We start from the raw sequence: 461,373 nt of genomic DNA, 5'->3' as shown, positions 1-461,373 counted from the left end.
TGGTGGTACGAGAACAGATGACAGAAAAAAGGTGATATCAGTTTGGTTTTTCTGTCACGTGCAAATGGTAACCTTCGCCCGTTCGTCCGTCCTTCTGCGACTTAACGTCGCGCCTTCAAGGAGCTTCACTCAAAAAAACGGTCATGCCTGCGTGCATAAAGGCCGGGGGTGAACAGTGGCTGGCGAACCATACTAATAATTGGGGGATACACAATGAGCACGAGCATCACGGCGGACGGCCTTCGCGCCGACCAGCCTGCGTTCCTGTCCAAGGAACGCATCATCGCCAAGCCCGGTTTCAACCGCTGGCTAGTTCCACCGGCCGCTCTGGCCATCCACCTGTGCATCGGCATGGCCTACGGCTTCTCGGTGTTCTGGTTGCCGCTGTCCAAGGCGCTGGGCGTTACTGCTCCAGTGGCTTGCGCGCCGGACATGAGCTTCATCGCACAGGTATTTTCGTCGAACTGCGACTGGCCGATCTCCATGCTCGGCTGGATCTACACGCTGTTCTTCATCTTCCTCGGCTGCTCGGCAGCGATCTGGGGTGGCTGGCTGGAACACGCCGGGCCACGCAAGGCCGGCGTTGTATCGGCCTTGTGCTGGTGCGGCGGTCTGCTGATCTCGGCGCTGGGTATTTATACCCACCAGATCTGGCTGATGTGGATCGGCTCAGGTGTGATCGGCGGTATCGGTCTCGGTCTGGGCTATATCTCGCCGGTTTCGACCCTGATCAAGTGGTTCCCGGACAAGCGCGGCATGGCCACCGGCATGGCGATCATGGGTTTCGGTGGCGGCGCGATGGTTGGTGCACCGCTGGCGACTGCGCTGATGAGCCACTTCGGCTCGGCTGAAGGTGTTGGCGTCTGGCAGAGTTTCGTGGCCATGGCCGCGATCTACTTCGTGTTCATGATCGGTGGCGCTCTGGCTTACCGCGTGCCGCCAACCGGCTGGAAACCTGAAGGCTGGACCGCTCCGGCGAAGAAAGCTGCGAACGCAATGATCACCAACCGTCACGTGCACGTGAATGTGGCGTGGAAAACCCCGCAATTCCGTCTGGTCTGGCTGGTGCTGTGCCTGAACGTGTCTGCCGGCATCGGTATCCTCGGCATGGCTTCGCCACTGCTGCAGGAAGTGTTCGGCGGCAAGCTGCTGGGTGTTGATGTGCCGTTTGGTCAGCTCGATGCTGGGCAACTGGCTTCGATCGCGGCGATTGCTGCCGGTTTCACCGGTCTGCTGAGCTTGTTCAACATTGGTGGCCGCTTCTTCTGGGCTTCGTTCTCGGACTATCTGGGCCGCAAAAACACCTACTTCGTGTTCTTCGCCCTGGGTTTTGCTCTGTACGCGCTGATTCCGAACATGGGCCATCTGGGCAACGTTGCGCTGTTCGTGGCGGCGTTCTGCATCATTCTGTCGATGTACGGCGGCGGTTTCGCCACTGTTCCGGCGTACCTGGCCGACTTGTTCGGTACGCAGATGGTTGGTGCGATCCACGGTCGTCTGCTGACGGCTTGGGCTGCGGCTGGCGTGCTGGGTCCGGTATTGGTGAACTACCTGCGTGAGTATCAGCTGAGCATCGGCGTTGAACGCGCTGCGGCTTACGACATCACCTTGTACATCCTCGCCGGCCTGCTGGTGCTGGGCTTCCTGTGCAACCTGATGGTTCGTCCGGTGGCTGACAAGTACTTCATGACCGACGCTGAGCTGGCGGCCGAACAGGCGCTGGGCCACGATAAAGGTGCTGATGCCAGCACGGTTCTGGAGTGGAAAGCCGCACCGGGCAGCAAGCCGCTGGCAATCGCTGCCTGGCTGGTTGTAGGTATTCCGTTGGCGTGGGGTGTGTGGGTGACCCTGCAGAAGACGGCGGTACTGTTTCACTAAGGTGTTAGCTGAATAAACACCGAACCTGTGGGAGCGAGCCTGCTCGCGAAGACGGAATATCAGTCAACTTAATTGTTGGCTGACCCACCGCATTCGCGAGCAGGCTCGCTCCCACATTTGTTTTTGCGCTGCCTGTAATGGCTTGTATGGACATGTCTACCCGCGACAGCCGGGCGTTCTATCCGTCAGCCATCTCACCTCTCGTGTTTCTGTTTGCTTCCTGCGTGCCTATAATGGCTGCCTTTTTCGCCCAATGATTTTGCGGAGCTGGTGATGGCCGAACGTAAGGCGTCTGTCGAGCGCGACACTCTGGAAACCCAGATCAAAGCCTCGATCAACCTTGATGGCACCGGAAAGGCCCGATTCGATATCGGTGTTCCTTTTCTTGAGCACATGCTGGATCAGATTGCCCGTCACGGGTTGATCGACCTGGATATCGAATGCAAGGGCGATCTGCATATCGACGACCACCATACGGTGGAAGACGTCGGTATCACCCTCGGCCAGGCATTTGCCAAAGCCATTGGCGACAAAAAAGGCATCCGTCGTTACGGTCATGCCTACGTGCCGCTCGATGAAGCGCTGTCGCGCGTCGTCATCGATTTCTCCGGTCGTCCAGGCCTGCAGATGCACGTGCCGTACACCCGCGCTACCGTCGGCGGCTTCGACGTTGACCTGTTCCAGGAGTTCTTCCAGGGTTTCGTCAACCACGCGCTGGTCAGCCTGCACATCGACAACCTGCGTGGCACCAACACCCACCACCAGATCGAAACCGTGTTCAAGGCTTTCGGCCGCGCGCTGCGCATGGCCGTCGAGCTGGATGAGCGCATGGCCGGGCAAATGCCATCGACCAAAGGCGTTCTGTAATGCAGACGGTTGCAGTTATCGATTACGGCATGGGTAACCTGCATTCGGTGGCCAAGGCCCTTGAGCACGTCGGTGCCGGCAAGGTGTTGATCACCAGCGATGCGGCGGTGATTCGCGAAGCTGACCGCGTGGTGTTCCCCGGTGTTGGCGCGATTCGCGATTGCATGGCGGAGATCCGTCGCCTCGGCTTCGATTCGCTGGTGCGCGAAGTCAGTCAGGATCGTCCGTTCCTCGGCATCTGTGTCGGCATGCAAGCCTTGCTCGACACCAGTGAAGAGAACGACGGCGTCGACTGCATCGGCCTGTTCCCGGGCGCGGTGAAGTTCTTCGGCAAAGACCTGCATGAAGACGGCGAACACTTGAAAGTCCCGCACATGGGATGGAACGAAGTTAAGCAGAAGGTCAGCCACCCGCTGTGGCATGACATTCCAGACATGGCGCGTTTCTACTTCGTGCACAGCTACTACATCGCCGCCGCCAATGCGCGGCAAGTGGTGGGTGGTGGCCATTACGGCGTCGATTTCGCCGCGGCGCTGGCCGATGGCTCGCGTTTCGCCGTGCAGTTCCACCCGGAGAAGAGCCATACCCATGGCCTGCAATTGCTGCAGAACTTCGCCGCGTGGGACGGTCGCTGGTAAATGGCTGCCAAGAAGTCCAAACCGCCGATTCTGACCCTCACTCCCGAACAGGAGAACGAGGCCAATCGCAAGATTCAGCGGTTCATGGAAGACCGTTTCGAACTCGACCTGGGTTCGTTCGAAGCGGCGGAAATTCTTGAGCTGTTTACCCGCGAAATTGCTCCGCACTATTACAACAGGGCGATTTTCGATGTGCAGACCCACCTCAAAGAGCGGTTTGAAAGCATCGAAAGCGACCTGTGGGCGCTCGAGAAAAACTGATTTCCGAGCCAAGCTGAACATTCAAATTTGAAGGTTTGCCAGATGCTGATTATTCCCGCTATCGATCTTAAAGACGGTGCCTGCGTACGTCTGCGCCAGGGCCGCATGGAAGATTCCACAGTGTTCTCCGATGACCCGGTGAGCATGGCTGCCAAGTGGGTGGAGGGTGGTTGCCGCCGTCTGCATCTGGTCGATCTGAACGGCGCGTTCGAAGGCCAGCCAGTCAATGGCGAAGTGGTCACCGCGATCGCCAAGCGCTACCCGACCCTGCCGATCCAGATCGGTGGCGGTATCCGTTCGCTGGAAACCATCGAATACTACGTCAAGGCTGGCGTCAGCTACGTGATCATCGGCACCAAAGCGGTTAAAGATCCTGCATTCGTCGCTGAAGCGTGCCGTGCGTTCCCGGGCAAGATCATCGTCGGTCTGGATGCCAAAGACGGTTTCGTCGCCACCGATGGCTGGGCTGAAATCAGCACCGTGCAGGTTATCGATCTGGCCAAGCAGTTTGAAGCCGACGGCGTGTCCTCGATCGTTTATACCGACATCGCCAAAGACGGCATGATGCAGGGCTGCAACGTGCCGTTCACCGCTGCGCTGGCCGCTGCCACCAAGATCCCGGTGATCGCTTCCGGCGGTATCCACAATCTGGGTGACATCAAGTCGCTGCTCGACGCCAAGGCGCCGGGCATCATCGGCGCCATCACCGGCCGGGCGATTTACGAAGGCACCCTCGACGTCGCCGAAGCGCAAGCTTTCTGCGATTCGTATCAAGGCTGAGGACTGACCATGGCGCTGGCCAAACGCATCATCCCTTGCCTGGACGTGGACAACGGCCGGGTCGTCAAAGGTGTGAAGTTCGAAAACATCCGCGACGCCGGTGACCCGGTGGAAATCGCCCGTCGTTACGACGAGCAGGGTGCCGACGAGATTACTTTCCTCGACATCACCGCCAGCGTCGATGGCCGCGACACCACGTTGCATACCGTCGAGCGCATGGCCAGCCAGGTGTTCATCCCGCTGACTGTCGGCGGTGGCGTGCGTACCGTGCAGGACATTCGCAATCTGCTCAATGCCGGTGCAGACAAGGTGTCGATCAACACCGCGGCCGTGTTCAACCCGGAGTTCGTCGGTGAAGCCGCACAGCATTTCGGCTCGCAGTGCATCGTTGTCGCCATCGACGCCAAAAAAGTTTCCGGCCCGGGCGAAACCCCGCGCTGGGAAATCTTCACCCACGGCGGGCGCAAGCCAACCGGCCTCGACGCGGTCGAGTGGGCGAAGAAAATGGAAGGTCTCGGTGCTGGTGAAATCCTGCTGACCAGCATGGATCAGGACGGTATGAAAAACGGTTTTGATCTCGGCGTGACCCGTGCGATCAGCGATGCGCTGGGCATTCCGGTAATTGCTTCCGGTGGCGTCGGCAACTTGCAGCATTTGGCCGACGGCATCCTCGAAGGTCACGCCAGTGCAGTATTGGCGGCGAGTATTTTCCACTTCGGCGAATACACTGTGCAGGAAGCCAAGGCCTACATGGCCAAACGCGGCATCGTGATGCGTTAAGCGTCAAAATCCATACAGGCAAGTGGACACCATGGCGCACCCAAGGCACTCTTGGGCACGCCATGGATTTCGGTAGCCCGACATGATCAAACGCCTGCTTCTTGTTCTCGCCAGCGCCTCGATGTTGCTTATCAACACGGCCCGCGCCGAAACCAGTCCCGACACCGATCTGGTGCTCCTCACCGAAAACTTCCCGCCGTACAACATGGCGAAGAACGGCAAGAATTTCGCCCAGGGCGAGAACATCAACGGTATTGCCACCGATATCGTGCGTGAGATGTTCCGGCGCTCCGGCCTCACTTACAGTCTGACTCTGCGCTTTCCCTGGGAGCGGGTGTACAAACTGGCGCTGGAAAATCCCGGCTACGGTGCTTTCGTGATGGCACGCCTGCCTGATCGCGAGAAACTCTTCAAATGGGTCGGACCGATCGGCCCCGACGACTGGATCCTGTTGGCCAAGGCCGACAGCAAGATCACCCTCGAAACCCTGAATGACGCGCGCAAGTACAAGATCGGCGCCTACAAGGGCGATGCCATTGCCGAGACGCTGACCAAGCAAGGCTTGAAGCCAGTGGTTGTGCTGCGCGATCAGGACAATGCGAAAAAGTTGGTCAATGGTCAGATCGACCTGTGGGCCACGGGGGATCCTGCCGGGCGCTATCTGGCGCGGCAGGATGGTGTGACGGGTCTCAAGACCGTGCTGCGCTTCAATAGCGCCGAGCTGTATCTGGCTCTCAACAAAGACATTTCTGACGAAGTCGTCGCCAGGTTGCAGGCGGCATTGGATCAGATGCGCAAGGACGGCGTTGTCGACGAGATCATGGGGCGTTATCTGTAGCCGTTGGCAATTCTGTCGGCGCTGGCGTTTGCGTGATGGCGTTATCCGCTACAGAAGTGTCTATCGCGTCCGCGGCTTGCGGCTCTTCCTCAGGCAGGATCGGCTCATCCGGTACCGGCAATGTGTAGGCGCTGAAGTGCAAACTGTTGGCGTCGGTGTAACTGACAGCATCGGTAACGTGCGTACCGTCTGCGCGTAGCAGCGTGTATTGACTTTGCATCAGGTAGACCGCCATCGAGCTGTTTTTGGCGATGACCGCGGCGATTTCAATCGGCGCTGAGTTGAGCCAGTCGTTTGAGTGGACTTCGCATTGGGTGAACTCATTGTTCAAGCGCGCCGAAAACAGGAAAGGCCGGGACACATTACTCTTCCATTGCGCGCCGAACTCGATCGAGGTGCGGTTGGTGAATGCACGCAGACCTTCGCTGCTCTGTGCCCGGGGTGCGGTCCAGCGCATCGTCCTGTTTTGGTTTTCCCCGTTGTAGCGATGGCATATGAGCTGATACTGATCCGTGCGCTGCAGAAGATAGAAAGGTGACTGGCGCAGTTGTTCGCGTCTGGAAAACTGCGGGTCTTTTACCGCGAACCAGGGAAGTCTGGCGGTGTGCGTGGATATCTCGGGTATTTGCGAAGACGGCGAAACTGCACTGTCAAGAATCGGCGCGCCGGGACGGGGATTGATCTGCAGCGGGATCTCAAGGCGCAGTGAGTAAAGGAGGAAGGCAGCGGGCCTGGAATGACTGTTCCAGCCGACAAAGGTGCCGGGTGCCAGATGAATCACATTCGACGGGGCTGAGGGTGGAACGACACTCCAGGTGCTGACGCTTTGTCGGGCACCGCTGCCCTTGTCGTTCCATACCGGTTCACTGACGCCTGATGCGATGACGAGATCGGCGCGGACACAGCGAACCGCGTTGAGTGATGGTTTTTCGTAGCCGTCGGAGCATACAGAGCCCAGTGCCACGTAACCTTCGGGTGGAACGGGTCGCCAGATTGCACCGTCCTTCCTGGATCCCGCCCCGGTATCCTTCCAGATCAGCTCGTAGTCATTTGGGCGACTCAGCGCTTTGCCTTTGCCAGGATCGGCACTGGGTGTTCCAGTCTCGCAAACCACAGCCACCACATGTCGGTCGGTAATGTTGTTGTGATGATCAATGGCCACGTCGCCCAATGGAAAATAGCCGGGAAGCACATCGGCGGCAGGAGTGGGGCGCCAGAAGGCGGCCGGTTTTGCCCGCGAACCGCTGGTGTCCCAGACGCGGAGAAACTCCGTGGTGAAGTTGATCAGCAGATTGTCGTGTCGAATGGCATCCGCTTGCCCGATCGGCGAAACGGTATCGTCATGAGTAGTCATGGTAGCTCCTGATAGTTGAAAGGCGACTCAGGGGAGTCGCGACCTGTTGCAGGTCTTACTATCCGGGGCTGGACCCGATGGCTGGCGGTAACTATGTATCTACAGTCGTGACAACCTGTTACCGGTACACGCCATCTTTGCCATGGCCAGCCATGGCGCGATTGCTGCGCACGCTGATCATCTGTTTGATATCGATCCACTCGATACCCTGGGCCTTCAGTCTGGGCAGTTCTCGCTCCAGCACCGCCAGCGTCTGTGGATACGGATGGCCGATCATGACGGCCGAGCCCTGTTTACGGGCCAGGCTGATCGCCGTCTGCAACTGAGTGAAGATTGCGGCCTCAGTGCGCTCGTCATCGAGAAATACATCCCGCGAAACGCTCGCCAGATCGATTTTCTGTGCCTGCTGTGCCGCCACGGTTTGAGCGCTGGTGCGGCTGTCGACGAAAAACTTGTGGCGGCGCTGCAACTCGCTCATCAACCACGCCATCGCCACCGGCTGCGCCGTCATGCGGCTGCCCATGTGGTTATTGATGCCAGCAGTGTACGGGACCATTTTGAATGCGGCGTCGAGGCGTTTTTGCAGTTCTTCGATCGGCAAATCCGGGTGCCAGGCATAAGGCCCGGTGGCCGGGTCCATCGGCATGTGCAGGATGACGATCTTGCCGGCGCGATGGGCTTCGCGGGCGAACTCGGTGGCGTGCGGGGTATCAGGCATGATCGCGGTGGTCACCGGGCCGGGCAGAGCCAGCACGCGGCGATCGCGGGGCAGGTTCTGCCCCAGATCGTCGATGATCAGTGTCAGGTAGGCTTTGTGCGGCGTTGAGCTGGCGGGCTCTGCATGAGCAGCACCCGCCAGACAGCACAATAAAACAAAGAGAAAACGCAGAGACATCCTCAACGGCCGGACGTAATGCTCAGCCCTTTGAGCAGGCTCAGGGCCTGGGCCAGTTGGTAGTCGTCATCCTGCGGCATGGCCTTGGCCTTGCTACCGGAACCGCTCGGTTTGTCCGCGCCGCCGTTGCCGTTGCCCAAGTGACCTTGCAGGTCGGCTTCCTTGAAGTATTCGCCGTCGGCCTCGCTGGTGATCTTGGCCTTGCGCACTTCGATGTCCGGCACGATGCCCTGTGCCTGAATCGAACGGCCATTCGGTGTGAAGTACAGCGCGGTGGTGATCTTCAATGCACGGTCGTTGTTCAGCGGCAGCACGGTTTGCACCGAGCCTTTACCGAAACTGGTGGTGCCCATGACCACCGCGCGTTTCTGGTCCTGCAGGGCGCCGGCGACGATTTCCGAAGCCGAGGCGCTGCCACCGTTGATCAACACCACCATCGGCACCGCTTCGCTTTCGTCCTTGCCGGTGGCGGAGAAGCGCAGTTCGGAGTTGGCGATACGGCCTTTGGTGTAAACGATCAGGCCTTTGGTGATGAAGTGGTCGACCACTTCCACCGCCGCCTGCAACACGCCGCCCGGGTTGTTGCGCAGGTCGAGGATGATGCCGTTGAGCTTCTTGCCGTTGTCCTTGCGCAACTTGGCCAGGGCCTTGGAGACCTCTTCGCCGGTCTTGACCTGGAACTGAGTGATGCGGATGTACGCGTAGCCGGTTTCCAGCAGTTGCGCCTTGACGCTCTTCACCTGAATCACTGCGCGGGCCAGGGTCACGTCGAACGGCGTGCCGCCATCGCGGACCAGGGTCAGGGTGATTTTCTGGCCGATCTTGCCGCGCATCTTGTCGACGGCTTCGGTCATGGTCTGGCCGCGCGTTGGCGCGCCGTTGATCTTGACGATGAAGTCGCCGGCCTGAATGCCGGCCTTCGACGCCGGGGTGTCATCGATTGGCGAGACCACTTTGATGAAACCGTCTTCGGCACCGACTTCAATACCCAGACCGCCGAATTCACCGCTGGTGCTTTCCTGTAGCTCGGTGAAATCTTCAGGGCCCAGATAGGCGGAATGCGGATCGAGGTTGCTGAGCATGCCCTTGATCGCGTTTTCCAGCAGGGTCTTGTCGTCTACCGGCTCGACGTAAGCGGCTTTGATCCGGTCCATGACCTCGGCAAAGGTGCGCAACTCTTCCAGTGGCAACGGTGCCTTGGAGGTCGCGGCAGTGCCTGCCGGAGCGACGGTCGGGGCCGGTTGCGCGGCGAACGCCAGAGGCGCGCCGATCACCAGGGCGATCGTCAGGGCCAGCGAGGTAAGGCGGGACAAATGCAGCATGTCGAACGAACTCCTGAATTAGATGGCGCGCTTATCCTTGCGCGCGACACCATTGCGCCGGATCACTCGGGTGACCCTGCTGACGAATTGCGAAATACAGCGCTGATGTGTCCTGGCCGCCACTGTTACCGACAGTGGAGATGGACTCACCGGCTTTAACCACATCACCGGCCGACTTGAGCAGCGTCTGGTTGTGACCGTAAAGACTCAGAAAACCGTTGCCGTGATCGAGGATCACCAGCAACCCGGCGCCACGCAGCCAGTCGGCGAACACCACGCGACCACCGTGTACGGCATGCACCTGGCTGCCGGCGGAAGCGCTGATCATCACGCCGTCCCACTTGGTCCGGGCATCGTCGCCACGGCTTTCGCCGAAGCGTGCCAGCAGTCGACCATCAACCGGCCACGGAAGTTTTCCCCGGGTTGCAGCAAAAGGGCCACCGAAGGTCTCGCCGCTGCTGGAGACCAGCGCGCCGGGAGTGGATCTGGCCGGTTTTCGTGGGGCGTCGCTGTTTTCAGCCTGCGCCTCACGCAAACGCTTTTTTTCCGCTTCCTGCTGGGCGATCAGCGCTTTCTGCCGCGCTTCTTCTGCCTCACGTGCCTGGCGGGCGAGGGTTTCTTCAATGGTTTTAAGGACTTTAGACAGGTCTGCCTGATCCTGCTCGCGGGCGGCGAGTTTCTGGTCGCGGGCCTTCACATCGTCATTCAGCTTGGCGAGCACCTGTTGGCGTTCCTTGCGGACTTTCTCGAGTGCTTCGCGCTGAGTGTCGAGGTCGCTTTTCTGTACCAGCAATTGCGCTTGCTGCAAACCGATGTCTTTTTCGACATTGGCCAGTTGGCGCAGGGTTTCATTGAAGCTCTTCAACTGCTCCAGACGCGCCTGGCTCAGGTAATCGTAATAGGTCAGGGTGCGGGCGAATTTCTCGGGGTTCTGCTGGTTGAGCAGCAGCTTGAGGTATTCCTGCCGACCGTTCTGATAAGCCGCACGGGCCTGAATGGCGATCAGTCGCTGCTGTTCAGTGCGCGCGCTCTGGAGTTTTTTTTTCTCTGCATCGAGACGCTGCAGCTCGGATTCGCTTTTCTGCAGTTCTTTCTGCAGCGCATCGACTTGCTTCTGCAGCTTGCCCAGCTCGGTTTCAGTGCCCTTGAGTTCTTTCTGCACGCCGGACTTTTCTTCCTGGACTTTGCCCAGCAGCTTTTTCAGCTCGGCAATGTCCTGACGCGTGGCGTCCAACTGCTGTTGGGTTTGCGCGCGCTCGTCAGCGAAGGCCGGTTGGAGCAGGCAGGTCAGAGCAAGGGCGATCAGGACGCGAAGCATAGGGGCGGGCGGCACCAGGGTAATGGACGGCCTAGTATGCCCGCCCGAGGCTGCAAAAAAAACGCCCAATTGGGGCTGTGTGATAACTGGCCTGAAAAACACCACAAACCAATGTAGGAGTGAGCCTGCTCGCGATGGCGTACTGACATTCAACAGAGTAGTCGACTGTCAGATGGCTATCGCGAGCAGGCTCACTCCTACAGGGTTTTGCAGTGTTTTGGCGATTCGGGTCAGACCAGAATCGAGGTGCCAGTCATTTCCGTCGGTTTTTCCAGCCCCAGCAGTTTCAGCATGGTCGGCGCCACGTCCGCCAGCACGCCGCCTTCACGCACTTTCAAATCGCGCTTGCCGACATAAATGAACGGCACCGGCTCGGTGGTGTGCGCGGTGTGCGCTTGCCCGGTGGATTCATCGGCCATTTGCTCGACGTTGCCGTGGTCAGCAGTGATCAGTGCCTCGCCACCGACCTTTTCCAGCGCATCGACAATGCGACCCACGCAAGTATCCAGGCATTCAACCGCCTTCACGGCTGCGTCGAACACGCCGCTGTGGCCAACCATGTCGCCGTTGGCGTAGTTGACCACGATCACGTCATAACGCTGGTTTTCGATGGCGTCGACGATGCGGTCGGTCACCTCAGGCGCGCTCATTTCCGGCTGCAAGTCATAGGTAGCGACTTTCGGCGACGGAATCAGGATGCGCTCTTCACCCGGGAACGGTTCTTCGCGACCACCGGAGAAAAAGAAGGTCACGTGCGCGTATTTCTCGGTTTCGGCGATGCGCAGCTGGGTTTTGCCGTTCTTCGCCAAATAATCGCCCAGCACGTTTTCCAGGCTGCCCGCGGCGAATGCCGATGGCGCCGGAATGCTTGCGGCGTATTGGGTCAGCATGACGAATCCGGCCAGTTTCGGCTGGCGTGCGCGTTCGAAATCCTTGAAGTCGTCTTCGACGAACACGCGAGTCAGCTCGCGGGCACGGTCGGCGCGGAAGTTCATGAACACCACGGCATCGCCGTCTTCGACTTTCACCGGTTCACCGATGGTAGTGGCTTTGACGAATTCGTCGCTCTCGCCGCGATCGTAAGCAGCATCCAGACCTTCCTGGGCGGTGGCCGCGTGGAATTCGCTGTTGCCGTCGACGATCAGGTTGTACGCCTGAGCAACACGATCCCAGCGGTTGTCACGGTCCATGGCGAAGTAGCGACCGATGATGCTGGCGATACGGCCCTTGCCCAGCGCCTGGAAGGTCGCGTCGAGCAGTTCGATCGACGATGCAGCGCTTTTCGGCGGCGTGTCGCGGCCATCGAGGAAAGCGTGCAGGTAGATTTTTTCGGCGCCGCGCTTGAAGGCCAGTTCGGCCATGGCGATCAGGTGATCCTGGTGGCTGTGCACGCCGCCATCGGACAGCAGGCCCATGAAGTGCACGGCTTTGCCGGCAGCCACGGCTTTATCCACAGCGGCGCAGATGGTCGGGTTCTCGAAGAACTCACCGTCGCGGATCGACTTGGTCACGCGCGTGAAGTCCTGATACACCACGCGGCCGGCGCCGAGGTTCATGTGGCCGACTTCGGAGTTGCCCATCTGGCCGTCCGGCAGGCCGACGTCCATGCCGCTGCCCGAGATCAAGCCGTTCGGCACCGTGGCCCAGAGGCGATCGAGAACAGGCTTCTTCGCTGCAAAAACGGCATTGGATTCGGGGCTGTCGCTGTGACCGAAGCCGTCGAGAATCATCAGGACCAAAGGTTTAGGCGTGGTAGTCATGGAATCCACTCGTGGCTAATAAAGAAGAGGGCGATGGAAAAGGGAGTTGGAGTTTAAAGCTAAGTTCCGACCGCGTCACCGCCGGACGGGGTTTGGCCGACCATAGTGGCTGTGTATACTGGCCGACATTTTAACGCCCTGGAACCTCCTTCGATGGTTGCTCACCTGATTGAATTTGCCACTAACCACTACATTCTTGTCGGTATCTTCGTCGTACTGCTGGCTCTGCTGCTGGCGCACACGATGCAGGGCGGCGGTAAAAGCCTGAGCACTGGTGAGCTGACTGCACTGGTCAACAAAGACGCAGGCGTAGTGGTGGACATCCGTCCGGCCAAGGATTTCGCTGCCGGCCACATCGTTGGCGCGGTGAACATTCCTCAGGACAAACTGGCTGCTCGCGTTGCCGAGCTGGAAAAGCACAAGGCCAAGACCATCATTCTGGTCGACGCCCTGGGCCAGACCGCCGGCACCCATGCCCGCGAACTGATGAAATCCGGCTTCACCGCCGCCAAGCTGTCCGGCGGGATTTCCAGCTGGAAAGGCGACAACCTGCCGCTGGTGAAGTGATATGAGCGAAGTCATCGTCTACTCCAGCGATTACTGCCCTTATTGCGTGCGAGCCAAGCAGTTGCTCGCGAACAAAGGCGTGGCCTTCGAAGAGATCAAGGTCGATGGCAAGCCGCAGATTCGTGCTGCCATGAGCCAGAAGGCCGGGCGTACGTCCGTGCCGCAGATCTGGATCGGCGACAAGCACATCGGCGGTTGTGACGATTTGTATGCCCTGGAGCGCGCCGGCAAGCTCGACGCGCTGCTCAAGGCCTGAACGGCTGCACCCACGTACAGCACTCCCTAAAAGACCCAAGATCGATAAGGATCTGAGATGACTGACCAACAGAACACTGCAGCCAGCGAAGAAGAAACCGCACCGCAATTCTCCTTGCAGCGCATCTACGTACGCGACCTGTCCTTCGAAGCCCCGAAAAGCCCGGCGATCTTCCGCCAGCAGTGGGACCCGGCGGTCGGCCTGGATCTGAACACTCGCCAGAAAGCGCTGGAAGGCGATTTCTACGAAGTCGTCCTGACCCTGTCCGTCACCGTGAAAAACGGTGAAGAAGTCGCTTTCATCGCTGAAGTGCAACAGGCCGGTATCTTCCTGATCAAGAACCTGGATGCGGCCTCGATGAGCCACACCCTGGGTGCGTTCTGCCCGAACATTCTGTTCCCGTACGCGCGCGAAACCCTGGACAGCCTGGTGACCCGTGGTTCGTTCCCGGCGCTGATGCTGGCTCCGGTGAACTTCGACGCCCTGTACGCGCAAGAGCTGCAGCGCATGCAGGAAAGCGGCGAGACGCCAACCGTTCAGTAAGACGGTTTGGCAACACCCCATGTGGGAGCGAGCCTGCTCGCGAAGAGGGCGTGTCAGATGACAGATTTGTCGACTGATACACCGCTTTCGCGAGCAGGCTCGCTCCCACATTTGTTTTGTGGTGTCACTTGAAGTCGTTCTGGCGCCAGGCTTCGTACACAGCGACGGCCACGGTGTTGGACAGGTTCAGGCTGCGGCAGCCTTCACGCATCGGCAGGCGCAGGCGCTGTTCCGACGGCAGGGCGTCGAGCACTTCCGGCGGCAGGCCACGGCTTTCCGGGCCGAAGATGAACGCATCGCCAGGAACAAACGCGGCATCATGAAACGGCCGCGAGCCTTTGGTGGTGAACGCAAACAGTCGTGGATTGCCCAGGCTTTCCAGGCAACTGGCCAAGTCCGCGTGACGTTGCAGCGTGGCATATTCATGGTAATCGAGACCGGCACGGCGCAAGCGCTTGTCGTCCATCTCGAAACCCAGCGGTTCGATCAAATGCAGGTGGCAGCCGCTGTTGGCGCACAGCCTGATAACGTTGCCGGTATTCGGCGGAATTTCTGGTTGAAAAAGGATGACGTGAAACATGCACGGCTCCGAAGGTAAAGATGAGCGGCATTCTACGCCGCCTGTGGACAACCGTTCGAAACTATTCCCGCGAGTCATCGGTTCGCTGGCAATTGTCGGCCTGATGATCGGTTTGATGATCGGTCGCCTGACCACGCCGGATCCGAGCGTGTTGCAGCAAGTTGAAGTGCGCGATGGCGGCCTGGTGGTGTGGTTCAACAACGAACCGAAGCTGCACGGCGAAATCATCGATGGCACCGTGGCGCTGCTGTTTCAGGCCGAAGGTCCGGCGCAGAGCGGCCAGTTCAAACTCAGTGGCAAGGACGTGAACTGGCGCACGCGCAAGAGTGACGGCGGCTTGCTGTTGACGGTGCTGGCGGCGCGGCCGCTGCTGGGCGAGTGGGTCGGCAGCGAAGTCGATGATCGCTGGCGCCTGGAAATTCGATTGCAAGCGAACTGAGCCGAGACTAACCGTCCGGCTTGGTCACTCCTACGCTTATTGACGCCGTTTCCCACTACAAAAATCTGTTTTTCCGCTCTCCCTCTTGGCGTGCGCACGCTATCGTGCGGTTCTTCTTTAAACCGGCAGGATGCCGAAACCGTCGTTCCTTGCGTGAAGCCAGGGGCGAGTTCTTCAAGGATGAAAAACATGCCAGTAAAACCACCTCGCGGTGGCAATACCCACGTGGATGTCCCCGGAGGCCCGAGCCGCCCCGGTGATGTGGATACTTCGCTCCCCGATCCATCGATCCGCAGAGGCGTCGACTTAGGTCTTGCGCTCGATGACCTGCAGCTGCGAGCCGGGCCATCGCGCGATACACACGCTGATGTCGTCCGCCCGGAGCCGACCGTGCTGGTTCAAATGACTGCCGTTGACATCCCGCATCCGGCAGCCGCGCCACTACTGGAGAATTACTTGATCGGCGCCAGGATAACGCTTCCAGATGCCGACAGCCGTGGCCTCAGGGCGTTTAACAAGCGTACTTACGTCGATTTGTCAGAGGGCGGCACTGTTCTGGTCGCAATGGATTCGGTCAATGCAACGTATCGAGCACGGTTACCCAATGAGCGGCATCCTTCCGGCCCCGAGTTGGTGCGCGACATTGACAGCGGTCTCTGGCATCCACGCGAAGGCGTTGACTTGACCCTTCGAGCACAAGTGAAAAAAAGCCTTCCGGAACTGTCCGATCGACAAGCGGATGACTTTGTATCCCGGTTTGGTGACAAGGAGACGTTAGAGAATGAACTCAAACGCATTCAACTGGGTTTGCCGCAGTTGGAGCGTGAGCTCAGCACCTGGACGAATGCCCTCAAGGACTCTCCCGGCGCCGAGTACGCGAGTCGACTGTCACTGAGTGCCAAGCTGATTCAACTGTACAAGTGGCAAGGCGACGATCTCGACCCTTGGGGGCGAGTCTATCGCGGCGGGCGAATGGCAGGTTTCAGGCTGGATATCAATCTGAGCGAATGGCCCATGCAAAGGGCTCCACTTTTTTCTACACCCATCAATTCCGTTGTTTCTCTTACCCTGAGAGGTTCTTCGTCACAAACACCGAAGGATTTCTTCGCCGGTTTTCCCAGCCTTGGAACACTGAGGACGTCAGGCCAAATGATGTATGGACTGCCCGACGGAGTCGGACGGCTCACGGAGTTGCGCGTGGTGGACTTGAGTAATCCTCTGCTCCATCTTTCGCTAGTCGATATTGAACAATTGAAACAGCTGCCACGTTTGCGCGAGCTGAACCTTGAAGGCCATCCCCTCGGGTATGGTTTTTCGATACGCGATATGACTGAGTTGCGGGTGTTGAAACTGGGTAATACCGGTCTTGTCGATTTGCCTGGCGGACTGAACGAGTTGGCCGGATGGTCGCGGTTACAGGTATTGGATCTTCAACGAAATCCTTTTATAGGGCGTGCGCCTGACGTTACCGGGATGTCCGAGCTGCGGGTATTGAATCTGACGCAGACCGGTATCAGCCAGATCCCTGGCGGGCTGGGCACCGGGAATGGCCCCAAAGGCTTGGAAATATTGAAACTCGGCGAAAATTCGCTGTTTGATGCGCCTTCGCTCGAAGGAATGAGCAAATTGCGGGAACTTGATCTTTCCAGCACGGATATCGACAAGTTTCCCGACGGCATCACGTCTGAAATTCCCGCGACAGTATTGAATCTCGCGAACAATCGAATCAGATCGATTCCCGAATCAGTGGAGCTTAGAGCAGGCTTCAACTTGACCGGAAATCCTATTACAGACCCCGCGTCCCTGCGGCGATTGATATTTGCGCGTCGACAAACGGGCACCGATATCTGGTTGGGAGTAGAGAGCGTTGATGCGTCGGCGGATCTCTGGCTACGACATGTGCCACACGCGCAAGCTCCAGAGAAACTGGCGCTTTGGGACAGGTTGAACACCTTTTCTGAAAGCAGTTTGTTCTCGCGGATTCGAAATCTGAGCCGTACGCCTGAATTCTTCGTAGAGCGCCAGCTATTAGAGCGCCGGGTCTGGGCGTTTCTCGAAAGTTTCGAAAAGGCAGGCGCTGTTGAACGGTCTCGCCTCAGGGACGTAGCCAGGAAGGAAACGAGTCCAGGGAAGATGCTGGAAAGGCTGGAGGAGGAGATAAAGGCACTTGATCCCGGGCGACAGAATCAGCCCTTGCATTATCTACCCAAGCGTCCGAGGCTCGACTGACCCCGGGACTGCGGCGTAAAAGCGGGAATCCCTGACCTGCCTGTATCAGGGTTCCCAAAACGGGGTGGACTTCGCTAGCAGCGTCGGTCCGGTGTAAAGAGGGAACCCCCGGCCTGCCTGTACCAAGGATCCCAAAACGGTGGGCGCATCGCGTTGCGGAGTGCGCCCGGTATAAAGAGGGGAATCCCCGGCCTGCCTGTACCAAGGTCCCCGAAACGGGTGGTGAATCGAATCACCTTGTAAGAGGTATTGCAGGGTGCGTGCCAGGTTTTAATCTGTTGAAACAAAAAAGCTGATCAGAAACACGAAAGCCCCGGAATTCGGGGCTTTCATGTTTTTGGACGGTGGGTTTTTTGGTTTTTTCAGGAAGGAGTGTGGCGATGCAGCTGTGCGCGATCGCGGGTCATTGTGCATTGATGCGGTGCACGGGGGCCCCTCACCCTAACCCTCCCGAAACGTCGGACCGCCCATAGGGAGAGGGGACTGACCGAGTTGCCCGGTCAAATTACGCCGACCTGAGATACCGAGCCGAACTCAGGCCTCGAAGCCACCTGAAATCGGCTCCCTTTCCCCTCTCCCCCTTGGGGGCGGTCCGACGTTTCGGGAGGGCTGGGGTGAGGGGGATCGATCCTGAGTACACGACAATCCTTAAGCGTTAACCCTCATCCCCTTCATCATCATCGCCACCATCAACCTTCATCCCCAATTCCTTGATCTTGCGCGTCAGGGTATTACGCCCCCAACCCAGCAACACCGCCGCATCACGCCGCCGCCCCGCGGTGTGCTTCAACGCCGTCTCGATCATGATCCGTTCAAATGCCGGCACTGCGCTGTCGAGCAAACTCGACTGGCCGCGCGCCAAGGCCTGATCGGCCCACTGACGCAGCGCCTGCTCCCAATTGGTCACCGGTGCCGAGTCCTGCGGCAGGCTCAACAGCTCCGGCGGCAAGTCGCTGATGTGCACCTCGCGCCCGGACGCCATCACGGTGATCCAGCGGCAGGTGTTCTCCAACTGCCGCACGTTACCGCCCCACGGCAGGTTTTTCAGGTACTCCTCGGTCTCGCTTTTCAGCAGCTTCGGCTCCACGGCCAGTTCTTGCGCGGCGCGGCTGAGGAAGTGCTTGGCGAGGGTCGGAATGTCTTCGCGACGATCCGACAGGCGCGGGATGTGGATGCGGATCACGTTGAGGCGATGGAACAAGTCCTCACGGAATTTGCCGGCGTGTACCAGGGTTTCCAGATTCTGGTGGGTCGCGGCGATGATGCGCACATCGACCTTGACCGGCACATGCCCGCCCACGCGATAGAACTCGCCATCGGCCAGAACTCGCAGCAAACGGGTTTGCGTATCCGCCGGCATGTCGCCGATTTCATCGAGGAACAACGTGCCGCCGTCAGCCTGTTCAAAGCGCCCGCGACGCAGATTCGCCGCGCCGGTGAACGCGCCTTTCTCATGGCCGAACAGCTCGGATTCCATCAGATCCTTGGGGATCGCCGCCATGTTCAGCGCAATGAACGGCGAGGCCGCGCGCGGGCTGTGGCGGTGCAGGGCGTGGGCGACCAGTTCTTTACCGGTACCGGATTCGCCGTTGATCAGCACGGTGATGTTGGAGTGGCTCAAGCGGCCGATGGCGCGAAACACTTCCTGCATCGCCGGCGCTTCGCCGATGATTTCCGGGGTGCGGGTCAGGGCCGGCACGACTTCCAGGCCTTGCTGCTCTTGCGCATGCTGATTCGCGCGCTTGACCAGCGACACCGCTTCATCAACGTCGAACGGCTTCGGCAAATACTCAAACGCACCGCCCTGATACGAGGCGACAGCGCTGTCCAGATCGGAGTGAGCGGTCATGATGATGACCGGCAACCGTGGATGCTGCTCGCGGATCCGCGCGAGAAGGTCCAGACCACTGGCACCCGGCATGCGGATGTCGGAAATGATCACGTCAGGCTGCTGACGGGCCAGACGACTCATCACGCCATCAGCGCTGTCGAAGCTCTGGGTGGTCATGCCTTCCTGCTGCAAGGCCTTTTCCAGAACCCAACGGATAGAACGGTCGTCATCGACGATCCACACGGTTTCACTACGGCTCATGTCGATGTGGCTCCTTGTTCCAGTGGCAGAAAGATCGAGAAAGTGGTGTGGCCTGGATGGCTGTCACACTCGATCAGACCCTGGTGCTGGCTGATGATGTTCTGGGTAATGGCCAGGCCCAGCCCGGTACCGTCCGGGCGTCCGCTGACCATGGGAAAGAAAATGGTTTCCTGAAGTTCCGCCGGGATCCCGGGGCCGTTGTCGATGATCTCGATCTTGGTCACCAGACGATGGCGGACGTGGCCGATGGTGAACTGGCGCATGGTCCGCGTGCGCAGGCTGATGCGGCCCAGGCGCAGCTCGTTCTGGCTGCTGATCGCCTGCATTGCGTTGCGCACGATGTTCAACACCGCCTGAATCATTTGTTCGCGGTCGATCAATACGTCGGGAATGCTTGGGTCGTAATCGCGCACCAAGGTGATGCAGCCCTGGCTTTCGGCTTCGACCAGTTGGCAGACGCGCTCCAGCACTTCGTGGACGTTGCACATCGCCAGCGATGGCAGCTTGTTCGAGCCGAGCATGCGGTCAACCAGATTGCGCAGGCGGTCGGCCTCTTCAATGATCACGTTGGTGTAATCGCGCAGGCTGTCTTCCGGCAGTTCGCGGGCCAAAAGTTGCGCGGCGCCACGGATGCCACCCAGCGGGTTCTTGATCTCGTGGGCGAGGCCGCGCACCAGCATCTTGCTGGTTTCCTGTTTGGACAGCTGCGCCTCTTCCTTGGTGATTCGCAGCAAGCGGTCACGCGGGTGGACTTCCAGCAGCAACATCGTGGCGCCGTTGCTGAGGATCGGCGTCACCGCGTAATCCACAGTAAGGGTTTGGCCGGTGAGCGCGGTGAGCATGGCTTCGCGTTTGGTGAACGGGTGCGCCTGCTCCACCGCCTGGCGCAGGGAATTGAGCGCCTCGGTGGATTCGGTGAACAGCTCGCTGATGAACTGCCCATGGCTGCGCTGCCCGCTGATGGCGAGCAGCATCTCCGCCGCCGGGTTCATGTACTCAAGGCGCAATTCGGCGTCGAGCAGGATGGTGGCGGTGGTCAGGTTGTCGAGCAGCAAACGGTGAATTGCGTCGCTAATGGTCATCGGAGCCTCTTTTGGGGGCGGAGCGTGCGCAACAAGCAAGCGTCAGTATCGGGAAAATGCAAAAACCAAACCAAGGCTCCGAAAAGAAGCGCTTAACCCGTGAAACAGGCGTTTGACGCTCGTTTGCGTGGCACAGGGCCAGCTCTCACGGGTAGTTTCGAACCAAAATGGGTTGGATTGTGGGTACGGTGCAGCCTGTTGCACCAATATAGTGCGCAAAACCGAGCGGCGTTAGAAGAAACGCAGGAAGGGGTTTTTTGGTTCGGGCGGTTTGTCTTTCAGTGGGCATTCCGGACGGATGCCGTAGTCGTCCTTGGTGCAGGGTTTGACCTGACGCTTCTGCGCAAGCGAGATGCGCAGCATATGGAAGGGCTGGTTTGCGGTGCGTTCGACGGTGCGGCCTTCGGTGTCAAGGATTTCCACGGAAAGGTTGTGGCTGCCACGATCAATGTTGTTCAGCGGGAACACTGGACTGAGGCCTGGCTCGCCCGTGGCCTGTCCGTCCAGTAGCAGGCGATAACGGTGACCTCGCTGTAGTCCGGGCTCGCTGGTGACGCTGACAATGATTTCACCTGCGCTGCTGCGAATCGTGGCATCGGGTTCAGGTATCAGAATGCGCAGCATGTCGTAATGGAATAGAGGCTGTTCGACGGATTTTTTCGCGGTGGTGACCGGCGCGGCGGCCGTTGGGTTGGGCGACATGCGATTGCTGGTTGCGATGGGCACTCGCTTGGCGTTGCCGCGCGGTTGGTCGGTGTAGACGCGATTGCCCTGCGCATCGGTATAGGTGAAGACCTCAGCCGATGCTTGCAGCGTCAGCAGTGCCAACACAGTGATAAGCCACGCGCGAATCATGGCTTGTGTACTCGCTGTACGCTAAGGGCCGCTGGCGGGCTCTGCTGAATGATCGTCTGCCCGTCGATCACTTGCACGGCGAGACGATGTTCGCCGCGATCCACGTTCACCAGTTGCAGGATCGGCACGTTGCTCGGCTGACCGTAGGGTTCATCGTCCAATACCAGTCTTAATTGATGCGGTGGCCGCAGGCGCGGTTTGATCAGCACGTTGACGGTGAACGTGCCGTTATTGGCGCGCAGGGCTTCTTCGGTGGGCAGGCCGGCGATTTCCAGAATCTCATAGACATCGCTGCGTGCCGGCTGGCGATTGTCCGTGCCAGAGGTGGCCGGTGCGCTGGGCGCCTGAGGCTCGACACGGTTGAGCGGCGGCAACTCCACGGGCTGCGCCTGCACGCCGTCTGGCGAGTGATCGCTGTAGACCGTGTTGCCATTGGCATCGGTGTACTTGTAGATCTGCGCGGCGGCGGGCAGGGCGATCAGCAGCAGTATGTAGATAAAGATGCGACCCATGAAATCGACCGGATTGAAAACGATGGGGTGCAGCATAGGACAGACGCTGCGGTTGGCCCAACTCGGTAAACATCCGGAGATCATTCAGGCGCCACAAATCCCCTGTGGGAGCGAGCCTGCTCGCGAATGCGGTGCGTCATTGGCGGTGATGGCGACTGATACGACGCCTTCGCGAGCAGGGATCTGCGTGACGCCATAAATCGCAGGCAATAGAAAAGGCCTCCCGAAGGAGGCCTCTTTCACTCACGCCGCGTAGCGCAGCGCTACCGGATCAGCAGCTGTAGTACAGCTCATATTCCAGTGGGTGTACGAAGGTACGGACCTTGATTTCTTCTTCGGATTTCAGCGCGATGTAAGCGTCGATGAAGTCGTCGGAGAACACGCCGCCCTTGGTCAGGAACGCACGGCCTTTATCCAGCTCTTCCAGAGCTTCTTTCAGGCTGCCGCAAACTTGCGGGATCTCTTTCGCCTCTTCAGGCGGCAGGTCGTACAGGTTTTTGTCGGCAGCGTCGCCTGGGTGGATCTTGTTCTGGATACCGTCCAGGCCAGCCATCAGCAGTGCTGCGAAAGCCAGGTACGGGTTGGCAGCCGGATCCGGGAACCGCGCTTCGATACGACGGCCACGTGGGCTGTTGACGTAAGGAATACGGATCGACGCGGAACGGTTGCGAGCCGAGTAGGCCAGCATCACTGGCGCTTCGAAACCTGGCACCAGACGCTTGTAGGAGTTGGTGGCCGGGTTGGTGAAGCCGTTCAGTGCCTTACCATGCTTGATGATACCGCCGATGAAGTACAGAGCGGTTTCGGACAGGCCGGCATAGCCTTCGCCAGCGAAGGTGTTCTTGCCATCTTTGGCGATGGACATGTGCACGTGCATACCCGAACCGTTGTCACCGTACAGTGGCTTCGGCATGAAGGTAGCGGTGCGGCCGTAGGCGTCAGCCACGTTGTGGACAACGTATTTCAGCGTCTGAACTTCGTCAGCTTTTTTCACCAGGGTGTTGAACTTGACACCGATTTCGTTCTGACCGGCAGTTGCCACTTCGTGGTGGTGAACTTCAACGGTCTGGCCCATTTCTTCCAGTGCGTTGCACATGGCAGTACGGATTTCGTGATCGTGGTCGAACGGCGGAACCGGGAAGTAACCACCTTTGATACCTGGGCGGTGGCCTTTGTTGCCGCCTTCGATGTCCTGGTCGGACATCCACGAACCTTGTTCGGAGTAGATCTTGAACATCGAACCAGAGATGTCGGACTTGAACTTCACTTCGTCGAAGATGAAGAACTCAGGCTCTGGACCGGCGAATACGGTGTCACCGATACCGGTGGTCTTCAGGTATTCCTCGGCACGGTGAGCGATGGCGCGCGGGTCGCGATCGTAACCTTGCATGGTCGACGGTTCGATGATGTCGCACACCAGGATCAGGGTGGCGTCTTCGGTGAACGGGTCGAGCACGGCAGTTTCGTCGTCCGGCAGCAGGATCATGTCGGAGGCTTCGATGCCTTTCCAGCCAGCGATGGAGGAACCGTCGAACATCTTGCCGACTTCGAAGAAGTCGTCTTCCAGCGCATCGCGAGCCGGCATGGTCACGTGGTGCTGTGTGCCTTTGGTGTCCGTGAAGCGCAGATCAATCCACTTGACGTCATGATCTTTGATGAGTTGAACCGACTTCGACATAGTGTCCTCCGGGTGAATTAGGGCTGGTAGTGGATGCCCTTAATAGTGGTGATGCCGGCGCGAATACTCTGCCAAGGCAACCTGCCTCACAAGGGAGCAAATTGCATGCCAGTGCCCCAGCATGGGTTTTTTGCCCCAAATTCACGCTTATTAAGGTGCGGAGCTTCTTAAAGCAGAAAATATCGCCCTTTAATGTAGCGTCACAATCTGCAAATGACCTGTTTTGGTGCATGCAAAACCTTCTGCACATTAACTGGTTAAACCTTGAGCAATTTCCGCTATAATCCGCGCCCCCCTTTTTCGGCTGGCCGTTCGCGCGCTGTTTTCATGAAACTAATCGTAAAAGTCTTCCCCGAGATCACCATCAAAAGCCGACCTGTCCGGACGAAGTTCATCCGCCAGTTGGCCAAGAACATCCGCACCGTGCTCCGTGACCTGGACCCGGCCGTGGTGGTGAACGGTGTGTGGGACAATCTCGAGCTGGAAACCCGCGTTACCGACCCTAAAGCCTTGAAAGAGATGGGTGAGCGCCTGACCTGCATGCCGGGCATCGCGCACTTCCTGCAGATCGACGAGTACCCGCTGGGCGACTTCGACGACATCACCGAGAAGTGCAAGCAGCACTATGGCGCTGCGCTGGCCGGGAAGATTTTCTCGGTGCGCTGCAAGCGTGCCGGCAAGCATACCTTCAGCTCGATGGACGTCGAAAAATACGTCGGCAGCAAGCTGCGTCGTGAGTGCGGTGCCGCCGGTATCGACCTGAAAGCGCCGGAAATCGAAGTCCGGATCGAAGTTCGCGACAAACGGTTGTTTGTGATCCACAGCCAGCACAACGGCATCGGCGGTTACCCGCTGGGTGCGTTGGAGCAGACGCTGGTATTGATGTCCGGCGGCTTTGACTCGACCGTTGCGGCCTACCAGATCATTCGTCGCGGCCTGATGACGCACTTCTGCTTCTTCAATCTGGGCGGTCGTGCCCACGAATTGGGCGTGATGGAAGTCGCGCATTTCATCTGGAAGAAGTACGGCAGCTCGCAACGCGTGCTATTTGTCAGTGTTCCGTTCGAAGAAGTGTTGGGCGAAATTCTCGGCAAAGTCGATAACAGTCATATGGGCGTCGTATTGAAGCGTATGATGTTGCGCGCGGCTTCCAACATCGCCGACCGTCTGCACATCGAGGCGCTGGTCACCGGCGAGGCGATCTCCCAGGTGTCGAGCCAGACGCTGCCGAACCTGTCGGTGATCGACTGCGTGACCGACAAACTGGTCCTGCGTCCGCTGATCGTGGCGCACAAGCAGGACATCATCGACACGGCCAACGAGATTGGCACCGCCGATTTCGCCCGGCACATGCCGGAGTACTGTGGGGTCATTTCGGTCAATCCGAAGACTGCCGCCAAACGCGGTCGCGTTGAGCACGAAGAGAAAGAGTTCGACATGGCGGTGCTCGAGCGTGCGCTCGAAAACGCCAAACTGGTGCCGATCGATCGGGTGATCGACGAATTGGGCCAGGACGTACAGATTGAAGAAGTCAGCGAAGCACTGGCCGGCCAGATCGTGATCGACATCCGTCACCCGGATGCCGCCGAGGATGAGCCGCTGGAACTCGCTGGCGTAGAAGTACAGACGATGCCGTTCTACGCAGTGAACGCTCGTTTCAAGGAGCTGGATCCGACTCGCCAGTACCTGCTGTATTGCGACAAAGGCGTGATGAGTCGCCTGCATGCTCACCATTTGCTCAGTGAGGGGCATGCCAATGTGCGCGTTTATCGACCGAGCTAAGTGCCCGGGGCTGTTTGCCTGTGGCCTGCGTCACCGGCCCCCCGACACCGCCGTCAAGCTGTAACGGCCATGCCGGACACTACTGCTAATCGCTGCCAAGACTTGTCAGCAAACCGAATCCTCTGATCGAGATACACAAGTGATCGAAAATCTACGCAACATCGCCATCATTGCCCACGTTGACCATGGTAAAACCACCTTGGTAGACAAACTCCTGCGTCAATCCGGCACTCTGGAGCGCAACGAGCTCAACGACGAGCGCGTGATGGACTCCAACGACCAGGAAAAAGAGCGCGGTATTACCATTCTGGCGAAAAACACCGCCATCAACTGGAACGGCTACCACATCAACATCGTGGACACCCCGGGCCACGCCGACTTCGGCGGCGAAGTTGAACGCGTAATGTCGATGGTTGACTCCGTTCTGCTGCTGGTTGACGCTCAAGACGGCCCTATGCCGCAAACCCGTTTCGTGACCAAGAAGGCTTTCGAAGCCGGCCTGCGTCCAATCGTGGTAATCAACAAGGTTGACCGTCCAGGCGCGCGTCCGGACTGGGTTCTGGACCAGATCTTCGACCTGTTTGACAACCTCGGTGCTACCGAAGAACAACTGGACTTCCAGGTTGTTTACGCCTCGGCCCTGAACGGTATTGCCGGTCTGGATCACACCGCCATGGCGGAAGACATGACCCCGCTGTACCAAGCGGTAGTCGACCACGTTCCGCCTCCGGCCGTTGACCGTGACGGCGCGTTCCAGATGCAGATCTCCGCTCTGGACTACAACAGCTTCCTGGGTGTTATCGGCGTTGGCCGTATCGCTCGTGGCCGCGTCAAGCCGAACACCCCGGTTGTGGCGATCGGTGCCGACGGCAAGCGCCGTAACGGCCGTATCCTGAAACTGATGGGTCACCACGGTCTGCACCGCATCGACGTTGAAGAAGCTGCAGCAGGCGATATCGTTTGCATCAGCGGTATGGACTCGCTGTTCATCTCCGACACTCTGTGCCACCCGGACACTGTCGAGGCGATGAAGCCTCTGACCGTTGACGAGCCAACCGTTTCGATGACCTTCCAGGTAAACGACTCGCCATTCTGCGGTAAAGAAGGCAAGTTCGTGACGTCCCGTAACATCAAGGACCGTCTGGACAAAGAGCTGCTGTACAACGTTGCGCTGCGCGTTGAAGAAGGCGACACCGCTGACAAGTTCAAGGTTTCCGGCCGTGGTGAGCTGCACCTCTCGGTACTGATCGAAACCATGCGTCGCGAAGGCTTCGAGCTGGCCCTGGGCCGTCCTGAAGTGATCATTCGTGAAGTGAACGGCGTTAAACAAGAACCGTTCGAAAACGTCACCATCGACATTCCTGAAGAAGCTCAGGGCAAGGTCATGGAAGAGATGGGTCTGCGTAAAGGCGACCTGAGCAACATGGTGCCGGATGGCAAGGGCCGTGTTCGTCTGGAATACAACATCCCTGCTCGCGGTCTGATCGGTTTCCGTAACCAGTTCCTGACCCTGACCAACGGTGCTGGCATCCTGACCTCGATCTTCGATCGCTACGACACCGTCAAGTCGGGCCACATGTCCGGCCGTCAGAACGGCGTTCTGGTTTCGGTTGAAACCGGCAAGGCACTGACCTACTCGCTGGAAACCCTGCAGGCTCGTGGCAAGCTGTTCGTAGAACACGGCCAGGAGATCTACAACGGTCAAATCGTTGGTCAGAACAGCCGCGACAACGACCTGGGTGTAAACCCAACCAAAGGCAAGAAGCTCGACAACATGCGTGCTTCGGGTAAAGACGAAACCATCGCTCTGGTACCACCTGTTCGCTTCACTCTGGAACAGGCTCTGGAATACATCCAGGAAGACGAGCTGTGCGAAGTTACTCCTAAGTCCATCCGTCTTCGCAAGAAGATCCTGGACGAAAGCGAGCGTACCCGCGCTGCCAAGAAAGCCAAGGCGTAATTTAGCCCGAGCTTGAAAAAACGCCCCCGGTCGCGAGACCGGGGGCGTTTTTGTTTGTCTGGGGGAAATGTGGATTGAGTCTTGAAGATCAAGAGCCCCTCACCCTAGCCCTCTCCCGGAGGGAGAGGGGACCGATCGAGTTGTTCTTTGACTTTGCATCGACCTGAGTAATCGAGTCGACCTCAGGTTTGGAAGCGACAGAGATCGGCTCCCTCTCCCTCGGGAGAGGGCTGGGGTGAGGGGCTGGGATTTAATGGCTACCGAAGAACTCAGCGTCGTTCAGAAGCGCTCAATCGCGCGGAAATTCTGCTCGCGCACCACTTCCTTCGGCTTATACGCGCAATACCCCGGACGCGGCCCGATCTTCGGGTGATTGCGGCAGGTATCCGGGCGCTTGTCATAAATGGTGCACAGGCGGCTCTTACGATCCAGGTAGTAGCAATCGTTGTTGCTCATGCGCTGCAGGGTGAAGATGCCGGACTTCTGATTGAAACGTTCAACCAGGCCTTCCTTCTGCAAACGCTTGGCGATGTTCTTCGGCGGGTCGCCCAGTTCGAACTCATCGACCACGCCGATGCGCACCAGATCCTTGATCTTCACCTCAACCGGCAGCGTGCAGCAGCTCGACACGCAGGAACCGCACATCGGGGCTGAGTATTTTGCCCACGTATCGAGACGGTCGATCTCGGCGGCGGCAATCAGGTTGGGCTTCATCATCGGGAGTTACCAGGCGTGTGTGCATCAGGGCGCGCGATCATACCGGGACTGGTGGATTTTTGAACAACCTTTCGCCAGATTTTTTCTGCATACAGGCACATTGCCGGACAATTCGGCACGGCCCCTGCATTCATTAGCTCACTCGCCAAGGTAATGCCGGGCTATCTCACAGTCTCAGGAAATACTGCCGAACCAGAGCCCTCACCGTCGGTCAGACCGTCTAGGCTCAGACAATTCCCGCTCGCTCGAGGTCCTATTGATGACTCAAGAACCACTAGTTCGCGAAGCAGAGGTGGCCGCATTCCGCGACGCCGTCCTGACCAAGCTCACCTACGCGGTGGGTAAAGACCCCGATCACGCCTTCGACCATGACTGGTTCGAAGCCATTGCGTTGGCGGCGCGTGATCACATGGTCGAACACTGGATGGACCACACCCGGCAGATCTACCGCAAAGGTCAGAAACGGGTGTATTACCTCTCGCTGGAATTTCTTATCGGCCGCTTGCTCTATGACAGCCTGAGCAATCTGGGTCTGCTCGACGTCGCCCGTGAAGCGCTGACCGAACTCGGTGTCGATCTGGAGCGCATCCGTTTGCTCGAGCCTGACGCAGCGCTCGGCAACGGCGGCCTCGGTCGTCTGGCCGCATGCTTCATGGAAAGCATGTCGACCCTCGGCATCGCCGGTCACGGTTACGGCATTCGTTACGAACACGGCTTGTTCCGTCAGGCCATCGTCGACGGCTGGCAGCAGGAGCAGACCGAGCATTGGCTGGATTTCGGCAACCCGTGGGAATTCGAACGGCCGGAAGTGGTTTACACCATTGGCTTCGGCGGCAGCGTTGAAACCGTGACCGATGTCTCTGGTAAATCCAAGCAAGTCTGGTCGCCAGCAGAAACCGTTCGCGCCATTGCTTACGACACGCCGGTGGTCGGCTGGCGAGGGGCGAGCGTCAACACCTTGCGTCTGTGGCGTGCCCGCGCCATGGAAGATCTGCACCTGGAACGCTTCAACGCCGGCGACCACTTGGGCGCCGTTGCCGAAGTGGCCCGCGCGGAAAGTATCTCCCGCGTGCTTTACCCGGCGGACAGCACCGAAGCAGGGCAAGAGCTGCGCCTGCGCCAGGAATACTTCTTTGTCGCTGCTTCCTTGCAGGATTTGCTGCGCCGTCACCGCAACATGCACACCTCGGTGCTGACCCTGGGCGATCACGCAGCCATCCAGCTCAACGACACCCACCCTTCGATTGCCGTCGCCGAACTGATGCGGCAACTGGTCGACGTCTATGACGTGGCTTGGGATGCGGCGTGGCAAGTCACCGTCGACACGCTGTCGTACACCAACCACACGTTGCTGCCGGAAGCGCTGGAAACCTGGCCGGTGGGCTTGATGGAACGCATGCTGCCGCGACACATGCAGATCATCTACTTGATCAACGCCCAGCACATCGATTCGCTGCGGGCCAAAGGCATTCACGATTTCGATGTGCTGCGTGCCGTGTCGCTGATCGAAGAAGACAACGGTCGCCGCGTACGCATGGGCAACCTCGCATTCCTCGGTTCGCACAGCGTCAACGGCGTGTCCGGATTGCACACGCAGTTGATGCGCAAAACCGTGTTCGCCGAACTGCACAAGCTCTACCCGGAGCGGATCAACAACAAAACCAACGGCATTACCTTCCGCCGCTGGCTGTATCAGGCCAACTCCGAATTGACCTCGATGCTGGTCGACGCGCTCGGCCCGGATTTGCTCGATAACCCTGAAGAGCGTCTGCTCGATCTTGAGCCGTTCGCAGAAAAAACCGCGTTCCGCAAAGCTTTCGCCGAGCAACGCCTGCACAGCAAAAAAGCGCTGGCCTATCTGATTCACGAACGGCTGGGTATCGCGGTCAATCCGGCGGCGATGTTTGATGTGCAGGTTAAACGGATCCACGAATACAAACGCCAGTTGCTCAACCTGATGCACACCGTGGCGCTGTATCAGGCGATTCGCGCCGAGCCGGAAGTCGACTGGGTGCCGCGGGTGAAAATCTTCGCCGGCAAGGCTGCGGCGAGTTATCACCAGGCCAAACTGATCATCAAGCTGACCAACGACATCGCGCGGGTGGTGAACAACGATCCGACGGTGCGCGGCTTGCTGAAAGTGGTGTTTCTGCCTAACTACAACGTCAGCCTGGCGGAAAGCATCATTCCGGCGGCGGACTTGTCCGAGCAGATTTCCACTGCCGGCTTCGAAGCGTCGGGCACCAGTAACATGAAGTTCGGCCTCAACGGCGCACTGACCATCGGCACGCTGGACGGCGCCAACGTGGAAATGTGCGAACGCATTGGCGCTGAGCACATGTTCATTTTCGGCCTCAGCGCGCAGCAGGTCGAAGCGCGCAAACAGAACCACGAGTTCAGCGCGTTGCCGGACATTGCCGCGTCGCATCGTTTGAACGATGTGCTGCAAGCGATTCGCAGCGGGGTGTTCTCGCCGGATGACACTTCGCGCTACACCGGGTTGATCGATTCGCTGGTGGATTACGACCGCTTCCTGGTCTGCGCCGACTTCGACTCCTATTGGGAAGCGCAGAAACGCGTTGAAGAGCATTGGCACGACAGCAACAACTGGTGGCGTTCAGCGGTGCTGAACACGGCGCGGATGGGCTGGTTCTCCTCGGACCGGACGATTCGCGAGTACGCCACGGATATCTGGAAAGCGCTGGAGTAACTTTCCACAACAAATGTGCGCAAGGCCCAACGTTTGTTGGGCCGGATCGATATACTGAGCGCCGGTTACCGGCAGCGCCAGTCACCACCAATCCAATGTGGGAGCGAGCCTGCTCGCGAAGCGGTTGTCATGTTAAACAGAAATGTTGGCTGACAAACCGCTTTCGCGAGCAGGCTCGCTCCCACTGGGTTTGTGCCTAGACTGAAGCAATCGCCGGACTCGCCCTGTCTTGGGGCTGCTTAGGGATATCGACCATGCAATGGATGTTCATGTTGATCGGGCTGGTGCTCGGCTGGCTGCTCGACGAGTCGTTCAGTGATGCGCTGTTGGGCGCGTTGCTGGGGCTGGTGATCGGGCAGACGATTCGCATTGCGCGGCTTGGCTCGCAGGCGGCGGCGCAACAGCAGCAACTTGAGCAGGCGAATGTCGCTTTGCAGGGCGTCGAGCAACGTCTGTTTCTACTGGAGGGCGCGCCGCTGCATGCCGCACCGCCACCAAGCGCAGCGCCTGTCAGCGAACCTGTTGTAGACCCCGTCAAAGTTGCCGAACAAGCTCCAGCACCTGAACTGGTCTGGGAACTACCGCCCGAACTCGAATCCATTCCCGCCGTCGCCAGCGAAACCAGTCAACCGCTGCCTGCTGATGTGTGGCGCCTCGACGCCGTCACGCCCGAGCCGTCAAACCCCGCCGAACCTCGTGGCCCGAACTTGATCGAACGCGGCATCAGCGCCGCGCGTAACTGGTTGTTCGGCGGCAACACCGTGCTGCGGGTCGGCGTGGTGTTGCTGTTCTTCGGTCTGGCGTTCCTGTTGCGCTATGCCACCGAAGGGATGGTTGTGCCGATCGAGGTACGTTACGCCGGTGTCGCGGCAGCGGCGTTGGGCTTGCTCGCGCTGGGCTGGTGGCTGCGACGGCGCAACAGCAATTATGCGTTGATGCTGCAAGGCACCGGGATTGCGGTGCTGTACCTGACGGTGTTTGCGGCGATGCGTCTGCACCCGTTACTTGATCCGTCCGCTGCGCTTGGCCTGTTGGTCGCGGTCACGGTGTTTTCGGCGATTCTCGCCATTACCCAGGATGCTTTGGGACTGGCGGCTGCGGCGGCATTGGGTGGCTTCGCCGCGCCGATCCTGACCTCGACCGGCGCTGGCAACCACGTCGCGCTGTTCAGCTATTTCGCGCTGCTCAACGCCGGCATTCTCGCCATCGCCTGGTTCAAGGCCTGGCGTCTGCTCAACCTGATCGGCTTCGTCGGCACCTTCGGCATCGGTTTCGCTTGGGGTTTGCGCTCGTATGCGCCAGAGCTGTTGTGGAGCACCGAGCCGTTCCTGATTCTGTTCTTCCTGATGTACCTCGCCATCGGTCTGTTGTTCGCTCGGCGCAAATTGCTCGATATGCCCGATGCGCCGGCGGACAGCAACCGCGAAGCGATGCTGCAGTGGTCGGCGCGCAAGGGCGATTACGTCGATGGAACGATGCTGTTCGGTCCACCGATCATTGGCTTCGGATTGCAGTTTGCGTTGGTCCAGCATCTGGAATTTGCGGCGGCGTTCAGTGCACTCGCACTGGGCATGATCTACATGGCGCTGGCCAAGGTGTTGATGAGCGGCCGGGCGGTGTTGCTGGGCGAAACCTGTCTAGCGCTGGGGGTGATTTTTGCCAGTCTGGCGATTCCGTTGGGGCTGGATGCGCGCTGGACCTCAGCAGCGTGGGCGGTGGAAGGTGCGGGGATTTTCTGGCTCGGTCTGCGTCAGCATCGACCGTTCGCCCGGGCGTTTGCCTTGCTGCTGCAACTGGGTTCCGCGTTAGCCTTCCTCAGTCAGTTGCGCGTTGGCGAAAGCAGTCTGCTCGACGGTGCGCCACTGGGCGCGTTGATGCTCGGTATTGCGTTGCTGTTCAGTTTCTATCAACTGCGCAAGGCCTCACCGGAACAGGCATCACCTTGGGAGCGTCAAGGCTTGCCGGTACTGGAGTGTCTGGGCCTGACCTTCCTCTATCTGCTGGCGCCGCTGTTTTTCTTCGTGCAGGCCACGGCAATCAGTTGGGCGCTGGCCGGGTTGGCGACTCTGTTCGTCGGTCTGCTGATTCAATCGCGTACGTTCCTGTTCAGCGCATTTGCCGTGCAGCTGCTCGGCGGCGCGTTGTTCCTGTTGCGTCTGCAAGGTGCAGGGGAAGATTCCGCCGCAGTGTTCAGCGCTGGCTGGAGCGGTTTGCTCAGCGCGTCGTTGATCGGTCTGGCATTGATCGCCGGCATGCTGCTGGCGGCTAGCGATGAAATGGTGCGCGGTGATGTGCGTCTGCTGCGCGGTTTGTCGGTGGTGTTGTTGGCCGGTCTGGTGCTGATCAATCTGGCGGTGCTGTTTGTACTGCCATGGCAAACGGCGAGTGCGGTGTGGGCTGCGAGTGGTTTGTTGATCATCTGGCTGAGCCTGTACCTCAAGCAGCGCGTGAGTTTTGTCTTTGGTCTGCTGTTGCAGTTGATCGGTGGCGCGGCGTTTTTGCTGGCCGGCCCCGAGTTGCTTGGGCCGCTGTCCAGCGAAGGTCTGAAGCCTTTGGCCCATGGCGGATTCTGGACGCCGCTGGTGCTGGGCCTGGCTGCAATGATCGGCGCGTGGCGCCTGCAACTGGGCAATCACGCCTCGGCATTCGATACGTTGAGCTTGCAGCGCTTGTCCGAAGTGTTGCTGGTGTGGGGCGCCGGTTGGTGGGCGTTGGCGTGGGTTAGTGAGGTGCTGCGTTTTGCTGCTCCGAATTTGCAAGGCACATTGCTGCTGTTGGTTGCAGCCGTCAGCGTGGGGTTGTGGACTGTGTTGGCGCTACGTTTGAAATGGCCGGCGCTGGGTGTGCTTTGCACTTTGTTGATTCCGGCGGCGGGTCTGGTGTTGCTCGCTGCCTGGCATCCGCGTTATCACCCAGCGGCCGATTTCGGTTGGCTGGCGTGGGCAGCAGTGTTCGCCGCGCATTTCTTCAGCCTGCGACGTTTGGCGCCGTTGCTGCCGGCGCGGGCCTTGAGCGCGGCGCATGTGCTCGGCTGCTGGCTGCTGATCGGCGTGCTGGCGCTGGAGTTGCGCTACGGTCTGCTGCTGTTGTCCGAGCAATACAACGCCTGGCGCTGGCTGGGCTGGGCGATTCTGCCAAGCGTTTATCTGCTGTTGGCGGCGGCACCGCGCAGTTGGCCGTGGCCGGTGGCGGCATTTCCTCGCGAGTACCGTTTGTACGCCGCTGCGCCGCTGGCGGTGTTGATGCTGGCGTGGTTCTGGCTGGCCAATGGCGTCAGCGATGGTAATGCCGAGCCACTTCCTTACGTGCCGCTGCTCAATCCATTGGAGCTGGGTTTGTTGTTCGCCTTGTTCGGCGTCTATGTCTGGTCGCGCAGTGCGATTTCGCAGTTGTCGATCCGTCAGGACTACGCCGATTACGGCACGCAATTGATCGCCGGAGTTTCGCTGTTCGCCTTCTGCACCGCGCTGGTCACCCGCGCCGCGCACCATTGGGCCGGGATCCCGTTCGAGCTGGATACGCTGCTCGCCTCGATGCTGGTGCAGGCCGGATTGTCCATCGTCTGGACGCTGATGGCGCTGGGGCTGATGATCGGCGGGCATCTGCGCCATCGTCGCGAAGTGTGGCTGATTGGCGCAGCATTGATTGCGCTGGTGGTGGCCAAACTGATTTTTGTCGAACTGAGCAACCGTGGTGGCCTCGCCCGGATCGTCTCGTTTATCGGCGTTGGCGTGTTGCTGTTGGTGGTCGGTTACTTCGCGCCACTGCCACCCAAACGCGTCGAAGCTGAACCGGCGGCGGACAAACCGGCCCCGGACACCGAAGGAGTTTCATCTTGAGTCGCATGCTGAATCTGGGTTGGTTGGCGTTGGGCGTGGTGATGGTGGCCGGTGCTCAGGAAAAACCGGCGGACTTCGCCACGCAAGTGCCGCTGGCGGTGAGCGGCAACGGCCCGTGGTATCGCCTCGAATTGCCGTTGAGCGTGCAATTGCAGGCGCGCCAGACTGATCTCAGCGACTTGCGCGTGTTCAACGCCGCTGGCGAACCACAGGCCTATGCTCTGGCTCGTGAATCGGCGCAGACCCGCGACGACGGCCAGTTGCACGAGGTGAAGTGGTTCCCGCTGTACAACGCCGCCGACGCCAGCGAACGCGCGCCGAACGTGCGCGTGCAATCGACCACCAACGGCACGCTGGTCGAAGTACAACCGTCCAGCCAGTTGGAGGCGGGCGAAGAAGTGCTGCGCGGTTGGCTGTTGGATGCGAGCGCGATCAAGGCGCCCTTGCAGCAATTGATCCTCGACTGGACCAGCGAGCGCGACGGCTTTCAGCGCTTCAGCATCGAAGCCAGCGACGACCTGCAACACTGGCAAGCGTGGGGCGAAGGGCAGGTGGCACGGCTGACCTTTTCCGATGAGCGCATTGAACAGCACGAAGTAACGTTGCCGGGGCAATCGGCGCGTTATGTGCGGCTGTTGTGGGAGTCGCCGAATTCGGCGCCGATCCTGACGGCGGCCCAATTGAAAAGCAGTGATCCGCGCAACGTTCCGCTGCCGTTGGTCTGGTCGCAGGCGTTGACCGGCAGCAGCGCCAAGGCCGGGGAATATACCTGGCAGCTTCCGATGGGGCTGAATGTCGAGCGCGTGCAGGTTGAACTGAAGCAGCCGAACACTCTTGCACCGGTGACGCTGGCGGGACGACGTGAAAGCAGTTTGCCGTGGCAGGAGTTGAGCAGCGGTTTGCTCTATCGCCTGGCGCAGAATGGTCAGGATGTGCAGCAGAACGAATTGCAGCTTTATGGGCAGACTGTGCAGCAGTTTAAGCTGAGAGTGGATGAGCGCGGCGGAGGGTTGGGTGAGCAGGCGCCGAGTCTTAAATATGCGGTGCGGGCAACGCAGGTGATTTTCCTTGCGCGCGGGGAGGGGCCTTACAGTCTGGCAGTGGGTAATCCAATGGTGAAAACGGCGAATCTACCGTTGGCGACGCTGATTCCGGATTTCAAGCCGGAGAAACTGGCGGCGTTGGGCAAGGCGTCGGTTCAGGGTTCGGCGGTTGTTACGCAGACTTCTACGGCGACGACTGCGGCGGTGGCCGAGACCAATTGGAAGAAGATCGGGTTGTGGGCGGTGTTGTTGCTCAGTGTGGTTTTTCTCGGGGCGATGGCGTTCAGCTTGTTGCGCAAGCCGCCAACCAACACCTGAGAATGGCTGGCGCTGTGCGCCATTCGCGAGCAGGCTCGCTCCCACAGTGGATCTTCAATGGACGCCAATTCAGCGGTCACCCCCGATTCCCTGTGGGAGCGAGCCTGCTCGCGAAAGCGGCGTGTCAGCCAATACATATTCCGAACTGATCAATTAACCCCCAGCCACACCCGTCCGATTTCCAACTACGCTAAACCCGCTACCTGAACTCTCCACCGACAATCACGTCTCATGCAGGCAATTACACCCCAACGCACGTTACCGGGCGTCTTCGCTCGCTACGTTTTCAGACTCCCTGTAAACTGCGCGGGTTTTTAGCCCCCCATTCCACCGGAGCCGTCCATGTCCCGCGTTACCCTGAGTCGCTATTTGATTGAGCAGACCCGCAGCAATAACACTCCTGCCGATCTGCGTTTCCTGATCGAAGTGGTCGCGCGTGCTTGCAAAGAAATCAGCCACGCCGTGTCCAAAGGCGCCCTGGGTGGTGTTCTGGGCAGCATGGGCACTGAAAACGTCCAAGGCGAAGTGCAGAAGAAACTCGACGTGATCTCCAACGAGATCCTGCTCGAAGCCAACGAATGGGGCGGTCACCTGGCCGGCATGGCGTCCGAAGAAATGGACAATGCCTACCAGATCCCGGGCAAATACCCGAAAGGCGCGTACCTGCTGGTATTCGACCCACTGGACGGTTCGTCGAACATCGACATCAACGCCCCGGTCGGTACCATCTTCTCGGTACTGCGTTGCCCGAACGAATACCTGAGCCAGAACGAGCCGCTGAACGAGAAAGCGTTCCTGCAGCCAGGCACTCAGCAAGTTGCCGCCGGTTACGCGATCTACGGCCCGCAGACCATGCTGGTACTGACCCTGGGCGACGGCGTCAAAGGCTTCACCCTCGACCGCGAAATGGGCAGCTTCGTGCTGACCCACGAAGACATCACCATTCCTGAGTCGACCCAGGAATTCGCCATCAACATGTCCAACCAGCGTCACTGGGAAGCCCCGGTACAACGCTACGTGGGCGAGCTGCTGGCCGGTGAAGAAGGTCCGCTGAAAAAGAACTACAACATGCGTTGGGTTGCGGCGATGGTTGCCGACGTACACCGCATCCTGACCCGTGGCGGTCTGTTCATGTACCCGCGCGACAGCCGTGAGCCATCCAAGCCAGGCAAACTGCGTCTGATGTACGAAGCCAACCCGATGTCGTTCCTGGTGGAACAAGCGGGCGGCGCGTCCACCGACGGTCACCAGCGCATCCTCGACATTCAGCCTGAAGGCCTGCACCAGCGTGTAGCGGTGTTCCTCGGCTCGAAAGAAGAAGTCGCACGCGCTACGGCCTACCACAAGGAATAAACCATGACCGCGCCTTGGCAGCCGTTGCTCGATTGGTGGTTCGGACAAGCCGAATCCCCCGACGAGATATCGGCTGACAAGGGCAAGTTGTGGTTCGGTAAGCGAGACAGCCAAGACCTCGAAGCGCGTGAGCGTTTCGGGGTCTTTGTCGATCAGGCCCTGGCCGGCGAATTGACCGAGTGGACGCAACGTCCCGAAGGTTGGCTGGCGCTGGTGCTACTGCTCGATCAACTGCCGCGAATGATCTTTCGCGACACTCCCAAAGCATTTTCCGGCGATCTGCGCGCGCAGAAGCTCGTCGCGCAAGGCATTGCGGCGGATTTTGATCGGCAGTTAAAACCCATTCAGCGAGTGTTCATTTATCTGGTGTTCGAACACTGTGAGAATCTTGCGGTGCAGAACGAGGCGGTCTCCAGGTTTATCGAACTGGTGGCTGAACAGCCGGAAGCGCAGCGGGCGGTGTTTGCCGACAATCTGGATTATGCCGAACGGCATCAAAAGGTGATTGCGCGGTTTGGCCGGTTTCCGCATCGCAATGCGGTGTTGGGGCGGGAGTCTACGGCTGAAGAGTTGGTGTTTCTTTCTGAGCCTGGGTCGCGGTTTTAAAGGCTTGCCCTCACCCTAGCCCTCTCCCGGGGGGAGAGGGGACTGACCGAGGTGGATGTTGTAGGTACATCGACTTGAGAGACCTGAGTCGAACTCAGGTTTTGAAAGGCTTGAAGATCTGCTCCCTTTCCCCCTCGCCCCCCTGGGGGAGAGGGCTGGGGTGAGGGGGTAAAGCCCTTGATCTTCAGATCCTGAAACTACCCACCAACTGCTTCAACCGCGCCGCCTGCTGCTCCAGATCCGAGCACGCCCGCAACGTCGCCTGCAAGTTCTCCACACCTTCCTGATTCAGCGTGTTGATCTCGTTGATATCGACATTGATCGACTCGACCACAGCGGTCTGCTCTTCAGTCGCGGTGGCCACCGACTGGTTCATCCCGTCGATCTCGCCGATACGCTGAGTCACGCTGCCCAGACGTTCGCCAGCCTGATTGGCGATGCCGACGCTGCTTTCGCTCTCGCGTTGGCTCTCGGTCATGATGCTGACCGCCTGACGCGCGCCGACCTGTAGCTCTTCGATCATCTTCTGCACTTGTTGTGCCGAATCCTGGGTGCGATGCGCGAGGTTACGCACTTCATCCGCCACCACCGCGAAACCACGCCCGGCTTCACCGGCCCGCGCCGCTTCGATTGCGGCGTTGAGCGCGAGCAGGTTGGTCTGCTGGGAAATGCTGGTGATCACTTCGAGAATCTGGCCGATGTTCACCGTGTTGCTGTTCAGGGTTTCGATGTTGCCGCACGAGTCGCTGATCTTCGCCGACAGCTGCTGCATGGCGTGGATGGTTTTATCGACAACCTGCTGACCGTCGACCGCGAGGCTGCGGGCATCGCTAGAGTGCTGCGAGGCGAGGGCGGCGTTCTGGGCGATTTCCTGCGCGGCGGCGCCCAGTTGGTTGATCGCGGCGGCGACGCTGTTGGTGCGACTGGCTTGCTGGTCGGAGTTGTACATCGACGAGTTCGATGCCGCGACCACGCGCAGAGCGACTTCGTTGACCTGGCCGGTGGCCGAGGACACTTCGCGGATCGAGGTGTGGATACGTTCGACGAAGCGGTTGAACGAAGTGCCTAGTGCGCCGAACTCGTCGTTGCCATGGATCACCAGACGCTTGGTCAAGTCGCCTTCACCTTCCGCGATGTCGTGCATCGCGCGGCCCATGGTCAGCAGCGGTTGCATCAACACGCGGATGAGCATGCCGAGCAGGGCGATGATGATGACCACGGCAATGACCATGGCGATCAGCGCCGAGGTGCGGAACTCGCTGAGCATCGAGAACGCGGTGTCTTTGTCCAGCACCAGCGCCACGTACCAGTCGGCCGATGGCACGCCGTTGACGTGGGTGAAGGAGATCAGTTGGGTTTTGCCGTCGAACTCGACCTCTTTCAGGCCCGGGCTGACTTTCGGCGCACCATTCGGGTAGGCCTCGGCGAGGGTCTTGAGCACCAGTTTGCTGTCCGGGTGGATCAGGATCTTGCCGTCGGCACTGACGATGAACGCGTGGCCGTGGCCGCCGAAGTTCAGCGAGTTGATGATCGCGCTGACGCTGGTCAGGTCGATGTCGGCACCGGCGACACCGAGCATCTGCCCCTGGCGCTGCACGGGTGTAGCTACGGTGATCACCAGTTTGCCCGAGGACGCGGCGATGTACGGCTCGGTGACGATGGTTTGCTGTGCACTGTTGGCCGCTTTGTACCAGCCGCGTGCGCGTGGGTCGTAGTCCGGGGCGCGGTTGCCGGCCGGTACCGAGAACATCACGCCGTCAGCACCACCGAAGTAGCTGAGCTGGAAATTGCCGGTGTAGGCGGGCAGGTCGATGATGCGTTTCAGGCTGGCGGGAGCGTTACCGTCGACGGCGACTTGCTGCGACAACGATTGCAGCAATTGGATGCGGCTTTCCAGCCAGGTCTGGATATTGCTGGTGGTCAGGCTGCCCAGTTCCTGCATCGAGGCTTCGGTGCTGCTGCTCAGGGCTTCGCGCTGCCGATAGTCGTTGAAGAAAATGAAACAGGCGAACGCAACGGCCACCACGAGGGCGGCAGCCAACAAGATCTTGTGGCTGAATTTCATGTTTCTGGTCATCGAATGAGCTACCGCGAAGGGGCTGGTCAAGAAAGGGCGGCAATTTGCCACACTTGGGGGCTTTGCGCTGCTTTTATGTCGACTGCGTCGCGCCAAAGATTAGGCGTCTTTGGCGAAATGCGACGAAATGCTCAATAGCGTTACAAAGTGGCTGATTTATCGGCAAATGCCAGACGAGCGGGCTAATAAATAGCCGTCCAGCCACGGAACCAGATGAGGGTTTTCTCTTCTAAGCTTCTGGTTGGCACCATGCCATCCCCCCTCGTTCCAGGAGTTACACCATGTCGCTGCGATCTATCGCCCTTCTGACGTTTTGCGTGCTGCTGGCCGCATGCAGCAAGGTCAATCAGGAAAACTATTCGAAGCTCTCGGCCGGTATGGCCAAGGCCGAAGTCGAGACTCTGCTCGGCAAGCCCACCGATTGCTCGGGCGCGCTCGGCATGTCCAGTTGCACCTGGGGCGACAAGAACAGCTTTATCAGCGTGCAATACGCCGGTGACAAAGTGCTGATGTTTTCCGGCCAAGGCCTGAAGTAAACCGGGGCTTCGCGCCCACGGAGAAGAAAAATGAAGCGGTTATTGCTGATCCTTTTTGCCGGCCTGGTACTGGCCGGCTGCGCCACTTCCGGCGTCGACCCGTTGGCGCCGAAAACCGTCAACAGCGTCAATCTCAAGCGTTATCAGGGCACCTGGTATGAACTGGCGCGCTTGCCGATGTACTTCCAGCGCCATTGCGCGCAATCCGAAGCCCATTACACCCTCAAGCCTGACGGTAATGTCGCGGTGCTCAATCGCTGCCTGACTCCGGATTGGCAGTGGGAAGAGGCCAAGGGCACGGCCTATCCACAGGTGCCGGGCAAGACTGACAAGCTTTGGGTGGAATTCGACACCTGGTTCTCGCGCCTGATCCCGGGCGTGGCGAAAGGCGAATATTGGGTGCTGTACGTCAGCGATGATTACAAGACCGCCATCGTCGGCGACCCGAGTCGCAAGTACATGTGGCTGCTGTCGCGCACACCAACCGTCAACGGTGTGGTGCGTGAAGAGCTGCTGAGCAAGGCGCGTCAGCAGGGGTATGACACTACGCGACTGATCTGGCGCGCGTCGGATCGGCAGATGGCCAAGACTTCTAATTAATCACCCATCCTGATCGCTCCCACGCTCCGCGTGGGAGTGTCTCAATGGACGCTCTGCGTCCGCTTTTGGGACGCAGAGCGTCCCGGGCTGCATTCCCACGCAGAGCATGGGAACGATCAGGTGTCAGCCCAGAAGTTCGCGCAGGACTTGGGTGAAGGCGCGAGCGCTGTCCTCTTCCCCGGCATGCCGCCCTTCACGCACCACCCACTGACCATTGACCAGCACATCGCGCACCTGCCGATCGCCGCCGGCAAACAACCAGCGATTCAAAATCCCGTCACCGCTCGCCGTCGCTAGATACGGATCGCTGCCATCGAGCACAATCCAGTCCGCGCGCTTGCCCACTTCCAACGCACCAATCGGCTGCCCCAACGCTTGCGCGCCGCCATCCAGCGCCGCGTCATACAGCGTGCGCCCGACCATCGGCTGATCTGCGCCATACAAACGGTTACGTCGCTGATCGCGCAGACGCTGGCCGTATTCCAGCCAACGCAGTTCCTCCACCACACTGAGCGACACATGGCTGTCGGAACCGATGCCCATGCGCCCGCCCTGAGCGAGGAAGTCCACCGCCGGGAAAATCCCGTCGCCCAGATTCGCTTCAGTGGTCAGGCACAGCCCGGCAATGGCGCGACTCTTGGCCATCAGCGTGACTTCTTCCGGGTTGGCGTGAGTGGCGTGAACCAGACACCAGCGCTGATCGACCTCGGTATTTTCGTACAGCCATTGCAGCGGACGCCGACCGCTCCAGCTCAGGCAGTCGTCGACTTCTTTTTGCTGTTCGGCGATGTGAATGTGAATCGGGCATTGCTTGTCGCTGGCCGCCAATACTTCGCTGATCTGCTGCGGGGTCACCGCGCGCAACGAGTGGAAGCACAGGCCCAGCGACTGCGCCTTTTGCTGCGCCAGTAACGGCTGCAAACGCGATTGCAGATTCAGGTAATTTTCGCTGCTGTTGATAAAGCGGCGCTGGCCGTCATTCGGCGTCTGGCCGCCAAAGCCAGAGTGGCTGTAGAGCACTGGCAGCAGGGTCAGGCCGATACCGCTTTCACTCGCGGCCTGGCTGATGCGCAGCGCCAGCTCCGCCGGATCCGCATAAGGTTGACCATTACTGTCGTGGTGCACGTAGTGAAATTCAGCGACGGAGGTGTAACCGGCCTTGAGCATTTCGATGTACAGCTGCCGGGCAATCACGCCGAGCTGATCCGGGCTGATTTTTCCGACGAGCCGATACATCAGATCGCGCCAGGTCCAGAAACTGTCGTTGGGGTTGCCGGCCACTTCGGCCAGACCCGCCATCGCCCGCTGGAAGGCGTGGGAATGCAAATTAGGCATGCCCGGCAGCAACGGACCGCTCAGCCGTTCGGCGCCATCTGCGGTGGAATCGGCCTGGATTTGGGTCAACAGGCCATCGGCACTGACCTCAAGACGTACATTGTTGGCCCATCCGTTAGGCAGCAGCGCGCGTTCGGCAAAGAAGGCGGACATGGTTCAGCACCCCATCGTGTGTTATTTGTATATACATATACAGACGTTTGCCTGCTCGGTAAACTCCGGCAAGCTAGCCACTTTCATCCAAAGAACAGGGATCCACCGTGCCGACTCCGCCTCCAGTCTCCCCGTTGGCCGCGAACATGGGCGACAGTCCGGCGCCCTTGTACGCCCGCGTCAAACAGATGATCACCCAGCAGATCGACAGCGGAAACTGGCCGCCGCACTACCGCGTGCCGTCCGAGAGCGAGCTGGTCAATCAACTCGGCTTCAGCCGCATGACCATCAACCGCGCCTTGCGTGAGATGACCGCCGACGGTCTGTTGGTACGCATGCAAGGCGTCGGCACCTTCGTCGCTGAACCGAAGAGCCAGTCCGCGCTGTTCGAAGTGCACAACATCGCCGACGAAATCGCTTCCCGTGGTCATCGCCACACCTGTCAGGTCATCACCCTTGAAGAAGAGGCCGCCGGTTCCGAGCGCGCGCTGGCGCTGGACATGCGTGAAGGGCAGAAGGTCTTCCACTCGCTGATCGTGCATTACGAAAACGATATTCCGGTGCAAATCGAAGACCGTTTTGTCAACGCGCTGGTGGCTCCGGAATACCTCAAGCAGGACTTCACCCTGCAAACGCCTTACGCCTATCTGAACCAAGTGGCGCCGCTGACCGAAGGCGAGCATGTGGTCGAAGCGATTCTGGCCGAGCCGTCCGAATGCAAGTTGCTGCAGATTGAAAAGGGCGAGCCGTGCCTGCTGATTCGTCGCCGCACGTGGTCGGGGCGTCAGCCGGTAACGGCGGCGCGATTGATTCATCCAGGTTCTCGTCATCGTTTGGAAGGTCGGTTCCATAAATGAGTGCACTTAAGGTTTTACGCGCCGAAGGCTACCCGCGCATGCCGTGGAAAAACGGCGGCGGCAGCACTGAGGAAATCACTCGTGATGCCGGTGCAGGGCTGGATGGTTTCGGCTGGCGCCTGTCGATTGCCGACATCGCCGAGTCGGGCGGTTTTTCGACTTTCGCCGGTTACCAGCGGGTGATCACAGTGTTGCAAGGTGACGGCATGACCTTGTGCGTTGATGGCGACGATACGCGGCCGCTGTTACCGCTCGACCCTTTCGCCTTCAGCGGGGAAAGCCAGGTGTCTTGCACTTTGCTCGGTGGCGCGATTCGCGACTTCAACCTGATTTACGCGCCACAGCGTTACAGCGCACGGTTGCAGTGGCTGGACGGTGAACAGCGGTTCTTCAGCTCGGCGGGGACGGTGTTGGTGTTCAGTGTCAGTGAGCTGTTGGAAGTGGCGGTTGGCGACAGCACATCGCAGTTGGGGCGACATGATTGTCTGCAACTGGACGGTAACAGTGGGCTGGCCGAAGTCTCCACAAACGCCGCTTGCTGCGTGATCGAACTGATAGCTCGCTAGTTAATCCTCTTTCCTGATCGTTCCCACGCTCTGCGTGGGCATGCATCTCGTGACGCTCTGCGTCACAAGCGAACGCGGAGCGTTCGTGGCGGCGTTACCACGCAGAGCGTGGGAACGATCCGGCATCCTGTTTCCCTTCACGCACCAACTTGTTACCGAACGCCCCAGCGTGGCGCAAAATCACGCTCTCGTAACAATCCCTCAACTCCCCAAAATACTCCCGCAAAAAATTTCATCCACGCCAGAACCCTCGATTCAGGCGCCCTCCAGCCCTGTCCGCAATTTTTCTTGAACGACTCTCCAATAAGTTGGCCGCTTGATTGCATATGCTTGTATGTACAAGTAAAGACGTATGCGTATGAGTCGCTCGAGACTCTCCGCAGCGTCCACTGATTCGCTTGTCGCGCATCGAAGCGCACAGGCTGCTTGCCCACTGCCAGGGTTGGTTTGAATTGATCGCTGAGGAGTCTTTTTCGTGACTGACAATAAGCCTACAAAGTTTCGCAACGTTGAGATCCGCGCTGCCCGCGGCAACAAGCTGACCGCCAAGAGCTGGCTGACCGAAGCGCCGCTGCGCATGCTGATGAACAACCTCGACCCGGAGGTCGCCGAGAACCCGAAAGAGCTGGTGGTTTACGGTGGTATCGGTCGCGCCGCGCGTAACTGGGAGTGCTACGACAAGATCGTTGAGAGCCTGACCAACCTGAATGACGACGAGACCCTGCTGGTGCAATCCGGCAAGCCGGTCGGCGTGTTCAAGACTCACAGCAATGCCCCGCGTGTACTGATCGCCAACTCCAACCTCGTCCCACACTGGGCGAGCTGGGAACACTTCAACGAACTCGACGCCAAAGGCCTGGCCATGTACGGCCAGATGACCGCCGGCAGCTGGATCTACATCGGCAGCCAAGGCATCGTTCAAGGCACCTACGAAACCTTCGTTGAGGCCGGTCGCCAGCACTACAACGACAACCTCACCGGTAAGTGGGTCCTGACCGCCGGCCTCGGTGGCATGGGCGGCGCACAACCTCTGGCGGCAACTTTGGCCGGCGCATGCTCGCTGAACATCGAATGCCAGCAGGTCAGCATCGATTTCCGTCTGAAAAGCCGTTACGTCGACGAGCAAGCCAAAGACCTCGACGACGCCCTGGCGCGCATCGATAAATACACCAAGGAAGGCAAAGCGATCTCCATCGCCCTGCTGGGTAATGCCGCAGAAATTCTGCCGGAACTGGTCAAGCGTGGTGTGCGCCCGGACATGGTCACCGACCAGACCAGCGCCCACGACCCGCTCAACGGCTACCTGCCGGCGGGCTGGACCTGGGACGAGTACCGCGCCCGCGCCAAGACCGAACCGGCTGCTGTAATCAAAGCCGCCAAACAGTCGATGGCCGTGCACGTCAAAGCCATGCTGGAATTCCAGAAGCAAGGCATCCCGACCTTCGACTACGGCAACAACATCCGTCAGATGGCGCAGGAAGAAGGCGTCGAAAACGCGTTCGATTTTCCGGGCTTCGTACCGGCTTACATCCGTCCGCTGTTCTGCCGTGGCATCGGCCCGTTCCGTTGGGCGGCGCTGTCGGGCGATCCGCAAGACATCTACAAAACCGACGCCAAGGTCAAACAGCTGATCCCGGACGACGCCCACCTGCACAACTGGCTGGACATGGCCCGTGAGCGCATCAGCTTCCAGGGTCTGCCGGCACGTATCTGCTGGGTCGGCCTGGGCCTGCGCGCCAAGCTCGGTCTGGCGTTCAACGAAATGGTCCGCAGCGGTGAGCTGTCGGCGCCGATCGTGATCGGTCGCGACCACCTCGACTCCGGCTCGGTGGCCAGCCCGAACCGTGAAACCGAATCGATGCAGGACGGTTCCGACGCCGTGTCCGACTGGCCGCTGCTCAACGCTCTGTTGAACACCGCGAGCGGCGCGACTTGGGTTTCCCTGCACCACGGCGGCGGCGTCGGCATGGGCTTCTCGCAGCACTCGGGCATGGTGATTGTTTGCGACGGTACGGACGAAGCGGCCGAGCGCATTGCGCGCGTGCTGCACAACGACCCGGCCACCGGCGTTATGCGTCATGCCGATGCCGGTTACCAGATCGCCATCGACTGCGCCAAGGAACAGGGGCTGAACCTGCCGATGATTACCGGTAAATAACCGCAAAACCCCTGTAGGAGTGAGCCTGCTCGCGATGAGGCCGGCACAATCAGCAAATGTGCTGACTGACACACCGCCATCGCGAGCAGGCTCACTCCTACAAAAGCAAAAGCCAAAAAAGAACAAAACCCGGAACAATCCACAGAGGTTGAATCATGGCTGTCAACACCGATCGTGCAGGCAACAAACCGTTGATCGAAAGGCGTTCGATCGACTACATCCCGGAAGCGGAAAGACACGGTCGTCTGTTTAGCCAGTTCACCCTGTGGATGGGCGCCAACCTGCAGATCACCGCGATTGTCACCGGGGCCTTGGCCGTGGTGCTCGGCGGTGATGTGTTCTGGTCGTTGATCGGTCTGTTGATCGGTCAATTGCTCGGCGGTGGCGTGATGGCGCTGCACGCGGCGCAAGGGCCGAAGCTTGGCTTGCCGCAGATGATCTCCAGCCGTGTGCAGTTTGGCGTTTACGGTGCGGCGATCCCGATCGTGCTGGTGTGCCTGATGTACCTGGGCTTCACCGCGACGGGCACCGTGCTTTCCGGTCAGGCGCTGGGTCAGTTGTTTAACGTCAGCGACAGCGTCGGCATCCTGATTTTCGCCAGCGTCATTGTGTTGGTCACGGTGCTCGGTTATCGGGTGATCCACTGGATCGGCCGTGTCGCCAGCGTGATTGGCGTGATCGCTTTCGTGTTCCTGTTCTGGCGTCTGATGAGCCAGACCGACGTCGGTGCACTTCTGCAAATCCGTCATTTCAGCTGGAGCAGTTTCCTCCTCGCGGTGTCGCTCGCGGCCTCCTGGCAGATCGCTTTCGGCCCTTACGTGGCTGACTATTCCCGTTACCTGCCGAGCAACACCTCGGCGGTGAAAACCTTCTTCGCCGCCGGTGCCGGTTCGGTGGTCGGTGCGCAAGTGGCGATGATCCTCGGCGTCTTTGCTGCGGCTTCGGCCAACGGCCAGTTCGCCGGTCACGAAGTTGCCTACATCGTCGGCCTGGGCGGCACCGGTGCCACCGCTGCGCTGCTGTACTTCAGCATCGCGTTCGGCAAGGTGACCATCTCGACGCTTAACTCCTACGGCAGCTTCATGTGCATCGCGACCATCATCAGTGGTTTCAAGGGGCACCTGACCGTTACGCGCATGCAGCGTCTGGTGTTTGTGCTGGTGATCGTTGGCGCAGCCACCCTGATCGCGTTGCTCGGTCAGCACTCGTTCCTCGGGGCGTTCAAGTCTTTCATCCTGTTCCTGCTCGCCTTCTTCACCCCGTGGAGCGCGATCAACCTGGTGGATTACTACTGCATCACCCGCGAGCGTTATGACGTGCCGGCACTGGCCGATCCGAACGGTCGCTACGGTCGCTGGAACCTGCTCGGCATCAGCGTTTATGTGTTCGGTGTGCTGGTGCAGCTGCCGTTCATCTCCACCAAGTTCTACACCGGCCCGTTGGTGGCCGCCCTCGGTGATGTGGACATTTCCTGGATCATCGGCCTGGTGTTGCCAGCTGCCGTCTACTACGTGTGCGCAAAAAAATGGCACAGCGCGGTACCCGATCAACTGATTCTGCCGGTCGAGCAGAACAGCGTTGTACAACCTAAAACAAGCGGGGCCGGTCGCGCTGCGGCGCAGGCCTGATTTGGACGTGGACAGGGCTGGATGCCTCTTGACTGCCGTAAGCCAATTCATGATTAGGAGCGTCACAACAATGAAATCGAACAAGACCCTGCTGACCACATTGCTGTCCATGGGCCTGTTGGCCAGTGCCGGTGCGACGCAAGCCGCCGGCTGGTGCGAATCGGGCAAACCGGTGAAATTCGCCGGTCTGAACTGGGAAAGCGGCATGCTGCTGACCGACGTCCTGCAAGTGGTGCTGGAAAAAGGTTACGACTGCAAGACCGACAGCCTGCCGGGCAACTCCATCACCATGGAAAACGCCCTGAGCAGCAACGATATTCAAGTGTTCGCCGAAGAGTGGGTCGGCCGCAGCGAGGTCTGGAACAAGGCCGAGAAGGCCGGCAAGGTTGTCGGTGTCGGCGCACCTGTCGTTGGCGCGGTGGAAGGCTGGTACGTGCCGCGTTACGTGATCGAGGGCGATGCCAAGCGCAAGCTCGAACCCAAAGCCCCTGACCTGAAAAACATCGCTGATCTGGGCAAGTACGCCGCCGTGTTCAAGGACGCCGAAGAGCCGTCCAAGGGCCGTTTCTACAACTGCCCGGCCGGCTGGACCTGCGAACTCGACAACAGCGAAATGCTGAAAAGCTACGGCCTCGAAAGCAGCTACACCAACTTCCGTCCGGGCACTGGCCCGGCGCTGGATGCGGCAGTGCTGTCGAGCTACAAGCGTGGCGAGCCGATCCTGTTTTACTACTGGTCGCCAACCCCGCTGATGGGCCAGGTGGATCTGGTCAAACTCGAAGAAAAACCGGGCGTAGACAAGACCGTGAGCATCAAGGTCGGCCTGTCGAAAACCTTCCACGACGAAGCCCCGGAACTGGTCGCCGTGCTGGAAAAGGTCAATCTGCCGATCGACCTGCTGAACCAAAACCTGGGCCGCATGGCCAAGGAACGTATCGAGTCGCCAAAACTGGCGAAAATCTTCCTCAAGGAACATCCTGAGGTCTGGCATGCGTGGGTCAGTGAAGACGCTGCCAGGAAAATCGACGCGGCGCTGTAGGTCGATACCTCCCGGTCAACCGTGAGGCTGGCCGGGAGATATGCCGTAAACGCTTGATTGAGATTTCTGATTGAGAGCCGCTTATGTTTCCCGAAAGCTTTACCTTTTCCATCGCCGACTGGGTCAACGGTTGGGTCGATTCGCTGGTCACCAACTACGGTGATGTGTTCCGCCACATCTCTGACACGCTGCTGTGGGCCATCGTCAACCTCGAAGGCCTGCTGCGTGCGGCGCCGTGGTGGTTGATGCTGGCCATCGTCGGTGTGGTTGCCTGGCACGCCACGCGTAAAGTCGTAACCACAGCAGTCATCGTCGGTCTGCTGTTCCTCGTCGGTGCTGTTGGCCTGTGGGACAAGCTCATGCAGACCCTGGCGCTGATGATGGTCGCGACGATCATCTCGGTGCTGATCGGCATTCCGCTGGGGATTCTCTCGGCGCGCAGCAATCGCCTGCGCTCGGTGCTGATGCCGCTGCTCGACATCATGCAAACCATGCCAAGTTTCGTGTACCTGATTCCGGTGCTTATGCTGTTCGGCCTGGGCAAGGTGCCGGCGATTTTCGCCACAGTGATCTACGCCGCGCCACCGCTGATTCGCCTGACCGATCTGGGTATTCGCCAGGTCGACGGCGAAGTCATGGAAGCGATCAACGCGTTCGGCGCCAACCGCTGGCAGCAACTGTTCGGCGTGCAATTGCCGCTGGCCCTGCCAAGCATCATGGCCGGGATCAACCAGACCACCATGATGGCCCTGTCGATGGTGGTGATCGCCTCGATGATCGGCGCCCGCGGTCTGGGTGAAGATGTGCTGGTGGGGATTCAGACCCTCAACGTCGGACGTGGCCTCGAGGCTGGTCTGGCGATCGTGATTCTCGCAGTGGTCATCGACCGCATTACTCAGGCGTACGGTCGGCCACGGCATGAGGTGAGCAAATGAGCAACGCAACCGTGAGCAAGATCGAAGTCAAAAACGTCTTCAAGATTTTCGGCAACCGCGCCAAGGATGCGCTGGCCATGGTCGGTCAGGGCAAGACCAAGGATCAGGTGCTGAGCGAGACCGGTTGTGTGGTCGGCGTTAATGACCTGTCGCTGAGCATCGGCACTGGCGAGATCTTCGTGATCATGGGCCTGTCCGGCTCCGGCAAATCGACGCTGGTGCGCCACTTCAATCGGCTGATCGACCCGACCAGCGGCGCGATCCTCGTCGATGGCGTCGACATCCTGCAATACGACATGGATGCCCTGCGCGAATTTCGCCGGCACAAGATCAGCATGGTGTTCCAGAGCTTCGGCCTGCTGCCGCACAAGAGCGTGCTCGACAATGTCGCCTACGGCTTGAAAGTGCGTGGCGAGAGCAAGCAAATGTGCGCGGAACGCGCGCTGCACTGGATCAACACCGTGGGCCTCAAAGGCTACGAAAACAAATACCCGCACCAGCTCTCCGGCGGCATGCGTCAGCGTGTTGGCTTGGCCCGCGCCTTGGCGGCGGACACCGACATCATCCTGATGGACGAAGCGTTCAGTGCGCTGGACCCGCTGATCCGCGCCGAGATGCAGGATCAGTTGCTGGAGCTGCAAAAGACGTTGCACAAGACCATCGTCTTCATCACTCACGACCTCGACGAGGCGGTGCGTATTGGTAATCGCATTGCGATTCTCAAGGATGGGAAGTTGATTCAGGTTGGTACGCCGAGAGAGATTCTGCATTCGCCGGCGGATGAGTACGTTGACCGGTTTGTGCAGCGGCGGGCGGCGGTGGTCTGACGCTCGTTCCCACGCTCTGCGTGGGAATGCATCCCGTGACGCTCCGCGTCACCCTGCACAGAGCAGAAATCGGGACGCGGAGCGTCCCAGGCGGCATTCCCACGCAGAGCGTGGGAACGATCTAGTTCAAGAGGTTTTAGATGTCCCAGGCTGAAAAAATCGTTATCACCGGCGCCCCCCTGCGTTGGCAGGACGTGGTCGCCGTCGCTCGTCACGGTGCTCAACTTGAGCTGTCCAGCGACACCTGGGCGCGCATCGAAAACGCCCAAGGCATCGTCCAGCGCATCGTCGAAAGCGGCGAACGCGCTTATGGCGTCAACACCGGCCTGGGCGGTTTGTCCAACGTCTCGCTGCAAGACGAACAGCTCAGCCAGCTCTCGCGCAACACCTTGCTCAGCCACGCCTGCGGCGTCGGCCCGGTGCTCGCCGATGAGCAGGCCCGCGCGATCATCTGCGCGGCGATTCACAACTACAGCCACGGCAAATCCGGCATTCATCGCCGGGTCGTCGAAGCGCTGCTGGCACTGCTCAATCGCGGCATCACCCCGCAGGTTCCGTCGCAAGGCTCGGTCGGTTACCTGACGCACATGGCGCACATCGGTATCACGCTGCTCGGCGTCGGCAATGTCAGCTATCGCGGCCAGATCACTTCGGCGCAACAGGCGCTGGCCGAAGAAGGCCTGCAACCGGTGCAACTGGGTGCGAAGGACGGTTTGTGCCTGGTCAACGGCACGCCGTGCATGACCGGCCTCAGCTGTCTGGCGATTGCCGACGCAACGCGATTGGTGCAATGGGCCGATGTGATCGGCGCGATGAGTTTCGAAGCGCAGCGCGGTCAGATCGACGCGTTCGATGCCGAGATCATCGCGCTGAAACCGCACCCGGGCATGCAGCAGGTCGGCATCAATCTGCGCGCCTTGCTCGATGGCAGTGAAGTGATCGCGTCGAGCAAAGGCATTCGTACTCAGGATGCGCTGAGCATCCGCTCGATCCCGCAGGTGCACGGCGCTGCGCGGGATCAACTGGAACATGCGATCAAACAGGTCGAAGCCGAACTCAACGGCTGCACCGATAACCCGCTGTTGCTCGGCACACCGGACAACTTCCGGGTGATGTCGCAAGCCAACCCGCACGGGCAATCGGTGGCGATGGCGGCGGACCTGCTGGCGATTGCCATGGCCGAAATCGGCTCGATTGCCGAGCGTCGCCTCGATCGTCTGGTCAACCCGCATGTCAGTGGTTTGCCGGCGTTTCTGGTGGCCAATCCGGGGGTGAACTCCGGGATGATGATCGTCCAATACGTCGCCGCATCGCTGTGTGCGGAAAACCGCCAATTGGCGCAACCGGCGGTGCTCGACAACTACATCACCTCGGGCCTGCAGGAAGATCACTTGAGCATGGGCACCAACGCCGCGCTGAAGCTGCATCGCGCGCTGGAAAACTGCACGCAGATCCTCGCCATCGAATATCTGCTGGCGGCGCAGGCGTTTGAATTCCTCAAGGAACAGCACTTTGGTGCGGGCACTGACCGCGCGTGGCGACTGCTGCGCGAAACGGTTCCTGCCTACGACCAGGATCGCTGGCTGGCGCCGGATATCGCCGCCGCCGCGAACGTTTTGAAAAACCCGAATTCGCTGCACAACGTATTACCGAATCTGCACTGACAATACCCATACCAGCGTGCCAAGGCGCGGATCGCTCAGAAGGCGAGAGGCGACGGATAACGGAATGCTCCGGAGCGACTGGTAGTTAATAACAAACTCTCAAAAGGAGCATTTTAATGACTGCGCTGAACCTGATTCCCGGCCAACTGAGCCTGGCCCAACTGCGTGACGTCTACCAGAACCCGGTCAAGCTGACGCTCGACAACAGCGCCTCGGCGCAGATCGAAGCCAGCGTCGCCTGCGTCGAGCAGATCCTCGCCGAGAATCGCACCGCTTACGGCATCAACACCGGTTTCGGCCTGCTGGCCTCGACCCGCATCGCCAGCGAAGACCTGGAAAATCTCCAGCGCTCGCTGGTGTTGTCCCACGCCGCCGGTGTTGGCCAGCCGATCAGCGATGAACTGGTGCGGCTGATCATGGTGCTCAAGGTCAACAGCCTCAGCCGTGGTTTCTCCGGTATTCGCCGTGTGGTGATCGATGCGCTGATCGCGCTGATCAATGCCGAGGTTTATCCGCACATTCCGCTGAAGGGTTCGGTCGGCGCTTCGGGTGATCTGGCACCGCTGGCGCATATGTCGCTGGTGCTGCTGGGCGAGGGCAAGGCGCGTTACAAGGGCGAGTGGATGGAAGCTACTGAAGCGCTGAAAGTTGCTGGCCTGACCCCGCTGACTCTGGCCGCGAAAGAAGGTCTGGCGCTGCTCAACGGTACTCAGGTTTCCACGGCGTTCGCGCTGCGTGGTCTGTTTGAAGGTGAAGACTTGTTCGCGGGCGCACTGGCGCTGGGCGGTCTGACCGTTGAAGCGGTATTGGGCTCGCGCTCGCCGTTCGATGCACGCATTCACGCGGCTCGAGGCCAAAAAGGTCAGATCGACGCTGCCGCTGCATACCGTGATCTGCTCGGTGAGCGCAGCGAAGTCTCTGACTCGCACCAGAACTGCGAGAAGGTTCAGGATCCGTATTCGCTGCGTTGCCAGCCGCAAGTCATGGGCGCTTGCCTGACCCAGTTCCGTCAGGCCGCTGAAGTGTTGGCCGTTGAAGCCAACGCCGTTTCCGACAACCCGTTGGTCTTCGCCGCTGAAGGTGACGTGATTTCCGGCGGTAACTTCCACGCCGAACCGGTGGCCATGGCCGCTGACAACATGGCGCTGGCCATCGCTGAAATCGGCTCGCTGAGCGAGCGCCGCATCTCGCTGATGATGGACAAGCACATGTCGCAACTGCCGCCGTTCCTCGTCGCCAATGGTGGGGTGAACTCCGGCTTCATGATTGCCCAGGTGACTGCGGCTGCACTGGCCAGCGAGAACAAGGCGTTGTCGCATCCGCATTCGGTGGACAGTCTGCCGACTTCGGCCAACCAGGAAGACCACGTATCGATGGCCCCGGCGGCCGGCAAACGTCTGTGGGAAATGGCCGAAAACACTCGCGGCATTCTCGCGGTGGAATGGCTGGCGGCGGTGCAGGGCCTGGATCTGCGCAACGGTCTGAAGACCTCGGCGAAGCTGGAACAGGCCCGGGCGATTCTGCGTAAGGAAGTGCCGTTTTATGAGAAGGACCGGTTTTTTGCTCCGGACATCAATGCGGCGACTGAACTGTTGGCTTCGCGGTGTTTGACTGAGCTGGTTTCGGCGGAGCTTTTGCCTAGTCTGTAAGTGGGTATTCAGGGGGAAGCTTTGTTGTTAGTGAAATCGATCCCCCTCACCCCAGCCCTCTCCCCCAGGGGGGAGAGGGGGAAGGGAGCCGATCTTCATGGTTTTCAAGGCCTGAGTTCGGCTCGAGATTTTCCGGTCGCTGTACCTCGACATAACAACCCGGTCAGTCCTTCTTCTAGAGCAGATCCTCGTGGTTTTCAGAGCCTGAGTTTGGCTCAAGATTTTCAGGTCGATGTACCTCGACAGAACAACGGTCAGTCCTTTTTCGTCCCTGTGAGAGAGGGAAAAGGAAGTCGATCTCGGTGAGTTTCAAGACCTGAGTTCGGCTCAAGACTTTCAGGTCGGCGTACCTCGACAGAACAACCCGGTCAGTCCCCTCTCCCTCCGGGAGAGGGCTAGGGTGAGGGGCTTTTCAGGGCCGCCCACCAAACCAGCCCCAACGGAGGCCAACAGTGAAAACCCTCTGGCAACACTGCCACGTCGCAACCATGGCGCAGGGCGTCTACTCGATCATCGAAGATGCGGCCATCGTGACGTCCGGTGCGCTCATTGAGTGGATCGGCCCGCGCCATCAACTGCCATCCGGCGAATACCCGGCGGTCAACGACCTGCAAGGCGCATGGGTCACCCCCGGCCTGATCGACTGCCACACCCACACGGTGTTCGGCGGCAACCGCAGCGGCGAGTTCGAAAAGCGCCTGCAAGGTGTCAGCTACGCCGAGATCGCGGCGTCCGGCGGCGGCATCGCCAGCACCGTGCGTGCGACTCGCGAAGCCACTGAAGACGAACTGTTCGCCAGTGCCGCCAAACGCCTGAAAAGCCTGATGCGCGACGGCGTGACCACGGTCGAAATGAAATCCGGCTACGGTCTTGATCTGGCCAACGAGCGCAAGATCCTCCGCGTCATCCGTCGCTTGGAAAGAGAGCTGCCGATCAGCGTGCGCAGCACCTGCCTGGCGGCCCACGCGTTGCCGCCCGAATACAAAGATCGCGCCGACGACTACATCAATCTGATCTGCACCGAAATGCTGCCTGCGTTGGCTGCTGAAGGTCTGGTCGACGCCGTAGATGCCTTCTGCGAATACCTGGCGTTCTCACCAGAGCAAGTCGAGCGCGTGTTCATCGCCGCACAAAAACTCGGTCTGCCAGTGAAACTGCATGCCGAACAACTGTCGTCGCTGCATGGCTCCAGTCTTGCCGCGCGTTACAAGGCGCTGTCCGCCGATCACCTGGAGTTCATGGACGAAGCCGACGCCATCGCCATGGCCGAAGCCGACACCGTCGCGGTGCTGCTGCCGGGCGCGTTCTATTTCCTGCGTGAAACCCAGTTGCCACCGATGGACGCCCTGCGCAAACACAAAGTGAAAATCGCCATTGCCAGTGACCTCAACCCCGGCACCTCGCCGGCGCTGTCATTGCGGCTGATGTTGAACATGGCCTGCACCTGTTTCCGCATGACCCCGGAAGAAGCCTTGGCCGGCGCGACGATTCACGCTGCGCAAGCGCTGGGAATGGCCGACACCCACGGATCGCTGGAAGTCGGCAAGGTCGCGGATTTCGTTGCCTGGCACATTGATCGTCCGGCGGATCTGGCCTATTGGCTCGGCGGTGATCTGGACAAACGCGTCGTGCGTCACGGCGTCGAATCAAGTCTGTAGGAGAGCGGTTGTGGATAAGGTTCTGAACTTCAAACAAGGGCGCGTGCCGTTGCTGATCAGCATGCCGCATGCCGGGGTGCGGTTAACGTCTGCGGTGGAGGCCGGATTGATCGCGGACGCGAAAAGCCTGCCGGACACCGACTGGCACATTCCGCAGCTGTACGACTTCGCCGAAGAATTGGGCGCGAGCACGTTGGCGGCTGAGTACTCGCGGTTCGTCATCGATTTGAATCGTCCGTCCGACGACAAACCGCTGTACGCCGGTGCCACTACCGGACTGTACCCGGCGACGCTGTTCGATGGCATTCCGTTGTTCCGCGAAGGGCACGAGCCGTCGAAAGAAGAGCGCGCGACTTATCTGGAGCAGATCTGGACGCCTTACCACCGCACGCTGCAAGAAGAGCTGGCGCGATTGAAGGCCGAGTTCGGTTACGCACTGTTATTCGATGCACACTCGATCCGTTCGATCATCCCGCATCTGTTCGACGGCAAACTGCCGGACTTCAACCTTGGCACTTTCAACGGCGCCAGTTGCGATCCACAACTGGCCAGTCAGCTGGAAGCGATCTGCGCCGGTCACAGCAACTACAGCCATGTCCTGAACGGCCGTTTCAAGGGCGGCCACATCACCCGCCAATACGGCAACCCGGCCGAGAACATCCACGCGGTGCAACTGGAGTTGTGCCAGAGCACCTACATGGAAGAGTTCGAACCGTTCCGCTATCGCGCCGATCTGGCCGAGCCGACGCGGGTGGTGCTCAAGGAATTGCTGCAGGGCTATCTGGCCTGGGGCGAAAAACACTACCGCGGCTGACTCACCCCTGTAGGAGCTGCCGAAGGCTGCGATCTTGATCGTTCCCACGCTCCGCGTGGGAACGATCAGGCCCCGGAGCATGCTCATTGACGTAAATCGGGTTTATGATGCCCAACGGCAGAATAATAGAAGTCCCCCCAGGGATGACCTCGACCCCCTTACGGAGCGCGCAATGCAGACTTTGTTTCCGCAGATCAAACCTCACGCCCGGCACGATCTGGCTGTCGATGACACCCACACGCTGTACGTCGACGAAAGCGGTTCACCGGAGGGTTTGCCGGTTGTGTTCATCCACGGCGGTCCCGGCGCCGGTTGCGACGCGCAGAGCCGTCGCTATTTCGATCCGAACCTGTATCGCATTGTCACTTTCGACCAGCGCGGCTGCGGTCGCTCCACGCCGCACGCGAGCCTGGAAAACAACACTACCTGGGATCTGGTCGCCGACCTTGAGCGCATCCGCAAACATTTGGGCATCGACAAATGGGTGCTGTTCGGCGGTTCGTGGGGTTCGACCCTGGCGCTGGCTTACGCGCAAACCCACCCTGAGCGTGTACACGGTCTGATCCTGCGCGGGATCTTTCTCTGCCGTCCGCAGGAAATCGAGTGGTTCTATCAGGCCGGCGCCAGCCGTCTGTTCCCTGATTACTGGCAGGACTACATCGCGCCGATTCCGCTGGACGAACGCGACGACCTGCTCAGCGCTTTCCACAAACGCCTGACCGGCAACGATCAGATTGCGCAGATGCACGCGGCCAAGGCCTGGTCGACCTGGGAAGGGCGCACCGCGACCCTGCGGCCGAACCCGCTGGTGGTCGATCGTTTCTCCGAGCCGCAGCGTGCACTGTCGATCGCGCGGATCGAATGCCACTACTTCACCAACAACGCCTTCCTTGAGCCGAACCAGCTGATTCGCGACATGGGCAAGATCGCCCATTTGCCGGGCGTAATCATTCACGGTCGCTACGACGTGATCTGCCCGCTCGACAACGCCTGGGAGTTGCATCAAGCGTGGCCGAACAGCGAATTGCAGGTGATCCGTGATGCCGGCCACGCGGCCTCTGAACCGGGCATCACCGATGCACTGGTGCGTGCGGCGGGCAACATGGCGCGGCGCCTGCTCGACCTGCCGCCCGAAGAAGCATGAAAGGGCTTTTACAGCGCGTAAGCGCAGCAAGAGTCGAAGTCTCGGGTGAGGTGGTTGGCGCCGTTGATCATGGTTTGTTGGTGCTGGTAGCGGTGGAACCCGACGACACGCGTGCCAGCGCCGACAAACTTCTGCATAAGCTGCTTAACTATCGGGTATTCAGTGATGCGGAGGGCAAGATGAACTTGTCCCTCGCCGATGTCGGTGGCGGGTTGTTGCTGGTCTCGCAGTTCACCCTCGCGGCCGACACCAAAAGCGGGTTGCGCCCGAGCTTTTCGACGGCCGCGCCTCCAGCCTTGGGCGAGGAATTGTTCGACTATCTATTGAGCAGTGCGAAACAGGTGCATGGCACTGTGGCATCAGGTAGATTCGGCGCCGATATGCAGGTGCATTTGGTCAACGATGGCCCGGTTACCTTTTTGTTACAGACCTGAATGCGCTTGAAACACCTTTTTGGGAAATTTCGACTGTTTTTAGGGTGTTTTCGCGATAAATACTTTGTTACCCCTGATGCGTTGTCATGCGGGCTACTAGATAATCGCGCGCACTGGGATCAGCGTTCGCTGATCCATTTTCACTTAGGTAGAGACTTGTCCGGATCCGATTGGGGAATCATTTTGCCCCTGCGGAGTCGGAACAATGCTCGCCAACCTGGCATATAGATAGCTAGCCGTTGGTTTTTTGATCTGTTTTCGGCGAGGGTTGCTCGTGATTGTTAGTCCCTGTAATGCAGCAAAAATGTCTGCCAAACGCATGCGAAGTGCCCTGGTAGCGGGTTCGGCGCTCCTGTGCCTGCTCAGCGCCGGTCAGCTTTGGGCGTTCAATCTTGACGATGTATCGGCGAAAGCTAAAGAACTGGCCGGGCAGAAGTTCGAAGCCCCGCGCAGCAATCTGCCGAACGAATTCCGCGACATGAAGTTCGCGGACTATCAGAAAATCCGCTTCCTCACCGAAAAGGCTGAGTGGGCTGATCAGAAGACCCCGTTCAAACTGTCCTTCTATCACCAGGGTATGCACTTCGATACGCCGGTGAAAATCAACGAAATCACAGCGAACACCGTCGAAGAGATCAAATACGATCCGACCCGCTTCGATTTCGGCGACCTGAAATTCGATCCGAAAGCCACTGAACAACTGGGTTATGCCGGTTTCCGTGTGCTGTACCCGATCAACAAGGCCGACAAGCAAGACGAAATCATGACCATGCTCGGCGCGAGTTACTTCCGCGTTGTCGGCAAGGGCCACACCTACGGCCTCTCGGCGCGTGGTCTGGCGATTGATACCGCGCTGCCGTCGGGTGAGGAATTCCCGCGTTTCCGCGAGTTCTGGATTCAACAGCCGAAGCCGGGCGACAAGCACCTGGTGATCTTCGCGCTGCTCGATTCGCCGCGCGCCACCGGTGCCTACCGTCTGATCCTGCGTCCGGGTAGCGACACCATTGTCGACGTCAAGGCGCAGATGTTCCTGCGTGACAAGGTCGGTAAACTGGGTATCGCACCGCTGACCAGCATGTTCCTGTTCGGTGCCAACCAGCCGTCGAAAGTCCTCAACTACCGTCGTGAACTGCACGACTCCAGCGGTCTGTCGATCCATGCCGGTAACGGCGAGTGGATCTGGCGTCCACTGAACAACCCGAAACACCTGGCCGTAAGCAACTTCAGCGTCGAGAACCTGCGTGGCTTCGGTCTGCTGCAGCGTGGTCGCGACTTCAGCCACTACGAAGACCTCGATGACCGCTACGACAAGCGCCCAAGCGCCTGGATCGAGCCGAAGGGCGAGTGGGGCAAAGGCACCGTTGATCTGGTAGAAATTCCGACCGCCGACGAAACCAACGACAACATCGTTGCGTTCTGGAGCCCGGAAAAAATGCCCGAGCCGGGCCAGCCACTGGACTTCGCCTACCGGATGCACTGGACTATGGACGAAGCGGCGATTCACGCGCCGGACAGCGCCTGGGTATCGCAGACTCTGCGTTCGACCGGTGACGTCAAACAGTCGAACCTGATCCGTCAGCCGGATGGCAGCGTTGCCTACTTGGTCGACTTCGAAGGTCCATCGCTGGCGGCGCTGACCCCGGATGCCGACGTGCGCAGTCAGGTCAGTGTCGGTGACAACGCCGAACTGGTTGAGAACAGCGTGCGCTACAACCCGGAAACCAAAGGCTGGCGCTTGACCCTGCGGATGAAGATCAAGGACGCGAGCAAGTCGACCGAGATGCGTGCCGCCCTGGTGCAGCCAATCGTCACGGCTGATCTGGCCAAGTCTTCGGTACCGGCGTCCAACTCGTCCGTTGCCAAGGCCGACAAGGTTGCCGCCAAGCAACAAGAGAAAATCGACAAGGAAGCCAAAGCCGCCGAGGCCAAACAGGCCGACGCCAAGCCAGCTGCAGATGCCAAGGACAAGGCCAACAAAGACGCCAAGCAGCCAGTTGCTGCGGACGCGGCCCCAGCCACACCGGAATCGGCACCGACTGAAGAAGTCCTGACCGAGACCTGGAGCTATCAGTTGCCTGCCGATGAGTAACTCTCAAGTACAGCCAGAGACTCTGTCCGAGTATCTGGCGCATCTGCCGATGACCGACGAGCAGCGCGCGGAACTCGCGGGCTGCCAGTCGTTCAGCGAGCTGCATGAACGCCTGTCGTCCTCGACGTTCGACGCCCCTGCCGAAGCCGCCCAGGCTTCGGTCGGCAAGCGCCTGACCCTGAGCACCGCCGAAGAACTTGAAGACGCGGAGATGCTGGTGCTCGACGCCAGTGGCCGCGTCAGCATGAAGGCGACGCCGCCGATCCGTCGGACCAAGGTCGTGCCGGAGCCGTGGCGCACCAATATTCTGGTGCGTGGCTGGCGCCGTATGACCGGTCGCACCAACCCGCCGCAGCCGCCGAAGGACGAAAACGTCTTGCCGGCCGCGCGCTGGCGCACCGTCGGTTCGATCCGTCGCTACATTCTGTTGCTGCTGATGCTCGGCCAGACCATCGTCGCCGGCTGGTACATGAAAGGCATCATGCCGTACCAGGGCTGGTCGTTCGTTGATCTGGAAGAAGTCCTGCACCAGCCGCTGCTGCAAACCGCCACGCAAGTGCTGCCGTATGCGCTGCAAACCAGCATCCTGATTCTGTTCGGGATTCTGTTCTGCTGGGTGTCGGCCGGTTTCTGGACGGCGCTGATGGGCTTCCTCGAGTTGCTCACCGGTCACGATAAATACCGTATCTCCGGCAAAAGCGCCGGCAACGAGCCGATTGCCAAAGACGCGCGTACCGCGTTGGTGATGCCGATCTGCAACGAAGACGTACCGCGCGTATTCGCCGGTCTGCGCGCAACGTTCGAATCGGTTGCCGCCACTGGTGATCTGGACCGTTTTGACTTCTTCGTCCTCAGTGACAGTAACGACACCGACATTTGCGTGGCCGAGCAACAGGCTTGGCTGGATGTCTGCCGCGAAGCCAAAGGCTTCGGCAAGATCTTCTATCGCCGCCGTCGCCGTCGTGTGAAGCGCAAGAGCGGCAACCTCGACGACTTCTGCCGTCGCTGGGGCGGTGACTATAAGTACATGGTCGTGCTCGACGCTGACTCGGTGATGAGCGGCGAGTGCCTGACCAGTCTGGTGCGCTTGATGGAAGCCACGCCGGACGCCGGGATCATCCAGACCGCGCCGCGTGCGTCGGGCATGGACACCCTGTATGCGCGCATGCAGCAGTTCGCGACCCGTGTTTACGGCCCGCTGTTTACCGCCGGTCTGCACTTCTGGCAGTTGGGTGAATCCCACTACTGGGGTCACAACGCGATCATCCGCATGAAGCCGTTTATCGACCACTGCGCCTTGGCGCCGTTGCCGGGTAAAGGCGCGTTCTCCGGTGCGATTCTGTCTCACGACTTCGTTGAAGCCGCATTGATGCGCCGTGCCGGTTGGGGCGTATGGATTGCCTACGACCTGCCGGGCAGCTACGAAGAACTGCCGCCGAACCTGCTCGACGAACTCAAGCGCGACCGTCGCTGGTGCCACGGCAACCTGATGAACTTCCGTCTGTTCCTGGTCAAAGGCATGCACCCGGTGCACCGTGCGGTGTTCCTCACCGGCGTGATGTCGTACCTGTCGGCGCCGTTGTGGTTCTTCTTCCTGGTGTTGTCGACCGCGCTGCTGGCGGTGAACACGCTGATGGAGCCGCAGTACTTCCTCGAACCGCGTCAGCTCTATCCGCTGTGGCCACAATGGCACCCGGACAAGGCAATCGCGCTGTTCTCGACGACCATCGTGCTGCTGTTCCTGCCGAAACTGTTGAGCATCATCCTGATCTGGGCCAAGGGCGCGAAAGAGTTCGGCGGCAAGTTCAAGGTGACCCTGTCGATGCTGCTGGAGATGTTGTTCTCCATGCTGCTGGCGCCGGTGCGGATGATTTTCCACACCCGTTTCGTCCTTGCCGCGTTCCTCGGCTGGGCGGCGACCTGGAACTCGCCGCAGCGTGACGACGACTCGACGCCTTGGAGCGAAGCGGTCAAACGCCACGGTCCGCAGACCCTGCTGGGTTTCTGCTGGGCGCTGCTGGTGATCTGGCTGAACCCGAGCTTCCTCTGGTGGCTGGTGCCGATCGTCGGTTCGCTGATGCTGTCGATCCCGGTGTCGGTGATTTCCAGCCGTGTCGGTCTGGGTCTGAAGTCCCGTGACGAGAGCCTGTTCCTCATCCCTGAGGAATACAATCCGCCGCAGGCGCTGCTGGCGACCGATCAGTACACCCACGAAAACCGTTACCACGCCCTCAACGACGGCTTTGTCCGCGCGGTGGTCGATCCGCAGCAGAACGCTCTGGCGTGCTCGCTGGCGACCTCTCGTCACGGTCAGGCCGAGCCGATTGAATGGCTGCGTCAGGAACGTGTGCGTCACGCGATCAAGGTTGGCCCGGCCGGGCTGAATAACCATGATCGTCTGCAATTGCTGAGCGACCCTGTTGCCTTGGCGCGTTTGCATGAGCAGGTTTGGGCGGAAGGTCTCGCTGAGTGGCTGGATGCCTGGCGGGCTTCGGTGAAAGCCGATCCGCATGCGCCGCTGCTGCCGTTGCGACCGGTGAGCTTGCAGGCGCAACCGGCCTGATCAGAAAACCCCGCTGATTCAGCGGGGTTTTTTTATGGCGCCGAAAAGCCCCTCACCCTAGCCCTCTCCCAGAGGGAGAGGGGACTGACCGAGGTGTCTGGCGCTATCCGTCGACCTGAAGCATCGAGTCGATTATGGATTCGGCAAATCCGCTTCAGGTCGGCGTACCCCTGAAGCATCCCCCGATCGGCCCCCTCTCCCTCCGGGAGAGGGCTGGGGTGAGGGTCAGCTCTTGATTGTTAAACAAATCGTCCATTAAACCTTGTGCAAAAAAACGAGTGCGTTAGCATCCGTCCCCGAATTGGCGCACCCGGGCTTTTTTGCCCGTCTCTGTTGGTTTTCGCGCCGCACACGCAATGGTTTTGGGGACTTGAAGATGAAGAAGTATCTGTCGATGCTGCTGGTCGGCGTCACGGCACTGGTTGCAGTCAATGCGGCGCAGGCCGGCGCAATCGATGACGCGGTCAAGCGCGGCACGTTGAAAGTCGGTATGGATCCGACTTACATGCCGTTCGAAATGACCAACAAGCGCGGCGAAATCATCGGCTTTGAAGTCGACATCCTCAAAGCCATGTCCAAGGCCATGGGCGTCAAGCTGGAACTGGTCTCTACCGGTTACGACGGCATCATCCCGGCGCTGATGACCGACAAGTTCGACATGATCGGCAGCGGCATGACCCTGACTCAGGAACGCAACCTGCGCCTGAACTTCAGCGAACCGTTCATCGTGGTCGGCCAGACTCTGCTGATCCGCAAGGAGCTGGAAGGCACCATCAAGTCGTACAAAGACCTGAACACCGCCGACTACCGCATCACCTCCAAGCTCGGCACCACCGGCGAGATGGTCGCCAAGAAGCTGATCTCCAAAGCCAAGTACCACGGCTACGACAACGAGCAGGAAGCGGTGCTCGACGTGGTCAACGGCAAGGCTGACGCCTTCATCTACGACGCCCCGTACAACGTCGTTGCGGTGACCAAGGTCGGCGCCGGCAAACTGGTGTTCCTCGACAAACCGTTCACCTACGAGCCATTGGCGTTCGGTTTGAAGAAGGGTGATTACGACAGCCTCAACTTCATCAACAACTTCCTGCACCAGATCCACGAAGACGGCACCTACGATCGCATCCATGACAAGTGGTTCAAGAGCACCGAGTGGCTCAAGGACATGGAATAACGCCGGTCTGCCAGACCGCGTCGCCCCTTTCGCGAGCAGGCTCGCTCCCACATTGGAATGCATTTCAAATGTGGGAGCGAGCCTGCTCGCGAAGAGGGCCTTGTAAGCAACACCAATTCCGGAACCTGCAATGAAACAGAAAAAAGCCCAATGGCCCTGGCACGTCCTCACCGTGCTGGTGCTGGTCGGCCTGGCCGGTGCGTTGTATTACGCCACGTCGCTGATGTCCTACGAATGGCGCTGGAACCGCGTGCCGCAGTACTTCGCCTATCAGGCCGAGGAAACCCAGCGTGCCACTGACATCTCCACCGTCACTGAACTGGTGCGCAAGGGCAGCAGCGCGCAAGTCACCCTGCGCAATGACGCCGGTGACGAGCAGCACCTGACCGTCGACGAGAACAGCCTGCAATTCGCTCAGGGCGACGATGTGGCCGAAGGTGACGTCGTGGGCGTGACTCGCCATTGGGCGGCAGGACCGCTGTTGTGGGGCCTGTGGACGACACTTTGGCTGTCGGTGGTGTCCGGGATTCTCGGCTTGCTGATCGGTCTGGTCACCGGCCTCTGCCGTCTGTCGAACAACCCGACCCTGCGCGACCTCTCGACGATCTACGTCGAGCTGGTGCGCGGCACGCCGCTGCTGGTGCAGATTTTCATTTTCTATTTCTTCATCGGCACGGTGATGAACCTGTCCCGCGAATTCGCCGGGATCGCCGCGCTGTCGCTGTTCACTGGCGCCTATGTGGCGGAGATCATCCGTTCCGGCGTGCAATCGATTGCCCGTGGCCAGAACGAAGCGGCGCGTTCGCTCGGTCTGAGTGCCGGTCAATCGATGCGTCACGTGGTGCTGCCGCAAGCGTTCAAACGCGTGCTGCCGCCGCTGGCCGGGCAGTTCATCAGTCTGGTCAAGGACACCTCGCTGGTGTCGGTGATCGCCATCACCGAGCTGCTGAAAAGCGGCCGTGAAGTCATCACCACGTCGTTCTCGCCGTTCGAGATTCTGTTCTGCGTTGCCGGCCTGTACCTGTTGATCAACCTGCCGCTGTCGAAAATCGCCAGCCGGCTTGAGCGGAGGCTCGCGCAAAGTGATTGAAGTCCGCGATCTGGTAAAAGTCTTCGACACCCGTGGGCAAGTGGTGCGTGCGGTGGATAACGTCAGCACCACGGTCGCCAAGGGCGAAGTGCTGGTGGTCATCGGCCCGTCGGGTTCCGGCAAGTCGACCTTCCTGCGTTGCCTCAATGGTCTGGAAGAATTCGATTCCGGCTCGGTGAGCATCGACGGCCTGCAACTGGCCGACCCGAAAACCGACGTCAACGCCTACCGCCGCGAAGTCGGCATGGTCTTTCAGCATTTCAACCTGTTCCCGCACATGACCGTGCTGGAAAACCTCTGTCTGGCGCAGAAAGTCGTGCGCAAGCGCGGCAAGAAAGAGCGCGAAGCCAAGGCGATGGAGTTGCTGCAAAAGGTCGGGATTGCGCAGAAGGCCAACGAGTTTCCGTCACGCCTGTCCGGCGGTCAGCAACAGCGCGTGGCGATTGCCCGGGCGCTGGCGATGGAGCCGAAGGTCATGTTGTTCGATGAGCCGACCTCGGCGCTCGACCCGGAAATGGTCGGCGAGGTGCTGGACGTGATGAAGAACCTGGCCGTGGAAGGCATGACCATGGTTTGCGTGACCCACGAAATGGGCTTTGCCCGGGAAGTGGCGGATCGGGTGTTGTTTTTCGATCACGGCAAGTTGCTGGAAGATGCGGCGCCGGCGGAGTTCTTCGATGCGCCGAAGGATCCGCGCGCTCAGGCCTTCTTGCGCCAGGTCCTGTAATTTCAGCGTCTCCCAGGACGCCTTCGCGAGCAGGCTCGCTCCCACAGTTGACCGAGTTGTCCAATGTGGGAGCGAGCCTGCTCGCGAATGGCATCACCCCCGGTTCACAGCGAACCGAGGCCGATGAATCACTTCAAACCTTGAATCGGCCCACCAGCATCTGCAGGTGGTTGCCAAGGCGCGCCAGCTCAACGCTGGACGCCGCGGTCTCTTCACTCGCCGCCGACGTCTGATCCGAGACATCCCGCACATTCAACACGCTACGGTTGATCTCTTCCGCCACCGCACTCTGCTGCTCTGCCGCCGCCGCAATCTGCTGGTTCATCGCCTGAATCGCCGACACGGTGCGGGTGATGCTTTCCAGCGAACCGCCCGCGCGACGGGTCAGCTCAACGCTGCTGTCGGTGAGGGTGCGGCTGTTGTCCATGATCGTTGCCACTTGCTGAGTGCCGTTCTGCAGGCCGACGATCAGCTCCTCGATCTCTTCGGTGGACTTCTGCGTACGTTGCGCGAGGCTGCGCACTTCATCGGCCACCACAGCGAAACCACGCCCGGCTTCACCGGCACGCGCAGCCTCGATGGCCGCGTTGAGGGCCAGCAGGTTGGTTTGCTGGGCCACGGATTTGATCACGTCGAGGACGCTGCCGATCTTGTCGCTTTCGCGCTTCAGTTCGCCCATGGCTTCGGTGGAATGACCGACTTCAACCGCCAGACGCTCGATCTGCGCGATCGCTTCGCCCACCACTTTGTCGCCTTCGCGGGCCTGCTGGTCAGCAGCCACGGCGGCTTCGGAAGCTTCTTCGGCGTTACGCGCGACTTCCTGCACGGTGGCGGCCATTTCGTTCATGGCGGTGGCGACCTGATCGGTCTCGATTTTCTGATTGTTGACCCCGGCGCTGGTCTGCTCGGTCACCGCTGATAGCTCTTCGGCAGCGCTGGCGATCTGGGTGACACCATCGCTGATGCCGCCCACCAGTTCACGCAGACCCTGGGTCATGCTCTGCATCGAGCGTTGCAGTTGGCCCAGTTCATCGCGGCGCAGGGACACCAGATTGTGGGTCAGGTCACCAGCGGCCACGCGCTCGGCCACTTTCAAGGTCTGGTTCAGTGGGATGATGATCTGGCGAGTGATCGCCCAAGCGGCCAACAACCCGAAGGCCACGGCCAGCAGGGTGGCGATGATCAGCATGTTCTTGGCGTGCGCGGCATCGGTGTCGCGCACCACGGTCTGCGATTCAGTGAGTTTCTTGCTGACGTCGATGAGGATGTCGCCCTGCGTCGACATGCGCGCAGCGGCCTTGGCGTTGTTGACCTGCGAGTCGCGGAACTGCGCAACGGCTGCACGATAGGCTTTGATCGAGTCGGTAGCCTGTTGCAGGTTGGCGATGTGCTGCTCCGGCAATTTGGCCGGCAGGCTGTCGAGGTTTTTCAGGGCGTTGTCGATGGCGTCGAGGGCCGGTTGTTCGGCTTCGGCCTTGCCGCTGTAGGTGTAGCCGCGCACTTGGTAGCGGGCCTGCTGCAGCAGTTTGCTCAGCTCGATCACGCTGTTGAATTGCGCGACGCTGTCACCCGCCAGCATGGATTTTTCTACTTCGGCGACTTTCGCCACGGCATTGTCGGCACTGGCGCCGAGTTTGCTGCGGGCGTCTTCGCGCTGCACGGTGGCCTGGGTCATGTCGGCAAAGGCACGTTTGTATTCGGCAACGGCGGCCAGTTGTTGATCGACCATCGCCGCGTCGGACGGCTGTTCAATCAGGCTGCGTGCGGTTTGCAGGCCGCTGTCGAGCTTGTTGAGCAGATCGGTGACCGCGCCAGGACCTTGTTCGCCGCGGCGTGCTTCGTAGTCCAGACGCGCCAGGCGCAGGTCCTTGGTCAGCTCGTTGAGGCTGGAGATAAAGCCGAGTTTGTCACCGCGGCTGATGATGCCGCTCATGCCGGTCCAGCCGGTGAAGGTGATCAACAGTGTCAGCAACAGCACCAGGCCGAAACCGATGCCCAGCTTGCGTTTGACGCTGACGTTTCCAAGACTCTCGGCTAACCAACGGTACATGCGACCACTCCCTTCGGACCACTAATTGGACTTATGGAGAAGGTATCGGCCGAATGATGGCAATCTGTAACACCATTTATCTGGTGCGAAGAATCAGAAGAGCCGGGCGAGGAGGGCGGTGACGGCGGTTTCGACGCGCAGGATGCGTTCGCCCAGCTGCACCGGTTGCAGGCCGGACTTGGCCAGCAAATCGATTTCGTAAGGAATCCAGCCGCCTTCGGGGCCGATGGCCAACGTCACTGGTTCGCTCAAGGCGCGCGGGCAGGGCGGGAAGTTACCGGGATGGCCGACCAGACCGAGGGTGCCGTCGGTAATCGCCGGCAGCCGATCTTCAACAAACGGCTTGAAGCGCTTCTCGATGATGATCTCCGGCAGCACGGTATCGCGCGCCTGTTCGAGGCCGAGGATCAAGTTTTCGCGAATCGCCTCAGACTCAAGAAACGGCGTCTGCCAGAAGCTTTTTTCGACCCGATAGCTGTTGACCAGAATCACCTTGGACACGCCCATGGTCGCCACGGTCTGAAACACCCGGCGCAGCATTTTCGGACGCGGCAGCGCCAGCACGAGAGTCAGCGGCAGTTTGGCCGGTGGCGGCTGATCGAGAGTGACGCGCAGCTCAGCTTCGCCTGTTTCCAGTCGCAGCAACTCAGCCGAACCCATCAGCCCGTTGATGCGCCCGACCCGCAGGCTGTCACCGACTTCCGAACGGTGAACTTCCTGCATATGGGTCAGGCGGCGATCACGCAGCACCACGCGGTCGGCCGCAATGAAATCGGCCTCTTCGAGCAACAGCAGGTTCATGCCTGGGTCGCTGGCGGCTGGTCGTTGTGGTCGTCGGCCGGGTTCTCGTCCGGGCGTTCGCGCTTGCTGATCAAACCACCGAACAGGATGCCGATTTCGAACAGCATCCACATCGGCACGGCCAGCAGGGTCTGCGAGAAGATGTCCGGCGGCGTCAGGATCATGCCGACCACGAAGCAGCCGATGATCACGTACGGGCGGATTTTCTTCAGATAGGCCACGTCGACCACGCCGATCCACACCAGCAGCACCACGGCCACCGGAATCTCGAACGCCACGCCGAAGGCAAAGAACAGCGTCATGACGAAATCGAGGTAACTGGCAATGTCGGTCATCATTTCCACGCCGGCCGGGGTGGCTGCGGCGAAGAACTTGAAGATCAGCGGGAACACGAAGTAATAGGCGAACGCCATGCCGGTGTAGAACAGCAGGATGCTGGACACCAGCAGCGGCACCGCGATGCGCTTCTCATGCTTGTACAGGCCCGGCGCAATAAAGCCCCAGATCTGATGCAGGATCACCGGGATCGCGAGGAACAGCGACACCATCATGGTCAGCTTCAGCGGCGTCAGGAACGGCGACGACACGTCGGTGGCGATCATCGTTGCGCCGACTGGCAGGTACTGGCGCAGCGGCGTCGAGACGAAGGTGTAGATCTGCTGGGTAAAGGCAAACAGCCCGGCGAAGATGATGAAGATCGCCGCCACGCAACGCAGCAGGCGGGTGCGCAACTCGGTGAGGTGCGAAACCAGCGGCATGTGCTGGTCGTTTTCGGGGAGATCGCTCATGGGGCTCGCGGCGGCAAAGTGGTGTCGTGAGGCGCAGGTGTGATCGGCGCGGCGGTTGGAGATACATGTTCAACCGAAGTTTCTGCAGTAGCGGGTACGGTTTCTGTCGGCGCTACTACGGCAGCAGGTGCAGGCGTCGGAGCAGGCGCAGTCGGCGCATGAATCGTCTGCTGACCCACATGCTCAACCGGCGTCGGTTCCTGTTGAACCGGGCTGAAAATCTTCCGTGCCTCCTGCTCCAGCGACAGAATGTGCTCGTTGTGCAGTTGCCGACGGATTTCGTCGGCACCGATTTCACGTTCAACTTCCTGTTTGATCGCGTTGAAGCTGCGCTTCAGCCGACCGACCCACAGGCCGGCGGTGCGCGCAGCACCCGGCAGACGCTCGGGGCCCAGCACCAGCAGGGCGACGAGGCCGACGAGCAGCAGTTCAGAGAAGCTGATACCAAACATTAGTCAGTGCTCACACGTCTTTGCGGATCGGCTCTTCGACTTTCTGCGCCTGCACGTCGATGGTGTGCGGCGGGTTGGCCTGAGCGGTGGCTTGCGGCTGCACCGGTGGTACCGGTTGCGCAGGCGTCACGGTCGGATCGACGTTTGGCTTCTCGTCGTCGTTCATGGCTTTGCGAAAGCCCTTGATCGACTCGCCAACGTCGGTGCCGAGGTTTTTCAGTTTCTTGGTGCCGAACACCAGCACCACGACAACCAGAATGACGATCCAGTGTTTCCAGTCAAAAATGCCCATGTTGCTGTTCCTCTCTAAAAATTGTTCAGACGGACGGACGCGAGGCTTTCTCGACGTGTCCGGACAGGCCGAAGCGACGGTCCAGTTCATCCAGCACGGCCTGCGGATGCTGCCCCAGTTGGGCGAGCATGACCATGCTGTGGAACCACAGGTCGGCGGTTTCGTAGATCACGTCGCTGCAGTCGCCACTGATCGCGGCGTCCTTGGCGGCAATAATGGTTTCGACCGACTCTTCGCCGACTTTCTCCAGAATCTTGTTCAAACCCTTGTGATACAGACTGGCCACATAGGAGCTGTCGGCGGCTGCGCCTTTGCGCTCTTCAAGTACCTGAGCGAGGCGGGTCAGGGTGTCACTCATGTGTGTGTCCTGCGGAATAGATAGCGTGCGGGTCTTTCAGAACCGGGTCGACTGTCTTCCAGTCGCCGTTTTCGAAGACACGGTAAAAGCAGCTTTGACGGCCGGTATGGCAAGCGATGTCGCCGATCTGTTCAACCATCAGGATGATCACGTCGGCGTCACAGTCCAGACGCATTTCATGCAAGGTCTGCACATGGCCGGACTCTTCGCCCTTGCGCCACAGCTTGCCACGGGAACGTGACCAGTAGATTGCACGGTTTTCCGCAGCGGTCAGTTCGAGCGCCTCGCGGTTCATCCAGGCCATCATCAGCACGCGTCCGGTCTTGTGATCCTGGGCAATCGCCGGCACCAGGCCATCAGCGTCCCACTTGATCTCGTCCAGCCAGTTGTTCATTTTCGACTCCGACAGCGAACCCCACACTTCAATAGTCGGGTTCAGGCATAGTGTGCCAGCCGATCACGAAACTGGCTATCGGCGAACGACCAGATACAAGCCGACTGCCACCATGATTCCCGCCGGCCAATGCCCCAATTCGTGCAATGGGCCACCGATGGCGAGGATCACCCCGCCGGCCAGATGCGCGCAACCGAGCAGGCGCAGGAACCAGTCGTCCTTGCGTTTATGCCATGGCGGCGGTGGGTCGTAGGCGTGTGGCTGGGACATGCGTTCGAGCAGGTCGCGGGCCATGTTGGCCAGGTGCGGCAGTTGTTCAAACTGGCTCTGCACGTTGCCCAGCAAGGCTTTCGGACTGACGCGCTCGCGCATCCAGCGTTCGAGGAATGGCTGCGCGGTGTTCCACAGATCCAGATCCGGATACAACTGACGGCCGAGGCCTTCGATGTTCAGCAAGGTCTTTTGCAGCAGGACGAGCTGCGGCTGCACTTCCATGTTGAAGCGCCGCGCGGTCTGGAACAGGCGCATCAGCACCTGGCCAAATGAAATATCTTTTAACGGTTTTTCGAAGATCGGTTCGCACACGGTGCGGATCGCCGCTTCGAATTCATTGAGTTTGGTTTCCGCCGGGACCCAGCCTGAATCGATGTGCAATTGCGCCACACGACGGTAGTCACGCTTGAAGAAGGCGAACAGGTTGCGCGCCAGATAATCCTGGTCTTCCGGGGTCAGGCTGCCGACGATGCCGCAGTCGATCGCGATGTACTGCGGGCTCCACGGATTGACGGTGCTGACGAAGATGTTGCCCGGGTGCATGTCGGCATGGAAAAAGCTGTCGCGGAACACTTGGGTGAAGAAGATCTCCACGCCACGTTCGGCGAGCATTTTCATGTCGGTGCGCTGGTCGGCGAGGGTTGCCAGATCGGTGACCTGAATACCGTAGATGCGCTCCATCACCAGCACTTTCGGCCGGCACCAGTCCCAGTAGACCTGCGGCACGTAGAGCAGCGGCGAACCTTCGAAGTTGCGCTTCAACTGGCTGGCGTTGGCCGCCTCGCGCAGCAAATCGAGTTCGTCGTAGATGGTTTTTTCGTAGTCCTGGACCACGTCGACCGGGTGCAGCAGACGTGCGTCGGCAGAGAGTTTTTCAGCGGCGCGGGCGAGGATGAACAGCCACGCCAGATCCTGCGCGATGATCGGCTTCAGACCCGGGCGAATCACCTTGACCACGACCTCTTCGCCGGTTTTCAGCTGCGCGGCATGCACCTGCGCCACCGAGGCCGAAGCCAGCGGTTCGACGTCGAAACGGCTGAACACGTCGCTGATTTTCTTGCCCAGCTGTTCTTCGATCAACTTGATCGACAGCTGCGAATCGAAAGGCGGCACGCGGTCCTGCAACAGCATCAGCTCATCGGCGATGTCTTCTGGCAACAGGTCGCGGCGGGTCGAAAGAATCTGCCCGAACTTGATGAAAATCGGCCCGAGATCCTGCAACGCCAGACGTAGACGCGCGCCCCGGTTCAGCTCCAGCGGCTTGCGCGGGAACCAGCGCCACGGCAGCACATAGCGCAGCGCCAGGAGAAACCAGGGCAGCGGCAGATCGAACAGCAGGTCATCGAGGCGGTAGCGGATCACGACAGACTGGATGCGCAGCAGACGGCGGACGGCGAGCAGCTTCATGCGTTATCGCTTGGGTCGAGGGATCGGGAAAGGCGCTCGAAACGCGCCTCGAGACGTTCCAGATCAAGTTTGATCCGGTCCAGTTCGCTGAACCGCGCTTCGGCTTCGCGCTGCCCGACGAGGGTGCGCGATTCTTCGGCGAGGTATTCGGCGAGGTTCTGGTTGAGGCTGGCAAATCCTTGTTGATACCAGCGCGCGCGGCTGCGCAGATGGCCACCGACCAGTTGCGTGGCGACCGGGCCGAGCCAGCGCGAGAGTTCGTACTCCCAGTCCAGCTCCAGGTCCTGCAGCACACCGGCCAGCTCCAGCAGCACGCCGCTGTCGCCATCGAGCTCGACTTCCGGGGCGTGCAACACCGCGGTCTTGTCTTTGCTCACGGCCAGTTTGATCAGGCTCGAGGCCGGCGCACGCAGGGTGCAGTCGACGCCGGTTTCCCAGTGCGAGGCCAGCATCAAACCTTCGTCGCTCGGCAAGATGAACAGTTGCAGCGCCGGGCTGCGGCAGTCGACGGCAATCACCTTGCCGGTCAAATGCGCCAGCCGCGGCAGCGCCGTGCTGTCGAGACGCAGCACCCGGTTGAGGCCGAGTTCAACGCTGGCGAGCAGCCCGGTGAGCAACATCAGGGCTTGATGCCACGGTGCAGGGCGACGATGCCTGCGGTCATGTTGTGATAGGTCACGCGGTCGAAACCGGCGTCGACCATCATCGACTTCAGGGTTTCCTGATTCGGGTGCATGCGGATCGATTCGGCCAGATAGCGATAGCTTTCCGAGTCGTTGGTGATCAGCTTGCCCATCAGTGGCATGAAGGCGAACGAATAAGCGTCGTAGGCTTTCGACATCAGCGCGTTGGTCGGCTTGGAGAATTCCAGCACCAACAGACGACCGCCAGGCTTGAGCACGCGCAGCATCGAGCGCAGGGCGTCTTCTTTGTGCGTAACGTTGCGCAGGCCGAAGGCGATGGTCACGCAGTCGAAGTGATTGTCCGGGAACGGCAGTTTTTCCGCGTCCGCCTGAACGAATTCGACGTTGCCGGCGACACCCAGATCGAGCAGGCGGTCACGACCGACCTTGAGCATCGATTCGTTGATGTCGGCCAGCACCACCTGACCGGTCGGGCCGACCAGGTGCGAGAATTTTTTGGTCAGGTCACCGGTACCGCCGGCGATGTCCAGCACGCGGTTACCGCTGCGCACGCCCGACAGTTCGATCGCGAAACGCTTCCACAGACGGTGCATGCCGCCCGACAGAAGGTCGTTCATCAGGTCGTACTTGGCGGCTACCGAGTGGAAAACCTCAGCGACTTTTTCCGCTTTCTGGCTTTCCGGAACGTTTTTGAAGCCGAAGTGAGTGGTGGGTTCGGCATCGCTGCCTTTGCGCTGATCAGTCATATCGCTGTCACCAAAAGAGAATGCGCGACATTCTAATCCCCAAGCCATGCTTTGTCTTGGAATGGCTAAAGGTAAGATGGGCAACCCTCGGGACGATTTGCCGCAGCGGCGGTCAAGATTTACCGACACATCTTTTTCGCCCCATTCAAAAAGCAGGAGTCAATCAATGGCCAAAATCACTGTTGAGCGTGCCCACAACCTGGGTAAGGAAGCCGCCCGCGAGAAGGCCGACAAGCTGGCGCAAAAACTCTCCGAACAATATGGCCTGGAGCCGCAATGGTCGGGTGATACCCTGAACCTCAAGCGCTCGGGCGTGAAAGGCGCGGTGCATGTGGCGGACGATTCGATCAAGGTCGACGTGGAACTGGGCATCATGATGTCGGCCATGAGCGGCATGATCAAAGCCGAGATCGAAAAAGCCCTCGATAAAGCGCTGGTCTGATCGCGATTTTCGGTAAACCGAGATCCCCTGTGGGAGCGAGCCTGCTCGCGAAAGCGGTGCGTCAGTCGACTCGAATATTGACTGATACACCGTTTTCGCGAGCAGGCTCGCTCCCACATTTGTTTTGTGTACGGCCTGAGGTTTATGTCAGTTGTTAGGGTGCCGTTTCTAATTTTTCTACCTACTTTGTGCCTGAGCCCGACACTTTCGCGGGCAGTTCCTCAAACCTTCTGCGCGTGAGGTGCACCATGGCCAAAGTTATTTTGAAGAAAAAAATCGACGCTTCGACTTCTGCTCTGAGCGACGTCAAATCCTATGCCCGCAAGATCTGGCTGGCAGGCCTGGGTGCCTACGCCAAGGTCGGCCAAGAGGGTAGCGAGTACTTTCAAGAGCTGATCAAGGCTGGTCAAACTGTTGAAAAGAAAGGCAAAAAAGCCGTCACCGAAAAACTTGAAGCGGCCAACGCCGAGATCGATGAAGCCAAGAGCGAAGTAAGTTCTTTCAAAGGTCGTGTCGAAGTTCAACTCGACAAGGTCGAGAAAGCTTTCGACACCCGCGTAGCAAGCGCCTTGAATCGTATCGGCATTCCGTCTAAACATGACGTTGAGACACTCTCTGCTAAGCTCGATGAGCTGACGGCATTGCTCGAACGCGTCGCGCGTAAATCTTAAGGAGAACGGGATGGCTGGTAAAAAGAACACCGATAAAGAAGGCAGCTCGTGGATCGGGAAAGTCGAAGACTACTCTCGCAAAATCTGGCTGGCTGGTTTAGGCGTGTACTCGAAGATCGACACTGACGGCAGCAAGCTCTTCGATACATTGGTCAAAGACGGCGAGAAAGCCGAGAAGCTCACCAAGTCCGCAGTCGGCAAAAAAGTCGATGCCGCCAAGGACTCTGCTTCCTCGGCCAAGTCGCGCATCAGCGGCGTGAAAGATCGCGCACTGGGCAAGTGGGACGAGCTGGAAGGGGCTTTCGACAAGCGCCTGAACAGCGCGATCTCGCGCCTCGGTGTACCGAGCCGCAATGAGGTCAAGGCACTCAACAGCAAGGTCGACACACTGACCAAACAGATCGAAAAACTCACCGGTCTGAAGGCTCAACCTGTGGCGGCGAAAACCGCTGCGGCAAAACCGGCAGCGAAAACTGCGGCGGCCAAACCAGCGGCAAAATCCGCTGCCAAGCCTCTGGCCAAAGCGGCGGCTAAACCCGCAGCAAAAGCAGCGGCCAAGCCTGCAGCGAAAACCGCTGCCGCCAAGCCAGCAGCCAAAGCAGCCGCCAAACCGGTTGCCGCCAAAGCCGCTGCGAAACCAGCAGCGAAACCTGCGGCCAAAACTGCAGCGAAACCAGCCGCCAAGCCAGCCGCCAAGCCAGCCGCGAAAACCGCGGCCGCCAAACCGGCCGCCAAACCGGCTGCGAAGCCAGCAGCCAAACCGGCTGCGGCGAAAAAACCGGCAGTGAAAAAACCGGCCGCGCCGAAAGCCGCAGCGCCGAAGCCAGCAGCACCTGCTGCAGCCAAGCCGGCCACCCCGGCAGCTCCGGTGAGCGCGTCGAACTCCGCCGCGGCCCCGACTCCGGTGGCTACCCCGACTGTTGCATCGACGCCGTCGACGCCAACCAGTCAGTCCTGATTTATCAGGGCAAAACAAAACGCCCGGCCTGTGAAGGTCGGGCGTTTTTGTATCTGAATTCCAACAGCCCCTCACCCTAGCCCTCTCCCGGAGGGAGAGGGGACCGATACGGGGATGCTTCAGCCTTACACCGACCTGAAAGTGTCGTATTGAATCCATAATCGACTCGATTTTTCAGGTCGCCGTATAGCGCAAGACGATAAGGTCAGTCCCCTCTCCCTCTGGGAGAGGGCTAGGGTGAGGGGCTTTTGATTCAGTCGTGATCTTCAAGGTATTGCAGGGCCATCCGCTCCGTGGCGACCTTAACCGGCGGCAGCAAGTGCGGCGCTACCAGCATCATGATCTGATAAACCACCAATCTCACTTCCCCCTCACGATCCAGAATCCGCTGATAATCCAGCGAAAACAGCAACGTCATGGTGATCTGCTCAACCAGTTGCCCCAACGCCTGCGTATCACTGACCAACTGCCCCGCAGCCTTCAACCGCGCCAACAACGACGCCAGCGTGCGCTTCAGCGCATTGAGCAAATGTCGAATCCCCTTGGCCAGCTTCGGCAGCCGCCCGGCTAGGTTCGACAGGTCCTGAAACAAAAACCGATACTGCGCCAGCCGCTCGACGATCAAATGCAGAAACAGCCAGTAATCCTCCGGCGCCAATTCCACATCCGACGGCGGATCGAGCAGTGGCGCCAGCTCATTCTGGAAGCGTTCGAACAACCCGAGAATCAGCGGTTCCTTGCCGTGGAAGTGGTAGTAGAGGTTGCCCGGGCTGATGCCCATTTCATTGGCCACCTCCATGGTGGAGACGTTCGGCTCGCCCTTTTCGTTGAACAGTTGCAAAGCACATTCGAGAATCCGGTCGCGGGTTTTCATCCAGTCTTCTTAGAAAAGTTCGGTTAAGCGTCAGCGCACACGCACGTAAGTACCGGGCGCGGCCTCCATCGGTGGGTAGTTCGGGTTGCCGAGGGTGAACGAGGTTTCGTGCTGGGCACCGGAGCGTTGCTGAATCCATTCCAGCCACTGCGGCCACCAACTGCCGTCGACGTGTTTACCGTCGTAGTACCAGGCACGCGGGTCGCTGCTCATCTTGGCGTTCTCGACGTAGGCGGCTTTCGGGTTGCTCGGCGGGTTAAGGATGCTCTGCACATGTCCGCTGTTGGACAGCACGAAACGCCGCTCCCCGCCGAGCAGCAGGGTCGAGCGATACACCGCGTCCCACGGCGTGATGTGGTCATTCATGCCGGCGACGCTGAAGCTGTCGACAGTGACTTTCTGCAGATCGATTGGCGTGCCGCAGACCTCCAGCCCACCCGGATGGGTCAGTGGGTTGTGCTTGAAGAAGTCCAGCAGGTCACCGTGAAATGCCGCCGGCAGGCGGGTGTTGTCGTTGTTCCAGTAGAGGATGTCGAAGGCCGGTGGCTCTTTGCCCAACAGGTAGTTGTTGACGAAGTAGCTCCAGATCAAATCATTGGGACGCATCCAGGCGAAGATCCTGGCCATGTCGCGACCGTCCAGCACGCCTTTCTGATAGGAACGGCGCTTGGCGGCTTCGAGGGTTTGTTCGTCGGCGAACAGCGTGGCCGGGGTTTCGATCTGGCTGTCGAGCAGGCTGACCAGATAGGTCGCGCTGGAGACCCGGCGCAGCTGCCGCTTGGCCTGCAAATGGCCTTGCAGGGCGGCGATGGTCAGGCCGCCGGCGCAGGCGCCCATCAGGTTGACCTCACGAGCGCCGGTGATCGCCCGGCAGATGTTCATCGCTTCTTCCACCGCTTCGACGTAGGTCGACAGGCCCCATTCGCGATGGCGAACATCCGGGTTGCGCCAGCTGATCATGAACGTTTGCAGGCCATTCTTCAGCGCGTACTGGACGAAGCTGTTGTGTGGGCTGAGGTCAAAAATGTAGTACTTGTTGATTTGCGGGGGCACTACCAGCAGCGGCTTGGCGTACTGCTTTTCGCTCATCGGTTTGTACTGGATCAGCTCCAGCATCTCGTTGCGAAACACCACCGAACCGGTGGTGGTGGCGACGGTCTTGCCGACCTCGAAAGCCTGTTTGGTCACCTGGCGCGGCAGGCCGTCGTTGTGCAGCAAGTCATCGAATAAATGGCTGAGGCCGCGCACCAGACTGTGCCCGCCAGAGTTGAACAGCTCCTTGACCGCCAGCGGGTTGAGCAGGGTATTCGACGGCGCCACCGCGTCGTTGAGCAAGGTGAAAGCGAAGTGCGCGCGGGCGCGATCGTCATCGCTCATGTTGCTTTCATCGATCCAGCTTTTGACCTGCTTCTGCCAGGCCAGATAGGCCTGCAGGCTGCGCCGGTAGAACGGATTGAGGCTCCATGCCGGATCGGCGAAACGGCTGTCGTTCGGGTTGGTTGGGTGCAGGGTCTCGCCGAGCAATACGCGGCCCAATTGGCCGCCGAGTTTCAAGGCATGCTTCGCACTGTGGATCGGGTTGCGCAGACCGTGGGCGGCGACGCTGCGCAAGGTCGAGATCAGGTCCCGGCCACGCAGGCCGGTGATCGCACTTTGTGCGTTGATGAACACGGCGGGGCTGGGCACTACGCCCGTCGCTGGTTTGTCGCGCATGACTCAACACTCCTTCGTCTTCAGGTCAAAAACAAACTCACCGAACCAGAACACCATAGACGCTGTTGCGGGTTGCTGCCTGCGCGGCGTCCTGCCGCGCACTCTTTGTTAAAGCACTGCATAAAGCCTGCCGTCGGGATTAACCGCCGAGCGGTGTCGGATGCGGGTGCATCACTGCACGCTGACGTTCCTCCTGAAGAAATTTCATGATGATCGGCGCCACCGCTTCGGCGCGGGTAATCAGGAACAGATGACCGTCGTCGATGATGTGCAGTTGGGCGTTGGGAATGCGCCAGGCGAGCATGCGCATGTTGATCAGCGGGATCAGCGGATCGTCATCGCCGGCCAGCACCAGCGTCGGCTGATGGATCTTGTGCAGCCAATGAATACTCGTCCAGCCAAGGCCAGCGAAAAGTTGCCAGTAATAGCCCAGCTTGCCCGCCGAACGGACTTTAGCCGCGTGGCTGGCGGCCAGGGTCGGATCGCGGCGGAACGAGCCGCCGTAGATCAGCGGGGCGATGCGGATCACGTGGGAAGGCTGAATGTAGCGCCGCGGACTGGCCATCATCCACAGCACTTTCGGTTTGCCCGGCACCATCACCGCACCGGCCGCGGTCGCCGCCAGCACCAGTTTCTTGCAGCGCTCGGGGTAGTCGTAGGCGAACTGCTGCGCGAGTGCGCCACCCCACGACACGCCGATGACGTTGACCTGGCCGTAGTCGAGGTAATCGAGCATCCGTGACGTCAGCTTGGCCAGCCCGGGAAAGCGATACGGACGGTTCGGCGTCGAGGAACCGCCAACACCGGGCACGTCGAAGGCGATCACTTCCAGATCCGGGTCCAGCGCCGCGACAAACGGAAACACCAGCTCCAGGTTGGCGCCGATGCCGTTGAAAATCAGCAAGGGCGTCAAGTGAGGCTTGCCGGGGCGTACCGCCGTGCGGAGGGTCTGGCCATCCAGATCGACGGTACGGAATATGAACGGTTGCGGCATGCTTCAGGCCCTGTGGATTTCAAGTACACCCCGCCCCTTGTGGGAGCGAGCCTGCTCGCGAAGGCGTCGTGTCATCCAACATCAATGTTGATTGAATGAGCGCTTTCGCGAGCAGGCTCGCTCCCACAATGACGGGGTGGTGTCAGTTACCGCTCATGTACATAAGTGCCCGGCGAGGCTTCACCCGCCGGATACGCCTTGTTGCCCAGTTTCACCGGGGCCTTTTTCAGGTTGCCCGAGCGCTCGGCCTGCCACGTCTGCCAGTGCAGCCACCAGGAGTCGGTGTGCTTGGTCGAGTTTTCTTGCCACTCATCGGCATTGGCCGCCATCTCTTCGCCGGTCATGTAACGCGATTTCGGGTTGCCCGGCGGGTTCAGGATGCTCTGGATATGGCCGCTGCTCGACAGCACGAACTCGACCTTGCCACCGAACAACTGCGCCGACTTGTAGCAGGACTTCCACGGGGTGATGTGGTCGTTGGTGCCGGCCAGCGAGAAGATGTCGGCCGTGACCTGCTTGAGGTCGATCGGCGTGCCGCACACTTCCAGTGCATTCGGGCGGATCAGTGGATTGTTTTTGAACATCTCGATCAGGTCGCCATGGAACGCGGCGGGCAACCGGGTGGTGTCGTTGTTCCAGAACAGGATGTCGAACACCGGCGGCTCATTGCCGAGCAGGTAGTTGTTGACCCAGTAGTTCCAGATCAGGTCGTTGGGGCGCATCCACGCGAAGACCTTGGCCATGTCTTTGCCTTCGAGCACGCCGGCCTGATACGAGTGGCGCTTGGCGGTCTCCAGGGTCTGCTCGTCGACGAACAGGGCGACGTCGCTGTCCAGCGTCGTGTCGAGCACGCTGACCAGCAGCGTGAGGGCATTGACCTTCTTCTCGCCGATCGCCGCGTAGTGGCCGAGCAGGGCGGTGCAGGTGATGCCGCCGGAGCAGGCGCCGAGCATGTTCACGTCTTTGCTGCCGGTGATTGCGGTGACCACGTCGACCGCTTCTTTCAGCGCATCGATATAGGTCGACAGGCCCCACTCGCGCTGGGCCTTGGTCGGGTTGCGCCAGCTGACGATAAACGTCTGCACGTTATTGCGCAGGCAAAAGCGCGCCAGACTCTTGTCCGGGCTCAAGTCGAATACGTAGAACTTGTTGATCTGCGGCGGCACCACCAGCAATGGGCGCTCGTGGACCTGCTCGGTGATCGGCTTGTACTGGATCAGTTCCAGCACGTCGTTGCGAAACACCACCGCGCCTTCGGTGACACCGAGGCTCTTGCCGACCTCGAACGCGCCCATGTTGACCTGGCTCGGCATGCCGCCGTTGTGCACCAGATCCTTGGCCAGATGCGAGAGGCCATCGAGCAGGCTTTTGCCGCCGGTTTCGAAGAAGCGTTTCACCGCTGCCGGATTGGCCGCCGTATTGGTCGGAGCCATGGCTTCTGTCATCAGGTTGATGACGAAGTGGCCGCGGGCGATGTCTTTGGGGGAGAGACTGCTGTCATCAATCCAGGCATGGAGTTCCTTGCGCCACGCCAGGTAAGTTTGCAGATAGCGTTTGTAGAGCGGGTTCTGGCTCCACGCAGGATCGGCAAAGCGACGGTCATCGCCTGCCGGTTGCAGTTCGGATTTGCCGAACAACACGTTCTTCAGTTCGAGGCCGAAATGGGTGACGTGTTTGACGCTATGGATCGGTTGTCTGATGGCCTGTTTCAGCACCATGCGAGCAGAGGCCAGCAGATCCTTTCCGCGTAGCCCAACGACGGGATTAAGCCCCAGGGTGTTTTCCGAGGCTTGGTACTTCAGGTCATCGTTATTCTTGTTACTCATCTACGACGCTCCATTGTCCTGAGACGAGTACCCGGTTTTCTGCTGTGCAGTTCCACAGCCAATGCCAGGTACTACTGCTCGGGTGACCGTTAATTCTGCATAGCTGCTTTACAGTCGTAGAGCATTGCAGGGAACTTGCCAGCTCCATTGGTTACCCGAGTTTAATTTTTTTCGCAAGCAGGCCGATCCTCGGCCACACAGCAGAGCATTCAAACAGATGAATTTAGAAAATGCCCTCTAAAGAGCAAGAGCCACGGACTAGAGCATCAGCTTGACGAACGACTCGTTCGGGTCGCGGGATTTTCCGGCGGCGCGCAGCTCGGCCAGATAATCGTCCCAGAGTTCGTTCTGGCGTTTGCCGAGTTCGTAGAGATAGTCCCAGGTGAACAAGCCGCTGTCATGACCATCGTCGAAGGTCAGTTTCAGTGCGTAGTGACCGGCCGGTTCCAGCTTGCTCAGACCGACGTTGAGCTTGCCGAATTGCAGGATCGGTTTGCCGTGGCCCTGGACCTCGGCGGAAGGGGAATGCACGCGCAGGAATTCGGCGGGCAGTGTGTATTCCTCGCCGGACGCGTAGGTGAGCGTCAGGGTTTTCGAGGCTTTGTGCAGTTTGATGTCGGTGGGGATCATGAGCAGGTATCCGTCTGGTGCGGAACCTTGTGGGAGCGAGCCTGCTCGCGAAAGCGGTGGTTCAGTCAACACAAGGGTTGAATGTACTGCCGTCTTCGCGAGCAGGCTCGCTCCCACAGTTCCATTACATCTGTAAGTATGGCTTACAGGATATAACGGGACAGGTCTTCGTTCTGCGCCAATTCGCCGAGGTGGCTGTTGACGTACTCGGCGTCGATCAGAATCGGCTGCTCATCGTGGGTGCTGGCCAGATCGCCGGCGCTGAACGACACCTCTTCAAGCAGACGCTCAAGCAGCGTGTGCAGACGACGGGCGCCGATGTTCTCGGTCTTCTCGTTGACCTGCCAGGCGATCTCCGCCAGACGCTTGATGCCTTCGGGCTGAAACTGGATGTTCAGGCCTTCGGTCTTCAGCAGCGCGCAATATTGCTCGGTGAGCGAGGCATGCGGTTCGCTGAGGATGCGCTCGAAGTCCGACGGGCTCAGGGCCTTGAGTTCGACGCGGATCGGCAAACGACCTTGCAGCTCAGGCACCAGATCGCTCGGCTTGCTCAAGTGGAAAGCACCAGAGGCGATGAACAGAATGTGGTCAGTCTTGACCATGCCCAGTTTGGTGTTGACGGTGCAGCCTTCGATCAGCGGCAGCAGGTCGCGCTGCACGCCTTCACGGGACACATCGGCGCCGCCGACGTTGCCACGCTTGGCGACTTTGTCGATTTCGTCGATGAACACGATACCGTGCTGTTCAACCGCTTCCAGCGCTTTGGCCTTCAGCTCTTCTTCATTGACCAGACGCCCGGCTTCTTCGTCGCGCACCAGCTTCAGGGCTTCTTTGACCTTGAGCTTGCGCGCCTTCTTCTTGCCCTTGCCCATGTTGGCGAACAAGGACTGCAACTGGTTGGTCATCTCTTCCATGCCAGGCGGCGTGGCGATTTCGATGCCGGCCACTTCGGCGACTTCGATCTCGATTTCCTTGTCATCCAGCTGACCTTCGCGCAGGCGCTTGCGGAACAACTGACGGGTGTTGGAATCGCTGCTTGGCGCTTCTTCATTGCTGAAGCCCATGCGCGCCGGCGGCAGCAATGCGTCGAGGATACGATCCTCGGCAGCGTCTTCGGCGCGGTGGCGCACGCGGGTCATTTCCTGCTCGCGGAGCATCTTGATCGCGGCGTCGGCCAGATCACGGATGATCGACTCGACGTCACGGCCGACGTAGCCGACTTCGGTGAACTTGGTCGCTTCGACCTTGATGAACGGCGCGTTGGCCAGTTTCGCCAGACGGCGGGCGATCTCGGTTTTACCGACACCGGTCGGGCCGATCATCAGGATGTTCTTCGGGGTCACTTCAACGCGCAGCTCTTCAGGCAGCTGCATGCGGCGCCAGCGGTTGCGCAGGGCAATCGCGACGGCGCGCTTGGCATCGTCCTGGCCGATGATGTGGCGGTTGAGTTCGTGGACGATTTCGCGGGGAGTCATGGACATAGTAATTGACGGTCCTCAAGCAGAAACAAGCCGTGGCACAGGGCCGCGTCAGGCTTATTCAGCGAGATCCTGCTCCTCAATGGTCTGAGTGTGGTTGGTGAATACACAAATGTCGCCGGCGATACCGAGGGCGGTTTCGACGATTTCACGGGCCGACAGGTCGGTCTTTTTCAGCAGCGCGCTGGCCGCAGCCTGCGCGTAACCGCCGCCGGAGCCCATGGCGATCAGGCCATCTTCGGGTTCGACCACGTCACCGTTGCCGGTGATGATCAGCGAGGCGTCCTTGTTGGCGACCGCGAGCATGGCTTCGAGGCGGCTCAGGGAGCGGTCGGTGCGCCATTCTTTGGCGAGTTCGACAGCGGCGCGCACCAGGTGGCCCTGATGTTTTTCAAGCTGGCCTTCGAAACGTTCGAAGAGGGTAAAGGCGTCGGCAGTGGCACCGGCGAAACCGGCGATGACCTGGCCGTGGTACAGGCGACGGACTTTTTTCGCGTTGCCTTTCATCACGGTATTGCCGAGAGAAACCTGGCCGTCGCCGCCCATGACGACTTTGCCGTGACGGCGGACTGAAACGATGGTGGTCAAGGGAAGAGTCTCCACACAGCGGGGCGAAAGTGCCTTATGCCCATTCATATGGGGGTGCTGGAGAGGATTTCAACCGGGGAGGGTGCGGAGGGACGAACGGCGGGTGGTTGATCGGGGGGATCTAGTGCTTGATAAGACGCCTTCGCGAGCAGGCTCGCTCCCACAGGGATTGCGTTATTCCTGTGGGAGCGAGCCTGCTCGCGAATGAACGATGACGCGGTACTACTGGTGGAATCAGCGGCTCTGGCGTTGTTGTAACAACAGGTTGCTGAATCCGGCGCCGGCCAGTTGTTTCTGCGCGGTGGTCAGTTGTTCACGGTTGCTGAACGGGCCGACCAAAACGCGGTACCAGGTTTCATCCTTCACCGTGCCGGATTCAACCGCCACCGCTTGGCCGAGCAGAATGATCTGCGCGCGGACTTTATCGGCATCGGTTTCCTTGCGGAACGAACCGGCCTGCAAGAAGAACTTGGTCACCGGCGCGGCTTTGCTCACAGGCGGTGCTGGCGGCGGGGTAATCCCGGCCAACGCTGCCTGAGCGCGCGCGGTGTCGATCTTCGCCGCTTCTGCCGGTGTCACCGGCGTGGTCGGGATGGCCGGCACTTGTGGCGTCGGCAGGGTCTTCTCCGGGACGGCGTCCGGCGGCACGATCACTTCCGATTCCGGCAACAGGGTGTAGAAGTCGTACTTCGGCTTCACCGGTTGCGTCGGGCTCGGCGGGGTCTTGTTGGCCTCGGCGATTTTCGACGCTTTCTGCTGTTGCGCCTGTTCGACCTTCTCACGCTTGACCGTGTCGCTGCCCTTGCCCGGCTCGAGCTTCATCAGAAACACGATGAACGCGCCGACCGTCAGGCCGATGGCCATCCACAGCCAGCCCGGAATCGGTTGCTTCGCAGGAGCTTGGTAACGGCTGGCGCCACGCTTGGGTGCAGGTTTTTTCTTGGCAGCCAACTTACATACGCTCCAGAGTTTCCAGACCCAACAGCTCCAGGCCTTGCTTGAGGGTGCGACCGGTCAGCGCGGCCAGGCGCAGACGGCTCTGCATCTGGGCCGGGGTTTCGGCGGCGAGGATCGGGCAGTTCTCGTAGAAACTGGAGAACAGACCGGCAACGTCGTACAGATAAGTGCAGAGAATGTGCGGCGTGCCTTTGTCGGAGACGTTGTTCAGCACTTCACCGAACTGCGCCAGTTTCGCCGCCAGCTCTTGCTCATGTGCGGCTTCCAGCACGATCTGGCCATCGACTTCGCTGAAGTCCTTGCCCAGTTTGCGGAATACACCGGCCACACGGGTGTAGGCATACAGCAGGTACGGCGCGGTGTTGCCTTCGAAATTCAGCATCAGGTCGAAGTTGAAGCTGTAGTCGCTGGTGCGGTGCTTCGACAGGTCGGCGTACTTCACCGCGCCGATGCCGACGACTTTGGCGATGTTGCGCAGTTCGTCTTCGGCCAGTTCCGGGTTCTTCTCTTTCACCAGGCTATAGGCGCGTTCCTGCGCTTCGGTCAGCAGATCGATCAGCTTCACGGTGCCGCCGTCACGGGTCTTGAACGGACGGCCGTCGGCGCCGTTCATGGTGCCGAAGCCCATGTGTTCCATCTCCATCGGATGGGTGACGAAGCCGGCCTTGCGCGCCACGGCGAACACTTGCTGGAAGTGCAGAGCCTGACGCTGGTCGACGAAGTACAGCGCGCGATCGGCTTTCAGCTTGCCGCTGCGGTAGCGCACGGCCGCCAAGTCAGTGGTGGCGTACAGGTAACCGCCGTCAGCCTTGACGATGATCACTGGCAGCGGGTCGCCGTCAGCGTTCTTGAACTCGTCGAGGAACACGCACTGCGCGCCGTTGCTTTCGACCAGCATGCCAGCGGCTTTCAGATCGTTGACCACGTTGATCAGGTCGTCGTTGTAGGCGCTTTCGCCCATCACGTCGGCCATGGTCAGTTTGACGTTGAGCAGTTCGTAGATCTTCTGGCAGTGCGACAGCGAGATGTCCTTGAACTTGGTCCACAGCGCCAGGCACTCGGCATCGCCGGCCTGCAGCTTGACCACCAGACCACGGGCGCGGTCGGCAAACTCTGCGGATTCATCGAAACGCTGTTTGGCGGCGCGGTAGAAGTTTTCCAGGTCAGACAGCTCGTCGCTGGTGATCGGGTTTTCCTGCAAATAAGCCATCAGCATGCCGAACTGGGTACCCCAGTCGCCGACGTGGTTCTGACGGATCACTTCATCGCCGAGGAATTCGAGTACGCGGGCCACACCGTCGCCGATGATCGTCGAGCGCAAGTGGCCGACGTGCATCTCTTTGGCCAGGTTCGGTGCCGACAGGTCGACCACGGTGCGTTGCGCCGGGCCGGCCTTGCGTACGCCAACATGGGCATCAGCCAATGCAGCGTCGAGACGCGAGGCCAAAGCCTGGGTGTTCTGGAAGAAGTTGATGAAGCCCGGACCGGCGATTTCGGCCTTGGTGACGTTCTCGTCAGCCGGCAGCGCGGCGATGATTTTTTCCGCCAGATCGCGCGGCTTCATGCCCGCAGGCTTCGCCAGCATCATCGCGATGTTGCTGGCGAAGTCGCCGTGGGTCTTGTCACGGGCGTTCTCCACCTGAATCGCCGGCGACAGGCCTTCAGGCAACACACCTTCGTTGACGAGTTGGGTGAGGGCTTGTTGGATCAGCTGGCGAATGGTGTCTTTCATGGTCTTCTCTTTCGACCGCAAGCGCGGCGGGCGCATCGATGCGCGGGTGGAAAAACTGGGCATTATCCGTTGCGAAGACGGGCTTGCCAACCTTAGCAGGCAGCTTATGGATATGTGGTGACAAATAGATCATTTTCGCGAGCAGGCGCGCTCCCACAGGTACTGCGCAGTCCTTGTGGGAGCGAGCCTGCTCGCGAAGGCGATCTTTCTATCAATACAAATCTACAGGGTCGACATCCAGCGACCAGCGCACTGCGCGCCCGCTCGGCATCTGCTCCAGCTCCAGCAACCAACTGGCCAGCAACCGGTGCAACGGTGCCCGCGCCGTCGCCTGCAACAACAGCTGCGCGCGATAACGCCCGGCGCGGCGTTCCATCGGCGCTGGCACCGGCCCAAGCAATTCAATCCCGCTCAGATTCTGTTCGGCCAGCAAACGCTCGGCCTCGCTACACGCCTCATCGAGAAAACCTTCCGCCTGTCCCGGTTTGTGCGCTTCGGCACGCAACAACGCCAGATGCGCAAACGGCGGCAGCCCGGCAGCGCGGCGTTCACTCAAGGCCTGCTCGGCAAAGGCGAAATAACCCTGCTCGGTGAGTTGCACCAATAAAGGATGGTCGGCGAGGTGAGTCTGGATGATCACCTTACCCGGCTCTTCTGCTCGCCCGGCACGACCAGCGACTTGCACGATCAACTGCGCCATGCGCTCGCTGGCGCGGAAGTCGCCGGAGAACAAACCGCCGTCAGCGTCGAGGATCGAAACCAGTGTCACTCGTGGAAAGTGGTGCCCTTTGGCCAACATCTGTGTGCCGACCAGAATGCACGGCTGGCCTTTCTGAATCGTCGCGAACAGCTGATTCATCGCGTCTTTGCGCGAGGTGCTGTCGCGGTCGACGCGCAGCACCGGGTAATCGGGAAATAGAATCGCCAGACGTTCTTCGGCACGTTCAGTGCCCGCGCCGACCGGGCGCAGATCGACCTTGTTGCACTTCGGACACTGGCGCGGGGTGCGTTCGACGTAGCCACAGTGGTGGCAACGCAATTCGCCGTAACGCTGATGCACGGTCATTCGCGCATCGCAGCGCGAGCATTCGGACATCCAGCCGCAGTCGTGGCAGAGCAACGTTGGCGCAAAGCCGCGACGGTTGAGGAACACCAGCACCTGTTGCCCATTCGCCAGCGTCTGACCGATGGCCTGCTGCATCGGCCCGGAAATACCGCTGTCGAGTGGGCGACTTTTTACATCGAGGCGTAGAAAACGTGGTTGCTTGGCACCGCCGGCCCGTTCATTCAGGCGTAGGAGGCCGTAACGGCCGGTGTAGGCGTTGTGCAGGCTTTCCAGCGATGGTGTCGCAGAACCGAGCACGATCGGGATGTTTTCCTGCCGCGCACGCACCAGCGCCAGATCGCGGGCGTGGTAGCGCAAACCTTCCTGCTGTTTATAAGAGCCGTCGTGCTCTTCATCGATGATGATCAGCCCGGGATTTTTCATCGGCGTGAACAGCGCCGAGCGAGTGCCGATAATAATGTCGGCCTCGCCATCGCGTGCCGCGAGCCAGGCATCGAGGCGCTCGCGGTCATTGACTGCCGAGTGCAGCAGGGCGATCCGCGCATTGAAACGCTGCTCGAAGCGCGCCAGGGTCTGCGGGCCGAGGTTGATCTCCGGGATCAGTACCAATGCCTGCTTGCCGGCTTCGAGGGTTTCGCGGATCAGTTGCAAATAGACTTCGGTCTTGCCGCTGCCGGTGACGCCGGCCAGCAGGAACGCGTGATAACTGTCGAACCCGGCGCGGATCGCCTCATATGCGGCGCGCTGTTCGGTGTTGAGCGGTAATTCCGGTTGCGCCAGCCAGTGCTCATGGCGCGCGCCGGGTGCGTGGCGGCGGATTTCCACTTGCACCAGACCTTTGGCCAGCAGCAGATCGAGACTGTCCTTGCTCAGCGTCAGTTTGCTCAGCAACTGATGGGCGACGCCGTGCGGGTGCTGGGCCAGCGTCGCGAGTGCTTCGCGCTGACGCGGCGCGCGGGCAATGCGCGGGTCCTCAAGGCTGGCGCCGGGTACGGCTGACCAGAAGCGTTCTTGCCGAGCTTCAGCCAGTTCGCCCTGCCGCAACAGCACCGGCAGCGCCCAACTCAGCGTATCGCCGAGGCTGTGTTGATAATACTGCGAGGTCCACAGGCACAGCTTGAACAGCGCCGGTGGCAGTGGCGCTGTGGCATCGAGCAGGGCCAGCGCCGGTTTGAGTTTTTCCACCGGCACTTCGCTGGTGTCGGTAACCTCGACCAGAATCCCGATCATCTCGCGTCGACCGAACGGTACCCGCAGGCGCATGCCCGGCTGCAATTGTTCACGCAGCACGCCGGCCGGGGCCCGATAGTCGAACAGGCGGCGCAAGGGTGAAGGCAGGGCGAGGCGCAGAATGGCGTCGGGCACGCGGGGGGATCTCTATCAACAGGCGGGAGGGCTAGGCACATAACCTTGTAGGAGTGAGCCTGCTCGCGATAGCGGTCTGTCATTCAACATTTATGTCGTCTGAAATACCGCTATCGCGAGCAGGCTCACTCCTACAAGGGAATCGCGTATTGGGTCGGGAGCCTAGCAGACGGTCGGTCTCGGTGACAGCTTGCGTGTTTGAAAAGGTCTGGTAGAATCCGCGGCCTAATTACGTGCGGTATTCAACAATAGTGTTGGGTGGCGGCACGCTAGCTGAGGAAGACACCATGAAAGCTGATATTCACCCGAATTACCCAGTCATCGCTGTTACCTGCAGCTGTGGCAACAAGTTCGAAACTCGTTCGACTTTCGGCAAAGCTCTGCCAATCGACGTTTGCAACGAATGCCACCCGTTCTACACCGGTAAGCAGAAGACTCTGGACACTGGCGGCCGCGTTCAGCGCTTCGCAGACCGTTTCGGTGCTTTCGGCAAGAAACCTGCTGCTGCAGAGTAAGGTTGAAGAGCCCGGTGGGCTTTTCCTCGTTGCTGAAAAAGGCGTCCCTCGCGGGCGCCTTTTTTGTGTCTGCGATTTGGCTGTCCGGCGCGCAGGCCTTTTGCCCGGCGCCTGCTGGTCTGACCAGCGTCGCCGTGCAGCGCGTGGTCGATGGCGACACGCTGCGCCTGAGCGATGGTCGCAGCGTACGCATGATCGGCCTCAACACGCCTGAACTGGGCAGGCAGGGCCGCAGCGACGAACCCTTCGCCGTGGCGGCACGCAAACGCCTGCAAGCGCTGGTCGATGCCAGCGGTGGACGCGTCGGATTGCTGCCCGGCAAGCAAGCCAAAGACCATTACGGGCGTACGCTCGCGCATGTTTACAGCGCCAGCGGCGCCAATCTCGAAGCGCAAATGCTCGCCGATGGTCTCGGTTTCCAGGTCGCGGTGGCGCCGAATGTCGATCTCGTCGCCTGCCTGCAAGCCGCCGAACGCAGCGCGCGAAACACCGGGCTGGGCCTTTGGCGGCAATCTCCTGTACTGAAAGCGGAGCAGATTCAGCGCTCGGGTTTCGCCGTGATCAGTGGGCGTGTGAGCAAGGTTCAGCGCAATCGAGGCGGAATCTGGATCGAGTTGCAGGATGCGCTTGTATTGCGCGTTGCACCCAATCTGGTCGGACAATTCGACAATGCCCATTTGCAGGCGCTGAAAGGCAAGCAGATCGAGGCTCGCGGCTGGATCGTTGATCGTTCCCGGCGCGGTGGATTGCAATCCGGTCAGTCGCGATGGCTACTTCCGTTGACGGATCCTTCAATGTTGCAAACGCCGCGCTGAAGAAAAATTGTAGACATTTTTTCTGTCGATTGTGAACAGTCCAGCCCTTGTGCGCCGTGGCTCTTGGCCCAAAGTCGTAGGGCAGGGCGCTTGACAGGGGTGACCGCTCAGTCTTGTGGGGACTTTGCGAGGCGCGTATCCTCGCTGACCAGTCTGTCCAACAGTAAAAAGCGGAATGCCAAAATGTCTGATCTGAAAACTGCCGCTCTCGAATATCATGCCAATCCTCGTCCAGGGAAGCTGAGTGTCGAGCTCACCAAGGCCACTGCTACCGCTCGCGACTTGTCGCTGGCCTACAGCCCCGGCGTAGCTGAACCAGTGCGTGAGATCGCTCGCGATCCTGAACTGGCCTACAAATACACCGGCAAGGGCAACCTGGTTGCAGTCATTTCCGATGGCACCGCGATTCTCGGTCTGGGCAACCTCGGCCCATTGGCCTCCAAGCCAGTGATGGAAGGTAAAGGCGTACTGTTCAAGCGCTTCGCCGGCATCGACGTTTTCGACATCGAAGTCGACTCCGAAAGCCCGCAAGCCTTCATCGACACTGTAAAACGCATTTCCATCACCTTCGGTGGCATCAACCTGGAAGACATCAAGGCGCCAGAGTGCTTTGAGATCGAACGTGCTCTGATCGAGCAGTGCGACATTCCGGTGTTCCACGATGACCAGCACGGCACCGCGATCGTGACCGCTGCGGGCATGATCAACGCCCTGGAAATCGCTGGCAAAACCCTGCCGGAAGCGAAGATTGTCTGCCTGGGCGCCGGTGCTGCCGCCATCTCCTGCATGAAATTGCTGGTGAGCATGGGCGCACGCATCGAAAACATCTTCATGGTTGACCGTACCGGCGTGATCCACTCCGGCCGTGACGACCTGAACCAATACAAAGCAGTATTCGCTCACGCAACCGACAAGCGCAGCCTGGCTGACGCACTGGCAGGCGCTGACGTGTTCGTCGGTCTGTCCGGCCCGAACCTGCTGAGCGCTGAAGGCCTGCTGTCGATGGCACCGAACCCGATCGTGTTCGCCTGCTCGAACCCGGATCCGGAAATCTCCCCGGAGCTGGCGCACGCTACCCGTAGCGACGTGATCATGGCCACCGGCCGTTCGGACTACCCGAACCAGGTCAACAACGTACTGGGCTTCCCGTTCATCTTCCGTGGTGCCCTGGACGTTCGCGCCAAGCGCATCAACGAAGAAATGAAAGTGGCTGCCGCCAACGCTCTGCGTGAACTGGCCAAGCTGCCAGTGCCACAGGACGTGTGCGATGCCTACGGCGGCGCGCCGCTGGAATTCGGTCGTGAGTACATCATTCCGAAGCCAATGGACAAGCGCCTGATCACCCTGATCTCCGACGCTGTGGCCAAGGCCGCGATCGAGACCGGTGTGGCGACCTTGCCGTATCCGAAGAACTACCCGCTGAAAAGCGTGGATGACGTGTTCAACGGCTAAGTCGTTGTAGCGCTTCAATTGAAAGCCCCGGCTCGTGAGAGTCGGGGCTTTTTTGTTTTCGGGAATTCTCAGGATCGCATTTCATATCGACAAGGGCCCTCACCCTAACCCTCTCCCAGGGGGAGAGGGGACTGATTGGGGGATGCTTGAGAGTTACGCCGACCTGAACGTGCTGTGTTGAATCCATAGGCGCTGATGCACTTTCGGTCGGTGTACCTCGCGAATCTGCCACGGTCAGTCCCCTCTCCCTATGGGAGAGGGCTAGGGTGAGGGGCTCTTGATCTTCAGCCACAAAAAAGCCCCGCTCTTCTCACGAAGGCGGGGCTTTTCAATACCGCTGGATCAGAACAAATCGATCGGCGCCTGCTCATCCGCCGGCAGCGGGCTGCCCGGCGCCGTGCCATTGCCCAGCTCATTCACCGACGGCGGTGTGTCCTCAGACTTGAACAGCTCGAAGTACGCGCCCGGTGTGCTCGGTGTAGCTGCACGGCCACTGACCGGATCCACACGCAGACTCAGCAAGCCTTCCGGCTCAGGCTGCACATGCGGCGGCTTGTCCTTCAGCGCCGCCGACATGTAGTTCATCCAGATCGGCAACGCCACCGTGCCACCGAACTCGCGACGACCGAGGCTTTCCGGCTGGTCGAAACCGGTCCAGACCGTGGTCACGTAATCGGCGTTGTAGCCGGAGAACCACGCATCTTTCGATTCGTTGGTGGTACCGGTTTTACCGGCGATATCGCTGCGGCCCATGGCCAGCGCGCGACGGCCAGTGCCGAGCTTGATCACGTCCTGCAACATGCTGTTGAGGATGTAGGTGGTACGACCGTCGACAATGCGCTCGGCCACGGCTGGTGCTTGCGGTACGGCAGCATTGCCCGGCGCTTCACCCGGAACCGGCGCGGCATTGACCGTGAACGACTCAGTGCTCGGCGCAGCGATACCGTCCGTCGCCGAACCACCCTGCGGCACGGTCGGCGGGTTGGCGACGAACAACGTGTCGCCATTGCGGCTTTCGATCTTGTCGATGATGTACGGGGTGATCTTGTAACCGCCGTTGGCGAACGTACTCCAACCGGTGGCGATCTCCATCGGCGTCAGCGTTGCGGTGCCCAGCGCCAGCGACAGGTTTGGCGGCAGATCCTGCTTGTTGAAGCCGAAACGGGTGATGTAGTCGATGGTTTTGCCCACGCCCATCGCTTGCAGCAAGCGGATCGACACCAGGTTGCGCGACTTGTACAGCGCCTCACGCAAGCGGATCGGGCCGAGGAAGGTGTTGGTGTCGTTCTTCGGACGCCAGACCTTGTCCAGGTACTCGTCGACGAACACGATTGGCGCATCGTTGACCAGCGTGGCAGCGGTGTAGCCGCTGTCCAGCGCAGCGCTGTAGACGAACGGCTTAAAGCTCGAGCCCGGCTGACGCTTGGCCTGCATGGCACGGTTGTAGTTGCTCTGTTCGAAGGCGAAACCGCCGACCAGCGAGCGAATCGCGCCGTTCTGCGGATCCAGCGAAACCAGCGCACCTTGTGCCTGCGGGATCTGGCTGAACTTCAGCGAATTGTCTTTCTGACGCTGCACACGAACCAGATCGCCGACCTGCGCGACATCCGACGGCTGACGCGGATTGGCGCCCATGCTGTTGGTGTTGAGGAACGGACGCGCCCATTTCATGGTGTCCCAGGCAACGTGCTCCTCCCCGGTGCGGGTCAGCACTTGCAGGCCGTTCTTGTCGACCTGGGTGACGATGACCGGCTCGAGACTGCTGATGGTGCGTTGTTTGGTCAGCTCACTGGCCCACGCTTCGCGCGTCTTGCCTGGCAGGCGCGACTCGGGGCCGCGGTAGCCGTGACGCTGGTCGTAGGTCATCAAACCTTCGTGCAGCGCGGTATTGGCCATTTCCTGCAGATTGCTCGGCACCGTGGTGGTGACGCGGAAACCTTCCGTATAGGCATCGCTGCCGTAGCGGCCGACCATTTCGGCACGGGCCATTTCGGCGATGTACGGCGCGTTCACTTCCGGGGTCGGCACGTGATAGCTGGCGTTCAGCGGCTCATTGATGGCGGCGGTGTAGTCCGCTTCGCTGATCTTGCCGAGCTTGTACATGCGCCCGAGGATCCAGTCGCGGCGTTCTTTACTGCGCGCCGGGTTGGCCAGCGGGTTGAAGCGCGACGGGGCTTTCGGCAGGCCGGCGATCATCGCCATCTGCGCCAGGCTGACATCACGGATCGACTTGCCGTAATACACCTGCGCCGCCGCCTCGATGCCGTAGGCGCGGTTACCCAGATAGATCTTGTTCACGTACAGCTCAAGGATTTCATCCTTGGTCAGCTGTCGTTCGATCTGCAGGGCCAGCAGAATTTCGGTGGTTTTGCGCGAGAAGCTGCGTTCGCTGGTCAGGAAGAAGTTCTTCGCCACCTGCATGGTGATGGTGCTGCCGCCGGACTGAATGTGGCCGCTTTTGACCAATTGGGTCGCCGCACGCATCAGGCTGCTCGGATCGACGCCATAGTGGTTGGCGAAGTTGTCGTCTTCAGCACTTAGTAACGCATTAATGAAATTGGGGGGAATGTCGGCGAAACGGATCGGTGTACGGCGCATTTCGCCAAATTCTGCGATCAACTTGTTGTCGCTGGAGTAGACCCGCAGTGGAATCTGCAACTGAATGCTTCGCAGAGCCTCCACAGAGGGCAAACCCGGACTAAGGTAAAGAAACGCGCCGCTGAGACCTAAAAGCAGTCCGCAGAAAACGGCGACGATGGACCAACCGAAAAATTTCAGCAGACGAATCAAGGCGTTTGAACATCCAGGGCAAAGAATGAATTTGGCGACGGGGTTCCGGCTACACACAGAACCATCCGCGCTTGCAGTAAAAAGCGGAAAAAAACGCTGGGCATTATAAGCACTTTTCTGCTGGGGGCGTCATTTGCGCTTCTGTCAAGACGGGGTGAAGGAACGCAATGCGTATTACAGAGTCCGTAACTCACGGAAAGTCATAGGGAATTGGTAGTGCTGGGACTCTTCAATAAAAAGACCAGAACGTTACTGGGGATCGACATCAGCTCCACGTCAGTGAAGCTGCTGGAACTGAGCCGTCAGGGTGACCGCTACCGGGTCGAGGCGTACGCGGTAGAGCCATTGCCGGTCAACGCCGTGGTCGAAAAGAACATCGCCGAGCTTGAAGGCGTCGGTCAGGCCCTGAGCCGCGTGCTGGTCAAGGCGCGTACCGGTCTCAAGAGCGTGGCGGTGGCAGTGGCCGGTTCCGCCGTGATCACCAAGGTCATCGAAATGGACGCCGGGCTGTCCGACGATGAACTGGAAAACCAGCTCAAGATCGAAGCCGACCAATACATTCCCTACCCGCTGGACGAAGTCGCCATCGACTTTGAAGTCCAGGGCGTATCACCGCGCAATCCCGAGCGGGTCAACGTGTTGCTCGCCGCCTGTCGCAAGGAAAACGTCGAAGTCCGTGAAGCGGCGCTGGCTCTCGCCGGGCTGACCGCGCGGGTGGTCGATGTCGAGGCTTATGCGCTGGAGCGTTCGTTCGGCTTGCTGGCAACGCAACTGGCGGCCTCTCAGGAGCGCTTGACCGTGGCGGTGGTCGACATCGGCGCGACCATGACCACCCTCAGCGTCCTGCACAACGGCAAGATCATCTATACCCGCGAGCAACTGTTCGGGGGGCGGCAATTGACCGAAGAAATCCAGCGGCGTTATGGCCTGACCCTCGAGCAGGCGGGGCTGGCGAAAAAGCAGGGCGGTCTGCCCGATGATTACATCAGTGAGGTCTTGCAGCCGTTCCGTGAGGCGCTGGTGCAGCAGGTCTCACGCTCATTGCAGTTCTTCTTCGCCTCCGGGCAATACAACGCCGTCGATCACATTCTGCTCGCCGGTGGCACGGCGTCAGTGCCTGGGCTGGACCGGCTGATCGAGCAACGCCTGAACACGCCGACGCAGGTGGCCAACCCGTTTTCCAATATGGCCTTGAGCAGCAAGGTCAACGCCGGTGCGCTGGCCAGCGATGCGCCGGCGCTGATGATTGCCTGCGGGCTCGCGCTCAGGAGTTTCGACTGATGGCGCGGATCAACCTATTACCCTGGCGCGAGGAGCGTCGCGAAGAACGGCGCAAGCGCTTCCTGCTGGCCTTGATCGGCGTGGTAGTCGGCTCGGTCGGCGCGGTGCTGATTGCCGACCAGATCATCAGTGCGGCGATTACGCGGCAAGTGGCGCGCAATGATTACATCGGCAAGCAGATCGCTGTGGTCGACGAGCGGATCAAACAGATCAGCGATCTCAAGGCCCGGCGTCAGCAACTGGTCGAGCGCATGCGAATCATCCAGGACTTGCAGGGCAACCGGCAGATCAGCGGCCGAATCTTCGATCAATTGGCACGCACGCTGCCTGACGGGGTGTATTTCACCGATGTGAAGATGGCCGGCAAAACCCTGTCGATCAGTGGCGCCGCAGAGTCCAACAACCGCGTCTCGGACCTGATGCGCAATCTGGAGGCGTCGGACTGGTTTGATGCGCCGAGTCTCAACGAAGTCAAGGCGACGACCGCTGGCCAGGTGGACCAGACCAACACGTTTGAACTGACCGTACGGCAGACCCAGCCGCAAGCTGTGGAGGACGACCAATGAAGCCGTCCGAATGGCTTGAAAGTTTGCGCGACATCGATTTCAACGATCTCGACACCAGCAACATCGGTTCGTGGCCGGCGGCGGTGAAATTTATCGCCGGAGCGCTGTTGATGGTGCTGGTGTTGGCGCTTGGCTATAACTTTTTCATCAGTGACATGGAAAATCAGCTCGACCTCAAACGTGAGGAAGAGATCACCCTCAAAGAGCAGTTCGCCAGCAAGGCGCGCCTGTCAGCCAATCTTGAGCTGTACACCCAGCAAATGAAGGAAATGGAAAATACCTTCGGCGTGCTGTTGCGCCAATTGCCCAGTGACACCGAAGTGCCGGGGCTGCTCGAAGACATCACCCGTACCGGTCTGGGCAGTGGTCTGGAGTTCGAAGAAATCAAACTGCTGCCGGAGGTCACCCAGCAGTTCTACATAGAACTGCCGATTCAGATCACCGTCACCGGCGCCTATCACGATCTCGCCACCTTCGTCAGCGGCGTGGCTGGACTGCCGCGCATCGTTACCCTGCATGATTTCGAACTCGCTCCTGCCGATAAAGAGGGCGGGCCGAAGTTACGCATGAGCATACTTGCCAAGACCTACCGCTATAACGACAAGGGGCTGCAGAAATGAGCCCGATTCGTTGTATCGCGTTGTCGATGACGCTGCTCGCGTTGAACGGTTGTGGTGGCAGCGATGACTTCGGTGACCTTGATGCCTACTTGAATGAAGTGCGCCTGCGCCCGGCAGGCAAGATTGAACCAACCCCGACATTTCGGTCTTACCCAACATTCACGTACAGCGCTGCCAACCTGCGCAGTCCGTTCTCGCGCCAGGTGCGCGTCGATCTGGCCGGGCAGAAGCACGGCTCGCGCAACGTCAAGCCCGACCCCAACCGGGTCAAGCAATACCTCGAAGGTTTCAACATCGAGCAGTTCGAGATGGTTGGCACGATCTCCAATGTTTCCGGCTCCTTTGCGTTGTTGCGCGGTGCTGGCGGCGTACATCGGTTAAAAGTCGGCGATTACCTGGGGCGCAACGACGGTCGCATCGTCGCCATCAGCGCCACCCAAGTCGATGTCGTCGAAATCGTGCCCGACGGCGAAGGCGCCTGGCTGGAGCGTCCGCGCACCATTCCTTTGAAAGAGCACTCATAGTGGAAGTCGAATAATGAACAGGATTTTCTCCACCCTCGGTTTTTCGCTATGGATAGCGCTGATGTCGCCGATGGTATTCGCGGCCAATCTGAAGACGCTCGATGTGGCGGCGTTGCCAGGTGATCGCGTCGAACTGAAGTTGTCGTTCGACGCGCCGCCGCCGCAACCCAAGGGCTACACCACCGAATCACCGGCGCGGATTGCCCTGGACCTGCCTGGTGTCGCCAGTCAGTTAGCCAGCAAGAACCTTGATCTGGGCAGCGGCAATGCGCGCACCGCTACGGTGGTCGAGGCCAAGGACCGCACGCGGCTGATCGTCAGTCTCACGCAACTGGCGCCTTATAACACGCGGGTCGAGGGCAATAATCTGTTCGTGGTGGTGGGGCAGGGTGCGCCAGCGGCTGCGCCGCGACCGGCAGCCGTGGCGCCGCGCCCGGCCATGGCGGCAGCCGTGCGTGCCAAGGCGTTCGTGCCGAAAAATCGCGCCATTCGCGGCGTGGATTTTCAGCGCGGTACAGCCGGCGAAGGCAATGTCGTCATCGATCTGTCCGACCCGACCATTGCCCCGGATATCCAGGAACATGACGGCAAGATCATCCTCAGCTTTGCCCGCACGCAATTGCCAGACAAGTTGCGGGTGCGCCTCGACGTCAAGGATTTTGCTACTCCGGTGCAGTTCGTCAACGCCGGAGTGACCGCTGATCGCACGGTTATTACTGTCGAACCCAGCGGCACCTACGAGTACTCCACCTTCCAGACCGACAACAAGCTGACCGTCAGCATCCGCCCGATGACCGTCGATGACCTGCAGAAACGTAATGCTGACCGTCAGGCGTACGTTGGCGAAAAGCTCTCGCTGAACTTTCAGGACATTGATGTGCGCTCGGTGCTGCAACTGATCGCCGACTTTACCAATCTCAATCTGGTCGCCAGCGATACCGTGCAGGGCGGCATCACCTTGCGCCTGCAAAACGTGCCGTGGGATCAGGCGCTGGATCTGGTGCTGAAAACCAAAGGTCTGGATAAGCGCAAGATCGGCAACGTGCTGCTGGTGGCTCCCGCCGATGAAATCGCTGCCCGCGAGCGTCAGGAACTCGAGTCGCAGAAGCAGATTGCCGAACTGGCACCGTTGCGCCGCGAACTGCTGCAAGTGAACTACGCCAAGGCGGCGGACATCGCCAAGCTGTTCCAGTCGGTGACCAGTGCCGAGGCTAAAATCGATGAACGTGGTTCGATTACCGTCGATGAGCGAACCAACAACATCATTGCCTACCAGACTCAGGATCGTCTCGACGAACTGCGGCGGATCGTGGCGCAGCTGGATATTCCGGTGCGTCAGGTGATGATCGAGGCGCGAATTGTCGAGGCTAACGTCGATTACGACAAAAGCCTCGGCGTGCGCTGGGGCGGCTCGATCCAGAACAAGGGCAACTGGAACACGTCCGGCGTCAGCAATGGCACGTCGACCACCATCGGTACGCCGGGCGGCACCAGCACCAACTCGCCGTTCGTCGACATGGGCACAGTGGGCAATACCTCAGGGATTGGCATTGCCTTCATTACCGACAACGTGCTGCTCGATCTTGAGCTGACCGCAATGGAGAAGACTGGCAACGGCGAAATCGTCTCGCAGCCGAAAGTGGTCACCTCCGACAAGGAAACCGCAAAAATCCTCAAAGGCACTGAGATTCCGTATCAGGAAGCCAGCTCCAGCGGAGCCACGTCGGTGTCGTTCAAGGAGGCATCGCTGTCGCTGGAAGTCACGCCGCAGATCACCCCCGACAATCGCATCATCATGGAGGTCAAGGTCACCAAGGACGAACCGGATTACCTGAACAAAGTGCAGGATGTACCGCCAATCAAGAAGAACGAGGTCAACGCCAAGGTGCTGGTCAATGATGGTGAAACCATCGTGATTGGCGGTGTTTTCTCAAATACTCAAAGCAAGGTCGTAGATAAGGTGCCATTTCTTGGCGATGTGCCGTATCTTGGCCGCCTTTTCCGGCGTGATGTGGTTTCGGAGAAAAAATCCGAGCTGCTGGTATTTCTCACACCACGTATCATGAATAACCAGGCGATTGCTGTGAGTCGTTGATTCTGTGCGAAATTTGATTCTTGTAGGACCGATGGGCGCTGGCAAAAGCACCATCGGCCGGTTGCTGGCCAAAGAGCTGCGCCTGCCGTTCAAAGATTCCGACAAGGAAATTGAACTGCGCACGGGCGCCAATATCCCGTGGATCTTCGACAAGGAAGGCGAACCCGGCTTTCGTGACCGTGAGCAGGCGATGATCGCCGAGCTGTGCGCGTTCGATGGCGTGGTGTTGGCGACCGGCGGTGGCGCCGTCATGCGCGATGCCAATCGCAAGGCCCTGCATGAGGGTGGGCGAGTGGTGTATCTGCACGCCTCCGTTGAACAGCAGGTCGGCCGTACGTCTCGCGACCGCAATCGGCCATTGCTGCGCACCGCCAATCCGGAGAAAACCCTGCGCGACCTGCTGGCGATTCGTGATCCTCTCTATCGGGAAATCGCCGATCTGGTAGTGGAAACCGACGAACGGCCACCACGCATGGTGGTGCTCGACATTCTCGATCGTCTGGCGCAGCTGCCTCCCCGTTAAAGCATCGCTCGAAATGCGCTATCCTCGGCGTCCTGTCACAGCCCGCCGAGGTTGTGGCGGATGGCGTGCGAGCGGCGTCATACCCGTTACAGGCCGCAGACAACCAATAATTCAGGGCAGGACGCCTGCTTCCATCTTCACTGTGGGGACACATGCAGACACTCAAGGTCGATCTAGGCGAGCGCAGCTACCCGATTCATATTGGCGAAGGTTTGTTGGATCAGCCGGAACTGCTGGCTCCGCATATTCACGGGCGGCAGGTGGCAATCATCTCCAACGAGACCGTTGCGCCGCTCTATCTTGAGCGTCTGACCCGCAGCCTGGCGCAGTTCTCGGTGATCTCCGTGGTGCTGCCGGACGGCGAAGCCTTCAAGAACTGGGAAACCCTGCAACTGATCTTCGACGGTCTGCTGACCGCCCGTCATGACCGCCGCACCACCGTGATCGCCCTCGGCGGCGGTGTGATCGGCGACATGGCCGGCTTCGCCGCGGCCTGCTACCAGCGCGGTGTCGACTTTATCCAGATTCCTACTACGTTGCTGTCCCAGGTCGATTCGTCGGTGGGCGGCAAGACCGGCATCAATCATCCGTTGGGCAAGAACATGGTCGGCGCGTTCTATCAGCCGAACGTGGTGCTGATCGATACAGCGTCCCTGAAAACCCTGCCAGAGCGCGAGCTGTCCGCCGGTCTGGCCGAAGTCATCAAATACGGGCTTATCTGTGACGAGCCGTTCCTGACCTGGCTCGAAGAAAACGTCGATGCCCTGCGTGCGCTCGACCAGAAAGCCCTGACTTACGCGATCGAGCGCTCCTGCGCAGCCAAGGCTGCGGTGGTCGGCGCCGATGAGAAAGAAACCGGCGTACGTGCCACGCTCAACCTCGGCCACACCTTCGGCCACGCCATCGAGACCCACATGGGCTATGGTGTCTGGCTGCACGGTGAGGCCGTCGCGGCTGGCACCGTAATGGCGCTGGAAATGTCCGCGCGCCTGGGCTGGATCAGCGAACAGGAGCGTGATCGCGGCATTCGTCTGTTCCAGCGAGCCGGTCTGCCGGTGATCCCGCCGACGGAAATGACCGAAGCGGATTTCCTGGAACACATGGCAATTGATAAAAAAGTGATCGACGGTCGTCTGCGCCTGGTGCTGCTGCGCCGGATGGGCGAAGCGGTAGTGACCGACGATTATCCGAAAGAGGTTCTACAGGCCACGCTGGGAGCGGATTACCGCGCCCTGGCTCAGCTTAAAGGTTAATAAGATTCCGATGACTAGTTTGCATGCCGACGAGGCGTTCCTCGGCCATTTCCAGTTAAGCCACGACCCGTTCGCGCCGCGTGTGCCGGGCTTCAAGTTCTTCCCGGCTCAGCGCAAACCGGTGCTGGGTCAATTGCATCATCTGGCGCGCTATAGCCAATTGCTACTTGTGGTCACTGGTCCGCAAGGCAGTGGTAAAACCCTGCTGCGTCAGGCGCTGGTCGCCAGCACCAACAAGCAATCGGTGCAGAGCGTGGTGGTTTCCGCGCGTGGCGCCGGTGATGCTGCTGGCGTGTTGCGTCAGGTCGCGCAGGCGCTGAACGTCGCTCAGGCCGACGTTGGCGCGATTCTGGACCAGGTTGTGCAACTCGCGCTGACCGGCCAGGAAGTCTATCTGCTGGTGGATGACGCCGAGCAGCTTGATGAATCCGCCCTCGAAGCGCTGATGGCGCTGGGTGCCGGCGCTCCGGAAGGTCGCCCGCATGTGTTCCTGTTCGGTGAGTCGTCGCTGATCGCTCAACTCGAGGCTTTGCACCTCGAAGAAGAGCGTTTCCACGTCATCGAATTGCAGCCGTACACGGAAGAAGAGACCCGCGAATATCTCGACCAACGGCTCGAAGGAGCAGGCCGCGGTGTCGAACTTTTCACCGCGGATCAGATCTCTGATATTCACGAAAGTGCCGAGGGTTGGCCGGGCAACATCAACCAGGTCGCTCGCGATGCTCTGATCGAAGTCATGATTGCCAGCCGCTCTGCGGTCAAGCGTCCAAGTATGGGGTTCAACATGCCGAAGAAACACGTATTGGCGATTTCCGCCGTCGTTGTGGTCGCGGTCGCCGCCGCCTGGCTGATGCCGGGTCGCAACAAGGCGCCAACCACCGGCGCACCGGCCAATGAACAGGCACAGTTGCCGTTGGGCCAGGGCGCAGCCAATGGCGGCGCGCCGAACGTCGAATTCGCCGGTAATACGCAGCCGATGCCGCTGCCGTTGGTCGGCAACTCGCAACCGGTGATGCGCGGTCCGTTGGCCGAAGCGGCCGGTGGCATTACCGAAGGCGACGATGGCGTGCCGCTGGAAGGTTCCAGCGACACCCCGCCAACCGTGACCACTTCGGCGCCACCCGCGGGTGTTCCGGCAGGTCCTGCGCCAACACCGGTTCCTGTCCCGGCAGCCAAGCCGACCCCTGCGCCAACTCAGGTTGCCACCGCCAAGCCTGCTCCAGCAGCGCCAGCAGCGAAACCGGCTCCGGCACCAGCCAAACCTGTTGCAGCCGCGAAACCGGCCGAGAAGCCGGTTACTGTCGCCAAAGCGGCCGGTGGCAGCTGGTACGCCGGTCAGCCGACCGGTAACTACGTGGTGCAGATTCTCGGCACCAGCTCGGAAGCTGCCGCGCAAAGCTTCGTCAAGGAGCAGGGTGGTGAGTACCGTTATTTCAAGAAAGTCCTCAACGGCAAGCCGCTTTACGTGATCACCTACGGCAACTTTGCCAATCGTGATGCGGCCGTTTCTGCCATCAAGGCCTTGCCAGCGAAGGTTCAGGCTGGTAAACCTTGGCCTCGCACTGTCGCCAGCGTCCAACAGGAACTGGCAACAACTCGCTGAAGATTCGGCGGCCTTACCCAGGCCGCCTCTCCAAGCACCTCAAAATTTCTACGAGTGCGCGCCGCCTTCACAGGCCGCGTGCCTTGTGGTGTCTGCGTCACAGTAGTCTTTGAGTCGTTGCGGTCAAAATTAAAAAAGTTTTGACTAGCACAGCAGATCGCTTTAAACCTTTCACAAATGCGACATGAATTTGCGACATTTCGTCGTCAAATTTGTGAGCCTCTGTGTCGCTGTGTACAATGACCACCCTTTTGCCCCTGCTAAGCCGGCGTACGTTCGGCGCGGGATGCAAGTGGTTGAATTGAAAAGAAATTTGCCTCGAAGAGAGGCAGCCTGGTGAGAAAGTGTCTATGAAAGCAGGTCTGTACCAACCAGATGAATTCAAGGATAACTGCGGTTTCGGCCTGATAGCCCATATGCAGGGCGAGCCCAGTCATACCCTTTTGCAAACGGCCATCGAGGCCCTGACCTGCATGACCCACCGCGGTGGGATTAATGCCGACGGCAAGACCGGTGACGGTTGCGGTCTGCTGATTCAGAAGCCTGACGCGTTCCTGCGAGCCATTGCCCAGGAAACCTTCAGCGTCGAACTGCCCAAGCAATATGCGGTGGGCATGGTTTTCTTCAACCAGGATCCGGTCAAGGCCGAAGCCGCTCGCGAGAACATGAACCGCGAGATCCTCGCTGAAGGTCTGCAACTGATCGGCTGGCGCAAAGTGCCGATCGACACCAGCGTCCTCGGCCGCCTGGCCCTTGAGCGCCTGCCGCAGATCGAGCAGGTGTACATCGGCGGCGAAGGCCTGAGCGATCAGGACATGGCCGTGAAGCTGTTCAGTGCGCGTCGTCGTTCGTCGGTGGCCAACGCCGTCGACTCCGACCACTACATCTGCAGCTTTTCGCACAAGACCATCATCTATAAAGGCCTGATGATGCCGGCTGATCTGGCGGCGTTCTATCCAGATTTGAGTGACGAGCGTCTGCAAACCGCGATCTGCGTGTTCCACCAGCGCTTCTCCACCAACACCCTGCCGAAATGGCCGCTGGCGCAGCCATTCCGCTTCCTCGCCCACAACGGCGAGATCAACACCATTACCGGTAACCGTAACTGGGCGCAGGCCCGTCGGACCAAGTTCACCAACGATCTGATGGATCTGGAAGAACTCGGCCCGCTGGTCAACCGTGTCGGTTCCGACTCATCGAGCATGGACAACATGCTCGAGCTGATGGTCACCGGTGGCATCGACCTGTTCCGTGGTGTGCGGATGATCATTCCGCCTGCGTGGCAGAACGTCGAAACCATGGACCCGGATCTGCGTGCGTTCTACGAGTACAACTCGATGCACATGGAACCGTGGGACGGCCCGGCTGGCGTAGTAATGACCGACGGTCGTTACGCGGTATGCCTGCTCGACCGTAACGGTCTGCGTCCGGCACGCTGGGTCACCACAACCAACGGTTTCATCACCCTCGCCTCGGAAATCGGCGTGTGGGACTACAAGCCTGAAGACGTGATTGCCAAGGGCCGTGTCGGCCCGGGCCAGATCTTCGCGGTGGACACCGAAACCGGGCAGATCCTCGACACCGATGCGATCGACAACCGTCTGAAATCCCGTCATCCGTACAAGCAATGGCTGCGCAAGAATGCCCTGCGCATTCAGGCGACCATGGAAGACAACGATCACGGGTCGGCGTTTTACGACGTCGATCAGCTCAAGCAATACATGAAGATGTATCAGGTCACGTTCGAAGAGCGCGATCAGGTCCTGCGTCCGCTCGGCGAGCAAGGCTACGAAGCCGTGGGCTCGATGGGCGACGACACGCCGATGGCCGTGCTCTCGCAGCGCGTGCGCACGCCGTACGACTATTTCCGTCAGCAGTTCGCGCAGGTCACCAACCCGCCGATCGACCCGCTGCGTGAAGCCATCGTGATGTCGCTGGAAATCTGCCTCGGTGCCGAGCGCAACATTTTCCAGGAGTCGCCGGAACACGCTTCGCGCGTGATCCTCAGCTCGCCGGTCATTTCCCCGGCCAAGTGGCGCTCGCTGATGAACCTCGACCGTCCGGGTTTCGAGCGGCAGATCATCGACCTCAACTACGACGAAAGCGTTGGCCTCGAAGCGGCGATCCGCAACGTTGCCGATCAGGCTGAAGAAGCCGTGCGCGCCGGTCGTACCCAGATCGTTCTGAGCGACCGTCATATCGCCCCGGGCAAGCTGCCGATCCACGCCTCGCTGGCGACCGGTGCGGTGCACCACCGTCTGACCGAAAAAGGCCTGCGTTGCGATTCCAACATCCTCGTTGAAACCGCAACCGCCCGTGACCCGCATCACTTCGCCGTGCTGATCGGTTTCGGTGCCTCGGCGGTGTATCCGTTCCTCGCGTACGAAGTGCTGGGCGACCTGATCCGTACCGGTGAAGTGCTGGGCGACCTCTATGAGGTGTTCAAGAACTACCGCAAAGGCATCACCAAAGGTCTGCTGAAGATCCTCTCGAAGATGGGCATTTCGACCATCGCTTCGTACCGCGGTGCGCAGTTGTTCGAAGCCATCGGTCTGTCCGAAGAAGTGTGTGACCTGAGCTTCCGTGGCGTGCCGAGCCGCATCAAGGGTGCGCGTTTCGTCGACATCGAAGCCGAGCAGAAGGCACTTGCCACCGAAGCCTGGAGTCCGCGCAAGCCGATCCAGCAGGGCGGTCTGCTGAAGTTCGTCCACGGTGGTGAATATCACGCGTACAACCCGGACGTGGTCAACACCCTGCAAGCCGCGGTGCAGCAGGGCGACTACGCCAAGTTCAAGGAATACACATCGCTGGTGGACAACCGTCCGGTGTCGATGATCCGCGACCTGTTCAAGGTCAAGACCCTCGACACGCCGCTGGACATCAGTGAAATCGAGCCGCTGGAATCTGTGCTCAAGCGCTTCGACTCCGCCGGTATCTCGCTGGGCGCCTTGTCGCCGGAAGCTCACGAAGCCCTGGCCGAAGCCATGAACCGCCTCGGTGCGCGTTCCAACTCCGGCGAAGGTGGTGAAGACCCGGCGCGTTACGGCACCATCAAGAGTTCGAAAATCAAGCAGGTAGCGACTGGCCGTTTCGGTGTAACCCCGGAATACCTGGTCAACGCCGAAGTGCTGCAGATCAAGGTCGCGCAAGGCGCCAAGCCGGGCGAGGGCGGGCAACTGCCGGGCGGTAAAGTCAACGGTCTGATCGCCAAGCTGCGTTACGCAGTGCCGGGCGTAACCCTGATTTCGCCGCCGCCGCACCACGACATCTACTCGATCGAAGACTTGTCGCAGCTGATTTTTGACCTGAAGCAGGTCAACCCGAAGGCACTGGTTTCGGTCAAATTGGTTGCTGAAGCAGGCGTCGGCACCATCGCCGCCGGTGTGGCCAAAGCCTATGCGGACTTGATCACCATCTCCGGCTACGACGGTGGCACCGGTGCTTCGCCGCTGACCTCGATCAAGTACGCCGGCGCGCCGTGGGAACTCGGCCTCGCTGAAACCCACCAGACCCTGCGCGGCAACGACCTGCGCGGCAAAGTCCGGGTGCAGACCGACGGCGGCCTGAAAACCGGCCTCGACGTGATCAAGGCGGCGATTCTCGGCGCCGAAAGCTTCGGCTTCGGTACCGCGCCAATGATCGCGCTGGGCTGCAAATACCTGCGTATCTGCCACCTGAACAACTGCGCCACCGGCGTTGCGACGCAGAACGAGAAACTGCGCAAGGATCACTACATCGGTACCGTCGACATGGTGGTGAATTTCTTCACCTACGTCGCCGAAGAAACCCGTGAGTGGCTGGCCAAGCTCGGCGTGCGCTCCCTCGAAGAGCTGATCGGTCGTACCGATCTGCTGGAAATCCTCGAAGGCCAGACCGCCAAGCAAAACCACCTGGACCTGACGCCGCTGTTGGGCAGCGATCACATCCCGGCGGACAAGCCACAGTTCTGCGGCGTAGAGCGCAACCCGCCGTTCGACCAAGGCCTGCTGGCCGAGAAGATGGTCGAGATGGCCTCGTCGGCGATCAACGACATGAGCGGCGCCGAGTTCGATCTGGACATCTGCAACTGCGACCGTTCGATCGGCGCGCGGATCTCCGGCGAAATCGCCCGTAAGCACGGCAACCAGGGCATGGCGAAAGCGCCGATCACCTTCCGCTTCAAAGGCACTGCCGGGCAGAGCTTCGGCGTGTGGAACGCCGGCGGTCTGAACATGTACCTCGAAGGCGACGCCAACGACTACGTCGGCAAAGGCATGACCGGTGGCAAGCTGACCATCGTGCCGCCGAAGGGAAGCGTTTATAAGACTCAGGAAAGCGCCATCATCGGCAACACCTGCCTGTACGGCGCTACTGGCGGCAAGCTGTTCGCCGCCGGCACCGCAGGCGAGCGTTTCGCCGTGCGTAACTCCGGTGCCCACACGGTTGTGGAAGGCACTGGCGATCACTGCTGTGAGTACATGACCGGTGGTTTCGTCTGCGTTCTGGGCAAGACCGGTTACAACTTCGGCTCTGGCATGACCGGTGGTTTCGCCTACGTGCTCGATCAGGACAACACCTTCGTTGACCGGGTCAACCACGAACTGGTGGAAATCCAGCGGATCAGCGGCGAAGCGATGGAGGCTTATCGCAGCCACCTGCAAAACGTGCTGAACGAGTACGTCGCGGAAACCGACAGCGAGTGGGGTCGTGAACTCGCCGAAAACCTCGATGACTACCTGCGCCGTTTCTGGCTGGTCAAGCCGAAGGCTGCCAACCTGAAATCGTTGCTTTCCAGCACTCGTGCCAACCCGCAGTGATATGCGCCTGAAGAGTTTGATGAGGTTTTAACAATGGCTGAACGTCTGAATAACGACTTCCAGTTCATCGATGTCGGGCGCAAAGATCCGAAGAAGAAACTGTTGCGTCAACGCAAGAAAGAGTTCGTCGAGATCTACGAACCGTTCAAACCCCAGCAGTCGGCCGACCAGGCCCACCGCTGCCTGGGTTGCGGCAACCCGTATTGCGAATGGAAGTGCCCGGTGCACAACTTCATTCCCAACTGGTTGAAGCTGGTAGCCGAGGGCAACATCCTTCAGGCCGCCGAACTGTCGCACCAGACCAACACCCTGCCGGAAGTCTGCGGCCGGGTGTGCCCGCAGGATCGTCTGTGCGAGGGTGCCTGCACCCTTAACGACGGCTTCGGCGCGGTGACCATCGGTTCGGTCGAGAAGTACATCACCGACACCGCGTTCGCCATGGGCTGGCGCCCGGACATGTCCAAGGTCAAACCGACCGGCAAGCGTGTCGCGATCATTGGCGCGGGCCCGGCGGGTCTGGGTTGTGCCGACGTGCTGGTACGCGGCGGCGTGACCCCGGTGGTGTTCGACAAGAACCCGGAAATCGGTGGTTTGCTGACCTTCGGCATCCCCGAGTTCAAGCTGGAAAAGACCGTGCTGAGCAATCGTCGCGAAGTCTTCACCGGCATGGGCATCGAGTTCCGTCTCAATACCGAAGTCGGCAAAGACGTGACCATGGAACAACTGCTCGCCGAATACGATGCGGTGTTCATGGGCATGGGCACCTACACCTACATGAAGGGTGGTTTTGCCGGTGAAGATCTGCCGGGTGTTTATGACGCGCTGGACTTCCTGATCGCCAACGTCAACCGCAACCTGGGCTTTGAAAAGTCGCCGGAAGATTTCGTCGACATGAAAGGCAAGAAGGTTGTGGTACTCGGCGGCGGCGACACGGCGATGGACTGCAACCGCACGTCGATTCGTCAGGGCGCCAAGTCGGTGACCTGCGCTTATCGTCGTGACGAAGCGAACATGCCCGGCTCGCGCAAAGAGGTGAAGAACGCCAAGGAAGAAGGCGTGAAATTCCTCTACAACCGCCAGCCGATCGCCATCGTCGGTGAAGACAAGGTCGAAGGCGTGAAAGTGGTCGAGACCCGTCTCGGCGAACCGGACGCCCGTGGCCGTCGCAGCCCTGAGCCGATTCCGGGCTCCGAAGAGATCATCCCGGCCGACGCCGTGGTCATCGCGTTCGGTTTCCGCCCGAGCCCAGCACCGTGGTTCGAACAGTTCGAGATCCAGACCGACAGCCAGGGCCGCGTCGTTGCGCCTGAGCAAGGTCAGTACAAGCACCAGACCAGCAATCCGAAAATCTTCGCCGGTGGCGACATGGTGCGCGGTTCGGATCTGGTGGTGACGGCGATCTTCGAAGGCCGCAATGCCGCCGAAGGGATCCTCGATTACCTGGGCGTCTAAAAAACAACGCAATCCCTTGTAGGAGTGAGCCTGCTCGCGATGGCGGTAGATCAGTCACCTGATGCATTGACTGATACTCCGCTATCGCGAGCAGGCTCACTCCTACAGTTGTTTTGTGTTGCTGCAAAAATCTGCATTCCAACGCAATAAATTGACCCGATAGACAAAAGGCTGACCTGCATCCGTGCCTTTTGCGTCGCGCTCTGAGAAAATGCCCGCACTTTTTTTCCGGATGCCGACATGACTGCCCTGAAGAACGACCGTTTCCTCCGCGCCCTGCTCAAGCAACCCGTAGACGTCACCCCGGTGTGGATGATGCGTCAGGCCGGCCGCTACTTGCCGGAATACCGCGCCAGCCGCGCCCACGCCGGTGATTTCATGAGCCTGTGCATGAATCCGGAATTCGCCTGCGAAGTCACGATGCAACCGCTCGACCGCTATCCACAACTGGACGCGGCGATCCTGTTTTCCGACATCCTCACCATCCCCGATGCCATGGGCCAAGGCCTGTACTTCGAGACCGGTGAAGGTCCACGCTTCAAGAAAGTCGTCAGCACCCTGGCCGACATCGAGGCCCTGCCGATCCCGGATCCGCACAAAGACCTTGGCTACGTGATGGACGCGGTGAGCACCATCCGTCGCGAGCTGAACGGTCGTGTGCCGCTGATCGGTTTCTCCGGCAGCCCGTGGACCTTGGCGACCTACATGGTCGAAGGCGGCTCGTCGAAAGACTTCCGCAAGACCAAGGCGATGCTCTACGACAACCCGCAAGCCATGCACCTGCTGCTGGATAAACTGGCGCAGTCGGTGACCTCGTACCTCAACGGCCAGATCATGGCGGGTGCGCAAGCGGTGCAGATTTTCGATACCTGGGGCGGCAACCTGTCGGCGGCGGCGTATCAGGAGTTCTCGCTGGCTTACATGAAGAAAATCGTCAGCGGCCTGATCCGCGAGCACGACGGGCGCAAAGTACCGGTGATCCTGTTCACCAAAAACGGCGGCCTGTGGCTGGAAAGCATCGCTGACGCTGGCGCTGACGCACTGGGTCTGGACTGGACCTGCGACATCGGCAACGCCCGCGCCCGTGTTGGCGACAAGGTTGCCCTGCAAGGCAACATGGACCCAACCGTGCTCTACGCAAAACCGGAAGCGATCCGCACTGAAGTCGGGCGCATTCTGGCCAGCTACGGCAAGGGCAGTGGTCACGTGTTCAACCTCGGCCATGGCATCACGCCTGAGGTTGATCCGGAGCACGCCGGTGCGTTCCTGCGCGCGGTGCATGAATTGTCGGCGCAGTATCACGAGTGATCGTCGCCCAATAGAAAACGCCCGGCTTATGCCGGGCGTTTTTATTTCCACGATTCAATGTCGGACACAGATCAATTGTAGGAGTGAGCCTGCTCGCGATAGCGGTGAGCCAGTTGCCTAATATGTTGGCTGACACACCGCTATCGCGAGCAGGCTCACTCCTACATGGGTTACGCGTCAGGCTTTGACACCGCTGAGAGGCGGCAACTTCGCCAGCTTCAATGCGACCAGCAGCGCGATCAGCAACAGCGCGCCAATAAACAGGCCGATGCCATTCCAGCCGCCGAGATGCCAGAACACCCCGCCTGCCGTGCCGGCAATGCTCGACCCGGCGTAATAGCTGAACAGATACAACGACGACGCTTGCCCCTTGGCCTTGATCGCGCGGCGGCCGATCCAGCTACTCGCCACCGAATGCGCGCCAAAGAAGCCAAAGGTGAAAATCAACATGCCGACAATCACCAACAGCAACGGCGTAAACATCGTCAGCGCAAGCCCGGCAAACATCAGCGCAATGGTCGCCCACAATACTTTGCGTCGCCCCAGCTTATCCGCCAGCGAGCCAATCTTCGCCGAGCTGTAGATCCCCGACAGATACACCACCGACAGCAAGCCCACGAACACCTGATCGAGGTTGTACGGCGCGGCCAGCAAGCGATAACCGATGTAGTTGAACAGCGTGACGAACGCGCCCATCAACAGGAACGCTTCAAGAAACAGCAGCGGCAGCCCGGCATCGCGAAAGTGCATAGTGAAACCGTCGAGCAGGCTGCGCGGGTGCAATGAGCGCGCACGGAAGTTGCGCGACTCCGGAAGAATCTTCCAGAACACGGCCGCTGCAATCATCGCCAGACCGCCGATCACCAGCATAGCTGTGTGCCAGCTGACGAAGTCGATCAACACGCCGGTGATCAAGCGCCCGCTCATCCCGCCAATCGCGTTGCCGCCTATGTACAAGCCCATCGCCAGGCCGATGTGTTGCGGATGGATCTCCTCGCTCAGATAGGTCATTGCCACCGCTGCCAGACCGCTCAGCGACAGCCCGATCAGCGCGCGCATGATCAGCACGCCTTCCCAACTCGGCATCATCGCACTGGCCATGGTGCACAGCGCTGCGGCGAACAGCGCAGTCACCATCACCGGTTTGCGCCCGACCCGATCGGAAATCGGCCCGGTGATCAGCAGGCCGATGGCGAGCATGCCGGTGGCGACCGAAAGGATCAGGCTGCTCTGCGCCGCGTTGATTCCGTACTCGTGGGACAGCAGCGGCATCATCGGCTGTACGCAGTAGAGCAGGGCAAACGTCGCGAAGCCGCCGCTGAACAGCGCCAATACCGTGCGCAAGAACATCGGCGTGCCTTTTTCGATGTAGATCTCTTGCAACTCGGCGATTACATCGTCAGCCGCAGCAGGCGGGATTTCATGGGCAAGGGGCGCGACAGCAGTTTTCACTTCAGACCTCGGAGGGCACGGCCAGGCAGGCAATGAAAAAATCATATAGCTGGCTAATGTTTCTATCCAATATATTGTTCGACCTGTTTGATAGCTTTAACGACCTAATGAGGTTTCCATGGAATTGCGTCATCTGCGCTACTTCATCGCCGTCGCCGAAGAGCTGCATTTTGGCCGCGCCGCACAAGTGCTGGGGATTTCTCAGCCACCGCTGAGCCAGCAGATTCAGGCGCTGGAGCAAGAGGTTGGCGCGCGGCTGTTCGAACGGACCAATCGTCGGGTTGAGTTGAGTGAGGCGGGGCGATTGTTTCTGGAAGAGGCGCGGCTGGTGCTGGCGCAGGTTGATAAAGCAGCGGACGTCGCCCGGCGTGCGCAGCTCGGTGAACTGGGCGAGTTGAAGATTGGCTTCACCTCGTCGGCGCCGTTCAACTCGACCATTCCCCAGGCGATTTTTTCCTTTCGCCAGCGTTTTCCGGCGGTGCACCTCAACCTTCGCGAGATGAGTAGCACGCAAGTCGCCGAGGGTCTGGTGGATGAGTCGATCGAAGTTGGCATCATGCGCCCGCTGGGTTTACCGGATTCGCTGAGTGTTGTGGAGTTGATGCGTGAGCCGCTGGTCGCCGTGCTCGGCTCCAAACATCCATTGGCGCAGGGCAGTGAAGAAGGGCTGTTCCTCTCGGCGCTGGCACTGGAGCCGTTTGTGTTCTTTCCGCGCAGCTACGGCAGCGGGCTGTATGCGCAATTGCTGAGTCTGGCGCGTGATGCCGGGTTCAGCCCGCACTTCGCCCAAGAGGCGGGGGAGGCGATGACCATCATCGGTCTGGTCGCAGCAGGGCTTGGAGTTTCGGTGCTGCCGGCGTCTTATCAGCGGATGCGCATCGACGGCGTGGTCTACCGACCGTTGCTCGATCCGGAAGCGGTGTCTGCGGTGTGGCTGGTGCAGCGCAAGGATCAGAAATCGCCGATGGCCAAGGCTTTCGTAGATTTGCTCACGCGCAAGGTCGAACCTTCAAAGGCGTGATTGCTGCGCAATCAAATCGCGAGCAGGCTCGCTCCCACCTTGGAATGCGTTCCCCTGTGGGAGCGAGCCTGCTCGCGAAGGCATCCGCTCAATCAACACAATGTTCAGGGCAACCGCACCAAATCCCCCTTCAACGCCACCCGCGTGACAAATATCCCCGCCCGGCACTCGTACGTATTCAAATCCTTGCGCACATGCTGGTCGTAATAGCTGACGATATTGACCACCGCATTCGCCCCGACCCGCTTGGCATCGGCCTGCAACTTGATCAGATTCGACTGCAACACCCACTCGCAGGAGTTGTGGTCACTCTTGTTGAAGCCGTTGGTCTTCAAATCACTGACCACTCCACGGCGTAACAACTGCTGAGTCCCCTGCGGCCCATTACCGAGCAGATAGAACTTCACACTGCCATCCAGCCGCCCGGCGCGAAGCGCATCCGACAGTACGGTTTCGAAAGGCATGTACATCAGGTTGGTAGCGTGGCTGGCGTTGGGCAGTAGCGCGAAAAGTGCGACGACGATCACGGCTTTCACTTGCATGGTCATCTCCTTGACGGTGAAAGAGAACCGCGAGTGCAGGGCTGATGGGCTCGCTGTTCCACCAGGCGCGGTGCGACGGCCTGTCAGGACGAGTGTAGATGCTGAAACAACAAAGGGCGCCGAATGGCGCCCTTTGTTGTTTCTACAATCCCATCAATCCACGTGCGCCAAATCTCCACGCAACGCCACGCTCGACACCACCATCCCCGCGCGGCACTGGAATTTCTCGGTGTCCTTGTACAGATCACGCTGGTCGACGCTGGCGATGTTGATCACCGCGTTGGCGTCGGCTTTCTTCGCGGCATTCTGCAAGGTGGCCAAGGCCGATTGCAGGGCCCAGAAGCAGGCGTCTTCGTCGGACTTGTTCGAGCCGTTGGTTTTGCGGCTGCTGCTCACGGTGTCGAGTTTACGCACCTGTTTTGGCAGGGTTTCACCGGCCAGGTAGAACTTCACGCTGCCGTCGAGCAGGCCGGCGTCGGTGGCGCGTTTGACGCCTTCACGGAAGCTCAGGTAGGTCGGCTCGTCGGCGCCTTGTTTGACGATGCCCAGGTCGTTGACGAACTCGATGTCCGGGTTGATCGACAGCTCTTTGAGCACGTTGTCGCGCAGGCGGTTTACCCAGCGGTTGTAGTTTCCGTGGATCTTGCCGTCCTTGGCATCGAGGCCGTAGCTGCTGCGGTAGTCGATTTCGAACGAGGTCGGGGTGAACGGAATGTCGACTTCGGCGTGATGACGACCGCGTACGGTGATCGCCGCTTTGATCATGCCCGGACGTACCGATTGCACGACCCACTGGCGATCATTCAGCGCGGTAACGATGGCGCGGCTCATCTGTTGCTGGGTGAAACCGAGGTTCGGCGAGAACTCTTCCTTGGCGTTGTAAACCGGTTTGCTGGTGCAGCCGCCGAGCACAAAAGCCAGTGCCAACAGAGCGGCGATGCGGTGAAACTGAGTCATTCCCTTCACTCCAAACGTGTTGCGGTCAGTGCCAGCGGCGGAAAATCAACGAGGTGTTGACGCCACCAAAAGCGAAATTGTTGTTCATCACGTAGTCGTGATGCATCTGGCGGAATTCACCGCGCAGGTAATCGAGTTTGCCGCAGTGCGGATCGACCTCGTCGAGGTTGAACGTGTGCACGTACAGGTCGCGATTCATCATCTCGATGCTGAACCACGACTCCAGCGCGCCGCAGGCGCCGAGGGTGTGGCCGAGGAAACTCTTCTGCGAGCTGATCGGCATGCGTTCACCGAACAAACTGCTGGTTGCCAGTGTTTCGGCAATGTCGCCCTGTTCTGTAGCCGTGCCGTGACCATTTACATAACCGATGGCATCCGGCGTCAGGCCGGCGTCTTCCAGCGCCAGTTCCATTGCACGACGCATGGTCACTTGTTCCGGGCGCGTGGTGTGCTGGCCGTCGGCGTTGCTGCCGAAGCCGACGATCTCGGCGTGGATGTGCGCACCGCGGGCGAGGGCGTGCTCCAGCTCTTCGAGGACCAGCATGCCGCCACCTTCACCGATCACCAGACCATCGCGGCCCTTGTCGTATGGGCGTGGACTGGTCTGTGGCGCATCGTTTTTCAGGCTGGTGGCGTAGAGCGCGTCGAAGACCATGGCTTCGGTCGGGCACAGCTCTTCGGCGCCGCCGGCGAGCATCAGCGGCAGTCGGCCGAACTTGATTGCTTCGTAGGCGTAACCGATGCCCTGACTGCCGCTGGTGCAGGCGCTGGACGTCGGGATCAGCCGCCCGGTCAGGCCAAAGAAGATGCTGATGTTGGCGGCGGTGGTGTGCGGCATCATCCGCACGTAGGAGTTGGCGTTGAGGCCTTCGGCGACCGAGTTGAGCAGCATATTGCCGAACGCTTTGATCTCGTCGGTGCTGCCAGTGGACGAGCCGCACGCGACGCCCATCCGTCCATCCTTGATCGATTCGTCACCGAGCAAACCGGCGTCAGCCAGGGCGTTTTCTGCCGCACGAACCGCCAGCCGCGACACCCGGCCCATGCTGCGCAACTGCTTGCGCGTCCAGTGCGCGGGCACTGCAAAGTCATCGATCGGCCCGGCCAGGCGCGTGTTGAGTTCGCTGAAGCGATCCCACTCGTCCATCCGGCGAATACCGCTGCGGTTGGCCGCGAAATTACCGGCGATGGTTTCCCAGTCGCTGCCCAGCGAGGTGATGCCGGCCATGCCGGTGACGACGACGCGCTTCATCAGCACAAGCCTCCGTTGACCGCCAGGACCTGGCGGGTGATGTACGAGGCTTCCGCCGACATCAGGAAATTCACCGCACTTGCCACCTCTTGCGGGGTGCCCATGCGTTGCGCGGGGATCATTTTCATCAATTCTTCCACCGGCACGTTTTCGTCGAGCATCGCCGTGTCGATCAGGCCCGGCGCGACGCAGTTAACCGTGATTTTGCGCTTGCCCAGTTCGATCGCCAATGCCTTCGCCGCGCCGATCACGCCGGCCTTGGAGGCGCTGTAGTTGACCTGGCCACGGTTGCCGATCAGTCCTGACACCGAGGTGATGCAGACAATGCGACCAGCGGCGCGGCGGCGGATCATCGGCATCATCACTGGGTGCAGAACGTTGTAGAAACCGTCGAGGTTGGTGCGCAACACCACGTCCCAATCGTCGTCAGTCAGAGCTGGGAACGCACCGTCGCGGGTCAGGCCGGCATTCAACACAACACCGTAATAGGCGCCATGGGTTTCGACGTCGGCTTCCAGAATGGTTTTACAGGTTTCGCGATCGGCAACATCGAATTGCAGAATGCGCGCGTTGCGCCCAAGCGCTTCGATTTCCGCCTGAACGCCTTGCGCCTCAGTCACGCCGCTGCGGCAATGCAAGACGATGTCATGTCCGGCCTGCGCCAGACGCAAGGCAATGGCGCGGCCGATGCCACGGCTGGAGCCGGTGACCAGTACGGATTCAGTCATCGTTCGACTCCTGTGTCTGTTGCAGATATTGAGTAACCTGGGGCGGGCGGAACACGTTCAGCCGCGCGCTGGCATGGATGCCGGCGCCGTGGATATGACATTCGAACACGCCCATGCCGTTGTCGTCTTCCAGCGAGCGCAGGCCATGAATGGTCAGCTCGCTGCCGGCGGGAAACGCTTCGACGTTGCACTCGAACTTGCGCGTACCGAGCAGAAAGCCCAGCTCCACTGGATTGCCTTTCTGCCGCGCATGGCAACCGGCAAACGCGGCGACGCTTTGCGCCATCAGCTCAATGCCGACCCAGGCTGGCAGGCTGCCGTCGGGCAGGTTGAACAGGCCATCAGGCTGGACCGTGAGGCGGGTGTAAATCTGCTCATCGTCAAAGCTTGAGATGTTGTCGATCAGAATCATGTCGCCCGCGTGGGGCAGCAATTCGGCGAGCGGCCAATCAGTCATGGGGCGTCTCCGATAATCAGGCTGACGTTGTTGCCGCCGAAGGCAAACGAGTTGCTCATCAGGTAGCGGGGTGCAATGGACGACAGGCGCTCGCTCGCGGTCACCCACTTCAGCGGTGGCAGCGCGGGATCGGCCTGAGCGTCCCAGACGTGCGGCGGCAAGGCGTGAGCGGGGTTGTCGGCGCTCAGGCTCAGCCAGCAGAACGCCGCTTCCAGAGCACCGGCCGCGCCAAGGGTGTGGCCGGTCATCGGTTTGGTCGATGAGCAGGCGACGCCCTCGGGAAACAGTTCGGCGACCGCCAGGCTTTCCATGGCGTCGTTGTGTTGGGTAGCGGTGCCGTGCAGGTTCAGGTAGTTGATCTGCGCTGCTTGCAGGTGCGCGTGGCTCAAGGCTTTCTGCATCGCTTGCAGGGCGCCGCGCCCGGTCGGTTCAGGGGCAGAAATATGATGGGCGTCGGAGCTGGCGCCGGCGCCGAGCAAGGCAATGGCCGGGCCTTTGCCCTGTTGTTTGCTCATGACGAACAGCACCGCCGCTTCACCGATGTTGATGCCGCTGCGGTTGGCCGAGAACGGATTGCAGCGCTTGTCGGATATCGCTTCGAGTGACGAGAAACCGTTGAGGGTCAGTTTGCACAAACTGTCGACGCCGCCGCACAGCACCGCGTCGCACAGCCCCAGATCGAGCAAACGCTGAGCGCTCATCAGTGCCCGGGCGCTGGAGGTGCATGCCGTGGAAATCACATAGGCCGGGCCGCTCAGTTGCAGCCAATCGGCGAGGAAATTGGCCGGGGCGCCGAGTTCCTGTTGCCGATAGTCGTACTCGGCGGGGAACTGCTGCTCACGAATGTAGTGCGCCAGACCCCGGCTGGCCTCGTCGATACCCGAGGTGCTGGTGCCGAGCACCACACCGATGCGCTCGCGGCCGAAGCGCTGGATGGCCTGTTCGATGTCATCGCGAATCTGCAACGCCGCTTCCAGCAGCAGTTGATTGTTGCGGCTGCGCTGATCGGCGAGTTCTGCCGGGATCGGCGCCAGTTCGCCCTGGACGGCAGCGACGGGCAACTCACGCTCCGCCACCCAGCCGGACTCGCGGCGCATGCCCGAGCAGTCGCCGGCGAACAGGTTGCGCGCGACGGCTTGCTTGTCGCGGCCCAGCGCGCAGATCACGCCGAGGGCATTCAGGTAAGCGGTCATGACGTCGGTTCACCCAGCGGAGAAACGCGGTAGTGCGGGCCTTGGGGCAGGTTCAATTGAAAGCTCAACGGTTGTGAATAGTGAATATCCCAGCGCGCAGGCAGGGAGCGTTGCTGACCTTGTTGTTGCGCGGAGGGGTAATTGCGCAGCAGCTCGCCGGACGGGGTCAGAGCGAACAACAGCGCAGCAAACAATTCCCGCGCTTCCGGATTCGGGGGCAGCAGACCATCGGCTTGCCAATGGCCGTCGATCAGTTGCTGACGTGCCTGGGGAATACCCAGCGGATCCATCATCGACCAGCGGATGCCGGGGCCTTCGCGCTGGATCACCAGCAGCCAGTCCTGGCGTTGTTCGGCTTGCTGGCGTTCGATGTGCAGTTGCAGAGGCAGGGGCAGCGTCGGGTTGCTCGCCGGTAGCGGCGCCTGGCTGGCGCAGGCACTTAACAAAAGCATCAAGCCGACCACACAAAGTCGCCACACCGCGGTCACTGTAGGAGTGAGCCTGCTCGCGATAGCCGTCGCACATTCAAAATACAGGTTGGCTGAACCACCGCTATCGCGAGCAGGCTCACTCCCACAGGTTATGTGTCGCATCAACGATCACCTTCAAGCGGTTTACGCGCGACAACGTTCACCAACGTCTCTTCACGCTCACCAAACGGTTTCGGCTTGCGCACCCCAAACCGCTCCAGCAAGCCGAAATCCTTCGACCGGCTCCACCACAGATACGGGTACGAGACATTCTTCTCGGCAAACTCGAAACCCTGCCCGCGAATCATCTGCAGATACTGCGCCGCACTCTTCTGCACATGCATCGGATGGCGGAACAGCCAGCGAATCACCCACGTATCAATGTAAGCCTCTGTGGATTCGGCGAACAGCAGATAGCCACCCGGTTTCAACACGCGATAGAACTCGGCCAGCGCTTTTTCCTGCTCGACCAGATGATGGAACGTCTGGTGACAGAACAGCAGATCAACACTGGCGTCCGCCACATTGAGCGTCGCGCAATCACTACCGATCAGCTCTACATCGAGGCCCAGACGCGTCGCTTCTTCAGCGCTCAACTCCAGGCTATGCGGATCGGCGTCAACACCGATCAAACGCTGTGGCGCGAAGGTCTGGCGCAGATGACCGAACGACTTGCCCTGTCCGCAACCGGCGTCCAGCAACACCGGATGTTCCGGCAGCGCTTCACTGAACAAACCGCGCAAATCGTTGATCGCCACCCGCAACACATGGTGCTGCCAGGTGTGGCTGCGCAGGAACCAGAAACCGAAACGGGTTTCCTCGACGTAGCTGTCGCTCAAGTAATTCATGTGGCGTCCTTTGCACAGAGTTCGGAAATCATCTTCAAGCGGCGGCGGGCTTCGCTGACGAACGGGTTGCGCTCATCCCAGGCGTAGCCGGCGAGGATCGAGCAGATCATCCGACGGATTTCCGCCTGGCTGTCTTCATAGAAAATCACGTCCTGAAAGGTACCGGCGTACCAGCCCTCGACGTAGCAGCGGAAGGTGTCGACGCCGCGCTTGAGTGGCTCGGCGAACTCGCTTTGCCAGTCAACCGTTTCACCCTGCAACTGACGGTGCAGAACGGCAGCGGCCATGCTCGCCGAGCGCATGGCGATGGTCACGCCGGAGGAGAACACCGGGTCGAGAAATTCCGCCGCATTGCCGAGCAGCGCGAAACCCGGCCCGTGCAGGGTTTTCACGTTGGCCGCGTAGCCGCCGAGCGTGCGCGCCGGGGTGTCCCAGACAGCATTGTCGAGTACGCCGGCAAGGCTCGGAGTTTCGGCGATGAAACCGCGCAGGCAGGCATCCAGATCGCTGTCGCGGCCGTTGAAATGCTCTTGCGCTGCGACCACACCCACCGAGCAGCGTCCGTTGCTGAACGGGATCGTCCAGAACCAGATATCGCGATGTTCCGGATGGGTGGTGACGAGAATTTTTTCGCGATCGAATGCCGGGTTGTCGATGTGATCCTCGACGTGGGTGAACACCGCTTGGCGCACCGGAAAATTCGACGGTGCTTCCAGATCCAGCAGTCGCGACAGGACACGGCCGTAGCCGCTGGCATCGAGGACGAAATCCGCTTCGACGCGGTACTCACTGCCGTCCTCGCGGCGTACGTCGAGCAACGGTTTTGTCCGCTCGAAATCGACGCTGACGATGGCATCGCCGTAGCGGATTTCCGCGCCCTGCAACGCCGCTTGATCAGCCAGCAGTTTGTCGAAGTCGGCACGTTGCACCTGGAAGGTGGTCGGTTTGCCGCCGGTAAAGGTGTCACCGAAATCGAAGGCGCTGTAACGCTCGCCCCAGGCGAATGCGGCGCCGGTCTTGCGCTGGAATCCGGCGGCATTGACGGCTTCGAGCATGCCGGCCTCTTCGACGAAATCCAGGCAATGGCTGAGCAGGCTTTCGCCGATGGAAAAGCGCGGAAAGTGCTGGCGCTCGATCACCAGCACATCGTGGCCCTTGCGCTTGAGCAACGCCGCAGCGATGGCGCCGGACGGGCCGGCACCGATGATCACGACCTGACGGGATTCCATTTCAACGATTGGCACGTGAACTCCGGGACAGAGGCTGTTGCAGATTCAAAGGCGCGCGATGCAGGCCGATCAGGGCCGGTAGCAGCGTCGCGATCAGGCCCATCAGCATCAGCGCGAAGTACAGCGCCGGTGTGATCAGCTGTTGTTGCAACAACAAATTGAGAAAGACGATTTCGCTGAGGCCACGAATATTCAGCAGCACACTTTCGCGCCAGCGGCTGGCGCCTTCGAACGAGGCGCCGGCCCAGCCGAGGCCGAGCCAGTTGCCGAGCAGTTTACTGGCAATCGGTAACAGCAATAGCGCCGCCCATTGCAGCGGACCAAGGCTGGAGAGGGCGCTGTGCACGTCGATCTGGACGATGCCGAACGTCAGAATCAGCGGAATCGCCAGCGACGTCTGCAAACGGCTCATCCAGCGCGCCGGCAATGGCAGCACCAATGGCACTTTCAGCGCGGCCATGCACAGCAGATAGCCGATGCCGAAGATCAGCGCGTTGAGTTTGTAATGCTCGGCCATTACCAGAAGCGCGAAGAAACCGAGGCTGTAAGTCAGTGGTCGGCGTACGCCGATGACGCGCAACAACAGCGGCACACAGGCGAGGCCCAGCGGCAACAACAGACTGCTCAGGTGCAGACTGCCTTGAGCGAGCCCGAACAATGTCCAGCAGGTCAGATCAATGAGGATCGCAGTCTGCACCAATCGGCGCGTGGCGGCCGGCGGATAATCGATGTGGCGCAGGTACAGGTACAGCACCGGGATCGCGGTAATCGCGAACACCAGACCGATGGCCAGCGAGTTGAGCCACGGTTGCGTCGGCAGTAGCCAATATGCAGCGGCAAGACCACAGGCGAACGGCACGAGGAAACTCGGCACGGCGATTTTCACGCTCTGGCGATCGAGTTTCAGATCGATCACATCACTGAGGATATGCCCAAGCAGCAGGGCAAAACTCAGGCTGTAGAGGTTTTTCAGCCAGTCCGGCGCGATCAGTTCGGCGCCGCTGAGCTGCCAGCCCGGCTCGATCCAGAAGTACATCAGCAGCGGTAAGCCGAAGCTCGCCAGCAGCAACTGGCTGACGATCGGGATCAGACCGAAGTGGCGGCCGACGCGGGTGGCCACGGCGAACAACGCCAAGGCCAGCAGCCAGAAACCGACGACCATCATGCCGCTGGCTCCGCGACTGTCGCGGTGTGTTCGTGACGTCCGGCCCACGGTGCGAGCATGAAGCTGAAGGCCAGACCGAGGCTCACCGACAGACCGAAATTGCTCACCGCCGGTGTGCTGGAAACCGCCAGCAAACCAAACGACAGCCACGTCGTCACAGCGGCCAGCAAGGTGCCGAGCAGGCTCACCGCCGCACCGCCGACCTGTTCACGCATGAGAATCGCGTAGTCGACGCTGATCGCCGTCACCAGCAGCAGGCCGAACAGGCTGAACAGGGTCAGCGGCTGACCGAGCCAGCCAAGGCTGGCCAGACTGCACAAAGCGGCGAGCAACGGCAGGGCAACGATACGCAGCGCGCCGCCGAGACCGAACGGCAACATCAGCACCAGCACGATCAACGCACAGGAAGCGAGTTTCAGTTCAGCGGCGCTGATCTGCGTCGCGGCGAAAACCTCGTTCAATTCACCGAGACGATCGACCAGCATCACCCCCGGCAAATCCAGCGCCTGCACCCGCAGCAGCGCCGGGTTGTTAAAACCTTGCAGGCTGGTCATCGCCGCCACGCCGTCTTCGCTCGGGCCGAGCCAAAGCATGCGATAAGGCTCGCCAAGTGGGCCAGCCAATGCCGCGTCGATGTCTTCAGCGGGCACGGTCTGCAGCTGTTGCAGTTCGCTTTGCAGGGCGGCGAGCGGTACACCGAGGTCTAGCAGTGGCTGCCAGTATTGCGGCAGTTTGTTCAGCGCCTCGCGCACTTGCTCTTGCTGATTCGGCGGGCTGACCAGTTGATCGAGGGCCAGATAGCCTTGCAGCTTGTCGAGGTTGACCAGTTGCTGCAGACGCTCGCTCAGCGCGGCCTGCCGCTCGAGCAATTGCTGCTGACTGTCGGCGCGTACGAGGAAGAACTGGCTGGTCGGCTGATAGCCGGTGATGCGCGCGATGGCCTGCGCTTCGTCGGTCAGATGTTGCGGTGCGCCGACCCATTGGCGGATGTCATTCTTGCTTTGCAGCTGCACCAGACCGCCCACACAAAAGGCGATCAGCAGCGCCAGCAACACCGGCGTGCGTACGCGATCGAGGAGTTTCTCGCGCAGGTTGACCATGCGCTCGGCCAGTTGCAGCGGCCATTGCGCGGGGCGCAGTTCGACGTTTTTCAGCAGCGCCGGCAACAGGCACACCGCCGACAGATAAGCACCGAGCAGGCCGGCGGCAGAGAACACGGCGATTTGCGTCAGCGCCGGGAACGGCGTCCACGCCAGCGCCAGATAACCGATGGCGCTGGTGATCAGGCTCAGGGTCAGTCCGGACAAGGTCAGGCGCAAGGCTGGCCAACTGCGCCAGGGCTTCAGGCTCCAGCTCTTCGACAAATAGTGCAGCGGGTAATCCACGGCCACGCCGATCAGGCTGGAACCGAGCACCAGCGTCATCACATGCATATGGCCGAACAGCGCCACACAGGCCACCGCGCCGAACAGCATGCCGACCAACACCGGCACAAACGCCAGCAACACGCGCCAGCGGCGGAAAGCGAGCAACAGCAGCAACAGAATGCCGACGGTGGCGCCGCCGCCGACCCAGGTCATTTCGCGAGTGGCTTGCTGCTGACCATTGGCCGCGTACAGCAAGCCGCTGGCGGCTAGCAGTTGCACGTCCGATTTCGCGGCCTGCTCGCGGCTGCTTTGCAGCAGTGCCGCGACTTGCAGCGGCAGGTTCATATCGAAAGCATTGCCGGTGGTGCGTGCGCGCAGCAGCACCCAGCTCTTGCCGTCGGCGTCGGCGACTAATGCGCCGCTGCCGATATCCAGTTGTACCGAACCGTGTTGCGGTTGACTGTTCTGGATGCGCCCGGTCAGGCCCAGCCAATCGTCCTGACTCGGCACCAGACTGAAACCGCTGAACGGGTCGAACAGGGCCTGTACGCGTTGCTGAATGAATGCGTCGGGGTGTTCGATCAGCAATTGCCGGTCGTCCGCCGAAAGCATCGCCAGCCGCCCTTGCAGCAGTTGCGTGCGCAGGGCTGGCAGGTCTGCTTGCAGGTTCCACTGCACCTTTTCGAACAATCCGCTGGCCTGCCATTGCTCGCCGAGGGTCTGCGCCATGGTGACCGCTTGCTGACGATCGGCATGGCCGACCAGCACCAGCATTTCTCGGTTGAGCGGCTCCTGCATCCGCTGTTCGGCGCGCAGTTCAAGGGCGTCAGGATTGGTGCCCGGCACCAGCTCCATCAAGTTTGCCGACAGCGGCGCACCGTCGCGCCATTGCCAACCGGCCAGCGCGACGACCGCCAGCAGCAGGATCAGAAACAGCCAGGGCAGCCTGCGTTCACTCGGCAAAGTCATGTTGCTCCGCGTCGCTCAACGGTTGCCCGGCGGTGCTGTCCTGCATGCGCAGCACGGTGCTGTCGCCTTGGGTTTCCAGCAGTTCGATGGTCTGCACCAGCGCGCCGCCGTCGATGTTGATCTGGTTGAACACTTGCTTGAGCAGCAGCGAGCGCGGGGTCAGGGTGAGTTTCCACTGCTGTGCGTCGCCACTCAGCGCCAGTTCGAAGTCGCGTTGCAGGCCACTGCTGTCACCTTGCAGTACGGCGAGGAACAAGCGGTTCTGTTCAGCTCCTGCGCTCTTGTTCGGCAGCAACTGCCAGCCGTTGCCATCACGCCGGGCGATGCCTTTGGCGCTGATGCGGTAATCCTGTTTCAGCGGCGTTTTCAGCAGCCAGAGCAGGCCGTGATTTTTCGCCAGAACGAAGCTGCCCTTGCTGATCAGCGGCTGCGGCAGGGCGCGCAGGTGTTTTTCCTGAATGAACTGGCCGTGGATCACGTCCGGTTTCGCCAGTTGTTCGCTGAGCTGTTGCAGGTCGAAGGCGTTGGCCAGCGACGACACGGCCAGCAGCGCCACTGCGCCAAGGCTTTTGAATAACAGGTTCATCGCAGCATCCTTTCCACGGCATCGGTGAAGACTTTCGGTGAGGCCAACTGCATCTCGCGACTGCTCACTTCAACGGCGACCTGCACCGAGCTGGCGCGGGTCAGGCGCTCGCCGCTGTGCAGGTCGGTGATCAGATAATTGATCTTCAGCCGGTTTTCCCACTCGACCAGACTGGCGCGCACATTCAGACGCTGACCGAACACCGCGCCACGCACATAGCGCAGTTGCAGATCGATGATCGGCCATGCGTAGCCGGACTCGAGCATCTGCGTGTAGTTGTGGCCGATCTTGTCCAGCAGCGCGCAACGCGCCACTTCCAGATACTTGACGTAATGGCCGTGCCAGACGACGTGCATGGTATCGACGTCGAAAAACGGCACGAGGATTTCGGTGTCGGCGTGAAGCACTCCGGCGCTACGCATGCAGCCTCCAGTGTTGCGCAGCGATGCGTTGCAGGCACAGGCGCAATTCGCCTTCCAAGGCGCGGTCTTCGATGACCGGTGGGAAGTCCTTGGCCAGTTCTGCGTGCATCGCCGCCAGCGATGGCGGCAACGGTCGGGCGTCTTCGGCCCGGGCGCGCAGCCACACGCCTTGGTTGGCGGCGAGCAGGGTGGCGGCGGCGACCTGTTCGGTCAGCTCCAGCACACGGATCGCATCGCGGGCGGCGATGGTGCCCATGCTCACTTTGTCCTGGTTGTGGCACTCGGTGGAGCGCGAGAACACGCTGGCCGGCATGGTGTTTTTCAGCGCTTCGGCGGTCCACGCGCTGGTGCCGATCTGCACGGCTTTGAAGCCGTGATTGATCATCGCGCGATCCGCCGGCGCGCCGGAGAGATTGCTCGGCAGACCGTGGTTGTAACGCTCGTCGACCAACAAGGCGAGTTGCCGATCGAGCAGGTCAGCAACGTTGGCCACCAGGTTTTTCAGGCTGTCCATGGCGAACGCAATATGCCCGCCGTAGAAGTGCCCGCCGTGCAAAACGCGCTCGGCTTCGGCGTCGATGATCGGGTTGTCGTTGGCGCTGTTCAGCTCGGTTTCGATGAACGAACGCAGCCAGTTCAGGCTGTCGGCCAACACGCCGAGGACATGCGGGGCGCAACGCAGCGAATAGCGATCCTGCAATCGATGCAGCGGCGCGGTCGGTGCGTCGATCGCCAGATCCTTGCGCAGCCATGCGGCGACCTGCATTTGCCCCGGATGCGGTTTGGCGGCGAACAGGCGCTCGTCGAAGTGCTCCGGGTTGCCTTGCAGCGCGACCACGTTGAGCGCGGTGATGCGCGTGGCCAGTTGCAGCAGATAGTCGGCACGGGCGAAGGCGAGGCAGGCGAGGCCGGTCATCACTGCGGTGCCGTTCATCAGCGCCAGCGCTTCTTTCGGGCGCAGTACCAGCGGTGCCCAGCCGAGTTCGCGATGCACGTCGGCCGCCTGACGGCGTTCGCCACGGAACATCACTTCACGCTCGCCGGACAAGGTCGCGGCGACGTAAGACAGCGGCGTCAGATCACCGCTGGCACCGACCGAGCCTTCTTCGGGAATCAGCGGCAGAATGTCGTATTCGAGAAACGCGTGCAGACGTTCGAGAAGCTCTACGCGCACACCGGAAACGCCATGGCACAACGACTGCAAACGCGCCGCCAGCACCGCGCGAGTGGCTTGTGCATCGAGCAGTTTGCCCAGCCCGCAGCCGTGGAAGGTGTAGAGATGACGCGGCAGCGCCTCGACGTGATGCAACGGCACCGCAACCACGCAGGAGTCGCCGTAACCGGTGGTCACGCCGTAGATCACGCCTTCCTTGTCCAGCAGCGAATCGAGGAACCGCGCGCCTTTGGCGATGCGCTCGCGATAGTCGGCGTCGCTTTGCAATTGCACGGGCGCCTGACGGTTGGCCAGGGCCAGCACGTCTTCGATGCGCAATTGGCGTTCGCCGAAGGTTACCGGCTCATGGGTTGGCGTCGTCATCGGTCTTCCAGAAAGGGTAAAAGTTGAACCATTGTTGCGGCGCTTCGAGGCAATAGTGACTCAGGCGCTGCGCATAGCGGGTGGCCCACTGATGAATGACCTGCTCGCGCTCGCTGCGCTTCCACACCACGGCATCGGCAAAGGGTTCGAGGGTCAGGCGATAGTGGCCGTCCGGCTGCTTGAGGCACATCAACAGGTTGACCGGGCATTTGAGCAGGCCGGCGAGCAGCCACGGGCCTTGCGGGAATGGCGCCGGGTGGCCGAGAAAGTCCACGGTGACACTGCGCCCGCCATGCAGCGGCACGCGGTCACCGGCAATCGCCAGCCACTCGCCGCGCTCCAGCCGTTCGTGCAGTTGCAGCATGATCACCGGGTCGAGTTCGCTGACCTGAATCAGACGCAGATTGGTCGCTCCGGCTTCACCGAGCAGGCGATTGAATTGTTCGGCGTGCTTGGTGTGCACCAGCACATTCATGGTGACCTTTTCGCCGATCTCCGCCAATGCGCGGCAGACTTCGAGATTGCCCAGGTGAGCGCCGACCAGCAGTTGTCCGCGACTGCCGCGCAACTGATTGCGCAGCAGCGCCGGGTCGATGATTTCGATTTGTTCGATACGCAGCTTGCCGTTCCATACATCGAGCTTGTCGAGCATCGAATCGGCGAAGGCCATGAACTGGCCGAACACCCGCCAATGCGTCGGGCGCAACGCGTCGCGCTGGCTCCATGCGGCTAGGCGTTGCTGGTATTGCCAGGCACTGCGCCGTGCGGTGCGGCCGAACAGGAAAAAGTACAGGACGATGCCGTACAGCAACGGGCTGAGCAGGCGTCGCCCGAGGACCTTGGCGGCGAACGCGGTGAATTTCATCAGCAGGAAACTGCCGCGTTCTTCGCGGTCGGCCCAGTGCTTCTTGTCGGTCTCGCTGGTCATGCTCGCCACCGCCGCCAGAGGATCAGCGGGAAGCGCAGCAACATGCCAAGAAACAGCCGTGTGTGCATGCCGGAAATCAGCGCGTTGTCGTGGAACAAGCGGAAGTGCGACACACCGTCCAGCGGGTAGTGCACGCTGGTTTGCAGCCAGCGCATCGGCTGATTGCGCCACGACAGGCGCACGAGGATGTCCGAGTCGAAATCCATGCGTTTGCCGACTTTCGCCGAGTCAATCACTGCCAGCGTCGGCGCCAACGGATAGACACGAAAGCCGCACATCGAATCGCGGATCTGCAGCGACAGCGTGTTGATCCAGACCATCACGTGAGTCAGATAGCGCGCGTACAAACGGCCTTTCGGCACGCTCTCGTCGAACAGCGGATAACCGCAGATCATCGCCTCGGGATGGGCGCGGGATTCCTCGACGAAACGGGCGACGTCGTGCAAATCGTGCTGACCGTCGGCATCGACCTGCAGCGCATGGGTGAAGCCCAGCAGCGCGGCCTCGCGCAGGCCAGTCATCACCGCGCCGCCCTTGCCTTGGTTGGCGGTGAGGCGTACCAGATGCACGTTGTCGCGTTCCGCCAAACCGTCGAGCACCTTGGCGCAGGACTGGGTGCTGGCGTCATCCACCAGAATGCACGGCAGATTTTGCGCGAGCAGAGCATCGACCACAGTACCGATGGCAGTTTCGTGGTTATAAACCGGGATCACTGCACAAGGATTATGCATATCGGTGATCCCTGTAGGAGTGAGCCTGCTCGCGATTGAGTGCGCAGCACTCACCAAGGTCAATCATGCTCTACACCCAAAAGAATCCGCCCACTGGAGCAGGTCGCCGTGTCATTGCGATAGGCAAAATACAACTTGCGCCGCTCCGGGTCGAAACGCAGGTGCAACTGGATTTCATCACCGGGCCGCACCAGTTGCTGGAACTTCAGCACTTCCATGCCGGCAAACGGGCCGGTCAGGTTGAGCAGTTGGCGACCGAGGTTCAGTGCCCATTCCACCTGCACCACACCGGGCAATACTGGAGCTTTGGGAAAGTGACCACTGAAATAAGCCAGATCCGGCGGCACGCTCAGTTGCAGACTCCATTCACCCTCGGTCTCGACCTGCGACAGCACTTCCGGCGCTTTCGCTCGCGGCGCCATCAGCAGCGTTTCGATATCGGCCTGCGGCAGCTTGCCTTGGCTGTTCAACGGCAATTGCCGCACCAGTCGCCAACGGCGGGGCAGCGCCAGGGCTTCGCAGTGCTGGCGCAAATGCTGGCGCAGGGTTTCGGTCAGGTTGCGACGGCCGTGTTCACGCAAGGCGAACAGGCCGTCCTCGCTAAGCACCAGCAACGCACCGAGAGAAGCACGGTTTTCCTGGACCACGCCCAAGCGCGCTTCGGCGACCCAGTCGTGGGTCACCAATGCTTGTTCGAGCATGGGCAGAGAAATGCGTTTTTCTTCGAGTTTGACGATCCGGTCCAGCCGCCCCAACAGTTCGAAACGACCATCGGCGGCGATGCGCGCTGCATCAGCGGTGTGCTCGACGTGTCCGGCAGGCAGGTAAGGTGAAGCGATCAGTAGAGCGCCGTCGTTATCCTGGCTCAGTTGGACACCGGCGAACGGTTGCCACAGTTGTTCGCCCTGACGCCAGGCGATGCCGCCGGTTTCCGAGCTGCCGAGGATTTCCGTCGGCCATTGTTGCAAGCGTTGTTGCAGACTCTGCGCCGCTTCGAGCGGTAACGCGCCACCGGAGGAAAACACCCGGCGCACGGCGCTCAGGGCTGGCCAGTCGAGGTTGTCGCCCATGCGTTTGAGCAACGCCGGGCTGGCGACCCAGGCGAACGCCGGATATTCGCGGCTGGCACGCTGCAAGTCTTCGGGAAACGCCAGTTGCTCGCGCAAGAACGGGCGCCCGGCGCACAGAGGCCAGAGGACGCGAAAGAGCAAACCGTAAATATGTTGGGTGGCGACGCTGCCGATGATGCATGCCTCACCGAGGTCCGCGCCCCATAGTTGCTCCAGCGCCTCGACCTCGTTGGCCAGTTGGCGCAGAGTCTTGTCGATGCGCTTGGGCTCGCCGCTGGAGCCGGACGTGCACAGGCTCAGACGGCACTGGTCGAGATCTAGTTCGGCGCCGGGCAACGGCGGATGTTTAAAGTCGCTCAGTTGCGCGTCATCGGCCTGATCCGTCAGCCACAGGTCGACTTCGCCCGACCAGCGCTGGCGGGTTTGCGCTTGCAGATCAGACGGCAGCAGAACACTGACGCCTGCACGCCATGCGCCCAGCAATGCGATGGCCAGTTCGGCGGCATCTTCCAGGTGCACGGCCATGCGCTTCACGCCCTGAACTTGCAGGCCGGCGGCAACGCTCAACGCCTGCTCGCACAGTTGCGCGTGTTCGAGGGCCGGTGCGTGGCTGATGGCCCGCGCCGGCACAGCCTTGAGCAGCAACTGCTCAAGTTTTATCCAGTTCATGTACGGCCTCTTACCCGTTGTCGTATCAGCCATTCAATGGCAAACATCAGGCCGATCAATCCATAGGAGATCAGGCCGGTGTACAACATCCACCAATTCAGCGGCGCCCACAGGGTCAGGAGGGCGGCGCACAAACCGTTGCAGAAGAAAAACACGCTCCAGGCCACCGTGACCTTGCGCGTATAGCGAATCGCGATGTCCGGTAGTTCTGGTTCACGCAAGCGCGCCAGGCGCTCGACCATCGGCGGGCCGTATTTCAGGCTCAGGCTGAACAGCACCAACATGAAGCCGCTGATCAGCACCGGGTACCAGCGCAGCAACAGCGGACTGTCGAAAAACGCCAGCAACAGGCAAAAGGTGATCGCCACACAAGCCATCCACAGACTGCCGGGCTTGCGTTCACCGGTCAGCGCTCGCGCCAGCCACAGGCTGCCCAACAGCAGGCCGAACTGCCACGGGGCAAAGTGCTCCATGCCGAAATACACCGCAAAGGGGTACAGCAGACCGGCCAGCAGCAGGCCGAGGCCGATCAGTCGGCTCATGCGGCCGGTTGAACCAGACGGTAGACCGCCTCGACCACGTCGCCAACGGTGCGCACCGATTTGAATTCTTCGGCGGCAATTTTCTTGCCGGTCTGGCGCTTGATGTGATCGATCAGATCGACCGCGTCGATGCTGTCGATTTCCAGATCCTGGTACAGATTGGATTCCAGGCTGACACGGGCCGGATCCAGTTCGAACAGCTCGACCAAGGCATCGCGCAGGGTGTTGAAAATATCGTCACGAGTTTGCATGGTCCGGTCTCAAGCTGCCTGTTTTGCCGTGACGAACGCCGCAAGGCTCGCCACGTTGGTGAAATGGTTACGGGTGTCTTTGGCGTCGGCGTCGATCTTGATGCCGTATTTTTTCTGGATCGCCAGACCCAGTTCCAGCGCGTCGACGGAATCCAGACCCAGGCCTTCGCCGAACAGCGTCTGCTCGTCGCCAATGTCGTCGACACTGATGTCTTCGAGGCCGAGGGCGTCGATGATCAGCAGTTTGATGTCACGATTCAGATCGCTCATCTTCGGCGAGCTCCTTAATAAAGTAGGTGTGCAAATAATCGTTGAGCTTGCGCGAGGCTTGCGGGGCTGGCCCCTGCGCGGCGAAAGTCTGTGGGTCTATATCGGCGCCGACGCGAAAACTGAAGTGCACGCGGCGATTGGGGATCCGATACCAAGGCTCGGCTTTGGTCAGCGTGGTCGGGCTGACCTTGATGATCACCGGTGTGAGGATTTTCGCACCGCGCAGGGCAATCGCCGCAGCGCCCCGATGAAAGGCCGGCGCCTGACCGGGCTGGGTGCGCGTGCCTTCGGGGAAGATGATCAGGGTCTGGCCGTTTTGCAGGGATTGGGCGGCGGCATCGAGCATGTCCATGCTGCCGTCGTTGCTGATGTATTCGGTGCTGCGCAACGGGCCACGGGTGAAGGGGTTTTCCCACAGGCTTTTCTTCACCACGCAATTGGCCTGGCGCACCAGACCGATCAGGAACACCACATCGATCAACGACGGGTGATTGGCGATGATCATCTGCCCGGGGCGGCCAAGACGTTCAGCCCCTTGAATGTCATAGGTCAGCACGCCGGTACGGGCCATGAACCGGACGAAAAACCAGAACAGCCGACTGACGGTCTGCCGCGCGCGCTGCCGATGTTTCAGCGCATCACCCGGCAGGCATCCGAGCAGCGGAAACACCAGCACACGCAGGCACAGTCCGCCCAGCCCGAACAGGGCGAAGCTTGCAGCGGTGGCCAGCAAGCGCCAGTAATAGGCGTCGCGGTTTTTCTCGGTCACGGGTTGCGTTGCCAGGTCCATACGCGATTTTTCCAGGCATGTTGGCAATGGGGTTGCTGGCCGAGCAGGGTTCGCAGCAAGTTGAGCGCGTGCGGCCAGTGCGCTTTTGACCGTGTTTCTGTGGTGCTGTTCAGGGTCAGCCGCCAGTCGGTACCGGGGGTGAGCAAAAGGCCGAGTGCGTACGGAAACGGCACGTCGTCGATCCACGCCGAATACGCTTCGGGCGGTTGTTCTTCGGTGATCACCAGCAACACCGCCGGGGCGCCTTCATTGAGCAGGGCTGCGGCTTCGAGCATGCCGTGTTCGAGGCCGTCGCCGGCAGCGGCGAGGGCAGTCATTTCGCTGGTCTCGCCGCGCATGATCGACCACAGGCCGATAATCGCGTTGTGTACCGACAAACTGAACTGCGTCGGCGACAGCGGCTGTTCGTTGGCCAGATCGGTGAGGATCTCGTAGGTGCGTGGTGTTTCGCCGTGACGCGATACGAACACCAGCGGCAGATTCTCCCGTCCGTCGGCCAGGGGCCAGCCAACGCTGAACGCCATGCGTGCCAGTCGGCTGAGACGGCGGCGTTGCATGGCCGGCAAAAACGACACATCGGGCGCGGCATCGCTGCTCTGGAGTACGACCGGTTGTCGGCTCCAAGCCTGCCAGGCGTCCACGCTGTCGAGCCCGGGAGCCCACGCGCGCCATTGGGCGATGTTGAAGTTGATCACGGACATTCATCCCGCCCCTGCGGGCTTTCGTTGACGCGTTTAGTGGCCAAAGCCGCAGCAGACTTGACGTGGCGCTTGGCGCCGGGTGGCGCGCATTATCCCGGTGCGACGAGTGTGTAGCAAATGCTGGTTACATTTTGTGCAATGAAATGTACCGAATGGTTCGCAAGAAAACTGTCACTTGGCCATTATCCAGATCGTGAGCGGCTTGTCTGTCAGGAATCTCGGCGATCAATGGCGGCGATTGCCCTATCTGTCCGCGGATATTTGCACCTGACTTTGTAGTCCGTGTCCGTCAAGGTAGCGAAGCGAGGTCGAGCGCATCTACACTCGGTCATTCTTTGATACACGGAGGTTTGGTCATGCGGCGCGTGGTGTTCAATCAGAAAGGTGGCGTAGGCAAGTCCAGCATTGCCTGCAATCTGGCGGCGGTCAGCGCCAGCGAGGGTTATCGCACGCTGTTGGTCGATCTCGATGCCCAGGCCAACTCCACTCAGTATCTGACCGGGCTCACCGGCGACGACATTCCGATGGGTATTGCCGACTTCTTCAAGCAGACCCTGTCTTCGGGGCCGTTCTCGAAGAAGAATCAGGCGGATATCTACGAAACGCCGTTCGACAACCTGCACATCATCACCGCGACGGCCGAGCTGGCTGATTTGCAGCCCAAGCTCGAGGCCAAGCACAAGATCAACAAGTTGCGTAAGTTGCTGGATGAGTTGTCCGAGGATTACGACCGGATTTACCTCGATACGCCGCCGGCACTGAATTTCTACGCGGTATCGGCGTTGATTGCCGCTGATCGTGTGCTGATTCCTTTTGATTGCGACAGCTTTTCCCGTCAGGCCCTGTACGGCCTGATCGCGGAAATCGAAGAGCTGAAGGACGACCATAACGAAGGTCTGGAAGTCGAAGGCATCGTGGTCAATCAGTTTCAGGCCCGGGCGAGCCTGCCGCAGCAGATTCTTGACGAGTTGATTGCCGAGGGTTTGCCGGTATTGCCGGTGTACCTGACCAGTTCGGTGCGCATGCGTGAATCGCACCAGGCCAGCATGCCGCTGATCCACCTCGACCCGCGACACAAGCTGACCCAGCAGTTCGTCGAGTTGCACAATCTGCTCGAAGATCACTGATTCCCTGAGCTTCGCAGATCCCCTGTAGGAGTGAGCCTGCTCGCGATAGCGCCCTTTCAGTCACTCAAGTGTTGGCTGAAAGGGCGCTATCGCGAGCAGGCTCACTCCTACAATTGGATTTGTGTTGGCTCAGATCCCCTGGCTGCGCAGCCACGCCATCAGCTGCGGCAGCGGAAACGCACCACTCTGCCGTGCCACTTCCTTGCCGTTCTTGAACAGAATCAAACTCGGAATCGAGCGAATCCCCAACTGCGCCGACAACTGCTGATTCGCCTCGCTGTCGAGTTTGGCCAAGCGGCACTTGCCGGCCAGCTGCGCCGCCGCCTGCTCGAACACCGGCGCAAACGACTTGCACGGCCCGCACCACTCCGCCCAGACATCCACCAGCAACGGCAAATCGCCCTTGATCTGGCTGGCGTAATCGCCTTGCTTGAGTTCGAACGGTTTGCTCAGCAACACGGCGGATTTGCAGCGGCCGCATTTGGGCTGATCCGCAAGGCGCTCGGCGGGGATGCGGTTGAGGCCGTTGCAGGAGGGGCAGGGGATGAGGAGTGGTTCGGACATGATGGGTTCTCAGGCAGGACGTCTATGAGACTGATCTGGAGGCAAAGTCACGATTATCAAGGAATTGATCTGTAGGTCGTTACCTTCCTCAGTTGAGGAAAGGGCCTACGCACGTCTGCGCGGAGGCTGACTATCTGTATTTTATCTAATCGGTCATCTTGTGCAGAACTGAGCGAAATACCTTCCTATGACCGCCAAGACCGTTAAACGCCTTCCACTCTCGGAGCTTTTGAAGGGCTCTGAATATCTAAAAACCTTAAATGCCCGGACGAGTTGTTCGCTCACCGGGGACTCTGTTGGCTTTGAAAGTGTTTGCCTTGATTCCGGTGCGGACCAAGGTCCGGGTCTCTTTACTCGTTTTCTGCAGTTGCCAGAAAACGAAGACGACTACGATGCCTTGGTGTTGGCGGTCGACGAACTGCTGGAAATTACCGGCGATGACGAGTCTCATCCGTTAATGAGCTTGGTGGATATCATTGGTGACTGGATTGAAGAATGGGATCAAACGCATCACCCGGTCCCAAAACCTCCGGGTTTTGAAGTATTGGGATATCTGATGTGTGAGCATGGTTTGACCCAGAGCGACTTGCCTGGAGTGGGCACTCAGTCAGTCGTCTCTGAGATCCTGAGCGGCAAGCGGCAACTAAACCTGCGACAGGTTCGATGGTTGGCTGAGTACTTCAAGCTGCCTGTAGACGTGTTTATCTAGGCCGCCTCAGGAAGAACAACTGATCTCCAAATGCTTGCCCCACTCCGGCGGCCGCTCGGCATAACCGTTCATCCCTGGCTGCTCGTCAAATGGTTTGCTCAGCACCGCGTGCAGCCGGCGTACTTCTGAGTAATCCCCTTGCTCTGCCGCATCGATAGCCTTTTGCGCCAGGTAATTGCGCAGGATGTATAGCGGATTGACCGCATGCATGCGGGTGCGGCGCTGTTCCTGATCAGCATCGCCATCGCGGGCAACCCGGGCGACGTAGCGTTCGCCCCAGGCGTCGAAACCCTTGATGTCGACGAAGTCATCACGCAACCGGGCGACGGCCTGTTCGGCCGACTCTTCACCGAGTCGGCGGAAGAACAGCGTGTAGTCGACGCCACTGTTCTGCATCAGTTGCAGCAGGTTTTCCAGCAGCGTTTGGTCGTCATCTTCAGCTGTGGTGAAGCCTAATCGGCGGCGCATCAGGTCGAGGTAATGGGCCTGAAACAATGGCAAATACAAGCCGAGAGTTTCGCGCAGGGCTTCGACGCTGATGAACGGCGTCAGTGCCTGAGCCAATGCACTGAGGTTCCATTGGCCAACCGGCACCTGATTGCTGAACGAGTAGCGCCCCTGATCGTCCGAGTGATTGCAGATGAAGTTGGCGTCGAAATCATCGAGGAAGGCGAACGGGCCGAAGTCGAAGGTGATGCCGAGGATCGACATGTTGTCGGTGTTCATTACGCCGTGACAGAAGCCATAGGCCTGCCACTTGGCGATCAGTTCGGCGTTGCGCTCGACGATCTCGCGGAACATCGCCAGATACGGTTCCGGTTGCTCCAGGCACTCAGGGAAATGCATCGCCAGCACGTGCTCGCCGAGCTGCTTCTGCTGCTCGGGGCGTTTGGTGTAGTAGAAATATTCGAAGTGGCCGAAGCGGATATGGCTTGGCGCCAGACGGAGGACCATCGCTGCGCGTTCCTGCTTTTCGCGCCAGACCGGGGTGTCGGAACCGATCACGCACGCCGCGCGCGACGAAGGAATGTTCAGCGCGTATAGCGCCTCGGAAGCAAGGAACTCGCGGATCGACGAACGCAGCACCGCACGGCCATCGCCCATGCGCGAAAACGGCGTCTGCCCGGCACCCTTCAAGTGCAGGTCCCAATGCTCGCCGGCCGCGTTGTACACCTCGCCGAGCAGCAAGCCACGACCGTCACCCAATTGCGGCGTGTAGCCGCCGAACTGATGCCCGGAATAGACCATTGCCCGCGGTTCGGCATCGGCCCACAGCTTGTGGCCGCCGAACAGTTCGGCAAATTCTTCGGTTTCGGCGGTCGCCGGCTCGAGATCCAGCAGGGCCAGGGCCGCCGGGCTCGCTACGACCAGACGCGGGTTGTCGATCGGCTCGGGCAGCACGTGGGCGGAGAACGCGTCGCCCAGGCGGGCGAAGCGATTGTCGAAGGTCAGTTCGTCGAGGGCTTTCAAGGGCCGGCTCCAGCAGAATGTCCGAGCATTCTGCTGGGATTAGACCGGTTAGTCGAGTTTGGCCGGCGGCGGCTCTTGCAGTGGTTTCTGATCGTCGGCGATCGGCACGATGGTTTTGGTTTCCGGCTCGATCGGCACCATCTTGTATTCCTGACCGTGAAGGTTCTTCAGGTAGACCTCCATCTGGCGGAACGAGATGTTGATGTGCTGCTTCTTGAACTCGCGGTTGATAAAGCGGTTGACCTCATCCAGCACCGGGTTGCGGTCACCGAGGTCGCGCACGTGCATGCGCAACTCGTGGTCGAGGGTGCTTTCGCCGAAGTTGAGGAAGTACACGTGCGGCTCGGGTTCCTTGAGCACGCGCGGGTTCTCGCGGGCAGCCTTGAGCAGCAGTTCCTTGACCAGATCCAGATCCGAGCCGTAATCGACACCGAGCTTCAGCGTCACGCGGGTGATGGTGTCGGTCAGCGACCAGTTGATCAATTGCCCGGTAATAAACGTCTTGTTCGGGACAATGATGTCCTTGCGGTCAAAGTCGGTGATGGTCGTGGCGCGGATGCGGATCTTGCTCACCGTGCCCGACAGGTTGCCGATGGTGATGGTGTCACCGATCCGCACCGGTCGTTCGAACAGAATCATGATGCCGGAGATGAAGTTCGCAAAGATCTCCTGCATACCGAAACCGAGGCCGACCGACAGCGCCGCCACCAGCCATTGCAACTTGTCCCAGCTGACGCCGAGGGTCGATAGGGTCGAGACGAAACCGACCCCGGCGATCACGTAGGACAGCAACGTCGTGGTCGCATAAGCGCTGCCCTGGGCCAGATTAAGCTTGGACAGCACAAACACTTCCAGCAGGCCGGGCAAGTTGCGCGCCAGGGCGAAGGTGATGCCGATGATGATCAGTGCGCCGAGCATGTCGCCGATGCTGATCGGCACCATGCTCATGTTGGCGCCGGTGCCGCTGGTGTATTCGTAGAGGGTGATGTTGTCGAGGTACGAGAACACCGAAATCAGGTCCGACCAGACCCAGTACAGCGCGGCAATGAAACCGCCGAGCAGGGCCAGACGGATCAGGCGCAGGGACTGTTCGTTGACCTTCTCGATGTCCAGGGTCGGCTCTTCGATCACCGCTTCGCCGTCGCCGGCTTCTTTCGCCGCCTGACGTTTGGCCAGGGCACGCTGGTAAGCCAGACGTCGAGCGGCAACGCTCAGACCACGGACGAATGTTGCTTCGATGACCAGCCAGAACATCAGCAGGTACAGGGTGTTGATCAGACGGTCGCTGAGTTTCAGCGCGGTGTAGTAGTAGCCGAAACATACCGCGACAAAAAGCGCGATCGGCAGCAGGGTGAACATCACGCCGACGGCCTTGCGGAACAGCGAGGCATTTTCGTGGGCCGGGCTGCTGATCAGCAGGCGACTGAGCAGCCATGCCATCAACGCGTAGCAGGTCAGCACCACTGGCATGCCGAGGACGTCGTCGGCGAGCGCCGCCGGTTGTAATTCGGCGACCGCCACCACGGCCACCAGCGCCATGACCACCAGCCCGAGCCGGCGTACCCAGCCCTGAAGGAATTCGACCTGGGGTTTTTCCCAGCGGAAGTGCAATTCGGCCACACCGCCGGGCGCGAGGATTCGATAGGCGGTGTAGAACACCAGCCATGCCTGCCCCATCTGCAGGAGCGCTGCGCCCATGTTGGCGTTCTGGCCGCGCGCGTCAATCTGCAAGGCCAGCCCGCACAAGGCGAGGCCCAGCGCCACCGGCATCGCCAGCAGAATATTGATCAGAATGGCCTGCGGTGTGTGCCACTGGCTGTCGCGCTTGAAATGGCCGATGTCCTGGTGAACCTTGTTCAGGCGACCGTAGAGACTTTTGCGGCGCCACAGCAGTGCGCCGATCAGCAATGCCAGAGGCAGAAACAGCAAGGGGCGCTGGGTCAGGCCGTCGGTCAGCTCGCTCAGGCTGGAGGCCCACGGCAGTGTATCGACCTGGCGTTTCAGCCGCTCCGGTACACCCCGCATCCACTCCAGATCCAGCGGCTTGTTGCTGGGAATCCAGAACATTTGCTCATCGAGGGTCGCACGCAGGCTCTGCGCGGTGCTCAGCAGTTGTTTCTGGTTGAGTTGCAGGGTGATCGATTCGTTGAGCATCGAGCTCAGTTCGCGGTTCAGGCGCTCCAGCAGATCGACGCGGGTGTTGGCCAGATCCAGCAGGCTTTTGCGCAACTGCGGGGTGACTTGTTCCGGCGGCTGAGTGGCCAGCAGGGTGTCGACATAGGACGCCGGATTGCTCAACAGTTCACGCTGCTGGCTGACGTCGAACTGATACAGGCGAATGTCGGCGATCTGATCCGCCAGATCACGATCGACCTTGAGTCGTGGCAGAGCTTGCTTCTGTTTGTAGAGAATCTTCGACAGCAGCAGGCTGCCCTTGAGCACGTTGATCTGCTCATCGAGGGCGGCATCGCTCTGGGTCAGGGTGTCGAGTTGCTGCTTGGTCTGCAGGTTCTGCTGGGTGACTTCGTTGAGGCGGTCGGTGCTTTTGAGCAGATAGTCCGAAAGCTTGAGGTTGGCTGAACTCTCAGTGGCGAGCAAGCTGCTGCTGCCGGCCTTCTGCGCTTCGATCGACTGCTGGGTCACGGTTTCCTGCGACTGCGCCAGACGCTTCTGATTGATCAGGGTTTGCAGTTCCTGGATCTCGCGGTCGAGGCGGTCGGATTTCTCCGAGAGCAGGTCATGCTGGGCGTTGCCCAGATCCTGCAACTGGCTGTTGCCGGCCAACTCCTGGCGGCGCAAAGGGATCAGCGCGTTCAGCGCTGCCAGTTCCGCGTTCAACTGATCACGTTGCTCGCTGCTGACGGTCTTGCCAGCGTCCTTGCCGGACTTGAGGATGTTGTTGATCTGCTGGATGCGCGTCTGGCTGGCGGAAATTTCCGCCTGGGCGCGCTCGGGACGGGTCTGGGCAGTGATGATCAGGCTGTTGGCGTCGGCCAGCGCTTTTTGCAGATCACTTTGCTGGGTCGAGCGATCCGTCAGGATCTGCTCCAGCTGCTGGATCGACTCCTTGGGAAAACGCTGCGCCACCGGCACTATCGCCGTGGCCTTGAGGCGCGTCAGTTCGCGAGTGTTTTCGATCGTCTGCTTCGGCGCCGTGGCCAGCTGCTGTTTGAGGTCGATCAGCTTTTGCGCGTAATCACGCTGGTTGTTCAGCTGAGTCAGCGTGCTCTGCAGGGTGGTTTGCAGGGCCTTTTTATCGGCATCCGGCAGTTTGCTGTCGGCCAGTTTGTCGAGGCTGGCCTGCACGGCGTCGCTGGACGGTGGTTCGGCGGCGTACAGCGGGCCGACAGTAAGACTCAGACCCAGCAGGGCCGCGGCGAAAAAGGAGCGCAGGGTAGGCATAGAGACCGGTCAAGCAAGTGAGAGTGGACGCAGTTTAGAGGAAGAGCCCGGGGCCCGGGCGACTTCCTTCGGGGAATCTGACGCCCACTTTGCCGATCTTGTTCCCGTCCATGACCGCAACCGTCCAGTGGGTGTTGTTCCATTCCACCTGGTCACCGACGATGGGCGCACCACCGACTTTCTGCGCGATGAAGGCGCCCAGGGTCATGTCCGGATCAATACCCTCGGCCGGCAGGCCATAGAGTGCGGCAACCGCTTTAAGCTGGGCATCTCCTTCGAGTACGAAATCGCCGAAGAAACGCAGATCGAGGCCACGTTGCGGCGCCTGGCTGAACAGTTTTCCGAGGGCGCCGAGGTTGTGTTCATGGCCGATAACACACAGTAAATCATCGACTTCCAGCACCGTACTACCCGACGGATGGAGCAGTTGCTGGCCACGAAACAGTGCAGCGATACGTGTGCCTTCGGGCATTTTCAGTTCGCGCAGGGGCGAACCGATGCACCATTTCTCTGCGCCGAGCTTATAAACGAACAGCTCCCATTCGCTGGTGACGTGGACTTCCAGCGCCGCGCGGGAAATCGGCGCAGGCTCCGGCGGTACCGTCACCTTCAACAGCTTGGCCACCCACGGCAGGCTCGTGCCCTGCACCAGCAGCGACACCAGCACGATGAAGAACGCGAGGTTGAAGTACAGCTGCGCATTCGGCAGCCCGGCCATCAGCGGGAACACCGCAAGAATGATCGGCACCGCACCGCGCAGGCCAACCCAGGAGATAAAGGCTTTTTCGCGCCCGTGGAACGCCTTGAACGGCAGCAGGCCGACCATCACCGACAGCGGCCGCGCAAACAGAATCATCCACAGCGCCAGACCGAGAGCGGGCAGGGCGATCGGCAGCAAATCATGCGGCGTTACCAGCAAACCCAGCACAAGGAACATGCCGATCTGCGCCAGCCATGCCATGCCGTCGAGCATGTGCAGAATGCCGTGACGGCTGCGCACCGGGCGGTTGCCGATCACCAGACCGCACAGATAAACCGCGAGGAAGCCGCTGCCGTGCAGGGCGTTGGTCAGGGCGAATACCACCAGACCGCCGGCAATCACCAGAATCGGATACAGACCCGCCGCCAGATTGATCCGGTTGACCAGTTGCAGCATCAACCAGCCGCCACCGAGACCGATCACGCCGCCGATGCCGAACTCGCGGATCAAGTGGGTCAGCAGACTCCAGTGCAGGCCGGTCTGGCCGCTGGCGAGCATGTCGATCAGAGTGACAGTGAGAAACACCGCCATCGGGTCGTTGCTGCCGGATTCGATTTCAAGAGTCGCGGTGACCCGTTCGTTCAGGCCTTTGCCGCCGAGCAGCGAGAACACCGCTGCGGCGTCCGTCGAGCCAACGATGGCGCCGATCAGCAGGCCCTGAATCAGATTGAGGTCGAACAGCCACGCGGCGGCCATGCCGGTCAACCCGGTGGTGATCAACACCCCAACCGTGGCCAGCGATAGCGCTGGCCATAACGCCACGCGGAAACTCGACACCCGCGTGCGCAAACCACCGTCGAGGAGGATCACCGCCAGTGCGAGGTTGCCGACCAGATAGGCCGTTGGGTAGTTATCGAAAATAATCCCGCCGCCATCGACCCCGGCGGCCATGCCGACAGCGAGGATGATGACCAGAATCGGGATGCCGAGACGGGAGGAGAGGGAGCTGACGAGAATGCTTGCGCCTACCAGCAACGCGCCGATCAAGAACAGGCTGTTGATGGTCGTCGCATTCAAAGGCAGTACTCCAGAAGCGTAAAGACGGGCACAAACTGACCATGCAGTCTGCGTGCCAGCGATTCTAACCTGTTGAAATGTGATGCTGTCAAAAAGGTTTCTACGCTGGGGGATTCGAGGTCTGGGTTCGGCTGGCGATTGCTGCCCTCACCCTAGCCCTCTCCCAGGGGGAGAGGGAACTGATCGAGGTGTTTGTGCGAGGTACGCCGACTTGCAATATCGAGCCGAACTCAAAATCTGAAAGGCCCCCAATCTGCTCCCTTTCCCCCCTCGCCCCTTGGGGGAGAGGGCTGGGGTGAGGGGGTAGCCTTTGATCTTAGAGGCTGAACCGCCCAACCATGTTGTTCAGGTCCAGCGCCAACCGCGACAGTTCATTACTCGCCGCACTGGTCTGATTCGCGCCCGTCGCCGATTGCACCGACAAATCACGAATATTCACCAGATTGCGATCCACTTCCCGCGCCACTTGCGCCTGCTCTTCGGCGGCGCTGGCGATCACCAGGTTGCGCTCGTTGATTTCGACGATGGCGGTGTTGATGGTGTCCAGCGACATGCCGGCACCACGGGCGATGTTCAGGGTCGACTCGGCGCGCTCGGTGCTGTTGCGCATCGAATCCACGGCGTGTTCGGTGCCGCTCTGAATGCTGCCGATCATCCGCTCGATTTCGCTGGTCGACTGCTGGGTACGGTGCGCCAGGGCACGTACTTCATCTGCCACCACCGCAAAACCACGACCGGCCTCACCGGCACGTGCCGCTTCAATCGCTGCGTTCAGTGCCAGCAGGTTGGTCTGATCGGCCAGACCACGAATCACGTCGAGCACCTTGCCGATATCACGGGATTCATTCGCCAGATCACCGATCAGCGAAGCAGTGCTCTGTACATCAGCGCTCATGCGTTCGATGGCGCTGACGGTCTCCTGCACCAGATCACGCCCGTCACCGGCCGAGGTGGTGGCGTTTTTCGAGGCTTCCGAAGTGCTCACGGCGTTGCGCGCGACTTCTTCCACAGCGCTGGTCATCTCGTTGACGGCAGTGGCCGCCTGTTCGATTTCGTTGTTCTGCTGAGTCAGGCCACGCGCGCTTTCGTCGGTGACGCTGTTCAGTTCTTCGGCTGCCGAAGCCAACTGAGTGGCCGAGCCGGAAATACGCTGCAGGGTGTCACGCAGCTTCGATTGCATCTTCGCCATGGCCGCGAGCAGGCGTCCTGCCTCGTCTTCACCGTCAACGTGGATCGGTTGAGTCAGGTTGCCTTCGGCGATGGTTTCCGCAGCTTCCAGTGCTTTGGAGATCGGCTTGGTGATGCTCACGGTCAGCAGCCAGGCGAAGAGGAACGTCAGGCCAGTGGCGATCACCAACAGCGTAACCACAAGGTTGAAAGACATCGAAAACTGATCGCTCGCGCCTTTATCCGTCTCGGCGATTTGCTGAGTGTTGATCTCCAGCAAGCGCGCCAGAGCGGTGTTCACCGCTTCCGAGTTGCTTAGCAAGTCCGAGTTGAGCATCTGCCGCAGCTCATCGATCTGATTGTTGCGCGACAGGGTTTTCATCCGGTCTTCAAGCTGGCGGTACTGCGCGAGCAACTGCACGTATTGATCATAAGCCGCACGTTCTTGCGGGCCGTCGATCAACGGTTCGTAGGCGCGCTGGGCGTCGGCGATCTGCTTGTTGCGCAGCTCGAACAGTTCGAGAGTCTTTTGTTGAACGTCCGGTTCACGGTTGATCAGCAACCGATACGACAAAACGCGCAGGCGCAGGGTCAGTTGGGTGAATTCGTCGAGGGCCTTGATCGAAGGCACGCTGGCCGTGGCGATGTCTTCGCCCGCTGCGCGGATTTTGCTCATCTGATTCAGGGCGAACACACCGAGAATCAGCATCAGGCCGCCGATCAGGGCGAAGCCGGTAAACGCCCGTGGGGCGATATTCATATTGCGAAGGGACATGGGGCGGATACCAAGAGTGGGCCGCGTCCATGCGGGCTGAGACTGCTGTATGGATGACTTATCGGTCATACGACTAAAGTCTTGAGGCGGTGTGCGTATTTGTCGCAGAAGGCTTCGGGCGACGAAGTGCAGGAACCAGATGGGCAGATCACAGTCTTTAAAACTCGCAGGAACGGTCCGCCACCAGGAAAATCAAGGCCTTGCGCCGGTTTAACCCTGGCATCCGTGGTGACTTTTCTTTATCGTACGCGCCCTTTGAAAAACGCTTGGAAGATCAAAATGTTGGAAGCATCCCTCAGCCAATTGGAACAGCTCGTCAGCGACCTGGTGCAACAAAACCAGAGCCTTGCGCAAACCAACCAGACCCTGTCCACGGAACTGGCCCAGGCCAAGGATGAAAACGAAAGCCTGCAACTGAACCTGATGGAGCAGGAAGAAAAGCACGGCGCCACTGCTGCACGCATTCAGGCACTGGTTGATCGCGTCAACGCCGGTCCTGTCAGCGCATGAACCACCACACAGCAGGGGTAAAAGTCGTCTCCATTCTCGGGGAGGACTATTCGATCAAGGCACCGGCCGGGGAAGAACAGACCCTGCTGGACGCGGCCATGATGCTCAAGGCTGCGCTGGACGACACCAAGCGCAAATACCCGACACTGATCGGTGACCGCTTGCTGGTGCTGGCGGCGATGAATCTGTGCTCGCAGCAGATCGAAATGAAGAAGCAACACCAGGAAGAACTCGACCGTTACCAAGAGCAAGTCAGCGCCACGGTCGACACCATCGCCAAGACCATCAACCAGGGTTGATGGAGCTGCGCACAACCAAAGAATAGATTGTCGACTGGGTTGTATACAATCGGCACGGCTGTTGCATTGTTTCGGCCACTTATTCTTTGGGGGTGCTCCATGCAGTTGTGGCGACGCAGTATTCAATGGCAGCTGATTCTCAGCATGGGCACGGCCCTGCTGGTCAGCATCCTGATCGTGGTTGGCATTTATACCCTGGTGGTCAACCGCCTCGCCCAGAGCTATCTGGTCGAACAAGCACTGCCGTCGAGCATCGAAGCGACGCGCAACGATATCGAACGCATCCTCGTGCAACCGCTGACAGCGGCCAAAGACATCGCCAGCAATACGATGGTCCGCGACTGGCTCGCCTCGGGCGAAGACAGCAGCAAAACGGCTGGCTTCGCGCAGTACCTGGAAGGCATCCGCGCCGAACATAAAGCCTTTACCGCTTTGATCATCGGCACCGAATCCAATCACTACATCACCGAAAAAGGTCTGGATCGCACCCTCAGCCGTTCAAAACCGGCTGACGCGTGGTTCTATTCCTTCCTCGATAGCAATCAGCCGCGCACCCTCAATATCGACAACGACGGGGCGACCGGAGAACTGGCGCTGTTCATCGATTTGAAGGTCGAGCAGGCTGGCAAAGTGGTCGGTGTGGCCGGGCTCGGTTTGAGCATGAAAGAGCTGTCGGAGCTGATTCACAACTTCAGCTTTGGCGAGCGCGGCAAGGTCTATCTTGTGCGTTCCGACGGTTTGATCCAGGTGCATCCCGAGGCGCAGTTCAGCGGCAAACGCACCTTGAGCGAGCAGATCGGCGCCAATGCAGCGCAGGCCGTCATGGGCCAGAAAACGGCGATCAGCCGCAGCTTCCAGAGGGATGGCGAAGACTTCCTTGCCTTCAGCCTGCCGTTGCGCGATCTGGGCTGGACTCTGGTGGCAGAAGTGCCGCAATCGCAGATCTACGCCGAAGCCCGTAAAGCGATGTGGATGAGCGGCGGTATCGGTCTGGCCGTAGCACTGGTGTGCCTCGCGTTGGTGGTGTGGCTGGCGCAAGGTTTGGTGCGGCCGATTCGCCAAGTAACAGCTGCGTTGGTAGCAATCGGTAGCGGTGGGGGAGATTTGACCCACCGGTTAGATTCCAGTCGCGCCGATGAGTTGGGCGACCTTGCACGTGGCTTCAACCGTTTTCTCGACAGCCAGCGCGGGATGATCGCTGAAGTGCTGACCACCAGCGAACGTCTGCGTACGGCTGTGGGGCAAGTGGCGAAAGTGGTGGAAAACACCGCCGAGCGTTCCGGCCGTCAGCAGGAAATGACCGACATGGTCGCGACTGCGGTTCACGAGATGGGCCTGACGGTTCAGGAGATTGCGCAGAACGCCGGTAATGCGGCACTGGCCTCGCAAACCGCGCGCGATGAAGCGCTGCAGGCGCGGGAAGTGGTCGGCGGCTCGATCCGGCATATTGAAAGCATGTCCGATGAGATTGGCGTAGCGGCTGGCGCGGTGGGTGAATTGGCGCACCAAGTGGCCTCGATTGATTCGGTGCTGGCGGTGATTCGCGGGGTGTCCGAGCAGACCAACCTGTTGGCGCTCAACGCGGCGATTGAAGCGGCGCGCGCCGGCGATATGGGCCGCGGCTTTGCGGTTGTCGCTGATGAAGTGCGCACCTTGGCGCGACGCACTCAAGCGTCTACTGACGAGATTCAACAGATGATCGGCAGCCTCAAGCAAGGTGCGGAAAACGCCGTTTCGTCGATGCGCACGGGGCAGGCGGCAACTGGCACCGGGGTTGAGTCGAGTCAGCGCACCGGGGCGTCGCTGACGGCGATTACCGGTCAGGTCGAGCGCATCAGCGACATGAACCATCAGGTGGCGACGGCGACGGAAGAGCAGTCGGCGGTGACGGAAGAGATCAACCGTAATGTGCAGGGGATTTCCGATCTGGCGCGGGCGACGGCGGGGGAGGTACGGGCCTGTCGTGCGGATTGTCAGATGTTGCAGAGGCTGGCGGATGATCTGGCGCGGCAGATGGGTGGGTTCAAGTTGAGCTGAGTGCTGAAGCAGAGAAGCCCCTCACCCTAGCCCTCTCCCGGAGGGAGAGGGGACTGACCGAGGTGTCTTTCGCTATACATCGACCTGAAAACGCCAGTCGATTATGGATTCGGTGAGCTTCTTTCAGGTCGACGGAGTATTCAAGCATCCCCCGTTCGGCCCCCTCTCCCTCCGGGAGAGGGCTGGGGTGAGGGTAGGCTTTCAGAACCACGCATCCTGCATCGCCAGACACGTATCATCCCGCGCCTCCAGCAACGCCAGTTCATGGTGACAACCCGGCACTTCCCACGTCAGAAAATACCGCGCCGCCTGCAGCTTGCCCTTATAGAAGTCGATATCCGCCGCATTACCTTTCAGCAACCCTTCCTCAGCACGAATCGCCTGCTCCAGCCAGCGCCAGCCAATCACCGTGTGCCCGAACACCTTCAGGTACAACGCCGAATTCGCCAGGCTGCTATTGACCTTGCCTTGCCCCAGATCAGTCAACAAACCGATGGTCACCGTTTGCAGGCGCGCGACCAGTTTTTCCAGGGGCTCACGCAGTGCGGTCAGCGATTCATGCGCCGTTGCGCGCTCTGCCGTGGTGGCGATCAGTCGAATCAATTGCTTCAATCCCGCGCCACCGTTCTGCGCCAATTTACGCCCGAGCAAGTCCAGTGACTGAATGCCGTGAGTGCCTTCGTGGATCGGGTTCAAGCGGTTGTCGCGGTAATACTGCTCCACCGGGTATTCACGGGTGTAGCCGTGGCCGCCAAGAATCTGGATCGCCAGTTCGTTGGCCTTGAGGCAGAACTCCGACGGCCAGGATTTGACGATCGGCGTCAGCAGATCCAGCAATTCATGAGCCTGTTTACGTTCGGCTTCGCTCTCAAGTGTGGTGGTGTCATCGAACAAACGCGCCGCGTACAGACCGAGATCAAATGCACCTTCGACGTAGGATTTTTGCGTCAAGAGCATGCGTCGTACATCGGCGTGTTGAATGATCGCCACCGGAGCGGTGGTCGGGTCCTTGCTGTCCGGCACTCGGCCCTGCGGCCGCTCGCGGGCGTACTCCAGCGAATACAGGTAACCGGCATAACCGAGCATCACCGCGCCCATGCCGACGCCGATCCGTGCCTCGTTCATCATCTGGAACATGTAGCTCAAACCGCGATGCGGCTCGCCCACCAGATAGCCGACGCACTCACCGTTATCGCCGAAGTTCAGCGCTGTGGAGGTGGTGCCGCGCCAACCCATCTTGTGAAACAGCCCGGCCAGCAGCACATCGTTACGCTGGCCGAGGCTGCCGTCATCGTTGACCAGAAACTTCGGCACGATGAACAGCGAGATACCTTTAACGCCCGCAGGCGCGTCGGGCAGCTTGGCCAGGACCATGTGCACGATGTTCTCCGACAGCGGGTGATCGCCGCCGGAAATGAAGATCTTGTTGCCCTTCAGGCGATAAGTGCCGTCGGACGCCGGCTCGGCGCGCGTACGAATATCCGACAGCGATGATCCTGCGTGGGGCTCGGTCAGGGCCATGGTGCCGAAGAAGCGGCCATCGATCATCGGTTGCAGAAAGCGTTGTTTCTGTTCGTTAGTGCCGAAGCTTTCGATGAGGTTCGCCGCGCCCATGGTCAGGAACGGGTAGGACGTCGAAGCCGCGTTGGCTGACTGGAAATGCGCGAAGCAGGCTTGCGACAGCAGTGTAGGAAGCTGCATGCCACCGGCATCGAAACTTCTCGCAGCGTTGAGGAATCCGGCTTCAAGGAAGGCATCCACCGCTGGTTTCACTTCAGGAATCAGAATCGCCTGACCGTCTTCGTAGCGCGGCTCGTTCTCGTCGCCCTTGCGGTTGTGCGGTGCGAAGTACTTCTCGGCGATGTTGCGCGCGGTGCCGATGGCGGCGTCGAAGGTCTCGCGGTTGTGCTCGGCAAAGCGCTCACGCCGGGTCAGGCCCTCGGCATCAAGGACTTCGTACAGCTCGAAAGCCAGATTGCGGGAACTGAGCAGCGTCTCGGACATGGCGGCCTACCTGAAATTGGGGTTGGGCCGAGTCTAGGCGTGCTGATAAAGGCTGAACAGGATGATTGATCGCGGTGATGTTAGAGCCGAGCACCAACTTAACAAACACCCCAAAACAACTGTGGGAGCGAGCCTGCTCGCGAAAGCGGTGGTTCAGGCAACATTGATGTCGACTGACACTCCGTCTTCGCGAGCAGGCTCGCTCCCACAGGGGAATTGCAATCCAGGCGGCCATTGCGGTCGCCTGGGCTTACAGCGGTTTAGCCGATGGTCATCAAGCTCGCATTACCACCCGCCGCCGCAGTGTTAACGCTCAACGCGCGCTCGATCACCAGACGCTCCAGCGCAATGTTGGTCTCGCCCTGGGACAAGCCCTGAACCCCAACAATCGCGCCGGCACGCTTGGCAATCTGCTGGCAAACGCCGCGCAACTGGTCGGAATGGCCGTGATGCAGAACCGCATCAAACACCACGTCGTCTTTATTCCAGTCGGCAACCAGCTTGATTCGCGCCTGAATCTCCTTCGGCAGGCGTGCGAACAATGCCTTGCTGATGTCGGACTCTGGCCACACCGCCGAACCACCTACCGCCAGCACCGCTGCCAGTTGCGTCAGCAGATCGCCTTCAACCTCGGCCAGGCACAGCACGTGCTCGCGCGGCAGAATCGCGTAGCTGTTTTTCTCACCGGTCGGGCCGGCCAGCACGCGAGTGATGCCGCTCTGCGATTGCGCAGCGTACTGCACGCAGAGGGTGCTCAGGTCAGCGAACTTGTTGCTGTCAGCCCAGGCTTTCAGCGCGTTCAGCGGTTTGCTCATGGCATCGCGCAGACGAACGTCCGGGGCGATAACGGCATCACCGCGAGCGAAGGATTGTTCGATGGCATCAGTAGGACGTGTCGCCAGCAAACGGTACAGGTACAGCGGGCCACCGGCTTTCGGGCCAGTACCCGACAGGCCTTCGCCGCCGAATGGCTGCACGCCGACCACAGCACCAACGATGTTGCGGTTAACGTAGACGTTACCGGCATTGACGTTGTCGATCACCTTGGCGATGGTCTCGTCGATACGGGTGTGCACGCCCAGCGTCAGGCCATAACCGGAAGCGTTGATCTGGCCGATCAGTTGATCGATCTCTTTACGCTTGTAGCGCACCACGTGCAGCACCGGACCGAAGATCTCGCGTTGCAGCTCGTCGAAGCTTTCCAGTTCGATCAGGGTCGGCATGACGAAGGTGCCGCGTTTGACTTCTTCAGTGTCGGCAATCGCCACTTGGTACACGTTGCGACCTTTATCGCGCATGCCCTGGATGTGCTTGTCGATGCCAGCCTTGGCTTCGGCGTCGATCACCGGGCCGATGTCCACGGACAGGCGCTCAGGGTTGCCGAGACGGCTTTCCGCCATCGCGCCTTTGAGCATTTCGATGACGCGATCGGCGGAATCTTCCTGCAGGCACAGGACCCGCAGCGCCGAGCAACGCTGACCGGCGCTGTCGAAGGCCGAGGACACCACGTCGATCACGACTTGTTCGGTCAGTGCCGAGGAGTCGACGATCATCGCGTTCTGCCCACCAGTTTCGGCGATCAGCGGAATCGGACGGCCCTGGCTGTCGAGACGGCCAGCAATATTACGTTGCAGCAGACGTGCGACTTCGGTGGAACCGGTGAACATCACGCCTTTGACGCGCTCATCGCCAACCAGACCAGCACCGACGGTTTCACCGCGACCCGGCAGCAGTTGCAACACGCCTTCCGGAATCCCGGCTTCGAGCAGCAAACGCACGGCTTGAGCAGCCACCAGCGGAGTTTGCTCGGCAGGCTTGGCCAATACCGGGTTACCGGCGGCCAATGCCGCAGCGACTTGACCGCTGAAGATCGCCAGCGGGAAGTTCCACGGGCTGATGCACACCACCGGACCCAGTGGGCGATGGGCGTCATTGCTGAAATCGTTGCGCGCCTGCACTGCGTAGTAACGCAGGAAGTCGACCGCTTCGCGGACTTCGGCGATGGCGTTGGCGTAGGTCTTGCCGGCTTCGCGAGCCAACAGGCCCATCAGCGGCTGGATCTCGCCTTCCATCAAGTCGGCGGCACGTTCCAGAATCGCCGCGCGTTCGGCTGGCGGGGTGGCCTGCCAGATCGGTGCGGCGTTCAGGGCGCACTGAATGGCGTTGTCGACGTCTTCGACGGTGGCTTCTTGAACATGACCGACCACATCACGGTGGTCCGACGGGTTCAGAACGGCTGCCGGTGTTTCGTTGCTGGAGGCGCAACCGAGCATCGGCGCGGCTTTCCAGTCGTTGTGGGCAGTGGCGAGCAATGCGCAGGACAGCGAGGCCAGACGATGTTCGTTGGCCATGTCGATGCCGCTGGAGTTGGCACGTTCGGCACCGTACAGGTCACGCGGCAGCGGAATGCGCGGGTGCGGCAGGCCGAAACCACCTTCCACGGTCGCCATCTGCTCGATCTGCGCAACCGGGTCGGCCACCAGTTCCTGGATCGAAATCGACTGGTCGGCGATACGGTTGACGAACGAAGTGTTCGCGCCGTTTTCCAGCAGTCGACGTACCAGATACGCCAACAGGGTTTCGTGAATGCCGACCGGTGCATACACGCGGCACGGACGGTTCAGCTTGCCTTCGGAAACTTTGCCGACAACCTGCTCGTAGAGCGGTTCGCCCATGCCGTGCAGGCACTGGAATTCGTACTGCCCCGGGTAATAGTTCTGACCGGCAATGTGGTAAATAGCCGACAGGGTGTGGGCGTTGTGCGTGGCGAACTGCGGGTAGATGACTTCCGGCACCGACAGCAGTTTGCGTGCGCATGCGATGTAGGAAACGTCGGTGTACACCTTGCGGGTATAGACCGGATAGCCTTCCAGGCCTTCGACCTGGGCGCGTTTGATTTCGCTGTCCCAGTACGCGCCCTTCACCAGACGGATCATCAGGCGATGACGGCTGCGGCGAGCCAGATCGATCACGTAGTCGATCACGTACGGGCAACGCTTCTGGTAAGCCTGGATGACGAAACCGATGCCGTTCCAGCCAGTCAGTTGCGGCTCGAAGCACAGGCGCTCAAGCAGATCCAGCGACAGTTCGAGACGGTCGGCTTCTTCGGCATCGATGTTCAGGCCGATGTCGTATTGCTTGGCCAGCAGGGTCAGCGACAGCAGACGCGGGTACAGCTCGTCCATCACACGCTCGTACTGCGCACGGCTGTAACGCGGGTGCAGTGCCGACAACTTGATGGAGATGCCCGGGCCTTCATAAATCCCACGACCGTGGGAGGCTTTGCCGATCGAGTGAATGGCTTGTTCGTACGACGCCAGGTACTTCTGCGCATCGTGTTCGGTCAACGCCGCTTCACCGAGCATGTCGTAGGAATAACGGAAGCCCTTGGCTTCGAACTTGCTCGCGTTGGCCAGCGCTTCGGCGATGGTTTCGCCGGTGACGAACTGCTCGCCCATCAGGCGCATGGCCATGTCGACGCCCTTACGGATCATCGGCTCGCCGCTCTTGCCGATGATGCGGCTCAGCGACGACGTCAGGCCGGCTTCGTTGTGCGTCGAGACCAGTTTGCCGGTCAGCAGCAGGCCCCAAGTGGCCGCGTTAACGAACAGCGACGGGCTGTTGCCCAAATGTGGATGCCAGTTGCCGGTGCTGATCTTGTCGCGGATCAGTGCATCGCGCGTGCCCTTGTCCGGGATACGCAGCAGCGCTTCGGCGAGGCACATCAGCGCCACGCCTTCCTGGGACGACAGGGAAAATTCCTGCAGCAGACCCTGAACAATGCCTGCACGACCGCCGGCACTTTTCTGGTTACGCAGTTTTTCCGCGATGGCGGCGGCGAGTTTGTTGGTGGCTTCTGCCATCGGCGCTGGCAGGCGAGCCTGCTCGATCAGCATCGGCACCACTTCCGGCTCAGGGCGGCGGTAAGCGGCAGTGATCGAAGCGCGCAGAACGGACTGCGGCAGGATGCTTTCGGCGAATTCGAGGAAGCATTGGTGGGCGTGATCGGTGTGCACTTCGCCCGCCTCATCGGCGTCCTTGGCGGTCAAACCGTTCAGCTCGGTCAGGGTTGCACCACCCTCGAGTTTTTCCAGGTAATTGAAAATTGCCTGCTTGATCAGCCAGTGCGGCGTGCGATCAATCGAGGTTGCGGCGGCCTTCAGGCGTTCGCGGGTCGGGTCATCGAGTTTGACCCCAAGGGTGGTGGTAGCCATATTTTTATCCTCATGGTTGCCACAGTTGCGTGGCATCAGCTGGCGGCAAGATTAGCCGTGCGCCGAATGAGGTGCAACCGGGTGCAACCCTTTTTTTGTCGGAAAAATAAACGCTTCGTCAGGAATTATTTTCTGGTACGCAAGTGCCGCACTTGCTTGGTGCTTTTACTTCTAGCAACACCCTCTGACTGCGCTAAAAGGGAGCAAAAACTGCCTGTTTCCCGGAATATCCGACTAGGTGCAACTAATTCTCGCGAAACTGGTTGCACCTTTTTTGGTTTGTTGCATAGCATTCGCGCCCTAGGTGCAACCGGGATACCCCGGTGCATCGGCTGGTGGCTTTCCTGGGGAAACATCAGTCCTAAATGCGCGGGATCGCGAATCGTCTGCCAAACGTCACTGTTTGCACGCGGTTCATCACCGCTGCTACATAAAAACAAAGCCAGGGCGTAACTTAATGAGCGTAAGCAATCCAACACTGATCACGTTCGTGATCTACATCGCAGCAATGGTGCTGATCGGCTTCATGGCCTATCGCTCCACCAACAACCTTTCTGACTATATTCTCGGGGGTCGCAGCCTCGGCAGCGTCGTCACCGCGCTGTCTGCCGGTGCTTCCGACATGAGCGGCTGGTTGTTGATGGGCCTGCCGGGCGCCATTTACATGTCCGGTCTGTCCGAAAGCTGGATCGCCATCGGTCTGATCGTCGGTGCTTATCTGAACTGGCTGTTCGTCGCCGGCCGTCTGCGCGTGCAGACCGAGCACAACGGTGATGCCCTGACCCTGCCGGACTACTTCTCCAGCCGTTTCGAAGACAAAAGCGGTTTGCTGCGCATTATTTCGGCAATCGTGATCCTGGTGTTCTTCACCATTTACTGCGCCTCCGGCATCGTCGCTGGCGCCCGTCTGTTCGAAAGCACCTTCGGCATGTCCTACGAGACCGCGCTGTGGGCCGGTGCTGCAGCGACAATTGCCTACACCTTCGTCGGCGGTTTCCTCGCGGTAAGCTGGACTGACACCGTACAAGCCACGCTGATGATTTTCGCGCTGATCCTTACGCCGATCATCGTCCTGCTGGCCACTGGCGGCGTCGACACCACCTTCCTGGCCATCGAAGCCAATGATCCAAGCAACTTCGACATGCTCAAAGGCACCACCTTCATCGGCATCATCTCGCTGATGGGCTGGGGTCTGGGCTACTTCGGTCAGCCGCACATCCTCGCGCGTTTCATGGCGGCGGACTCGGTGAAATCGATCGCCAAGGCGCGTCGCATTTCCATGACCTGGATGATCCTGTGCCTGGGCGGCACCGTGGCCGTGGGCTTCTTCGGTATCGCTTACTTCTCGGCACACCCGGAAGTGGCCGGTCCCGTGACCGAGAACCACGAGCGCGTGTTCATCGAACTGGCCAAACTGCTGTTCAACCCATGGATCGCCGGTGTGCTGTTGTCGGCCATTCTGGCTGCGGTGATGAGCACCCTGAGCTGCCAGTTGCTGGTGTGCTCGAGCGCCCTGACCGAAGACTTCTACAAAACCTTCCTGCGTAAATCCGCTTCTCAGGTTGAGCTGGTCTGGGTCGGCCGCGCCATGGTGCTGTTGGTTGCACTGATCGCGATCGCCTTGGCCGCCAACCCGGAAAACCGCGTACTGGGTCTGGTGTCCTACGCTTGGGCTGGTTTCGGTGCTGCGTTCGGTCCGGTTGTGCTGATCTCGGTTATCTGGAAAGAAATGACCCGCGACGGCGCACTGGCCGGTATTCTGGTCGGCGCGATCACCGTGGTGGTCTGGAAGCATTTCGAACTGCTGGGTCTGTACGAAATCATCCCGGGCTTCATCTTCGCCAGCCTGGCCATCTACATCGTCAGCAAGATGGGCGAGCCGACCAGAGGCATGGTGCAGCGCTTCGAAGCGGCGGAAAAAGATTTCCACCTGAACAAGTGATTGTTCTGAGCTGAGGCTCACCCGAAAACGGCTCGTTTCCTACAGGATACGGGCCGTTTTTTTGTGCCTGTGATTTATCTGATTCACCGCGCTCCCCTGTAGGAGTGAGCCTGCTCGCGATGGCGGTGTGTCAGTCGACATCAATACTGAATGTCAGACCGCTATCGCGAGCAGGCTCACTCCTACAGGGGTTCGGTGGTGGTTTTGGAGGATTTGTCTGTAGTTGAAGGCGCCGATTTTTGCAGGGTTTTTCATCAATGAAAGTAGGGCAAATCTGATTTTCCCGTCACCCATTCATCACCCGTTGCCCCTCATGCAGAATCGCCCGCCCTCACACTGCAGAGAGACATCGGATGTTCGCGCCTGCCAATCAACCGCGTTTCACGTTGACCCTCGAAGGCGCCCAACATGACCTCAAAGTCCTTGAGTTCACGGGCAAGGAAGCCATCAGCCAACCCTTTCGTTTCGAGCTGGAACTGGTCAGTGAACGACCGGATCTGGATCTCGAAAGCCTGCTGCATTGTCAGGCGTTTCTGAGTTTTGATGCGGGCGGTGCCGGTATCCACGGTCAGATTTATCAGGTCGGGCAGGGCGATTCGGGGAAACGTCTGACGCGCTATCACTTAAGCCTCGTGCCACGTCTGACGTATCTGGGACACCGCATCAATCAGCGGATTTTCCAGCATCAGAGCGTGCCGCAAATTGTTGCGCAGGTGCTTAAGGATCACGCGATCCTTCGGGATGCTTTCGAGTTTCGGTTAGGCAGCGAATACCCGGTTCGTGAGTATTGCGTGCAGTGCGCCGAGAGCGATCTGGCGTTTATTCAGCGCCTGTGTGCCGAGGTCGGCATTCATTACCACTTTCAGCACAGCCCCGACGCGCACGTACTGGTGTTCGGTGATGACCAGACGGTGTTTCCAAAACTGGCCACGCCGACCCTTTATTTGCCGGGCAGTGGCATGTCTGCCGGAGCCCCGGCGATTCAGCGTTTCAACGTGCGCGTGGAAACCCGCACCAGCGTGGTCACTCGGCGCGACTACAACTTCGAAAAGCCCCGTCTGCACCTGCAAAGTCGTGTCGACGGCGAGCAGCGCCCAGTGCTGGAGGACTATCACTTCCCTGGCCAATTCAACGATCGTGAAACCGGCAAGCACCTCGCCCAGCGTGCACTTGAGCGACATGTCGCCGATTACCGTCAGGCCGAAGGCATCAGCGACGAATCCGCACTGGTTTGCGGACATTTCCTGCAATTGACCGAGCATCCGCGCCACGACTGGAACGACCTGTGGCTGCTGACTGCCGTCGAACACCATGGCCGCCAGCCACAAGTGCTGGAGGAATCGGTGATCAGTGATGGGGACGCTTTCCAGGGTTACCGTAATAGCTTTCTCGCCACGCCGTGGGACGTGTTTTTCCGCCCGGCGCTGGGGCCGGAGAAGCCGCGCATGCTGGGCTATCAACCGGCGGTTGTAACCGGGCCGAAAGATACGGAAATCCACTGCGACGAGTACGGTCGGGTCAAGGTGCAACTGGCTTGGGATCGCGACGGTGAATTGAACGAGCATTCCAGTTGCTGGCTGCGCGTTGCCACTAACTGGGCGCACGACCGTTACGGCAGCGTGTTGATCCCGCGAGTCGGCATGGAAGTGCTGGTTGGCTTCATCGATGCCGACGCCGATAAACCGCTGGTCATGGGTTGCCTGCCGAACGCTGCAACCCCGGTGCCGCTGGACCTTCCCGCCGATAAAACCCGCAGCATCTTCCGCAGCCAGAGCAGCCCCGGTGGCGGGGGCTACAACGAACTGCGCATCGAGGACAAAAAAGGCGCCGAGGAAATCTACCTGCGCGCCCAGCGCAACTGGACCCAACATGTGTTGCACGATCAACAGGTGCAGGTCGATAACCAGCGCAGCATCGTCGTCACGGGCATGGCCAAACATGAATTGAAGGCCGACGAACAACGCATCACCCACGGCCAGCGGCAGACCGAAGTGAGGCAGGACGATCATCTGACGGTAGTCGGCGATCGGCATATCCGCGTGAGCAATCAGGCGACCAGCGCCAGTGCGCAGTTCCACGTCAGCGCCGGCCAGCAAGTGGTGATCGACGGTGGCGCCAGTGCGACGATTCAGGCCGGCGGGCAGTGGATCAACATCGGCCCCGGCGGGATTTTCAGCAGCGTGCCGATTGTAGTGGGTGGTGCGCCGATGGCGGCGATGAGTGCCGCGCCGGTTGTACCGGGATTGCCGGAGAAACTCGCCGCCGCGCCGGCTGCCATGCTGACTGCTGCACAAATCATGAGCTTCAAGGGTGATGCGCCATTCTGCGAAGAGTGCGAGCGTTGCAAGGACGGTCTCTGTGCAGCCTGATTTTCTTTTGCCTGCCGATTGGTTGGCGCGGGAGCCGTTGAAAACTTCCGAGCAGTTGTTTGCGGTTTTCAGTAATGCCAGTGAGGCAAAACCGCCTGCCGCTTGGCGAGAAACGGCGAGCCCGATCTGGGCCGAGACGATCTATGCCGAGTGGGATGCGGTGATGCCTTACGTGGGAATTGTCGCCGCCGACAGTGAGTTTCTGCATTGGATCGCAACCAACGGGTCACAGGATTGGGGTTGGCTGGCGGTTTCTTCGGCGAGCCTTGAAGAGGTGGTGGCGCACTTTCACAGCCTGACCCAAGTGCTGATGCCTGGCGGCAAAACGGTGTTTTTTCGTTTTTGGGACGGGCGGTTTCTGTTGCCGATTTTGCAGGCCGATGAGGTGGGCGCGGCGCAGCTGTTTCCTCTGATCGGGCGTTGTTTGATCAATGGTCAGGCGCTGGAAATTGGTGGCAGGGCGCAGGTTTCGGGGCGGATATTTCCTTGGTGGCAGGTGCCGGAATCGGTGCTGGCGCAGCAGGGTAATGACGTTCGAACGGCTAATGCGTTGCAGTGGTTGAGCGAAGAATATCCGGTTCTTTTCGAGGCCTTTCCCGAGGCGGTTTTGCGTTGCAAGGTGAGGCGGTTTTTTCAGGTTTCAATGTCGGAAGATTCGTCGCAATCGGCGTTGCTGGCGTTTTTGCTGGCAGAGTCAGAGTGAGTTTTCGGGGCGAAGGTCTCGGACGATTCCTTCGAGTTGCGGCGGTTTTGATGAACTGGTGGGCGGTGGGTTGCAGGGATAGTCTTTTCGTTGTCACTGCGAGAGTGGTGGCAGGGTGTAGGAACCCTTGGAATTTACCGTGCACCAGCCCTGTTGTCTGATTGCGGCACCTAACGTGTGTCCGTGACATCTTTAGCGGCGGCTGTGCGCGGGAACGCTTCGGCGTAGCTGAGTTTTTGGCTGGTTCCTCAGTTTCCTACTCCCGCGTACGGCTGCCACCCAAACCTGTAGGAAGGTCATTGGTAGCCTCATTTAACCAGTTGAGGTGCAAAATATGACAACGCTTAAACCGGCTCCACCCTACGAAAAAATCACTCCCCATCCCGACAACCGCTTCATGGCCCTCACCGGCAATTGCAGCGACATGCCCACCCTGTTCATCGACACCCACGTCCCCTCCGACATCCTGATGGACGCAGCCAACCACCGCATCCGCACCGTCGTCCAGGTGCTGGAAAACCTGTGCATGCGCGGCTCTATCGAGTGCGACTCGATGATCCTCAGCGACTTCGCCCAGCTCTGCGTGATTCCGTTACGTGATGGGTGTGATGTACTCGATGTCATCGGCAAGCGGTTGCGTGCAATGCCTTCCTGAATTTTCAGGAGCAAGATCAAAAGATCGCAGCCTTCGGCAGCTCCTACATAGAAACCCCTGTAGGAGCTGCCGAAGGCTGCGATCTTTTGACGTTGAGGCAACGCTGAGCGCGTAATCAGTCTGAGATATACGCATCCTGCGACTTGATAAATGCTTCGAAGGCAGGTGAGTTGTAAATTTCGAGGCAAGAATAAAACACAACATTTTTGCCCGACTGCTTGCTGGTAGAAGAAGCCTTCGCATATGCGTCAGTCATGAATTTTTCGGTTTCCGCATAAGGGTCATGGATGACTTCAAGCGTATCTTCATTCTGCGATATTGCGTGTTGCCCTTTACCCATTGCGGAGTAGGCGCCAATAGCTAGTCCGATATCCGACTTGATGTCGGACTGATTTTTGAACTGATTCGATATGCAGTTGGCGAGACCGTAATTTTTCAGTGATGTCCTCGCACTGTTCACGTCTACTTCGCTTGCTAGGGCATTGCCAGATGCACCCAAAATGCTGAATGCGATGATTAGCTGGAACTTCATCCCTTTAACTCCCAAAAGTTGATCTTTTCCAGCGTTACGCCTGCCCGGTCGTAAGTGTGGCTATCTGGACGATGGTAGTCACTGTTGTCTCCGGTTGTGCTGCCATTCCACAAAGTCGCATGACCTGTAGCATCGAGCCATCCGGTGATCTCCATGATAATCACGCCTTTCTTGCCATTGATGAAATCCGCCTCACTCATTTTTAGCTCGCGATCCGGAGCGCCCCAGTTGTGTTTCAGGAACGTCAGAAAATCTGCGACTTTCATGATGTAGGGGAGTTGGTCTGCGCCGGCCAGACGATAAATGGACTTGCTCGGAATGATCGTTCCTTTCGGAATTTTGTATCCACCATAATTAAATCCCCTGCTTATCCTCAGTGCGCAAGCGTTCGCGTAAGCGTCAGGCTTTTCTGCTCGGGCTGCCTCAACGTTACCCCCAACAAGCGCATAAACATCAATCGAGCTTTTCAGGCCAACTTCCGCGTAAGCAGTCCACAGAGTGCTGAATTTTGGACGCTTTACGACGATGTTAGTGTTTACGCCACCTGAGCTGATATTGAGCTGAGCCATTAGACCTCACCTTCCATGTCGAAGACTTCACCTTGAAAAGCGTTTGGAATAATCGCTATACCTTTCGCCCCCACGGTGCCGGACAGAGTTTTTTCTGCTGCACCCGTGATCGTCACACTAACGATCTCGCCGGGTGAGTAACCCGAAGTTTTTACATGAATATTCAGGTCGGTGTAGAAGCGAGAAACCGAGTCGACCGGAATCTGGCTCTCCCCATATGAAAACGTAATGCGTTGAATACTCTTTGATTTGGGGATCAAAGGGATGATGGCTGAGAAGCTCGCAGCGCTGTGTTCGCCGCCGCCAAAAACGGATGATTGACCAGCGAGAACAGTGTTGGATTTCGGTGGACAACCACACGCTACATAATCGCCCTCTAGCGCAACCGGCCCTGCAGGTAGAGTGACTGTTCTTGGTCCGACAGCGACGATGGGGCCTTTGCCAGGAGGGCATACAGGGCAACTGGCTATGTGGCCGATGGACGAAGTGCTCACGGCGTAATCAATGTTAATTCCGACGTTTCCTTCCAGTACCGAGCCTCCTGTTGAAGTTGGAGCACCGATTCCGATCACCTTTCTACCCATGTAAATTTCCCTCTTTACAGGTTTTAAGTGAGACGGATCTTCGCATTCCCTCTGCGATTGGAACGACGTGAATTCAGTAGGGAGATGTTTCTTTATGTTTCTTTATGTTGCTTTTGTCGCAATGTGGCGTGGACGGTCGCTGCCAACCGTCGCATCCGCACCGTCGTCCAGGTGCTGGAAAACATGTGCATGCGCGGCTCGGTCGAATGCGACTCCGTTATCCTCAGCGACTTCGCCCAGCTCTGCGTAATCCCCTTGCGCGACGCGACGGCTGTGATGTGCTCGATGTCATCGGCAAGCGCCAGCGCGCCGCGCCATAAAAGCAAAGCCCCTCACCCTAACCCTCTCCCAGAGGGAGAGGGGACTGACCGAGTCGTCTGGGTGATGTACGCCGACCTGCGACTTCCGTGGTGAACTTCGCTTGGCCAAGCTTCGGGGGACTGACCGAGTTGTCTGGGTGATGTACGCCGACCTGCGACTTCAGCGGTGAACTTCGCTTGGCCAAGCCTGGAGGGTGGTGTTCTTCGGGGGGCTGACCGAGTTGTCTGGGCGGTTTACGCCGACTTGCGACTTCTGCACTGATCTTCGCTTGGCCAAACCTGAGATCACGCTGATCTTTCAGGTCGGTGTAACTCGCAAGATCACCACCGTCAGTCCCCTCTCCCTCCGGGAGAGGGCTAGGGTGAGGGAAAGGCTTTTGTCCGCTCGGCTGCGAACCCCTGACTTGCCGCCCGGTAAAAGGTAAACTTTGCGCCCTTCGCAGGAGCAGCCATGAATTATCGTCACGCCTTCCATGCCGGCAATCACGCCGATGTGTTCAAACACCTGACCTTGACCCGCCTCATCGCCCTGATGTCGCGCAAGGAGCAGCCGTTTGCCTATCTCGACACGCATGCCGGCATCGGTCTGTATGACTTGCAGGGCGATCAGGCCAACCGTACCGGTGAGTACCTGGAAGGCATCGCGCGCTTATGGGATCAGCCGGACCTGCCGGCGTTGACCGCCGACTACATGAAGGTGCTGCACGAGATGAACCCGGACGGCCAGTTGCGCTATTACCCGGGTTCGCCGGAGCTGGCGCGGCGCCTGACGCGCCCACAGGATCGGCTGATGCTCAACGAGAAGCACCCGGAAGACGGCGTGCTGCTCAAGGACAATATGGCCGGTGATCGTCGGGTCAAAGTTCATCTCGGCGAGGGCTGGCACGTTGCACGAGCGATGCTGCCGGTGCAGGAGAAACGCGCGGTGATGCTGATTGATCCGCCGTTCGAGCAGCTCGACGAGATGCAGCGTTGCGCGGCGTCGTTGAAAGAGGCGATTGGCCGCATGCGCCAGACCGTAGCGGCGATCTGGTATCCGGTGAAGGATCAGCGTGCGCTGCGCCGTTTCTATCAGGATCTGGCCGGCACGGGTGCGCCGAAGTTGCTGCGTGTGGAGCTGCTGGTGCACCCGCTGGATACGCCGAACAGTCTGAACGGCTCGGGCATGGCGATTGCCAATCCGCCGTGGGGGCTGGAGGAAGAGTTGCGTGAGTTGCTGCCGTGGTTGTCGAAGAAGCTGGGGCAGACCCAGGGTGGCTGGCAGATGGATTGGCTGATTGCCGAGAGCTGATCAACGGCAAGATCAAAAGATCGCAGCCTGCGGCAGCTCCTACAGCGATCGTTCCCACGCTCTGCGTGGGAATGCCTCAATGGACGCTCTGCGTCCGCTGTTGGGACGCGGAGCGTCCCGGGCTGCATTCCCACGCAGAGCGTGGGAACGATCAGTCGGCGGGGTTAGTTGCCTGCCAGACTCGCTGGCATGCACACGCCGGTGCCGCCAATCCCGCAATAGCCTTCAGGATTCTTCGCCAGATACTGCTGGTGATACGTCTCGGCGAAGTACACGGTCGGTGCCTGTTCGATCTCGGTGCTGATTTCACCCAGACCCGCTTTCGACAGTTCAGCCTGATAGGTCGCTTTGCTTTTCAGCGCCGCGTCCAGATGCTCAGGCGAAGTCGCATAAATCACCGAGCGGTACTGGGTTCCGATGTCGTTGCCCTGACGCATGCCCTGCGTCGGGTTGTGCAGTTCCCAGAACATCGCCAGCAGCTCTTCGTAGCTGACTTTGTCCTTGTCATACACCACCAGCACCACTTCGGCATGGCCGGTCAGGCCCGAGCAGACTTCTTCGTAAGTCGGGTTCGGCGTGAAACCGCCAGCATAACCGACGACCGTGCTGACCACGCCTTCACGCTGCCAGAAGCGGCGCTCGGCGCCCCAGAAGCAGCCCAGACCGAAAATCGCAAAGTCGACGTCCTGGAAAAACGGGCCAAGCAGCGGGGTTTCTTCGAAGACGAAGTGCTTTTCAGGCAGGGTCATCGCGGTTTCGCGGCCGGGCAAAGCTTGTTCTTTAGTCGGGAGCACGTTTTTGTTCACCAGAATTTCCGAGCGCAGAACCATGATCGTTCCTCTCAGTCAGGATGGGATGTAAAAAGTCAGACCGCCAGTGTGCCGAATGATGCCCGGTTAATCACTACCCAAAGTGTGCGGGTACTCGACTGCCCTTTGTAGGAGTGAGCCTGCTCGCGATGGCGGTGGGTCAGTCAGAAGGTTTGTTGCTGACACACCGCTATCGCGAGCAGGCGAAGGCCTACAAGGGATTTGCGGTGTTTACAGGCAAAGCGGCCCGCGCGGGTAGCGCTTGAGCGCCTGGATCAGTTCGCCGCCCGGAATCGGCCGGTCGAACAGGTAACCCTGGCCAACGTCGCAACGATGACGACGCAGGAACGCCAGTTGCTCGGCGGTCTCAATACCTTCGGCCACAACCTTGAGTTTCAGGTTATGCGCCATGGCGATCACCGCCGAGGTGATTTCCATGTCGTCCTGGTTGTCGGGAATTTCATGGATGAAGCTGCGATCGATCTTGATGATGTCGATCGGGAATTTCTTCAAATAACTCAGCGACGAATAACCGGTGCCGAAGTCGTCCATGGCCAGGGTCAGGCCGAGGCGCTTGAGCTGGTCGAGCTGCAAGTGCGTGTCTTCGGTGGCTTCCAGCAGCAGACCTTCGGTCAGTTCGAGTTCGAGCAGATTGGCCGGCAGCGCTTCTTCCTTGAGGATGTTGGCGATGGAGGCGACCAGATCCGGATCGGAGAATTGCTTGGGCGACAGGTTGATCGCCACTTGCAGATTGCCCATCCCAGCAGCGGTCAGCGCTTTGCTCATGCGGCAGGCCTGACGCGCGATCCACTTGCCGATCGGAATGATCAGGCCGGTTTCTTCGGCGACGCTGATGAACTGGTCCGGGCGGATCATGCCGCGCTCCGGGTGGTTCCAGCGCAACAGCGCTTCCATGCCCAGCAGACGCCCGCTGCGCAGGCACAGCTTGGGCTGGTAGAACACGTCCAGCTCGTTCTGGGTCAGGGCGCGGCGCAGGTTGTTTTCAACGAACAGTTTGTAACTGGCCTCGGCATTCAACGCTTCGGTGAAGACCTGCACCTGATGTTTGCCGTTGGCCTTGGCCTTGTGCAGCGCCAGACCGGCGTTGCGCATCAGCGTTTGCGGGTCGCGACCGTGCAGCGGCGCGCACGCCAGGCCGACCGAACCGGTGACACTGATCAACTGGTTGTCGACGAACATCGGCTTGTCGAGCGTCGCCAGCAATTGGTTGGCGATCTTCTGACCGGTCGCGAGGTCGGTGTCGTCGAGCAGCACGGCAAACTCGTTACTGGCGAACCGCGCGAGGCTGCCACTTGGGCTCAGGCTGTTGCGCAGACGCCGAGCGAGACTGATCAGCAGCTTGTCGCCGGTCTGGTGACCGAGGCTGTCGTTGATCCGCTTGAAATTGTCGATGTCCACCAGCAACAGGCTGATCGGCGTGTCGCTGTCGCGGGCGAAGCGTTCGTCCAGATTGCGGATAAATGCCGGCCGGTTGCCGAGGTTGGTCAGGTTGTCGGTGTAGGCCAGACGCTCGATGCGCTGCTGCGCCAGTTTGGTCTGGGTGATGTCTTCGTAGATGCCGATGTAGTGCGTCAGCTCGCGGTTGTCGCCGTAGACCTTGGAGATCGACAACTGGCCCCAGTACGGTTCGAGGTTCTTGCGGCGGCTCTTGAATTCGCCCTGCCAACTGTTGCTCTTGGCCAGTGCGGAAGGCGCGTCGAACAACAATTCGCTGAGGTTCTCCAGCGCCGGCAGCTCGGACAGACGCTGACCGTGGACCTCTTCGGTGGTGTACTGGGTGATCGCGGTGAAGCTCGGGTTGACGTATTCGACCACGCCGTCGCAATTGACCAGCAAAAAGGCGTTGGCGCTTTGCTCGACCGCACGCTGAAACAAGTGCAGGGCGCTGGTGGCGGTGCGGCGGTTGTGGTTGTTGATGACTTGCGCGAACTGATCGGCCAGCTCGCCGGCAAAGGCGATTTCATCGGACTGCCAGGCGCGGGTGACGCCGGTTTGCTCCAGACACAGTACGCCGACCACCTGGCCATCGACGCGAATACTGGCGTCGAGCATGGCGTTGACGTCGCGCGGGCGTAGGGCTTCGGCCATCTCGCGAGTGCGCGGATCGCGCATCGCGTTGTGTGCATCGATGGCGCGGCTGCTGTGCAGCGCTTCCATGTAGTCGGGGAAACTGCTGATGTCGATCACGTCCGGGAGGATGTATTCCTGGGTCGCGCGGTGGTACGCGGAGATCGGCACCAGCTGCTGGCCTTCGAGATTCCACAGGCTGGCGCAGTCGATTTCATAGATATCGCAGGCGCAGCGGGTGATCAGTTCGGCGGCTTCCTGCAGCGAGTTGTGCGTGCTGTAGCGCTGACGGGCGAGTAGCAGAATCAAGTCTTGCTGGGCGCGCACCCGTTCCAGGTGCTGCAACTGTTCCTGCTGGGCGCGTTGATTGAGTTCAAGGGCGATTTGCAGGCGTGAATTCTGCGTTTCGAGGTCAACGGAGGGGGGCAGCGGTACTTCATCGAAAACGTGATCGACCGCCAGCAGATAGCCACGCAGCAGATGACGATTGTGTTGTTTGTAGGCTTCGCCCAGTTCCAGGATGTTCAGTACACCGGCAGCCGTGTGCAGGGTGTAACGCACCAGATAATGCGGGCTGGCGGTCAACTGTTGCTGGATCGCGTCGTGCAGTTGATAACGCGCTTCGGGCTCCATCAGGCTGGCGTAGGGTGAGCCGACCAGCGCGCAAAGCTCGACGGCTGGCTGACCGAACTGGCGCTCACAGTTGGGATCGAGAAACAGCATGGCCCAACTGGCTTCATTCAAGCGCTCGAAACGCAGCATGCCGAGCCGCGAGGGCACAGGCAACTGCGTCACTACCTCGGCCGCCATACGGCTGGCGGCATCGGGTTGGCTCTTCATGAAGGGAACTCGCTTGGAAATATGCTGAACGCGCCGGGCTCTCGCCCTCTTTACTGTTGCCTGCGGCAAGGTTGCATCATTGCGGCACCGACTGACAAGAGACATGAAGGCCAAGTGCTATAAGAATATGTCGGCTGCGCTGAGCATTTCTCCAGCGTGCGGCAGAAAGTAATGCTGTTGAATGGAAAAAACGCCGTTCCAGAGCGCTTTGTGCCCCGAAACGACGCCCCTTCAACCGGTTATTCAACGCAAGGGAATGGCGATCGATTGCATCTGTTTGCCATCGCGATCGTGGTAATTGACCTGAATCTGCCCGGCGTCGACCACCATGTGAGCGAAATTGTCTTCGCTGACCACGGTGCTGGTCAGTTCATGCCGGTAATCGCCCGCCGCCGTGCGCACCAGCGGCTGATCCAGAATGAACGTGGACGCCTTGGCGTAAGGCAGCAGTTTGCTGTTGCACAGCGGTGAGGACACCACCGTATGGACTTCAAAGTCGGGGTCTTCGCTGTGAGTCAAGCGAGCGGTCAGCGAGCCATGCACGTCCCCGGAGATGAACACGACATTCTTGATCCGTCGGGTGCGGATGGTTTCCAGCAGACGCAGACGCTGCTCGGGAAAGACTTTCCAGGCGTCATCGCCGTGGAGTTTGCGATCGGGGTAGAACATCACGCTGGTGACCACGAACTTGACCCGCGCGGTGCTGTTGCTCAGCCATTCAAGCAAGGCTTGTTCCTGTACCTCGTCGAGAATCCGTCGATCCTCGGCGGACAAGTTGCGACGGGTGCGACTGTCGGTGACAAACCATTCGATATCGCCATCGCTGAATTGATACCAGTAATGCTCGAGTGTTGCGTGATCTATATCTCCGTTAGTTGTCAGTGGATGTACCGGGCTGTGACTGGCCTGATACAGCTCATAAGCAGCCATGGCGTTACGATATAAATCACCGTCGGACTTGCTGGCATTGGCCGGCCAGTTATCTTCGATTTCGTGATCGTCAAGAATCATGTAAGTCGAAGTGCCGGACATCAAGCGTTGAATGTTCGGTTGGGAAAATGCGGCACGGTATTTATTAAGGATGTCTTTGTATTCGCGATCCGGTGCGATCAGATTCAAATCATCCACATAAATTTGATCGCCGGTCATCAATACCGCGCTGATCGGTGGCTGTATGCCTTCGATCAGCTGATTGATGGATGCAAAGATCCGGTCGCCCAGTTGCGGCAGGGAGGCGATGCCCGCCGTCATGCGCAGGTAGCGGCAAGAGCCGACGATATAGGCTCTGGGTTGCAGGGTTTTGCTGGAGCGGGTGCGCAGGCGGTAGATTTCCCGCGGCCATTGCAAAGGCAATTCGGCAACGCTGTCCGGGGTATGCACCGGATTCATCGGGCTGAACCAGCCGGCCTGAAATTCATATTCTGTGTCGGCACTCAAGTTGTTGAGGGCGAACACATGTGACATGTCACGTAATTCGCTCAGGTGCGCGAAGTTACCGTTGGACCATTGTTGTGTGCCGCAAGCGCGATAACGTACTCCGGCAAATACTCTTGAACTGTTCTGCCGGTCGCCACGCATGAAGATGCGTGCATGATGAGTTGTAACGTGGCCGACAATCGGGCCGATAGTTGGTTTTAACATGTCGAATCCATTCGAATTAACTTTAATTAACGGGGTTCTACTAAGTTTTATTAGTTGAATTGGCTGCGCCTAGGTTAGTTGCGTATCGAATAAAAAAGATCAGTGCCAAGCCGACCAGAGTTGTGGCCGATATCAGCGCAACGTGTGGGAAAAAGAAGAGAAGGTGTTTTCTTCAGGCAAAAAAAAGCCCCGCCAAACTGACGGGGTTGAGGTACGAGCGTGTGGCGCTCGAAAGGGTGCAGCAATCGGCCCTCCGTTGCCGGAGGGCCGATCGAGTTACAGCAGGATCGTGCGGATGTCCGCCAGCAGGCTGCCCAGACGCTGGGTGAAGCGTGCGGCAGCGGCGCCGTTGATCACACGGTGATCGTAGGACAGCGACAGCGGCAGCATCAGTTTCGGCTGGAAGGCTTTGCCGTCCCAGACTGGCTGGATGGTTGCCTTGGAAACACCGAGGATCGCCACTTCCGGCGCGTTGACGATCGGCGTGAAGCCGGTGCCGCCAATGTGGCCGAGGCTGGAAATGGTGAAGCAGGCGCCCTGCATGTCGTCAGCGGTAAGCTTCTTGTCGCGGGCTTTGGCGGCCAGCGCAGCGGCTTCGGCTGCCAGCTGCAGCAGGCTCTTCTGGTCGACGTTCTTGATGACCGGTACCAGCAGGCCATCCGGGGTGTCGACGGCGAAGCCGATGTTGACGTATTTCTTGCGGATGATCGCTTTGCCGCTTGGCGCCAGCGAACTGTTGAAGTCCGGCAGCTCCTTGAGCATGTGCGCGCACGACTTGAGCAGCAGCGGCAGGATGGTCAGCTTGACGCCAGCCTTCTCTGCAACGGCTTTCTGCGCAACGCGGAAGGCTTCCAGCTCGGTGATGTCAGCCGAATCGAACTGAGTCACGTGCGGGATGTTCAGCCAGCTGCGGTGCAGGCTCGACGCGCCGATCTGCATCAGGCGAGTCATCGGCACTTCTTCGATTTCGCCGAAACGGCTGAAATCGACGACCGGAATCGGCGGGATGCCCGCGCCACCGGTTGCGCCCGCTGCAGCGGCCGGTGCTTCCTTGGCCTTCTGCATCATCGCTTTGACGTAAACCTGCACGTCTTCTTTCAAGATACGACCGTGCGGGCCGCTGGCGCCGACAGCGTTCAGCTCGACGCCGAACTCACGGGCCAGTTGACGCACGGCAGGGCCGGCGTGAACTTTCGCGCCCGGCTTGGCCGGTGCGGCGGCTGGAGCGGCAGCAGCAGGTACAGCGGCAGCCGGAGCAGCAGCGGCAGGTGCCGGAGCGCTCGGAGCAGCGGCGGCAGCCGGAGCCGGTGCAGCCGCAGGGGCTGCGCCTTTGACTTTCAGCTTCAGAATCAGGTCGCCGGTACCGACTTCGTCATCCAGCTTGATGGAAACGCTTTCCACCACGCCAGCGGCAGGCGATGGAATTTCCATGCTCGCCTTGTCGGATTCCAGGGTGATCAGCGACTGGTCGGCTTCAACGGTGTCGCCAGCCTTGACCAACATTTCGATGATCTTGGCTTTGCCAGCCGAACCGATGTCCGGAACGTGGATGTCCTGAACGCTGTCAGCCACCGGTGCTGCTGGCGCGGCTGCCGGAGCAGGCGCAGCGGCAGCAGCCGGTGCAGCAGCCTGAGATGGAGCGGCAGCCGCAGGGGCCGCAGCACCCGCCACTTCCAGATCCAGAATCAGGTCGCCAGTGCCGACTTCGTCGTTGAGCTTGACGCTGATGGCCTTGACCACGCCAGCGGCAGGCGACGGGATTTCCATGCTCGCCTTGTCGGATTCCAGGGTGATCAAAGATTGATCAGCTTCGACTTTATCGCCGACCTTGACCTGGATCTCGATGATCTGCGCCTTGCCCGACGAACCGATGTCCGGCACGTGCACTTGCTGAACCGAAGCGGCAGCAGGGGCAGCAGCTGGTGCGGCAGCAGCAGGAGCGGCAGCCGGTTTTTCTTCAGCCTTCGCAGCCGGTGCAGCGGCAGGAGCAGGGGCCGCTTCAGCGGCGCCCTCGACTTCCAGCTCAAGCAGTTCGTCGCCTTCTTTCAGACGGTCGCCCAGCTTCACTTTCAGGCTCTTGATGACACCGGCTTTCGGGGCCGGCACTTCCATGCTGGCCTTGTCCGATTCCAGGGTCAGGATGCTCTGGTCGGCTTCGATACGGTCGCCGACCTTCACAAACAGTTCAATTACTTCACCTTCACCGCTGCCGATGTCAGGTACGCGAATGAGTTCGCTCACAAAATGTCTCCTCAGCAGTCCAGTGGGTTGCGTTTTTCCGGGTCGATGCCGAACTTGACGATGGCCTCAGCCACCACCTTAGGTTCGATATCACCACGGTCAGCCAGTGCTTCCAGGGCTGCCAACACCACGAAATGACGGTCAACTTCGAAGAAATGACGCAGTTTCTTGCGGCTGTCGCTGCGGCCGAAACCGTCGGTGCCGAGGACTTTGAATTCCTTGGACGGTACCCACTGACGGATCTGCTCGGCGAACAGTTTCATGTAGTCGGTAGAGGCGATGACCGGACCTTTACGGCCGTTCAGGCACTCTTCGACGTAGCTCAGCTTAGGCTTCTGGCCCGGCTTCAGACGGTTGCTGCGCTCGACAGCGAGGCCGTCGCGACGCAGTTCGTTGAAGCTGGTAACGCTCCACACGTCAGCGCCGACGTTGAACTCTTCACGCAGGATCTTCGCCGCTTCACGGACTTCACGCAGGATGGTGCCGGAGCCCATCAGCTGTACGTGGTGCGCCGCATCGCGGGTGTCTTCTTCGAGCAGGTACATGCCTTTCTTGATGCCTTCTTCGGCACCGGCCGGCATGGCTGGCTGCTGGTACGACTCGTTCATCACGGTGATGTAGTAGAAGATGTCCTGTTGCTCTTCGGTCATCTTCTTCATGCCGTCCTGAATGATCACCGCCAGCTCGTAGCCGTAGGTTGGATCGTAGGTGCGGCAGTTCGGGATGGTCGCGGCCAGCAGGTGGCTGTGACCGTCTTCGTGTTGCAGACCTTCACCGTTCAGGGTGGTCCGGCCGGCGGTGCCGCCGATCAGGAAGCCACGGGTACGGCTGTCGCCGGCAGCCCAGGCCAGGTCGCCAATACGCTGGAAGCCGAACATCGAGTAGAAGATGTAGAACGGCAGCATCGGCTGGTTGTGGCTGGAGTACGAAGTACCGGCAGCGATGAACGAGCTCATGGCGCCTGCTTCGTTGATGCCTTCTTCAAGGATCTGACCTTTCTGGTCTTCCTTGTAGAACATCACCTGGTCTTTATCGACTGGCTCGTAGAGCTGGCCAACGGACGAGTAGATGCCGAGCTGACGGAACATGCCTTCCATACCGAAGGTACGGGCTTCGTCCGGGATGATCGGAACGATGCGCGGGCCGATTTCCTTGTCCTTGACCAGTTGCGCGAGGATCCGCACGAACGCCATGGTGGTGGAAATTTCACGGTCGCCGGAACCGTCAAGGATCGCCTTGAGGGTGTCCAGATCCGGAGTCGGCACGCTGAAGCTTTGTGCGCGGCGCTGAGGCACGAAACCGCCCAGTGCAGTGCGGCGCTCGCTGAGGTAGCGGGCTTCGGCGCTGTTTGGCTCTGGCTTGAAGAACGGCAGGTTCTCCAGCTCTTCGTCCTTGACCGGGATGTCGAAACGATCGCGGAACAACTTCAGGCTGTCGACGTCGACTTTCTTGGTGTTGTGCGCAGTGTTTTTCGCTTCGCCGGCACCGGTGCCATAACCCTTGATGGTCTTGGCCAGGATAACGGTTGGTTGTTCTTTGTGGTTGACCGCTTCGTGGTAAGCCGCATAGACCTTGTACGGGTCGTGGCCGCCACGGTTGAGTTTCCAGATCTCGTCGTCGGACAGATCAGCAACCATCGCCTTGAGTTCTGGCGTGTTGAAGAAGTGTTCACGGACGAACGCGCCGTCTTTGGCTTTGTAGTTCTGGTACTCGCCGTCGATGACTTCGTCCATACGACGCTGCAGGATACCGTCGACGTCTTTGGCCAGCAGTGGGTCCCAGAAACGGCCCCAGATGACTTTGGTCACGTTCCACTGAGCACCGCGGAACACGCCTTCGAGTTCCTGGATGATCTTGCCGTTGCCGCGAACCGGGCCGTCGAGGCGCTGCAGGTTGCAGTTGATGACGAAGATCAGGTTGTCCAGCTTCTCGCGGCCGGCCAGGGAGATCGCGCCCAGGGATTCCGGCTCGTCGCACTCGCCGTCGCCCAGGAAGCACCAGACTTTCTGTTTGCCTGGCTGGATGAAACCGCGGTGTTCCAGGTACTTCATGAAGCGTGCCTGGTAGATCGCCTGGATCGGACCCAGACCCATGGATACGGTCGGGAACTGCCAGAAGTCAGGCATCAGCCAAGGGTGCGGGTAGGACGACAGGCCCTGACCGTCGACTTCCTGGCGGAAGTTGTTCATCTGGTCTTCGGTGATGCGACCTTCCATGAACGCACGGGCGTAAACGCCTGGCGAGGTGTGGCCCTGGAAGTAGATCAGGTCGCCGCCGTGTTCGTCGGTCGGGGCCTGGAAGAAGTAGTTGAAGCCGATGTCATACAGGGTCGCACTGGAAGCGAAGCTGGAGATGTGACCACCCAGGTCAGAATCTTTCAGGTTCGTACGCATTACCATGGCCATCGCGTTCCAGCGTACCAGCGAGCGAATGCGGCGTTCCATGAACAGGTCGCCAGGCATGCGTGCTTCGTGGGTTACCGGGATGGTGTTGCGGTAAGGCGTGGTGATGGCGTAAGGGAGCTGCGAGCCGCTGCGGGTCGCGAGTTCGCCCATACGGGTCATCAGATAGTGAGCACGGTCTTCGCCTTCTTTGTCGAGAACCGATTCCAGGGCGTCCAGCCATTCCTGGGTTTCGACGGGATCGAGGTCTTGCATGGCTTGCTCCAGGGCGGAAAGGCTTCCAGAATCGGTTGCCTGAGTTTGCGACTGGCCTTGTGGGCAGACGATTTAAAATTCTTGGATTGCCGATAGGTTGTTCCGGCGGCGTGTAGTTTTACTACAAATCTTCCGGCATTTCAGCCTTTCGAATGTATAGACGAGTAGTAAAACTACAGAAGAATGGCTTGTGGCCTCCGGCTGCGTTGTGAGAATAATCGTTAAGGTTGGTCTTTTGCCATCCGAAAAAGGTGAAACTTTGATGTTCGCTGCCAAAGAGAAAGAAATTTCAGCTATTTCTAACTTTTGTTCGACAGTCCTCCGGGTAGCGGGTTTTCACCAATCACTACAAGCGGCCATTTGCACGCCGATCAAGGATAGACCATGACCCTGCCCGTGCTTGCCGAACTGCCCGCCATTCTCCTGCCGTTGGTCACTCGATCCGGGCAGTCGTTCCGTACGGCCGTCGCCGCGCTGGAAGACGATCACGGCCTGGCGAACTGGACGCCAGAGCGCTGGGCGCAGTTCGCCCGCGTCACCGCCGCCAGCGAATTCGTCATTGAACAGAGCGTTCGTGACCCTTTGATGTTGCTCACGCTGGTGCAGTCCGGCGAACTCGACCGGGCCTTCGCGCCGGGTGAATTGTGTGCGCAGATTGCTGCGGCAGTGAACGCCGCGCAAACCGAAGATGAACTCGGCCGCGCCTTGCGCCGCCAGCGCGCTCGCCATCAAGTGCGGATCATCTGGCGCGATCTCACCCGTCAGGCCGATCTGGTGCAGACCTGCCGCGATCTCTCGGATATGGCCGACGCGACTATCGACCAGGCTTATCAATGGTTGTACAGCCGCCATTGCGAACAATTCGGTACGCCGACCGGCCGCCGCAGCGGTGAGCCGCAGCAAATGGTCATCCTCGGCATGGGCAAGCTCGGCGCCGTCGAGTTGAACCTGTCTTCGGATATCGATCTGATCTTCGCCTACCCCGAGGGCGGCGAGACCGTCGGCGTGAAGCGCTCGCTGGATAATCAGGAATTCTTTATTCGTCTCGGTCAGCGCCTGATCAAGGCGCTGGACCCGATGACCGTCGACGGTTTTGTATTCCGTGTCGACATGCGCCTGCGCCCGTATGGTTCGTCCGGCGCGCTGGTGCTGAGCTTCAATGCGTTGGAGCAGTATTACCAGGATCAGGGTCGCGACTGGGAACGCTACGCGATGATCAAGGCGCGGGTGGTGGCCGGCGATCAGGTTGCGGGCGCGCAGTTGCTCGACATGCTGCGGCCGTTCGTTTATCGGCGTTATCTGGATTTCTCGGCGATCGAAGCACTGCGCACCATGAAGCAGTTGATCCAGCAGGAAGTGCGGCGCAAGGGCATGGCCGAGAATATCAAGCTGGGCTCCGGTGGCATCCGTGAGGTCGAGTTCATCGCTCAGGCCTTTCAGTTGATCCACGGTGGCCGCGATCTGAGCCTGCAGCAGCGTCCTCTATTAAAGGTGTTGAGCACGCTGGAAGGGCAGGGCTACCTGCCGCCGGCGGTGATCAGCGAGTTGCGCGAGGGCTACGAGTTTCTGCGTTACACCGAACACGCGATTCAGGCGATCGCCGACCGTCAGACCCAGATGCTGCCGGATGGTGCGCAGGATCAGGCGCGTATTGCCTTCATGCTCGGTTTCCCCGACTGGGAAGCCTTCCACGAAAAACTGATGTTCTGGCGCGGGCGCGTGGCCTGGCACTTCGCCCAGGTGATTGCCGATCCCGACGAGGATGAAGGCGCCGAAAGTGAAGTGGTGGTCGGCGGTGAATGGCTGCCGTTGTGGGAAGAGGCGCAGGACGAAGAAGCGGCGTGCCGTCAGTTGCAGGAGGGCGGTTTTGCCGATGCGAGCAAAGCCCTGAAAGCACTGGCCGGTTTGCGCGGCAGCCCGCAATTGCGTGCGATGCAGCGTCTGGGGCGTGAGCGTCTCGATGCCTTTATTCCGCGTCTGCTTGCCCAGGCGGTGGAGCACAACAATCCCGATCTGGTGCTCGAGCGGGTACTGCCGCTGGTTGAAGCGGTCGCCCGGCGTTCGGCGTATCTGGTCTTGCTGACGGAAAATCCCGGCGCCCTGCGCCGCTTGCTGACGCTGTGCGCGGCGAGCCCGTGGATTGCCGAGCAGATCACGCGCTTCCCGCTGCTGCTCGACGAATTGCTTAACGAAGGTCGCCTGTTCAAGCCGCCGCTGGCGCCGGAACTGGCCGCCGAATTGCGCGAGCGGCTGACGCGGATTCCCGAAGACGATCTCGAACAACAAATGGAAGCCCTGCGCCATTTCAAACTGGCGCACCGCTTGCGTGTCGCCGCCTCGGAAATTGCCGGCAGCCTGCCGTTGATGAAAGTCAGCGATTACCTGACCTGGCTGGCCGAGGCGATTCTCGAGCAAGTGCTGGCCCTGGCCTGGCGCCAGACCGTGGCCAAGTACGGTACGCCGCTGCGCACCGACGGCACCTTGTGCGATCCCGGCTTTATCATTGTCGGTTATGGCAAGGTCGGTGGTCTGGAGCTGGGGCATGGTTCGGATCTGGATCTGGTGTTTATCCATGACGGCGATCCGCAGGCGGAAACCGACGGACCGAAGTCGATCGATGGCGCGCAGTTCTTCACGCGGCTCGGGCAGCGGATCATTCACCTGCTGACGGCGCAGACCAACTCCGGCCAGCTCTATGAAGTGGACATGCGTCTGCGCCCATCCGGTGCTTCAGGGCTGTTAGTCAGTTCGCTCGGCGCGTTTGCCCGCTATCAGGAAAATGAAGCCTGGACGTGGGAGCATCAGGCTTTGGTGCGGGCGCGAGTGCTGGTTGGCAGTCAAGATGTCGGTCAGGCGTTCGAGAAAGTCCGTGCCCAAATGCTGGGCAAGGCGCGCGATCTGGCGAAGTTGCAACAGGAAGTCAGCGAAATGCGCGCGAAGATGCGCGATAACCTTGGCACCAAGAGCACCGCAGCCGGTACAGCGGCAAATGCCTTCGACGCCACGGCGGCGTTCGACCTCAAGCAGGACGCCGGTGGTATCGTCGATATTGAATTTATGGTGCAATACGCGGCTCTGGCGTGGTCGCGAAGCCACCCGCCATTGCTGCGCTGGACCGATAACATCCGCATTCTGGAAGAGCTGGAACACGAAGGGCTGATGCCTGCCGAAGATGCCAGTCTGCTGCGTGAGGCCTATAAAGCCTACCGCTCCGCCGCCCACCGGCAGGCCTTGCAGAAAGACGCCGGGGTGATATCGGGCGACCAGTTTGCCGAAGAGCGGCGACAGGTTTTGCGGATATGGAAAGAGATGGGGCTAAGCTGATCCGCAGTTGTATGAATGAATGCAAAACCCTGTAGGAGTGAGCCTGCTCGCGATAGCGGAGTATCAGACGACATCAATGTTGAATGTAACGACCCCATCGCGAGCAGGCTCACTCCTACAATGGATCTGCGGTGAGTCGCAGATATGTGAACAGATGCAAAACCATGTGGGAGCGAGCCTGCTCGCGATAGCGGAGTGACAGTCGACAGTTATGTTGAAGGTAATGACCCATCGCAAGCAGCGCCGCTCCCTCAGTGATTCTCGAGGCGGGGAGGCGTAAATGCCTCCCCGGTTCGTTTTTGGAAACCACATGAATATTTTGATCGTTGGGCCCAGTTGGGTCGGTGACATGGTGATGGCGCAGACACTGTTTCAGTGTCTCAAACAGCGCCACCCGCAATGCGAAATCGACGTGCTGGCCCCCGAGTGGAGCCGGCCGATCCTTGAGCGCATGCCTGAAGTGCGCAAGGCCTTGAGCTTCCCGCTCGGCCACGGCGCGCTGGAACTGGCAACGCGTCGGCGCATCGGCAAATCCCTGCGCGGTCAGTACGATCAGGCGATCCTGCTGCCCAACTCGCTGAAGTCGGCGCTGGTGCCGTTTTTCGCTGGCATCCCGAAACGCACCGGCTGGCGCGGCGAATTCCGCTACGGCTTGCTCAATGATGTGCGCACTCTCGACAAAGAACGCTATCCGCTGATGATCGAGCGTTTCATGGCGTTGGCCTTTGAAGCGAACGCCGAACTGCCGAAGCCGTATCCGCGCCCGAGCCTGCAAATCGATCCGGTCACCCGCGAAGCGGCGCTGGCCAAGTTCGGCCTGAGCCTCGATCGCCCGGTGTTGGCCCTGTGCCCCGGCGCCGAATTCGGCGAGTCCAAACGCTGGCCGTCCGAGCATTACGCCAAAGTCGCCGAAGCACGTATTCGCGAAGGCTGGCAGGTGTGGCTATTCGGTTCGAAAAACGATCATGCGGTCGGCGAAGACATCCGCGCGCGGTTGATCCCGGGCCTGCGTGAAGAATCGGTCAACCTCAGCGGCGGCACCTCGCTGGCCGAGGCCATCGACCTGATGTCCTGCGCTGACGCGGTGGTCTCCAACGACTCCGGCCTGATGCACGTTGCCGCTGCGCTGAACCGTCCATTGGTCGCCGTCTACGGCTCGACCTCGCCGGGTTTCACTCCGCCGCTGGCCGAGCACGTTGAAGTGGTCCGTCTGGGCCTCGATTGCAGCCCGTGCTTCGACCGTACCTGCCGTTTCGGCCATTACAACTGCCTGCGCCAGCTGATGCCGGACGCCGTCAACGATGCCTTGCAGAAATTGCAGGGCTCTGTGGTCGAGGTTCATTAAGTTGCGGGTATTGCTGATCAAGACTTCATCGCTGGGCGACGTGATTCATGCGTTGCCGGCGCTGACCGACGCCGCCCGGGCCATTCCCGGGATCAAATTCGACTGGGTCGTGGAAGAAGGCTTCGCCGAGATCCCGACCTGGCACCCGGCCGTGGGCAAGGTGATTCCGGTGGCGATCCGCCGCTGGCGCAAAAACATCTGGAAAACCATCACCAGTGGCGAATGGAAACGCTTCAAGCAAAGCGTGCGCGCCAACAAATACGATTTGGTCATCGACGCTCAGGGTCTGCTGAAAAGTGCCTGGCTGACCCGTTATGTCAAAGCGCCGGTGGCCGGACTCGACAAAGGTTCGGCCCGCGAGCCGATGGCTTCGCGTTTCTATGATCGCAAACTGGCTGTGGCCCGTGGTCAGCACGCCGTCGAGCGGGTGCGGCAGTTGTTCGCCATCGCCCTCGGTTACGACTTGCCCAAAGGCTTGGGCGACTACGGTCTGAACGTCGAGCGTCTGGTCGAGTTGCCGCGCAAAAACGCCTTTGTGGTGTTCCTCCACGGCACCACCTGGGACACCAAACACTGGCCGGAAGCCTACTGGCGCGAACTGACAGAACGCGTCGGTTATCTCGGCGTCGGCGTCAAGCTGCCGTGGGGCAACCCGCAGGAAAAGGCCCGTGCCGAGCGCATCGCTGCCGGCTTCAAACACGCCGAAGTGCTGCCAAAACTCAATCTGGCCGGCGTCGGTAAAGTTCTCGCAGGTGCGCAAGCCTGCGTCGCGGTGGACACCGGTCTCGGCCACTTGGCGGCGGCGCTGGATGTGCCGACCATCTCGCTGTTCGGCCCGACCAACCCGGGCCTGACCGGCGCTTACGGCAAATTGCAGATTCACCTGGCCAGCGACTTCCCGTGCGCGCCGTGCCTGCAAAAGAAATGTACCTATCAACCGACCGCGCAGGATGCCCGTCAGTTTGACCTGAAGCGTGAGCAGCCGCTGTGCTTCACGCGTCTGAACCCCGAGCGTGTCGCCAGCCGACTGAGCACGTTGTTAATGGCTGAGGAGCTGCGCTGATGCAATTGGCATTCGTCCTGTACAAATATTTCCCGTTCGGTGGTTTGCAGCGCGACTTCATGCGCATCGCCCTCGAATGCCAGAAACGCGGGCACCAGATTCGCGTCTACACACTGATCTGGGAAGGCGACGTGCCGCCCGGTTTCGAAGTGCTGGTGGCACCGGTCAAGGCGTTCTTCAATCACCGTCGCAATGAAAAACTCAGCGCGTGGATGGCAGCGGACTTGGCCAAGCGTCCGGTCGATCGCCTGATCGGTTTCAACAAGATGCCGGGGCTGGACGTTTACTACGCCGCCGACGGCTGCTTCGAAGACAAGGCGCAGAACCTGCGCAATTCGCTGTACCGTCGCTGGGGCCGTTATCGTCACTTCGCCGAGTACGAGCGCGCGGTGTTTGCCAAAGACGCAAAGACCGAAGTGCTGATGATTTCCGAAGTGCAGCAGCCGCTGTTCATCAAGCATTACGACACGCCGCTTGAACGCTTCCACCTGCTGCCGCCGGGCATCGCTCAGGATCGTCGCCGTCCGGCGGATGCCGACGAAATTCGCGCCGGTTTCCGCGCCGAATTCAATCTCAAGGACGACGAACTGCTGCTGGTGCAGATCGGTTCTGGCTTCAAGACCAAGGGCGTCGATCGCAGCCTGAAAGCGCTGGCCGGATTGCCCGCTGAATTGAGAAAGCGTACCCGGCTGTTTGTAATCGGCCAGGATGACCCCAAATTATTCCAGATGCAGAGCGCCACTTTGGGTCTGGGCGATAACGTCACGTTCCTGAAAGGGCGCAGCGATATCCCGCGTTTCCTGCTCGGCGCCGACCTGTTGATCCATCCGGCGTACAACGAAAACACCGGTACGGTGTTGCTGGAAGCGCTGGTCGCCGGTTTGCCGGTGCTGGTCAGCGCGGTCTGCGGTTACGCCCATTACATCGCCGAGGCCGATGCCGGGCGAGTGCTGGACGAGCCGTTTGATCAGGCGCAGCTGACGCAATACCTGACTGAAATGTTGAATGATGACGCTGCACGCGCGGCCTGGAGCCGCAATGGTCTGGCCTTCGCCGAGACGGCCGACCTCTACAGCATGCCGCAGCACGCGGCTGATGTGATTCTGGCGGAGCACGCTTAATGAAGTTGATGCTGGCTGAACCGTTCAAAAGCCTTTGGGCCGGACGCGATCCTTTCGCCGAGGTCGAAGGCTTGCAGGGCGAGGTATACCGCGAGCTGGAAGCACGCCGGACACTGCGCACGGAAGTCGACGGTAACGGATTTTTCGTCAAGATCCACCGTGGCATCGGCTGGGGCGAGATCTTCAAGAACCTGCTGACCGCCAAGCTGCCGGTACTCGGCGCAGGCCAGGAGTGGAAGGCTATCCAGCGTCTGCAGGAAGTCGGCGTGCCGACCATGACCGCTGTTGCGTACGGCGAGAAGGGCAGCAATCCGGCGGATCAGCACTCGTTCATCGTCACTGAAGAACTGGCGCCGACCATCAGCCTGGAAGATTTCAGCATCGACTGGGTCAAGCAGCCGCCGGAGCCAAAACTCAAGCGTGCGCTGATCGCTGAAGTCGCGCGAATGACCGGCATGATGCACCGCGCCGGCGTCAATCACCGCGACTGCTACATCTGCCACTTCCTGTTGCACACTGATAAACCGGTGACGCCGGAAGATTTCAAACTCTCGGTGATCGACCTGCACCGTGCCCAGACCCGCGCGAAGATCACTCAGCGCTGGCGCAACAAGGATCTGGCGGCGCTGTATTTCTCCGCGCTGGACATCGGCCTGACCCGCCGCGACAAGCTGCGCTTTCTCAAAGGCTATTTCCAGCAGCCGCTGCGCCAGATCCTGGCGGAAGAAGCGCCGCTGCTGAACTGGCTCGAAGGCAAAGCCAACAAGCTCTACGCACGCAAGCAGCGTTACGGGGATGCGCTCTGATGGCGGGTTGGACTCTTGAGCCGCAATACAGTGAGCTCACCGAAGACTTCGGCAGCCTCGAAGCGGTATTTGCGTTGCAGGGCGAACGCCTGACCCGCGACCCGCTGTCGGAAGTGATTCGCGTGCAGCGCAACGGCGTCAACTATTACGTCAAACGCTATGTCGGCGCCGGTAAAGGCTTGCGCCGTTACCTCGGCAAGCCGCGGGTGAAGATGGAATGGCAGAACCTCAAGCGCTTTGCCAAGTGGGGCATTCCCACTGCTGAAGTGGTGGCCTGGGGCCTGGAGCGACGTGGCGCGGCCTATGATCGCGGTGCCATGATCACGCGCGAATTGCCCAACACCGAAGACCTTTCGGCGCTCGCCGAGCGCAAGGATCCGAAGCTCAAGGATCGCGCCTGGGTTGACGACGTCAGCCGGCAACTGGCCGGTTATACCCGGACGATGCATGATCACCGATTTACCCATAACGATCTGAAATGGCGCAACCTGTTGATCGATGATCAGGCGCGGATATTTCTGATCGATTGCCCTAACGGCGAGTTCTGGCGCGGCTTCTGGCTCAAGTATCGGATCACCAAGGATCTGGCCTGTCTCGATAAACTCGCCAAATACCACCTGTCCAATACCCAACGCCTGCGCTTCTATAAGCAATACCGCCAGTGCGATCGGCTTGATAGCGCCGACAAGAAACGGATTCGGCACGTGGTGAGATTTTTCGAGGGACGCGAATGACTGATTTTCTCGCTGCTGAGGACCGTGCGCTGCTTGAGCGCCATGGTCTCGGCACTTTTGATGCGCTTTGGACGAAACAGCTTGAGGCTGTGGACGAACCCAATACCGCCCGTGGCGGTTGGAGCAGTGTCTTCCGTCTGGACCTGGAAGGGCAGGGTTATTACCTCAAGCGCCAGAGCAACTACCTGACGCGGACCTTGCACGCACCTTTCGGCGAGCCAAGCTTTGCCCGTGAGTTTCGCAATATCAGTCGCTATCGCAAGCTCGGTATTCCGGCGCTGCAAGCGGCGTTTTTCGGTGAGCGCAAGGTTGATGGCGAAGTCCGCGCGATCCTGCTGACCCGGGCGCTGGACGGCTGGAGTGATCTGGAATCGCTGTTGCAACGCTGGTCGCAACTCAGTGCCGCACAGCATTCGGCGATCCTCAAGGCCTGCGGATTGCTGGCGCGGCATCTGCACGGTGTGCGTCAGGTGCACGGCTGCTTCTACCCCAAGCATATTTTTCTGCGGGCCACCGGTGACGGGTATCAGGCGCAATTGATCGACCTGGAAAAGACCCGGCCTTTGTTGTTCGGCATGCGTGACCGGATCAAGGATCTGGAGCCGCTGCAACGCCGCGCGCCGGAGTGGAACGAGGCGCAACTGCGTGAATTGCTCGCGGCTTATCTCGATCAGCCCGCCGATAGCTCGCTGCTCGACAGCTGGCTTGCCCGGCTGACCGCGCGCCGCAGTCACAAGGAGACCCGCTGATGCAATTGTCCGAGCTGGCCGGTGTCGGGCGAGCCCCGCAACTGCCGCTGACCGTGACTCTGGCCGATGCCGCTGGCAGTGCGGATCTGCAATTGCTGAGCCTGCTGCGAGTCCTGCCGGGGCAGCGTTACGTTGGCGCCGGTGTCTGGCGCGGGCGTCCGGTGCTGGCCAAATTGCTGGTGGGCGGCAAGGCTGCCCGGCATTTTCAGCGCGAGTTGGAAGGCGTGCGCCTGCTGGCGGCGCAAGGTATGACGACGCCGCTGCTGCTGGCCGATGGCTTGCAGAATGGCGAAGGTGGCTGGCTGCTGTTCGACTTCCTTGAGGGGGCCGAAAGCCTTGGCGATGCCTGGGCGAAAGTCGAGTCGCTGCCGGTGCTGGCCGATGAACAATCGGCGGTGTTGGCCGAGGCGCTGGGTGCCATTGGCCAGTTGCACGGTAAAGGGCTCTGGCAGGAAGACCTGCATCTGGACAATCTGCTGCGTCATGGCGGCCAGTTGTACTTGATCGACGGTGCCGGGATCTGCGCAGAAACCGCCGGGCAGCCGCTATCGCGACAAAAAGTCCTGGAAAATCTCGGGGTGTTTTTCGCCCAATTGCCCAAGGCGCTGGAACCCTTTACCGAAGAACTGCTGGTGTATTACCTGTTGAGCAATAGCGAGCACGCGTTGCCGCTGGAAGCCTTGCAGAAACAGATCGACAAAGTGCGTCGCTGGCGTTTGAAAGACTTCCTGATCAAGGTCGGTCGCGAATGCACGCTGTTCAGTGTGCAGCGTGGAGCGTTCGCTCTGCGCGCGATTCGTCGTGAAGAAGAATCAGCCATGTTGCCGGTTCTGGAGCAGGCCGATGCGTTGCTCGATCAGGGCCATTTGTACAAGACCGGTGGTGCGGCGAGCGTCGGCAAGGTTCAGGCCGGTGCGCGCACGCTGGTGATCAAGCGCTACAACATCAAGGGCTTTGCGCATTGGCTCAAGCGTTTCTGGCGGCCGAGTCGGGCGTGGCATTCGTGGCGCGAAGGCAACCGCCTGGCGTTCCTCGGGATCGCCACGCCCAAGCCGCTGGCGGTGCTGGAAAAGCGCTTCTTGTGGCTGCGCAGTCGTGCGTATCTGGTGACCGAGTTCCTGTCGGGGCCGGATATCATCGAGCGCTTTGCACCGTATGTTGAAAATGGCCAGGCACCGGAAGCGGAGCTGCAGGCACTGGATCAGTTGTTCGTCAGATTGATTGACGAGCGCATCAGCCACGGCGACTTCAAGGGGCATAATCTGTTCTGGCAGCAGGATCGCTGGGCGCTGATCGATCTGGACTCGATGTGTCAGCATGGATCCGTCGGCAGTTTCGCCCCGGCCTATGCCCGTGACCGTGCGCGATTCATGCGTAACTGGCCGGAAAGCAGTGCACTGTACAAGGTCATAGATCAGCGTTTGCCCAAAGAGATCTCCAGCGCGGCCTGAGTCAAACCACTACAGCAATAGAGGACAAGATTCAGCGACTTGTCCTACAGCTTCTCCAGAAGCCATGAACTGTGCCCTGTTCAACCCCGATGCTAATTTGCCCAACGACCTTGGAGGGCAAATATTGATCATTAAAAAAGTTGCAATGTTGGGTGCAATTTCCTGGCTTTTAGTTGGCTGTGGCAGTGTTCTGACCGTACTGCAGGACGATGCCGATGTCGCTCGGGACATGCGCAAGCAGAAAACCTACTGCCAATCCATCCCCCATATTTACAGTGGTCTGGCCTTTGACTTCTGCGTATTGAACGCGCCCCCTGATCCCAGCGGATTTCTTGTGCCATTCGTGCTGCTGGACCTGCCATTGTCCGCTGTATTCGATACAGTAGCGCTGCCCTATACGGTTTATCGTCAGGTCACCGACGGTAATCTTGGTATTTACTGGCGCAAGGGCGGTTATTGAGTCGCAGGGCAAGGTTTCTCCAAACCATTCACCCTGGGGCAATCGCGCAGGGTAATTCCCCTCTCGTTTACGCTATAATCCCGCCCTTTAGCTGTCACTCGCCCTGTGCGAGGACGCATCAATTTTCAAGGCGCATCGCGCCTGCACGCAGACTAAAGAGGCTAGACCCCTGTGGCATTGACGATTCTTGGCCTGTCCGGCGCCCTTAGCCATGACCCTTCAGCAGCCTTGTACATCGACGGCAAGCTGGTGGCGGCGGCTGAAGAAGAGCGCTTCGTACGCGATAAGCATGCAAAGAACCGCATGCCCTACGAATCGGCGAAGTTCTGTCTTGAACAGGCCGGCATCAAGCCGTCCGACGTTGACGTGGTTGCGATTCCATTTGCTCCGATCAGCCTGTTCGGCAAGGCGCGCTGGCACTACGCCAAGCGTTACTGGTACGCGCCGGATCGCGCCCTCGATGCGATCCTGATGGGTAACCGTCGCTACAAGCGCTATCGCAACAAGATCGTCTGGTGCCTGGAGCAATTGGGTTTCGATCCGAAAAAGATCAAGATCGAGCCGGTCGAGCACCACTTGGCTCACGCCTCCAGCGCCTACCACTGCTCCGGTTTCAAAGAGAAAACCGCGATCCTCGGCATCGACGGCAAGGGCGAGTACGCCACGACCTTTTTCGGCTATGGCGAAAACGGCAAGATCCACAAGATCAAGGAATTCTTCGACCCGGACTCCCTCGGCGGCCTGTACGGTGCGATCACCGAGTTCCTCGGTTTCGAGATGCTCGACGGTGAGTTCAAGGTCATGGGCATGGCGCCGTACGGCGACGCCAGCAAGTACGACTTCTCGCGTCTGGCCTCGTTCGAGAACGGTGAGTTGGTGATCAACACCGACTACGCCAACGTGATCGGCCTGCGTCGCTACAAAGAAAAGGGCAAAGGCTTCTACTTCTCGCCGAAGCTGATCGAATGGCTGGGCCCGAAACGCGAAGGCGATATCGCTGACGAACCGTACATCCACTACGCCGCGAGCATGCAAGCGCTGTTCGAGAAACTCGCGTTGCAGATGATCGACCATTACCTGGGCGATGTGCTCAAGGAAACCGGCAAGCTGGCATTCGCCGGTGGCTGTGCGTTGAACGTCAAACTGAACCAGAAAATCATCGCCCGCGACGACATCAAAGAGCTGTTCGTCCAGCCGGCGTCCGGCGATGCCGGTACTGCGGTCGGCGCCGCTGCCTACGTTTCGCACGCCCGCGGCGTACCGGTCGAGAAGATGGAGCACGTCTACCTCGGCCCGTCGTACAGCAACGAAGACGTGATCGCCGCCTGCGCGCGTCACGAGAGCAAGCCGACCTGGCGCAAGCTCGACAACATGCCTGAAGAGATCGCCAAGATCATGGTCGACGGCAATCCGGTGGCCTGGTTCCAGGGGCGCATGGAGTTCGGTCCGCGTGCCCTGGGTGGTCGTTCGATCATCGGTTGCCCGAGCGTGGCCGGTGTGGCTGACCGGATCAACCACCAGATCAAGTTCCGCGAGCGCTGGAGGCCTTTCTGCCCGTCGATGCTCGACACCGTCGCGCCACAGATGATCAAGATCGATCACCCGGCACCGTTCATGACGTTCACCTTCGAAGTGGCTGAAGAGTGGAAGACCCGCGTGCCGGAAGTTGTCCACGAAGATGGCACTTCTCGCGCCCAGGTGCTCAAGCGCGAATACAACCCGCGCTACTACGACATGATGAAAGCGCTGGAAAATCTGACCGGTAATGGTGTATCGCTGAACACCTCGCTCAACCGTCGTGGCGAACCGATGATCTGCTCGCCGACCGACGCGCTGAACATGTTTTTCGGCTCGGATCTGGAATACCTGATCATGGAAGATATTCTGGTCGTAAAAGAGGGTGTAAAAGGATACGAACTTGACTGAAACACTGATCAGCGTCGTCATTCCGGTTTACAACTATGCGCGAACCCTGCCCCGTGCAGTGGAGTCGGTGTTGGCGCAGTTGGATGAGGCGACGGCGGATCTGCTGGTCATCGACGATGGGTCGACGGACGAGACGCCTGAGGTGGTGGAGACGCTTCTGCTCAAGCATGGCGGGCGTTTTCGTGCGTTACGTAAAAGCAATGGCGGTTTGTCTACCGTGCGCAATCGGGGGCTGGAGGAGACGACCGGGCGCTTTCTGGTTTTCCTCGATTCCGATGACGAAATGGCGCCCGGCGCGCTGGCTGCGCTTTCACAGCATATTGTCAGCAACCCGCAAAGCCGGATGGTGATTGGCGCCCACTGGTCGGTGTTTGCCGACGGCAGGCGCAGCTTGCAGTCCGTCAAGCCATTGCCGTTGACGGCCCGGCAATGTTTGCAGGGCTACCTGCTGGACAAGACCGTGTCGATATCCAACGGCGCCTGCGCGATGCATCGGGACGTGTTCCAGCCCGGTAATTATCCTGAGCACTTGCGCAACGTCGAGGATCTGCCGGTGTTTGCCCAAGTGCTGGCGCGCTTTCCTTGCAGCGTTCTGGACAAGCCTCTGGCGCTGATCTACAAGCACGCCGACAGCATGCGTCATGATTTGCGCCAGAGCCTTGCTGCGGGTACGGAGCAGGTCGTGAGTGAGGTGTTTTCCAGTCAACGCATGCCTCAAGAGATGCACGACCTGCGTCAGGCATTTCTCGCGCAGCGCTGCCTGTCCCTTTTTCGCGACTGTTACTCCCACGGCGAATACGCTCTGGCCAAGGGCTTTTATTTTCAGGCATTGCGTGCAGACTGGCGCACGTTTTCGCGTTGGTCGTACACTCGCAAAGCTTTGCGGCTACTGTTTCGGTAGATGGTTCGTGATGAACAGGCGCGTAATTTGTAACGCGTGTCGATGAGGTGACTGGGTGAAAGGTACGGGCAGTAAAGTGGCAACTCGAGTCTCCAGAATCATCGATGAATACCCGGTCTGGCTGGCATTTTCTGGCAGTGTCCTGCTCTCGCTGATTGCGGTTCTGGGGACTGCGACAGTCGGGCGAGATGCGGCGCTGTACATTGATATCGCGCAGCAAGTTACCGAGCAAGGGCCCAATGTGGCCTGGGCAGCTTTCGATTGGCCATGGTTCTCCTTTCTGCTGGCCGGTACGCATACCGTGCTGCGGTTACCTCTGGAGCTGAGTGCCTATCTCTGGTGTGGGCTGTTCTTTGCCGGCACCAGCGCGCTGATGGTGGACTGCGTCCGCCAGCGTTCTCCCCACGTCACCCGTTGGGCTTGCCTGGTGGTGCTGGCAATGCCGGCGGTCAATGCTTTTCGCAACGACATCATTCGTGAGTGCGGTTTCTGGTTTTTCTGCACGCTGACGCTGTGGCTAGCGCTGCGCTGGCAGGCTCGGGGCGGCTGGCTGCGTGCGGCCTTGATTCATCTGGCAATTGTCGCGGCGGCCTTGTTCCGACTCGAGGCCTTGTTGCTGGTACCTGCGTTGGCATTGTGGCAACTGCCCAATCTGTGGTCGTCGGCCAGGCGCGTGCAATTCTTTCAGTACTCACTGTTGCCGGTTCTGGGGCTACTGGCCGTCTCGGTGTCGGGTGTGCTCCTGTCCGCCCGCGTAATGCTTTATCTGGACATGATCGCACCTCATGGTGTGCTGTCTTCATTTCAGATGTTGTGCGACCAGTTTGCCAATTCGCTCATCAACAAGTATTCCCAGGACGAGGCCGGGCGGATCATTTTCTTCGGCATTCTGGCGACCATGACCATCAGTTTCGTGAAGTTGATGGGGCCTTTCGCCGTTCCGTTCGTTCTGCGTCGCAACTGGGGCGTGTTGGGCGTTTACTGGCGTGACTATCGCCCCTTCGCTTGGGCGGCGTTGCTGTATCTGGTGGTGCTGGTGCTGTTTTTCATCAAGCAACAGTTCATGAATACGCGCTACCTGAGCTTTTTGAATCTGCTGTTCGTACCGGTGCTGGCGATGGGGCTGGCGGCGTTTGTTCGCGAGTTTCCGCGTTTGGGCAAGTGGCTGGTGATCGTCGGCTTGCTGGTGATGCTGTCTAACGTCATTTCCTCCGGCGCCGGCAAAACCCACTACGTCGAGGCGGGTCGTTGGGTGTCCACCCATGTCGAGCCGGACGCGCCGACTTATTTCGAGGACGGTCGGATCAGCTATTACGCCGGCCGCGGCTACGTGATGCCAGTCCTGACCCAGGAAGAGGCCATGTCGGCGGCTCATGCCGGCGACTACCGCTATTTCGTCATCGAGGCGAAAGGGCAGGAACCGTGGCTGAATGAGTGGCTGGTTGCGCACCAGTTGCGCATCATCGAGCACTTCGCCAACCGTAAAGGCGCCACGGTGGTAGTCATCGGCCGCTAGGGGTCAGCCCAGCAACGGGCGCAGGCGCGAGATCAGGGGGGCCTGCCGGTTGCTCGGCAGCGCTTGCCGGTAACCTTCAATAAACGTATCGCCAGCGTCCTGGCCAAGCAACCATTGCCGGTCTTCCTTGTAGCGCAGCAAGTGGGCGAAGTTACGCAGGCGTTTACTGTCGCTGAGTGCGCGCTTCTGGCAGCGCAGGTCGGCGATATCGATCAGGCCCAGGTGGTTGTCGGGCGTCAGCACGACGTTGCCAAAGTGCAGTGACCGGAAGTACACCCCTTTCTCGTGCAACTGAGCGAAATACGCACCCAGTTGAAATCTCAGTGAATCACTCTCTTCACTGGTGCCTTGTAACTGGCGCACGGTATTGCCCGCCAGTGGGCTGTAATACACGCCGTCGCGCTCAATGCTCGGGATACGGTACACCGCAATCACTTCGGGGCAGAGGATGCCGCGTTGTTCGAGGGCCCGGGTGTTGTCGGCAAAGCGTTGCGCATACGGGTAGAACAGTGCCGAACTGAGCAAGCGTTTGCGCCGGAACAGCTTGAGCATGCGTCCATCGGCCAATCTGAGCACCTTGTCGCCGGAGCCGTCGGCTTCCAGTACGTGTGCACCGGCGCGCAGTGCCTCGTAAGTGCTGTGATCAATCGATTGCATATCGGGCTCCCCATCATTAGCGGGGTATCTTAACCGACTTGGTCAAGGGCTGGCTTGAAGTCATGTTTATCGGGGAAAAAACGCGTGTGATATCATCCCCGCCTCACTGAATTGTGCGGATCACCATGAGCAGTCCTGAACCGAAAGCCCAGTCAACGCTGGCGATCTATTTCCGCCTTTTGGCTTACGTGCGGCCTTATGCCGGTCTCTTCCTTCTCAGCATCGTCGGGTTTCTGATCTTCGCATCGACTCAACCGATGCTCGCTTACATCCTCAAGTATTTCGTCGATGGCCTGGCCAATCCTGAGGCCAGCCTGTTCCCGGGCAACCCTTATCTGGGCAAATTGCAGCTGCTTGAAACCGTGCCGCTGATGATTGTGCTCATTGCGCTGTTACAGGGCGTGGGTTCGTACCTTGGCAACTTCTTCCTGGCTCGGGTTTCCCTGGGGCTGGTGCACGATCTGCGGGTCGTGCTGTTCAACAAGTTACTGGAGCTGCCTAACCGGTTCTTCGACAAAAACAACTCGGGTCACCTGATTTCGCGGATCACCTTCAACGTGACGATGGTCACCGGCGCGGCGACAGACGCGATCAAAGTTGTCATTCGTGAAGGCATGACCGTGATTTTCCTGTTCTGCACCCTGTTGTGGATGAACTGGAAACTCACACTGGTAATGGTGGCCATCCTTCCGGTGATCGGCATCATGGTGAACAGCACCAGTCGCAAATTCCGCAAGCAAAGCAAAAAGATCCAGGTGTCGATGGGCAATGTCACGCACGTCGCCTCCGAGACCATTCATGGTTACCGCGTCGTACGCAGCTTCGGTGGCGAGCACTATGAAAAGACGCGCTTTCGCGAGGCCAGCCAGAGCAACACTGACAAGCAACTGACGATGACCAAGACCGGTGCGGTCTACACGCCGATGCTGCAACTGGTGACCTACAGTGCCATGGCCGTGGTCATGTTCCTGGTGCTCTACCTTCGCGGCGATGCGTCTCCGGGTGATCTGGTTGCCTACATCACCATGGCCGGTTTGTTGCCAAAACCTATTCGCCAGCTCTCGGAGGTCAGCTCGACCATCCAGAAGGGTGTGGCCGGTGCCGAAAGTATTTTCGAGCAACTGGACGAGCCGGCTGAAGTGGATCAGGGCACGGTCGAGCATGATCGCCTTGAAGGCCGCCTGGAAGTGCGTAACCTCAGCTTTCAGTATCCGGACACCGACAAACAGGTGCTCGACGACATCAGTTTTGTGGTCGAACCCGGACAAATGGTTGCGCTGGTCGGACGCTCGGGCAGCGGCAAGTCGACGCTTGCCGGTCTTATTCCGCGCTTCTATCAGCATGAGCAGGGCGAGATTCTGCTCGATGGCGTCCGTGTGCAGGACTTTACCTTGCACAGCCTGCGTCGCCAGATCGCTCTGGTGACCCAGCAGGTCACGCTGTTCAACGATACGGTGACCAACAACATCGCTTACGGCGATCTGGCCGGCGCGCCGTTCGATGAGGTCAAGCGAGCCGCCAGCGAGGCCTATGCCGACGAGTTCATCGCCAAGATGCCACAAGGCTACGAAACCCTGGTCGGCGAAAACGGCGTATTGCTCTCCGGCGGTCAACGCCAGCGCATTGCTATCGCCCGGGCCCTGCTCAAGGATGCTCCGCTGCTGATTCTCGACGAGGCCACTTCGGCCCTCGATACCGAATCGGAGCGGCACATTCAGGCGGCACTGGATCATGTGGTGCAGAACCGCACGACCCTGGTGATCGCCCACCGCTTGAGCACTATCGAGAAAGCCGACCTGATTCTGGTCATGGATGAAGGCCGGATTGTCGAGCGCGGCACCCACTCGCAGCTGCTGGAGCAGAATGGCTATTACTCCCGTCTGCACGCCAAAGAGTTTGAAGAGGGCGACGAGCCTCTGCCGGCCCACGCGACCAACGTATGCTGACGGTGTTTCGCAGCTTTCGTGAACGTGGCTGGACCGAAATCGACCAGGCTGCCTATGCTCAGGCCTGGCAGCGTTTCGGTGGCAGCTTCGCAACGCATCCTGATGTGGTCGAACGACTGTCGACGTTTGTAGGTATCGAACTGCGTTATCTGGGCTGGGTCGTTGGCGATGAGGTAGTGGCCGCCATTCCTTGCTGGGGACGTCATGTCGCCTTGTCCAAGGAAGTGCTCAAGCGTGAGGGCAAGCGTGGCTTGCTGGACATGGGCAATGCGGAAATCATCCTGCCGATTGCTGCCGAAGTCGTCGTCCCCGTGCGCCAGCGCATGGCTTATGTATCCCAGCTCAATGCCGAGCAGATCAGCACGTTGTCGCCACAGCCCGAAGGCCTGGCTCTGGCCCGGCTGCCGGAAGAGTATTCGAAGAAGTTCCGCTACAACCAGCGTCGCGAGCAGCGTCTGCTGGAAGAGGCGGGCGGATCGCTGGTGCCGATGTCCGACTTCACGCCGCAGGAACAGGCCGCCGCGTACGGCGATCTGTTTCAGCGCCGCTGGGGCTTCGAGGTGCCGGGCAAGGCCGGGCTGGTTGAGGTCTTTACCTTGCTGCGCGAGTTCATGACCGGTTCCGTGGCGATGCTCGATTCGGCACCGGTGGCCATCCAAGTGCTGTACCGCGTCGAGGCCCCGCAATGGGTTTCGCTGGAGTACATCAACGGTGGCGTCGACCCGCAGAGCCGCGAGTTCAGTCCCGGCAGTGTGCTGAGTTTCGTCAACACCCAAGAGGCCTGGGCGCACGCGCAAGCGCTGGGCAAGCCGCTGCGCTATTCATTCGGTCGTGCCGACCGTGAGTACAAGGATCGCTGGTGCCACACGGTGCCGGTCTACAAGGTCTGAATTCATGAGTGCTCGCAAGCAACAGCTGCTCAAAGCCCATCGACGCAACAAGCGTCTGTTCCTGATCGCCTTTGTGCTGGCGCTGTTGCTGATTGGCGTGCTGATTGCCTGGTGGCTGGTGCCGCTGTTGCTGGTGCTGGCCTGGGTCGCTCACGAGGCCTGGTTCGCCGACCATTTGTTCTACCGGCCTGGCGACGACTATCAATACAACTTCCCGGCGCAAACCGCGCGGCAGGCCGTGAGCCTTGAGGGCGGCGTAGTGCGCCTGAGCGAGCCGCTGGCGCAGGGCGAGACGCTGGTGCTCGAGCTTGAAGTGAAGTCCACCTGGCTGGGTCGTTGGTTCGATCCCCACGTTGAGGTGGGCGATGATCGCCAGGACCTCGAGCGTGGCGTCAGGGGCCGGCGTTTCATTAATCTGTCCGGGCAGGGCAATGCGTTGACGCAAGGTGCTCTGGCACTGCGTGGTCGGTATTGCACGCCGGCGGCGACGGGTGTGTTGTGGGTCATGGCCAACCCTGACTACAGCCGCCAGCGGGTGATGGTCATCGCTCCCCATGCCGACGATGCCGAACTCGCTGCCTTTGGCCTGTACAGCCGGTGCGAAGAGGTCAGCATCGTCACCCTGACCCAAGGCGAGATCGAGGCTGAAGACTTGCAGCGTCTGGGCCTTGATCAAGCCGCAGCCGCGCGATTGAAGGGCCGTTTGCGCAGTTGGGACAGTCTGGTGATCCCGCTGTGGGGCGGTGTGCCTGCCGAGCGCTGCGTGCAATTGGGTTATTACTGCCTGCAGCTGCCTTCGATGGCCGCAGAACCTTCCCAGGTGTTCGGCTCCCGTGAGTCGCAGGAAAACGACGTGCGCAGTGTGCGCCGGCACAATCCGTTGACCCTGCCCGCCGACATCGATGGGCAGCCGACCTGGCAAAATCTGCTGGGCGACCTGACGGCGCTGCTTGAGCACTATCGCCCGGAAGTCGTGGTGACACCGCATCCTGAACTCGATCCCCACAGTGATCATGTGGCGTCTACCCAGGCACTGCTTGCGGCCATCGAGCTGAGTAGCTGGAAACCGACAACCCTGCTGATGTACGCCAATCACCTGCACGACAACGATCGCTGGCCGATGGGCCCGGCCGGTGCCGGTATCGCGCTGCCGCCCGCCATCGAGCCGCTGCCGGCTGACCGGCTGTGGAGTCCGCTGTTGTCGGCGGACGTGCAACTGGACAAAGCCATGGCGCTGGCCATGGAGCATGATTTGCAGGGCAGGCAAGTGTTCAAACGGCAATTGCGCCGCTGGATCCAGCAGGGTCTGGCTGGCCGCCGTTGGCCTGAAACGGGCAGTAACGAGTTTTTCCGCAAGGCAGTCCGGCGTCATGAATTGTTCTGGGTACGCGACCTTTCAGATTGAGGCGGACGGCGCTTTACCCTGTGTTAATATCGCGCCCCTGTTCATTTTGTATGTGGGTTGCTCCATGAAGTTGTCCATGCCGCGTTTCGATCAAGCCCCGGTCTTGGTAGTCGGCGATGTCATGCTCGACCGTTACTGGCATGGCGGAACCTCACGGATTTCCCCTGAGGCGCCGGTGCCGGTCGTTAAGGTCGAGCAGATCGAAGATCGTCCGGGTGGTGCCGCGAACGTTGCCTTGAACATTGCCGCGCTGGGTGCGCCGGCGTCACTGGTCGGTGTGACCGGCGATGACGAAGCCGCCGACAGCCTGAGCAACAGTCTCAAAGGCGCGGGCGTACGTGCCCTGTTCCAGCGCATTGCGCACCAGCCAACCATCGTCAAGCTGCGGGTCATGAGCCGGCACCAGCAACTGCTGCGGATCGACTTTGAAGAACCGTTCGCCACCGACGCTCTGGCCCTCGGCTCGCAGGTCGATGACCTGCTCGAAGGCATCAAGGTGCTGGTACTTTCCGACTACGGCAAAGGCGCCCTGAAAAACCATCAGGCGTTGATCCAGGCTGCCCGCGCAAAGAACATTCCGGTGCTGGCCGACCCGAAGGGCAAGGATTTCTCGATCTATCGTGGCGCCAGCCTGATCACCCCCAACCTCAGCGAATTCGAAGCCATCGTCGGCGGTTGCGTCGATGAACATGAGCTGGTGAGCAAGGGCGCCGCCCTGATGCATGACCTCGAGCTTGGTGCACTGCTGGTGACACGCGGCGAGCACGGCATGACCCTGCTGCGCCCGGACCAACCGGCGCTGCACCTGCCGGCCCGTGCCCGTGAAGTGTTCGACGTCACCGGTGCCGGTGACACCGTGATCTCTACCCTGGCCGCAGCGATTGCCGCCGGTGAAGACCTGCCCCACGCCGTTGCGCTGGCCAACCTGGCAGCAGGCATCGTGGTTGGCAAACTCGGTACAGCCGCCATCAGTGCCCCGGAATTGCGTCGCGCCATCCAGCGTGAAGAAGGTTCCGAGCGCGGTGTTCTGGGTCTTGAACAGCTGTTGCTCGCCGTGGCCGATGCTCGCGCGCACAACGAGAAGATTGTCTTCACCAACGGCTGCTTCGACATCCTGCACGCCGGGCATGTGACCTATCTGGAGCAGGCGCGGGCACAGGGCGATCGTCTGATTGTCGCGGTCAACGACGATGCTTCGGTCAGCCGCCTGAAAGGGCCGGGTCGCCCGATCAACAGTGTTGACCGGCGCATGGCGGTTCTCGCCGGCCTTGGCGCGGTGGACTGGGTGATCAGTTTCCCTGAGGGTACCCCGGAAAACCTGCTGCGCGAGGTCAAGCCGGACGTGCTGGTCAAGGGCGGCGATTACGGCATCGATCAGGTGGTCGGCGCTGATATCGTCAGCGCTTATGGCGGCACCGTGAAGGTCTTGGGACTTGTCGAAAACAGCTCGACAACTGCGATTGTCGAGAAGATTCGCAGTCGTTGATCAGATGAATTTTTACCGTTGTGTACTGCGTGTGAACGGATTTTGCCTTGGGGATCTAACCGTTTCCGTTGATGTTGGCAGGTTTGAATCCGATGCGCTTGCCTGCCTACGTCGCGTGGTCGATTAATCTATGAAAGTCATGCTCCTGGTGATGGACGAGCAGCGGGTCATTCTTGACCGGCTTTACGACATCGTGCAGCAGAACTGTGATGAATGTTTCATCTATCGGCTGAGCAAGCAGCAACAAATGAACCTGGGGCCGTTTTTGGCCTCGGTCGATTATCAAACCTTCGATCGTGTGGTGATCTTCTCTCGGGTCAAGCGCCTGGCCCCGCAATTGCGCGTGCTCAAGTGCATTCCCGGGCTGGTCTTTCTCGAACACGATGCGTACCAGAACTACATGCCTGCCAGTAAATACCGTGGCGTGTATTCACGTCTGTACAGCCGCCTGCCGAGCTGTCGGGCACTGGTGTCGGGTGCCGTGGTCGCGCGCAAGATGCTCGCTGAAGGCATCGACACAGTGTTCGTCTCCAAAGGTTATGACGAGCAGATGCTGCACAACACCGGCGTTGAGCGGGACATTCCGATCGGCTTTCTTGGCAGCCTGAAAAGCACCGAGTATGCCGAGCGCAAAGCCATGCTCGAGTCGCTCTCCAGGCGTACCGGAATGCTGGTGACCCGCACCAAGTCGGGCGCGGAATATCTGCAGACGCTCAATCGCATCAGGATTTTCGTCAGCGCCGACATCGGCATGAACGAGTTCATGATCAAGAACTACGAGGCCATGGCCTGCGGCTGTGTGCTGCTGGCCTGGAGTCAGGGCGAAGAAGACCGCTTGCTCGGCTTTGAAGACATGCACAACACCGTGTTCTATCGCAGCGAAGAAGAGGCGGTGGAAAAGATCAAGCTGCTGCAAAGCGATCCGGAACTGGCAGAGCGCATTGCCCGCAACGGCCAGGAGTTCGCGCAAAGCCGCTATTCCTTTGCCCGTGTCGGTCAGGCACTGGCCACGGAAATCCAGCGTGAGATGCGCCCATGGCAGCCGCCCTCGGCGTTCACGCGATTCTGGGTGAAGTTGCGTTACGGGATGAAGGTGCCGGTCTGAATGAAGGACGAACACATGGCGCTGGATGCGCTGCCCGGTGGTGATCAGTCCGTACTGGGTGCTTTACCCACAGAGCTTCTCGACTGTCTGAGCCGTGCGCCTCGGGTCGTGCTGATTGCCAACAACCCAGCCATCACGGCGGCGGACTTTCAGGCGTTGAACATTGGCGTCGATGACGTCGTCGTCAGCTTCAATACCTGTATCAAGGCAGCGCTGCTCAACGAGCACAGCGTCAATGTTTTCGTGCATGGCTACAACGCGCCGGACGCGTACTTTTTTGGTCTGCCTTACGCGCCGCCGGTACAGCGAATGTTCGAGCAGGCGAGTGAACGCTGTTTCAGCATGCTGGTGGGCTGCGCCGCACCCATGTGTCCGTTGCCACGTGTGACCATGTACTGGGATCGCATTCCATTGCCGCCGCTGTGGAACTACCCGGTCGACCGGCCGGGCGGCAAGCGCTACGTCGGGCCTTCCACCGGTTTCAACACGCTGGTGTTGTTCGACTGGTTGCGCGGCCATGTCGGTTATACCTATCAGCTCATGACCCTGGGTTTTTCCAACGAAGCAGGAAAGCTGTGGGGCGGCCATGCCTGGGACTATGAGCGTGACTGGCTGCAAAAGTCGGACATCATTGTGGTGCCACTGCAACCTCGTCGCTGGTGGCAAAAGCTGTTTCGACAGAAGTGAGCGACATCGTCTGTCCGGTTGCCAGCAGGCCCGAACTACTTTCAAAAGGTGCTGTTGAGTGTTGAAAATTGCCGTGGCTTTTTTCGGGATCCCGAGAAATTCGCCGATCTGTTTCCCCTCTATCGAACAGAACGTTCTGGCGCAGTTGCCTGCAGGCAGCGAAGTTAAGTGCTTCTACCATCTGTACAAGATCGATGAGGTGCAGAACTCGCGTTCCGGCGAGAAAGGCGAATTGACGGCGGACAACTACCAGCCTTTCGAATCGATGATCGGCACGCTCACCTCGACCGAGGGCGTGCTGGAGCGCTGGGATTTCGAGCAGGTCAAAGCTCAGGGCGACACCTGGGCCGATGACTATGCCTCGTTGCGCAATCTGATCTATCAGCTCAACTCGCTGCACACCGTGACGACCATGATCGAGTCCTTCAATCCGGATTTCGTCGTGTTCGTGCGCCCGGACAATTTCTTTCACAGCGCATTGCCTGGCTATGTCTTCGCTCACCCTGAGGCTCGCAAGCACAACGCTTATATTCCGGACTGGCAGTGGTGGGGCGGCTTGAACGACCGCTTTGCGGTTTGCGGGCGCGATACCTATGTGGCGTACGGCAAACGGGTCGAGCGTATCTTCGATTTCTGCAAGGCGACAGGTCGAAAGCTGCATTCCGAGCGCTTGCTCAAATATGTGCTGCAGCAGGTCGATGCCAAGATCTGCACACTGCCGACTCAGGCATCGCGGGTGCGCATTACCGGTGCCTTTGCCGAAGAGTCGTTCTCGCCCAAGCGCGGCATGGGCAAGCGCGAAAATCGCTACTTCCATTTCTTCGCCGCGATGCGCACGTGGTGGGATCGCCGCCGTTAAACCGCTATTTGGTGGTTTTTTTGCCTAACCCGACCAATCGCAGCGCCTTGATACTCAACTGCTTGAGCCCCTGGCGCGGGGCTTTTGCTGGTTGCAGGCCCTGTTGCACCAGCCAGTCCTTCCAGCGAATCCGCTCCTCGCGCACGACCCAGCCAGTTTGTGTCGCAAAGCTTTCCGCGAGGTACAGACCTCGGGTGCTGGCGGGGACGAGTTTGTCGCGCTTGAGGGTGTACAACTCGGCCAGGGGTGCGCCGTCCTTGAGTGGCATCAAGTACAGGTCGGGGCGTTTGCGGTCGAGTCGGGCTACCAGTTGATCACCCTCCAGACGCTCGTCGACGTGGAACAGACTCAGGGACTTGGCTTCCTTGGGCACATCCAGGCGCAAATCGTAGATCAATTGCAGTGACGCGGTCGGCAGGTGCACATAGGCCCGTGGTCGTTCGAGCAACTGCAGATTGGCGCAACGGATCGGTCGCGCCGAGCCGGACAACGGGGTCAGGCGGAACGGCAGAGCCTCGCGATAATGCAGCGCCGCCGAGTAGGGCGCCGGCAGCCAGGTGTCGTTGAAGCGTCCGCCGAGCCAGCCTTCTGGCGTCTCGAGCAAACACTCTTCGGCAATTTCCTGAATGGCCGTGTGCAGCGGAATATTCAGTTCATGCGCCGGCACGTAACCGGAAATCAATTTGAGTACGACGTCGCCGCGATCCTGTCGGCGCTGGCGCACCAGTACCCAATAATCGCGATTCTGCCAATGCAGGGTCAGGCGTACCGAAACGCCGAGGTTGGCCAGTTCCAGCGAGAAGCGCTCGGCATCGGCCACGCTCACCGGTTTGCGCCGCTGCAAGGTCTGCGTGAAGTTCAGCGGCATGCCGACGCTCTGATAGGTCAGGCCTTCGGGGGTTGCTTCGACGAACAGCGGCAGGGTCTTGAAGTTGCTCGGGTTCTTTCGGATGAGCGTGCGCGGCATATCGGCTCCTGCTTAAGGCCGCGAGGCGGCGTCAGTGACCACGAAGGACCTGGGCAACGGTCGCTACGTTGTGGGCGAGGTGCAGCGGATTGATCGTGCCGACAATAGCACTGGCCACACCAGGTTGCGCGAATAGCAGTTCGAAGCTGGCGCGCACCGGATCCACGCCCGGACTCAGGCAAACATGACCGCTGGCCAGGGCTTTTTTCACCAGAATGCCTTTGCCGTGGGCAGCAGCATAGTCAATGACAGCCTTCTCGCTTTGTTCGTTCAGATTGTAGGTGACCATCGCGCAGTCGCCTTGCTCCAGTGCTTTGAGGCCACCTTCGACGGTTTTGCCGGAGAAGCCGAAGCCACGAATCTTGCCTTCGGCCTTGAGTGCGGCGAGTGTCGCGTAAACCTCTTGGTGCTCGAGGATCGCCATGTCGTTGCCGTCGGAATGCACCAGCACCAGGTCGATAAAATCGGTTTCAAGACGTTGCAGGCTGCGTTCCACCGACATCCGCGTGTGCGCCGCGCTGAAGTCGTGGCGCGACAGGCCATCGGCAAATTCTTCGCCGACTTTGCTGACGATTACCCAGTCTTGCCGCTGGCCGCGTAGCAGCGGGCCGAGGCGTTCTTCGCTGCGACCGTAGGCGGGGGCGGTGTCGATCAGGTTGATGCCCAATTCCCGCGCCTGCCGCAGCAGCATCCGCGCTTCGTCATCACCGGGAATCTGGAAACCGTTGGGGTATTTCACCCCTTGGTCGCGGCCGAGTTTGACCGTGCCCAGGCCCAGTGGCGAAACCGTCAGGCCGGTGCTGCCCAGCGGACGGTGGAAGTCATGCAGGCTGGCAATGGTCATGGCAGCAGTTGCTCCCAGGCAGGAACGCCCATCGGTGGTTTCGGCAGGGCCGGCAGCGCTTCGGTGGTTTGCGGCTGGATGCCGTCGCGCTCAAGGGAGGCGATCACACGATCAGCAAAGTCCGGCGCCAGCGCCAGTTTGGTTGGCCAGCCGACCAGCAAGCGGCCCTGTTCGGCGAGGAAGGCGTTGTCCGGGCGCGTCAGCCCGGTTTGCAGCGGCTCGGCACGGTCAACCCGCAGGGTCGCCCATTGCGTGGTGCTGAGGTCGATCCACGGCAACAATTGTGCGATCTCTTTCTGCGCGGTGGCGATCTGCTCGGCCGGCTCGCGGTGCACGCCTTCGCTTTCGGCGATGTCGCCGCCCATGTACCAGACCCATTGGCCGTCAGCGGCCGGATGCGTGGTCACGGTGATGCGTGGTTTGGTGCCGCCACCCAGGCAGTGCGCGTACAGCGGTTTCAAGCCCGGGCCTTTGGCAATGATCATATGCAGCGGGCGGCGTTGCATGGCCGGCTGGCTCAAGCCGAGGTCTTCGAGCAGTTGAGCCGTGCCGGCACCGGCACTGAGGACAATGCGTTGCGCGCGGATCTCGCGGCCGTCGACTTTCAAACCGACCAGCACGCCCGCTTCCAGCAGTGGCTCGATGGTTTGCCCGGCGAGCAGGCCATCGCCGGCCAGATCGGCGAGACGCTGGACCAGGCTCGGCACGTCAACAACGAGTTCGGCGAGACGGTAAACCTTGCCCTTGAAGCGCTTGTCTTGCAGGGCCGGCGGCAGTTGCTCGCCCTTGACCTGATCAACGCGGCCACGCACGGCTTTACTGGCGAAGAAACTGGTGAGGTTGCCGGCGAGGGTGCCCGGTGACCACAGGTAATGGGCTTCGGAGAGCAAGCGCACGCCGGACAGATCCAGCTCGCCATTGCCGGCCAGCGCTTCACGCCAGCGGCGCGGCATGTCGGCGATGGCTTCCGAGGCACCCGTCAGCGCACCGTGCAGCGCGTATTTTGCGCCGCCGTGGATGATGCCCTGGGACTTTACGGTCTGCCCGCCGCCGAGGCTGGCGCTTTCCACCAGCACGGTCGAAAAACCCTGACGGCGCAGACGCGCGTTCAGCCAGAGGCCGGCGACACCAGCGCCGACAATCAGAACGTCGGTGGAAATAACGGATGGCATGCAGCGACCTCAGTGTTCAAGACGAGGGCGCAGTATACAGACTCGGGAAAGGGGCGGATTTGTCGATGATCAACAGGCCGAACATAGGGGCCAATGTGGGAGCGAGCCTGCTCGCGAAGAGGGCATGCCAGTCGACATATTTGTTGACGGATGTACCGCATTCGCGAGCAGGCTCGCTCCCACAGGGGATTGGGTCTGGCGGTTAATGGCCGGCAGTTTTCGAGAACAGCTGGATCACGACAACACCCAGCACGATCAGCGCCATCCCGAGCATCGCCGGGATATCCAGTTTCTGCCCGTAAATGAACAGCGCCGCTACGCTGACCATCACAATGCCCATGCCGGCCCAGACCGCGTAAGCCACGCCGACCGGAACGGTGCGCACCACCAGCGTCAGCATCCAGAACGCAATCGCGTAGCCGACGATGACCAGCACTAGCGGCAGGGGTGTGCTGATACCTTTGACGGCCTTCATCGACACGGTGGCGATCACTTCGGCGCAGATGGCAATGGCCAGGTAGGCGTAGGCGTTCATGTTCAAATCCTCAATGTGAAACGTTGCTTGCTGAGGCGGCATTCTAGTGATTCGCCAGATGGGGTAAAGTCATTACCTATCTGTTATAGAGATGGGGTGGTGAATCAGCATGCAGTGGAATCTGGATCAACTGCGGGTGTTTGTCGACGTCGCCGAACACCGCTCGTTTTCCGCCGTGGCGCGCCAGCAGCGTAAAGCGCAGTCGGCGATCAGCAACGCCATTGCCATGCTTGAAGATGACCTTGGCGTGAGCCTGTTTGAGCGTAGCAGTGGTCGCCAACCCAGCCTTACTGAGGCCGGGGAAGCACTACTCGAAGAAGCACGGGAGGTGTTGCGCCAATGCGAGCGCCTCAACGGCCGGGCGATGGCGATGCTGCGCGGCCAGGAAGCGCAACTGCGCGTGGCCCAGGACGAGGCGATGCCCTATCAGGCGCTGGTGGAAAGTTTCGGTGAACTGGCCGAGCAATTCCCCAGCCTTGAAGTGCAACTGACCAGTGCCGCTCAAGGTGAAGTCGCGCACAAGCTGGTGGAGTGCCGTGCCGACCTCGGCCTGTTGTTCTATCACGATGAAATCCCCGAAGCATTGGAGCGCCGCGTGCTCGGCAGCGTCGAAATGGTCACCGTCTGCGGTATCAATCATCCGCTGGCGAAGCAGTCTTACGTGACCTGCCAGCAACTGGCGCAGCACCGACAGTTGCTGATGTCGACGCAAACCAGTGTCTATCCCGGCAACGAACCGGCCAGCCCGCAGGTGTGGCGCGCGGACAGTTTCTACGTCATGTCCGAATGGCTAGTGCGCGATCTCGGTTGGGCCTGGTTGCCGCGTCATGTGGTGCAGTACTCGGCGTATCAGGGTTTGATGGTTGAACTGGACAGCGAATGGACGCCGCCGGCGCTGGTGGTGGAGCTGGTCTGGCGCCGCGACGAACCGCTCGGTCCGGCCGCACGTTGGCTGGCCGAACGTTTTGCCGTGCACTTGCGCGCGATTGGCGAGAAAAGTCGATAAACTCCGCCGCCATGAATAGAACTCTCTACACCGCGCTGTTTTATCTGGGGCTGCCATTGGTGGCGATTCGGCTGTGGCTGCGGGCGCGCAAGGCGCCGGCGTACGCCAAACGGATTGGCGAACGCTTCTCCTACGGCATGCCGAAACTGCAACCCGGCGGCATCTGGGTGCACGCGGTATCGGTGGGCGAAAGTATCGCCGCCGCACCGATGATTCGCGCCTTGCTGCAGCGTTATCCACAGCTGCCGATCACCGTCACTTGCATGACCCCGACCGGATCGGAGCGGATTCAAGCGCTGTTCGCCAACGAACCGCGCATCCAGCATTGCTATCTGCCTTACGACTTGCCCTGTGCGGCGGCGCGGTTTCTTGATCGCGTGCAGCCGAAGCTCGCGGTGATCATGGAAACCGAACTGTGGCCCAACCACATTCATCAGTGCGCCAAGCGCGGGATCCCGGTGGCGCTGGCCAATGGGCGTTTGTCCGAGCGCTCGGCACGCGGCTATGGCCGCTTCAGCAAGCTGACCGCGCCGATGCTTGCCGAGATGAACCTGTTCGCCGTGCAAACCGAAGCGGAAGCACAACGCTTCCGTGATCTTGGCGCCCGTCCGGAGAGGGTCGAGGTCACCGGGTCGATCAAATTCGACCTGACCATCGACCCGCAACTGTTGCAACGCGCCACCGAACTGCGCGGCCAGTGGCAGGCGCAGGAGCGTCCGGTGTGGATCGCCGCCAGCACCCACGACGGCGAGGATGAAGTGGTGCTCAATGCCCATCGTCGGTTGCTGGCCAATCACCCGGATGCGTTGCTGATTCTGGTGCCGCGTCACCCGGAGCGTTTCAACTCGGTGTTCGAACTGTGCCAGCGTGAAGGCTTCGCCACGGTGCGGCGTTCGACCGGGGCCAATGTCGATGCGCAGACGAGCGTACTGCTCGGCGACACCATGGGCGAGTTGCTGTTTCTCTACGCCCTGGCTGACAGCGCGTTTGTCGGCGGCAGTCTCGTGGCCAATGGTGGGCACAATCTGCTGGAGCCGGCCGCGCTGGCGAAACCGGTGATCTGCGGCCCGCACCTGTTCAACTTCCTCGACATCGCCGCGCAATTGCGTGAAGCCGGGGCGTTGGCCGAGGTCGATGATGCCGAAGGGCTGGCGGTGGAAGTGCAGCGCCTGTTTGAACTGCCGCGCGATGCGCAGCGCATGGCTGACGCCGGGCTGGCGGTGATGCGCCGCAACCAGGGCGCGTTGCAGCGTTTGCTGGATGGTTTGGGCAGACTGATCAAGTAAGCAAAAAGATCGCAGCCTTTGGCAGCTCCTACAGGAAACGTATTCCAATGTAGGAGCTGCCGAAGGCTGCGATCTTTTGTTTTTAAGGCTTAAGGCCGGGCCTTGAGCTGCGCTTCGGCAGCCTTGGCCAGATCCGGCGGGAGGAAATCCTTGTCCGGGTTGTAGTCGGCTTTCAGATAACGCCGCAGATCTTCCAGATCCCCCGGATTCAACGTCCCCGCCGCCTGCTTCAAGCGCAGGTTGTCGAGGATGTAGTCGTAACGGGTGTTGTTGTAGTTGCGCACCGAGGTGTACAGCTGACGCTGCGCATCGAGCACGTCAACGATGTTGCGCGTACCGACCTGATAACCGATTTCCGTGGCTTCCACCGCACTCTGGTTGGAGATGATCGACTGCCGACGTGCCTGCACCTGCTCGACGTCGGTGTTCACCGCACGGTGCAGGTTACGAGTGTTTTCGACGATTTGCCGACGCAGGGATTCGCGCTGTTGTTCACTTTGATCCAGTTGCGCATACGACTGACGCACTTGCGAACTGGTCAGCCCGCCGCTGTAGATCGGAATGTTCAGTTGCAGGCCGACCGTGCTTTGTTCGACGTTGCCACCGTAGGGCGCACCGAACGAGTTCGGGTTGGCGAAGCCGAGGGCGTCGTTGTCGCCTTTCTCGTATTTCGCTACCGCGTCGAGGGTCGGCAAGTGGCCGGCCTTGCGTTGCTTGAGCGTTTGCTCGGCAGAGCTGACCGCGTAGTTGCTGGCGAGCAGATTGAGGTTCTGCCGCGCCGCCGTGTCGACCCAGGATTTCGCATCGTTCGGCGCTGGCGGCAGGATCGGCAGCGTATGGACGATGCCCTGAATCGAGTTGTACTGGCGGTTGGTCAGGGTGATCAGCGCTTCAAAGGCATCATCGACCTGACGCTGGGCGACGATGCGGTTGGCCCGCGCAGTGTCGTAACTGGCTTGCGATTGCAGGACGTCGGTCTTGTCCGAGAGGCCCACGTCGAAACGCTCGTTGGACTGGTCGAGCTGGCGCTTGAACGCGGCTTCTTCAGCCTTGGTCGAGGCCAGGTTGTCCTGACTGCGCAGCACGTTGAAATAGCTTTCGGCCGATTGCAGGATCAGGTTTTGCTCGGTCGCTGACAGTTGCAGCGCAGCCTGTTCGTTGACGTCCTTGGCGGCCTGGTACTGGAACCAGCGATCCGCGCGGAACAACGGTTGCGCGAGTGTCGCCTGATACGAGTGAGCGCTGCGATTGGCAATGGCCGAGGGCTGATCGATCGAGGTGCGCACGTTGGCGGTTTCGGCGCCGCCGGACAGGTTCGGCAGCAGCCCGGCGCGAGCCTGTGGCACCACTTCTTTCTGCGCACCGTACTGGGCACGGGCGGCGGCGAGATCGGCGTTGTTGTCGACCGCTTCCTGATAGACGCTGACCAGATCGGTTTTGGTCGACAAGGGCGCTTCTGCTGCCCAGGCCATTGCGTTGGACGCACAAGACACGGCAAGAGCCAGTGAGAGTTTGCGCAGCATGAGGCGATCCCTAGCATTAATATTATGGAAGTAATTCGGGCGCCAAAGGTAAGGCGCAGGCCCCGCAGCGTCAAGGCATGGCAGGGCAAAGCGAGTGTAGTTGCGCATTTGCCTCACAACAATCGGCCAAGCCCCTGTATTTATGCCATTCATCATGGTGTTTGCTGCGGTGTTGGCGTTCTTTGCCGGTTGTGTCTAGACTGGCCGGGTTCTTGTCGGGGTGCCTTGCTATGAGGCTGAGATCGAATAATTTCGGATCCCGTTGAACCTGATCAGGTTAGCGCCTGCGTAGGGAACAAGATTTCTCGTCACCCGGCGAGTCCTCTTGTGCTTCGTCCGGGAAATTGTTCGACAATCGAACGCTCGACGACGATGCACAGCACCGGTCCTGGTGCGTCCGTGCCTTTCAGGTTCTGCTCCGACAATCCACTGCCTGGATGCTGTCTGGAGAGCCCGTGATGACTACAAAATCAAAAAACGCGATCAACCTGAGTGACTCGGCCAAGGTCGACGAGCAATCGGTCAAGCCGTTCACCCGTTCGCAAAAAGTCTACGTTCAGGGCTCGCGCCCGGACATCCTCGTGCCGATGCGCGAAATCACCCTCGATGTGACCCCGACCGACTTCGGCGGCGAAATCAACGCGCCGGTGACCGTCTACGACACCTCGGGTCCGTACACCGATCCGAACGTGGTGATCGACGTACGCAAAGGCCTAGCCGATGTGCGTTCGGCGTGGATCGACGACCGTGGCGACACCGAGCGTCTGGCCGGACTGAGCTCCAACTTCGGTCGCGAGCGTCTTGCCGATCCGGAACTGACCAAACTGCGCTTTGCCCACGTCAACAACCCGCGCCGTGCCAAGGCTGGCGCCAACGTCACGCAAATGCACTATGCGCGTCAGGGCATCATCACGCCCGAGATGGAATTCGTCGCCATCCGCGAAAACATGAAGCTTGAAGTGGCCCGCGCCGCCGGCCTGCTCGATCAGCAGCACCCGGGTCACAGCTTCGGCGCCAGCGTGCCGAAAATCATCACCCCGGAATTCGTGCGTGACGAGATCGCCCGTGGCCGCGCAATCATTCCGGCCAACATCAACCACACCGAACTGGAACCGATGATCATCGGCCGTAACTTCCTGGTGAAGATCAACGGCAACATCGGCAACAGCGCGCTGGGTTCTTCCATCGAAGAAGAAGTGGCGAAACTGACCTGGGGCATTCGCTGGGGCGCGGACAACATCATGGACTTGTCCACCGGCAAGCACATTCACGAAACCCGCGAGTGGATCATCCGTAACTCGCCAGTGCCGATCGGCACGGTGCCGATCTATCAGGCGCTGGAAAAAGTCGGCGGCGCGGCCGAAGACCTGACCTGGGAGCTGTTCCGCGACACGCTGATCGAGCAGGCCGAGCAGGGCGTCGACTACTTCACCATTCACGCCGGCGTGTTGCTGCGCTACGTGCCGCTGACCGCCAAACGCGTGACCGGTATCGTTTCCCGTGGCGGCTCGATCATGGCCAAGTGGTGCCTGGCGCATCACAAGGAAAACTTCGCCTACACGCATTTCGAAGAAATCTGCGAAATCATGAAAGCCTATGACGTCAGCTTCTCGCTGGGTGATGGCTTGCGTCCGGGGTCGATTGCCGACGCCAACGATGCCGCCCAATTCGGCGAACTGGAAACCCTCGGCGAGCTGACCAAGATCGCCTGGAAGCACGACGTGCAAACCATGATCGAAGGCCCGGGTCACGTGCCGATGCAGTTGATCAAAGAGAACATGGACAAGCAGCTGGAGTGCTGCGACGAGGCGCCGTTCTACACCCTCGGCCCGCTGACCACCGACATCGCGCCGGGCTATGACCACATCACCTCGGGTATCGGTGCGGCAATGATCGGCTGGTTCGGTTGCGCGATGCTTTGCTACGTGACGCCGAAGGAACATTTGGGCCTGCCGAACAAGGATGACGTGAAGACCGGGATCATCACTTACAAGATCGCGGCGCATGCAGCGGACTTGGCCAAAGGACATCCGGGCGCGCAGATTCGCGACAACGCCTTGAGCAAGGCGCGTTTCGAATTCCGTTGGGAAGACCAGTTCAACCTCGGTCTGGACCCGGACACCGCCCGTTCGTATCACGATGAAACCCTGCCGAAGGATTCGGCCAAGGTCGCGCACTTCTGTTCGATGTGCGGGCCGAAATTCTGCTCGATGAAGATCACGCAGGAAGTCCGCGAGTACGCGGCCAACCAGCGGATCGACGCGGTCGACGTGGACGTCGCCCAGGGCCTGGCGGAACAGGCCGAGCGGTTCAAGAAGGAAGGCAGTCAGCTGTACAAGAAGGTTTGACCCCGTACTGATCGTTCCCACGCTCTGCGTGGGAATGCCTCTTGTGACGCTCTGCGTCACGCTTTGGGACGCGGAGCGTCCCTGGCTGCATTCCCACGCAGAGCGTGGGAACGATCACAACAAATGTCCCTCTGAGATAACACCCTTGAGCATTCAACCCAGCACTTATTCCCCCGACCTCGCCGTACCCGCCGACAAGCGTGTGTTCGGCGGTCGCGATCTGTTTTCCCTGTGGTTCTCCCTCGGCATCGGCTTGATGGTTTTGCAGACCGGTGCATTGCTCGCGCCTGGCCTCGGCCTGTCCGGATCGTTGCTAGCAATTTTCCTTGGCACGCTGGTCGGCGTACTGCTGCTGGCCGCCGTTGGCGTGATCGGCAGCGACACCGGTTTGTCGTCGATGGCTGCGCTGAAACTCAGCCTCGGCAGCAAAGGCGCGAGCCTGCCGGCGCTGCTCAATTTGCTGCAACTGATCGGTTGGGGCTCGTTCGAAATCATTGTCATGCGCGACGCCGCCAGCCTGCTCGGCACCCGCGCGTTCAGCGAAGGTTCGCTGTGGTCGAACCCGCTGTTGTGGACGCTGTTTTTCGGCGCGCTGGCGACCTTGCTCGCGGTCAGCGGGCCGCTGACTTTCGTCCGGCAGATCCTGCGCAAGTGGGGCATCTGGCTGCTGTTGGCGGCGTGCCTGTGGTTGACCTGGAACCTGTTTGCCAAAGCCGATCTGGCCGATCTCTGGTCGCGCGCCGGTGACGGTTCGATGCCGTTTGCCGTGGGCTTCGACATTGCGATTGCGATGCCGCTGTCGTGGCTGCCGCTGATCGCCGATTACTCACGATTCGGCAAGCGCGCGAAGAACGTTTTCGGCGGTACTGCGGTCGGTTTCTTCATCGGCAATTTCTGGTTGATGAGCCTCGGCGTTGCCTACACATTGGCCTTCGCGCCAAGCGGTGAAGTCAATGCGCTGCTGCTGGCATTGGCCGGCGCCGGTCTGGGCATTCCGCTGTTGCTGATTCTACTCGATGAGTCGGAAAACGCTTTCGCCGACATTCACTCGGCGGCGGTTTCCAGCGGGATTCTGTTGCGCCTGAAAGTCGAGCATCTGGCCTTGGCCATTGGCGTGGTCTGCACGCTGATCGCTCTGCTGGCGCCGTTGGCGCAGTACCAGAATTTCCTGCTGTTGATCGGTTCGGTGTTTGCGCCGCTGTTCGGCGTGGTGCTGGTCGATCACTTCATCCTGCGCAAGCGCAGTGCTCAGGTCGCGTCAGCCGCGTTGCGCTGGCCGGCGTTGTTGGCGTGGCTGGGTGGCGTGAGCACCTACCACTTGCTGGCAAATCTGTATCCGGATGTCGGCGCAACCCTGCCGGCGCTGGTACTGGCAGGGCTGTTGCAGTTAGTGCTGGGCCGGGCCTTCAGTTACGGCCGGGAAACAGCTCGGGCTTGAGAATGCCGTTCAGACGCGGGTAAGGAATCTTCAGTTCGACGTGGCCCAGCGCGTAAGGCGCGATGGTGGTCACGTCGTACTTGAGGATCACGCCGCCGTAGGTCAGCGCCACGTTCGGGGTTTTCACGAACGGCCAGTTCGCCACGAACTCCGGCTCCTGATCGAGCTTGGTGCTGATCAACCAGCTGTTGTGCGCCACCTGCGCGGCCTTCCAGAATGCCTCTTCCTGACCCGGCATCAGCATGTCGGACAGGTTCAGCACCTTGTGCTGCTGGCGCGAATAGTTGATGAAACCGCGACCCGGGGTGCCATGCGCGCCGCCGGTGTCGAGGTAGCTCGACACCTCGATGATCACCAAGCCGTCATGCTGCTCGCGTACTTTCGCTTGCAGGTAGCTGCTGTTGCGCGGGCCGGCGCTGGCCAGAAACTGCTCGCGATAGGCCGCGAGGGTTGGTGCCACTGGTGCATTTGCTTCGGTGCGGGTCATTTGCAGCAGACGTTTTTCGATGATGCCGTCCAGCGCAGGTTCGGCCGGGAAGCGCAGGGTGTCGATGTTCACCAGCGGGCAATCCGGGTTGGAACAGCCCGGTTTCAGTTGTTCCGATGCATCGCGGGTGGTTTCCAGCGGCGTACGGTAGTTGGGCTGGAACAGGCTGGCGCACGCGCCCAGAGTCAGGGCGATGGCGGCCACGGAGGCAATTTTGAAAAGCGACATGGGCGTCCTTTCGAAAGCAGGGGAAGGCAAAAAGATATCCGCTTCGACTCTCGCAGAAGCAGTCAGTTCGCCACTAAGCTAATTAGAGTGGGTTTCGCCTCCACCGTCCATCCCGCTGACGGTAAAGGGGCTGCATCAAACCGTTCGGGCGCGTTAGGATGGCGCGAAGTCGAGGTTGCCAGTAACAAGCGGCAACTCGTAATGGATCTGCAGTAAAGAGGATGCTCATGACTGATTTTGCCAACGCCATTCCGACCGCTGTCGATATCGTGCGGCGCGAAAAATGCTACGAGGGCTTTTACAAGCTCGACCGTGTCCACCTGCGCCATGAATTGTTCGCCGGTGGCATGAGCCGCGAAATCAACCGTGAAATCTTTGTCCGCCACGATGCCGTGTGCATGCTGCCGTACGATCCGCAGCGTGATGAAGTGGTGCTGATCGAGCAGTTCCGTATCGGCGCCATGGGCAAGACCGACAATCCGTGGCTGGTCGAACTGGTCGCTGGTCTGATCGATAAGGATGAACAACCGGAAGAAGTTGCTCACCGCGAGGCGCAGGAGGAAGCTGGGCTGGACATCAAGGCCCTGTGGCCGATGACCAAGTATTTCCCGTCGCCGGGCGGCAGCAACGAGTTCGTGCATTTGTATCTGGGGCGTTGCAGCACTGACGGCGTTGGCGGCCTGCATGGCCTGGAAGAAGAGGCAGAAGATATCCGCGTCACGGTCTGGGCTTTTGAAGATGCCTTGCAGGCCGTCCGTGACGGTCGCATTGCCAACGCGGCGAGCATCATCGCTTTGCAGTGGCTGGCGCTGAACCGCGCCGAAGTGAGGGGGTTATGGTCGTAAACAAGTTGCGCGATCGCTATCGAGTCGACCTCGTGGGGCTGCAAGCCGCCTGCGAGGCCAACTACGCGCGCCTGATGCGACTGGTCCCGGACATGCGCAACGAACCCGAGGCGCGGCGCATCGCCGTAACTCAGGGCGAGCAGATGCTCGGCGTGCTGGCCCTCGAAGTGCTGCAAACCTGCCCGTACACCACCACTTTGCAGGTGCGTCAGGAACACAGCCTGCCATGGCTGCCGGTGCCGCAACTGGAAGTGCAGGTCTATCATGACGCGCGCATGGCCGAAGTGGTCAGTGCCGAACATGCACGACGCTTTCGCGGCATCTATCCTTATCCGAACGCGGCGATGCATCAGCCGGATGAAAAGGCCCAGCTCAATCTGTTCCTGGGGGAATGGCTGAGTCATTGTCTGGCGTTGGGGCACGAGTACGAAGTCGTACGCTAGTTGTGAACTGCGTCCGGTTCGGCGGTTTCCTCTTTCACTGATCCCCCAGCATAATTGCGGCACTTGATCGATTCCGTGCTTTTGCCTTGGGAGAACGCCTTGCCGAGCGTATCCATGTTGACCACCGCCGATCCGGCGTTGCTGGTGCAGTTGTCCGACAGCCATTTGTTCGCTGAAGCGAACGGCACACTGCTGGGCATGAACACCCGCGAGAGCCTGCAAAAGGTCATCGAGCTGGTGCTGGGGCAGCAGCCGCAGATCGATCTGATTCTGGCCACCGGCGATATCTCGCAGGACGGCACGCTGGAGTCGTATCAGCAGTTTCGCCAGATGAGCGCGCAGATCGACGCACCGGCGCGGTGGATTCCCGGCAATCACGACGAACCGATGATCATGGCCCAGGCCGCGGTGCAGAGCACGCTGCTGGATCCGGTGGTCGATATTGGCAACTGGCGGGTGACGATGCTGGATTCGGCTGTACCCGGCTCAGTGCCGGGGTATTTGCAGGACGATCAATTGCAGCTGCTGGCCCGTTCGCTGAGCGAAGCGCCGGAGCGGCATCATCTGGTGTGCTTTCACCATCATCCGGTGTCGATCGGTTGCGCGTGGATGGAACCGATTGGCTTGCGCAATCCCGAGGCGTTTTTCGAGGTGCTGGATCGCTTTCCACAGGCACGCGCGGTGTTGTGGGGGCATGTGCATCAGGAGATTGATCGTGAGCGTAATGGCGTGCGGCTGATGGCTTCGCCGTCGACGTGCATTCAGTTCGAGCCGGGGAGTGAGGATTTCAAGGTGGGGGAGCAGGCGCCGGGGTATCGCTGGTTGCGGTTGTTGCCGGATGGGCGGTTGGAAACCGGGGTGGAACGTGTCATCGGTTTCGCCTACACAGTCGATTACGGCTCCAACGGTTATTGAGCGACAAATCAAAACCCTCACCCCAGCCCTCTCCCAGAGGGAGAGGGGGCCGACCGAGGTGTCTTTCGCTATCCATCGACCTGAAGCAGCGTTGTCGATTGCGGATTCACAGCAAAGCGTTCAGGTCGATGTAGTTCGCAAATATCCCCCATTCGGTCCCCTCTCCCTCCGGGAGAGGGCTAGGGTGAGGGCAGCTCGTGATGTCACACCAAATTATCGAAACCACCCCCAATCCAATCTTCTCTCCCTGTAAACTCCGCAAACCCAAACCGACACCCAGGGAGCTCAAATGTCCGGTTCGATCCTCTATATCCACGGTTTCAACAGCGCCCCGGCCTCGAAAAAGGCCTGTCAGCTGGTCTCCGTGATGGAACAACTGGGTTTGAGCGACAAGCTGCGTGTCCCGGCCCTGCATCACCACCCGCGCGAAGCCATCGGTCAGTTGGAGCAAGCGATTGCCGAACTGGACCGGCCGCTGCTGGTGGGAAGCTCACTCGGCGGCTACTATGCGACTCACCTGGCCGAGCGCCATGGCCTGAAAGCCCTGCTGGTCAACCCGGCGGTCAGCCCGCACCGGATGTTCGACGGCTATCTGGGCACGCAGAAAAACCTGTATACCGATGAAACCTGGGAATTGACCCACGACCACGTCACCGCTCTGGCCGAACTGGAAGTGCTGGCGCCTCAGGATGCGCAGCGCTATCAGGTCTGGTTGCAGACCGGCGATGAAACACTGGATTATCGCCTCGCCCAGCAGTATTACCGCGCCTGTGCCTTGCGCATTCAGGCCGGCGGCGATCACAGCTTTCAGGGTTTTGCCGGACAATTGCCGGCGTTGCTGAGTTTTGCCGGCATTGGTGCCGATGTGTATCAGGCAATCGATTTCACCGCACTGTGAAGTCTTGCCCCTATTTCATGAATGACTGACGACGAGACCCTATGGCCACTCCCAGCGCTAGCTCTTATAACGCCGACGCCATCGAAGTCCTCTCGGGCCTCGACCCGGTGCGCAAACGCCCCGGCATGTACACCGACACCAGTCGGCCGAACCACCTCGCCCAGGAAGTCATCGACAACAGTGTCGACGAAGCCCTGGCCGGTCACGCCAAATCGGTGCAGGTCATCCTCCACGCCGACCATTCGCTGGAAGTCAGCGATGACGGCCGTGGCATGCCGGTCGACATCCACCCGGAAGAGGGCGTGTCGGGCGTCGAACTGATCCTCACCAAGCTCCATGCGGGCGGCAAGTTCTCCAACAAGAACTACCAGTTCTCCGGCGGTCTGCACGGCGTGGGTATTTCCGTGGTCAACGCCTTGTCGACCGAAGTCCGCGTACGCGTGAAGCGTGACGGCAACGAATACCAGATGACCTTCAACGACGGCTTCAAAGCCTCGGAGCTGGAAATTGTTGGCACCGTCGGCAAGCGCAACACGGGCACCAGCGTGTACTTCGCGCCGGATCCGAAATACTTTGACTCACCAAAATTCTCCATCAGCCGCCTTAAGCACGTGCTCAAGGCCAAGGCCGTTTTGTGCCCGGGGCTGCTGGTCAGTTTCGAAGACAAAGGCACTGGCGAGAAAGTCGAGTGGCATTACGAAGACGGCCTGCGCTCGTATCTGGTCGACGCCGTCAGTGAATTCGAACGCCTGCCGGACGAGCCGTTCTGCGGTGCTTTTGCCGGTAACAAAGAAGCGGTCGACTGGGCGCTGCTGTGGCTGCCGGAAGGTGGCGACGCGGTACAGGAAAGCTACGTCAACCTGATCCCGACGGCGCAGGGCGGTACTCACGTCAACGGTTTGCGTCAGGGCCTGCTTGATGCCATGCGCGAGTTCTGCGAATTCCGCAGCCTGCTGCCGCGCGGCGTGAAGCTGGCGCCGGAAGACGTCTGGGAGCGCATCGCGTTCGTCCTGTCGATGAAAATGCAGGAGCCGCAATTCTCCGGCCAGACCAAAGAGCGACTGTCGTCCCGTGAAGCGGCGGCGTTTGTCTCCGGTGTGGTCAAGGACGCCTTCAGCCTGTGGCTCAACGCCAACCCGGAAACCGGTCTGGCGCTGGCCGAGCTGGCGATCAACAACGCTGGTCGCCGCCTCAAGGCCAGTAAAAAGGTCGAGCGTAAACGCGTCACTCAGGGGCCGGCGTTGCCGGGCAAACTGGCGGATTGCGCCGGTCAGGATCCGATGCGTTCCGAGCTGTTCCTGGTCGAGGGTGATTCCGCTGGCGGTTCCGCCAAGCAAGCGCGGGACAAGGAATTCCAGGCGATCCTGCCGTTGCGCGGCAAGATCCTCAACACCTGGGAAGTCGACGGCAGCGAAGTGCTCGCCAGTCAGGAAGTGCACAACATCGCTGTGGCCATCGGTGTCGATCCGGGCGCGGCGGACATGAGCCAACTGCGTTACGGCAAGATCTGCATTCTCGCCGACGCCGACTCCGACGGCCTGCACATCGCAACCTTGCTCTGCGCGTTGTTCGTCCAGCATTTCCGCCCGCTGGTGGACGCCGGTCACGTTTACGTGGCGATGCCGCCGTTGTACCGCATCGACTTGGGCAAAGAGATCTACTACGCCCTCGACGAAGCCGAGCGCGACGGCATTCTCGACCGTCTGGTCGCCGAGAAGAAGCGCGGCAAACCGCAGGTCACCCGATTCAAAGGTCTGGGTGAAATGAACCCGCCGCAGCTGCGTGAAACCACCATGGACCCGAATACTCGGCGTCTGGTGCAACTGACGCTGGGTGAAGACTTCGCCGAAACGTCGGAAATGATGGACATGCTGCTGGCGAAGAAACGCGCCGGTGACCGCAAGACCTGGCTCGAATCCAAAGGTAACCTCGCCGAGGTGCTGGCCTGATGCGGTTTGGCTGGGCCTTGGCGGGTGCGTTGCTGCTGAGTGCAATGAATGTGTCGGCCGAGCCGTTGCAGGAGTTGCGCGTGCTCTCCGGGCACCCGGTCGAGGGCATGCGCGGCGGCAACCTGTCGGGGCTGGCCATGTGTGGCGGCGAGTTGTGGACGGTGTCGGACCGCGATGACGATCAGATCTATCGGCTCAATACCGCCGATCAGGTCTGGCAGGCCGAAGCCTTGCACATCGACGTACCCCTGGTGCCTGAGACCGGTTTGCCGTGGGGGTTGCGCTCGCGCAATTGGGCCGCGTCGTTCGTGCGCGGTGGCGATCTGGATTTCGAGGGCATCAGCTGCGACAGCGCCGGCAATCGCTACATTGTCAGCGAGGGCCACGCGGCGGTCTTGCAGGTGCCCGTCAGCGGCCCGGTCAACTGGCTGAAGATCTCGCCGATGATGGTTCGCGAAGCGCGGGCCAGCGGCATGCTCCTGCATTTCAATGCGATCTTCGAAGGCCTGGCGATCAGCCCGGCGGGTGATCAGATGTGGCTGGCCGCCGAGCGGCAAAGCCGTGGCTTGCTGCTGATCAAGCGCCAGCAGACGGTGTGGGATTGCGACGGTCGCTGCGTGCTGCTCAGCGAGGGCGGCAAGGAAATGCAGCCGCCGCAGTTCCCCAAGGCCAGAGCGGTCAACCGGGATTTTTCCGACCTTTCGTTGTTCAACGGCAAACTGTTTACCCTTGAGCGCAACGCCTTCCAGATTTGCCGGCGCGATGCGCAGACCGCCAAGGTCGAGCGTTGCTGGTCGTACGCCGCTGAACTGTTGCAGGCCAACCGCCGTTATTCGCAGAACTTCGGGTTGGAAGAGGCGCTGATCGTTGACGCTGATGGTGCATGGGTCGGCGTCGACAATAATTTCGGCCCGCGCGCCGACGGTGAGGTGCGGCCGATCGTCTGGCGCTTCGCCGCACCTGACGGTGGCTGGAGCGCCAAGCCATGAGCCAGCAACCGCCGGGCAAGCGCGCCGGTCGGGTGCTGATGATTCTGGCGTGGTGCGCGGCGCTGTTTCTCGCGACGCGGTTCTTTGGCCAGTGGGAGCAACGCCAGCAGAATCCGAACGTGGTGGTCAGTTCGGAGCAGGGTGAAGGGTTTATCGAGGTGAAACTGGCCGGTAATGCCCAAGGGCATTTTGTCGCCAGTGGTCAGATCAACGGTGAGCCGGTGGAGTTCATGCTCGACACCGGCGCGACCGATGTGGCGATCCCGGCGGATCTGGCCAAGCGTTTGAAGCTGGAAGAAGGTTTCGGAGTGACCCTGAGCACGGCCAACGGCCTGAGCCAGGGCTATCGGACCAAAATTGCCCGCCTGCAACTGGGCGACATCGTGCTGCGGGATGTTCGCGCACTGGTGGCGCCGGGGCTGCATGGCGATCAGGTGCTGCTCGGTATGAGCGCCCTGAACAAACTTGAATTTACTCAGCGCGGTGGCACCATGCTGCTGCGCCAGACAACGAACCGATGAGGCCTGCATGAGCAACCCCCTTGATCTCAGCCTGGACGGTGTAGAACGCCGCTCGTTGGCCGACTTCACCGAAAGTGCCTACCTCAACTACTCCATGTACGTGATCATGGACCGTGCCTTGCCGCATATCGGCGATGGCCTGAAACCAGTGCAGCGGCGTATCGTCTACGCCATGAGCGAGTTGGGCCTGGACGCCGATTCCAAGCACAAGAAATCGGCGCGTACCGTCGGTGACGTGCTCGGTAAGTTCCACCCGCACGGCGACTCGGCGTGCTACGAAGCGATGGTGCTGATGGCCCAGCCATTCAGCTATCGCTACACGCTGGTCGATGGCCAGGGTAACTGGGGTGCACCGGACGATCCGAAGTCCTTCGCCGCCATGCGTTACACCGAAGCACGCTTGTCGCGTTATTCCGAAGTGCTGCTCAGCGAGCTGGGCCAGGGCACTGCCGACTGGGGGCCGAACTTCGACGGCACCCTGCAGGAGCCGCTGGTGTTGCCGGCGCGCCTGCCGAACATTCTGCTCAACGGCACCACCGGTATCGCCGTGGGCATGGCTACCGATGTGCCGCCGCACAACCTGCGCGAAGTCGCCACCGCTTGTGTGCGTCTGCTCGATGAGCCGAAAGCCACGGTCGAACAGCTCTGCGAACACATTCAGGGCCCGGACTATCCGACCGAAGCGGAAATCATCACGCCGCGTGCCGACCTGCTGAAAATGTACGAAACCGGCAAGGGTTCGGTGCGCATGCGTGCCGTTTACCACGTCGAGGACGGCGACATCATCGTCACCGCGCTGCCGCATCAGGTCTCCGGTGCCAAGGTGCTTGAACAGATCGCCGCGCTGATGCAGGCCAAACCGTCGAAAGCCCCGCAGATCGCTGACCTGCGTGACGAATCCGACCATGAGAACCCATGCCGTATCGTGATCATCCCGGTCAACAGCCGCGTCGATCACGAAGCGCTGATGCAGCACCTGTTCGCCAGTACCGAGCTGGAGTCGACCTACCGGGTCAACGTCAACATCATCGGTCTGGACGGCAAACCGCAGCTGAAAAACCTCCGCGCGCTGCTGGTCGAATGGCTGGAATTCCGCGTGCTGACCGTGCGTCGCCGCCTGCAATTCCGCCTCGACAAGGTCGAGCGTCGCCTGCACCTGTTGGACGGTTTGTTGATCGCTTACCTCAATCTGGATGAAGTGATCCACATCATCCGTACCGAGGAGCACCCGAAAGCCAAGCTGATCGAGCGTTTCGCCCTCAGCGAAATCCAGGCCGACTACATTCTCGATACCCGTCTGCGTCAGTTGGCGCGACTGGAAGAGATGAAGCTGCGCGACGAGCAGGACGAACTGCTCAAGGAACAAGCCAAGCTGCAAGCGCTGCTGGGCAGTGAAGCCAAGCTGAAGAAGCTGGTGCGCACCGAGCTGATCAAGGACGCCGAAACCTATGGCGACGACCGTCGTTCGCCAATCGTTGAACGCACCGAAGCCAAAGCGTTGACCGAGCACGATCTACTGCCGAACGAAAAAGTCACCGTCGTACTGTCGGAAAAAGGCTGGATCCGTTCCGCCAAAGGGCATGACATCGACGCTACCGGCCTGTCGTACAAGGCCGGCGATGGCTTCAAGACCTCGGCGGCGGGGCGCTCCAACCAGTCTGCCGTGGTGATCGACTCCACCGGCCGCAGCTATTCGGTTGCCGCGCATACGCTGCCGTCGGCGCGTGGCCAGGGCGAACCGTTGACCGGTCGTCTGACGCCGCCACCGGGCGCTTCGTTTGAATGCGTGCTGATGCCGGAAGACGACGCGTTGTACGTGATCGCTTCCGACGCCGGTTACGGCTTCGTGGTCAAAGGCGAAGACCTGCAAGCCAAGAACAAGGCCGGTAAAGCCCTGTTGAGCCTGCCGAACAACGCCAAAGTGATCGCGCCGCGCCCGGTTGCCGATCGTGAGCAGAACTGGCTGGCCTCGGTCACGACCGAAGGTCGCCTGCTGATCTTCAAAATCAGCGATCTGCCACAATTAGGGAAGGGCAAAGGCAACAAGATCATCGGTATTTCCGGTGAGCGTGTGGCCAGTCGCGAAGAATATGTCACGGACATCGCCGTACTTCCGGAAGGTGCCACTTTGGTGCTGCAGGCCGGAAAAAGGACCCTGTCGCTGAAGGCCGACGACCTCGAACACTACAAAGGTGAACGTGGACGTCGTGGCAACAAGCTTCCAAGGGGCTTCCAGAGAGTGGATGCGCTGCTCGTCGAAAACCTCAATTAGGCGTCCTAGAGAGCTCGATCCACGATTTAACGCGTAGATCGACGCTTTGGCGCTGGAGTCGGAACGCATATTCACGGATGATATGGCCTTTCCAAGCGCCGGCGTGGCTGAGCGTTCTTCATATTTATTGAGTATTTTCACTGTGGTCAGCCTTGTGGCGGCCACCTGGACGGGATGATGACAGCTCTGCGCCCCCTTATTTTCCTGCTCGCCGGCGTTTTGGGCCTGGCGGGTTGCAGCGTTCACCAGCCGGTGTCGCTGTATCAACTGGACAGCGGAAGTCCGGTTCAGCCTGCGCAAAGTGCAGGCATGGCGGTTTTGTTGGGCCCGGTAGTCGTAGCCGATTACCTGCAACGTGAAACATTACTGCAACGTCAACCGGATGGCAGTCTGCAAGCGGCGACTGACGGTCGTTGGGCTGGCAGCCTTTCGTCGGATATTGATCAGTTGCTGATGCGCCAGGTCGCGGGCCATCTGGACAGCCAGCGTGTGGTGCTGGCACCGGCCACTACGGGGTTCACTCCGGATGTGCAGGTGTTGTTGACCATCACGCGTCTGGACTCCGGTCAGAAACAACCGGCGATCCTCGATGCGCAATGGCGTCTGATCGACCGTCGTGGTCAAGTGCGCGATAACCGCATCGTGCATCTGCAAGAGCTGCATGCTGGTAGTACAGCTTCGCAGGTGCAGGCGCAGGGCATTTTGCTGCAGCGTCTGGCCGAGCAATTGTCGGTGGCGTTGAAACCGTTGGCCAATCAGCCACCGGTGGCCGAAGCGCCGCGTAAATCGGCACCGAAACCGGCCGCGCCGGCGACTGAGGCCGAGAAGCAGCCGAAGATTCCGATGGCCTCGCCGATTCGGACTGACATGGAAGTGTTCCGCTTCTAAGCTGGATCGAGTCAGAACAGAGCCCGCCTTGTGCGGGCTTTGTTGTGTTTGGGGTTTGGTGGGGAAGATCAAAAGCCCCTCACCCCAGCCCTCTCCCCGAGGGAGAGGGAGCCGACCGAGGTGTCTGGCGCTATGCATCGACCTGAAAGAGCTTGGGGATTATGGATTCCGCAGGGCAGGGGCAGGTCGGTGTGGCTCTGGAATATCCCCGGGTCAGTCCCCTCTCCCGGAAGGAAAGGGGACTGACGGAGGTGTCTGGCGCTATACATCGACCTGCAAGCGCTTGGCGGTTATGGATTCACAGCTGGGAGTTCAAGTCGCTGTAGGTCTTCAATATTCCCGGATCGGTTCCCTCTCCCTGTGGGAGAGGGCTAGGGTGAGGGGCTTTTCAGGGTGCTTGCAATCTCGATAACACCGGCCACAAAAAAGCCCGCAGACAATCACTCGTCTGCGGGCTTCCGTGTTTCAGGCCTAAGGCTTACGCCCGACGCTCATGCATCCGCGCCAGTTGCCGTTCCAGCATCGACGGATAAGGCTCCATCAACCGCTCCACGCAGCAAGCCCCCTCAGGGCTGGCGATCGGGCGGATCCGCGCACGCTGGCGGATCAGCGCGTCATCACTGATCTTGCGCTCAACCAGCAGCAGGTTGCGGCTGTGTTGCGACAAGGCCAGCGCGTCCTGGGCCGAATCGGTCAGCAGCAAATCAATCTGGCTCAACCCGAACAGCTCATCACCCAAGGTCAGGCCCAACTGCAATTGCAAGGTGATGCCGCTGTCCGCGACTTCAATCTGCAACTGATGACCCAGCGCCCGCAGCAGTTCGCCGCAGCAGATCGCATTGGTCAGGTAGTCATCGCCACTGTCTTCGGTGTGGAACAGCATCAGCGTGCTGCCGTCGTTCAGGGTTTCGATTTCGCCCTGATACAACGAAGCGGCCTGATCGAGGCAGTCGCGATAGCGCTCCTGCAACTCTTCCAGGCGTGCCCGTGGCAAGCGGCGCAGTTGCTCCTGTGAACCCAGTTGCACGGCCAGTACGGCGGTGTGCTGCGGCACGCTTGGCGACGGTTGGCGGACGACGGGTTGGGGCGCGCCATTGAGCGACTCGTCGCGCAGGTCGGCGAACGCGTCATCGTCATCATCGTCTTCAACGGTGCTGACCAGATGTCGCGGTGCAGGCTTCTGCGCGGCCATCGGACGGGTTTCGTCGAAACTTGGATCACGCAAGTTGCGCACCTCGAATTCCGTTTCGTCCTCCTCATCCTCGAATTCGGGCTCCGGTTCCGGTGCAGGCTCCGGCGCGTAGTTGGCGTGCAGCTGACGCGCCAGATCGCCAATCTCATCCTGACGCTCTATGCCCGGTGTGTGCTCGTCAATCCGGCGCAGCCACACGCGCAATTGCAGCAACGGCGTCGACAGATAGCGGCCCATGCGCAGGCTCAAGGCCAGCGACAGCGCCAACAGAATCGCACTGAGAATGCCCATGCTTTGCAGGCTGATGGTCATCGGCTGCTGGAACTGATCCATGTCCAGGCTGATGCGCAGTTGCCCGGCGGTCACGTCCTGGAAAGTGATCTTGCTCTCGTACATGCCTTCGGCTTCGCCCAGCAGGCTGTGCTTGGGCCGCTGACCGGACTCGGCGAGGATGCGGTTATCCACGCTGTAGATCGCCGCGTGGGCCACCAGTTTGTTTTTGGTCAGGTTGTTGAGCAGCACGTTGAGACTGAGGATGTCGTTGGACACCAACAGCTCCGTGGCGGAGGTGGCGGTCTGCGTGGTCAGGCTTTCACCCAGCGCATCGGCTTGCTCGTGCATGGCCTGCTTGAATTGCAAGCCCATTACCCCGGCATAAATCACCAGGGCCAGAGCGACCAGGATCACGTTATGGCTGGCAATGCGCAATGCAATCGGTACACGGCGATGACGCAGTGCACGGAAGATCAGCAGGAAGAAGTTATCGGTTTTAACTGGCGTGGGCCGGTTCACTGAGCTCGGCTCTTTTGTCCGTGAAGTTGACGCGCAGTATAGCGACAGGCCCTAGACCGGCAAAGCGCTCGCGGTGCCCGATGGTCACTGAAAGTGGGTAGAATGCGGTTTTTTTCCAGTTGCGGGGGTGCGCGTTGCGCGAAATCGTCCTGATTAACATCACGGGAGTCGACCGTCCGGGTCTGACTGCGGCCATTACCGGCGTTCTGGCACAAGGTGGTGTGAACATTCTCGACATCGGTCAGGCGGTGATCCACGACACCCTGTCGTTCGGCATCCTGGTTGAAATTCCCGATTCCGAGCAGGGTAAATCCGTGCTCAAGGACATTCTGTTCAAGGGCTACGAGCTCGACCAGCAGGTGCGCTTCACCCCGGTGTCCGAAGAGGATTACCAGCAATGGGTGGGCAATCAGGGTAAAAAACGCCACATCGTTACCCTGCTGACCCGCAAGGTGACCGCCGGCCAATTGCAGGCGGTCAGCTCGATCACGGCCAAATATGGCTTGAACATCGATCACATCGACCGTCTGTCGGGTCGTATGCCGCTGGACACGCCGGCCGACAAAGGCAAGGGCTGCATCGAGTTCTCCGTGCGTGGCGAAGCGGCTGATCCGCAAGCGCTGCGTGCCGAATTCCTCAGCGTTGCCCAAGAGCTGAATGTCGACATCGCCTTCCAGGAAGATTCGCTGTTCCGTCGCAACCGTCGCCTGGCGGTGTTCGACATGGACTCGACCCTGATTGAAGCCGAAGTCATCGACGAACTGGCCAAGGCGGCCGGGGTGGGCGAGCAGGTATCTGAAATCACCGAGCGCGCCATGGCCGGTGAACTGGACTTCCGCGCCAGTTTCAAGGAGCGCCTGGCCTTGCTCAAAGGCCTGGATGTCAGCGTGCTGGATTCGATTGGCGCCTCGCTGCGTCTGACCGAGGGCGCTGAAACCTTGTTCGCCGAACTCAAGCGTCTGGGCTACAAAACCGCGATCCTGTCCGGTGGTTTCACCTACTTCGCCAAGCAATTGCAGGCCAAGCTCGGCATTGACTATGTGTTTGCCAACGAACTTGAAGTGGTCGATGGCAAGTGCACCGGCGTGGCGATCGAGCCGATTGTCGATGCCCAGCGCAAGGCTGATCTGTTGAAAGAGCTGGCGCACAAGGAAGGTTTGCGTCTGGAGCAGACCATCGCGGTCGGCGACGGCGCGAATGACCTGCCAATGCTGGCAATTGCCGGTTTGGGCGTAGCGTTTCGGGCCAAGCCGTTGGTGAAACAGTCGGCGAAGCAGGCGATTTCCACCCTAGGGCTGGATGGCGTGTTGTATCTGCTGGGTTTCCGCGATCGTGATGGGCAGCTCTGAGATATCTATCGCCTGACTGGCCTCTTCGCGGGCAGGCTCGCTCCCACAGTTGAAATGCATTCCAATGTGGGAGCGAGCCTGCTCGCGAAGATAGCGCCGCCGATCCATCGGCGGGCAATTAAAGCGATTTCCACAACGAATCGAAATCCTCCTCACTCCCGCCATTTTTCGCGGCCTCCAGCGAGCGATAGGCAAACTGATTGAAACTGTGCGTACTTGCCACCCGCCGATCCAGCCCGGCGCGGTGTTCTTCGCCTTGGGTATTGATCATCACCTTGCTGCCCTCCTGAAACGGCAAACGTGGTGCCAGCAAGGTCGCGGGCAGATCGATCGCACTGATCTCCGGTAACAATAATCCGCGCAAATACTGACTGTGATCGTCCCGCGAGCGCACCAGTTGCAGTCCACAAGGCTGTGCATGCGGGGCCACCAGTTCAATGCCCATTTGCGTGCCGCCACCGCGCACCTGACGGATCCAGCGGATCACTGCAATGCTCCAGCCCAGACTGACACTGTCGTGTATTCCGAGCATTTCTCCGGCCTGCAGTTCGGCGGGCACTTCCTCTGGCCATGCCAGGCAATAACCGCCGGGGCTGTGGTTGATCACCGGCAGGGCATGGGTCGGGTAATGGGGGGTGCTGTCGGTGCCGCTTTCGTCCTCGACCAAATGGTCGTACTGGATTTCCTCGTAGGGCAAAAACTGCTCGGCATTACTTTGCGGTGCTGCGTCGAAGGCCTGACTCCAACTGTCCTTTTCGCCTTTGGCGACGGTACTGCTGAAATTCGCCGAGCGCGCCCCGGGAAGCTTGAGCAGTTCGCTGAAACTGCGCTCGCCGCCGAGGTAGAAGTGCAGGGCGCTCATGCCCACGCACACGGTCAGATGGCCTTGGCCAACGGTGCGCTGAAAACTGCGTTCAGCCGCTTGCCCCCAGCTGGCGTGCAGGTGTTGCAAGGTATCGAAGCTCAGCCCGGCCGGGACGGGCAGCGGCGCCGAAGTGTCCTGATGCAGCAAATGCGCTTCGATGGCATTCACCAGCGGTTGCGGATCGAAACCGAGCAATCCGCGTTGTTGCTCGCTGCGAAACATGCTGCGATAGCGTGGGCCGACATCCAGTTCTGCACTGATCGCCAGCAAGCCGGCGTCCGGGCTTGCGGGATGCAGCTTGAGTCGCGCGCTCCACGGCTCTAACACGTCGGCCAGCCGCGCGATCTGGTTTTGTCGCAACTGATTGCAACGAGCGCTGCCCAGTAAGAGCGCGGCGATGTAGGTCTGCTCCAGGCTCAGCTCTGTCGTGAGGCTGGCCAAGTCGTCATGCACGGCGCGGTGTTGCAGTTGCAGTTCAGCGGCGCTGCGATACAGCTGATGCAGTTCGAACCAGACATGTTCCGGCGGCGAGCTATACAGCTGCGTGGCGCGCAGCAGTTGGCCTTTGAGTGCATGGGCTGCTCGCTGCAGAGCCATACTGACCAATGCTGCGCGGTCCTTGCGGTACTTTGGCGCAATTCGCAGCACGATCTGTTTGTAGCCGATGGCCAGATGGCTTTGCAGGGCCTGACAGAGATTGCTGATCTTGCGCGACCGCTCGTCGAGCATGATTGCCTGATGCAGGAAGTGCCGCTCCAGATGCAGGCAGACGAAATACACCTCGGGCCGCAGCAGCTCCAGCAGATTGAGGCGATTGTCGCTGGGTGTGAGCAATTGGTTGAGTTCACCCAAGGCTTGATACAACTGGCGGGCGGTTTCGCCGATGTTGGCTTTGGGCAGGTCGGCGATCCAGCGCTTGAGGTCGCGCGGAGTCGCTTCGCAAAACGACAGGCGCGTTTGCGACGGGGTTGGCGCGTGAAGGGGCGGCAGGGCATTGGTCTGGCTCATGCCAAAAACCATAGCAGCAAATAACGCAATCTGCGGGAGCGCCTGAGGCGACTCCCGCAACGGTCAATCAGGCTTTTGGCAGCGCCAGGCCTTGGCCCATCTGCACTGGCGAACCGGCGACCAGTTCTTCAGCCCATTTCACCTGATCCGGGCCGAACAGCACGATCGCCGTCGAACCCAGCTTGAAGCGACCCAGTTCAGCGCCTTTTTCCAGATGGATCGGCGCGCGGGCGGCTTCGTCGTAGCGGAAGGTTTTCAGTTCGCGCTTCGGCGGGGTGACCAGACCGGCCCACACGGTTTCGATCGAAGCGACGATCATTGCGCCAACCAGCACCACGGCCATCGGGCCGCGCTCGGTGTCGAAGATGCACGCTACACGCTCGTTGCGCGCGAACAGCTCCGGCACGTTTTCAGCGGTGGTCTGATTCACCGAGAAAATCCGGCCCGGGATGTAGACCATCTCGCGCAGGGTGCCGGCCAGCGGCATGTGCACGCGGTGGTAGTCCTTGGGCGACAGGTAAATGGTGGCAAAGTCGCCGCCCATGAACGGCGCCGCATTGGCCGCGTCACCGCCGAGCAGTTCCAGCACGCTGAAGCTGTGGCCCTTGGCCTGGAACACGCGACCGTGCTCGATCGGGCCGAGTTGGCTGACCGCACCGTCGGCCGGGCTGAGGATCGCGCCCGGGGTTTCGTCCAGCGGACGCGCGCCGTCTTTCAGGGCACGGGTGAAGAAGGCGTTGAAGTGCTCGTAAGCGGTCAGGTCTTCGACCAGCGCTTGCGACATGTCCACCTGATAACGCTTGGCGAACCATTGGGTAAAGGCATTCTTGAACCAGCGCACGCGGCACTCGGCAATGCAGCCGGCCAGGCGCGACAGCAGGTGATGAGGCAGCAGGTACTGACTGAGGATAAACAGACGCTCTTTCATTAGTTGTCCTTAAAAACCTTGAATCTCGACAGGCGTGTCAGGGTGGTTGCCCCATTCGCCCCAGGAACCGGCGTAGCCCTTGACCCGCGGATAACCGAGGGACTTGGCCACCAGATAAGTGAAGCCCGACCGGTGATGGGTCTGGCAGTGGGTAATGATTTCTTTGTCCTTGGTGATCCCGAGGTCTTCGAGGATCTGCGGCATGTCCGTGCGAATGCGCAGCTGACGGGCCTTGTCCATGCCCGCTGTCCATTCGAAGTTGACCGCGCCGGGGATGTGCCCGGCCTTGGCGGCCAGGACTTTCTCGCCGGAATACTCCAGCGGCCCGCGCGCATCCCAGATCGCCAGATCGGCAGCACCGAGACGGCTTTGCAAATATTCGCGCGTGGCAGTCGGCTCGTCGTGCAAAGTCAGCGCAATCGGGCCGCCAACCGCTGGTGGTACCTGGATCGACATCGGCATGCCATCTGCCAGCCACGCCGGCAGACCACCGTCTATATAGTGGTACTTGTCGTGACCGATGACGTCGAGCAGCCAGATGAAACGTCCGGCCCAGCCGCCGCCTTCATCGTCATAGACCACGTAGACCGCATCCTGGCGATGGCCCAACTCGCCGAACAACGCTTCCAGATCGGCTTTGGCCGGCAGCAGGCCCGGCGCCGGCGGCTGGCCGAGCTGGGTGCGCTTCGGGTCGACAAAACGTGCGCCGGGAAGATGACCTTCGGTGTAGCGGGCAGCACTGGTCAGATCCACCAGAATCAGTTCGCCCGACTCGAGACGCGGGAGCAAGTCGCTCGGTTCGATGACGAGCGGCAAGCCAGAGAAGTCAGACATGTGAGGTCTCCAGAGCACAAAGGGGAGGATTGTAGCGCAGCCTCATCGGCCACGGCTGCTAAAGCTGTGCAGGGCCTTTTCGATGCACTGCGCGGTTTTGCCAAAGGCTTGTACGGTGATGTCGGCGAAGGGTCCGCCGCCCTGATCGGCCACCACAATCATGATGACCCGGCCGTTATTGACCAGTGAGCGCAGGAACAGATGCTCGCCACGAAACAGCGTGCGCAAGCTCGGCGGCAACAGGGCGGAGAACTGTGCATTGTTGTCCGGGTTGATGCGCACCTGCGCTTGTTGCGCGAGTAAACGTTGCAGCACGCTACTTTGGCTGACGGCAAAAGTCAGTGCAGCGGCTTCTTTCGGCAAACCATAGATTTGCTGCACACGCAGACTGGATTGGCTGCGGTCGGCCATCAGGATCATCACCCGGCGCATGCCGCTGGCGGCCAGGGCATCGCGCGCGGCGACGGTCAGGCTCATCGCATTGGTGAAACGGCTCGGTTCTGCCAGCAATTCGGCGCATTGCTTGCGCCATTGGCCCAAGTCCTCAGCTGTCGGCGCGGCGGCGGGCAACAGGCCGGGGGGTAAACGACGGGTGCCCCACGGCCACAACAGCGAAACGGCCGGGTGCCACAGATCCGGCATCGCGTGTTGACGGGCGCTGTTGGCGGCTTGTTGGTGCAACTGTTGCTGCACTTCGTCCATCGAGATTTGCAGATAAAGGCTGGTCAGGTACTGCCAGCGTTCGCTGTGCGGACTGTCCCAGGCCTGTTGCGCCGACAGCGCCAGACCGTTGGCCAGCAGTACGGTGTTGGCCGGCTGATTGAGCCAGCGGCGCAGGGTCGGATCATCATCTAGACGATTCTGCTGGCGTAACGGATGCTCGCTGTCGCGGGCGATGCGCAGCACTTTCACCAGTTCGCGCTGTTCACTGAGCAGCAGTTTGTAGCCCTGCTGCACCCAGATCGGCAGATGCCAGGCCTGCACCAGTGCCTCGGCAATTTTCAGCAGGCGCACGCCGAACAATTGCTTTTCGACGGTGCGGGCCGACTCGCCCTTGTGGATAACCCGCAGCTCCCATTCCTCAAGCAGTTGCGGATAAGTCAGCGCCAATGGCCACAGCGGCGACAGAAACAACAGGCTGCCCCAATGAATGTCTTGCCACAGCCGCGCCAGGCGACTGGCGAAAAAACCGTTGGCCTGTTGCGTTGCGTGCTGGCTGATCATCTGCAACTGGCGCAGGGCCTTGGGGATTTGCATCTGCGGTTCGGCGGGCAGGCGCGCGAGCAATTCTTCGGTGCGGGCAAGGCCCAGACGGTTGATCGCCACCTCAAGATTTTCCGCCGGCGCGGCCATGGTGCCGTGGGTGTGACGATTCGCCTCACGGATGATGCTCAAGGCCAATGCCGGGCTGTCCTGCATCAGGTCGGCGATGTCACGCAACGAGCTGCGATTGTCGCGGATCGCCCGACAAACCTTGTCGTGAGACTCTTGCGGCACGGGCAGTCGCACGCCATCGAGCAACTTTACCCAGCCGTCGAGGGTGGTCGGTTTTGCGTGTGGGACGTTCGTTTCATTAGCCATGTCTGGACGGGATCTTCACTGACTGTAGACGCGCCCGGCATGGGCTAAATTGGCTTTTCGCCTGAACTGGCTATAGTCTGGCGCAGTTTTGCCGATAAGTAGAAGAAGAGATTTTTTAACTTCCGAATATGACCTTGAACCCGACTTAAATAAGTACTTTCTACCTATGGCTAAAATTATCGGCATCATCGTCGTATTCGCGAGCGTGCTCGGCGGATACGTGCTCTCCCACGGCAAGATTGCCGCCCTGATCCAGCCTTTCGAGGTGTTGATCATCGGTGGTGCTGCACTCGGTGCATTCCTGCAGGCCAACCCTGGCTACATGACCATGCACGTGCTCAAGAAATCCCTGAGCATGTTCAGTTCGCGCTTCAGCCACACGTTCTATCTGGAAGTGCTCGGGCTGATTTACGAGATCCTCAACAAGAGCCGCCGCGAAGGCATGATGGCCATCGAGGGCGACATCGAAGATGCCGCCGCGAGCCCGATTTTCGCCAAGTACCCGGCAGTGCTCAAAGACGAACGCATGACCGCGTTCATCTGCGATTACCTGCGCATCATGTCGTCCGGCAACATGGCCCCGCACGAGCTGGAAGGCTTGTTCGACATGGAACTGTACAGCCTGAAAGAAGACCTCGAACACCCATCCCACGCGGTGAACGGCATCGCCGACGCCATGCCCGGTTTCGGTATCGTCGCGGCGGTACTCGGTATCGTGGTGACCATGGCCTCGCTGGGTGAAGGCGATCAGAAGTCCATCGGCCTGCACGTGGGTGCCGCACTGGTCGGTACCTTCTTCGGTATTCTCGCGGCGTACGGTTTCTTCGGCCCGCTGGCGCATTCCCTGGCCCACGATGCCAAGGAAGAATTGAACGTCTATGAAGCCATCAAGGCTTCGTTGGTGGCTTCGGCTTCCGGCATGCCGCCATCGCTGGCAGTCGAGTTTGGTCGCAAGGTGCTGTACCCGGCCCACCGTCCAAGCTTTGCCGAGCTGGAACAAGCCGTTCGCGGTCGCTAAGAAATGGAAAATAATCAGCCGATTATCATCAAGCGCGTCAAGCGCATAGCCGGCGGGCATCACGGCGGGGCGTGGAAAATCGCCTTCGCCGACTTCGCCACGGCGATGATGGCGTTCTTCCTGGTGTTGTGGCTGCTGTCCACCGCGACGCCTGAGCAGAAGATCGCCATCGCCGGTTACTTCAAGGACCCGGTCGGCTTCTCCGAAAGCGGCACGCCGTACATCATCGACCTGGGCGGCACGCCGACCCTGGCGCCGGAAAACACCCTCAACCCGGAAGTGAAGTCGCAGCCGCAACCGGACAAGGTCACGGTCGACACCGAACAGGTTGAAGGCATGGCCGAGCAGGTCGAGAAGGAACGTCTTGAGCTGCTCCTGCAAGAACTGCAGAACAAGGTCGACGAGAACCCGCAACTGCAGAAATTCAAGGATCAGATCCTCTTCGAGATCACGCCGAACGGCTTGCGCATCCAGATCATGGACGCGGAAAACCGGCCGATGTTCGACTCCGGTTCTGCACGCTTGAAACCGTACTTCGAAGACATCCTGCTGGCCATGGCCGACACCATCAAAGCGGTGCCGAACAAGATCAGCATCAGCGGCCACACTGACGCCAAGCCGTACACCGGCACCGGCGATTTTGGTAACTGGGAGCTGTCGGCCAACCGCGCCAACGCTGCTCGCCGTGCGTTGATCGCCGGCAGCTATCCGGATGCGCAAGTAGCGCGGGTTGTCGGTTATGCCTCGTCGGCATTGTTCGATAAGGAAAACCCGTTCAACCCGGTCAACCGCCGCATCGACATCGTCGTGCTGACCAAAAAGGCGCAAGCCGCGATCGAAGGTTCGCAAGGTGCGGATCCGGCGAAACCGGCCGATGAGAGTCATAACGGCGCCGCTCCGGCAACGCCGGTCGACCCCAACGCGCTACCGGCGGATCAGCAACCGGTGCCGGCGCACGAGTTGCGCGAACGGCTCAACCTGTTTGACGACGCCGCGCCGAAACCGGCCGAACCGGGCAGTGCGGCGCCCGCGCCGACAGCTCCACCGGCTACTGCACCGGCCCCCGCGCCGAAACAGTGACCCACAAAAAAGCCACGGTTACCGTGGCTTTTTTGTGCCTGCCTGCGTCGCATTGACCAGTCGCAGTTTTCGCAATCACGGAAGATCAGTTATGGAAAGACTCAGAGCCTATTTTCAGCGGCACGGCAACGCCCCCTTCAAATTCGGCGAGGGCCGGGTCAGTGGCTACATCTCGGCCACGCTCGGGCTGTTGAGCCTGCTGGCGGTGTTCTGCTTCCTGTTTCCCGAATGGTTGACCACGGCCGAACTGCGCAAGGTCTACGACGAGCAATTCGCCCGTACCACCCTGTTGCTCGGGCTGGTGCTGTCGTTCAGCCTCGGCACCCTGAACATCCTGCTCAACAAGCGTAAACGCCTGGGTATCACTGGTCTGGTCGCGTCAGGGCTGGCAGTGGTTCTCGGCGGCACCAATGTGCAGGTCAGCGAGATCGGGCAGACCCCGTACTCGCTCGGTCTCGACTGGTTTGTCCTGGCGCTGCTGATCTCGGCCATCGTGTTTATTCCGCTGGAAAAGCTTTACTCCAAAGACCCCGAGCAGAACATCCTGCGCCCGCACTGGCGTACCGACCTGACCTACTTTTTCGTCAGCCACATGCTGGTGCAGTTCATCCTGATTTTCATCACCGCCTCGTCGAGCTACATCGCCGGGTGGGCGGTGTCGCCGGGCTTGCAGGCCAGCGTACAGAGCTTGCCGCTGGTAGTGCAGTTCCTGCTCGCGATACTGGTGGCGGATCTGGGCCAGTACTGGTTGCACCGGCTCTATCACGTCGTGCCATTTCTGTGGCGCATCCATGCCGTGCATCACTCCAGCACGCACATGGACTGGCTCGCCGGATCACGCGTGCACTTCATCGAAATCCTCCTGACCCGCACCGGCGTGCTGGTGCCGCTGATGCTGCTGGGCTTCGCGCCGCAGGCGTTGAATGCCTACGTGATTCTGGTCGGCGTCCAGGCCGTACTGGCGCACGCCAACGTGCGGATCAACGGCGGCTGGCTGAACTACCTGATCGTCCTGCCGCGCTACCACCATTGGCACCACGCCCGGCACAAGGACTACATCTACAAGAACTACGCGATCCACACTCCGCTGGTGGACATGCTCTTCGGCACCTTCAAGCTGCCGCCGAAGGAATGGCCGGTACGTTATGGCGTGTTTGGCAAGGAATTGCCGGGCGGGATTGTGCGTCAGCATCTGTATGCGTTTCAGAAGCCTGAGCCGAAGTAGGGCGGGGTGGATGTGAAAAAGCCGCGTTGATCGCGGCTTTTTTACGCCTGTTGAACGGCAGGTTGTTGTAAAGGAAAAGTCCTTCCGGTTTTGAAGATTATCCCTACAGCTATCTTTTTTTCGCCTTGATAGTGTGCCCGCCAGTTTTCGCGAGCACGAACCATGGACGGTTTGGACATCGCGCTCTTTTCCTCTTTGCTTAAGGATAAGCGTATGTTCCGGTCGGCCAATGCGGCGCATTTCGCGTTGCAGATTCCCGCTATTCGTCACGACTTCCAGGTGCTGGCCTTCAGCGGCACCGAAGCGATCAGCACCCTCTACGGCATCCACATTGAACTGGTCAGCGAGCACCCGGATTTCGATCTGGAGAGCGTGCTCAGCCAACCGGCGTTTCTGCAATTTGGCCACAACGGTGAAGGCATTCACGGTCGTATCGAAGACGTCTTGGTCGGTGAGGCCGGCAAACGCCTGACGCGCTATCACCTGACGCTGGTGCCGGCACTGCACTATTTGCAGTTCAGCCACAATCAGCGGATTTTTCAACGCTTGAACGTGCCGCAGATCATCGCCCAAGTGCTCAACGGCCATGGCATTCAGGCCGATGCGTTTACCTTCCACGTCAGCACCAGCGCCGCTCGCGAATACTGCACGCAGTACGCGGAATCTGACCTGGAATTCATTCAAAGGTTATGCGCCGAGGACGGCATTGCCTGGCATCACCAGCACTCGGCGGATGGGCATCTGCTGGTGTTCACCGACGATCAGGTGTTCCTGCCCAAACTCGGCGCCACGCCGTATCAGCAAGACTCCGGAATGGTCGCTGAACACTCGGTGGTCAGCCGCTTCAGCGTACGAACCAGCACCCGAACCAGCGCGGTCACTCGCCGCGACTACGACTTGAAACGCCCAAGTCTATTGCTCGAAAGCCACTTCACCGCCGAGTTCACCCCGGCGCTGGAGGACTATCGCTACCCACTGTTAATAGAAAACGAAAAATGCGGCAAACAACTGGCCCGGCAAGCGCTAGAGCGACATCGTAGCGACTATGAGCTTGGCGAAGGTCAAAGCGATCAGGCAAACCTGCGCTGCGGCCACTTGTTCGAACTGACCGAACACCCGCGTAAAACCTGCAATGACCTGTGGTTGTTGCTCAGCGTGTCGCACACCGGCCGACAGCCACAAGTGCTCGAAGAATCGGTCACCAGCGACACCAAAGCCGCTGATGGTTTCACCCAAGGCTATCGCAACACTTTTAGTGTGATTCCTGCCGAGGTAGTGTTTCGCCCACCGTTGCCAGCACCGCGTCGGCCGCTGGTCTGTCAGACCGCCCGCGTCACCGGGCCGGCCCATGAGGAAACGGATTGCGATGAATTCGGCCGTATTAAGTGCGAGTTCAATTGGGACCGAGCCGAACTCAACAGCGAGCGCAGCAGTTGCTGGATCAGGGTTTCATCGAGTTGGGCTGGGGAAGGCTTCGGTTCAGTGACGATTCCACGCATCGGCATGGAAGTCGTGGTGACCTTTCTCGAAGGTGATCCGGACAAGCCATTGATCACCGGTTGCGTGCCCAACAAGGTCAAGTCCCCGCCCTACGCCTTGCCCGAGCACAAGACCAGAACTGTGTTGCGCAGCCACAGTTCGCCGCACACCGGCGGCTACAACGAACTGATGATCGAAGACCGCGCCGGTCAGGAGAAAATCTACCTGCGGGCCGAACGCGATGTCGAACAACTGATCCTCAACGACAGCCACAGCCAGATCTGTCGCGACCGTTTTGAACAGGTCGACAACCACAGCACCAGCCTGATCAAAGCTGACGAACGCCACACCACCGACGGGACGCGCAACACGGTGATCGGCACCGACGACCTGCTCAGTATCAGCGGCAACAGCAGCACCACCGCTGAAGGCACGCTGGTAATCCAGGCCGGCCCGCATGCCCGCGTTACCGCCAGCCAAGTGGTGATCGATGCCGGTACGAGCCTGACGCTGACGGCGGGCGGCCACCACCTCGTGATCAATGCCGGCGGGATATTCAGCAGTGTCGCCATCGTTGAGGGTGGCGCGCCAGTGGCAGGTGTCGCGGCGCAGACGGCGTTGGCGGCAATGCCCGAAGATCCGCAGGCACTGCTCGCGCTGTCGGTCACGGCACAAGTGGCTGCGCTGACTCAGGCGGCAGAACAAGCTTCCTCAGTCTGTGCCGTGTGCGAAAAACTGTCACAGGTGAGCGCATGAGCCGGGCGTATCTGCTACTGGATCGAGTCCAGATCGAAAACCTTCCCGATCGCCTGTTCGAGCTGACGGGCGGCACGCCTGTTCACTCGCTTTATCAACGTACCGCCTACAGCGCTTTGGACAAGGCCGGCCCCGTGCTGATCGGTGTGACCCCCGATAGCCCGTTGGCAATGGTTTTTTGCCAGGAGTGGAGCGCAACGGCGGGTATCTGGCTGGAGTCTGAGGCCGACGAAGATCAAGTGCTGGCGCATTTGCGCGGCCTGATCCACGCGCGGGTTGACGGGGTTGCGACGGTTTTCTTTCGTTTCTACGACCCGCGTATTACCGCGTTGTGGCTGAAGGATTTGCCTGCGCCTGAGCGTGATCGATTGATGGGGCCGGTACGGCTGATTCGTCTGCCGAATTCACAGATCCATCAGCAAACCGAGCAACCGGCAACACCGTATGCAGATAAGCCCTGGCTGCTGCTGACAGCGGAACAACTCGATCACCTGAACACCGCCAAACGCCAGTCTTTTGCCCGGCAGTTGATCGAATACGGTCAACTTCATTTCCCCAAATCTCTTGGTTCAATGGATTCGACCACTTTGCAGCAATGGGCCGTGGACTGTCAGGCCAGTGCAGCCCGCAGTGGCTTCAGTGCCGTCGATGAGGTTCTTCTCTGGGCGCGTTTTTACACAGTGCTGGGCACTGATTTTCCCGCAGGTCCAGAGCACGACGCCTACCGGCAGTTGCTGGCCGAACCCGGAGTCATGCCGCGCCAGCGTCTGGACAACCTCAACTGTGCATTGACGCATCAGTTACTGACCGACAAGGACTTCACCCGATGAGCGCCGAAAAACTGGCCATGGTCGACGAGGCCGCTCAGGCCGAACGAGAGGCCAAAGCTCAGCCGCATGTGGACATCAACTGTACGGTGGATCCGTGTCCCGCTAGTCAGCCCGAACTGTTTGTGGTGCCGGTGCGCTATGCGCTGGCGCACGAAAAGGCCGAACACGTTTGTTGCGTTCCCGGTATTGCGCCCCAGAGTTGGCCGATGGCGGCGCGGCGTTTACGCGCGGGGTTTGTTTACCTCTGGCAGCATCAGGGGCCGCTGAAACGGTTTGCCGTTTCGCCGCAGGGGCTGTTGCAAGAGCAGGCGCTGGACGCGGCGCCCGCTCCGGTGCCCGACGCAACCCTCACAGGGTTGTCACTGCAAAAAATCCACGACGCCTGGATGCTTTACAGCGAGTTTCCGTTGAACGCCGAGCATTGCCGAATCCTCAGCGAGAGCAGCGCCAAGCGCAGCCAGCACATGCGCCACATTGCCTTGCGCACGGTCGCCGACGAATTACAGGCCCCGCACTGTCCACCGCTGGAGAAGGCCGATGAGGTCATCGCCGAACTTCTCCCGGACACCTATGCCCGGTCGATGAAAGTTGACCAGCAAAAAAATGCCGAGGACACCGAAGCCCTCGGCGCGACGCTTTTACAGGACCCAACCCCGGCCAACATCAATGCCTACACAGACGCCAGGCATCGTATCCGTGAGCGCGACAAAGTCCTCGCCCGGCATCCCGACGTCAGTGACGCGCCGCCGGGCGAGTGGAGCGCCGAGCCGTGGGACGGGCAGGGCACGCGGGACTGGCTGGACAATACCAAGATGCAAAGCAAGGGACTGTTCGCCATCCTCGCCTGCCTTGATGACGATCTGGGCGTGTTGCGCGACATCAACCACGAACAGGAATGGCTGGAAGCCGGCCACGAAAAGTGGTTGGGCGAAAACAATCTGCGCCTGAGCATCGGCGGCTTTGTGCGCAGTTTGATCACCGAGGATGGCGCCGAACTGGCCGGCAATCTCAGTTACCGCTACAAGGATCGCGACATCAGCCTCACGCCCGAACAAGGCCAGATTATGCTCGACACTCAGGATCGGCTGAACGAGGAACTCAGGGTTGAAACCCGGGATCGTCAATACGGCGGTCGGCCGACCGAGGCCGAAGTTGCCGCCCGTGACGCGCGTATCGCGGCCATTGTCGGCCCGGTGCGGGTGTTTATTCCGGCCGATCTGTACTACGAGGCGGAGGAAGTGGTCCGGCAATACCGCGCGGAAAAACAAGCCAACCTCAACAATCACGCGTTCAGCGCCAAGGTCGGCAAGTACATCGACCTCGACGCCATGAACACATGGTTCACCGACACCGCCGCCGGCCACTTCCTACAACTCGAACAACGCCACACGGCGTTGTTCGCCGACCGTGGCGTGTACCTAAAACGCTCGGCCAGCGGCACCTGGTTTGTCGATTACGACGACCTCGACACTCGCCAATGGCTGACCGAACTCGCCACCGCTTGCCTGACCGCGCAATGCATCCGCGCCCAAGGCGCCGAGCAATACGCCGACTACGTGCGCGCCGCCGACGGTGGCGCACTCCGGCAACTGTTCAACGCCTGGACGCCGTCGCTTGAGGCCGCAGTCAACAACGCCACGCGCCTTGGCGAGTTGATGGCCGCCCTGTCCGCCGACAACATCAGCGCCACCCATCAGGCCCTGGCGCCGTTGAGTGTGGTGGTGCTGGATGACATCGCGACCATGGCCCGCGAGGCCGACAGTCAATGGAATGTGCTGGTCAATCGGCTGGGGGCAGCGTTGTTGTTGCTCAAGGGTGACAAGGGTTTCAGCGCGTCGTGGATGAGCATTTTTCTTGCCGCGAGGTTGGGCGGAGAAAGCCGCTTGCAGTTCGCGATCGAAGCCGGGCGACCGGTGTGGAAATTGCTGGGGCAACGGGCCGAGGCGCTGAGTGAATGGGTGAACAAGACAGGGAAAGCCATTGGGGGTGGGCGGGTGGAGCGGATTGTCAATTCGCCGGTGGTGGTCAACAGCGGGGGAGTGGTGCCGTTGGCGGCGCTGCTGGTCAACGTGGTGAATGTGCAGAATTATTTGGGCGAGGCCGGGGTGCTGGAGGGGATGGATGCCCGGCGGGTGAATGACACGGTGTCGGCGAGTTTGTATGGGGCGGCGGCGTTGGTGGCGGTGGTGGATAGTCAGGTGCGGATGGGGTTAGGGAAGGATCGGTTTTACTTCTTTGGTTCTGCTGCGCCCGCGCTTACGTTGTTTGGTGGGGTGATTGGTGGGTTGTCATTTGTTGCAGCAGGAGCCGAGTTCAAATCCTTGCAGATACGGATCGAGAACGCCCAAAACCAAGTCGATCCGTGGCTGCAGATGCGCCGAATCGCGGTTGGAGGACAGGTTGCAGCCTTCGGCGCCCAAGCGATGTTAGGGTTTGGCTACACCGCTCGCGCCTTGGCAGGTTCAATAACAGCGGAAGTCGCCATCTTGCGCTACACGCTCTACATGGGGCCATTGAACTGGATCATTCTGGGCCTTGGTGTGCTGTATTTGACTGCCTGGATTTTCGAGAAAACGCCGCTGCAAAACTTCCTGAACAATTGCTGCTGGTCTAAAGCGCGGGCTATCGATCTGGAACCCATCGCGCCTAAAGCCCAACACGACGAACTCGACCGTTTGTACCTCATTCTCTACACGCCTCGGGTCACCATGCAAAGCAGTTCTAATCAGGCGCCTGATAATGGTCGCTCGGGTCTGGCGTTCGTCAGCGCCATTGATTATCTGACCATCGACTTACCAGGCGCCGAGCCAGACAGCGTTTACCTGGAACTGAGCATGGTCGGTGACCCGGTGGACACCCTCGCAAACCGGTACCTGATCAAAAACAGTCCGACTGACTATTTCAGGCCACCCCGTCCGTGGCGCGATATAACGCCCTTCTGGTTGTCCGACAGTAGTTGCCAGTGGATACCGATCGACGAAGGTCAGGGGCTGCGTATAAGCGGCCCTTTCAAAGAGGTGAAAGACGTACTGCGCACACCACCTGGCACGTTGTCGCTAAGGTTGCGTTATCGCACGCCATTGACCGGGATTCTGGGCGCTCGAAGTTTTATCGGCGGGGAGCGTGGTTTGGCTTTTACCTTGAACAACTCCACGGGAGTCATAGCGCTGAGAAGTGACCCTACTCCCGAACTTGATCGTGTACCGAGTTACCCGCTCGGTGAAGATCATCCCGGCGCCATTTACCTGCAACCCAAGGACAAGCGATGAGTACGCCACCGGCAGGCACAACGGAAAAAAGGATTTTTTCGCGCAATGACTATCTCGCGCCATTACCTATTCCCACCGGTAGAAAACCTTCTGATGTGCTCAATATCATCTGGCGCAAGAACGAGGTTTTTCTTGATATTGGTAACTACAGCATCGGTTCGGCAGTAATGGTGTTGTGGCCAGGTGTGATGTTGTTTTCAGCTATGGCTTTTGGTTTTAGAAATATTGCCCCAGACCTCAGCGTTTTTACGCTTATCGGCGGCGGGATAATTATCGGCATCCCAGCACTGTTTTTGATCCAAGGCCTCTTCCGCGAAGTCCCCTTACCCATACGCTTCAATCGCCAACGCCGCGAAGTCTGCGTCCCTCGCAACAACGGCGAGTACTGGGTTGTCCCTTGGGAAACCGTGACAGCCGCCGCCACTCAGCAGTCATCAGTCAGTCAGGCCGGCAAAGCCACAATGGGTTTACTGGTCATCGGTTTCGAAAACCCCGACCCGCACGCTACGGAAGACAACAAGTATTTTTCGCTGGGCTTCAACTGTGGCGGCGGCACCACGGCAATGGCGTTGTGGGAATGCATGCGCAGTTATATGGAAATCGGTCCAGAGGCGGCACCGGATGCCGCAGCGCTTAATTCAGGGGCCAACCTGCGTTACTACATCGATTACATGAAGGATAAAGCCAAAGAACGTGGCTGGTTTTTGACCCTGTTGTGGGAAGGTGTCTTTGGCGTATTCATCTTCAATGCTCCTCTCGCCACCTACCTGCAAAGGAAGAAGCTTTACCCGCCACCCGATCTGCTATACCCCGACATCATCGAATGGTCAAAACCAATCCCGCCTGAACAATGGGCCGAGCGTTCCCCGGAGTTGGAAGAAGCCATCGTCAAACGCGAGGCTGAACTGGCCAAGCAGGCTCAAAGCGAGTTGGCTTGAGGTCGGATACTCAGGTCTATCGGCATCTGATCAAGAACAGTCCGACCAATAGCTACAAGGCGCCGAGGCCTCGGCGCGATATGACGCCCTATTGGTTGTCGGGCGCCCTCTGTCAGTGGATACCGATCGAGGAAGGTCAGGGACTGCGTATAAGCGGCCCTTTCAAAGAGGTGAAAGACGTACTGCGCACACCACCTGGCACGTTGTCGCTAAGGTTGCGTTATCGCACGCCACTGACCGGGATACTCGGCGCTCGAAGTTTTATCGGCGGGGAGCGTGGTTTGGCTTTTACCTTGAACAACAACTCGGGTGTCATAGCGCTGAGAGACGATCCAACTCCCGAACTTGATCGTGTACCGAATTACCCGCTCGGCGAGGATCACCCCGGCGCCATTTACCTGCAACCCAAGGACAAGCGATGAGTACGCCACCGGCAGGCACAACGGAAAAAAGGATGTTTTCGCGTAATGATTACTTGGCGCCATTGCCCATTCCCACGGGTGAAAAGCCTTGTGATGTGCTCAACACCATCTGGCGCAAGAACGAGGTGTTTCTCGATATAGGTAACTACAGCATCGGCTCGGCGGTGATGGTGATGTGGCCATCGCTGATGGTGGTTCTTGCGATGTCATTCTTCACTCGAAATCTCGACCCTGAATTCAGCCGCGAGATTCTGATCCTTGGGGCAATTATTTTAGGCGTTCCTACGCTGTTTTTGATCCAAGGCCTCTTCCGCGAAGTTCCCTTACCCATACGTTTCAATCGCCAGCGCCGCGAAGTCTGCGTTCCCCGTGACAACGGCGAATATTGGATCGTCCCTTGGGAGACCTTGACAGCCGCCGCCACCCAGCAATCGTCGGTCAGTCAGGCCGGCAAAGCCACAATGGGTCTACTGGTCATCGGCTTTGAAAACCCCGACCCGCACGCCAAAGAAGACAACAAACACTTTTCACTAGGCTTCAACTGTGGCGGCGGCACTACGGCAATGGCGTTGTGGGAATGCATGCGCAGTTACATGGAAATTGGCCCGCAAGTTTTGCCACAGACAAATGACTTCGAGGGCGGACGAGAAAAACTGCGGGGCAGAAGCGTCTTTTGGGGCATTTGTTGTGAATATGTGGATGGCATCAGACAGCATTTGGTGGCGCAAGAAGTTGGCAAGGCAGCGTGGCTGATCATTGCAGCGGTGCTCTTGGGGGCACCACTGGCGATGATGTTGCAAGAGTGGAAGTTATCGCCACCACCCGAGCTTTCTAATCCGGACATCATCGAGTGGTCGAAACCACTCCCCCAGGAACAATGGGCCAAACGCTCTCCGGAGCTGGAAGCCGCCATCGCCCAGCGCGAAGCTGAACTGGCTGTAGGATCGTTCTGAAACTCCTGGGCAATGGTTCTATATCTCACGGACTCTGCCTATAGTCCTTTCTGTCACTGTTCAATCCAGTGACCGATCTTAGCCGGTCGAAACAAGATGGAATATTCATAAACCATTGGAGTTTGACCATGGCTGATTATCGTCCCCTGCAAGGCAACCTCAGCACCACCCCCACGCTCTACATCGACACCGATGCCAAGGCCTCGGCACTTCTCGAAAACGCCAAATATCGAATCAACACGGTGCGCAACATGCTCAACAGCGTCAGTTGTCTGTGCATCAAAGACGCCGAAGGCCATGATCTGGAACATTTCGCCAGTGCCGCGCATCTCCTGCTTCAGGACGGCTGTGACGCGCTGGATGCGTTGGGCTGGAAACTGGATAGAGTCGCGCCCGGACTTTGAAAGTAAAAAGCCGCGATTGTGTCGCGGCTTTTTTGCATCTGTCAGAACCCGCGCCGAATGCGGTTTTTCAGTTGGTCGTGGAATACCTCTGCGTTGCGTTTGTAGGTGCCGCTGAAGGATTCATTGCTCGAATCCAGCGTCATCGAACGCTTGCTCGACACCTCCTCACGATACGCATCGATAAAGAAATTCAGATCTTTATCCGTGCTCAACTTCGGCCACTTGTCCAGGTACAACGGCAATTCCGCCGGCCCGGTCTTGAACGAACAGATTCGCCGGTTGCTGATAGTCGCCTCACCAATTTCAAACGGCACCCACCACGACAACGCAGTCTTTTCCGAAACCACTGCCAGCAAGTGGGTGCATTCAGTGATGTTGCGGGTGATGACGCCGGTAATGTCGTCGGTGGTCTGGGATTCCGGGTCGAGCACGTCGAGGTAGGTTTTGATGTTGGCCTGGATCAGGCGGGTGTTGATGGCCATGGCGTGGGCGCGATCCATGTGGCGGTAGCTGATGAAGACGGGCATCAGAAGTGTCCTTTGAGAGCGAGTTCGCGGTAGTAGGCGCCGAGGGCGGTGAGGCGGCAGCCGGTGGAGTTGATGGCCGCGTAATACATGTGTTCGGCGTCCACCGGTTCGATCAGGCTGTGGCGATTGCACATTTGCAGTTGTTTGAAGATGTCGCCGTGATCCGCATCGAAGCAGGGCTCGGTGGGCTCGTAGCTCGGATCGAGCCTGAAAACAAAACTCGGCTCCGGGAACCAATCCTTGAGTTTGCGCAGGGTTTCTTCGGCGATCAGCGGCGCCACTTCGCGCAGCGGCACAAACTGCGAAACATTGGTCTTGAACACCGGACGCTGCTCCCAGGCACCCAGTGCATTGTCGACAAAAGAGTAAACGCTACCGGGAGTGACCTTGCCGAGCACGTTGGCGGCGCCACCGTGCAGTGCTTGCAGCAGCAGGTCGGTGAATACGCCATGGCCACGACTTTCCAGAGCGGACTGTTCTTTTTTACAGGCCGTGAGAATGGTCATGCCTTCGCCAATCACACTGCTACCACCGCGCAAACCGCGCATGGCAGCGGCCGCGCCGGCCTGGCAGCAATCGAGGATGATGATTTTGTTTTTGATCTGCGACGCCTGATCAGCCCACAGCAGAATGTCGCTGATGCGAATGCCTTCCCCGCCGTGTTTGAAGTCCTGCGGAATCAGCAGCCCTTCGTCGATGCTGGTGTCGAACTGGCCATGGCCGGCGAAGTACAACAGAGCCACGTCGCAATCACCGGAAAACAGACTCTGAATCTGTTGCTTCAGGGTGTTGAGTGTCAGGTTTTCCTCAGCAGAGGTCAGCACTTTACTGCTGAAGTTCGGGCGCCCGTTGGCGTGGCGTTCCAGCACCGACGCCATGGCCATCGCATCGTTGTTGCAGCCGCTCAATGGCGCCACGTGCTGGTAATGATTGATGCCGATAAACAGTCCCTTGCGCATGGTTACACCGCCGTATGCAGACGAATCGCGCTAACGATGCTTTTGGTGCTCCACGCGCATTCGGCGTTCGCGGCGTTGCGCACGACCGTGGAAATTCGTTCGGCGCCGAAAGGTTTGATCGCGATGATCACTTTGCCCATGCGCTTGGCGATCTCGATTTCCTTGTTGATCCACTTGCTGTAGGTCGAGTACATGCCAGCCATGATCAGCACCGCCGAGCAAGGGCGGATCTTGTTTTCGATGGCTTCTTCCAGTTGCTTGTCGGTTTGCGCACCCATGATCGGGTTATGCGGCGGTACGGAAAAATTCTTGAAGGTGAAACCCGGTTGCGCGCCGAGCAGGCGTACCAGATTGTCGTGGGCGTGGGAGTAGTTCCACGAATGGCTGATGAACAGATGATAGGTTTGCATGGGGTTCCTCGGAAGTCGCGAATGTGCGAAGGAGGAACCGACTGTAGGCATCTGCGTGATGCCTACAAGGTGCTGGCAGCAAAAGAGAAATGTCCTGCAAACGGGTGTGCGGACGCCTACAGAAACGTCTGATGTTTAAGCGTTTTACGGATTTGTCAGGCGTGATCCGACAACCGGCAACCCCGGGTCTCAGGGCTGCCGGTACGGCTGTTTAATAACCGTTTTCAGGTAGGCTGGCGATGATCGAGCGGTAGCTGTTCATCCGCTGTTGCTGCACGCGGCCGTCTTCAAGGGCCTTGAGCAACGCGCAACCCGGTTCGCGGTCGTGCTTGCAGTCGCGGAAACGGCAAGTGCCGAGCAAATCATCGAACTCGATGAAGCCGGCTTCGACGTCGGCGCGGCTGACGTGGCCGAGGCCGAACTCACGGATACCCGGGGAGTCGATCAATTCGCCACCGCCAGGAAAGTGGAACAGTCGCGCGGTGGTCGTCGTATGCGTGCCCTGGCCGGACAACTCGGACAACGGCCCGACGCGGGTTTCGACTTCCGGCAGCAGGCTGTTGACCAGCGACGACTTGCCGACACCGGACTGGCCGACGAATACGCTGATGCGGCCGTCGAGTTGCTGTTGCAGTTGTTCCATGCCGTTGCCGTGGTGCGCCGACACTTCCAGTACCGGATAACCCAGCGTGCGGTATACCGCCAGCAGCGCATTGAGCGCCGGGGCGTTGTGCTCGTCGATCAGGTCGAATTTGTTCAGCAGCAACAACGGACGGATGCCGGCATGTTCCGCGGCAACCAGATAACGGTCGATCAGGTTGGCATGCGGCTCGGGCAGGGGCGCGAAGACGATGACGATCATGTCGACGTTGGCCGCAACTGGTTTGAGCTGGCCGCGGCTGTCCGGGCGGCACAGTTCGGTGGTGCGCGGCAGTTGCGCGACGATCACGCCAATGCCCTGATTGCCGGCGCGCCAGACGACTGTGTCGCCGGTCACCAGCGCAGGCAGGTTGGCGCGCAAGTGGCAGCGGAAGACCTGGCCGGCCTGATCGCCGTCAACAGCTTCGACCTCGACCTGCACACCGAAGTGGGCGATCACCAGACCTGTTTGCTCTGGGCCCAGATCGCCGCCCTCAAGGGCTTCGACCGCCGAGGACTCGCGTTTGGCGGCGCGTGCGGCGCGTTCGCCCTGAATCTTTTCGATGCGCCAGTTTTGACGACGATTGAGTTGGCGTTTGGCCATGGGTGTTCCGTCTGAAGAATGCAGCGATTAGGTAAAACGGCCGCGAGTTTAGCACGCCCGGCCACCGGCCTAGGCTAAACTGCGCAGCATTGTCTAGGAGCCGAAATATGCCAAACCCGCAGAATCTGATCTGGATCGACCTGGAAATGACCGGTCTGGATCCGGAAAACGACGTCATCATCGAGATGGCCACCATCGTTACCGACAGTGATCTCAACACCCTGGCTGAAGGCCCGGTAATTGCCATCCACCACAGCGATGAAGTGCTTGCGCGCATGGACGAGTGGAACACTCGCACCCACGGCAACTCCGGCCTGACCCAGCGCGTGCGCGATAGCCGCATCAGCATGGCTGAAGCCGAAGCAGAAACCATCGCCTTCCTGGAAAAATGGGTGCCGAAAGGCAAGTCGCCGATCTGTGGCAACAGCATCTGTCAGGATCGCCGCTTTCTTTATACGCACATGAAAGCGCTGGAAAGCTACTTCCTCTACCGCAACCTCGACGTATCCACACTCAAGGAACTGGCCGCGCGCTGGGCGCCGGACGTGCGCGACAGCTTCAAGAAGGGCAGCACGCACCTGGCGCTGGACGACATCCGCGAATCGATCGCCGAGCTGCAGCATTACCGCAAGCACTTCATCAAGTTCTGATACTTGGCGATGGGGGCGGGTAAAGCATTTGCCCCCTTTTGGTGCCGCATCGAAATGGCTAGACTGCGCGCCTTCCTGCCTGGATCGCCACCATGTTGCTGATGCTCTATCTGATTGCCATCACCGCTGAAGCCATGACCGGCGCGCTGTCTGCCGGCCGTCGCGGCATGGACTGGTTTGGCGTGGTGCTGATCGCCTGCGTCACGGCGTTGGGCGGCGGTTCGGTGCGCGACGTGTTGCTTGGGCATTACCCGCTGACCTGGGTCAAACATCCGGAATACCTGGTGCTGACCTCGGTAGCGGCGATGTTCACGGTGTTCACCGCGCGCTGGATGCGTCATCTGCGCTCGCTGTTTCTGGTGCTCGACGCCGTGGGTCTGGTGGCTTTCACCCTGATCGGTTGCATGACCGCGCTGGAAATGGGCCACGGCATGCTGGTGGCCTCGGTCAGCGGCGTGATCACCGGAGTATTCGGTGGCATCCTGCGCGACATCTTCTGCAACGACATCCCGCTGATCTTCCGCCGTGAACTGTACGCCAGCGTCTCGTTCGCGGCGGCGTGGTGTTACATGCTTTGCCTGTACCTGAACGTACCGAGCGAGCAGGCGATTCTGATCACGTTGTTCGGCGGCTTCCTGCTGCGCCTGCTGGCAATCCGGTTCCACTGGGAAATGCCCAAGTTCGTTTATAACGACGCGCCTTGACGTTGGGCGTGCTGCTTCAGCGCCCACTCGACGTGCTCTTGTACCAGCGCTGACGGGTAGTCACGGCGCGCCTTCAATGCTTCCAGTACTGGAATGCTCGAGGGCGCATTGCCCAGTCCCACGGCCAGATTGCGCAGCCAGCGTTCATACCCGGCCCGACGCAACGGTGAGCCTTCGGTACTGCTGAGAAATTTGTCTTCATCCCACATGAACAGTTCAGCCAGTTCAGCGTTGTCCAGATTGTGCCGTGGCTTGAAGTCGCTTTCCCCGGAGGGCTTGGCGAACCGGTTCCACGGGCAGACGATCTGGCAGTCATCGCAACCGAACACGCGGTTGCCGATCAGCGGGCGGAGGTCTTCAGGAATCGCGTTTTTCAGTTCGATGGTCAGATAAGAAATACAGCGTCGCGCGTCCAGCACATACGGCCCGACGAAAGCGTTGGTCGGGCAGATATCCAAACACGCGGTGCAGCGGCCGCAATGTTCGCTGCTGTGCGGCTCATCCACCGGCAATGGCAGGTCGACGAACAGCTCACTGAGAAAGAAATAACTGCCAGCCTTGCGGTTCAGTACCAGGGTGTTTTTGCCGATCCAGCCCAGCCCGGCCTGTTCGGCGATGGCTTTTTCCAGCACCGGGGCACTGTCGACAAACGCACGAAAACCAAACGGGCCGATCTGCGCCTGAATCTTGTCAGCCAATTGCTGCACACGTTTACGGATCAATTTGTGGTAATCGCGGCCCAACGCATAACGCGACACGTAGGCTTTTTCCGGTTGCGCGAGCATTTGCGCCATTTGCGTGTCGCCGGGCAGGTAATCCATGCGCAGCGAGACCACGCGCAATGTGCCTGGCACCAGTTCTTCCGGGTGCGAGCGTTTGCTGCCATGGGCGCCCATGTAGTCCATTTCGCCGTGGTAGCCGGCCTCGAGCCAGCGTGCGAGGTGCTGCTCATGCTCGGCCAGATCCAGACCGCTGATGCCGACTTGCTGAAAGCCCAGCTCGCGGCCCCAATCCTTGATCGATTGGGCGAGGGCGGGCAGGTCTGTGGTGATGGCGGACATGAGGCGAGAGAAACCGGAGCTGAGGTGCGTATAATTCTGCCAGACATCGGAGCCCGAAGACGCATGCCGCACACGAAAGATGAATTACCCGACGCGCTGTATGGCGCCGCACAGGTGCGCGAACTCGATGCACGGCTGATTGCCGCCGGTACGCCGGGCTTCGAATTGATGCAGCGTGCCGCGCATGCGACGTGGCGAGCGTTGGTGCGGCAATGGCCGTCGGCAACTGAACTGACGGTGCTGGCCGGGCATGGCAACAATGCCGGTGACGGTTATCTGGTCGCGGCCATGGCGCAGCGAGCCGGCTGGCAGGTGCGGGTGTTGGCGGTCGGCGATCCGCAGCGTTTGCAGGGCGATGCCGCGCAGGCCCATGCCGCAGCGTTGGCAGAAGGTGTCGTGGTGCAGGCCTGGCAGGCTCAAAGTGAATTGCGCGGGGTCATTCTCGATGCATTACTCGGTACGGGTTTGAGCGGGGATGTGCGCGAGCCTTACGTGTCGGCGATCAAAGCAATCAACGCCAGCGGTTTGCCGGTGACAGCCGTTGATATCCCTTCCGGGCTATGTGCTGACACTGGACATGTACTGGGTGTCGCCGTGCAAGCCGATCTGACGGTGACTTTCATCGGGCTGAAACTCGGCTTGTTCACTGGAGAGGCGGCGGATCACATCGGCTCCTTACTGTTTAATGATCTGCAGGCCAGCGCCGACACCTATCGTGACATTCCGGTCATCGCGCAACGGCTCAACGCAGCTAATCTTCCGCGGTTGGCGGCGCGTGCCCCGACTTCGCACAAGGGCCGCTTCGGCCATGTGTTGCTGATCGGTGGCGATCACGGTTTTGGCGGGGCGATCCTGCTCAGTACCGAAACCGCCTTGCGCAGCGGCGCGGGCATGGTTTCGCTGGCAACCCGTCCTGAACACGTCCCGGCGGCGCTGACGCGAGTGCCGGAAGCCATGGCGCTCGGAACCTCGTCGGCCAATCAGTTGATGAGTTTGCTGGAGAAAGTTTCTGTACTGGTGGTTGGTCCGGGGTTGGGACAGGCCAGTTGGGGGCGGGCGCTGTTGTCGGCGGCAGCCAACGCAGCACTGCCGCAAGTCTGGGACGCCGACGCGTTGAACCTGTTGGCCAGTGGTCTGGTCGAGTTGCCCAAGGACTGCGTGATCACCCCGCACCCGGGCGAAGCGGCGCGTTTGCTGGGGATCAGCACTGCCCAAGTGCAAGCGGATCGCCCAGCGGCAGCACGGGCGTTGAGCAAAAAATATACAGCGGTGGTGGTGTTGAAAGGCGCGGGCAGTCTGATCGCGCATCCCGACGGACGTCTGGCGCTGTGTCACCAAGGTCATCCGGCCATGGCCACCGCAGGTCTCGGCGACGTATTGGCCGGTTTGACCGGCGCGCTGCTGGCGCAAGGCATGGACGGCTTCGATGCTGCCTGCCTGGCGGTCTGGCTGCACGCCAATGCCGGTCTGCAACAAGGAAAATTCGGCCGTGGGCTGGCGGCCAGTGATCTGATTCCAGCCATTCGTCAGTTGTTGGAGGAGCAAGCACCGTGTCTGAAGTAACCCTGTACCTGGCCGATGAACAGGCCATGAGCGACTTTGGCGCACGGATCGCCCGCGTGACCCAGGGCCATGGCCTGATTTTTCTCGAAGGCAATCTGGGCATGGGCAAAACCACCCTGTCGCGAGGCATCATTCGCGGGTTGGGCCATGTTGGTGCGGTAAAAAGTCCGACCTTTACTTTGGTCGAACCCTACGAGATCGGTGACATCCGCGCTTTCCACTTCGACCTGTATCGACTGGTCGATCCGGAAGAGCTGGAGTTTCTCGGCATCCGCGACTACTTCGAAGACGACGCGATGTGCCTGATCGAATGGCCCGATAAAGGTGCAGGCTTTTTGCCAAAGCCTGACCTGACCATTACCATTAGCCCGCAAGACAGCGGGCGTTCGCTGAAAATTTTATCCCAGGGCTCGCGTGGCGAGGCCTGGTGTGCCGCTTTGGCATTGGAATCCAATTAAATGATGGGGTTAGGTATGCGCTTTCGCGCGTTGGTGGCTGCCGCTGGACTGTTGTTGATGGCAGTAACCGTCAACGCTGTGGCCGATTCAAAGGTCAACAGCGTGCGCCTGTGGCGGGCGCCGGACAACACGCGACTGGTCTTTGACCTGAGCGGCCCGGTGCAGCACAGCGTCTTCACCCTGACCTCGCCGGACCGGCTGGTGATCGACATCAACGGCGCCACCCTCGGTGCACCGCTGAATGTGCAGACCGCGAACACGCCAATCACCGCAATGCGTTCGGCCCAGCGTACGCCGACCGATCTGCGCGTGGTCATCGATCTGAAGAAAGCCGTCACCCCGAAAAGCTTCTCTCTGGCGCCGAACGCGCAGTACGGCAACCGTCTGGTGGTCGACCTGTTCGACAACCCGGCCGACGCCGCACCGCCGCCGGCGCCAACACCGCAGGTGGCCACTGTGCCAGCGGTGCCGGTAACCCCGACCGAACCGGCAATCAAGTTACCGCCAGCCCCGGCCGGCAAGCGCGACATTATTGTCGTGATCGACGCCGGCCACGGTGGCGAAGACCCGGGTGCATCCGGCTCGCGTGGCCAGCGTGAAAAAGACGTGGTACTGCAGATCGCCCGTGAACTGCAGCGTCAGGTCAACGGCATGAAAGGCTTCCGTGCCGAGCTGACCCGTACCGGCGACTACTTCATCCCGTTGCGCGGACGTACTGAAATCGCCCGCAAGAAGGGCGCCGACCTGTTCGTCTCGATTCACGCCGACGCTGCGCCATCCGCTGCAGCCTTCGGTGCCTCGGTGTTTGCCCTGTCTGATCGTGGTGCAACGTCGGAGACTGCCCGTTGGCTGGCCGACAGCGAAAACCGTTCCGACTTGATTGGTGGTGCCGGCAACGTCAGCCTCGACGACAAGGACCGCATGCTCGCGGGCGTGTTGCTCGACCTGTCGATGACCGCCTCGCTGACCTCCAGCCTCAACGTCGGCCAGAAAGTCCTGACCAACATCGGCCGCGTCACGCCGCTGCACAAACAGCGCGTGGAACAGGCCGGGTTCATGGTGCTGAAATCGCCGGACATCCCGTCGATCCTGGTCGAAACCGGCTTCATCTCCAACGCCAACGAAGCCAACAAGCTCTCGGCATCGAGCCACCAGCAAGCGCTGGCGCGCTCGATCAGCAGTGGCGTGCGTCAGTTCTTCCAGCAGAATCCGCCACCGGGCACGTACATCGCCTGGCTGCGTGATTCTGGCAAGATCGCCCAAGGCCCGCGCGACCACCGTGTTGGCCCGGGTGAAACGCTGGCAATGATCGGTGTGCGTTATCAGGTGTCACCGGCCACGCTGCGTGCCGCCAACAACCTGAAAAGCGATGAGCTGAAAGTCGGTCAGCACTTGACCATTCCAGGCACCGAACTGGCGTCCAAAGAATGAACGAAGCGCTGAACGCCGCTGCCCGCATTGAACTGCTCAGCCCTCGGCTGGCGAACCAGATCGCCGCCGGTGAGGTAGTTGAACGTCCGGCCTCGGTGATCAAGGAGTTGCTGGAAAACAGCCTCGACTCCGGTGCCAAACGCATTGACGTCGACGTCGAGCAGGGCGGCGTCAAGTTGCTGCGGGTGCGCGACGATGGCAGCGGCATCTCTGCCGATGACCTGCCGCTGGCGCTGGCTCGTCACGCCACCAGCAAGATCCGCAATCTGGAAGACCTCGAGCAGGTGATGAGCCTCGGTTTCCGTGGTGAAGCACTGGCGTCGATCAGCTCCGTGGCGCGCCTGACCCTGACCTCGCGCACCCGCGACGCCGATCAAGCGTGGCAGGTGGAAACCGAAGGCCGTGACATGGCGCCCCGCGTGCAACCGGCGGCGCACCCGGTCGGCACCTCGGTGGAGGTTCGCGACCTGTTCTTCAACACCCCGGCGCGGCGCAAATTCCTCAAGACCGAAAAGACCGAATTCGATCACCTGCAAGAAGTGATCAAACGTCTGGCGCTGGCGCGCTTCGACGTGGCGTTTCATCTGCGCCACAACGGCAAGACCATCCTCAGCCTGCACGAGGCCCACGATGATGCGGCCCGCGCCCGGCGTGTGGCGGCGATCTGCGGTTCGGGTTTCCTCGAGCAGGCATTGCCGATCGAGATCGAGCGCAACGGCTTGCACCTGTGGGGCTGGGTCGGTTTGCCGACCTTCAACCGTAGTCAGGCGGATTTGCAGTATTTCTTTGTAAATGGCCGGGCGGTGCGCGACAAACTGGTCGCCCACGCCGTGCGTCAGGCCTATCGCGACGTGCTGTTCAACGGCCGTCACCCGACCTTTGCGTTGTTTTTCGAAGTTGATCCGGCGGCCGTCGACGTCAACGTGCACCCGACCAAACACGAAGTGCGCTTCCGTGACGGGCGCATGGTGCATGACTTCCTTTATGGCACGTTGCACCGCGCTTTGGGCGACGTGCGTCCGGAAGATCAGCTTGCCGGTTCCGTGACCACGGCTGTCGTGCGGCCGACGGGCCTCGATGCCGGTGAGTTCGGCCCGCAGGGTGAAATGCGTCTGGCGGCCAATGCGCTGCTGGAGCAACCGCAGGCGCAACCGGCGTTCAATACCTCGTCCGGTGCCAGCGCTGGCGGCGCTTACCAGTATCAATACACGCCACGCCCGCAATCGGCGATGCCGCCGGCTGCCGAGGCACAAGCTGCTTATCGAGAGTTTTTCGCACCGCTGCCGGAAGCCAATGCCAACGCATTGCCGGCCGGTCAGGAAGACATTCCGCCGCTCGGTTACGCGCTGGCGCAGCTCAAAGGCATTTATATTCTGTCCGAGAACGCCCAAGGTCTGGTGTTGGTGGATATGCATGCCGCCCACGAACGGATCATGTACGAACGCCTGAAAATCGCCATGGCCAGCGAAGGCCTGAGTGGCCAACCGCTGCTGGTGCCGGAATCCCTGGCCGTGAGCCAGCGCGAGGCCGATTGTGCTGAAGAGCACGCGGCATGGTTTCAGCGTCTGGGCTTCGAATTGCAGCGCCTGGGCCCGGAAACCCTGGCAATCCGTCAAATACCGGCGCTGTTGAAGCAAGCTGAGGCCAATCGCCTGGTCGGCGACGTGCTCTCGGACCTGATGGAGTACGGCACCAGCGACCGGATTCAGGCGCACCTCAACGAATTGCTCGGCACCATGGCCTGTCACGGCGCGATTCGCGCCAACCGGCGCCTGGCCCTGCCGGAAATGAACGGTCTGCTGCGTGACATGGAAAACACCGAGCGCAGCGGTCAATGCAACCATGGCCGACCGACCTGGACCCAATTGGGCTTGGACGATCTGGACAAACTGTTCCTGCGCGGTCGTTGATGAGCCAGCTCCCTCCAGCGATTTTCCTGATGGGCCCGACCGCTGCGGGCAAGACCGATCTGGCCATCGAGCTGACCAAGGTGCTGCCGTGCGAGCTGATCAGCGTTGATTCGGCGCTGGTCTATCGCGGCATGGACATTGGCACGGCCAAGCCTTCGAAAGAACTGCTGGCCGAATATCCGCACCGCTTGATCGATATTCTCGACCCGGCCGAGGCCTATTCGGCCGCGGATTTCCGTCGCGATGCCCTGCAAGCCATGGCCGAGATCACCGCGCGCGGAAAGATTCCGCTGCTGGTCGGCGGCACGATGCTCTATTACAAGGCTTTGGTCGAAGGCCTGGCAGACATGCCGGCCGCCGATCCCGAGGTCCGTGCGCAGATCGAAGAAGAGGCTGCACGCCTTGGCTGGCAAGCCCTGCACGACCAATTGGCGGTCATCGATCCGGTATCAGCGGCGCGAATTCACCCGAACGATCCGCAGCGTCTGAGTCGAGCGCTGGAAGTTTATCGAGTCAGCGGTCAGAGCATGACAGAGCTGCGCGAGCAACAATCTGCGCAAAGTACTGAAGCAGCCGCTTCGGGACTGCAACAATTGCCCTATACTGTCGCGAACTTGGCCATTGCCCCGGCGAATCGTCAGGTACTGCACGAGCGGATTAAACAAAGATTCACAAATATGTTGGAACAGGGGTTCATCGACGAGGTCGTAGCCCTGCGTAAAAGAAGTGACCTGCATTCAGGGTTGCCGTCTATACGTGCGGTAGGCTACCGCCAAGTCTGGGACTACCTGGATGGCAAGCTGACGTTAGCCGAAATGCAGGAGCGCGGCATCATCGCCACGCGCCAGTTGGCCAAACGCCAGTTCACCTGGCTGCGCAGCTGGGAGGATCTACACTGGCTGGACAGTCTTGATTGCGACAATCTGCCACGCGCCTTGAAATACCTTGGGACCATCTCCATATTGAGCTGAGTCCTTGCAATTGCCGTCTATCCTTGGGGGTGTGGCGGCCAAAGCCATCTGAATTACCTATTTTTTATTATTGAATCCTTAAAGGAGTGCGGCACATGTCAAAAGGGCATTCGCTACAAGACCCTTACTTGAATACTTTACGTAAAGAGAAAGTTGGGGTTTCCATCTACCTGGTCAACGGTATCAAACTGCAAGGCACGATCGAGTCGTTCGACCAGTTCGTGATCCTGCTGAAAAACACCGTAAGCCAGATGGTTTACAAACACGCTATCTCGACAGTAGTGCCGGTTCGTCCAATTCGTCTGCCTAGCGCAACCGAATCCGAAGCAGGTGACGCTGAGCCAGGTAACGCCTGATAGGAGTCTCCTTTGTTCTTTGAGCGCCACGGTGGTGGTGAACGAGTGATCCTCGTTCACTTGGATGGACAGGACCCTGAGGCGCGCGAAGATCCGCAGGAGTTTCAGGAATTGGCTAATTCGGCCGGCGCCGAGACCGTTGCGTTTTTTAACGTGCCGCGTCATCGGCCAACCGCCAAATTTCTGATCGGCAGCGGCAAGGTCGAGGAGTTGCGCGACCTGGTCAAGGCTGAAGAAGCCGATCTGGTGATTTTCAATCACATCCTCACGCCCAGTCAGGAACGTAACCTCGAACGTGTTTTCGAGTGTCGCGTGATCGACCGTACCGGTCTGATTCTCGATATTTTTGCCCAACGCGCGCGTACCCATGAAGGCAAGCTCCAGGTCGAACTGGCCCAGCTTGATCACATGAGCACCCGGCTGGTTCGCGGCTGGACTCACCTTGAGCGTCAGGGCGGTGGTATCGGCATGCGCGGTCCGGGTGAAACCCAGCTGGAAACCGACCGCCGTTTGCTGCGGGTGCGCCTGCGTCAGATCAAGGGCCGCCTGGAGAAAGTGCGCAGTCAGCGCGAGCAATCGCGACGCGGCCGTTCCCGCGCGGATATTCCTACCGTTTCTCTGGTGGGATACACCAACGCCGGCAAATCCACTCTCTTCAACAACGTGACGAAATCCGACGTCTACGCGGCCGACCAATTGTTCGCCACGCTGGACCCGACCCTGCGTCGTCTGGATCTGGACGACCTGGGGCCGATTGTCCTGGCGGACACGGTGGGCTTCATTCGTCACTTGCCGCACAAGCTGGTCGAAGCATTTCGGTCTACCCTCGAAGAGTCGGCCAACTCCGACCTGTTGTTGCACGTGATTGACGCGGCGGAACCGGATCGCATGTTGCAGATCGAGCAGGTGATGGTGGTACTGGGCGAGATTGGTGCCCAGGACTTGCCGATCCTCGAGGTCTATAACAAACTCGATTTGCTTGAAGGCGTTGAGCCACAAATCCAGCGCGACGAAAACGGCAAGCCCCAGCGGGTCTGGCTGTCGGCGCGAGATGGCAGTGGTCTGGAGTTGCTTGAACAAGCCATCGCCGAATTACTTGGCAGTGATTTGTTTGTCGGTACCCTGCGTTTGCCGCAACGATTCGCCCGACTGCGTGCGCAGTTTTTCGAGCTCGGCGCGGTACAGAAAGAAGAACACGACGAAGAAGGCATCAGTTTGCTGGCCGTTCGTTTGCCCCGGGTCGAGTTGAATCGACTGGTAAGCCGCGAAGGATTGCAGCCGATGGAGTTCATCGAGCAACACACTTTGCAATAAAAGCCTGACAAAGCGGTTGTGCCGCAACGGCAGGCATTCTGTAGCATTGGTCGGCGCGCCGTGGGTGCGTCTTTGCTTTATCAGATGGAGAGCGCTATGGCTTGGAATGAGCCGGGTGGCAACTCGAATAATCAGGATCCTTGGGGTGGCAAGCGCCGCAATAACGGCGACCGCAAGGGGCCACCGGATCTCGACGAGGCCTTCCGAAAGCTGCAGGAAAGCCTGAACGGGTTGTTCGGTGGTGGTAAGAAACGCGGTGGTGATGACGGCGGTGGTTCGGGCAGGAGTGGTGGCGGCTTCGGCGGCCTGCTCGGCATCGGCCTCGTTGTGCTGGCGGCTGTCTGGCTGTACAGCGCGGTCTACGTGGTCGACGAGCAGGAGCAGGCTGTGGTGCTGCGCTTCGGCAAGTACTACGAGACTGTCGGCCCGGGCCTGAACATCTACTTCCCGCCGATCGACAAAAAGTACATGGAAAACGTCACGCGTGAGCGTGCCTACACCAAGCAGGGCCAGATGCTGACCGAAGACGAGAACATCGTCGAAGTGCCATTGACCGTGCAGTACAAGATCAGCAACCTGCAGGATTTCGTGCTGAACGTCGATCAGCCGGAAATCAGCCTGCAGCATGCGACCGACAGCGCCCTGCGCCACGTGGTGGGTTCCACTGCCATGGACCAGGTGCTGACCGAAGGTCGTGAGTTGATGGCCAGCGAAATCAAGGAACGTCTGCAACGCTTCCTCGATACCTATCGCACCGGTATCACCGTTACTCAGGTCAACGTACAGAGCGCAGCGGCACCGCGTGAAGTGCAGGAAGCCTTCGATGACGTGATCCGCGCCCGTGAAGACGAGCAGCGTTCGCGCAACCAGGCTGAAACCTACGCCAACGGCGTCGTGCCGGAAGCCCGTGGTCAGGCCCAGCGCATCCTTGAAGATGCCAACGGTTACCGTGACGAAACGGTCTCGCGCGCCAAGGGTGAGGCTGATCGCTTTACCAAGCTGGTCGCCGAGTATCGCAAGGCACCTGAAGTCACCCGCCAGCGTCTGTACCTGGACACCATGCAGGAAGTCTTCAGCAACACCAGCAAGGTACTCGTGACCGGTAACAAAAACGGCCAGAGCAACCTGCTTTACCTGCCGTTGGACAAGATGATTCAGAACAGTTCGGGCAGCAATGCACCGGTCACCGGTTCGGCTGCCGCCAGCAACAACACGGACGTCACGCCGCATGTCACTGACCTGCCGCAGTCGCGTACAAGGGAGACCCGCTGATGAGCAATAAATCGCTGATCGCCCTGATCGTTGGCGTCGTTGTGGTACTGGTGGGCTGGAACTGCTTCTACATCGTCGCTCAGACCGAGCGTGCGGTGCTGCTGCAATTCGGTCGTGTGGTGCAGGCCGATGTTCAGCCTGGCCTGCATGTGAAAGTGCCTTACGTTAACCAGGTGCGTAAATTCGACGCACGTCTGATGACGCTGGATGCACCGACACAGCGTTTCCTGACCCTGGAAAAGAAAGCCGTGATGGTCGACGCTTATGCCAAGTGGCGCGTGAAAGATGCCGAGCGCTTCTACACCGCGACTTCCGGTCTGAAGCAAATCGCTGACGAGCGTCTGTCCCGTCGTCTGGAATCCGGTCTGCGTGACCAGTTCGGTAAGCGCACCCTGCACGAAGTGGTGTCGGGTGAGCGTGATGCACTGATGGCTGACATCACTGCTTCGCTGAACAAAATGGCGGAAAAAGAGCTGGGTATCGAAGTGGTCGATGTCCGGGTCAAGACCATCGATCTGCCGAAAGAAGTGAACCGCAGCGTGTTCGAACGTATGAGCACCGAGCGTGAGCGTGAAGCTCGCGAGCACCGCGCCAAGGGTAACGAGCTGGCGGAAGGCATCCGTGCTGACGCCGATCGTCAACGCCGCGTGCTGCTGGCTGAAGCCTATCGTGAATCCGAAGAGGTTCGCGGTGACGGTGATGCCCAGGCCGCTGCGATCTACTCCAAGGCCTACGGTCAGGATCAGGAGTTCTACAGTTTCTATCGTAGCCTGCGCGCCTACCGTGAAAGCTTCGCGAACAAATCCGACGTATTGGTCCTCGACCCAAGCAGCGACTTTTTCCACTACCTGGAAAAGGCCAAGCCTTGATACGCCGTTGACCTGAATCATTCCGCCCGGCGGCTAATACCTCGGGCGGGGTGATCCTTTGGGAAAACGTGTGTATGATGCGGCAGCCGGGAAATTCCCGGCTTTTTTGCGTCTGCACGTTTGATTGCTGTTTTTTGTTGCAGGCATCGGGTTGAATGGCCCGAGAGTATTTCGAGGAAAGTGATGGGCGAAGCCGCTAACAGGCCTTTCGCCGCGTCGTTCATGCGCGTGCGTTTTGAACGGTTCAGTCATTTTCTGCTTCACTCAAGGCTCGCCCGCAGGCTGGCCGCCCGGATCAAAGGGGAATGGCGTAATGGCAACGGTAGACCGCTGGCTGCTGCCAGATGGCATCGAAGAAGTACTGCCACCGGAAGCGGCGCGCATTGAAGTCGCGCGTCGTCAGGTGTTGGATCTGTTCCAGAGCTGGGGTTACGAGTTTGTCGTGACTCCCCATATCGAGTACCTGGAATCCCTGCTGACCGGCGCGGGCCAGGACCTGGATCTGCGTACCTTCAAGGTCATCGACCCGCAGTCGGGCCGGCAGATGGGTTTCCGTGCCGACATCACGCCGCAAGTGGCGCGCATCGATGCGCACACCCTGCGTCGCGAAGGCCCGAGCCGTCTGTGCTATGCCGGCAGCGTGCTGCATGCGCAGCCGCGTGCACTGTCGTCCTCGCGCAGCCCGATTCAGTTGGGCGCCGAGTTGTACGGCGATGCCAGCCCTAGCAGCGACGTTGAAGTGATCAGCCTGATGCTGGCCATGTTGCAACTGGCCGATGTGCCGGACGTGCACATGGACCTCGGTCATGTCGGCATCTACCGTGGTCTGGCACGTGCCGCCGGTCTGTCCGGTGAAGTCGAGCAGCAGTTGTTCGATGCGCTGCAACGCAAGGCCATCGACGAGGTCATTACCTTGACCGAAGGCTTGCCGGCCGACTTGTCCGGCATGCTGCGCGCGCTGGTCGACCTGTGTGGCGGCCGTGAAGTGTTGAGCGCTGCCCGCGAACGACTGGCCAATGCACCGGCGCCGGTTTTGGCGGCACTGGAAGATTTGCTGGCGATCGCCGAGCGTCTGTCGGCACGTTTCCCGGATCTGCCGTTGTACTTCGACCTTGGCGAGCTGCGTGGCTACCACTACCACACCGGTGTGGTGTTCGCGGTGTTCGTGCCGGGCGTTGGCCAGTCCATCGCTCAGGGCGGTCGTTACGACGACATCGGTGCCGACTTCGGTCGCGCCCGTCCAGCGACAGGCTTTTCCACCGATTTGAAAACCCTGGTGACCCTGGGGCGTGCTGAGATCGAGCTACCGTCTGGCGGTATCTGGATGCCTGACAGTACGGATGCGGCACTCTGGCAGCAGGTTTGCCAGTTGCGCAGTGAGGGTCAGCGTGTCGTTCAGGCTTTGCCTGGGCAACCTTTGGCCGCCGCCCGTGATGCGGACTGCGACCGGCAATTGATTCAGCAGAACGGGCTTTGGCAAGTATCGCCACTGGCTTCTTGAGTTTTCCTGCCGGCCATCGCCGGCACCAAGTTTGCGCGAATGAGGACAAGTGTTATGGGTAAGAATGTCGTAGTCCTGGGCACCCAATGGGGTGATGAGGGCAAAGGCAAGATCGTTGATCTGCTGACCGAACATGCTGCCGCCGTAGTGCGCTACCAAGGTGGCCACAACGCTGGCCACACACTGGTGATCGACGGCGAGAAAACCGTCCTGCACCTGATCCCGTCGGGCGTGCTGCGCGAAGGCGTGCAGTGCCTGATCGGCAACGGCGTGGTGGTTGCACCTGACGCCCTGCTGCGCGAGATCACCAAGCTGGAAGAGAAAGGCGTACCGGTGCGCGAGCGTCTGCGTATCAGCCCGTCCTGCCCGCTGATCCTGTCCTTCCACGTGGCGCTGGACCAGGCCCGTGAAAAGGCTCGTGGCGAGCTGAAGATCGGTACCACCGGTCGCGGCATCGGCCCGGCTTACGAAGACAAGGTTGCACGTCGTGGCCTGCGTGTTGGCGACCTGCTGAACATGCCGCGCTTCGAAGACAAGCTGCGTGAATTGGTGGATTACCACAACTTCATGCTGGTCGGTTACTACAAAGAGCCGGCCATCGAGTTCGAAAAGACCCTGGCCGAGTGCAAGGAATACGCTGAGCTGCTGAAGCCGCTGATGCTCGACGTGACTGCCGAGCTGCACGACCTGCGTCGCGCCGGCAAAGACATCATGTTCGAAGGCGCCCAGGGTTCGTTGCTCGACATCGACCACGGTACCTACCCGTACGTGACCAGCTCCAACACCACCGCTGGTGGCGTGGCGACCGGTTCGGGCGTTGGCCCGATGTTCCTGGATTACATCCTGGGCATCACCAAGGCTTACACCACTCGCGTTGGTTCGGGTCCATTCCCGACTGAGCTGTTCGACGAAGTCGGTGCACACCTGGCCAAGCAAGGTCACGAGTTCGGTGCGACCACCGGCCGTGCCCGTCGTTGCGGCTGGTTCGACGCCGTTATCCTGCGTCGCGCTATCGATGTGAACAGCATCTCGGGCATCTGCCTGACCAAGCTGGACGTACTCGACGGTCTGGAAACCATCAATATCTGCGTCGGCTACAAAGACGCCGAAGGCAATGCCGTTGCGCCGACCGACGCTGACAGCTACGTAGGCCTGCAGCCTGTGTACGAAGAAGTGCCGGGCTGGACCGAATCGACCGTGGGTGCGAAAACCCTGGAAGAGCTGCCAGCTAACGCTCGTGCCTACATCAAGCGCGTTGAAGAGCTGATCGGCGCGCCGATCGACATTATTTCGACGGGCCCGGACCGCAACGAAACCATCGTTCTGCGTCATCCGTTTGCTTGATAAGCCGTTGATGTAAAAACACAAAGGCCCCTTCATCGGGGCCTTTGTCGTTTATGCCTGTTGGACGGCATGACCTTTGCTGTGAATCTGTCTACAAGAGTGCCATCAAATTAATGGCGTCAGAAGTAGAGGTATTCACAGTGTCGGCCGTTCTCTCACTGTTACAAAGCCGTTTGTTGCGGCCTGTGTTCGTTACCCTTGGTATCGCCCTTTTGGTGCAAGTGTTAGTGGCTGTTGCCCTGACGCGGAGCACCGTCACGGCGCTGGAGGCTGATTTGGCGGTGCGTTTGGGCGCCGACAGCCAGAAACTCTCCGGTGAGCTGGAGCAGGCCGGGCGTGAGGTCACGTCGAGCCTCGATGCCTTGTCCGCCAGTACGCGTCAGCGACTTACTGCCGGCCTGTCTTCGCGCCTGAAAGACGAGCAGGCGCAGCTGCGTGCGACGCTGGAAAAGGATCTCAAGGATTCGGCCAATGACATGGCGCAATTGCTCGCCTCGGTAGCGCCGCGTGCCATGTGGGACAGCGACGTCCCGACCCTGTCCGAGTTCGCTCGCCGTGCCCAGCGCAATCCCAACGTGCTGTTCGTGGTCTACGACGACGCCACTGGCCAGCACCTGACCCGTTATCTCAACCGCGAAAACCCGATCAACAAGGCCTTGCTGGAAAAAGGCCAGGGCGAGCGTGCGCTGGATAAAGTACTGGATGCGGCGAAGAACGATCCGTCGGTCTACTACCTTGAAGCCTCGATCAATCCCAACGGCGTGGAAATCGGCAAGGTGCTGATGGGTGTCTCCACAGCCTCGGTGGAAACCGATCTGGCGGCACTGGACAAGCGCTTCTCGGCGCTGATCGCCAGCAGTGATCAGTTGGTCGGCGACAGTCTCAAGGGCGCTGCCGCAGACAGTGCCAAAGCCATGCAGTCGCGCCTGCAGTCGGCGCAGTCCACTGCGACCGAGATGAAATCCAATACCGCCAATACCGTTCAGGAAGCAGCGGCAACCTTGCGCTGGCGGATCGGCATGGGCCTGGCGCTGGTCGGCTGTGGTGTGCTGCTATTGCTGGCAGTCGTGCTCGGCCATCGCGTGGTCAATCGCCTGAAGATGCTCAACGCCGCGATGGATGATCTGGCGGCGGGCGAGGGCGACCTGACCAAGCGTGTGCAGATCAACAGCAAGGACGAAATCGGTGATATGGCTTCGGCGGTCAATCGCTTTGTGGATAAGTTGCAGCCGATCGTGCGCGAGGCGGGTGATGTCGCGCAGCGTACCGGTGTGGAAATCGGCGCGATGACGTTGCGCAATGCCGGTGCGGATGCGGCAGCAGGTATGCAGCGTGATGAAGTAGCGGAGAGCCTGCGCGCGCTATCGCAGATGGCCGATGAGGCACAATCGGAAAGCCACGCGATGCAGGCGGCGTTGAAGCAAGTGGTCGATATTCGTCAGGCTACCGATGAAAACACCCGCACCTCTGCCAAGGTCGGCAGCTTGATCGAAGCGCTGGCCGGACAGGTAGATACCGGGGCAAAAGTCATCGAGCGGCTGGCGCAGCAGAGCGAGCAGATTGAAGTGGTGCTGACGGTGATTCACGGGATTGCCGAGCAGACCAACCTGCTGGCGCTCAACGCGGCGATCGAAGCGGCGCGTGCCGGTGAGACCGGCCGCGGGTTTGCGGTGGTGGCGGACGAAGTGCGGGCGTTGGCGAGCAAGACGCAAAGCTCCACCGGCGACATTCAGGCGCATATTGTCGCGTTGCAGCAGGGCGCGCGTGAGGCGGTCGAGGCGATCGGTCAGGCCGGGCGTCAGGCCAGCGAAGGCTTGCTGGTGTTGCGTGACAGTGCGCGGTTGCAGCAATCAGTGCAGGCGTCGGTCGAGCAAGTGCATGCGGCGATTGGCCTGGCGACGCAAGCGGCGGCGCATCAGGCGCAAGGTGCGCAGGCGGTGCGCGGGCGAGTCGAAACGATTCATGCACAGGCCGAGAAAGCGGCGCAGGCGGTGGTGGAGACCACGGCCAGTGGCAAGGTGCTGGATGGTTTGGCGGCGCAGCTGAAGGCGAGTCTGGGGCAGTTCAGGGCTTGATGCTGTCTGGTTTGGCTTCATTGCGAGCAGGCTCACTCCTACAGGGGGGAACGCATTCCAATGTAGGAGTGAGCCTGCTCGCGATAGTTATTTCAGCGGCTCAAATACATCCGGGTCGTCAGCAGATACACCGGTAATCCCGACACCAAAATCAACAACGCAGCATAAGGCGCCGCCGCCGCAAACTCGACGTTCGCGGTATGCGCCCACACCTCAGTCGCCAGCGTATTAAGCCCGGTCGGACTCAACAACAACGTCGCGGTCAATTCCTTCATCGCATCCAGAAACACCAGTGCAAACGCCGCGCCCAATGCCGGGAAGATGATCGGCAACGTCACCCGGCAAAACGCCGTGAACGACGAAGCGCCCAGCGTCCGCGCAGCTTCTTCCAGCTGCGGCGCAGCCTTGTTCAGGGCCGTGCGAATCGGCGCCTGCGCCAGCGGCAAAAACAGCAACGCATAAGCGATCAGCAGCAATCCCGAAGTCTGGTACAGCGCCGGCACGTAATGCAGGGCGAAATACACCAGCGTCAACGCAATCACCAGACCCGGCAGCGCGTGCAGAAGATACGGCAGGCGTTCGGCCCAGATCGCCAGTTGGCCTTTGTAGCGCACGACCAACAATCCGACGGGCACGGCCAGCACCAGGCACAATGCCGCACCGCCTAGAGAAAGCGCCAAAGAAGAAAGCAGTGCTTCAGTAATAGCGGCCACCGGAAAAGCCGCCGACGAACCGACCGCGAGCCAATACGCCAGCATCCCCAGTGGAATCCCGCTGCCGACAATCGCCAGCATCAGGCAATACAGCTGACCGACTGCTGCCCATGGTCCGAGTCGAACCTGTTCAGCCTGCCGCGCTGCACCTTGCCCGGTACGTACATGTCGACCTTTGCCGCGTACGCGCAGCTCCAGCCACAGCAACACCAGGCACAGCGCCAGCAGCACGGCCGACAGCATCGCCGCGTTGGCGTTGCTGAATTCCAGTTCGAATTGCTGATAGATCGCCGTGGTGAAGGTTTGCAGGCCGATGATCGACAGTGCGCCGAACTCGACCAGCATGTGCAAGGCAATCAGCAGAGAGCCGGCCAGCAACGATGGCCAGAGTAGCGGCAGGGTGACGCGGAAAAACACGCCCCAGCGATTTTGCCCGAGGGTGCGAGCCGACTCCTCAAGGGAGGGATCGAGATTGCGCAGCGTCGCGGCCACTGGCAGGAAGATCAGCGGGTACTTCGACAGGCTCATCACCAGAATCGCCCCGCCAAGCCCTTCGAACTGCGCACTCAAAGAAACCCAGGTGAAGCTGCTGACAAACGCGGGCACCGCGAACGGCAGGCACAGAATCACGCCCCACAGGCGTCGCCCCGGCAAGTTGCTGCGCTCCAGCAGCCAGGCCAGCGACAGACCGATCACGCCGCACGTGAGGGTGACGCCAACCATCAATGCCAGAGTGTTGCGCAGCAGGCCGAACACATACGGGCGCCACAGCAAGTGCAAGGCCTCGGCCCAACCGGCCTGCCAGGCTTTGAGCCCGACATAGGCCAGCGGCAACAGGCTCAGTACCACCAGCAATAACACCGGCAGCACCAGCCAGATCGATGGCCGTTTGCGCCTTGGTACGTAACCCCCGCGCGCGGCGGGGGCGGATAACGATGCGGCCATCAGTTCAAGCCAACTTCACGTTCCAGTTCCAGTGCTTCTTCGGCGTTGCCCAGATCGGCTGGCGTTACGTTCGGCGCTTCCAGCTCGCCGAACGGCTTGAGCCCGCGATCCGATTCCATGCCTTTGTGCAGCGGATACTCGGCGGTGGTCTGGGTGATCACGCGCTGACCTTCTTCGCTGGCCATGTAGGCAAGGAATTGCTGGGCTTCTTTTGGATGTTTGCTGGATTTCAGCACGGCAGCGCTGGACACGGTGATCAAGCCACCGACGTCGCCGCCGCTGAAGTAATGCAGTTTTGAGTCCAGTTTGCCTTTCTCGCGCTGCAGGGCGAACCAGTAGTAGTTGTTCACCAGCACGGTGGCAACTTCGCCGTTTTCCACGGCTTTGAGGGCGACCATGTTGTTGCTGTAGGTCTTGCCGAAAGCGCGCAGGCCGGTCAGCCATTCTTCGGCGGCATCGCGACCGTGCATCTTGATGATCGCCACGGCCTGTTCCTGGAAGGCGCCGCTGGTCGGTACGAAACCGACTTTGCCTTGCCATTGCGGATCGGAGAATTCCATCACAGATTTCGGCAGGTCTTTTTCATCGACCAGTTTCGGGTTGTAGGCGACCACACGAACGCGCGCCGTTACGCCAATCCAGGTGCCGTTACCGGCGACGTATTTTTCCGGCAAAACCGCCAGAGTGGCGTCATCAGTCTTGGCCAGCAAGCCCAGTTCGCCAAGATTGTTCAACGGTGGCGATTCTTCGGTGTAGATCACGTCGGCAGGGGAGCGGTCGCCTTCTTCGATGATCTGGCTGGCGAGCTGATTGCTGCTGCCTTTGCGCACATTGACGTGAATGCCGGTCTTGGCTTCGAAGGCTTTGGCGATCGCGTCGCCGACTTCCTTGTGCTGGCCGTTATAAAGCGTCAGGGAAACCGCATCGGCAGCCTGGGTGAGGGGAGTGGCGAGCGCCAGGCCGAGAAGGGTAAAGGTCAAGCCTCGGCGCAGGGTATTTCGAAACGTCATTCGCAGGGTTCCTCACTGTCGCATTGCAAAAACTTGCAACAATGATAAACGATATTGTTTCTCAAGTGCGCCTTGCGGTGGGGCTGGCGTTTTGATAGACGGGGTGGTGATGGATTTCTGGAAGCCAGAAACGCAAAAACCCGCTTTCGCGGGTTTCTGTGAAATCCAAGGCCGTAACCTTGAATTTGAATTGGTGCCCAGAAGAAGACTCGAACTTCCACGACCGTAAGGTCACCAGCACCTGAAGCTGGCGTGTCTACCAATTTCACCATCTGGGCAATCATCGCTAGCGTTGCCGCTGTTGATGTGGCGCACTATACGGAGCGCCTTTTGATCTGTAAACCCCTGATTTAATTTTAATAAATCAGTTTTAAGAAAACCCGGGCTTAGAATGCAAAAAACCCGCTTTCGCGGGTTTTGTGTGAGCCTCGAAACTGATCTAGTCTCAAGCTCGAAATTGGTGCCCAGAAGAAGACTCGAACTTCCACGACCGTAAGGTCACCAGCACCTGAAGCTGGCGTGTCTACCAATTTCACCATCTGGGCAGTATCGGTAACGCTTGTGCGTCGTCGATGGCGCGCACTATACGGAGCGTCTTTTTAACTGTAAACCCCTGTCAGCAAAAAACATGATTTTTTTTACCAGCGGTGGTCAAAACGGCTTGCCAGCGTCGCTACAGGGCCTCTGTTGGGCCTTATAGAGTCGGAAATTTCCCGTTTCATGGCGCCTATGCCAAACTAACCCGCATATAGACAAGGTGAAAACTCTCTAATGGCCGATTGGCAGTCCCTCGATCCCGAGGCCGCTCGTGAAGCGGAAAAATATGAAAACCCTATTCCTAGCCGCGAACTGATCCTGGCGCACCTCGCCGATCGGGGTTCGCCTGCTGCCCGTGAGCAACTGGTCGAAGAGTTTGGTCTGACCACAGAAGACCAGGTCGAAGCCCTGCGCCGCCGCCTGCGCGCCATGGAGCGCGACGCTCAACTGATCTACACCCGTCGTGGCACTTATGCGCCGGTCGACAAGCTTGATCTGATCCTCGGTCGCATCAGCGGTCACCGTGACGGGTTCGGCTTCCTGGTGCCGGACGACGGCAGCGACGACCTGTTCATGAGCCCGGCGCAAATGCGTCTGGTATTCGACGGCGACCGTGCGTTGGCCCGTGTTTCCGGTCTCGACCGTCGCGGTCGCCGCGAAGGCGTGATCGTTGAAGTGGTGTCGCGTGCTCACGAAACCATCGTCGGTCGCTACTTCGAAGAGGGCGGTATCGGTTTTGTTGTTGCCGACAACCCGAAGATCCAGCAAGAAGTGCTGGTTACCCCGGGCCGCAACGCCAACGCGCAGATCGGTCAGTTCGTCGAGGTGAAAATCACCCACTGGCCGACGCCGCGCTTCCAGCCGCAAGGCGATGTGGTCGAAGTGGTCGGCAACTACATGGCGCCGGGCATGGAAATCGACGTTGCCCTGCGCACCTACGATATCCCGCACGTCTGGCCTGAAGCGGTTCTGAAAGAAGCCGCCAAGCTCAAGCCGGAAGTCGAAGAGAAAGACAAAGAGAAGCGCGTCGACCTGCGCCATCTGCCGTTCGTCACCATCGATGGCGAAGATGCCCGCGACTTCGACGATGCTGTTTATTGCGAAGCCAAACCGGGCAAGCTGCGCCTGTTCTCCGGCGGCTGGAAGTTGTACGTGGCAATTGCCGACGTTTCCAGCTACGTGAAAATCGGTTCGGCGCTGGACAACGAAGCGCAAGTACGCGGCAACTCGGTGTATTTCCCCGAGCGCGTCGTGCCGATGCTGCCTGAGCAACTGTCCAACGGCCTGTGCTCGCTGAACCCGCACGTCGATCGTCTGGCCATGGTTTGCGAGATGACCATCTCCAAGTCCGGCGAGATGACTGACTACTGCTTCTATGAAGCGGTGATCCATTCCCACGCTCGTCTGACGTACAACAAAGTCAGCGCGATGCTGGAAACGCCGAAAATCACCGAGGCGCGTCAGCTTCGCGGTGAGTACAACGACGTTCTGCCGCACCTCAAGCAGCTTTATGCGCTGTACAAGGTGCTGTTGGCTGCCCGTCACGTACGTGGCGCGATCGATTTCGAAACGCAGGAAACCCGAATCATCTTCGGTACCGAGCGCAAGATTGCCGAAATCCGTCCGACCACCCGCAACGACGCGCACAAGCTGATCGAAGAGTGCATGCTGGCGGCCAACGTGGCCACCGCCGAATTCCTCAAGAAGCACGAAATTCCTGCGCTGTACCGCGTCCACGACGGCCCGCCACCGGAGCGTCTGGAAAAACTGCGTGCCTTCCTCGGTGAACTCGGCCTGTCCCTGCACAAAGGCAAGGACGGCCCGTCGCCGAAGGACTATCAGGCACTGCTGGCCAGCATCAAGGATCGTCCGGATTTCCACCTGATCCAGACCGTGATGCTGCGCTCGCTGAGCCAAGCGGTGTATAGCGCTGACAACCAGGGTCACTTCGGCCTGAATTACGAAGCCTACACTCACTTCACCTCGCCGATCCGTCGTTACCCGGACTTGCTCACGCACCGCGCAATCCGCAGCGTGATCCATTCGAAACAGGACACCCCGCACGTTCGTCGTGCCGGCGCGATGACCATTCCGAAAGCGCGTATCTATCCGTACGACGAGGCAGCGCTGGAGCAACTCGGCGAGCAGTGCTCGATGAGCGAGCGCCGTGCTGACGAAGCGACCCGCGACGTGGTGAACTGGCTCAAGTGCGAGTTCATGAAGGATCGCGTGGGCGAGTCGTTCCCGGGCGTGATCACCGCCGTGACCGGTTTTGGTCTGTTCGTCGAACTGACCGATATCTACGTCGAAGGCCTGGTGCACGTCACCGCGCTGCCGGGCGATTACTACCACTTCGACCCTGTGCATCACCGCCTGGCGGGCGAGCGCACCGGTCGTAGCTTCCGCCTCGGCGATACCGTTGAAGTGCGCGTGATGCGCGTTGACCTCGACGAGCGCAAGATCGACTTCGAGATGGCTGAAAAAACCATCAGCGCGCCGATCGGTCGGAAAAAGCGTGGTGCTGAAACTGCCGCACCCGCCGCGAAGGAAAAAGCCGAAGCGGCTCCAGCGAAAACCGCTGGTCGTCGCCCTGCTAAAGAGAAAGCTGCCGAAGCCTATCGCCCAAGCGACGCCGTGGCGAAAAACGCCGAGTTGCGCAAAAGCCGTGAAATGAAGAAAGCCCTGCTTTCCGATGCCAAAAACGGTGGTAAAGCGGCGTCCGGGGGAAAGACCGGACGGTCGGCGCCTGAAAAGGCCACCGGCGGCAAGCCAGCCAAACCGAGCAAACACCGTAAAGGCCCGCCAAAAGCGGGTTCGGCTCCAGCCAAAAGTGGCGGGGCACGTAAACCGAAGGCGAAGTCATGAGTCAGTTGGAAAAAATCTACGGCGTTCACGCAGTAGAAGCGTTGCTGCGTCACCACCCGAAACGCGTCAAGCAGATCTGGCTGGCGGAAAGCCGCAACGATCCGCGCGTGCAGACTCTGGTTGAACTGGCCAACGAAAATCGCGTTCAGGTCGGCCAGGCCGAACGTCGCGAAATGGACGCTTGGGTTGAAGGCGTGCATCAGGGCGTAGTCGCGGAAGTCAGCCCGAGTCAGGTCTGGGGCGAAGCCATGCTCGATGAACTGCTCGACCGCACCGAAGGCGCGCCTCTGTTGCTGGTGCTCGACGGCGTGACCGATCCGCACAATCTCGGCGCCTGCCTGCGTTCGGCCGATGCGGCCGGTGCGCTGGCGGTAATCGTGCCGAAAGACAAATCGGCAACTTTGACCCCGGTCGTGCGGAAAGTCGCTTGCGGTGCGGCGGAAGTGATTCCGTTGGTTGCGGTAACCAACCTCGCTCGCACCCTGGAAAAACTTCAGCAGCGCGGTTTATGGATTGTCGGTACGGCGGGTGAGGCCGAGGTCAGCATTTATGACCAGGACCTGACCGGCCCGACCATCCTGATCATGGGCGCTGAAGGCAAAGGCATGCGTCGTCTGACTCGCGAGCACTGTGATTATTTGGTAAAGCTGCCGATGGCCGGGAGCGTCAGCAGTCTGAACGTATCCGTGGCAACTGGCGTGTGCCTGTTTGAAGCGCAGCGTCAGCGCGGTGCCAAGGCCAAGGCTGCCGCGAAGAAGTAGTCTTGAGCTGAAAGCGGTTCAAATGTGGGAGCGAGCCTGCTCGCGAAAGGGGTGTGTCAGACGACATTAATGTTGCCTGATGTATCGCATTCGCGAGCAGGCTCGCTCCCACAGTGTTTTGTGGTGTGCATAAATGGGTGGTTGTTCAAATAATCACCAATTGCCTTGCACCTCTTCTGTCCCTTCTCTACAATTGCGCCCCTTGCTGTGACGGCAGGCACGCATGTGCCCCGCGCCAGCAAGTCCATAAGTGTCATTCACTCCTTGTCTGACCGTTTTTGAGCGGCAGGCTACAACCCGTAAGGAGCATTCATGCGTCATTACGAAATCATCTTTTTGGTCCACCCGGATCAAAGCGAGCAAGTCGGCGGCATGGTTGAGCGTTACACCAAGCTGATCGAAGAAGACGGCGGCAAAATCCACCGTCTGGAAGATTGGGGCCGTCGTCAACTGGCCTACGCAATCAACAATGTTCACAAGGCTCACTACGTGATGCTGAACGTTGAGTGCACTGGCAAGGCCCTGGCCGAGCTGGAAGACAACTTCCGCTACAACGATGCAGTGATCCGTAACCTGGTCATCCGTCGCGACGAAGCCGTTACTGGCCAGTCCGAGATGCTCAAGGCTGAAGAAAACCGCAGTGAGCGCCGTGAGCGTCGCGACCGTCCTGAGCACGAAGGCGCTGATAGCGCTGATAGTGATGACAGCGACAACAGCGATAACGCTGACGAGTAATCCACGGACCTTTTAAGGAGCCTATCAAATGGCACGTTTCTTCCGTCGTCGTAAATTCTGCCGCTTCACCGCTGAAGACGTGAAAGAGATCGATTACAAAGATCTCAACACTCTGAAAGCCTACGTATCCGAGACCGGCAAAATCGTTCCAAGCCGCATCACCGGTACCAAAGCTCGTTATCAGCGTCAGCTGGCCACCGCTATCAAGCGCGCCCGCTTCCTGGCCCTGCTGGCCTACACCGACAGCCACGGCCGCTGAGACCGGGCAGTCGACAAGTAGCAAAGGATTGAATGCATGCGTGCCTTAGCTGAGTTCATCATGCGAGGCCGTATGCAGGCCACTCTCGTGGTGGCCGGATGTGCAACATTGCCGTTGTTGTATTGGTTGGGCGCTGCCGCCGGGAGCCTTGTGCTGCTGCGGCGCGGACTGACGGACGCCCTGGGTGTTCTGTCTCTGGGGCTGCTGCCGGCATTGATCTGGTGGCTGTATGCCGATGACCCACGGGCACTTCTGGTGCTGCTGGGGTCTTCGGGACTTGCGTTGGTTTTGCGCGCAAGTGAGTCCTGGGTTCGCACGCTGCTGGTCAGCGTAGTGATTGGAGTGGTGTTTTCAGTGGTGCTCGGGGCAGCGTTTGCGGCCCAGATCGAGATGCTCGCGCAGGCCTTGATAAAGGTCATGCCGGCGCTTCTCGGTGAGACTTACAAGCAATTGTCGGTCGATGAGCAAGCGCGTTTCGCGTCCCTGATCGCACCAGTCCTGACCGGACTGATTGCGGCGTTGTTGCAAATCGTCAGCGTGCTGAGCCTGATTGTCGGGCGGCATTGGCAGGCGTTGTTGTACAACCCGGGTGGTTTTGGTCGCGAGTTTCGCGCCATCCGGATCCCGCTGGGGCCGGCGATGTTACTGCTGGCGTTGATGCTTCTGGGCCCGAATCTCGGTGCACAGATGGCCATGTTGACGCCGTTGTGCAGTGTACCGCTGGTGTTCGCCGGACTTGCCCTGATTCACGGGCTGGTCGGGCAGAAGCGACTGGCCGGTTTCTGGCTGGTGGGGTTGTACGTCACGCTGCTGCTGTTCATGCAGCTGATCTATCCGTTGCTCGTGGTCCTGGCCATTGTCGACAGCCTGATTGATTTTCGCGGTCGTCACGTGTCGAAAGACACCGATAACGCGAACGGTGAAGGTTAAAAGTTAAGAGGATTTCCACATGCAACTGATCCTTCTGGAAAAAATCGCCAACCTGGGCAACCTGGGCGACAAAGTAAACGTTAAGGCCGGTTACGGCCGTAACTACCTGCTGCCTTTCGGCAAAGCTACCGCTGCGACCGCTGCCAACCTGGCTGCGTTCGAAGAGCGTCGTGCTGAGCTGGAAAAAGCTGCCGCAGACCGTAAAGCATCGGCTGAAAGCCGTGCTGCCCAACTGGCCGAGCTGGAAGTGACCATCACTGCCACCGCTGGCGACGAAGGCAAGCTGTTCGGTTCGATCGGTACTCACGACATCGCTGACGCACTGACCGCCTCCGGCGTTGAAGTTGCGAAAAGCGAAGTTCGTCTGCCGAACGGCACCATCCGCAACGTGGGTGAATTCGACGTGGCTGTGCACCTGCACGCCGAAGTTGAAGCCACCGTACGCGTTGTTGTGGTAGCAGCTTAAGCAACACTGATCGGCTGGCGGCTTGTCCGTCAGACGGTTAACATCGGGCACGATCCTGTTTACAGGTCGTGCCCTTTGTCTTTCTGAATTCCCTGTTTTTCCAAACAACACAAGTGGCCATGAACGATATCTCCGCTCCCGAGCAATACGATCTGCAAACCGCTGCCCTGAAGGTGCCGCCGCATTCCATCGAAGCCGAACAGGCTGTACTCGGTGGTCTGATGCTGGACAACAACGCCTGGGAACGCGTGCTCGATCAAGTCTCCGACGGCGATTTCTATCGACATGACCACCGTCTGATCTTCCGGGCGATCGCCAAACTGGCCGATCAGAACATGCCGATCGACGTCGTGACCCTGTCCGAACAACTGGACAAGGAAGGTCAGACCTCGCAAGTCGGCGGTCTCGGTTACCTTGGCGAACTGGCGAAAAACACGCCGTCCGTCGCCAACATCAAGGCTTATGCGCAGATCGTTCGCGAACGAGCGACCTTGCGCCAGTTGATCGGCATCAGCACCGAAATCGCCGACAGCGCCTTCAATCCGGAAGGCCGCACCGCCGCCGAGATTCTCGACGAAGCCGAACGGCAGATCTTCCAGATTGCCGAGGCCCGGCCTAAAACCGGCGGCCCGGTGGGTGTGAACGATTTGCTGACCAAGGCCATCGACCGCATCGACACCTTGTTCAACACCGACAACGCCATCACCGGCCTGTCCACCGGCTACACCGACCTCGACGAGAAGACCAGCGGCCTGCAGCCGTCCGACTTGATCATCGTCGCCGGCCGTCCGTCGATGGGTAAAACCACCTTCGCGATGAACCTGGTGGAAAACGCCGTGTTGCGCAGCGAGAAGGCGGTCCTGGTGTACTCCCTCGAGATGCCAGGCGAATCGCTGATCATGCGTATGCTTTCCTCGCTGGGGCGTATCGACCAGACCAAGGTGCGTTCCGGTCAACTGGAAGACGACGACTGGCCGCGCCTGACTTCAGCGGTCAACCTGCTCAACGACCGCAAGCTGTTCATCGATGACACCGCCGGTATCAGCCCGTCGGAAATGCGTGCACGGACCCGACGTCTGGTGCGTGAGCACGGCGACGTCGGCCTGATCATGATCGACTACCTGCAACTGATGCAGATCCCCGGTTCCAGCGGCGATAACCGGACCAACGAGATTTCCGAGATCTCGCGATCCCTGAAAGCGCTGGCCAAGGAGTTCAACTGCCCGGTGGTGGCGCTGTCGCAGCTCAACCGCTCCCTCGAACAGCGCCCTAACAAGCGCCCGGTGAACTCCGACTTGCGGGAATCCGGAGCGATCGAGCAGGACGCCGACGTGATCATGTTCGTGTACCGCGACGAGGTGTATCACCCGGAAACCGAACACAAGGGCATCGCCGAAATCATCATCGGCAAGCAGCGTAACGGCCCGATCGGTTTTATCCGCCTGGCGTTCATCGGCAAATACACCCGTTTCGAAAACCTTGCGCCCGGCAGCTACAACTTCGACGACGACGAATGAGTGTTGGCCGAAGTCATTCGGCCAACACCCGCTCTTGCGCCGTGTTACGTGCTTTCGCCCACGGGTTCTTCGACGTTGTCGCGGGTCGCATGCCCGGCCAGTTCCAGCCGGGTCAGCGTTTCGATCAAGGCGGCTTCCTCGATCGCAAGCGGCGCTTGCAGCGCTCTGGATTGCGCGTCGTATTCGGCAAACGATAGTTCGTTGGCAGCGTAAGACTCATCGAGTGTCGCCTGGCGGTCCTGAAACGGCTGACGCTGAGCTTCGAACTGCGATTGGTATTTGTGGATGACAAACTCCTGCCAGAACTCTCTCGATAACAGAGCCTGAAATTCTTCGGGCGAGTTATCCAGGGCGATGATTTTTTCGTATGCGGCATCCATCTGTGCTTTTGACACATTGACCAGATGCCCGAAACCCATTCGCTCGGGCTGCCCCGGCAGTTGCAAACGGTCTTTCAGACCGTGGCGATAAAAAAGCCTGATTTCGACTTCTTCTGAGACATGCGGGGCTGGAAGCGCCTGAGCCTCCTGGCCCAGCCTGGATTCGAGGATGCTCGCCTCTCGTTGCGCAATGTCCGCCGATGCGATCTTGTCGACCTCATGCAAGCGAAACAAGGCCTTGGACAGTGCGGCAAGTTGCGGGCCTTGTGCTTGATCCCGAGCCAGGCTGCGAGCGTTATGCATCATCATCCGGGTTTCCAGATTGGCGAACGTGAAGGCTGCCCGATCGCAGCAGGCTGCCTCGCCTGACCGTTCGAACAGTTCGCTGCGCAGGCGTTCGGATTGCGGGTTGTTTTCGGTAATGCTGTCGATCAGTTTCCAGACCCGTTGCTGAAGGTCGTTATGGCCGGCGGGAACATGCAGCAGACGGGCAAGGGTATTGAACAGCCCGTCGGAGCCTTGCTGGTTACGCAGTGTTCGCCATTGGGCTCTTCGGGTTGACAGCAGATCGGTTGGCATCCCGACTGTCCAGCGAGCCATTGGGTTGTCGGTGGTGACTCGGCGCACAACAGGCGCGTGGCCGTCCGCCGTGTCGAGCAGGTTGTTCCGGCCGGTCAGCGGCATCTCTGCCTCAATCAGTCGGTCGTTGTAATGGTTCAGCCGGGTACGTGTCTCTGCCGACAGTGGATTGTCGGTGATGTTGGTCACGTTGTTGACGCGAGCCGTGTGTGCAAGTCGCTCGTCCGGCGGGGCAATGACGGAATCGGGGATTTCCTCGATCCGGTTGTTGCTCAGGTTAACGGTATCCAATAGGGGTTGATCGGCAATGCCGGCAGGAAAGGTGTCGATGCCTGTGTTGGCCAGATTGATTGAGCGCATGTCGATTATCCGGCTGAAATCCGGGGCGATGGCCAATTGTGGATTGTCATGCAGCCACAATGCTCGCAGTGTTGTGCGTTCTGACAAAGCGCGGGCGGTGTCGTCCGTCAGGACGATCTGGTTGTTCTGCAGAAACAGTCGGGTCAGACCGTTCATTTCTCCAGCGGCGGGCGGCAATTCGCGCAGTTGATTGCGTGAAAGATCCAGCCAGCGTACGTGGCGAAAACGGGTCAGAAAGCCTTCCGGCGATGTGCTCAGGCCCATATTGCTCAGGTTGAGCGAGCCGACGTGACTGAAGTCTGCGTCGATATCCGGCAGGCTTTGCAGCCTCAGACCGCGCAGGTCCAGCTCAAGTCCGATGGGGGTCCTGTCATTGGCCAGTTTTTGCGGAGTTTCACGTCGCCAGCAACTGATGATCCGCTGGCTTGCCGTGGTGCGATCGTTGCGAGTCTCGGCGTTGATTAACACCTGATTCGCGCGAAGATAACCCTGACGGTTGCCACCTCCCGAAAAAACCCACGCGTCCAGATGGGTTTTCAGTGTGGTGAATTCTCGTTCGAGGCTGGCCAGCCTTGTACCGGCAGTGCCTTGGTCAAGGTTCCACAAATACTCTCTGCACAGCTTGATGCTTTTGTTCGGATAGAGACGGCGATATCGCTGCGCTCGAGAGTTGTCGCTATCGAAAGCAGCGGGATGCGCAGCGTCCAACAGTTGCGGGTGCGCAACGTGCACACGTCGCCAGTAGCCGTCGAACTTTCTCCAGTAACCCGATGGAAAATCATTGCCCTCCAGTAATGTCGCGCCGTTGATTCGAGCGATCGAGGCCAACTGCTCGGGAGCGGGGTTGATGTTTGCCTGCGGCACTTGCGTCAAATGGTTGTTGCGCAAATCAAGGCCCGCCAAAGCAGTTTTGCCCAGCAGGCCAGTCGGCCACTGATCGATTCCCGTGCTGTTCAAGTCAAGGCTTGTCAGCCCGGACATGGCGCTGAAGTCGGGGCACGTTTTCAGCGGGTTCTGCGAAAGATTGACGATCTGCAGCCGGCTCAGGGTGCTCAGTGCTGCAGCACTTTGCGCATCCAGCTCGAGACTGTTGGCGCTCAGATCCAGTCGGGTCAGCTTGTTCATATCGTTCACGCTGGCTGGCAGCTTTTGAAGATTGGAACGGATGATGGACAGGCTTTCCAGGTTGGTAAAGTTGGCCAGGAAGGTGTCGCCGCTATCCGACCAGTTCATTTCTTGCAGATCGAGCATCCGGACATGACTGAAATCTGCCGTCAGGGCGGGCAGTGGTCCACTGCCGGGCGGAAGTCTGAGCATTTCCCCCGACTCCCGTAGCCAGCAGGCTTTGATGATTCTGGCGATACGTTGCGGTGCCCATCGTCTTGCTGTGGCCGCGTCGATGGAGCCCTGGTATTGATGGCCGGCGACATAATCTTCCAGCTGCGTTTCAAGCAGGTCGAAATCCTGCAGGCGGCGAGTCAGTTCCTGATCTCCCAATTGCAGAACGTAATCCTTCGCCGCTTGCGCATCCTTGCCCGGGTACATCCGCTGCACCGCGCTCAGCTCGGGAATATTTTCGACCAGCCTGAGACCCTGTGGATGAGCAGAGCCAGACAGTGCAGGATGATCCGCAGCGAGGCGGCGCCAATACAGTTCCAGGGTTTTCCAATAGCCGGGCGCAAAGGCGTTGCCTTCAATAAGGGTGACGCCGTTAAGTCTGACGGTGGCCTCGAGCTGCGCGGCGGGGGGATTGAGCAGCGTCTGGGGTACTTCCTGCAATTGGTTATTGCGCAAATCGACGATTTGCAGACCGGTCTGGTGGCGCAAACCTGTTGGCCACTGATCCAGTTGCGAATTGCTCAGGTTCAACACTTTCAACCCGGTCAGCGCGCTGAAGTCGGGCGTCATGCTCAGCGGATTGTTCGACAGGTTGATGGTTTCAAGATTGCTGAGAGACGTGAGTGCAGCGGCGGTTGGTGTGTCCAGCCGGATCCGGTTGGCACTCAAATCCAATGTTCTCAGGTCGCCCATCTGCGCGACGGCTGCCGGCAGTTTATCCAGCGTGGCGCGGGTGACCGTCAATTGCTCCAGGCGCGAGAATCCGCTGAGAAAAGTGTCGGCTGCGGGCGTCCAGGTGATGGAGTCCAGAGACAGTTCCCGGACATGGCTGAAATCAGCCTGCAATGCCGGCAGGGGGCCGCTGCCAGGCTCAAGCTTCAATGACGTCCCGGTCTCTCGGCGAAAGCAGCGTTTTATTTCGTGGGTGACGTGTTCTGCCCAGTCTTTTGCTATTGCTGGCGTCGAAGATGATTCTTTGCTCCAGAGCGTCAGTTGATGCTTGAGCGTTTTGTATTCGGTTTCGCGCCGACTCAACCCGCCTTCGATGTCGCTGCCCAGCGAGCGGATGTAAGCGCCAATCTGTTCCTCACTCATGGCGCGGAACAGCCTCTTTGCGCGAGCGTGTGGACTGCGCAGTCGATTGATGATGGCGGCAACCCGGTCTGCCAATTGTCGATGAGCCGGGCGTGCGTGCCCGCCACCGGGCCGGGGCAATCCACCACTGCCTGGCGCGGCCGACGTAGACGGGGCTGGTTGGGGGCGTTCCTGTGGGTGCCAGAGCCCGCTTTCGGGGTCACGCAGCAGCACCTGGCCGAGCGCTTCCAGATCCGTTGATAAGCGGGCTCGATACTGTCGGGTCTGCGTGTCGACTCCGACAAGCACCGTGCCGCCGTTGGGGACATCGACGTAACGTCGCCCCCTGTGCATCCGGAAACCCTCAGCGTTTGGACCTTGCAGGTCCGCGGGGGGGGAGATCCAGTAATGTTCCAGTGGCCATTGCTCACGCGTGATCGCGGCTATTGGTGACGCTGACTCACTGATCGTTACCGCCGGTATTGGCGCGATGCTATCGAGGCTGGCGTCGCTCGCGGGTCTGCCGAGACCCTCACGGTTCAGCGTTCCTCGTGAGCTCGATGGGCCGAAATCGACATGCGGTGGTGTCTCGGGCCTTACTGTTTCCGATCCTTGCCGGGTCGGTCGTACGGGGCTTTCAACGGTGCCTTTGAGAGGCAGTCGTGGTGACATTTTTTCTTCCTTGCAGTTTTGCTATCAGGGCCCGCGAAGGGGCGCCGACAGCGTTCGGCGTCATTGCCTGGTGGTTGTCACAGGGTCGCAAGCGCGGCGCTCGGGCGTGATCCTTTACTCGGCAAGCGCTGCCGCGTTGTCTGCCAATGTGAATATTTTGTGCGCTGTTTTGCCATCGAACCTCTCTCGCCAGATCGGCACATGCACCAGACCGGCCAGTTCATCGCGGCGCTGCGACTCGATCCCGCGTTTGCTCTGTTCCAGGGTTTTCAGGTGGCTGCCCTTGATAGTGAAGTTCAGCGGGTGGCTGTCCTGCTTGTCATAGTGGAAGTGGGCTTGCCACAACGGTCCGCCGTCAGCGCGATCAGAGATGGCGTAAACGTCGAGGAATGACTTGTCCTTGCCTTTGCCCAACGCCTTGCGATCAACGGTCTTGCTCACATTGAGCTCGGCGCGATCCAGCAGATAATTCAGGCGCATGATGTCCAGCACGTCTTTGTTCTTGTACATCCGCACCAGAATCTCTTGCCCTTGGCTGGTCAATGAGTCGGCTGCGGTTCGCAGGCGTGCGGCCAAATCGATGATCCCTCTATCTTCGCCCTCGCTTGCGTGGTTCTCCAGCCGTCTGGCCTGCTCGTTGAGCAAATCGCTTTCCTTGCCCAGACTTTCGATGATCTCTGTCGGGTTGGTTTTTCTGGCTTCTTGGGCGCTCGCATCGAGCATGTGATTCTCATGGCTGGCCAGTAACCGGATTGCCTCGCCGACCAGTTGCGAGCGTGGTACGCGGACAATCGGCGGGAGCACCGGCAGCCATTCGTCTTGTCTTTTTTCGTAGCGCCTGGGCGGTGAATCTGGCCGCAACGGGTCGGGAACCTTGATGATGATGCTCCCGTCCGGGGCGGTTTCAGTCTCTCCGACCAGTACCCTGTAAGTGCCGTGCTGACGGGTTCGGAACATCTTCTTGGCGGGGGCGGGACGGCTTGTATCGGCGTAGACCGGTTGCGTCGGAATGAAGTCGAAATCAATGTCCTGGTCGAGGCTCGGCAGATCGGATCGGCGCATCGAAACGTCAAGAATTTCAGTCAGTTTGCCTTCGATTTTCTTCTCGATCGGCTCGATCAGAGCAATGATCTCCTCAAGGTATTGGCCCCTCGGGCTTTGCGAGCTCAGCAGCATTTCAAAGCGGCTACGGTCTCCTTTCAACTGATCAATAGCCAGCAGCAGCGCCATGGGATGCTCGCGCTCTGGAACATTGCCCAGATCCCCGGTAATCAGGTCGAGGGCTGATAGCGAGGGCATGGTCGTGTCTGGCGACTGGTCGGGAGTGCCTGCAAACAGGTGCACATAAAGAGCCAGTTTGTTGAAGTTGATGCGATCCGTTGCGGGTACCTGCCAGCCGAGTTCAGTCAGTTGCGCGGCCGCTCCGGGAGACGCTTTTCTGATCTGCTCCATCACCACCTGGCGCTCGTCGAGAATCTTCAGTTTCTTGTTCAGGTGAGTGATGATTTTTCTGCAGTTGTCGGCACTCATGTCTGTCACCTCAGGCCTGGTTCTGAGGTCCATGACGGCCATGAGCCTGTTGAGGTATTCGACGCGTTCTATCCGGAAAGTGTGCAGTTCTTCCTTGAATAGCCCGCCTGCCTTGAGGATGGTCATCCAGTCCTTGTTGTCGACGAGCGACTGAACAAAGGCCGTTTGCTTTCTGATGTGCTTGAGCAAATGCACCTCAACGGCGACCAGGGCCGAGGTCCTGGCGGGGCCATCCGCCTGTTGTCGGGCCCGACTCCAGAGGGCGTCGTACTGCGTGGATGATTCGATCAGGGCGGTGTGGGCATTCTGGAAGGGTTCATAGCGTTGCATCAGGAGGGCCATTTTGGCCTGCGTCGAGTCATTGCGGGGCATGCCACCCCTCAGCCCCGTAAGTACAGAAACCCAGACGTTTGCCTCGTTGCGAGTGATCGCCCGGGTTTCGCCGCTGCGACTGGCGCGGTAGATGTTCGCGCTATCGGTGGCCACCGGATCCTTGGGGTTAACGATACGCCACACCTTGTACGCCGGGCTCGACGCGTCGAGATCTTGCATCACCTGATACGCGTGGTTGTGGATGATCACGTAGAGCTTGCCGTCGTGGCGAAACAAACCATCGCTGCCGGGCTCGGCTGTGCGCAAATCCAGATCAGTGCGAAACGGCTGAAGGCTTGCGTCGGTGAGCGGGACGTTGCCGGCGTTAACATCATTGAGTGGGTGCCAGACGCCACTGTCGACGTCGCGTAATAGCAGCGGCCCAGAGGGATGCAGTTCGCTCGATAACCGGGCCCGGTACAGTCCCGTGTCCGGCTGCACTGCGACCAGAACGATGCCGCCATCGGGGACGTCGACGTACAGCCGTTTGTTGTACACCCTGAATCCTTCGCTGTCGGCAGGCGGCAGTTTTGCCGTGGTACTGACCCAGTAATGCTTTAGCGGCTGATCGGTGACGAGACGGACTTCAGCGGGGGCTGTGGTCGGGCGAATCATGACAGTCGCTGCTGGCAGGATCGCATCGGGATCTTCGACGCCGGGTGGCGGGGTCCGCGGTTTCGGGGTTTCGCCATGAAGCCACGGATCGAGGCCTTTGCGGGCCGGCGTATCTGGCGTCCTTGTGTCGCCGTCCACCGGTCTATTCGAGCGGATATGGACGTCCACGTCCACGTAGGCGGTGCCATTGCGAGGCGGTTTTACTGCCATGTTTCTTCATCCTTGAAAAAGTGGCGGCTGCAGCACTCGTTCATCGAGTATTGCAAGGCATTCAGCGTCATTGCCGCTGTCTGGCGGGTTGAAAGTCACCGGAGATTTTCTGCTCGAAGTGCGCAGAGCGGGTTGTCGTTAGAAACCGACCATTGCCGTCGGAATTGGTCAAAATTTGTGCTATATTCCGCGCCCGCGATTTTTCACTTCAACACCGGTCGTCGACATGCAAGCAGCCAAGCCGTTATTTGACTATCCAAAATATTGGGCCGAATGTTTCGGACCAGCGCCATTCCTGCCGATGAGCAGGGAGGAGATGGATCAGCTTGGCTGGGATTCGTGCGACATCATCATTGTTACCGGTGATGCCTACGTCGATCACCCCTCGTTCGGTATGGCGATCATCGGCCGGCTGCTGGAGTCTCAGGGCTTCCGCGTCGGGATCATTGCCCAGCCGAACTGGCAGTCCAAAGACGACTTCATGAAGCTCGGTGAGCCGAACCTGTTCTTCGGGGTTGCGGCGGGCAACATGGACTCGATGATCAACCGCTACACCGCGGACAAGAAAATCCGTTCCGACGATGCCTACACGCCCGGCGGCATGGCCGGCAAGCGTCCGGATCGCGCGAGCCTGGTTTACAGCCAGCGCTGTAAAGAAGCCTACAAGCACGTGCCGATCGTCCTTGGCGGCATCGAAGCTTCCCTGCGCCGCATTGCGCACTATGACTACTGGCAGGATCGCGTGCGTAACTCGATCCTGATCGACGCCAGCGCCGACATCCTGCTTTACGGCAACGCCGAACGCGCAATTGTCGAAGTCGCCCAGCGTCTGTCCTACGGCCACAAGATCGAAGACATCACCGATGTGCGCGGCACCGCGTTCATTCGACGCGATACGCCGAAAGACTGGTATGAAGTCGATTCGACGCGCATTGACCGTCCGGGCAAGGTCGACAAGATCATCAACCCGTACGTGAACACTCAGGACACCCAGGCCTGCGCCATCGAGCAGGAAAAGGGTCCGGTTGAAGATCCGCAGGAAGCCAAGGTCGTACAGATCCTGGCCAGCCCGCGCATGACCCGTGACAAGACCGTGATTCGCCTGCCATCGGTAGAAAAGGTGCGCGGCGACGCCGTTCTGTATGCTCACGCCAACCGCGTGCTGCACCTCGAAACCAACCCGGGCAACGCCCGTGCGCTGGTGCAGAAGCACGGTGAAGTCGACGTCTGGTTCAACCCGCCGCCGATTCCGATGACCACCGAAGAAATGGACTACGTGTTCGGCATGCCTTACGCACGTGTTCCGCACCCGGCGTACGGCAAGGAGAAGATTCCGGCCTACGACATGATCCGTTTCTCGGTGAACATCATGCGTGGCTGCTTCGGCGGCTGCACCTTCTGCTCGATCACCGAGCACGAAGGCCGGATCATCCAGAACCGTTCCGAAGAGTCGATCATTCGCGAAATCGAAGAGATCCGCGACAAGGTGCCGGGCTTCACCGGCGTCATTTCCGACCTCGGCGGCCCGACTGCGAACATGTACCGCATCGCCTGCAAAACACCGGAAATCGAATCGGCGTGCCGCAAGCCGTCCTGCGTGTTCCCGGGCATCTGCCCGAACCTGAACACCGACCACTCGTCGCTGATTCAGCTGTACCGCAGCGCCCGTGCGTTGCCGGGTGTGAAGAAGATCCTGATTGCCTCCGGCCTGCGTTACGACCTCGCGGTCGAGTCGCCGGAGTACGTCAAAGAGCTGGTGACCCACCACGTCGGTGGCTACCTGAAGATCGCCCCGGAACACACCGAGGAAGGTCCGCTCAACCAGATGATGAAACCGGGCATCGGCAGCTATGACAAGTTCAAGCGCATGTTCGAGAAGTACACCAAGGAAGCGGGTAAAGAGCAGTACCTGATTCCGTACTTCATCGCCGCCCACCCGGGCACCACCGACGAAGACATGATGAACCTCGCGCTGTGGCTCAAGGGCAACGGCTTTCGCGCTGACCAGGTGCAGGCGTTCTACCCGTCGCCGATGGCCACCGCCACCGCGATGTACCACTCGGGCAAGAACCCGCTGCGCAAGGTCACCTACAAGAGTGATGGCGTGACCATCGTCAAGAGCGAAGAGCAGCGTCGTCTGCACAAGGCGTTCTTGCGTTATCACGACCCGAAAGGCTGGCCGATGCTGCGCGAAGCGTTGATCCGCATGGGCCGCGCTGATCTGATCGGTTCGGGCAAGGATCAGTTGATCCCGACGCACCAGCCGGCTACCGACAGCTATCAGAGCGCCCGTCGCAAGAACTCGACGCCAGCCGGTAGTCATAAAGTGGCGAAGGAAGGCAAAGAGAAGACCACCAAGATCCTCACTCAGCACACCGGCCTGCCGCCGCGTGCCAGTGATGGTGGTAATCCTTGGGACAAGCGTGAACAGGCCAAGGCGGCGGCGTTTGCCCGCAACCAGCAGGCGGCGAAAGAGCGCAAGGACGCCGCGAAAGGCAAGGGGCCGAAGCCGACGCGTAAGCCGGTGGTACCGCGCTAAACATTGCTGAGCTGAACAGAACGCCAACCTTCGGGTTGGCGTTTTGCATTTCAGGCCTCAGGGAATGTGTTGTTGCCGCTTGCCTCTTCGCGAGCAGGCTCGCTCCCACAGGAAACCGCGTTCCAAATGTGGGAGCGAGCCTGCTCGCGAAAGTACCCGATCAAACACTGCATTAGCCGCTGCCTGCCACAAATAGAAGCAAACTCCCCAAACCATTTCCCCGCATCGCCCGATTTTGGTGCTGTACTGCCCTAAGCATTCCGGGAAAGCGCCCAAGCCCTCTGCATGGCATAAGTCTTGCGCGCTTTCGAATACGCTTAGGCTCGCAGGAGGCACGCCGTGTCGATTCATGTCGCATTGCATCACGTCACGCATTACCGCTACGACCGCGCTGTCGAACTCGGCCCGCAGATCGTGCGCCTGCGCCCGGCTGCCCACAGCCGCACGCGGATTCTGTCGTATGCGCTGAAAGTTTCGCCCGAGCAGCACTTCATCAACTGGCAGCAGGATCCGCAGGGCAACTACCTCGCCCGATTGGTGTTCCCCGAGAAGACCAATGAACTGCGCATCGAAGTTGATCTGCTCACCGAAATGGCCGTGTTCAATCCATTCGATTTCTTCCTCGAACCCTACGCCGAGAAAATCCCTTTCGCCTACGCTGCCGATGAGCGCAAGGAGTTGGCGCCGTACCTCGAAACCCTGCCGCTGACGCCGACATTCAAGGCCTATCTGGACGCCATCGACCGCACGCCGCTGCCGGCGGTGGATTTTCTGGTGGCGCTCAACCAGCGCTTGAGCGAAGACATCGGTTACCTGATCCGCATGGAGCCGGGCGTGCAAACCCCGGAACACACCCTTGAACACGCCTCCGGTTCCTGCCGCGATTCGGCGTGGCTGCTGGTGCAACTGCTGCGCAACCTCGGGTTGGCGGCGCGATTTGTCTCCGGTTATCTGATTCAACTGACGGCCGACGTGAAAAGTCTCGACGGCCCATCCGGCACTGAAGTGGATTTCACCGACCTGCACGCCTGGTGCGAGGTGTATTTGCCGGGCGCGGGCTGGATCGGCCTCGATGCGACTTCCGGGCTGTTCGCCGGCGAAGGGCATATCCCCTTGGCGTGTAGTCCCGATCCGTCCTCGGCGGCACCGATCAGTGGCCTGGTCGAGCCGTGCGAATGTGTGTTCAGCCACGAAATGTCGGTGGAGCGGATCTGGGAGGCGCCGCGCGTCACCAAGCCCTACACCGATGAACAGTGGCTGGCGATTCAGGCGCTGGGGCGGCAGATCGATGCCGACCTGCTGGCGGATGATGTGCGCCTGACCATGGGCGGCGAGCCGACCTTCGTTTCCATCGATGACCCGGATGGCGCCGAGTGGAACACCGCCGCATTGGGCGCGGACAAGCGCCGGCTCTCCGCCGAACTGTTCCAGCGCATGCGCAAGCATTACGCGCCGAAAGGCCTGGTGCATTTCGGCCAGGGCAAGTGGTATCCCGGCGAGCAACTGCCGCGTTGGTCGCTCAATTGCTACTGGCGCCGTGATGGTGTGCCGATCTGGCACAACGACGCGCTGATTGCCGACGAACAACAGGATTACGGCGCCGACGGTGAACTGGCCGGGCGCTTTCTGGCCAGTGTCGCCGAGCGCCTGAAATTGCCTACGCGCTTTGTGTTCCCGGCCTACGAAGACAATTTCTACTACCTCTGGCGCGAGGGCACGTTGCCGAGCAATGTCAGCGCCGAAGATTCACGTCTTGAGGAACCTCTTGAGCGTACACGCCTGCGCAAGGTCTTCAGTCAGGGCCTGAACAAGGTAATCGGCCAGGTGTTGCCGCTGGCGCGCACGGCCAAGGGTGATCAATGGCAGAGCGGGCGCTGGTACCTGCGTGACGAGCATTGCCGACTGGTGCCGGGGGATTCGCCGTTGGGCTATCGCCTGCCGTTGGGGTCGCAGCCGTGGGTGAAGGCCGCGGAGTATCCGTTTATTCATCCACAGGACCCGAATCAGGATTTCCCTGAGCTGCCGGATGCCGCGCAGCTCAACCGTCACGGCGAACCGGCGACAGCTGACGAACGCGTGCCGAAAATCGACGAGTCCGCTGACTGGCTGACCCGCACTGCATTCTGCGCCGAGGCTCGCGAGGGCCGCTTGTATCTGTTCATGCCGCCGCTGGAGCGGGTCGAGGATTATCTGGAACTGGTGGCCGCCATCGAAGCGACGGCTGAAGAATTGCATTGCCCGGTGTTGCTGGAGGGCTACGAGCCACCGAGCGATCCGCGTCTGAGCAATTTCCGCATCACCCCGGATCCGGGCGTGATCGAGGTCAACGTGCAACCCTCGGCCACGTGGGACGAATTGGTCGAGCGCACCGAGTTTCTGTATGAAGAGGCGCGCCAGACCCGCCTGACCACCGAAAAATTCATGATCGACGGCCGTCACACTGGCACCGGTGGCGGTAACCATTTCGTTCTCGGTGGCGCGACGCCGGCGGATTCGCCGTTCCTGCGTCGCCCCGATCTGCTGCGCAGCCTGATCAGTTACTGGCATAACCATCCGTCATTGTCGTATCTGTTCTCTGGACTGTTCATCGGCCCGACGTCTCAGGCGCCGCGTGTCGATGAGGCGCGCAATGATGCTTTGTACGAACTGGAAATCGCCTTCGCGCAGATGCCCGAGCCGGGTGAGGAATGCGCCCCGTGGCTGGTCGATCGACTGTTGCGCAATTTGCTGATCGACGTCACCGGCAACACCCACCGTGCCGAGTTCTGCATCGACAAACTGTATTCGCCTGATGGCGCCACCGGTCGTCTCGGTTTGCTGGAATTGCGTGCGTTCGAAATGCCGCCCCATGCGCGCATGAGCCTGGCCCAGCAGTTGTTGCTGCGGGCGCTGGTCGCGCGGTTTTGGCGCGAACCTTATGCGCCGCCGAAACTGGCGCGCTGGGGTACCGAACTGCACGACCGTTTTTTGCTGCCGCACTTTATCGAGCAGGATTTTGCCGACGTCATTGTCGAACTGAACAACGCCGGTTATCCGCTGCGCGCGGAATGGTTTGCCGCGCATCTGGAATTTCGTTTTCCCAAGGTCGGCGATTACGCCGTCAACGGCATCGAACTGGAACTGCGGCAGGCGCTGGAGCCTTGGCATGTGCTGGGCGAGGAGGGCGCGGCGGGCGGCACGGTGCGTTACGTCGACTCATCGCTGGAGCGCCTGCAGGTCAAGCTCAAAGGCTTGCCGCCGCAGCGTTATCTGCTGACGTGTAACGGCATCGCGGTGCCGTTGCACCCGACCGGACGCGTGGGCGAGTTCGTTGCAGGTGTGCGTTACCGGGCGTGGCAACCGGCCAACTGTTTGCAACCGACAATACCCGTGCACGCACCGCTGGTGTTCGACCTCCTCGACACTTGGATGGGGCGTTCCCTGGGCGGTTGTCAGTACCACGTTGCCCATCCGGGCGGGCGCAATTACGAGACGTTGCCGGTCAACGCCAACGAAGCGGAGAGCCGGCGCATGGCGCGATTCTTCCGCGTCGGACACACGCCGGGGAAACTTCCTGTACCGAATGTAGAAATCAGTGACGAGCTACCGATGACAATCGATTTACGACGTTTCTAAGGCCTACGCGACACGCGGATTTTTCGTATATCCGCGCGTCATGTGCCTGCGTTAGTCTGACCGTTCCTTGCTGTCTGCCGAGCTTTCCATGCCTGACCTGCTAGACCGCTACCCGCTTACGGCGGGCACTTATCACGAACTGCTCGACGGCAGTGGCGCGGTGCGCCCGCACTGGCGGCGGCTGTTCGATCAGTTGCAACGCAGCACCCCGGCGCAACTGATGCAGCGGCAGGCATTGCTGGCGCGGCAGATTCAGGAAAACGGCGTCACGTATAACGTCTATGCCGACCCGAAAGGCGCGGATCGGCCATGGGAGCTGGATCTGTTGCCGCATGTGATTGCGGCGGATGAATGGCAGCAACTGTCGGCAGGTATCGCCCAGCGTGCGCGACTGCTCAATGCTGTGCTGGCTGATTTGTATGGGCCGCAACGGCTGATCAGCGAAGGCCTGTTGCCGGCAGAGCTGGTCTTCGGCCACAACAATTTTCTCTGGCCATGTCAGCATGTCGCGCCGCCGGAAGCGTCGTTTCTGCACCTGTATGCCGTCGATCTGGCGCGCACGCCGGACGGGCGTTGGTGGGTCACCGCCGATCGCACCCAAGCCCCGTCGGGTGCCGGTTATGCCTTGGAAAACCGCACAATCGTGTCGCGCGCGTTTCCCGAGTTGTACCGGGATCTGAAGGTGCAGCATCTGGCCGGGTTCTTCCGCACGTTGCAGGAAACCCTCGCGCGACAGGCGCCGTGTGACGATGACGCGCCGCTGGTGGTGTTGCTCACCCCGGGGCGCTTCAACGAAAGTTATTTTGAACATCTGTATCTGGCTCGCCAGCTCGGTTATCCGCTGGTCGAGGGCGGTGATCTGACGGTGCGCGATGCCACGGTCTACCTGAAAACCCTCAGTGGCCTGCGTCGGGTGCACGCAGTCATGCGCAGGCTCGATGATGATTTTTGCGACCCGCTGGAACTGCGTACTGACTCGGCACTCGGCGTTCCCGGGTTGCTTGAGGCGGTGCGCCAAGGTCGAGTCCTGGTCGCCAATGCGCTGGGTAGCGGCGTGCTGGAGTCGCCGGGGTTGCTGGGCTTTCTGCCGAAGATCAACCAATACCTGTTTGGTGAAGAGCTGATTTTGCCGTCGATCGCGACGTGGTGGTGTGGTGAGGCGCCAGTGTTGGCCCAAGCCCTGGAAAAACTTCCCGAACTGCTGATCAAACCGGCATTTCCTTCGCAGAGCTTCGCGCCGGTATTTGGCCGTGATCTGAGTGAAAAACAGCGTCAGGCGCTTGCCGAACGCATGCAGGCGCGTCCTTATGCCTATGTCGCGCAAGAATTGGCTCAGCTGTCCCAAGCGCCGATCTGGCAGGCGGAAAACGCTCAACTGCAACCACGGGCGATCGGTATGCGCATGTACGCCGTGGCCGGTGCTGACGATTATCGCGTGCTTCCGGGTGGTCTGACCCGGGTGGCGGCCGAGGCCGATGCCGAAGTGGTGTCGATGCAGCGTGGTGGAGCGAGCAAAGACACTTGGGTACTGGGTGATCGCCCTCCCAGCGGTGAGCAATGGAAGAGTCAGCGCAACGTTGGGGTCCATGATCTGGTGCGGCGCGATCCGTACCTGCCGTCACGGGTGGTGGAAAACCTGTTCTGGTTCGGCCGTTACTGCGAGCGCTGTGATGACAGTGCGCGGTTACTGCGCATCATGCTCGCGCGTTATGTCGACGGCGACGACCCGCAAGCGTTGCAGGCCGCTGTCGATCTCGGCGAGCGACTGACGCTGCTGCCGGACGAGGGTGAACTGCCGGAGCGTCTGTTGGCGGCACTGCTGGGTGAGGATTGGTCGTTCAGTCTGCGTTCCAACCTGCAACGTTTGCAGTGGGCGGCCTCGCAAGTGCGTGGCAAACTTTCTCGAGAAAACTGGCAGGCGCTGGTGGAACTGCAACGCGAAGCGACGGAGCTGGACACCGATGAGCCGGATTTCGGCGAGTTGCTGGATTTTCTCAACCGGCTGGTGATGTCGCTGGCGGCGCTGTCCGGGTTTGCCCTCGACGACATGACCCGCGACGAAGGCTGGCGCTTTCTGATGATCGGCCGGCGTATCGAGCGTCTGCAATTTCTCAGCAGCAGTCTGGCGGCGTTTCTGCGTGGCGCTGGGGCGTTCGATCAGGCGGGCCTGGAGTGGTTGCTGGAACTGGGCAACAGCAGCATCACCTATCGCTCACGTTATCTGGCGGTGGCGCAATTGATTCCGGTGCTCGACCTGTTGCTGCTCGATGAGCAGAACCCGCACGCGGTGTTGTTCCAGTTGAAACTGGTGACCCGCACCTTGAAACGTTTGAACGACGATTTCGCTGCGCCAAGGGAGGCCGGACTGCCGCAATTGGTCGAGCGTCTGGCGCGCTTCGATCTGGGATGTCTGGAGAATCCATTATTCGGTGAGTCCAGTGTACGAGCCGCTCTGAATGGTCTGGCGGATCTGCTGCAAGAGATTGCCGAGGCCAGCGGGCAGGTGTCGGATCGTCTGGCCCTGCGCCATTTCGCCCATGTCGATGACGTCAGCCAGCGCACGGTGTCCCTGTGATGAATGCTCGCTACCAGATCCTCCACGACACCTGTTACCACTACGACAGCCCGGTGTCCCTGGCGCAGCAACTGGCGCACTTGTGGCCGCGTGAATGCGCCTGGCAGCGCTGCACTGAACAGCAGCTGCTGATCAGCCCGGAACCGACAGCACGCCGCGATGAGCTCGACGTGTTTGGCAATCCGCTGACCCGGCTGGCCTTCGAGCGTCCTCACGATGAATTGCAGGTCAATGCCCGGCTCACCGTTGAGGTGCTGGCGCGGCCGGCTCTGGATTTCAATCAGTCGCCGGCCTGGGAATTGACCCGCGATGCACTCACCTACAGCAGCCAGCCGTTGTCCGCTGAGTTGCTCGAAGCCTGTCGCTACCGGTTCCAGTCACCGTACGTGCATTTGAAAAGCCGCTTCGTCGAGTTCTCTCAGAGTTGTTTTGCGCCGGGCAGGCCGTTGCTGTTGGGCGTGCGGGACTTGATGCAGAAGATCTTCAGCGAATTCACTTTTGATGCCGAGGCGACTCAGGTGGCGACCCCGCTGGTGGAAGTGCTGGAGCGCCGGCGTGGGGTCTGTCAGGACTTCGCGCACTTGATGCTGGCGTGCGTGCGCTCGCGAGGGCTGGCAGCGCGCTACATCAGTGGTTATTTGCTGACGCAGCCACCACCGGGGCAGCCGCGCTTGATCGGCGCCGATGCTTCGCATGCCTGGGTGTCGGTGTTTTGTCCGGTACTGGGCTGGGTGGATTTTGATCCGACCAATAATGTGCAGCCAGCGCTCGAGCACATCACGTTGGCGTGGGGGCGGGATTTTTCCGATGTGTCGCCGTTGCGCGGGGTGATTCTGGGCGGCGGCAATCATGATCCGGAAGTGCGCGTCACCGTAATGCCTCTGGATTAACGATGATCAAACTGTAGGAGTGAGCCTGCTCGCGATAGCGGTGTGTCAGTGGAAATATTTGCTGCTGACACACCGCTATCGCGAGCAGGCTCACTCCTACAGGGGGAATTGGGGTGTTTCTGGGAGGGCTGTGAGGGCCAGCAGTGAAACCGCCAGCCCCGTCACAAATCCGCAGGGTCTGATTCGATCATCAAACCCGGTGGGGTTCAGGCGTCGGGCGCCTGATCTTTCGGTGTTTCGGTTGCATCAACATCATCTTCCGTTGCCACTTCACCCTCAGGGTTCAGTGCTGCTTCTTCAGCGGTTTGTTTCTTGCGCTGAAGCTTTTCCTCTTTCTTCTGTTCCTTTGCCAGGTCTCGTTGACGTTTGGCGAAGGAGTAATTGGGTTTGGCCATGGGCGATCCTCTTGGGTCGAAGGTGAGGTTGAGCGGCGCATATTCTGCCCTGTATCGGTGTCCGGGGGTTAACCGGGTTTTTGCTCGACCCATTTTGGCGTGACGGTCGGCTTCCAGTTATCCAGAGCATCGAGCAGTGCTTGCGGCGATTCGCTCACTTGCAGCATGTCACGGTGTGGCGCGCGAACGAAGCCTTCGCCGACGATATGGTCGAGAAATGCAGTGAGTTTGCTGTAGAAACCGTTCACTTCCAGCAGACCCAGCGGCTTGCCGTGGTAGCCGAGCTGGCCCCAGGTCCAGACTTCGAACAGCTCTTCCAGCGTACCCAGACCACCGGGCAGAGCAATGAACGCGTCGCTTAGCTCAGCCATGCGTGCCTTGCGCGCATGCATGCCGTCGACCACTTCCAGACGGGTCAGGCTTTTGTGGCCGATTTCCTTGTCCATCAGGCTTTGCGGGATGATGCCGATCACTTCGCCGCCGGCAGCCAGTGCCGCATCAGCAACGATGCCCATCAAACCCACGGCGCCGCCGCCATAGACCAGAGTCAGCTTACGTTCGGCCAACGCCTGGCCAAGAGCGACTGCGGCTGCGGTGTAAGCCGGAACAGTGCCGGCGTTGGCACCGCAAAATACACAAACGGATTTCAGAGACATGCCTTCCTCCTGGGTCAATCCGTCACAGGGTAATGGCTGGCACGCCTTGATCCAAGGGCTAAACTTCGCGTTCCGGCGATTCAAAGGTGCCGCTGGCACCACAGGCGTAGGCGGCGAGCAAACTGCACAACAGACCGTTAAAGAACATGACCGACACTCCGTCTCAGTAGATGTGCCGATCATAGGGCCGGCCGGGGAATCTGGCCGTTAGATTGTGTCGATGAGTGTCATAGCCTGAAAGTTGTATACAATTTTTGACTCAAGTCATAGGAACTTGCGAAGATTTCAGGCAGTCTTTCCACCATTCGTGTTTTTGTTAACCCTGCCTTGGAGATTCACCATGTTTTCCAAAGTTGTTGCGGTATCCCTGCTGGCGCTGGCCAGCAGCCAATTGATGGCTGCCGAGTGCAAAACCACCGTTGACTCCACCGATCAGATGTCCTTCAACACCAAGGAAATCGTGATCGACAAGAGCTGCAAGACCTTCACCGTCGAGCTGACCCACTCCGGCAACCTGCCGAAGAACGTCATGGGCCATAACCTGGTAATCAGCAAAGAAGCTGACATGCAGCCAATCGCCACCGCTGGCCTGGCCGCCGGTATCGACAAGAACTACCTGCCGGAAGGTGATGCGCGCGTTATCGCTCACACCAAGATCATCGGCGCCAAGGAAACCGACTCGGTGACTTTCGATGTGGCGAAGATTGCAGACGGCGGCTACGGCTTCTTCTGCTCGTTCCCTGGCCACATCTCGATGATGAAAGGCACCATTACCGTCAAGTAATTCTTTAGCGAATTGCGTCATGGAAAACGCCGCTGCGGCACACCGCAGCGGCGTTTTTTTGCCTGTGGAGAACTTCAAAGCGTCGATGCCGTTGGTCAGAAAACCAACGCTACCTGTAATTTCTGACAGTAGACGGTATTGGCGACATGCTGCTGAATGGGTGCTCACTTGTTTGCGAAGAAGGAACTCCCATGCAAAGCCAAAAAACTCAAACCGTCATTTCGAGGATTGAAGACACGAACGGACGGTTCCTGGAAGATGGCGCCGATACGACTGACTCGACGCTGACATTATTCGGTAAAGGCAACCCTTCAGACGAGATAGTCATCACAGACGAAGAGCATCAATTTGAACCGAGTTTTACCGTGGACGGTTCAGGAAACTGGAAAGCGGAAATCTTCGATTATGAAAGAAAGATGCTTGTTCTCACTGCAACCGGGGGGAATAGTGTGCCCTCGCAGAAATGGAGCATCAACGTAGTCCCCGCAAGTCCGGTCTTAATTGACAGAGTCAGAGACTCCAAAGGAGAGATTGAAAACAATGGCACTACCTACGATACGCAGATAACTGCCAATGGACGTGCGTCTCCCTTTACTTCCGTCTATGTAGGTCCGCGTGTCGGAGGACTCTATGGAGAGACGGTGATTGCATCGCAATCGGGTACCTGGATCGCGCAGCTACTGAATCTGAACCCCTCACTTCATGCAATTCACGCCAAGGCTGCTGATTCAGCCGTTCCTTCAGACATGTGGGTATTCACAGTCAATCCAGAAGTGAAGCTGGGAATAGATCAGGTCAAGGACTCGTTGCGGCCCATTGAAGTGGGCGGCAGTACGTATGATCCGGAACTGCGCTTGTTTGGCTGGTATTCCCTCGGCGCAGGCAAAGTAGATCTTTACGACGATGAAGAGCTCATTTTCAGCGGTCTCGACATTCGTGAGGGACGCTGGCAGACCCCCCCTCACACGTTTGCCGAGAAGACTTATAAGTTCATTGTAAAAACGCCGGACGGCGAGCGTCAGTCAACTGCCTGGCCGATTACGGTAAAACCGGCATTGTTGTTGACGATCGATAGCGTGAGAGACAGTCAGGGCGAAATCGCTGACGGTGGTGACACGGGTGAAATGCAACTTCAACTTCGTGGCAGAGCACCAGAAAACGCCTTGCGGCTGAAAATTTATGACGGTAATGATTACCTGACTGAGGCAACGATTCTCGATAAAGGGAACTGGACCGCCAGCGTTTCATTGTCAGCGATCAAAGACTATGTGTTCTATGCCAAAACGGCAGATTCCGGGCAGTCCTCCAACGCTTGGAAAATCCAGGTCCGAGAAAAAACTATGCTCTTTATACAATCAGTCAGAGGGGAAAATCTGGTTCCTATTGGAAACCCCGGTGAGACCCCGTTCACTACTTTGAAGCTGATCGGTCGAGCCGAGCGGGGAGAGCACGGTTATATCGTTGACGGATCCGTCACCCCTCCACAAGATCTGTTCCCGTTCCAGGCCGACAAGGATAATCACTGGGAGGTCGACATTCCTCATCTGGAGCGGCGCGAATACCGTTTCATCGCGAAGTCCTCGACGGGCCGTGAGTCCAAATCATGGGTTATCCGTATCCTCCCGCAATAGCATTAGTCTGTGTCACACGCGCACCAGGCTGGAAGACCTGATGCGCGTTGCAAGTCAAGGCGCGAACGGCATGACCCGTTTGTGATGGGTCTTGTTGTAGGTCGCAACGATGATGTCGAACGCTTCCTGGCGCACCGGTTCGCCATGCAGGAAGGCGTCGATTTCGGCATAGGTCACGCCATGCGAAGCCTCGTCCGGTTTGCCCGGCGACAGATCTTCCAGGTCTGCCGTCGGCACTTTCTCGACCAGCGACTCCGGCGCGCCAAAGCTGCGCGCAATCGCCCGAACCTGATTTTTTACCAGACCGCTGAGCGGTGCCAGATCACAAGCGCCGTCACCGAACTTGGTGAAGAAACCCATTACCGCTTCCGCCGCGTGATCGGTGCCGATCACCAGACCGTGCGCCGCGCCAGCGATGGTGTACTGCGCAACCATGCGCATCCGCGCCTTGGTGTTGCCAAGCACGAAGTCCACCGACACCGCGTGCTTGCCTTCAAACGCCGCCACTTCACTGGCCAGCGATTTCACCGCCGGGCCGATGTTGACCGTGTGACGCTCGTCCGGAGCAATGAAGTCCACTGATGCCTGGGCGTCGTGTTCGTCGAACTGGGTTTCGTACGGCAGGCGCACGGCGATGAATTTGTAGCTGTTGTCGCCGGTCTGGTCGCGCAGTTCACGCATCGCCCGCTGGGCTAACAGGCCGGCGGTCAGCGAGTCGACGCCGCCGCTGATGCCCAGCACCAATGTCTTGAGCCCGGAATTGACCAGACAATCCTGAATAAAGGCAATGCGCCGGGCGACTTCGGCCTGCAGGGCCTGGTAGTCGGCGAACGGCGGTTGCACCTTGAGCTGTTCAGCAATCTCACGCTGTACGGCTTGCATGAATTCACTCCTTGCTAGATAGACGGGGATCGGCAGGAACCTGGAACACGTGTCGCAAATAGGCGACAAAATTCGGGTCTTTGCAGTGGGACTTGCCTGGCTCGTCGGAGATCTTCGCCACCGGTTGGCCGTTGCAGGCAGTCATTTTAAGCACGATGCTCATCGGTTCGACACCCGCAATGTCGCAGGTGAGGTTGGTGCCGATGCCAAAGCTGACGTTGATCCGACCGTGCAGCGCGCGGAAGATCTCCAGCGACTTGGGCAGGGTCAGGCTGTCGGAGAACACCAGGGTTTTGCTCATCGGGTCGATGCCCAGCCGGTGATAGTGGGCGATGCATTTTTCGCCCCACACCACCGGGTCACCGGAGTCGTGGCGCAGGCCGTCGAAAAGCTTGGCGAAGAACAGGTCGAAATCGCCAAGGAACGCATCGGTGGTGATGCAATCGGTAAGCGCGATCCCGAGCAAGCCACGATACTCGCGGACCCAACAATCGAGCGCGGCGATCTGGCTGTCGATCAATCGCGGGCCGAGTTGCTGGTGGGCCATGATCCACTCGTGGGCCATGGTGCCCAGCGGTTTCATGTCCAGTTCACGCGACAGGTGCACGTTGCTGGTGCCGACGAAACGTCCCGGGAAGTCGTGCTTGAGCACATTCACCACCTCTGCCTGCACGCCGTACGAAAAGCGCCGACGGGTGCCGAAATCGGCGACCTGCAGTTGCGACAACTCATCAGCCGAGGCGTTGGCGGTCAGCCAGTCGAATTTGCGATAGAGCTGTTCGCGCGCCTGTTCCAGTACGGTTTCACGGTAGCGATAGCGGTTGCGCACCTCGCTGACGATCGCCAGCAACGGCACTTCATAGAGGATCACATGCAACCATGGCCCGCGCAGACGGATGAACAACTCGCCGTTTTCGATACCGGTGTGCACATAGCGCAAGTTGAAGCGGAACAGCCCGAGAAAGCGCAGGAAATCCGGCTTGAGGAAGCTGATGCGCTCAAGAAAACTCAGTTGATCGGCGCTCAGGCTCAGCTCGGCCAGCCGCTCGATCTGAAAACGGATCTCGGCCAGATACGGGCGCAGATCCTCGCTGTTACGGCAACGGAACTCCCATTCGACTTCGACGTTGGGGTAGTTGTGCAGCACCGCCTGCATCATCGTCAGTTTGTAGAAGTCGGTGTCGAGCAGGTTCTGCACGATGCGATCGGCAAACACGCTCTCGCTCATAACGGGGTCTCCAGGTGCGCCGCGCCTGTGCGCGGTCTCATTCAATGGCGCTAGTGGCGCATATCAGGGACGAAGATTGCCAGCAATTTTTTAAATCACCGCAGAACCCTTGTGGGAGCGAGCTTGCTCGCGAAGGCGTCATTTCATTCGACATTGATACTGATGTGCCGGCCTCTTCGCGAGCAGGCTCGCTCCCACAGTTTTTAATCGTGTCAGCCCTCCGGACTATCGATCTGCTCCAGCATCCATTTGACGAAGTCGCGCACCTTGGGCACTTCCGCCGCATGCTCCGGGTAGGCCAGGTAATAGGCGTCGCTGCTGGGCATCGCATGCTGCCAGGGAATAACCAGTTTGCCGTCGGCCAATTCTTCCTCCACCAGAAACCGTGGCAACAACGCCACACCGCAGCCAACCTGCGCGGCACGAATGCACATATAAAAGGTTTCGAAACGCGGCCCGTGGTAGCTGTGTTCGGTCTGGTAACCCTGACTGTCGAACCAGTCGTGCCACGCTTGCGGGCGCGAGGCATTTTGCAGCAGCACCAGATCGGTGAGTTGCGTCGGATCAGTGAACGGCTTGTCCGGCAGGCTGCCCGGCGCGCAGACCGGAACAAGCTCTTCGCCGAACAACTTCAGGCATTCAGTGCCGGGCCGCGAGCCCTGACCGAAATAGAACGCCAGATCGCTGCGCCCTTGCAGCAGGTCATCCGCTTCCTGCTCGTTGCACAAATCCAGATGGATCGAAGGATGGCGTAGCCGCCAGCCTTTCAGGCGCGGCACCAGCCAACGGGCGCCGAAGGTTGATGGCGTAGAGACGCGCAGGACTTCGGTCTCGCCGCCGTAGGAACGCAGGTAATGCGTCGACATTTCCACTTGGGTGAGAATTTTTCGTACTTCAACCAAGTACAAATCCCCGGCCGGGGTCATCTGCAAACGCCGGCGCACACGACGGAACAACAAATGCTGCAACAGCTCTTCAAGCTGCGCGACCTGTTTGCTCACCGCACTCTGGGTCAGGTTCAGTTCCTCGGCGGCGCGGGTGAAGCTCAGGTGCCGGGTCACGGCCTCGAAGCACTGCAACGCGGTGATCGAGGGCAAGTGGCGTTTGTTCAGCATGGCCGATCCTTTTCTTGTCTTTCTGTGCGCAGCATGAATAAACGGAATGATATCTCGCGTAAAGGTCGTTTGTTGCCTTGCCATTGTGACGCTACAACTAAAGGCCTGCCCGGTCGCGAAACAGTGGCCGCACACATTCAGTTTTTTGCTTGAGGAGTGACCCATGGTTGCCGCATTGCTTGATCGTCTAGGGGTGAACCCGGCCCTTTATCAGAACGGCAAAGTGCCGGTGCATTCGCCGATCGACGGCAGCCGCATCGCCGCCGTGAACTGGGAAGGCCCGGCCGAAGTCGAGCAGCACATCAGTCGCGCAGATCATGCGTTCGAGCAATGGCGCAAGGTGCCGGCCCCGCGTCGCGGCGAACTGGTGCGTCAATTCGGTGAAGTGCTGCGCGAATACAAGGCTGATCTCGGCGAACTGGTTTCCTGGGAAGCGGGCAAGATCACCCAGGAAGGCCTGGGTGAAGTGCAGGAGATGATCGACATCTGCGATTTCGCCGTTGGCCTGTCCCGCCAGTTGTACGGTTTGACCATCGCCTCCGAGCGTCCGGGCCACCATATGCGTGAAACCTGGCATCCACTGGGCGTGGTCGGGGTGATCAGCGCGTTCAACTTCCCGGTTGCGGTGTGGGCGTGGAACACCACGCTGGCGCTGGTCTGCGGCAACCCGGTGGTGTGGAAGCCGTCGGAGAAAACTCCGCTCACCGCGTTGGCCTGTCAGGCGCTGTTCGATCGCGTGGTGAAGAACTTCACCGATGCCCCGGCGAACCTGTGTCAGGTGATCATCGGTGGTCGCGATGCCGGTGAAGCGCTGGTCGATGATCCCCGTGTCGCGCTGATCAGCGCCACTGGCAGCACACGCATGGGCCGCGAAGTGGCGCCGAAAGTCGCCGCGCGTTTTGCTCGCAGCATTCTTGAATTGGGTGGCAACAACGCGATGATCCTCGGCCCAAGCGCCGATCTCGACATGGCCGTGCGTGCGATTCTGTTCAGCGCCGTCGGTACCGCTGGCCAGCGTTGCACCACCTTGCGCCGTCTGATCGCTCATGAGTCGGTCAAAGAAGAAATCGTCACCCGCCTGAAAGCCGCGTACTCGAAAGTGCGCATCGGCAACCCGCTGGAAGGCAATCTGGTCGGTCCGCTGATCGACAAGCACAGCTTCGAAAACATGCAGGACGCGCTGGAACAGGCATTGAGCGAGGGCGGTCGGGTGTTCGGCGGCAAGCGTCAGCTCGAAGATCAATTCCCCAACGCCTACTACGTGTCGCCTGCCATCGTTGAAATGCCGGAACAAAGCGATGTGGTCTGCAATGAAACCTTCGCGCCGATTCTGTATGTGGTCGGTTACAACGATTTCCAGGAAGCGCTGCGCCTGAATAACGCGGTGCCACAAGGCTTGTCGTCGTGCATCTTCACCACTGACGTACGCGAGGCTGAGCAGTTCATGTCGGCGGTCGGCAGCGACTGCGGCATCGCCAACGTCAACATCGGCCCGAGCGGTGCAGAAATTGGTGGCGCGTTTGGCGGCGAGAAAGAGACCGGTGGCGGTCGTGAGTCCGGCTCTGACGCATGGCGCGCCTATATGCGCCGCCAGACCAACACCGTGAACTACTCGCTGGAGCTGCCGCTGGCGCAGGGCATCACGTTCGACTGATAGGTGGAGATCCCCTGTAAGAATGAGCCTGCTCGCGATAGCGGTTGGTCAGTCAGCATTGATGTTGGAGGTGCCGACGTCATCGCGAGCAGGCTCACTCCTACATTGAATTGTGTGTTTGGCAGGTTTCTGTTGGAGTCTGGCAATGCCGTTACGCGAAGAATGTCTGTGGGAAAAGCTTACGCCGCAGAGGCCGGATAACACCGCGCTCAGGGGCGAAGTAAAGGTCGATGTCTGCGTGATCGGCGCCGGGTTCACCGGGTTGTCGGCGGCGCTGCATCTGTTGGAAAAAGGCAAAAGCGTCTGCGTGCTAGAGGCTCATCGCGCGGGGCACGGCGGTTCCGGACGCAACGTCGGGCTGGTCAACGCCGGCATGTGGATCCCGCCGGACGAGATAGAAGCCGGTTTCGGCGAAGCGGTCGGCAGTCAGCTCAATCGCATGCTCGGGGGCGCACCGGCGCTGGTCTTCAGCCTTGTGGATAAATACAACATCGATTGCCAGTTACGCCGCGAAGGCACGTTGCACATGGCGCACAACGCCAAGGGCGAGGCGGATCTGCGCAGCCGTGAACAGCAATGGAAACGCCGAGGTGCGCCGGTCGAATTGCTGACCGGCAAGGCCTGCGAGCAAGCCACCGGCACGCAAAAAATTGCCGCCGCATTGCTCGATCGCCGCGCCGGGACGCTCAATCCGATGGCGTATGTCACCGGGCTGGCCAACGCGGTGAAAGGTCTCGGCGGGCAAATGTTCGATCATTCGCCGGTCACTCGCCTTGAGCGTCAGGGCTCGAACTGGTCGGTGCAGACTGAGCACGGTTCGGTGCTGGCCGAGCAAGTGGTCATCGCCTCCAACGCCTACACCGAAGGCGACTGGACCGAACTCAAACGCAACTTCTTCCCCGGTTACTACTATCAGGTCGCGTCGGTGCCGCTGACCGAGGACGCCGCGCAGGAAATTCTCCCGGGCGGGCAGGGTTCGTGGGATACGCGGCAGGTGCTGAGCAGCATCCGTCGCGACAAAGAAGGGCGCTTGTTGCTCGGCAGCCTCGGCAATGGCAATCAGAAACCGACGTGGTTTCTCAAGGCCTGGGCCGACCGCGTGCAGCAGCATTACTTCCCCAATCTGAAACCGGTCGAGTGGGAATGCACCTGGACCGGGCGCATCGCGTTCACGCCCGATCACCTTATGCGCCTGTTCGAACCGGCGCCGGGACTGGTGGCCGTCACCGGTTATAACGGTCGTGGCGTGACGACTGGCACCGTGGTCGGCAAAGCCTTCGCCGACTATTTGTGCAACGGCAATCCCCAAGCGCTGCCCATTCCCTTCGCACCGATGCAGCCCTTGGCGGGTGTGGGCTTGCGCAGTTGCCTGTACGAGGCCGGGTTCTCGCTGTATCACGCGGGCCAGTGCCTGCGCATCGTCATTTGAGTGTTGAAATATGTTGCCGGAAGCGGCGCTTTTCGATGCAGCGACTAGCCTGTAATGGTGCGGGTTGTAGCAGTCCCGCACCAGCAGTGTGCAGTTCGGTGACGCGGGCTGTTACAGGCTGGTTGCACGTCGTTTGGCGCCGCGGTTGCAATGATGGCGCGTGCGGGTTGCGCCTGAAAAAATAAATGGTTTCACCTTCCGCGGTTTAGACGGTTGCACGCCCAATGAAAATGGGAACGAAACAGTCGAAATAACAAGAAAGCAGCGACTTTTTGAAGAATAAAAAACCGATGGCACGGCCCTTGCTCTGAGCATTCAGTGAAATGAAGTCGCAGTGCCAACTAAAAAAAACCTTGGAGCACCACCTCATGTCCCAGACGTTTTACAAGAAAGGCTTTCTGGCCCTCGCAGTGGCTACTGCGTTGGGTGTTTCTGCGTTTGCTCAAGCTGATGTGAAAATCGGTGTAGCGGGTCCAATGACTGGCGCCAACGCGGCATTTGGCGAGCAGTACATGAAGGGTGCACAGGCAGCGGCTGACGCGGTGAACGCGGCTGGCGGCGTCAACGGGGAAAAAATCGTACTGGTCAAGGGCGATGACGCCTGCGAGCCGAAACAGGCCGTGACGGTCGCCAAGGACCTCACCAACCAGAAAGTCGCCGGCGTGGTCGGTCACTTCTGCTCATCTTCGACCATTCCAGCGTCGGAAATCTACGACGAAGCCGGGATCATCGCGATCACCCCGGGTTCGACCAACCCGCAAGTTACCGAGCGTGGCCTCAGCGCCATGTTCCGTATGTGCGGGCGTGACGACCAGCAAGGCATTGTCGCCGGTGACTACATCGTCGACGTGCTCAAGGGCAAGAAAGTCGTCGTGCTGCACGACAAAGACACCTACGGCCAAGGCCTGGCGGATGCCACCAAGGCACAACTGGTCAAGCGCGGCGTGACGCCCGTGTTGTACGAAGGCCTGACCCGTGGCGAAAAAGACTTCAGCACCATCGTCACCAAGATCCGTGGCGCCGGCGCCGACGTCGTCTACTTCGGCGGTCTGCACCCGGAGGCCGGCCCGCTGGTTCGCCAACTGCGTGAACAAGGCCTGAAAGACGTCAAGTTCATGTCCGATGACGGCATCGTGACTGACGAACTGGTGACCACCGCCGGTGGCCCGCAATTCACCGATGGCGTGCTGATGACCTTCGGCGCCGACCCGCGTCTGTTGCCTGAGAGCAAGACCGTTGTGGACGCATTCCGCAAGGCCGGTACCGAGCCTGAGGGTTACACCCTGTACGCCTACGCTTCGGTGCAGACCCTGGCTGCCGCGTTCAATGGCGCCAAGTCCAACAAGGGTGAAGAGGCTGCGGCCTGGCTGAAGAAAAATCCGGTGAAAACCGTCATGGGCGAAAAAACCTGGGATTCCAAGGGCGACCTGAAAGTCTCCGACTACGTGGTTTACCAGTGGGACAAGGACGGCAAATATCACCAGCTGGAAAAACAGAAGTAAGGGCTGACGCGATCAGTTGATCCCACGGTTCCTTTGTAGGAGTGAGCCTGCTCGCGAAGACGGACTGACAGGCAACACATGTGTTGAATGTAAATCCGCTATCGCGAGCAGGCTCACTCCTACAGGGGGCGGTGGTGACGGGTGAATCGCGCTCTGACATTGCTCCGACGTAAATCTGTATTTTTCCTAGAAGAACCGCACACCCCGGGTGTGCAGGTTCTCACTGCGTGAGATTGCGTTATGGATGGTATTTTCCTGCAGCAACTGGTCAACGGCCTGACTCTCGGGTCGGTCTATGGCCTGATCGCCATCGGCTACACAATGGTCTACGGCATCATCGGCATGATCAACTTCGCCCACGGCGAGGTTTACATGATTTCTGCTTACCTGGCGGCAATCAGTCTGGCTCTGCTGGCTTACTTCGGTATCGAATCTTTCCCGCTGCTGATGCTCGGCACACTGATCTTCACCATCGTCGTCACGGCGGTGTATGGCTGGGTCATTGAACGAGTCGCCTACAAACCCCTGCGCAACTCCACCCGACTGGCACCGCTGATCAGCGCCATCGGCATTTCCCTGATCCTGCAAAACTACGCACAGATCGCTCAAGGCGCCAAACAACAGGGCGTGCCAACCCTGCTGAGCGGTGCGTGGCGTGTCGACATCGGTACCGGTTTCGTGCAACTGACCTACACCAAGGTTTTCATTCTGGTGGCCGCATTCGTCGGCATGGGCCTGCTGACCTACATCATCAAGTACACCAAGCTCGGACGCATGTGCCGTGCGACCCAGCAAGACCGCAAGATGGCTTCGATCCTCGGCATCAACACCGATCGGGTCATTTCCTATGTGTTCATCATCGGTGCAGCCATGGCAGCGCTGGCCGGCGTACTGATCACCATGAACTACGGCACTTTCGACTTCTATGCCGGCTTCATTATCGGCATCAAGGCGTTCACCGCGGCGGTGCTTGGCGGGATCGGTTCACTGCCCGGGGCCATGCTCGGCGGGATCATCCTCGGCATTTCCGAGTCGCTGTTCTCCGGTCTGGTCAACTCCGACTACAAAGACGTGTTCAGCTTCTCGCTGCTCGTACTTGTTCTGGTCTTCCGGCCGCAGGGCCTGTTGGGCCGTCCTCTTGTGTCGAAGGTGTAAGCGATGTCTTCAACCACTCAAAAATCCATCGATATCAAAAAAAGCCTGGTTGAGGCGATTCTTGCCGGCCTGATTGCCCTGATCGTATTCGGGCCGATTGTCGGCGTCGTACTCGAGGGTTACAGCTTCAACCTCGAACCGACCCGCGTGGCCTGGATCATTGGCATTGTCATGATTGGCCGCTTTGCCCTCAGCCTGTTCCTGCAAACACCCAAGGGCCTGAAAATTCTCGACGGATTCGAGAGCACCGGTTCCGGTGTGCATGTGCTGCCGGCCGATCACAAATCCTCGCTGCGCTGGATCATCCCGCTGCTGATTGTGCTGGCCGTCATCGTGCCATTTGTCTCCAACTCCTATCTGCTGGGCGTGGTCATCCTCGGGTTGATCTACGTGCTGCTGGGGCTGGGGCTGAACATCGTGGTCGGTCTGGCCGGTCTGCTCGATCTGGGTTACGTGGCGTTCTACGCGATCGGTGCCTACGGTCTTGCGCTGGGTTATCAATACCTCGGTCTGGGTTTCTGGACCGTACTGCCGCTGGCGGCGATCACTGCCGGGCTGGCCGGGTGCATCCTCGGTTTCCCGGTATTGCGTCTGCATGGCGATTACCTGGCGATCGTGACCCTGGGTTTCGGTGAAATCATTCGCCTGGTCCTCAACAACTGGTTGTCGCTGACTGGTGGCCCGAACGGCATGCCGGCGCCGCTGCCGACGTTCTTTGGTCTGGAGTTCGGCAAACGGGCGAAGGATGGCGGGGTGCCGTTTCACGAGTTCTTCGGCATCGCCTACAACCCGGACGTGAAGTACTACTTCATCTACGCGGTGTTGTTCCTCGTGGTGCTGGCGGTGCTGTACATCAAGCATCGTCTGGTGAAGATGCCGGTCGGCCGCGCGTGGGAAGCCTTGCGTGAAGACGAAATCGCCTGCCGCTCGATGGGCCTCAACCACGTGTTGGTCAAGCTCTCGGCGTTCACCATCGGTGCATCGACCGCCGGTCTTGCCGGTGTGTTCTTCGCGACCTATCAAGGCTTCGTCAACCCGACCTCGTTCACCTTCTTTGAATCGGCGCTGATCCTCGCCATCGTCGTCCTCGGCGGCATGGGCTCGACCATCGGTGTGGTGATTGCGGCATTCGTACTCACCGTCGCTCCGGAATTGCTGCGCGGCTTCGCCGAATATCGCGTGCTGCTGTTCGGCATCCTGATGGTGTTGATGATGATCTGGCGACCACGCGGGCTGATCCGTATCAGCCGTACCGGGGTCACTCCACGCAAAGGTGCCATTCACTATGAGAGGACTGCGCCATGAGTGAAGTCGTACTCTCTGTTGAAAAACTGATGATGCATTTCGGTGGCATCAAGGCCTTGAGCGATGTCAGCCTGAAGGTCAAACGCAACTCGATCTTCGCCCTGATCGGCCCCAACGGCGCCGGCAAGACCACGGTGTTCAACTGCCTGACCGGTTTCTATAAAGCCTCCGGCGGCAAGATCGAACTCAACGTGCGCGGCCAGCAGACCAACGTCATCCAGTTGCTCGGCGAGTCGTTCAAACCGACCGATTTCGTCTCGCCGAAATCCTTCCTCAGCCGCATGTACTACAAGATGTTCGGCGGCACGCACCTGGTAAACCGTGCAGGCCTGGCGCGAACCTTCCAGAACATTCGCCTGTTCAAGGAAATGTCGGTGCTGGAAAACCTGCTGGTGGCTCAGCACATGTGGGTCAACCGCAACATGCTTGCCGGCATCCTCAACACCAAGGGCTACCGCAAGGCCGAAAGTGACGCGCTGGACTGCGCGTTCTACTGGCTGGAAGTGGTCGATCTGGTGGACTGCGCCAACCGTCTCGCCGGTGAGCTTTCCTACGGCCAACAGCGCCGTCTGGAGATCGCCCGGGCCATGTGCACGCGGCCGCAGATCATCTGCCTCGACGAACCGGCCGCCGGCCTCAACCCTCAGGAAACCGAAGCGCTGAGCGCGATGATCCGGCTGCTGCGCGACGAGCACGATCTGACCGTGGTGCTGATCGAACACGACATGGGCATGGTTATGAGCATTTCCGACCACATCGTGGTGCTGGACCACGGCATCGTCATCGCTGAGGGCGGGCCTGAAGCGATCCGTAACGATCCGAAAGTGATCGCGGCCTACCTGGGCGCCGACGAAGAGGAGCTGGTATGACGCAACCGATCCTCGAACTCAAAGACCTCGACGTTTTCTATGGTCCGATCCAGGCCCTCAAAGGCGTTTCGCTGCAGATCAACGAAGGGGAAACCGTCAGCCTGATCGGCTCCAACGGTGCCGGTAAATCAACGTTGCTGATGTCGATCTTCGGTCAGCCACGGGCGGCGAGCGGGCAGATTCTCTATCAGGGCGTCGACATCACCCACAAGTCCTCGCACTACATTGCCTCCAACGGTATTGCGCAATCGCCGGAAGGGCGGCGGGTGTTCCCCGACATGACCGTCGAGGAAAATCTGCTGATGGGCACCATCCCGATTGGCGACAAGTACGCCAAAGAGGACATGCAGCGAATGTTCGAGCTGTTTCCACGGCTGGAAGAGCGACGTAACCAACGGGCGATGACCATGTCTGGTGGTGAACAGCAAATGCTCGCCATTGCCCGTGCGTTGATGAGCCGGCCGAAGTTGCTGCTGCTCGATGAGCCGAGCCTGGGCCTGGCGCCGATTGTGGTGAAGCAGATCTTTGCGACCCTGCGCGAACTGGCGAAAACCGGCATGACCATTTTTCTGGTCGAGCAGAACGCCAACCATGCGCTGAAGCTGTCGGATCGCGCGTATGTGATGGTCAACGGCGAGATACGCCTGACCGGCACGGGTAAAGAGTTGCTGGTGAATGAGGAGGTGCGGAACGCTTATCTGGGCGGGCACTGATTCCTCGACGTTATGCACAGCCCCGGCGACGCAAGTCCCGGGGCTTTTTTATATCCCAAATTCACCGCAAACCCCTGTAGGAGTGAGCCTGCTCGCGATCGCGGTTTCCCATTCGCCATCACCGGTGACTGATACACCGCTATCGCGAGCAGGCTCACTCCTACAGTTGATATGCGCCAGATTCCAGAATTGTGGAAAACAAATTCCCATAGCTGCCAAAGCGCGACATATAGACGCTGCAAATGGCTGTTTTTCCACAGTTTTGACTTGTCCCCGGTTACTGTGGAGCTGGCTGTGAATAACGTGGGTGTATCTGGCTGCGCACCTTGTAAACCGTGGCTTTCAAGTGTGTGGTTGTTTTTTGATCAGGTGTTTTTGCTGAAGCTGAAGGCGTCGTTGTCAACCTTTTTCTAGGCATCGCCTCTTAGGCAATTCAATGTGTACGGGCCTGTGGATAAGTCTGTGATTAAACTCTGGAAAGACTGCGCTGAGGGCCGTAATTGCTGGCCTCGCGCAATCACTGTGCTGAGTGACCAGTCGTGCAAAATGCCATGTCCCGCACATCCACCACTTCAGGGTCAAGCAAAAAACTTTCTATTTCGCCCGCAAAGCCTTGTGTGGCGCGGCTTTGCGCGGTTCCACTTGCCCCCGGAAACTGTGGAAGGGACTGTGGATAACATGCGTGCACATGGCTACAGGCCACGGTGGCTATGGCGTTGGTGCGGTTGGTCGTTTTTTGTACAGCTTGTGGGTGTTGCCCGTGAATGCGCGGGCGGGCATGCTGCCTGCTGATTTTCTATTCCAAGGGCTGCCCCGGCGGCCGAAGCAAGGAGAACACGATGTCCAACACCCTGTTTATCACCGGCGCGACGTCCGGATTTGGTGAAGCCTGTGCCCGCCGTTTTGCCGAGGCTGGCTGGAAACTGGTGCTGACCGGCCGTCGTGAAGAACGCCTGAATGCGCTGTGTGCGGAGTTGTCGAAGCAGACCGAAGTGCATGGTCTGGTCCTCGATGTGCGCGATCGCAAGGCGATGGAAGAGGCGATTGCCAACCTGCCGCCATCGTTCGCCAAACTGCGTGGCCTGATCAACAACGCCGGTCTGGCATTGGGCGTGGACCCGGCGCCGAATTGCGATCTGGACGATTGGGACACCATGGTCGACACCAACGTCAAAGGCCTGATGTACGCCACGCGCTTGCTGCTGCCGCGTCTGATCGCCCATGGTCGTGGCGCCGGCATCGTCAACCTGGGCTCCATCGCCGGCAACTATCCGTATCCGGGCAGCCATGTGTATGGCGCGACCAAGGCGTTCGTTAAACAGTTCTCGCTGAACCTGCGCTGCGACTTGCAAGGCACCGGTGTGCGCGTCAGCAACATTGAGCCGGGGCTGTGCGAAAGCGAGTTCTCGTTGGTGCGTTTCGCTGGTGATCAGGAGCGTTACAACGCGACTTACGCCGGTGCCGAGCCGATCCAGCCACAGGACATCGCCGAGACGATTTTCTGGGTGATGAATGCGCCGGCGCACATCAACATCAACAGCCTGGAATTGATGCCGGTGAGCCAGACCTGGGCCGGTTTTGCCATTGAGCGTAACAAGGCTTAGGACCGCGCTGAAGCCATTCGCGAGCAGGCTCGCTCCCACATGGAATGCATTGCAAAGTGGGAGCGAGCCTGCTCGCGAAGGGGGCAAATCGGCCAAAACAGGGCGATAAGGTAAACTCCCCTCGCAATAACCCAGCCGCACCCCGCGGTTTTCAAGGTTTTTCGAGGAGTCAAAGTGAGTAACCGAGGTGAGCAGGCACTGCTCAAACAATCGACCATTCTGATGTTGGCTGTGGCGATTGCCGGGATCGTCACCGGTTTTGTTTCAGGTTCGCAATCCATCCTGTTTGATGGTTTTTTCTCGCTGATCGCAACCTTCATCAAAGTCCTGATGCTGATCACTGCCAAGCTGATCGCCAAGCAAAGCAACCACCGTTTCCAGTTCGGTTTCTGGCACCTGGAGCCGATGGTGCTGCTGATCGAAGGCAGCTTCCTGATGTTGATCGCGATCTACGCGTTTCTCAACGGCGTGTTCGGCATCATCAACGGTGGCCGCGACATCGAGTTGGGGCTGGTGATCATTTATGCCGCGGTGTTTACCGTGGTCGAATTCGCCTACTTCTTCTACGTACGCCAGCGTAATCGCAAGCTCAAATCCAGCCTGATCCAGTTCGACAACATCAGTTGGCTGGTGGATGCGATGCTTTCCGTAGGCCTGTTGATCAGTTTCCTTGCGGCGCTGCTGCTCAAGTCTCAGGGTTATGGACAGTGGGCGGTGTACGTCGACCCGTTGATTCTGATCGTACTGGCGCTGACCATGTTGCCACCAGCGTTCAAGATCCTTGGCCCGGCGTTGCGCGATGTACTGGGGATTGCCCCGGACACGCTGGATGATCAGGTGCGACAGGTAATGGACGCGGCGAAAACCGAGCATGGTTTCGACGATTACGTGTCGTACGTGCAGAAGCACGGGCGGGCGCGGTTTATCGAGATTCATGTGGTGTTGCCGGCGGATTATGCGCTGAGCAATGTCGGACAGCTGGATGCGTTACGCGAAAAGATTTCGGCGCAGCTGGGCAAGCCGGATGCGGCGCGCTGGTTGACCATCAGCTTTACCGGGGACAAGAAGTGGATCGCCTAGCGACCGCGTAACGGCCATTCGCGAGCAGGCTCGCTCCCACGTTGGGATTGCGCTGAACACACTATTTGTGAGCCGCACAATCAACTGTGGGAGCGAGCCTGCTCGCGAAAGCTATTTATCCATCAGCGAAGATATTCAGCCAGACCGTGGTAACAAGTCGCCAAGTGATAAGGCGTAGTCGAAGGCATGTCCTTGCGGCTCACTTCGCCCAACTCATCCCGGCACTCATGCCAGCCACCGGCATGCAGAAAGCGCTGCTGCAACGCCTGCAACTGGCGCAGCACCACCGCTTCACTACCCTGACGCAAGGTCAGCGCGCGCAGATATTCCGCCTGAGCCCAGATCCGCTGAGTCGAGTCGCGCGGGCGTCCATTCGTTTCCAGATCGAGCATCGCCCGCACCGCGCCGGATGACTGCACCACGCCGTATTGCTCGGTGAAGGCAAACGCGCGGTCGAGCGCCGCATGCAGTTTCGAACCCCGCAGCAACGCTGACGATTCCAGCAGGAAATACCATTCGAACTGATGCCCCGGCTCATACCAGTTATCCACAGCGCCGAGCGGCTTTTCCATCAACACGCCATATTGCGGGTCGACGAACTGCTTGTGCATGGCTGTGCATAACTCCAGCAATGCTTTTTGCGTCTGGGCATCTTCGCGAACCGCCAGGGTGGCGAGAAACGCTTCGGCCAGGTGCATCAACGGGTTTTGCAGCGGACCGGTTTGCAGGGTGATCCAGTCGCGTTCCAGACAGGCTTCGTACAAGCCATCACCGGTCGCAAAGCGCCGGCCAATGATTTCCAGCGCCGCATTCAACGTCGACTCAGCCAACGGATCGCCGGACTTCTCCCAGTAATGCGCGCAGGCAAACAGGATAAAGGCGTGGGTGTAGAGATCCTTGCGCTGATCCAGCGGCTTGCCCAGCGCATCGATGCTGTAGAACCAGCCGCCATGCTCGGCATCATGAAAATACCGTTGCAGCGAGCGGAACAGCGCCGCGGCGCGTGCGTCAGCGTTATCCACAACCCCGATCAGACTGGAAAACAGGTACAGCTGCCGTGCACAGGCCATCGCCCGATAGCGCTGCGGTGGCAGCGGCTGATGCGTGGCGTCCAGCGCCTCGTAGGGGAGCGCCATGTCGGCGTTCCAGCCCGGACCTTGCCAGAGCGGCACTATGACGTTGACGAAGTGCTGTTGCACAGCGCCGAACAGGGCGGTCAATTCGGGCAGGGAGGTGGAGCGGGAAGCGTGGGGCATGGGCGGACGTCGTCACGGCTGGGGCGATTGCGCGACATGGTAGCAGAGAGACCGGCCTGAGCGATGTGGTGTCTGTCAGACCGCCTTCGCGAGCAGGCTCGCTCCCACAGTGGATTCGCAGCGTACACAAAACCTGTGGGAGCGAGCCTGCTCGCGAAGAGGCCCTTTCAAACAATAGAGATCAGCCCGCCAGTAACCAAACACCAGTCGCCGCCGAAGCCGCGCCCGCCAGGCGCACCAACGGTGCAGCAGCCTGAGGCAGGAAACGCACCACGGCATAACCCGCCGCATGCAGTGCAGCCGTCGCGGCGACGAACCCGGCCGCATACGCCCAAGGACTGCTCATGTCCGGCAACTCCAGCCCATGCGCCACACCGTGGAACAACGCAAACACCGCCGTTGCCACCACCGCCATGACCAACGGCGGACGCACCGCCAGTGCCACGGCCAAGCCCAGCGCCAGCACCGACGCGGCAATCCCGCTTTCCAGCGCCGGCAATTCCAGCCCTTCAAACCCGAGCAGGCCGCCAATCAGCATGGTGCCGACAAATGTGCACGGCAGCGCCCAACGCGCTGCGCCTTGCTGCTGCGCGGCCCACAGACCGACAGCGATCATTGCCAGCAAATGGTCGAGGCCGCCGATCGGGTGGCTGATGCCGGCAACCAGACCGCTATCGCCATGCCCCGGATGCGCGAAGGCCAGCGCCGGGGTCAGCAGCAGCGCCACAGCGCCAAGAATACGTTTGAGTGTCATGAATAAGCTTCCTTGTTGATCAGTGAATCAGGCTGCGGTCAGCAGGCCCTGGCGTTCGATGAAGGCGATGATTTGTTCAAGGCCCTGACCGGTTTTCTGGTTGCTGAAAACGAACGGCTTGCCGTTGCGCATGCGTTTGGTGTCGCTGTCCATCATCTCCAGCGAGGCGCCCACCAGCGGCGCGAGGTCGATCTTGTTGATCACCAGCAGATCGGATTTGCAGATGCCCGGCCCGCCCTTGCGCGGCAGCTTGTCGCCGGCCGAGACATCGATCACATAGATGGTCAGGTCGGACAGTTCCGGGCTGAACGTCGCCGAGAGGTTGTCGCCGCCGGATTCCACCAGGATCAGATCCAGCCCCGGAAAACGCCGGTTCAGTTGATCGACTGCTTCCAGGTTGATCGAGGCGTCTTCGCGGATCGCCGTGTGTGGGCAGCCACCGGTTTCCACGCCGATGATCCGCTCCGGCGCCAAGGCTTCGTTGCGCACGAGAAAATCGGCGTCTTCGCGGGTGTAGATGTCGTTGGTGACCACGGCGAGGTTGTAGCGCTCGCGCAGGGCCAGGCACAGGGCCAGGGTCAACGCGGTTTTGCCGGAACCGACCGGGCCGCCGATGCCGACGCGCAGAGGTTGGGTGTTCATGGTTGTTTCTCCTAAGAGCGAAAGAGGCGGCTGTACTGGCGCTCGTGGGCCATGCACGCCAGGGACAGGCCGAACGCGGCGCTGCCCATGTGTTCGGGGTTGATTCGGCTGGCGTCTTGCTGCGCTTGTTGCAGCAGCGGCAGCAGTTCGCTGGTCAGGCGCTGCGCGGCCTGCTGGCCCAGCGGCAGGGTTTTCATCAATACGGCGAGCTGGTTTTCCAGCCAGCTCCAAAGCCACGCGGCGAGCGCGTCCTGCGGGCTGATGCCCCAGGCGCGTGCGGCCAGCGCCCAGCACAGGGCCAGATGCGGTTCAGGGCATTGATCGAGAAAGTCGCGGGCGGGCGCGTCGAGTTCCGGTAAACCATTGAGCAATTGCTGCAACGAATAGCCCATCTGCCGGCTCTCCAGATGCAACTCGCGGGTCTCGCGGCTGGCGCGATGGCTTTCGCAAAGGATCTGCAATTCAGCCCACTGTTCATCCGCCGCCGCCTGGCAATGCGCAAGCAACAGCGGTGCTTCGAAGCGCGCGAGGTTGAGCAGCAACTGATCACTGATCCAGCGCCGAGCGTTGTCCGGATTGTTGACGCGGCCGTTATCCACAGCCATTTCCAGACCTTGTGAATAGCTGTAGCCGCCAATCGGCAGTTGCGGACTGGCCAGGCGCAGCAGCGCCCAGGCCGGATTCACAGGCGTACGCCGAACTGATGGAGTTTCGGCGCGTAATTGAAGTCTTCGTCGCCGTGTCGTGAGTGATGATGGCCGCCGCCATAAGCGCCGTGCTCGGGCTGGAATGGCGCTTCGATCGCTTCTACCTGCGCACCAAGCTGTTCGAGCATCGCCTTGAGCACGTAATCGTCGAGCAGACGCAGCCAGCCATCGCCGACTTGCAGGGCGACGTGGCGGTTACCCAGGTGATAGGCCGCACGGGTCAGTTCGAAAGCGTTGGCGCAGGTAACGTGCAACAGTTGCTCGGGACGGGCGCAGACGCGGACGATGCGGCCGTCTTCAGCCTGTAGGCATTCGCCGTCATACAGCGGCGGCTGACCGCGCTCCAAAAACAACCCGACGTCTTCGCCCTCGGCACTGAAACAGCGCAAACGGCTTTTGCTCCGCGCTTCGAAGGTCAGGTGCAACTCGGCGGCCCAGACGGGTTGAGGGTCGATTCTGCGGTGAATCACCAGCATCGGAAAGCTTCCAGCTATGGACAATACTCTGGCTAGAGCAAGGGCCTTGCCAATCGGACGAGATGTAGGAAATCCCTGTCGGAGCGTAGTGGATGTTTCAGGATGTTGCGGGGATTTGGAAGGTTTTGGTGCATGAAGGTTTTTACATGCACCAAATAGAGGCTGTGACGCATGACCCTTGTGGGAGCGAGCCTGCTCGCGAAAGCGGTGGGTCAGCAATATAGATGTTGGCTGATACGACGCTTTCGCGAGCAGGCTCGCTCCCACAGGGGGGATATGGTGTGTCAGTGATAGAGGGGAGTTACTCGGTACTGCCCAGCCCTTGCCAGTGCTTGAGCCCGATAAAGATAAAACGCAGTTGCTGGGTGATCTTCGCCTGTGGCGTCAGATGCTCCGGCAGGGCTTCAGCGGGCGGGTCGATGATGTCGGGCAGGGTGGCAAACACCGATTTGACGATCAGGTCAGCCATCACGCTCAGGCCCTCGGCGTCCAGATGCTGAAGCTTGGGCATCATCGTCAGGTCGGCAGCGAGGTCGGAGCTGATGTTCTCGCGCAACCGCCCGATCGCCTGACGCACCGGCAGTGAACCGCCGTACTGCTCACGCGCCAGAAACAGGAATTGCGAGCGATTGGCGCTGACCACGTCGAGAAAGATCCGCACCGAGGCATCAATAATGCCGCCCATGACGAATTCGTTGTGGCGCACCAGGCGAATGGTTTCGCGGAAGGTCTGGCCGACTTCGCTGACCAGCACCAGGCCTAACTCGTCCATATCGGCAAAATGCCGGTAGAAACCAGTGGGCACGATCCCGGCGGTTTTGGTCACTTCGCGCAGGCTCAGGCTGCCGAATCCTCGGCCGCTTTCCATCAGGTGGCGGGCAGCGTCCATCAGGGCGTTGCGGGTCTGTTGTTTCTGTTCGGCGCGGGGCAGCATCGCAAGGTAGTTTCTTCGGCAAGACAAGCGCCGCACTCTAGCAAATCGGCTTTATCGGCGTCGAACGGCAGCGGGGGAGGCAGCGGGGAATTGGCATCTCATTTGTAGCGATGGTGCATAAAGTCAAAAGCCCAATCGGGGGATCGGGCTTTTTTTCAGGGCCGCCATGGGCTCAGCTCACAGCGCTATTGCGTTCGATAACACGGTCACCACCACCTTCGGCAACAGCCTGGCCTTGTGGGGTTTTGTCGTAGCCGTCTTCAACCAGACCTTTTTCTTCCAGGCGATTACGGCCGTTTTCAGCGACAGCCTGGCCTTGTGGGGTTTTGTCGTAGCCGTCTTCGACCAGACCTTTTTCTTCCAGACGATTGCGACCGTTTTCAGCTACCGACTGACCCTGTGGGGTTTTGTCGTAGCCATCTTCAGCCAGGGTCTGACCTTGTGGAGTTTTGTCATAGCCATCTTCGGCGAGGGTTTGGCTGAACACCGAGTGGCTGTCTTTGACTTGCGGAGTAGCTTGATCGGCAGCCGGCAGGGCGAACGCAGTGCTGGCCAGCATCGATAGGGTAAGACTAAGCAGTAATTGGCGTTTCATGATGGGTTGCTCCTTGGGAGGGCGATAAAGTGGGTACGAGGGCAATGCTACTCTCGATAAGTCGATATAAAAGTTCATAAACGCAATGGTAATAATCAACAGAATTGATTGTTCTGCCGGGAGGCTCTAGATCGGGCCTTTGCGGGCGACGGTTTTGCACCGAGGTGGGTATTTTCGACTCACCCGCGCCTCGCAAAAGTGCGGGTCGTGGTAACACCGTTCGACTGATCGGTCAGATTTCGCGCGGCTTTTTGCGCGGTAATTGGCCTTTCGATTAAACCTGCGGCTGGTTTGCCAGTCGTAGATTTCATGAGGGCCACTTTGGCCCGCCGTTTCAGCCGTGCGCCGCATTCTTTGCGTGCGGTCGTGATCAGGAGCTTTGTGCATGACGCGCACTGGAAAAATCTTCAGCTGGACCTTCGCCATCCTCGTGCTGCTACTGGCTGTGCTGGTATTGATCATCGTGTTCTTCGACTGGAACCGGATCAAACCGCCGCTCAACGCCAAAGTCTCGGAAGAACTGCACCGACCGTTTGCCATCAATGGCAAACTCGCGGTGATCTGGCAGCGCGAGCCGGACGAGGGTGGCTGGCGTGCGTGGGTGCCGTGGCCGCACGTGGTCGCTGAGGATTTGAGCCTGGGCAACCCGGACTGGTCGAAAAAACCGCAAATGGTCACGCTCAAGCGCGTTGAGCTGCGTATCTCGCCATTGGCGCTGTTGGCGCAACGGGTGGTGATTCCGCGTATTGACCTGACCGAACCGAACGCCGAGTTGCAGCGTCTGGCCGATGGCCGCGCCAACTGGACATTCAAGTTCGACCCGAAAGACCCGAATGCCGAACCGTCGAACTGGGTGGTGGACATCGGCGCCATCGGGTTCGACAAGGGCCATGTCACCCTCGACGATCAAACGCTCAAGACCAATCTTGATGTGCTGATCGATCCGTTGGGCAAGCCGATCCCGTACAGCGACATCGTCGGCGACAAAGCCGCGAAAACCGCCCAGGACAAGGGCGGCTCACCGCAGGATTATGCGTTTGCCTTGAAGGTCAAAGGTCAATACCACGGCCAGAAACTCAGCGGCCAAGGCAAGATCGGCGGTCTGCTCGCCTTGCAGGACGCGAGCAAGCCATTCCCGCTGCAGGCGCAGGCGAAGATCGGCGACACCAGCATCGAACTCGCCGGCACGCTGACCGATCCGCTCAACCTCGGCGCCCTCGATCTGCGTCTGAAACTGGCCGGTGCCAGCCTCGGCAATCTTTATCCACTGACCGGCGTGACCCTGCCGGACACGCCGCCGTATGCCACCGACGGCCATTTGATCGCCAAGTTGCATGATGAGGCCGGGGCGAAATTCACCTATGAGCAGTTCAACGGCAAGATCGGCAGCAGTGACATCCATGGCGACCTGACCTACGTCGCCAGCCAGCCTCGGCCTAAACTCAGCGGCGCGCTGCTCTCCAATCAACTGCTGTTCGCTGACCTCGCACCCCTGATCGGCGCCGATTCCAATGACAAGCAAAAGGCCCGCGGTGGCGAGAGCAAACAGCCGGCGGACAAAGTGCTGCCGGTGGAAGAGTTCAAGACTGATCGCTGGCGCGCGATGGATGCCGACGTCGAGTTCACTGGCAAGCGCATCGTCCACAGTGAGAAGCTGCCGTTCAACGACCTCTATACCCACCTGAAGCTCAACGATGGTGAACTCAGCCTGGAGCCGCTGCGCTTCGGCGTCGCTGGTGGCAATCTTGATGCACAGATTCGCCTCAACGGCCGCACCGAGCCGCTTGAGGGGCGCGCCAAACTGACCGCTCGCAGGTTCAAGCTCAAGGAACTGTTCCCTACCTTCGAACCGATGAAAACCAGCTTCGGTGAGCTCAACGGCGACGCCGACATCAGCGGGCGCGGCAACTCGGTGGCCAAGCTGCTGGGCGGTGCCAACGGCAAATTGAAGATGCTGATCAACGATGGCGCGATCAGCCGTGAGCTGATGGAGCTGGCCGGGCTCAACGTCGGTAACTATGTGGTCGGCAAGATCTTTGGCGACAAGGAAGTGAAGATCAACTGCGCAGCGGCGGACTTCGACATCAAGAGCGGTCTGGCCACCACGCAGTTGTTTGTCTTTGATACCGAGAACGCGATCATCTATATCGACGGCACGGCGAACATGGCCACTGAGCAGCTTGACCTGACCGTGACGCCGGAATCCAAGGGCTGGCGTTTGATTTCCCTGCGTTCGCCGCTGTATGTGCGGGGCAAGTTCATCAAGCCGGATGCGGGCGTGAAGGCCGTGCCGCTGATGTTGCGTGGGGCGGGGATGGTTGCGTTGGGTGTGATTGCCGCGCCGGCGGCGGGGCTGTTGGCGCTGGTGGCGCCGAGTGGCGGTGAGCCGAATCAGTGTGCGCCGTTGCTGGACCAGATGAAGGCGGGCAAGGCGCCTGTTACCGTGAAACCGACCAAGTAATCTTCAGCGCTTGTAAAGATGCCATCGCGAGCAGGCTCACTCCTACATGGGAACGCATTCCAAATGTAGGAGTGAGCCTGCTCGCGATAGGGTTTAGAGGTCGTTGCTGATCGTTCCCACGCTCTGCGTGGGAATGCCTCAACGGACGCTCCGCGTTCGGCAATAAAAAGGCACGCGGAGCGTGCCGGGCTGCATTCCCACGCGGAGCGTGGGAACGATCCGTCGTCAGGGATTACAGGTCGTTCAGGATGTCAGCCATGTCATCGGCATGTTCTTCTTCCTGCGCCAGGATATCTTCGAAGATACGCCGCGTAGTCGGGTCTTTATCGCCGATGTACTGGATGATTTCGCGGTAGCTGTCGATGGCGATGCGCTCGGCAACGAGGTCTTCGTAGACCATCTCTTTGAGGGTGTTGCCGGCCACATATTGCGCGTGGGACATTTTCGACAGCATGTCGGGGTTGAACTCAGGCTCGCCGCCCAATTGCACGATGCGCTCGGCCAGACGGTCGGCGTGCTGGGCTTCCTGGGTGGCGTGTTCGAGAAACTCTTCGGCGGCCACATGGGCTTTAACACCATTGGCCATGAAGTAGTGGCGCTTGTAACGCAATACGCAGACCAGTTCGGTGGCCAGCGATTCATTGAGCAAGCGCAGCACCTCTTCACGGTCGGCGCTGTAGCCCTCGGTGACGGCGCCGTTCTCGACGTGTTGGCGCGCACGGTCGCGCAAGGTTTGAACATCTGACAGATGCAGGTCGTCGCTCATTTCGATCTCCTGGAGGCTAATCCGATGGGCGCCACGTTCTGCGGACGCGGTCGCTACCTAAGCTGTGAGTCATGAGCGTTGCAAAAAGTTTTACCCGATTTGCGGCAACCTTGGCGCCAGTCCCGAACGCTGCGCTTCCTCGCGCAACCAGGCAAAAAACGCCCGCACCGGCGGATGCCGCTCGCGCCCCGGCACGCATAACGCGCTGTACCCGGCGCCATCGACTTGAACCTCACCCTTGTACGGCAGCAACAAACCGCTGGTGACGCTCTCCGACACCAGAATATTGCTCGCCAGCACCAGCCCTTGTCCGGCGATTGCTGCTTGCAGGGCGTAGTGCTCCTCATCGTATTCGCGGACTGCCGGTTGCTGGTTCAACCAGTTCTCGCTGGCCTTCGCACACCATGCCTCCCAGCCATGGGCATACAGTTTCGAGTTGTGCCAGCGCACGCTGATCAACGTTGGCGTGCGCCGCGCGGCCAGTGCCACTTGCTCGGGCGAGCCGTACACGCCGAACGACTCATCGAACAGGCACAGGCCATAGAGGTTCGGGTAATCGTCGAGGCTATAACGCAAAACCAGATCGACACTGGCGTCCTGATGCAGATCGATGACTTCGCAGTGGGTATCGAGGCGCACGTTGATATTCGGATGCTGCGCATAAAAACGCCCGAGGCGCGGCACCAGCCACAGCGCCGCGAAGGCGGCGGTGGTCGATAGCGTCAGCGTGCTGGCGTTGCGCTGCGGGCGCAGGGTGTCGACGCTTTGCGCCACCTCCAGTAAGGCACCGTGCAGGCTGCGAAACAGGCGCTCGCCGCCTTCGGTCAGGCGCACTTGGCGTGGCAGGCGCTCGAACAACGCGACGCCGAGCCAGTCTTCCAGCGAACGGATCTGGTGCGATATTGCCGTAGGCGTGACTGACAGCTCTTCGGCGGCAGCCTTGAAGCTCAGCAATCGTGATGCCGATTCAAAGGCGCGCAGGGCGGTCAGCGGTAGCGAGGCGAACATTTAAAACTCCAAGGATGAAATGAATTCATCCCGACTGATTTTTGCTCATTTGAGGCCTGGGCGTGACGCCTGCAATCTGCAGCGACACAGCAATCAAAGTCTAGCCTCAAGGAGTTTCAGATGAGCAAAATTCTTGCGATCCATGCCAGCCCCCGTGGTGACCGTTCCCACTCGCGGCGCTTGGCGGAACATTTTCTCAGTGCCTGGCAGGTGCGTCATCCGCAGGCGCAAGTGACTCGCCGCGAGGTCGGGCGGGCGCTGATTCCGGCGGTTAACGAAGCCTTTGTCGCTGCAGCGTTTTATCCACAGGCTGAAGCACGCCCACTGTCGATGCAGGCCGATCTGGCCCTGAGCGATCAACTGGTCGGCGAGTTGTTCGACCACGACTTGCTGCTGATTTCCACGCCGATGTACAACTTCAGCGTGCCCAGCGGCCTCAAGGCCTGGGTTGATCAGATCGTGCGCCTGGGCCTGACCTTCGATCACACGCTGGACAATGGTGTTGCCCAGTACACGCCGCTATTGCAGGGCAAGAAGGCGCTGATCGTCACCAGTCGCGGCGGTTTCGGTTTTAGTCCGGGTGGTGAGCTGGAAGCGTTGAACCACGCCGATCCATGGTTGCGCACGGCGCTGGGTTTCATCGGCATCAACGACGTCACGGTGGTCGCGGCCGAGGGCGAAGAGTCCGCCGAACGCACCTTTGCGGTGTCGGTGGCCGAGGCCGAGCAGCGTTTGCTCGACCTCGCCCGGGTGTTTTAGGTGGCCTGGCTGTTCCTGCTGATCGCCGCCGGGTTTGAAGTGACCTTCGCCATGGGCATGAAGTACGCCGAAGGTTTCACTCGGCTCTGGCCCTCGCTGATCACCGTGTTCGCAGCGATTGCCGGGATTTATTTTCTGACCCTGGCGATGCGCGAGTTGCCGGTGAGCATCGCCTATCCGGTCTGGACGGCGATTGGCTCACTGGGCACGGTGTTCCTCGGTTTTGCCCTGCTCGGCGAGAGCCTGACGCTGGTCAAAGTGCTGTCAGTCGGGCTGATTGTGGCGGGGGTGGCAGGCCTGAAGTAGGCTGGTCGTTGAGTTGTCATCATCAGGAAGGATGCTTGGCGGGCGTTTTGCACGCCTTGCATCCACTCACCGACCACAAGGATGTTTGCCCATGTCGACGCGTTATCCATTGGTGCTGGTCCCCGGCATGCTCGGGTTTATCCGGCTGGTGCTCTATCCGTACTGGTACGGCATCATCAAAGCATTGCGCCGCAGTGGTGCGACGGTGATCGCGGTGCAGGTGTCGCCGCTCAACTCGACAGAGGTGCGCGGTGAGCAATTGCTGGCACAGATTGATGAGATCTTGCGCGAGACCGGGGCGCAAAAGGTCAACCTGTTCGGCCACAGTCAGGGCTCGCTGACGGCGCGCTATGCGGCGGCGAAACGGCCGGATCTGGTGGCGTCGGTGACATCGGTGGCCGGGCCGAATCATGGCTCGGAGCTGGCTGACTATCTGCAGAAACACTACCCGGCGGACAGCGCCAAGGGCCGCCTGCTGGAAGCGTTGCTGCGTTTTGTCGGCTGGCTGATGGCGCTGCTGGAAACCGGTTACCACGGGCCGAAACTGCCGGTGGATATTCACGCCTCGCACCAATCACTGACCACTGAGGGCGTGGCGCTGTTCAATCAGCGTTATCCACAGGGCTTGCCTGAAACCTGGGGCGGGCACGGGCCGGAAGAGGTCAATGGCGTACGTTATTACTCGTGGTCGGGGACGTTGCAGCCGGGCAAGACCGATCGTGGCGGCAATCTGTTCGATGGGACCAATCGCAGTTGCCGCTTGTTTGCGAAAACCTTCGTGCGTGAGCCGGGGCAGTGCGACGGGATGGTCGGACGGTACAGCTCGCATCTGGGCACGGTGATTGGCGATGACTATCCATTGGATCACTTCGACATTGTTAACCAGTCGCTGGGGCTGGTGGGTAAGGGCGCGGATCCGGTGCGGTTGTTTGTCGAGCATGCAGCGCGGCTGAAGGCTGCCGGGGTTTAGCCCTGAGACCGCGTTAGCGTTCTTCGCGAGCAGGCTCGCTCCCACATTGGAATGCATTCCAACAGAAGGAATGCGGTCACCTGTGGGAGCGAGCCTGCTCGCGAAGAGGCCCTATCAGGCAGCGCTTAATTTGCGGCCCAACACGGTCGTCCAACGCTCGGAAAGAATCACCCCACCCAAGGTCAACAATCCACCAACCAAGTGATACATCGCCAACTGTTCCTTCAACACCACCGCTGCAATCAGCGCGGTAATCAACGGTAGCAGATTGAAAAACAACGTTGTGCGGCTCGGCCCCAGACGCTGCACAGCCTGCATCCACGCCAGCGGCGCGAGCATCGACGCCAGCAGACACGCATACAGCACCAGCGGAATGTTCTGCAGAGTCAGCCCGGTCTTCGGCGAAGCGGCATACAACGGAAACAACACGACAATCGCCACCAGCACCTGCAAATACAGCAACACCAGCGGCGGCAGGCGCAGTTGCCATTTTTTCAGCAGGGTGCTGTAGATCGCATAGGCCAGGGTGGCGATCAACATCATCGCATCGCCCATGTTCACGCCGTGCTGCAGCAACGCGCCGAGGCTGCCGGACGACACCACCACCAGCACGCCGGCAAACGACAACACAGCGCCGACCAGCGCGCCGGCAGTCAGGCGCTGCCCGAGGCTGATGATCGCCATGGCCAACGACATCAACGGCATCAGCGACAGGATGATGCCCATGTTGGTCGCCGTGGTCAGAGTCGCAGCGAAATAGGCGAGGCTTTGATACACCGCCATGCCCAACACGCCGAGGATGAAAATCCTGCCCAGGTTCGGACGGATCTGCGGCCAGTGCGCGATCACCGCTTTGAGCATGAATGGGGTGAACAGCAAGCCGGCGAGCAGCCAGCGGTAGAACCCGATCTCGGCGGGAAAAATTGCCCCGACCGCGAGTTTGTTGATCACGGTATTGCCGGCCCAGATAAAAATCGCCAGCAGCGGAAACGCGTATTGCATGAGTTGAAACCATTACGTTGATGAGGGGCGATTATCCCTTGTCTGGATGCAAGCCTATACTGCGAACCGGACAACCTGCCTCTGGAACCGGACAGCATGAACAGCAAACATATCGATCTGCTGGATTTCAGCGAATTGCCTTCGGCGGTGTACTTCCGCTACGCCGACTTCAACGCCCATGAATACGCCGCGCCGCACCGCCATCCGTGGGGCACGCTGGAATACGCGGCGCACGGCGTGCTGCACATGGACGTCGACGGCAGCCGCTTCATGTCGCCGCCGCAATACGCGGTGTGGGTGCCGCCGCAGGTCGAGCACAGTTTCTACAGCCATCAACCGGTCAACTATCGTGCGGTGTGTCTCGATCCCAAGGTCTGCGCCGAACTGCCGAAGCGCGCCTGTACCCTGGCAATCAGCGACATCCTCAAGGCGATTCTCAAGGACTTCGCCGCCCGCGACGTGAAGATTCCCGAGTTCGATGCCGATCAGCGCCTGGCGCAGGTGCTGGTTGATCAATTGCAACAGGCACCGGTGCACGAGTGTTATCTGCCTTACGCCAGTAGCCCGGGGTTGTTGGCGATCCTCGAAACCTTGCAGGCCGAGCCGGGCAACAATCAGCCGCTGGCGCATTGGGCGCTGCAAGTGCATGTCAGCGAACGCACGCTGGCGCGGCAATTCGTTCGGGAGCTGGGAATGAGTTTTGGCGAGTGGCGCCAGCGTCTGCGTTATCTCGCCGCGATCGAGGCGCTGGAAACAAACCGCAGTGTGCAGGAAATCGCTTTCGATCTCGGTTACAGCAGCGGCTCGGCATTTATCGCCATGTTCGCGCGGCAGGCCGGGTGTACGCCGGAGCAGTATCGCCGTAGCCATCTCGAAGGCAGGAAGGTGTAACAAGATTTGGCTACACTCCAGCAGAGGCCGCCCCCCTCGGTGCGGCGCCAAGGAGAAAACTCCATGAAGATGTTGCGTGTGCCGTTGTTGATGATTGGTTTGCTCCTGTGTTCCCAGGGTTTCGCCGCCACGGCGCAACAGAACAAAATGACCACCTGCAATGCCGATGCGACCGCCAAGAGTCTGAAAGGCGATGAGCGCAAAACCTTTATGAGCACCTGCCTCAAGGCAACGCCAGCGGCCAACGATGCCAAGGCCCTGACTCCGCAGCAGCAGAAAATGAAAACCTGCAACGCCGATGCCGCCACCAAAGCCCTGACCGGTGATGCGCGCAAGACGTTCATGAGTGATTGCCTGAAGAAAAAATAACCTGGTTCTGTGGGGTGACTGGGTCGAGGCGTTCGCTTGAGATTTGCCCTCACCCTAACCCTCTCCCAGAGGGAGAGGGGACAGACCGCGGTGTCTCGAGAAACTCGTCGACCTGAAAAAACCGGTCGATTATGGATTCCATGTCGCTGTCTCAGGTCACTGGCTATCCAGAGCATCCCCCAATCGGTTCCCTCTCCCTTTGGGAGAGGGCTAGGGTGAGGGCTGGATCTCAAGCCGGGCACCAAAAGCTGAAGCACCGCATATTTCTAGTGCTCACCCCGGAACGCTGGCAGACTGCCAATCCTTTTACGCCGTTCGTTTTGAGGCTGTATGCCAACGTTTTCTGAGCGTCATGTAGTGTTCTGGGTCAGTTGCATCATTATTTTCGGCGGTTTGCTGCTGGTGCTGCCGCTGCGCTTGTTGCCCAGTCTGTTGGCCGGTTTGCTGGTGTATGAACTGGTCAACATGCTCACTCCGCAACTGCAACGGCTGATCGAAGGCCGCCGCGCGCGATGGCTGGCGGTGGCGTTGCTGGGGACGTTGGTCGTCAGCGTTCTGGCGCTGATCTTCGCCGGCGCGATCAGTTTTCTCCTGCACGAAGCAGAAAACCCCGGCGCTTCCCTGGATAAATTCATGGGCGTGGTCGACCGCGCGCGCGGGCAATTGCCACCGTTCATCGACGCCTATCTACCGGCCAGTGCTGCCGAGTTTCGCGTGGCGATTGGCGAGTGGATGAGCAAGCACCTGTCGGACCTGCAACTGGTCGGCAAAGACGCTGCACACATGTTCGTCACGCTGCTGATCGGCATGGTGCTCGGCGCGATCATCGCCTTGCAGCGCATCCCCGACGTCACCAAACGCAAACCGCTGGCCGCCGCGCTGTTCGACCGTTTGCACCTGCTGGTGCAGGCGTTCCGCAACATCGTGTTCGCGCAGATCAAGATTTCCCTGCTCAACACCTTCTTCACCGGGATCTTCCTCGCGGTGATCCTGCCGATGTTCGGCATCAAACTGCCGCTGACCAAGACTCTGATCGTGCTGACCTTCCTGCTCGGCCTGCTGCCGGTGATCGGCAATCTGATGTCGAACACGCTGATCACCATCGTCGGCCTGTCACTGTCGATCTGGGTGGCGATTGCCGCGCTGGGTTATCTGATCTTTATCCACAAGCTCGAGTACTTCCTCAACGCGCGGATTGTCGGCGGGCAGATCAGTGCCAAGTCGTGGGAGTTGCTGCTGGCGATGCTGGTGTTCGAGGCCGCATTCGGCTTGCCGGGGGTGGTGGCGGGGCCGATTTATTATGCGTATCTGAAGAGTGAGTTGAAGCTGGGCGGGATGGTTTGATCCAAGCTTTGTAGCGACTGAACGGACCCCTTCGCGAGCAGGCTCGCTCCCACATTTTGAGCGCATTCCTTCAGTTGAAATGCAATCCAGTGTGGGAGCGAGCCTGCTCGCGAAAGGCGCGACGCCGATTTCAGATCAGTTCATGGCGCCATAGCGTTTCATCGCTTCAATCGCCAAACCGCTACCAATGCTGCCAAAGATATTCCCTTCGACATGCCGCGCATTCGGCAGCATCGCCGACACGCTGTTGCGCAGCGCCGGAATCCCGCTCGAACCGCCGGTGAAGAACACCGTGTCGACCTGATCCACCGCCACACCGGCATCGTTCAACAGCTGCGTAACACTGCCGCGCACCCGCTCAAGCAGCGCATCAATCGCCGATTCAAACAGCGCTCGGGTCAGCTCAACACTCAAACCGGCTTCGATCCGGTCCAGCGGCACATGGCGGCTGTCGGTATGGGTCAGCTGAATCTTGGTTTCTTCGACTTCCATCGCCAGCCAGTGCCCGGCGCGCTGTTCGATCAGCTTGAACAGGCGATCGATGCCACCGGTGTCTTCGATGTCGTAGCGCATGCTGCCCAGCGCCAGGCTGGATTTCTGCGAGTACACCGAGTTGATGGTGTGCCAGGTCGCCAGGTTCATGTGGTGGCTGGTCGGCATGTAGGCGCCGCTCTTCATCCGGCTGCCGTAGCCGAACAGCGGCATCAGGCCTTGCAGGCTCAACTGTTTGTCGAAGTCGGTCCCGCCGATGTGCACGCCGCCGGTGGCGAGGATGTCATCGTGACGGTTATCGAAACCGCGACGCTCCGGCGACAGCCGCACCAGCGAGAAGTCGGAGGTACCACCGCCGATGTCGACGATCAGTACCAGTTCTTCTTTCTCGATGGTCGACTCGTAGTCGAACGCTGCCGCAATCGGTTCGTACTGGAAGGAGACTTCCTTGAAACCGATCTTCTTGGCTACGTCGACCAAGGTGTCTTCGGCTTCCTGGTCAGCCAGCGGATCGTCATCGACGAAGAACACCGGACGCCCGAGCACCACTTGTTCGAATTCCCGACCGGCGGCGGTTTCCGCACGGCTCTTCAACTGGCCGATGAACAGGCCGAGCAAGTCCTTGAACGGCATTGCCGTGCCGAGCACGCTGGTGTCGTGCTTGATCAGCTTGGAACCGAGCAGGCTTTTCAGCGAGCGCATCAGCCGGCCTTCGTAGCCTTCCAGGTACTCGTGCAGGGCCAGACGACCGTACACCGGGCGGCGTTCCTCGATGTTGAAGAAGACCACCGACGGCAGGGTGATCTTGTCGTCTTCCAGCGCGATCATCGTGTCCATGCCGGGGCGCAGCCAGCCGACGGTGGAGTTGGACGTGCCGAAGTCGATGCCGCAGGCACGGGCTGGAGAGGCGTCTTTCATGTCTTTCGGTTCCGGTCAAAAAAACGGCCGCGCAGTGTATGTCAGTGCGCGCCAGATTCGAAGGCCGGTCATCAGCTATTTCGCGACTAGACTGGGTTGAAAGCGCGGACTTTGCCCCAAACTTGCTGGCATGGGCCGGCAGAACCACCGGCGGTCGCAAGAACCGCCGTCCACTGCCGATAAACTTCTGCTGCGCCACCCGGTCACAACTTTGAGATCGGTCAACCCGGCACGCGCGAATCGGCGCATGCTGGCATCGGCGCGAAATCGATAACGGATGGTGATTCCTTCAATGGACTTCAAAGACTATTACAAGATACTCGGCGTGGAGCCGACAGCAGACGACAAGGCAATCAAGGCTGCCTATCGCAAGCTGGCGCGCAAATACCACCCCGATGTCAGCAAGGAAAAGGACGCCGAGGCCAAGTTCAAAGACGCCTCGGAAGCCTATGAAGCGCTGAAGAGCGCCGACAAACGCGCCGAGTACGACGAGCTGCGCCGTTATGGTCAACATGGTCAGCCGTTCCAGGGGCCACCGGGCTGGCAGAGCCGAGGCGGCTTTGGCGGTGGCGGTGGCGACACCGGTGACTTCTCGGACTTCTTCAGTTCGATCTTCGGCAATCGCGGCCCCGGTTTCGGTGGCGGTGAAGGTCGGCAGCAACGCAGTGCAGGGCGCCGGGGGCAAGACGTGGAAATGGAACTGCCGATCTTCCTTGAGGAGACGCTGGCGAACGAATCGAAGAAAGTCACCTTCCAGGTGCCGCAATACAACGCCAACGGCCAGCACGTCAGCAACACCAGCAAAAGCCTGAACGTGAAGATCCCGGCGGGCGTGACCGACGGCGAGCGCATCCGCCTCAAAGGCCAGGGCGCACCGGGCGTCGGTGGCGGGGCGAATGGCGATCTGTACCTGACCATTCGTTTTGCGCCGCACCCGAAATTCGATGTCGAAGGCGAAAACCTGATCATCACCTTGCCGCTGGCGCCGTGGGAACTGGCGCTGGGCGCCGAGGTGGCGGTGCCGACCCTGACCGGCAAGATCAACCTCAAGGTCCCGGCCGGCAGCCAGAATGGCCAGCGCATGCGCGCCAAAGGTCATGGCCTGAAAAACAAGGCCGGCGAGCGCGGTTATCTGTTCGTGCAACTCAAAGCCGTGATGCCGAAAGCCGCTGACGACGAGGTCAAGGCGCTGTGGCAGGAACTGGCCAAGAAAGCCGCGTTCAATCCGCGAGAGAACTTCTGAATTCGACGACGGAGTAGCCCCTCATGAGCAGCCCCCTGATCGTTCAACTGGACCTGGCAGAATTCTGTGAGGCGGCCGATTTGTCGGACGTCTACGTGATCGAAATCGTCGAACACGGCATCCTCGAACCTCAGGGCGCGCAGCCCCGGGAATGGCGCTTCACCGATTACGAATTGGCCCTGGCCAAACGGGCGGTGAAGTTGCGTCGTGATCTGGAGCTGGAGTGGGAAGGCGTCGCCCTGGCGCTGGATCTGCTGGAAGAAGTGCGTGAATTGCGGGCCGAGAACCGTATGTTGCGCCAGCGCTTGGGGCGGTTGGTAGTCGAGTAGTTTTCGCTGGTCTGGTCCAGCCTCTTCGCGAGCAGGCTCGCTCCCACAGTTGATCGCGGTCTTCTGTGGGAGCGAGCCTGCTCGCGAGGAACGATAAAGCGGTCTTGCGACCTCAAGGTTTTCTGGGCAACACCACGCTGAACAGCGTGCCGTCAGTCTCGTTCGAGCTGACTTCGATTGTCCCGCCGTGGGCGATGACCACTTCCCTGACGATAAACAATCCCAGACCCAGGCTGGTCGAGGGTTGACCCAGTTTTTCATTGGCACTGCGCACCAGTGGGTCGAAGATCGTGCCGATGACCTCTTCGGGAATCGGTGTGCCGTCGTTATGTACGGTCAGGTGCACGGTATCGCCGTCGCCAATGAGGGTGAGCGTCACGTCGCGCTTGTTCGAGCCATGTTGCAACGCATTGCCGATCAGGTTTTGCAGCAGCTGATCGAGTCGCCCGCCATCCCAGGTGCCGCGCGTGTCGCCGCTGACATTGAGCGTTGGATCGCACTCCGGATTGCCCGCGCAGGCCTCGGCAATCGCCGCCCGCACCGCGTCGGCCAAGTCCATCGGCACCGGCTCGATCGGCAAGCTCTTGCCCAGCCGACTGCGAACCAGTTCTAGCAAATCGCTGACCATGGCTGCCATGTGACGCGCACCACGCTTGATATTGAGGGCACAGGACAAGGCATCGCCTTCAAGACGGGTTTTGCGCAGCAGCAATTCGGTGGACATGCTCACCGCTTGCAGCGGCGCGCGCAGGTCATGGCCAAGGATGGCCAGGAAAATGTCGCGTGAATGGTTGACCTGCTCGGCGTAGGCGGCGGTCGATTCGGCCAGGGCTTCGTCGATAGCTTCGTTGAAGCGGATCATGTCCTGGAAGTACGCCGAGTCCGGTGACTCCAGACTCTCGACCCAGCGGCGGATCACGCAGGCGCGCAAGTGACGGAACTCGCTGGTCATCTGCACCAGATCGAAACCGACAGTGTGACGCAACTCACCGTGGCTGGCGCCGGCCTCGTCCAGGCTCGGAGTTTTGTCCAGGCCTTCACCCTTGGCTTTGGCCGCCTGCTCTTTTACCGTCTGCGGCTTTTCCATATCGCGGGCAGCGGCCAGGAGGATCGCGCTGGCGTGATCGCGCAAAGCCTTGCTGTCCAGGTGTTCAGCGGCGGGGGTGATGGTGCTGGCGAACTCCTCCCATTCATCGACGATACGGTCCACGTTTTGCCTGATGAATAGGGGTAGGCGCATGGCCGGTTCCTTTCTGGATTGTTTCGGGATATTAGCGCCTTTGTTCGCCAGTAAATACTACCGTTGAGTGAGGTGTTTGCAAGGCTGGGTGGAGGCGTTGTTCTATCGGTTTTCCTGCTTTTGAAACCCATGTTTGAGGCGGTCTGGCGCATCGTTATCAACAGTATTTTGAGTTTTAACTTTCCGCTTCAAGTGAATAGTCTGCGTGGACCTGATAGGGACAAAAGGAACTGTACCTGTCAGATGCCGGTAAAAAGTTACCGGTATCCAATTTCAAAGTCATAACAGGGGCCAAAGAGCCTATAACCCTTCAAGGATGAAGAACATGCCATTGAAACCGCCTTCCAAAGGCTCCGTCGGCGCTAATGCGAATCCTCGTCCGACCCTCGCGTCCGATGGGCAAACACCGTCCCCCGAAGCCCCGCCACGAGTCGACTTCGGATTCTCTGCCTCGCTGCCGCGATCACCCGGTGCGCCGGGCAGGGCAGCGCTGCACATCGACACGCAGGCATCGTCGCCTGCGCCCGCTGTTTCGGTGCACGAACTCTCATCGTCCCTGAGCATGCCTGCCCTGCCGGAACAACGGCCGCTCACGCATTATCTGAGCAGCGTGTCGATCAGGCATTTACCGCCTGCCGACAGTCAGGGGCTGCGCACATTCAAGGGGCGTCGTTACGCCGAGGTGCCTGAAGGCGCAGTGCATGTCGGGGAGGATCCTCAAACAGGCCAATGGCGGGCCAAACTGCTGAGCGAACGCGAGCCCACGGGCCCCGCACTCGTGTGGGATCCGGACAAGCATCTCTGGCATCTGCTGGATGAGTCCGGGTTGCCCGTCCTGCGCTCCACCCGTCGAAAGAGTTCGCGCGAGACGGACTCGTCCGACGATGAGTTCGAGCTGGCCATGGAGTCATTGCCGGACAGGTCACAAGCGGTGGATGACGTGTTCGAAATGGCGTCCGAATCCATGCCGTTCGAACCCTATACCGCGCAGGAACTCGCCGTCATGAGGCAGGAGGTCCGCTACACATCGCTGAATAACCAACTGGGTTCCTATAACCGCGCCAACAATGGCAAGTACCCGATGAGGGACAGCCTTGGCAGACCTGTGCGTATTCGTTTTCTCGAGAGCAGGGTGACGCTGGAACCCGAATCGCCACTCAAACCTGCGGAGCACTACACTTCCGAGCAGATAAAGCCCTATATAAAATTCGAGGGTTACGAAGCGGTCGCCAGGCTTTATGAAGAAAAACTGCAACTGCGCCAGTTCACTGAAGCGGATGTGAAAGTACCCGGTGAACGCGCCTTGATCGGTCAGTCGATGGTGGTGGCGAACAGGCGGATCGCCAAGGGCGAAGTCGTGGGTGTGTATGGAGGGACGATCCGCTCGGCAAGGTTCCTGCACCCAACCGAGCAGATTTACACGATGATCATCGGCATGGAGGTGGGCTTGCGGTCAGGGCAACTGGGACCGGGGGCAATCGCCATCGTCGGGGACAACATAATCTCCAGAATGAACACTCACTTTATCTATGACGCCACGGGCAAGCCTGTAAAACAGGCTCTTGATGGCTACAACGTCAAACTGATCGACTTTAACGTCGATGCGCAATTACCGGGACACGATATCAAGGACCTCAAACCCTATCTGCTCAATGTGGCGTTCGCGGTTGAGGACATTCCGGCAGGCACCGAACTGCGATGGAATTACAACTACACCGACGAGCATATGAGAATGCTGTTTCCATAATGCCGATCTGGCCATTCGACGGTGGTCTCAGGGTACGTCGGTCACGAATACGGGCGTTGCACCCGTATTCGTGAATGTGACCGTTAAAACAGGAAATACCGCTGCGCCATCGGCAACGTTTCCGCCGGCTCACACCACAACAGCACGCCATCAGCCTTGACCTGATACGTCTGTGGATCAACATCGATGTCCGGCAGATAGTCGTTGTGGATCAGGTCGGTTTTCTGCACGTCACGGCAACCTTTGACCACGGCGATTTTCTTCTTCAACCCCAACGCTTCCGGTAAACCTGCCTCCTGCGCAGCCTGACTGATGAAGGTCAGACTGGTGGCGTGCAGCGAGCCGCCGTAACTGGCGAACATCGGCCGGTAATGTACCGGTTGCGGCGTTGGGATCGAGGCGTTGGCGTCGCCCATCAGGCTCGCGGCAATCGCGCCGCCCTTGAGAATCAGCGTCGGTTTCACGCCAAAGAAAGCCGGGCGCCACAGGACCAGATCCGCCCACTTGCCGACTTCGATCGAGCCGACTTCATGGCTGATGCCATGGGTGATCGCCGGATTGATCGTGTATTTGGCGATGTAGCGTTTGGCGCGGAAGTTGTCGTTGCCTTCGCCGTCCTGCGGCAGCGGGCCGCGCTGTTTTTTCATCTTGTCGGCGGTCTGCCAGGTGCGCGTGATGACTTCGCCGACGCGGCCCATGGCCTGGCTGTCGGAGCTGATCATCGAGAACGCGCCGAGGTCATGCAGAATGTCTTCGGCGGCAATCGTTTCGCGGCGGATACGGCTCTCGGCGAACGCGACGTCTTCGGCAATGCTCGGGTCGAGGTGGTGGCAGACCATCAGCATGTCGAGGTGTTCGTCGATGGTGTTACGGGTGAACGGCCGGGTCGGGTTGGTCGAGCTCGGCAATACGTTAGGGAAACCGCAAGCCTTGATGATGTCCGGCGCGTGACCACCGCCGGCACCTTCGGTGTGATAGGTGTGAATGGTGCGTCCCTTGAACGCGCCGAGGGTGGTTTCGACGAAACCGGATTCGTTGAGGGTGTCGGTGTGGATCGCCACCTGCACGTCGAACTGATCGGCGACGCTCAGGCAGTTGTCGATGCTCGCCGGCGTGGTGCCCCAGTCCTCGTGCAACTTGAGACCGATGGCGCCGGCCTTGACCTGCTCGATCAACGGCTCCGGCAGGCTGGCGTTGCCTTTGCCGGTTAGGCCGATGTTCATCGGGAAGGCATCAGCCGCCTGGAGCATCCGCGCCAGGTGCCACGGGCCGGAGGTGCAAGTGGTGGCGTTGGTGCCCGTGGCCGGGCCGGTGCCGCCGCCGATCATGGTGGTGACGCCGCTCATCAGCGCCTCTTCAATCTGCTGTGGGCAGATGAAGTGGATGTGGGTGTCGATGCCGCCGGCGGTAAGGATCATGCCTTCGCCGGCGATCACTTCGGTGCCGGCGCCGATGGCGATGGTGACGTCGGGCTGCACGTCGGGGTTGCCGGCTTTGCCGATCGCGGCGATGCGCCCGTCCTTGAGGCCGACGTCGGCTTTGACGATGCCCCAGTGGTCGATGATCAGCGCGTTGGTGATCAACGTGTCGACGACTTCGGCCGCCAGCAATTGGCTTTGGCCCTGGCCGTCGCGGATGACTTTGCCGCCACCGAACTTCACTTCTTCGCCGTAGGTGGTGAAGTCTTGTTCGACTTCGATCCACAGCTCGGTGTCGGCCAGGCGCACCTTGTCGCCGACGGTGGGGCCGAACATGTCGGCGTAGGCTTGACGGGAAATCTTCATTCGTTCGCCTTGAGATTCAATTGGTTTTGAAATCGCTCGCAATACTCGCTTTCGCGAGCAGGCTCGCTCCCACATTTGATCGCGGTCTCATGTGGGAGCGAGCCTGCTCGCGAAGGGGCCAGAGCGGACACCGTGTTACTTAGAGGTCACCCATGATCCGCCCGGCAAACCCGAACACCCGCCGCTTTCCGGCGTAATCCACCAACTCAACCTCGCGGCTCTGCCCCGGTTCAAAGCGCACCGCGGTGCCCGCCGGGATATTCAGGCGCATGCCACGGCTCGCCGCACGATCAAAGGTCAGCGCGTCGTTGGTTTCAAAAAAGTGATAGTGCGAGCCGACCTGAATCGGCCGGTCGCCGCTGTTGGCGACCTTCAGGCTGACGGTGCGGCGGCCGACGTTGAGTTCGATGTCGCCGGGCTGGATCTGGTATTCGCCAGGAATCATCACTGGGCTCCTTGCAGAATCTTGTAATAGAGGGCGGTCGGCCGATAAGTGCCGGTCGGGTCGCAGGCGTAATCAGGAATCTGACCCGCGCGGGTGTAGCCCAGGGCCTTGTAGAAATCTTCGGCAGGGGAGCCAGCCTCGGTGTCGAGGTAAAGCATGCCGCGCTTGTGCTTGGGCGCTTCGAGTTCCAGCGCACTCATCAATTGCTGGCCGAGGCCGCGCCGCCGTGCGTGTTCGCGCACCAGCAGTTTCTGCACCTCGGCGCGGTTGAGGCCGTTGGCCTTCTGGCACAAACCCAACTGCACACTGGCCAGCACCTGTTCGTCCTTGACCACCACCCAGAGCAGCACGCTGCCCTTGTTGACGTTGTCCTGCACCTCATCGAAATAGGCGCGCGCCTGCGCCGCATCGAGGTCGGCCATGAAGCCGACACTGGCGCCGTAACCCACGGCATCGAGCAGCAGATCGATCAGACCCTGACGGTAATGCGCAAAACTTTCAGCATTGACGCGGCGCAGTTGGGCGGCGTTCATCGGTGTCACTCCTTGTTGGCGTCAGGCGGCTCCGCGCCAGGGTTGAGGGTCAGTTGCATGAAGGTCAGGTCGAGCCAGCGACCGAACTTGGTACCGACTTGCGGCATCTGCCCGGTAACGCTGAAACCAGCGCGCTCGTGCAGACGAATCGAGGCGGCATTACCGCTTTCGATGGCGGCAACCATGATGTGTTTGCCGCAAGTCTTCGCCCGTTCGATCAGCACAGTCATCAGTTGCGGGCCGAGGCCGTTGCCGCGCTGGTCGCTGCGCACGTAGACCGAGTGCTCGACGGTGTGACGAAAACCGTCGAACGGCCGCCAGTCACCGAACGAAGCGTAGCCGAGCACGCTGTTGTCGCCGTCGACGATCACCAGAATCGGATAGGCCTGGGCCTGACGGGCGCTGAACCACGCCTGACGGTTGCCGAGGTCGACGGCTTGTTCATTCCAGATCGCCGTGGTGTTGAGTACTGCATCGTTGTAGATGTCGCGGATCGCCGGCAGGTCGGCGTGGACGGCATCGCGAATGGTGTAAGTCATGGCGCGGCCTCAGACGATCGGTTGGTGGACAGTGACCAGTTTGGTGCCGTCGGGGAACGTCGCTTCGACCTGAATCTCCGGGATCATTTCCGGGATGCCTTCCATCACTTGCTCGCGGCTGAGCAGGGTGGTGCCGAAGTGCATCAGCTCGGCCACGGTCTGGCCGTCACGCGCGCCTTCGAGCAGCGCGGCGGAGATGTAGGCCATGGCTTCCGGGTAATTGAGTTTCACGCCGCGGGCCAGACGCCGCTCGGCGACGAGGCCGGCGGTGAAGATCAGCAGCTTGTCTTTTTCGCGTGGGGTCAGGTCCATTGTGGGGTTCCGTCAGGGCAGATTTGTGAGGTTGTTGCGGTGAGCGCGGTGCCAGTTGGAACCACCCCTCACCCTAGCCCTCTCCCGGAGGGAGAGGGGACTGATCGCGGTTGATTGTCAGGGCCGTGTCAGTCAGCAAAATTCGTTGAGATAGCAAAATTTCGTTCATTGAGTTCGGTCAGGCTCCCTCTCCCTCCGGGAGAGGGCGGGGGGTGAGGGTGGGCCTTCAAGTACTCCAGATTCGTGGTGGTCGGGCTTCTCGTCCTAGCAGGGCGGGTCTTAGCAATCGCCATAAATCGATGAGCCAGCCACGAGCCAACAGCGCTTCACTGGCCAGGCATCGGGCGACCAGCAAACCCGGTAACTGGGTCAGATCCCCGCGTACTTGGTGATTCAGCGAGCGGCAGCGCTCCAGCAGCTCGGCTTCGATTTCCCCGGTAACCAACAACGTCGCAAACACCGGATTGCCATCCAGCCCGATCGGCGAATCAAGCAAGCCATCGCCACCGACAATGCGCTGACGCTCATGCCAGAGCAATCGACCGTCGCGACGAATATCCAGATGCGCTTGAAAATGCCCGAGGTCGAAACGCTCGCCACTGGCCGGACGACCCAGCGCCACCACGTCCCAGTAGAACAGCCGGGCGTCGCCCTCCAGGTCAATCGAGGTGGTCAGTTCGGCCTGAGCGGCGCTGTAGACGATGGTCTCCTGCGGCAGCCATTCCAGCGTCGCCCCGGCCGCCACTTTCAAGTCGAGCTGCTGATAAGCCGCCCCACCCGCGCGATACCACTTGGCCGCGCCGGGGCTGGTGATCTGCGCCCAGGCGTCTGGTTCGACGCGCGCGCTGATGTCCAGCCGATCACCGCCGGCAATCCCGCCTGGCGGGTGGACGATGATGTGCTGACAGACTTCAGGGCCTTCGGCGTACAGGTGCTTTTGCACCCGCAGCGGGCCGAGATGGCGGCGCAAAACCGGACGCGTGCAGTCGCCGAAACGGGCGTAGGCGAGTTCCAGCTCGGCGTGCCAGCTCGGGGTAAACAGGGCAGGTGCAACAGTCGAATTCATGGTTTGTAATTATCGTTAGGAAGCTACAGATTAGTTCGTTGTACTAGATCGTTACCAGCCCGCGCACACCTTCGGCCTCCATATTTTCACCGCGCCCCTGCTGGACGATCTCGCCCCGGGACATCACCAGATACTGATCGGCCAGTTCCGCGGCGAAATCGTAGAACTGCTCGACCAGCAGAATCGCCATGTCGCCGCGCGCCGCAAGTTGCTTGATCACCGCGCCGATTTCCTTGATCACCGACGGCTGAATGCCTTCGGTGGGCTCGTCGAGGATCAGCAAACGTGGACGACTGGCCAAAGCGCGGCCAATCGCAAGCTGTTGCTGCTGACCGCCGGAGAGGTCACCGCCGCGACGCTGCTTCATTTGTAGCAGCACCGGGAACAGTTCGTAGATGAAACCTGGTACCTCTTTGGCTTCGCTGCCGGGGAAGCGCGACAAACCCATCAACAGATTTTCTTCCACGGTCAGTCGTCCGAAGATTTCCCGGCCTTGCGGCACGTAAGCAATACCGGCGTGAACGCGCTGGTGCGGCTTGAAGGTGGTGATCGGTTTGCCTTCCCAATTCACCACGCCTTCTTTGGCCGGCAGCAGGCCCATCAGGCATTTGAGCAGGGTGGTTTTGCCGACGCCGTTGCGCCCGAGCAGGCAGGTGACTTCGCCGATTTTCACGTCGAACGAGAGGCCACGGAGGATGTGGCTACCGCCGTAGTACTGGTGCAGCTTGTCGACTTGCAGCATGTCCAAATTCCTTCTGTTGCACACAGAACCCTGTGGGAGCGAGCCTGCTCGCGAATGCGGAGTAACATTCAGCATATTCGTCGCCTGATGCACCGCTTTCGCGAGCAGGCTCGCTCCCACAGGTTTTGTATTCGCAAACCTTAGCGGCCGAGGTAAACCTCGATCACGCGCTCGTTTTCCTGCACTTGCTCAAGCGAGCCTTCGGCCAAAACGCTGCCTTGGTGTAACACCGTCACATGGTCGGCAATCGAGCCGACAAAGCCCATGTCATGCTCGACCACCATCAGCGAATGCTTGCCCGCCAGGCTCTTGAACAATTCAGCAGTGAACTCGGTTTCCGCATCAGTCATGCCCGCAACCGGCTCATCGAGCAGGAGTAATTGCGGGTCCTGCATCAACAACATGCCGATCTCGAGAAACTGCTTCTGCCCGTGGGACAACAACCCGGCCTGACGATTGACCGAGGTGGTCAGGCGAATCGTCTCCAGCACTTCGCTGATCCGGTCTTTCTGCTCGCCACTGAGGCGCGCACGCAAACTGGCCCACACCGACTTGTCGGTCTTCTGCGCCAGCTCCAGGTTTTCAAACACGCTCAGCGCTTCGAACACCGTCGGCTTCTGAAACTTGCGGCCTATACCGGCCTGGGCGATCTGCACTTCGCTCATCTGCGTCAGGTCGAGGGTTTCACCGAACCAGGCCTTACCGTGACTGGGGCGAGTCTTGCCGGTGATCACGTCCATCAGCGTGGTTTTGCCCGCGCCGTTGGGGCCGATGATGCAGCGCAATTCGCCGACGCCGATGTACAGATTGAGATTGTTCAGTGCGCGAAAGCCATCGAAGCTGACGCTGATGTCTTCCAGTGTGAGGATCGTGCCGTGACGGGTGTCGAGGCCCGGACCGACGCGCTGGCCGAGGCCGATCGAATCGCGGCTGGTGCCGGCGTCCTTGTTCGGTTCGACGGGAAAGAAGGCCGGTTCCAACATGAATTCCGCGCTCGCCGTGACTCTCATTGTTCACCTCGTTTCTTCAGCAGACCGATCACGCCTTTGGGCAGGTACAGCGTCACGACGATGAACAGCGCGCCGAGGAAGAACAGCCAGTATTCCGGGAACGCCACGGTGAACCAGCTCTTCATGCCGTTGACCACACCGGCGCCGAGCAGTGGGCCGATCAGCGTGCCGCGACCGCCGAGGGCCACCCACACCGCTGCTTCAATTGAATTGGTCGGCGACATCTCGCTCGGGTTGATGATGCCTACTTGCGGCACATACAACGCCCCGGCCAGACCACACAACACCGCACTCAACACCCACACGAACAACTTGAACCCGCGCGGGTCGTAGCCGCAGAACATCAAGCGGTTTTCCGCATCGCGCAACGCTGTCAACACCCGACCGAACTTGCTCTGCGCCAGGCGCCAGCCGATGAACAGACTGGCCACCAGCAACAACACCGTGGCCAGAAACAACACCGCGCGAGTGCCCGGTTCAGTGATGCCAAAACCGAGGATGGTGCGGAAATTGGTAAAGCCGTTGTTGCCGCCGAAGCCGGTCTCGTTGCGGAAAAACAGGAGCATGCCGGCGAAGGTCAGGGCCTGGGTCATGATCGAGAAATACACGCCTTTGATCCGCGAACGGAAGGCGAAGAAACCGAACACCAGCGCCAGCAAACCCGGGGCCAACACCACCAGACACATCGCCCAGAGGAAGCTGCTGGTACCGGTCCAGTACCAAGGCAATTCGCTCCACGACAGGAAGGTCATGAACGCCGGCAAGCCATCACCGGCGGCCTGACGCATCAGGTACATGCCCATCGCATAACCGCCGAGGGCAAAAAACAGACCGTGGCCCAGCGACAGCAAACCGGCGTAGCCCCAGACCAGATCCAGCGCGAGGGCGACGATGGCGTAGCAGAGGATTTTGCCGATCAGCGTCAGCGTGTACGCCGACACCGACAGGGCATTTTCCGCTGGCAACAACGACAGCAGCGGCAGGGCGATCAGCAGCGCAAGAATCACCGCGCCGACTGCAATCGTGACTTTCGGCCCGGCCTTTTGTGTGGCCGTGACTAACAGAGGCTGGTTCATCAGTCGATCACCCGTCCTTTCAGTGCGAAGAGGCCTTGCGGACGTTTCTGGATAAACAGAATGATCAGCGCGAGGATCAGGATCTTGCCGAGCACCGCACCGATCTGCGGTTCGAGAATCTTGTTGGCGATGCCCAGGCCGAAGGCCGCGAGTACGCTACCGGCCAACTGGCCGACGCCGCCGAGCACCACCACCAGGAACGAGTCGATGATGTAGCTCTGGCCGAGGTCCGGGCCGACGTTACCGATCTGGCTCAGCGCCACACCACCGAGGCCGGCGATGCCCGAGCCGAGGCCGAAGGCGAGCATGTCGACGCGCCCGGTCGGCACGCCGCAGCAGGCGGCCATGTTGCGGTTCTGGGTGACGGCGCGAACGTTGAGGCCCAGACGCGTTTTGTTCAGCAGCAGCCAGGTCAGCACTACCACAAACAAGGCGAACGCAATGATGACGATGCGGTTGTACGGCAACACCAGATTCGGCAGCACTTGAATCCCGCCGGACAGCCACGCCGGGTTGGCGACTTCAACGTTCTGCGCACCGAACAACAAACGTACAAGCTGAATCAGCATCAGGCTGATGCCCCAGGTGGCGAGCAAGGTTTCCAGTGGGCGGCCGTAGAGGTGGCGAATCACCGTGCGTTCCAGCGCCATGCCGATCGCCGCCGTGACAAAAAACGCCACCGGCAGGGCGATCAGCGGATAGAACTCGATGGCCTGCGGTGCGTAGCGCTGGAACATCAGCTGCACCACGTAGGTCGAGTAGGCGCCGAGCATCAGCATCTCGCCGTGGGCCATGTTGATCACGCCGAGCAGGCCGAAGGTGATCGCCAGACCGAGTGCGGCGAGCAGCAGAATCGAACCAAGCGACATGCCGCTGAACGCCTGACCGAGCACTTCGCCGATCAGCAGTTTGCGTTTGACTTGGGCGAGGCTGGTTTCAGCGGCGGTGCGTACGCCGGCATCGCTCTCGACGCCGGGTTCGAGCAGGCCTTCGAGGCGCGTGCGTGCCAGCGGATCACCGGTTTCACCGAGCAGGCGTACTGCGGCGAGGCGCACGGCCGGATCGGTATCGACCAGTTGCAGATTGGCCAGCGCCAGGCTCAGGGCGGCATGGACGCTTTCATCTTTTTCGCCAGCCAGTTGCTGGTCGAGGAATTTCAGCTGCGCGGGTTTCGCGCTTTTCTGCAATTGCTGCGCGGCAGTCAGACGGATTTTGGCGTCGGCGGCGAGCAATTGGTGGCTGGCCATGGCGGTGTCGATCAGACCCCGCAGGCGATTGTTCAGGCGCAGGGTTTTCGGTTGGCCATCGATGGTCAGTTCGCCTTGTTGCAGGGCGTTGATCAGTTCGATACGGGCCGGATCGGGCTGCGCGGCCCAGGTTTCCAGCAGTTTGGCTTGCTGCACAGGATTGGCCGCGACGAAGTCTTCGGCATCGCCGGCATGGGCCAGCATTGGCAGCAACAGGGCGATGGCTATGAGAAAGCGGTGTATGGCAGTGGGCATTAGTGGAGTTTCCTTTCTTGCGGTGGCCGATGGAGCGGTGTCCGGCTGTGAATCCGCCCCTCACCCTAACCCTCTCCCAGAGGGAGAGGGGACTGACCGAGTTGTCAGGTCATCCAGCACCGACCTGACATTCCTGCGTCGAACTCAGGTTCTGAAAGCCATAGAGATCTGCTCCCTTTAGCCCTCTCCCAGAGGGAGAGGGGACTGACCGAGTTGTCAGGTCATCCAGCACCGACCTGACATTCCTGCGTCGAACTCAGGTTCTGAAAGCCATAGAGATCTGCTCCCTTTACCCCTCTCCCAGAGGGAGAGGGGACTGACCGAGTTGTCAGGTCATCCAGCACCGACCTGACATTCCTGCGTCGAACTCAAGTTCTGAAAGCCATAGAGATCTGCTCCCTTTCCCCCTCTACCCCTTGGGGGAGAGGGCTGGGGTGAGGGGGAAAAGATCTCCGCCCCACCACAAAACCCAAGTCAGAATCAGTTGCTCTTCACCGCATAATCCGGCTTCTTGTCGTTGCCCTGAATGAACGGGCTCCACGGTTGCGCGCGAATCGGCCCTTCGGTCTGCCACACCACGTTGAACTGACCATCAGCCTGAATCTCGCCGATCATCACCGGTTTGTGCAGGTGGTGGTTGGTCTTGTCCATGGTCAGCGTGTAGCCCGATGGCGCAGCAAACGTCTGCCCGGCGAGGGCTTCGCGAACTTTGTCGACGTCGGTGGATTTGGCTTTCTCCACTGCCTGCGCCCACATGTGGATGCCGACATAAGTTGCTTCCATCGGGTCGTTGGTCACCGCTTTGTCGGCGCCCGGCAGATTGTGTTTCTTCGCGTAGGCTTTCCAGTCAGCGACGAATTTCTGGTTCTGCGGGTTTTCAACCGACTCGAAGTAGTTCCATGCCGCGAGGTTGCCCACCAGCGGTTTGGTGTCGATGCCGCGCAGTTCTTCTTCGCCGACCGAGAACGCCACAACCGGTACGTCGGTGGCTTTCAGGCCCTGGTTGGCCAGCTCTTTGTAGAACGGCACGTTGGAGTCGCCGTTGACGGTCGAGATGACCGCAGTCTTGCCACCGGCGGAGAATTTTTTGATGTTGGCAACAATGGTCTGATAGTCGCTATGACCGAACGGTGTGTAGACCTCTTCGATGTCCTTGTCGGCCACGCCTTTGGAGTGCAGGAACGAGCGCAGGATCTTGTTGGTGGTGCGCGGGTAGACATAGTCGGTGCCGAGCAGGAAGTAGCGCTTGGCGCTGCCGCCTTCTTCACTCATCAGATATTCAACCGCCGGGATCGCTTGCTGGTTCGGCGCGGCGCCGGTGTAGAAGACGTTCGGCGACATCTCTTCGCCTTCGTATTGCACCGGATAGAACAGCAGGCCGTTGAGTTCTTCGAACACCGGCAGCACCGATTTACGCGATACGGAAGTCCAGCAACCGAACACCACGGCCACCTTGTCTTGCGTCAGCAACTGCCGACCCTTTTCGGCGAACAGCGGCCAGTTCGACGCTGGATCAACGACAACCGGTTCAAGCATCTTGCCGTTCACACCGCCCTTGGCGTTGATCTCGTCGATGGTCATCAGCGCCATGTCTTTGAGCGACGTTTCGGAGATCGCCATGGTGCCGGACAACGAATGCAGAATCCCGACCTTGATGGTCTCGGCGGCCTGGACAGTCCAGGTCATGCCCATCGCGGCAATCGATGCCGTGAGTGTGAAAGCCTTGATCAAACTGCGACGCTTCATTGTGCGATCTCCATGAACGTTTGAAGTTTTTTTGGTTGGCAGATGCGGACGACTGAAGGGTGTTTTGCAAGGGCTGTGCCCGGTCGGGATCGGGCAGGAAAATGTCGTGTTAGAGCGGTTGCACAGCAGTAGCGCGCACCAGTAAGGCACAGGGTGCGGGCGTTGGTGCGTCGAGGTGCGCCAGATTGGGGCGCGTCTGTGTTGGCAGATGAGGATACATAAACGATAAACATGTACCACGGGCCCGCAGGCCAGCAGGACCACACTCATTCGATCGTTATCCGATTCTTTTTCGCAGGATGCTTATGATGAATGACGTGTCAGGTCAGACCGGCCGCACTGGAATACCTTCCCGCAAATTCAGGATGCCTTCCCTGAGTCCCGCGTTCCTCACGGAGGAGGATGCAGCCTATTGGGTCCATAACCGGATACCTCTGAAGACGGACAGGGAATATGGCAGCGTGATCCTGCTTCGCCCGGATGGGCGATTCGTCGCAACCTCACCCATCCCGGGGAAAGTCACACGCTTCGATTTCGGTACCATCATCGAAGTCGATGCCGCAGGCCACTATGTGCACCCTCGTGGCTATAAATGCGTGGCGAACCTGCATTGCCATGCGCCTCTGTACGAGGAAGTTCGCAAAGCCAACCCGCGTCAGGAAGAAAGGCTGATAAGGCTGTTCATCAATTGTTTCTCCGATCTGGATTTCGTCGCGGCTGTGGCAGCGAAGGACTTTTTTCGCAGTGCGTATCTGTCCGGACCCGATGGAACCTTGCTCAAATATTCGCCGAGTGGCTCGAAAGAGGAGTTCAGTTACTACCTCTGGCGCAAGGCCGGTTCGCCGTCGGGTAATCCGGTGGGGACTTATGACGTCATGAGCATCATCAACAGACTTGCGTCCGTGGGTGAACTGAAAGTCATTGTTTCGCACGCAGACTGGGGGCATTCCGTTGGTCAAGTGCCGCCGGACTGGAAAGCCGGCCAGCCGTTTAACAAAGGCAGGGTGACCGGGTTACCGCTGATGACCCGCGTCTGTGCCAGTGCTGAACGTGCCGTTCTCGCTGCACTGAAGTCCAGAGGCGCGCAAACGTGGGGGCTGCTGCTGAAAAAGACTGCCGGCGAGGAGTATGTAGCGACGCATGCGCGGCCGGCCGGGCTGGCATCATGGGATCCTGCGAAGATCTTTGCGGCGGATGTTGATGGTCAACTGCAGTTGCCCAACGGCTATGAGCTGGAAGGCTTCTACTACGCATCACGCCCGGATCCTTCGCAGTTTCCTCCTGCTCAATCGTGGCTTTACGAGAATTTCTTCACGCCGCAGGAGATAGCTTTGGCCATTGCCTGTCAGGGCCGGAGCAGAAAGCTGTCTGCGGTCCGCCGGCCTTTGTCGCTGTACATGCTGGCGCAAGATGCCTCCATGTTGAAGTACAGCTTCAGCGGCAGTGAGATTGAAAGCGCACTGAGCATCGAGCATTCCGACGGGGCGATCAACGATGCCGGGGTGCAATCCAGACTGTTGAACGGGGCATTGCAGCCACGGGAATTTGTCTCGATGCTGATATTGGCTGGCCGGCTCGAGGTTGTGCGGGGCAGCGCGCTATGGGCGCATTTGGGGAGGCTGGACCTGGCGTGGGCGCCTTTCGCGGACTTCCCCTGGCCGCCATTGAGTCAGGCGTTTTTATCCGCCGATGACGCTGTTCGGTATGCCCACGAACAAGTCGGCATTCGCCGTGACCGACAGTGCGCAGGCTATGTGTTTCAGCGCAGCGACAAACGCTTTGTGGTCACCGAGCCGCTGGAAGGGGACATCGCTGCGCTTGACCAGGGGCAGCTTTATCCTCGGGATAATCGAGGGCGTGCGGTTTTTCCCGACAACCACGTGTTGCATGCCCGTTATGTCTCCCATGTAGCGCTCTCGCGGCTGGAACCGGTCAATATCGATTTCCGGCAGTGGACGTTTGAGGAGGCATTGCTCAGCCTGCAGATGTTGAGTGTCGAGGAGATCCGGCAGGTATTGCTTGATGAGACCGTTCTGTATTGCTCCGCTGCCAAGGACAGCCTGGTCAGATTCGCATCTTATGCAACCCTGGCTTCGAAGGATCTGGCAAGACGCCTGGGAACACGCTTGCACCCCGGTCCATTGGCGCTGGAGCTGGACAAGGGTAGCAAACGCCCGCAAGACTTCATCAGGGAGCAGGTGGCGGCCGGTGAGTTGTTCAACCTGCTCGATAACGAGTTGTGGGGCTATCGCGGACAAATAGTCCCGGGCTGGAGCATGCCGGCATCGGCGGAGGCGACAACAACTGAACCGATGACTCCTTTTCCGACGCTGCCCACGCCCTCGGGGGCCGAACCAAAGCTACCGCCGTTTCCCTCATCCACTTCGCCCCGGCCGATATCGCTTTGGCCTTTGCCATGGAAGCGGCCGGAGTTCGTCATGTACGGTGCGGTCTATTCCTCGGCGGACGCAGCGGCAGAGCATCTGTTTGCTCGCGACAGCCGCCTGCATGATGAGCGCCGAGCCTGGTTCGGATTCATCCTCAAGCACGAGGACCGGGAAGAATACATTGGCACTGAACTGTTTCCCGTCAGCGCTCGGGACAGCGATCCGTTTCGCCTGGACTCCGTGTTTGCGTCTCGACGGTCGGCACCCTGGCACCAGTACCCGGAAGGCTTCGGGATGTATGGGAGCTTTTATGTGCATCAGCGAATAAGAGCACCATCGAGCAGCCCCGAGGACTGGCTGGGGCAGTATTTCATATCACCAGACAATCTGACCGCCGCGATGTACTACGGTCACCGTCGGCCTGTCATCGCGTCGTCGCCCGCAGCGTTTTATCTCGCCGCCCGGGACGGTGCTCTGCTGAAGTACGCAAGAAGCACGGCCAGCAAGCTGTTCCACCATGACACGTCCCGGGCAACGCTTGACCAGATCAAACAAGGCCTCGCTTCCGGAGAGTGGCTGCCGACTGACTTCATCCATGAAGTCGCCGCCAGCGGTGAACTCTCGGTGGTGCGCACGAGTGTGTGTTGGGATCGCTCGGGACAGGTCACGCCAACGTGGCAGCCGTACGCGAATCTGGAACGTCGATGGCTCGGCCCCGCATTTCAACGCGCTGATGATGCGGCGGCATTTGCCAGATCGGTATTGCCCCGTCTCAGCGACAAGGTTTTCGGCGGCGTGATTGTGCGAAGGCCAGACAACCTCTATGTAGCCACGACGCCCATCGAGGTTTCGCGAGAGGATTTCGACATCACCGAGATCTTTCCGGATGAAGCGAAAACCGCCGGATTGTTTCCTGCCGGCTGCAGCATCACGGCGCGTTATCGATCCAGAGTGGCGAGGGAACTGTCGGTCATTCTTTCTCGTGTTGAAAAGCAGATTTACCTCAACATGCTGTCGGTTGACACCGTGTATTCGGCCTTCACCCGCAAGCCGGCGAGGACATGGGATGAATACCTGTTCGGACCTGACGGTTCGTTGATTCGCTATCAGCCGGGAATATGGGAGCGCGTGCGAGGCGACCTGGTGGCCGTTCTGACGGATTACAAAACGGTGCCTGCCTCCCTGGATGGTGATGCGATCAAGCAGCGCATACGTAGCGCAAAACTGAAACCGAGTGAATGGGTCGACGCGCTGGCGAAGGCGGGTTACTTGCAGGTTGTCATCGGCAGTGACATCTGGGGCTTGCCGCGCCAGGTGAGTCATTGGGTTAATTATTCTGCGGATCTGCAGCCCGTAATGGATTACACCAGGGCGACAAGCGCCCCGCTGTGCAGTCCGGTGTTCATTCAGGCAGACGCTGCCGCGCGGTATGTTCATGACGTGGTGGTGAGCAGGGATACCCAGACTTTCGGTTTCATACTGCGCGCTCGGGATGGCTTGTTCCTCGCCAGTCTGCCCGTTGAAGTGCAACGCTCTGAACTGGCCGTGGATCGGGTATTCGAACAGGCCCGACTGCTTTCAGGCTATGCACTGGACTCGATTTATCTGCGTGCAGCACTGCCTCCACTCGGCGCACGGCCCAATGATTTGCGCCATTTCCTCCTGACTCCCAACGATGTCCAGCAAGCCTGCCGACGGGCCAGTACGCCGCAGGGGTACAAACCGATCTACATTTCCTGTGCCGATGGCGCGTTGTTGAAACTGCAATTGCATGCCTTTGAGCCTGGTGTGTTCTACGACAAGTTCGGGCAGGTTGAATTGCGCCCCAATACGTTTGTTTCACGCGAGCAGGCAGCGATTGATGAACGAGACATAGCCAAAGGTCTGTTCAGATTTACAGACTACGTGCAGCGGATGGCCAGGGCCGGCCGGGTCGACGTCATTGAAACCAGTGATTACTGGTCGCGGCATGGTCAAGTGGATGAGCTTTGGCAACCGCGTATGACCGATGCTTCCAGCGAGCAACGCTGGCGCGACAATCAGGTGCCGGCGTTGGGGCCAGTCTTTCATCACTCTGACGATGCCGCCCGGTATGCGCAGCAGCGCACGGACGATGCTGTTCCCGGCGAAACCGGTTACGAGGGCGCGATCCTGGCGCGACTGACGAGCAGTCGATTTGTCCCGCTCGAGCCAATAGCCTGGTCTGCCTATGAAGAAGACCCTCTGTTACGCCTGTTCCGCTCGTCGAAGGATCCTTCGGTGAACTGGCGAAACCCGGTGGCGCGATATCCCAACGGCTATATTTTCGTGGCCAGCCACCAGTTCCACTTGTCGGGCAATACCACGCTTGCACCGGACACCGACGATGTCGGAGCCAATTTCGCTGCGCCTGCGCGGGTTCATGAGCACACACATGTGCTTAAAGACAAAGGGTTCGATATTCAGGATTATTACTACTCGACGCCGAACCACGTGTTGATCAAGTACACGCCGGTTTATTCGCCGGCCGAAAGGGATTTGCTGCTGACTCGCCCGGTGGATTTCGAAGCCGGGCGTTGGGTCAGCCGGCTAAGCCCGGGCGAGTTTGTTTCGCAACTCATGGAACTGGGTGAATTCAGGGTGCTGCTTGCAGGGCATTACTGGCGTCAGACCGGACGAATGGGCGCCGGCTGGAGAGTGCGTCGCCAGCAGCCTGTAACGGAGGGTGGTGCGCGAGTCAGGGACGAGTTGTAACGCTCGATCCAGCGGCTACATGGCCGGGAGTGTGCCGCCGTCGGCGGCCACTGCACATTGAGTCTGATTTACGTCGAGGCAGATTCGGGTTGCCGGTCAAAGCGCGACAGCAGCAATCGATCCAGCAACCAGACGCCCACCAGCGAAGCCCCCACCAACGGGAACACCACCGCCAGCGCCAACATGATCACCACGCCGGTTTTCCATTTCGGCAGGGCATGGCGCAGCGGCGGTACGCCGAATTTGCCTTGTGGCCGACGCTTCCACCAGATCACCACACCGCTGACAGCGCTGAGCAGGATCATCAGGCAGATCAGCAGCACGACGATCTGGTTGAAAGTGCCGAACATCTTGCCTTCGTGGAGCATCACGCCGATTTCCGTGGCGCGTGCCACCGTGCCGTACTGCTCGAAACGCACATCGGCGAGGACCTTGCCGGTGTATTGATCGACATGCAGGGTGGCATCGTTGCGCGGGTCATCGGCGAACACGGCGATGGTGAACACGCCGGTGGCAGTGGTCGGCAGGGTGATGCTGTAGCCCGGTTCGACTTTGCGCTCGGTGGCAATGTTCTGCACGTCTTGCAGGCGGATCGTGGGCGCTGCAGGGCCGGCGTTGGCGGCACCGTGAGCCATGTGTTCGGCGTGGTCGCCGGACATTGGCATCGGCGTGTTTTCCATCGCCCAGGGCACGGTCTGGCGCGTGGCGCTGTTAAGGGTTCGCGCCTCGACGTCGGAGGTCGGCACGTTGTCCCACATCGCCGCCGGGAACACGTTCCACACCTGGGCATATTGCTTGCCCCAGAAACCGGTCCAGGTCATGCCGCTGAGCAACATTACCAGCAACAGCGTGGCGCCCCAGAACCCGGTGACGGCGTGCAGGTCACGCCACAGCACGCGGCCGCGACTGTTCAGCCGTGGCCACAAAATCCCTGCCGCCTGGCCGCGCGGCCACCACAGGAACAGGCCGGACACCACCAGCACCACGCCCCAGCCGGCGGCCATTTCGATGAGACGGTCACCGACGGTGCCGATCATCAATTCGCCGTGAATCGCCCGGGCGATGGCTTGCAGATTCTGCTTGGCATCCTGCTCGCCGAGGATATCGCCGTGGTACGGATCGACGAATACGTTGAGTTCCTGCCCCGCATTCTTCACCACAAACTGTGCGCTGCGTTCGGCGTTGACCGGCGGCAGATACTGGCTGACCTGGCCCTGTGGATAAGCACTTTTCACCCGTTGCAGCAGGTCATCGGCCGGGACGGTGTGATGGCCGGCCGGGACATTGAGCAGGCTGCTGTACATCAGCGAATCGAGCTGCGGTTTGAACAGGTAAATGATGCCGGTCAGGGCCAGCATCACCATGAACGGTGCGACGAACAGGCCGGCGTAAAAATGCCAACGCCAGGCCAGGTTGTAGAAATTCGGTTTGGGCTGTTTCATCACGTGTGCTCCGCTTGGCTTGGATCTTCCAGTTGTTCTGCAACCCTGTGGGAGCGAGCCTGCTCGCGAAGGGGACGGCACATCCAACGTTGATGTCGTCTGGCACGACGCCTTCGCGAGCAGGCTCGCTCCCACATGGGTGGTGGGTGTTAGAAACTCATGTCGACCTTGGTCCAGAGCGTGCGCCCCGGTTCATTGATCGCTTGCGGGTCGTTGGCCGGGTAGCCGAAACCGGCGTTGCCCGCCAGGTTCAGGTGTTCGGCGTAAGCCTTGCCGAACAGGTTGTCGACGCCGCTGCTGACCTTCCAGTTCTTGTTGATCCGGTAGGCACCGTTGAGTGAGAACACGCCGAAGCCCGAACTCTTGTCGTAATCCTTGCCGACTACGTTGCCCTTGTTTTGATCGATACGGTTTTGTGCGGCAACCACCCTCCACAGTGCGCCGGCGCTCCAGTTGTCTTCGGTATAGGTCAGGCCGAAGCGTGCATCCAGCGGCGGCATCTGCGGCAGGGCTTTGCCATCGCTGCTGTTCTTGCCCCAGGCGTAGGCCAGGGTTGCATCGGCTTTCCAGTGGTCGGTGAGTCTGTACGCGGCACCGAGTTCACCGCCCATGATCCGCGCGTCGATGTTCTCGGCGCGCGAGGTGCTCATGCCCATCATCCCCGGCGTGTAGTCGAAGAGGATGTAGTCGCGGACCACGCCGATATATCCGGAAGCCCAGGCTTCAAGTTCAGCGCTCTTGTAGTTCACGCCAAAGTCGAACTGCGTGGTCTTTTCCGGTTTGATCGAGTCGAACGCATTGACCGAGCCAGCCGGGCCGGACTTGGGTGAAAACAGCTCCCAGTAATCCGGGAAGCGCTGCGCGTGGCCGAGGCCTGCATACAGTGTTGTCGGGCTGTCGGCGAGGTCATGCTCGTAACGAAGGAAACCGCTGGGCAGGGTGTCGGCGCGGGTGGCGTCGGCGGTCGGGTTGGGGCGGCTCATCATTCCCGAGCCAGTGGTCTGTCGATAATCCTTGGCCGAAGCGCGGTCGACGCGGGCGCCAGTGATCAGGCGATCACGGTCGGCGGCGTACCAGGTCATTTCGCTGAACACGCCGTAGTTATGGAAATCGGCATCCTTGCTGTACGGCTGATCCTTGTAGGTATCAATGCCCATACCACTGCGTTGGCGGTGCTCGTTGGTCTGCGCGTCGAGGCCGGTGATCAACTGAATATCAGCCCAACGCCAGGTGGCCTTGATCCGTGCGCCAAGGGTGCGGCGGTCGACATTGGACGCCATCGGCCCCGCCATCATGCCGGTGCCGGACGGCGTGCGCAGGGTGTAGTTGTCCATCACGTGGTCGGCATAGTTGTAATAGACCTGCGCTTCGAGTTTCTCCAGCACGTCGGTGATGTTGGATTTCTCGAAACGCAGGCCGAGGCTTTCCCGCAGGAACTGCGAACCGTCCATGCCGCGTCCGGCGTAGCGTGCTTCACCGTCGCCTTTGCCGGCGGAGAGTTCGATCAGGGTGTCGGCATCCGGGGTCCAGCCGACGGCGACGTCACCGTTCCACTTGTCATAGCGCGAGGCGACGATGTCGTTGTTGCCGTCGCGGTAATCGTCGGAATGCGCGGTGTTGCCGATCACGCGCACGTAGCCCAATGGGCCACCGGCAGCGGCGTCGACGACCTTGTCAAAACGTCCGTGGGAGCCGGCGAGAATGCTCGCGTTCACGCGGGTGCCGAGTTCGCCGAAGCTTTCCGGCTCGCGATCAAACAGCACCGTACCTGCTGATGCGCCCGGGCCCCAAAGCACGGTTTGCGGGCCTTTGATTACAGTCAGTTTGTCGTAGGTTTCCGGCGAGATGTACGAAGTCGGCGCGTCCATCCGGCCCGGGCAGGCGCCGAGCATCATGCTGCCGTTGGTGAGGATGTTCAGGCGTGAACCGAACATGCCGCGTAGCACCGGATCGCCGTTGGTGCCGCCATTGCGTACCAGCGCGAAGCCCGGAATGGTCTTCAGGTAATCGCCGCCGTCACTGGCCGGCACCGGTTGGCGCGGGTCTTTTGGATTGGTGACGATGGTCAGCGGCGAGCTCGGCGCAATTGCGGTGATCACCGTCGGGCTCAGTTCTTCCTGGTGGTCGGCGTGATCATCGGCCAGTACCAGCGGTGACAGCAGGACGCCGCAAAGGACGGCGCTAGCGTGCCTGAAACGAATCCGCGATTCGTTCAAAGCGAAGGACGCCGGGGCAGTGCCCGAGCGTGAAACAGCAGCAAACCTGGACATGACAATTTCCATCAAACAGTCGTAAACGACACGGCCGGCAGCCTGAAGCTGTCTTCTCAACCGTGTGCAATCAAAGGTGCGTGTTTACGTTGCAACGGGCGGGGCGCGGCTGCGCGCGCCGGGGAAAAAGGTCTGCCGGGCGTGGCCCAGGCGTGGGGCGGGTGGGGTGAAGGTGTTCAGCGGCGGGATATTGAAGGCGACGAAATCGCCACCGCCGGTCAGTGCCGGGCAATTGAACAGCAGGCTGCAATAGCCGCATTTTTCCCACAGCACGTGGTGCGAGGATTGCGGCGGGCAGTGTTCGGCGGAAGGCTTGGCGTCGTGGCCCGAGTGATCCATGCCGGGCATGTCCATCGACATGTCCATGCTCATCGGCATGGAAGTCGAGGCGTGTTGATCCATCGGCATCGACTGAGAAATCAGTGGGCCGATGAAGATCATCAACATGGCGAACAGGGCGATCCAGCTGCCGCGAGTCAGAGTTTGAGTCTGACGGCGTTGCCGCAAAGGCCTGGCGCTCAGCGGGCGCATGGGCGGAGTCTGTCGGAAGGCTTACTGGGCGTGCGCGTGGGCCTGCGTGGTTTCCGGTGGTTTCTTCTGCACCGAGACTTCGACGGTGATGTCACCGGCCTTCTCGAAATGCATGGTCAGCGGGAAGCGTTTGCCATCGCTGAGCAGGCTGCGATCGCTCGGGTTGAGCAGCATCACGTGGTAGGCCATCGGCGCAAACGTCACGTTGCCGCCGGCCGGAATGGCCACGTTCGGCACTTGCTGCATCTTCATCAGATCGCCCTGCATCACGTGCTCGTGCAGTTGCGCTTCGGGGGCAATCGGCGAGTCGACGCTGAGCAGACGGTCGTCCGTCTTGCCGGCGTTGTGAATGATGAAATAGGCCGCGACCGTTGGCGCATTCGGCGGCAGTTCCTGCGACCACGGATGAGCGATTTCCAGCTCGCCGGCCTTGTATTCGTGGGCATGAGCAAAGCACGCCGGCAGCAGCAGCGCAGCGATTACGATGAGTTTGTTCAACATGGCAGTTCTCCAGAACGATTTGAAACGCAGGTCAATTGCGCGAACAAATCAAACCAGAGGGGAGGCGCGGGGATTGAGACTTGGCCATTGCTGGCGCGGCGTGGGTGTTTGCAGAGAGGCGGGCGCGACGCTGCGATTGCTTTCGTAGCGGGCGAAATACAGCTGCGGCGAATGCCCCGGCAGCGCCACCAATGGCGCCGAGCCTGAGCAGCACCAGCAATGCTGCATGTTCGAATGCGTGTCGTCGGCCGGGGCTTTTTGATCGATGGGGCCGATGTTGATCGCCACCATCTTGGTCCCGCTGCCGGTGCAGAAACTGCTCCAGAGCAACTGTTCGGCCGGTGAGTTGGCCGCCTGCGCCATCGCCCCGGTCATCGGCATGGCGAGCATGTTGAACAGCACTGCAAAGCAGGCGATCCAGGCAATTGCTAGCCGGTGTCGGTTCATGGGACAGATCCATTGGGTGGGCGATCAGGCGCGGCTATTTAGCCTGATCAGGGCCGATAAGTAAAAAAGCGTCGTGCGGTTTGGTGTCGCAGCGCTTTCACAGTGTTACGGCATGCAATCGCAAACCCAGAGCCTTCATGACTTTCATGATAGTTGCGAATTCGGGATTGCCAGTGCTACTCAGCGCTTTATAAAGACTTTCGCGGCCCAAACCTGCATCCCGCGCCACTTGTGTCATGCCTTGAGCTCGGGCGATGTCATTGAGTGCTGCACGAATCAGAACGCCATCGCCTTCATCGTCGTCAAAACAGGCATCCAGATATGCCGCCATATCCTCGGGAGTCTTGAGGTACTCGGCGGCGTCAAAACGGGCGAATTCTTCGGTCATGATTTACTCCTCATTTCCGATGTTATGAGCCATTTGCACGGCGCGTTTGATATCTCTCTTTTGTGTCGATTTGTCGCCCCCGATCAGTAGCAGATAAATCACGTCGCCTCTGCGTGTGAAGTACATCCTGTAACCAGGGCCGTAATGAACACGCATTTCATAAACAGTGTCACCGACGAACCCGCAATCGCCGAAGTTGCCATGTTCGGCTGTTTTAATCCTGGAGATGATTCGTGCTTTCCCTTTGATGTCTTTCAAAGAGTCGAGCCATTCTGAAAATATGCGGGATCGTTCAAAAGCGATCATGTTGGGATCGTATTCCTTGGGATACAAGCTGGCAAGCCGCTTTTCTTGACTGTCTGCTTGTCGGGATTAAAGGAACCGAAGTATTGGGGGAGGGTGTGGTGAAAAACAGTCGGCTGCGTCCTCAAAAATTGCAGGTAAATTCGCGGATAAATTCGAAGTCAGGAAAAGTCTGACGTCGTCAGGGCTTCAAGGACTTCAGACGCTGATCGAAATTCCCGATCAACCTCTGGCAACCCCGGCCGCTTCAACACAATCACCGGCACTCCACGTTCGCGCGCCACTTCCAGCTTCGGCTCGGTCGCGGTGCTGCCGCTGTTCTTGCTGATCAACACATCGATCTGCCGCCGTTCGAATAGTGCGCGCTCATCCTCCAGCAGAAACGGCCCCCGCGCACCGATCACTTCGCAGCGTTCGTTGCCGGGGTAGACGTCGAGGGCGCGCAAGGTCCAGAACTGGTCCTGAGGGATTTCATCGAGGTGCTGCAGCGGTTCGCGGCCGAGGGTGAACAGCGGTCGGCGAAACGGCTTGAGCGCAGTGATCAGCTCAGCCCAGTCGCTGACTTCGCGCCAGTCATCACCGGGCTGCGGCTGCCAGGCCGGACGGCGCAGGGCCCAGCAGGGGATGCCGGTCAGTCGCGCAGCGGTCGCGGCGTTCTGGCTGATTTGCGCGGCATACGGATGCGTGGCATCCAGCAGCAGGTCGATGCCTTCGTCGCGAATGAATTGCGCCAGACCTTCAGCGCCCCCGTAGCCACCGACGCGCACCTGACAAGTCAGATCCGTCGGCACCCGGCCAACACCGGCGAGGCTATAGATATGTTCTGGCCCGAGCGTGCGGGCAATCGCCAACGCTTCGGTCACGCCGCCGAGCAGCAATATCCGCTTCATGCAAAACCTCCGGCATGCCCGACAATCCCGCCCTGGCGATCAATCGCAAACACCTCGACCTGCACCTGCGCGGGCACCACGCTACGGGCGAAATTCAACGCATGGCGGCAGACTTCATCACCGAGGGCGACCCCCGCCGCACTGGCCATGGCCAGCGCCTGCTGGCTGGTGTTGGCCTCGCGAATGCTTTGCTGCAACGCCTCATCGGCACCTATCGCCGCCGCCCACTCCGCCAGTTGTGGCAGGTCGATACTCGAATGCCGCGAGTGCAGGTCCATGTGCCCGGCCGCCAGTTTGCTGATCTTGCCGAAGCCGCCGCACAGGCTGAGTTTATCCACAGGCACTTTGCGCACATGCTTGAGCACCGCGCCGACGAAGTCGCCCATTTCGATCAGAGCGATTTCCGGCAGGTTGTAGACCCGACGCATGGTGTCTTCGCTGGCGTTGCCGGTGCAGGCGGCGATGTGCAAATAACCGTTGGTTTTCGCCACGTCGATGCCTTGATGGATCGAGGCAATGTAGGCCGCGCAAGAGAACGGCCGAACGATGCCGCTGGTGCCGAGGATCGATAATCCACCGAGAATGCCCAGCCGTGGGTTCATGGTTTTCAGCGCCAGTGCTTCACCACCCTCGACGTTGACCGTGACGTCGAAGCCGCCGGCATAACCCGTCTCGGCGGCGAGCAGCGTCAAGTGATCGCTGATCATTTTGCGCGGCACCGGGTTGATAGCCGGTTCACCGACACCCAGCACCAGCCCCGGCCGGGTCACGGTGCCTACGCCGACGCCAGCATTGAAGCGAATCCCCGGTTCGGCCATTAGCCGTACCCGCGAATAGAGCAGAGCGCCGTGGGTCACGTCGGGATCGTCACCGGCATCCTTGATCGTCCCGGCCTCGGCACCGTCGTCGGTCAAACGACAGAACTCCAGACGCATCTGCACCTGTTTGCCTTTGGGCAAAACGATCTGCACCGCATCGGCCGAAACCCCGCCGAGCAACAGGCGTGCAGCGGCGAGGCTGGTGGCGGTGGCGCAACTGCCGGTAGTCAGGCCGCTGCGCAGGGGCGCGGGTTGTTCGGCGGTTTCGTCACGCATCGAGGGGTTTGACCAGATCGAGCAGGGTGATCGGCAACGCCTGACGCCAGGTGTCAAATTCGCCGAGCGGCTGCGCCTGGGCGACATGAATGCGCGTCAGCTCGCCACCGTAACGTTCACGCCAGCTCATCAGGGTCACTTCGCTTTGCAGGGTCACCGCGTTGGCGACCAGTCGGCCACCGGGTTTGAGCTGTTCCCAGCAGGTTTCGAAGACGCCTTCACGGGTCACGCCGCCGCCAATGAAAATCGCATCCGGGCGCTCGAGTCCGGCCAATGCCTGCGGTGCCTTGCCGCGAATCAGATGCAGGCCGGGCACGCCCAGTGCATCGCGGTTGTGCTCGATCAATTGCTGACGGCCATTATCGGCCTCGATGGCCAGTGCGCGGCAGCTCGGGTGCGCGCGCATCCACTCGATACCGATCGAACCGCTGCCGGCGCCGACATCCCAGAGCAGTTCGCCGGGGGTCGGGGCGAGGCGGGCGAGGGTGATCGCGCGTACGTCGCGCTTGGTCAATTGGCCGTCGTGCTGGAATGCTGAGTCTGGCAATCCAGCGAGGCGCGACAGACGCGGGGCGTCGCTATCGGCCTGGCACTCGATGGCGATGACATTGAGGTCGGCTATCGGCGCGTCGTCCCAAGCGTTGGCGGTGCTGTCGATGCGCCGCTCGGCGTCACCGCCGAGATGCTCGAGAACGCTCAGGCGACTCGAACCAAATCCGCGCTCACGGAGCAATTGCGCAACAGCCGCCGGACTCTGACCGTCATTGCTCAGCAACAACAGCCGCACACCGCTGAACAGTTGTGCAGTGAGTGCCGCCAGTGGCCGGGCCACCAGCGACAGCGTCACCACTTCCTGCAACGGCCAGCCGAGGCGGGCCGCAGCCAGCGAGCACGACGAAGGTGCGGGCAGAATCAACATTTCGTCGCTTGGCACCTGGCGGGCGAGGCTCGCACCGACGCCGTAGAACATCGGGTCACCACTGGCCAGCACGCAGACCGCTTCGCCGCGCAGCTCAAGCGCCGGTGCAAGGGAAAACGGGCTGGGCCACAATTGCCGCTCACCGCGAATACACACCGGCAGCAGATCCAGTTGGCGCTGGCCACCGACGATCCGCGAGGCGCCCAGCAGGGCACGCCGGGCGTTTTTGCCCAGACCCTTGAAGCCGTCTTCACCGATTCCCACTACCGTCAGCCAGGGTGACATCTATATTCCTCTAAACACGCCGTTCCGACGGGCAGTCTTTTCATGCCAGCGGACAAAGCAGGCATAATACCGCGCCTTCGCCCGCGAAGCGCCTTTCCCACGCAGCCGGTCCGCCCCTTGAACGAACGCCCGATGTCCACCGCCTTACGCCCCTCGGCCTGTCCGGGGTTGCTGCGTATCGTCCAGGCACTGGACGGCGGTATCTGCCGGATCAAGCTCAATGGCGGGTCGATCAGTGCCGATCAGGCTGACGCGGTGGCCGAGGCTGCCGAACAGTTCGGCGGGGCGATCGAAGCGACCAACCGCGCCAATCTGCAGATTCGCGGGATCGGTGAGCAATCCGCAGCGCTGATCGAGCATTTGCTTGCTGCCGGGCTCGGCCCACGCACCGCCGCCGGTGACGACGTGCGCAACCTGATGCTCAGCCCGGCAGCCGGCTTCGACCGGCAGATGCGCGTCGACACCCGCGCACTGGCCGAGCAGATCCTCGACACCTTGCAAAGCCATCCACGCTTTCATGAGTTGAGCGCCAAGTTCGCCGTGCAACTCGATGGCGGTGAAGCATTGGCGATGCTCGAACATCCGCATGACCTGTGGTTGTCGGCGTTTGAGCGCGACGGTGAACGATTGTGGGCATTCGGCCTGGCCGGGTGCCCGACGGATCGTGCAGTCGGCGCCGTGGCGGCAGAAAACGGCCATGCGCTGGTGGTCGCGGTGCTGGAATTGTTCCTGCAACTGGCCCGCCCCGAGCAAACGCGGATGCGCCATTTGCTCGATGAGTTGCCGATGCTGGCCTTTCTCGACGCCCTGCGCACGCGCGTGCCGATCAAGTCGGTCAGCCAGTGGCAGCGCACTGCCGTTGCGCGGGATCTGCACATCGGCGTTCATCCGCAACATACCTCGGGGCGGGTGTACGTCGGCGCCGTGCCGCCGCTCGGGCGTCTTGATCCGGCGATGTTGCGCGCCGCTGCACAACTGGCTCGGCAGTACGGTGACGGCAGCCTGCGGTTCACGCCATGGCAAAGTCTGCTGCTGCCGAATGTCGAAGCGGCCGATGCACCTGTGGTGCTTGAGGCACTTGAGCAGTCGAACCTGCTGACCGATTCCGGCGAGCCGTTGGCACAACTGATCGCCTGCACCGGTGCCAATGGCTGCGGCAAAGGCCTGGCCGACACCAAACAGGATGCGCGCCATCTGGCGCCGCTGCTGCCCTCGGGTGTCAGCGTGCACCTGTCCGGTTGCCCGCGTTCGTGCGCTGCCGCTCACCGTGCGCCAGTCACTTTGCTGGCGGTCAGCCGCGGTCATTACGACCTCTATTTTCGCGATGCCACGCTGCCGGGTTTCGGCACGCTGCACGCACGCAACCTTACTATTGAAACGGCCGCGACCCTGCTCGCCGCCCGCTCTCGGAGCCCCCTTGATGCTTGATTACATCCGCGACGGTCAGGAGATCTATCGCAACTCCTTCGCGATCATTCGCAGCGAGGCCAATCTCGCGCGAATCCCGGCCGATCTGGAAAAACTCGCGGTGCGGGTCATCCACGCCTGCGGCATGGTCGAGGCCATCGACGGTCTGCAGTTTTCCGAAGGCGCGGGCAAGGCCGGGCGCGATGCGCTGGCCGCCGGTGCGCCGATCCTCTGTGACGCGCGGATGGTCTCCGAAGGCGTGACCCGCGCACGCCTGCCGGCCAACAACCAGGTGATCTGCACCCTGCGCGACGACAGCGTGCCGGAATTGGCCCGTGAGTTGGGCAACACCCGTTCCGCTGCTGCGCTGGAACTGTGGCGTCCGCACCTTGAGGGCAGTGTGGTGGTGATCGGCAATGCGCCGACCGCACTGTTTTATCTGCTGGAAATGCTCGACGCCGGTGCACCGAAACCGGCCTTGATTCTTGGCTTCCCGGTCGGTTTCGTCGGCGCCGCTGAGTCGAAAGCCGCACTGGCCGCCGACAGCCGGGGCGTGCCGTTTGTGATCATGCAAGGGCGCCTCGGAGGCAGCGCCATGGCCGCTGCGGCCGTCAATGCCCTCGCCACGGAGATCGAATGATGCAGGCCAAAGGACGTTTGATTGGCCTGGGCGTCGGCCCCGGTGATCCGGAACTGATTACCGTCAAGGCCCTGCGCCTGCTGCGCGAATCGCCGGTGGTGGCGTACTTCGTCGCCAAAGGCAAAAAGGGCAATGCGTTCGGCATCATCGAAGCGCATCTGCAAGACGCGCAGAATCTGCTGCCGCTGGTCTATCCGGTGACCACCGAAGCGCTGCCGGCGCCATTGTCTTACGAACAAGTGATCAGCGATTTCTACGATGAGGCTGCCGAAACCGTCGCGGCACATCTGGATGCCGGGCGCGACGTCGCGGTGATCTGCGAAGGCGATCCATTCTTCTACGGCTCCTACATGTACCTGCACGATCGCCTCGCCAGCCGTTACGAAGCGCAAGTGGTGCCGGGCGTTTGTTCGATGCTGGGCGGCGCTTCGGTGCTGGGCGCGCCGCTGGTGTATCGCAATCAGAGCCTGTCGGTGCTCTCCGGCGTATTGCCCCATGAAGAGCTGAAGCGACGTCTGGCCGATGCCGACGCGGCGGTGATCATGAAGCTGGGGCGCAACTTCCCCAAAGTGCGTCAGGTGCTGGAAGAACTCGGTCTGGCCGAACGTGCGCTGTACGTCGAGCGCGCAACCATGGCCAATCAGAAGATTGTGCCAATGGATCAGGTCGAGCCGATGTCCTCGCCGTACTTCTCGCTGATCATTGTGCCGGGCGAACGGTGGCAAGGCTGATGACTCAATCCATCCCAGCCATCGTCATTCTCGGTCAGGGCAGCCTGGCCACCGCGCGGCGTATTCAGCAGGTCTATCCAGCGGCGCAGATTCACGGCCTCGCCGGGCGCGTCGAAGGTGCCGATCGCACCTATCAGGAATTCGGCGCGAACCTGCGCGCGTTGTATCAGCAGGACACGCCGATCATTGCCCTGTGCGCGGCCGGCATTGTCATCCGCACACTCGCGCCGCTGCTGCTGGAGAAAGGCGCCGAACCACCGGTACTGGCCGTCGCCGAAGACGGCAGCGCGGTGGTGCCGCTGCTTGGTGGTCTGGGCGGGGTAAATGTCATGGCGCGGGACATCGCTGCCGGGCTGCAAGTCGCAGCGGCCATCACCACCAGCGGCGAGTTGCGTTTTGGCACGTGCCTGCTCAACCCACCGAGTGGTTACGCGCTGGGCGATCTGGAACGGGGCAAGCGATTTGTCTCCGATCTGTTGGCCGGGCACAGCGTGCGCATCGAAGGCGCGGCGCCCTGGCTGGATCAGGCGCAATTGCCGGAAGATCCGCAGGCGCAGCGCTCGATTCATGTCGGCAGTGCCGAGCGTGTGGCGTGTGCCAATGAGTTGTTGATTTATCCGCGCAGTGTCGCGGTGGCAGTCAGCGCCGAAGTGGCGGATTTGCCGAACGTCGTCCGCGCGGCGTTGCAGCAAGCGAATCTTGCAGTGCAGGCGCTGGCCTGTCTGTTGGCGGCCGAGACCGAAATGGCCTCGACGAATCTGCATGAAGCGGCAATGGAATTGGGTGTGCCGTTGCGCTTTGTCTCGGTATTGAACGATATCGAGGCGACGGTATTGGCGGCTGTGCCACAGGCGAAGGTCGTCATTGCCAACGACATGGCAATCGCTATTGCCGAACAGCCTTTGGACGTCGCGCAAATCGGCCGAGCACGTGGGCGTGTGGCGGTGATCGGTCTCGGTCCCGGCGCTGCCGAACTGATGGTGCCGGCGGTAAAAGCCGAACTGGCCCGCGCCACCGATGTGCTCGGCTACGAAACCTACGTGCGCATGGCCGGGCCTTTCCGTGATGATCAAATCCAGCACTGCACCGACAACCGCGAAGAAATGCAGCGTGCTCGTCACGCCTTCAGGCTGGCGGCCGAGGGGCGTTCGGTAATTGTTGTATCGTCCGGCGACCCGGGCGTATTTGCCATGGCGGCGGCGGTGCTGGAGGCGTTGCACGAGTCCGATGATCCGGCGTGGCACAGCGTTGACCTGGAAATCCTGCCGGGTGTCTCGGCCTCGCTGGCCACCGCCGCGCAGGCCGGTGCGCCGCTGGGCCATGACTTCTGCGTGATGTCGCTATCGGACAATCTCAAACCGTGGTCGATCATCGAGAAACGTCTGGACCTGGCTGCCGAAGCGGATCTGGCGCTGGCGTTTTATAACCCGATCTCCCGCGCCCGTCCGTGGCAACTGGGCCGGGCACTGGAAATCGTCGGACAGCACCGCACGCCGCAAACCCCGGTGGTTCTGGGCCGTGACATCGGTCGCCCGGGCCAGACCTTACGCACTACGACGTTGGGCGCGTTGACTGTGGACCAGGTGGACATGCGCACGATGGTATTGATCGGTTCTTCGACCACGTGCACGTTTCCACGGGCAACCGGTGGGGATTGGGTTTACACGCCGCGTTGGTATGGTAAAAAGCCGATTGTCTGAGTTTGCCGTTATTGATCGCCGGGGGAAGTTGTAAATAACTTCTCTCGTCGTGACATCAGGTCAACACTTGCGAAGTTGAAAGCCGGCAGTAAGACATGGCCACGCCCTTTCCGGGGGACGTGGCCTTTTCGTTGTTTACCACAAAAGAAATAACAGGCGCAGTTGTTGCTGAATCATACCGTTGTCCAATTTGAATGTTGGTCGATGTTTCATTCGACATTATTTGAGCTTGTTCAAGTTTGAGTGCGCCGTGTTTATTCAATAGTTTTGCCCGACTTAGAACTGTTGAATCAAGGAAGAATACGGATGAGTGCTACAGGAAACACTGCAAGTGAACTTTCATTCACTTCGGCTGCAGAGTATTCGACACTTCAAGGGGCATTGAGCGAGTTTGCCGACTCAGGCGAGTATGCGGCGCTGGCCGAGTCTCATGAACTTGCCAGCAAGACCTTCACAGCGGTCGAAAAACTGCTGCCGGCGAAACTGTTTCAGGAGCGACTCGAGGCCTTGATGGATCGCAAGTCGACGCCGGTGCCTATGGCCATCCATCGGATTCGAACCCGGTTGAATCGCTATGTGGCGAGATTGTCAGCCACGGTGGAGATGCTGAACGGCGTCGCCCGGCCCGTGCCGAACATCATGCACTTCGTCTGGGTCGGTGGCAGTGAGGTGGGCAACAATCAGCGCGATTACATGAACATCTGGCGCAAGGTGCTGGAGCCGCAGGGGTATCGGTTCAATCTCTGGTACGACAGTGATGCACTGCTCGCCTTCGAGATGAATCGGGTGATTCTCGACAGTGCAAGAGCGGATGCGATGGCATCGGAAGGCGATAAGGTCACCAGACCCCTGCAGTTGTCGAAGATGATTGAAGACCGCGCGCGGGTATTGAAACATCAGATGTTCGACTACCTGAACCAGCCGCAATGGGCTGGTCGGGCGGACGAGGCGCGTATCGATCTGATGGTTCGTGCTTACGGCAAGGATCGCGCGACGCTTGAGGCTTTCCGTCGGCAGTGCCTGGAGACGCATCAGGCGATGGTCGGCACGGACTTGCAGTTGCGTGACGTCCGCCACGAATTTGCCGGGCATTTCCTACAGGATGTCTATCAGCGTGAAGTGGCCATGCGCGGCAATTTTGCCGCGGCGAGTGATGTCGTGCGGTTGCAGGCCGAGTACCTGGAGGGGGGGCGTTACAGCGACATGGATTACTTGCCGCCACTGGCCGATACGTTGGGCGGCGTGGATATCAGTGGTTTTGATGACAATCAGCGACTCGGGGTACTGAAACTTTTACTGGATCACAACCAAGCGCTGATGCCCGGCCGGGATCCGCACCGCTATACAGAGATAACCGGCGAAATTGGAGCTCGGCATAAAGAGGCATTAACCACTTTTGCGCGCGGTAAACCCGGTATTCATGAGGTTTTCGTCGCACCGCAGGAGCGCGCTGTGCCGCAGGATGCCCTTCGCTTGGGAACTGCCCATGGCAGTGCGACTACCGGGGAAATGAACGCGCATTTCATCGCCCACCCGGGCAGTGCCATGACCCTGTCTTACATGCAGATGATTCGAAGCAATTATGACTGCCTGCTAGAAGTGGAGAGCCGCTTGCTCGCTGCCGGCATCGATATCGCGGATGAGGGACGGGCGTTGCCCATCATTCAAAATGTGGTCAATGAAACGGCGGCCGAGGGCAAGTTTCCCGATTCAAAAACTCACTATTCGTCAGCGAAGCTGATCGATGCCATTCGCGCGTATTATCAGGATGGTATTCGGGTCCTTGCACGCGGCACCATTGCCCTTACCGGGCCGGGTGCGGCGGCGGCAGGACTTGGCAAATATATCGAACAGCGTCTGCAATCCGATCATATCGATGAGGTTCGCAATCGACTGAAATTGGTCGAGGGCTATAACGTTTCCACGGAAGAGGAGCGGATCTCCGGCTGGACCGTGAATGGCGATGAAAACAAATGGCTTGAGCAAGAGCAGGACAAATGGCGCAACGGCAAACTCAAGTCACGTTACGCCGGTCATTTGGCGGATCTGCTGAGGCCGCAGACCCTGACCTTTAAACAAGGCTGGCCGGTGATCGAAGGCAAACCGGTGCTGTTGACCTCGGTGCTGCAACAGCTGATGGATGACCTGGGCGAACCGTTCATTCGCGCAATGAAAGACAAGTTGAGCGGCGATGTCACTTTCAACAAAGCTTTTGCCATCGGTTTCGATGCCCGCCAGCAAATTCTCGCCCAGCCTGCCCTTGAACTGCCGCCGTCTTACGGTGCGGAGTCCACCAGTAACCTGAACGAACTGTTGGTCCGGGTTGCCCGCGGCTCGCTCGCCGTCGAACAACTCAGCCCGTTGCTGCGCGTGATGCTGGGCGGAATGTTCGGCGCGGCGAGCCTGGATATCGAGGGCTTTGCCGGGGCGTGGAAGGACCTTTCCAGCCTCGCTGCGCAAACCGCCGAAGATGGGCTGTTTGCCCGCTTCAACGCTCTCGAAAGTGCCTTGCGCCAGCACGCGTCGCCGGCCTTCAAGGCAGGCCTGGCAAGCGCTGAACCTTCCACCACGTACACCGCCCGCGAACTCAAGGTGCGTGCCTTGGGCGAGCCATTGACGTTGCGTCAGTGGGGTGAACGTATCGCCCGGATCAACAGCACGGCGCGCCGTGAATATCACGCGCAGATTCTGCGCAGCGGTGAGGCGGTTCGTACCGAACTGTTCAAGGCTGGCGCCATGTCCGCCAGGAAAGTGCCGCAGGACCTGCTCATGACTACGCCGGGCGATCCTGGTCGTCGATGCTATCCGCTGGCACTGATGATGGCGGCAGCGCTGACCGGTGGTGAGGCGGCTGAGCGTGCCCTGATCGGCCGGGTAGCGAACGTCAGCCATGCCCCGGAGGACGCTGACTCGCGGGCTTTGTTATTGGCGCTGGACGAATTGCAGGCTGTGCCGCTGACAGCCGTGGGCAAGCCACACGGCCATCATGGCCTGGACTCCATCGCACAAATGCTTGAGGCGAAAGCCGCTTCGACGGTCATGCTGCTCGACACCGGCAATCACGCCCTACTGGTGGGGAAAACAGTGGCGGGCAGCCAGACGGTTTACCGGTTTTATGAGCCGAATTTTGCGATTTACGGGTTTGCCCGGGTAGAGCAACTTAAAGAGGGCATGCAGCGCTACCTGAGCAGAGATAACGCTGCAATGGCCCGGCTATACGGTCTCGCGGAGGGCGACCGTGCGCGGTTCAATGTTGTCGAGCTCGATACCACGGCGATCATGGGCCGGACACTTTTGTCGAATACGCCGCTGGGCAGCTTTTTGCAAAACGCTCCGATTGTCGATCCAGGGAGCGCTTCGGTCTGGCAAAAACAAGCCGTTGGACGCCAGCGATCGCTGGGTGAAAACGCCCGGATGGGCGCCAGTCTGGCGCAACTGGATGCGCGTTATTGGGCGCAGGCATTCGAGCAGGCCAGCGGTCAGTTACGTACCGAAAACAAGTTGGGCGGTGAGTTTCTGCCGCTGCTGGAAACGCTGCAGAAGCACCCCGACGCAGGCTACAGCGTGACGCTGGTAGACGCGCGCAATCCGCAAAACGCTCGAGTCGTTACCACCACCGACGCGCGCTTCAGCAAAGTCCAACAGCACATCCAGCGTCTGGTGCAGTCCCTGGCCGGCAAAAATACTGCAGCGGGCGAGGCCGACGGCGGTAGTCGGTTGAGTTTCGCCTTTGCGATTCAGACGCTGATTACCGAGATGCGCCATCGCGAATACCAGGCCGGGGAGGAGCAGGTGCCGGCGTTGTCGATCGCCCTGCAGGTGCAGGTCTATGTCAGTTATGCCCAGTTAGGTTATGGCGTATTGAACGATGCGGCACAGATCGTCAGTCTGGTTCGTCAAGTGGCTGCCAGTGAGCAGGCATTGGCGCTGCGCCAGTCATCGCTGTCCGGTCGGCTGCTGGGCCGGGCCTCCGTAGCTGCCGGGATTGTCTTCTCCGCCGTCAATATAGGGTTTGACCTCTATGGTCTGGCAGTGGCGACCAATCAGGAACAGCGTTCACGGTTGGCCACGCAACTGGTATTCAATGTCGCGGCCCTGGCGCTGGATATCACCGCATTGGCGGTTGGCGGAGCGGTGGGCGGTGCCGCTGCGATTCTGTCGGTGCCGCTGCTCGGCGTCGGCATTGGTGTGACGGCGATCGCCAGCAACCTGGGACAGATCAGCGACAAGGCCAAAGGCGTGGGCGCGTACTTGCGCAAGATCCAGGACGCCTACGGCCCTGGCGTTTACACGCGCAAGGACGGGACGCTGAGTTTTGAACCCGAAGCCGTCATCACCGAGCTGGACTTGCAAGGCAACCGGATCCGTTTCGACAGTCAGAAGTTTTACCCCATGGATCGCGGCGGACTTGAGCTGCCGCAGTTCAACAATCACCCGTCGCGACTGCATCAGGCGATCGATATCCGCGAGACGCTCGGACTGCCGCAAGTGGTCAGTCTCATCCGGCCGGCGCCCGGTGACGTACAGACGGTGGTGCTCCCGTGTACACCGCAGTGCTACTTCGGTTATGAGTATCAGGTCGGAACGTCCGGCTATGCCTATGAGCCACAGCCTGGCGAGTTGGCGCGCGAGCCCCGGCAAGCAAGCGAAAAGGCCTCAGCGAGCTTCCTCAGCACGCTTCTGCCATTTGGCGTCCTGGCTGATGAGCTCCACCAGCCACTCATGCAAACCTGGTATCCGAGCCTGCGCAACAGTACCGTCAACAAGCTGGAGTACGACAGGCATGGCAACCAGCGTTTCTATTTCTTCGCCAACACACCGTTCCCGCACATCCTCTACAAGCTCTACCCGTTCAACAAGCCCACACGGATTGTGGTGACGCTGGACGAACAGGTGCGCCAGTTGCTGGTGCCGAGATTGCCGGCAGAATGGAAACAGTGCATTTCCTACGAGATCTTCAGCCGTTCACCAGGTGCTCGCCAGCTCTGGTTGACTCCCGGTCTGGTTGCCGTTTTCCTGCGCAATTACGCGGCGACCCAGTGGGTACTTCATGCGCCATGGGTCAGCGAAAACAAGGTGCGATTTGAAGAGTCGTTTCTCAGTGTCGATGGAATACGGATCGAGGGTCAGGTGGACTTCATCCAACTGAGCAATGGCGAGATGTTCAGTCTCGACTGGAAAAACCAGCGTCTGCTGCTGGTGTCTGTCACCCAGGAGCAACAGGATTCGCAGGCTGCGCTGCTGGCACGCGTTCGGACACGCGTGGCGGAGCGACGCGTTGCAGCGGCTTTTGTGCCGTTACACAAATTCCGGGTGCCTATGGACGCTGCGCTGCGGCCCGTCCTGGTCACCGCCTACTACGACGTTGCGCGTGCCCGGCTGTTGTATGCGCGCAACCTGCCAGAGGATGTCAATGACGGCGTTGTATTGGCTGCAGCCAACGCCAGGCAGGCATGGTTTTATCACCCCGGGCACGCGACGGTCTGGCGGGTCGATGCGATCACCGGCACGGTCAAGCATCGCTACCGACTGATGAACCCTGGCGGTGGTGCAAGGATCATTGGCTGCGAACAGACTGCCAACGGCCTGCGTCTGCGGCAGAAAATGCTTGAAGTCAACGGAGGGGTAGAGATCGCATTCGAATACCTGCTGACTGAATATTCTGCAGTGCTTACCGGCATCCATACATCAGCCGCCTGGAGCGATTACACGCCTAGGCGTCCGGCCGATTACTGGCATGCATTGGTGGCTCGCTTCAATACGCCGCGGACCTATGCCGATGGCACGTCTGGCATGGCGTCGAGCCTGAGCACCTGGGGGCCCGCCGGGTTCGTGCAGATTCGCAGCCATGAGAAAGAAACGCTGCGAGATCTGGGCTGGATCCGTCTGGCTGACCGGCTGTATTTCCAGTTGGCCCATAGCACCGGGCTCAAGCTGGACACGATCCTGCTGACCTGGGATGACGGCTTGGACGATCTGCCGCTGTTCTACAGCAAGCAGGCCCGATTGCTGCGTCGTGGAGCCGGGCCGGCGGGTGGGCAAGTCGTCGCCGAGGATGTCATCGATGTCAGTTCATTCGCTGAGCGCTACATCGCAACCCGGGCAGACGGACGCCTGTTTGAGGTCGACAAGCAAGGCGCGCTGCAATTCGTTGGCATCGGAGCCCACTGGTTGCGCAGCCATGCCGACTGGCTCAGCGCATTACCGGCGCTGGCCGATGCTTATCGGGATGCGCCGTTTTCGATCATCGGGTTGAGTAACGTTTCCGGCCTGCACTCAGTGGCGGCGTGGTGTATCGGCGCGAAGGTATTGCTCGCTGAGGTCGGTGAAGGTACGGAGCTGGCCTTGCTTGGACTGACGCCCGACAAGCAGGCCGCCTGGCTGCTGGACGTTTCGGCTGGGCAGCTTTATCGCCAGGCGCTGGTGCAGATCCAGACGTTGCGCGCAGCGTTTGCCAACGGCCCGCGGTTACTGGATCGCACGTTGCTGCCAGTGGCGGAAAAAGTCTGGGGGCAATGGGCATTCGCCGAGGTGCTGACGCAGGGGCAAGGGTTGCTCGGGCGTACCCGCCAAGGCGTTAACCTGGAACTGCTCGATCAACAGCCGGCACGCATCGTCGGCGTCGAAAGACAATGGTCATTCATCCCCGGGCAGACCGCCGAGCAGTTGCAGGCCCGCTTGAAGGCGTTATTGAGCGGACAAGCCCATGCACCGGTTGTGCACGTCGAAGACTCCCTGGGTCGCTATACGTACTTTGTGCCGGAACTGGATCGCCTCTTTGATATTTCGGGCCGGGCCGATGGTCAGTGGCCGGTGTTTCTTGGCGCGCGCGACACATCGGTGGCCATGCTGTTCGACCCGATTGACAGCCTCATCTACAGTCGCGGGGCGGCGCAGGGCGTCTGGGTACAAGACAGTTACGCCCGACGCGAAGGCGAGCTCCTGGCGCTCGAGGTGAGTGGTGAGGTCACCGATATCATGGCATTGCTGCCTGACGGGGTCGAAAAACTGATTCTCACCTATGGTGCCAAGGCATTGAGCTATCGGGTGTCGGAACAAGCCTGGCAACGGCTGGACTGCATCGTAGTCGATCGCCAGCGTCCGCAAGGTGCAGTCGATACGCCTATCTGTACTTTGGTACTGGACGTGGACGCTGCCGAGCGCCTGTTGGTGTCTTTGGTCGACGGGCAGTTGGTAATCTCAGACCCGGATACGGCCCACAGCCTGATCGTGCGTAATGTCGCGCCGGAAGGTGACGAGTCAGGCAGGCTGCTGCAGATAAGCATCAGGCTCGGCGCGGTGGACTACCGGCGAGGTGTCGACCAGTGGCTTGATGCGCTGGCATACGTACAGTCCGATGTAGAGGTTGCAACACTGGAGAAGTTAGTAAAACAGCTGGCCTGAAATATACAGCCAAACTAAAACGTAAAAAGGTCGTGGACGGGAGTTCACGACCTTTTTACGTTTAATTGTTTTTGTTTGTTTTAGGTTGTCCAGGTTTTAAAGGTGTTGATGCTCGGCGGAAATATACGGAAAGCGATTGTTCTGATGATTGATCAGATATTTAAGTTGCACATGATTTCTGAAAATAATTGAGTTTGTTCTTTTTTGAGATTTGCCGATTTAATGATTAGCGTGGTGCTCGTTACTATTCTTTTGAAAGATTTCGAGGGCATCATGCGAGATATTGAAGTTGCAGTTGGCGAGAATTTTTTGAACTTTGGAGCGCTCTTTCCGCGTAGTGATTTTGAACAGGTGTTATTACTGCATAAAAACAACAAGCATTACGACGCGCTGCTGCGCTATTACGCCGCCTGTGCCGGCGCCAAGGATTCACAGCAGTTGCTTGAGCCCTTGAGGCTATTACGTCAGACGCTGGAGCCTTTGCTGGGATCGAGTCGGGTGCGGCGTGAGGTGGAACCGCCGTTGCCAACCGAGCAAACGTCCGCCCCGGATCTGGCGCGAATTTACGAGCGGGTCGAAGCCTTCGAGTCGCGGGTGCATGTGGGGGTCGAATTGCTCAAAACCGCGCCGACACGCGTTGCAAAAACGCTGCACTTCGTCTGGCTGGGGGGCGGGCTTGGCGAGATTCAGCGTGATTACCTCAATGTCTGGAAGCAGGTGCTCGCCGGGCAGGGGTACACGCTCAATCTCTGGTACGACAGCGATGCGCTGCTGGCATATCAGACCAACAAGCTGATGGTCGAGGCGGCCAAGGCTGACGCCCTGGCCCATGTCGGCGATAAAACCGTCGATGAAAATGCGCTGGCTGACCTATACGAAGAGCGTGCCATTGTGCTGAAGCGGCAGATGCAGGCACACCTCAATGAGGCTGTGGCCAAAGGGCAATCCGCCGATGACGCACGGATTGATCTGCTGGTTCGCGCCTATGGCCAGGATGCGGCGTCATTGCAGGTACTGCGCGAGCAGAACCGTCGCACCCTGCAAGCCATGGCCGGAGGCGATCTGCAGTTGCGCGACCTTGACGCGGCGTCTGTTCCCTTGCAGCTTCAGAGCCTCTATGAGCAGGAAATGCGTTTGCGCGGCAATCTGGCGGCAGCTTCGGATATCGTGCGGGTCGAAGTGCTGTATCGCGAGAGTGGCAGCTATGCCGATGTCGATAACTTGCCGCCTCTGGTGGCGAAGTTGGCGGGGGTCGATCTTGAGGTTCTGGGTGTCGACGCCCGCCTGGGTATTTTGCAACTGCTGCTCAACCATAATCCCGATTGGATGCCGGGCCGTCAGCCCTCCAACAGCTATGCCAAGCGCATCCCGGCAGAGCACCGTGCGGCGTTTGAAGCGTTCGCTCAGAGCCGCCCGGCACTGAGCCAGGTTTTCCAGGCCCCGACCGATTTGCTGGCTCGCCCCTTCATGTTGCGAGCAGTCGCCGAAGGCAATTCGATGACCAATGCGTTCCTGATGGCCCATGCCGGATCGGCGACGCTGCAAGCAGTGATCGAACGTATTCGCTTCAACTATCAGTTGGTCGACGACACGCTACGCCAGGCGGCGCAGCGTGGTGTCGCACTGACTGACTCTGAAGGTGTGTTGTCGTTGGCGCAGACGATTCTGGAGCAGACTTACGGCCCGTTCCGCGAACTGCCGAACCAGGAAGAAATGCTCGCAGGCTTTCTCGCCAGTGCGGCTGCGAGCTACTTCAGTGACGGGATCCGGCGCCAGAGCGAAGGCACCATCTATTTGACCGGCCCGGGTGCGATACGCGACGCCATGGCCGATTACGCCAGAGTGCATCTCACTCCGAAGCAGGCCAGGGAAATTCGCACCGAGGCCGCCATTGCACGCTACGCCTCGGTCAACCGTGCCACCGAAGAAGAGCTGGATCACTCCTGGAAAGACAACGCGACCGATCCGGTGAAATGGGTCGAGGATGAGCAGGCGCGCTGGAAGCAAGGTCATTACAAAACCCGCTACAAGGGCGATGTCGCGCAATTGCTCAAAGGTTCGAGCATTGAGTTCGAGCAGGGTTGGCCTCTGATTGAAGGGCGTGCGGTGCTGCTGACCGATATCTTGCAGCGTCTGGTCGACGGGCTCGGTGATCGCTTTGTCGAGGCCATGCGCCAGGGCTTCGACGGGACGATGACGTTCGAGGATCCTTTGCCCCTGAGTTTTGCCGATCGTCAGCTCATCAAGGATCAGCCGCTCAGAGCGCGACCTGCGGCTTTTCCGCCAGACAGGCGATTCCTGAATCTGGGGCTGGATGAAGTGCTGAGCGCGATGGCCCATGGTGAGCTGACACTGGCCGAGACAACGCCACTGCAGCGTTTGGCGTTGGGCGTGTTGCTGGGAATCGACTCGCTGCACAGCCAACGCTTTGACGCGTACAGCGGTGATTTGGATAACCTGGCCAACAGTGTTCGTGAGCTGGGTGCTTCGAGTCGCTATGCCGTCATTGAACGACATCTGTATACCCGCAAAGATGCAGCGTTCCTGAGTGGTCTGGCCGGCGAGATCGCTGAATCGGCAGCATCGGTCAGCGCGCTGGATCTGAAAAAAGCTGCGCTGATAAAGGCGCAGACCCTGCAACAGTGGGGACGCTACGTTGCACAGATACAACAAGTGGCCACGCTTGAACATCGCTTGCAGATTGGCCAGCAGATGGATCAGGTCTTCAGTCAAATCGAAGTCAGCGGCGTGAAACCCGTACCGCAAGATCTATTGCTTGATGGCGTTGGCGAAACGATTGGGGGGCGCTGTTATCCCCTGGCCTTGATGATGGCCGCTGCCATTGCGACGGGCGAAACGGCTTCCCATCACCTGCGCGAACGTTTTTACCTGGCTGTTCTTGAGCCACAGCAGAATGATTCGATTGTTTTTGTACAAGCGCTGGAGGAACTGCGAGGGATCCGGCTGAGTGAGGTGGGCACGACGCTCTCGCGGGCTGATCTGGGTCAGATCACCACGGCACTGGAGAACCATACAAGCACCCGAACGTTGTTGCTCAACTCGGACAATCACTCGATGCTGGTGGCGAAAACCGTAGAGGGTGAAAAGGTCCTCTATCATTTTTACGACCCCAACTTCGGCGTGTTCGAATTCGAGAGTGCCGCGATGCTCAAGCGGGCGCTGGAGCACTTTTTCCTGAAGATGGGCATGGCCAAATATTATGCGGCCTACGGCGCCGAGATCCGGCCGACGTTCGACCTGATCGAGTTGCAGGGCGAGCGCGTGGCGGCCTTGTCATTGTCCACCGGGTTCGAGGTGGCGAAGATGCTCAAGGGCGAGCCGTTGCCCGGGCAGCCAGCCGGCAAGTTGCGCCAGCGTCTGAACAGCGCCCATGGTCGATCACTGGTCGAAAATTCTCATCTGGGGGCCAGCCTGCTCGGGCTGGACAGTCATTGGTGGGGACAGCAGATCGCTCATGCGACGACAGCGCTGCAAGACCTTCATACGTCGGCCACGTCGTTGGTGCCATTGTTCGACACCCTGGAAGTCACCCCCGAGGGCCAGTATCGATTGCATATGATCGACCCGGCGCAGCCCGAACGTGTGGTGCAGGTTGTCAGCGACGACCACCGACTGCTGCGGATCAAAAACTGGTTGTCCGAGCAGTTTACGACGCTGGTGCGCAAACCAGTCGCAACCGCGGCGGTACTGGATCCGACCGAGGCTGGCAGTGTTCATACCCTCAATGCCGGTTTCGCGATCCAGGCGCTGATGAACGCCTTGCGCGGACGTGAAGGCGAAGGCCGCACGCTGACCACCGCGGTACGTCTGCACGCTTACCTCAATTACGCGCAGTTGCTGCATGGCAATGTCGTGGATGTAGTCGGTCTGGTTCAACTGGTCAAAACCGCGTTGGGGGAAGAAAAGATCATCGCCCGCACTTGTGCCTCAGTGGTCTCAGAGGCGTTGGGGCATGCAGCCAATGAAGGTATCGGGGCCGTGCTGGGACTGGCCAACGTCGGGTTTGATATTTATCAGTTGGTAACCGCTGGCGACGATGTTGAAAAAGCGCAATTCGGCACGCAGCTGGCGTTTGACTCCGCCAGTCTGGCATTGACGGCCGGCGGGGTCGGAGCGGCAGTCGCTGGCGCGTCGACTGCCGCTGCGGTGCTGGGCGGCGCCGGGGTGATTTTGGGCGGGTTGGCTGTGGGTGTGGCGGCACTGGCGCAAGGGTTTGCCGCCATCGCACGCAACGCCCAGGAAGTCGGGACGTTTTTTGCGGATCTGCAAGAGGCCCATCGCGGCGTCGGTTATCGCTTCGACGATGCCCTGAAGGCGTGGGTTGTGGCGCCAGCGCTGGTGGTCAAAAGAATCGATCTGGCAGCCACTGCGTTGATACTCGACAGCCCCAGACTGTACCCGCTGCGCGACCACTTCGGTGTGCCGGATTTCGAGGCCGACTACCCCCGGGCGATCAATGTGCGCCAGCACCTGGGCTTGCCCGGGCAGCTTGCGTTCGCACCGGCCGAGGGGCAAACCATCGTCCTGCCGTGCACCCCCGAGACCTGTTATGGCTATGAATACAAGGCACTGCCGTTTGCTTCTGCGCGGCACGACCGCGGTTTCGACATCGCCCGCCGTCTGGAAAAACGGCAGGCAGACGGCAAGTGGCTGTTTCTGTTTTCGTTTTACTCATTTCCTTCGCACTACATCGTCAGCCGCCTGCTTCCCCAGTATCGCGAAACCGTCATCGAAGTTCTTCTGGACAGGACTCAACGCACGCTGGTGGTCCCGTCGCTGCCAAGCGCCTGGAAAAATCAGGTGTCATACAAGATTTTCGGCGGTGGCGCGCATTGCACCCTGGCACTCAATCCAGACGCTCACATAGAACTCGTGTCGTCGAGTCAGAACTCCTCCAGCTGGGTACTGGAGGCTGGTTGGGCGCGCGAAGGTGATGTCCGGATCGAGCGTCTGGGTGATCTGTACATCGGTAATGTTCACGTGAAAGTAACCGGCCATGGACGTCATTCGTTGCTGATTCGTACGGGTGATCATCAATTGTTCAGCGTTGACCGTGGCAAGCGTCAACTGGATGTCATCCAGCAAAGCGCACCGGTGGGGCTTGATGAACAAGCGTTGCTGACGCATTTCAGAACGCTGGCCCGCGAGCATCGCCTGGTACTGCCCTATACGCCGGTGCGTGACTGGCTGATCCCGTTCGAGTCGCCGCAGGCGCCGCGCTCCACCACCGCCTGGTATGACGCCCGGGAAGACCGTTTCGTCTACATCCGCAACGAAGACATCGCCGATACCGAGGACGCACAACTGGCACTGGTGGCCGATGGGTATGCGTATTTCTATCTGCCGGACAGCTATGACATCTGGCAGGTCGATGCCGTCAGTGGGCTGCTCAGGTATCGCTATCGGTTGATCGTGGCTGAGGGCGAAAGCCTGATTGGCCCTGTCGAGATGGATGCACATGGCGTGATTCATGTCGAGCAGACTGTCACCGGCGCCCATGGGCCCCGACGGTTCAATTACCTGATTCACCGGCAGCAACTGCTGCTGGGTTCCGTCACCCATGACATGGCGCCGGAGCTGCAGGCGACTGTATTCGCCAGCGAAATCCTGGGCGACTGGGCATCGGTCCTGGGCGAGCACACAGTGCTTCGTCCCGTCGCTGAGCGAGACGGTGAGACGACCGTCGACTGGCAACCGGCGACGTACGTTTCCGTCAGCTGGACATTCGACACGGACAAGCGCGATATCGTCTGGATTCGCAGTCTCGATCGCTTGTTGATTCATCCATTGCCTGAGGCGCGTCATGCCCGTGGCTGGCCGGACTCGATCAAGAATCTGGCGGACCTGGTGCTGTTGCCGATGGCGCAGCAAGAAAATGTCTACTTCATCTACAACCGTCTCGACCAGACCCTTTGTCGCCGGCAGCGGTTGGTGGCGCAAGGTGTCGAACAGTGGTCGGATCGCTGGGTGCAGCCGCCAGGGCTCAAGCAAATCGTGGCGGTCGAGAACGGCTATCTGATTCTGGACGACGAGGGACGACTCTTTAATCTGTCTGCCCAAGGCGAGTTCCCCCTGTACGGTGTCGGTGAGCAGTGGCTGAAGGATCATACGCACTGGTGGCTGGCGCTGGAGCCGCTTGCCAAACGTTATCCGGTGGACAGTTTTGCGATCGTTGGTTTGCGCAACCTGGCCGGAGACGGCAACCTGAGTGCCTGGTGTGTGAACGGCCGCCTGCTCTTGTGCGATCCGGGACGCGACGTTCCAGTGCGCTTGCTGGGCATGGCCTCCGATAATCGGGCGGCCTGGCTGTTCAATATTTCCACAGGTGAAATCTGGACACAGGGGTTCGTTGAACCACAGCAGCTTGTCCGGGCATTTGCAGAAGGGGCGCAACTGCTGCACAACGACGTTCTGCCAGTTCCCGAACGGGCGTGGCGTGACTGGCGGTTTAGCGACGTCGCCGTGGATGGCTCCGGGTTGCGCGGTACAACCGTTGACGGCGTAACGCTGCAACTGGGGCACCAGCAGACAGCCTTGGTCACCGCTGTCGACCGTCGTTGGGTGGCGGCGCAAGGCGAGCACCTGGTAGAGCACATGCAAGCCTTGTTGGCCAGGGTTGAACATGGCGCGTTTGTGTCAGTGGAGTCTGCGCCTGGCCATTTGCAGTGGTACGACGTGCGCAGCGCTCGGCTGGTGAGCATTGCCGCCAACCGCCTGCCTGCGGACGTTGTCATGCTGGGCACCCGCAATCAGGTCAATGTCTTACTGCACGAGCGTCGGCAGGGCACGGTGCAGGCGTATCCAGGCATGCACAGCTTCGGGCCGTTCGACTATCTTCAGCGCGATGCACAGGTCATGACCCTTGAAGGCCACGACAAAATAAATGATCTGCTACCGCTGATTGCCGACGGTGTCAGCACGCTGGTCGTGCGATTGGGACAGGGCGGTGTGACCTGTCATTTGTCGAAGGACGCCTGGTCGAGACTGGACGCGGTTGTCGTCGACTGTCGCCATGCACTGGGGCAATCGCCGGCGATCCCGGGCAAGTTGATCTGGGACTTCGACACGCCGGATAACCTGTTGTTCGAGATCGTGCAGGAGCATTTGGTCATCGTCGATCCAGCCAATGAGCATGCACTGATATTCCGTGATGTGGGCTCATCCGATCCGTCATTGCGCGGGGAAGTATTCCTCGCCTTCAAAGCCCGGCAATCCTTGCCGATCTCCGCGTGGGTGCGGCAGTTGCAGACCAGGAAAGGACGTGGCAGCGTGAAATTCCGGGCACTGACCGCCGAGCCGGTTATTGCCGGCTAAGCCCGCCTCACGATAGAGCGCCGCGAACAAGACTGTTCGCGGCGCTCTGCTGTCCGATCATGGTTCGAGGCACTGGTTCAGGACACCAGATAGCCTTTGACCCCGGTGAAGATGATATGCGCTGCCAGTGCGCAAACAAACAAACCCATCAAACGACTGACAATCTGCAAACCCTGGTCGCCGAGAATCCGCTCAATGCGGTTGGACAGGTAGAGCACCACGCCGACGGTGAAACTGGCCAACGCAATACTCATGATCGCCGTAAGTTTGTCGTCCCAGTGCGGCTGGCTGACCCCCATCACCAGCAGTGCACCGATAGTGCCGGGGCCAACGGTCAACGGAATGGTCAGCGGTACGATGGTCACGTCCTGCTGCACGTTGTCGGTTTGTACCACGGACTTGCCTTGCGCCATGCCCAGCGCAGAGATGAACAGCACGCTGCCGGCACCGATACGGAAGGCATCGACCGTGATGCCGAACACATCGAATATCACCCGCCCGAACAAATACAGCAGCACACTGGAAACCAGAGTGGCGATCGCCACCTTCCAGGCCAGGCGCCGTTGCTCCTTGCGCGAATAACCACGGGTCAGGCTGATAAAGCAGGACAACACGAAGAACGGGCTATAGAGCACCAGCATCTTCAGGTAAACGCTGAACAACACGTGGAGCATGGTCTTGGCTCGCAGCAGGAGAGTGTGGGAAGGAGTCTATCAGTCGTTCAATGACTTGTGGGTGTCATGACTTTAAAGTCTTTTGATGTTGTTGTGTTATTGGTTTTTTATTTGTTGTTTAGTTGCTTTGGTAATTGGTGTTACATGTTTTGGTTTGTTGTTGGTTAATGCTTTGGTTATGGTTGTTTTCACAAGTTCATGAGGGCTTGTTTTAATAAGGATAAGGAATCCGTTATGCATAACCAATACATTCAGCGAGCTTATATTTCCAACTGCGTTGGCAACTTGCAGCAATATGAAATTGATGAGCCTGCGGCTATTCAGAGTCGCAGTTTTGCTCTGAGTATCGACTCGGGAGACGTGGTTGAAGCCCCGACCAAAGGTTCTATCGTTGGCGAAGGTATCTTGTCCTTCTCGGGTGGTCTCAGTGACCAGAATCGATCCGACGCGCAGAACGCTTTTCTCTTCGCAAGTCTGGTGGCGAACAAAAAGTATCCGCTGGAGCATCAGGGTCTGGAGTGGTATCTGTTATTCCGCGAGGTCATGACCAACGCCGGCTGGACACCGGTCAGCAAGTACTACAGTAACCTGGAAGTCGCCGGTACCAGTGTCCGGATGGATAAACTGGTGCTGGAAATTCTCGGCTCGGTGATTGCAGGTGTCGCCGTCCCGGGTCCCACCACCGCGTTGATGCTGAAAGTCGCTGGGGACGCCATCGCCGCGTTGCAAAAACGTGACACAGCCCTGACGGTGTACGAGCGAAATCTGCTGAACAATGGCGTCGGTGGCGTTACGGCCGCAGCCTGCACTGAAGTAAACGGCGAAGCCATCATGGCGATGGGTGCCGTACGTTTCCTGCGCAGGAACACTTCAACCAAAGTCTTGTTTGTAGACGTGGATGTCCGCAATGTGAAGTTGTACCGTGGTGAAACGGTATTTGCCAAAAATACACTGGTCGCTGACGCAGCTCGCGATACTATCCGGAAGAAACTGGGTCTGAATGCTGTTTCGAAAATCGAAGAATATGATATTTAATTGATGTGAAAGGGTGGTCGAAAGTCGGCCGCCCTTTTTTGTATGGGAGAAAACAATATGACTGACGATTGTTTGATATTGGTTGTCGGCGCTTCCATTCTGGTTTTGCCTGAAACGGATCAGATGGAAGTTTATGATGATCTGATTGACTCAACGTTATTGGCGCAACTGGTGGCCAACAAAAGGATTGAAAAGTTTCCGGGCGTGAGTTGGTACGACGCTTATGTAGGCGTTCTCGATGACTTCTGGTTGCGCCATCAAAAGTCCAGTCAGACCTGGAAGGTCAGCGACGAAGCGGAAGAAACTTCCCTTGGTTTTTTTACCGCCGCGCTAAGCCAGGGCGCTTTGGGGCAAACCCGCACAATGACCAACGTGCTGGCACGAATGGCAAAAATGTCGGGCGAAGAGCCTGCCATCCAGTTGTTGCGCAGTTACATGACAGTTTCTGACGCGGGGCAATCGATCACCGCACCGGCATCGTCGAGGGATGTGCGCTTGCTGGTCACCTGCGCGAACTCACCGTCCTCGATCACAACCTCGTATGTCCAATTCAAGACTCGCGAAGCGCTGACTTCCAATCCGTTGCAACAAGTGTTTCAACCCGATGATGTACGAGGCGTGGTCCAGGCGAATCACGCGCGGGCCAATCTTTCCGAAACCCTTTATGGCCCTGCGCGCAGGGCCATTGCCTTGAAAGTCAGGGATCGGCGTGCCAGCAGCGTCGCAACATTGACTCTGCCAGCGGAGATTGAACCGTGACGGACCTCAATACACCGCAGGCCGCAGTGGTGGGTGCCAGTGTCGTGGCATTTGCCGGTGGTCTGCCGGCGTCACATCGGGACGACATCTACATGAGCACCGCCTATGCACAACGGGCTACGCGCGCGGCGTTCAATGACGGACTGTCGGGTGACTGGTTCGAGTATTACTGCAACGTGCTCAGGTTTGTCGGCTGGGATATGCCGAAACCGCAAACACTGGCGCCATTGAATAACCGCCGGATGGCCACGCAGGCCACGCAGCGTATCTCAAGCAGTCTCGGCGAAGCCTTCTGCGAGCCAATGCGCCGTGCTCTGGTGGCGATGGAGCGAAACGCAGTGGCGCTCAACCTGTTTGAGTCCGCCAGCCTTCGCGCTAACGCTGGTTTTTTTCAGATGATTCCCTGCGTCCTGAACGGACCGAACAAGGTGGAAATGGGCGTCTATCATCGACAGTTTCAGATTGAGCGAGCCGTGCAGGGATTTCTGTTCAGCGAAGATCAAACACTGATCCACGACAGCGTTGAACAGTTCGCCGCCATCACCTTCAATACCCTCCACTACGCGCAGTTTCGAGAGAAGGTGAAAAAGTCGGTCATTACTGGCTCGCTCAAGTACTTGAGCAATCTGGAAATATGATCGACTCGGCGACCAGGACAACTCAGAACGTCGAGGCTGTCCGGTTCTGCTGATCACGCTGGGCGACCCAGTGCTCGATCAGCTCGCGCAGCTGCGACAGCTCGACGGGCTTGGACATGTGCCCGTCCATCCCGGCCTGGCGCGCGCGCTCTTTGTGCTCGGCGAGAATGTGCGCCGTCAATGCCACGATGGGCGTGCGAATGCGTTGGTTACTGACTTCCCATGCGCGCAATTGCTGGGTCGCGGAGAAACCGTCGAGTATCGGCATTTCGCAGTCCATCAGCACCAGATCGTAGCGTTGCGCCTTCATCGCTTGCAGCGCTTCCTCGCCATTGCTGGCGGTGTCCGGTTGCAGATTGAGCTTGCCGAGCATGCCGCGAATCACTTTGGTCGAAATCGTATTGTCTTCGGCAACGAGGATGCGGAAATCGCTTGGCACTTTCGCCGCCGTGGCCGGGCTGACCACTTGCGGCTGGAACACCACCTGGCCTTTGTTGCGCTGGTTCAGTTCATCGGCGAGCGTCGTCTTGAGGGTGTAGCCGGCCACCGGTTTGGCGAGAATGCGTTTGATCCCCGAGTTGCGCGCAATGATTTTGCTTGGCGCATTGCTGATGCCGGTAAGCATGATCAGCAAGATGTCGTGATTCAGACTCGGGTCTTCCTTGATCTTGGCCGCCAGTTGCATGCCGGTCATGCCCGGCATGTTCTGATCGAGCAACACCACATCAAAGTAATCACGCAAGTGCGCCTTGGTGCGCAACAGTGCCAGCGCTTCTTTGCCTGATGGCACGGCGCTGACGTTCAAGCCCCAGGCACTGCATTGCTGGACCAGTACTTTGCGGCAAGTGTCGTTGTCATCGACCACCAGCACCCGTGCCCCTTGAAGCGGACTGTCGAGGTCGGATGTCGGGTGTTCGAGGCGATCCGGATCCAACGGCAGGGTCAGCCACAAGGTGCTGCCCTGAGTGGTGCCGCTCTTGATGCCGAACTCACCATGCATCAGACGAATCAATTGCCGTGCGATCACCAGCCCCAGATTGCCGCCCAGGCGATTGGCCGAGAGGAAATGCTTGCTGTGCAGTTCGGCGTGCATCAAGGCATCACGCTCTTCCTGCTCCATTGGCTGGCCGCTGTCCTGCACGGCAATGCGCAGGCGCGGTTTGCTGCTGCGCTCATCGAGGGCGACGACGATCAGTACTTCGCCCTCGTCGGTTTTCTTCAGGGCGTTCTCCAGCAGGCTCAGCAGTGTCTGGCGCAGGCGTGTCGGGTCACCGCTGATCACCCGTGGCACTTGCGGCTGGATAAAGCTGATCAGTTCGACATTCTGCTGCTCGGCCTTGGCGCGGTAGATGCTCAGGCAGTCATCGATCAAGGCATTGAGGTCGAACTGCACATCATCCAGTTCGATCTGCCCGGATTCGAGCTTGGAGATGTCGAGGATCTCGTTGATCAGCGTCAGCAGTTCGTTGCCGGCGCTGTGGATGGTCTGCACGTAGTCGCGTTGCTTGACCGACAGCGGCGTACCCAGCAGCAGTTCGGTCATGCCCAATACGCCGTTCATCGGCGTGCGGATTTCGTGGCTGATCTTGGCGAGGAATTCGGCTTTGGCGTTGATCTCGGCATTGCTCGCGGCGAGATCGCGGCTGACGCTGAAACGGCTTTCGGTGATGCTGCGCTGGCGCTCGCCCAGGGCGATGCTCATCAGCAAGCCGCTGATGCAGATGAACGCCATCAGGGTCATGATCAGGCCTTGCGGCGAGACCAGTGTCAGCCCCAGCAAGGCGGGAAGAATGATCAATGTGCCGATGTTGAACACCACCATCGCCGCGACGAACAAGCGCGCCGGGCGATAACCCTTCTGCCAGTGATAGAACGCGACAAACAACATGCTCAGGCCGGCCAGGGCCACCAGTGCATAAGTGATGATGTTCAGCGGCAGGGTGTTGACGAACAGCAACAACAGGCTGCAGGTCACGATAAACAGAATGTCGCCCAGCAACAGTTTGTTCAGTGGATGCGGACCGAGCGGGGCGAAGAAGCGCAACGCAAACATCAAGCCGGCGGGGGCGGTCAGCAGTAGGGCCAGATAGGCGCCCGGAGTCTGGATCGCGTGCCAGTTCGGCAGCCAGGGGCCGGCAAGGTTGAGCAACAGCAACAGACTGAGGCCCAACAGGCCTTCACAGATCGCCAGCCACAAACTGCTGCGCGAGCGCGAGTAGGCGTAGCGCACCAGATTGTGCAACAGCAGCATGCCGAGGCAGCCGAACAGTAAACCGAAGACCAGCGTCTGATTGTGATTGGCCGCGCTCATCACCGCCGATTGCAAGGTGACGTGCGGGCGCAACTGATGGTCGGACACCAGACGCAGATAGACGTCGAGAGGTTTGTCGCTCTGCGGCAACGGCAGCATGAAGTCGCTGCTCGGCAACGGCCGTTCGGCCTGTGGCTGGTCGGTGCCGGTGTTGCGTTGCTCGATCAGCTTGTCGCCGTCGAGCACGTAGAGATTGAGCTGTGACAGGTCGGGGGCAAAGATGCGCAGCACTTGTTCGTGCTTGCCCGGCGCCAGCCGGAAGCGCAGCCACAGGGCGCCATCGGGCGCGGACGCGGTGAGGCGGTCAAGGTCGATGGGGCTGAATTGATTGGTGTAGCGAGCGGAGCGGATGTCGCTCAGTTGCAGATTGCCCTGATCGTCGAGCAATACCGACCATCCACTGCCTTGCGCGGCCTGGGCCGGGAGCATGCAGAGCAAGGTCAGCAACGTGACGGTGAAGCTTATGGCAATCCTGAGCCAGCGCACGGCGAAATCCCTTCGTAGGTTGATGCCAGAATATAACGATGCGCGACGGTGGAACAGCCCGGCAGGGAATGGCATTCCGCGCCGGGCTACAACGACAGCTTATTCCTGGGTTTCGCCACGTTCACGGGCAATGGCACGGTAGCCAATGTCCTTGCGGTAGAAGCAGCCTTCCCAGTCGATGGCCGCTGCCAGCTTGTACGCTTGCTGCTGAGCTTCACCGACGCTGGCGCCCATTGCAGTGGCGCACAGTACGCGACCACCGGCGGTAACGACATTGCCATCCTTCAGCGCAGTACCGGCGTGGAAGACTTTGCCTTCCAGGCTGGCGGCTGCATCCAGACCGTTGATCGCCGCGCCCTTGGCGTAGTCGCCCGGGTAACCACCAGCGGCCAGCACGATGCCCACGCTCGGACGTGGATCCCACTGTGCTTCAACCTTGTCCAGCGCTTGCGCCAGCGCGGCTTCGACCAGCAGCACCAGGCTCGACTGCAGACGCAGCATCACCGGTTGGGTTTCCGGATCGCCGAAGCGGCAGTTGAACTCGATGACTTTCGGGTTACCGGCCTTGTCGATCATCAGACCGGCATAAAGGAAACCGGTGTAGACGTTGCCTTCTTCGGCCATGCCGCGCACGGTCGGCCAGATCACCAGATCCATCACGCGCTGGTGCACGTCGGCGGTGACCACCGGGGCAGGGGAGTAAGCACCCATGCCGCCCGTGTTCGGGCCGCTGTCGCCGTCGCCAACACGCTTGTGGTCCTGGCTGGTGGCCATCGGCAGCACATTCTTGCCGTCGACCATAACGATGAACGAAGCTTCTTCGCCGTCGAGGAATTCTTCGATGACCACACGCGAACCGGCGTCACCGAAAGCGTTGCCAGCGAGCATGTCACGCACGGCGTCTTCGGCTTCAGCCAGAGTCATGGCGACGATCACGCCTTTACCAGCGGCCAAGCCGTCGGCCTTGATTACGATCGGTGCGCCTTTTTCACGCAGATAAGCCAGGGCTGGCTCGATCTCGGTGAAGTTCTGGTAGTCGGCGGTCGGGATCTTGTGGCGCGCGAGGAAATCCTTGGTGAAAGCTTTCGAGCCTTCCAGTTGCGCGGCACCGGCGGTCGGGCCGAAGCAATCCAGACCACGTGAGCGGAACAGGTCGACAACGCCAGCCACCAGCGGCACTTCCGGACCGACGATGGTCAGGGAAACGTTTTTCTCGGCGAAGTCGGCCAGTTGCTCAAGGGCCAGCACGTCGATGGCGACGTTTTCGCACTTGGCTTCAATGGCGGTGCCAGCGTTGCCCGGTGCAACGAAAACCTTCTGCACGCGCGGATCCTGAGCCACTTTCCAGGCCAGGGCGTGTTCACGGCCACCGCTGCCAATGATCAAAACATTCATTTCAAAAACCTCGGATGACGCTAATTCTGTGGGGGCGGATCTTTCCCACGCTCTGCGTGGGAATGCCTCTACGGACGCTCTGCGTCCGAGGGACGCGGAGCGTCCCGGGCTGCGTGCCCACGCAGAGCGTGGGTACGAGCAAGCAATAATCAGTGACGGAAGTGGCGCATGCCGGTGAATACCATGGCGATGCCGGCTTCGTCAGCAGCGGCAATCACTTCAGCATCACGCATCGAGCCACCCGGCTGGATCACTGCTGTGATACCAACCTTGGCCGCGTTGTCCAGACCATCACGGAACGGGAAGAACGCGTCCGATGCCATCACCGAACCGGCCACTTGCAGACCGGCGTGCTCAGCCTTGATCGCGGCGATACGTGCCGAGTTTACGCGGCTCATCTGGCCAGCGCCGACACCGATGGTCTGACGGTTCTTGGCGTAGACGATGGCGTTCGACTTAACGTACTTGGCGACTTTCCAGGCGAAGATCAGGTCGTGGATTTCCTGTTCGGTCGGGGCGCGTTTGGTCACGACTTTCAGGTCATCGGCGCTGATCATGCCGATGTCGCGGCTCTGTACCAGCAGGCCGCCGTTGACGCGCTTGTAGTCCCAGGCAGCGGCGCGGTCAGCCGACCACTCGCCGCAGGCCAGCAGGCGCACGTTGGCTTTGGCTGCAACGATGGCGCGAGCCTCTTCGCTGACGCTCGGGGCGATGATCACTTCAACGAACTGACGCTCGACGATCGCTTTGGCGGTCTCGGCATCCAGTTCACGGTTGAAGGCAATGATGCCGCCGAACGCCGATTCGGTATCGGTGGCGTAAGCCAGTTCATAGGCCTGACGGATGCCGCCTTCAGCGTCCGGGCTGACTGCCACGCCGCATGGATTGGCGTGCTTGACGATCACGCAGGCTGGCTTGACGAAGCTCTTCACGCATTCCAGCGCGGCGTCGGTGTCGGCGACGTTGTTGTACGACAGCTCTTTGCCTTGCAGTTGGGTCGCAGTGGCGATGCCGACTTCGGCAGGCTTGGCCTCAACGTAGAACGCCGCGCTCTGGTGCGGGTTCTCGCCGTAGCGCATTTCCTGGGCCTTGATGAACTGGCTGTTGAAGGTGCGCGGGAATTCGCTGCGGCCTTCAGTGCTCAGGGTTTCAGCGGCCTGATTCACAGTGCCCATATAGTTGGCGATCATGCCGTCGTAGGCAGCCGTGTGTTCGAAGGCCTTGAGCATCAGGTCGAAACGCTGAGCGTAGGTCAGGCCGCCGGCCTTGAGACCTTCGAGCACGCTGGCGTAATCGCTGGCATTTACCACGATCGCTACGTCTTTATGGTTTTTCGCTGCCGAACGGACCATGGTCGGGCCGCCGATGTCGATGTTTTCGATGGCGGTCGGCAGGTCGCAGCCTGGCTTGTTGATAGTGGCTTCGAACGGATAGAGATTAACGGCAACCAGATCGATCGGCTTGATGCCGTGCTCGCTCATGATCGCGTCGTCGATACCGCGACGACCGAGGATGCCGCCGTGGATTTTCGGGTGCAGGGTTTTCACCCGACCGTCCATCATCTCGGCGAAACCGGTGTAATCCGCGACTTCCACTGCGGCAACACCGTTGTCGCGCAGCAGCTTGAACGTCCCGCCGGTGGAGAGGATCTCGACGCCCAGGGCTTCAAGCTCCTTGGCGAATTCGAGGATCCCGGTCTTGTCGGAAACGCTGATCAAGGCGCGGCGGATCGGCAGGCGGGTAGTCTGGTCGGTCATCTCAATTTCCATCAAAAGCAAAGGAAGTCAGCAAAAAAGGCGACCGTTTTTTACGCGGGCGCCTTTCTGGTTTGATTGAATGCTTACAGCAGATCGTACTGCTTGAGTTTCTTGCGCAGCGTGCCGCGGTTAAGTCCCAGCAGCTCACTGGCCTTGGTCTGGTTGCCCTTGACGTAGTTCATCACGCTTTCGAGCAGGGGCGCCTCGACTTCGGAGAGCACCAGGTTGTACACATCCGTGACGGACGCGCCCTCAAGGTGGGCGAAATAATTGTGCAGCGCCTTCTCGACACTCCCGCGAAGGGTCTGACCTTCTTCGCTCGGGGTATTGAGGTGCTGTTTCAAATTCACGTTGTCGCTCACGGGTGCTGTTCCACTCACTAAAGTCTCGGTCATCATCGTCATGCGGCCACCCCTTCTTCGTCCCCTGTCAGGCTCTTGTAACGCTCGGCAAAGAACTCCCGAACGTTGGCGCATTGTGTTTCCGTACCATCCAAACGATTGAAGTGGGCGCGAAACTCCCTGGCGCCCGGCAAGGTTGCGAGATACCAGCCCACATGCTTGCGCGCAATGCGCACGCCCATCACATCCCCATAGAAAGCGTGAAGTGCGGCCAGATGCTCTAGCAGTATGTGTTCCACCTCGATCAGTTCCGGTGCCGGCAATTTCTCGCCTGTGCGCAGGTAATGATCGATCTCGCGAAAAATCCATGGCCGCCCTTGGGCAGCGCGGCCTACCAACAGGCCATCGGCACCGGTCGCGTCGAGCACGTAACGGGCCTTTTCCGGCGAATCGATATCGCCATTGGCAAACACCGGGATCGACACGGCCTGCTTGATTGCGGCAATCGTGTCGTACTCGGCTTCGCCCTTGTACAGATCGGCGCGAGTGCGGCCATGCACTGCCAGCGCGGTGATCCCGGCCTGCTCGGCGATCTTCGCCACGGTCAGGCCGTTCTTGTTGTCGCGATCCCAGCCGGTGCGGATCTTCAGGGTGACCGGCACATCAACCGCCGCCACAACGGCATGCAGGATCTCGGTCACCAGTGCTTCATCTTTCAACAACGCGGAACCGGCGGCCTTGTTGCAGACCTTCTTTGCCGGACAACCCATGTTGATATCAATAATCTGTGCGCCCAGTTCGACGTTGGCCCGGGCCGCGTTCGCCAGCATCTGCGCGTCGCCACCGGCAATCTGTACCGAGCGTGGCTCGGGATCGCCTTCGTGGATCATGCGCATGCGCGACTTGCGGGTGTTCCACAGGCTCATGTCGCTGGTGACCATTTCCGAGACAACAAGCCCTGCGCCCAGACGCTTGCACAGCTGACGAAAGGGCTGATCGGTGACCCCCGCCATCGGGGCGAGAATCAAGCCGTTCTGCAATGTGTATGGGCCGATGCGTACCGCCGACATAGGACTTCCCTGAAGTGGGGCCGGATCATGAGAGTTCGAAAAAGGGTTGGCATGATACCCGCTCTCGATGACTGGATAAAGGCTGAATTGAACAAAATCTGAACAGTTATTCTGTTATCGCCACCGGTTTGGTTGTGGGGTGGCGAAGTCAGAAAACCGTCGTCAATTCAGAAACGATGAAGCGACTCACTCGGGCGAGTGGAAACTCAGGCTGTAGTTCACCGCCTTCGGGCCTGGATCGAGAATGTCCAGCGCAATGTGGATCGGCGTCTGCGGCGGCATTTCCGCCAGACCTTCGAGATCACCTCTGAGGTATTCGCCGGGTTTGAAGCGACGACTGGCGATCAGGTGGCCGTTGAGGTCGGCAAAGCGCAGCTCCAGCAATGGAAATGGCTGGGAGAATGTCGCGCGGTTATAGATGATTGCGTCGACCACCAGCGCACCGTTGAACTCCGGATGGCTGCGCACCACCAGGTTGCTGCTCTTGATTCGGGCGATGTCCACTTTGGACGGCACCGTGCAGCCGATCTGCGGGCAGATTTGCTGGAACCACGGGCGGTATTGATCCTGCCGGGCCAGTTCATCGAAATGATAGGAGATGTACTGGGCAGCCAGTCCGCCTGCCGCCAGCAAGACCAACACCAGCCAAAGCAAGCGACGTCCCCACGGCGAGCGGCGTTTCTGCCAGTCCAGTTGCAGCGGGTCGTCGGTCAGGTCCTGCAGCACTTCGGCGCGTACGCCGGGTTCTGCGCGCTCACGTTTTTTGCGCAGCGGCTCGATCGATGGCAAGTCGTCGTCAGCGCTTTCGTCGCTGGCCGACAAGCGCTCGCGGCGGGCATTCGGGTCGATCGGGTCGTGCAGGCGCAGATGCGGGATTGCCGGTTCGTCATCCAGATCCACCGGTTCCAGCGATAGCGAAGGTTCGGTTCGCTCGGATTTGACCGGTTCGATGTCGGCGATTTCTGCCTCGTCGTCCTCGGGCTCAGCCGTGTGTTCATCGGCGCGCTCGCTGAACAGACTGTCGCGCCAGAGCGTTTCATCCGGTTCAGGGGTGTCGCGGCGTGCGCTCAGGGCATCTTCGCGTGGACGACCGAATTCGGTGGTCGGCTGGATTTCCCGTTGTTCGAGGCGGGCCAGTTCTTCGTCCAGATCGAGGCTGTCGAGATCCAGCTCGGACGCGCTCCACTGCTTTTGGCTGATGGCACGCGGCGCGGGCTGTTCGACGATGGCCGGCGCCTGGACAACCGGCGGGGCCTCGATAATCGGCGGCGGCTCGACAACCGACGGTGCAACCGGCGTCACCGCGTCCTTGCCGGCGTGTTGTTCCAGCAGCTGTTTGGCGGCGTTGAACACTTGCAGGCAGGAGCCGCAGCGAACCACCCCGCGGGCCACGCTCAATTGAGCATGGCTGACGCGGAAACTGGTTTGGCAATGCGGGCACTGGGTGACGAAGCTGTCGGTCATGCGGCGATCCGGATTATGCAGGCGGTCATATTAGCGCCGACGGCCAGTGATGCGCACCCAGCCATCGCGGTTGGCGATCGGGTCGAGGTCGAAGTCCTGCGCATAAGCGGCGGCGACTTCCTCACCTTGCTCGGCGAGAATGCCCGACAGCGCCAGACGACCGCCGGACTTGACCAGCGCGGACAATTGCGGCGCCAGCGAAACCAGCGGGCCGGCGAGAATGTTCGCGACCAGCACGTCGGCTTGAACCTGCGGCAGATCTTCCGGCAGGTACAGCGGGAACAGTTCGTCGGCAATGTTGTTGCGCCCGGCGTTGTCGCGCGAGGCTTCCAGCGCCTGCACGTCGATGTCGGTGCCGACCGCTTCCTTGGCGCCGAGCAGCAGGGCGGCAATCGCCAGAATCCCCGAGCCACAACCAAAATCGAGCACGTTGCAGTCTTTCAGATCCTGACCGTCGAGCCATTCCAGGCACAGCGCGGTGGTCGGGTGGGTGCCGGTGCCGAAGGCCAGGCCCGGATCCAGCAGCAGGTTGACCGCATCAGGCTCCGGCGCGGCGTGCCAGCTCGGCACGATCCACAGGCGCTGGCCGAAGCGCATCGGCTGGAAGCCGTCCATCCAGCTGCGTTCCCAGTCCTGATCTTCGATGACTTCGCTGTGATGCTCGGGCAACGGGCTGCCGGTCAGCAGTTCCAGATGGGCCAGAACCGGTGCCGGTTCAGTGCCGCCTTCGAACAGCGCCAGCAGATGCGTGTGCGCCCACAGCGGGGTGGTATTGAGTTCCGGCTCGAAGATCGGCTGATCTTCGGCGTCCATGAAGGTCACCGATACGGCGCCCACTTCAAGGAAAGCGTCTTCGTAGGTTTCGGCTTGTTCCGGGCTGATGGCGAGACGTACTTGCAGCCAAGGCATGGCGGGCACCTTTGAAAAATATTGATTGCAGCCTAGCGGCCGGCGAGAAGCGCGCAAGTTTACGCGAGCGCGCTGGGTTTGTGGGAGATGCATTGCACCCTGTGGGAGCGAGCCTGCTCGCGAAAGCGGAGTGTCAGTGAATGCATATGGATCTGATACACCGCTTTCGCGAGCAGGCTCGCTCCCACAAGGGGCTTGTGAAACCTGCAGAAACAACAAAGCCGCCCGAAGGCGGCTTTGTCTGGTGCGGGTTGAAGCTTAGTGCTTCTCGCCAGCCAGCTTGTGCTCGAGGTAGTGAATGTTCACACCGCCCTTGCAGAAGCCTTCGTCACGAACCAGATCACGGTGCAGCGGGATGTTGGTCTTGATCCCGTCAACCACGATTTCGTCCAGGGCATTGCGCATGCGGGCCATGGCTTCGTCGCGGGTCGCGCCGTAAGTGATCAGCTTGCCGATCAGCGAGTCGTAGTTCGGCGGAACGGCATAGCCACTGTACAGGTGCGAATCGACGCGAACGCCGTTGCCGCCTGGCGCGTGGAAATGCTTGACCGTGCCCGGGCTCGGCATGAAGGTTTTCGGGTCTTCAGCGTTGATCCGGCATTCCAGCGAGTGACCGCGGATAACCACATCATCCTGCGTGAACGACAGCTTGTTGCCAGCGGCGATGCTGAGCATCTCCTTGACGATGTCGATACCGGTGACCATTTCCGAAACCGGGTGCTCCACCTGAACACGGGTGTTCATTTCGATGAAGTAGAAACGACCGTTCTCGTAGAGGAACTCGAAAGTCCCGGCGCCACGGTAACCGATGTCGATGCACGCCTTGACGCAGCGAGCCAGTACTTCCTCGCGCGCCTTCTCGTCGATGCCCGGTGCCGGCGCTTCTTCGAGAACCTTCTGGTGACGACGTTGCAGCGAGCAATCGCGGTCGCCCAGATGGATCGCATGACCCTGGCCGTCGGACAGCACCTGCACTTCCACGTGACGCGGGTTGGTCAGGAATTTTTCCAGATACACCATCGGGTTGCCGAACGCCGCGCCTGCTTCAGAGCGGGTCAGTTTCGCCGAGGCGATCAGGTCTTCTTCCTTGTGCACCACGCGCATACCGCGACCACCGCCGCCGCCAGCGGCTTTGATGATCACCGGGTAGCCGACTTCACGACCGATGCGCAGCGCCGTTTCTTCGTCTTCCGGCAACGGGCCGTCAGAACCTGGAACGGTTGGCACGCCTGCTTCGATCATCGCGTGCTTGGCCGAAACCTTGTCGCCCATCAGGCGGATGGTTTCGGCTTTCGGGCCGATGAAGGCGAAGCCGGAGTTCTCGACCTGCTCGGCGAAATCGGCGTTTTCCGCGAGGAAACCGTAGCCTGGGTGAATGGCGGTAGCGCCAGTCACTTCAGCGGCAGCGATGATGGCCGGGATGTGCAGGTAGGACTGAGCGGCAGACGCCGGGCCGATGCAGACGGATTCGTCTGCCAGACCCAGGTGCATCAGCTCTTTGTCGGCCTTGGAGTAAACGGCGACGGTCTTGATGCCCATCTCTTTGCAGGCACGCAGAATCCGCAGGGCGATCTCACCGCGGTTAGCGATCAGAACTTTTTCCAACTTCGCAGTCATCAAAGGCTCTCCGCAGTTCAAACGATGGTGAACAGCGGTTGGTCGTACTCAACCGGCTGGCCGTCTTCGACGAGGATGGACTCGATCACACCGCTGGTTTCAGCTTCGATGTGGTTCATCATCTTCATGGCTTCGACGATGCACAGAGTGTCGCCTTTCTTCACGGTCTGGCCGACTTCAACGAAGGACGGCGAGGTTGGCGAAGATTTGCGGTAGAAGGTGCCGACCATCGGCGAACGGGCAACAGTGCCGTTCAGCGCAGGGGCGGCAGCGGCAACCGGGGCTGCAGCAGCTACCGGAGCAGCAACAGGTGCGGCAGCCGGTGCTTGCATCGGCGCCGGCGCGTAGTACTGCTGAGCCGGGGTCTTGCTGTGACGGCTGATGCGTACGGACTCTTCGCCTTCCTTGATCTCGAGCTCGTCGATGCCGGACTCTTCCAGCAATTCGATCAGTTTCTTAACTTTACGGATATCCATGAATCATCAACTCCCAAGGGTCGGTCAGGGGCGCTTAACGCTTGTATTTCAAGTCGTTGCCTGTGTTTCAAGCTGTTCTAGTGCGGCCTCCAGGGCCAGTCGGTAACCGCTGGCGCCAAGGCCGCAGATCACTCCCACCGCTACATCGGAGAAGTAAGAGTGATGGCGGAAAGGTTCGCGTTTGTGCACGTTGGACAAATGCACTTCGATGAATGGGATGCTCACTCCCAGCAACGCGTCACGTAATGCGACACTTGTGTGCGTAAAAGCTGCTGGATTGATCAGAATGAAATCGACACCTTCGCCGCGCGCGGCGTGGATCCGGTCGATCAATTCGTACTCGGCATTGCTTTGCAGATACAGCAGATGATGGCCGGCTTCACGGGCGCGGCGCTCCAGATCCTGATTGATCTGCGCCAGGGTCGTTGAACCGTAAGTGCCGGGTTCGCGGGTGCCGAGCAGGTTCAGGTTGGGGCCGTGCAGCACCAGGAGGGTTGCCATCTGCGTAGTCCTTGTTATGAATGAGCAGTCGTCAGAACCCGGCGACTATGCCGCAAAGACTTTGTGACTGTCCAGTTCTATGCAATAGCCAGCACGATGGCCGATGTTTGCGCGAAATATGTGACCGAGTGATTTGATCCGGTCATTCCGCAAGATATGCGGTGATGCAAATGACGCTATCGCGAGCAGGCTCACTCCTACAGTTGAAATGCGTTCCCTGTAGGAGTGAGCCTGCTCGCGATAGCGGTCTATCAGACGCGGAATGCCTGAACGGCTGTATGCAATTGCCCGCCCAATACCAGCAGATTCTCTCCCTGTTCGCGCCCACGGCCGATACGGACCAGATTATCCCCACCCAACTGATGAATCCGCTCGCTGTGATCGCGGATCTCGCTGACCGCGCCGCTTTGCTGCGCGGTGACATCGGCAATGCGGATCGCCGTGTCGGAAATGGTCTGGATCGCGCCGACAATCTTATCCAGCGCACCGTCCGCCGCTTGCGCCTGACTGGCGGTGGCTTCGGCATGTTCGACCTGCGCGCGCATGCCTTCGACCGATTGACGAGCCGCGGTTTGCAGGCCGGCAATCAGCGTCTGAATCTCGGCTGTCGCACCGGCAGTGCGTTGTGCCAGTGAGCGCACCTCTTCGGCCACCACGGCAAAACCACGGCCCATTTCGCCGGCGCGCGCCGCTTCAATCGCCGCGTTGAGGGCCAGCAGATTGGTCTGGTCAGCAATCGAGCGAATCACCGTCAACACGCCACCGATGGTTGCCGACTCTTCGGCCAGATGTTCGATCATCTGCGCGTTGCCTTGTACTTCACCGACCAATGCGTGCAGGCCGGTGAGGCTCTGGCCAATCACGGTCTGGCCATGCTCGACCGCCAGTCCGGCATGACGACTGGCGTCAGCGGCCTGCTGCGCATCGCCGGCAACCTGCTGGATTGTCGCTTCAAGTTCGCCGAGCGAATCGCGGATCAGCGCGGTATCGCCGGCCTGATGTTCGGCGCCGCTGTGCAAGTCGTTGCTCAGCTCGGCGAGGGTGCGGCTGCTGCCCGCGACTTGTTCGGCATTGCCGCGAATGGTCCCGACCAGATCCACCAGATACGCACGCAAGCGGTTGAGCGAGGCTTCAATGTCGTGCAGTTCACGGTTGGTCTTGCCCAGTTGAATATCGCGGCTGAAATCGCCTTCGGCCCAGGTCGATAGTGCCGGCGCGAGATTGGTCAGCGTACGGGCCAGTCGCCGCTGCAAGGTGTCGATCAACAGCGCGATCAGCAGAATCAAACCAATCATCACGCCTTGCATCAAGCGTACTTCACCCTGGATCTGGCCGTGCTGGGCGCGCACGACTGGCTCCAGTCCGGCAATGGCTTGCTGCACTGCGGCGATTTTCTGATGGGTGGCGGCACTGAGGTCAGTGCGCTTCTGAATCTGATCGCGGGTGCGCTCAAGCTCCGCCGGATAACGTCCGAGCAAACTGTTGAGTTCACGCTTGAGGCCGACGCCAGCATCTTCCGCGACAGTTTTTTCCGTGTTTTCGATGCCCATCATCGCCGCGAAATCGTCGCTGCCCGATTCACTCTTGGCCACAACGCCGAGCAGGGGCAGGGCATCAATCGCTTGGGCCTGCGAGCGGATGTTGCTGACCTCGCGCTCTACATCGGCGGCCAGCTCACTGCGTCCGCTGCTGACCAGTTTGTCCCGCGCCAGCGACAGTTTGCCCAAATGCTGCGAAGCGGCGAGCAGCGGTGCCAGATAAGCCGCGTTACCGTTGGCGTAAGTGCTGAGCTGATCGAGACTGGCGCTCAGTTCGCGCTCAGCCTGCAACAATAAGGCTTGCGGATCACCGGCCAGTTTGCCGGCCGCGAGCAGGTCGGTTTTGCTGAATTCTTCCAGCCCCGTCAAGCTCGGGCGCAGGGGGGCGGCCAGCGTCGGCAGCAACTCATCGAGTTCTTTGCGCAGGCTATCGATGGCCTGACTGGCGCTGCTCAGGCGCAGGGCGTCACCGCTGGCGAGATAGTCCTCGACGTTGCGCGCCACCTCGTTCTGAAATTGCTGCGACAGTCCCAGATAACGCTCCATCAACAGATACGGGCGTTCGAGGGCTTTTTGCGACCACCACAACGTCGCGCCGAGTGCGAGGCACACGGCGACCAGCAGCAGCGTATTGAGATTGGTGAGCAACTTCAGGCGCATGACGGCTACCAACGGCAGAAATGGTAAGCGCCTGAATTTATTGCGGTTCTGTTACAGGGTTATGACCGAATCAGTGGAATCTGATGAAAAAGTGGCACTTTGCTTTGATTCCCGCGCGGTCTGCACGCGATTGCGTCCGGCACCCTTGGCGCGGTACAGCGCCTCATCGGCCTGGCTGGCCATCATCAGGCTGTCGCAGTCGTCGTGCATTTCCACCACGCCGGCACTGAAGGTGCACCACAAATCCTGCGGCTGCGCCGGGTAGTGGATCTCGGCGAAGCGCTGGCGGATTTCGTCGAGGACTTTGTGCGCGGCTTCTATATCGGTGTCGGGCATGACGATGGCGAACTCTTCACCGCCGTAGCGGCCGATGAAGTCGGTCTTGCGCAAACGCTGCTTGAGAAACAGCGCGAGGCTTTTGATCACCCGGTCGCCCATTGGGTGGCCGTGGCTGTCGTTGACCCGTTTGAAGTGGTCGATGTCGAGCATGGCAAAACTCAGCGGCTTGTTCTCGCGGCGGGCGCGGAACGAGCAGTCTTCGAGCAATTGCAGAATGTGCGTGTGGTTATAGAGGCCGGTGAGGCTGTCGCGGACCATCCGCGCTTTCAGATTGCGCGCGCGGGCGGCGCGGTTGCGCACGGTGGTGATCAGATGGCGCGGCTTGATCGGTTTGGTCAGGAAGTCATCGCCGCCCTCGCTCATCGCGTCGAGCTGCTTGTCCAGATCGTCCTCGGCCGACAGATAGATGATCGGCACGCTGACATAGCGGTCGTTGTGGCGAATTACCTTGGCCAGTTCGGTACCGGTGCAGGCCGGCATGTACATGTCGAGGATGATCAGGTCGGGCTGGAAATCGGCCAGTTCGGCCATCGCCTGAATCGGTTCGATCAAGGTGCGGGTGACAATGCCGGCGCTGTTGAGCAGGCGTTCGGTGTGCAAGGCTTGCGCACGCGAATCGTCGATGATCAGTACTTTATAAGGTTCGTACTGCGCGACGCAGGTGAGGACCTCGATTTTTTCCAGCAGGCTCGACGCTTCGAGCGTGCCGGTGAGAAATTCCTGGCCACCGGCACGCACGGCGGCGAGGCGGGTCGGCGTGTCGGTTTCATGCAGGCTGAAGAACAGCAGCGGCAGCGGTTCTTCCAAACCGACCTGGGCTTCGGCGGCGAGTTTCAGGCCGATGCCAGCGCCGCTGAAATCCACGTCCATGACGATCGCGGCCGGCAGGCGCTCGACCATCGAGGAGCGAAAGGCCGAAACACTGTCCAGCGCCTGCGCGCTCAGACCGAAGAATTCAAGTTGTTTGGCCAGCCGTTCGGCGCGGTCGTGATCCTGCAGCATCACGTAGATCGGTTTACGCAGTGGTGGCAGGAACGTCTGGTCGAGTTGATCGCCATGGCGCAAGCCGGTGCGCGACAAGCGCTGCATCAAGCGATTGAGGTCGGTGATCAGGCCGCTGCTGAGGCGGCCGCGATTGGCGTCCACTGCTTCCAGCGATTGGCTGATGTGCCGCGCGAGCTGAGTGTGTTCCGGCTGTTCGAAGCGCTCGGCAAAACGCAGCAGGCGCAGGTTAGCCTCGCTCAGTTCGGCGAGGTCGACAGTGGACCACTCACTGCGTTGCAGGCGCTGCCATATCTCAAGAATCTGACGTGCCTGATGAATTACCCGCTGGGCAAAGTGGTGCTTGAGACGCTCACGGCTGGGGTCTTCTGGCTCGGTCATATCCTGACTACTAGTTAGGCTGCATGCTGAGATCGACTGGTGGCTCTATGCTAGCACCTCTTTTCCCTTACACGAGTGTCGTACGTCAATAATCTGCAATGCGTCACCATTCAGTTTCTGACCGGGCGGTTTTGTTTTTGACCTTGGTGTCTGACAAGTCCCCGTAGGCCGGGCATTCCCTGACTAAGCTGGGTGGTCAGGATGACGGGGCAGTGGTGCTTTTATCCGTACAGTGAATGACCTTTGCGATGGTTTTCAATCCGATGGGCTGAAGCGTGGGCATCGGGGATTCCCTTAGTGAGCGTCGAAGCGTCATTCGCCCACATGATTTGCGGCTTATCTATACTCGCGGGTGCCCGGCCTTGGCACGTTGTTGTATGGTTGTGGTCGAACCGTTGAACCCAAGATTTGAAAGGATATCGCCATGCTGGACTGGAAAAACCGCGCGGGCAGCGCGCCTGAACGTGCCGCCGAGCCCAAGTCGGCCACCCGCAGCTATGTCGGTGGGGTGCTGTTCAGCCGTGCATTGGCCACGCTGATCGGCATTTATCTGCTGGTGACCATTGGCCTTGGCTGGTATTGGAGCCAGGAGCCGGCGCTATTTCCGGTTGCGCAAAACGCTCAGGTAGCTGCCGAGAAAGAAGGCAAGCAGATGGTGATCGGCTACACCACGGTCGAAACCCTCAAGACCGTTGCCGGCACCTTGCTCAACAAACCGGGCGGCTACATCTCCAATGACCGCTTCCCGCCAGGTCTGTGGATGGACAACACGCCAAGCTGGGAATACGGCGTACTGGTGCAGGTGCGTGACCTGACCCGTGCCCTGCGCAAAGACTTCGCCCGTTCGCAATCGCAGTCGGCGGAAGACGCCGATCTGGCCAAAGCCGAACCGCGCTTCAACTTCGACAACAAGAGCTGGATCCTGCCGTCGAGTGAGTCGGAATATCAGGAGGGCATCAACTCGCTGAGCCGCTATCAGGCGCGCCTGTCTGATCCAACCCAGAAAAACGCGCTGTTCTATGCCCGCGCCGACAACCTGAACAACTGGCTCGGCGATGTTGGCACCCGTCTCGGTTCGCTGTCGCAACGCCTGTCGGCCAGTGTTGGCCGGGTCAAACTCAACACTGCACTGAAAACCGAAGTGCCGGCCATCGGCGAAGTGCCGCAGGTTGACGAAGAGGTCGTCGAGACCCCGTGGATGCAGATTGACAACGTGTTCTACGAAGCACGCGGTCAGGCCTGGGCGCTGTCGCACCTGTTGCGCGCCATCGAAGTCGACTTCGCCGATGTGCTGGCGAAGAAGAACGCCACCGTCAGCGTGCGTCAGATCATTCGTGAGCTGGAAGCCTCGCAGGAACCGGTCTGGAGTCCTATGATTCTTAACGGCAGTGGCTTCGGCGTGCTGGCCAACCACTCGCTGGTCATGGCCAACTATATTTCCCGTGCCAACGCTGCTGTGATCGATTTGCGTCAACTGCTCAATCAGGGCTGATTCATGAGCCAGAACGCCAAAGAGGCGGCCCATCGCGCCGCCTCCGATGCTGAACAGATCGCCTGGGTCGACGAGCAGGACAACCTGCTCGGCGCTCTGGTGCGCGCGGATTTGCGCGAGCGTGGGCTGATCGGCCGTGGCACGTACATCATGTTGTTCAATTCCGCCGGGGACCTTTGTGTACATCGGCGCACCTTGAGCAAGGCGATTTATCCCGGCTACTGGGATGTTGCGGCAGGCGGCATGGTGCAGGCGGATGAGACCTACGCCGAGTCGGCAGCCCGCGAGCTGGAAGAGGAATTGGGCGTCAGCGGCGTAGAGCTGACGGCCCATGACCATTTCTTCTTCGAAGACACCGGCAATCGTCTTTGGTGTTCGGCGTTTTCCGCTGTATGGGACGGCCCGCTCAAACTGCAGCCTGAAGAAGTGCTGGAAGCACGCTTTATTCCGGTCGAGCAGGTCATGCAGGAAATCCAGCAAAAGCCTTACTGCCCGGACTCTCTGGCCGCGTTGAAGCGCTATCTGAAGGCGCAGCAAAGCGACGTCGCAAAGAACACATAAATTGGCGCCGATTGGCACTTAGCAAGTCGCATTTTTGCCGTTACACTGCGCGACCTTTTCAAGCTGCACCGTCCTGCTTTTATTGAAGCATCCGGTGCAGTAGCGCTGCCCCTGCCTGAGTGGGGCTTCGCGGTCGCTGACCTTGCCCAAGGTTGCGATCAGTCTTTGTCCTCCCAAGAGGATTGCCGGTGGCCAAAAAAGCCGCATCCTTCGCCGCCTTGGGCGGCCTGGTATTTTCCACCGACGCAGGTCGTCATTGCCCGGAATGCAGCAAGCCGGTGGACGCCTGTATCTGCAAACAAACCGTGATCCCGGCCGGCGACGGCATTGCCCGCGTGCGACGTGAAAGCAAGGGCCGTGGCGGCAAGACGGTGACCACCATCACCGGCGTGCCATTGGCTGAAGACGCGCTCAAAGAGTTGGCGACAACGTTGAAGAAACGTTGCGGCACCGGCGGGGCGTTGAAAGACGGCATCATCGAAATCCAGGGCGATCATGTCGAGCTACTCTTGGCTGAGCTGATCAAGCACGGTTTCAAAGCGAAGAAGTCCGGCGGCTAGCAGCCTCTGTGAAACCCACCTGCGGCTTGATCCGGCGCTGAAGCAGTTCAGATCCGGCGTCGTCTCCATGGTTTTCACAGAGCCTGTTCATGACCGGTTTCTAAACTCCACGCGGTCAGCGCGGTCTACCGCCGCGCTGACGAACCGTCATTTTCATTCTTTAGAATGCGCCGACCTGAGATCAGGCGACGCACTATGACTTCTTTATAGGGGACTTCGATGTCCGTACGACGCACACGCAAAGACGATGGCAGCCAATGGACAGTTGCGGACAGCCGCAGTGTTTACGGGATTCGCCATTGGGGGGCCGGGTATTTCGCGATCAATGACGCCGGTCGCGTCGAAGTTCGTCCGAACGGACCGAGCAGCTCGCCTATCGACCTGTTCGAGCAAGTCGACCAACTGCGCAAAAGCGGTTTGTCCTTGCCGTTGCTGGTTCGTTTCCCCGATATCCTGCAAGACCGTGTCCGCCAGTTGACCGGTGCCTTCGATTCGAACATCGAGCGCCTGGAATACCAGAGCAAATACACCGCGCTGTACCCGATCAAGGTTAACCAGCAAGAAGCGGTAATCGAGAACATCATCGCCACTCAGGACGTTTCCATCGGTCTGGAAGCCGGCTCCAAGCCTGAACTGTTGGCCGTGCTGGCGCTGGCGCCAAAGGGCGGCACCATCGTCTGCAACGGTTACAAGGACCGCGAGTTCATTCGTCTGGCGCTGATGGGCCAGAAGCTCGGCCACAATGTGTTCATCGTGATCGAGAAAGAATCCGAAGTCGGTCTGGTGATCGAAGAGGCCGCCTCGCTGAAGGTCAAGCCACAGGTCGGCCTGCGTGTGCGTCTGTCGTCGCTGGCCTCGTCGAAGTGGGCGGACACCGGTGGCGAGAAATCCAAATTCGGTCTGTCGGCCGCACAATTGCTGTCGGTGGTCGAGCGCTTCCGCGCGGCGGGCCTGGATCAAGGCATTCGCCTGCTGCACTTCCACATGGGTTCGCAGATTGCCAACCTGGCTGACTATCAGCACGGTTTCAAAGAAGCGATCCGTTACTACGGCGAGCTGCGCAACCTCGGACTGCCGGTCGATCACATCGACGTCGGTGGCGGTCTGGGTGTCGACTACGACGGCACGCACTCGCGCAACGCCAGCTCGATCAATTACGACATGGACGATTACGCCGGTGTTGTGGTCGGCATGCTCAAGGAATTCTGCGATGCGCAGAGCCTGCCGCATCCGCACATCTTCTCCGAAAGTGGCCGCTCGCTGACCGCGCACCACGCCATGTTGGTCGTGCAGGTGACCGACGTTGAGAAGCACAACGACGAAATCCCGCAGATCGAAAACAAGGAAGCGTTACCGGAGACCGTGCAGTGGCTGGTTGATCTTCTCGGGCCGACCGACATCGAAATGGTCACCGAAACCTACTGGCGCGCCACGCACTACATGAGCGACGTGGCCGCGCAGTACGCCGACGGCAAACTGACCCTGGCTGAAAAAGCCCTGGCCGAGCAGTGCTACTTCGCCGTCTGCCGTCGCCTGCACAACTCGCTGAAAGCCCGTCAGCGTTCGCACCGTCAGGTACTCGACGAACTCAACGACAAGCTGGCCGACAAGTACATCTGCAACTTCTCGGTGTTCCAGAGCCTGCCGGACACCTGGGCGATTGATCAGGTTCTGCCGATCATCCCGCTGCACCGTCTCGACGAAGAGCCGCTGCGCCGCGCGGTGCTGCAAGACCTGACCTGCGACTCCGACGGCAAGATCAACCAGTACGTCGACGAGCAGAGCATCGAAACCAGCCTGCCGGTACACGGTTTGAATGAAGGCGAAGACTACCTGCTGGGCGTGTTCCTTGTGGGCGCCTATCAGGAAATCCTCGGCGACATGCACAACCTGTTCGGTGACACCGACTCGGTGAACATCTACCAGAACGCCGATGGCAGTGTTTACCACGCCGGCATCGAGACCCACGACACCATCGAAGACATGCTGCGTTACGTGCACTTGTCGCCGGAAGAACTGATGACTCACTACCGCGACAAGTGCGCCAGTGCCCGCATCAGTGCCAGCGAGCGCACGCAATTTCTCGATGCCTTGCGTCTGGGCCTGACCCGTTCCTCCTACCTGTCTTCCTGAGGTCAGGTGGCGATCTCGCCGGGTTGTCTGAAATGTTCCCACTAGCTGTGGAAAATTCAGATGACCCGGTGGGATACATCCCAAAATCTTCGCGAAATGCTTGCCGGTCCCGGCCAGCAAAGTCATCCGGTCTGCTTTTCGCGTAGGTCATTTCCTAAGTTGTACTTCAGCTCTCTACTCGGCCATGGCTCTCGGCGAGAATCCCCGACCGCCCCTCCTGTAGAGAACCGCCTATGTTCGATCAAGCCAACGAGTCCTCGTTTCGTCTCGATGTAGCGGGCCTGTCCGACCCATTCGAAGTCCTGGCCTTTACCGGTAGCGAAGCCCTGAGCGAGCCCTTTGCATTCGAAATCGATGTGTTGATCGACGATCCGCAACTGGACCTTGCCGACCTGCTTTACCGTTCGGCGTTCCTGTGTTTCGGGGCGTCGGGGGAGGGCGTACACGGGCAATTGCAGAGCCTCGTCCAGCACGAACACGGGCACGGTTCAAGATTGTGCCGGATCCGTCTGGGGCCGAAACTGGGTTGTCTCGACTTGCGCATCAGCCAACGCATCTTCAGTGGCTGTTCGGTGCCACAGATCATCGAGCAGGTGCTCAGGGAGCACGGAATTATCGGCGCTCAGCGCCGCTTCGAATTGCACGGCGATTACCCCGTCCGCACGTTCTGTACGCAATACCGCGAATCCGATCTGCAACTGCTCCAGCGCTTGTGTGCACAGGCGCGAATTCACTACTTTTTCGAACACGGGCCTGACCGGCATTGCCTGGTATTCGGTGATGATCCGACGCAGTTGCCCTTGGCTGGCACCGTGCTGTATCGGGACGAGCCCGATAGTCAGAGCGTGTCCCCCGGCGTGCGCCATTGGCAATTTCAGGAAACCTTGCAGTCCGCGCCGCCGGACGCAAGGCCGGCACACAGTGCCGAAGGCTGCAGTCATCTCGCGGCGTTACGCAGCGGTTATTGGCTGCGATTGGCCGGGCACCCTTTTGCCGAGTGCAATCGCCATTGGTTGCTGACCCGTATCGAGCACAGCGCTGATCCATCGCTCGACCTTCCTTATGCCAACCGTCTGTTTGCGACACTGCAACTGCCTTCGTGCCTGCCGGCCACTGTGCCGACACGACTGCGCATGCACAGCCTGCAACGGGCCTGGGTTGTGACGGTGGACGAGCCGCAGCCCGACTGCTTCAGACCCGTGGCGGTGCAGTTCGACTGGCTTTATCAGGGCGAAGGGGCGGCGCCGAGTCATTGCTGGCTGCCACTTGCACCAGCCCTGGTCGACGCGCCTTTGTCAGCGCTGAGCGAGGGTGTCGAAGTGGTGGTGAGTTTCTTTGAAGGCGATCCGGATCAGCCGATGATCAGCGGCGTGCTACAGCCGTCGGTCGCTGGGGCGGACATCAGCGATGAGCCAGCGTTACCGGACAGGCTGGTGAGTCAAGGCTTGCAGCAACTGCTGACCTCTGGCGAACCGTTATTGCTGTTGTGCCTGATCCCCGGCGGCGGCAGTTTCAGCCACTGCTCGCAAGCCGTGTGCAGTTGTCGGCTAGTGACCGCGCTTGAACAGAGCGGCGCAACATGAGTGGCGCGGCGCGCGAGCCGATGGCGCAGTGGTTGCTGCTCGATGGCCCGGATGCGACGCGGGCATTGACGATTTTGCGCCAGGGATTCGCCGATGCGCAGCGGTTCTGGTTGTTCGACGGCACTGAGTTTGCTCCGGTTTGTGAATACGGCCCGGTGCTGGTCGACTTGCGCGGTTGTCCGGCACTGGCGTCGTTGTGTTACAGCGATCCGGACACATGGCGCGGGTTGTTGCTCGCGAGCGAGGCATCGGCGCAGGATCTGCTGAGTCATTTGCAGTGCATGCTCACGGTCTCTTTCGGGCTGAGTCATCGGGCTTTGCTCAGTTATTACAACCGTCAGACCGCGAGCTATTTTTTCGACGCCTGTGATGCCGCGGACCTGAGTCGCTGGCTCGGGCCGATCCGCCAGTTGCGCTGGTTCGGCGGAACGTGGGCCGACCGTGCTATCGGCAGTCAGGGCTGGCAGCAGTTGCGCAATCCGGGGCTGGCTGTCGAGCCACTGAGCGTCGAGGAGAGCCTCACTCGCCGTCAGCGCGAACGCCTGCAAACCTGTTTGTTGGAGCAGCATATCTGGCGCTGGTGTCAATCGCTGGGAACCGACTACGCGGCGATGGCCTCCCATGTTCAACAAGGCCTGGCGTTGGGATTCAGCGATCGCTCGGTGCTCGACGCCTGGTTATGGCTACGCTTGCTGCATCCGCGAGCCGTGCTGGTGCCGCCACCGGAGGGCTTGACCCAGCAGGAACGGCTTGAACATGTGCGACGTCAGTGGCGCGGCGATCAGACTTGAAGTGAGGTTCGGCGCCTATGGCAGGTTTTTTTCGCAAGGGGCTCGGCTTGATGCCCGGCGCTCTTCTAATGTTGGCGCTGAGCGCCTGTTCGCCAGTGAAAGTGCTCAATGCGCTGACCCCCAGTCAAACGTACGACAAGACCACGGGTATCGCTTATGGCGACGATCCCCGGCAGAAGCTTGATGTCTACGTACCACGTCACGCATTGGCCGGTGCGCCGGTGGTGGTGTTTTTCTACGGCGGCAGTTGGAACAGTGGGTCGCGCGACGATTACATCTTTGTCGGCGAGGCGCTGGCGTCTCGCGGGATTGTCGCGGTGGTGGCGGACTATCGGTTATATCCGCAGGTGCGTTATCCGCTGTTTCTTGAGGACAGCGCGCGAGCGGTGGCATGGACCCGAACGCACATTCGCGAGTTTTCCGGCAATGCACAACGGATGTATCTGATGGGGCACAGCTCTGGTGGATACAACGCGGCAATGCTGGCCCTGGACGCCAATCTGCTTGGCGCGGTCGGAATGTCTCCCAAGGATCTGCGCGGCTGGATCGGTCTGGCCGGGCCCTACGATTTTCTGCCGATCGAGAATCCTGACGTGCGTCCAGTGTTCTTCTGGCCGCTTTCACCGCCGCAATCACAGCCGATCAACCACGTCAGTCGCGGTGCGCCCCCCGCGCTGCTCATCGCCGCGAGCAGGGATGATCTGGTCGACCCGGCGCGCAACACCGCGGGCCTGGCGCGAAAAATGCGCGAGGTCGGGCTATCGGTGCAGGATCTTTACTATTCGCGGCCCAGTCACATTACGTTGGTGGCGACGCTGTCGAGGCCACTGCGGGGACTGGCGCCAGTGCTCGATCAAGTGGTCGGTTTCATCAAGCACACGCCGATTCAGTGAGCGGCGCCGCTGAACCAGCCGTCATTGCGTTTGAGCCACCAGGCTTGCGCTCCGAGGGTCAGGCTGCGCAGCACCATGAATAAAAGAAATGTTATCCACAGACCGTGATTGCCCAGACCTTGCAGTGCCCAGGCAAAAGGCATGAGCAATACCACCGAGATGAGCATGCCGTTGCGCATTTCCCGCGCGCGGGTGGCGCCGATGAACAGGCCGTCGAGCAGGTAGCTCCAGACCGCAATCAACGGCAAAACGGCAAGGTAGGGCAGGTAGGTGAACGCGGTATCGCGCACGCTCTGGATGTTGGTCTGCATCTCGATGAACAAGTGCCCGGCCAGTACAAACAGCAGGGCAAAGCCGAGGCTCGCGATCAGTGACCAGCCACCGGCGACTACCAGTGATCGGCGCAAGCCCAGGCGATCACGGGCACCGATGGCGTGCCCGCACAAGGCCTCGACGGCGTGGGCCAGACCATCCAGGGCATGGGCCGTCAGCAGCAAGCCATTGAGCAATAGCGCATTGGCGGCAACTGTGGCATCACCCAGTCGTGCGCCTTGCACGGTGATCAGAAAAAATACCGATTGCAGCGCCAGACTGCGGATGAATATGTCGCGGTTGACCGCCAGCAGTGGGCGCCAGCTCTGCCAAACCCTCAATGTCACCCAGACAATGTGCCCCGGATAGGCCCGCAGCGCTTTGCGGGTCAGCCACAGGCCGAGCAGGGCACCGCTCCATTCAGCGATCACCGAGGCCCGCGCCGAACCGACCACGCCCCAGTCCAGGCCGATGACGAACCACAGATTAAGGACGATGTTGATCAGGTTGGTGCTCAGCAGAATCGCCAGCGGCGCCCGGGCGTTCTGCGTGCCGAGGAACCAGCCGACCAGCGCATAACTGGCCAGCGCCGCTGGCAGGCCGAACAACCGCGTGTGGAAGAAATCCCGGGTGAGCTGATCCAGCTCCGCCGACGGTTGCATGAAGTGCAGCGCGACCCCGCTGAGCGGCACACCCAACGTGCCAAGCACCAGGGCCAACCCCATCGCCAGCAGCAAGCCCTGCAGCAGAATCTGCCGCAACGCCGCGCCGTCGCTGCGCCCGGCGGCCTGCGCAGCAAAACCGGTGGTGCCCATGCGCAGAAAACCCATGGCCCAGGCGAGAAAGGTGTAAAGACTGGCGCCGACCGCCACCGCGCCCAATTGGTGGGCGTGGGGCAAGTGGCCGATGACGGTGCTGTCGACCAGCGCCACCAGCGGTACGGAAATATTGGAAAGAATCATCGGCGCAGCGAGCGCCCAGACCTTGCGGTGCGTTGGGCGGTCGCGCCAGTCGGCGATCAGAGTGGACATGCGAGCTCCTTGGGGGAGCGGCATTGTAGCGGTAGAAGCCACCCTCACCCCAGCCCTCTCCCAGAGGGAGAGGGGGCCGACCGAGGTGTCTGGCGTCATCCATCGACCTGAGAGAATGTGCCGATTATGGATTCGCTGAAGCTCGCTCAAGTCGGTGTAGCTCTTGAATATCCCCCATTCAGTCCCCTCTCCCTCCGGGAGAGGGTTAGGGTGAGGGGCTCTTCAACGGGTTAATGAATAATCCAGCTCAACAACCACAACCCCAGCAACAACCAGATGATCCCGGCAATGATCGACGCATTCATGAACGCCCGAATCGCTGACCACAACAGCATCAGCCCGACGATCAGCGCGATGATACTGATGATCGAGGTGTCCATGCCCAGGGTCTTCGCCAGCCCGTCGACAAAGTTGCCGCCGGCATTGCTCAGAATGTTGAACAAACCACTGAGGCCATCAACGATAAAGCGGATGATCGAACCGAGCGCTTGCCCGAGCCATTCGAAAAAGCTTTCTACCTGCATGTGTGCATCCTGATGAAAGAGCTGAGCCTTGGGCCACAACGCGGGTGACCGAGTTCCCTGCATGATAGAAGGTTTGCACCGCCCTTGTAGGAGTGAGCCTGCTCGCGATCGCGTTGTGTCAGTTAACGATGATGTTGAATGTAATGACATCATCGCGAGCAGGCTCACTCCTACAGGGTTTACGCTTGCCTTCAGGTCGTATCCCCCCGAAGCTATACGCCTTCAGGAGAGCCCGATGAACCTTGTTGAACTGACCGAACGCCTGCACGCCATTCGCGACCGCAATGACTGGCGGCAATTTCACAGCCCGAAAAACCTCGCCATGGCCGCCAGCGTCGAAATGTCTGAACTGGTGGAGATTTTCCAGTGGCTGACGGAAGACCAGTCGCGCCAGTTGCCGGCGGACAAACTCGCCCACGCCGGGCAGGAAGTCGGCGATATCGTTCTGTATCTGTTGCTGCTGTGCAGCGAGTTGGGGTTGGACATGAATGAAGTGGTGCGCGCCAAGCTCGCCGACAGCGAACGGCGGTTCAGCTGATGAGCGACCGGCATTTCGATCAGTTGGCGACGCGTTTCGCCGAAAAAATCTACGGCGGCGCCAAAGGCGCGATTCGTCTCGCGGTGTTGCAGGCCGACCTCGCAGAGGCGCTGCCGGATCGTCCGTTGCGGGTGCTCGACATTGGCGGCGGCCTCGGCCACATGTCGCTGTGGCTGGCCGAGCGCGGCCACGACGTCACCTTCACCGAACCGGCCGCACCGATGCTTGAAGGCGCGCGCCAGCGTTTCGCTGAAGCCGGGCAAACCGCGACGTTCATTCAGGCATCGTGGCAGGAACTGCTCGGCCAACTCACTGAACCGTACGATCTGGTGATTTGCCACGCCGTGCTGGAATGGCTCGCCGAACCCCACGCGATCCTGCCGGTGCTGCATCAGTTGACCAAGTCTGGTGGCTGGCTGTCGCTGGCGTTCTACAACCGCGATGCGCTGATTTACCGCAACCTGCTCAAAGGCCATTTCAAGAAAATGCGCAAGAACAGCATGGCCGGGGAAAAGCAAAGCCTGACCCCGCAACAGCCCCTCGACCCAAGGGAATTGGCAACGCAACTCGAAGGCCTGTGGCAGGTCGAAACCCAAAGCGGGATCCGGGTTTTCCACGACTACATGCCGGTGGAATTCCAGGCCCGCGCTGAACTCGTGGATTTGCTCGAGATGGAGCTCGCTCACCGCCGTCACCCAAGCTTCGCCGGGCTTGGGCGCTACTTGCACTGGATCTGCCGGCCGATCTGATCGGAGCGCGACATGAAAGCTCAATCCGGGTTACTGCTGATCTGTCTGGGGTTGGCTGCTTGCCAGAGCAGCAACCCGTACGTGGCGCAATCGCGACCCTTGCCGCCGGCACCGGCGCAAGCGGCCAACACTTTTGATCGCAGCGCTTACCCGGCGCCGCCGCGTGATTATGGACGCTACCGCAGCTGGGCCTGGCTCAACGGGCAACTGCCGCCGGGCACGGCCTGGGCCGATTCGGCACAAGTGGCCGAAGCGGTGAGCAACGCGCTGGATCAGCGCGGTTTGCGCCCGTTGCACGACAATCGCCCGGCCGACCTGTTGGTCAGCGCCGATCTACGTCTGGAAACCCGTTTGCGTCAGGTCCAGGACGACTACGGTTATTACGGCGGCGGATACGGCGGCTATGATCGATATGGTCGCGGTTACGGCATGTACAACACGGTGCCGATCGTGCGCACCTATTCCGAGCAAGTCGTGGTGGTACAGGTCAACCTGTTCGACGCCGGCAGCGGTCAACCGGTGTGGAGTGCCAGTGCCGAAACCGCGAACAAGGGCAGCGAAATCGATCGCACCGATTCGATCCGCGAGGCTGTGGAAAAGGCCATGTCGGCGTATCCTCCCAGTTAGCTTCCTGCCCATTCGAAGCTTCCGCAGGTTCATGTCTTCACTCGGAGAAAACCCATGTTCCGCCGTCTCGCTTTACTGGCCATGGCCGCGCTGCTCAGCGCTTGCGCCGCCAACCAGGTCAATCACGATTTCGATGCCAGTCGCGATTTTGCCGCCTATCGCAGCTGGAGCTGGAAAGACCCCGCCCTGCAATATCGCCCCGATGATCCGCGGATCAAAAGCGACCTGACCGAGCAACGCATCCGCCAAGCCGTGGCCGATCAGCTCGACCAGCGCGGGTTGCGTCCTGCGGCGGCGGGCGCCAAGGGTGATCTGAACGTGCAGACCTACCTGATCGTCGAGGATCGTCAGCAGCAAGTGACGACCAATTACGGCGGCGGTTGGGGTGGCCCGTGGAACGGCTACTGGGGCGCGCCGATGTACAACGAAACGCGCAACATCACCTACAAGGTCGCGACCATCCAGATCGACCTGCTCGACGGCAAGGACGGCAAACTGGTGTGGCGCGGCAGCGATGAGCAGATGCTCGCCAGCAAGCCGAATCCGCAGGATCGCAGCAATGCCATTCGTGAGACGGTCGCCCGCATCCTTACCAACTATCCACCGCGCTGAATCCGTTAAAAATTGGGAGCTGTTGAGCTCCCGTTTTTTTGTTCCACCCTAAATTCCAATGTGGGAGCGAGCCTGCTCGCGAAAGCAGGGTGTCATTCAACTGTTATTTATCTGACACGACGCCTTCGCGAGCAGGCTCGCTCCCACAGGGATGTTTGTCTGTTCAAAATGGCGCGTTGCCATTAGGCGCGTCTACACTCAGTTGCACCAATGGAGCTAGCGGCAAAGGAGTGTGCCATGTCGCCTCGTTCGCGATTCAACGGCCCGGCCCGCCAGCGCGGGGCGATTGGCTTGATGGCGGCGGCCACCCTCAGTCTGGCGGTGGTGATGCTGCTGTTGGTGGTCGATACCGGCCGCTTGTACATGGAACAACGCAAATTGCAGCGGGTGGTCGACAACGCCGCCCTCGAAGCCGTGAGTCGTGGCGGTAATTGCCTGCCGGGGCTGAGCGCCGCCAGTTACGCTGGGCAAAGCGCCGTGCGCAATGGCTACATCGTTGATACCAGCAACACCCTCGCCACCACATGCGGCTCCTTGGTGACCGCCGCTACCGGCCTGCGCACATTCGCGGTGGATGCCACGCAAGCGGCAGCGGTCAAAGTGGCCGCCAGCCGCACGGTGACCAGCAGTTTTGCCGGCGGCGTACAGGCCTTGTTCAGCGGCACACCGGTCAGTCTCAATACCACGCTCAATGCCTCGGCGGTTGCCGCCAAACCGCAGCCGACGGTGGCCCAACTGAATATTCGCAGCACCCTGGCCAGCATCGATACGGCGCAGTCGAACATCCTCAATCCGCTGTTTTCCGGGCTGCTTGGCGGCAACGTCAATCTCACGGCATTGGGCTGGGATGGCCTGCTCAACACCGACATCAACTTGCTCAAATACCTTGATCAACTGGCGATCAATCTCAACGTCGCGGCGGGCAACTACACGCAATTACTCAACACTCAGGCCACGGTGACGCAACTGATTCAGGCCGCGGCGACGGTGGTGCAACTCAACGGCGCGACCGCGCAGGTGATCACTGCGCTGGGCCAATTGCAGGTGGCCGCGATCAACGCGGCGCCGGTCAAACTGGGCGACATCCTGCAATTGCAGACCGGTACGACATCGGCGGGATTGGACGCCAATCTGCAACTGCTGCAGCTGATTCAGGGCGTGGTGCAACTGGCCAACAGCAAGAGTGCGGTGGCGGCGACGTTGCCGATCAGTGTGCTGGGGCTGGCGAATGTCACGGTGCGGGTGAAAGTGATCGAGCCGCCGCAGTTTTCCGCGATTGGCGATCCGGCGCGGGCCAAGCTCAACCCGACTGGGCCGGACCGGATTTATGTGCGTACGGCGCAGGTGCGCACGATGTTGTCGGTGAGTTTGCCGGTGCTGTCCGGGGTGACGGGGCTGGCCAATGCGGTGTTGGGGCTGGTGGGTGGATTGACCCCGACCCTCAATGCACTACTGAGTCTGAATCTGGTCAGCACGCTCAATTCGGTCCTGTGCCTGTTGGGCGCCGGTTGTGAGCAACTTGATCCACAATTGCTGCCATCGCCGCAAATCGACATCAGTCTGGATGCCGGCGGCGCCAAGAGTTATGTCACCGATTACAGATGTCCGACGGGCACTACCGGCACCAAGAGCCTGACCGCGCATACCATCACGTCCATCGCTGACTTGAAACTCGGCAAGATCGATCCGACCAATGCCTTTTCTTCGGCGGCCGAACCCACGGTGGCACCCTTGGCGCTGATCGATCTGGGGATCGTCACCTGTCACAAAATTCTGCTGCTCGGCACCTGTGATCCTGCCACCCATGTTCCTTTCGGCGCGGGAGGCATCGGCATCATGCTCGACACCAGCGTCGCGCAAAATTCGCAAGACCTAGTGTTCTCCAGCAGCACACCGTTTGCCACCCCGGCCAACCTCAAACTGCCGCCGAGCATCTTGCCGGCAGCGCCAACCAGCAACATCGTCGGCAGCCTGTCGAATACCCTCGCGGGGATCAATCTGATCGTCTACAAACCGCAGGGCAGCAATCCGTTGGGAGCCATCGTCACCGGTGTTGCCTCGTTGATCAGCGATGTCACCAACCGATTGTTGCCTGTGGTGACCGGGGCACTTAGTCCTTTGCTCGACCCGCTGCTGAACAACCTGCTCAAAAGTTTGGGCATCAACCTGATGGACGTCGACGTCGGCGCCAACATGACCTGCGGTCAGACCGGCAAGGCCTATCTGGTAATTTAGGCATCAGAGGCAATCGGCAATTCGATGCAGAACCGCGCACCCTCCACCGAATTGCGCACGCTCAACTGGCCGCCCATGTTGTCGATGATGCCGTAGCTCACCGACAGCCCCAGCCCGGTGCCGATGCCGATCGGTTTGGTGGTGAAAAACGGCTCGAAGATCCGCTCCAGCAAGCGCGGGTCGATGCCGCCGCCGTTGTCCTCGACCCACAACCGCACGCTCTGATCATCGCGTTCAGCGTAGATCGCAATCCACGGTTTGAAGCTCGAGTCCTTCTCGCGTTTGCTCAGCAACGCATCCCGCGCGTTGACCATCAGATTGATCAACACCTGTTCAAGCTGATCGACGTAGCCGCGCACCTGGACCTCGAACCCGGTCTCGCTGATGCGCAAATCCACGCCTTTGCCGCGCATGCCCTCGGCCAGCAGCGACAGCGTGCCTTCAATGGCCGAGGCGGGGTTGAACAGTTGCTGCTCGATCTCCGAACGTCGGCCGAATACGCGCATGTGATCGACTACTTTCGCCGCACGCTGAACCTGCGCATCGATGCGCTTGAGTTTGTCGGTCAGGTAATCGACCTGCACATCGCCGTTGCCCAGACGCTTGAGCACGTTGACGATGGCCATGCGCATCACGTTCAGCGGCTGATTGATTTCATGGGCAAGCCCGGTGGCCATTTCGCCAAGGGTGGCCATTTTCGCGCTTTGCGTGAGTTGCTGCTGCGAACGGCGCACTTCGGTGTTGTCGCGGCCCACCGCTTGCACTTCGATCAATTGGCCGTGTTCATCGAACACGCCACGATCGGACCAGACCCACCAGGCGTGTTCGCGGCCGGGCAGTTGCAGGCTGATTTCTGCGGTGCTCACCGGCTGTTCCGCCGTCAGTGATCCGAGACGCTGGACGAAAGCGGCGCGTTGTTCCTCGGACATCCAACTACCCAGATCGACCCCCGGCAGTTGCTCCGGCGTGCATTCCAGGTACGTCGCCAGCGGCCGGTTGCCGAAGGTCAGAATCAGGTCCGGGCGGTAGCGACAGATCATCGCCGGCGAATCCTCCACCAGAATCCGGTAGCGCTCTTCACTTTTTTTCACCTGCTCGGCCGCCAGAGTCGCTTCGGTGACGTCCAGCCACAAACCAACCGCTTCGACCGGCAGACCGAGGTCATTGCGCAGCAACTTGGCTTCATCAAGCAGCCAGTGATATTCACCGTGACGATCGCGCAGGCGATAACGCGCGCGCACCGAACCTTCACGCAACAACTGACGGCTGCGGGCGAAATACCGGTCGCGATCGTCAGGGTGAATCTTTTCGATCAGTGCGCCGCTGCTGCAGTCCTCAAGGCTCCAGCCCAACAAGGGCTGCAGACTGGCACTGAAGAACGCCGGGATCAGCGCGCCTTCGTGGTAGTGCTGGACGTAAATTACTGCGGGCGAACTGGCGATCAGGTTATCCAGCCGTGCATGCGCGGCGGCGGCCCGTTGTTGCTGGTTCTGGATATCGCTGATATCGAGCATGAAACCGGCCAATCGGCGGAACTCGCCATTGCCAATCACTTGGCCCTGCACGCGATACCACGTGGGCGCCTGCTCGTTATTACCACCGCGCAGGCGCACCGATAACGTCAGGGCTTCACCGTGTTGTTGCAAGGCTTGCAGACGGCTGCGCAACTCGTCGCGGTCGGTGGGATGGATTTGCGCCAGCCAGTCTTCCAGCGCTAATCCGCCAGGGTTCACGTTCAGGGCCGCCGCCAGCGCGGGGGCCAGTTGAATGTGGGCGTCGCCTGGCAAAATCTCCCACCAGCCGGTGCCGAGCAGGGTTTGCAGCGCTTCGATGCGTTCCAGTTGCAGGTGATGTTGCTGTTCGCGCAGGCGCCCGAGCAACGGCCCGGCGAGCGCGCCGAGCAGTGTCATCCAGTCGCGCTCGGTCAGGTATGGCGCGGCACTGTCCACGGGATAAAAACCGCAGAGCAGCCAGGCCACCACACCGCGCTCATCGCTATACGGCACCGCGAAACCTTCGGCACTGCCGAACAGGGCCTGCACTCGCGAGTGTTCATCGAGGCCATGGTGTGCGCCGACGCGTTGCGGCGCGGCGCCGTTCAGGCTGTCCAGCGGCGTGCCCAGGCGCTGGCCGTCATGCCATAGATCCGGCGCATCGTGCGCTCGATACTGGCGATGGATTTGCCAGCCCTGTTGCTCATCATCGAGCAAGGCCAGCGCCAGACAGGGGATATGCCAGCGCTGGGCGATCATTTGCAATTGTTCGCTGACGATCACCGGCAAACGCACTTGGCTGCAGGCGCGTACCTGTTCACTGACCTGCCCGGCAATCAATTGGCAGGCGTCACGCTGACGCGATTGTTGGCGTTCAAGCAGCAAGTCGGCGATATCGATCAACTGCATCAGCCAGCCGTCGCCCAGCGGCTGTACCCAGCCACGCAGGTGCACGGTTTGCTCGCCCAGGCCGCAGAAGTCGAGATCCAGCAAGAGCCCCTGCCACTCCCGTGGCCGACCTTCGATGGTCAGTGTGCTGTGGGGCAGCAGATAAGTGCTGAGTGGCAAGGGCTGATCTTGAGGTTTGAACTGCGCCAGCAGATGGCGCAGCGGGCCGGCCATTTGCAGCACGCCACCGTCGTCGTTCAGGTACAGGTGCAAGCCTGTTGCGGGTGAGCCGAGTGGTTCGGGCAACTCGTGGGCGGCGGGCGGCGTGCGTTTGAGCAAGCGCCCGAAGAGCTTGTCCCCCGACGTCAAAATTGCAGACTCGATTTGGCGGTCAGGTAGGTGGGCAGATTGGGCACTGTGCCAACGACCGGAAGCACCAGAAACGGCATGACCTGATTCAACTTGCTGACCGGATAATCCACTCGCACCGTCAGCAGGCCTGATGCGCTGTATTGGCTGCTGGTATCAACGCCGATCACCAGGTTGAAGACCGGCGGAATCCAGGACAATTGCTGGGTCAGCGTGGCGTTCGCGGTGTTGAGCACGACTGTTGAATAGTTGGGTGTGTTGGGATCGACCGCGACACTGCGACGTACCGCTTCGGACGTGGCCTGGTTGAACGATTGCATCATCACCAAGGGCAGGCTGTAACTGACCAGGCCGTAAAACACGGCGAAAAAAATGATGAACACCAAGGCGAACTCGATCGTCACCGCACCTTTTTGCGACTTCCGAAAGCCGGTTTTCATGAGTGCGTCTACCCTGACTGTCACTGCGTAGTATCAGCATAGAATCATTCCGCAAAAATGGACGGTTTTTACCCGATGTACAGTTTTGTCCTCCTGATCTGGCTGGGGCTGTGCGCGGCGCAAGACGCTCGCCAGCGGCGCATTGCCAATGGACTGACCCTCGGTGTGGCGGCGCTGGCGCTGATCTGGCTGCTGTGGACCGGCAGCACTTGGCTGGGCGCTGACGCAGGGCAGGGCGGCTGGGCCTGCCTGATCGCACTGGCGCTGACCCTGCCGGGGTTTTTCATGGGCCGGATGGGCGCCGGCGATGTGAAATTAATGACAGCTCTGGGGCTTGCGACGGACGGTCTGTTTATTCTCGGCGTGTTTATTGGTGCGGGGTTCGCCAGCCTGATCTGGCTGCTGCTGGCGCCAAGAGTCTGGCTCCATATGAGTCAAGGGCTTAGAGAACGTCTGCGATATCTGGCGCCGGACACGTCAAAAAAGCTGCCATTTGCACCGTTCGTGCTGGTCGGTGCTGTGCTCGTTGTACTTTGGATCCATTAGTCGCCAAGCGCCACTAGTTCTATGTACATAGTCGGAAAGTACGTCTACTTTCAAAGTAACTGGTTATACAGCCAAAGGCTGACAGTACAGGAATGGTCAGCTTTGGCCTGGGACATGGAGTAGCACGTGAACAAGCTTACGTCTGCGGTAAAAGTCCTCGTGGTCGACGATCAGCCGTTGATTGTGGAGGAGTTGTGCGAGTTTCTTGAAAGCAGCGGTTATCGCTGTGTGCCGTGTGAGTCGAGTCAGCAGGCGATCGAGCGGTTCAGTGAGGACGCGGAAATCGGTCTGGTGCTGAGTGATCTGCACATGCCGGACATGGATGGCATTCAGTTGATTCAGGAATTACAGCGGCTGGCGGGCAAGCGTCGGGCGTTCGAGGCGATCATGCTGACTGGGCGTGCCGACAAGCAGGATGTGATCAAGGCGTTGCGTGCCGGGATTGCCGATTACTATCAGAAGCCGATTGATCTGGATGAGTTGCTCGAAGGTGTGCGACGTCAGGAGGTGGCGCTGCAGGAGCGGCAGAAGAATCTGCATTTGGGGCATTTGAATCAGAAGTTGCAGTTTTTGTCTGAGTCGATTGATGACCTTTATCAGGATCTGGACAAGGTGCGGCGCAGTCCTTCGACGGTGGTTCGCGATGGGTTGGGCGGTGAGCCTGTTGAGGCTGAGGCGCAGGAGATGCCGGAGATTTTCAATCAGTTGTCGCCGCGGCAATTGGATGTGGCGCGGTTGGTCGGTAAGGGGCAGACCAATTATCAGATTGCCTGTGAGTTGGGGATTACCGAGAACACGGTGAAGCTTTATGTTTCGCAGGTGTTGCGGTTGACGCATATGCATAATCGGACGCAGTTGGCTTTGGCCTTGTCGCCGAGTGCTTCTGCTTCTCGGCAGCGGGTTACGGCGCATTGACTTGGCGGCCTTTGGGCCGACCAGGTTCTTGGGGTTTGGTGTGTATATCCGTTTTTTTGGGTGTTGCGGCTGGCGGTTCCGCCCTTACGGCGGGTCACTTTTTCAGACGCCAAAAAGTAACCAAAAGGCTGGGCCCCGGCGTTCGGCCCCTCGCTGGGGCTCGGGGTTCCTTCGTTCAGGGATCTATCCGGGGGCATCGCCTACGGTTTGCTTCGCTGCACCTCCTCTCGATGTGTTTGGCTTCGCCAAACGGTCGCTGCGCTCCCACCCCCGGATAAATCCCTCCACTCAGCCTGCCGAAGGGGCCAGCAGATCAAAAGCTGCAGCCGAGCTAACGCTCATCCTGTTGAGTGGTTAGGAGCGGGTGAGGGGCTTTTGATCTGTTTCAGAGTCTGAATTCGACTCGGTCTTTCACGCCGGCGTAGCTCTCCCAAACGCCACGGTTGTCCCCTTTCCCTCTGGGAGAGGGCTAGGGTGAGGGGCTTTTGATCTGTTTCAGAATCTGAATTCGACTCGATATTTCACGTCGGCGTAGTTCTCCCAAACACCACGGTTGTCCCCTCTCCCTCTGGGAGAGGGCTAGGGTGAGGGGCTTTTGATCTGTTTCAGAGTCTGAATTCGACTCGATATTTCACGTCGGCGTACCTCTCCCAAACAACTCGGTCAGTCCCCTCTCCCTCTGGGAGAGGGCTAGGGTGAGGGGCTTTTGATCTGTTTCAGAATCTGAATTCGACTCGATATTTCACGTCGGCGTAGCTCTCCCAAACGACTCGGTCAGCCCCCTCTCCCTCTGGGAGAGGGCTAGGGTGAGGGGCTTTTGATCTGTTTCAAAATCTGAATTCGACTCGATATTTCACGTCGGCGTAGCTCTCCCAGACAACTCGGTCAGTCCCCTCTCCCTCTGGGAGAGGGCTAGGGTGAGGGGCTTTTGATCTGTTTCAAAATCTGAATTCGACTCGATATTTCACGTCGGCGTAGCTCTCCCAGACAACTCGGTCAGTCCCCTCTCCCTCTGGGAGAGGGCTAGGGTGAGGGGCTTTTGATCTGTTTCAGAATCTGAATTCGACTCGGTCTTTCACGCCAGCGTAGCTCTCCCAAACGACTCGGTCAGTCCCCTCTCCCTCTGGGAGAGGGCTAGGGTGAGGGTTGGCTTTTGGCTGTTTAAATGTGTGCCAGATAATCAGAACCTTCCCACACTGTTTTCAGGTTGTCCGTCGGACGTGCGCTCTCTAGTCTCTGGCTGTCGCTGAACACTCAGCGATCGGGTGTGAGAACCCGGCAATTTATGGTCATCCAGTTTCTGTGCACGCATAATCGCCGCCAGCTTGCCTGCTGTCTGCAATGTGTCATGGCGGCTGTGTGCGGGCAGACTTCGGTCTGGCCGGGTGTCCATAACCGGTATTCTCACCCCGCATACAGCTGCCACCTTTTGCCCCGTGAGAATGGCAGAGGGTGGCGGCAAAGACTTTGGAGTTGTTTCAATGGACAAACTGATCCCCGACCCACCCCACGAACCCACCACCCCGCTCGAAGAAGCCATCCGCGCCGACAACCTCGCCAAAAACCGCGAAGCGATCAAACACGCTCTCGATTTCTACCTCTGCCCCGAACCTGCAAAACCCCGCCAACCGAGCACAATGTTTCTCATCCATCCGAAAATCGATACGGAAAGCCTGCTCGCCCACGCCTGCGAATCCCTGGCTTCGGCCAACACGCTGGCCGGTAACTTTGCCGATCAGCTCGGCCGGCCTGAGCGCAATACCGCGCTGGCGATTCAGCAGATCATCATGCTGGCTGAGCTGGCGGTAAACCGGGCACTGGATCGGGTCGATCCGCAGACCTGATCCGTCAGGCACGCCGCGTCATCGTTCTTCGCGAGCAGGCTCGTTCCCACAGGTGAAGTGCATTTCAAAAGGTGGGAGTGAGCCTGCTCGCGAAAGCGCTCGCAAGGTCAGCACCTCACTAATTCTTGGTCTCGATCTTCCCACCCGCATCCGGATCATAAAAATCCGGAATCTCATATTTGTACTTCTTCAGCCAGCGCTGCATCGCCAGATCCCGTTCGGTCGCGGTTGCCGTTTGGGGTTTGGGCGAGGCGGCTTTGTTGCGGCTTTGCAGGACCAGCCAGCCTTCGGTTTCCTGTTGTTGCGCCGAGGCGGGGCCGGCGTCGATGGCGGTGGCGCTGAGGGGCAGGCTGAGCAGGGTCAGGTAGCACAGGCCTTTGAAGGGATGCATGGCTGTCTCCTTATTTGAGCGATGACGGCAACGGCTCAGCGACGGCGGCCACTTGATTGCTGGTGGCGGGTTTGGCCTTGACCGGGGCTTTCAGTTTTTCTGCGCGTTGCTGGGCTTCGGTGAATTGTTGCGGGGTCAGTTTGGCGCGGCTGACGATTTCGGCGGCTTGTGGCCAATCGTTCTGGTACAGCAGCAGGGTGACCATGTTCAGGGTTGCCAGTTGGTTGTTCTGCTTGAGTTCGATGGCGGTGAGGAACTCGAAGCGCGCGTCGTTGAGGCGCAGTTGGTTGAGGTAGACCACGCCGAGGTCGTTGCGGATTTTCTCGTCGGTGGGGGCCAGGCGGGCGGCGCGTTGCAGGTGGGCCTGGGCCTGGCCGTTGTCACCGCGGGCGGCGTAGAGTTGGCCGAGGCCGTGTTCGGCTTCGGCGGTCAGGCAGCCGCCGAGCAGGCCGCGGTACAGCGGCTCGGCTTCGCTGCGGCCGAGCAAGCGATAGACCTTGGCTTTGCGCAGGCGCACTTCGCTGATGTTGTCCGGCAGGCTTTGCAGGTTGGCCAGGCTGGCGTGCAGTTTGCCGTCGCTGGCTAGGTCGTCCGCGAGGTTCAGGGCCAGCTCCTGCTCCTGGGTCATTTTGCTGCAACTGCTCGGTGCCAGCAGCGCCGTCCACGGTGCCTGGCCGTCGGTGGCGCAACCGCCGAGCAGCAACAGACTTGCCATGACTATCAGTACTTTCATCAAACGCTCTCCATGAGCAAGGTCAGTTTGCGAACGCCCGGGCAATCGCAGTGAAGCCGGGGCCGGCGAGGACGATCAGCAGTGCCGGAAACAGAAACAGCATCATCACTACAGACATCTTCGCCGACATTTTCGAGATGTATTCCTGCAGGCGGGTCAGGCGTCGGTCATCGAGCAGTTGCTTGAGCGCCAGCAGCGATTTCATCGCGCCGCCGCCCTGTTGAATCAGTTGCTGGAGGATCACGCAGGTGTCAGTGAATTCGTCGACGGCGAGCATCACCGCGGCTTTGTTCAACTCCTGGCCAAGTTCCAGGCCGCTGTCGACACGGGCCAGAATCAGGCGCAGTTCGCTGGTCAGTTCCGGCAGCAGCTTTTGCGCTTCAATGCTGAGTACGCGCAGGGCCTGTTCGACGGCCATGCCGGATTCGAAGAGGATGCGCAGCAGTGGAATGAACGTCGAGACCTCCACCGCGATGGTTTTCTGCCGCCGCGTCGCTGCGTAAGCCAGCAGACGTTTGGGCAGCAGATAGCCGCCGCCGGTGGCGAGCATCGGCACGATCCAGCGGTTGTCAGCCTGGGGGAAAAACACCTCTTGCAGAAAAATTGCCAATCCCAACGTTAGCAGCGGCGTGCCGATCTGGCAGGCCGCAAACAGCGCGCGTTCATTGGCGCGGCGCCAGCCGATGCGGTTGAGCAGGGTCTGGGTTTCGCTGTCGATGCTCACCGAACGCTGGCCGAATTTGCTGCTGCCCAGCGCGCGCAGCCAGCTGCCGAAGCGGTTTTCACGCACCAGATGCCCTTGCAAGCGCTGATTGACCTGACGCACCCGACGCCGCTCGGTGAGCAAGTGATTGACCACGAGTAGCAGGGCGCCGAGCAGCAACATGAGAGCGGCGAGGTAGACCATGTCAGACGCTCCGTAACATGCGCCACAGCGCCAGTGTTCCGAACACTTGCAACACGGCAGCGCTGATCAGCATTTTCTGCCCGCTCGCGTCGTTCCACATCCCGAGCATGTAGCCGGGGTTGGTCAGCATGAAGTAACTCACCAGCAGCAACGGCAACGAACCGAGTACCCACGCGGTCATGCGCGTTTCGCCGGTGAGCGCACGCAGTTGCCGCGCGCCTTGGTCGCGTTCGCGGATCAGTTTGATCAGGTTCTCCAGCAGCTCGCTGGCATTGCCGCCGTAGCGATGATTGACCTTGAGGCCAAGGGCGAACATGCGCAGTTCGTCCTGTTCATACAGTTCGGCAAAGTCGCTGACCGCGTCGGGCAGGTTCACCCCCAGCTGCACGTTGCGCTGGACCCGGCCCATGGCTTTTTTCAGCGGATCTTCACTGGCTTCAATGCCGCCCATGACTGCGTCGCTCAGGGTGCGCCCGGACTTCAGGCTGCGCACGGTGTGATCAAGCAACTGCGGCAGTTGCTCGATCATCCGTTTGACCCGGCGCTGGTAGAGCACGGCGATGTACAGCCGCAGCGCCAGTGGCGGAACGAAGATCATCAGCAGCAGGCCGACCCAGTCGGCGAGAAAAAAAACCAGCGCCATCGCCAGCGCCCACAGACTCAGCCACAGGCCGAAACGCTCGGTCGGGCGGCCCAGTCCGGCACGCAGAAACATCCGCTCCAGTCCGACCCACACAGGTTTGTCCGGCGCCAGTTGCGGCTGTCCGGCGGCGAGACGGTTGAGAACTTTTTCCGTGGCGGTCTTGCGCAGGCCTTGCAGGAACAGACGGATCGACAGCCCCAGCAGCGTCAGGCAGATAACAATGAGAATGATCGGTCCCAGCATGCTCGGTGCTCCTTGCCGTCAGCCCAGATGAGCCTCGTGGCGCAGCTTGTCGCCGGCCGGATTGACGGCTTCGCGCAGGAAGCCGAAACCGCTGCGGCGGTCGAGGCGGAACAGGGTGTTGGTGACGTAGACATCTTCGCGAATGCCGACCACTTCCACGACCTCGCTGACGCAGCGGCGCCCGTCAGGCATGCGCGTCAACTGGATGATCACGTCGAGGGCGGCGCAGATCATCTGGCGCAGGGTGCGTTCGGCGATGGAGCGGCCGGTCAGGCCGACCAGCGTTTCCAGACGCAGCAGGGCATCCTGGGCGTTGTTGGCGTGTACGGTGCTCATCGAACCGTCGTGACCGGTGTTCATCGCGGTGAGGACGTCGACCACTTCGACGCCACGAATCTCGCCGAGGATGATTCGGTCAGGGCGCATCCGCAGGGCGTTGCGAATCAGGTCGCTGGCCTTCACTTCACCGTGGCCTTCGGCATTCGGCGGACGGGTTTCCAGGCGCACCACATGCGGGTGACCGAGCTGCAATTCGGCGACGTCTTCGATGGTCACCAGACGTTCGTGCGGGTTGATCAACTGGCTGAGAATGTTCAACAGCGTGGTTTTGCCGGTGCCCGTGCCGCCACTGATCAGGATGTTGCAGCGCTTGCCGACGGCATTCTGGAAAAACTCGAAGATCGACAGGTCGATGGTTTGCATCGCCATCAGGTCGGTGCTCTTGAGCATGTCCTTGCGAAATTTACGGATCGACAGGCATGGACCGTCGAGGGCGATCGGCGGAATGATCGCGTTGACCCGACTGCCATCCGGCAGGCGTGCATCGACCATCGGCGAAGACTCGTCGAGGCGCCGACCGAGCGGCGCGAGGATGCGCTGCATCACGCGTTCGACGTGATGCGCATCGATAAAACGCAGGTCACTCTGGTGCAGCACACCGTCGCGTTCGATGAACACCCGGTGCGGGCCGTTGACCAGAATCTCGGTCACCGACTGATCGCGCAGCAACACTTCCAGTGGACCGAAACCGGTGAGCTCGTCGACGATCTCTTCGGCCAGCCGCTCCATTTCGTAGCGCGATATCGCCAAGTGCAAACGCGCGATGTATTCGGCGACTTTGTCGGTGACAAATTGCGCGAGTTGCTGGCGTGAACCTTCCAGCAGGTTTTTGCCCGACTCTTCGAGGGCGTCGATGATGTAGCGATGCAGGACCAGTTTCAGGCCTTCGTGATCGCTGTTGCCGACGCCACTGCGGGGCGCCGCACCGAAGAGTTTTTCTGCGCTCATGAGGTGCCTCGCAAGCGGTCGAACCAGGTCACTTTGGGCTTGGCCAGACCTTCGGAACGTTTCGCCAGACGTTCACCGAGGGCGCGCAGGCTCTGCGTGAGTTTTTCTCGCGGGGCCAGTTCGAACAGGCTGACGCCCTGGTTTTTCGCGTTCAGGCGCACTTCCGGGGTGAGGGCCAGCGTAGCGATCACTTCCAGATTGAAGGTCTTGCCGAGGGTGTCCGAATCGGGCGCGACGTTGCTCAAATAGCGGTCGATCAGCAGGCGTCCGTGGTCGAGCTTCATGCCTTTTTCCCGCCACAGATTGAGCACTGCGAGGTTGCGTCGGCAGTTGAGTACGTTCTGGTCGGTGTACCAGAGCAACTTGTCGCAGTGGCTGACAAAGGTGCGCAAGGCTTCGCTGTCGGTCTGCCCGGTGAGGTTCACGACGATGTGCTGGAAGTGCTGGCGCAAGGCGCTGAGCAACATGTACAGCTCGGCAGCGCTGGTGTTTTCCAGCGGCTCGTCGTTGCTGGCGTAGGCGAGAATCCGCAGGCCGGCTTCGGCACTGGTGAAGGCGCTGTCGATCAGCGTGGCGTCGAGCCTGCGCAAGTGGCGCAAGGCATCGCCGAAGTGGAACGAACTTTCCAGCCCGAGCAGGGCGAGGCTGTCACCGCGCGGCAAACCAAGATCAAGCAGCAAGGTTTGCTGACCGCTCTTTTGCACCACCAACGCCATGTGATTGGCCAGCAGTGCGCCGTCGGAACTGCTCTGCACGCCATACATCACCGTGAGGCCGCCCAATTGCGTATTCGGTGCCACGGGCGGCAGGCGTTTGCTCAAGCGCCGCACCAGCCCGGCGACTTCACTGGAGCGCGAACCGTAGGCGACAAAATCCCGGGCGCCGGCGCGCATTGCGTTGAGCACCAACTGATTGTCCATGCCGTCGCCGAGCGCCACGATCGCCAGCATCGGTTTGGCTTCCAGCGCGCCTTCGATCAACGCGCTCTGGGCGACCACGTGTTCGCGATCCAGACCGACGAACACCAGGTTGGCAAAGGTCACGTCCACCAGTGCCAGCAATTCGTCGAGGCTGCCGCCACCGGCGCTGACCACCTGACCGAGCGGCGCGAGCGCGCCTTGCAGCCACTCCAGATCGGTGCTGTTGCGGGTGATGGCGAGAAAGGTCTGGCTCAGATTCTGGCTCATTGGGATAACCCGCTGCGCTTGTCGAAGTTGCCGTTTTCAAGGAAGAACATGCGGTAGAAATTCGGATCGTAATTACGCAGTTTTTCGCCCGGCAACGACGGCAATTGCGCATCGGCGGCCAGTGGCTGCACCAGATGCGGGGTGACGATCATCAGCAGTTCGCGTTCTTCGCGCTTGATCTGCGAGCCTTTGAAAAATGCGCCGAGCACCGGGATGTCGCCGAGGCCGGGAAACTTGTTCACTTGCGAGCTGTTGGTGGTGCTGATCAAACCGCTGATGACGAAGCTTTCGCCATCGCCGAGTGACACGCTGGTATCGGTGCGGCGGATGGTCAGGGCCGGCACAGTGGTGCCGGCGATCTGCACGGCATTGCTGAAGTCCAGTTCGCTGACTTCCGGTGCGACCTTCAACGCAATGCGATCGCGGCCGATGATGGTTGGCGTCAGGGTCAGGCGGATGCCGAATTCCTTGTACTCGATCGACACGCTGTCGCTGCCGGAACTGGGCACCGGAATCGGGATTTCACCGCCGGCCAGAAAGCTTGCGCTCTGCCCGTTCAACGCCACCAGACTTGGCCGCGCGAGGGTATAGGCGAAGCCGCTGGTTTCCAGCGCATTGATGATCGCCATGGTCTTGCCGCCGACCCACGAGAAGTTGAACAGTGAGTTGTCCACCGGCAGGCGTGGCTGCGGCACACCATCAATCGGTGGCAGGGTGCCGGGCGAACCGAACAGAAAGTTGCCGCGCGTGCCGATCAATGAGGCGGTGGCTTCCTTGAGTTTGGTCCGGCTGACTTCGACGAAACGAATGTCGGTCTGCACTTGCGACGGCAGGCTCGGGTCATCCGAGGGCAGGGTGGCGGTCATGGCGGCAGTGGCGGCGCCCTGAACAAAGACCATGCTTTGGCGCGGCTCGCTTGAACACGAGGTCCAGACCATCAGGCTGGTGGCACCGGGCGCAACGCCGGTGAGCAGAAAGGACGAACTGCCGTTGGCGTGCACGTCGGCGATTTTCGGATCGCCAATCGCCAGACGGGTGATCGCCACTGGCGATTGCACATCCTGCTGAAAGCCTTCGCCGATTTCGATCACCGGCGGCATGCGCCCCAGTGCCGAACAATTGCCAACCGCCGCCAACGCGGCGTCCATCGACAGGCCCATCAGTAGCAGGGCGCGCAGCATGGGTTTGAATGTCGGCCTGAAACGACTCTGCATGCCCTTGGATCCTTGCGCAGTCATGGGTTTTGTTGGGTGATCTGGTTGCCGCGAATGATTTCCACGGCAGGCCTCGGGGCCGCGCCGGAACCGCCGCCGGCAGGCGCTTTCGGTCCGGCGCCCAAGGCCAGTTGGGTGAACTGGAAGAGTTGGCTGTTGGCGCTGCTCAGATGCTCCGGCGCCTGAGTTTCGCCGGCCCAGTATTTGGCCAGGCGTTGTTCTTCACTGCTGCGTACGGCCAGACGCAAGGTGCCGACTTGCGTTGCCAGCATCAGTCGGCTGAGCAGTTGTTCGGGCACTGCCAGCACCACGGTGCGCGCGGCGATGCGGCGTTGATCCTGTTTGAGTTTTTCCTCGGCGCTCAGGGCCGGCGAGGCGGGTTGGCCGTCGTTGGTCAGGCCGTACTGGTCACCGACCCCGAGTACGCGCATGGCCGGCAAAACGATCTGCGCAGATTGTTCGAGGTTGCTGGAATCCTGGCGCAGGTAGAGCAAGACATCGACGTAATCCCCGGGGATCAATTGCCCGGCCGCGCCGATCACTTCGTCGACGGCCACGGTGAGGGCGCGTTCATCGCTGTGAATCATGCGTGCCAGTGAGCCGCCGGCGCTGAAGCTTTCATCGTTCAGCCAAGTGCCGGCGCTGAGGTGCCGCCAGGGTGTGCGGCCGATGGCCTGATCGACGTTGCTCAAGCTGCCGGCCGGTGCACTGCGCAGTTTTTCCACCGCCACATCGGCAGCGGTCAGCGCGGTAAAGGGGGGCACGTCGTGCAGCAGTACCACCACCGGTTGGCGGGCTTGGTCTTCGGCGATCGCGACAGTTTTTTCAACGGTGACGGCTGGGGCAACGGGGGCTTCGGCGACCGGTGCCGGTTGACGACTGAGCACCAGTCCCCAGTAACCGACAAAGATCGCTCCAAGCATAAGGATGGCTGCAAGGCCCATGGTGACGCGACTGTTCATGACGGCTCTCCCTTTCCTGCTGCACTACCCACCGCACTTGCTTACGAGAGAAGTTCCCAATCCGGCAGCTATGAACATGCAACTATTTCGCTATTTCCACGCTAGCTGATCCGAGCCAAAACGCCATTAGTGACAGGAAAATAACCCACTAAAGTATGAGTCTTGGCCAATTAACAGCAGCAATCGGCAACTTCGCGATGTGATTAATCCTTTGTGATTAATCCGTTCTTACAGTTGTTGGGTGGGGGTTTGTTGACAATGCTCAAATGGCACGGTGGTTCTTTGCCGTTGTAGTGACATCAGCGCCAGAGGCGCAAAGGAGCAGTCCTATGTTTCGCATGACTTTCGACTATCTAATGTCCAGAGCCCGGGTGTTCATCAAGAATGAAGAAGGGGCTTCGGCGATCGAGTACGCCATTGTGGTGGCGATGGTCGCCGTCGTGGTTGTGGCATTCGTAACCCCTCTTGGCGATAGGGTGCTGGCGATCTTCAATAATATCTTGACGTCTCTTGATGGTACGGCTGTGACACGGCCGACGCCTTGAGTCATGGGAACGCTGCACCTGGCTGATATCGCACTACAATGGATTTTCCATTCAGCTTTCAGGTATTGCCTATGAACGCGTCTTCGCCGCACCGCCAACAGTTGCTTCTGGTTGACGATGAAGAGGACGCGTTGCTGGAACTGGCGGAGTTGCTGGAGGGTGAGGGGTTTGTCTGTCATGCGGCGACGTCGGTGAAGCTGGCGTTGCATCATCTGACTCGCCATCCCGATATCGCGCTGGTGATTACTGATTTGCGTATGCCGGAGGAGTCCGGGATGTCGTTGATCAAGCGGTTGCGTGAGCATACTTCTCGGCAGCATTTGCCGGTGATTGTGATGTCGGGGCATGCGGATATGGAAGACGTCAGTGATCTGTTGCGGCTGCAGGTGGTGGATCTGTTTCGCAAGCCGATTTATTACGTCAGGTTGTTGGAGACTCTGGATAACTTGTTTCCCAAGCCTAAGGTTCAGGTTGGCTGAGGTTGAGCTCGGCGGCCTCTGGGCCGACCGTGCTTTGGGTGTTTTGGGTGAATATCCGTTTTTTTGGGTGTTGCGGCTGGCGGTTCCGCCCTTACGGCGGGTCACTTTTTCCAAACGCCGAAAAAGTAACCAAAAAGGCTTGCTCCTACGTGCGGCCCGCTCGCTGGGGCTCGGGGTTCCTTCGCTGCGGGATCGATCCGGGGGCAGCGCCTACGGTTTGCTTCGCTGCACCTCCTCTCGCTGTGTTTGGCTTCGCCAAACGGTCGCTACGCTCCCACCCCCGGATCAATCCCTCCACTCAGCCTTCCGACGTCGCCCGTGGATCAAGATCAAGATCAAGAGCTGCAGCCGAGCTAACGCTCATCCTGTTGAGTGGTTAAAAGCCTAAGAGCGGCGTGGGTCGCTTTTGCTTTTCTGTGGGGGCGAGCTTGCTCCGGGCGGCGTTCCTACGAAAGCGGCCTGACAGCCGGCCAATTTCTAACTGAATGCACTCAATCCAACTGTAGGAGTGAGCCTGCTCGCGATGGCGGCCTGACAGCCGACCAATTTCTAACTGCATGCACTCAATCCAACTGTAGGAGCGAGCCTGCTCGCGAAGGCGGCCTGCAATCCGACCCATTTCTGCCGGTTGTACATTCCACCCGCCGCTGCCGAAGCCTCCTGGGTATTTCAGCTTACAACTGGTAGCTGAAACTTATGCTGTACCTGGGCTTGCGATTGAACGTGTCCAGTGCTTCATCCGACATTGCCTTCGCCGCTTCCAGCGCAATGTTGTAGTACTTGGCATCGCCAAACCGCAGCCCGATTGCGGCCGATGACAGATTGTTGGCCTTTACCGGCAGTTCATTGAACCAACTGCGCGAGCGATCGAGTACGACATACGGTTGCAGGATGCGCACCCAGTTGCCGTCGCGGTTGAAGCTGTAGTTGACCTCGTACGCCACGCCCCAGCCCTTGTCGCCGGACGCTTGATCGTCGGGATAACCGCGACCGAAATTCTGTCCGCCGAACACCGCGCGCTCGCTGTCGGGCAGGGTGTCGTCGCTCCAGTACAGCGCGGCCGAGAGCACGCCTTGCCAGTTGTCGAGGAACTTGTTGCTCTGCACCCCGGACAGGCGTACGCGGAAGAAATCGAGGTCGATGTCGTCGTAGTTGGTATCCGCGCCCAGGCTGTCGAAACCCTGATACACGCCGCCACTGAGAATACGCAGTTGCCGGGCATCGGCTTTGCGCCAGTCGCCTTCGAAAGCCAGAGCGCGTACGTCGGTACGGAACTCGGTGCTGAACGGGAAGTTGATGCCGTTGTAGCGGGTCTTGTCATCGACTGCGTACAGGCGCGAGCCGGCGGTCAGCAATTCGTTGGAGGCGGCAATCAACGGCAGGATGAACCCGATGGAGTAGCGGTCGTTTTCTCGATGGGTGCTGAGTCGACCACCGCCGTCGATGAGCACTTCGGTACTGGGATCGGCGCGGTAACGTGAAGCAGACAGCGCCAGTTGCGCGCCCTCGTCATTGAGGAACTGGTTGTAGTCGAGGCGGTAGTAATGCTCATGATCGTCACCCGGTGGAAACAGACCGCTGAGGGTCAGTTGTTCGCCCATCGAGGTTTGCGAATTGCTACTGACGCCGAGCAGGGCCTGGGTGCCGTTGCGGTTGTCTTCGGTGGTGCTCAGCGTGCTGGTGAAGGGTTTGCGACTGGCCTGGGCAACCAGCGTTGTCGCACCGTCGGTAGTGCCGGGCGGTGGCACCTGGGCCTGGATCGTTACGCCGGGGATGCGCGTCATCAGCGTGGTGTAGCGCTCGAACGTCTTGCGGGTCAGCGGCCGTTCGGCCTGGATCTTTGCCACCAGTTTGTCGAGCAGCGCTCTGACCCGGCCGACATCACCCTCGATCTGGATATCGCGAACGTAGCCTTCTACCAGCACCACGCGTGCTACGCCGTCATTGAAATTTTGCTGCGGCAAGAACGCGTAGGACAGCAGGTAACCGTCCTGCTGATAGCGTCGAGTGATGTTGCGCGTGGCTTCGATCAGTTCGGCGAGCGTGGCTTGGCGGCCGATCAGGGGTTTGTAGATTTCGGCGAGCTCGTTGAGCGGGTAGAGGGTTCCGCCTTCGATCTGCACGGTTTGCAAATTGATCTCGGTCTCCATCAACAGCGGTTGCGCAGCGGCGGCACCAGCGTCAGGCACTTGCACGGGCGTGGCGCTCGGGCGATAGGCGTCGGCGGGCAGGTTCGGCACCGGCAGGTTGCGGATGGTTTCGTTGCTGTTGAGAAAGCTGGGCAGGGTGTCGGCGAGGGCGGCGGAACTGAGACTGAGGAACAGCAGGGATGCCATTACACGCATAGGACACTCCATGGTCAGATCACAGCACTGGGCTGAATTCTCCTAAGAAAAAAGGCGGAAGACTCGTGGGAATCTTCCGCCCTCAACCAAGCGTAGGCGCTGTAGGTGAGGCCGTCGAATCGGCCAGGTGCAATTTAGCGTTGGCTGCCTCCCAGAGTATTAGTCAGACCACCGAGTACACCGCCCAGACCGCCACCGGTTGTACCTCCGCTGGTTCCTCCGCTGGTCCCGCCGTTGACCAGTCCACCGACGGCGGCAACGGTGCCGCCGACGTTGGTGACCAGACCACCGACCGCTGTGGTGACCGGGTTGTTGGTCGCGGCAATGGTGGTGCCGATACTGCTGACCGCACCGCCAACCTGGCCGGTGAGACCGGCGACGGGTGCTCCGATACCGGTCGCTGCACCGACTTGTTGAGTCACGTTGGTCACAGCGCTGGTGACCGGATTCAGACCCGTGCCCAAGGTGGCGCCAACCGTGGCCAGAGGTGAGGTTGTCGCGGTGATCGGGGTGCCCGATCCACCGAGTACGGTGTTGAGCGAAGCGACGGTATTGCCGAGGCCGGTAGCGGTAACGCCGCCGGCGCTGACGACGCCATTGGTATTGCCGGTATTCAGCCCTGCGCCGACGTTGACCACGGCACCGCCGACGGTTTGCAGCAGGCCAGTACCACCGAGGCCGCCGCCCAGACCACCACCCACTCCACCAGTACCCGAGCCGGTGCCGTTGGACACCAGACCACCAGCCTTGCCGACCGCGGTGCCGGTATTGCTCAACGCGCCGCCGAGGGTGTTGGTCAAGGCATTGCCGTTACCCGCATCGGTGACCTTGCCGCCCAGAGTGTTCACCGCGCCACCGACTTGCGAGATCGCGCCTTTGAGTGGATCGCCGAGCCCGGTGGCAGTGCCGAGCTTGTCCGTGGTGCTTTCGACCATCGCGATCACGGGTACCAGACTGCCGCCGACTTTGTTCGTCAGTTGGCTGGTCGGGCCGTTGCTCAGCGTGGTGTCGAGGGTATTGCCGAGCATGGTGACTTTCTCGCCGACACCATCAAGCAGCGGCGCGACTTTGGTCACAACACCGCCCACCACCGGAACGCTGCCAGTCGCAGTGGACAGCTTGGCGCTGAGGTCGGACACGCCGTTGCCGACATCAGTCACCGCGCCGCCGACCGAAGCGACGGTGGTGGTCAGGCCATTCGGGTCGGTGGCCAGTTTGCCAACGCCATTGGTGACACCATCACCCAATGTGCTGACGACATTGCCGGCGGTTCTGGCCGCACTTTGTACAACGCCACCGACAACAGGAACGCTGCTCAGCGAGTCACCGATCTGGCCAACGCCATCGCCGACGCCAGCGACGGTATTACCGACATCCTGCACCAGCGTGGTGGTCACCAACGGGGTGGTGGTTGGATTGGTCGGGTTGGTGGGATCGGTCGGATCTGTCGGGTTGGTTGGATTGGTCGGATCGGTGCCACCTGTACCACCTGTTCCGCCAGTACCACCCGTTCCGCCCGTGCCACCGGTTCCGGCAGTATCGCCGGTGCCCCCGGTTCCGCCGGTGCCGGCAGTATCACCGGTGCCACCCGTACCGCCAGTATCCGAGGTACCGCCAGTGCCAGCGGTACCGTCCGCCGCGGAACTGCCGGAGCTGCTTTTATGACCGCCACCACCGCTGCTGCACCCGGTGAGGCCAAGGGAGAGAATCAATGCCAGAGCGATTGCCGATTTGCACCACACGCCTTGAGTTTTCATGATCGTATTCCTTGCACCTGTCACAACGTTCGTTGACTTCGATGGCTCGCCGATCTGTCGTCGGTGATGCCTTCGACCGTTGTGCTCAATCTCAGTCCAGGGGCGGGTTTCAGACCATTCTCAAGTTGGTATTAACGCCTTTATATAGAGGGCGAAGTTCAGCGCCTAAGGACTAATACCCACGATATAGCCGCACAAAAAAAGGCCTTGATAATCAAGGCCCGGTTTTTTTCAGTGGAAGGAGGAAAGACGGCGAAAACTTAAGTTATATACACACAATTAACGGTGTCCCGCGTGCTCAAGCAATGTGTTGCCACTGCCCGACCATGTGTTCCAGCTCTTGTGCACCGATCAGCCGCAACTCACCACTGGACCCCGCCGCACTCGCCAGCAAGGTCACCTCACTGGGCAGGCGCACCGGTTTGCGAAAGTGCACGGCGATCTCAAGGTTGGCCTTGGGCAAATGATCGCCCAGCGCCGCGAGCGTTCGCGCCTTGTTCCACAAACCATGGGCGATCGCTGTTGGAAAACCGAACAGCTTGGCGCTGGCTGCACTCAGGTGAATCGGGTTGTAGTCTCCGGACACTTTGGCGTATTGCCGGCCGATATCGGCCGGCGCTTTCCAGCGCGCCACCTCCACCAGCGATTGCGAGGGTTCCCAGGTTTGTTCGACAGCTTCGCCCTCGAGCTTCACGCCGCGACAGAGCATCTGGCTTTCGGCTTCCCACAACGGCCCGAGCTGGTCATCCAGCGTGGTCAGCAGATCGAACGTCGCACCTTTGGGATGCGCTTGCAGGTTCGTCACGCGCACGCTCACCTGCGCCCGACCGATCCCGCCCATCGGGCGCAACACGCGAATGCGGTTGCTCAGATGAATCAACCCCAGCAGCGGAAACGGAAAGTCCTTGGCCGTGAGTAATTGCATCTGCAAGGCAAACGCGAGGATATGCGGATACGTCGGTGGCAACAGACCGTCATCGATGAATCCGCAGACCTTGCGATAGGCCGCCAGGCGTTTGCCATCGACATCGACCCAACAGCGCAAACCGCTGTCGGGCAATTGCGTGCCGGTGATTTTCCGTCGCGTTGCCGCCCTTGCGTAAAGCGCAGGCAGACTCGGCTCGCGATCCAGCGTGTGCCATTCGATGCTCATGCCTAAGCCCCCAGAACACTTTGTCCACAGACCCGCAGCGCCTGCCCGGTGAATGCGCCGCTGCCCGGTTGTGCCAGCCACGCGACGGCTTCGGCGACGTCCTGCGGCAAGCCGCCCTGACCGAGCGAACTCATGCGCCGCCCGGCCTCGCGCAGGCCGAACGGAATGTGCGCGGTCATCTGCGTCTCGATAAAACCGGGCGCAACGGCATTGATGCTGATGCCACGTTCCAGCAGCGTCGGCGCCCAGGCTTGCGCCAGACCGATCAGCCCGGCCTTGCTCGCGGCGTAGTTGGTTTGCCCACGGTTACCGGCAATGCCGCTGATCGAAGCCAGCAGAACGACCCGCGCATCATCCTGCAGCGTGCCGCTGTCGAGTAGCGCTTTGGTCAGCACTTGCGGGGCATTGAGGTTGACCGCCAGCACCGCGTCCCAGAATTCCGGGGTCATGTTGGCCAGGGTCTTGTCACGGGTGATGCCGGCGTTGTGCACCAGAATGTCGAGGCCGTCGGGTAGTTGTTCGATCAGTTGCGTGGCGGCGTCGGCGGCGCAGATATCCAGGGTGATCGCTCGGCCACCGAGGCGCGCGGCAAGTGCTTCCAGATCGGTCTTGGCCGGCGGTACATCGAGCAGGATCACGTCGGCGCCATCGCGGGCCAGGGTTTCAGCGATGGACGCACCGATGCCGCGCGCCGCGCCGGTGACCAACGCCTTGCGCCCGGCCAGCGGGCGCGTCCAGTCAGTCACTGGCGTCGCACAAGCGGTCAGGCGAATCACCTGTCCGGACACAAACGCACTTTTCGGCGAGAGGAAAAACCGCAGCGGGCCTTCCAGTTGATCTTCCGCGCCTTCGCCAACGTAGATCAGCTGCAGCGTGCCGCCGCTGCGCAGTTCTTTGGCCAGCGAACGGGAAAACCCTTCCAGCGCGCGCTGTGCGCTGGCGGCAAACGGATCACTTAGGGTTTCCGGCGCGCGACCGAGAATCACCAGATGGGCGCTGTGGTCGAGGTTTTTCATCAGCGGCTGGAAGAATTCGCGCAGTTGCTTGAGCTGGTCGGTGTGCAGCAATTCGCTGGCGTCGAACACCACGGCTTTGAGTTTCGGGCCGTGGCCGGGAATCCATTCGGTGGCGGTTTCCGGTTGTTCGCCGTAACGGTAGATGCCGTCGGTCAAACGGTTGGCGAAGGCACTGATGCGCTCGGCCAGCGGTCCGCCGCCGATCAGCAGCGCACCTTCCACTGGCCGCAGGCGCCCGGCCTGCCAGCGTTCCAGTCGCACCGGCGACGGCAGACCCAGCGCCCCGACCAGACGATGGCCGATGGACGAGTTGGCGAAGTCGATATAGCGGTCAGACATGGAACGCTCTCCAGAAGTTGGGGTTCAAAGTGTGGACTGCCGACGGCAATCAATCGTTCGATTCACGCAATAAGGCCTACGCTAGACACTGAGGTTTAGCAGGTCTTGCAGAGGAACGCGGTAATTGTGGGAGCGAGCCTGCTCGCGAAAGCGATGTGTCAGCCACTGAAGATGCTGAATGTGCCGGCGTTTTCGCGAGCAGGCTCGCTCCCACAGGGGACTGCATCAAATTCGATCAATTTGAAAAGGAGTTATTCATGAGTCAGCTGCGCCGCGTCGCGATCATTGGCGGTAACCGTATCCCTTTCGCCCGTTCCAACGGCCCGTACGCCACCGCCAGCAATCAGGCGATGCTGACCGCCGCCCTTGAAGGCTTGATCGAACGCTATAACCTGCACGGCCAGCGCCTCGGCGAGGTGGTGGCGGGCGCGGTGCTGAAATTGTCACGAGATATGAGTCTGACCCGTGAATGCGTGCTCGGCTCACGTCTGTCACCCGCTACGCCGGCCTACGACATTCAGCAAGCCTGTGGCACCGGGCTGGAAGCGGCGATCCTGGTGGCGAACAAGATCGCCCTCGGCCAGATCGACTGCGGCATTGCGGGTGGCGTCGACACCACCTCGGACGCACCGATCAGTGTCAGTGAAGGCCTGCGCAAAATTCTCCTGCAAGCCAACCGCGCCAAGACCACCGGCGACAAGCTGAAAACCTTTCTGCAACTGCGGCCCAGACATCTGATTCCGGATTTCCCACGCATCGGCGAACCACGCACCGGGCTGTCGATGGGCGAGCACTGTGAGTTGATGGCGCAGACCTGGCAGATCCCGCGTGAAGAGCAGGATCAACTGACCCTCCAAAGCCATCACAAACTCGCCGCGTCCTACAGTGAAGGCTGGCACAACGACCTGATGACGCCGTTCCTTGGTCTGACCCGCGACAACAACCTGCGTCCGGACCTGACCCTGGAAAAACTCGCGACGCTAAAACCGGCGTTCGAGAAAAGCGCGAAAGGTACGCTGACGGCGGGCAACTCCACGCCGCTGACTGATGGTGCCTCGGTGGTGCTGCTCGGCAGCGAAGAATGGGCAAAGGAGCGTGGCTTGCCGATCCTCGCTTACCTGCGCGATGGCGAGGCGGCGGCAGTGGATTTCGTCAACGGCGCCGAAGGACTACTGATGGCGCCGGTGTACGCTGTGCCGCGTTTGCTGGCGCGCAACGGGCTGACCTTGCAGGATTTCGATTACTACGAAATTCATGAGGCATTCGCCGCGCAAGTGCTGTGTACGTTGAAGGCTTGGGAGGATCCGGAATACTGTAAAACCCGCCTGGGCCTCGACGCTCCGCTAGGCTCGATCGATCGCAGCCGACTCAATGTGAAGGGCAGTTCTCTGGCGGCCGGGCATCCGTTTGCCGCGACTGGCGGGCGTATCGTCGCCAATTTGGCCAAGCTACTCGATGCGGCAGGCAAGGGCCGGGGTCTGATCTCGATTTGCGCCGCGGGCGGGCAGGGCGTTACCGCCATCATCGAACGCTAGAAGAGCCCCTCACCCTAACCCTCCCGAAACGTCGGACCGCCCAAAGGGAGAGGGGACAGATTGGGGGATGTTTGAGCGATACGCCGACCTGATCGAGCTTTACCGAATCCATAATCGACGGTGTTTCAGTCAGATGGTTAGCCCAATCCATAATCGACGTGTTTCAGTCAGATGTTTATTCCAATCCATAATCGACGCGGTATTTCAGGTCGATGTATAACGCCAGACACCTCGGTCGGCTCCCTCTCCCTCCGGGAGAGGGCTGGGGTGAGGGTAAAGGGCTAAAACCGCAGATGTCAGATTCTGTCGCAAATGGCCTCAACGGCCGATACCAACAATCGAGGCCGGCTCGGCTATGATTCGCCGTGGTCGATTTTTTCGGCACAGTGTGTGCATTCACAGGTTCACAGGTCGGCAACCCCTCCCCGTAATGCGAGGATTGCCGTATAACGAGTGACATTCGCGTGTTTGGTAATAAAGGACCCACAATAAAAGCTGATGAAGACTCCAAAACGCATTGAACCCCTGATCGAGGACGGTCTGGTCGACGAAGTGCTGCGCCCACTGATGAGTGGCAAAGAAGCAGCTGTTTATGTGGTGCGCTGCGGCAATCAGTTACGTTGCGCAAAGGTCTACAAGGAGGCGAACAAACGCAGTTTCCGCCAGGCGGCCGAGTATCAGGAAGGCCGCAAGGTGCGCAACAGCCGACAGGCTCGCGCGATGGCAAAAGGCTCCAAGTTCGGTCGCAAAGAGACCGAAGATGCCTGGCAGAATGCCGAAGTGGCGGCGCTGTTCCGTCTGGCCGGCGCCGGGGTGCGGGTGCCCAAGCCGTATGACTTCCTCGACGGCGTGCTGTTGATGGAACTGGTGGCCGACGAATTCGGCGATGCCGCGCCGCGTCTCAATGATGTGGTGCTGGAGCCGGATCAGGCGCGCGAGTATCACGCGTTCCTGATCTCGCAGATCGTGCTGATGTTGTGTACCGGTCTGGTGCACGGTGACCTCTCGGAGTTCAACGTGCTGCTGACGCCGACCGGTCCGGTCATCATCGACCTGCCGCAGGCTGTCGACGCTGCCGGTAACAACCACGCGTTCAGCATGCTGGAGCGGGATGTCGGTAACATGGCTTCGTACTTCGGTCGCTTTGCCCCGGAATTGAAGCTGACCAAGTACGCCAAGGAAATGTGGGCGTTGTACGAAGCCGGCACCTTGCACCCGAACAGTGTGCTGACCGGCGAGTTCGATGACCCGGAAGACCTGGCCGATGTTGGCGGGGTGTTGCGCGAGATCGAAGCGGCGCGCCTCGACGAGGAGCGCAAGCAGGCCATCCGTGCGGCGGACGACGAGCCGAAAGGCAAGTCCGACGAGCCACCGCCACCACCGTGGATGCAGTGATTGCTTGACGAGAAACCCGGCTTCGGCCGGGTTTTTTGTTTAAATCACAAGCTCCCTCACCCCAGCCCTCTCCCGGAGGGAGAGGGGGCCGACCGAGGTGTCTTGCGTCATACATCGACCTGAAACACCGGGTCGATTATGGATTGGACGAGGTCAGCGTTTGGACCTGTCTGGATTCGGTAAAGAAATTCCAGGTCGGCGTATCTCCACAGCATCCCCCAATCAGCCCCCTCTCTCTCCGGGAGATGGGGCCGACCGAGGTGTCTTGCGTCATACATCGACCTGAAATGCCGGGTCGATTATGGATTGGACGAGGTCAGCGTTTGGACCTGTCTGGATTCGGTAAAGAAATTTCAGGTCGGCGTATCTCCACAGCATCCCCCATTCAGCCCCCTCTCTCTCCGGGAGAGGGGCCGACCGAGGTGTCTTGCGTCATACATCGACCTGAAACACCGGGTCGATTATGGATTGGACGAGGTCAGCGTTTGGACCTGTCTGGATTCGGTAAGGAAATTTCAGGTCGGCGTATCTCCACAGCATCCCCCAATCAGCCCCCTCTTCCTCCGGGAGAGGGGCCGACCGAGGTGTCTTGCGTCATACATCGACCTGAAACACTGGGTCGATTATGGATTGGACGAGGTCAGCGTTTGGACCTGTCTGGATTCGGTAAAGAAATTTCAGGTCGGCGTATCTCCACAGCATCCGCCAATCAGCCCCCTCTCTCTCCGGGAGAGGGGGCCGACCGAGGTGTCTTGCGTCATACATCCACCTGAAACACCGGGTCGATTATGGATTGGACGAGGTCAGCGTTTGGACCTGTCTGGATTCGGTAAGGAAATTTCAGGTCGGCGTATCTCCACAGCATCCCCCAATCAGCCCCCTCTCTCTCCGGGAGATGGGGCCGACCGAGGTGTCTTGCGTCATACATCGACCTGAAACACCGGGTCGATTATGGATTGGACGAGGTCAGCGTTTGGACCTGTCTGGATTCGGTAAAGAAATTTCAGGTCGGCGTATCTCCACAGCATCCCCCAATCAGCCCCCTCTCTCTCCGGGAGATGGGGCCGACCGAGGTGTCTTGCGTCATACATCGACCTGAAACACCGGGTCGATTATGGATTGGACGAGGTCAGCGTTTGGACCTGTCTGGATTCGGTAAAGAAATTTCAGGTCGGCGTATCTCCACAGCATCCCCCAATCAGTCCCCTCTCCCCCTGGGAGAGGGTTAGGGTGAGGGCCACTTTCGGATCAACGCAATTTCGCGTCTACTGTCCACCGCTCCAACCACACTCAAGGACTGAATGTGACCACCCCGCGCAACACCCACCTGATCGTGACTGCACGCCTGATCTCCGACTTCGGCGCCTTCCTCAACATGGTTGCGCTGGCCACCTACGTCTATCTGCTGAGCAACAGCGCCATGAGCGTCGGGATCTTTCTCGCCAGCCGCGTGGGCGGAGGAATTTTTGCCAGCCTGATCGGCACCGCGTTTTACCGCCGTTGCAGCGGCCGCGCACCGCTGATCGCGTTCGACCTGCTGCGCGCCAGCGTGCTGGGCTTGTTGTTGGTCGTGCCCGTCAGCCTGCAGGCCTTGCTGTTGCCGGTGATCGCCTTCGGTCTGGGCCTGGGCAATTCGATGTTCGCCATCGGTCTTAACAGCCAGTTGCCGCGTTTGATCCACGCCGATCAGTTGCTCAAGGCCAACGCGTGGATCACCTCGGCCTCATCCGCCGCGATGGTTGGCGGCAGCCTGGTTTCGGGTTTGCTGGTCGCGGGGTTTGGGTTTGAAACGGTGTTCGCCCTGAATGCGCTGACTTACCTGCTGGCAGCATTATTGATTGTGCCGCTGCGGTTCGAACCGGCGACCGTCAACGACGAACCTGATCGCGGCGAATGGACCGCGCTCAAGCAAGGCCTGCGTTCTGCGCCGGTGATTGCCGCGATGCTCGCGGTGACCATGGCCGACACCTTGGGCAGCGCTGCGCACAACGTCGGCTTTCCGATCATTTCCAAATTGCTCACGCCGGAGTCGGCGAGCACCACGCTGGGCCTGATGCTCGCGGTGTGGGCCAGCGGCAAACTGCTCGGCGCGCGAATCGCCAGCCGTCTCAAAGGCTCGGACAACATCAACCTCGAACGGCGGTTTTTCTTCGGCGTGGCGCTGATGTCCTGTGGCTTTATCCTGATGTTCCAGCAACACAGCCTCTACGGTCTGCTGCTGTTTTCCTTGCCGGCGGGTTTGGGTGATGGCTTTTCCGAAGTCGGGCTGATGTCGCGTCTGCAACGTGAGCCCGAGCGCTTGCGCCTGCCGATTTTCAGCGTGCTGACCTTGCTGCAGATGACCGGGTTCGGCATCGGCATGCTCATCGCCGCGCCGTTCTACGGGTGGTGGACGCCGGGTGCCGTGGTCATGCTGTTCCACGGCATTCCCCTCGGCACATTGCTCACGATAAAGCTGTTGGCGCTCAAGCGCGGGCGGGTTGCGCGCAGCAGCCCGACGCCAGCTCCTTGAGAATCGGGCAGTCGGGGCGGTGGTCGCCGTTACAGTGCTCGACCAGATCCTGCAGTGTGTCGCGCAGTTCGCCAAGTTCGCGGATCTTCTGATTCAACTCGTCGATGTGCTGGCGGGCCAAGGCCTTCACATCGGCGCTGGCGCGTTGGCGATCCTGCCACAGGGTCAGCAGTTTGCCGACTTCCTCCAGGGAAAAACCCAGGTCCCGCGAGCGCTTGATGAATGCCAGCGTGTGCAGGTCATCGTCACCGTAGATCCGGTAACCGCTGTCGGTGCGATGCGCCGCTTTGAGCAGGCCGATCGACTCGTAATAGCGGATCATTTTTGCGCTCAGGCCACTGTGTTTGGCTGCTTGACCGATGTTCATCGGTGCTCCTCCAGGTCCTTGGGTTTCCAGGTTTTCAACAGTAGCGCATTGCTCACCACGCTGACGCTCGACAGCGCCATGGCTGCACCGGCCAGTACCGGGTTGAGAAAACCGAATGCCGCCAGCGGAATGCCGATCAAGTTGTAGACGAAGGCCCAGAACAGGTTCTGGCGGATCTTCGCGTAGGTCTTGCGGCTGATTTCCAGCGCCGCCGGCACCAGCCGTGGATCGCCGCGCATCAGGGTGATGCCCGCCGCGTGCATGGCCACGTCGGTGCCGCCGCCCATGGCGATGCCGATGTCGGCTGCGGCGAGGGCCGGGGCGTCGTTGATGCCGTCGCCAACCATCGCGACCACGCCGGTTTTTTTCAGCTCGCTGACAGTCGCGGCCTTGTCCGCTGGCAGCACTTCGGCGTGGACATTGCGGATGCCCAGCGCTTCGGCGACGACGCGCGCGCTGCCGCGGTTGTCGCCGGTCAGCAAATGGCTGTGGATATCCCGCGCGGCGAGTTGCTGCACGGCTTCCAGTGCGCCGGGCTTCAGGGTGTCACCGAAGGCGAACAAGCCGAGCACTTGCGGTTCAGGACTTTGCTCGATCAACCATGACAGGGTGCGGCCTTCGGCTTCCCAGGCTTGGGCAGATTCGCTCAGGTTGCCGGCGCTCAAACCACTTTCCTCAAGCATCCGCCGATTGCCCAGCGCCAGACGTCGTCCATCGAGATTGCCGGCAATGCCGCGACCGGTCAGCGATTGGCTGTCGCTGACATCCGGCACGTTCAGGCCTCGTTCGGCGGCTGCATCCAGCACCGCTTTGGCCAACGGATGTTCACTGCCGCGTTGCAGCGCGCCGGCCAGTTTCAGCAGCGCGTCTTCATTGCCATCCACTGCACTGAAGTGGGCGATACGCGGCGTGCCAGAGGTCAGTGTGCCGGTCTTGTCGAACACCACGCTGCTGACTTCATGGGCGCGCTCCAGGGCTTCGGCGTCCTTGATCAGAATGCCGTGGCGCGCCGCTACGCCGGTGCCAGCCATGATCGCCGTCGGCGTAGCAAGTCCCAGTGCACACGGGCAAGCGATGACCAGAACGGCAACGGCATTGATCAGTGCAGTCTCCAGTGGTGCGCCATAGAGCCACCAGCCGATCAGTGTCGCCAAAGCTAAAACCAGCACGGTCGGCACGAACACCTGACTGACTTTATCCACGAGTTTCTGGATCGGTGCCTTGGCGGCTTGGGCGTCCTCTACCAGACGAATAATCCGTGCCAGCACGGTTTCCGCACCGAGTGCCTGAGTGCGCACCAGCAAACGGCCTTCACCGTTGATCGCGCCGCCCGTGACCTTATCCCCCGGTTGTTTCGGCACCGGCAGGCTTTCGCCGCTGATCAGTGCTTCGTCGGCATGACTCTGGCCTTCGATGACTTCGCCATCGACCGGGAAACGTTCGCCGGGTTTGACCAACACCAGATCGTTCAGGCGCAACGCGCTGATGGCGACATCCTGTTCGCGGCCATCGATCACTTGAATCGCCCGCTCCGGGCGTAACGCCTCGAGGGCGCGGATGGCGCTGGCAGTCTGGCGTTTGGCGCGGCTTTCCAGATATTTGCCGAGCAGCACCAAGGCAATGACCACCGCCGATGCTTCGAAATACAGATGCGGCATACGCCCGGCGGCGGTGGCCCATTCGTAAAGGCTCAGGCCGTAACCGGCGCTGGTGCCGAGGGCGACCAGCAAGTCCATATTGCCGGCGCCAGCGCGAACGGCTTTCCACGCCGCAACATAAAAGCGTGCACCGAAAATGAACTGCACCGGTGTGGCGAGGGCGAATTGCGCCCAGGCCGGGAGCATCCAGTGGATGCCGAACGGTTGCAGCAACATCGGCGCCACCAGCGGCAGGGCGAGGGCGATCGCGCAGATCAACGCCCAGCGTTCATGTTTCAGACGTTGCTGTTGGTTATCGTTTTGTGGGTGTTCGGCTTGCCAGACGCTGGCCGAGTAGCCGGCCTTGGTGACGGCTTCGAGTAGGGTTTGCGGATCGACCTGACCGAGCAATTCCAGATGCGCGCGTTCGTTGGCAAGATTGACGCTGACGCTTTTCACCCCGGCGACTTTATTCAGGGCACGCTCGACGCGACCGACGCACGAGGCGCAGGTCATGCCTTCAATATTCAGTTCAATTGTTTGCTGCGGGACGCTGTAGCCGGCACGTTCAACCGCCTCCATCAACGCCGGCAGGCTGTCGCCGGGCGCCTGCACACGGGCCTGCTCGGTGGCGAGGTTGACGCTGACGGCACTGGCGCCGCTGACTTTGCTCAACGCCCGCTCGACACGGCCGGCGCAACTGGCGCAGGTCATACCGGCAATCGGCAGATCGAACGTGATGGAATCGGACATCGGTCGTACTCCCTGTAGTAGATGCCTACAAGGATCAACCTTGCCATGCGGGCAAGGTCAAGCGCCAATCTTTGAAGCGCCGCAAAAGCAACTGTGGGAGCGAGCCTGCTCGCGAAAGCGGTGGGTCAGTCAACATCATCGCTGAATGACACACCGCTTTCGCGAGCAGGCTCGCTCCCACAGGTCTGGATTTGCTTAATAGCCGAGATCGGCGCGCTTCAGGTACATGCCTTCCTGTGTCATCGCGATCCGGTACTTCTGCACATCGCCCGCCTGCAGTTTTATTTCCTGTGAACCCGGTGCGAGCAAGCCCGGATTGCAACCCGGTACTTGCCCCGGCAGTAGTTTCAGACGTAGCGAAACAGTGCCAGGTGGCAAGTTGAAAGATGTGCTCTGTTCCTGAAACAGGCGTGCCGACAGCTGATCCTGGATATACACACCGATTTCGCAGGAGGTTGCCACTTCCAGACGCTCACGGGAGATGATCAGAACGCCGTAATCCTCGCCGGCAGCTTGTACTTGAGGAACGGCGGCAAAGAGGCTGAGCAAGCCAAACAGGCTGAAAGCTGACCAGCGCATGGCTGAATCTCCTGAATTTAAGTCATTAATGTACGCAGCTTGGCCGAGCGCGACGCCGATTGCCAGCCCGGCAGTTTATTGAAGAACTTGACCTTGCCATCGTGGCAAGCTCGAGACTGCCGGCAACCTCACTCAAAGGAGTCATTCCATGCAAGTGTTCAACGTTCAAGGCATGTCCTGCGGTCACTGTGTCAAAGCCATCACCAATGCTGTGCAGGCCAAGGATCCGGCGGCCAGTGTGCGGGTTGATCTGGCTGCGAAAGAGGTCGGCGTGGAAAGCGCGCTGAGCGCCGAGCAGGTGATCGAGGTCATCAGCGAAGAAGGCTACGCAGTGAAACTCGCCTAGAAGCAAAAGATCGCAGCCTGCGGCAGCTCCTACAAGGGGACGCATTCCAAAGTAGGAGCTGCCGCAGGCTGCGATCTTTTGATCCTGGCTTTTTTGATTGTTAGCGAGCTATCGGAATGTTCAAGGCGTCCGGGCGCGGCTAGACTGTCGGGCTGCCGACTTGCCAACCTGGATGCCTGATGAACTTCCGTACCATTCTGATCCTCGGTGCCTTGACCGCCTTCGGGCCCTTGGCGATCGACTTCTATTTACCCGCATTTCCCGCGATGGCGCTGGCGTTCGGCACCGACGAGAAACATGTACAGATGACGCTGGCGGCGTATTTCGCCGGGTTGTCGATTGGCCAACTGGCTTACGGCCCGGTGGCGGATCGCTTTGGCCGACGCATCCCGTTGCTTGTGGGCCTCACGCTGTTCACTTTGGCATCACTGGCCTGTGCTTATGCGCCAAATCTGGAATGGTTGATCGGTGCGCGTTTCGTCCAAGCGTTGGGCGGTTGTGCGGGGATGGTGATTTCCCGGGCCGTGGTCAGTGACAAATGCGACGCGGTGGGATCGGCGAAAGTCTTTTCGCAATTGATGCTGGTGATGGGCCTGGCGCCGATTCTGGCGCCGATGCTCGGCGGTCTGCTGGTCAACACCACAGGCTGGCAGTCGATCTTCCTGGTGCTGACCGGGTTCAGCGCGCTGGCCGGTTTGGCCGTGGCGCTGGGGCTGCCGGAAAGTATGCCGGCGCACATGCCGCGCCAGCCGTTGTCCGGTGCGCTGCGCCAGTACGGGCGCTTGCTCAAGGATCGGGTTTACCTCGGTCATGCCCTGACCGGTGGCATCGCCATCGCCGGGATGTTCGCCTACATCGCCGGCTCGCCGTTTATCTTCATCAAGTTGTATGGCGTGCCGGCCGAGCATTTCGGCTGGTTGTTCGGCACCAACGCGGCGGGGTTCATTCTGGTGGCGCAGGTCAACGCGCGGATGTTGGCCAAGCGCGGCCCGGCGTTCCTGCTGTCGCGGGCGGTGTGGGTTTACTTCGGCGCAGGGCTGGCGTTGCTCGCGGTCAGCGCAATGCACACCGAATCCTTGTGGCCGCTGCTGATTCCACTGTTCATCTGCGTGTCGAGCCTGGGCTGCATCAGCCCAAACGCCGCCGCCTGCGCGATGAACGGTCAGGGCGCACGCGCCGGCAGTGCTTCGGCACTGCTCGGCTGCATGCAATTCAGCGTCGCCGCTGGCGCTTCAGCGCTGGTGGGGGTATTGCACGACGGCACCGCCGTGCCGATGGCAATAGTCATCAGCGTGTGCGGTTTGCTGGTGGTGTGCGTGGCGCTGCTCACCCGCCGTCTGCAGAATGCCCGGGCTCTGGCGCAAGCTCAGGCCGAGGCATAAATAGCCTCAGCCGGCAGCGCGCTGCTGGCTGCGGTCGGGAATCTGATGGGGCGCGCAAAGTCGCGCTTCGAGGGTGCGAGTGAAGGCCAAAGCTTCGGCTTCACTGCGGAATGTCACGGCGTGTTGGTCCAGACGAACCTGCCATTGAGACTTTGCCACTTCTTTTATCAGGATCTTCATTGCTGACCTCCCTTGCGTAAAAGATGTATCGCAGAGGCTTCGATTGTAGTCCTGAATACGATCGCAATTGTGACAACGGTCAAGCATCGGACTGACGGCAAAAAACAGCGCAGCCCCGCCGACCGCTCTAGGTCCGGCGAAGGCTGCGCTGTGCGGTTTTTTAGAAACCTTCTAAAACAATTTTCCCCTTGGCTTTGCCACTTTCCAGCAGCTCATGGGCGCGACGCAGATTCGCCGCATTGATCATGCCGAAATGCTCGCCCACCGTGGTTTTCAACGTCCCGGCATCAATCAGCTCAGCAACGCGGTTGAGCAGTCTGTGCTGCTCAATCATGTCCGGCGTTTCGAACAGCGAGCGGGTGTACATGAACTCCCAGTGCAGCGACAGGCTCTTGCGCTTGAGTTTGCTCACGTCCAGCGACTTCGGATCGTCGATCAGTGCCAGTTTGCCTTGCGGTGCCAGCGCCTCGACCAGTTGATCGAGGTGCTGATCGGTTTGGGTCAGGCTGGCAACATGAGTCACGCTGTCGATCCCGGCGCGCTTGAGTTCTTCGCTCAGCGGCTGGCTGTGATCGATGACCAGATCGGCGCCCAGTTCTTTGACCCAGTCGCGGGTCTGCTCGCGGGACGCAGTGCCGATGACCTTCAGGCCGGTCAGTTGTTTGGCCAGTTGCGTGAGGATCGAGCCCACCCCGCCGGCCGCGCCGACGATCAGCAGGCGCTGATCTTCATTGGTTTTGCTTTCGCGAATTTGCAGGCGCTCGAAGAGCAATTCCCACGCGGTGATCGCGGTCAGCGGCAGCGCGGCGGCTTCGGCAAAACCAAGGGATTTCGGCATATGGCCGACGATACGTTCATCGACCACGTGCAGTTCACTGTTGCCGCCGGCACGGGCGATAGAGCCGGCGTAGAAAACCTTGTCGCCAGCCTTGAACAGCGTCACTTCGCTGCCGACAGCCTTGACCACGCCGGCAACGTCCCAGCCCAATACTTTCGCCGCGCCGTTTTCCGGCGCCACGTTCTGCCGCACTTTGGTGTCGACTGGATTAACCGAAATGGCTTTGACTTCCACCAGCACATCGCGCGGGCCGGCGACCGGCTCTGGCAGTTCGATGTCTTGCAGGGATTTCGCGTCGCTGATCGGCAGTGAAGCGTAATAGGCGATGGCTTTCATGAGTGGCTCCGTACAGGTAATAGAAGAAGGGGTCAGGCAATCGCGCCGAGGCGCTTGAGCTGAAAGTGTTCGATGGCGTGGCCAGCCGTTGCCTGGAAATGCTGGAAGTGCGCGCTGGTGTTGTGCGCCTCAAGAATCGCTTCGCTGGCCCAGTGTTCAATCACATAAAAAACCTGCGGGTCGGCGAGGTCACGGTGCAGGTCGTACTGGCTGCAACCGGCTTCGGCGCGGCTCGGTTCAACCAGTGCGCGCAGGCCCTGTTCGAGAAGGTCCTGTTGGCCCGGTTTGGCGATCAGGGTGGCAATAGCGGTGAATGGCTGGGTCATGCTCGGCTCCAGAGAAGCGGGATGAATACGATGGAGAGATGATTGGCTATTTCTCTGCGAGATAAAACCGGCTAAAAGTGCAGTCTCTTTCAATATTTTTTTGATAATCGAGGCTGAGCATGCTGCGTTTCGACGACTTGCAGTTGTTTGTCCGGGCGGCGGACCTGGGCAGTCTGTCAGCAGCAGCGCGGGTAATGGATATGTCCGCGGCCGTGGCCAGTGCGGCATTGAAACGGATCGAACAGCAACTGGGGGCGCGCTTGCTGGCCCGTTCGACCCGCAGCTTGCGCCTGACAGCCGAAGGCGAAGGCTTTCTCGAATACGCGCGGGCGGCGCTGAGCAATCTTGATGAAGGCCGACGTTTGCTCGCCAGCGGGCAGGAACAGGTCAGCGGTATTTTGCAGTTGTCGGCGCCTTCGGACTTCGGCCGTAACCTGTTGCTGCCATGGCTCGACGAGTTCCAGCGCGAGCACCCGAAGCTGACCGTGCGCTTGCTGCTTGGCGACCGCATCGCCGACCTGTTCCGTCAACCGGTGGACATCGCCTTGCGCTACGGCGAGCCGGAAGACTCGAGCCTGGTCGCTTTGCCCATCGCCCCGCAAAACCGCCGCGTGCTGTGTGCCTCCCCGGCGTACCTGGCCCGACACGGCGAGCCGCACCAGCTCGAACAACTGACTCAGCATAACTGCCTGCTGTACATGCTCGGCAGTCGGGTTCATGACCATTGGAGTTTTCACGACGGCAAACGCGAGGTCAGTCTGACCGTCAGTGGTGACCGTTTCAGTGATGACGCCGACGTTGTGCGTCTATGGGCGCTGGCTGGAGCGGGAATAGCCTACAAATCCTGGCTCGACGTGGGCGCCGATGTGCTCGCCGGCCGCCTCAAAGTGCTGCTGCCGGAGCTGCTGTGCGAACGCGCTCCGCTGAATCTGTTGTGCGCCCATCGCGCACAATTGAGTAAGCCGGTGAACCTGTTAAGGGAAATGCTCGCCAGCCGATGCGCTTATTTGAGTAGTCAATTTCCCGTTTTCTCGAAAGTTGATCATTAGTCGCAGCTAAATAGAGAAATTTCTGTCAGGAACAATCACCACCCGTGCAGGCTGCGGCACGGGACGCGGCCTGCATCCCGCTTATACTAGCGCCCGCCTCATGCAAGTACCTTAACCCGGCCCGAACGCCTTCGCACTGTGCTGCTCCTGTCTGGTTCAGGATTGTTCAGCGAAGCTGGTTTCTGCGCCGGAAGATGTTATGTCAATGGCCTGCCTTGCCCCGGCTCAGAGCGATTTTCGCGTCTTGGCCGCCGACCCATTACTGGTCAAGATGTCTGCGAGCAGTAGACGATACGATTCCACAGGGAGTGAATACATGGAACATGCACCTTGCATCAGCCAGATCGCCACGTTGCTGGCCGACCCCAAGCGCAGCGCGATGATGTGGGCGCTGATGGATGGCTCGGCCCGGCAGACCGAGGAGCTTGCGTTACTGGCAGGTCTGTCGCCGTCGTCGGCCAGTGCGCATCTGGCACGGCTGGCCTCTGGTGGTCTGTTGAAGGTCGAAGTTCGTGGTCGCAAACGGTTTTTCCGTCTCTCGGCACCGGAGGTGGGCGCGGCGATAGAGGCGCTGGCCAGCGCCACCATCGCCAGTGCCCCGCGCGAAGTCGCCGAGGTTTTCAAACGCAGCACCCCTTTGGCCAAGCCCCAGGCGGCACCGTCTTCGCTGTTGCGCGCACGCTTTTGCGACGATCATCTGGGGGGCACGCTGGCGGCCGACCTGTATCAGCGATTGCTCGACGCCGGCTGGATCGAACAGCTTGAACAGCGCGTGGTGGTGACCCTCAAGGGTGCAAAACAACTGGCAGGGCGGGGAGTGTTCATTCAGGCGCTGGCCCATCGCAATGTTCAGGTCGCCTGTGCCTGCCCGGACTGGAGCGAGCGTCGTCCGCACATGGGAGGTACCCTAGGCGCCGCGTTGCTGCAGTTGTTCATGCAATCCGGCTGGCTGACCCTGCCCAATGACTCAAGAGCGCTGCAACTGACGGCGACCGGGCAGCGTGAACTGCATCGATTTGCCAAGGAAACCGAGCTGGAGATGGCCTAGCAGAGCCGCTTGATCATTACCTGCCACGGCGGCATTCCGGCTGGCGTCGTCTACGGCTGCGAACAGGTCGCATCCAGCACGAACGCCCAGGCGTGATCGCGCACACTCGATCCGGGGACATTTCGGATGGGGGACGCGGTATGGATAATCAAGGCTACAGTGCGGCAGAACGCTTGGAACGACTGCCGATCAGCGGTTATCACCGGATCATTTTTATCATCATCGCTCTGGCGTTTTTCTTCGACTCCATGGATCTGGCGATGATGACGTTCCTGCTCGGCTCGATCAAAGCCGAGTTCGGCTTGAGCAGTGCGCAAGCTGGACTGCTCGCTAGTTCGAGCTTTTTCGGCATGGTGCTGGGGGCGTCGCTGTCCGGCATGCTCGCTGATCGCTTCGGGCGCAAACCGGTGTTTCAGTGGAGCATCGTGTTGTGGGGCGTGGCCAGTTATCTGTGCTCGACGGCGCAAACGGTCGAGACGCTGACGCTGTTTCGCATCCTGTTGGGGATTGGCATGGGCATGGAGTTTCCGATCGCCCAGTCGATGTTGTCCGAGCTGATTCCAGCGCAACGCCGCGGGCGCTATATCGCGTTGATGGATGGCTTCTGGCCGCTGGGGTTCGTAGCGGCCGGCGTACTGTCTTACTTCCTGTTACCGCTGATTGGCTGGCGCGACATCTTTCTGGTCTTGGCGGTGCCGGCGGTGTTTGTGCTGGCGATCCGCTTTTTCATTCCCGAGTCACCGCGCTGGCTGGAACAGGCTGGAAAGCTTGAAGCGGCAGACAAGGTGTTGAACGGCATAGAGGCGCGGGTGCGTTCGTCGCTCGGTGGTGCCGCGTTGCCGGAACCGCTGCGCTTGCCGCGCACCGTGACGCCGCCGGGCGACTTCTTTGCGGCGCTCAAACAGATCTGGTCGCCGCAGTATCGCCAGCGCACGACGATGATCTGGAGCTTGTGGTTCTTCGCGCTGCTCGGCTTTTATGGGCTGACGTCGTGGTTGAGTGCATTGCTGCAACAGTCGGGTTTCGCCGTGACGCAGTCGGTGTATTACACCGTGCTGATATCCCTGGGCGGGATTCCCGGGTTCTTGATGGCGGCGTGGCTGGTCGAGCGCTGGGGGCGTAAACCGGTGTGCATCGTCACCTTGCTCGGTGGTGGGGTGATGGCGTTTCTCTACGGCCAGAGCGCAGTGTTTGGCGGTAACGTTACGCTGCTGATCGGCACCGGACTGTTGATGCAGTTTTTCCTGTTCGGCATGTGGGCGGTGCTCTACACCTACACGCCGGAGCTGTATCCGACGTCGGCGCGGGCGACAGGCTCGGGCTTTGCCTCGGCGATTGGCCGCGTGGGTTCGCTGCTCGGGCCGTTGGTGACCGGGCTGGTGTTCCCGATTACCGGGCAGGGCGGGGTGTTTGCGCTGGGCGCGGCGTGCTTCGCGATAGCGGCGGGGGTGGTGTGGCTGTTCGGGATGGAGACGCGGGGGAAAACCCTGGAAGAGCTGACAGAAACCCAAATCCCGGGCTAAACAAAGAACCCACTGTGGGAGCGAGCCTGCTCGCGAAAGCGGAGTGTCATTAAACGCAAATGTTAACTGACACTCCCTCTTCGCGAGCAGGCTCGCTCCCACATGGGTACTTCGGTGTTGTTTATGGTTTTACCAGTCGCGCATCCAGGCTGTTCTGCGCCAAGCGCTTGGCCTGATCCTGGGTCATGCCCAAATGCTCATACAACGCATGGAAGTTCTCGGTCACATAACCACCGAAGTACGCCGGGTCATCGGAGTTCACCGTGACCTTCACGCCACGCTCGAGCATGTCGAGAATGTTGTGCTGCGACATGTGATCGAACACGCAAAGCTTGGTGTTCGACAACGGGCACACGGTCAGCGGGATCTGTTCGTCGATGATCCGCTGCATCAGGCGCTCGTCTTCGATGGCACGTACGCCATGGTCGATACGCTGGATTTTCAGCAGGTCGATGGCTTCCCAGATGTATTCTGGCGGGCCTTCTTCGCCGGCGTGGGCAACGGTCAGGAAGCCTTCGTGACGGGCGCGATCGAATACGCGCTGGAACTTGCTCGGCGGGTGACCCATCTCGGAGCTGTCCAGACCGACCGCGACAAACGCATCACGGAACGGTAGCGCCTGATCGAGGGTTTTTTCGGCTTCTTCTTCACTGAGGTGGCGCAGGAAGCTTAGGATCAAACCGCTGGTGATACCCAGTTGCTGCTCGCCATCCTTCAACGCCGCTGCGATGCCGTTCAGCACCACTTCGAACGGGATGCCCCGGTCGGTGTGGGTCTGCGGGTCGAAGAACGGTTCGGTGTGAATCACGTTCTGTGCTTTGCAGCGCAGCAGGTAGGCCCAGGTCAGGTCGTAGAAATCCTGCGAAGTGCGCAGCACGTCAGCGCCCTGGTAATACAGGTCGAGAAACTCCTGCAGATTGTTGAAGGCGTAAGCCTTGCGCAGGGTTTCCACATCGTTCCACGGCAGGGCGATCTTGTTGCGCTCGGCCAGGGCGAACAGCAGCTCAGGCTCCAGCGAGCCCTCCAGGTGCAGGTGCAGTTCAGCCTTGGGCAAGGCGTTGAGCCAGTCGTACATATTCTTTTCTCATCAGGTGCAATGACGGCATTCTACAGATGCTCGTCGAAACAATTGGCAAAACCTGACCAAGCGATCCATCAAACGGCTTCCTGCTCGCGCCGATAAGCGTAGGTATCGGCGAAGCGCGAGAGCAGAAATTCGGCGCAGGTAGTGGTCGGATATTTCGCCGGATGCTGTGCGTCCTGACATCCGGGCAGGCATTCGATGCGCGTGTCCGGGTGCGGCTCGGCGAAGAACGGCATCGAGTAGCGATCCACGCCGAGCGGGCTGATCACCCGGTGCGGGGTCGAGCGATAACGGTCGTTGCTCCAGCGCGCCATCATGTCGCCGAGGTTGACCACGAAGGTGCCGCCAATCGGTGGCGCATCGATCCAGTCGCCCTGCACATTCTTCACCTGCAAGCCGCCGGCGCTGTCCTGATAGAGCAGGGTAATGCAGCCGTAATCGGTATGCGCGCCGGCGCCTTGCTGCTCGGCGGAGCTGGCGGTGTGGCGCGGTGGGTAATGGATCATGCGCAGCACGCTGACCGGATCAACGAAGCGGCTGTCGAAGAAGTCGCGTTCGATGTCGAGGACGATAGTCATCGCACGCAGCAGGGTTTGCGCGAGGGCCTGCATGTCGAGGTAGTGCTGCTCCATCAACTCAGCCCATCCGGTTTGCACCGGATGACGGTTCGGCCCGCGCAGCGGTTTTTCGGCGAGCACGTCGGGATGGTTGGCTGGCAGGTCCAGGCCCATGTCGAAGGTTTCTTTGAGGTCGCTGGGTTTGCTCGGGTCGAGTTGCTCGGTGGCGATCGCGCCGTAGCCGCGATGGTGGCGGGTCTGGGTGATGTCGATCTTGAGTTTTTCCGCTGCGGGCAGAGCAAAAAAACGTTGAGTCTGATCAAGCACGGCGTCGATGCGCTGCGCTGAAATCGGGTGGCCCTTGATGTAGAAAAAGCCCCATTCGCGGCAGGCGTGGTCGATTTGTTCGGCCACCGCAGGCCAGGCGTTTTCGTCGTTGGAGTAGAGCGGGCTGATATCAATGATCGGAAGCTGATCCATACACAATCCTTGAATACGCTGTGTTTCCAATGTGGGAGCGAGCCTGCTCGCGAAGAGGGAGTGTCAGACAACATTTTTGTTTAATGACACACCGCTTTCGCGAGCAGGCTCGCTCCCACAGGGTTTTGTGTGGTGAATCGGGGGATTACTTCGGCATCTCAGCCTTCATGCCTTCCACGTAATAGTTCATCGACGCCAGTTCCGCCGTGGTCGCACTCACACCTGCGGGGATTTTCTCGACGCCGGCCTGATCCTTGATCGGCCCGGTGAACGGCTGCAACGCACCGCTCTTGATGTCGGCAATGATCTGCTCGGCCTCGGCTTTCACTGGCGCCGGCACCAGATCACTGATCGGCAACTCAACCGTACCTTCCTTCAGTCCACCCCAGTAATCCTGGGATTTCCAGGTGTGGTCGATCACGCTCTGCGTCGCCTGAATATAGTGCGGCGCCCAGTCGTTGACGATCGAGGTCAGCACCGCTTTCGGGCCGAAGTGTGCCATGTCCGAGGCGTAACCCACCGCGTACACGCCACGACGTTCGGCGGCCTGAATCGGCGCCGGGCTGTCGGTGTGCTGGAACACCACGTCGACGCCCTGATCGATCAGGGCGTTGGCCGCATCGGCTTCCTTGCCCGGATCGAACCAGGAGTTGACCCACACCACTTTGATCTCGGTGCCGGGGTTGTATTTGTTCAAGGCCAGTTGAATCGAGTTGATATCGCGGATCACCTCGGGGATCGGGAACGAAGCGACATAGCCGATCTTCTTGGTCTTGGTCATCTTCGCCGCGAGGAAACCACCGACGTAACGACCCTCGTAAGTGCGCGCCAGATAGGTGCCGAGGTTCTTGTCCTGTTTGTAGCCGGTGGCGTGTTCGAAGGTCACCTTGGGAAACTGCTTGGCGACTTTGACAGTGGGGTTCATGTAGCCGAAAGAGGTGGTGAAAATCAGGTCGTACTTGTCCTTGGCCATGTTGCGGATGACCCGCTCGGCGTCGGCACCTTCGGCGACGTTCTCGACGTAGTTGGTGGTGATCTGATTGCCGAATTTCTCCGCGAGTGCCTTGCGCCCCTGCTCATGCTGATACGTCCAGCCGTGGTCACCGATCGGGCCGATGTAGACGAAACCGACTTTCAGCGGATCGGCAGCGCTGGCGCTCAGACTGATCCCCAGACCGAGGGCGGCGCACAGCAGTTTGTGCAGCGGACGTATTTGCATGAATTCGAACTCCATTTTGTTGTGTGTGGTCAGGGCCAATGCAAATTGCTGACCAAAAGGACAACAAACCGGTTTGAAACCGTGTGAAGGCCTTCGCGAGCAGGCTCGCTCCCACATTCGAGCGCATTCTCCTGTGGGAGCGAGCCTGCTCGCGAAGGGGCCAGCAAGGCCAATAAAAGTGCAATGGCCAAAAGCCCTGCCAGCGCTTGGTGCGCTAAGGTGTAACGAAACGTTAGCGCCGCCCCGCAGTCAGTAGCTCATTCGCACTCTTCGGCAAAAGGCCCGCCATGCTCACAATCCTCAAACAAGAAAGTTTTCTGCTACTGGCCGTCATCGCCGCGTGCGTCGCCTATCCGTTGGAACACTGGATGCTGCACAGCGGCCAGATCGTCGCGCTGACTGCCGGCCTGGCGCTGATCGCTTTCATCGTCGCCGCCTCGATGCGCGTCGCCCATCACGCCGAATTGCTCGCGGAAAAAGTCGGCGACCCTTACGGCACGATGATCCTCACGCTTGCGGCCGTGCTGGTCGAAGTGGTGATTCTGGCAATCATGATGAGCAACGAAGCCTCGCCCACACTGGTGCGCGACACGATCTATTCCGCCGTGATGCTCGACATCAACGGCATCCTCGGCCTCGCCGCGCTGATGGGTGGGATCAAACACGGCGAACAGTCCTACAACGACGATTCCGCGCGCAGTTACAGTGTGATGATCCTCACCGCCATGGGCGTGTCGATGGTGGTACCGGAGTTTATTCCCGAGGCGAACTGGAAGATTTATTCGGCATTCACCATCGGTGCGATGGTAGTGCTTTACGCGCTGTTTCTGCGCATGCAAGTCGGCCCGCACAGTTACTTTTTCAGCTACAGCTACCCCGACAAACGCCGCAAGAAAGAACCGCAGGACGCGCAGGCAAAAGCACCGAGCATCGGTCTGTCGATCGGCATTCTGGTGTTTGGCATTGTGGTGATCGGCGCACTGGCCGAAGTGATGTCGAAGACCCTCGATCTGGGCCTGGAAGGCACGGGCGCGCCGCCGGTGATCACGGCGATTCTGGTCGCGGCGATTTCCGCCGCGCCGGAGATTTTGACCGCGTTGCGTGCAGCGTTGGCCAACCGCATGCAGTCGGTGGTGAACATTGCGATGGGCGCGTCATTGTCGACGGTGATTCTGACGGTGCCGGTGATGGAAGCAATGGCCCTGTATACCGGCCAGCCGTTTCAGATGGCGATGACCCCGGTGCAGACGGTGATGATCTTCATCACGCTGATCGTCAGCGCGATCAACCTGAATGACGGCGAGACCAATGCCATCGAAGGCATGACGCACTTCGTGCTGTTCGCGACCTTCATCATGTTGTCCCTGCTAGGCCTTTGAGGTTGGCAGAAACCAATGTGGGAGCGAGCCTGCTCGCGAAGGCGGTGGGTCAATCAACAAAAATGTTGCCTGACATTCCCTCTTCGCGAGCAGGCTCGCTCCCACAGTTTTGAACGGTGGTGGATCAGGTGCCGGCGATCAACTGGCGTGCCGCCTGGCTGTGATCGGCGATCAGGCCTTTCAGATCCAGCCCTTCAACCTGGCCATCCACCACACGCCACTTGCCACCAATCATCACCCGATCCGCACGATCCGCGCCGCACAACAACAGCGCCGAAATCGGATCATGGCTGCCGGAGAAGCGCAGCTCATCGAGCTTGAACAACGCCAGATCCGCCTGCTTGCCCACGGCAATCTCACCAATATCGGTACGGCCCAACAAGCTCGCCGAACCCTTGGTCGCCCAGCCCAGCACACGTTCCGGGGTGATCTTCTCGGCGCCGTAACGCAGGCGCTGGATGTACAGCGCCTGACGCGCTTCGAGAATCATGTTCGACGCATCGTTGGACGCCGAGCCGTCCACACCCAGACCAAACAACGCACCCGCGTCGGTCAGATCGATACTCGGGCAGATGCCGGAAGCCAGGCGCATGTTCGAACTCGGGCAATGGCAAATACCGGTGCCCGCCTGGCCGAGGCGAGCGATTTCGTCCGGGTTGAAATGGATGCCGTGGGCCAGCCAGGTGCGCGGGCCGAGCCAACCGACGCTGTCGAGATAATCGACGGTGCGCAGGCCGAAACGCTGCAGGCAGAAATCTTCTTCGTCGAGGGTTTCGGCCAGATGCGTGTGCAGACGCACGTCGAGCTTGTTCGCCAGTTCGGCGCTGGCCGACATGATTTCCGGGGTCACCGAGAACGGCGAGCACGGTGCCAGCGCGATCTGGATCTGCGCGCCGTCGCCACGTTCGTGGTACTCGTGAATCAGGCGCTGACTGTCGTCGAGAATCACCTGACCTTCCTGCACGGTCTGCTGCGGAGGCAGGCCGCCGTCCTTCTCGCCGAGGCTCATCGAACCGCGAGTGAGCATGGCGCGCATGCCCAGTTCACGCACGGTTTCGACTTGCACATCGATGGCGTTTTCCAGACCGTCCGGGAACAGGTAGTGGTGGTCGGCAGCGGTGGTGCAGCCCGACAGCAATAGTTCAGCCAAAGCGACTTTGGTGGCGAGCGCGAGTTTTTCCGGTGTAAGGCGCGCCCACACCGGGTACAGGGTTTTCAGCCACGGGAACAACGGCTGATTGACCACTGGGGCCCAGGCGCGGGTGAGGGTTTGATAGAAATGGTGGTGGGTGTTGATCAGGCCCGGCAGGATCACATGCTCGCGGGCATCGAACACTGCATTGCACGGCGCCGACGGCTGTTGGCCGGCAGCCAGCACTTCGACGATGACACCGTCTTGCACGACAAGACCGCCACGGGCATCGAGCTCGTTGGAGGTGAAAATGGCGAGGTGATTTTTTAACCAGGTACGGGTCGCGGGCATGTTGCCGGCTCCTCTGAAAATTGGGTTCAGGGTTGCCAGCTCAGTGATGCCCTGTCTGCTGATCCAGGGTCGCCGCGGGGGACGAGGTGCGCAGTTTCAAACAAATTGCCACGCCGGGCAAGCCCAACCCGACCATTCACCACATACCCCTGTGGGAGCGAGCCTGCTCCGGGCGGCGTTCCGACGAAGGCGTCGTATCAGTCGATACATCCATTGTCTGACACACCGCATTCGCGAGCAGGCTCGCTCCCACATTGGGATCTTCAGTGTTTACCAGGGAATCGTTTCGCCCTTGTAGTTGATGAAGTGATGCCCGCCCTTGCCGGTGTACGCATTCACCTGATCGACCAAGCCACGGGTGCTGGTTTCCACGTCAAGGTCAGCCCCTTCACCACCCATGTCGGTCTTCACCCAACCAGGATGCAACGACAACACGGTCATTTTCTGCTCGCCCAATTGCGTGACAAAACTGTTGGTCATCGAATTCAGCGCAGCCTTGCTCGCTTTGTACAACGCCAGCTCCGGCGCGTCCGGCACGGTCACGCTGCCGAGCCCGGAACTCATGAACGCCAGCACGCCGCTGCCGTCACGGATCTGCCCGACAAAACGCTGGGCCAGATTGATCGGTGCCACCGCGTTGGTGAAGAACAACTGACCGACTTCGGCCAATGTAGCGCCGCCCGGGGTCTGATCGGCCGGGCCTTTAACCCCGGCGTTGACGAACAGCAAATCAAATGTTTCGCCCTTGAGCTGTTGGCTCAAAGCGATCACCGCTTGCTGATCGTCCATATCGAGCTTCTCGATCCGCACCTTGCCTAATGCTTGAAGCGCATCGGCATTGGCAGGGTTGCGCACGGTGGCGGTGACTTGCCAGCCGTCGGCCAGCAGGGTTTTCACCAGACCGAGGCCAAGGCCCCGGGAGGCGCCGATGATCAGTGCGTTTTTTGCAGACATGAGGGGCTTCCTTGATGGATGAGGATCATGGATTCAATGGACAGGCCTGACCGAGGCGAAGTTGCAGCTCCTGCCGCAGTACGTCGAGTTCGCGCATTCGGGTTTCGATCAGTTGCAGTTTGTCGCGCAGCAACTGCGCCACGGCGTTGTCCGGATCGGGCGCGTTCCACAACGCGGCAACGCTGTCACCGATCTCGCCGAGGCTAAATCCCAGACGCTGCGCAGTCTTGATATAGAGCACCAGTTGCACCATCTCCGGCGGATAGTCGCGATAACCGTTGGCACTGCGCTGCGCCGCAATCAACCCGCGTTGCTCATAGAAACGCAGGGTGTCACGGCTGACGGCGTTGGCCTGGGCTAATTCACCGATGCGCATGGCAGGTCTCAAAAAGGCTATTGACCCTGGAGCATACTCCAGGCTTTACCGTGCTTGCTCCCTGAATTTCCGGAGCATGGATAATGTGGACTTCAACGCAGTATCGCAACGTGGTGCGCGGCAGCGCCTGGTATGACTTGGTTGTCACGGCAGCGTTTGCCACGCCGTGGAGTTTTGCCGTTTTGCATGGTTTTTTGACCGCGCTGAATTTACCCGGCGAACTGCCGCCGTTTCAGCCTGTGCACATGTTGATGGCGAATCTGTTGGGGTCAGTGGTGTGCGTGTGGGCGGTGCTGCGGATTCGTGATCCGCAGGCGCTTTATGGAAGGTATGACGCGGTGGCGCGGTTTCTGTTTGCGGCTTGGCAGGCGTATGCCTTGTTGCACGGCGCCAGTTCGATTCTGATTGTTTTCCTGGTCTTCGAACTGGCGTGGGGCATTGCTCAGGTGTTGCCTTTTGAAAAGCCATCGCGAGCAGGCTCACTCCTACAAGGGAATTGTGAACCCGATCCAATGTAGGAGTGAGCCTGCTCGCGATAGGGCCAACAAGGTCAACGCATCAATGCCCCGCCTGCCAAGGCTGCCCCAACGACACCGGCGCATACAACCGCGTCCGCAGCGCATCCCGCGACAACAGCACCAACACCACTATCGTCGCAACATACGGCAACATCGCCAGCAGACTCGACGGAATCGCCAGCCCCAACCCCTGCGCCACCAAATGCAGGATGCTGGCGAGGCCAAAAAGATACGCCCCAAGCAACAACCGCCACACCCGCCAACTGGCAAACACCACCAGCGCCAAGGCGATCCAGCCTCGCCCGGCAGTCATGTTTTCCGCCCACATCGGCGTGTACGCCAGCGACAGATAGGCCCCGGCCAGCCCGGCCATCGCCCCGCCAAACAGCACCGCCAACGTGCGCACGGTCAACACCGGCAAGCCCATCGCACTGGCCGCATCCGGGTTCTCACCCACGGCTTGAATGATCAGCCCGACACGACTTTTGATGATCACCCACGCCACCAGCGCAAACAGCGCGAACGACAGATACACCAGCAGATCCTGGGCAAACAGCATCCGCCCGATCAACGGAATTTCACTCAGATAAGGAATCGCCCACGGCTCAAAACCGGCCAGCGGTTTACCCACCCAAGCCGCGCCGACAAAGGTCGACAGCCCGACACCAAAAATCGTCAGCGCCAACCCGGTCGCCACCTGATTGGCGTTGAACACCAGCGCCACCAAGGCAAACAGCGACGACAACAACATGCCGGCCAGCATCGCCAACAACACGCCCAGCCACAGATTGCCGCTGTTCAGCGCGACGATAAAACCGATCACCGCGCCAAACAGCATCATCCCTTCCTGGCCAAGATTGAGCACGCCGCTCTTCTCGCAGATCAGTTCCCCCAGCGCCACCAGCAACAACGGCGTGCCGCAACGCACCATGGCGTAGAAAATATTGCTCAACAGATCGATATCCATCACAGCGCTCCGGCGGTTTCGGCAGTAGTCGAGGTGCGCTTCACCCAGCGCAGGTTCAGGCGTGGCCGATAGAGGATCAGCACGTCACTGGCGAGCAGGAAAAACAGCATCATTCCCTGGAACAACTGGGTGATCGCCTGCGGCAGGTTCATCGTCATTTGCGCGCTCTCGCCACCGATATACAGCAGCGCCATCAACAGACTCGAAAACAGAATCCCGATCGGATTCAGGCGCCCGAGAAACGCCACGGTAATGGCCGCGTAGCCATAACCCGGCGACACCTGCGGCACCAACTGGCCGATCGGCCCGGTGACTTCGCAGACACCCGCAAGCCCCGCCAATCCGCCGCTGATCAACAGCGCCAGCCAGATCAAACGCTTCTCGCGAAAGCCGACAAACCCTGCGGCACGCTTGTCCAGCCCGAGCACTTTGATCTGGAAACCGACAAAGCTTTTCTGCAACAACACCCACACCGCGACCAGTGCGAGCAGGGCGAAATACACCCCGGCATGCACGCGGCCATCCTCCATCAGCAGCGGTAAACGACTGGCGTCGCCGAACATCGCCGACTCGGGAAAGTTGAACCCGGCGGGATCTTTCAGCGGCCCGTGCACACAGAACAGCAACAGGTTCAGCGCGATGTAATTGAGCATGATGCTGGTGAGGATTTCGTTGGCGTTGAAGCGCGTGCGCAACCACGCGGTCAGGCCGGCCCACGCCGCGCCGGCGAGGGTGCCGGTGAGCAGAATCAACACCAGCGCCCAACGGCTTTGCATGTCTATGATGTTCACCGCCAAGGCGCTGCCGGCGAGGGCGCCGAGGAGTAATTGGCCTTCGGCGCCGATGTTCCAGATTCGCGCCTGATACGCCACGGCCAACCCGAGTGCGCAAAGCAGAATCGGCAGCGCTTTGACCAGTAATTCGGAGACGCCATACAAGTCGCTGACCGGTGCGATCAGTAGCGTGTGCAAGGTTTGCAGCGGGTCATGGCCGAGGGCGATAAACAGCAGCGAGCCGCAGCCAAGCGTCAGCGCCGCTGCCAATAGCGGCGAGCACCACAGCATCAGGCGCGATTGCTGGCCACGGGGTTCGAGGGAAAGCAGCATGTTGAAACTCCGTTAAACCGTGGCGGCTGAAGGTGCGTGGTCGAACTGGCCGGCCATCCAGCCGCCGACATCGCTAAGTTGGGTATCGGTGGTGTTGTGCAGCGCCGACAAACGTCCACCGCACAACGCGCCGAGGCGGTCGCTGATCTGGAACAGTTCGTCGAGGTCCTCGGAAATCACCAGAATCGCCGCGCCGGCATCGCGCAATGCGATCAGTGCACGGTGGATGGTTGCGGCGGCGCCGACGTCGACGCCCCAGGTGGGATGCGCAGCGATCAGCAGTTTCGGTTGCTGGAGAATTTCCCGGCCAAGGATGAATTTCTGCAGATTGCCGCCGGACAAACTGCGCGCGGCGGTTTGCGTGTCCGGGGTTTTCACGCCGAAACGCTGAATGATCTGTTGGGCGAGGGCTTCGACTTTGCCGCGTTCAATCAAACCGTGGCTGACCAAGCCTTGTTGGAACGCGGTAAGCAGAGCGTTATCGGCCAGACTCAATTCCGGTACCGCGCCGTGGCCGAGGCGTTCGGCAGGCACGAACGCCAAACCCAGTTTGCGACGCGCATCGGGACGTAAGTCGGCGACGTGTTGCTCAACGAAGCGAATGGTTGCCGCTTCGACCCGAGGCAAGGTTTGTTCACCACTGAGCAGGGCGAGCAACTCATCCTGACCATTGCCCGCGACCCCGGCGATACCGACGATTTCACCGCTGCGTACTTGCAGATTAATGTCCGCCAAAGAGCAACCAAACGGGTCCGGGTTATGCCAACTCAATCCGCTCACCCGCAAAAAAGCCGCGCCGCCGCTGACCTTCGGATAGTCGCCAATCAACGCCGCCGCTTCCCCCACCATCATCTGCGCCAATTGCTGATCCGAACATTCGGCAGGCACGCAATGTCCGGCGACACGCCCGCCGCGCAGAACCGTCGCGCTATGACACAACGCGCGCACTTCACCAAGCTTGTGGCTGATAAACAGAATGCTGCAGCCTTCGGCAGCGAGGCGACGCAGGGTGATGAACAATTCCTCGGCCTCCTGCGGTGTCAGTACCGAAGTCGGTTCATCAAGGATCAGCAGGCGAATGTCCTGCATCAGGCAACGAATGATCTCCACCCGTTGCCGCTCGCCGATCGACAGGCTGTGGACAAGTCGTTCCGGCTCCAGCGCCATGCCGTAACGGCGCGACACTTCGCGAATCTTCGGCTCCAGTTGTTTCGGCGTGCCGGCCGCCGCACCCATCGCCAGGGCAATGTTCTGCGCCACGCTGAGGGTTTCGAACAGCGAGAAATGCTGGAACACCATGCCGATGCCCAACTGCCGCGCCTGGGCCGGATTACGGATGTTGATCCGTTGTCCTTGCCAGAGCATCTCCCCGGCATCGGCTTGGGTGACGCCGTAGATAATCTTCATCAACGTACTTTTGCCCGCACCGTTTTCCCCGAGCAGGGCGTGAATTTCACCGGGCGCGATGCTCAGGTCGATGGCATCGTTGGCCAGACAACCGGGATAACGTTTGCTGATCTGGCGCAGTTGCAGGCGCGGGGTTGCAGGAGCAATGGACATGACAGGCTCGACTTGCTTGGAGTTGTGCCTGTGGATAAAGCAATTTCCTGGCCATTGAGTCAGGAACGCGAGCGGGCCGCATGTGCGAGTACCTGAGGCAGAGCATTGCCTTCAAAATGGGCTGGGCTCACGGCACCAATTCAGAGCAAAGCCGTTGATCGGGCTCCAGTTTTGCCCGCTGACAACTGATCAAAAAACGAGCAAACCCCTGTGGGCTAGGCGGGACCTGCGACTGCGCCAGCCATGAACGGGTTATCCACAGGTTGCTCCACAGTTATTGTGCGCAAGCTGCAAACCCGGGCATAAGCACTGCGGTGCTTTCTTCTAATGGTGATAAACCGCGCTAACTGACTGTTTCTGTTTGGAAATTTCGTTTCGTCGGGTGAATTGAACGAAAAGTGAACAAACCGCGCAAAGCCGCGTGACAGAAGGGTTACAGCAGAATGTACTCAGGTTATCCACAGTCGGGTGCACAGCAGATGTGGGCAAGTCTGTGGAATAAGGAAAATCGGCTCCGCCCCAAAAGATCGCAGCCTTCGGCAGCTCCTACAGGGGGAACGCATTTCAAGTGTAGGAGCTGCGGAACGCTGCGATCTTTTGATCTTGCTTCACCGCTGCAACAAAATCCGCCCACGACTCAAATCGGCTAGCTGCGTTTGCAAGACCTCGATCTGCGCTTCCCCCACAGCCAACTTCAATTCAACGCCGTTTGCCGTGAAGTTTTCTTCGACAACCAATCCACCCAGATCCGCCACCCGCAACTTCACCAGCGCCAACTCGGCAAACCCGCACGCACAACTCAACGGCACCCGGCTGATCAACTCGACCTTGGCCGCCGTTTGCAGGCACTTGTTCGCGCCACCGCCATATGCCCGGGCCAAACCGCCCGTACCGAGTTGAATGCCGCCGTACCAACGGATCACCAACACCGCGACCTGATCGCAATCCTGCGCTTCAATCGCCGCCAATATCGGTCGCCCAGCAGTACCACCCGGTTCGCCATCGTCATTGCTGCGATATTGATCGCCGAGTTTCCACGCCCAGCAATTGTGCGAGGCGTTGAGATCGCTGTGCTGTTCGAAAAACGCCTGCGCCTCGGCAGGGCTGCCGATCGGCGTGGCGAAGGTGATAAAGCGGCTTTTGCGAATCTCTTCGCGGTATTCGCAAAAACCGCTGAGGGTGAAAGGCATAAACGTCTTAAAGAGGAGGAGTGAGGCCGCAGCCTTTGAGAATGATGCGGATCAGGTTGTTGCCGGCGTCTTCCATGTCTTGCTTGGTCAACTTGCTGCGACCGCTGACGCGACAGATCTGCGTGGCGAAGTCGGCGTAATGCTGGGTGCTGCCCCACAACAGGAAGATCAGGTGCACCGGATCGACCGGGTCCATTTTGCCCGCATCGATCCACGCCTGAAACACCGCCGCGCGGCCAGTGAACCAGGCGCGGTAGTCCTGATTGAAATATTCCGTCAGGCATTCGCCGCCGCTGATCACTTCCATCGCAAAGATTCGCGAGGCCTGTGGCTGACGACGGGAGAATTCCATCTTGGCGCGGATATAGCGAGTCAGCGCTTCGGCCGGATCGTCCTCGGCGGTGAGCGTATTGAAGGTGCTGTCCCACAGCTCGATGATGTTGCTCAGCACCGCCACGTACAAACCGAGTTTGTTGGTGAAGTAGTAATGCAGGTTTGCCTTGGGCAACCCGGCATTCTGGGCGATGGTGTTCATGCTGGTGCCTTTGTACCCGTGACGGGCGAACTCGTCTTCGGCGGCTTTGAGGATGGTCTCTTCGTTCTTCTGACGAATGCGGCTGGCGGGTTTGCCGCCATGGGCTGGGACTTCAAAGGTCATAGGCACTTCCGGGTTTGTCTGTGGGTGCAACCAGTTGCGTTGATAGCGCACCCACAGGCATCCGACAAGTCCTTGCGCGATAAAACCGTTACGCCTGTTCGATCTTGTTCAGCGAAGCGTGCGCTTCAGCGGCCTCGGTTTTCGATTCCGGCAGCAGCAGGCACAGGACGATTGCGGTCAGGCCACCGCTGGTGATCGCTGAATCAAACAGGTTCTGCACCAGTTTCGGCAGCAGGTGCAGCAGGTTCGGTTGTGCGGCAATGCCCAGGCCAACGCCGAACGACGTGGCGATGATCAACATGCTGCGTCGATCCAGCGGCGACTGCGCGAGGATGCGCACTCCGGCCGCAGCCACCGCGCCGAACATCACCAGAGTCGCGCCGCCCAATACAGGTTTCGGAATCTGTTGCAGCACCGCGCCGATCATCGGGAACATACCGAGACAAAACAGGATTGCGCCGATGTACAACCCGACGTAGCGGCTGGCGACGCCGGTCAGCTGGATCACGCCGTTGTTCTGCGCGAACGTGGTGTTAGGGAAAGCGCTGAACGTGGCGGCGATCATGCAGCTCACGCCATCACCGAGCACGCCACCGCGCAGGCGGCTTATATAAGAAGGGCCGCTGATCGGCTGGCGGGCGAGCATGCAGTTGGCCGTGAGGTCGCCGACGGTTTCGATGGTGCTGATCAGATAAATCAGCGCGACCGGCAGGAAAGCCGTCCAGTCGAAGCTGAATCCAAACTTGAATGGTGTAGGAAAACTCACCAGTGGCAAGTCAGGCAACGGTTGCGGCACCAGTTTCCCACTGAACCACGCGGCCAGGCTGCCGAGCAGCAAACCGATGATGATTGCCGACAAGCGCACCCATGGCGTATTGGATCGGTTGAGCAGAATGATCGTCAGCAACACAAACACGCCCAGCGCCAGATTGCCCGGCGCACCGAAATCCGGCGCATTGAAGCCGCCGCCCAGGTCGGTAATGCCGACCTTGATCAGGCTGATGCCAATCAGGGTGATAACGATCCCGGTCACCAGCGGAGTCACCACGCGACGCAATTGACCGATGAAGCGGCTGAGGACGATCTGCACGATTGCGCCGAAAAAGCACACACCGAAGATCATTGCCAGAATGTCTTCCGGGCTGCCGCCACGTTGCTTGACCAGAAACCCCGCCGACAGCACCGCACCAAGAAAAGCAAAACTGGTGCCTTGCAGACAGATCATTCCCGCGCCAATCCCGAATGGCCGCCGCGCCTGAATAAAGGTGCCGACGCCCGAAACCATCAACGCCATGCTGATCAGGTACGGCAAATGCGCGGTCAACCCGAGCGCCGAGCCGATCACCAGCGGCGGGGTGATGATGCCGACGAAACTGGCGAGCACGTGTTGCAGCGCCGCGAGTGTTGCGGCGAGTGGTTTGGGGCGGTCGTTGAGGCCGTAGATCAGGTCGCTGGACGGTGCGGAATCTGGCTGCATGGCTTAAGGCTTCTTGTTGAAGGATCGAGGTTGATCCTGCTTTGCAAAAAGCTGTCCACTTGCTCAGGTTATTTGTTGAATTTGTTGCTAAGGCCCAACGCTGGCGGGCCTCTGAAGATTTTCAGCGCGTCGCCGCCAGACTCTCCAGAAAGCTCTCCAGCACCAAATGAGGGCGCCGGCCCTTGCGCGTGACCGATGCCAGACTCAAATCGTAAAACCGCGTTCCTGCTTTCAAAGCACGCAAACGCCCCTGCTGCACCCAAAGACTGGCGTAATGATCCGGCAAATATCCAATATAACGCCCGGTCAAAATCAGAAACGCCATGCCTTCACGGTCGGAAGCACTGGCCGTGCAATTGAGCGCCTGGTAATGCGCCTGAATCTCCGCCGGCAAACGGAACGTCGGCGCAATCGCGTCCTGACTGTTAAGGCGTTCGTCATCGAGCTGTTTGTCATCGACGTAAAACAGCGGATGACCCACCGCGCAATAAAGCAGCGAACGCTCGCTGTACAACGGCTGATATTCCAGTCCCGATAACGCACTGGCCTGCGGTACCACCCCAACATGCAGGCGCCCATCGAGCACGCCTTGTTCGACTTCATTCGGCGCAATCATGCGGATCTGGATCTGCACATCCGGCCCGCGTTCCTTCAACTGCGCGAGGGCGTGAGTGATGCGCATGTGGGGGAGGGTGACGAGGTTGTCGGTCAGGCCGATGATCAACTCGCCACGCAAATGCTGGTGCAGACCGTTGACCTCGGTGCGGAAACTTTCCAGCGCACTTAATAGTTGCAGCGCCGATTGATACACCTCGCGACCTTCTTCGGTCAGCGAAAACCCCGCGCGACCACGCTGACACAGACGCAAACCGAGGCGCTGCTCCAGATCGCTCATCTGTTGGCTGATCGCCGAGCGACCGATGCCGAGCACGGTTTCCGCCGCCGAGAAGCCACCGCATTCCACCACGCTGCGAAAAATCCGCAGCAAGCGAATATCAAAGTCACTGACCTGGGCCAGCGGATCGGGGCGGCGGCTGCTCATCTTATTGTTCTCATTGTTTAGCAAAGTTCTAACTGAAGGTTAGAAGAGTTGAATTTCACCGACTTTATCCGCGTGGCAATTTAGCTGCAACAACGCTTTTTATCTCCCTGACGCTTATGCCCTGCGAGGTTTTGCCCGATGAACATGCCTGAAAACGCGCCGTCGCCACTGGCCAGCCAACTGAAGCTGGACGCGCACTGGATGCCGTACACCGCCAACCGTAACTTTCAGCGCGACCCGCGTTTGATCGTTGGTGCCGAAGGCAGCTGGCTGATCGACGACAAGGGCCGCCGGGTATATGACTCGCTGTCTGGCCTGTGGACTTGTGGCGCTGGCCACACCCGCAAGGAAATTCAGGAAGCTGTCTCGAAACAGTTGGGCACCCTCGATTACTCGCCGGGCTTCCAGTACGGCCACCCGTTGTCGTTCCAGCTGGCCGAGAAAATCACCGAGCTGACCCCGGGCAACCTCAACCACGTGTTCTTCACTGACTCGGGCTCCGAGTGCGCCGACACCGCGGTGAAAATGGTTCGTGCCTACTGGCGCCTGAAAGGCCAGTCGACCAAAACCAAAATGATCGGCCGTGCCCGTGGCTACCACGGCGTGAACATCGCCGGCACCAGTCTTGGCGGCGTCAACGGCAACCGCAAGCTGTTCGGTCAGGCGATGATGGACGTCGATCACCTGCCGCACACGCTGCTGGCCAGCAACGCTTTCTCCCGTGGCATGCCGGAGCAGGGCGGTATCGCTTTGGCCGATGAGCTGCTGAAGCTGATCGAACTGCACGACGCTTCGAACATCGCCGCCGTATTCGTAGAACCTATGGCCGGTTCCGCCGGCGTACTGGTGCCGCCGCAGGGTTACCTGAAGCGTCTGCGCGAAATCTGCGATCAGCACAGCATCCTGCTGGTGTTCGACGAAGTGATCACCGGTTTCGGTCGTACCGGCAACATGTTCGGCGCCGACACCTTTGGCGTGACCCCGGACCTGATGTGCATCGCCAAGCAAGTCACCAACGGCGCGATCCCGATGGGCGCGGTGATTGCCAGCTCCGAGATCTACCAGACCTTCATGAATCAGCCGACGCCGGAATACGCTGTGGAATTCCCGCACGGCTACACCTACTCGGCACACCCGGTGGCCTGCGCCGCAGGTCTTGCAGCACTCGATCTGCTGCAAAAGGAAAACCTGGTACAAAGCGTGGCGGAAGTCGCGCCGCATTTCGAAAACGCTCTGCACGGTCTGAAAGGTTCGAAGAACGTGATCGACATCCGTAACTTCGGCCTGGCCGGTGCGATCCAGATTGCCCCGCGTGACGGTGACGCCATCGTGCGTCCGTTCGAAGCGGGCATGGCGCTGTGGAAAGCCGGGTTCTACGTGCGCTTTGGCGGCGACACCCTGCAGTTCGGCCCAACCTTCAACAGCAAGCCGCAAGACCTCGATCGTCTGTTTGACGCGGTCGGCGAAGTGCTGAACAAGCTCGACTGATTTTTCCTTCTATATATACCTACAAAAACGGGCACTCCTTAACGGGGGCCCGTGGACAAGAATTCAGGAGTTTTCGATGAGCGTTATCCCGCATTTGATCAATGGCGAACTGGTGACCGAGAACGGTCGCGCGGTTGATGTGTTCAACCCGTCCACCGGTCAGGCTATCCACAAGCTGCCACTGGCCAGCCAGGCGACCATCCAGAAAGCCATCGATGCCGCCAAGGCTGCGTTCCCGGTCTGGCGCAACACGCCACCGGCCAAACGTGCCCAAGTGATGTTCCGCTTCAAGCAATTGCTGGAGCAGAACGAAGCGCGCATCTCGCAATTGATCAGTGAAGAACACGGCAAGACTCTCGAAGACGCCGCCGGTGAACTGAAGCGCGGTATCGAGAACGTCGAGTTCGCCTGCGCAGCGCCAGAAATCCTCAAGGGTGAGTACAGCCGCAACGTTGGCCCGAACATCGACGCATGGTCGGACTTCCAGCCGCTGGGCATCGTTGCCGGGATCACCCCGTTCAACTTCCCGGCCATGGTGCCGCTGTGGATGTACCCGTTGGCGATCGTCTGCGGCAACTGCTTCATCCTCAAGCCGTCCGAGCGTGATCCAAGCTCGACACTGCTTATCGCTCAGTTGCTGCTGGAAGCCGGTTTGCCGAAAGGCGTGATGAGCGTGGTTCACGGTGACAAGACTGCGGTGGACGCGCTGATCGAAGCGCCGGAAGTCAAAGCGCTGAGCTTCGTTGGTTCGACGCCGATTGCCGAGTACATCTACGCCGAAGGCACCAAGCGTGGTAAGCGCGTTCAGGCACTGGGCGGCGCGAAGAATCACGCTGTGCTGATGCCGGATGCCGATCTGGATAACGCGGTTAGCGCACTGATGGGCGCGGCTTACGGTTCCTGTGGCGAGCGCTGCATGGCGATTTCGGTTGCCGTTTGTGTAGGCGATCAAGTGGCCGATGCGCTGGTGGCGAAACTGGTACCGCAGATCCAGGCGCTGAAAATCGGTGCCGGCACTTCGTGCGGTCTGGACATGGGGCCACTGGTCACCGGACAGGCGCGCGACAAAGTCAGCGGTTACGTTGATGACGGTGTGGCGGCGGGCGCGACCCTGGTGGTCGACGGTCGTGGTTTCAGCGTGGCCGGTCATGAAGAAGGCTTCTTCCTCGGTGGCTGCCTGTTCGACAACGTCACTCCAGAAATGCGCATCTATAAAGAAGAGATCTTCGGCCCGGTCCTGTGCATCGTTCGCGTGAACAGCCTGGAAGAGGCAATGCAACTGATCAACGATCACGAATACGGCAATGGCACCTGCATCTTCACCCGTGACGGTGAGGCGGCGCGTCTGTTCTGCGACGAGATCGAAGTCGGTATGGTTGGCGTCAACGTGCCGCTGCCGGTGCCGGTGGCTTACCACAGCTTCGGCGGCTGGAAGCGTTCGCTGTTTGGTGATCTGCATGCGTATGGTCCGGATGGTGTGCGCTTCTATACCCGTCGCAAGGCGATCACTCAGCGCTGGCCGCAGCGTGCCAGCCATGAGGCTTCGCAGTTCGCGTTCCCTAGCTTGTAAGTAGAAGAGCAATGCAATGAAGGCCGACCCTCGGGGTCGGCCTTCGTGTTTCCGGGGTTTTTTGACCGATGTGACAGAATTATGAAAATAGGTGTTGACGGCAGATTTCAGATGTCTATAATTCGCCCCACTTCCGGCGCAGTCGAAACGGAAAACTCCTTGAGATTCAATGAATTATGTAAGTTTCGGCAGCAGGTAGCTTCAGGTTATCGAAGCTAAAAGGAGGCTGAAAAAGAGGTGTTGACAGCAGCGTGTAACGCTGTAGAATTCGCCTCCCGC

The 461,373-nt window shown here is 60.0% G+C and carries 375 protein-coding genes, 2 tRNA genes, 5 pseudogenes and 1 riboswitch; of the genes and pseudogenes, 197 read left to right on the top strand and 185 right to left on the bottom strand.

Features of this window, described 5'->3' with window-relative positions; translation table 11 throughout:
- The first annotated feature begins 213 nt into the window (after positions 1-213).
- The 7 genes from ACOYXJ_RS07715 to ACOYXJ_RS07685 all read left to right on the top strand — a co-directional run bounded on the left by ACOYXJ_RS07715 (position 214) and on the right by ACOYXJ_RS07685 (position 6,042).
- Entirely contained in the window at positions 214-1,878 is a 1,665-nt protein-coding gene (locus ACOYXJ_RS07715; RefSeq protein ID WP_150707987.1) for an OFA family MFS transporter, read from the top strand.
- A 273-nt stretch (positions 1,879-2,151) separates the two neighbouring features.
- Positions 2,152-2,745, top strand: coding sequence for an imidazoleglycerol-phosphate dehydratase HisB (gene hisB / locus ACOYXJ_RS07710; protein ID WP_007909204.1), 594 nt, complete (start codon positions 2,152-2,154; stop codon positions 2,743-2,745).
- Positions 2,745-3,383 (top strand): imidazole glycerol phosphate synthase subunit HisH, encoded by a 639-nt coding sequence (hisH, locus tag ACOYXJ_RS07705; RefSeq protein WP_007909206.1) that lies wholly within the window; start codon positions 2,745-2,747, stop codon positions 3,381-3,383. Before hisB ends, hisH begins: the two co-directional genes overlap by 1 nt.
- Positions 3,384-3,644 (top strand): DUF2164 domain-containing protein, encoded by a 261-nt coding sequence (locus ACOYXJ_RS07700; RefSeq protein WP_003220751.1) that lies wholly within the window; start codon positions 3,384-3,386, stop codon positions 3,642-3,644. It abuts the gene before it with no gap.
- 42 nt (positions 3,645-3,686) lie between these two features.
- Positions 3,687-4,424, top strand: coding sequence for a 1-(5-phosphoribosyl)-5-[(5-phosphoribosylamino)methylideneamino]imidazole-4-carboxamide isomerase (hisA, locus tag ACOYXJ_RS07695; protein ID WP_460368761.1), 738 nt, complete (start codon positions 3,687-3,689; stop codon positions 4,422-4,424).
- A gap of 9 nt (positions 4,425-4,433) precedes the next feature.
- Entirely contained in the window at positions 4,434-5,204 is a 771-nt protein-coding gene (hisF, locus tag ACOYXJ_RS07690) for an imidazole glycerol phosphate synthase subunit HisF (protein WP_007909211.1), read from the top strand.
- Between the two features lie 82 nt (positions 5,205-5,286).
- Positions 5,287-6,042, top strand: a complete 756-nt coding sequence (locus tag ACOYXJ_RS07685) for a substrate-binding periplasmic protein (protein ID WP_460368759.1) — start codon at positions 5,287-5,289, stop codon at positions 6,040-6,042.
- Here the strand turns inward: ACOYXJ_RS07685 and ACOYXJ_RS07680 are convergent.
- The 5 genes from ACOYXJ_RS07680 to gpmI form a co-directional block, all read right to left on the bottom strand.
- Positions 6,023-7,396, bottom strand: a complete 1,374-nt coding sequence (locus ACOYXJ_RS07680; protein WP_460368757.1) for a Vps62-related protein — start codon at positions 7,394-7,396, stop codon at positions 6,023-6,025. The genes ACOYXJ_RS07685 and ACOYXJ_RS07680 overlap by 20 nt on opposite strands.
- A gap of 118 nt (positions 7,397-7,514) precedes the next feature.
- Entirely contained in the window at positions 7,515-8,291 is a 777-nt protein-coding gene (locus ACOYXJ_RS07675; protein ID WP_460368755.1) for a divergent polysaccharide deacetylase family protein, read from the bottom strand.
- 2 nt (positions 8,292-8,293) lie between these two features.
- The gene (locus ACOYXJ_RS07670; RefSeq protein WP_460368753.1) at positions 8,294-9,613 is read right to left on the bottom strand and encodes a S41 family peptidase; all 1,320 of its coding nucleotides are present in this window, start codon (positions 9,611-9,613) and stop codon (positions 8,294-8,296) included.
- Between the two features lie 31 nt (positions 9,614-9,644).
- Positions 9,645-10,931 (bottom strand): murein hydrolase activator EnvC family protein, encoded by a 1,287-nt coding sequence (locus tag ACOYXJ_RS07665; RefSeq protein WP_095120763.1) that lies wholly within the window; start codon positions 10,929-10,931, stop codon positions 9,645-9,647.
- A gap of 230 nt (positions 10,932-11,161) precedes the next feature.
- Positions 11,162-12,691 carry a 2,3-bisphosphoglycerate-independent phosphoglycerate mutase gene (gpmI, locus tag ACOYXJ_RS07660; protein WP_460368751.1) on the bottom strand — a complete coding sequence of 510 codons (1,530 nt, stop codon included), beginning with the start codon at positions 12,689-12,691 and terminating at the stop codon, positions 11,162-11,164.
- A gap of 153 nt (positions 12,692-12,844) precedes the next feature.
- On the opposite strand from gpmI, the gene ACOYXJ_RS07655 reads away from it, so the two are divergent.
- Genes ACOYXJ_RS07655 through secB form a run of 3 tightly spaced genes read left to right on the top strand, consistent with a single transcriptional unit; the run spans position 12,845 to position 14,057 of the window.
- Positions 12,845-13,258 (top strand): rhodanese-like domain-containing protein, encoded by a 414-nt coding sequence (locus ACOYXJ_RS07655; protein WP_016986346.1) that lies wholly within the window; start codon positions 12,845-12,847, stop codon positions 13,256-13,258.
- Position 13,259: 1 nt separating this feature from the next.
- Entirely contained in the window at positions 13,260-13,514 is a 255-nt protein-coding gene (grxC, locus tag ACOYXJ_RS07650) for a glutaredoxin 3 (protein ID WP_095120761.1), read from the top strand.
- Between the two features lie 57 nt (positions 13,515-13,571).
- Positions 13,572-14,057, top strand: coding sequence for a protein-export chaperone SecB (gene secB, locus ACOYXJ_RS07645; protein ID WP_016772114.1), 486 nt, complete (start codon positions 13,572-13,574; stop codon positions 14,055-14,057).
- A 124-nt stretch (positions 14,058-14,181) separates the two neighbouring features.
- Here secB and ACOYXJ_RS07640 read toward each other — a convergent pair whose 3' ends face one another.
- On the bottom strand, positions 14,182-14,637 hold the full coding sequence (locus ACOYXJ_RS07640) for a tRNA (cytidine(34)-2'-O)-methyltransferase (protein WP_123449393.1): 456 nt from the start codon (positions 14,635-14,637) through the stop codon (positions 14,182-14,184).
- Between ACOYXJ_RS07640 and ACOYXJ_RS07635 the strand changes: the two genes are divergently transcribed.
- Both ACOYXJ_RS07635 and ACOYXJ_RS07630 read left to right on the top strand, forming a co-directional pair.
- Positions 14,636-15,076, top strand: coding sequence for a hypothetical protein (locus tag ACOYXJ_RS07635; protein ID WP_460368748.1), 441 nt, complete (start codon positions 14,636-14,638; stop codon positions 15,074-15,076). The genes ACOYXJ_RS07640 and ACOYXJ_RS07635 overlap by 2 nt on opposite strands.
- A 189-nt stretch (positions 15,077-15,265) precedes the next feature.
- Positions 15,266-17,305, top strand: a complete 2,040-nt coding sequence (locus tag ACOYXJ_RS07630; RefSeq protein ID WP_460368746.1) for a leucine-rich repeat domain-containing protein — start codon at positions 15,266-15,268, stop codon at positions 17,303-17,305.
- 655 nt (positions 17,306-17,960) lie between these two features.
- On the opposite strand, the gene ntrC is transcribed toward ACOYXJ_RS07630, so the two are convergent.
- The 5 genes from ntrC to glnA form a co-directional block, all read right to left on the bottom strand.
- Complete coding sequence (gene ntrC / locus ACOYXJ_RS07625; protein WP_003220781.1) at positions 17,961-19,397, bottom strand: nitrogen regulation protein NR(I); 1,437 nt, start codon at positions 19,395-19,397, stop codon at positions 17,961-17,963.
- Complete coding sequence (gene glnL, locus ACOYXJ_RS07620; protein ID WP_007909240.1) at positions 19,394-20,479, bottom strand: nitrogen regulation protein NR(II); 1,086 nt, start codon at positions 20,477-20,479, stop codon at positions 19,394-19,396. Before glnL ends, ntrC begins: the two co-directional genes overlap by 4 nt.
- A 231-nt stretch (positions 20,480-20,710) precedes the next feature.
- A complete protein-coding gene (locus tag ACOYXJ_RS07615; protein WP_102899551.1) occupies positions 20,711-21,334 on the bottom strand; it encodes a DUF4124 domain-containing protein in 624 nt (207 codons plus the stop codon).
- Entirely contained in the window at positions 21,331-21,846 is a 516-nt protein-coding gene (locus ACOYXJ_RS07610; RefSeq protein ID WP_460368743.1) for a DUF4124 domain-containing protein, read from the bottom strand. The genes ACOYXJ_RS07615 and ACOYXJ_RS07610 overlap by 4 nt, the downstream gene beginning before the upstream one ends.
- 271 nt (positions 21,847-22,117) lie before the next feature.
- Complete coding sequence (glnA, locus tag ACOYXJ_RS07605; RefSeq protein ID WP_016985745.1) at positions 22,118-23,524, bottom strand: glutamate--ammonia ligase; 1,407 nt, start codon at positions 23,522-23,524, stop codon at positions 22,118-22,120.
- A gap of 327 nt (positions 23,525-23,851) precedes the next feature.
- Between glnA and thiI the strand changes: the two genes are divergently transcribed.
- On the top strand, positions 23,852-25,306 hold the full coding sequence (gene thiI, locus ACOYXJ_RS07600) for a tRNA uracil 4-sulfurtransferase ThiI (protein ID WP_102899549.1): 1,455 nt from the start codon (positions 23,852-23,854) through the stop codon (positions 25,304-25,306).
- A 139-nt stretch (positions 25,307-25,445) separates the two neighbouring features.
- The gene (gene typA / locus ACOYXJ_RS07595) at positions 25,446-27,266 is read left to right on the top strand and encodes a translational GTPase TypA (RefSeq protein ID WP_034153003.1); all 1,821 of its coding nucleotides are present in this window, start codon (positions 25,446-25,448) and stop codon (positions 27,264-27,266) included.
- 279 nt (positions 27,267-27,545) lie between these two features.
- Here the strand turns inward: typA and ACOYXJ_RS07590 are convergent, their stop codons facing one another.
- Positions 27,546-27,983, bottom strand: a complete 438-nt coding sequence (locus tag ACOYXJ_RS07590; protein WP_007909261.1) for a YkgJ family cysteine cluster protein — start codon at positions 27,981-27,983, stop codon at positions 27,546-27,548.
- Positions 27,984-28,242: 259 nt separating this feature from the next.
- Here ACOYXJ_RS07590 and ACOYXJ_RS07585 point away from each other — a divergent pair, with 259 nt between their 5' ends.
- The 5 genes from ACOYXJ_RS07585 to ACOYXJ_RS07565 all read left to right on the top strand — a co-directional run bounded on the left by ACOYXJ_RS07585 (position 28,243) and on the right by ACOYXJ_RS07565 (position 37,852).
- The gene (locus tag ACOYXJ_RS07585) at positions 28,243-30,693 is read left to right on the top strand and encodes a glycogen/starch/alpha-glucan phosphorylase (RefSeq protein WP_038359984.1); all 2,451 of its coding nucleotides are present in this window, start codon (positions 28,243-28,245) and stop codon (positions 30,691-30,693) included.
- 254 nt (positions 30,694-30,947) lie between these two features.
- Complete coding sequence (locus ACOYXJ_RS07580; protein ID WP_460368739.1) at positions 30,948-34,532, top strand: DUF2339 domain-containing protein; 3,585 nt, start codon at positions 30,948-30,950, stop codon at positions 34,530-34,532.
- A complete protein-coding gene (locus tag ACOYXJ_RS07575; RefSeq protein WP_460368737.1) occupies positions 34,529-35,893 on the top strand; it encodes a DUF3999 domain-containing protein in 1,365 nt (454 codons plus the stop codon). The genes ACOYXJ_RS07580 and ACOYXJ_RS07575 overlap by 4 nt, the downstream gene beginning before the upstream one ends.
- 342 nt (positions 35,894-36,235) lie before the next feature.
- Positions 36,236-37,246 carry a class 1 fructose-bisphosphatase gene (locus ACOYXJ_RS07570; protein ID WP_007909265.1) on the top strand — a complete coding sequence of 337 codons (1,011 nt, stop codon included), beginning with the start codon at positions 36,236-36,238 and terminating at the stop codon, positions 37,244-37,246.
- 3 nt (positions 37,247-37,249) lie between these two features.
- Positions 37,250-37,852, top strand: coding sequence for a DUF924 family protein (locus tag ACOYXJ_RS07565; protein ID WP_016985752.1), 603 nt, complete (start codon positions 37,250-37,252; stop codon positions 37,850-37,852).
- 184 nt (positions 37,853-38,036) lie between these two features.
- Here ACOYXJ_RS07565 and ACOYXJ_RS07560 read toward each other — a convergent pair whose 3' ends face one another.
- Both ACOYXJ_RS07560 and ACOYXJ_RS07555 read right to left on the bottom strand, forming a co-directional pair.
- Positions 38,037-38,801: a methyl-accepting chemotaxis protein gene (locus tag ACOYXJ_RS07560; RefSeq protein ID WP_371260421.1), complete on the bottom strand. Its 765-nt coding sequence runs from the start codon at positions 38,799-38,801 to the stop codon at positions 38,037-38,039.
- 141 nt (positions 38,802-38,942) lie between these two features.
- A pseudogene (locus ACOYXJ_RS07555) lies at positions 38,943-39,794 on the bottom strand (cache domain-containing protein); the annotation flags it as partial.
- 416 nt (positions 39,795-40,210) lie between these two features.
- Here ACOYXJ_RS07555 and ACOYXJ_RS07550 point away from each other — a divergent pair.
- Complete coding sequence (locus ACOYXJ_RS07550) at positions 40,211-40,465, top strand: hypothetical protein (protein ID WP_003220802.1); 255 nt, start codon at positions 40,211-40,213, stop codon at positions 40,463-40,465.
- Between the two features lie 30 nt (positions 40,466-40,495).
- The gene (locus tag ACOYXJ_RS07545) at positions 40,496-41,065 is read left to right on the top strand and encodes a lipocalin family protein (RefSeq protein WP_122609145.1); all 570 of its coding nucleotides are present in this window, start codon (positions 40,496-40,498) and stop codon (positions 41,063-41,065) included.
- A 123-nt stretch (positions 41,066-41,188) separates the two neighbouring features.
- Here the strand turns inward: ACOYXJ_RS07545 and ACOYXJ_RS07540 are convergent, their stop codons facing one another.
- Positions 41,189-42,553 (bottom strand): formimidoylglutamate deiminase, encoded by a 1,365-nt coding sequence (locus ACOYXJ_RS07540; protein ID WP_460368734.1) that lies wholly within the window; start codon positions 42,551-42,553, stop codon positions 41,189-41,191.
- A gap of 146 nt (positions 42,554-42,699) precedes the next feature.
- On the opposite strand from ACOYXJ_RS07540, the gene hutC reads away from it, so the two are divergent.
- The 18 genes from hutC (at position 42,700) to ACOYXJ_RS07450 (ending at position 65,569) form a co-directional block, all read left to right on the top strand.
- Positions 42,700-43,410, top strand: a complete 711-nt coding sequence (gene hutC, locus ACOYXJ_RS07535; protein WP_163013658.1) for a histidine utilization repressor — start codon at positions 42,700-42,702, stop codon at positions 43,408-43,410.
- Positions 43,407-43,976 carry a HutD/Ves family protein gene (locus ACOYXJ_RS07530; RefSeq protein WP_150794151.1) on the top strand — a complete coding sequence of 190 codons (570 nt, stop codon included), beginning with the start codon at positions 43,407-43,409 and terminating at the stop codon, positions 43,974-43,976. Before hutC ends, ACOYXJ_RS07530 begins: the two co-directional genes overlap by 4 nt.
- A gap of 475 nt (positions 43,977-44,451) precedes the next feature.
- Positions 44,452-46,134, top strand: coding sequence for a urocanate hydratase (gene hutU / locus ACOYXJ_RS07525; protein ID WP_150794150.1), 1,683 nt, complete (start codon positions 44,452-44,454; stop codon positions 46,132-46,134).
- Positions 46,135-46,289: 155 nt separating this feature from the next.
- A complete protein-coding gene (locus ACOYXJ_RS07520; protein ID WP_401046785.1) occupies positions 46,290-47,762 on the top strand; it encodes a purine-cytosine permease family protein in 1,473 nt (490 codons plus the stop codon).
- Positions 47,763-47,832: 70 nt separating this feature from the next.
- The gene (locus ACOYXJ_RS07515; protein WP_095120748.1) at positions 47,833-48,801 is read left to right on the top strand and encodes an ABC transporter substrate-binding protein; all 969 of its coding nucleotides are present in this window, start codon (positions 47,833-47,835) and stop codon (positions 48,799-48,801) included.
- Between the two features lie 83 nt (positions 48,802-48,884).
- Complete coding sequence (locus ACOYXJ_RS07510) at positions 48,885-49,736, top strand: ABC transporter permease (protein ID WP_007949591.1); 852 nt, start codon at positions 48,885-48,887, stop codon at positions 49,734-49,736.
- On the top strand, positions 49,733-50,563 hold the full coding sequence (locus ACOYXJ_RS07505; RefSeq protein WP_008080602.1) for a quaternary amine ABC transporter ATP-binding protein: 831 nt from the start codon (positions 49,733-49,735) through the stop codon (positions 50,561-50,563). The genes ACOYXJ_RS07510 and ACOYXJ_RS07505 overlap by 4 nt, the downstream gene beginning before the upstream one ends.
- 140 nt (positions 50,564-50,703) lie before the next feature.
- On the top strand, positions 50,704-52,227 hold the full coding sequence (hutH, locus tag ACOYXJ_RS07500; protein WP_460368730.1) for a histidine ammonia-lyase: 1,524 nt from the start codon (positions 50,704-50,706) through the stop codon (positions 52,225-52,227).
- Between the two features lie 116 nt (positions 52,228-52,343).
- Positions 52,344-53,876, top strand: a complete 1,533-nt coding sequence (hutH, locus tag ACOYXJ_RS07495; RefSeq protein WP_455806385.1) for a histidine ammonia-lyase — start codon at positions 52,344-52,346, stop codon at positions 53,874-53,876.
- A 452-nt stretch (positions 53,877-54,328) separates the two neighbouring features.
- Positions 54,329-55,534: an imidazolonepropionase gene (hutI, locus tag ACOYXJ_RS07490; RefSeq protein WP_460368727.1), complete on the top strand. Its 1,206-nt coding sequence runs from the start codon at positions 54,329-54,331 to the stop codon at positions 55,532-55,534.
- Between the two features lie 10 nt (positions 55,535-55,544).
- Positions 55,545-56,348, top strand: coding sequence for an N-formylglutamate deformylase (gene hutG, locus ACOYXJ_RS07485; protein ID WP_460368725.1), 804 nt, complete (start codon positions 55,545-55,547; stop codon positions 56,346-56,348).
- A 172-nt stretch (positions 56,349-56,520) separates the two neighbouring features.
- On the top strand, positions 56,521-57,492 hold the full coding sequence (pip, locus tag ACOYXJ_RS07480) for a prolyl aminopeptidase (protein ID WP_008080611.1): 972 nt from the start codon (positions 56,521-56,523) through the stop codon (positions 57,490-57,492).
- Positions 57,489-57,926, top strand: a complete 438-nt coding sequence (gene dtd, locus ACOYXJ_RS07475; RefSeq protein ID WP_095120743.1) for a D-aminoacyl-tRNA deacylase — start codon at positions 57,489-57,491, stop codon at positions 57,924-57,926. The genes pip and dtd overlap by 4 nt, the downstream gene beginning before the upstream one ends.
- A 304-nt stretch (positions 57,927-58,230) precedes the next feature.
- On the top strand, positions 58,231-60,015 hold the full coding sequence (locus tag ACOYXJ_RS07470) for a glucan biosynthesis protein G (RefSeq protein WP_425355394.1): 1,785 nt from the start codon (positions 58,231-58,233) through the stop codon (positions 60,013-60,015).
- The gene (gene mdoH, locus ACOYXJ_RS07465; RefSeq protein ID WP_102899536.1) at positions 60,008-62,578 is read left to right on the top strand and encodes a glucans biosynthesis glucosyltransferase MdoH; all 2,571 of its coding nucleotides are present in this window, start codon (positions 60,008-60,010) and stop codon (positions 62,576-62,578) included. The genes ACOYXJ_RS07470 and mdoH overlap by 8 nt, the downstream gene beginning before the upstream one ends.
- Positions 62,579-62,954: 376 nt before the next feature.
- Positions 62,955-63,752: a transporter substrate-binding domain-containing protein gene (locus ACOYXJ_RS07460; RefSeq protein WP_034152980.1), complete on the top strand. Its 798-nt coding sequence runs from the start codon at positions 62,955-62,957 to the stop codon at positions 63,750-63,752.
- Between the two features lie 130 nt (positions 63,753-63,882).
- A complete protein-coding gene (locus tag ACOYXJ_RS07455) occupies positions 63,883-64,842 on the top strand; it encodes an amino acid ABC transporter permease (RefSeq protein ID WP_150775681.1) in 960 nt (319 codons plus the stop codon).
- Positions 64,835-65,569 (top strand): amino acid ABC transporter ATP-binding protein, encoded by a 735-nt coding sequence (locus ACOYXJ_RS07450; RefSeq protein WP_095120739.1) that lies wholly within the window; start codon positions 64,835-64,837, stop codon positions 65,567-65,569. The genes ACOYXJ_RS07455 and ACOYXJ_RS07450 overlap by 8 nt, the downstream gene beginning before the upstream one ends.
- Before the next feature lie 133 nt (positions 65,570-65,702).
- On the opposite strand, the gene ACOYXJ_RS07445 is transcribed toward ACOYXJ_RS07450, so the two are convergent.
- The 11 genes and pseudogenes from ACOYXJ_RS07445 to ubiE form a co-directional block, all read right to left on the bottom strand.
- Positions 65,703-66,407 (bottom strand): methyl-accepting chemotaxis protein, encoded by a 705-nt coding sequence (locus tag ACOYXJ_RS07445; RefSeq protein ID WP_460380907.1) that lies wholly within the window; start codon positions 66,405-66,407, stop codon positions 65,703-65,705.
- 198 nt (positions 66,408-66,605) lie between these two features.
- Positions 66,606-67,502 (bottom strand): annotated as a pseudogene (locus tag ACOYXJ_RS07440) (methyl-accepting chemotaxis protein); the annotation flags it as partial.
- A gap of 210 nt (positions 67,503-67,712) precedes the next feature.
- Positions 67,713-68,420 carry a 16S rRNA (uracil(1498)-N(3))-methyltransferase gene (locus ACOYXJ_RS07435; RefSeq protein ID WP_460368719.1) on the bottom strand — a complete coding sequence of 236 codons (708 nt, stop codon included), beginning with the start codon at positions 68,418-68,420 and terminating at the stop codon, positions 67,713-67,715.
- Complete coding sequence (tatC, locus tag ACOYXJ_RS07430) at positions 68,417-69,208, bottom strand: twin-arginine translocase subunit TatC (RefSeq protein WP_007909342.1); 792 nt, start codon at positions 69,206-69,208, stop codon at positions 68,417-68,419. Before tatC ends, ACOYXJ_RS07435 begins: the two co-directional genes overlap by 4 nt.
- A complete protein-coding gene (gene tatB / locus ACOYXJ_RS07425) occupies positions 69,205-69,660 on the bottom strand; it encodes a Sec-independent protein translocase protein TatB (protein ID WP_460368717.1) in 456 nt (151 codons plus the stop codon). The genes tatC and tatB overlap by 4 nt, the downstream gene beginning before the upstream one ends.
- Before the next feature lie 10 nt (positions 69,661-69,670).
- Complete coding sequence (locus ACOYXJ_RS07420) at positions 69,671-69,952, bottom strand: twin-arginine translocase TatA/TatE family subunit (protein ID WP_042557245.1); 282 nt, start codon at positions 69,950-69,952, stop codon at positions 69,671-69,673.
- A 25-nt stretch (positions 69,953-69,977) separates the two neighbouring features.
- Positions 69,978-70,310, bottom strand: a complete 333-nt coding sequence (locus ACOYXJ_RS07415) for a phosphoribosyl-ATP diphosphatase (protein WP_150707964.1) — start codon at positions 70,308-70,310, stop codon at positions 69,978-69,980.
- Entirely contained in the window at positions 70,303-70,704 is a 402-nt protein-coding gene (gene hisI / locus ACOYXJ_RS07410) for a phosphoribosyl-AMP cyclohydrolase (protein WP_150794139.1), read from the bottom strand. Before hisI ends, ACOYXJ_RS07415 begins: the two co-directional genes overlap by 8 nt.
- Positions 70,705-70,779: 75 nt before the next feature.
- The gene (ubiB, locus tag ACOYXJ_RS07405) at positions 70,780-72,384 is read right to left on the bottom strand and encodes a ubiquinone biosynthesis regulatory protein kinase UbiB (protein ID WP_102899530.1); all 1,605 of its coding nucleotides are present in this window, start codon (positions 72,382-72,384) and stop codon (positions 70,780-70,782) included.
- Positions 72,381-73,004, bottom strand: coding sequence for a ubiquinone biosynthesis accessory factor UbiJ (locus ACOYXJ_RS07400; RefSeq protein WP_007909360.1), 624 nt, complete (start codon positions 73,002-73,004; stop codon positions 72,381-72,383). The genes ubiB and ACOYXJ_RS07400 overlap by 4 nt, the downstream gene beginning before the upstream one ends.
- Positions 73,004-73,774, bottom strand: coding sequence for a bifunctional demethylmenaquinone methyltransferase/2-methoxy-6-polyprenyl-1,4-benzoquinol methylase UbiE (gene ubiE / locus ACOYXJ_RS07395; protein WP_008080626.1), 771 nt, complete (start codon positions 73,772-73,774; stop codon positions 73,004-73,006). Before ubiE ends, ACOYXJ_RS07400 begins: the two co-directional genes overlap by 1 nt.
- 166 nt (positions 73,775-73,940) lie before the next feature.
- Here ubiE and ACOYXJ_RS07390 point away from each other — a divergent pair, with 166 nt between their 5' ends.
- The 3 genes from ACOYXJ_RS07390 (at position 73,941) to ACOYXJ_RS07380 (ending at position 75,845) form a co-directional block, all read left to right on the top strand.
- Positions 73,941-74,216 carry a polyhydroxyalkanoic acid system family protein gene (locus tag ACOYXJ_RS07390; protein ID WP_077570393.1) on the top strand — a complete coding sequence of 92 codons (276 nt, stop codon included), beginning with the start codon at positions 73,941-73,943 and terminating at the stop codon, positions 74,214-74,216.
- 248 nt (positions 74,217-74,464) lie between these two features.
- Complete coding sequence (locus ACOYXJ_RS07385) at positions 74,465-74,887, top strand: phasin family protein (RefSeq protein ID WP_273916607.1); 423 nt, start codon at positions 74,465-74,467, stop codon at positions 74,885-74,887.
- A 10-nt stretch (positions 74,888-74,897) separates the two neighbouring features.
- Positions 74,898-75,845 (top strand): phasin family protein, encoded by a 948-nt coding sequence (locus ACOYXJ_RS07380; protein WP_460368712.1) that lies wholly within the window; start codon positions 74,898-74,900, stop codon positions 75,843-75,845.
- A gap of 253 nt (positions 75,846-76,098) precedes the next feature.
- On the opposite strand, the gene ACOYXJ_RS07375 is transcribed toward ACOYXJ_RS07380, so the two are convergent.
- The 9 genes from ACOYXJ_RS07375 to argS form a co-directional block, all read right to left on the bottom strand.
- Positions 76,099-76,719, bottom strand: a complete 621-nt coding sequence (locus ACOYXJ_RS07375; protein WP_038360043.1) for a TetR/AcrR family transcriptional regulator — start codon at positions 76,717-76,719, stop codon at positions 76,099-76,101.
- Between the two features lie 30 nt (positions 76,720-76,749).
- A complete protein-coding gene (phaC, locus tag ACOYXJ_RS07370) occupies positions 76,750-78,432 on the bottom strand; it encodes a class II poly(R)-hydroxyalkanoic acid synthase (protein ID WP_150794136.1) in 1,683 nt (560 codons plus the stop codon).
- A 139-nt stretch (positions 78,433-78,571) separates the two neighbouring features.
- The gene (gene phaZ, locus ACOYXJ_RS07365) at positions 78,572-79,426 is read right to left on the bottom strand and encodes a poly(3-hydroxyalkanoate) depolymerase (protein ID WP_034152967.1); all 855 of its coding nucleotides are present in this window, start codon (positions 79,424-79,426) and stop codon (positions 78,572-78,574) included.
- Between the two features lie 146 nt (positions 79,427-79,572).
- Positions 79,573-81,252 (bottom strand): class II poly(R)-hydroxyalkanoic acid synthase, encoded by a 1,680-nt coding sequence (gene phaC / locus ACOYXJ_RS07360; protein ID WP_460368709.1) that lies wholly within the window; start codon positions 81,250-81,252, stop codon positions 79,573-79,575.
- 258 nt (positions 81,253-81,510) lie between these two features.
- Positions 81,511-81,882, bottom strand: a complete 372-nt coding sequence (locus ACOYXJ_RS07355; RefSeq protein WP_191622659.1) for a gamma-butyrobetaine hydroxylase family protein — start codon at positions 81,880-81,882, stop codon at positions 81,511-81,513.
- A gap of 143 nt (positions 81,883-82,025) precedes the next feature.
- Positions 82,026-83,363 (bottom strand): ATP-dependent protease ATPase subunit HslU, encoded by a 1,338-nt coding sequence (gene hslU / locus ACOYXJ_RS07350; RefSeq protein WP_095120730.1) that lies wholly within the window; start codon positions 83,361-83,363, stop codon positions 82,026-82,028.
- Positions 83,364-83,417: 54 nt separating this feature from the next.
- The gene (hslV, locus tag ACOYXJ_RS07345; protein WP_016984593.1) at positions 83,418-83,948 is read right to left on the bottom strand and encodes an ATP-dependent protease subunit HslV; all 531 of its coding nucleotides are present in this window, start codon (positions 83,946-83,948) and stop codon (positions 83,418-83,420) included.
- Positions 83,949-84,182: 234 nt separating this feature from the next.
- Positions 84,183-84,899 carry an SPOR domain-containing protein gene (locus ACOYXJ_RS07340; protein WP_007909385.1) on the bottom strand — a complete coding sequence of 239 codons (717 nt, stop codon included), beginning with the start codon at positions 84,897-84,899 and terminating at the stop codon, positions 84,183-84,185.
- Between the two features lies 1 nt (position 84,900).
- Positions 84,901-86,637: an arginine--tRNA ligase gene (argS, locus tag ACOYXJ_RS07335; protein ID WP_038360050.1), complete on the bottom strand. Its 1,737-nt coding sequence runs from the start codon at positions 86,635-86,637 to the stop codon at positions 84,901-84,903.
- On the opposite strand from argS, the gene ACOYXJ_RS07330 reads away from it, so the two are divergent.
- Entirely contained in the window at positions 86,636-86,758 is a 123-nt protein-coding gene (locus ACOYXJ_RS07330; RefSeq protein WP_256579857.1) for a hypothetical protein, read from the top strand. The genes argS and ACOYXJ_RS07330 overlap by 2 nt on opposite strands.
- Before the next feature lie 90 nt (positions 86,759-86,848).
- On the opposite strand, the gene ACOYXJ_RS07325 is transcribed toward ACOYXJ_RS07330, so the two are convergent.
- Positions 86,849-89,068, bottom strand: a complete 2,220-nt coding sequence (locus tag ACOYXJ_RS07325) for a primosomal protein N' (RefSeq protein WP_460368705.1) — start codon at positions 89,066-89,068, stop codon at positions 86,849-86,851.
- Positions 89,069-89,355: 287 nt separating this feature from the next.
- Between ACOYXJ_RS07325 and rpmE the strand changes: the two genes are divergently transcribed.
- The 3 genes from rpmE (at position 89,356) to ACOYXJ_RS07310 (ending at position 91,850) form a co-directional block, all read left to right on the top strand.
- Entirely contained in the window at positions 89,356-89,583 is a 228-nt protein-coding gene (gene rpmE / locus ACOYXJ_RS07320; RefSeq protein WP_016984589.1) for a 50S ribosomal protein L31, read from the top strand.
- Positions 89,584-89,597: 14 nt separating this feature from the next.
- Complete coding sequence (locus tag ACOYXJ_RS07315) at positions 89,598-90,398, top strand: thermonuclease family protein (RefSeq protein WP_460368703.1); 801 nt, start codon at positions 89,598-89,600, stop codon at positions 90,396-90,398.
- Positions 90,399-90,581: 183 nt separating this feature from the next.
- The gene (locus ACOYXJ_RS07310; protein ID WP_095120727.1) at positions 90,582-91,850 is read left to right on the top strand and encodes a malic enzyme-like NAD(P)-binding protein; all 1,269 of its coding nucleotides are present in this window, start codon (positions 90,582-90,584) and stop codon (positions 91,848-91,850) included.
- Between the two features lie 342 nt (positions 91,851-92,192).
- Here the strand turns inward: ACOYXJ_RS07310 and ACOYXJ_RS07305 are convergent, their stop codons facing one another.
- Positions 92,193-94,637, bottom strand: a complete 2,445-nt coding sequence (locus ACOYXJ_RS07305) for a penicillin-binding protein 1A (RefSeq protein WP_460373098.1) — start codon at positions 94,635-94,637, stop codon at positions 92,193-92,195.
- Between the two features lie 219 nt (positions 94,638-94,856).
- On the opposite strand from ACOYXJ_RS07305, the gene ACOYXJ_RS07300 reads away from it, so the two are divergent.
- The 11 genes from ACOYXJ_RS07300 to hemE all read left to right on the top strand — a co-directional run bounded on the left by ACOYXJ_RS07300 (position 94,857) and on the right by hemE (position 110,661).
- Positions 94,857-95,921, top strand: coding sequence for a pilus assembly protein PilM (locus tag ACOYXJ_RS07300; RefSeq protein ID WP_460368700.1), 1,065 nt, complete (start codon positions 94,857-94,859; stop codon positions 95,919-95,921).
- Entirely contained in the window at positions 95,921-96,487 is a 567-nt protein-coding gene (locus ACOYXJ_RS07295) for a PilN domain-containing protein (protein WP_095120724.1), read from the top strand. The genes ACOYXJ_RS07300 and ACOYXJ_RS07295 overlap by 1 nt, the downstream gene beginning before the upstream one ends.
- Positions 96,484-97,107: a type 4a pilus biogenesis protein PilO gene (gene pilO / locus ACOYXJ_RS07290; protein ID WP_150707956.1), complete on the top strand. Its 624-nt coding sequence runs from the start codon at positions 96,484-96,486 to the stop codon at positions 97,105-97,107. Before ACOYXJ_RS07295 ends, pilO begins: the two co-directional genes overlap by 4 nt.
- Entirely contained in the window at positions 97,104-97,631 is a 528-nt protein-coding gene (locus ACOYXJ_RS07285) for a pilus assembly protein PilP (protein WP_095120722.1), read from the top strand. The genes pilO and ACOYXJ_RS07285 overlap by 4 nt, the downstream gene beginning before the upstream one ends.
- A gap of 13 nt (positions 97,632-97,644) precedes the next feature.
- Entirely contained in the window at positions 97,645-99,726 is a 2,082-nt protein-coding gene (gene pilQ, locus ACOYXJ_RS07280) for a type IV pilus secretin PilQ (protein WP_460368697.1), read from the top strand.
- A 4-nt stretch (positions 99,727-99,730) separates the two neighbouring features.
- Positions 99,731-100,249, top strand: coding sequence for a shikimate kinase AroK (aroK, locus tag ACOYXJ_RS07275; RefSeq protein WP_011332081.1), 519 nt, complete (start codon positions 99,731-99,733; stop codon positions 100,247-100,249).
- Positions 100,250-100,401: 152 nt separating this feature from the next.
- Entirely contained in the window at positions 100,402-101,502 is a 1,101-nt protein-coding gene (gene aroB, locus ACOYXJ_RS07270; RefSeq protein ID WP_095120720.1) for a 3-dehydroquinate synthase, read from the top strand.
- A 10-nt stretch (positions 101,503-101,512) separates the two neighbouring features.
- Positions 101,513-103,105, top strand: a complete 1,593-nt coding sequence (locus tag ACOYXJ_RS07265) for an AAA family ATPase (protein WP_460368694.1) — start codon at positions 101,513-101,515, stop codon at positions 103,103-103,105.
- Between the two features lie 350 nt (positions 103,106-103,455).
- A complete protein-coding gene (gltB, locus tag ACOYXJ_RS07260; protein WP_150692974.1) occupies positions 103,456-107,901 on the top strand; it encodes a glutamate synthase large subunit in 4,446 nt (1,481 codons plus the stop codon).
- A gap of 33 nt (positions 107,902-107,934) precedes the next feature.
- Complete coding sequence (locus tag ACOYXJ_RS07255; RefSeq protein WP_007909438.1) at positions 107,935-109,353, top strand: FAD-dependent oxidoreductase; 1,419 nt, start codon at positions 107,935-107,937, stop codon at positions 109,351-109,353.
- A gap of 240 nt (positions 109,354-109,593) precedes the next feature.
- The gene (gene hemE / locus ACOYXJ_RS07250) at positions 109,594-110,661 is read left to right on the top strand and encodes a uroporphyrinogen decarboxylase (protein WP_038360078.1); all 1,068 of its coding nucleotides are present in this window, start codon (positions 109,594-109,596) and stop codon (positions 110,659-110,661) included.
- A gap of 177 nt (positions 110,662-110,838) precedes the next feature.
- On the opposite strand, the gene ACOYXJ_RS07245 is transcribed toward hemE, so the two are convergent.
- On the bottom strand, positions 110,839-112,113 hold the full coding sequence (locus ACOYXJ_RS07245) for an MFS transporter (protein WP_460368692.1): 1,275 nt from the start codon (positions 112,111-112,113) through the stop codon (positions 110,839-110,841).
- A 118-nt stretch (positions 112,114-112,231) separates the two neighbouring features.
- Here ACOYXJ_RS07245 and ACOYXJ_RS07240 point away from each other — a divergent pair, with 118 nt between their 5' ends.
- Entirely contained in the window at positions 112,232-113,134 is a 903-nt protein-coding gene (locus ACOYXJ_RS07240) for a LysR family transcriptional regulator (protein ID WP_016983863.1), read from the top strand.
- A 104-nt stretch (positions 113,135-113,238) separates the two neighbouring features.
- Here the strand turns inward: ACOYXJ_RS07240 and ACOYXJ_RS07235 are convergent, their stop codons facing one another.
- The 22 genes from ACOYXJ_RS07235 to ACOYXJ_RS07130 all read right to left on the bottom strand — a co-directional run bounded on the left by ACOYXJ_RS07235 (position 113,239) and on the right by ACOYXJ_RS07130 (position 132,808).
- Positions 113,239-113,676 carry an excinuclease gene (locus ACOYXJ_RS07235; RefSeq protein ID WP_460368690.1) on the bottom strand — a complete coding sequence of 146 codons (438 nt, stop codon included), beginning with the start codon at positions 113,674-113,676 and terminating at the stop codon, positions 113,239-113,241.
- Positions 113,677-113,829: 153 nt separating this feature from the next.
- Complete coding sequence (locus tag ACOYXJ_RS07230; RefSeq protein ID WP_277760276.1) at positions 113,830-114,633, bottom strand: hypothetical protein; 804 nt, start codon at positions 114,631-114,633, stop codon at positions 113,830-113,832.
- Positions 114,634-114,658: 25 nt separating this feature from the next.
- Positions 114,659-115,885, bottom strand: a complete 1,227-nt coding sequence (locus ACOYXJ_RS07225; RefSeq protein ID WP_016983866.1) for a beta-ketoacyl-ACP synthase — start codon at positions 115,883-115,885, stop codon at positions 114,659-114,661.
- Positions 115,885-116,613 (bottom strand): 3-ketoacyl-ACP reductase FabG2, encoded by a 729-nt coding sequence (locus tag ACOYXJ_RS07220; RefSeq protein WP_460368687.1) that lies wholly within the window; start codon positions 116,611-116,613, stop codon positions 115,885-115,887. The genes ACOYXJ_RS07225 and ACOYXJ_RS07220 overlap by 1 nt, the downstream gene beginning before the upstream one ends.
- Positions 116,606-117,070: a hotdog family protein gene (locus ACOYXJ_RS07215; RefSeq protein WP_150794126.1), complete on the bottom strand. Its 465-nt coding sequence runs from the start codon at positions 117,068-117,070 to the stop codon at positions 116,606-116,608. The genes ACOYXJ_RS07220 and ACOYXJ_RS07215 overlap by 8 nt, the downstream gene beginning before the upstream one ends.
- Entirely contained in the window at positions 117,067-118,263 is a 1,197-nt protein-coding gene (locus tag ACOYXJ_RS07210; protein WP_460368685.1) for a beta-ketoacyl-[acyl-carrier-protein] synthase family protein, read from the bottom strand. Before ACOYXJ_RS07210 ends, ACOYXJ_RS07215 begins: the two co-directional genes overlap by 4 nt.
- Complete coding sequence (locus tag ACOYXJ_RS07205; RefSeq protein ID WP_460368683.1) at positions 118,260-118,856, bottom strand: hypothetical protein; 597 nt, start codon at positions 118,854-118,856, stop codon at positions 118,260-118,262. Before ACOYXJ_RS07205 ends, ACOYXJ_RS07210 begins: the two co-directional genes overlap by 4 nt.
- Positions 118,856-119,581 carry a class I SAM-dependent methyltransferase gene (locus ACOYXJ_RS07200; RefSeq protein ID WP_460368681.1) on the bottom strand — a complete coding sequence of 242 codons (726 nt, stop codon included), beginning with the start codon at positions 119,579-119,581 and terminating at the stop codon, positions 118,856-118,858. Before ACOYXJ_RS07200 ends, ACOYXJ_RS07205 begins: the two co-directional genes overlap by 1 nt.
- Complete coding sequence (locus tag ACOYXJ_RS07195; protein ID WP_460368679.1) at positions 119,578-120,825, bottom strand: NAD(P)/FAD-dependent oxidoreductase; 1,248 nt, start codon at positions 120,823-120,825, stop codon at positions 119,578-119,580. The genes ACOYXJ_RS07200 and ACOYXJ_RS07195 overlap by 4 nt, the downstream gene beginning before the upstream one ends.
- Complete coding sequence (locus tag ACOYXJ_RS07190; protein WP_460368677.1) at positions 120,812-121,975, bottom strand: cation:proton antiporter; 1,164 nt, start codon at positions 121,973-121,975, stop codon at positions 120,812-120,814. Before ACOYXJ_RS07190 ends, ACOYXJ_RS07195 begins: the two co-directional genes overlap by 14 nt.
- Complete coding sequence (locus ACOYXJ_RS07185) at positions 121,972-124,311, bottom strand: MMPL family transporter (protein ID WP_460368675.1); 2,340 nt, start codon at positions 124,309-124,311, stop codon at positions 121,972-121,974. The genes ACOYXJ_RS07190 and ACOYXJ_RS07185 overlap by 4 nt, the downstream gene beginning before the upstream one ends.
- Complete coding sequence (locus tag ACOYXJ_RS07180) at positions 124,295-124,897, bottom strand: outer membrane lipoprotein carrier protein LolA (protein WP_460368673.1); 603 nt, start codon at positions 124,895-124,897, stop codon at positions 124,295-124,297. The genes ACOYXJ_RS07185 and ACOYXJ_RS07180 overlap by 17 nt, the downstream gene beginning before the upstream one ends.
- Positions 124,894-125,319 carry an acyl-CoA thioesterase gene (locus ACOYXJ_RS07175; protein ID WP_150794118.1) on the bottom strand — a complete coding sequence of 142 codons (426 nt, stop codon included), beginning with the start codon at positions 125,317-125,319 and terminating at the stop codon, positions 124,894-124,896. Before ACOYXJ_RS07175 ends, ACOYXJ_RS07180 begins: the two co-directional genes overlap by 4 nt.
- Complete coding sequence (locus ACOYXJ_RS07170; RefSeq protein WP_460368671.1) at positions 125,312-126,856, bottom strand: HAL/PAL/TAL family ammonia-lyase; 1,545 nt, start codon at positions 126,854-126,856, stop codon at positions 125,312-125,314. Before ACOYXJ_RS07170 ends, ACOYXJ_RS07175 begins: the two co-directional genes overlap by 8 nt.
- Entirely contained in the window at positions 126,837-127,784 is a 948-nt protein-coding gene (locus ACOYXJ_RS07165; RefSeq protein WP_150794116.1) for an LpxL/LpxP family acyltransferase, read from the bottom strand. Before ACOYXJ_RS07165 ends, ACOYXJ_RS07170 begins: the two co-directional genes overlap by 20 nt.
- On the bottom strand, positions 127,781-128,515 hold the full coding sequence (locus ACOYXJ_RS07160) for a glycosyltransferase family 2 protein (RefSeq protein WP_460368668.1): 735 nt from the start codon (positions 128,513-128,515) through the stop codon (positions 127,781-127,783). Before ACOYXJ_RS07160 ends, ACOYXJ_RS07165 begins: the two co-directional genes overlap by 4 nt.
- Before the next feature lie 59 nt (positions 128,516-128,574).
- Positions 128,575-130,254, bottom strand: coding sequence for an AMP-binding protein (locus ACOYXJ_RS07155; RefSeq protein ID WP_460368666.1), 1,680 nt, complete (start codon positions 130,252-130,254; stop codon positions 128,575-128,577).
- Positions 130,251-130,796: a COG4648 family protein gene (locus tag ACOYXJ_RS07150; RefSeq protein WP_460368664.1), complete on the bottom strand. Its 546-nt coding sequence runs from the start codon at positions 130,794-130,796 to the stop codon at positions 130,251-130,253. The genes ACOYXJ_RS07155 and ACOYXJ_RS07150 overlap by 4 nt, the downstream gene beginning before the upstream one ends.
- Positions 130,793-131,047, bottom strand: a complete 255-nt coding sequence (locus ACOYXJ_RS07145; protein WP_007909503.1) for an acyl carrier protein — start codon at positions 131,045-131,047, stop codon at positions 130,793-130,795. The genes ACOYXJ_RS07150 and ACOYXJ_RS07145 overlap by 4 nt, the downstream gene beginning before the upstream one ends.
- A gap of 9 nt (positions 131,048-131,056) precedes the next feature.
- Entirely contained in the window at positions 131,057-131,317 is a 261-nt protein-coding gene (locus tag ACOYXJ_RS07140; protein WP_016983882.1) for a phosphopantetheine-binding protein, read from the bottom strand.
- The gene (locus ACOYXJ_RS07135) at positions 131,298-132,107 is read right to left on the bottom strand and encodes a lysophospholipid acyltransferase family protein (protein WP_150728904.1); all 810 of its coding nucleotides are present in this window, start codon (positions 132,105-132,107) and stop codon (positions 131,298-131,300) included. The genes ACOYXJ_RS07140 and ACOYXJ_RS07135 overlap by 20 nt, the downstream gene beginning before the upstream one ends.
- Positions 132,083-132,808, bottom strand: a complete 726-nt coding sequence (locus ACOYXJ_RS07130; RefSeq protein ID WP_095120696.1) for a beta-ketoacyl synthase chain length factor — start codon at positions 132,806-132,808, stop codon at positions 132,083-132,085. The genes ACOYXJ_RS07135 and ACOYXJ_RS07130 overlap by 25 nt, the downstream gene beginning before the upstream one ends.
- Positions 132,809-133,164: 356 nt before the next feature.
- Between ACOYXJ_RS07130 and ACOYXJ_RS07125 the strand changes: the two genes are divergently transcribed.
- Entirely contained in the window at positions 133,165-133,935 is a 771-nt protein-coding gene (locus ACOYXJ_RS07125; RefSeq protein ID WP_034152927.1) for a ParA family protein, read from the top strand.
- Between the two features lie 129 nt (positions 133,936-134,064).
- On the opposite strand, the gene trxC is transcribed toward ACOYXJ_RS07125, so the two are convergent.
- On the bottom strand, positions 134,065-134,499 hold the full coding sequence (gene trxC / locus ACOYXJ_RS07120; protein ID WP_122593890.1) for a thioredoxin TrxC: 435 nt from the start codon (positions 134,497-134,499) through the stop codon (positions 134,065-134,067).
- A 361-nt stretch (positions 134,500-134,860) separates the two neighbouring features.
- On the opposite strand from trxC, the gene ACOYXJ_RS07115 reads away from it, so the two are divergent.
- The gene (locus tag ACOYXJ_RS07115) at positions 134,861-135,208 is read left to right on the top strand and encodes a helix-turn-helix domain-containing protein (protein ID WP_460373096.1); all 348 of its coding nucleotides are present in this window, start codon (positions 134,861-134,863) and stop codon (positions 135,206-135,208) included.
- A gap of 6 nt (positions 135,209-135,214) precedes the next feature.
- On the opposite strand, the gene selO is transcribed toward ACOYXJ_RS07115, so the two are convergent.
- From selO to ACOYXJ_RS07090, 5 genes and pseudogenes are all read right to left on the bottom strand, one after another.
- Positions 135,215-136,678 carry a protein adenylyltransferase SelO gene (gene selO, locus ACOYXJ_RS07110; protein ID WP_460368659.1) on the bottom strand — a complete coding sequence of 488 codons (1,464 nt, stop codon included), beginning with the start codon at positions 136,676-136,678 and terminating at the stop codon, positions 135,215-135,217.
- Between the two features lie 48 nt (positions 136,679-136,726).
- Positions 136,727-140,080 carry a mechanosensitive channel MscK gene (gene mscK / locus ACOYXJ_RS07105; RefSeq protein ID WP_460368657.1) on the bottom strand — a complete coding sequence of 1,118 codons (3,354 nt, stop codon included), beginning with the start codon at positions 140,078-140,080 and terminating at the stop codon, positions 136,727-136,729.
- Between the two features lie 34 nt (positions 140,081-140,114).
- Positions 140,115-141,857 (bottom strand): potassium/proton antiporter, encoded by a 1,743-nt coding sequence (locus ACOYXJ_RS07100; protein WP_095120691.1) that lies wholly within the window; start codon positions 141,855-141,857, stop codon positions 140,115-140,117.
- Between the two features lie 316 nt (positions 141,858-142,173).
- A pseudogene (locus tag ACOYXJ_RS07095) lies at positions 142,174-142,773 on the bottom strand (methyl-accepting chemotaxis protein); the annotation flags it as partial.
- A gap of 303 nt (positions 142,774-143,076) precedes the next feature.
- Positions 143,077-143,733: pseudogene (locus ACOYXJ_RS07090) on the bottom strand (MCP four helix bundle domain-containing protein); the annotation flags it as partial.
- A gap of 345 nt (positions 143,734-144,078) precedes the next feature.
- On the opposite strand from ACOYXJ_RS07090, the gene ACOYXJ_RS07085 reads away from it, so the two are divergent.
- From ACOYXJ_RS07085 to ACOYXJ_RS07075, 3 genes are all read left to right on the top strand, one after another.
- The gene (locus tag ACOYXJ_RS07085) at positions 144,079-144,309 is read left to right on the top strand and encodes a hypothetical protein (protein ID WP_016987570.1); all 231 of its coding nucleotides are present in this window, start codon (positions 144,079-144,081) and stop codon (positions 144,307-144,309) included.
- Positions 144,306-144,608, top strand: coding sequence for a cell division protein ZapA (locus ACOYXJ_RS07080; RefSeq protein ID WP_016987569.1), 303 nt, complete (start codon positions 144,306-144,308; stop codon positions 144,606-144,608). Before ACOYXJ_RS07085 ends, ACOYXJ_RS07080 begins: the two co-directional genes overlap by 4 nt.
- A gap of 99 nt (positions 144,609-144,707) precedes the next feature.
- Positions 144,708-146,645: a methyl-accepting chemotaxis protein gene (locus ACOYXJ_RS07075; RefSeq protein WP_460380881.1), complete on the top strand. Its 1,938-nt coding sequence runs from the start codon at positions 144,708-144,710 to the stop codon at positions 146,643-146,645.
- A 201-nt stretch (positions 146,646-146,846) separates the two neighbouring features.
- Here ACOYXJ_RS07075 and ACOYXJ_RS07070 read toward each other — a convergent pair whose 3' ends face one another.
- Together ACOYXJ_RS07070 and putA are read right to left on the bottom strand one after the other, a co-directional pair.
- A complete protein-coding gene (locus tag ACOYXJ_RS07070; protein WP_460368654.1) occupies positions 146,847-148,649 on the bottom strand; it encodes an acyl-CoA dehydrogenase in 1,803 nt (600 codons plus the stop codon).
- A 260-nt stretch (positions 148,650-148,909) separates the two neighbouring features.
- Complete coding sequence (gene putA / locus ACOYXJ_RS07065) at positions 148,910-152,863, bottom strand: trifunctional transcriptional regulator/proline dehydrogenase/L-glutamate gamma-semialdehyde dehydrogenase (RefSeq protein WP_460368652.1); 3,954 nt, start codon at positions 152,861-152,863, stop codon at positions 148,910-148,912.
- 457 nt (positions 152,864-153,320) lie between these two features.
- Between putA and putP the strand changes: the two genes are divergently transcribed.
- The 4 genes from putP (at position 153,321) to ACOYXJ_RS07045 (ending at position 158,532) form a co-directional block, all read left to right on the top strand.
- The gene (gene putP, locus ACOYXJ_RS07060; RefSeq protein WP_095120686.1) at positions 153,321-154,805 is read left to right on the top strand and encodes a sodium/proline symporter PutP; all 1,485 of its coding nucleotides are present in this window, start codon (positions 153,321-153,323) and stop codon (positions 154,803-154,805) included.
- A 353-nt stretch (positions 154,806-155,158) separates the two neighbouring features.
- Positions 155,159-157,174: a type VI secretion system Vgr family protein gene (locus ACOYXJ_RS07055; RefSeq protein ID WP_460368650.1), complete on the top strand. Its 2,016-nt coding sequence runs from the start codon at positions 155,159-155,161 to the stop codon at positions 157,172-157,174.
- Positions 157,164-157,877 carry a DUF4123 domain-containing protein gene (locus ACOYXJ_RS07050; RefSeq protein WP_460368648.1) on the top strand — a complete coding sequence of 238 codons (714 nt, stop codon included), beginning with the start codon at positions 157,164-157,166 and terminating at the stop codon, positions 157,875-157,877. Before ACOYXJ_RS07055 ends, ACOYXJ_RS07050 begins: the two co-directional genes overlap by 11 nt.
- Before the next feature lie 334 nt (positions 157,878-158,211).
- Positions 158,212-158,532 carry a hypothetical protein gene (locus ACOYXJ_RS07045; RefSeq protein WP_150794098.1) on the top strand — a complete coding sequence of 107 codons (321 nt, stop codon included), beginning with the start codon at positions 158,212-158,214 and terminating at the stop codon, positions 158,530-158,532.
- A 115-nt stretch (positions 158,533-158,647) separates the two neighbouring features.
- On the opposite strand, the gene ACOYXJ_RS07040 is transcribed toward ACOYXJ_RS07045, so the two are convergent.
- Genes ACOYXJ_RS07040 through ACOYXJ_RS07030 form a run of 3 tightly spaced genes read right to left on the bottom strand, consistent with a single transcriptional unit; the run spans position 158,648 to position 160,217 of the window.
- Positions 158,648-159,064, bottom strand: a complete 417-nt coding sequence (locus tag ACOYXJ_RS07040; RefSeq protein WP_267798225.1) for a hypothetical protein — start codon at positions 159,062-159,064, stop codon at positions 158,648-158,650.
- Positions 159,061-159,633 (bottom strand): type VI secretion system amidase effector protein Tae4, encoded by a 573-nt coding sequence (locus tag ACOYXJ_RS07035; RefSeq protein ID WP_339432259.1) that lies wholly within the window; start codon positions 159,631-159,633, stop codon positions 159,061-159,063. The genes ACOYXJ_RS07040 and ACOYXJ_RS07035 overlap by 4 nt, the downstream gene beginning before the upstream one ends.
- Positions 159,633-160,217, bottom strand: a complete 585-nt coding sequence (locus tag ACOYXJ_RS07030; RefSeq protein ID WP_150794095.1) for a PAAR domain-containing protein — start codon at positions 160,215-160,217, stop codon at positions 159,633-159,635. Before ACOYXJ_RS07030 ends, ACOYXJ_RS07035 begins: the two co-directional genes overlap by 1 nt.
- 138 nt (positions 160,218-160,355) lie before the next feature.
- Here ACOYXJ_RS07030 and ACOYXJ_RS07025 point away from each other — a divergent pair.
- Positions 160,356-160,537, top strand: a pseudogene (locus ACOYXJ_RS07025) (hypothetical protein); the annotation flags it as partial.
- A gap of 451 nt (positions 160,538-160,988) precedes the next feature.
- Positions 160,989-161,828, top strand: a complete 840-nt coding sequence (locus ACOYXJ_RS07020; protein WP_414893185.1) for a 23S rRNA (adenine(2030)-N(6))-methyltransferase RlmJ — start codon at positions 160,989-160,991, stop codon at positions 161,826-161,828.
- A 164-nt stretch (positions 161,829-161,992) separates the two neighbouring features.
- Here the strand turns inward: ACOYXJ_RS07020 and msrA are convergent, their stop codons facing one another.
- The 5 genes from msrA to aceE form a co-directional block, all read right to left on the bottom strand.
- Entirely contained in the window at positions 161,993-162,658 is a 666-nt protein-coding gene (msrA, locus tag ACOYXJ_RS07015) for a peptide-methionine (S)-S-oxide reductase MsrA (protein ID WP_150794093.1), read from the bottom strand.
- A gap of 210 nt (positions 162,659-162,868) precedes the next feature.
- On the bottom strand, positions 162,869-165,565 hold the full coding sequence (locus ACOYXJ_RS07010; RefSeq protein ID WP_150794092.1) for a putative bifunctional diguanylate cyclase/phosphodiesterase: 2,697 nt from the start codon (positions 165,563-165,565) through the stop codon (positions 162,869-162,871).
- Between the two features lie 243 nt (positions 165,566-165,808).
- A complete protein-coding gene (locus ACOYXJ_RS07005; RefSeq protein WP_460368643.1) occupies positions 165,809-167,206 on the bottom strand; it encodes an alkaline phosphatase D family protein in 1,398 nt (465 codons plus the stop codon).
- A gap of 276 nt (positions 167,207-167,482) precedes the next feature.
- A complete protein-coding gene (gene aceF, locus ACOYXJ_RS07000) occupies positions 167,483-169,447 on the bottom strand; it encodes a dihydrolipoyllysine-residue acetyltransferase (protein WP_460368641.1) in 1,965 nt (654 codons plus the stop codon).
- An 11-nt stretch (positions 169,448-169,458) separates the two neighbouring features.
- Positions 169,459-172,104, bottom strand: a complete 2,646-nt coding sequence (gene aceE, locus ACOYXJ_RS06995; RefSeq protein ID WP_007915682.1) for a pyruvate dehydrogenase (acetyl-transferring), homodimeric type — start codon at positions 172,102-172,104, stop codon at positions 169,459-169,461.
- Between the two features lie 384 nt (positions 172,105-172,488).
- On the opposite strand from aceE, the gene glnE reads away from it, so the two are divergent.
- The 12 genes from glnE to ACOYXJ_RS06935 all read left to right on the top strand — a co-directional run bounded on the left by glnE (position 172,489) and on the right by ACOYXJ_RS06935 (position 187,500).
- On the top strand, positions 172,489-175,428 hold the full coding sequence (glnE, locus tag ACOYXJ_RS06990; protein WP_460368639.1) for a bifunctional [glutamate--ammonia ligase]-adenylyl-L-tyrosine phosphorylase/[glutamate--ammonia-ligase] adenylyltransferase: 2,940 nt from the start codon (positions 172,489-172,491) through the stop codon (positions 175,426-175,428).
- A gap of 310 nt (positions 175,429-175,738) precedes the next feature.
- Complete coding sequence (gene waaF / locus ACOYXJ_RS06985) at positions 175,739-176,773, top strand: lipopolysaccharide heptosyltransferase II (protein WP_150794088.1); 1,035 nt, start codon at positions 175,739-175,741, stop codon at positions 176,771-176,773.
- A gap of 1 nt (position 176,774) precedes the next feature.
- Complete coding sequence (gene waaC, locus ACOYXJ_RS06980) at positions 176,775-177,836, top strand: lipopolysaccharide heptosyltransferase I (RefSeq protein ID WP_123448344.1); 1,062 nt, start codon at positions 176,775-176,777, stop codon at positions 177,834-177,836.
- Positions 177,836-178,957: a glycosyltransferase family 4 protein gene (locus tag ACOYXJ_RS06975; RefSeq protein ID WP_150794087.1), complete on the top strand. Its 1,122-nt coding sequence runs from the start codon at positions 177,836-177,838 to the stop codon at positions 178,955-178,957. Before waaC ends, ACOYXJ_RS06975 begins: the two co-directional genes overlap by 1 nt.
- Positions 178,957-179,763, top strand: a complete 807-nt coding sequence (gene rfaP, locus ACOYXJ_RS06970) for a lipopolysaccharide core heptose(I) kinase RfaP (RefSeq protein ID WP_102899477.1) — start codon at positions 178,957-178,959, stop codon at positions 179,761-179,763. Before ACOYXJ_RS06975 ends, rfaP begins: the two co-directional genes overlap by 1 nt.
- Positions 179,763-180,497, top strand: coding sequence for a lipopolysaccharide kinase InaA family protein (locus ACOYXJ_RS06965; RefSeq protein WP_460368636.1), 735 nt, complete (start codon positions 179,763-179,765; stop codon positions 180,495-180,497). Before rfaP ends, ACOYXJ_RS06965 begins: the two co-directional genes overlap by 1 nt.
- On the top strand, positions 180,494-181,246 hold the full coding sequence (locus ACOYXJ_RS06960) for a lipopolysaccharide kinase InaA family protein (RefSeq protein WP_095120671.1): 753 nt from the start codon (positions 180,494-180,496) through the stop codon (positions 181,244-181,246). The genes ACOYXJ_RS06965 and ACOYXJ_RS06960 overlap by 4 nt, the downstream gene beginning before the upstream one ends.
- A complete protein-coding gene (locus ACOYXJ_RS06955) occupies positions 181,246-182,697 on the top strand; it encodes a lipopolysaccharide kinase InaA family protein (RefSeq protein ID WP_150794085.1) in 1,452 nt (483 codons plus the stop codon). The genes ACOYXJ_RS06960 and ACOYXJ_RS06955 overlap by 1 nt, the downstream gene beginning before the upstream one ends.
- A 145-nt stretch (positions 182,698-182,842) precedes the next feature.
- Positions 182,843-183,157, top strand: coding sequence for a YceK/YidQ family lipoprotein (locus ACOYXJ_RS06950; protein ID WP_176470086.1), 315 nt, complete (start codon positions 182,843-182,845; stop codon positions 183,155-183,157).
- Between the two features lie 171 nt (positions 183,158-183,328).
- A complete protein-coding gene (locus ACOYXJ_RS06945) occupies positions 183,329-185,083 on the top strand; it encodes a carbamoyltransferase family protein (RefSeq protein WP_038360245.1) in 1,755 nt (584 codons plus the stop codon).
- Positions 185,076-185,984 carry a glycosyltransferase family 2 protein gene (locus ACOYXJ_RS06940; protein ID WP_180698152.1) on the top strand — a complete coding sequence of 303 codons (909 nt, stop codon included), beginning with the start codon at positions 185,076-185,078 and terminating at the stop codon, positions 185,982-185,984. The genes ACOYXJ_RS06945 and ACOYXJ_RS06940 overlap by 8 nt, the downstream gene beginning before the upstream one ends.
- Positions 185,985-186,060: 76 nt before the next feature.
- Positions 186,061-187,500: a hypothetical protein gene (locus tag ACOYXJ_RS06935; RefSeq protein ID WP_258014095.1), complete on the top strand. Its 1,440-nt coding sequence runs from the start codon at positions 186,061-186,063 to the stop codon at positions 187,498-187,500.
- A 3-nt stretch (positions 187,501-187,503) separates the two neighbouring features.
- Here ACOYXJ_RS06935 and ACOYXJ_RS06930 read toward each other — a convergent pair whose 3' ends face one another.
- Entirely contained in the window at positions 187,504-188,157 is a 654-nt protein-coding gene (locus ACOYXJ_RS06930; protein WP_016985667.1) for a lipopolysaccharide kinase InaA family protein, read from the bottom strand.
- 125 nt (positions 188,158-188,282) lie between these two features.
- On the opposite strand from ACOYXJ_RS06930, the gene msbA reads away from it, so the two are divergent.
- The 7 genes from msbA to ACOYXJ_RS06895 all read left to right on the top strand — a co-directional run bounded on the left by msbA (position 188,283) and on the right by ACOYXJ_RS06895 (position 196,535).
- Positions 188,283-190,103 (top strand): lipid A export permease/ATP-binding protein MsbA, encoded by a 1,821-nt coding sequence (gene msbA / locus ACOYXJ_RS06925; protein WP_016985668.1) that lies wholly within the window; start codon positions 188,283-188,285, stop codon positions 190,101-190,103.
- A complete protein-coding gene (locus ACOYXJ_RS06920; protein WP_186612930.1) occupies positions 190,097-190,993 on the top strand; it encodes a GNAT family N-acetyltransferase in 897 nt (298 codons plus the stop codon). Before msbA ends, ACOYXJ_RS06920 begins: the two co-directional genes overlap by 7 nt.
- A 4-nt stretch (positions 190,994-190,997) precedes the next feature.
- The gene (locus ACOYXJ_RS06915) at positions 190,998-192,398 is read left to right on the top strand and encodes a PIG-L deacetylase family protein (protein WP_460368631.1); all 1,401 of its coding nucleotides are present in this window, start codon (positions 190,998-191,000) and stop codon (positions 192,396-192,398) included.
- A 64-nt stretch (positions 192,399-192,462) separates the two neighbouring features.
- Positions 192,463-193,884 carry a bifunctional D-glycero-beta-D-manno-heptose-7-phosphate kinase/D-glycero-beta-D-manno-heptose 1-phosphate adenylyltransferase HldE gene (hldE, locus tag ACOYXJ_RS06910; protein WP_007915721.1) on the top strand — a complete coding sequence of 474 codons (1,422 nt, stop codon included), beginning with the start codon at positions 192,463-192,465 and terminating at the stop codon, positions 193,882-193,884.
- Between the two features lie 130 nt (positions 193,885-194,014).
- The gene (locus ACOYXJ_RS06905; protein ID WP_460368628.1) at positions 194,015-194,989 is read left to right on the top strand and encodes a glycosyltransferase family protein; all 975 of its coding nucleotides are present in this window, start codon (positions 194,015-194,017) and stop codon (positions 194,987-194,989) included.
- On the top strand, positions 194,990-195,676 hold the full coding sequence (locus tag ACOYXJ_RS06900) for a hypothetical protein (RefSeq protein ID WP_150794080.1): 687 nt from the start codon (positions 194,990-194,992) through the stop codon (positions 195,674-195,676). It begins immediately after the preceding gene.
- Positions 195,677-195,734: 58 nt separating this feature from the next.
- Positions 195,735-196,535, top strand: coding sequence for a hypothetical protein (locus tag ACOYXJ_RS06895; protein ID WP_150794079.1), 801 nt, complete (start codon positions 195,735-195,737; stop codon positions 196,533-196,535).
- A 4-nt stretch (positions 196,536-196,539) separates the two neighbouring features.
- On the opposite strand, the gene ACOYXJ_RS06890 is transcribed toward ACOYXJ_RS06895, so the two are convergent.
- The 4 genes from ACOYXJ_RS06890 to ACOYXJ_RS06875 form a co-directional block, all read right to left on the bottom strand.
- Positions 196,540-197,502 (bottom strand): metal ABC transporter ATPase, encoded by a 963-nt coding sequence (locus ACOYXJ_RS06890; RefSeq protein ID WP_460368626.1) that lies wholly within the window; start codon positions 197,500-197,502, stop codon positions 196,540-196,542.
- 31 nt (positions 197,503-197,533) lie between these two features.
- A complete protein-coding gene (locus ACOYXJ_RS06885) occupies positions 197,534-198,346 on the bottom strand; it encodes an aldo/keto reductase (protein ID WP_460368623.1) in 813 nt (270 codons plus the stop codon).
- Positions 198,343-199,518, bottom strand: coding sequence for an NAD(P)/FAD-dependent oxidoreductase (locus ACOYXJ_RS06880; protein WP_460368621.1), 1,176 nt, complete (start codon positions 199,516-199,518; stop codon positions 198,343-198,345). The genes ACOYXJ_RS06885 and ACOYXJ_RS06880 overlap by 4 nt, the downstream gene beginning before the upstream one ends.
- A gap of 202 nt (positions 199,519-199,720) precedes the next feature.
- Complete coding sequence (locus tag ACOYXJ_RS06875; RefSeq protein WP_007915730.1) at positions 199,721-200,053, bottom strand: DMT family transporter; 333 nt, start codon at positions 200,051-200,053, stop codon at positions 199,721-199,723.
- Positions 200,054-200,162: 109 nt separating this feature from the next.
- Between ACOYXJ_RS06875 and ACOYXJ_RS06870 the strand changes: the two genes are divergently transcribed.
- Both ACOYXJ_RS06870 and waaA read left to right on the top strand, forming a co-directional pair.
- Positions 200,163-201,059, top strand: coding sequence for a LysR family transcriptional regulator (locus ACOYXJ_RS06870; protein WP_460368619.1), 897 nt, complete (start codon positions 200,163-200,165; stop codon positions 201,057-201,059).
- An 11-nt stretch (positions 201,060-201,070) separates the two neighbouring features.
- Positions 201,071-202,345, top strand: a complete 1,275-nt coding sequence (waaA, locus tag ACOYXJ_RS06865) for a lipid IV(A) 3-deoxy-D-manno-octulosonic acid transferase (RefSeq protein WP_460368617.1) — start codon at positions 201,071-201,073, stop codon at positions 202,343-202,345.
- 89 nt (positions 202,346-202,434) lie between these two features.
- Here the strand turns inward: waaA and ACOYXJ_RS06860 are convergent, their stop codons facing one another.
- Entirely contained in the window at positions 202,435-203,868 is a 1,434-nt protein-coding gene (locus tag ACOYXJ_RS06860) for a TolC family outer membrane protein (RefSeq protein ID WP_016985680.1), read from the bottom strand.
- Positions 203,869-204,074: 206 nt separating this feature from the next.
- Positions 204,075-204,180: riboswitch (TPP riboswitch) on the top strand.
- A 146-nt stretch (positions 204,181-204,326) separates the two neighbouring features.
- Between ACOYXJ_RS06860 and thiC the strand changes: the two genes are divergently transcribed.
- Positions 204,327-206,216 (top strand): phosphomethylpyrimidine synthase ThiC, encoded by a 1,890-nt coding sequence (thiC, locus tag ACOYXJ_RS06855; RefSeq protein WP_122599339.1) that lies wholly within the window; start codon positions 204,327-204,329, stop codon positions 206,214-206,216.
- 145 nt (positions 206,217-206,361) lie between these two features.
- Positions 206,362-207,654 carry a putative hydroxymethylpyrimidine transporter CytX gene (gene cytX, locus ACOYXJ_RS06850; protein ID WP_110719558.1) on the top strand — a complete coding sequence of 431 codons (1,293 nt, stop codon included), beginning with the start codon at positions 206,362-206,364 and terminating at the stop codon, positions 207,652-207,654.
- On the opposite strand, the gene ACOYXJ_RS06845 is transcribed toward cytX, so the two are convergent.
- Complete coding sequence (locus ACOYXJ_RS06845; RefSeq protein WP_150794074.1) at positions 207,623-208,369, bottom strand: RsiV family protein; 747 nt, start codon at positions 208,367-208,369, stop codon at positions 207,623-207,625. The two genes, cytX and ACOYXJ_RS06845, sit on opposite strands and share 32 nt — an antisense overlap.
- A 227-nt stretch (positions 208,370-208,596) precedes the next feature.
- Between ACOYXJ_RS06845 and ACOYXJ_RS06840 the strand changes: the two genes are divergently transcribed.
- The 9 genes from ACOYXJ_RS06840 (at position 208,597) to ACOYXJ_RS06800 (ending at position 218,089) form a co-directional block, all read left to right on the top strand.
- Positions 208,597-209,214: an NUDIX domain-containing protein gene (locus ACOYXJ_RS06840; protein ID WP_077570568.1), complete on the top strand. Its 618-nt coding sequence runs from the start codon at positions 208,597-208,599 to the stop codon at positions 209,212-209,214.
- On the top strand, positions 209,205-209,657 hold the full coding sequence (locus tag ACOYXJ_RS06835) for a DUF1249 domain-containing protein (protein ID WP_034151669.1): 453 nt from the start codon (positions 209,205-209,207) through the stop codon (positions 209,655-209,657). Before ACOYXJ_RS06840 ends, ACOYXJ_RS06835 begins: the two co-directional genes overlap by 10 nt.
- 99 nt (positions 209,658-209,756) lie before the next feature.
- Entirely contained in the window at positions 209,757-210,572 is an 816-nt protein-coding gene (cpdA, locus tag ACOYXJ_RS06830) for a 3',5'-cyclic-AMP phosphodiesterase (protein ID WP_460368613.1), read from the top strand.
- Positions 210,573-210,861: 289 nt separating this feature from the next.
- Positions 210,862-211,470 carry a YqiA/YcfP family alpha/beta fold hydrolase gene (locus ACOYXJ_RS06825; RefSeq protein WP_460368611.1) on the top strand — a complete coding sequence of 203 codons (609 nt, stop codon included), beginning with the start codon at positions 210,862-210,864 and terminating at the stop codon, positions 211,468-211,470.
- Between the two features lie 41 nt (positions 211,471-211,511).
- The gene (gene parE, locus ACOYXJ_RS06820) at positions 211,512-213,419 is read left to right on the top strand and encodes a DNA topoisomerase IV subunit B (protein WP_095047278.1); all 1,908 of its coding nucleotides are present in this window, start codon (positions 211,512-211,514) and stop codon (positions 213,417-213,419) included.
- A complete protein-coding gene (locus tag ACOYXJ_RS06815) occupies positions 213,419-214,408 on the top strand; it encodes an esterase-like activity of phytase family protein (RefSeq protein ID WP_150707151.1) in 990 nt (329 codons plus the stop codon). Before parE ends, ACOYXJ_RS06815 begins: the two co-directional genes overlap by 1 nt.
- A complete protein-coding gene (locus ACOYXJ_RS06810) occupies positions 214,405-214,929 on the top strand; it encodes a retropepsin-like aspartic protease family protein (RefSeq protein ID WP_053116749.1) in 525 nt (174 codons plus the stop codon). The genes ACOYXJ_RS06815 and ACOYXJ_RS06810 overlap by 4 nt, the downstream gene beginning before the upstream one ends.
- Positions 214,930-214,936: 7 nt before the next feature.
- Positions 214,937-217,201, top strand: coding sequence for a DNA topoisomerase IV subunit A (parC, locus tag ACOYXJ_RS06805; RefSeq protein WP_150707152.1), 2,265 nt, complete (start codon positions 214,937-214,939; stop codon positions 217,199-217,201).
- 177 nt (positions 217,202-217,378) lie between these two features.
- Complete coding sequence (locus ACOYXJ_RS06800) at positions 217,379-218,089, top strand: PqiC family protein (RefSeq protein WP_150794071.1); 711 nt, start codon at positions 217,379-217,381, stop codon at positions 218,087-218,089.
- 478 nt (positions 218,090-218,567) lie between these two features.
- Here ACOYXJ_RS06800 and ACOYXJ_RS06795 read toward each other — a convergent pair whose 3' ends face one another.
- Positions 218,568-220,073: an AhpA/YtjB family protein gene (locus ACOYXJ_RS06795; RefSeq protein WP_095120645.1), complete on the bottom strand. Its 1,506-nt coding sequence runs from the start codon at positions 220,071-220,073 to the stop codon at positions 218,568-218,570.
- A 134-nt stretch (positions 220,074-220,207) separates the two neighbouring features.
- Between ACOYXJ_RS06795 and serB the strand changes: the two genes are divergently transcribed.
- A complete protein-coding gene (gene serB / locus ACOYXJ_RS06790; protein ID WP_008079219.1) occupies positions 220,208-221,422 on the top strand; it encodes a phosphoserine phosphatase SerB in 1,215 nt (404 codons plus the stop codon).
- Positions 221,423-221,540: 118 nt separating this feature from the next.
- Here the strand turns inward: serB and ACOYXJ_RS06785 are convergent, their stop codons facing one another.
- The 4 genes from ACOYXJ_RS06785 to ACOYXJ_RS06770 form a co-directional block, all read right to left on the bottom strand.
- Positions 221,541-223,295, bottom strand: coding sequence for a molecular chaperone (locus tag ACOYXJ_RS06785; protein WP_460368606.1), 1,755 nt, complete (start codon positions 223,293-223,295; stop codon positions 221,541-221,543).
- Between the two features lie 67 nt (positions 223,296-223,362).
- The gene (gene asd / locus ACOYXJ_RS06780) at positions 223,363-224,223 is read right to left on the bottom strand and encodes an archaetidylserine decarboxylase (protein WP_024011354.1); all 861 of its coding nucleotides are present in this window, start codon (positions 224,221-224,223) and stop codon (positions 223,363-223,365) included.
- Positions 224,224-224,232: 9 nt separating this feature from the next.
- On the bottom strand, positions 224,233-225,057 hold the full coding sequence (gene rhdA / locus ACOYXJ_RS06775; RefSeq protein WP_460368604.1) for a thiosulfate sulfurtransferase: 825 nt from the start codon (positions 225,055-225,057) through the stop codon (positions 224,233-224,235).
- Positions 225,058-225,099: 42 nt separating this feature from the next.
- A complete protein-coding gene (locus ACOYXJ_RS06770; protein ID WP_460368602.1) occupies positions 225,100-226,638 on the bottom strand; it encodes an HDOD domain-containing protein in 1,539 nt (512 codons plus the stop codon).
- Between the two features lie 166 nt (positions 226,639-226,804).
- Between ACOYXJ_RS06770 and motA the strand changes: the two genes are divergently transcribed.
- The 10 genes from motA (at position 226,805) to ACOYXJ_RS06720 (ending at position 239,012) form a co-directional block, all read left to right on the top strand.
- Complete coding sequence (gene motA / locus ACOYXJ_RS06765; RefSeq protein ID WP_007915795.1) at positions 226,805-227,656, top strand: flagellar motor stator protein MotA; 852 nt, start codon at positions 226,805-226,807, stop codon at positions 227,654-227,656.
- A gap of 3 nt (positions 227,657-227,659) precedes the next feature.
- Positions 227,660-228,736 (top strand): flagellar motor protein MotB, encoded by a 1,077-nt coding sequence (gene motB / locus ACOYXJ_RS06760; RefSeq protein WP_150794066.1) that lies wholly within the window; start codon positions 227,660-227,662, stop codon positions 228,734-228,736.
- A 91-nt stretch (positions 228,737-228,827) separates the two neighbouring features.
- Positions 228,828-229,961, top strand: a complete 1,134-nt coding sequence (locus ACOYXJ_RS06755; protein ID WP_150794065.1) for a sterol desaturase family protein — start codon at positions 228,828-228,830, stop codon at positions 229,959-229,961.
- A gap of 213 nt (positions 229,962-230,174) precedes the next feature.
- A complete protein-coding gene (gene tssI / locus ACOYXJ_RS06750; RefSeq protein WP_460368599.1) occupies positions 230,175-232,196 on the top strand; it encodes a type VI secretion system tip protein TssI/VgrG in 2,022 nt (673 codons plus the stop codon).
- Complete coding sequence (locus ACOYXJ_RS06745) at positions 232,193-233,026, top strand: DUF4123 domain-containing protein (protein ID WP_460368597.1); 834 nt, start codon at positions 232,193-232,195, stop codon at positions 233,024-233,026. The genes tssI and ACOYXJ_RS06745 overlap by 4 nt, the downstream gene beginning before the upstream one ends.
- On the top strand, positions 233,023-236,295 hold the full coding sequence (locus ACOYXJ_RS06740) for a toxin VasX (protein ID WP_460368595.1): 3,273 nt from the start codon (positions 233,023-233,025) through the stop codon (positions 236,293-236,295). The genes ACOYXJ_RS06745 and ACOYXJ_RS06740 overlap by 4 nt, the downstream gene beginning before the upstream one ends.
- Positions 236,292-237,233 carry a DUF6708 domain-containing protein gene (locus ACOYXJ_RS06735; protein ID WP_150795605.1) on the top strand — a complete coding sequence of 314 codons (942 nt, stop codon included), beginning with the start codon at positions 236,292-236,294 and terminating at the stop codon, positions 237,231-237,233. The genes ACOYXJ_RS06740 and ACOYXJ_RS06735 overlap by 4 nt, the downstream gene beginning before the upstream one ends.
- Positions 237,230-237,655, top strand: coding sequence for a hypothetical protein (locus tag ACOYXJ_RS06730; protein WP_460368593.1), 426 nt, complete (start codon positions 237,230-237,232; stop codon positions 237,653-237,655). Before ACOYXJ_RS06735 ends, ACOYXJ_RS06730 begins: the two co-directional genes overlap by 4 nt.
- Complete coding sequence (locus ACOYXJ_RS06725) at positions 237,652-238,608, top strand: hypothetical protein (protein WP_460368591.1); 957 nt, start codon at positions 237,652-237,654, stop codon at positions 238,606-238,608. Before ACOYXJ_RS06730 ends, ACOYXJ_RS06725 begins: the two co-directional genes overlap by 4 nt.
- A gap of 128 nt (positions 238,609-238,736) precedes the next feature.
- Positions 238,737-239,012, top strand: a complete 276-nt coding sequence (locus ACOYXJ_RS06720) for a hypothetical protein (RefSeq protein ID WP_460368589.1) — start codon at positions 238,737-238,739, stop codon at positions 239,010-239,012.
- Positions 239,013-239,053: 41 nt separating this feature from the next.
- Here the strand turns inward: ACOYXJ_RS06720 and ACOYXJ_RS06715 are convergent, their stop codons facing one another.
- The 4 genes from ACOYXJ_RS06715 to rsgA all read right to left on the bottom strand — a co-directional run bounded on the left by ACOYXJ_RS06715 (position 239,054) and on the right by rsgA (position 242,151).
- A complete protein-coding gene (locus ACOYXJ_RS06715; RefSeq protein ID WP_460368587.1) occupies positions 239,054-239,539 on the bottom strand; it encodes a toll/interleukin-1 receptor domain-containing protein in 486 nt (161 codons plus the stop codon).
- Positions 239,539-240,498, bottom strand: a complete 960-nt coding sequence (locus ACOYXJ_RS06710) for a caspase family protein (protein ID WP_460368585.1) — start codon at positions 240,496-240,498, stop codon at positions 239,539-239,541. Before ACOYXJ_RS06710 ends, ACOYXJ_RS06715 begins: the two co-directional genes overlap by 1 nt.
- Before the next feature lie 2 nt (positions 240,499-240,500).
- Positions 240,501-240,908, bottom strand: coding sequence for a TIR domain-containing protein (locus ACOYXJ_RS06705; protein WP_064117187.1), 408 nt, complete (start codon positions 240,906-240,908; stop codon positions 240,501-240,503).
- A 211-nt stretch (positions 240,909-241,119) separates the two neighbouring features.
- Complete coding sequence (gene rsgA, locus ACOYXJ_RS06700) at positions 241,120-242,151, bottom strand: small ribosomal subunit biogenesis GTPase RsgA (protein WP_095120636.1); 1,032 nt, start codon at positions 242,149-242,151, stop codon at positions 241,120-241,122.
- Between the two features lie 107 nt (positions 242,152-242,258).
- Here rsgA and orn point away from each other — a divergent pair, with 107 nt between their 5' ends.
- Positions 242,259-242,801: an oligoribonuclease gene (gene orn, locus ACOYXJ_RS06695; protein WP_150795612.1), complete on the top strand. Its 543-nt coding sequence runs from the start codon at positions 242,259-242,261 to the stop codon at positions 242,799-242,801.
- Between the two features lie 92 nt (positions 242,802-242,893).
- Positions 242,894-243,505 carry a trimeric intracellular cation channel family protein gene (locus tag ACOYXJ_RS06690; RefSeq protein WP_095120635.1) on the top strand — a complete coding sequence of 204 codons (612 nt, stop codon included), beginning with the start codon at positions 242,894-242,896 and terminating at the stop codon, positions 243,503-243,505.
- On the opposite strand, the gene queG is transcribed toward ACOYXJ_RS06690, so the two are convergent.
- Positions 243,487-244,566, bottom strand: coding sequence for a tRNA epoxyqueuosine(34) reductase QueG (queG, locus tag ACOYXJ_RS06685; protein ID WP_095120634.1), 1,080 nt, complete (start codon positions 244,564-244,566; stop codon positions 243,487-243,489). The genes ACOYXJ_RS06690 and queG overlap by 19 nt on opposite strands.
- A 63-nt stretch (positions 244,567-244,629) precedes the next feature.
- Here queG and ACOYXJ_RS06680 point away from each other — a divergent pair, with 63 nt between their 5' ends.
- The 12 genes from ACOYXJ_RS06680 (at position 244,630) to ACOYXJ_RS06625 (ending at position 259,630) form a co-directional block, all read left to right on the top strand.
- The gene (locus ACOYXJ_RS06680) at positions 244,630-246,129 is read left to right on the top strand and encodes an NAD(P)H-hydrate dehydratase (protein WP_460368581.1); all 1,500 of its coding nucleotides are present in this window, start codon (positions 244,630-244,632) and stop codon (positions 246,127-246,129) included.
- Positions 246,117-246,587, top strand: coding sequence for a tRNA (adenosine(37)-N6)-threonylcarbamoyltransferase complex ATPase subunit type 1 TsaE (gene tsaE, locus ACOYXJ_RS06675; protein ID WP_007915806.1), 471 nt, complete (start codon positions 246,117-246,119; stop codon positions 246,585-246,587). Before ACOYXJ_RS06680 ends, tsaE begins: the two co-directional genes overlap by 13 nt.
- A gap of 57 nt (positions 246,588-246,644) precedes the next feature.
- Positions 246,645-248,018 carry an N-acetylmuramoyl-L-alanine amidase gene (locus ACOYXJ_RS06670; protein WP_401044867.1) on the top strand — a complete coding sequence of 458 codons (1,374 nt, stop codon included), beginning with the start codon at positions 246,645-246,647 and terminating at the stop codon, positions 248,016-248,018.
- Between the two features lie 8 nt (positions 248,019-248,026).
- Positions 248,027-249,928 carry a DNA mismatch repair endonuclease MutL gene (gene mutL, locus ACOYXJ_RS06665; RefSeq protein WP_401044870.1) on the top strand — a complete coding sequence of 634 codons (1,902 nt, stop codon included), beginning with the start codon at positions 248,027-248,029 and terminating at the stop codon, positions 249,926-249,928.
- Positions 249,928-250,899: a tRNA (adenosine(37)-N6)-dimethylallyltransferase MiaA gene (miaA, locus tag ACOYXJ_RS06660; protein WP_460368578.1), complete on the top strand. Its 972-nt coding sequence runs from the start codon at positions 249,928-249,930 to the stop codon at positions 250,897-250,899. Before mutL ends, miaA begins: the two co-directional genes overlap by 1 nt.
- A 95-nt stretch (positions 250,900-250,994) precedes the next feature.
- On the top strand, positions 250,995-251,255 hold the full coding sequence (gene hfq / locus ACOYXJ_RS06655) for an RNA chaperone Hfq (protein WP_007902656.1): 261 nt from the start codon (positions 250,995-250,997) through the stop codon (positions 251,253-251,255).
- Between the two features lie 12 nt (positions 251,256-251,267).
- Positions 251,268-252,569 carry a ribosome rescue GTPase HflX gene (hflX, locus tag ACOYXJ_RS06650; RefSeq protein WP_095120629.1) on the top strand — a complete coding sequence of 434 codons (1,302 nt, stop codon included), beginning with the start codon at positions 251,268-251,270 and terminating at the stop codon, positions 252,567-252,569.
- Between the two features lie 96 nt (positions 252,570-252,665).
- Entirely contained in the window at positions 252,666-253,841 is a 1,176-nt protein-coding gene (hflK, locus tag ACOYXJ_RS06645) for an FtsH protease activity modulator HflK (protein WP_016984785.1), read from the top strand.
- Positions 253,841-254,710: a protease modulator HflC gene (gene hflC / locus ACOYXJ_RS06640; protein WP_007915830.1), complete on the top strand. Its 870-nt coding sequence runs from the start codon at positions 253,841-253,843 to the stop codon at positions 254,708-254,710. The genes hflK and hflC overlap by 1 nt, the downstream gene beginning before the upstream one ends.
- Positions 254,711-255,023: 313 nt before the next feature.
- Complete coding sequence (locus tag ACOYXJ_RS06635; RefSeq protein WP_038360371.1) at positions 255,024-256,211, top strand: ATP phosphoribosyltransferase regulatory subunit; 1,188 nt, start codon at positions 255,024-255,026, stop codon at positions 256,209-256,211.
- Between the two features lie 54 nt (positions 256,212-256,265).
- Complete coding sequence (locus tag ACOYXJ_RS06630; protein WP_016984782.1) at positions 256,266-257,555, top strand: adenylosuccinate synthase; 1,290 nt, start codon at positions 256,266-256,268, stop codon at positions 257,553-257,555.
- A 140-nt stretch (positions 257,556-257,695) separates the two neighbouring features.
- The gene (locus ACOYXJ_RS06625; RefSeq protein WP_110719632.1) at positions 257,696-259,630 is read left to right on the top strand and encodes a methyl-accepting chemotaxis protein; all 1,935 of its coding nucleotides are present in this window, start codon (positions 257,696-257,698) and stop codon (positions 259,628-259,630) included.
- A 92-nt stretch (positions 259,631-259,722) separates the two neighbouring features.
- Here the strand turns inward: ACOYXJ_RS06625 and ACOYXJ_RS06620 are convergent, their stop codons facing one another.
- The 4 genes from ACOYXJ_RS06620 to ACOYXJ_RS06605 all read right to left on the bottom strand — a co-directional run bounded on the left by ACOYXJ_RS06620 (position 259,723) and on the right by ACOYXJ_RS06605 (position 262,843).
- Entirely contained in the window at positions 259,723-261,288 is a 1,566-nt protein-coding gene (locus ACOYXJ_RS06620) for an ABC transporter permease (RefSeq protein ID WP_186612910.1), read from the bottom strand.
- On the bottom strand, positions 261,288-262,298 hold the full coding sequence (locus ACOYXJ_RS06615) for an extracellular solute-binding protein (protein ID WP_460368572.1): 1,011 nt from the start codon (positions 262,296-262,298) through the stop codon (positions 261,288-261,290). The genes ACOYXJ_RS06620 and ACOYXJ_RS06615 overlap by 1 nt, the downstream gene beginning before the upstream one ends.
- 191 nt (positions 262,299-262,489) lie before the next feature.
- Positions 262,490-262,576, bottom strand: a tRNA-Leu gene (locus ACOYXJ_RS06610).
- Between the two features lie 180 nt (positions 262,577-262,756).
- Positions 262,757-262,843: transfer RNA gene (locus ACOYXJ_RS06605), tRNA-Leu, on the bottom strand.
- Positions 262,844-263,069: 226 nt separating this feature from the next.
- Between ACOYXJ_RS06605 and rnr the strand changes: the two genes are divergently transcribed.
- From rnr to dnaB, 7 genes are all read left to right on the top strand, one after another.
- Entirely contained in the window at positions 263,070-265,700 is a 2,631-nt protein-coding gene (rnr, locus tag ACOYXJ_RS06600; protein ID WP_150795618.1) for a ribonuclease R, read from the top strand.
- Positions 265,697-266,461: a 23S rRNA (guanosine(2251)-2'-O)-methyltransferase RlmB gene (gene rlmB, locus ACOYXJ_RS06595; protein WP_127925618.1), complete on the top strand. Its 765-nt coding sequence runs from the start codon at positions 265,697-265,699 to the stop codon at positions 266,459-266,461. Before rnr ends, rlmB begins: the two co-directional genes overlap by 4 nt.
- A 312-nt stretch (positions 266,462-266,773) precedes the next feature.
- Positions 266,774-267,196 carry a 30S ribosomal protein S6 gene (gene rpsF, locus ACOYXJ_RS06590; RefSeq protein ID WP_038360383.1) on the top strand — a complete coding sequence of 141 codons (423 nt, stop codon included), beginning with the start codon at positions 266,774-266,776 and terminating at the stop codon, positions 267,194-267,196.
- A 28-nt stretch (positions 267,197-267,224) separates the two neighbouring features.
- Positions 267,225-267,455: a 30S ribosomal protein S18 gene (gene rpsR / locus ACOYXJ_RS06585; RefSeq protein WP_002551829.1), complete on the top strand. Its 231-nt coding sequence runs from the start codon at positions 267,225-267,227 to the stop codon at positions 267,453-267,455.
- Positions 267,456-267,491: 36 nt separating this feature from the next.
- Positions 267,492-268,385: a hypothetical protein gene (locus ACOYXJ_RS06580; protein ID WP_016983782.1), complete on the top strand. Its 894-nt coding sequence runs from the start codon at positions 267,492-267,494 to the stop codon at positions 268,383-268,385.
- A 19-nt stretch (positions 268,386-268,404) separates the two neighbouring features.
- Positions 268,405-268,851: a 50S ribosomal protein L9 gene (gene rplI / locus ACOYXJ_RS06575; RefSeq protein ID WP_003186385.1), complete on the top strand. Its 447-nt coding sequence runs from the start codon at positions 268,405-268,407 to the stop codon at positions 268,849-268,851.
- 119 nt (positions 268,852-268,970) lie between these two features.
- A complete protein-coding gene (dnaB, locus tag ACOYXJ_RS06570) occupies positions 268,971-270,368 on the top strand; it encodes a replicative DNA helicase (RefSeq protein WP_007915846.1) in 1,398 nt (465 codons plus the stop codon).
- Positions 270,369-270,412: 44 nt separating this feature from the next.
- On the opposite strand, the gene ACOYXJ_RS06565 is transcribed toward dnaB, so the two are convergent.
- Both ACOYXJ_RS06565 and ACOYXJ_RS06560 read right to left on the bottom strand, forming a co-directional pair.
- A complete protein-coding gene (locus ACOYXJ_RS06565; RefSeq protein WP_460368569.1) occupies positions 270,413-274,771 on the bottom strand; it encodes an NEL-type E3 ubiquitin ligase domain-containing protein in 4,359 nt (1,452 codons plus the stop codon).
- A gap of 114 nt (positions 274,772-274,885) precedes the next feature.
- A complete protein-coding gene (locus ACOYXJ_RS06560) occupies positions 274,886-277,498 on the bottom strand; it encodes a hypothetical protein (RefSeq protein WP_460368567.1) in 2,613 nt (870 codons plus the stop codon).
- A gap of 226 nt (positions 277,499-277,724) precedes the next feature.
- Here ACOYXJ_RS06560 and ACOYXJ_RS06555 point away from each other — a divergent pair, with 226 nt between their 5' ends.
- From ACOYXJ_RS06555 to ACOYXJ_RS06540, 4 genes are all read left to right on the top strand, one after another.
- On the top strand, positions 277,725-280,037 hold the full coding sequence (locus ACOYXJ_RS06555) for a YgiQ family radical SAM protein (RefSeq protein WP_095120622.1): 2,313 nt from the start codon (positions 277,725-277,727) through the stop codon (positions 280,035-280,037).
- A gap of 339 nt (positions 280,038-280,376) precedes the next feature.
- Positions 280,377-283,652, top strand: coding sequence for a transglutaminase family protein (locus tag ACOYXJ_RS06550; RefSeq protein ID WP_460368565.1), 3,276 nt, complete (start codon positions 280,377-280,379; stop codon positions 283,650-283,652).
- 88 nt (positions 283,653-283,740) lie between these two features.
- On the top strand, positions 283,741-286,227 hold the full coding sequence (locus ACOYXJ_RS06545; protein WP_460368563.1) for a circularly permuted type 2 ATP-grasp protein: 2,487 nt from the start codon (positions 283,741-283,743) through the stop codon (positions 286,225-286,227).
- A complete protein-coding gene (locus tag ACOYXJ_RS06540) occupies positions 286,227-287,117 on the top strand; it encodes a transglutaminase family protein (protein ID WP_150795624.1) in 891 nt (296 codons plus the stop codon). The genes ACOYXJ_RS06545 and ACOYXJ_RS06540 overlap by 1 nt, the downstream gene beginning before the upstream one ends.
- A 206-nt stretch (positions 287,118-287,323) precedes the next feature.
- Here ACOYXJ_RS06540 and ACOYXJ_RS06535 read toward each other — a convergent pair whose 3' ends face one another.
- Together ACOYXJ_RS06535 and ACOYXJ_RS06530 are read right to left on the bottom strand one after the other, a co-directional pair.
- On the bottom strand, positions 287,324-287,512 hold the full coding sequence (locus ACOYXJ_RS06535) for a hypothetical protein (protein WP_095121840.1): 189 nt from the start codon (positions 287,510-287,512) through the stop codon (positions 287,324-287,326).
- A 68-nt stretch (positions 287,513-287,580) separates the two neighbouring features.
- Positions 287,581-288,168 (bottom strand): LOG family protein, encoded by a 588-nt coding sequence (locus ACOYXJ_RS06530; RefSeq protein ID WP_460368560.1) that lies wholly within the window; start codon positions 288,166-288,168, stop codon positions 287,581-287,583.
- Between the two features lie 340 nt (positions 288,169-288,508).
- On the opposite strand from ACOYXJ_RS06530, the gene azu reads away from it, so the two are divergent.
- A complete protein-coding gene (gene azu / locus ACOYXJ_RS06525; protein WP_150795626.1) occupies positions 288,509-288,952 on the top strand; it encodes an azurin in 444 nt (147 codons plus the stop codon).
- A 191-nt stretch (positions 288,953-289,143) separates the two neighbouring features.
- The gene (locus ACOYXJ_RS06520) at positions 289,144-290,583 is read left to right on the top strand and encodes a hypothetical protein (RefSeq protein ID WP_460368558.1); all 1,440 of its coding nucleotides are present in this window, start codon (positions 289,144-289,146) and stop codon (positions 290,581-290,583) included.
- A gap of 54 nt (positions 290,584-290,637) precedes the next feature.
- Here ACOYXJ_RS06520 and nadE read toward each other — a convergent pair whose 3' ends face one another.
- The 3 genes from nadE to ACOYXJ_RS06505 all read right to left on the bottom strand — a co-directional run bounded on the left by nadE (position 290,638) and on the right by ACOYXJ_RS06505 (position 293,808).
- The gene (gene nadE / locus ACOYXJ_RS06515) at positions 290,638-291,465 is read right to left on the bottom strand and encodes an ammonia-dependent NAD(+) synthetase (RefSeq protein ID WP_122599297.1); all 828 of its coding nucleotides are present in this window, start codon (positions 291,463-291,465) and stop codon (positions 290,638-290,640) included.
- A 4-nt stretch (positions 291,466-291,469) separates the two neighbouring features.
- On the bottom strand, positions 291,470-292,693 hold the full coding sequence (gene pncB / locus ACOYXJ_RS06510) for a nicotinate phosphoribosyltransferase (protein ID WP_110719580.1): 1,224 nt from the start codon (positions 292,691-292,693) through the stop codon (positions 291,470-291,472).
- A 212-nt stretch (positions 292,694-292,905) separates the two neighbouring features.
- Positions 292,906-293,808 (bottom strand): LysR family transcriptional regulator, encoded by a 903-nt coding sequence (locus ACOYXJ_RS06505; RefSeq protein WP_460368555.1) that lies wholly within the window; start codon positions 293,806-293,808, stop codon positions 292,906-292,908.
- A gap of 163 nt (positions 293,809-293,971) precedes the next feature.
- On the opposite strand from ACOYXJ_RS06505, the gene amaB reads away from it, so the two are divergent.
- The 9 genes from amaB (at position 293,972) to ACOYXJ_RS06460 (ending at position 305,119) form a co-directional block, all read left to right on the top strand.
- Positions 293,972-295,462, top strand: a complete 1,491-nt coding sequence (gene amaB, locus ACOYXJ_RS06500) for an L-piperidine-6-carboxylate dehydrogenase (RefSeq protein ID WP_150795629.1) — start codon at positions 293,972-293,974, stop codon at positions 295,460-295,462.
- Between the two features lie 145 nt (positions 295,463-295,607).
- Positions 295,608-296,891 (top strand): L-pipecolate oxidase, encoded by a 1,284-nt coding sequence (gene amaA, locus ACOYXJ_RS06495; protein ID WP_150795630.1) that lies wholly within the window; start codon positions 295,608-295,610, stop codon positions 296,889-296,891.
- A gap of 368 nt (positions 296,892-297,259) precedes the next feature.
- Positions 297,260-298,393, top strand: coding sequence for an ABC transporter substrate-binding protein (locus ACOYXJ_RS06490; RefSeq protein WP_038360427.1), 1,134 nt, complete (start codon positions 297,260-297,262; stop codon positions 298,391-298,393).
- A gap of 240 nt (positions 298,394-298,633) precedes the next feature.
- Complete coding sequence (locus ACOYXJ_RS06485; protein WP_095121858.1) at positions 298,634-299,548, top strand: ABC transporter permease subunit; 915 nt, start codon at positions 298,634-298,636, stop codon at positions 299,546-299,548.
- A gap of 3 nt (positions 299,549-299,551) precedes the next feature.
- A complete protein-coding gene (gene livM, locus ACOYXJ_RS06480; protein ID WP_095047315.1) occupies positions 299,552-300,853 on the top strand; it encodes a high-affinity branched-chain amino acid ABC transporter permease LivM in 1,302 nt (433 codons plus the stop codon).
- Positions 300,850-301,722 carry an ABC transporter ATP-binding protein gene (locus ACOYXJ_RS06475; protein ID WP_016985385.1) on the top strand — a complete coding sequence of 291 codons (873 nt, stop codon included), beginning with the start codon at positions 300,850-300,852 and terminating at the stop codon, positions 301,720-301,722. The genes livM and ACOYXJ_RS06475 overlap by 4 nt, the downstream gene beginning before the upstream one ends.
- Positions 301,719-302,435 carry an ABC transporter ATP-binding protein gene (locus ACOYXJ_RS06470; protein WP_110719584.1) on the top strand — a complete coding sequence of 239 codons (717 nt, stop codon included), beginning with the start codon at positions 301,719-301,721 and terminating at the stop codon, positions 302,433-302,435. Before ACOYXJ_RS06475 ends, ACOYXJ_RS06470 begins: the two co-directional genes overlap by 4 nt.
- An 839-nt stretch (positions 302,436-303,274) precedes the next feature.
- Complete coding sequence (locus ACOYXJ_RS06465; RefSeq protein ID WP_460368551.1) at positions 303,275-304,039, top strand: SDR family oxidoreductase; 765 nt, start codon at positions 303,275-303,277, stop codon at positions 304,037-304,039.
- Positions 304,040-304,213: 174 nt separating this feature from the next.
- A complete protein-coding gene (locus ACOYXJ_RS06460; protein WP_460368549.1) occupies positions 304,214-305,119 on the top strand; it encodes a cation diffusion facilitator family transporter in 906 nt (301 codons plus the stop codon).
- Positions 305,120-305,241: 122 nt separating this feature from the next.
- On the opposite strand, the gene ACOYXJ_RS06455 is transcribed toward ACOYXJ_RS06460, so the two are convergent.
- The 7 genes from ACOYXJ_RS06455 to ACOYXJ_RS06425 all read right to left on the bottom strand — a co-directional run bounded on the left by ACOYXJ_RS06455 (position 305,242) and on the right by ACOYXJ_RS06425 (position 310,483).
- On the bottom strand, positions 305,242-306,375 hold the full coding sequence (locus ACOYXJ_RS06455) for an AGE family epimerase/isomerase (RefSeq protein ID WP_460368547.1): 1,134 nt from the start codon (positions 306,373-306,375) through the stop codon (positions 305,242-305,244).
- Positions 306,376-306,556: 181 nt separating this feature from the next.
- Positions 306,557-307,129, bottom strand: a complete 573-nt coding sequence (locus tag ACOYXJ_RS06450) for a HupE/UreJ family protein (RefSeq protein ID WP_150795634.1) — start codon at positions 307,127-307,129, stop codon at positions 306,557-306,559.
- A gap of 27 nt (positions 307,130-307,156) precedes the next feature.
- Positions 307,157-307,771, bottom strand: a complete 615-nt coding sequence (gene ureG / locus ACOYXJ_RS06445) for an urease accessory protein UreG (protein ID WP_007915910.1) — start codon at positions 307,769-307,771, stop codon at positions 307,157-307,159.
- A gap of 11 nt (positions 307,772-307,782) precedes the next feature.
- Positions 307,783-308,457, bottom strand: a complete 675-nt coding sequence (locus ACOYXJ_RS06440) for an urease accessory protein UreF (RefSeq protein WP_460368544.1) — start codon at positions 308,455-308,457, stop codon at positions 307,783-307,785.
- Positions 308,454-308,954: an urease accessory protein UreE gene (ureE, locus tag ACOYXJ_RS06435; protein WP_008087160.1), complete on the bottom strand. Its 501-nt coding sequence runs from the start codon at positions 308,952-308,954 to the stop codon at positions 308,454-308,456. Before ureE ends, ACOYXJ_RS06440 begins: the two co-directional genes overlap by 4 nt.
- Before the next feature lie 301 nt (positions 308,955-309,255).
- Positions 309,256-309,888 (bottom strand): TetR family transcriptional regulator, encoded by a 633-nt coding sequence (locus tag ACOYXJ_RS06430; protein WP_077570695.1) that lies wholly within the window; start codon positions 309,886-309,888, stop codon positions 309,256-309,258.
- Positions 309,889-310,060: 172 nt separating this feature from the next.
- Positions 310,061-310,483 carry a hypothetical protein gene (locus tag ACOYXJ_RS06425; protein ID WP_016985394.1) on the bottom strand — a complete coding sequence of 141 codons (423 nt, stop codon included), beginning with the start codon at positions 310,481-310,483 and terminating at the stop codon, positions 310,061-310,063.
- A 385-nt stretch (positions 310,484-310,868) separates the two neighbouring features.
- On the opposite strand from ACOYXJ_RS06425, the gene ACOYXJ_RS06420 reads away from it, so the two are divergent.
- On the top strand, positions 310,869-312,944 hold the full coding sequence (locus ACOYXJ_RS06420; protein WP_460368541.1) for an AsmA family protein: 2,076 nt from the start codon (positions 310,869-310,871) through the stop codon (positions 312,942-312,944).
- A gap of 232 nt (positions 312,945-313,176) precedes the next feature.
- On the opposite strand, the gene ACOYXJ_RS06415 is transcribed toward ACOYXJ_RS06420, so the two are convergent.
- Complete coding sequence (locus ACOYXJ_RS06415) at positions 313,177-313,710, bottom strand: ferritin-like domain-containing protein (protein WP_460368539.1); 534 nt, start codon at positions 313,708-313,710, stop codon at positions 313,177-313,179.
- Positions 313,711-313,800: 90 nt separating this feature from the next.
- Positions 313,801-314,718 (bottom strand): LysR substrate-binding domain-containing protein, encoded by a 918-nt coding sequence (locus ACOYXJ_RS06410; protein ID WP_460368537.1) that lies wholly within the window; start codon positions 314,716-314,718, stop codon positions 313,801-313,803.
- Between the two features lie 120 nt (positions 314,719-314,838).
- On the opposite strand from ACOYXJ_RS06410, the gene ACOYXJ_RS06405 reads away from it, so the two are divergent.
- The 3 genes from ACOYXJ_RS06405 (at position 314,839) to ACOYXJ_RS06395 (ending at position 316,753) form a co-directional block, all read left to right on the top strand.
- Positions 314,839-315,477 (top strand): FMN-dependent NADH-azoreductase, encoded by a 639-nt coding sequence (locus ACOYXJ_RS06405; protein WP_460368535.1) that lies wholly within the window; start codon positions 314,839-314,841, stop codon positions 315,475-315,477.
- Positions 315,478-315,783: a DMT family transporter gene (locus tag ACOYXJ_RS06400; RefSeq protein WP_460368533.1), complete on the top strand. Its 306-nt coding sequence runs from the start codon at positions 315,478-315,480 to the stop codon at positions 315,781-315,783. It abuts the gene before it with no gap.
- A 91-nt stretch (positions 315,784-315,874) separates the two neighbouring features.
- Entirely contained in the window at positions 315,875-316,753 is an 879-nt protein-coding gene (locus ACOYXJ_RS06395; RefSeq protein ID WP_460368530.1) for an alpha/beta fold hydrolase, read from the top strand.
- 114 nt (positions 316,754-316,867) lie between these two features.
- Here ACOYXJ_RS06395 and ACOYXJ_RS06390 read toward each other — a convergent pair whose 3' ends face one another.
- Positions 316,868-317,755 (bottom strand): DMT family transporter, encoded by an 888-nt coding sequence (locus tag ACOYXJ_RS06390; RefSeq protein WP_460368528.1) that lies wholly within the window; start codon positions 317,753-317,755, stop codon positions 316,868-316,870.
- Positions 317,756-317,851: 96 nt separating this feature from the next.
- Here ACOYXJ_RS06390 and ACOYXJ_RS06385 point away from each other — a divergent pair, with 96 nt between their 5' ends.
- The 3 genes from ACOYXJ_RS06385 (at position 317,852) to ACOYXJ_RS06375 (ending at position 320,359) form a co-directional block, all read left to right on the top strand.
- A complete protein-coding gene (locus ACOYXJ_RS06385) occupies positions 317,852-318,646 on the top strand; it encodes an AraC family transcriptional regulator (RefSeq protein ID WP_460368526.1) in 795 nt (264 codons plus the stop codon).
- Between the two features lie 63 nt (positions 318,647-318,709).
- Entirely contained in the window at positions 318,710-319,015 is a 306-nt protein-coding gene (locus ACOYXJ_RS06380) for a PsiF family protein (RefSeq protein ID WP_038360460.1), read from the top strand.
- Between the two features lie 330 nt (positions 319,016-319,345).
- A complete protein-coding gene (locus ACOYXJ_RS06375) occupies positions 319,346-320,359 on the top strand; it encodes an AI-2E family transporter (RefSeq protein WP_064388695.1) in 1,014 nt (337 codons plus the stop codon).
- A 135-nt stretch (positions 320,360-320,494) separates the two neighbouring features.
- Here the strand turns inward: ACOYXJ_RS06375 and ACOYXJ_RS06370 are convergent, their stop codons facing one another.
- The gene (locus ACOYXJ_RS06370; protein WP_460368523.1) at positions 320,495-321,769 is read right to left on the bottom strand and encodes an Hsp70 family protein; all 1,275 of its coding nucleotides are present in this window, start codon (positions 321,767-321,769) and stop codon (positions 320,495-320,497) included.
- A 292-nt stretch (positions 321,770-322,061) separates the two neighbouring features.
- Here ACOYXJ_RS06370 and ACOYXJ_RS06365 point away from each other — a divergent pair, with 292 nt between their 5' ends.
- Positions 322,062-323,012, top strand: coding sequence for a DnaJ C-terminal domain-containing protein (locus ACOYXJ_RS06365; RefSeq protein ID WP_116031808.1), 951 nt, complete (start codon positions 322,062-322,064; stop codon positions 323,010-323,012).
- A 23-nt stretch (positions 323,013-323,035) separates the two neighbouring features.
- The gene (locus ACOYXJ_RS06360) at positions 323,036-323,341 is read left to right on the top strand and encodes a chaperone modulator CbpM (protein WP_102899419.1); all 306 of its coding nucleotides are present in this window, start codon (positions 323,036-323,038) and stop codon (positions 323,339-323,341) included.
- Positions 323,342-323,453: 112 nt separating this feature from the next.
- Here ACOYXJ_RS06360 and ACOYXJ_RS06355 read toward each other — a convergent pair whose 3' ends face one another.
- Positions 323,454-324,581, bottom strand: a complete 1,128-nt coding sequence (locus ACOYXJ_RS06355; protein WP_460368520.1) for a sensor histidine kinase — start codon at positions 324,579-324,581, stop codon at positions 323,454-323,456.
- A 325-nt stretch (positions 324,582-324,906) separates the two neighbouring features.
- On the opposite strand from ACOYXJ_RS06355, the gene ACOYXJ_RS06350 reads away from it, so the two are divergent.
- Positions 324,907-326,328: a hypothetical protein gene (locus ACOYXJ_RS06350; RefSeq protein ID WP_460368518.1), complete on the top strand. Its 1,422-nt coding sequence runs from the start codon at positions 324,907-324,909 to the stop codon at positions 326,326-326,328.
- A gap of 83 nt (positions 326,329-326,411) precedes the next feature.
- Here the strand turns inward: ACOYXJ_RS06350 and ureC are convergent, their stop codons facing one another.
- The 11 genes from ureC to urtA all read right to left on the bottom strand — a co-directional run bounded on the left by ureC (position 326,412) and on the right by urtA (position 337,083).
- Positions 326,412-328,112, bottom strand: coding sequence for an urease subunit alpha (gene ureC, locus ACOYXJ_RS06345; protein ID WP_150795251.1), 1,701 nt, complete (start codon positions 328,110-328,112; stop codon positions 326,412-326,414).
- 139 nt (positions 328,113-328,251) lie between these two features.
- Positions 328,252-328,557, bottom strand: a complete 306-nt coding sequence (locus ACOYXJ_RS06340) for an urease subunit beta (RefSeq protein WP_150795252.1) — start codon at positions 328,555-328,557, stop codon at positions 328,252-328,254.
- On the bottom strand, positions 328,557-329,090 hold the full coding sequence (locus ACOYXJ_RS06335; protein ID WP_110719598.1) for a GNAT family N-acetyltransferase: 534 nt from the start codon (positions 329,088-329,090) through the stop codon (positions 328,557-328,559). The genes ACOYXJ_RS06340 and ACOYXJ_RS06335 overlap by 1 nt, the downstream gene beginning before the upstream one ends.
- A 5-nt stretch (positions 329,091-329,095) precedes the next feature.
- Positions 329,096-329,629 carry a GNAT family N-acetyltransferase gene (locus ACOYXJ_RS06330; RefSeq protein WP_435034555.1) on the bottom strand — a complete coding sequence of 178 codons (534 nt, stop codon included), beginning with the start codon at positions 329,627-329,629 and terminating at the stop codon, positions 329,096-329,098.
- Between the two features lie 9 nt (positions 329,630-329,638).
- The gene (gene ureA / locus ACOYXJ_RS06325) at positions 329,639-329,941 is read right to left on the bottom strand and encodes an urease subunit gamma (protein ID WP_007915951.1); all 303 of its coding nucleotides are present in this window, start codon (positions 329,939-329,941) and stop codon (positions 329,639-329,641) included.
- Between the two features lie 226 nt (positions 329,942-330,167).
- Entirely contained in the window at positions 330,168-331,007 is an 840-nt protein-coding gene (locus ACOYXJ_RS06320; RefSeq protein ID WP_460368514.1) for an urease accessory protein UreD, read from the bottom strand.
- A gap of 43 nt (positions 331,008-331,050) precedes the next feature.
- The gene (urtE, locus tag ACOYXJ_RS06315; protein ID WP_460368512.1) at positions 331,051-331,749 is read right to left on the bottom strand and encodes an urea ABC transporter ATP-binding subunit UrtE; all 699 of its coding nucleotides are present in this window, start codon (positions 331,747-331,749) and stop codon (positions 331,051-331,053) included.
- 140 nt (positions 331,750-331,889) lie between these two features.
- Positions 331,890-332,759, bottom strand: a complete 870-nt coding sequence (gene urtD / locus ACOYXJ_RS06310) for an urea ABC transporter ATP-binding protein UrtD (protein WP_007918913.1) — start codon at positions 332,757-332,759, stop codon at positions 331,890-331,892.
- Positions 332,756-333,835 carry an urea ABC transporter permease subunit UrtC gene (gene urtC / locus ACOYXJ_RS06305; protein ID WP_460368510.1) on the bottom strand — a complete coding sequence of 360 codons (1,080 nt, stop codon included), beginning with the start codon at positions 333,833-333,835 and terminating at the stop codon, positions 332,756-332,758. Before urtC ends, urtD begins: the two co-directional genes overlap by 4 nt.
- The gene (gene urtB, locus ACOYXJ_RS06300) at positions 333,835-335,337 is read right to left on the bottom strand and encodes an urea ABC transporter permease subunit UrtB (RefSeq protein WP_460368508.1); all 1,503 of its coding nucleotides are present in this window, start codon (positions 335,335-335,337) and stop codon (positions 333,835-333,837) included. The genes urtC and urtB overlap by 1 nt, the downstream gene beginning before the upstream one ends.
- A gap of 480 nt (positions 335,338-335,817) precedes the next feature.
- Positions 335,818-337,083, bottom strand: coding sequence for an urea ABC transporter substrate-binding protein (gene urtA / locus ACOYXJ_RS06295; protein ID WP_095188277.1), 1,266 nt, complete (start codon positions 337,081-337,083; stop codon positions 335,818-335,820).
- Between the two features lie 308 nt (positions 337,084-337,391).
- Between urtA and ACOYXJ_RS06290 the strand changes: the two genes are divergently transcribed.
- Positions 337,392-342,203, top strand: coding sequence for a DUF4329 domain-containing protein (locus tag ACOYXJ_RS06290; protein WP_460368506.1), 4,812 nt, complete (start codon positions 337,392-337,394; stop codon positions 342,201-342,203).
- Positions 342,204-342,271: 68 nt separating this feature from the next.
- Here ACOYXJ_RS06290 and ACOYXJ_RS06285 read toward each other — a convergent pair whose 3' ends face one another.
- From ACOYXJ_RS06285 to cbiE, 10 genes are all read right to left on the bottom strand, one after another.
- Positions 342,272-343,645, bottom strand: coding sequence for a PepSY-associated TM helix domain-containing protein (locus ACOYXJ_RS06285; protein WP_460368504.1), 1,374 nt, complete (start codon positions 343,643-343,645; stop codon positions 342,272-342,274).
- Between the two features lie 149 nt (positions 343,646-343,794).
- The gene (locus tag ACOYXJ_RS06280; RefSeq protein ID WP_460368502.1) at positions 343,795-345,915 is read right to left on the bottom strand and encodes a TonB-dependent copper receptor; all 2,121 of its coding nucleotides are present in this window, start codon (positions 345,913-345,915) and stop codon (positions 343,795-343,797) included.
- A gap of 84 nt (positions 345,916-345,999) precedes the next feature.
- Complete coding sequence (locus ACOYXJ_RS06275) at positions 346,000-346,446, bottom strand: DUF2946 domain-containing protein (protein ID WP_460368500.1); 447 nt, start codon at positions 346,444-346,446, stop codon at positions 346,000-346,002.
- Between the two features lie 21 nt (positions 346,447-346,467).
- Positions 346,468-346,947, bottom strand: a complete 480-nt coding sequence (locus ACOYXJ_RS06270; RefSeq protein WP_460368498.1) for a copper chaperone PCu(A)C — start codon at positions 346,945-346,947, stop codon at positions 346,468-346,470.
- 48 nt (positions 346,948-346,995) lie between these two features.
- Positions 346,996-347,394, bottom strand: a complete 399-nt coding sequence (locus ACOYXJ_RS06265; RefSeq protein ID WP_460368496.1) for a DUF2946 domain-containing protein — start codon at positions 347,392-347,394, stop codon at positions 346,996-346,998.
- A gap of 97 nt (positions 347,395-347,491) precedes the next feature.
- A complete protein-coding gene (locus ACOYXJ_RS06260; RefSeq protein ID WP_007914567.1) occupies positions 347,492-347,782 on the bottom strand; it encodes an addiction module antidote protein in 291 nt (96 codons plus the stop codon).
- A gap of 3 nt (positions 347,783-347,785) precedes the next feature.
- Positions 347,786-348,088, bottom strand: coding sequence for a type II toxin-antitoxin system RelE/ParE family toxin (locus tag ACOYXJ_RS06255; RefSeq protein ID WP_150795264.1), 303 nt, complete (start codon positions 348,086-348,088; stop codon positions 347,786-347,788).
- A gap of 158 nt (positions 348,089-348,246) precedes the next feature.
- Positions 348,247-348,975 (bottom strand): cobalt-precorrin-6A reductase, encoded by a 729-nt coding sequence (locus ACOYXJ_RS06250; protein WP_460368493.1) that lies wholly within the window; start codon positions 348,973-348,975, stop codon positions 348,247-348,249.
- Entirely contained in the window at positions 348,972-350,069 is a 1,098-nt protein-coding gene (locus ACOYXJ_RS06245) for a cobalt-precorrin-5B (C(1))-methyltransferase (RefSeq protein WP_460368491.1), read from the bottom strand. The genes ACOYXJ_RS06250 and ACOYXJ_RS06245 overlap by 4 nt, the downstream gene beginning before the upstream one ends.
- Entirely contained in the window at positions 350,062-351,273 is a 1,212-nt protein-coding gene (gene cbiE / locus ACOYXJ_RS06240; RefSeq protein ID WP_460368489.1) for a precorrin-6y C5,15-methyltransferase (decarboxylating) subunit CbiE, read from the bottom strand. Before cbiE ends, ACOYXJ_RS06245 begins: the two co-directional genes overlap by 8 nt.
- 132 nt (positions 351,274-351,405) lie before the next feature.
- On the opposite strand from cbiE, the gene cobG reads away from it, so the two are divergent.
- The 6 genes from cobG (at position 351,406) to ACOYXJ_RS06210 (ending at position 370,490) form a co-directional block, all read left to right on the top strand.
- Complete coding sequence (gene cobG / locus ACOYXJ_RS06235; protein WP_460368486.1) at positions 351,406-352,701, top strand: precorrin-3B synthase; 1,296 nt, start codon at positions 351,406-351,408, stop codon at positions 352,699-352,701.
- Positions 352,694-353,320, top strand: a complete 627-nt coding sequence (locus tag ACOYXJ_RS06230) for a precorrin-8X methylmutase (protein ID WP_102899398.1) — start codon at positions 352,694-352,696, stop codon at positions 353,318-353,320. Before cobG ends, ACOYXJ_RS06230 begins: the two co-directional genes overlap by 8 nt.
- Positions 353,317-354,051: a precorrin-2 C(20)-methyltransferase gene (locus ACOYXJ_RS06225; RefSeq protein WP_371850966.1), complete on the top strand. Its 735-nt coding sequence runs from the start codon at positions 353,317-353,319 to the stop codon at positions 354,049-354,051. Before ACOYXJ_RS06230 ends, ACOYXJ_RS06225 begins: the two co-directional genes overlap by 4 nt.
- A complete protein-coding gene (gene cobJ / locus ACOYXJ_RS06220; RefSeq protein ID WP_460368484.1) occupies positions 354,051-355,751 on the top strand; it encodes a precorrin-3B C(17)-methyltransferase in 1,701 nt (566 codons plus the stop codon). Before ACOYXJ_RS06225 ends, cobJ begins: the two co-directional genes overlap by 1 nt.
- Positions 355,752-356,057: 306 nt before the next feature.
- Entirely contained in the window at positions 356,058-363,155 is a 7,098-nt protein-coding gene (locus ACOYXJ_RS06215) for a TcdA/TcdB pore-forming domain-containing protein (RefSeq protein WP_460368482.1), read from the top strand.
- A 273-nt stretch (positions 363,156-363,428) separates the two neighbouring features.
- A complete protein-coding gene (locus tag ACOYXJ_RS06210) occupies positions 363,429-370,490 on the top strand; it encodes a TcdA/TcdB pore-forming domain-containing protein (RefSeq protein ID WP_460368480.1) in 7,062 nt (2,353 codons plus the stop codon).
- A 77-nt stretch (positions 370,491-370,567) separates the two neighbouring features.
- Here the strand turns inward: ACOYXJ_RS06210 and ACOYXJ_RS06205 are convergent, their stop codons facing one another.
- Positions 370,568-371,164 (bottom strand): MarC family protein, encoded by a 597-nt coding sequence (locus ACOYXJ_RS06205; protein ID WP_460368478.1) that lies wholly within the window; start codon positions 371,162-371,164, stop codon positions 370,568-370,570.
- Positions 371,165-371,398: 234 nt separating this feature from the next.
- Between ACOYXJ_RS06205 and ACOYXJ_RS06200 the strand changes: the two genes are divergently transcribed.
- From ACOYXJ_RS06200 to ACOYXJ_RS06190, 3 genes are all read left to right on the top strand, one after another.
- Positions 371,399-372,199 (top strand): hypothetical protein, encoded by an 801-nt coding sequence (locus tag ACOYXJ_RS06200; RefSeq protein WP_150795272.1) that lies wholly within the window; start codon positions 371,399-371,401, stop codon positions 372,197-372,199.
- Positions 372,200-372,256: 57 nt separating this feature from the next.
- Positions 372,257-372,958, top strand: coding sequence for a hypothetical protein (locus ACOYXJ_RS06195; RefSeq protein ID WP_460368476.1), 702 nt, complete (start codon positions 372,257-372,259; stop codon positions 372,956-372,958).
- Positions 372,959-373,050: 92 nt separating this feature from the next.
- Positions 373,051-373,596, top strand: a complete 546-nt coding sequence (locus ACOYXJ_RS06190) for a hypothetical protein (RefSeq protein WP_460368473.1) — start codon at positions 373,051-373,053, stop codon at positions 373,594-373,596.
- A 22-nt stretch (positions 373,597-373,618) separates the two neighbouring features.
- Here the strand turns inward: ACOYXJ_RS06190 and ACOYXJ_RS06185 are convergent, their stop codons facing one another.
- From ACOYXJ_RS06185 to gcbA, 12 genes are all read right to left on the bottom strand, one after another.
- Positions 373,619-376,393 carry a hybrid sensor histidine kinase/response regulator gene (locus ACOYXJ_RS06185; RefSeq protein WP_460368471.1) on the bottom strand — a complete coding sequence of 925 codons (2,775 nt, stop codon included), beginning with the start codon at positions 376,391-376,393 and terminating at the stop codon, positions 373,619-373,621.
- Positions 376,394-376,492: 99 nt separating this feature from the next.
- Positions 376,493-377,788, bottom strand: a complete 1,296-nt coding sequence (gene purD, locus ACOYXJ_RS06180) for a phosphoribosylamine--glycine ligase (RefSeq protein WP_150795274.1) — start codon at positions 377,786-377,788, stop codon at positions 376,493-376,495.
- 149 nt (positions 377,789-377,937) lie between these two features.
- Positions 377,938-379,545 carry a bifunctional phosphoribosylaminoimidazolecarboxamide formyltransferase/IMP cyclohydrolase gene (gene purH, locus ACOYXJ_RS06175; RefSeq protein WP_007914589.1) on the bottom strand — a complete coding sequence of 536 codons (1,608 nt, stop codon included), beginning with the start codon at positions 379,543-379,545 and terminating at the stop codon, positions 377,938-377,940.
- An 83-nt stretch (positions 379,546-379,628) separates the two neighbouring features.
- Positions 379,629-379,949 (bottom strand): DNA-binding transcriptional regulator Fis, encoded by a 321-nt coding sequence (gene fis / locus ACOYXJ_RS06170; protein WP_003221275.1) that lies wholly within the window; start codon positions 379,947-379,949, stop codon positions 379,629-379,631.
- Positions 379,946-380,956, bottom strand: a complete 1,011-nt coding sequence (dusB, locus tag ACOYXJ_RS06165) for a tRNA dihydrouridine synthase DusB (RefSeq protein WP_102899389.1) — start codon at positions 380,954-380,956, stop codon at positions 379,946-379,948. Before dusB ends, fis begins: the two co-directional genes overlap by 4 nt.
- A 186-nt stretch (positions 380,957-381,142) precedes the next feature.
- Positions 381,143-382,420, bottom strand: a complete 1,278-nt coding sequence (locus ACOYXJ_RS06160; protein ID WP_095121944.1) for a DUF3426 domain-containing protein — start codon at positions 382,418-382,420, stop codon at positions 381,143-381,145.
- Between the two features lie 30 nt (positions 382,421-382,450).
- Positions 382,451-383,329: a 50S ribosomal protein L11 methyltransferase gene (gene prmA, locus ACOYXJ_RS06155; RefSeq protein ID WP_150795278.1), complete on the bottom strand. Its 879-nt coding sequence runs from the start codon at positions 383,327-383,329 to the stop codon at positions 382,451-382,453.
- 258 nt (positions 383,330-383,587) lie between these two features.
- Complete coding sequence (gene accC / locus ACOYXJ_RS06150; protein ID WP_150795279.1) at positions 383,588-384,946, bottom strand: acetyl-CoA carboxylase biotin carboxylase subunit; 1,359 nt, start codon at positions 384,944-384,946, stop codon at positions 383,588-383,590.
- A 17-nt stretch (positions 384,947-384,963) separates the two neighbouring features.
- Complete coding sequence (gene accB / locus ACOYXJ_RS06145) at positions 384,964-385,422, bottom strand: acetyl-CoA carboxylase biotin carboxyl carrier protein (protein WP_095121948.1); 459 nt, start codon at positions 385,420-385,422, stop codon at positions 384,964-384,966.
- 48 nt (positions 385,423-385,470) lie between these two features.
- Complete coding sequence (gene aroQ, locus ACOYXJ_RS06140) at positions 385,471-385,923, bottom strand: type II 3-dehydroquinate dehydratase (protein ID WP_007914604.1); 453 nt, start codon at positions 385,921-385,923, stop codon at positions 385,471-385,473.
- Positions 385,924-386,174: 251 nt separating this feature from the next.
- A complete protein-coding gene (locus tag ACOYXJ_RS06135; protein ID WP_460373092.1) occupies positions 386,175-387,218 on the bottom strand; it encodes a methyl-accepting chemotaxis protein in 1,044 nt (347 codons plus the stop codon).
- Positions 387,219-388,172: 954 nt separating this feature from the next.
- Positions 388,173-389,843 (bottom strand): diguanylate cyclase GcbA, encoded by a 1,671-nt coding sequence (gene gcbA, locus ACOYXJ_RS06130; RefSeq protein ID WP_127925682.1) that lies wholly within the window; start codon positions 389,841-389,843, stop codon positions 388,173-388,175.
- Between the two features lie 424 nt (positions 389,844-390,267).
- Between gcbA and ACOYXJ_RS06125 the strand changes: the two genes are divergently transcribed.
- The 7 genes from ACOYXJ_RS06125 to ACOYXJ_RS06095 all read left to right on the top strand — a co-directional run bounded on the left by ACOYXJ_RS06125 (position 390,268) and on the right by ACOYXJ_RS06095 (position 397,856).
- The gene (locus tag ACOYXJ_RS06125; protein ID WP_186612831.1) at positions 390,268-391,335 is read left to right on the top strand and encodes a DUF2333 family protein; all 1,068 of its coding nucleotides are present in this window, start codon (positions 390,268-390,270) and stop codon (positions 391,333-391,335) included.
- A gap of 3 nt (positions 391,336-391,338) precedes the next feature.
- Positions 391,339-391,896 carry an NUDIX hydrolase gene (locus ACOYXJ_RS06120; protein WP_460368466.1) on the top strand — a complete coding sequence of 186 codons (558 nt, stop codon included), beginning with the start codon at positions 391,339-391,341 and terminating at the stop codon, positions 391,894-391,896.
- A 188-nt stretch (positions 391,897-392,084) separates the two neighbouring features.
- Positions 392,085-392,456 (top strand): translation initiation factor Sui1, encoded by a 372-nt coding sequence (locus tag ACOYXJ_RS06115; RefSeq protein WP_007914613.1) that lies wholly within the window; start codon positions 392,085-392,087, stop codon positions 392,454-392,456.
- A 219-nt stretch (positions 392,457-392,675) separates the two neighbouring features.
- Positions 392,676-394,589, top strand: a complete 1,914-nt coding sequence (speA, locus tag ACOYXJ_RS06110; protein ID WP_102901631.1) for an arginine decarboxylase — start codon at positions 392,676-392,678, stop codon at positions 394,587-394,589.
- Positions 394,590-394,822: 233 nt separating this feature from the next.
- Positions 394,823-396,172, top strand: a complete 1,350-nt coding sequence (locus ACOYXJ_RS06105) for a type VI secretion system Vgr family protein (RefSeq protein ID WP_150795282.1) — start codon at positions 394,823-394,825, stop codon at positions 396,170-396,172.
- Positions 396,169-396,963, top strand: a complete 795-nt coding sequence (locus tag ACOYXJ_RS06100) for a DUF4123 domain-containing protein (RefSeq protein ID WP_095121960.1) — start codon at positions 396,169-396,171, stop codon at positions 396,961-396,963. Before ACOYXJ_RS06105 ends, ACOYXJ_RS06100 begins: the two co-directional genes overlap by 4 nt.
- A gap of 17 nt (positions 396,964-396,980) precedes the next feature.
- Positions 396,981-397,856 (top strand): alpha/beta hydrolase, encoded by an 876-nt coding sequence (locus tag ACOYXJ_RS06095; RefSeq protein WP_460368463.1) that lies wholly within the window; start codon positions 396,981-396,983, stop codon positions 397,854-397,856.
- Here the strand turns inward: ACOYXJ_RS06095 and ACOYXJ_RS06090 are convergent.
- Together ACOYXJ_RS06090 and ACOYXJ_RS06085 are read right to left on the bottom strand one after the other, a co-directional pair.
- Positions 397,850-399,199, bottom strand: coding sequence for an MATE family efflux transporter (locus ACOYXJ_RS06090; RefSeq protein ID WP_460368461.1), 1,350 nt, complete (start codon positions 399,197-399,199; stop codon positions 397,850-397,852). The genes ACOYXJ_RS06095 and ACOYXJ_RS06090 overlap by 7 nt on opposite strands.
- A 230-nt stretch (positions 399,200-399,429) precedes the next feature.
- Positions 399,430-399,723: a hypothetical protein gene (locus ACOYXJ_RS06085; RefSeq protein ID WP_064388791.1), complete on the bottom strand. Its 294-nt coding sequence runs from the start codon at positions 399,721-399,723 to the stop codon at positions 399,430-399,432.
- Positions 399,724-399,958: 235 nt separating this feature from the next.
- Between ACOYXJ_RS06085 and ACOYXJ_RS06080 the strand changes: the two genes are divergently transcribed.
- From ACOYXJ_RS06080 to ACOYXJ_RS06060, 5 genes are all read left to right on the top strand, one after another.
- Complete coding sequence (locus tag ACOYXJ_RS06080; RefSeq protein ID WP_007914625.1) at positions 399,959-400,261, top strand: MazG-like family protein; 303 nt, start codon at positions 399,959-399,961, stop codon at positions 400,259-400,261.
- Complete coding sequence (locus tag ACOYXJ_RS06075) at positions 400,261-401,010, top strand: methyltransferase (RefSeq protein ID WP_460368458.1); 750 nt, start codon at positions 400,261-400,263, stop codon at positions 401,008-401,010. Before ACOYXJ_RS06080 ends, ACOYXJ_RS06075 begins: the two co-directional genes overlap by 1 nt.
- Before the next feature lie 12 nt (positions 401,011-401,022).
- Positions 401,023-401,637 carry a DUF4136 domain-containing protein gene (locus ACOYXJ_RS06070; protein WP_223027582.1) on the top strand — a complete coding sequence of 205 codons (615 nt, stop codon included), beginning with the start codon at positions 401,023-401,025 and terminating at the stop codon, positions 401,635-401,637.
- Between the two features lie 54 nt (positions 401,638-401,691).
- Positions 401,692-402,249: a DUF4136 domain-containing protein gene (locus ACOYXJ_RS06065; RefSeq protein ID WP_150706232.1), complete on the top strand. Its 558-nt coding sequence runs from the start codon at positions 401,692-401,694 to the stop codon at positions 402,247-402,249.
- A gap of 237 nt (positions 402,250-402,486) precedes the next feature.
- The gene (locus tag ACOYXJ_RS06060) at positions 402,487-404,484 is read left to right on the top strand and encodes a pilus assembly protein TadG-related protein (RefSeq protein ID WP_460368455.1); all 1,998 of its coding nucleotides are present in this window, start codon (positions 402,487-402,489) and stop codon (positions 404,482-404,484) included.
- Here the strand turns inward: ACOYXJ_RS06060 and ACOYXJ_RS06055 are convergent.
- Together ACOYXJ_RS06055 and ACOYXJ_RS06050 are read right to left on the bottom strand one after the other, a co-directional pair.
- Entirely contained in the window at positions 404,481-407,234 is a 2,754-nt protein-coding gene (locus tag ACOYXJ_RS06055) for a PAS domain-containing sensor histidine kinase (protein WP_460368453.1), read from the bottom strand. The genes ACOYXJ_RS06060 and ACOYXJ_RS06055 overlap by 4 nt on opposite strands.
- Complete coding sequence (locus ACOYXJ_RS06050; protein ID WP_460368451.1) at positions 407,231-407,674, bottom strand: TadE/TadG family type IV pilus assembly protein; 444 nt, start codon at positions 407,672-407,674, stop codon at positions 407,231-407,233. The genes ACOYXJ_RS06055 and ACOYXJ_RS06050 overlap by 4 nt, the downstream gene beginning before the upstream one ends.
- A 75-nt stretch (positions 407,675-407,749) precedes the next feature.
- Between ACOYXJ_RS06050 and ACOYXJ_RS06045 the strand changes: the two genes are divergently transcribed.
- The 3 genes from ACOYXJ_RS06045 to ACOYXJ_RS06035 all read left to right on the top strand — a co-directional run bounded on the left by ACOYXJ_RS06045 (position 407,750) and on the right by ACOYXJ_RS06035 (position 410,979).
- Positions 407,750-408,220, top strand: coding sequence for an A24 family peptidase (locus tag ACOYXJ_RS06045; RefSeq protein WP_191622698.1), 471 nt, complete (start codon positions 407,750-407,752; stop codon positions 408,218-408,220).
- Positions 408,221-408,346: 126 nt separating this feature from the next.
- Positions 408,347-409,135, top strand: coding sequence for a response regulator (locus ACOYXJ_RS06040; protein WP_460368449.1), 789 nt, complete (start codon positions 408,347-408,349; stop codon positions 409,133-409,135).
- Between the two features lie 1,481 nt (positions 409,136-410,616).
- A complete protein-coding gene (locus tag ACOYXJ_RS06035) occupies positions 410,617-410,979 on the top strand; it encodes a DUF6124 family protein (protein WP_460368447.1) in 363 nt (120 codons plus the stop codon).
- A 118-nt stretch (positions 410,980-411,097) separates the two neighbouring features.
- Here the strand turns inward: ACOYXJ_RS06035 and ACOYXJ_RS06030 are convergent, their stop codons facing one another.
- The 8 genes from ACOYXJ_RS06030 to cpaB are packed head-to-tail and all read right to left on the bottom strand — an operon-like array spanning position 411,098 to position 418,546.
- A complete protein-coding gene (locus tag ACOYXJ_RS06030; RefSeq protein WP_095121984.1) occupies positions 411,098-411,370 on the bottom strand; it encodes a DUF3613 domain-containing protein in 273 nt (90 codons plus the stop codon).
- 10 nt (positions 411,371-411,380) lie between these two features.
- Complete coding sequence (locus tag ACOYXJ_RS06025; protein WP_102901617.1) at positions 411,381-412,103, bottom strand: tetratricopeptide repeat protein; 723 nt, start codon at positions 412,101-412,103, stop codon at positions 411,381-411,383.
- A gap of 22 nt (positions 412,104-412,125) precedes the next feature.
- Positions 412,126-413,010: a type II secretion system F family protein gene (locus ACOYXJ_RS06020; protein WP_460368444.1), complete on the bottom strand. Its 885-nt coding sequence runs from the start codon at positions 413,008-413,010 to the stop codon at positions 412,126-412,128.
- A 1-nt stretch (position 413,011) separates the two neighbouring features.
- Positions 413,012-413,896 (bottom strand): type II secretion system F family protein, encoded by an 885-nt coding sequence (locus tag ACOYXJ_RS06015; RefSeq protein WP_460368442.1) that lies wholly within the window; start codon positions 413,894-413,896, stop codon positions 413,012-413,014.
- An 18-nt stretch (positions 413,897-413,914) separates the two neighbouring features.
- Entirely contained in the window at positions 413,915-415,183 is a 1,269-nt protein-coding gene (locus ACOYXJ_RS06010) for a CpaF family protein (RefSeq protein WP_102901614.1), read from the bottom strand.
- Positions 415,180-416,370, bottom strand: coding sequence for a pilus assembly protein (locus ACOYXJ_RS06005; protein ID WP_460368440.1), 1,191 nt, complete (start codon positions 416,368-416,370; stop codon positions 415,180-415,182). Before ACOYXJ_RS06005 ends, ACOYXJ_RS06010 begins: the two co-directional genes overlap by 4 nt.
- Positions 416,367-417,584 carry a type II and III secretion system protein family protein gene (locus ACOYXJ_RS06000; RefSeq protein WP_150795296.1) on the bottom strand — a complete coding sequence of 406 codons (1,218 nt, stop codon included), beginning with the start codon at positions 417,582-417,584 and terminating at the stop codon, positions 416,367-416,369. Before ACOYXJ_RS06000 ends, ACOYXJ_RS06005 begins: the two co-directional genes overlap by 4 nt.
- 20 nt (positions 417,585-417,604) lie before the next feature.
- Complete coding sequence (gene cpaB, locus ACOYXJ_RS05995) at positions 417,605-418,546, bottom strand: Flp pilus assembly protein CpaB (RefSeq protein ID WP_150795297.1); 942 nt, start codon at positions 418,544-418,546, stop codon at positions 417,605-417,607.
- A 338-nt stretch (positions 418,547-418,884) separates the two neighbouring features.
- Between cpaB and ACOYXJ_RS05990 the strand changes: the two genes are divergently transcribed.
- Together ACOYXJ_RS05990 and ACOYXJ_RS05985 are read left to right on the top strand one after the other, a co-directional pair.
- On the top strand, positions 418,885-419,091 hold the full coding sequence (locus ACOYXJ_RS05990) for a Flp family type IVb pilin (RefSeq protein ID WP_095047415.1): 207 nt from the start codon (positions 418,885-418,887) through the stop codon (positions 419,089-419,091).
- A gap of 71 nt (positions 419,092-419,162) precedes the next feature.
- Positions 419,163-419,570 carry a response regulator gene (locus tag ACOYXJ_RS05985; RefSeq protein WP_095047381.1) on the top strand — a complete coding sequence of 136 codons (408 nt, stop codon included), beginning with the start codon at positions 419,163-419,165 and terminating at the stop codon, positions 419,568-419,570.
- A 674-nt stretch (positions 419,571-420,244) separates the two neighbouring features.
- On the opposite strand, the gene ACOYXJ_RS05980 is transcribed toward ACOYXJ_RS05985, so the two are convergent.
- The 4 genes from ACOYXJ_RS05980 to ACOYXJ_RS05965 all read right to left on the bottom strand — a co-directional run bounded on the left by ACOYXJ_RS05980 (position 420,245) and on the right by ACOYXJ_RS05965 (position 426,180).
- Positions 420,245-421,915, bottom strand: a complete 1,671-nt coding sequence (locus tag ACOYXJ_RS05980) for a ShlB/FhaC/HecB family hemolysin secretion/activation protein (protein WP_460368437.1) — start codon at positions 421,913-421,915, stop codon at positions 420,245-420,247.
- 134 nt (positions 421,916-422,049) lie between these two features.
- Positions 422,050-423,672, bottom strand: a complete 1,623-nt coding sequence (locus ACOYXJ_RS05975) for a collagen-like triple helix repeat-containing protein (protein ID WP_460368435.1) — start codon at positions 423,670-423,672, stop codon at positions 422,050-422,052.
- A 298-nt stretch (positions 423,673-423,970) separates the two neighbouring features.
- The gene (locus tag ACOYXJ_RS05970) at positions 423,971-424,825 is read right to left on the bottom strand and encodes a MaoC family dehydratase (protein ID WP_460368433.1); all 855 of its coding nucleotides are present in this window, start codon (positions 424,823-424,825) and stop codon (positions 423,971-423,973) included.
- Positions 424,826-424,827: 2 nt separating this feature from the next.
- Positions 424,828-426,180 carry a 3-oxoacyl-ACP reductase gene (locus ACOYXJ_RS05965; protein WP_460368431.1) on the bottom strand — a complete coding sequence of 451 codons (1,353 nt, stop codon included), beginning with the start codon at positions 426,178-426,180 and terminating at the stop codon, positions 424,828-424,830.
- Between the two features lie 257 nt (positions 426,181-426,437).
- Between ACOYXJ_RS05965 and ACOYXJ_RS05960 the strand changes: the two genes are divergently transcribed.
- From ACOYXJ_RS05960 to ACOYXJ_RS05950, 3 genes are all read left to right on the top strand, one after another.
- Positions 426,438-427,715 (top strand): acetyl-CoA C-acetyltransferase, encoded by a 1,278-nt coding sequence (locus ACOYXJ_RS05960; RefSeq protein ID WP_460368429.1) that lies wholly within the window; start codon positions 426,438-426,440, stop codon positions 427,713-427,715.
- Positions 427,716-428,213: 498 nt separating this feature from the next.
- Positions 428,214-429,110, top strand: coding sequence for a PA4780 family RIO1-like protein kinase (locus ACOYXJ_RS05955; RefSeq protein WP_007914672.1), 897 nt, complete (start codon positions 428,214-428,216; stop codon positions 429,108-429,110).
- A 1,303-nt stretch (positions 429,111-430,413) separates the two neighbouring features.
- Positions 430,414-431,622, top strand: coding sequence for an MFS transporter (locus ACOYXJ_RS05950; protein ID WP_460368426.1), 1,209 nt, complete (start codon positions 430,414-430,416; stop codon positions 431,620-431,622).
- On the opposite strand, the gene cueR is transcribed toward ACOYXJ_RS05950, so the two are convergent.
- The 3 genes from cueR to ACOYXJ_RS05935 all read right to left on the bottom strand — a co-directional run bounded on the left by cueR (position 431,576) and on the right by ACOYXJ_RS05935 (position 434,958).
- Positions 431,576-431,989: a Cu(I)-responsive transcriptional regulator gene (gene cueR / locus ACOYXJ_RS05945; protein WP_110721132.1), complete on the bottom strand. Its 414-nt coding sequence runs from the start codon at positions 431,987-431,989 to the stop codon at positions 431,576-431,578. The genes ACOYXJ_RS05950 and cueR overlap by 47 nt on opposite strands.
- Complete coding sequence (gene cueA, locus ACOYXJ_RS05940; protein ID WP_460368423.1) at positions 431,986-434,379, bottom strand: copper resistance metal-translocating P1-type ATPase CueA; 2,394 nt, start codon at positions 434,377-434,379, stop codon at positions 431,986-431,988. The genes cueR and cueA overlap by 4 nt, the downstream gene beginning before the upstream one ends.
- 195 nt (positions 434,380-434,574) lie before the next feature.
- Entirely contained in the window at positions 434,575-434,958 is a 384-nt protein-coding gene (locus ACOYXJ_RS05935) for a hypothetical protein (protein ID WP_102901604.1), read from the bottom strand.
- A 148-nt stretch (positions 434,959-435,106) separates the two neighbouring features.
- On the opposite strand from ACOYXJ_RS05935, the gene ACOYXJ_RS05930 reads away from it, so the two are divergent.
- Positions 435,107-435,304: a cation transporter gene (locus tag ACOYXJ_RS05930; protein WP_025111719.1), complete on the top strand. Its 198-nt coding sequence runs from the start codon at positions 435,107-435,109 to the stop codon at positions 435,302-435,304.
- A gap of 179 nt (positions 435,305-435,483) precedes the next feature.
- A complete protein-coding gene (locus ACOYXJ_RS05925) occupies positions 435,484-436,686 on the top strand; it encodes a multidrug effflux MFS transporter (protein WP_460368420.1) in 1,203 nt (400 codons plus the stop codon).
- A 6-nt stretch (positions 436,687-436,692) separates the two neighbouring features.
- On the opposite strand, the gene ACOYXJ_RS05920 is transcribed toward ACOYXJ_RS05925, so the two are convergent.
- The 3 genes from ACOYXJ_RS05920 to ACOYXJ_RS05910 all read right to left on the bottom strand — a co-directional run bounded on the left by ACOYXJ_RS05920 (position 436,693) and on the right by ACOYXJ_RS05910 (position 438,366).
- Complete coding sequence (locus ACOYXJ_RS05920; protein ID WP_007914687.1) at positions 436,693-436,866, bottom strand: hypothetical protein; 174 nt, start codon at positions 436,864-436,866, stop codon at positions 436,693-436,695.
- A gap of 160 nt (positions 436,867-437,026) precedes the next feature.
- Entirely contained in the window at positions 437,027-438,040 is a 1,014-nt protein-coding gene (locus ACOYXJ_RS05915; RefSeq protein WP_460368418.1) for a zinc-binding alcohol dehydrogenase family protein, read from the bottom strand.
- Between the two features lie 32 nt (positions 438,041-438,072).
- Positions 438,073-438,366 (bottom strand): putative quinol monooxygenase, encoded by a 294-nt coding sequence (locus tag ACOYXJ_RS05910; protein ID WP_460368416.1) that lies wholly within the window; start codon positions 438,364-438,366, stop codon positions 438,073-438,075.
- 119 nt (positions 438,367-438,485) lie between these two features.
- Here ACOYXJ_RS05910 and ACOYXJ_RS05905 point away from each other — a divergent pair, with 119 nt between their 5' ends.
- The 3 genes from ACOYXJ_RS05905 (at position 438,486) to ACOYXJ_RS05895 (ending at position 441,986) form a co-directional block, all read left to right on the top strand.
- The gene (locus ACOYXJ_RS05905; RefSeq protein ID WP_150795720.1) at positions 438,486-439,415 is read left to right on the top strand and encodes a LysR family transcriptional regulator; all 930 of its coding nucleotides are present in this window, start codon (positions 438,486-438,488) and stop codon (positions 439,413-439,415) included.
- Positions 439,416-439,731: 316 nt separating this feature from the next.
- Complete coding sequence (locus tag ACOYXJ_RS05900) at positions 439,732-440,463, top strand: ArsR/SmtB family transcription factor (RefSeq protein WP_016987369.1); 732 nt, start codon at positions 439,732-439,734, stop codon at positions 440,461-440,463.
- A 140-nt stretch (positions 440,464-440,603) separates the two neighbouring features.
- On the top strand, positions 440,604-441,986 hold the full coding sequence (locus tag ACOYXJ_RS05895; RefSeq protein ID WP_460368413.1) for an MFS transporter: 1,383 nt from the start codon (positions 440,604-440,606) through the stop codon (positions 441,984-441,986).
- Between the two features lie 121 nt (positions 441,987-442,107).
- Here ACOYXJ_RS05895 and ACOYXJ_RS05890 read toward each other — a convergent pair whose 3' ends face one another.
- The 3 genes from ACOYXJ_RS05890 to ACOYXJ_RS05880 all read right to left on the bottom strand — a co-directional run bounded on the left by ACOYXJ_RS05890 (position 442,108) and on the right by ACOYXJ_RS05880 (position 445,326).
- A complete protein-coding gene (locus ACOYXJ_RS05890; RefSeq protein WP_042557518.1) occupies positions 442,108-443,061 on the bottom strand; it encodes an adenosine deaminase in 954 nt (317 codons plus the stop codon).
- An 80-nt stretch (positions 443,062-443,141) separates the two neighbouring features.
- Positions 443,142-444,107 carry a 2-oxoglutarate and iron-dependent oxygenase domain-containing protein gene (locus tag ACOYXJ_RS05885; RefSeq protein WP_460368411.1) on the bottom strand — a complete coding sequence of 322 codons (966 nt, stop codon included), beginning with the start codon at positions 444,105-444,107 and terminating at the stop codon, positions 443,142-443,144.
- A 145-nt stretch (positions 444,108-444,252) separates the two neighbouring features.
- On the bottom strand, positions 444,253-445,326 hold the full coding sequence (locus ACOYXJ_RS05880; protein ID WP_102901596.1) for a BMP family ABC transporter substrate-binding protein: 1,074 nt from the start codon (positions 445,324-445,326) through the stop codon (positions 444,253-444,255).
- Between the two features lie 287 nt (positions 445,327-445,613).
- Here ACOYXJ_RS05880 and ACOYXJ_RS05875 point away from each other — a divergent pair, with 287 nt between their 5' ends.
- Positions 445,614-446,705: a calcium:cation antiporter gene (locus ACOYXJ_RS05875; RefSeq protein WP_150795723.1), complete on the top strand. Its 1,092-nt coding sequence runs from the start codon at positions 445,614-445,616 to the stop codon at positions 446,703-446,705.
- A gap of 124 nt (positions 446,706-446,829) precedes the next feature.
- Here ACOYXJ_RS05875 and ACOYXJ_RS05870 read toward each other — a convergent pair whose 3' ends face one another.
- From ACOYXJ_RS05870 to ACOYXJ_RS05860, 3 genes are all read right to left on the bottom strand, one after another.
- Positions 446,830-448,188: an 8-oxoguanine deaminase gene (locus ACOYXJ_RS05870; RefSeq protein WP_460368408.1), complete on the bottom strand. Its 1,359-nt coding sequence runs from the start codon at positions 448,186-448,188 to the stop codon at positions 446,830-446,832.
- A gap of 270 nt (positions 448,189-448,458) precedes the next feature.
- A complete protein-coding gene (locus ACOYXJ_RS05865) occupies positions 448,459-449,142 on the bottom strand; it encodes an SDR family oxidoreductase (protein WP_150795724.1) in 684 nt (227 codons plus the stop codon).
- 25 nt (positions 449,143-449,167) lie between these two features.
- Positions 449,168-449,518 carry a MerR family transcriptional regulator gene (locus ACOYXJ_RS05860; protein ID WP_460368405.1) on the bottom strand — a complete coding sequence of 117 codons (351 nt, stop codon included), beginning with the start codon at positions 449,516-449,518 and terminating at the stop codon, positions 449,168-449,170.
- Positions 449,519-449,601: 83 nt separating this feature from the next.
- Here ACOYXJ_RS05860 and ACOYXJ_RS05855 point away from each other — a divergent pair, with 83 nt between their 5' ends.
- Entirely contained in the window at positions 449,602-450,036 is a 435-nt protein-coding gene (locus ACOYXJ_RS05855; RefSeq protein WP_460368403.1) for a hypothetical protein, read from the top strand.
- A 40-nt stretch (positions 450,037-450,076) separates the two neighbouring features.
- Here ACOYXJ_RS05855 and ACOYXJ_RS05850 read toward each other — a convergent pair whose 3' ends face one another.
- The 7 genes from ACOYXJ_RS05850 to ACOYXJ_RS05820 all read right to left on the bottom strand — a co-directional run bounded on the left by ACOYXJ_RS05850 (position 450,077) and on the right by ACOYXJ_RS05820 (position 458,036).
- Complete coding sequence (locus ACOYXJ_RS05850; protein WP_150652457.1) at positions 450,077-451,003, bottom strand: ABC transporter permease; 927 nt, start codon at positions 451,001-451,003, stop codon at positions 450,077-450,079.
- On the bottom strand, positions 451,003-452,109 hold the full coding sequence (locus tag ACOYXJ_RS05845) for an ABC transporter permease (protein ID WP_460368400.1): 1,107 nt from the start codon (positions 452,107-452,109) through the stop codon (positions 451,003-451,005). Before ACOYXJ_RS05845 ends, ACOYXJ_RS05850 begins: the two co-directional genes overlap by 1 nt.
- A gap of 12 nt (positions 452,110-452,121) precedes the next feature.
- Positions 452,122-453,669, bottom strand: coding sequence for an ABC transporter ATP-binding protein (locus ACOYXJ_RS05840; protein ID WP_150795728.1), 1,548 nt, complete (start codon positions 453,667-453,669; stop codon positions 452,122-452,124).
- Positions 453,670-454,277: 608 nt separating this feature from the next.
- Positions 454,278-454,859, bottom strand: a complete 582-nt coding sequence (locus ACOYXJ_RS05835) for an IMPACT family protein (protein ID WP_460368397.1) — start codon at positions 454,857-454,859, stop codon at positions 454,278-454,280.
- 7 nt (positions 454,860-454,866) lie between these two features.
- Positions 454,867-455,517 (bottom strand): TetR/AcrR family transcriptional regulator, encoded by a 651-nt coding sequence (locus tag ACOYXJ_RS05830; protein ID WP_016987357.1) that lies wholly within the window; start codon positions 455,515-455,517, stop codon positions 454,867-454,869.
- 88 nt (positions 455,518-455,605) lie between these two features.
- Complete coding sequence (locus ACOYXJ_RS05825; protein ID WP_460368395.1) at positions 455,606-456,994, bottom strand: uracil-xanthine permease family protein; 1,389 nt, start codon at positions 456,992-456,994, stop codon at positions 455,606-455,608.
- Between the two features lie 121 nt (positions 456,995-457,115).
- Positions 457,116-458,036, bottom strand: coding sequence for a LysR family transcriptional regulator (locus ACOYXJ_RS05820; protein ID WP_102901587.1), 921 nt, complete (start codon positions 458,034-458,036; stop codon positions 457,116-457,118).
- A gap of 138 nt (positions 458,037-458,174) precedes the next feature.
- Here ACOYXJ_RS05820 and aptA point away from each other — a divergent pair, with 138 nt between their 5' ends.
- Positions 458,175-459,524 carry an omega-aminotransferase AptA gene (gene aptA, locus ACOYXJ_RS05815; protein WP_034154752.1) on the top strand — a complete coding sequence of 450 codons (1,350 nt, stop codon included), beginning with the start codon at positions 458,175-458,177 and terminating at the stop codon, positions 459,522-459,524.
- Positions 459,525-459,600: 76 nt separating this feature from the next.
- The gene (locus ACOYXJ_RS05810) at positions 459,601-461,094 is read left to right on the top strand and encodes a CoA-acylating methylmalonate-semialdehyde dehydrogenase (protein WP_460368392.1); all 1,494 of its coding nucleotides are present in this window, start codon (positions 459,601-459,603) and stop codon (positions 461,092-461,094) included.
- Positions 461,095-461,373 lie beyond the last annotated feature (279 nt).

The sequence above is a fragment of the Pseudomonas sp. Tul2A7 genome (genome assembly GCF_054790505.1).
Note: the sequence above shows the minus strand (reverse complement) of the source record. Positions and strands in the feature narration are given on the sequence as shown.

Bases quoted from the DNA above. Each gene is read 5' to 3' on its own strand.
- hisA (WP_460368761.1), top strand. From the start codon at position 3,687: ATGCTGATTATTCCCGCTATCGATCTTAAAGACGGTGCCTGCGTACGT.
- motA (WP_007915795.1), top strand. From the start codon at position 226,805: ATGGCTAAAATTATCGGCATCATCGTCGTATTCGCGAGCGTGCTCGGC.
- ACOYXJ_RS07035 (WP_339432259.1), bottom strand. From the start codon at position 159,633: ATGGCTCAGCTCAATATCAGCTCAGGTGGCGTAAACACTAACATCGTC.
- phaC (WP_460368709.1), bottom strand. From the start codon at position 81,252: ATGAGTAACAAGAATAACGATGACCTGAAGTACCAAGCCTCGGAAAAC.
- waaA (WP_460368617.1), top strand. From the start codon at position 201,071: ATGAATAGAACTCTCTACACCGCGCTGTTTTATCTGGGGCTGCCATTG.
- ACOYXJ_RS06475 (WP_016985385.1), top strand. From the start codon at position 300,850: ATGAGTGAAGTCGTACTCTCTGTTGAAAAACTGATGATGCATTTCGGT.
- ACOYXJ_RS06105 (WP_150795282.1), top strand. From the start codon at position 394,823: ATGTTCGATCAAGCCAACGAGTCCTCGTTTCGTCTCGATGTAGCGGGC.
- ACOYXJ_RS06620 (WP_186612910.1), bottom strand. From the start codon at position 261,288: ATGGCCGCATCGTTATCCGCCCCCGCCGCGCGCGGGGGTTACGTACCA.
- hutH (WP_455806385.1), top strand. From the start codon at position 52,344: ATGACTGCGCTGAACCTGATTCCCGGCCAACTGAGCCTGGCCCAACTG.
- ACOYXJ_RS06785 (WP_460368606.1), bottom strand. From the start codon at position 223,295: ATGAGCCAGACCAATGCCCTGCCGCCCCTTCACGCGCCAACCCCGTCG.
- rpmE (WP_016984589.1), top strand. From the start codon at position 89,356: ATGAAAGCTGATATTCACCCGAATTACCCAGTCATCGCTGTTACCTGC.
- ACOYXJ_RS07220 (WP_460368687.1), bottom strand. From the start codon at position 116,613: ATGACTGAATCCGTACTGGTCACCGGCTCCAGCCGTGGCATCGGCCGC.
- ACOYXJ_RS06160 (WP_095121944.1), bottom strand. From the start codon at position 382,420: ATGACCGACAGCTTCGTCACCCAGTGCCCGCATTGCCAAACCAGTTTC.
- rnr (WP_150795618.1), top strand. From the start codon at position 263,070: ATGGCCGATTGGCAGTCCCTCGATCCCGAGGCCGCTCGTGAAGCGGAA.
- ACOYXJ_RS07185 (WP_460368675.1), bottom strand. From the start codon at position 124,311: ATGACTTTGCCGAGTGAACGCAGGCTGCCCTGGCTGTTTCTGATCCTG.
- putP (WP_095120686.1), top strand. From the start codon at position 153,321: ATGAGCGTAAGCAATCCAACACTGATCACGTTCGTGATCTACATCGCA.
- ACOYXJ_RS06770 (WP_460368602.1), bottom strand. From the start codon at position 226,638: ATGGCTAATGAAACGAACGTCCCACACGCAAAACCGACCACCCTCGAC.
- ACOYXJ_RS06030 (WP_095121984.1), bottom strand. From the start codon at position 411,370: ATGCATCCCTTCAAAGGCCTGTGCTACCTGACCCTGCTCAGCCTGCCC.
- ACOYXJ_RS06195 (WP_460368476.1), top strand. From the start codon at position 372,257: ATGACTGACGATTGTTTGATATTGGTTGTCGGCGCTTCCATTCTGGTT.
- ACOYXJ_RS06275 (WP_460368500.1), bottom strand. From the start codon at position 346,446: ATGCGCCCGCTGAGCGCCAGGCCTTTGCGGCAACGCCGTCAGACTCAA.
- ACOYXJ_RS06975 (WP_150794087.1), top strand. From the start codon at position 177,836: ATGCAATTGGCATTCGTCCTGTACAAATATTTCCCGTTCGGTGGTTTG.
- ACOYXJ_RS05890 (WP_042557518.1), bottom strand. From the start codon at position 443,061: ATGTACGACTGGCTCAACGCCTTGCCCAAGGCTGAACTGCACCTGCAC.
- ACOYXJ_RS06835 (WP_034151669.1), top strand. From the start codon at position 209,205: ATGGTCGTAAACAAGTTGCGCGATCGCTATCGAGTCGACCTCGTGGGG.
- ACOYXJ_RS06100 (WP_095121960.1), top strand. From the start codon at position 396,169: ATGAGTGGCGCGGCGCGCGAGCCGATGGCGCAGTGGTTGCTGCTCGAT.
- grxC (WP_095120761.1), top strand. From the start codon at position 13,260: ATGAGCGAAGTCATCGTCTACTCCAGCGATTACTGCCCTTATTGCGTG.
- msrA (WP_150794093.1), bottom strand. From the start codon at position 162,658: ATGGTTCTGCGCTCGGAAATTCTGGTGAACAAAAACGTGCTCCCGACT.
- ACOYXJ_RS07150 (WP_460368664.1), bottom strand. From the start codon at position 130,796: ATGAGCCGACTGATCGGCCTCGGCCTGCTGCTGGCCGGTCTGCTGTAC.
- ACOYXJ_RS06410 (WP_460368537.1), bottom strand. From the start codon at position 314,718: ATGTTCGCCTCGCTACCGCTGACCGCCCTGCGCGCCTTTGAATCGGCA.
- secB (WP_016772114.1), top strand. From the start codon at position 13,572: ATGACTGACCAACAGAACACTGCAGCCAGCGAAGAAGAAACCGCACCG.
- ACOYXJ_RS07420 (WP_042557245.1), bottom strand. From the start codon at position 69,952: ATGGGCATTTTTGACTGGAAACACTGGATCGTCATTCTGGTTGTCGTG.
- ACOYXJ_RS06015 (WP_460368442.1), bottom strand. From the start codon at position 413,896: ATGCTGGGACCGATCATTCTCATTGTTATCTGCCTGACGCTGCTGGGG.
- ureE (WP_008087160.1), bottom strand. From the start codon at position 308,954: ATGCTGGTGATTCACCGCAGAATCGACCCTCAACCCGTCTGGGCCGCC.
- ACOYXJ_RS06290 (WP_460368506.1), top strand. From the start codon at position 337,392: ATGAATGACGTGTCAGGTCAGACCGGCCGCACTGGAATACCTTCCCGC.
- ACOYXJ_RS06405 (WP_460368535.1), top strand. From the start codon at position 314,839: ATGAGCAAAATTCTTGCGATCCATGCCAGCCCCCGTGGTGACCGTTCC.
- queG (WP_095120634.1), bottom strand. From the start codon at position 244,566: ATGTCCGCCATCACCACAGACCTGCCCGCCCTCGCCCAATCGATCAAG.
- ACOYXJ_RS07005 (WP_460368643.1), bottom strand. From the start codon at position 167,206: ATGTTAAAACCAACTATCGGCCCGATTGTCGGCCACGTTACAACTCAT.
- ACOYXJ_RS06025 (WP_102901617.1), bottom strand. From the start codon at position 412,103: ATGAAAGTACTGATAGTCATGGCAAGTCTGTTGCTGCTCGGCGGTTGC.
- ACOYXJ_RS05990 (WP_095047415.1), top strand. From the start codon at position 418,885: ATGACTTTCGACTATCTAATGTCCAGAGCCCGGGTGTTCATCAAGAAT.
- parC (WP_150707152.1), top strand. From the start codon at position 214,937: ATGAGCAACCCCCTTGATCTCAGCCTGGACGGTGTAGAACGCCGCTCG.
- ACOYXJ_RS07140 (WP_016983882.1), bottom strand. From the start codon at position 131,317: ATGAGCGATCTGAATCGTGACATCAAACTGCTGATCATCGACGCCCTC.
- pncB (WP_110719580.1), bottom strand. From the start codon at position 292,693: ATGAGCGAGAGCGTGTTTGCCGATCGCATCGTGCAGAACCTGCTCGAC.
- ACOYXJ_RS06530 (WP_460368560.1), bottom strand. From the start codon at position 288,168: ATGTCTCTGAAATCCGTTTGTGTATTTTGCGGTGCCAACGCCGGCACT.
- ACOYXJ_RS07125 (WP_034152927.1), top strand. From the start codon at position 133,165: ATGCGGCGCGTGGTGTTCAATCAGAAAGGTGGCGTAGGCAAGTCCAGC.
- ACOYXJ_RS07160 (WP_460368668.1), bottom strand. From the start codon at position 128,515: ATGCATAATCCTTGTGCAGTGATCCCGGTTTATAACCACGAAACTGCC.
- ACOYXJ_RS05900 (WP_016987369.1), top strand. From the start codon at position 439,732: ATGGAACATGCACCTTGCATCAGCCAGATCGCCACGTTGCTGGCCGAC.
- ACOYXJ_RS07155 (WP_460368666.1), bottom strand. From the start codon at position 130,254: ATGAACTGGATAAAACTTGAGCAGTTGCTGCTCAAGGCTGTGCCGGCG.
- glnE (WP_460368639.1), top strand. From the start codon at position 172,489: ATGACCCTGCCCGTGCTTGCCGAACTGCCCGCCATTCTCCTGCCGTTG.
- ACOYXJ_RS07020 (WP_414893185.1), top strand. From the start codon at position 160,989: ATGAATTATCGTCACGCCTTCCATGCCGGCAATCACGCCGATGTGTTC.
- ACOYXJ_RS06725 (WP_460368591.1), top strand. From the start codon at position 237,652: ATGAGTACGCCACCGGCAGGCACAACGGAAAAAAGGATGTTTTCGCGT.
- hisF (WP_007909211.1), top strand. From the start codon at position 4,434: ATGGCGCTGGCCAAACGCATCATCCCTTGCCTGGACGTGGACAACGGC.
- ACOYXJ_RS07215 (WP_150794126.1), bottom strand. From the start codon at position 117,070: ATGACTGATTGGCCGCTCGCCGAATTGCTGCCCCACGCGGGCGACATG.
- ACOYXJ_RS06870 (WP_460368619.1), top strand. From the start codon at position 200,163: ATGCAGTGGAATCTGGATCAACTGCGGGTGTTTGTCGACGTCGCCGAA.
- dusB (WP_102899389.1), bottom strand. From the start codon at position 380,956: ATGTCGGCGGTACGCATCGGCCCATACACATTGCAGAACGGCTTGATT.
- ubiE (WP_008080626.1), bottom strand. From the start codon at position 73,774: ATGACTGATCAGCGCAAAGGCAGCGATGCCGAACCCACCACTCACTTC.
- ACOYXJ_RS07010 (WP_150794092.1), bottom strand. From the start codon at position 165,565: ATGAAGAGCCAACCCGATGCCGCCAGCCGTATGGCGGCCGAGGTAGTG.
- ACOYXJ_RS07415 (WP_150707964.1), bottom strand. From the start codon at position 70,310: ATGAGTGACACCCTGACCCGCCTCGCTCAGGTACTTGAAGAGCGCAAA.
- ACOYXJ_RS06555 (WP_095120622.1), top strand. From the start codon at position 277,725: ATGCAAGCAGCCAAGCCGTTATTTGACTATCCAAAATATTGGGCCGAA.
- ACOYXJ_RS05865 (WP_150795724.1), bottom strand. From the start codon at position 449,142: ATGTCTGCAAAAAACGCACTGATCATCGGCGCCTCCCGGGGCCTTGGC.
- aceE (WP_007915682.1), bottom strand. From the start codon at position 172,104: ATGCAAGACCTCGATCCCGTCGAAACCCAGGAATGGCTGGACGCCCTG.
- hemE (WP_038360078.1), top strand. From the start codon at position 109,594: ATGACTGCCCTGAAGAACGACCGTTTCCTCCGCGCCCTGCTCAAGCAA.
- speA (WP_102901631.1), top strand. From the start codon at position 392,676: ATGTCCGTACGACGCACACGCAAAGACGATGGCAGCCAATGGACAGTT.
- ACOYXJ_RS06190 (WP_460368473.1), top strand. From the start codon at position 373,051: ATGAGCACCGCCTATGCACAACGGGCTACGCGCGCGGCGTTCAATGAC.
- ACOYXJ_RS07230 (WP_277760276.1), bottom strand. From the start codon at position 114,633: ATGACTCAGTTTCACCGCATCGCCGCTCTGTTGGCACTGGCTTTTGTG.
- rplI (WP_003186385.1), top strand. From the start codon at position 268,405: ATGCAACTGATCCTTCTGGAAAAAATCGCCAACCTGGGCAACCTGGGC.
- ACOYXJ_RS06880 (WP_460368621.1), bottom strand. From the start codon at position 199,518: ATGCCATCCGTTATTTCCACCGACGTTCTGATTGTCGGCGCTGGTGTC.
- hisB (WP_007909204.1), top strand. From the start codon at position 2,152: ATGGCCGAACGTAAGGCGTCTGTCGAGCGCGACACTCTGGAAACCCAG.
- ACOYXJ_RS07435 (WP_460368719.1), bottom strand. From the start codon at position 68,420: ATGAACCTGCTGTTGCTCGAAGAGGCCGATTTCATTGCGGCCGACCGC.
- ACOYXJ_RS06230 (WP_102899398.1), top strand. From the start codon at position 352,694: ATGCTTGATTACATCCGCGACGGTCAGGAGATCTATCGCAACTCCTTC.
- tatB (WP_460368717.1), bottom strand. From the start codon at position 69,660: ATGTTTGGTATCAGCTTCTCTGAACTGCTGCTCGTCGGCCTCGTCGCC.
- ACOYXJ_RS05870 (WP_460368408.1), bottom strand. From the start codon at position 448,188: ATGCCCGCGACCCGTACCTGGTTAAAAAATCACCTCGCCATTTTCACC.
- ntrC (WP_003220781.1), bottom strand. From the start codon at position 19,397: ATGAGCCGTAGTGAAACCGTGTGGATCGTCGATGACGACCGTTCTATC.
- ACOYXJ_RS06885 (WP_460368623.1), bottom strand. From the start codon at position 198,346: ATGACCATTGCCAGCCTGCATGACTTCCACCGTCCGCTGGGCAGCACC.
- argS (WP_038360050.1), bottom strand. From the start codon at position 86,637: ATGAAAGACACCATTCGCCAGCTGATCCAACAAGCCCTCACCCAACTC.
- ACOYXJ_RS06085 (WP_064388791.1), bottom strand. From the start codon at position 399,723: ATGCAGGTAGAAAGCTTTTTCGAATGGCTCGGGCAAGCGCTCGGTTCG.
- ACOYXJ_RS06050 (WP_460368451.1), bottom strand. From the start codon at position 407,674: ATGAAAACCGGCTTTCGGAAGTCGCAAAAAGGTGCGGTGACGATCGAG.
- urtD (WP_007918913.1), bottom strand. From the start codon at position 332,759: ATGAGAGTCACGGCGAGCGCGGAATTCATGTTGGAACCGGCCTTCTTT.
- ACOYXJ_RS07380 (WP_460368712.1), top strand. From the start codon at position 74,898: ATGGCTGGTAAAAAGAACACCGATAAAGAAGGCAGCTCGTGGATCGGG.
- ACOYXJ_RS06255 (WP_150795264.1), bottom strand. From the start codon at position 348,088: ATGATCGCTTTTGAACGATCCCGCATATTTTCAGAATGGCTCGACTCT.
- ACOYXJ_RS05850 (WP_150652457.1), bottom strand. From the start codon at position 451,003: ATGGATATCGATCTGTTGAGCAATATTTTCTACGCCATGGTGCGTTGC.
- ACOYXJ_RS07240 (WP_016983863.1), top strand. From the start codon at position 112,232: ATGGAATTGCGTCATCTGCGCTACTTCATCGCCGTCGCCGAAGAGCTG.
- ACOYXJ_RS06430 (WP_077570695.1), bottom strand. From the start codon at position 309,888: ATGCTGCCCCGCGCCGAACAGAAACAACAGACCCGCAACGCCCTGATG.
- hldE (WP_007915721.1), top strand. From the start codon at position 192,463: ATGAAGTTGTCCATGCCGCGTTTCGATCAAGCCCCGGTCTTGGTAGTC.
- ACOYXJ_RS07255 (WP_007909438.1), top strand. From the start codon at position 107,935: ATGGCTGAACGTCTGAATAACGACTTCCAGTTCATCGATGTCGGGCGC.
- thiI (WP_102899549.1), top strand. From the start codon at position 23,852: ATGAAACTAATCGTAAAAGTCTTCCCCGAGATCACCATCAAAAGCCGA.
- pip (WP_008080611.1), top strand. From the start codon at position 56,521: ATGCAGACTTTGTTTCCGCAGATCAAACCTCACGCCCGGCACGATCTG.
- ACOYXJ_RS06845 (WP_150794074.1), bottom strand. From the start codon at position 208,369: ATGTCGCTTTTCAAAATTGCCTCCGTGGCCGCCATCGCCCTGACTCTG.
- livM (WP_095047315.1), top strand. From the start codon at position 299,552: ATGTCTTCAACCACTCAAAAATCCATCGATATCAAAAAAAGCCTGGTT.
- ACOYXJ_RS07235 (WP_460368690.1), bottom strand. From the start codon at position 113,676: ATGCAAGTGAAAGCCGTGATCGTCGTCGCACTTTTCGCGCTACTGCCC.
- asd (WP_024011354.1), bottom strand. From the start codon at position 224,223: ATGAAAGAGCGTCTGTTTATCCTCAGTCAGTACCTGCTGCCTCATCAC.
- msbA (WP_016985668.1), top strand. From the start codon at position 188,283: ATGAGCAGTCCTGAACCGAAAGCCCAGTCAACGCTGGCGATCTATTTC.
- ACOYXJ_RS07190 (WP_460368677.1), bottom strand. From the start codon at position 121,975: ATGATGGTCGTCGGTTTCTGGCTGCTGGCCTTGGCGTTGTTCGCCGTG.
- ACOYXJ_RS07180 (WP_460368673.1), bottom strand. From the start codon at position 124,897: ATGAACCTGTTATTCAAAAGCCTTGGCGCAGTGGCGCTGCTGGCCGTG.
- ACOYXJ_RS07640 (WP_123449393.1), bottom strand. From the start codon at position 14,637: ATGTTTCACGTCATCCTTTTTCAACCAGAAATTCCGCCGAATACCGGC.
- pilO (WP_150707956.1), top strand. From the start codon at position 96,484: ATGAAGCCGTCCGAATGGCTTGAAAGTTTGCGCGACATCGATTTCAAC.
- urtB (WP_460368508.1), bottom strand. From the start codon at position 335,337: ATGCCCACTGCCATACACCGCTTTCTCATAGCCATCGCCCTGTTGCTG.
- ACOYXJ_RS07070 (WP_460368654.1), bottom strand. From the start codon at position 148,649: ATGTCCGAGACGCTGCTCAGTTCCCGCAATCTGGCTTTCGAGCTGTAC.
- ACOYXJ_RS06740 (WP_460368595.1), top strand. From the start codon at position 233,023: ATGAGCGCCGAAAAACTGGCCATGGTCGACGAGGCCGCTCAGGCCGAA.
- ACOYXJ_RS07570 (WP_007909265.1), top strand. From the start codon at position 36,236: ATGTCCCGCGTTACCCTGAGTCGCTATTTGATTGAGCAGACCCGCAGC.
- ACOYXJ_RS06755 (WP_150794065.1), top strand. From the start codon at position 228,828: ATGGAAAGACTCAGAGCCTATTTTCAGCGGCACGGCAACGCCCCCTTC.
- glnL (WP_007909240.1), bottom strand. From the start codon at position 20,479: ATGACCATTAGCGACGCAATTCACCGTTTGCTGCTCGACAACCTGACC.
- ACOYXJ_RS06710 (WP_460368585.1), bottom strand. From the start codon at position 240,498: ATGCGCAAGGGACTGTTTATCGGCATCAATCATTACCAGCACGTGGCG.
- purH (WP_007914589.1), bottom strand. From the start codon at position 379,545: ATGACCGACCAGACTACCCGCCTGCCGATCCGCCGCGCCTTGATCAGC.
- ACOYXJ_RS07615 (WP_102899551.1), bottom strand. From the start codon at position 21,334: ATGATTCGCGCGTGGCTTATCACTGTGTTGGCACTGCTGACGCTGCAA.
- ACOYXJ_RS07580 (WP_460368739.1), top strand. From the start codon at position 30,948: ATGCAATGGATGTTCATGTTGATCGGGCTGGTGCTCGGCTGGCTGCTC.
- ACOYXJ_RS06450 (WP_150795634.1), bottom strand. From the start codon at position 307,129: ATGACACTCAAACGTATTCTTGGCGCTGTGGCGCTGCTGCTGACCCCG.
- ACOYXJ_RS06520 (WP_460368558.1), top strand. From the start codon at position 289,144: ATGCAAAGCCAAAAAACTCAAACCGTCATTTCGAGGATTGAAGACACG.
- ACOYXJ_RS06565 (WP_460368569.1), bottom strand. From the start codon at position 274,771: ATGTCACCACGACTGCCTCTCAAAGGCACCGTTGAAAGCCCCGTACGA.
- ACOYXJ_RS06205 (WP_460368478.1), bottom strand. From the start codon at position 371,164: ATGCTCCACGTGTTGTTCAGCGTTTACCTGAAGATGCTGGTGCTCTAT.
- ACOYXJ_RS06705 (WP_064117187.1), bottom strand. From the start codon at position 240,908: ATGCAAACCTATCATCTGTTCATCAGCCATTCGTGGAACTACTCCCAC.
- ACOYXJ_RS06875 (WP_007915730.1), bottom strand. From the start codon at position 200,053: ATGAACGCCTACGCCTACCTGGCCATTGCCATCTGCGCCGAAGTGATC.
- ACOYXJ_RS07680 (WP_460368757.1), bottom strand. From the start codon at position 7,396: ATGACTACTCATGACGATACCGTTTCGCCGATCGGGCAAGCGGATGCC.
- ACOYXJ_RS07635 (WP_460368748.1), top strand. From the start codon at position 14,636: ATGCACGGCTCCGAAGGTAAAGATGAGCGGCATTCTACGCCGCCTGTG.
- ACOYXJ_RS05860 (WP_460368405.1), bottom strand. From the start codon at position 449,518: ATGCGCATCGGTGAATTAGCCCAGGCCAACGCCGTCAGCCGTGACACC.
- ACOYXJ_RS05965 (WP_460368431.1), bottom strand. From the start codon at position 426,180: ATGTCTGACCGCTATATCGACTTCGCCAACTCGTCCATCGGCCATCGT.
- ACOYXJ_RS07295 (WP_095120724.1), top strand. From the start codon at position 95,921: ATGGCGCGGATCAACCTATTACCCTGGCGCGAGGAGCGTCGCGAAGAA.
- ACOYXJ_RS07355 (WP_191622659.1), bottom strand. From the start codon at position 81,882: ATGATCCCCACCGACATCAAACTGCACAAAGCCTCGAAAACCCTGACG.
- ACOYXJ_RS06280 (WP_460368502.1), bottom strand. From the start codon at position 345,915: ATGTCCAGGTTTGCTGCTGTTTCACGCTCGGGCACTGCCCCGGCGTCC.
- ACOYXJ_RS06080 (WP_007914625.1), top strand. From the start codon at position 399,959: ATGAACCTTGTTGAACTGACCGAACGCCTGCACGCCATTCGCGACCGC.
- cobJ (WP_460368484.1), top strand. From the start codon at position 354,051: ATGACTCAATCCATCCCAGCCATCGTCATTCTCGGTCAGGGCAGCCTG.
- cueA (WP_460368423.1), bottom strand. From the start codon at position 434,379: ATGTCCGATTCCATCACGTTCGATCTGCCGATTGCCGGTATGACCTGC.
- ACOYXJ_RS07385 (WP_273916607.1), top strand. From the start codon at position 74,465: ATGGCCAAAGTTATTTTGAAGAAAAAAATCGACGCTTCGACTTCTGCT.
- ACOYXJ_RS06950 (WP_176470086.1), top strand. From the start codon at position 182,843: ATGTTGGGTGCAATTTCCTGGCTTTTAGTTGGCTGTGGCAGTGTTCTG.
- ACOYXJ_RS06370 (WP_460368523.1), bottom strand. From the start codon at position 321,769: ATGAAAGACGCCTCTCCAGCCCGTGCCTGCGGCATCGACTTCGGCACG.
- ACOYXJ_RS07030 (WP_150794095.1), bottom strand. From the start codon at position 160,217: ATGGGTAGAAAGGTGATCGGAATCGGTGCTCCAACTTCAACAGGAGGC.
- ACOYXJ_RS07515 (WP_095120748.1), top strand. From the start codon at position 47,833: ATGAAATCGAACAAGACCCTGCTGACCACATTGCTGTCCATGGGCCTG.
- ACOYXJ_RS06090 (WP_460368461.1), bottom strand. From the start codon at position 399,199: ATGTCCACTCTGATCGCCGACTGGCGCGACCGCCCAACGCACCGCAAG.
- ACOYXJ_RS07330 (WP_256579857.1), top strand. From the start codon at position 86,636: ATGGTCTTCTCTTTCGACCGCAAGCGCGGCGGGCGCATCGATGCGCGG.
- ACOYXJ_RS07540 (WP_460368734.1), bottom strand. From the start codon at position 42,553: ATGTCCGCCTTCTTTGCCGAACGCGCGCTGCTGCCTAACGGATGGGCC.
- ACOYXJ_RS07470 (WP_425355394.1), top strand. From the start codon at position 58,231: ATGTCTGCCAAACGCATGCGAAGTGCCCTGGTAGCGGGTTCGGCGCTC.
- ACOYXJ_RS06260 (WP_007914567.1), bottom strand. From the start codon at position 347,782: ATGACCGAAGAATTCGCCCGTTTTGACGCCGCCGAGTACCTCAAGACT.
- urtA (WP_095188277.1), bottom strand. From the start codon at position 337,083: ATGAAGCGTCGCAGTTTGATCAAGGCTTTCACACTCACGGCATCGATT.
- hisH (WP_007909206.1), top strand. From the start codon at position 2,745: ATGCAGACGGTTGCAGTTATCGATTACGGCATGGGTAACCTGCATTCG.
- ACOYXJ_RS06840 (WP_077570568.1), top strand. From the start codon at position 208,597: ATGACTGATTTTGCCAACGCCATTCCGACCGCTGTCGATATCGTGCGG.
- ACOYXJ_RS07200 (WP_460368681.1), bottom strand. From the start codon at position 119,581: ATGAATTACTTGAGCGACAGCTACGTCGAGGAAACCCGTTTCGGTTTC.
- ACOYXJ_RS07045 (WP_150794098.1), top strand. From the start codon at position 158,212: ATGACAACGCTTAAACCGGCTCCACCCTACGAAAAAATCACTCCCCAT.
- glnA (WP_016985745.1), bottom strand. From the start codon at position 23,524: ATGTCGAAGTCGGTTCAACTCATCAAAGATCATGACGTCAAGTGGATT.
- amaA (WP_150795630.1), top strand. From the start codon at position 295,608: ATGCCGTTACGCGAAGAATGTCTGTGGGAAAAGCTTACGCCGCAGAGG.
- prmA (WP_150795278.1), bottom strand. From the start codon at position 383,329: ATGCCTTGGCTGCAAGTACGTCTCGCCATCAGCCCGGAACAAGCCGAA.
- ACOYXJ_RS06900 (WP_150794080.1), top strand. From the start codon at position 194,990: ATGAAGGACGAACACATGGCGCTGGATGCGCTGCCCGGTGGTGATCAG.
- ACOYXJ_RS07585 (WP_038359984.1), top strand. From the start codon at position 28,243: ATGACTCAAGAACCACTAGTTCGCGAAGCAGAGGTGGCCGCATTCCGC.
- nadE (WP_122599297.1), bottom strand. From the start codon at position 291,465: ATGCAAGCCGTACAGCGTGAGATTGCTGAACAGCTCAAGGTGCAACCG.
- ACOYXJ_RS07390 (WP_077570393.1), top strand. From the start codon at position 73,941: ATGGCCAAAATCACTGTTGAGCGTGCCCACAACCTGGGTAAGGAAGCC.
- rfaP (WP_102899477.1), top strand. From the start codon at position 178,957: ATGAAGTTGATGCTGGCTGAACCGTTCAAAAGCCTTTGGGCCGGACGC.
- urtC (WP_460368510.1), bottom strand. From the start codon at position 333,835: ATGAACCAGCCTCTGTTAGTCACGGCCACACAAAAGGCCGGGCCGAAA.
- ACOYXJ_RS07530 (WP_150794151.1), top strand. From the start codon at position 43,407: ATGAGTGCACTTAAGGTTTTACGCGCCGAAGGCTACCCGCGCATGCCG.
- ACOYXJ_RS06425 (WP_016985394.1), bottom strand. From the start codon at position 310,483: ATGAAACGCCAATTACTGCTTAGTCTTACCCTATCGATGCTGGCCAGC.
- ACOYXJ_RS06010 (WP_102901614.1), bottom strand. From the start codon at position 415,183: ATGAGCGCAGAAAAACTCTTCGGTGCGGCGCCCCGCAGTGGCGTCGGC.
- ACOYXJ_RS05975 (WP_460368435.1), bottom strand. From the start codon at position 423,672: ATGAAAACTCAAGGCGTGTGGTGCAAATCGGCAATCGCTCTGGCATTG.
- ACOYXJ_RS06060 (WP_460368455.1), top strand. From the start codon at position 402,487: ATGTCGCCTCGTTCGCGATTCAACGGCCCGGCCCGCCAGCGCGGGGCG.
- ACOYXJ_RS06270 (WP_460368498.1), bottom strand. From the start codon at position 346,947: ATGTTGAACAAACTCATCGTAATCGCTGCGCTGCTGCTGCCGGCGTGC.
- ACOYXJ_RS07630 (WP_460368746.1), top strand. From the start codon at position 15,266: ATGCCAGTAAAACCACCTCGCGGTGGCAATACCCACGTGGATGTCCCC.
- ACOYXJ_RS07505 (WP_008080602.1), top strand. From the start codon at position 49,733: ATGAGCAACGCAACCGTGAGCAAGATCGAAGTCAAAAACGTCTTCAAG.
- ACOYXJ_RS06960 (WP_095120671.1), top strand. From the start codon at position 180,494: ATGACTGATTTTCTCGCTGCTGAGGACCGTGCGCTGCTTGAGCGCCAT.
- ACOYXJ_RS06715 (WP_460368587.1), bottom strand. From the start codon at position 239,539: ATGCCCGTCTTCATCAGCTACCGCCACATGGATCGCGCCCACGCCATG.
- ACOYXJ_RS06350 (WP_460368518.1), top strand. From the start codon at position 324,907: ATGCCATTGAAACCGCCTTCCAAAGGCTCCGTCGGCGCTAATGCGAAT.
- ACOYXJ_RS06005 (WP_460368440.1), bottom strand. From the start codon at position 416,370: ATGAGCCAGAATCTGAGCCAGACCTTTCTCGCCATCACCCGCAACAGC.
- ACOYXJ_RS05955 (WP_007914672.1), top strand. From the start codon at position 428,214: ATGAAGACTCCAAAACGCATTGAACCCCTGATCGAGGACGGTCTGGTC.
- ACOYXJ_RS07225 (WP_016983866.1), bottom strand. From the start codon at position 115,885: ATGAAGCGCGTCGTCGTCACCGGCATGGCCGGCATCACCTCGCTGGGC.
- ACOYXJ_RS07375 (WP_038360043.1), bottom strand. From the start codon at position 76,719: ATGAAAACCCGCGACCGGATTCTCGAATGTGCTTTGCAACTGTTCAAC.
- ACOYXJ_RS07075 (WP_460380881.1), top strand. From the start codon at position 144,708: ATGCAGTTGTGGCGACGCAGTATTCAATGGCAGCTGATTCTCAGCATG.
- ACOYXJ_RS05880 (WP_102901596.1), bottom strand. From the start codon at position 445,326: ATGCAAATACGTCCGCTGCACAAACTGCTGTGCGCCGCCCTCGGTCTG.
- ACOYXJ_RS06075 (WP_460368458.1), top strand. From the start codon at position 400,261: ATGAGCGACCGGCATTTCGATCAGTTGGCGACGCGTTTCGCCGAAAAA.
- ACOYXJ_RS05985 (WP_095047381.1), top strand. From the start codon at position 419,163: ATGAACGCGTCTTCGCCGCACCGCCAACAGTTGCTTCTGGTTGACGAT.
- ACOYXJ_RS07520 (WP_401046785.1), top strand. From the start codon at position 46,290: ATGGCTGTCAACACCGATCGTGCAGGCAACAAACCGTTGATCGAAAGG.
- ACOYXJ_RS05840 (WP_150795728.1), bottom strand. From the start codon at position 453,669: ATGTCCATTGCTCCTGCAACCCCGCGCCTGCAACTGCGCCAGATCAGC.
- ACOYXJ_RS07455 (WP_150775681.1), top strand. From the start codon at position 63,883: ATGAAACAGAAAAAAGCCCAATGGCCCTGGCACGTCCTCACCGTGCTG.
- ACOYXJ_RS07205 (WP_460368683.1), bottom strand. From the start codon at position 118,856: ATGCGACACATAACCTGTGGGAGTGAGCCTGCTCGCGATAGCGGTGGT.
- ACOYXJ_RS06135 (WP_460373092.1), bottom strand. From the start codon at position 387,218: ATGATTGGTTTGATTCTGCTGATCGCGCTGTTGATCGACACCTTGCAG.
- purD (WP_150795274.1), bottom strand. From the start codon at position 377,788: ATGAATGTTTTGATCATTGGCAGCGGTGGCCGTGAACACGCCCTGGCC.
- ubiB (WP_102899530.1), bottom strand. From the start codon at position 72,384: ATGAAGCTGCTCGCCGTCCGCCGTCTGCTGCGCATCCAGTCTGTCGTG.
- dtd (WP_095120743.1), top strand. From the start codon at position 57,489: ATGAAAGGGCTTTTACAGCGCGTAAGCGCAGCAAGAGTCGAAGTCTCG.
- hslU (WP_095120730.1), bottom strand. From the start codon at position 83,363: ATGTCCATGACTCCCCGCGAAATCGTCCACGAACTCAACCGCCACATC.
- ACOYXJ_RS06385 (WP_460368526.1), top strand. From the start codon at position 317,852: ATGAACAGCAAACATATCGATCTGCTGGATTTCAGCGAATTGCCTTCG.
- ACOYXJ_RS06365 (WP_116031808.1), top strand. From the start codon at position 322,062: ATGGACTTCAAAGACTATTACAAGATACTCGGCGTGGAGCCGACAGCA.
- ACOYXJ_RS06905 (WP_460368628.1), top strand. From the start codon at position 194,015: ATGAAAGTCATGCTCCTGGTGATGGACGAGCAGCGGGTCATTCTTGAC.
- ACOYXJ_RS06915 (WP_460368631.1), top strand. From the start codon at position 190,998: ATGAGTGCTCGCAAGCAACAGCTGCTCAAAGCCCATCGACGCAACAAG.
- ACOYXJ_RS06355 (WP_460368520.1), bottom strand. From the start codon at position 324,581: ATGCGCCTACCCCTATTCATCAGGCAAAACGTGGACCGTATCGTCGAT.
- ACOYXJ_RS06635 (WP_038360371.1), top strand. From the start codon at position 255,024: ATGGCAACGGTAGACCGCTGGCTGCTGCCAGATGGCATCGAAGAAGTA.
- ACOYXJ_RS06745 (WP_460368597.1), top strand. From the start codon at position 232,193: ATGAGCCGGGCGTATCTGCTACTGGATCGAGTCCAGATCGAAAACCTT.
- azu (WP_150795626.1), top strand. From the start codon at position 288,509: ATGTTTTCCAAAGTTGTTGCGGTATCCCTGCTGGCGCTGGCCAGCAGC.
- motB (WP_150794066.1), top strand. From the start codon at position 227,660: ATGGAAAATAATCAGCCGATTATCATCAAGCGCGTCAAGCGCATAGCC.
- mdoH (WP_102899536.1), top strand. From the start codon at position 60,008: ATGAGTAACTCTCAAGTACAGCCAGAGACTCTGTCCGAGTATCTGGCG.
- ACOYXJ_RS06735 (WP_150795605.1), top strand. From the start codon at position 236,292: ATGAGTACGCCACCGGCAGGCACAACGGAAAAAAGGATTTTTTCGCGC.
- ACOYXJ_RS05960 (WP_460368429.1), top strand. From the start codon at position 426,438: ATGAGTCAGCTGCGCCGCGTCGCGATCATTGGCGGTAACCGTATCCCT.
- pilQ (WP_460368697.1), top strand. From the start codon at position 97,645: ATGAACAGGATTTTCTCCACCCTCGGTTTTTCGCTATGGATAGCGCTG.
- ACOYXJ_RS07685 (WP_460368759.1), top strand. From the start codon at position 5,287: ATGATCAAACGCCTGCTTCTTGTTCTCGCCAGCGCCTCGATGTTGCTT.
- ACOYXJ_RS06210 (WP_460368480.1), top strand. From the start codon at position 363,429: ATGCGAGATATTGAAGTTGCAGTTGGCGAGAATTTTTTGAACTTTGGA.
- ACOYXJ_RS07670 (WP_460368753.1), bottom strand. From the start codon at position 9,613: ATGCTGCATTTGTCCCGCCTTACCTCGCTGGCCCTGACGATCGCCCTG.
- ACOYXJ_RS07040 (WP_267798225.1), bottom strand. From the start codon at position 159,064: ATGAAGTTCCAGCTAATCATCGCATTCAGCATTTTGGGTGCATCTGGC.
- ACOYXJ_RS05935 (WP_102901604.1), bottom strand. From the start codon at position 434,958: ATGCGCTGGTCAGCTTTCAGCCTGTTTGGCTTGCTCAGCCTCTTTGCC.
- ACOYXJ_RS06245 (WP_460368491.1), bottom strand. From the start codon at position 350,069: ATGCGTGACGAAACCGCCGAACAACCCGCGCCCCTGCGCAGCGGCCTG.
- hfq (WP_007902656.1), top strand. From the start codon at position 250,995: ATGTCAAAAGGGCATTCGCTACAAGACCCTTACTTGAATACTTTACGT.
- ACOYXJ_RS05885 (WP_460368411.1), bottom strand. From the start codon at position 444,107: ATGGATCAGCTTCCGATCATTGATATCAGCCCGCTCTACTCCAACGAC.
- ACOYXJ_RS07715 (WP_150707987.1), top strand. From the start codon at position 214: ATGAGCACGAGCATCACGGCGGACGGCCTTCGCGCCGACCAGCCTGCG.
- trxC (WP_122593890.1), bottom strand. From the start codon at position 134,499: ATGTCCGAACCACTCCTCATCCCCTGCCCCTCCTGCAACGGCCTCAAC.
- ACOYXJ_RS06390 (WP_460368528.1), bottom strand. From the start codon at position 317,755: ATGCAATACGCGTTTCCGCTGCTGGCGATTTTTATCTGGGCCGGCAAT.
- ACOYXJ_RS07550 (WP_003220802.1), top strand. From the start codon at position 40,211: ATGTCGCTGCGATCTATCGCCCTTCTGACGTTTTGCGTGCTGCTGGCC.
- ACOYXJ_RS07560 (WP_371260421.1), bottom strand. From the start codon at position 38,801: ATGTACAACTCCGACCAGCAAGCCAGTCGCACCAACAGCGTCGCCGCC.
- ACOYXJ_RS07285 (WP_095120722.1), top strand. From the start codon at position 97,104: ATGAGCCCGATTCGTTGTATCGCGTTGTCGATGACGCTGCTCGCGTTG.
- ACOYXJ_RS07135 (WP_150728904.1), bottom strand. From the start codon at position 132,107: ATGGACCTGGCAACGCAACCCGTGACCGAGAAAAACCGCGACGCCTAT.
- ACOYXJ_RS06545 (WP_460368563.1), top strand. From the start codon at position 283,741: ATGCCTGACCTGCTAGACCGCTACCCGCTTACGGCGGGCACTTATCAC.
- ACOYXJ_RS06560 (WP_460368567.1), bottom strand. From the start codon at position 277,498: ATGGCAGTAAAACCGCCTCGCAATGGCACCGCCTACGTGGACGTGGAC.
- rpsF (WP_038360383.1), top strand. From the start codon at position 266,774: ATGCGTCATTACGAAATCATCTTTTTGGTCCACCCGGATCAAAGCGAG.
- gltB (WP_150692974.1), top strand. From the start codon at position 103,456: ATGAAAGCAGGTCTGTACCAACCAGATGAATTCAAGGATAACTGCGGT.
- ACOYXJ_RS07175 (WP_150794118.1), bottom strand. From the start codon at position 125,319: ATGCGTAGCGCCGGAGTGCTTCACGCCGACACCGAAATCCTCGTGCCG.
- ACOYXJ_RS06505 (WP_460368555.1), bottom strand. From the start codon at position 293,808: ATGCTGAACAAACGCCACTTGCCCTCGATCACCGCGTTGCAGTGCTTC.
- gpmI (WP_460368751.1), bottom strand. From the start codon at position 12,691: ATGACTACCACGCCTAAACCTTTGGTCCTGATGATTCTCGACGGCTTC.
- hutH (WP_460368730.1), top strand. From the start codon at position 50,704: ATGTCCCAGGCTGAAAAAATCGTTATCACCGGCGCCCCCCTGCGTTGG.
- ACOYXJ_RS06285 (WP_460368504.1), bottom strand. From the start codon at position 343,645: ATGAAACAGCCCAAACCGAATTTCTACAACCTGGCCTGGCGTTGGCAT.
- ACOYXJ_RS06815 (WP_150707151.1), top strand. From the start codon at position 213,419: ATGCGGTTTGGCTGGGCCTTGGCGGGTGCGTTGCTGCTGAGTGCAATG.
- ACOYXJ_RS06680 (WP_460368581.1), top strand. From the start codon at position 244,630: ATGCCGCACACGAAAGATGAATTACCCGACGCGCTGTATGGCGCCGCA.
- ACOYXJ_RS06955 (WP_150794085.1), top strand. From the start codon at position 181,246: ATGCAATTGTCCGAGCTGGCCGGTGTCGGGCGAGCCCCGCAACTGCCG.
- putA (WP_460368652.1), bottom strand. From the start codon at position 152,863: ATGGCTACCACCACCCTTGGGGTCAAACTCGATGACCCGACCCGCGAA.
- ACOYXJ_RS05875 (WP_150795723.1), top strand. From the start codon at position 445,614: ATGCTCACAATCCTCAAACAAGAAAGTTTTCTGCTACTGGCCGTCATC.
- ACOYXJ_RS06125 (WP_186612831.1), top strand. From the start codon at position 390,268: ATGCTGGACTGGAAAAACCGCGCGGGCAGCGCGCCTGAACGTGCCGCC.
- ACOYXJ_RS06120 (WP_460368466.1), top strand. From the start codon at position 391,339: ATGAGCCAGAACGCCAAAGAGGCGGCCCATCGCGCCGCCTCCGATGCT.
- ACOYXJ_RS06920 (WP_186612930.1), top strand. From the start codon at position 190,097: ATGCTGACGGTGTTTCGCAGCTTTCGTGAACGTGGCTGGACCGAAATC.
- ACOYXJ_RS07590 (WP_007909261.1), bottom strand. From the start codon at position 27,983: ATGATGAAGCCCAACCTGATTGCCGCCGCCGAGATCGACCGTCTCGAT.
- ACOYXJ_RS06470 (WP_110719584.1), top strand. From the start codon at position 301,719: ATGACGCAACCGATCCTCGAACTCAAAGACCTCGACGTTTTCTATGGT.
- parE (WP_095047278.1), top strand. From the start codon at position 211,512: ATGGCCACTCCCAGCGCTAGCTCTTATAACGCCGACGCCATCGAAGTC.
- mscK (WP_460368657.1), bottom strand. From the start codon at position 140,080: ATGCCTACCCTGCGCTCCTTTTTCGCCGCGGCCCTGCTGGGTCTGAGT.
- ACOYXJ_RS06540 (WP_150795624.1), top strand. From the start codon at position 286,227: ATGAATGCTCGCTACCAGATCCTCCACGACACCTGTTACCACTACGAC.
- hflC (WP_007915830.1), top strand. From the start codon at position 253,841: ATGAGCAATAAATCGCTGATCGCCCTGATCGTTGGCGTCGTTGTGGTA.
- ACOYXJ_RS06000 (WP_150795296.1), bottom strand. From the start codon at position 417,584: ATGCAGAGTCGTTTCAGGCCGACATTCAAACCCATGCTGCGCGCCCTG.
- ACOYXJ_RS06535 (WP_095121840.1), bottom strand. From the start codon at position 287,512: ATGGCCAAACCCAATTACTCCTTCGCCAAACGTCAACGAGACCTGGCA.
- ACOYXJ_RS07510 (WP_007949591.1), top strand. From the start codon at position 48,885: ATGTTTCCCGAAAGCTTTACCTTTTCCATCGCCGACTGGGTCAACGGT.
- ACOYXJ_RS06320 (WP_460368514.1), bottom strand. From the start codon at position 331,007: ATGAATTCGACTGTTGCACCTGCCCTGTTTACCCCGAGCTGGCACGCC.
- rsgA (WP_095120636.1), bottom strand. From the start codon at position 242,151: ATGGCCAAACGCCAACTCAATCGTCGTCAAAACTGGCGCATCGAAAAG.
- fis (WP_003221275.1), bottom strand. From the start codon at position 379,949: ATGACGATGATGACCGAGACTTTAGTGAGTGGAACAGCACCCGTGAGC.
- aptA (WP_034154752.1), top strand. From the start codon at position 458,175: ATGAACATGCCTGAAAACGCGCCGTCGCCACTGGCCAGCCAACTGAAG.
- ACOYXJ_RS07675 (WP_460368755.1), bottom strand. From the start codon at position 8,291: ATGTCTCTGCGTTTTCTCTTTGTTTTATTGTGCTGTCTGGCGGGTGCT.
- ACOYXJ_RS06265 (WP_460368496.1), bottom strand. From the start codon at position 347,394: ATGAACCGACACCGGCTAGCAATTGCCTGGATCGCCTGCTTTGCAGTG.
- ACOYXJ_RS06455 (WP_460368547.1), bottom strand. From the start codon at position 306,375: ATGCCCCACGCTTCCCGCTCCACCTCCCTGCCCGAATTGACCGCCCTG.
- ACOYXJ_RS06965 (WP_460368636.1), top strand. From the start codon at position 179,763: ATGGCGGGTTGGACTCTTGAGCCGCAATACAGTGAGCTCACCGAAGAC.
- phaC (WP_150794136.1), bottom strand. From the start codon at position 78,432: ATGCGCGACAAACCAGCGACGGGCGTAGTGCCCAGCCCCGCCGTGTTC.
- ACOYXJ_RS07055 (WP_460368650.1), top strand. From the start codon at position 155,159: ATGTTCGCGCCTGCCAATCAACCGCGTTTCACGTTGACCCTCGAAGGC.
- ACOYXJ_RS05820 (WP_102901587.1), bottom strand. From the start codon at position 458,036: ATGAGCAGCCGCCGCCCCGATCCGCTGGCCCAGGTCAGTGACTTTGAT.
- ACOYXJ_RS07565 (WP_016985752.1), top strand. From the start codon at position 37,250: ATGACCGCGCCTTGGCAGCCGTTGCTCGATTGGTGGTTCGGACAAGCC.
- tssI (WP_460368599.1), top strand. From the start codon at position 230,175: ATGTTCCGGTCGGCCAATGCGGCGCATTTCGCGTTGCAGATTCCCGCT.
- ACOYXJ_RS05980 (WP_460368437.1), bottom strand. From the start codon at position 421,915: ATGCGTGTAATGGCATCCCTGCTGTTCCTCAGTCTCAGTTCCGCCGCC.
- ACOYXJ_RS07265 (WP_460368694.1), top strand. From the start codon at position 101,513: ATGACTAGTTTGCATGCCGACGAGGCGTTCCTCGGCCATTTCCAGTTA.
- gcbA (WP_127925682.1), bottom strand. From the start codon at position 389,843: ATGACCGAGCCAGAAGACCCCAGCCGTGAGCGTCTCAAGCACCACTTT.
- ACOYXJ_RS06485 (WP_095121858.1), top strand. From the start codon at position 298,634: ATGGATGGTATTTTCCTGCAGCAACTGGTCAACGGCCTGACTCTCGGG.
- ACOYXJ_RS06070 (WP_223027582.1), top strand. From the start codon at position 401,023: ATGAAAGCTCAATCCGGGTTACTGCTGATCTGTCTGGGGTTGGCTGCT.
- urtE (WP_460368512.1), bottom strand. From the start codon at position 331,749: ATGCTGCAAGTCGACAAGCTGCACCAGTACTACGGCGGTAGCCACATC.
- cobG (WP_460368486.1), top strand. From the start codon at position 351,406: ATGTCCACCGCCTTACGCCCCTCGGCCTGTCCGGGGTTGCTGCGTATC.
- ACOYXJ_RS06825 (WP_460368611.1), top strand. From the start codon at position 210,862: ATGTCCGGTTCGATCCTCTATATCCACGGTTTCAACAGCGCCCCGGCC.
- ACOYXJ_RS07130 (WP_095120696.1), bottom strand. From the start codon at position 132,808: ATGTCCGTGATCAACTTCAACATCGCCCAATGGCGCGCGTGGGCTCCC.
- ACOYXJ_RS05905 (WP_150795720.1), top strand. From the start codon at position 438,486: ATGCTGCGTTTCGACGACTTGCAGTTGTTTGTCCGGGCGGCGGACCTG.
- orn (WP_150795612.1), top strand. From the start codon at position 242,259: ATGCCAAACCCGCAGAATCTGATCTGGATCGACCTGGAAATGACCGGT.
- ACOYXJ_RS07655 (WP_016986346.1), top strand. From the start codon at position 12,845: ATGGTTGCTCACCTGATTGAATTTGCCACTAACCACTACATTCTTGTC.
- ACOYXJ_RS06035 (WP_460368447.1), top strand. From the start codon at position 410,617: ATGGACAAACTGATCCCCGACCCACCCCACGAACCCACCACCCCGCTC.
- ACOYXJ_RS06490 (WP_038360427.1), top strand. From the start codon at position 297,260: ATGTCCCAGACGTTTTACAAGAAAGGCTTTCTGGCCCTCGCAGTGGCT.
- ACOYXJ_RS06720 (WP_460368589.1), top strand. From the start codon at position 238,737: ATGGCTGATTATCGTCCCCTGCAAGGCAACCTCAGCACCACCCCCACG.
- tatC (WP_007909342.1), bottom strand. From the start codon at position 69,208: ATGAGCGATCTCCCCGAAAACGACCAGCACATGCCGCTGGTTTCGCAC.
- rlmB (WP_127925618.1), top strand. From the start codon at position 265,697: ATGAGTCAGTTGGAAAAAATCTACGGCGTTCACGCAGTAGAAGCGTTG.
- ACOYXJ_RS07700 (WP_003220751.1), top strand. From the start codon at position 3,384: ATGGCTGCCAAGAAGTCCAAACCGCCGATTCTGACCCTCACTCCCGAA.
- ACOYXJ_RS06465 (WP_460368551.1), top strand. From the start codon at position 303,275: ATGTCCAACACCCTGTTTATCACCGGCGCGACGTCCGGATTTGGTGAA.
- ACOYXJ_RS07170 (WP_460368671.1), bottom strand. From the start codon at position 126,856: ATGACGACGCCAACCCATGAGCCGGTAACCTTCGGCGAACGCCAATTG.
- ACOYXJ_RS06420 (WP_460368541.1), top strand. From the start codon at position 310,869: ATGACGCGCACTGGAAAAATCTTCAGCTGGACCTTCGCCATCCTCGTG.
- amaB (WP_150795629.1), top strand. From the start codon at position 293,972: ATGGTTGCCGCATTGCTTGATCGTCTAGGGGTGAACCCGGCCCTTTAT.
- hutC (WP_163013658.1), top strand. From the start codon at position 42,700: ATGGGCGACAGTCCGGCGCCCTTGTACGCCCGCGTCAAACAGATGATC.
- cueR (WP_110721132.1), bottom strand. From the start codon at position 431,989: ATGAACATCGGTCAAGCAGCCAAACACAGTGGCCTGAGCGCAAAAATG.
- ACOYXJ_RS06395 (WP_460368530.1), top strand. From the start codon at position 315,875: ATGTCGACGCGTTATCCATTGGTGCTGGTCCCCGGCATGCTCGGGTTT.
- ACOYXJ_RS07545 (WP_122609145.1), top strand. From the start codon at position 40,496: ATGAAGCGGTTATTGCTGATCCTTTTTGCCGGCCTGGTACTGGCCGGC.
- ACOYXJ_RS06330 (WP_435034555.1), bottom strand. From the start codon at position 329,629: ATGACTTACACCATTCGCGATGCCGTCCACGCCGACCTGCCGGCGATC.
- ACOYXJ_RS06215 (WP_460368482.1), top strand. From the start codon at position 356,058: ATGAGTGCTACAGGAAACACTGCAAGTGAACTTTCATTCACTTCGGCT.
- cbiE (WP_460368489.1), bottom strand. From the start codon at position 351,273: ATGTCACCCTGGCTGACGGTAGTGGGAATCGGTGAAGACGGCTTCAAG.
- ACOYXJ_RS06690 (WP_095120635.1), top strand. From the start codon at position 242,894: ATGTTGCTGATGCTCTATCTGATTGCCATCACCGCTGAAGCCATGACC.
- ACOYXJ_RS06380 (WP_038360460.1), top strand. From the start codon at position 318,710: ATGAAGATGTTGCGTGTGCCGTTGTTGATGATTGGTTTGCTCCTGTGT.
- hflK (WP_016984785.1), top strand. From the start codon at position 252,666: ATGGCTTGGAATGAGCCGGGTGGCAACTCGAATAATCAGGATCCTTGG.
- rpsR (WP_002551829.1), top strand. From the start codon at position 267,225: ATGGCACGTTTCTTCCGTCGTCGTAAATTCTGCCGCTTCACCGCTGAA.
- aroB (WP_095120720.1), top strand. From the start codon at position 100,402: ATGCAGACACTCAAGGTCGATCTAGGCGAGCGCAGCTACCCGATTCAT.
- ACOYXJ_RS05920 (WP_007914687.1), bottom strand. From the start codon at position 436,866: ATGAAGATCCTGATAAAAGAAGTGGCAAAGTCTCAATGGCAGGTTCGT.
- ACOYXJ_RS06890 (WP_460368626.1), bottom strand. From the start codon at position 197,502: ATGCCGCGCACGCTCATCCGAAAGAACCCGAGCAACTTCAAGACCCTG.
- ACOYXJ_RS06335 (WP_110719598.1), bottom strand. From the start codon at position 329,090: ATGAACGCCGCCCAACTGCGCCGCGTCAATGCTGAAAGTTTTGCGCAT.
- ACOYXJ_RS05810 (WP_460368392.1), top strand. From the start codon at position 459,601: ATGAGCGTTATCCCGCATTTGATCAATGGCGAACTGGTGACCGAGAAC.
- ACOYXJ_RS06020 (WP_460368444.1), bottom strand. From the start codon at position 413,010: ATGGTCTACCTCGCCGCTCTCATGTTGCTGCTCGGCGCCCTGCTACTC.
- dnaB (WP_007915846.1), top strand. From the start codon at position 268,971: ATGAACGATATCTCCGCTCCCGAGCAATACGATCTGCAAACCGCTGCC.
- ACOYXJ_RS06200 (WP_150795272.1), top strand. From the start codon at position 371,399: ATGCATAACCAATACATTCAGCGAGCTTATATTTCCAACTGCGTTGGC.
- ACOYXJ_RS06360 (WP_102899419.1), top strand. From the start codon at position 323,036: ATGAGCAGCCCCCTGATCGTTCAACTGGACCTGGCAGAATTCTGTGAG.
- ACOYXJ_RS07400 (WP_007909360.1), bottom strand. From the start codon at position 73,004: ATGTTGCTCACCGGGCTGCTCGCCAGCGTTGAACTCGGCCTCAACCGG.
- ACOYXJ_RS07210 (WP_460368685.1), bottom strand. From the start codon at position 118,263: ATGACCGCTTACCTGAATGCCCTCGGCGTGATCTGCGCGCTGGGCCGC.
- ACOYXJ_RS05970 (WP_460368433.1), bottom strand. From the start codon at position 424,825: ATGAGCATCGAATGGCACACGCTGGATCGCGAGCCGAGTCTGCCTGCG.
- rhdA (WP_460368604.1), bottom strand. From the start codon at position 225,057: ATGTCTGACTTCTCTGGCTTGCCGCTCGTCATCGAACCGAGCGACTTG.
- ACOYXJ_RS05895 (WP_460368413.1), top strand. From the start codon at position 440,604: ATGGATAATCAAGGCTACAGTGCGGCAGAACGCTTGGAACGACTGCCG.
- ACOYXJ_RS05915 (WP_460368418.1), bottom strand. From the start codon at position 438,040: ATGAAAGCCATCGCCTATTACGCTTCACTGCCGATCAGCGACGCGAAA.
- aroQ (WP_007914604.1), bottom strand. From the start codon at position 385,923: ATGGCAACCCTCCTGGTGCTGCACGGCCCCAACCTGAACCTGCTCGGC.
- ACOYXJ_RS06065 (WP_150706232.1), top strand. From the start codon at position 401,692: ATGTTCCGCCGTCTCGCTTTACTGGCCATGGCCGCGCTGCTCAGCGCT.
- ACOYXJ_RS06930 (WP_016985667.1), bottom strand. From the start codon at position 188,157: ATGCAATCGATTGATCACAGCACTTACGAGGCACTGCGCGCCGGTGCA.
- ACOYXJ_RS07080 (WP_016987569.1), top strand. From the start codon at position 144,306: ATGAACCACCACACAGCAGGGGTAAAAGTCGTCTCCATTCTCGGGGAG.
- thiC (WP_122599339.1), top strand. From the start codon at position 204,327: ATGACTACAAAATCAAAAAACGCGATCAACCTGAGTGACTCGGCCAAG.
- ACOYXJ_RS07460 (WP_034152980.1), top strand. From the start codon at position 62,955: ATGAAGAAGTATCTGTCGATGCTGCTGGTCGGCGTCACGGCACTGGTT.
- accC (WP_150795279.1), bottom strand. From the start codon at position 384,946: ATGACTGCGAAGTTGGAAAAAGTTCTGATCGCTAACCGCGGTGAGATC.
- hisI (WP_150794139.1), bottom strand. From the start codon at position 70,704: ATGAACAACTGGCTGGACGAGATCAAGTGGGACGCTGATGGCCTGGTG.
- ureA (WP_007915951.1), bottom strand. From the start codon at position 329,941: ATGGACCTGACCCCACGCGAAAAAGACAAGCTGCTGATCTTCACCGCC.
- ACOYXJ_RS06860 (WP_016985680.1), bottom strand. From the start codon at position 203,868: ATGCTGCGCAAACTCTCACTGGCTCTTGCCGTGTCTTGTGCGTCCAAC.
- ACOYXJ_RS06580 (WP_016983782.1), top strand. From the start codon at position 267,492: ATGCGTGCCTTAGCTGAGTTCATCATGCGAGGCCGTATGCAGGCCACT.
- ACOYXJ_RS06375 (WP_064388695.1), top strand. From the start codon at position 319,346: ATGCCAACGTTTTCTGAGCGTCATGTAGTGTTCTGGGTCAGTTGCATC.
- ACOYXJ_RS05830 (WP_016987357.1), bottom strand. From the start codon at position 455,517: ATGACCTTTGAAGTCCCAGCCCATGGCGGCAAACCCGCCAGCCGCATT.
- ureG (WP_007915910.1), bottom strand. From the start codon at position 307,771: ATGAACACCCAACCTCTGCGCGTCGGCATCGGCGGCCCGGTCGGTTCC.
- ACOYXJ_RS05925 (WP_460368420.1), top strand. From the start codon at position 435,484: ATGAACTTCCGTACCATTCTGATCCTCGGTGCCTTGACCGCCTTCGGG.
- ACOYXJ_RS05835 (WP_460368397.1), bottom strand. From the start codon at position 454,859: ATGCCTTTCACCCTCAGCGGTTTTTGCGAATACCGCGAAGAGATTCGC.
- ACOYXJ_RS05910 (WP_460368416.1), bottom strand. From the start codon at position 438,366: ATGACCCAGCCATTCACCGCTATTGCCACCCTGATCGCCAAACCGGGC.
- ACOYXJ_RS07610 (WP_460368743.1), bottom strand. From the start codon at position 21,846: ATGGGTCGCATCTTTATCTACATACTGCTGCTGATCGCCCTGCCCGCC.
- ACOYXJ_RS07665 (WP_095120763.1), bottom strand. From the start codon at position 10,931: ATGCTTCGCGTCCTGATCGCCCTTGCTCTGACCTGCCTGCTCCAACCG.
- ACOYXJ_RS05845 (WP_460368400.1), bottom strand. From the start codon at position 452,109: ATGCTGCTTTCCCTCGAACCCCGTGGCCAGCAATCGCGCCTGATGCTG.
- accB (WP_095121948.1), bottom strand. From the start codon at position 385,422: ATGGATATCCGTAAAGTTAAGAAACTGATCGAATTGCTGGAAGAGTCC.
- ACOYXJ_RS06670 (WP_401044867.1), top strand. From the start codon at position 246,645: ATGGCAGTAACCGTCAACGCTGTGGCCGATTCAAAGGTCAACAGCGTG.
- ACOYXJ_RS06415 (WP_460368539.1), bottom strand. From the start codon at position 313,710: ATGAGCGACGACCTGCATCTGTCAGATGTTCAAACCTTGCGCGACCGT.
- ACOYXJ_RS06810 (WP_053116749.1), top strand. From the start codon at position 214,405: ATGAGCCAGCAACCGCCGGGCAAGCGCGCCGGTCGGGTGCTGATGATT.
- ureC (WP_150795251.1), bottom strand. From the start codon at position 328,112: ATGAAGATTTCCCGTCAAGCCTACGCCGACATGTTCGGCCCCACCGTC.
- cpaB (WP_150795297.1), bottom strand. From the start codon at position 418,546: ATGAACAGTCGCGTCACCATGGGCCTTGCAGCCATCCTTATGCTTGGA.
- miaA (WP_460368578.1), top strand. From the start codon at position 249,928: ATGAGCCAGCTCCCTCCAGCGATTTTCCTGATGGGCCCGACCGCTGCG.
- waaF (WP_150794088.1), top strand. From the start codon at position 175,739: ATGAATATTTTGATCGTTGGGCCCAGTTGGGTCGGTGACATGGTGATG.
- ACOYXJ_RS07165 (WP_150794116.1), bottom strand. From the start codon at position 127,784: ATGACCAGCGAGACCGACAAGAAGCACTGGGCCGACCGCGAAGAACGC.
- ACOYXJ_RS07145 (WP_007909503.1), bottom strand. From the start codon at position 131,047: ATGCAAACTCGTGACGATATTTTCAACACCCTGCGCGATGCCTTGGTC.
- ACOYXJ_RS06340 (WP_150795252.1), bottom strand. From the start codon at position 328,557: ATGATTCCTGGCGAATACCAGATCCAGCCCGGCGACATCGAACTCAAC.
- ACOYXJ_RS06615 (WP_460368572.1), bottom strand. From the start codon at position 262,298: ATGACGTTTCGAAATACCCTGCGCCGAGGCTTGACCTTTACCCTTCTC.
- phaZ (WP_034152967.1), bottom strand. From the start codon at position 79,426: ATGCCGCAACCGTTCATATTCCGTACCGTCGATCTGGATGGCCAGACC.
- ACOYXJ_RS06095 (WP_460368463.1), top strand. From the start codon at position 396,981: ATGGCAGGTTTTTTTCGCAAGGGGCTCGGCTTGATGCCCGGCGCTCTT.
- ACOYXJ_RS07445 (WP_460380907.1), bottom strand. From the start codon at position 66,407: ATGGCCGCCACCGTGCAGGAAGTCGCGCGTAACGCCGAAGAAGCTTCC.
- ACOYXJ_RS05855 (WP_460368403.1), top strand. From the start codon at position 449,602: ATGTGGACTTCAACGCAGTATCGCAACGTGGTGCGCGGCAGCGCCTGG.
- ACOYXJ_RS05930 (WP_025111719.1), top strand. From the start codon at position 435,107: ATGCAAGTGTTCAACGTTCAAGGCATGTCCTGCGGTCACTGTGTCAAA.
- ACOYXJ_RS06225 (WP_371850966.1), top strand. From the start codon at position 353,317: ATGATGCAGGCCAAAGGACGTTTGATTGGCCTGGGCGTCGGCCCCGGT.
- ACOYXJ_RS06630 (WP_016984782.1), top strand. From the start codon at position 256,266: ATGGGTAAGAATGTCGTAGTCCTGGGCACCCAATGGGGTGATGAGGGC.
- ACOYXJ_RS06250 (WP_460368493.1), bottom strand. From the start codon at position 348,975: ATGAAGCGGATATTGCTGCTCGGCGGCGTGACCGAAGCGTTGGCGATT.
- ACOYXJ_RS05825 (WP_460368395.1), bottom strand. From the start codon at position 456,994: ATGCAGCCAGATTCCGCACCGTCCAGCGACCTGATCTACGGCCTCAAC.
- ACOYXJ_RS07310 (WP_095120727.1), top strand. From the start codon at position 90,582: ATGTCTGATCTGAAAACTGCCGCTCTCGAATATCATGCCAATCCTCGT.
- ACOYXJ_RS06045 (WP_191622698.1), top strand. From the start codon at position 407,750: ATGTACAGTTTTGTCCTCCTGATCTGGCTGGGGCTGTGCGCGGCGCAA.
- ACOYXJ_RS07085 (WP_016987570.1), top strand. From the start codon at position 144,079: ATGTTGGAAGCATCCCTCAGCCAATTGGAACAGCTCGTCAGCGACCTG.
- ACOYXJ_RS06800 (WP_150794071.1), top strand. From the start codon at position 217,379: ATGACAGCTCTGCGCCCCCTTATTTTCCTGCTCGCCGGCGTTTTGGGC.